The sequence below is a fragment of the Vibrio sp. B1ASS3 genome, assembly GCF_905175355.1.
In the GTDB taxonomy this organism is placed as follows: Bacteria; Pseudomonadota; Gammaproteobacteria; order Enterobacterales; family Vibrionaceae; genus Vibrio; species Vibrio owensii.
Genome location: NZ_HG992742.1, coordinates 2,133,845 through 2,595,217 on the forward strand (window position 1 = coordinate 2,133,845; position 461,373 = coordinate 2,595,217).

The following is a 461,373-nucleotide window of genomic DNA, read 5'->3' on the forward strand; positions in this document are numbered from 1 at the left end:
GAGTGAAGCGGATGTCGGTATGCGTTTAGCGATGTTCGGCCAGTTAAAGCTTTGGGCAGAAAACCATTTCAACATCGATGATTGGTATGCGAATCAAGCAGAGAAGCCGAGCATCTTTGGTGAAGACCAAGGCTGGAACTTCTTCAAACTCGCACACCGTAAAGCACGTGGTGACAGTATTGGCGACCAAGGCATTAACTACTGTTCTGCACAAAGCAGCCAGTTAAGCCAAGGTGATCTCATGATGGCATGTACCTCATACCTGACCGGATACGATCTGACAGATTACTTCCGTATGTGGAACCCATCAGAAACCAAAGCCAACCTGCCAAATGGCACTGTTGATTACTCTGGTGGTTTAACGCCTGCCGGTTTCAACGCGGTTGCGTCGATGGATTTACCGAAACCAGATAAATCACCTTCTGAGTATTTGTCTGTTAAGTAACCCGTAAGACGATAAAGCCGACAGAATTCGATTCTGTTGGCTTTTTTTGTATCACTCTGTTTGCTTTGGCGAAGTGCCGAAGAGGAAAGCTACAAGGCCATCAACTCTCGTTTAGTTTGCTTATCCAGCTTTTCTATCGCATATCGAAACGCCGTCCTCGGCATCTTGCTATGCTGACGTTTCAAGTAGTCCACCACTCGCTCTGGTTCTTTTTGCGCCAACACTTTGAGCATCCAGCCATAGCCTTTTTGCACTAAATAATGATCATCTTCGAGCAACAAATCTGCTATGTGAAAAGGCTCAGTCCCTTTGTATAGACCTTTATTGATCGGATAGATAAGCGTCACAGCGGCTGCTCGCCTCACGGCAAAGTTATCACTCTTAACCCACTCCAATGTGCGAACGAACAGGCTGTTGTCCTGAGCAATAAGCGCACCGAGCGCATGAGTGCAAAAATCATCACAATCATTCCAATCGGTAATGTATTGATAAAGCCAAGTTTCGAATCGGTCGTACGTGGCGGCGTCATAATGCTTTTTCACTCTAAACGCCCAATCAAACGCAATCACGCTTAATGCCCAATCACGCTCTGCCAGCAACGTTTCACACTGCTCAAAAACGAAGTCTGCTTGTTTACTGTCTAAACTTCGAAAACCATCGGCAGAGATCGCTCTCACCAAGCCCGTGCGCACTCGCTTATCTGGGTATCCAATCTCACTTAACTGTTGAGTTAACGTTTCTACAATACTCATTGTTTTTCTTTCTGTTCTTCCATTTCGATACGTTTTGCGTGAATCAACCACCAAGGTCGTCCATCAAATAAACGAGATCCAACTTGTTCAACTTCCAACATCAAACCGTCAACAACTTCTTCAGGTAATACTTTTCTTAATTGAACGTCATGACCCACCCATTCTTGATAGACAGCATGCCAAAATTCGGAAATCCCCTCTCTTTCAGTAGCCTCGATTAATTCAAATCCGTTTTTTTCGAGCGATAAACGCCATGCGCTACCGAGCATTTTAAACTTGGGCGATCCTTCTAATGGTTCTCGTGTCGTGAAGATCAGTTGCCCACCTTTGTTAAGTAAATGATGGATATCCGATAGCACTTGGTCTTCATCTCTTGCAAATGGCAGTGCATCAATGCTGATCACACTGTCAAACTTTGCTGAAAGGCTGGATAAATTCTCAAACTCTAATTTGAAAAACTCGATGTTTGAGCCTTTCAATGTATGTTGTTGAGCATACTCAATCGCAAATTCAGAACGATCGATGCCTAAAACGTGACAGTCTAATGTCTGGTTCAGCCAGCGACTAAAACCACCAGCTCCACAACCTAAGTCCAATACAGTCTCGGGGTTGAGTGCAATGAGTTTACCTTGGAGTTGTTCGAGTAACTGGACAGTGCAACTGCTGCAAGGCTGTAGTTCAGAGGGATACTTCTCGCCTGCCGCTTTGGTCCATAACGAATTAAAGAGAGCGTTGTTTAAACGGTATTGATAGCTATCCATATAATTACTTTGCTTGCTGTCTGCGTAACCACTCTTGAGCGGCCTCACCCATGCTTGTTCCTTCTGCGTCGTTCATCCACTGCATAAAGCTACGGTCAAACTTGAAATCGTCTCCACATTTAAATTTGAAGTAACGACGTACATTTTGAGTGTTCTTATAGGAAGACGTAATTAACGTGTTGTCTTCAATATGATTTTTATGCCAATCCACTTTGCTCACATGTCTCTCCCTTTGTGCTGTTTAGCGACTCCTTGCTCAAAAGAAAGAGTGACATCTTCTATGAGCTACATCCACCTTGAGCCCGCTAATACTTCATTTTTGCCAATTAAGTCATATTTCCGTGGTTTATGTATTGTGCTGACAAGAATCCAAATTGGAACGGGACACGAATATTTACATATCTCGTTGTAATCAGTTTAAGAAAGAGTCGGTCTGCCATTAGAAACCTTCACTACTCAATAAAGGAATGAAAATGAAAGAAACGCTCCAACCAAAGCTTCAACGTCAGTTAGGATTAGGGCTGTTAGCATTGCGCTTAAGTATCGCGTTGGTATTTATCATGTGGGCGCTAGATAAAGTGCTGGTACCAGAACATGCAATGAAAGTGTTCTCTGGCTTCTATGGCTTAGATATTTCGAGTGGATTTTCTGTCGCGTTAGGTATTGCCCAGTTGGCGTTCATCGGGATTTTTGTGGCTGGACTTTGGAAGAATCTGACTTATCTTGCAATTCTGGTATTACACGCAGGTTCGACCTTTTCTTCGTTCGCGAAATACCTAGACCCGTTCAACAACCTATTATTCTTCGCGGCATGGCCGATGCTTGCTGCGTGTTTCACTCTCTACCTATTGCGAGATCATGACATCTATGTGTTGAGAAAACTGCCTCAAGCGGTTACGGCTTAACTCACCACCGGCGACTGAGACACAATAAAAAAGGGAGGCTGAACACCTCCCTTTTGCTAACTGAATATCGGCACTTCTACCATCGAAGTATGATAAAACGCGTAACGCCCTTTACCCAACTGCTTCGCTCGGTACACCGCCATATCGGAACAGTGCAGCAGAATATCAATATCACGCCCCACGCCCTCTGTAAGAACAACCCCAATTGACGCCGTTAAACTGATATCGATGCCTAGACGATCTGCCGTGCTTTGTAATTTAGCGAGGAATTTGTCTAGCTTGAGCTCTAATTCACGCTTAGTTCGAAACTCTTGCGTTAACACCACAAACTCATCACCACCAAATCGACCTATGATGTCGCGCTTGTGGCCAAAACTCTCTCTCAACACCGCTACAAACAGAGCAATAACTTTATCGCCCGCTAAGTGACCGTATGTATCGTTGATGTACTTGAGGTTATCCATATCAAAGAAGATACAGGCTTTGGGTGTATTACTTAGAGATAACGACTTCTCTGCCCCTCGCAAGAAATACTCCCGCGTGAGCAACCCACTGCGTGAACAAAATACGCCATTGCGGCTGGCTTGAAGAACTTGTTCAAAGTGCTCTTTTAGCTCCATCGAGCTGTCGTTGAACACCACCTTGCTCTCTTCTAAGAATCGGTCAAGCGGTTGAGTTAAACCGACCACCTGCTTACCCATCAAGCGCGCGATAACGACGTAAATCGCGATAATCAACATCACGTTTGCACCAAACATCAAAGTTCCATCACCTAGCAAGGTACTGAACTTAGCTTTTGAAAGCAGAATCCAAGGCGTGCCCTCCACCTTAGTAAACTCCACATAAGACAAATCTAACGGATAACTGTAGGTAAAGAAGCCGCCGCTATCGGTGCCCGTCAGTGCTTTTAAATTCCCCTCTCGGTCAAACAGCTTTTCATATCCATAATTGAATAAGTTCACACCGATATAATGCTCGTCTACAGAGTGGCTAATGATGTTAAGGTCTTCATCCAATAGAACACTGTAAATGTCGCTTTCCCCGTCAGTATCGAGAGCCATTTGAATCTCAGAGAAGTGAATAGATGCAGATATTGTTCCTTGTAGATCACCGTTTTCATCAAACATAGGACGGCACAATACATATACGGTCTTCCCGTTGGAGACATCGGTAAGAACATTAGTCATGACCGTTTCTTTGGTGCGGATAACTTGATGAAAGTAATTCCTGTGAGCGATGGAATGCACTTTATTGTTGTGTGTGCTGACCATGTTCCCCACACCGTCGCTGAATCCAATGCCTGCCAGTTCAAAGGCTTGCTTATATGGAACCGCACGTTGCGCACGCTCTTGCAATGTGATGTCCGATTCGACGAAGTGCTCATCTTTACTCATTGCGCGTAACAGATCACGGTAACCATCGACGATAGTACCAAGGTTGAGCTCTGCAGATTTAACATGGTATCGGGCTAGGTTTTTCGCTTCGTCGACCTGCTGGTATGCCCAGTAGGTGAAGTTAGTGAAAAGCGCGATCAAGACAATCGGGACAGTGTAACGCAGAGTGACCGATTGAAGACTTCGAGATACGTTCATGATTTAGTTATTGTTATTTGTTGTCGTATGGAGGTTAACTTTTTATTTAAGCCTTTTTCCCACTAATCTTTGCGTCGTTTGAAGTACAACTCTGGGAAATCACAAGCACATATTTCACAAAGTCTCATTAGCAAGAAAATCCGACGATTATACCCCCCCCTGTATATCGACACAGCCACTTTATGACCTTTTACGACAAAACATTTTACTCACTCGACAAATGATCTTTGTTTATAAATATCATTGCGTTGAATAATTATCACTGAATGAGAAACCCTATTTTTATTGATAGATTAGAAGATTTATCTCTTTCAAACACCGACCTTTTGTAACGAGTATCACAATTTTTATATGGCGAAAGTGTGAATTTTTCTGCTTGATTTCTAACAATTGAGATAGTTAGCCTACACTTTTCATATCAACTTATTGGATATGGACGTGCACAGTGGTCGGATCGTTTTCATGGAATAACCTATCTGTTAAGCACAAGCTGTTTAGCTTAGTTTTTTTACCCATCGTTTTACTCCTCTTTCTTGCGGGGCAACAAGTTCACAGGCTTTCCACTCAGGCTCAAGATCTGGAGAAAGCGCAACTGTTTTCCGACTATATGGATAGCGTCTCTTATCTGTATAACTTGCCGAATAACAGCGAAGTATCAGACAAAGAGTCGGAGATCAAAACCGTCACGCAGTCGCTCAATAATGAAGCCAAGAATATCTTTGCCGACAATGGCGTAGAAATGGCGGACCTGCTCGCGAGTCTGGAAGAAGCCAGTCTTTCTCTCGCAACGACAACGGACATGGATGAGCGCTTAGACGTTGCAGAGTGGCGCGCAGACACCTACAAGCAGATTCTATTGGCGTTAGAAAAAGTCCCTTTTAATGACGCTACATTCGAAATCCAAGCTCACCTATCTGCCCTTATGCAGATTGAGTGGTTGATGTTTTGGTCCAAAGAAGAAAACCGACTTAGCCAATATCTGATTTACTCCGTTGAGCAAAACCAATTTTATGACGCTGACATCAGCAGCGAGATTGAATCTCTCGTCAAAAACCAACAATTGTTCCTTGAACGCTTCGTCACACTTAATGCCAACCAACAACAAGTTGAACTGTTAATTGAAACATTCACCAATGAAGTGTTCGTCCTCAGCCAAGAGTTCAGAAGCTTTCTGCTCAACGAGGAAGCACTCAGCACTCTGCCAGAAGGTGAAGTTGCCGCAGGTTTAACCGCATTAAACGGACGCTTAGCGTTGCTTAAAAACGTCGACAACAAAATGACCGAGCAACTGAAAGCCGACGTGGACCATGCAATTACGACTGCAAACCAACAGCGCTTGATGTTCATCGGTATCATGTCTGTCATTACCATTTTGGTGATTAGCTTGGCGTTACGTCTGGTTCGTAAAGTGACGAGTAATCTTCAGTTGGTTTTGGAATTTCTCCGTCGTGATAGCTACAGTGAGGAATCGCCGCTTGAAGAGCTCGTTAAAGGTAAAGACGAGTTAAGCAAGTTTGCTCAAGAAGTGGAAAGACTGAGTTATGAGCGTGAACAAGCCAACATCAAACTGACACAAGCAAAAGAAGACGCTGAGCGCGCCAAAGACGATGCAATCAAAGCCAGCAAAGCAAAAAGTAGCTTCCTCGCTAACATGTCGCATGAAATACGAACGCCACTTAACGGTGTTATCGGTATATCAGAAGTATTGTCTGATACCTCCCTCACTGCCACGCAACGCGACTATGTGGATACTATCGAGACTTCATCGCAACTACTGTTGAGCTTGATTAACGACATTCTAGACTTCTCAAAAATTGAATCAGGCATGCTACTTATCAGCCCGCATTCAACTTGTGTTCGTGAGTCTATTTACGACATCGCTTCTATCGTTTCGCCTAAGGCCAAAGAGAAAGGCATCGATCTTCAAGTGAGCATCAGTCGTAACACACCTTTCCGTTTGATGATTGATGATCACCGCTTACGCCAAGTGGTGATGAACTTTATGTCTAACGCGGTTAAGTTCACAGAAAAAGGCACGGTGCTTCTTTCTGTTACCACTCATAGTGTTTCTGGCTCTAATGCGGTCATGGAATTCTCTGTTCGAGATTCAGGTATCGGTATCGACGAACAGCAACAGAAGAAAATCTTCGAACCATTTGCACAAGAAGACGACTCTACAACACGCCAGTTTGGTGGTACCGGTCTTGGCTTAGCAATCAGTACTCAGCTCGTTGAGTTAATGGGCGGTAAGATTCAATTGGAATCTGAAAAAGGCCAAGGTAGTCGCTTTTTCTTCCAACTGTCCCCTTCTGTTGTTCAGCTAGACTTTGATGCCAAACATGCCGCGGCCAACAGCCAAATTTGGTTGGTTTGTGAAGATGCCGCAATGGAGAGCACACTACGTGATGAGCTGAACTTCTATCGCATTGCGGTTCATCAATCCGTGACGAGCTTAGACGCCCTCCCAACTTGGATTAATGACAAAGAACACGTCATCGTCATCTACGCCGAAACGCGACCAAATGCAGCGATGGAAAGCGAAGATGCCTTCCACCGATTGGAGACTCAAAATGTACGCGTTTGCCTAATCAAACATCTGCAAAGCGACCAATTTGACTTCGGCGAAAGCGTCAGTGCAATGATCACGCAACCTTTGCTTGGCCAACGTTTGGTGAAAGCGCTTGAAAACTGTGAGGCCAAATTTAGCCAAACCGCTCAACGAGCTGCGGCAAACGCGACAGCCAATACCAAAAACAAAATCTTGGTGGTCGATGACAACACAGTAAACCAAAAAATTGCGGGCTTACATGTGACAAAAGCAGGCTTCACGTTCGACCTCGCCGCCAACGGGCAAGAAGCGGTCGACATGTTCAAGAAGAACCAATACGCCTTGATTCTAATGGACTGCATAATGCCCGTTATGGATGGGTTTGAAGCAACAGAGAAAATCCGCCAAGTCGAAAAAGAAGAGAACCGCAGTTACCGCATTCCAATCATTGCGCTAACCGCCAGTGTGGTCGATGACGACATCCAGAAGTGTTTTGATGTCGGCATGGATGACTATGTACCCAAACCATTCAAAGCTAACATCCTCAAAGAAAAACTGGCAAAAGCCGTTGATTTTCCAGAAGTGGACACATCAACCTCGGTACCAACCCCAATCAGCACCGCAGCAAAAACACGCCCGGCAGACAAGCCTGAAGAGCCTGCAATGAATACCTTACCAAGCCGTTCAGAGCGCATCTTGTTGGTCGAAGACAATACCGTTAACCAAAAGGTTGCGTCATTGCTGCTGAGCAAAGCGGGCTATCAATTTGAGATTGCCGAGAATGGTCAAATTGCCGTGGACATGTTCCAACAAGATAACAGCTTCGACATCATCTTGATGGATTGCATGATGCCAGTGATGGATGGGTTTCAGGCGACAAAAGAAATTCGCGCTTATGAACGAGTTTCTGGTCTGCCTAAAACCCCGATCATTGCACTGACGGCAAGTGTGGTGGACGACGATATTCAGCGCTGTTACGACTCAGGTATGGATGCCTATGTGCCAAAGCCGGTGAGAAAAGAAAAACTTCTTCACCAAATTGAAAGTGTGATTTAACGGATAAGGTAATGGTCATGGATACCCATTTCTTAGTGAACAAAAACAAAGTGTTGAGATCACTCTCTACTGCAATGATCGCCTTTGCCCTGTTAATGTCGTTTGATAGCGAAGCATTGGCGGCAGACCAGTATGCGATTTTCTCTCTCGACTTAGGTTTTGATGAGCTCAGCATCACCAAAGCAAGAAAACTTTATCGTGGTAAGACTAAGCGTTTACAAGGTAAGCGTATCGAGCTGTCTGATTGGCCTGATACTTCCTCAGAACGCTCAGAGTTTTATCGCTATTTACTCAACAAAAACATCGCGCAAATGAACGCGCACTGGGCGAGCTTGTCGTTCTCTGGCAAAGCACGTCCACCAAAAGTTATCGACAATTCCAACATGGATGCCCTATTAGCCTGGATGAAAGAAAAGCCGAATCGCATTGGCTATGCACCGGTGAGTAGCCTCCCTTCTGATGCACAAATCCTCTACGTAGTAAGTTCGGAGAAATAATATGAAGAAAACACTCATCGCATCAATGACAGCAGCAGCGCTTAGCAGTGTGGCCTTTCCGAGCTTGGCGGCAATAGAATTAACGGACAACTTATCATTGAGCGGCTTTGGCTCGACGTCTTGGGCAACCACAGACAATGAAACGCCCGTCCTTGTGAACCGATTTGTTGACGACGAAAATTGTTACGACTGTGATACCACGTTCGGCGTTCAGCTCGACTTCTACTACGATGCCTTTAAAGCTTCCGCACAAGTGGTGAAAAGACCGCAAGATCACTGGAGCGATCCACAACTTGAATGGGCTTATCTCGCTTACACCTACGGTAATGTTGAATTTCGTGGGGGTCGCTTAAGAATGCCAGTGTTCTTGGCCTCCGAGTATTACTATGTGGGACATGCGTTTACGCCAGCGCGCCCACCAAATGAGGTTTACGACAGTATTTTGGGGATTACCGCGTTTAATGGCATTTCATTCTTGTGGAACTACGAGCTCAACGATAGCATGACGTTAACCACAACGCCTTTTATTGGCTTTCATGATGAAAGCACCGTCGACTTTAACGCCAATACTGAGCTAACGTTTAAAACTAATGAAATGTACGGTGTGAACTTTATCTTGAGTGGGGATTACTACCGCTGGAACTTTACGTATTTAGACTCAAATTACGATCAAGAGACTAAGCTACGTAACTTAACCACCAATATTCCTGGTGTGGGCATTGTTCAGATTCCGGATCAAACCATTAAAGCGAATGACCAAAACATTCAACTGTTCTCACTTGGTGCTGAGTACGAGTTTGATGCGCTGACGTTAACCGTGGAAGGACAAACCAACGACATTGCTTCCGCGTGGTATGTGCAAGGTACTTACAACTTAAACAAGTTCACACCTTATGCGACCTATGGCCAGCAGTTTGATGATCATGAACATCGAGTTGGCGATAGCTACCTCTTCGGTGTGAGATACGATCTTCACTACAATGTGTCACTCAATGCAGAGTGGCAACACTTCAAGGCTTATCGTGACGCCTCTGGCGCGTTCGTCTCTAACCCTTCCGATGACGACGCTAATATGTACACCATTATGCTTAACTTTGTGTTCTAACCCTTTGGCAGGTCGACACTCATCGACCTGCCTTTTCCTCTATAAACATTATCCGTCTATAAACATCACAACTTACTTCATCCTTTACCGTAGTACCTATTTATGATTTGAATCGGTTGATCATCACGACCGAGACAATGGTTAGCACCATCCCTAAAGCGTGAAACCAAGTAAATGCTTCGTCCAGTATGAAAATGGCACACAACGCTGTCATTGCTGGGCCTATGTTACTCACTAAACTCAGATGCACAGGGTTCAGTCGCGCCATGGCAGCAGCAATCAAATAAGAAGGAATGACAGTACAAAAGATGCCCAGCAACACACCAATAGTAATGAGTTCATTGTTCATCGAGCTCAACTGTAACGAGCTAAACGATAAATGAATAAGAATAGCGACACCGGCACTGCCCATGCCGATACTGGTAAACATGGTACTCCCTAGCTTCGCGATGCTGGCTTTGCTCAACACCAAATACACGGCAAACACAAATGCAGAAAGAATCGCCAACCCGCCGCCAAGCCAGATCTGCTCACCATAATGAGAAAGGTCATGCGCCACAATCAGCCCCACTCCCAAATACCCGACCAACACGGCTGACAACACCTGACGGTTGGGTGATTGCCCCTCTTTAAACCACATAATTAACACGACAAAAGTCGGAAACAAGAACAGCAATAAACGTTCAAGTTGAGCAGAAATGTAGTTAAGTGCGGTGATATCGAGATAGCTCGCCAAGTAATAACCAAGCACACCAATCGCGGCTGCTTTGATTCCGTGGTGTTTCACTTTCGCTCGGTTCTCTGAGCCACGCAGCATCCAGAAGAGAATACAAAGGTAAAGAGGCAGTGAGCTCATTGCTCGGAGCGTCATGATGCTCACCGCGTCACCGCCATACTGATATGCGAGTTTGACGAACACAGGTTTAATTGAAAATAACAGCGTACCAGCGAGCGCAAACATGACGCCAACAGTCATTGCACTAACAGGCTTCTTTTGGGATTGGTGTTCTGAACTAGGGCTGGAATCGGATGCCGTATTCATTTTCTCTCCTTGATGATTGATAACATACAAACAAGGCTACGAGATAGAATACGATTCTGGCTGCATCTACTCGCAGCCAGGCACAACTCAACCTACCGACTGCTTGGCATTGGAAGGAGGAGCCACCAGAGGTTGGTTGTGCGGATGATCATTTTACTTTCCTATTCGGGTAGAAGGTTCAGACTAACCATTGAACATATTTTGTTCAAGCTTACGGTCTTTAAAATAGTACTCTTTATCGTGTTGTCCGACCTCTCTAAGCACTCGACAAGGGTTACCAACGGCCACCACATTGGCAGGAATATCCTTAGTTACGATACTGCCCGCGCCAATCACCGAGTTTTCTCCGATCGTTACACCCGGTAATACCACCGAGTTTGCACCAATCCATACATTGTCTCCGATTCGAACCGGCATGTTGAACTGTGCTACGTCTCGTCTCAAATCGGGATCGATTGGGTGCCCTGCCGTTGCAATGGTTACATTAGGCCCAATCATCACGCTATTTCCAATGTAGATGTAGGTATCGTCGACCAAAGTCAGATTGAAGTTTGCATAGACATTGTCACCGAGGTAAGTGTGACAACCCCAGTTCGCTCTTAAAGGCGGTTCGATGTAGCAGTTCTCACCAACAGACGCGAGCAGACGACCGAGTATCTCGCCCCGCTTTTCTGATTCCGAAGGACGTGTGTGGTTGTAATCGTATAAGATCTCAAGACATTCGGTTTGCATTGCCGCCAATTCTTCATCATTACAGAAGTACACTTTTTGGCTGTGCAACATGGTTTTCTTATCCATTATTATTCCTGTTGAGGGGATGTTCTTGGTTGGAATTTAGCAGAGTAATCATAAGAAATGCTTGCCAAAAGTCATGAAATTCGCATGCGATCTTAGAAAGAAAGTAAGAATTTATTAGTGGCGGAAAATGGTCGTAACTAAAGACATTAGGGAGAAAACAATGAAACGCGTAAAGAAATCAAAAATGCCGCAAAGTTCGAATCTTGCGGCATCTTTCTAAACTGGCTTGTTTGTTTTTTTGCGACTTTCCAAGCGCGCTTTAAATTTCTTATTTCGGCGCTTTAAGGCTCGGAAGAATTTCGACTCTTCGTGATACCAACCAATAACGCTAATGGGGAACCCCACCAGCATCATGATGAAGACATCGGCAGGAAACTGCTCTGTAATATCCCTTACCGTTTGCAGCTCACCAAAGATAAACAAGCCTATAACCTTGCCAACCAACAACGCACAGCAAATCATCAAGAAAGACTTCATAATGTAGTGCCATTTGCCTTTCTTACGTTCTTCTCGCCAATACACGTATTTGTGCTCGCGGTTGTACATTTCCCCCTCCGTTTAAGTGACATTGTCACCATCAGTCTGCGAAATGGAATGGTGATGCGAGACGGCAAGCTCGCACTACTTTAATCATAGTGCGATTGGAGGGAGTTGCTTGTCAGACCAATAAGAAATGACGGGGATTTTACTGAGCGGTCCACATTTGTTTGTAAGAGCGCGATTCTCGGTTGGACTCATCCAAACCAAACATACCTGCTAGCGCTTGCAGTTTTTGTTTGTAGTGTCCTAGTGCGCTTTCATCGTCAGTCATGATCGCGAATTCTGCGAAATAACCGATGCCTTCGAGATGGTCAAGTGTGATATGGAATTCACCGACAAAGTAGATACTGCGAGTCTTCTTAGTATGAAGGATGACCTCGTAACCCATGTTCTCCAACATGCTTTTTGCCGCGTGAGACTTGGTGATGTCTGTCGCTTCGCAACGATCTTCTTCCGGACCTTTAACAATCCAAAGCTTAATGCCAGAGGGTTCAATTTCACGAATCACCAAGCTTTTGTTTTCGTTGGTTAGTTTGCGATCAGGTGTATCGTAAAACCAATCTGATTCTTGGTTATCTTCGAACATCACCTCGTGTTGTAAGCTGCTTAGCGCGGTTAAAAACGCTCGCTTGTCTTTCACTCGGTATTTCAATTCAACTTCAAACTGACCTTGAAAATGATCTTGTGCACTCACGCGACTACCTCTCTACAACTGTTCGCTTGGACTTTTTATTCTGCTCTTCACAAGGTGAAAGGACTTTTAAAATTGGCGAAAGAGTAGCATGAGTTCCGCGACTGGTCTGAAACACAAGATAACTTTGTGCAAAACGTGGCACAAAACTTAAAACGCGAGAGAAAGCATATACACACAGCTTGCAATGCCAGCGATGACGACCAGAGTCCTACCGATGGCAATATCCGCAATGTACATAACGGGATGTGCCATTCGGGTAAAAGCAAACACAATTGCAGGCATGGAGAGATCAGACCATGGAACACCACTCAAACTCACGGTAAGAATAGTTGCGCTATAAAATGCTAACGCTTCCCAAGCATTCGACTGCGCCGCAATGGTTCTTGCGGCTCGACCACTGAGTTTTCTCTCTTGCAAACGCGGATGATGGTTATCTAAATGACCAAGTTGCTGGACTTTGGCGTAGCCCCCAAGGCCGGCTAACACATAAGGAATAAAACTGACAAAGACTAAGACAAACAGTGCGGTAGGCATAACAGGGATTCGTGATAATGATTCATAAGTTAAGTTTAGCAATTTCTAATTTGCTCGACTGCTTACTTGTCTCATTAATGCTTACGAAACACCCAAATTGGCCCGATTAAAAGGAACTGAACATCTTCAAAAAACGATGGTTTCTTCCCTTCGATTTTGTGCCCGATAAACTGGAAAATCCAAAGCACACCAAAAAGCAGCATAGAAATCTGTAAGACTGGCCAACCGAGTATGTCCATCGACCAGATGAGCCCAATACACGCAACGGTGTAGCCAATCATCATCATGAATACGCTGAGTGACAGACGGAAGTAGAAGATCCAAGCGGGTAAAGCAACAACCCATACCCAGTTGAGATTGAATCCAAACAAAGGAATTTGCGGAATAGACCAAATCAACCCAACCACGGATAAAAAGATACCCGGCACCGCCACTTTATGAATCTTTTGATTGATTGGGTTTTGATGGCTTTCACCGTAGGCTTCTAACCATTCAGAGAGTTCACGCATAACTTCACCTTTAACATCGCTATAACATTTATATAGTCGGTGCGAGTTAAAGGTGCGAGTTTTTGCCCGAAGATATTGATAATAAACAAAGTATCTGTGACTAAGCACAAACTATGTTACTGATATCCCAATGAAATACGCTGCGCTTTCGTTAGTTTTGCAACCACTAGGTCATAAGAGCGTTCGCACAAATCCTGCACGAAGCCATCTTCAACATCGCCATTGAAGTAAACCGTAATCCAATGACGTTTGTTTAGGTGATAACCCGGCGTTATGTCAGTGAACTGGGACGTTAGTACTTCCCCATCTTCAGGTGCTACTTTCAGGCTCACATACTCTCGTCCGTGGCGCTGTGCCAAAACCGCAAACATCTTGCCTTTAATTTTGAAGACTAGCGCTTCAGGGCCAAATGGAAAGCTGCTTTCTGCACACATGAAAGTATCAAGAAATTGCTCTAACTCTTTAATATTCATCCGTAATCCTCTTTCAAACCCTTGACTTGGCTCTACTCATACTGCGGTAATAGAAGCTTTAACGCCTGATTAACCTGCCCTTTTTCTGCACTATTTAAAGAGCCCATCAGCTCATGTTGCGCTTGAAGGTGTTGCTCTATCAGTGAATCAATCAGCTCGAAACCTTTTTCTGTGAGTTCGACAGTGACGCTGCGGCGATCTTCTTTACTGTGCTCACGCGCAATAAGACCTTTCTTCTCTAGCTTATCAAGCCGATTCGTCATGGCACCGGACGTCAGCATCATGGATGAAATCAGCTCCGATGGCGTTAAACGATATGGCTGACCACTGCGTCGCAGCGTTGCTAAGACATCAAACTCACCCATTTTGAGGTCGTAACGTTTGTGCAGCTCGGCAACGTGGTTCTCCATGTGCTTTGCGATTCTCATCAAACGCCCCATGATCGCCATCGGTTCGGTGTCGAGCTCCGGCTTTTCCTTAGCCCACTGGCTTACCACTCTGTCAATTGCGTCCATTACCCTTTCATCTCCAAAGACATTTAGATTTACGAATTTATTTTAACATAAAGATACTTTACAAAAAGCCATCACGAGCGTACCTTTACAATAAATTATCTCAACGTAAAGATATTTAACATGAACATTTTACTCGCGATGATTCCGGCGTTCTTTTGGGGCACCACTTACGCCGTGACACAATTTACTTTGCCAGACTGGCAACCAGTGTTGCTTGGCGCGCTACGAGCTTTGCCAGCCGGCCTTTTGTTGCTTGCTATCAAACCATCCTTACCAAAGAAACAAGATTGGAAGATCTTACTGGTACTCGGCACAATCAATATCGCCCTCTTCTTCGGACTCATCTTTGTTATGGCGTTGACCTTACCTTCTGCAATTTCTGGCGTAGGTATGATTTCTGTCCCTGTGTTCGCAATGCTGTTTGGCTGGGTTGTGTATAAGCGACAACCGAGTTTGATTCAAGGGATAAGCGGCGCAGCGCTGATTGCATTGGCGTGGTTCCTGTTTGATCCTAGCTCGATCACACTTAACCCCATTGGCTTGATCGCTATGCTATCTGCAATCATGTGTATCGTTATCGGCAGTAGCGTCACTAAGTCTCTTGGTGCAAGAATGCACTGGTGGACGGTGCTAACATGGCAGCTCATCCTAGGTGGCATCATTCTTTCTATCGCCGCAGCCATCTTTGCGAGCTTTAATCCAGAGCCGTATGTGAGTGCCTTACAAAACGCATCATTAAGAAACGTCGGTGGTTTATTGTGGGTCATCGTACTTAACACTGCGCTTGGCTACGGCATGTACGTGTGGCTATTGCAACGCATGTCTGTGGTGGACTTTACCTTCGGTGGTATCGCAAACCCAGTCGCTGGCATTGTTTCTGGCTTAGTATTGATGGGCGAAAGTTTCACACCAGTTCAATACAGCTTGATGCTTGGCATGATCCTGATGTCACTCGTTCCGCAACTGGTGATGTCGTTCAAACAAAAACGCAGCATCAATCACGCAAAGCCTTGTGAGTCTTAATGCTCTGAAGCGTGAAAAACAAAAAGCCCGAGTTTATGCTCGGGCTTTTTGGTTAAAACTAACGGTTAAACGCACGTATCACTTTACCTTTGGAACGAATCTTATAACTTTTCGTGTACGCGGGTACGAACGCTGACTCTCCAAGTTGCAAGGTTATAACCTGCCCAGAACTGTCGAATAGCACCGCCTCTCCCTCCAATGCCAAGATGATTTCAGCACTGGAAGCTTTAATCGCGACTTCTTGAGCCTCTTGCTCAATGACTTCCAATGCAAAATCATCAACAGTGACTGGGTAGTATGATCGCCCTTCATGTTTTTCTGGCTCTAACAACAAAGTATCAAACGGTTTTGGTTCAAAGCTCGTGCAGCTTACTAACTCAGTGATGTCGATATGCTTGTTGGTAAGGCCCGCGCGCAGCACATTATCTGAGTTAGCCATGATCTCTACACAAGCGCCCTTTATGTAGGCATGTGGTGTTCTTGCTGTTAAGTACATACTCTGACCGGGCTGCAAGGTAATCACATTTAAAAACAAAGGTGAGAACACACCAACATCTTCAGGGTATTGCTCAATGAGAGAGAGAACCAACTCAAACGTTTCCTCGCCGATAAAGCTTTCTGACTTTTGAGCAAGTTCTCTGATGGCCTGTTGTTTCTGGTCATTTTCCAACTGCAGCAGTGCAACAAAAAAAGCCTCAAGCCCTTGTGCAGTTTGATTTTTTTCAAATGCTAACATCAAGTCGCGTAAGACAGAAACATCGACGCGAGTGAACAACGTCAGAATCTCTTTGTAATGGCGAAAACCGTTCATTGCCTGAAAGTTACCAAGCGCATAAACAAGCTCCGGTTTGTGGTTTGGATCTTTATAGTTTCGATTGAAGTCACTCAGCTTGATACCTGCTTCTTGCTCACGCTGATAACCGATTTGAGCAGAGAGTTTATCTGGGTGAACTTGAATGGATAACGCACGTTCTGCTGTCAGCACTTTTAACAAGTATGGGAGTTCACCAAACTCTAAGGCTGTTTTTTCCGATAGGAACGATGACTTGTCTTTTTCAATTAGGTCAGAAAGTAGCACGTCATAACCATCTATCAGAGCTAATGAGCATCCTCCCGAGTGTGCTCCCATCCAAAGCTCAGCAATAGAGATAGATTGATCATTATTGAAAGAGAACAATTGAGGTAAGAGTGTTGGGCTTCCCCAAACGTAGTTCTGAATCGTATTTTTGAGTTTGAAGAAGCTCGATTTCGTTATTACGGTTTGCGCCATTTCTTGTTCCTGCACAGAGAATCTGACTCGCTAAAACTTCGCTTCTTGCGCCATTAAATAGGTGACGAGCCGAACTCAGGATGCAAAAGTCCCTCACCTTCATTGCTGAAGGCGATAGGTTTTAATCATCAATCCGAACTATTTAACTGAGACTTAGCGAGAAGAAGCCAGCGTGCCAGTGTTGTAAATACGAGCGCCATAACGACAATGGCTACAACGCTCCGTGATTAGTTGACGTTGGTATCTAGGTTGAGTTGCTGAGTAAGCACTTCTAACGTCAGTAATGTGTTGATTCTGGAAAAGGTTGAATTCCCTTCACCGATAATAGGAACCCAATAATCCAGATACGTTTGGCCAAGTGCTTCGGGCACTATCGGAGAGACAGCAATGGTTACGCAATCACTTTGCGATAGACCTTGGAGTACCGATAGCCATTCTGCGCTAGGCGGACAATCGGAGATGAACATAAAGATGTCTTTGTAAGTAACCTCTGGCTGAATTGCTTCACAGTGCGCAGTGCTTGTTAGAGGCACGACGCGTTTGCCGTGATTTAGACAAGCATCGGTAAACAATTGAGTTAACGACGTATTTTCACCAGCCACGAACACGCCTTTGCTACGACGCAAATATGCTCCAAACTCATCAAAGTTAAAGTCACGCAGTAAATCTTTAGTGAGAGAAAACAACTGCTCTGCTTCATCTAACACATCGACTTCTGCCCCACTGTTCACATTAGGAACAAAAGAAATAGAAGAGTGAGCAGCCATCTTAAAGTCACCGTAATTGCGGTAGCCCAGTTCGCGACTTAAACGGCTGACACTAGAAACGCTAACATCTGCAACTTCCGCAAGCTCTGTGACTGTCATTCTTGATACTGATGACAAGTTGTCTTCGATAAACTCCGCAAGTTGAGTCAATGCCGGGCTCAAACCCGGCTTAATTAAACGTAACGTAGCAAGCAGCGGCGTGGATTCATGCATCGCGATTCACCTTTAAATTCAAACCAATTTCAAAGGTACGTTGCCAAGGTGAAAATGCCGTTAGCTCAATGTCTTGTGGTAACGAATTTGCAGTAAGACGTTGGTATTGCGCTTGTAATGCTTGCTGAGCAAATACCATAGCTTGCTCGACCTCTTGATCTGCATAGTTGGTGTGACCAAACGCTGCATCACCGAAGTATTTTTCCAATAGTTGGCTTCGCACAACCGACTGATAGCATGCGTCCTCAAACACGTGATAACAGAGGTTTCTTACCGTGGCGGCATTCAAAACATCGGCAATCATGCCTGCGCCTAATGTCGTTCCGAGCGTATTACAGTTGGTGTTCCAGCCTTTGTAAGAGACAAGTTTATCAAGCACTTGAAGCTTATCGAGAAAACTCACCAGCTCTAGGTCGCCACCGTTAGCAAAGGCGCAGTCAGCCACCATGACCGGCTTTCCAGATTCAATGTACTCACTGATTCGTAGTGCAAAATCAGAAAGGTTTCGTCCAGAGCTGTAAGTGAGATCTTTCTGGGACTGTTTCGCCGCTTCTTGCATGAACTTACCCGGCGAGTTAATCGCAAGCACATAGTCTGCTTCTGCACTGTTGTCGCACCATATGCCACCAGCCGCTCGGATATGAGATTTCACTGACTCGTTCATCGGACGATCTTCATACAAAGGAACGATCTGAGGGCCTAGTGTCGATGCATAGAAAGGATAAATCTTCGGTTTACGCTGTTTGAATTCGTTGTAAGCACGAGACAATAACGTCACGCCAACTTCATCCGCGCCAGGATAAATCGCAATATCGAAGGACAGAGACTCTTGCTCTATAAACGCAATCACTTTCTGTTGGTCAATTGCCGTATAACCAAACGGGCTTGAGTCATCTTGCGGAATCACTAAAAAGTCGAGTACCTTCTCTTTCACTAACTGTGCGACAACCAAGTTCACCTGTGAATTGAATGCTCTACGAGATTCAAAATCAGTCAGGATATCAGCGGGAACGAAGTGCTCCAACGGGGCTAAGTCTGCTTGTTCTTCTTCAGACAACTCTTCACGTTCTTGCTTATCTTGTAGGTACTTGCGACGGAAAATTTCATGACCATATTGATCGTAATACTCCGGCTCTTCATCACTGCTACTGTAACTAGGACATCGCATAATACAGTTATAAGCATAAATCTTTGCTGATGGATTGATGCTTTTTAACTTACGAAGGTTGTCTTCAAAGCGAGCAACATCTTCCATCGCTAGATAATGAAGTCTTGAAGGGATCAGACCGCCATACATCATCATGTCCATCGACAATACGACGTTGTCTGCCCCTTCAATGTTTTCAAACATGAAGCTCCACAAAGCACCTGTGTTCGCCGCTTGTTTTTTGCAGCTCAATTGCGCCATGCTCGGTGTAATCAGTTCAATGTCTGATGTCTCGGCAATGTACTGCGGATAGAGGTAGTTGCACGGACGCTCATCTAAAGGAATAAACAAGGTCTTCATTTAGCACGCTCCCTGTTTTAATAGTGAGCCATCTAAAGCGTTTAACGCCACATTAAGCTCCTTAGCCAATGCGCATGCTCGTCCTGCTGCATCCCCCATATCTCGGCACGTATGCTGAATTCGAACGCTAGATTGCATCTTGAAATCACAGGAGATGATGCGACCAACAAAAATCAAATTGCCTACTTCTGCACAAACCAATGAGCGGTATGGGATTTCGTAGTACTCACCTTTGTCGTATTTCTTTTTGAACGATTCATCTTCGACTTCAAGATCATCGCTATGGATGTCGATGTACCAATCTCCACGCGCAACGCCATCTTCAAACTTACGTCGAGCGGCATAATCGCTACCTGTCATTATGTACTTACCCATCACACGGTTTGATTCGCGGACACCTAACATGTTGGCTTCTTGAGAGATGAAAGCATCCTCGAAACCCGGAATATGTCGATTTAAAAACGCTAACAACTGATGCTGCATGCCACGGCCATAACGGACGTATTCGGAAAACGTTTTAGGATCTTCAATATTGCCAAGGTTTGGCATTTGCGGGTTATTAAATGACAAAGTGTTTGGCTTACCCGGCATTGAGAAACCTTGAATGTATCGAGCGATCTCTGGTGTCATCTCACCCGCTTCAATAGCCGTTTGGAAGACGTCTAATAAAGCCCCACACGCAGCAACACCCGGAACATGGACGAACTCCATAAACGTGGCGTCGCTTGGGTCACAGAAGCTGTAATTGGCCTCTTTCAGATAATGACGTAAACGAGCGAAGTCAATATTCGTGACTTCAAAGCGGAAGGATACCGATTGGCGAGAGCCATCTTTATCGCCCTTCTCTGTCTTCGCACCTGCAAAACGTGAAAGTAGCGCATCACCCGAAGCATCGATAAAGTGTTTCGCTTCAAATGCGTAGAAATCATCAAAAATCAAAGCCGTAACGGATTCGATGTTCCCTAGTTCGGTCTTTGCGCTTACCAACGTCGCGTCGTAAAAGATCTCTACACCAAACTCACGTAGTACTTGGTCATTGAGTAACTTGAAAGACTCTGGCGAGTAAAGCTCCATTTTTCCAGGAAGTGTTAACCTGCCTTTCCCTTCCATCATTTGATGATAGCGTTCTGTCAGTAGATCAGCGGTTTGTGAACCATGGACATGAGAAGGCATAAACGGTGTGACCATCGCGTTGGCTTGCGTGCCAGTAAGTGCGATGCGCTTTTCTAGCAAGGCAACCTTCAAGCCCTGTCTTGCCGCTGACAGCGCCGCTGCAACACCAGATGTGCCACCACCGACCACAACGACATCGTAATCTGAATAAGTTTTAGTTGGAGTCATCACAACCTCCGATAAATAATTCGTCAATCAAAAGCGGGTTAAACTCGCATTCACATACCAACTGAGCAAAGCGATTCGAAGCAATTTCCGACGGCGACTGCAGTCGTCCATAGAAGGTTTTTCCTAAGACTTTGAGTCGCTCAACTTTGAGCGCTAACACTTCATCTTGGATATGCTCATCTATCTCAAGTAAATGAAAGAACTCATGCGCTAAATAGAGTTGTTCAATCTGAGATGTCGATGAGTTGATTCCTTGTTGCCCCAAGTCTGTTAACGCTTGTTCAATGCTGTCTTTATAAATCAGCACACGTTTACCAAGGTTGTCTTCAATGATCTCTGCTCGCATTAGCAAACCTTGACTCAACACTCGCTTGGCATTGTTGGTGTATTCGATACGGTAGCCCGCTTCAATAAAAGCTTGTTTGAGGTCGACAGAGCGATACTCTTTCGCCACGCGTTCACCTAGCTGTAAACCTCGCTCGATAATGTCCGAATGCATGTCCGAAGGAATCTTGCCAAAGTACTTGTCTAGGCTCAGTTGCATCTTTGCGTATTCAATATCGCTCTTCATTGTGACCTCGCTTGGTTATTTTTTTGCTGCAACTAGCAACACTTCTTGCTCAGCATCGAGATGGTCAAGATCCATCGCGATCATTGAGGTCAACTGCTCTGAACTGAACAAACCTGAGTAATCAAACATTCGAGAGCCCGTAAACGCGAACACTTTTGGAATCGACTGACCCGCATCAGAGTACGAAGACAATTCACTCACCAAACTCTTCATCGCTTCACCATAGCCACTACGTGGAACTTTGATGTGCTGTGCGTTTTTGATTTTAAGAGGGATCATTCCGTCTGATTTCACCACAGCGAAGTGGTCTTCTTCTTTCTTCAATAAGTTGAAGAACTTGCGGCTTTCTTTACGTGCTTTAACGATTTGGAATGCACCTACTGCGTCTTTGGCTTCCACCGCCGCTTTTTCAACAGAGAACACATCGCCAACTTTGGTGATGATGTCTTGCTCACTCAACTTATCTTGCGACGAATCGTTGCTAAACTCCGTTGCGCCCGTCGCCGTCGCGATTAAGATGTTGCGTTGCTTATCCACTTCGATGGCAATCTCAACACTTTCTTCCTTTGCACCTTGAGCAACAATTTGGTCCATGATGTCGGAACGAATTTTTTGAATATCAGAAGCGGATGGATCCACGACAGAACGTTCAATTTGCTCACGAACCATCGCCATCGCAACACCAATGGTTGAAATGTATGGCGCATTTTTTGCCGTTTTCGATTTGAATCCGTACTTCTCACCAAGCGCAAAAGTCGTAATCGCCGCACTACCGCCACCGCCAACAAATTCAATGTACTCAGGATTAACTTCGTACTCTTTGATCATTGGTTCGACAATGTTCCAGATTTTTTCACACGCAATGTCCATCACGTCGCGTGCAACCTCTTCAACGGTTTTGCCACAGTATTCAGCCAGTGGCTTCCATGCGACACGAGCCGCCTCAACATTCGCATGTGCGTAGTCGTCTTCTGGCACATAACCTAGGATATTCGCCGCCCCCGCCAGTGTGTACGCATATTCACCTTGGTCGGAAGTAATGATGGCATGATCAGGGCTATCACCTTTCATTGGTGTGATTTGCAGAAGCTTCGCGTTAGTCACTGGCGCGTCCACAAAACACTCATAATGCTTGTCAGCTAAGTGCGCAGAACGTGGGCCAACATCAATGATCTTTCCATCACCGACGCGGATCATCGAGCCACCAGCAATACCCAGCGTACGTACATCAAGCGCCTTCAAGTAAGTCTTGTGCTTACCGACTTGCGCGTTGTTAACGATAACTTTGCCGTCTTTGATTACCGAGATATCAATCGACGTACCACCTACCTCGAAGAACACACCGTCAGAGATTTTTTCGTACATCAATGCGCCCGCAACACCCGCTGCCAAGCCAGACAGCATGGTCAAGATAGGACGTTGGCGTACTTCATTTACCGACATCACACCGCCATCGGCGCGCATGATCATCAGCTCTGATGGGATGCCGACTTTTTTCACGACTTGCTCTGTCATGTTCGCAGTTTCGATCATCTTTGGAATCAATGAGGCGTTAACAACAGCAGTACGGGTTCGCATTCTTAGGCCGTATAACTGGGAGATTTCGTGCCCACTTGTTGCGTACAGACCTTTCTCTTTCGCTAGATCTGTCACCAGTTTTTCTAGATGTGGGTCATCCACGGCGTACGCTTCTGACGCGACGATAACATCACAACCTTTCGCAACCAGTTCATCAATCGCACTGTCTGCCTTTTCTTTGTTGATTTCATCAACGTCAAAGTAGATAAACTCGGTTTGTAGGAACTTACCTGGCGCAAGCTCGATGTCTTTAACATCCAGCTCATTTAACGCAGCTTTACTCTTACCCATGCCGATAATGCCAACTTTCGCTACATCACCCTCTAGCAACGCGTTAGTTGCTTGAGTAGTGCCGTGTGCAATGAACACCACTTGCTCTGGAGAAATACCGTTGTTGTCCAACACTTCGTTAATGATTTCCACGATGCCTTGTGCAACGCCATCTTTGTGATGGTGAGTGGTTGGCTTTTTTGCCTTAGCAATCACTTCACCCGTTGTGTTATCGATAACCACGGCGTCAGTAAACGTACCGCCAACATCAATACCAATTCGTACTTTACGCATAACTTTGTACCTGTTTTTCGCTTGTTTCATTTGGGTGGGTTGCCCCACCCTCCGTGGTTAAATCAATGGGATTTGGTCAACTAAAATGGCGTAGCCAAGTGCGATGAACGTAATGATAAGGCCGACCCAGAATAAGCTCTTCGTGATGTCGTTCGGGTCCACCTGCACAAAGTCGGCAATCCAGATATTTTGAGAGTTTGTTGGGTCACCAAAGCCTTGCATCATACCCGTAGAGCGAAGTACCCAAACTACGGCAATTGGAGAGAAACCTGCGGTTGCAAAGATAGCCGGAAGTGAGCCACCGATACCCCAAGAGTTAAGAGGACCACGGTACAGAACAAGTGGCGTCGCTAGAGTGAAGCCGATTACATAAGTCATTGGGCTTTGCAGCATGGAAACCAGCATTTCAATCGCAGGCGCAATAACCGGCGTTACTGTGTAGAACTGAACACCGCGAATCAGAATACCTAGACCAATAAGCAGCACGATTGCGCCCGCGACTTCTTGTGTACCTTGCACGAACGATTGAGCAATCGCGTTCACTTTATCTTTGATTTTACAAACGTAAACCGTGTAGATGATGCCAGCAATGATAGCTAGTTCCGCCGTGATCACTTGTGGCATCACATAGATAGAACTTAAAACAAGCAGTACCGGGATAATTGGAGCAATTAACGCCCAGTTACTTAGCTCGTAAGCCGATTGTGTTTTTCTTGCGTGCCATGCGCTGCGTTGGTTGTTCTTCACGTTCAGCATGATGTAAACAACTGACACTAAGAACGAGATGATGAATAGTGTGATTGCCATGCGCGCCACAATTTCATACGCCGCCTCATAGCCACCTTCGATAACTGGTTCAAGGATGGTCGCGAAGAAGGCAAAACCAGCTGGGTTCATCACCCCACCCGTTGTCAGACCAAGCAGGATAATCGCGCCAGAAACGACACCAGAAATACCGGCAGTCATCATGATAGGAAGTGCCACTGAACCAATCAGTATTACCGCACCTAAGCCACCAATCGCAGAGAAGATCACCATAGTGGCAACGTAAAAGATAAAGGCAATCACTCGAACACGGTCACCCGCTAGTTCTGCGGCTTTCTTGATAATGGCTTCTGCGATTCCAACGCGTCGCAATAGCACTGCAAACGCACCACCAAAAATGGTTGCCGCGATGGTAGATGCCATCATGCGAGCACCGTCGCCAAGTACGCTGTTCATGATGCCTTGTACTTCTTCACCGTTCGCATTCTCATGGGCAAACAAGCCTAATAAAGGCAGCTCGCCAACACTTGCAATAACAGCGGTTAAAACACCCATAATTGGCAGTGCAATCAGAGTGGAAATACGCTTAGTGATCATGGCGTAAACGAAAAATATCAGTACGCCAGAAATAAGCAGTAAACGAAGAATTTCTATATTCGTCATGGTTATTCTCGATATGTGTAGGGTTATGAGGCCGGAGCACGCTCCGGCGTGTTGTATTGGAGCCTCTACTACGCAGGTAGACGCAAAGTTAAAATCTGATTCGGTTCGATATTCGATTGGTACGCTTGCTCTTCACCAATGAAATTCACCACACGATATTGCTCAGAAATTGCAATCGGTTGTGACTGTGCTGAAGGGTTCCAGACGCGAATCTCTAGCTCACCTTTTATTCGGCGCACACAAGAAACTTGCAGAGACGCATTGTCTAAACGGACCGGCTTACACCACTTGTCGCTGTGACCTTTCACCATAAATGGCGCATATCGAACTTGCTCTGCTCGTTGACACTGTACCTCTGCGGACACTTGACCAAGGTGCAAACGAAGTTGATATTGATGCTCACCTAAGCATTGCGCTTCTGGTGTTGGTAAATCTGGACCTGCGCCATTACCGCGAGTAGAAAAATCACGTCGTGATAACCAACCAACACTGCGCAATAGTGTTAGCGCGATTTCGTCACTACGGCCTTTCACTACTCGATATTCAGGGACACCTGCGTGAGTAATTTGCAAGTCGCTACCAGCAACAAATGATTGGCTTGGGTTAACTGACACTTTCGCTTCTTTGTTCACTAGGACTTGTTGATTGTCTTGGTAAACAACTGGGCGACGGACGACTTCAAACGCACTGTCTGCTTGGGTTTCCGTTAGTTTCATGCCCGTCGGGAAATGGATAGATAGGCGGTGATCTTTCGCTTGGTTGTGCCACTTCAAGCCGATATCGATAAAATCTGAATCTTGGTACAGCTTAATCGTCAACACACCAAAGCTCGTGACATTGTCACCACTTGCGCTTCTTCTGTCGTTCGATAAGGAAGCAGGCTGAACAAGCTCGATGTTTGCGCTCATCTCTGAGTAGTTAGAATGATTGCGCGTTTGAACCTCTCCTACTGTGCGAGCAATGCTAAAGCGATCATTCATCGCCGGAGCAAAGTTGTAGCTATCACCACAGTCTAGAGAAGATTCGATTCTGCCTAGTCCGTCGAATACTTGCTGAGTACGTAAATCGGTAACGATGAAGGTTGCATCCTCATGCCAATCGACACGATAAATATCATTAGCGATAGTGCGAATTGTACTGGTCACCAGAGGCTCTGAAGTCGCTAACTTCTCTATTGTGAACGCTTTAAAAGACAGACCTTCAATTTCCGTCTGGAAAGCAATGTTGTACCAAATGCCTTCAATTCGATCTGGGAAATCATCAATTGGTGACGTAAAGCTAAAACCCGGTTCAGCGTTGGTGATCACCGGTTCGATCTCCTCATCATTTTCCAGAACAAGCTTTAAGCCGAACGCTTCCTCACCTTTCAAGAACACTCGCTCAGTCACCCAACCATTAAAGTCTTTTGGATTAGGGTTGAAGATAGAGAACTGAGTGTGGTCTGCGAACGGATTTACTTCGTTTGATGCGCTCACCTCATCATTTGTGCAGCCTAGCGACAGCAATGCCATGTCCATCATAGCTTGACTACGTTGAGCAAGTTTCTCGTAACGAGTGACCATCTCACGATGCACTTCATCAACAGAACAACCACAGATGGAATCGTGAGCATGCTGAGTAAGCAGTGTTTTCCAACTTTGTTCTAGAAAACGAGTTGGGTAGTGCTCAACTGGCGACATCGCGAGTAACGGCTCGACTTTGCGAGTCAATGTGTCTTCCGCTTCTTGGTTCATCTGCTTTAGGTAGCGACGTGTAGAAAGCACGTCAGGTAAAACAAATGCGCGGTCATTTCCACGAAGCTCGCCTTTCACAACGGGTAAATCGTTTGAAACCTCGCTTTGAAGCGTAGTTAAGTATGTCGCCAAGTCACTCTGTTTAAGCTCAATGTCATTACGAGAGTGGTTAAACTCGGCAATGCGCTCCGCCATGTTGCCGTTTGCTGGGCGCAGATGATCACCACCTTGCGTCAACAATAGGTTGTCCGTTGTTGCACGTTCAGTGATCTTGTTCAGGTACACATCAATGTTGGTAGCGAAGTCATCAGTGTTAAGTGGGTGTTGGTAATACCCCTCAGTCAGGAAGAGAGTGAAAATCTCGCTGCCGTCGGCACCTTTCCAGCGCAGTTCAGATTGGTTCGCATCAATTCCGCGCCACAAAACGATGTTGTTAATATCGAAACCCGACAGCAGTTGAGGCATCTGACCGATATGACCAAACGTATCTGGCAGATACCCCACCTTTTGATAATTACCCAACGAGTTCGCCAATTTACGCCCAATCTCTAGGTTACGGATTAAACTCTCTCCGCTACACAGAAATTCATCAGCCATGACATACCATGGGCCTAGAACTAAACGCCCTTCTTGCATCAAGCGATGGAGTTTTTCTGCCAATTCTGGTTCACAAGCTTCCAATAGATCTTCAGCGGCGACCACTTGGCCATCAAATAAGAAGCTTTCAAGTTCATGCTTTTCTAACGCATCAACAACACGCTCCATTACACGGATAAGTCTTGCTCGGAACGTCTCAAATGGTAGATACCATTCACGATCCCAGTGAGTTTGAAATACAACAGAACAGATTTTTTTCGACATAGTTTCAGACCTTTAAAAGCAGCATTCCGCTTTAGTCACGTTGTTGTTTTAGTTCTTCAAAATGGTTGAACACCATTTTTGCAGCGCCATACATACCAGCGTCATTCCCTAATGTGGCTGGTCGCACCGGGGTCATCACACCCATTTCTTTGAGGTACTGGTTCATCAATTCCCACCAGTATTCACGCGAGTTAATCATTCCGCCGCCAAGCAGAACCAACTGCGGATCCATCGTCCAACGAATGTTGCTGATGGTTCGTGATAGTAAGCGCATAAAATCTTCCACCGTTGCTATCACTTTTGGATCTCTCTCGGAATACGCTTGCATCACACTCAAACCATCTGGGTATCTTTGATGCTCCGCTTCCGGTAATTGGAACAACAGCGTTTCGCGTAACCCCGTTCCTGATAGCAGCGATTCCAACGGCACGTTCATTTGTGGTCGGTAAGGATGAGGAACTTCCATTCGTCCCCAGTGACCCGCTAAGTAACTTGAACCGTGGAGCATTTGTCCATTGGTTAACATTGCTCCGCCCAGACCGGTTCCAAGGGTGAGCATCACAACACTGTTGTAGCTTTCAGCTCCGCCTAACCATTGCTCGCCTAAAAGAGCGCAGTTCACGTCGTTATCCGTACCCACGTAAATGCCGAATTCTTCCTCCAGCAAGTAACCCAGACGCGTACCCTTCCAATTCGGCAAGCTGTCTGTTGCGTCCAGTACCGAGCCAGAGCGAACGTTAATCACACCCGCAGCCGAGACGCCGATGCCAAGTAGTAACTTCTTTTCTCGACGAGCGCGTGTAAGCAAAGGCACAATCGCCGAGATGATGCTATTCATAATTCCTTCTCGACCTTCACGAATGTTGGTCGCTGAGGTGTTTGCTACGATGAGCTTCCCTTCACTATCCACAAGACCTGCGCGGATCTTCGTACCACCTAAATCCAAACCAAGCGCGAGTTCTGTCATCAGGTCAGCTCCTTCTCTGCTTGAATTGCTTGCGCAAATTTTTGTGTGATCAATTGCGGACGCGTTATTGCAGAGCCAACCACGACAGTCCATGCGCCAGCTGCCATCGCTTGGGAAACATGTAATGGTGTCGAAATTCGGCCTTCTGCAATGACCGGGATGGTCAGTGATTGGCTCAAACGACGAATAAGAGGCAAATCCGGCGCTTCACCTTGGTGCGCCGTATCCGGCGTATATCCTGATAAAGTGGTCGACACACAATCAACGCCGAGCTTTTCAGCTTCAATACCCTGTTCGTATGTCGCGATATCCGCCATGATTAAACAAGAAGTGCGGCGAATCTGTTGAATCAGGCTTTCAACAGACTCACCAAATGGGCGAGATCGACCTGTCATATCAAGAGCAATCATCTCCGCACCTGAATCGATGATTGCCTGTACCTCTTTTGCAGTTGGAGTAATAAAGATCTCAGAGTCACTGTAATCTTGCTTGATTAAGCCAATCACAGGGACGGTTGGAAACGCTTCTTTTACCGCTTTGATATCATTAACTGACTGAATACGAAGTGCTTTTGCTCCGCCTTCAAGAACCGCTTTTGCCATCTTAACGATGGTGTCTGAACCAAATAACGGTTCATGCGGTAATGCTTGTACTGAAGCGATAAGTTCGCTTTTAAGTGCCACTAACATATTGACCTCAACGAGCCTTGTTACGTTACCTTACACTCATTAACATATTGAAATTCAATAAGTTAATGATTGCTCGGAATTTTGAAATGTTTAAGTTTTTGCGTTGAGGTCAGATTAATTATTTTTTTCAGGCAAACGTCATTTGGTGACTAATTTTGTCATTGAGGTGATCACGATCTCTTTATTTTGATAGTTTTGTCGTTTATGGACGATCAAGATCACATCGAGTTTTATCGAACATGGAAAATACCTCGTTAACTAATTGATTCGCTCTCAGAATGGATTTTACTAATGACCTCAAACTCTTTATATCTATCTGTATTTTAAGAATTAAATTAGCCACCAAGCCCAAAAATCAACCAAGATCACAAAATATCCAATGTGATGTCATCCACATTTCATCGAATTGAAATGTCGATTTTGAGTGACTTTAATCGCCTTCTCTAAATATTCTCTGTGTGAATCCCTTTTGTGGAGAATTTTTATTCAACAATCCGTGTCGAAATTCATTCACGGACATCAGACAATAATGAGAAATAAAACACTTACCCTACTTACTCTATCGTTATGTTCTGTGGTTTCTACTCAAGCTTTGGCAGACGGAGGCTGGATTCAAAACGAAACCGAATTCAGACACTTCCGGTATGATTACGACAATGCTCCTAATCCTTTCAGTCGTGATGAAGTCGAAGTAAATAAGAAACTCTTACAAGGCATGTTGCAACTCACCGAAGGCAGTGATCTTTGGCTCGATTTACGTCGAATCGATTATTTCACTGACAATGGCGATGGATGGTTTAAAAACGGTTATCACTGGGATCACGAGGCACATTTACGCTTTCATTACGACGGTATCAAGTTCCTCGGCCGTGATTGGAAGTTCCGCCCAGCTTTAGCTTGGGAGGGTGATTGGAACTTCAAAAATACCAGTGGTGACCTCAACTGGAGCTCTAACGACTACTATCTACAGTTCGATCTTCTGACCTCATTCCCAGAGGGTTTAACGCCTTGGGATAATGGTCGACACACACTTAACTTCCGTCCACTTTTAACTGAATACATTGTTCTGGGAGAAACGAGTAAGTTCCACAATGGTGGTCATTATCGCGGACATCGTCAGCAAGTGATGAACTTCTTCCTTGTGTCACAGTGGAATGAGCGATTTTCGTCTATTTTTAGTTTCCGTAACTACCTAGATACGATGGCTAAAGACGGCATCAAATACCATTACGGTTCAGAAAACGAAACGTGGCTCGACTTGTACAAAGAAGGTGGATTCAAAGTCACTTGGCATAACAAGTTAGAGTTTTATCTAGGTATGGACGATTCAAGTGAAGTACTTCGCGATAAGTTCGTCGAGTTCTACACACGTTTAGAGGCAAGCTACAGCAAAACGCTAGAAAACGGCGTCACAATTAAAGGCTTGGTGGGACAAGATCTATGGGATTACCACTACAACGACAGCATGTATGTGGGTGGCGACTATGGTCGTAGCGAGACGATTGCAACCCTTACATTTAATGTCCCATTAGGTAAATAGGAGTCAGTTTATGCAGTACCTAGGCTTAGATATCGGTGGAACCAAAATTGCCGCAGCGTTGTTTAACGAAGCTGGAGAACAGCTTTATTATCAACGCCATAACACCATAAAGAGTGATTACGACGCGTTTTTAACTCACGTTATCACCATCATAGAGCAAGCAGCATCATGTGCAGATGAATCGATTTCTATTGGTATCGGACTTCCCGGTGCAATCTGTCCAGGTACGCAAAAAATCAAGAACTCCAACATTTTGGTATTAAACGGACAGGCTCTAAAAGAAGATTTGGAAGCGCATTTAAAGGCAACGGTACATATTGCCAATGACGCAGATTGTTTTGCATTGAGCGAAGCACTTTTCGGTGCAGCAAAAAATCATGGCTCAGCATTCGGTGTCATTATAGGTACAGGCTGTGGTGGTGGCGTGGTTTACAATAAGCAGTTAGTAAAAGGGCCGAATAATGTCGCTGGCGAATGGGGACATAATCAACTCGCTTTTTACGATGAAGTGAAAGATGGTAAAACCGAAGACTGTTACTGCGGTCGCGATGCGTGCAATGAGCTATTCCTATCAGGGACTGGCTTTGCAAAGCAATACAACGACAAGCACGCGACCAACCTCTCCAGCCAAGAGATTATCGCACTGAAAAGTGACTCCGAATCGTCAAAACGCCACTATGAGCTCTACTTAGATCAACTCGCCCGTGCACTCTCGCAGGTTATCAACTTTTTCGACCCACAAGCCATTGTACTCGGTGGCGGTATGTCGAATGTGCTATCTATTTATGATGATTTGCCGGCTTATCTGCCCCAGTACGTTTTTGGTGGTTATTGCAAAACACCAATTTTAAAAGCGGAACTGGGTGACGACAGCGGAGTGAAAGGCGCAGCGTTTCTTGGCCTGTCCTCATAAGACAAGGATTATTCGATGAAAATTAAATTACTACTATTGGTATCTGGCGCGGCAATGATGGGCTGTGCTTCAGAACCCGTGGATTTAACGACAATTACTAATTGGCAAAAATACGGATTTGAGCAGGCAAACAAAGGTAACGTGATGTTATCTGATTCCGAAATTTCCGCTGATGATTTTGCACTCTACAAGCAAGGCTATGAGGTCGGCAAGAAAGCCTACTGTTCTCAAGATGCATACAATCTAGGCATGCGTGGCAACACCTATCACGGTATTTGTGACGACGTGTCGCAAGACTTTAAAACGCAATATGAGCTAGGAAGATTGGAATACCTCGCTCTGAAAGAGAAGTTCGACTCAGAGTAAACTTCGAAAACCAAACACCATCATTTAGCACCTTAAGTTCCCGCTAGTTGATGGCAGGGCAAGCTTAGTCACCTTGCCCTACTCTCTTTATTCCACCTCTGTTCTTCACTTCACCGTTATCGGCTTATCTTTCACTCCAGCGTAAAACACCAAAATCTCTACCGGCTCATCACCCGTATTTGCGCCAAAATGCCATTGGTCGACAACTTCTGCAATTGCATCCCCGGCTTTCAGTACGATCTTCTCTTCATCCTTTTTCGTGACTGTGATTTCCCCTTTCAGCACAATGCCAGCATTAATGACAGGATGTTGGTGCATGGGAAGCTGCACGCCCTTGGGGACGGTAATTTTCAAAATGGTGACTTCCGGTTGGCCTTTTGGGTATTCAGGCAGCGTAGTGCCATCCCAACTGGTTGTCGTCTTTAGGACTACGTCAGCCTCTACTGAATCTGGCAATTGAGTGTCTGCCCATACAGAGCTAAACACCAATGAAAGTGCAATCACGACGGTTTGAATCGGTCTCAAAATCCTCTCCTTGTTTATTGATAACCTTTGTTTAAACAGTAAGAGAGGATGGAAGATGATGACGAGTGGATGAAAAGAAGTGTGAGCGAAACAGCGAAGCCTATTATCATGATGCAACAGCCGACCCTGTTGTTGAGCCGAGTATCACTCTTCTACTAGGCTGATTTCGATGCGCTCTTTGCCTTTGCCGATGTTCTTTCGTTTCAGTCGAATGCGCCCAACTTCCGATGTGTTCTTTAAATGAGTGCCGCCACAAGGAACTTGCGCGAAGCCATCAACTTTCCAGTAGCGACGCTGTTCGTTGGTATCAGAAAAGTCACTGATGATTTCAGCATGAGAATCGATCACACTTTGAGCTTGTTGTTGCAGCTCTGGCAGCAGTGGTTTGACGCTCTCATGCCACTCAAAATCAATCCGGCTTTTGTCGGCAGAAATGTGCGCACCGACTTTGGTCATCTCAGGAAAACGGTGAGTTACGACTTCAAGAACCACTTCCGCTGCAAAGTGCAGTTTCATCAAAGCATAACGACGCGCCCAATCAATCTGCGTGGTCACGACTGCGCCAGCTTGAAAGTTTGGTTCACGTTCCAGTGTATAAACAATCGATAGACCTTGCTTCTCTGCCTTTATTACTTGGATACCACCAATGGTACCTGTATCGCTTTCCTGACCACCAGACTCGGCGTAAAAGATGGTTTCTTCTAGCTCGATACAAGGGCCGTCTACGCGAGAAACCGTAGATTCCAACTCGACTTGATACGGGTCATCCCAAAATACTTTGTGCGTCACTGCCTTCCCTGCAATTTATCGTGGTGATGCCCTACTTTAGGTGAGTTTTATATCAATGCATAGCGTATCTGTGTGATTCTCTGCCCGATTTCATCTATAAAAAATGCCCACCGAATCGGCAGGCATTCTCTATTTCACAAAGTTTTGGCGCAGAATAGCGTCTTTATTGGGAGATCTTTTTCATTTGTAAGCCCATAAAGATGAAACTGATGCCTTCAATCAGTAGCGAGATGCCCACAAACGTGCCCAATAGCGTGGTTGAGAATGCAGGATCATCAAGCAGCATGAAGAAGTAACCACCGATCAGCACTGAAATTACACCACTTAATACAATAACGTTGCTGCTTGGTAGACTACGGTTGCTCAAACCAAAGAAGATACGAGTCAAACCGTTTAAGATCATCACAATCACCATCAACATAGTAATCGTGACAAGGCCCGCCAGTGGTTTGAACAAGATGAACAGACCACCCACGATATACAGTACCGCACTTAATACATACCAAAGCTTCTCTTTCCAAACATTGATGGAAAATGTGTGGTAAGCCTGAACCAGACCACTGAACAAGAGTACTGCACCCACGATGGTTGAGATCGTCACGCCTGCCAGTACCGGCAAACTCATGGCACCAATGCCCATTAGTGCGATGATAACGCCAACGATAACGAAGTATTTCCAGCCTTTAGATAGGAATGTAGGCTGTTGTGATTGATTAGAATTTTCCATTGAATGCCTCTTGAATTAAACGCGAGCCGCCTTTTCAGTCTAGTCTAATAAAATATAGAGAGTTCACAGACTTAACAGAAATACGTGTCCCGTTTGCATAAATGGATGTTAAACCCGTATCACATCATCGCCTATACGCTATTTTTGAATAATAAGTTTCAAGATTGCTGGAATAAACCAGTGCAAAACAAGGAGATGGAGAGTAGGATTAGCGGCTTTTCTAACGCCAGTTGCCTGACTTTTCTTCAGACGTTCCCACTTCTTTCATTCAGGCTACTTTTTTGAGGATGACATTTTGCTCGATCATCATATTCGCACCTTCATTTCTGAAAAGCTCAGCTCAGTAGGTATCAACAGCGACCCTTATGGTATTGAACTCACCTCTGTCTTTATTTTGGCGAGCCTTACTGCGGCCGCTCTCAGCTATTTGATTGTGCATCACCTGATTGTTAGAACGGCCAACAACGTTCTGATGAAAACCAACAAGCCACTCGCTGAGAGCTTGACCAAGTATGACGTACTAGAGAAGCTGTCGTTGCTCATTCCCATCATGGTGCTCGATGTCTTCATTCCACTTGCTGTCGGTCATTACGATTGGTTGGCGGCGATCTTCGATAGAATTTCAAGCATTTCGATTTTGGTCATCTTTGTGTGGATGATCTTCGCCCTACTCGACGCTATGAATGACATCGCGACGTTTAAAGGCATAACCAAAAGAATGCCGATCAAGAGTTTTGTTCAGTTGATTAAACTGTTCACCTTCTTTGTTGGCGTCGTGGTGTCCATGTCAATTCTCGCCAACGAATCCCCAGTCATTTTCTTGTCTGGCTTAGGTGTCGCAACGGGTTTCGTGATGCTGGTGTTTAAGGACACGATATTAGGCTTTGTTGCTGGCATTCAGCTTTCTGCAAACCGCATGATCAGCTTAAATGATTGGATTCAGATGGACGCCTATGGCGCAAATGGCACGGTAGAAGAAATCTCACTGACGACGGTGAAAGTCAGAAACTTCGATAACACCGTAAGCATGCTACCCGCCTATGCGCTGGTTCAGAACGCGTTTATCAACTGGCAAGGCATGTCTGATTCCGGTGGCCGACGTATTAAGCGTTCCGTTAATGTCGACGTTACATCGATTCGTTTCTTGTCTGATGAAGAAATTGAAAAACTGAAAAGCATTCGAATCTTACGCCAATATATTTATGAAAAGTCGCGTGATATTAACGAATACAATGAAGAGATGAGTGATGAACCCGCGTTTGGCAACCTTCGTCAAATGACAAACTTAGGCATGTTCCGCGCTTATATTAATGCGTACCTAAAAGCGAACAAAGATATTCACCAATATATGCTGATCATGGTTAGGCAACTAGAACCCACACCAGAAGGTATTCCGCTTCAAGTCTATGCCTTTACCAATAATACCGACTGGGCGTATTACGAAGGCGTTCAGGCGGACTTGTTCGATCACATCTACTCTATTATGCCTTTATTTGGCTTGCGTCCTTACCAATTGCTAACCAGTAATGACGCTAGACAAATTGCATTGGAAAATACCACCAGCAAAAACACTCAATAAAATAACAATGAGGGTGAAGCCTATGCTTCACTCTCTAAACTGGGAGTGAGGCCTTTGCGATTGTAGCGATGCTCCGCTAGCACACCATCTTGCACCTTGTAACGCAAACCGTATTTACCAATACAGCCTCGTAACCTTGAGCGCGTCAAATCCGATAAATCAGATGCGGTACTTGCCTTGTCTACAAGCTGCACCCAATACGTTTCCATTTTGTCTTTCACAATGATCCCCCGACCAACATTTATAGATTTACCGAGAATTCTTGCAAATACCGATAGTGGTCTGGATAGCATACGACAGAACTTTTCTGACAGAATGCCTACGAGAATCGCAGATTTCTCGTTCAATGCGGTATTAATACGTTGAAAATAAAGCTTTCCGTCTAATTTTTGGCTTGGTTTGAAATGGAATTAAATTCCATAAAATAGATGAAATTTGTTGGATTTAAGAATTTCAGCTTAATCGTTTTAGCTAAAAACAATATTTATTGAGTGAACCAGAGGTTGTTTCTCCTCTGGTTCACTAAGCACCTCAATCAATTATTGGCATGCTGATCCTTTGCTAGTCCATACAGAAGAAACGTCCGGCTGATCACCACGCGTCCACCACTTCGCCTCATACTTAACGCTGTTGTACGCCACTTGATCACCGCCAGAGTATGCTTTTTGAGTTGACCACGGCAACGCTACATCGCTGATGAGCTCCCAGGCATCGCTGTTATCAGGCTGATTGTTCTGGCTCCAGTACTTTGCCTTCCAAACGAGCTGCTTGTAGCTGACAAGATCACCGCCCGAGTACGATTTGCTTGCTGACCATATAGCGTAGTTCGCCGCATTTGGGTCGCTGATGCTGCAGGCATCGTTGTTGGCTTTGACTTTCACAACCGTACTTGAACTGGCACTTTCCCCTGTCGGATCAGAGACGACTACGCGAACCGTAAATTGGCTATCTACTGTTACTTCTGGAACCGTCAGACGAATCGTGCTTACTGATACAGGCTGATAAACTAAGCCTGATGTATGCCATTGATATGATAGCACGTCACCATCTTGGTCCGATGCCGTTGCGGCAATCTCAATAACTGCACCAGATTTTGCCTCCATGCTTTGCGGGAGAGACACTTGCGGCGCATGATTTTGGTTTGCTTGAGGCTGAGCACTAATAATCACCGTATCTTCAGAGCTTACTTTTCCATCGGAGACAGTGACGGAAAAAACGTACGACTCCGCTTTGTTCGACTCCGGCAAAATCACACTGATGTTAACTTTGTCGATCGACTGAATGGTCGCAGGTAAACCCGAGATCTGCTTCCACACATAAGTTAACTCATCGCCATCGGCATCCGTCGACTGGTTTGCAGATAGCGTAATGGTTGCGCCTGACAGCACAGACTGATCTTCACCAGCATGAGCAACAGGTGCACTATTCTCTGTTGGAGTTGAGTCGGTTAAGGAATCAGACTGAACAATAGAGACTTTGAGGTCTTGCTTTGGTTTCTCAATGTCTAACGAACTCAACACAGTGTTATCGCAGACAACTTCTGCTCTTGTCGGCGCATCCGCTTGCTTTAGGTTGATGTGGAACTTGTTCATCACGTTATCGTCATAACGGAATCCAACCAATTGGTAGTTATCCGTTTGGTAGTTTCTACCGTTATACACTCTGACATAACATCCATTTGTGTTTAGGCTCTCTGCTGGAGTCGGCTGATAAACAAAGCCATACGCACCATGTAATGCTGGGAAAATATAGCTGTTAAGTGCCTGCTGAGGGTCGTAGTAACCGACGAGCGTTGTAACAGCGACACCGCTATCCGTAGGGGCACGTGTTGGGTTGTTTTCCGCTACCTGAGCTTCACTGGTTTCTTGCCATACTTTACCATCGCTGATGTAAAACTTGCTGTCACCACGATTCAAGTTCACCGATTGGCCATTAATATGAACCGTCACGCCATACCCAGAGTAACGTGCAACGTTTACCACTTTACCCGCGGCAACATTTGCTGCACTCGGCAAGTAAATATCACGAATCCAACGACCGTCGCCCGTTTCTACCTTTGTGATGTCAAAGTCATTGATGTAACCCAACAGCACTGAACCTGCCGTGTCGTCTTTGATCGTATTTAGTTGAGATTGCGAAGCGATAGATTTGACCAACAAGAGTGCTGGTTGTTCATACTCTTGCATCGTTTTGGTTTCATCGTTCCACTTACTAAAGCCAGTCGACGACGCCGCATCAAATGTCGCCTTTTTCTCCATAAAGTTCTGAATCTTTTCTAGTACAAACGGAGTGTACAGGGTGTATTTGGAAATCGGTGAAGTTGGCTCACCGCCCCCCATTGCATCTCTGTTGAACTTATAGCCTTCGAAAGCTGGAATTCCTATGCCGTCGGTACAACAAACCTGATCCTGACCATTGCGCTTGTTCCACATGAAGTTAGCAATAAAACGCTGTTGGAATTGATCCCAACCCCATGCAGAGTTTATGTCTGTAGATGGCCGATGCGTTGTGCCATCCGTGCCACCCGGCCAGTGCCCGAGGCCAAAGTTATGCCCGACTTCGTGACTCCATTCATTACCTAATGATGAATCGATAGTCACCATACCGTTGCCACCACTGCCACCGTGAGCAACCACGCCATTTTGATAACGCCCTACTGCGGCAATGGCTGTAATTTGATTCGCCGTGTATGGATGCGCTCTCTCTGAGATCGCCGTTGAAGAGTTGATGCCATAGTTTGCTAGGTTGATACCGTGCGACATCAGAATCTTGGCGGTATACGCACGCATATCCCCTTTGTGCCAAGTGCCCGTGCTCGGATCTAACTCGGTCAACAAACGGTCATCTGGTAGCATCACTTCATTGAGTTTCACTGTTTCGTATGGGTTAACGATCAACTTGCTTACCGGAATTTTTTGGAAGTAGTCTCTATGCCTTTCAGGATTGTCTGCGAAGTAAAAACGCCCCCTTGGATTGGTTAGCATCCCTAAATCCATCGTGTTTATCAGCAATTCGTTCGGCGCACCAATATCCAAACCAGAGACGACGCCCTATGTACTTCCATTCAGGAGCTCTAGAGTAAGGCCGGGCTTTATCCAAGTCGCTGGCAGTGTCGCTGACCACATATCTTGCGCATACGTAATGTCGAGGTTTGGACCATCGTGACTCGGAAGTTGCTCTGGTGGGTTTAGTGACAGCACACCTAATTGCTCATCTTTCGCATCGCGCCCAATCACTCTCACTTGCGTCGAGCCCGGTACGTGGTCAACAGGTTTAACAAGTAGCAAAGTATCACGCAATGCAGTGAGGTGCGGCCTAGGATCGCCTTTATCGTTGTGATGAGGAACCGTGATGTTTTGCGCATAAATGACCATCGCCTCAAAATCACCCTGTAAGTCATTAGTCGGCTGATTATTATTGAATGGAATCACCTGAGCGTGAGTAATGCTCGTGAATAATAATCCGCAAGCGACACTTAACCCTACACTGACCTTATTTATTTTCATACCTTTCCCTTATATTTGTATTTCAACCACTTTGTTTATTACTTTTATTTCCCAGAAATTGTAAAAATCAACTTCATGAAATAAGATTTTTTCTCCCGAGAAAGTTCAGGTTAAAACCTTAAAATATTTCTTATCGAACAAGCACGAACAGAGCTTCCATTTCATGACTTTAGAAATTACTTAATTAGTTTTAGCGAATTTAAAGTTCTAACCTGAGAATTAACACCGCTTTCAAAGCCATCAAGACAACAATGATAGAACCCAAAACTCAGGCAAAAAAGACGCTAAATTTCAATACCTTAAATTAGATAAAATTATTGAAGTCATAAATTAATTAAATATTTATCAGCATGTTTCTGTAAATAAAAGTTAAATGAATAAGTTTTAAACCAACCTCTTGTTGTTGAAAAGATCAGACTTTTACTACAGCACTATGATTTCCATTCGACTAATGAATAAGAAGATTAAAAAATATCGCATAAAGTCTGTTTAATATGGAATCAGAGTCATAAAATTCATTAGCCAATAAATTTTGCTTCATAACTTGCTGAATAGATACCTCACTTTTCAAAACTCTATTTGAAATTCATGATGTTTCGGAAATAAAAAAGCGGAGAAGGAAAACCTTCTCCGCTTTATGCGTTATTTATACGTTCGAGGGAAAACTAAGGTGTCACGTCTGTAAACGTAAAAGTCCCATTATCCAACTCACGTTTCACTTCTTGTTTTTGGTCAAAGTCAATCTTAGTCAGGTCAACTTTCTTGATTCGACTGCCGTGCATCGTGGTGTAGTACAGCGCCTTGTTACCTTGATCGATCACCGAGGTCCATTGCGTCGCACTCGGCAAATCAGGGATATGTTCACGATATTCAGGCCCAAATTCTGTACCAATTGGAATATCGAAGTTGTTCAGAATGTGGAATGCTTGTGATACCGCCTCTTCGCCCGTTTTTGATTCTGGAGCAGTGTTTACGAAAAACGCCGCACGAACAAATCGCGATGGTGGTGTAATGTCCCCTGGCATACCCAAGAAGCCTGAGCCAATACCGAACGACTTCGCCTCAACACCACCAAACTTGGTTGGCGCACTAGTGCCCGGTTGCAAATGAATGTAGTTATTTAAATTGGTCACTTGCCATGGGAACGTTGGTGAGTTCGTTAGTACACCGACTTCGTTGTCGTAGATGTTTACTTGGCCATGATCCATGATTTCAATGACGATGTTGTTGCCCGCTTTATCGGTAACACGCCAATGCCCAGTAGGTGAAGGCTGTCCTTTCTCATCGATATAAACCGGAACAATATCGATCTTTTTCATCGCTGTTTTAACTTCATCGACGGTTTTGAACTGCGACAGCATCCAACGAACAAAGTCCATATCAGCGATGCTGTTTGCACGGTCTTTCGCGTCGTACGCTTTTAGCGAGCCGTAACCTTTGAAGTAAAACAAACCGGCAGTCAGTCCCTCTTCATTGATACCTTCACCAATGAAGCGATCGTCACTAACAGAGATACCAACAAAGCCGTACTTACTCTTCCAACTCAAACCTTGTTTCTGGTCTGGCATAGTTGAGGTAAACGTGTAATCACGGGGAGTAACAATCAACTTGCTGTTGAGATCGTTCTCACCCCACTCAATTGTGCGAGCATGAATGTGGTCATTCGCCACAGTAGAAAGAGAGATGCCAGTACAAGCACTCGCCGGAACGATAATGCTCGCAGAAAGTGCCATAGCAAGGAGGGTTTTCTTTATCATTTTTAGATCCACCAAGGAGGGGTAACATTTCGCGATTGTAGTCCTTTCTAGGCAACTTACAATCGAAAAGATATCAAAATGGTGGAATATAAATTTACTCGTATAGGCGAAAAATAGCGCTCTAGTTATTAGAGCACTACCCCTGGCTTACTATAAAATCCCCAAGTCACCTTCAATAGTTACTGGGTACATAGAAATGCCTTTGCGTGGGTCCTCTTCGATAAGTTTGACCAAGTATTCTTTATCGGACTTTTGATTGAGCTTAAAAACGATGACAATCCGATGGCCCCTGAGAAACTCGTTAATATCAAACGCATCATCAGCGGCGACTTTATCTCGGCGCACCTGAAATAAATACAAAGTGTCAAACAGAGAAGCGTAATATCCCGTATTTACAACATGTGTCTTTGAGAGATAGTTTGCTTCGAGTTTATATCGACCATGAGAGCCGATAAATTTAACACTCCTATCACCAAAATCCCCTTCCATGAGAAAACTGCTGCTGAGTGCATTAACCCATGGAATAGACAATAGAGCGATGAATAAGATTAGGTAGATGATTACTTTTTTCTTCGTAGTCATTATCACCACCCCACCAAGCGCCCATTGAAGGCCACTTCATCAAATAAATGTTCACTCTCTGCTTTTTGCATCTTACCGATCCACTTACCATCCCCACGATCTGCAAGCTTCACATGAGTGAGTCCTCGGAAATAACGAGACAAATCTAAACTGATCACTTTCTCAGCAAACTCGGGATCGAGGCCTTTGATGTAATTCCCATCAAGTGAAAAGAAATACATTGAACTGCCTAAAGACGCATAGATACCAGTGTGAACACGATACACTTGGCCATCAAAAGTGTGGATGGTTTTGTAGAAGCCCGATTTAGCCGTCAATAAGATCTCATGCTCTTCATCTTGAAAGTGGGCGTAACCAGAAAAATAGGTACCAAGAGAAAAGAACCATGGGAGAAAAAACGCAATGCCGATTACAACGAGTAATCTTAAGCTCAGTCTTTTTACGTTAGCCACCGACTCCTCCAAAGCAATCAAAACATTCAAATGCCTCGCGATAAACAAAGTAGAAAGTGACGATACCAACAATTATCCCGAGTGAAACCTCCCAAAAAATCGGCTTTCTGATCAGCTTTTTTATACCAGTATGTTGAATCTCAACATGTCGTGATTCCGAGTGGTTCGGCTCCTCTTTTATGTCGGCTAGATTCTCTACAACAGGTTCCGCTATTACCGTTTCTTCTACTTCAGGATTACTAGCATCTGAAGCGCCATTCTCATGCTCTATTCCGACATTTTTTGCATTGATGAATACATACCCTTCACCAGGAAGGTTATTTATCTCGAACCCCAATTCCAGACTGTCGAGTTTTTTGCGTAACTTCATAATCGCAACCGCAAGCGAATTATCTCCAACAACTCGTCCGGGCCACCCCAATTCAATCAACGCCTGTTTATCGATCACCTCTCCATGAGAATCGCAAAAAGCGAGAAGTAAATTATATTCACTTCGATTCAGTTCAAGTGGTTGATTCTCCTTTCCCGATTCACTATCGACCAAGGTAATCGTTCTTCTAACCGTATCAATAGATAGCCGTTCGTACATCTTTAACCTCGTGCAACCCCATTAGCATTAACTGTTGTATAAAAAAATATAAATTCAAATGTTTCATGCTCTTATAAATAAAATTCAACTGAATTAAATCTCTTTTAATCCTCGATAAAGCACTATTAACAGCCTTTTATTTCCAAATTTTCGCTCAATCGATTCAAATTGCCGTCGACGAAAAACAGCTCGATTTCATATTGGATACGAGCCAACAACTTTTTTAAACATAGGTGAAAAAGATGAAACTTAATACATTTTTCTTGATGGGTGCGACAGCAATTACTTTTGCTTCTGGAGCAGTAAATGCAGCAGATGAAGCAAGTGCCGAAGTTATCTGGAGTGGCCTAATTGGCAGCTCTGTTCCTAGCGCAAACCTAAAGATTACAGGTGAAGGCGGCGGCGAGATTGCACCCGGCACTCTCTTCATTGAGAAAGACGGTAAGTTCACATCTACAGAGGTGGTTCTTGAAGCTCGTGACTATGACTCTGCATTAGAAACCGTTGGTGACCGTCAGCCTCTAGCAACATGGTCATACATCAGCGCTCAAGTAATGATGGATGGTTCAATGTCATACGAAGCTGACGTAGCGGTAACTGATCAACTATCAGGCACGACATTCACTCAGGGTAACTTCAATGAACTTCAAACAGGCGTTGTTGCTCTGACGGTTAAAAATGAACAACCAATCACAGATATTGCTGTACAAGGCGAAGGTCAAGTTAGTGTTCAAATGACCGCTAGCTACGAAGACGGCCTTTAATTGACAAAAGGGGGAAACGTGAAGTTTTCTTTGATTCGTTCGTTATTTTGCATGTTGACTGGAACATTCGTTTTCAGCGTAAAAGCAGAAACACACATTTTCCAACTAGTGAGTGAAATCGACAAAAGTCAGTTTTTCTCTCATCAGATTACTGACATCGCGTTTTCCCCTTCTTCATTAACACTAAAAACGAATACGGAAAAGAACACATTTAATGATGCGTTCACTTTGTTGACGGTCACGACAGACATTCCGAGTTCTGACCAGTCAATGAAGTTTCAACTCTTTATGAAGAGCAACACTTCACAGTGTTACAGAGCTGATGAGACGGCCCTAGTAACACCGTCAGATTTTGCTCAAGTTTACATTGAGGGACAACCATTAACAGAGATTGAACCTTTGTTAATGGAGTTCAATCAAGCTTCGGATGGCGTAAAGGTTGGCGAATACGACGTCAAATTTTCTTTCGGAACCTTGCCTGAGCGCGCGAGCTTATGCCAAGGCGAACTATCTGTGCTAGCGGAGCTTTCATTGTGAATAGAATTTCCACCGTTGCTACCAGTATTTTGGTAACACTTTCGTTTAGTAACGCATCTTTTGCGGCATCGATCCCTCAAGGTTTTCAAGATTTCTATGAGCAACAAGCTCGAGATGTAGAAATCAAAGGGCTGAATGGCTCGTTCATCACGTTGCCGATGTTGGTCACATACAACTCTGTGCAACTTCAAGAACAGAATGACGTTCAAACGTTAATGGAACACTTAGTGCACTCAGGCTTAACCAAAGTGACGGCTACGAAAATTACTAATGATTTAGTGCTTGGCGCAGAAAACAGCGTTGGTTGTGTGGGTGACTTGAACCTGTGTTCTCTTAACCCTGAGTCATACGATGTTTTCTATGATTACCACACAAACAAGCTCTACATTTACGTCAATAAAGCGTTGCTTGCCAATACAAAGCCAAGAGCAATAAAGAAAGACTACGCGTCAACGTACAATGCAAATCCTGGTTTGATCAATCGCGCAAATGTATACACAACGTCAAGTTTTAACGGTAGCCCTAACCTGTCACTCAGTGACCAACTCATTCTGGGTCTACCTTATGGCTCGGTACATCTTGATGCTTATGTTAGCAACCAAGAAGGAACCTCCGAGGTTAACTACGGTTACTACAATATCGAACACAAAAACTTGCGCCTAACCGCCGGCTATCATCAAGACCGCTTGGCATTGAACAGCACATCGTTTTTATTGAATGGCACTCAGTACCACGACGCTAGCGTGAATCTATCTTCAAGTAAAAACCTAAGTCGATCAAATAATAATGATGACCAATTTTTGTTTTTTTATGCCCCTTCTAGTGGCGTTTTAAAGGTTTACAAAGACGAACAGATCATCGTCCAAAAGTCGGTAACAGAAGGCCAAGGTAGCATTCGCTATTCAGAGCTTCCTAGTGGCGTTTATGACGTGACGGTAGAGATCACGGCAGGTTCTCAAGTGGTTTCCACGGAGTCGGTTCGTGTTTATAACGCACAAACCGATACGCTTAACACCGGAGAGTTCGACTATTTTATTTCAGCAGGTCAATTCCAAGGAGCGGATGTAGAGATCATCAATGAAGAAGATGAATTTGAAGCGCAGAAGACAGAGTCTTTCGAGGCCAAGCCTTACCTTCAAGGTATAGTGGCATATAAATGGTCTGATACTCAAACCCTCGCCTTAGGCTCTACGGTGACCGAAGAGCACAACATGGGACAAGTTGGCCTCAAAGGGTATTTACCATTTGAGAGCCGTTATGAGGTGACGGCCTCTTCAATTGATGGCGAAGCCTCTTACTTATCTGGCTACTTAAATGTGGGCCGCATCGGCGTCACCTATGAAAAGCTCGATAACGAAGAGAAGAACCGTTTTGCCCAGTACCTGTATGGCGCCGCGAGTAAGGAGCAACTGAGCCTATCGAGCAGCTTCACATTAGGTAAAAAAATCCGTGGGTATGGGTCGGTAAACTACTTAAATCAGGCAGATATCTACAACAACGAGCGTAAAAACTGGTTCTTATCATCAGGATTAAGTGCACCTTTCGTGCTTGATTCTAATCTTGATGTCAACCTGAGTTACAACAACGAATCGCTAGCTTCTGACTTTGATGAAGGCGAACTGACTCTTGCTATTAATTGGTCTATACCCTTGTCCTTTAAGCTAAGAGGCAAGTCGAGTGTCACCATAGATCAAGATGGCTTTAGCCAATACACCAACAGTCTAGAAACTCGAGATCTGCTCGAGAGTGAAGAGAGGGATCTCCGTCTAACGGCAAGCAACAGCTACTATGCAAACTCGTCGCAATCTTCACTCAACAATGTGACAGCTTATGCGGCAAACCGAAACGAACATTATCAGGCAGATGGTTTTGTGTACCTTGCTGACAACGGTGAAAAATCAGTTAACGCGTCACTAAGCAGTACACAAGTTGTTGGCAAGAATAGCATTCACTTCACTACGAAGCAGAGTGATGCGTACGTCTCTGTTGATACGAAAAACAACATTCGTTTTGACAATGGAGAGGACCAAACAAAAGGTTTGTTGGTGGTAAAAGCTGACGACAAAGTGAAGCATAAAGAATACATCTATGGTGATTCTGGCTTGATTTCACTCGATAAATATCAAACCAGCACTATCGAATTAGATGTGGACAGTGTTGCGCTGCACAATACAGGTCAGCAAAACGCTACGGGTTATACGCACCCAGGAACGGTAATTGAACTCAACTCAAATGTCAGCCGAGTCATCAGCTTTGTCAGTAAATTCAAAGATATTTTCGGTAACGACATTGAGACTATCGAATGTGAAGGCCCTGCGTGTTTGTCTATCTCAAACATTACTTCAGGTATTCACAAAGTTGATGTTCAAGAAGGGCAAACTTTTTCACTCAAGAGCCGTGGCCAGCAATGTTATTTACCATCGGTAGACGATGCAAAACAATTAAACTTTGGCACAAATTACTGCCAGCCAGATCTTGAACCATTGGAGTCAATGGTTCTGGTCAAAAACAATCGAGAAATCAATGTGATGTACATCGGTCAGTTCGATGACCTCACGGAGATCAACCAACAACTTAAGGCAATGACCAACAATGGCACTGAACTGCTGACAACGCGTTTGGGCCGTAAGTCTTTTGTTTACCTGACTGGAGATAAGGATCTTCAACTCAGTCATCAACAACGTCAAAACATTGAAAACGTCGCTCAGTACGCCAACTCGGAAACGCAACAAGAGCGCGACTTTGTACTTAATAGACCAGAAGGTAACTGATGATGAAATCACTTCCAATTTTCGCTGCTGCAGTTATTTCAACGGCAGCTTCAGCAATGAACGTAGATACTATGTTGTTAGTAGGTGATGAATACGGAAACGGCGTTTTCACTATCTCAAACAACAAATCGTCCACTGAGTTCATTCAATCGAATATCACTCAGCTGCAAGTTAAAAATGGCGAACTGACGCGCACACCTTATACAGAGTCAAACTTCTCTGATTGGCGCGTAACGTTAACTCATCCCAAGATGATCCTTGAATCAGGCCGCCAAAAGCAAGTTGGTGTGCGTTCCTTGTGTGGTAACAAATGTGATTTTAGCGAAGACCAATACTACCTAGTTAGCTTTGAACCATCACCTTACGACCCAGAAGGAAAATCACAGTCTGCTGTGACGATCAACTTTGGCTATCGTCCTCTCTTTGTGATTCCTGCGAAAACACAGAAAATCGACTACTCAGTATCACTGTCGAACGGGAAACTGCACATCAACAACACGGGTAACAGCTTCATCCGCGCTTATGTGGACCAATGTACAGATAAGATAACAGAAGACTGCGAATTTACCGCTATGTCCTTGTCAGGCCGTGAGCGCACGTATGAATTGCCTAAAAACATCTCAAAAGATCAAGTAGAAGTGACCGTTATTAACCATGACGAAAGCTACCATAAAAAGATAACGTTAAAGGATGGCAAGTAATGATTCATTCTGCTTCTTGGTTACTGTTGCTTGCAGCCCCGCTGGTTCATAGTGCCACGCTTAATGTTCACATTGAAGGTCAACAATTGCGACTTGAAAACGCCATTGCTCTAGGTGGCAACACATACACCTTGAGCGACTGGACAGTAGCAAGTGGTCTCACTCCCACAGATCGTTTTCTTCCGGGCGCGTATCTAACCAACAAGCCAGATGAAATGACGTTAACTGGACCGACTGGGGCAAGCGTTAATGCCCCTATCGGGCTGAAAGGCGTGCAATACAACGTGTCATCTAACAATTATGTTCGTAATGACACTCAACTTGTAACCCCAAGCTGCGCAACATCGCAGCTATCTGGAAATACTGTCACTCTTGCAGATGACAGCACGCAAAGTTGTAGCGCTAGCTTTTCTCTTGATTACAGCAATGAGGTTACCCCTTTTTATTTTTACAGACCAACATTTGACTTGGATACAACCGCACTCTTGGTCGCTTTGCAGGGACAAGAGAAAGGTGTGTACACGGCAACCATTCCTGCTGACATTCGATACTACTATCAGTCGTCAGGTGGCGCCCTTACCTATCGTGTTTTATCTGACGTTTTCACCATCAATATCGATTATGTTCCTAACAGTTTGGAAAGTATCGATGTTGCTGGTGATGGTGTAATGGACCCTACTTATGACACAACCAACCATACTGTGTCCGCTGAAACCACTTTCAATATTACCGCAACAGGAACCTTTAGCACGGGGTTATCTATGACTTTGCTGACCCATGAATTCACGTTGACGTCCAACACCGGGAAGACAGAAATCCCGTTTAGTATTGAATGTACTTCCACAAACTGTGAGGACCCTATTTGGGTGGAAAAGGGGGTAAACAAACTGACGAATGACGAAACAAGTTATGTACTCGATGCGCCAACCAATGTGATTAATTTTGATCTCATGGTGAGTTACCAAGATATTCCTTCAACCGAAGTTGAATCCGGCACTTACTCTGGAAGTTTCACCGTTATGTTCGAGGAGCTGTATTAATGAATACAACAACGTTCATTATCGGATTCATTGCAGCCATCTCCTCTGTTGCTGTTGCAGAACCTACCAATTGGTACGTGGGAGGCTCTCTCACCCATAATGGCAAAACAGATACCGAGTTCTCTGATTCCTCTTTTGGATGGGGGATAAAGCTTGGCTATCAAATCTCTCCGGCCTGGGCGATAGAGGCATCAACCGGTTCATATGGTCAGCTAGATATGCTCAAAGTCAGTGAATACCGTAACACCACTCAAAATATCTCTCGCTATGGAACCGATCTGTCGTTGCTAGGCACTTTGCCTCTTTCTAAACGCTACAAACTTTACGGTGGGTTGGGTATGATATTGGAAAACGACGAGCTCTCACCTCTCGCACAAATGGGCGTGCGATATGATCTAAACTCGCTCTGGGCATTCAACTTTGGCTACAAGTTCATTTCCAATCAGGATCCAGACTATAAATTGCAATCACTAGGTTTCGGGATTCAATATCGATTCCAAAATACCAACACTCAAGCGCCCTCTCGTGTTTATGATCAGATTCAAGTGGTTTCTGAAACACAAACAGACAAGCAAATGATACCAGTTATGGAATACACAGATCGCGACACAAAGTGTAAGGCCAACGTATATCACGTAAAAGAGGGGGACTGGTTGTACAAAATCGCAAGCCAACATCACATTTCCTTTACCGAGCTGATGTCAGCCAACGATGGCTTTAAAACCTTACATGATATAGACGTTATTCATCCAAAGGACACCGTCATAATCCCAAACTTGCAGTGCCAATAAACCATGTTGCTTTGTATCAATGAGGCTAATCTCGCCATTGATGCCTATGACGACTCAACAAAAAGCTTAGTCATGTCGGTATCCATGAGCGTAAGTAGCTTAAACATCGCGAAAACACTCTTCGACGACACCGACAAAATTTACAGCCGAGATACCCTCATCGCGGCGGGTTGGCCAGATAAGACTATCGGTTCTAACTCCCTGAACGTGAGTATCATGAAACTGCGTAGAAAACTGGCCACCATAAACTCAAACATTGAAATCCGGGCTTATCCAACGCTAGGCTACAAACTGGTTTTGCCTGTTGGTGTAAACCTAATGTCATTGCAATCAAGGGCAACCAACGGTTTTACCTCTCTCTCCGACTCAAAAGAAACGGGAAAAAGAGCAGGACCATTGCAAACGCCGTCTTATTCAACTCAAACTAACCTCCCCCCAATTCGTTGGGGAGATATTTTCCTTAGCGCTCTCATTTTGCTTTACAGCAGCGCGCTTTATTACTCTTTATACTAATCATGAACTTCAAAAGAACGGTTGGCATTGCGGCGCTCATTGTTGCGATGCCTTTTATCAATGCTACTGGTGGCGATTTCACCGTTTACTCGCCCGTAACCTCAACACGACTAGAAACGCATTTACAGTTTTCCCATGGCTTTTATTCATCACTCCAATTCATGCCTCATGACGTCATTCGTCATAGCCAAGGGCTCTATGCGGTGGTAAACAATACGGTATTTATGCTGTCTTTTAACAAGAGTTATGAATTCTTAAATGGCAATCAAAATGCAGCCCAAACAATAACGCTCAACGCTAAAGATTACCTCTCTCAAATTAACGTCGCTCAACTCGATGAAAAAAGTAACACCGTTTATCTCAGCAAGAGGTTTGAATATGAAAGGCTCGATAATGTCGAAATTACTGGTCAAATGGGCTTCTGGTAAGTTCTCATTGTGGAAGGTGTCGATAATTATAGGAGTCTTGGTAATACTAAGCCCTTGGTTAAGCTTGATAGGCTCTAAGTTCTCCATAGAAAGCCAGTTGAGCAACCCCAACCGAAAACTCAGCGTATACGTAAATAACGGTTTGTTTACCTTCATTACCTCATTAGAAGACGGAACAATGAGAAAGAGTTCCGGCATTGTCGGTTACACAAACAACAGCTTTTACTTCTTGACGTTGAACAGCCAGTACTTGTACATCGAAGATCACTCTTCACAAGCGTTTAAAAGGGATCTCATCAACGCAAACAACCGATATTTTGACGCAAGAATTGAACGCCTAAACAAGCAAGAGTTTTTGCTGACCTACGATGAAGAGATTGAATCTGAGGGGACACAGAAGCAACTTGCCAGACTATCCGGCCAGTTGGTGTGGTTAGAATAGATTAACGACTAGACATGAAAAAGCGCGACACTGTGGCTCGCGCTTTTCTTGGACTTACACTTTAATAGTTGGTGAAGTAGGCATCGGTTACATAAGTATCTACCCCAACAGCAACCTCATGTCCCGAATCAATTCTACTACCAATTTGTATCCAATAAGTTTGGGTGGGATCAATACTAGACCAATTCATACTACCCTTATAAACCGGAGATTCGGGTTTATCTGAAGTGGAAGAGTTGTATATTTCTAACATGCCGTTATTAACTTGAATCCACAGATGCCTTTCTGGTGTAGAGAGATTCATACTTGTCTCATCGTATAGTTCCCACCCTGAGATGACTTTTGTATTTTGATGCCAATAGTCATTGATTACTTCAAATGATTTATCTGTCTTAGGTGATGAGGGCCAATTGATACTTCCCCATTCTGTCGATGGTTGAGAAGACTCTTGCTGCACTGCAAATGAAAAGCGTCCACTTTGAGGTGCAAGACCTCGAGCATCTTGCACTTTAAGGTAAGCGACAAAGTTTTGACCAACGTAACCTTCTTGGTAAACATTTATTGTTCGTAAGTTGTCCCCACCATCACGGCCATCTAATATAGGCATGCCGTAAGTAGTCAACGGTTTATGAGACTCAACACTTGGTGAAAGTCGATTCCATTTACCTTCCTCAGTTAGATCCAGCTTTGAAGATGCAGCCTCTGATTTGAATACGATAGAATCGATGTTAGACGCACTTGTGTGACTCGTTAGTACTTCGTCATTAAAAGACGTATCACTGTAGCTATCCACTAGCTCTCCGGATGAACCGGACACTTTACTAATTTCTGATTCATAGTTTGAAAACACTCCTTTTTTACGCTCAGAGATCAGTTTTACCTCTTGAAATGGGGCGAGTTCTCCATCAGGGTCGACGACAACGCCATTCAAATCAAAACGAACACCATTCACAAAGCTGTACTCTAATTGTGTAGAAAAATCCTTTACTGCTTCGCTATCTAACAAGACACAAGTAACGAAGCCAGCACCGTTTTGTTTTAACAACTCAGAACTTCCACCATTAGTCGCATCGAAGCTTTTACCAGAACCTTCGGAAAGCATATCCGCGCTCCAATATTCCGTCCCCGCTGGCCAATTTTTTGTGGTAAACAGATTTCCTTGGCTACTATTGAGTAACTCCCACTCTCGGCTTATCGGCAGCCTTCCATTTCTTGTTGCACAGTAGTTTTGCGCTTGCTCAAGGTTCATGGTGACCACTTCCGCTCCTTTCGGCCCAGTAACCCCATCTTGTGCTTGATAATTCGTATACGCGGTATTGGTATAGTCCGCTAGCACCTTACTTACAGGGGCTGTAAATGTAATATCTGCACCAATTGTTGAGTCGTAAACCGTTACATCATCCCAATCTTGAACAAGGCTAAAATCAGGTTCTACTTCAAGATAAACTTGTCCAACCGCGTATCCACCGCGACCATCATTAATGGTGTAAGCAACTTCATGTGCTCCCGGCTCTGAGGAACGAAAAGTAAAGGTATGCTCAGATGCGGACGTAATTTCCGTCTCCGCGTTGTAAGCTCTAACGGATTCGAGGATCACCGCATCTTCTGCATCAGAGATATAGTCCGTTAAATCGATTGTTACCAACATCTCTTTATCTAGCTTTCCTTCACGGACATAGTTAAGGGCTACTGGCGGCGTATTCTGCGTATCAGAAACAGCAACATCAATCGTTCCTAGCTTGGTGACTGAACCATCAGTCATCGAATAAGTAATTCGAGAAACCCCCACATCAGAAGGAGTAAAAGTGAGCACGTTGTTAGCCACATCGCTATCCACAATACCGGTGCCAAGCACAGATGCATCAGACGATAGATAGAACACTGATGTATCAAGCTCCTCGGCTAATTCCTGAGAGAGGTCAATCACAACAGGCGTATCAATATCCGTCGTTTCTGCAAGGTTGGGTAATGTGTTATCAGCTGCTGTTTCAGATACAGAAACACGAGCAATTGAAGATTCCTCACCAACATAAAGCTCACTATTTTGTGGTGCGACTGTATATTCGTATTGGCACTCGCCTACTTCATCAGAGTTGGTAGTGAACGACATACCTTCAACCGAAGTAACCTGACAAGCAGTACCTGAAGTTGAGCGCACAGAAGTAAGCTTCATCGCAACATTGTCACTGTTTGTGGCCGTTACCTTAACCGTACTTTCGGTTCCAACCATTGCTTTAGCTTGAGATGGAGACGCGACGATACTAACTGCCTCTGAGGATACTGAACTCTCGCCATTGTTAGATGATGAATCGCCGCCAGAACCACCATTACATGCAGAAAGAAAACACATCACCACTGGAGTTAGTATTAAAGACTTATTCATTGTGTTCCCCTAGTAAGCTGCCATGTGCAGTTCTGAAATACGGTAGTTTTTTGATGCCTCTGCGTTCTTTCCGCCGATCGATAACCAATAAGGATTGGTCAGATCAGCTTCCCCTGTAATGCTAAAAGATCCAGAGGGTTGTGCAGGTCTGTCTTCGGTGAGAGAGGTATAGACAAAAACCTCTTCCCCTCTTTTATCAAACCAGTAATAACGGTCAGGGTCACGAAAGCTAATGTTCGTAGAACTAGAAACCTCTCCCCCTTCAAACAGAGAGACTGGTGTGGAACCATAGAGGTTTACGTTCAAACCAAATGCCGTCGGTTCTCCTACAGGGTAAGGTCTCGTGTTTCCTGTTTGTATAACTCCGTCTTGCTCCCAAGTACTCTGATCATTTCCTAGTTGTTGTATCATCACAGCAAACTCACCTCGAGAAGAACTGCTTTCAGCCGTAACTCGAAATCTAATAACAAAGTTCTCACCATTAAACGGCGTTTCATAAATGTGAAAAAGCTTGCTGTAGCCGACATCTGGCATCAACATCAAGCCTTGTTCATTTGGCTCGTATATACCTTGGTTCCAATACTCATCACTACTCCACAGCGTTGAGTCTGTAACATCAATGGCTAGATGATCGTCTTCAGGAACGAACGGAAACAATTCCTCTGCGGAGCTAACTTCAATTGATACAACCTCCTCGGTGAAAGAGATATCGAAATATGAATCGTCAATAACACCTAAATCATTGGTAGTTAGATGGCTAATCGGTTCTCTATTCTCGAAGACTCCACGTTCATTAACTGATTCAAGGTTAACGTCGGCAAAATGCGCAGCATTTCCATCAGGGTCAGAGACTAGGATGTGATAGTCGTAACGATTGGATACGCCCCCCTTGCTCTCAAGTGAAACTGAGAAATCACTCACTGCCTCATTGCTAAGGTCAACACACGTTGTGTACATAGTCACTGTTTTTGACTGGTTACCAATCAGACCATCATTCAAGTTAACCGTCGCTGTATTGGTTTCACTGAGGTTCTCTGCTGTCCAATACTTCTTACTTGTTGGCCAATTGTGGTTGCTGAACGCACTGGTTTCATTTGCAATTAAGGTTTCAAGTTCACGTTGAAGGGGCAAACGCCCGCCACGCACCTTGCAGTATTGGCGTGCTTGGGTGAGTGTTTGCATTACCACCTCTGCATCTTTCAAACCATATTCACCATTTTCTGTATAGGTCGAGGTGTAAGAGGCATTTACGTAGTCTGCATATACTTTTGTCATTGGCGCAAAGAAACGAATCTCTGTATCAATAACTGGGTCGTAAGTGACGATGTCTTCCCAATCTTGAATCAATGAAAAATCAGGCTCTACTTCGATTCGAGCGACCGATGTTGTGTAACCTCCCATGTGGTCACTGACGGTATATGCCACATCGTGAGAACCAGGTGTTGTCGACTCAAACGTAAATTGAGTATTCGTTACGTCCGTTGGCGACAACAATGCGATCGTAGAGTTAAAATCTTCAACACTGATCAACTGAACGTTATCTCCATCCAAATCGGTGACATATGACGCAACATCTATCGTGGTGCTTTCACCTAGTTTGATGAGCTCTTGATGGGCAAATACATTGGCGGTTGGCGGCGTGTTTTCAGTCAACTCCGAGACAGAAACCGAAATCGTACCTTGTTTGATGGCAGAGCTGCTTTCGTAGCTGTAGAAAATCTCACTCTTCCCTTTCCCTGTCGGCGTAAATTGAATGCGTTGTGAGTCGAGATAAGTCGCACTTCCGTTACCAATAACAACCACCTGTTCTTGCAACTCATAGCTACTATCGGGAATCGAAGCACCTAACTCCGTTTCAAGGTCAATGATGACTTCTTGATTCTCGGTGGTTGAAGCTGTGATTCTCGGTAGCGATGTCGATGCATATGTTGAAGCAAAAGCAACACGAACATAAGACTCTGACTGTGCGCTACTGCTCATTGGAGAGACTCGGTATTGATACAGGCAATCTTGCGTTTCATTCGAACTCACATCAAACGACGTTGAACCAGAGCTGACGACCTGACAAGCATCCCCTGATAACGACTCGACAGACGTAATCTCAAACTCGCTATCATCGCTTGTGTTGACATAACCAGTAACGTTAATTGAAGTGCGCTCACCAACAATAGCATTATTACCAATGTTGGCAGAGAATATCGCCGTATTGTCGACAGGTGAAGTAATTACCGGATTATCCGAGCCGCCCTCACTACCACCATTACACGCAGTAAGAAGTGTTGCGAGGGAGACGCTTGCTAGTAAAGATAGAGATGAATTCCTTTTCAACAGATACATGTTGAACAATTTCATTTATGTCACTCGATTGTTGAAGATTCAACCATTTTGGCTGCTACGCTTCAAAGTAACCACTAAATGACTATGATTAGTTATTAACAATTAAGACTATGATATTAAAATGATTAATTTGTGAATTAATTGTTTTTAATTGATAAAATCCAGAGCTTAAGACTGGTTAGAAGCTTTTGACACTTTCTATTGCCTTGAGTAGTTGGCAGAAATCGAAGCAATCTTGAGTGCTGCTAATTTCATAGTTTAGAGAGTTGGCATCTAAATGAACAGTAGCAACAAGTCGCGTTCTTTCGGGTGTCAGCTGAATGGTAATTCGGTTATTAACCAATCCTTGGGGGCTTTGGGCATAACCAACTTCTTTTGAAAACTCAGCTATCGCCGTGCGCCATAGCGTTATGTGAAATAGTGTTCGGGTCATGGTGTGATAATTAATACTGATTGTTCGAGCGGTTATCATCCACACGAGCGAAATCAGTTACCAATAAATGATTGTGAATAATGTCATTAATCGCGTATTGATGAGACATAGCTGTTCACCATTTTTGCCCACGCAACCACAATCTAAAACCCATTCTTCCATAGATTTTCACTATCGGTTTAATACGACGCTATCTCGTTGATTCCAAACAATTACGCCATTCTAAAAACTTCTAAAACACCGAATTAACCCTTATTAATTTCGATTCACGACCATTCATTTAACACAAGCACTGACCTTCACCATACTTGCCGCCCCAAACGAACGACTTAAGGTGTAGGTATGCAAAACGTCAAACTCAATCATGTTTATGCAATGGCATTGAACCACGCACATTCATTTACAGCACTTGAGTTGCTACAAGAAATGGCTGAGCACTCTCCGGAAACCTATACACACACGCTCAATGTATGCTTAATAGCTTATGATTTTGGTGAGTTTCTGAGTTTTACAGATGCGCAGTTAGAGCTGATTTTTGATGCAGCTTTAGTACATGACTTAGGCAAGCTAAAAACACCAACGGCTATCCTCCATAAACATGGCAAGCTTGAACCAATTGAACGTCAAGTGATGAGCGAGCATGTAAAGCACACCTACCAGATTGCAAGAGGCATTAAAGCTCTAGAAACAGCGACAATGGTTGGCGGCCTTCATCATGAACGTTGGGATGGGAATGGTTATCCATTTCGTCTTAAGGGCGACGAGATTCCATTTATCGCGCAAGTGCTCGCGATTGTCGACACCTGGGACGCAATGGTTTCAGACAGAGCTTATAGAAAAGGGATGCCTAACTCGAAAGCAATCAACATCCTTTTAACCGAAAAAGATAAAGGCCAGTTTAATCCGAATCTAGTCGAGCTGTTTGTTACTTACATCGATTCTCACGGTAAAAGCAACCTGTCGTGAAAAACATTTTCCTTCCTATACCTGTTTTGAGTGACTGCCTACATCCAACAGTCACAAACGGAAACGCCCAAAGTTATTGGCTTCGGGCGTTTCTTCTGACAAAACGTTGTTAAGGCGGATGTACGACATATCGAGCGTTACAACGTCATGTGTAAAATTGGAAATGGTTTACCCATATCATCGAGTGGTGAGCGAGATTCGATTTTAAAGCCCATACGCTGGTAAAATCCGACGGCTTGTGGGTTTTGTTCATTGAATCGCAATCGCGGAGGGTTTGTCCTAGCGCAATTAACCACAATATAAACATGGAAATATCACCTTCTTGATACAACACTTAATAAAAAGGAGGTCGATATGAAAAGATTTCAAAACATCTTATTCGTAAGCCAAGGGTTAGAAGGTAAAAGTGATTCACTGGAACAAGCGATGAAACTCGCTAAGTCGCATGATGCAAGATTATCGGGTTTGATTGTTTGCCCTGCGATGCCAACCAACATGAGCGAGTATCAACACACTTACGAAAACTCTCTGATAGAAAGTTTGTTCTCTGATATCAAAGCAGCACAGGACCTTGATCCCTCTTCCGACATAGTAGAGCCGTTCCCTATTAATGTTGAAAGTGGCGATCAGCCTGGCGTCTCCATCATCCAGTCTGTCTCTAAGCAACGCTATGATCTCGTAATTAAAGATGCTGAACCGTTGGATGAAGGCAGCAAAGGGTTCAAAGCACTCGACATGAAGCTTCTAAGAAAATGTCCCTGCCCAGTTTGGCTAAACAGAAAACCCAAACACTCAATGGTGAAAAAACGCGTTGCCGTTGCTATCGATCCGATTATCTCCAGTAAAGAACAAGAAGTCCTGACGGTTGAATTACTGCAACTTGCGCGTGCAATCGCCGACTCTTTCAATCGACAATTACACATCGTGTCGTGCTGGGAATATCAGATGGAAAGCTATTTGAGGCATCACGTGTGGATTCAAATCGAAGACGATGTGCTAGATCAGCAGATCAACGCGCACCGAACTGCACACCGTGAAGCGCTCGATGCCATTATTGCTACCTCTGGTATCGCTGGCGATTCTGTTGTTCATCACCTTCATGGTTCTGCGGATGAGCAAATCCCTCGCTGGGTCACTAAGGAAGGAATCGATGTATTAGTAATGGGGACAATCGCGCGTACCGGAATCCAAGGAGTAATCATTGGCAATACCGCAGAGAATGTCCTGCAATCAATCGACTGCTCGCTGGTTGCTTTAAAACCTGAAGGCTTTATCTCTCCCTTGGCGTAAAAATGAAAAAAGCCCGCCTCTTATATCAAGAAGCGGGCCTGCATACGAAGCATTGATGCACAAATGTACTATCCACGATATAGAATGGTGAAAGTTAAAAGCGACATGCAGCGCTGTTAACGAGTCAGATAATACTGGCTTCGTTTAGTGAAAAAGAGGCAGTCTGAAGATGCGTTTTGAAATGTTTGCCTAGCCTAAATGCAAAAAAAAAAAAGGTTCATCGCGGATAAGCGGGAACTGAAAACAAAAACGGTAGTAAGTGATAGAGTTTTATCGCCAAACAAAACCTACACAAACTACCGTTTTCATGTCGAATCATACTTTCCTATCTTCATTCTGGGAAGGCTTTCATATAGTAAAGTCTCATCAGACGCCATCATTAATAAAGCTCACTCTCAAACCTAACTCTATCGCTAGGTGTCCGTGCGGGCTTAAAGCTCAAGCCATACATGAGTATCAATGGCGTAACGTGAAGGAAGCCACACTGCTAGGAGCTCCCGTTGAACTGTCCGTTCAAACCCGACGCATCAAGTGCAGCCACTGCGGCATTAAAACAGAACAACTATCTTGGTTGGAACCCTATGCTCGTATCACTAACCGCCTACGAAGCTATATAGAACAGTTGTTGCCCCTGCTACCAATCAAACATATAGCCCAAGTGACTGGTGTTCATTGGCACACAATCAAAGAGATAGATAAACGTCGGCTTCAACAGGTAGTACCGCCAGTTAAATGGGGTGAATTAAGGCAACTCGTCATGGACGAGTTCGCCATTTTTAAAGGGCACCGTTACGCGACAGTCATTGCAGATGCGAAAAGTCATCAGGTTATCTGGATAGGGCTAGGTCGTAGCCGCAAGGATATTCGACCGTTCTTTGAACAATTAGGCGAGCACGGAAAAAATATCGAAGCAGTAGCAATGGATATGAATACGGCTTTTGACCTTGAAGTCCAAGAGCATTGCCCAAATGCCCGTGTCGTTTATGACTTGTTCCACGTTGTTGCTAAGTTCGGTCGTGAAGTGATGGATAGAGTCAGAGTCGACCAAGCCAATAAGCTAAAACAGGATAAAAAAGCAAGGCAATGGGTCAAGCGTTCGCGCTGGGTATTATTGAAAAATAAGGATAATTTAAATACACAACAGGAAAGCTACCTCACAGAAATATTGAATATGAATCAGGACTTGATGACAACCTACTTACTGGGTGCGCAATTAAAAGAGCTATGGCGTTGCGGCTCTGAACTTCAGGCTAAAAACCTGTGGCAGGTATGGTTGGGACAAGTGAATGAGAGTGGAATTAAGCCGCTCAAAGAGTTCGCTCGAAAGCTCCGTCCATACCTTCATGGGATCACTGCTTCAGCAAGCTACCCGCTGAATACCTGTACGCTTGAAGGGATAAATAACAAGATAAAGTTAATTAAGCGGATGGGATATGGCTATCGAGATACTGATTACTTCTTCTTAAAGATAAAAGCGGCTTTCCCCGGAAAGCCGCGATGAACCAAAAAAAAGCCCTCACTTCCATGGGGCTTCAAGCACTAATTTCGCATTATTGTCGTTATAAGGTGAGGTCTAACTATAGGAGGTGTTAGTTAACGCTCGAAAAGGATATTAACGCATGAAATGCTTTAATAATAAGCATGTTAGCACACCACTTTTTTCTACTTGCCAATTGTGCAACATCCACTTATCGACGGACCTCAACCTATATTTAGTTAATATGAAAAAGCCACCACTCTATTTAAAAGAGCGATGGCTTTGATGCTTGCCTTAGCCAATTCCTTTTCGCTTTAACGAGTGAGATTAGTTAGCTGGACGCCAAACACCCCACTTGTCTTTTTGGTAAGTCGCTTGTGGATTGTCACCACCTTGAATCCACCACTGAGCTTTCCAGTTTTGGTCAGCGTAAGATACTACTTCACCACCTAGGTAAGTTTTTGCGGCGTCCCATGCATCATCACTTGGATCTGGCGTTGGGTCCGGTGTTGGATCCGGATCTACCGTGCTGTCATCTGCAATAACTTCAAACGTGAATGTCTCTGCACGCTCGCTGTTCACTGCATTCGCAACAAACGACAGTGTTTCATTTTGTGTGATTGCCGTTGTATCAACAACGATAGAAGCCGTGCCATTGTTCTGAATGCTAACTGCTGAACCTTGGGTTTGCGTTAGATTCGCTGCTTCGCTAGTTGCAATAACCACTTTGTCGCCAGCATTTACAACCTTGTCACTCTTAACAAGCTCGTAGATGTCACCAGTCAGTGGCTCCACGCCGCCTTCATCACCATCAATAACTGAAATCATGCCAGATGCACGGCTATCTTTTGAGTTAAAGAAGTTGCGTGATGGATCGTTCTGGAAGTACATGTAGTGTGACATTTCTTCATGCCAATCACCGATGAAGACTGCGCCGTCTTTGAACTCTGCGTGCCAACCGTTGATTTCAGAAGCCAGTAGACGTTCCCAATCATTGATGTTTGATGCATTCACTTCAATATCAAAGCTACGTGCTACTTCACCGTATTTGTTGATGATGTCGTATTTCACCGTATCGCCTAGATCTGGACCGACGAAATCAACTGGAATATAAAGGTCGCCTTTCACAAGGTCTGGCTGTGGCGTTGGCTCTGGTGGAGGTGTCTCGCCGCCCACAATAGTGATGTCTGAACAGTTGTAGAAGCCTTCACCCGCAGCATCATCACGCTGCCAGCGAACAAAAAGAATCGCATCACCAGAACGATCTGAAGGGATTGTCACGTTCATGCGGTACTTACCACCGCTAACTGGCACGTTACCTTCTGTCTGGATAAGATCTAGGTCACCCCACGCAAGTGCCTTGCTCAGATCTGCACCTGGTTTGGTTAGGTAAAATTCCCAAAATGAAGGGTTGTGAGGTGCGGTCGCGTTAAACACAAATTCGAATGTTCCTGTGTTTAGTTCCGTACGTGTCCAACCAGTATGCGGTGCGCCCATGCCCTTTTTCTGAGGGTCATTTGCGTAACACAACGTACCATCTGGAATCGCAGCTTTTACTGCTGCCATATTGTTGAAATCCGTAATGTTCTTAGCGTATTCATTACGCTGAACAAAAGGATAAGAACCAGAGATTTCCTTTGCTTGAGCACAAGCCGCATTTGGTGGGTTACCCGACCAAATTCCGCCTTGTTCATAACATGTATTTTGTCGAGCACTCGGAAACTCTGACCAACCGTGAGCATTTGCTGCTGTTGGTAGGCCAGATAGCATCGCCATACCCACTGCTGCTTTAAGAATGTTTTTATTTGCTTTCACTTTTTTCACTCTCTACCGTTTATAGTACAAATAAGATTCAACGGATGCTTTATAACCGTTGTTACTTATTTCATGTTTATAGTTTTAATCAGTAAACAGTAAAAAATAATATACGTAAGTTCTATCAATGAAAGTTTGACGATTATTGATATGAACAAACATCACAAATTTAAATAAAACGACAATTTCAGAACATACTGACAAAAGCCTAACAAATAGCAATACTTACAACCACTTAAATGATAATAACAAAAGAAATTTAGCATAAAATTAGAGCAAACAGCTTAATAAAAAACACCATTTATAAATATTAAATATAACTGATTATTTTGTGACTCAGTTTCCAACAATCATCGAGTTAATAGTTAAGCTTTTAATAAAAAAAGCAAAGCTAATATATGCATGACAAATAAAACAAACAGTGCCATTCGGTAATAAATATAATATCGCTATGTATTAAATGAAAAGAAAAAGGAGCTGACGCTCCTTTTTTTGCTAGTTGTGGATGTGAACATCTCGTTGAGGGAATGGAATCGTGATGTCTTCTGAATCAAAGGCATCTTTCACTCGTTCATAAAGGCCAAAGTAAGCCGGCCAGTAGTTTTCTGAATCGACCCAAGCCCACACTAGCATACCGATGTGGCTGTCACCGTGTTGGCTCACATGCACAGTAGGCTCGGGCTCGTTGATGATCAGCTCGTAGTTCTCCATCACTTGCATGAGAACACGGCGGGCTTTATGGATATCGTCACCGTAGCTAATACCAAACTCAATATCGATACGGCGCTTCTCCTCACAAAATAGATTCTTCACCGTTCCGTTAGACAATGAGCCGTTGGGGATAATGATTTTTTGGTTATCATAAGTCAGCAGCACGGTCACAAAGATCTGGATATCAACAACCTTCCCCATGTGCCCTTGCGCTTCAATCACATCACCCACTTTAAATGGTTTGAAGAACAGAATTAACACACCACCCGCAAAGTTGGACAAGCTACCTTGAAGCGCCATACCAACGGCAAGGCCCGCAGCACCCAGCATCGCAATAAATGAGGTGGTTTCGACACCAATCATGGAAGCGGCAGAAATGATCAAAAGGATCTTTAAAATGACAGACGCCAAGGAAGAAAGAAAACCGCGTAAGCCGTGCTCTATCTTCATCTTTTCTAACGCGACTTCAATAGCACGACTGACTTTGCCTACAATCCACCAGCCCACGAACAGAACAAGTAAAGCCAAGATAAACTTTGGCCCAAATGTCAACAAAAGTTCCAAGCACTTCTCATACAATGTTTCTAAAGAAATGTTTTCCCACATGCGAGTCCCTCTTTAAATATCAAAAAAGAGGTACTTTGGTTCGACCAATCGGCCACTGCAACTGTCTCAAGGCAAGATTAAAAAAGACAATCACACTTTTCGTTTCCATAGGGCGTGTTTATGCTAGAAATGCCACCAAGCCCAAGTGCGTACTAAGCGTTTGTTGTTTTAACTTGTGATTACCTAAAGACTCGACTTCACAATATCGCCGTCTTTCATAATCAAAGCTAGGCTGCTGTCTGGCTTTGCCATGAGTGTGATGTCTTCCAATGGGTTACCATTAACGAGCAAGATATCGGCATACGCTCCCTCTTCTATTACACCTAACTTTCCATCTTGATATGGGCTTCGTAAGCCACTCATTGCAAGCAGTTGGCCATTGTCATGGGTCACCATTTTCAACACCTCGTAAGGCGTAAACCAATTAGCCATGTCTGCGACAAATTGACTCTGCAAATGTGCAGCTTCTGGCGCAAGTATGACATCTGTACCCCATGTAATTTTTACGCCGTGTTCTTTCGCAGCTTTGATCGCCCTATCCGTTCTTACGGCGAGCATTTTGTACTTCGCGTATGAGAATGACTTTTCTGGGTACGGATTATATTCTGGCAGGAACGGTTGAACATTCAGCCAAACATCGTTTTCCGCCATCATCTTAGCCGTTTCTTCACCGATCATTTGTCCGTGTTCTATCACCTTCACGCCCGCTTTTATTGCTCGTTGAACAGCTTTATCTGTATACGCGTGTGCACTAACATACGTACCGTAGTCCGCAGCCGCGCCTACTGCCGCCTGCATTTCTGGCAAAGTATATTGCGTGACATCGAGCGGATCATAACTTGACGCAACCCCGCCACCTGCGGAGATTTTAATGAACGACGCACCACGCATTAGGTTTTGTCTTACGACAATCAAAACTTCATCGACGCCATCAGCAACCCTTAAGTGACCTACGTCTTGCACATATTGATCTTCAAAGGTGACATTACTGCGCGTATCTGAATGTCCTGATGTTTGAGAGATCATCGCTCCGGATGCAACTATTCTTGGGCCGACATACAGCTTATCGTCAATAGTTTTAGCCAGTGAGAATGGATTACCCGCTAAATCTCGAACAGAGGTAAAGCCACGATTCAGCGTCTCTTCCGCTCGTTTTGCCGCAACCAATGCCGTGTACGCTAAATCCTTGTTCATCAAGTCTGGCATGGTTCCTTGAAACATAGTGTGAGTGTGGGCATCAATCATTCCCGGCATTAACGTTTTCCCTTTGCCGTGGATGACATTGATCCCTTCTTTGCTCTCGATGTTTTGTGCAACACGGACGATTTTATTGCTCTTCACGAGAACGTCATACTCAAGTAGAAGTTCAGGTGAATGTCCGGTAAAAACATTCACACCTTTGAACAACGTTATCTCTTGAGCAAAACTCTGAGCGCTCATTGCGCATGAAAGCAAAACACTTAGATTGACTAGCTTCGACATACGATAACCTTTTGCTAAATTGGTAATGAATTGGAGAAACAAGCCCGAACGGACCTGCTTGAATGATTAAATTATATTCAAGCATATGCCCTTTTTTATATCATTTAGTGCCAACTGCGTTCTGAGGCCTTCTTATTTAATAGCGGTCAGTTAATATGTTCATTGTCGGTTTTGAATTTGTTAAGGGGGAAACCATTGAAAGATCTTGCTATCAATAACAATGCTCACTTTCTCCCTTTTAAACAGTACTTTGAAGCTATTGAACTGGATTGGGAAACGTTGTCCAAAGCGCAAGGGATACACATCATCTCAGGCCGAACAACAATTGGCTGGGTATCCTCGATAGAAGTACTGCGTTTTCTCGAATATTTAGAAATGACGCGCCATTTACAGTGGGCTCATGAGGTAGCAAATCACTTTGATTTTGAAGCGGCATGGTTTGGGATTACTGACCGAGTAAAGTCATGCACAAATATCGTCGAAGTCGTCAGAGTTATTTTACAAGAGCATCCCAAAACGAGTACGCATGGGTACTTGTGGGTAGAGCAACGAGATGGTCGCACTCTCCTTTGTAATGCAAGTTCTACCAAAACCAACCCGATGTTGAATTGCCAGATAGAGCTTTATCGCGTGTTATTAATTCGAAATATATTTCGTCTGTATCTTGGCACGGATTGGCAACCTAACTTTGTATCACTTGCTTGTAAAACATCACCATTTGCTCAAGATGATGATTTATCTGCCGTTACCGAGCTCCACTCAGAAGTCAGTGCGATTGAAATTCCGCACTTTGATCTGCAAGAGTTGCATGAGCCTAGTTCTAACGATAAACAAACACCAATCGACATCGTGGAGAACCTTCTAGCTAGTTTAATTGGGTTTGAACGCTTAAGTATCGATTTAATCGCATCTCAGCTTGGCCTAAGTAGAAGAACGCTTCAACGCATGCTTAAACAGGATGGACGCTCATTCAAAGAACTGCGACGAAAAGCGAGTATTAGAAAAGCGGCCTACTTTCTTTATCACTACCCTGAGATGCCGAATGATGAAATCGTCCATCTCTGTGGCTACTCAGCGTATCCTAATTTTCATCGCGCATTTAAAGCAGAGATGAACATGACGCCTGCACAAGCAAGAACATCCAAAACGCTAATGCCTGATTAGTTTGCTGCGTTCGTAAATCAAGAGAACCCATTTTATGCCATTTTTAAACCAGTCTTTGTTGAAACTCGGTTTTGACAAGGGGCTATTTCGTTACGCCTTACGAACTACCTTTGCCGCAGCGACCGCTTTATTTGCCGCTTGGGTATTGGGGTTAGAACACCCACAGTGGGCCGCAATGAGCGTATGGACTGTTTCTCACCCTGCGCATTCCAAAGGGTCATTAGCTGAAAAGTCGTTTTATCGAATTCTAGGAACGTTTGTTGGTGCCACAATTGGCGTACTTATGGTCCAAATCGCACATGGCAACTCACTGGCTCTCGCTTTAGCGTTAACCCTTTGGCTAACAGTCTGTGCGGGAGGCGCGAACCTACTCAAAGGCTCGGTGTCTTATCTGATTTTGCTGAGCGGTTACACCGCCTCTCTGGTTGTCTTGCTCGACTCCACGCAAACCTCGGGGATCTTACTCCTTGGCGTCGATCGTTTTCTTACTGTATTGGTGGGAGTGTTACTTGCTACGATTATTGGATATTGGGGCAGTAAGACACTCCAAGAAGGCGTACTTTCTGTCAGAGTGAAGCAACTCACCCAGAGCACATTGACTGTGTTGTCATTTAAGCTTGCCGAGCAAGACGTAACTGAACGCGTGAGAGCGTTATTAAGTGAAGCCGCAGACATCGAAAGCACATTTGCAAGTTACGGCGCAGGTGCCATTCGATCAAAGCGTTCGGTACACACGCTCCGTGCCATCTTGTTAGCTAACGTTTCCCTTCTCACACGCTTTTATATTGGGGAATTACGTCTATCCAAAAGCAGTAAAAGTCGAACTTCAATGGCCTTGGAAGGGCTCATCGGTAAGCAACTTTCAATTGGTGATGAGATAGCAGCCATTGGTAGAATCTGTACTGAGCTGGAAGACCCCGAACTGATCGCTTCATTCCAAGCGTTACAACAGGCACTAACGCAACGACAAACCTATTACACCAAAAGCCGTAAGCTTGAATCGAGCTTCCAGTTTAATGTGTTTTTGCATCGAGACTGGACGAGCGCCTATCAAGCGATGTGTCGGACAGGATTTGTTTTGGCCGCAGTCAGTTTAATTTGGAGTCAAACTCAATCAAGTTGGTCAACGTTTTTGTTCCTCGGAACCTCAATCATTGTCACCCTGTTCTCGACGTTTGATGCACCGAGTAAAGTCACAAGAAAGATGCTTCTCTGGCAGGTATTAGGATTTGTGGCAAGCTTGACCACCCTCCAATACTTGACCGCATATTCTAACAGTGCTTTGCAAAATATTATTGTGATTAGCTTGATGATGGCGTGGGTAATAGTGCCACTTTCCTTTGCGCGTTCACATGCTGGTTCTATGGACTACGCCATGATGTTTTTAATGCTAACCAACGTGCACTTTCCGACTCATTTTGAGCTCAGCATTAATTTACCGATTGGCATGGCAGCGATTGGGGGTACGGTTATCGCGACACTCGCGTTTGCGTTGATCTTCCCATTCGATCGAATTAGGCAGTGTTTAAGAATGCGTTACGTATTAAAAAAGGATTTTTTACGCATCACTCACGCCGAGTGCAATACAAGCAAAGCCAAGTTAATCCACACCAAATCCTTATACCGCTTATTAAAGATAGTAAGAAACCGCACACAAATTGGGTCATACGATGCGGTAGAGGAAGCGATTTTGCTGACACGTTCAATACAAGTTGCCTTTGGCGCGCGCTTTATCAATCATCCACAATATAATGAAAAAACAAGCAACCCAGAGAGTTTTATCCTACTCCTGAGTAACACTATTGCTTCCAACCACCCTATCGATTTCAAAATAAGGGAACAGTTAGAACGACGCTAGCCCATCCTCAATGCTGAAGACATATTGTTTCGACTAAATATCGAATAAACTCCCCCCGACCCAAAGTCGTTCAGTAAACCGTATTCAAAACCGAGTGAACAAACGTTACTCGGCTTTTGTTTGGTTATTTCTCTGGCAGGAATTTATCGACTAACCACATCGCGATAAAGATATAAGACATTGAGAACGCTATCTGTAGCATTCGTAGGAGGATTTTTCCTTCAGCATCATTCATTAAAGGTCCGAACGATACGCCACATACAACGGTGAATGCTGTCATCGCGGTGATCACCGTTGCGTTACCCGTCAACATCTGGTTGGTTAAGTATGCATAACTCAACAGCAACCCCATCACCAAAAATGGAAAAAAAGGTGCGATAACAACCAACTCATAAAGCACCACAGCTAAAAGTCCACCCAAGATGTTCCCGATTATTGCTGCACGAATCATTGACGGGCCATTGCTGGAACTTGCCGCAAATTGGGTCACTTGCACTGCGAGGTATGTCAAAGTAAATGCCTCAATGCGATCAGTGATAAAAGCAAACATCACAAATGGCAGAACCACAATCGACAGTCGCAGCCATCGAAGCTTGGGGTCAAAGCTCTCCGCTGGCGATGGTGTGCTTTTATGTTCCTGCTCTGGTGGAATCACCATAAACATCGCCCAGCAGGCTAACAGTGCAATAAACAAGTTGTTTGGCAACCAAATTGGGAGCCCCCAAGCGACATCCGGGTTGACTTTGGCTTGCAAAGGAATAAGCAAAGCCCCCAGCAATGCCATAACGACGACTAGGATGTCTTTCTTCGTCACCAGCACGTAGTAGGAAAGCACAACCGCGATAAGCACAACCAAAAGATACACGGCAGGATAAGGTCTTAGTAACACAGACACAAACCATGCTGTTAACATGTAGACATAAGCCACCAGCACTAACGAAAAACCATAACCTTGAGAGGTCGGCTGCTTAGCTAATATAAACAGACTGGTGAACACCGCGCCGACAAAAGATAACGGCCAGTCGAAAAGTAAGCCAAATACAAAAACTAACCATGGCGTAAGAGTAACTCGCAGCCCATATCGGAATGTTGGGGAAAGCTTTGTCATATCACCTACCTGCTAGTAAATGTAACTCAACATGGCTGCGACTCGAATATACAACCCTCCTAAGAGATTCATGAACCCGTTATTGGATGCATAAATGATGACGTCAGCTTGCCCATTGAGAAACAACTTAATGTCATCATGGATATCGGCAGAGTGATGTTCCGAAAGTAAGATCCGCACAGGAAACCGTTGCGACTCCCTTAGCCATTTGTTTTTATTTTGAGGGTTCGGCAGACCATCTGCACCCAGGCTTTCGTGATAAACAGCAGAGACTACGCTCTCAATATGGCCTTTGAATACCTGTCCGGGATGCGTATCAAGAACGATATCAACCGGATCACCTTTTTGCACATGGCCCAAGTTATTTTCCGTCATATAGGCTTCTACCCAGATGTTGCCACCATCAACAAACGTCATCAGTGTTTTACCCGTTTGCGCCTGTGCGCCAGCGGCAACAGTAAGATTAACTACCCCTCCTCTTGCTGGTGCTCGAAGCTCAGTAAAGCTCAAATCGAGTTCTGCAGAAGCCAAATTAGATAATGCCGCTTTGATTCTTGGGTTTTCCAAACCTTCTCGCCCCAAATGCCGACGAGCGCGTTCCAGCTCTGCCTTCGCGACGTTAACAGCACTTTCTGCATCAGAAAGCGTCGCTCGTGCTTCGTCTGCACGAGCTTTAGGGATCAGCTTTTTACGTTCTAATTCAAACCACCGAGCTGATTGAATGTTGATGTTTTCCAGATCGGCAAGCGCCCTTGCAAGTTGAGCTTGAGCACGAGCGACATCAGCAGAACTGGCACCAGCTTCTTGAGTGGCGGTTTCTAACTCCGCTTGTTTTAATGCCACTGCAATTTCAAATTGGCGGGGATCAATACGAGCCAATAATGCACCAGCTTCTACCGCTTCAGACTCCTTGGCAGGAATCTCAATCACCGTTCCTGAAACCCTCGGAATGATTGGAGTGACGATCGCTTTTACTCTCGCGTTAGAAGTAAAAGGCGTGACCCTATCGGCAGCGACGTACCAAACGAACAGAATTAATGCGATAGCTGTAATTATTTTGATGAATTTATCCATGTAACCATGACCGATGAATGTTGAAGTACCGGCGCTTTCGGTGCGCTTTTCTAAGGTTTTATGGGAATAGAATGGCAAACCAGTGATCGTTGATCTGCCATCCTATAAGAGGAGTTAGCTTGTTGTTTGTGTGACTGAACTTGATTGGTCGGTTAGCACTGGGGTTTCAGGTTCATCTGTCTGAGCTTCGACCCATTTCATAAATACTTGATAGCCCGCAGCTAGGAATGCCGCGCCGATAAACATGCCAAGAATTCCGCCAGACATCATGCCGCCAATTGCACCGATAAGAACAATCGGCATTGGCACTTCTAGACCACGTCCCAAGATAAGCGGTTTCAGGAAGTTATCGACCAAGCTTGCGCCAAGAATCAAAACCGTAAAAATCGTATTATGCAGCGTTGAGTTATCCGTTCCAGACCACAGAAGCGCCACCGCAACAAGCGCGACCAAAGTCACAGGTAGCTGAACGATCGCAAACACCAAAGCAATCAAAGTAAACAGCGCTGCAGCGGGTACACCGGATAGTGCAACAGTGGCACCAAACGTCATTGCCGTCAGAAATGCAATACCGATAATACCGATTGCTACTTGTCTGATCGTTGCGGTTGTTAAAGCATGTAATTCCGGTCCACGCGCTTTACCTGAGAAGCTGATGAAGATCCTTTGAATCGAGTGAGTCGCGGGCTGAGACCAAGCCAACATGATCCCTGCAATAATAATTGCACCAATCAATAAGAAAACGCTTTTTGCTGCACCACTTGCCTTATCGCCAATCCAACTGAACAAAGTCTTAATCTGTGGCTGTCTTTTTTCGACAAAGCTAGGCAGGTTTTCTGATGCTTCGTTCCAAACATCATAAAGTTCTTCGCCAATAACTGGCCAATCTTGTACCGTTTCTGATGGTTTTGATACGACGAGGGTCCCCTCTTGATATGCCTCATAAGCGTCGAAGGTCTTAGTCGCAAAGGAGTTGCCAACCATCGCGGTAGGCCCGCCAAGTAAGAGTACACCGGCTAAAGCGATTAAAGTGGAGGTTCTCGCTGAGGTCCACTTCGTTTTTGCTTGTAGATACTGTTTGATTGGATATAGCGCAATGGCCAGTACTAGCGCCCAAAGTAAGATAGGTAAAAAAGGTAAAAACGCCCAACAACAGACAATAACAATAAATGCGATTACCGAGAATCGTATCAAAGATGCAGTCATCGCTTTTGACAATACATGCTCTAAATTTTCTTTCGGATTACTCAATGGATGTTCCTCGAAGTTAGAAGTTAGTTCTGAGCGCGACAAACCTCGATATAAAGCAGTGATACGTTCTGTTACTTCCCGTAAATCCAAATCATCATTAACCAAAATCATCGGGAAGCTGACGTCTTTCTCAGGACGTTTCTTACGTCATCACTTGTTGTCTTTAAATTTGGCGAATACTTATAACGTGCTAAAATTAAAGACTTATCGAGGTTTGTACTCAATCTCAATGTGTGGAGATTTTAGTCTTCAGAAAGAATGGCATTTACCATTTCACGCCAATTAATCGATAACGTGTCTTGGTATGTTTCTGTTCAAAACTTAAATGGAATGTTTGATCTTGAAGCGCAAAGAAAAAGTCACACCTCTTATTAAATCGGGCTACGCTAGATTACTTCTCGAATTGTTCCGCGAGTACGAGAAAGACCCTTTCTGGTTACTCGAGGAGTCGGGGCTTCCTGCTGATTTGTTCGATCTTGACCAAGAGTTTTTGCCGCATGCACCTTTCAAGAAATTGATCTATTTGGTTGGGAATCAACTAGGTATTACGCAATTTGGAGAACTAATCAGAACCGCAGTTCGACAACGAGCCATTCCTCGGATTATTGGTAAGTTCTCAGAGTGCAAATCGCTTCGTGATGCGTTAGAACATACTGAGCACGTTTATCACTACGAATCCACAACTGTAGATGTCGGGCTAGAAAGTAATCACGGTCGCTCTTGGTATTGGTGCCGTAGAGACTATGAGCAAAGCCAATCTTTTGTGTGGTCAGAAGTATGGAGCGTGATTTACTTCATTGAACTGATTCGAACAATGACCAACACGAATTGGACACCCAAGCAAATCAAAATTCAATCAGACGATCACCATTTGTATAAAGATATAATGGGTACCTCAACACAGTATTTTGTCGGTCATGAGAGAATCGAGCTCCTTATTGACGAAGAGATACTCAATCATCCAATAAAAATTAGCCGAACATCCTCAACGCCTAACCCACCTCTAATCACTTGGCATTCCAGCTTTACAGACAAGGTGTTTACTGCGCTATTGCCATACGCAAAAGAGCAAGATATTACGCTCGAATACGCAGCAGAGTTACTTAAACTTAGCCCACGAACACTTCAGAGGCGTTTGGGTGAAGAGAAAACAAACTTCCGCAAAATAAAGAACAACATTGTGTTTACTGTTGCTGTCGAAATGATGGAAAAAGATCTGCCGCTCACCCATATTGCGAGTCAGCTGGGCTTCGCAAACATCTCCCACTTCTCTCGCTCGTTCAAGCGTATGAGCGGCTTAACGCCTCAGATGTATCAAAAGACAATACTCAACTTCGATAAGTAGTAGTGAGGTGAATTGAGCGTGTACGAAAAGCACGAGAGCAAGGCGTTAGCCGATAGAGTGCAAAAAAGAAGTAACGTTCAGATACAACAAAGCCCGCTAAAAAAGCGCAATGTAGATCAGATAAGGATCGGTTGACCGATCCTTCTGCTGAGAGATAATCGGAAGCCTGTTTCTAGGCTTCCGATTTTTTATGTCTATCCAAAACTGTTTTGCCGATTTCCTCGAAGAAAATCCTGTTGATGTAGCTCAACTCACTACTTTCTCTGAACATATTCCAGATGAATGGATTGTTAAGGCAGCTAGTCTTTCTGATAAGGCGACTATTCGCCGACGTCGGCTACCAAGTGACATGGTCTTGTGGTTAATTGTCGGCATGGCCTTCTTCCGTAATGAACCTATTGCCGAAGTTGCACGAAGAATGAATGTCTGTGCGGATGGCTTAGCTGATGAAGAGTTATTAGCAAAAAGTGCTTTAACTCAGGCAAGACAACGTTTAGGTAGAGCTGCACCAGAGTGGTTGTTTAAACAATGTGGGCGGACGTGGGGTCTTGAACGATACCGTGATGATACGTGGCAAGGATTACAAGTTTTTGCTGTAGACGGTGCTCTTTTTCGAACCGCAGATACCCCCGAACTTAGAGAGCACTTTGGCTCGGGTAATACCTCCAGCAACAGACAGACACCGCATCCAGTGCTAAGAGTTGTGACTATCATGAATGTCCGCTCTCATGTCATCGTTGACGCCGCTATAAGCCCCTATCGGCGTGGTGAAATCCCGCTTGCTATGCCCTTCATCGACTCCTTGCCAGATAACTCTGTGACGTTACTGGATAAAGGGTTTTACGGTGCAGACTTACTTCTCTCTCTTCAAAATAGCGGTATCAATAGGCATTGGTTGATACCAGCAAGGAAGGGGCTGAAATACACACTTCTAGATGAAGAAGAAAGTAATGACATGCTCATAGAAATGAAAGTCTCTCCGCAAGCTCGCAAAAAGAACCCTAGCTTACCTGAGAAATGGCAAGTCAGAGCGGTGACCTACGAAGTACAAGGTAAGCAGAAAACCGTTTTTACCTCCCTTCCTAGAACAAACTACGACGCGAAGGCAGTAGCCAAACTCTACCACGAGCGTTGGGAAATCGAATTGGGTTATCGTGATATCAAAAGCTCAATGCAACACAATACCTTAGTATTACGCAGCAAAACAGTAGACCTTGTTTATCAAGAACTCTGGGGGCTGTTGCTTGGTTATAACTTAGTAAGACGTGAAGCGAGTCAGGCCGCGGTTGAGCATGGAAGAATGCCGAATGAAATTAGCTTTAAATATGCTTGTCAGTTTATAGCGAGCCAACTGAAGGTGATGAGTAAAGCGATATCGCCAGGCAATACACCTAAGCGTTTAAAGAGTCTCAGGGGAGATTTATCCATCCTCTTTATAGACAAACGCCCTAAGCCTAATCGGCCTAGGGCGGTAAAAATGTCAAAGACTCGCTACCCAGTTAATCGCAAAGCAACTCCGCTTAAGTGAACTACATTGCCGAAAACTCGGGGCTTTGCGTTTGTCCACGAGGAACTAAATTTGGTGGGTCCGACCAGATTCGAACTGGTGACCCCTACCATGTCAAGGTAGTACTCTAACTAGACACTGAGGTTATTTATCAAAGACTTAGGTTATCAACTGTATAACTTTAGTGTGAACGTATGCCAACAATTAGAAGACTACCATCAGGAAAATTTCAAGCCCAAGTTAGACTAGCCGGACACAAACCAAAGTCTAAGACCTTTGCTACAGAGGAAGCAGCCCTATCATGGGGAGAGCTTTTAGAGGGACAGCTTAAAACAAACCTATCTAGCCCTGACTCATACACTGTAAAAACACTAGGTGATATGCACCTTGCAACCCTTAAACCTGACACAGCGAAAACTTATGTATCTCGATTAGGTGCATTAGTTAACTTCTTCAAAGAGTTACCAATAGATTGCATTGAACGTTCACATTTATTGCAGTATTCAACCACCAGACAAGAGCTTGTAAAAGCAAGTACATGCAGGGCAGAGTTACAACTATTATCACGTGTAATTAAGTATGCAAGAACACAACACTGCATCCTAAATAAGCACGACCCATTCAAGGACTTTAGATATCCAGATGCAGGAAAGCCAAGAGAGCGCATCCTTACCGAGAACGAATACAACCGCATCTTGATAGACATTAGCCCTATCATGTTTCCTATTGTTGCTCTAGCTTGGGAAACGGGAATGCGCAGAGGTGAGATTCTAAGTATTACTAAGGATATGATAGACCTTGACAATAGAATACTTACTCTGACTCACACAAAGAACGGTCATAGCCGAACAGTACCACTATCGAGAAAAGCAATACAAATTCTCACTACACAGAGCAAGCTATGTGAACATGTACTATTTCAGGTTAAAAGGCATAGCGTGACAAGAGCCTTTAAACGTACTTGTGAAAGGCTAAATATTGAGGGTGTTTGCTTCCATACATTGAGACATTCCGCTATTACTCGCATTGCAAAGAAAGGTGTAAACACTCACCAGTTAAAAGCCTTTTCAGGTCATAAAGATACACGGATGTTAGAGAGGTACACACACATACAAGCTACTGATATCTTACACCTTGTTGATTGAACTGAAACAATAATGTGATGGTGTGGCGCAGATTAGAGAAGTTCAGCTTCTTCTGTATAGACATGTAGAAAACAGTTGATAGAGTCTCCTTATATGCACAGTAGTTAGTATGAGGTATGCTTGTGGCAAAGTTAGGTTATTGCTCTATCAACAATTTAAAACTCTCAAGTCGAAGTAAAGATGCAGTAAAAGAGATTCAGTATGTAGCAGAGCAAAGTAATTATCTTGTTATTGCTCTAGGCTCAGTTCCTATTCTAGATATTTTTCTAGGTAGAAGTCACGCCGCAGATAAATTAATCAACATTGCAGGTTATGACTGGGTAGAGTTTTCAAGGGTTGTTCAGGGAGCAGGAAAGACAACCAAAGAACGTATTAGGAAAATCGCCACAATGGAAGCTTTGTATAGTCATGGTGAAGAGGGAGAGTTTTGGAGGTGTGTTGCTGATGCGTCGTTATAGTATTTTCTTATTGCTTGTATCTTTTGCCTCGCAAAGTGCGACAACTTTTAATCAGGCACTTATCGAAGCAGGTGATGCGATTGAACGTTGTAACAATGAAATGACTGCAAATGTAGAACCGTTTCCTGTAAATGATTGGTTTAAGCGATTGTCTAAACTTGATAAGCGTTTAGTGATTGGTTACATCTCTTTGAGTAACTCGGAACAATGTACATCTCAAGAAATGGAAACACTAAGGGGGTTAAGTAATCAACTTACATCCCAACAGCGTGAGGCACTTGAAAGCTCATCAATATCAGAACCTTTCGAGTTTAGCGGAGATATCTCCCATTTAGATATGAATGAAATTAAAAGTATGCAAAAAGCGTTTCCTAAACCATTCGATACATTTCGTGTATTGGATGAGTTAGGGTTATGGGACTGACTTACTAGAGTTATGAATTTGTTGGCTACTTATTGATCAGGACTTTAAAATTTTATCCAGTATTGTCTCTGGTCTCTCTGCCCTCTGCCTGTCTGCGATTTCCCCCATAGGGTAGCCTAGTGTAACCTCTTGATTTTATGGGTATTCGTAAAATGATGTGTACGCAAGTCGATAACGCTGATACAGTTTAAAGGTGTTTAATTCGTAAAAGAGTGTGTATTGATGGCAAAAGAAATTACCCATAACGACTTATGTAAAAAAGCAGTTGGCTGGCTAAAGCGCTCGCATAGTGCTGGCGGTTGTGGATGCCCTAATGCGTTTTCAGAGGTGCAATCTGGTTCTAATGGTGGTGAAATTGTTGACGCGATCGGATTAAGAACCGCTTATGGAACTGAAACCATAGTCATAGAGGCAAAAGTTAGTCGTAGTGATTTTTTAGCAGATAGAAACAAGCCGTTTAGGGCTAACCCAGAATTAGGTATGGGTAATTTTCGATACTACATCTGCCCAGAGGGGTTAATATCTGAATCAGAACTTCCGAATAAATGGGGTCTTTTATATGTTGGTTTGAGAGGAAAGATAACCGTTGTTCGTGGTCATAGGTTAGGTAAAAGTTCTGATTGGAAGTTTGAATGCAATCGTGATGCAGAGCTTGGGATGGCTTCTCTACTTCTTGCAAAATCGGGGAACTTTGAACAGTTAAACGATGTTTTTCGATATAATCAACGACTTGAAAAGAAAGTAAAGGAGTTAGAGGCGAAGGTTCATGAACTTGAGTTCCCGAATAAAATGGAACAAATGATTAAAGGGCTTGAGGACTTAGCCGTATCTCAAAAACCTATCCCTCGCGTCTCTCGATAACCATGTTAAATCTCGAAAACCTAAAAGTGATTGAGCGTGAAGAATATGACGATCACTGTATATTCCACGCTCAATCTATATCCCCTAACCGCACTTGTTCCGAGTGCGGATCAATCAATACAGTAATCGTCGGCAAGGTAAACCAACCTTACAACGACACTCGTATGTACGGCAAAACCATCAAGATTCAATTCGATAGAAAGCGACTTCGCTGCAAGGATTGTAGCAAGACTCGCTTTGAACAATTGGACTGGCTCTCTAATGATTTTCGTATGACTAAACGAGCAGAAGACTACATCATGCGAATGTGTGGGAAAGTGTCGTTTACACATGTAGCCACTGAAATGGGTATCACCGAAGGCACTATACGTAACGTATTCGCCAACTACGTGGATATTATCGAAGGTAAGCACGATTGGCTTGCTCCTCGCGTTCTTGGTATCGATGAGACTCATTTCAGCAAGAAGATGCACCTTGTCATGACGGATATTGAGCGTAGAACCCTACTCGATATGCGTAAAGATAGATCTCAGGATGCCACTCAGAAAGCCATTATGAGGCTGAATGGATGGAAAGATATTGAGATCGTCTGTATCGATATGTGGCGACCGTATTACCGCGCTGTGAAACAGCTATTGCCTAATTCAGTTGTAGTTATCGACCGCTTTCACGTTGCCAAGATGGCTGGTGAAGCTATGGAGAAAGCACGTAAGGCGATACGAGCCGAACTATCAGACAAGGAGCGTAAGAAGCTCAAGAATGACCGAAAGATACTGCTTAAGCGTAGAGCAAACATCAAGGGCTTAAACGAGCTGGCGTCATTCCATTTCTGGACAGAGGAATACCCAACGTTGATGGAAGTGTATAACGCTAAAGAGGCTTTTCTCGATATGTGGGATATGCCTACCAGAAAAGAAGCTGAGGACTACTGGGAGAACTGGAAAGCAGTATCTACACCACCTGTCAGAAAATACTTCAAAGACGCCATACGAGCCGTTGATAACTGGCATGAGCCTATCTTTAATTGGTGGGACTATCCTTACACCAACGCAGTTACGGAGAGTCTGAACAACACAATCAAGGGTGTGTTTAGGAATGGTCGTGGTTATAGCTTTGAAGTGCTTAGAGCGAAGCTGCTTTACAACAAAGGCGGCTTGGAAGTGTCAATGAAGTCCTTGAACAAACCAACCCATGATCCACTGTTCGAATTGTTGAAGAAAGACGATCCAAAAGTAACAATGCATGGCTTAAGACATAGAGCCTTTAAAGCTCTGTTTAGAGACATGGTTACTTTGCTTGAAAAACAACCAAATACACACGAATAGGGTTTGTGAAGTGTGGGTATCAATTCTGTATGTTTATTAATCGATACTCACACTATTTCGAATACCCGATTTTATTAGGGGTTACTTCTTCTCTCTCTGCAGTGTAAGTCATTGATTTATCTAGTTTTAGGCTACACCTTGCTTGGTGTATGTCTTGTACATAGGGCACAGCGCTAGTCTTGGTTGTGTACCTCTAAGTAGAGTGAAGATGCAGAGGTACAGCTTACACCTATCATGCACAGGCTTACCTACTCACTACCTACTGCATACACTCCATGCATTTGCACTGCCTCTTACGCATCTATCTACTTGTAGTCTACAGCCAGTACAACCAAAGTTTACACCTGCATTTTGTCCGAAACAGTACATGCATTTACGGTCAATGTCCGAAAATAAACATTGACAGTTTCGGTCATTATAATTAGTGTGTGTCCATAACTTAACAGATACGGACACTCAAACATGACTAAGCAACTGCATAACCTAGCACAAGAAGTATCAGATATTGCGAACGCAGGATACACAGCTAAAGATGGTCACAAGGAACTAAGCAAGCTAAAGGAACAACTAATTTCTCTAGGTGATAAGGACGTAGTTAGAGAGTTAGAGGTAACTATGAGCAAACGTAATAGAAGTAACTTTAAAGCTGCTTGTGCATTCCTTAGTACTTGTGTGAACGACGCAGAGAAAGCCCTAGCCAACGCAGAACAAGGAGAGAAACACCTAGACCTAGTTAACCATGAACCACAGGGACAACTAATAGGCTTTGCACGTGTATCGACTAAGGGACAAGACCTAGATGACCAGTTACACAAGCTAGAGCTAGCAGGATGTAGCAAGGTGTTTTCTGGTAAACACTCAGGTAAGGCAGACGTAAATAAGGCAGCTCTTGAGGAACTAGAACAGTATGTCAGAGAGGGTGACACAGTAGCAGTCACTAAGCTTGACCGCCTAGGGCGCAGCACTTCACAAGTTATTACTTTAATTGAACGTCTACAGTCTAAGGGTGTACACGTGAAGACATTAGAGCAAGGCATTGATACCAGTAAGCAAGATGCTATGAGTAAGGCTTTCTATCAAATGATTATGGTATTTGCAGAGATGGAAAGAGCAATGATTGAGTCACGCATGACAGAGGGCAAGCAAGCAGCAGTAAGAAGCGGTAAGCACACAGAGCAGAGCGTTAAAGGTGGTAGACCAAAGAACTACACAGAAGCGCAAGCCAAAGAAGTGTTAGAGCTACTTGATAAGGGACAGTCAATTCTAGGAATCTCTAAGGCAACGGGTATTAGCAGACAGAGCATTTACAGAATCAAAGATGGCAAATAGCAGGTACAGGACAGCGAGGAGATGCAGAGGGTTAACCTATTAATGCTACAAATCAGCTTTGAAATGGATTCTAAAGCCCTTTCCATCAAAACCCGAGCCAATATATTACAGAGTGGAACTTCCCTGTGAGGGATCACACATCCCCAAATTAGGGAAGCAATCTAACACGTTAGACTTGTGATTTAATTATTCACACATTGCATTTCAATCAAAGAGAAATTATGTAATACATTGATTTTAATGACCATTTTAATTACACAACAGTATTGGAGGAATAGAAAGGAAAGAAAAGGAATTAAAGGTATTTATAGGTATTACATGTATTAAAGGCTTTATACTCTTCTTCTTTCTTCTATAAGAGAAGAGAGATATAGAATTAGGTATTACGAGTGAATACCAATCTCAACCAAGTATCTCAATCCTCGTTATTCAGAGTTAAATCGCATCAACTCGCTGACGCATCTCACTAGCTGCCATGCGCCCTCAAATCGCTCACATAGTTTTATCTCAATCAATCCGATAATTGCATGAGCCAATCCTAAAGGCTCTCACGATGCTGCACAGTTCTAGCATAGCTGTACTAGTTGATAAGTACAAGGCTGTGATATCTGTACTTGGTAGTTCTAATCAATACCGAATGAAATCACACAGACTTCCCACCTTTTGACCGGATAACCCACTTAACCTATTTACCCAACAGTATTGGAGAAAGAAATTTTTCTCTTTATCAATCTTTATCACTTGAGTATCCAAATGCTCAATCTTTATCAATCAACAGAAACCCATTAATAAATTCATCCTTGATTTGCCGTAATAGTTTGCCTTGATGGTGGGCTGTTTCTGGGCTGTTTCTGGGCTGTTACGGATTTGGACTTGTTGAGGGTGAATCTATTAGAGGAAACATCATTATGACTCAAACTAACTTACTTAATACTCATAGCCTCTCAATGTCTTCTATTGAGATTTCAGAACTTACAGGCAAAAGACACGACAATGTTACAGCCGATATCCGCAAGCTACTTGATGCGCTCCAACTTCACGCTCCTGACTTTTCAGGAACGCAAGTATATGGCAACAACAACACACGTGAAGTCTTCTTATTAGACAAAGATCTAACTATGACTTTAGTCAGTGGCTACGATGCTAAGTTGCGATTCAACATAGTAAAGCGTTGGCGTGAACTGGAAGAAGCAGCAAACCCAAGCTTTGAACTTCTAACGGCTGAGCAGTTAATACAACGTGCTTATGATTTGAAATCTCAAGAAGCAGATGAGAAGTCAGACGACACATGTACACCTACTCAACTAGCATCTTTAGTGCAGAAGCTTGGCAACTTCAAGAACGTGACAGCAGAAGCAATGAACGTGACTTTGTGCAAGATGGGCTTTCAAGAACGAACAAGAACGGCAACAGGTGTTAGCTACCAACTGACCCAGAAAGGGCGACAGTATGGTGTGATTGCATCGGGTAACGCTCGTAATACTTTCATCCATTGGAGAACTGCCACGGCTAAAGTCATCTATGACTGGCGACAACAGCAAGCCATTCCTATTGGTCAGCAACAAATGCGAACCATTAAATCTACTCGCCCTAACTTCCACATCTAAATCAAATCTAGCAAAGAACAACTTTCAATTACATAGGACATTGACTAATGACCACCGACAAGAACAAGCCACGTACTGGGCAGAGCATCGACTCTAAAGTGAATCGAACTAATAAGCGCAGAGCCAAGCGTCAAGCCTCACCATTTCAGCGCATCAAGTTGGGAGTCTCAGCATCAGCTTATGTACCCAGTGAACACATGCAACAGATGCAGCAATCATCAACCTTAAAGGAGGTCATGAACCATGCACACAGATTTAAAGAGTAACCGACACAAAGCACGAACACTTAGCGGTGAACCTGTTAACACTTGGAACGTAGACGCAACCAACGCAGGGAGCAAGGGACTGCGTAAACATACAGCAGAAGACTACGCCCTAGCCAAGCACGAACTTAGCGAACCACTGGCAGCAGCAGAGCAAGCAATAGCAAAGCGTGATGTAGACGAGCAAGTACGAATCAAGATGGATAAGCGTGTATCAACCTTGAAAGCAGCGGGTTACAGCACTTCAGAAATTAAAGAGATTTTCGCCACTGGCACATGTAAGCGCATTGAATCAGACAAGCAGCGCACAGCAGATGCAGTAACAGAGACACGCACAGGCTTTAGCATTAAGCCATGCTAACCACTTCTAACACCTAACGAATAACTAACCACCATCAAAGGAGGCAACCATTATGTCACTATCATCTTTCCACATGAACGACAAACAAATCGCACTAGCACCAATCGAGGGCTTAACCTCAGCGATGGAAGCAGTAGCCAAGCGATACACTGGCGATAGTAAAGCAACTACTGATTTCTTGATTGAAGCAGTTAACAACATCTCAGATGCAGGAGCAGCACAGACAGGTTCTATGCGTTTTCAATGGCAAGGTAAGCGAGGTGCTGCATTTATTCGCATCGTTGAAGGCATGAGCCAACACAAGCTAGACCTTGAGACATTAGCAACCTGTGAGCACATCAACCGCCTTAATGGTGTACTACGCAGCGTAGGAGCGCACCAAGTTAACGGACGCAAGACCATTGCTAAACATGCACAAATTAATGAGCAATTACTTGCTCGTAATATGGAGGTGTTCGCAATGCTTGCCTACTACACCAAGCTGATGCATGAACACACCACCAAGGAACACAAAGCGCAACACATTGAAGTCACTAGCCTAACTAACCGATTCATTGAGCTTCATGCCCTTGTATCCAGTGGCAAGGCTAAGCCAACCGATGTTAAAGAGTTCATTACTGTGTCACGTAAGATTGATGCTCTTGATTCTGCAAAGTTTGCGGAGGCTTGCTAATGGAAGTTAACCAGAACGTAGACCACAGCAAAGGTGTTACCAAGCTGCAACCATCACAGCTAGCTAACTCTAAGTTGCTTGATACTTCTCGCATCGTTGATATGGACAGAGGTCTAGATATGACGGACAACATCAAGAACGATCTAGCAGGACGCAACGCATACCGAGCCACTAAAGGTGAACAGCCTAGACACTTGAGCCATGCACTGGGCGACCTACTGCAAAGCGGTGTCAACCTAGGTCTAGCAGGTAAGGACTACAAGCCAACAGCAAGCAACGTCATGATGCGAGCACGTGGTTAACACTTAATTATAGACTGGCTCAGATTTGAGCTGATGTGCATACATTGCCCTTGCATCTCTTCGGAGTTGTGAGGGCTTTTTACGTTATAACCAGAGGAAAACACAAGATGGCAACCATTAAAGAAATACGTAGACGTTTTGAACTAGCACCAGAGTTACCTAGTGGATTAAGAAACAGAATCACAATAACTAGCAGAACAAAGGCAGGAATGATGGCAGGTTCACTAGGAGATAGTTATTACCGAGTGCAAGTACAAGGTAAGAGTTACAGCAATACTCATATCATTGCTATGTTAGCGGATCTTCCGAGATGGCAAGAACTGAGAAGAAACTGTAAACGAGGTAAAGATGTAGAATTAGTCGTTGACCATATAGATGGAAATACAATGAACAACGCATCTAGTAACCTACGAATCATTTCTAATCGTGAAAACGTACTAGCAGGATATAACACCAAGAAAGGCACTAGCCGTTATAGGGGAGTCAGTTGGAGTAATAAGGAAAACAGATGGAAAGCATTTATTAGATGCCCAGACACAAAGCGCAATATTTATCTAGGGAGTTTCAACCAAGAACAAGATGCATACAAAGCATACACAATTAAAGCTAAGGCTCTTTACCCTGATGACAGTATGGATTTGAAAATATATAACTAGCGAGATGCTAAGGGGAGATGGTGGGTCTTATCGGATTCGAACCAATGACCTTCTGGATGTCGACCAGACGCTCTAACCAACTGAGCTAAAGACCCACTATAATTGCCGTTCACAGTCTCTGTGCACACTTCTGTGCATTCACACTAGGAAATGTGTTAAACTACTTTCCTATCAACAACCTAGGTTAACCTTAGTTATCATGTCAAGGTAGTACTCTAACCAACTGAGCTACGGACCCAAATTTTATGTTCGGCATACTTTGGTTTTAGTATGGCTTTAAGGAGTGGTGGGTCCGGGCGAACTCGAATCGCCGACCCCTACCATGTCAAGGTAGTACTCTAACCAACTGAGCTACGGACCCATTCCTTAAGAACGAGAAGGATATTAGCCATATCCTATGAGGGGTGCAAGCATAAATTCATTAACTTTGAATCGTTTGGCGAAAATCTAAACTCAACACCCGTTTTCAGACGATTTTATCGTCAAGCCTCAACTTGAGTGAGGTTAAAAGTGTGATCTACTTAACTTTTGTGTTTTGGGTTAATTGTCGTAAGGCACTTCACTGAGCATCCAAATTTGCAAAACTTGCGATACGTTTGGGCAATCGCCAAACAAAATTTGGTATTTAGGCTCGAACGGTTCACCAATAAACGTAGTACGAATCAGTTTGCCCGTTTTAAGATCCACTTGAGTACTGACTCGCCCTTTAAAGTTTTGGAAAATCGCAAACTGCTCACTGTGGTAAACCATCTGCTCACGATAAAACAAGAAATGGTCCTGAGGTGTATCAGTTAATTGGCATTCTAGTGGTTTGAGTGACTGCTGTGCATGACTACTGAACGTGAGTAGCAGCGCTGAAAGAATCCATCCATATCGCATAACGCTTCCCTATTCTTCTTTCTTTACCAAAGTATAGGAGCTACCAGAACGGATGCTGATAAGTGTTGCGAAATGCTATTTTTAATCTTCATCACACATTTAATCTGTATGTATATACATGTCTTTTAATTATTCTATGATTCGTCGATTTTTTCGTTAAGAGTTAAAAAATGATCCAAAATCTTGAGCCTGGCATTCGAGAGTTAGTAGAAGAATTCCAATCCAATGGTAAGCCTTGCCCTTCAAAACAAACTATTGCTGAGCGACGAGCTGGTTATCTCAATAGCACCGTATTAGCGGGTGAAAGCCCTAAACCAGAAAGAGAATTCTTGGATGTAGTGAATGGCATTCAGGTCAAAGTGTATAAGCCAACTAATGAAGATAACTTACCGTTCACGATTTATTTTCATGGTGGTTGCTTCATCAGTGGTGGCTTTGAAACGCATGACGCTCAGTTGAGACAGATTGCCGTTCAATCCAACTCGATCGTCATCTGTATAAAGTATCGACTCGCACCAGAATACACATATCCTGCCGCGCACGATGACGTATACCAAGCTGTACTTGGCATTAAAGAGCAAGGACATAAATATGGCGGGAATCCAGAACGAATGGTATTTGTGGGCGATAGTGCCGGAGGCCAATTAGCTTTAGCGACGACGTTAAGGCTTAAAAAATTGACCACTTGGTTACCAGAACAACAAATCCTGATTTACCCAATGTTGGATCCAAAAGGCAGCTCTCAGAGCTACAAAGAAAACGGCTCTGACTACATCATCACCGCAAACATGCTTCTGTCTGGTTTTGATTTGTATACCAACAACGATCCTGAAGTGCTTTCTGAGCCGGACCTAAACCTCATGAGCGCAGACTATCGAGGATTACCTCCTACGACCATTATCACTGCGGAGTTTGATCCTTTACGTGATGAGGGCGAAACATTACACGAGTTAATGCTTGCTCATGGTGTAGAGGTAAATTGTGAACGCTACTCAGGCGTTATCCATGGATTCTTTCAGCTCTCTGGAGTAAGTGAGTCTGCAAAGCGCTGTATCGCTTCAATTTCAAAACAAATCAAAACTCGCAGAGCTCCAATCGCTTAATTCGGTTTGCTTCGCTTCACTCTTATTAAGTCGTTAAACCGCGCAAAAAAAGGCTTCAACCAATCCAGTTGAAGCCTTTCTCTATTTCAATATCTGGGAGCGAATTGTTTATTCGTCTTCGGTATCAAACACTACATTGTAGTTTTCGGTGTAGGTACAGTTTGGTTGACGGCTACAAGTGAAGAAGCGTCGGCCTTTAAACTCACCTTGGCTTGCGGTTCTGATGATCATCGGACTGCCACACTTTTTACAAAAGCGGACTTCTTTATCCGGTTCAATCAGATCAATGTGTGCCGCCAATAAACGACGTAAACGCCCTACTTGGTAGCTGTGTTTTACCGATGCGCCAATCAAAGGAAGGTTTGCCGATTTACACACGTGCATCAGCAGTTTTTGGCGCTCGACTTTGCCTTTATGCAGCTGCTGACCGTTATCAAGCTCAATAATTACACGTGGTTCAAGCGTTCTAGGATCGCAGATAACGTAGTCGAAGTAGCTGCGTGAAATTCGGTTACTGGCAATGAAGAACTGCTTTTTGTTCTTAATCTCTTTTGGTGCGATCAACGTTGCCATGTTTACTTTGGCAAACACCACAGCATGATCGCCAACCGCCGCTCTTAACGCATTAAAAAACGCCCCTTCTTGCCCTTTTAATAAAGGACCTTTCGAACGGTATGGGGAGTCTCGCGTGTCATCGTTTTTGATCACGTACTTTTGAATGATAAAGAAGAAAACAACAAGTAGAACAACAATGATAAAGATGTTGGTCATAGATAAAGTGCGCCCAAAACAACTAGTTGCTCAAAGCCTAAATGGAAATTTTAACCAGAGCAACAAAACCGATAAATTTTGCGGGGTGATAATAACAGTAGCCAACGTTTTGGACACGATTTTTACGTCAAGTTGAGAGAACAAAAACGGACTCCATTAAGAGCCCGTTTGTTAATCATTAAGATGTAGAGAGAGTGCTAGCTGTTCGCGTCAGGTTGGTTCTCTGGCATGGCATCAATAAACGCAGGTAATTGATTACATGCTTCTACAATCGTGCTAATTACCGGATAAGGAGTCATATCCACTCCAAAACGTAACGCGTTGTACACTTGAGGCACTAAGCAAATATCAACAACAGAGGGAGAGTCAGTCACACTGTAGATACAGTTTCCATGTTGTTGTCGATGCTGGTTTAGCTTCTCTTCTAATGCCATAAAGCCTTGATTTACCCAATGATGAATCCACTCGACTTTCGCCTCTTGATCACACGACAGCTTCTCTTCTAGGTACTGCAATACGCGCAAATTATTGAGTGGATGGACCTCCATCGCGATATCCTGAGCCATAGCCAAAGTTTGGTAACGAAGTGGCGATGGTCCTGGAACCACTGGAACTTGCGGATACTGCTCATCAAGATACTGAATGATGGCAAGAGATTGGTTGAGTTGAATATCACCATCCACCAGCACTGGCACAAGCTCAGAGGCGTTTAACTCATGATATTCCGCGCTGTGCTGCTCGCCGCCATTACGCACCAAATGAACCGATTTGGACTCGTAGTTCAGTTCTTTTAAGTTCAAACAAATGCGCACTCGATAAGCCGCCGAGGAGCGCCAATAACCATAGAGGGTGATGTTATCGCTCATACTTCCCTTGCCCCTCACTCTCAGTGTTTTAGGTATTGGCTGACTTGCTGATCAATCGCGCCAAAGATCGAGTCGCCATCTGCGTCAAACATCTCAAGCTTGATAGAGTCACCAAACGACATAAAGCTCGTCGACGGTTTACCATCACGAATGGTTTCAATCATGCGCACTTCTGCAATACACGAATAACCTACGCCCCCCTCTTCGATAGAGGTACCGTGCTCCGTGCCTTGTTTGTTCGATACTGTACCCGAGCCAATGATTGCACCTGCAGAAAGTGGACGTGTTTTGCTGGCATGGACAATCAAATCAGCGAAATCAAACGTCATGTCTATGCCTGCATTTGGGCAGCCAAATGGCGCGTTGTTATAGGTTGAAACCAAAGGCAAATGAACTTTGTTTTCATACCATGCTTCACCCAGTTCATCTGGCGTTACTGCAACAGGAGAAAACGCCGACGACGGTTTTGATTGGAAGAAACCAAAGCCTTTCGCCAGCTCCGCTGGTATCAAACCACGCAACGACACATCGTTAACGAGCATGATAAGACGAATGGATTCTTGTGCTTCTGCAATGCTTGCTCCCATCGGCACGTCACCGGTGATCACGGCAACTTCACCTTCGAAGTCAATACCCCACTCGTCGCTGGCAAATTCGATGTTGTCGCAAGGACCGATAAATGCGTCAGAACCACCTTGATACATCAAAGGATCGGTCCAGAAGCTTTCTGGCATTTCCGCACCGCGCGCTTTACGCACTAATTCGACGTGATTGACGTAAGCACTGCCATCCGCCCATTGATAGGCTCGAGGCAATGGTGATGCTAGATAGTGGGATTCAAACGCTTCACTTCCTGAAACCGAACCATTGTTTAGCGCGTTATAAAGCTCTTCCAGTTGTGGAGAGACTTTACCCCAGTTATCCAATGCCACTTGCATGGTGGGTGCTAGATGCATCGCGTGGAAAATTTCGGTTGCCGGAACGCATTGTTTCAAGTCTTTGCTCACGACCATCAACAGACCATCGCGAGTACCATTTTTCTTGGTTGCTAATTTCATCCTTGCCCCTTACTTCTCTTGCCAGCTATAGACGTATTCTTTGTTTTCAACCTTATCGAGCTCGTCAGAAAACTCGAGTGCGTGGCGCGTATCAATCATCACTGCCACTTCATCGGTAAACTTCTTCTTATATTCCTGACCTGCTTTGAACGCTTTCGGGTGCGGACCGTGGGTAAAGCCTGCTGGATGGAAAGTCACCATGCCTGCTTCGATGTTGTCACGGCTAAAGAAATCCCCTGCGTGATAGAACAAGACTTCGTCATAATCGTCATTGTTATGATAGAACGGCACCTTTAGTGCGCCAGGGTCGCTTTCGATTGGTCGAGGTACAAACGTACACACCACGAATCCAGCACCAACAAATGTAGTGTGGGCAGAAGGCGGTAAGTGATAACGATGCGACATCAAAGGTCGAATATCACGCCAGTTCACCTTCACCACAGCCAAATCACCGTGCCAACCAATCGCATCAAGCGGGTTGAATGGATAAGTAATCACGCTGACTTTGTCATGGCGCTTCACATGAACTTGAGTTTGATCTTCTGAGTATTGCGCGCGGAATTCGTCATTGATTGACGGTGTTTCCAGTACGGCTGGGTCGAATACAGCGTGATTGCCCACCATGCCTTTTTCTGGCAAAGAATAAGCGGCATCGGTGTTTTCAATCATCAGAACAAACATTGGTTCGCTTGGTTCTAATCTCCAACTGGTCGAGCGTGGGATCATCACGTAATCACCTTCGCTCACTTTGAGATGACCATAATCGCAGTAAAGGTCGGCAGTTCCGTGATGGATGAATAACAGTTCATCGCCATCGGCGTTACGCACCAAGAAGTCCATCTTCTCGTCCATACGCCATACACGGATCTTACAGTTGGCGTTGTGTAGAAGATGCGGCACTGCCCAAGGAGAAATCTGACTCGCCGTTTCGACTAGGTTGAAATCGAACGCGCGCGGACGTAAATCGCCTTCCCACTCAGACCAACCTGTCGGTGCGTGTTGATGATGAAAGTGTGCCGCAGGACCGAAGAATCCACTTCGACCTGCTTCACGTTCGTAAATTGCCTCTTCCGGGAAATCAGCATGTGCTTGCTTGGAGCACACTCCCTCCCGATGAGGGAATGTGATCCATTTATGCATCGCTTAGTACTCCTCGGCGAATTTGGTCTTCTTCAATCGATTCAAACAACGCTTTGAAGTTCCCCTCACCAAAGCCTTCGTTGCCTTTACGTTGAATGATTTCAAAGAACACAGGACCAATTACGGTCTGGGTAAAGATTTGCAGCAAGATGCCGTCTTTGGTCGGCGCGCCATCAATAAGAACTTGTAGATCGCGCAGTTTGCTGACGTCTTCCCCGTGTCCTTTTACGCGCTCGTCGACTTTCTCGTAGTACGTATCTGGTGTCGGCATAAAGTCCATGCCACGATTGCGCAGTGTTTGAACGGTTTGGTAGATATCATCGGTGGTCATCGCGATGTGCTGAATACCTTCTCCGTTGTATTCACGGATAAACTCTTCAATCTGCGACTTATCATCAGAAGACTCATTGATTGGAATGCGGATCTTGCCACAAGGGGCGGTCATTGCGCGGCTAACAAGCCCAGTTAGCTTGCCTTCAATGTCGAAGTAGCGAATCTCGCGGAAGTTACCAATGCGCTCGTAGAATCCTGACCACACGTCCATGTTGCCTTGCTTCACGTTGTGGGTCAGATGGTCGATTTCGTACATACCAACGTCTGCTTTCGCTAAGCGCTCTTCTGCATCATCGTAGAAACGGAAGTCGACATCGTAAATGCTTTGTTTGCCGTAACGATCCACGAAGTACAGAAGGCTTTCACCAATGCCGTAAATTGCGGGGATACTTAGCTCCATCGGACCGATTTCCGTTTTGTACTCTTCACCGCCGTTATCCAGAGCCTGCTTGAGTGCTACGTTCGCGTCTTGCACACGAAAAGCCATGCCACAAACTGAAGGACCATGAACTTTAGCGAAACCTTCTGCCTGACTGTGCGGCTGAGCATTAACGATAAAGCTGATGTCACCTTGTCGGTACAGCCAAGCCTCTTTAGAACGGTGTTTTGCGATCTCTGCAAAACCCAACGAAACAAACAGCGCTTTCAGTTGTTCAATACCTTCGCTATCCGCCGCTGTGTATTCCACAAATTCGAATCCATCCGTGCCTAATGGGTTGTAGGTGTCCACCATGACTTTCTCCTTATGTCATTGTTGTGTTTGAACATACGTTCTCGTTCGATATTTCTAACTTGGCGCAGGAGGAGAAAAATTGGAATACATGAGTGGAAATCTGGCTTTACGCAGTTTTAAACGGCAGTTGTAAAATTTATGTTACACACAACTTTGTAATAGCAAACGTTTACGACAATTATATGGAAAGCGAGCTATATCAATGCATTATCATATCCCGCATCAATTTACACACCACAGCAAGATGTAAACAGATTGTTACCATGGCGAGTATTTTGGGCAGTAACGCGCATTTATCATTCAAACAAGGTCCCGTTAAGGATATTTATATGGAATGCAAGACGATAAGTGTTAGTATCGTTTTTTTAACCACAACATTGGCAAATTAGTTATGGCACGCCGAACTCACGAAGATACCCAAATTACGATCAACACCATTCTCGATGTCGCGACAGAGCAACTGATCACGCTTGGCTACGAGAAAATGTCTTACACAACGTTGAGCGAGCAATCGGGAATATCGAGGACGGGGATAAGCCACCACTTTGCAAAGAAAGCCGATATTCCGCGCGCTCTGCAAGGCAGACTGCTAAAAATGTTGATGGATAAGCTCGAGCTGTCCGGTAGCGAAGAGGCATTTGTCAGTAGTTGGAAGCAACATTTCGAAGATCCTGAATTCATGGCGATCTGGCGCTTGGCATTCTTGATGACCGTTTGCGAGCACCACACTCCTTACCTCAAAGACTTTCAAAACCAGGTAGAGGCAGTGGCTTCTTACAAGTTGCACAAAGATAGCCAGCGTACGGTTGAGTGGTTAATTGGATTAACCCTGCTAAGCATTCATCGATACGAATAAAATCAAATCAATAGTGAAGCCGAGTACCCTACTCGGCTTTTTGCTTTCTTGGGGTTTTGAACACATAAAAACAAAAAGTAAGCAGCATTGAAACTAAAGCGACCGAACCCTTTGCAGAGTTCGGTCTATCCAGAAAGGCAGTGCGAAAGGACATGAATAAACAGAGATTGTATTAATCCACATTCGTGATATCGCTTCAATAAATAGAGGGTAAATTACAATCCGCTCTACACATATACTGCTAACTTTTCATCAATTACAAAAATAGCTCGACTCTGTACATAAATACTGAAGTACTTCAGGTAAATCAGAGACTTTCTCAACTTATATAGATTCGTTAAAAGCTCACACCGTTCTTCTGCGTTCTATTCCCGCTAACACTGATTTGATACGTAGCTCTTACCCTCGTGTTTTCCTATCTCTAATTTACTTTCGTGACCGCCGCATCAGATCCGGTAATTCACAGGTCAGAATAATGTCAGGCAGAGGTGTTTTTTGATTCAAGACAGTTTTCACATGGATTAGCTGTGTAATAAGAGGTGTTCTGTTCCCTTTCGGGCTCGCACTCTATACCGCTGCGGTCTCGACCAAGAAAGAAAGAGACATCCAAATGACACAAATTAATCAAGAACGTCTAGTTGAACATTTCTGCCAACTGGTTCGCATCGACAGCGAATCTATGAATGAAAAACAAATTGCAGAAACTCTGGCTGAGCAACTGGGCGAACTAGGCTTTACGGTTCACAAACTACCAGTACCAGAACACATTTCTAACGGCTTCAACGTGTACGCACGTCTAGAGGGTAAGAAAGAAGGCTCTATCCTAATGAGCTGCCACATGGATACAGTAACGCCTGGTATCGGTATCGAGCCAATCATCGAAGATGGCATCATTCGCTCTAAAGGCAATACGATCCTAGGTGGTGACGACAAATCAGGCATCGCAGCGATCATGGAAGCGGTTCGCTGCATCCAAGCTGAAAACCTAGAGCACAAAACGTTAGAGCTTGCTTTCACTGTGCATGAAGAAGGCGGTCTGTTCGGCTCTGAGTACTTCGACATGACGCACGTAACGTCTAAAGAAGCGATCGTACTGGATACTGGCGGTCCTATCGGCACTATCGTAACAGCAGCACCTGGTCAGCAAAAAATCGTTGCTACAATCAAGGGCCGCCCAGCGCACGCGGGTCTAGCACCTGAAGAAGGCATCAGCGCAATCATGGTAGCGGCAGATGCAATCAACCAGATGAAGCTGCTTCGTATCGACGAAGAAACCACAGCAAACATTGGTATGGTAAACGGCGGTCAAGCGACAAACATCGTGATGCCAGAACTGAAGATCGTTGCTGAAGCACGCTCTCTAAACGGTGAGAAGCTAGAAGCGCAAGTGAACCATATGATCTCTACCTTTAAGTCAGTATGTGAAAAACACGGCGCAGAAGTTGAAATCGAATCAAGCCGCGCATACGACGCATTTGTTATTAAAGAAGACAATGCTCACGTATCAGCAATCAAAGCGGCATTTGCTGACATGGGCATCGATGCATTCACAAAAGGCACTGGTGGCGGTAGCGACGCAAACAACTTCAACAAGAAAGGTCTAACAACAGTAAACCTTTCTACTGGTATGGCGAAAGTGCACACCACTGAAGAATTCATTGCCGTTGACGACATGGTGAAAATCACTGAGTTCGTTAAACACTTCCTAGTGAAATAACCTTGAGAATAAAGCGCAATTTGCGCTGAATTTGAAATGCTAACACTGATCCCCTTCTTGCTTCGTGCATGAAGGGGATTTTTCGTTTCTATCCGCTTTACTCTCTTCATTCTCTCTTTACCCTGCCTTCTTAGCAGAGAATCTGACTATGCCAAGTCGGCATAAATTCACGAATTGAAATTCTACTGGCTCACTTTTTGAGACCAAAAAGCTCAGCTTCTAACACCCTGTTACAGGTATGTTAAAACTCGATTGTGTGAACAATTTATACAATATACATTCAACTCACCTTCAAGGATGAATCGAGTGAGGAAAGGATGAAACTACCTAAGCTACTTTTGTTGGCATCTGTGATGAGCCCAATGTTTGCGGCTTCGACTTATGCCGTGCCGTACCCATCGGGCGTGACACTCGCCGAAGCACAAGAGATCACGCTTAATAACGGTGCAGAAGTGACGTCTATCGATCCGGCAAAACAAGCAGCTGAGCCCGCATTTAACCTTGGTCGAGACTTGTTCGAAGGGTTAACGATTCAAGACAAACAAGGAAAAACCATTCCCGGCGTTGCGAAATCTTGGTCGGTGAACGACAACAATACGGTCTACACCTTTCAGCTTCGTGATGCAAAGTGGTCGAATGGTGACAATGTCACTGCACAAGACTTTGTCTACAGTTGGCAGCGCTTACTCGACCCCAATACCGCTTCCCCATATGCTTGGTTTGCCGCGATTCCAAACATCCAAAACTCGCAAGCGATTATGAAAGGCGAAGCAACACCGCAAACACTTGGCGTAAAAGCGCTAGACGACAAAACCTTCCAAGTGACGCTTGAAAAGCCGATTCCATTTTTTATCAAGCTGCTTAGTCATCCGGTTCTTGCTCCGGTGCATCAAGCCACGGTTGAAAAATACGGCAGCAACTGGACGCAACCAAAACACATTGTTACTAATGGCGCGTTTACCGTTTCTGAGTGGAAGGTAAACGAAAAAATGGTGATGGTGAAAAATCCATATTATTGGGACGCAAGCAACGTCGTGTTGGATAAAATCACGTGGCTGCCGATTGGTGATGCCAATGTTGTGCTTAATCGCTATTTAGCGGGGGAAATAGACCAAGTGATGTCGATTCCTTCTGCGCAAAAGAAAAAGCTGATCACCAAGCTGCCACAAGAAGTCGCAGACACCAGTGCGTCACTTGGCTCGACGTTTTATTACCTCAACACCCAGCAGGGACCAACCAAAGACCTGCGTGTTCGACAAGCCCTATCCTATGCCATTGATCGCAAGATCTTAACCGATGCGATTTTAAGAAACGGTGGTATCCCAATGTTTACCTTGGTGCCGCCACAAACCGATGGCTTTCAATCACACATCCCAGAATACGCGACATGGACAACGAATCAGCGTATCGACAAAGCCAAATGCTTATTGGCACAGGCTGGTTATAACAAAGCGAATCCACTCAAACTCACTTTCACTGTTCCTACCTTCTCTAAAGACGTGAAAATGGCAACAGCAATGGCAGGCATGTGGAAAAGCCGCTTAGGCGCGCAAATCACCATTAAACAACTCGAGCCTAAAGTGTTCTACGCATTAAAAGAACCAACTGAAATCACTCGTGGCGGCTGGACCGCAGACTACAACGAAGCTTCAACATGGCTCGATATCTTCGTCTCCAATGGCGAGTACAACGATTCACGCTATAACAACCCCAAATATGATGAGTTGATGTCGCGTTCTAAAACCATGAATGATCCCTCAAAGCTGTATCTACAAGCAGAAAGCATGCTGATTGAAGATATGGCGATTATCCCGGTTTACCGTCCAGGCAACGATCAATATTTGATCAAGCCTTATGTTGGTGGCTACGAACGTACTAACCCCGAGTCCTCGTACTACCGCAAGAATGTCTATGTGAAAGTCCACTAATGGCATGCTTTCGGCCTGAGTCGGCTCGGTAACACACACTGACATTGCGAGTACATGGCATATCGTGTCGAACTTCTCTTCTCTCGGTGATGAGCTCAGGCCAATTTTTTTCTCTTTCTCGACGTGACGACATGTGACGTCGAATGACCAAAGGATGATGGATCATGATTTGGTACATTCTCAGACGATTAACCATCGCGATTCCGACGTTGTTATTTATCGCTTTGGTCTCTTTTTGGTTGATGCATATCGCACCCGGTGGACCGTTTGACATGGAGCGGCCTATGCCGGAAGTGGTTCGCGCTAACATCGAAGCCAAATTTCACCTCGACGAACCATTTTTGGTTCAGTTCTGGATTTATATTACCAACTTCGCTCAAGGCGATTTAGGACCAAGCTTTGTCTATCAAGACTTTACGGTGACTCAGTTGGTCGCTCAATCTTGGCCGGTCTCTGCCCTGCTCGGCGTTCTGTCTTTTTGTATCTCAGTGCCACTTGGCATGTTGCTCGGCACCATTGCTGCGTTAAAGCGCAATAGCCGCTTAGATTACGGGTTGATGACTCTTTCCATGACGGGTGTTGTTGTGCCAGCTTTCGTCCTCGCGCCAGTATTGGTGACGATATTTGCGATTCATTTAGGTTGGCTACCTGCCGGTGGTTGGGAAGGAGGACAACTCGCTTTTCTCGTTCTACCAGTGCTAAGTCTTGCGATTGGCTCTATCGCCAGTATTGCTCGTGTTATGCGCGGCGCCATGATTGAAACACTGAATCAACCTTATATTCGTACTGCAAAAGCCAAAGGGTTATCGACCGCATACATTTTGTTCCACCATGCACTGCGACCGTCATTAATCCCCGTCGTCGCCATGCTGGGTCCAGCTTTCGTCTCGGTTGTCACAGGTTCGGTCATCATCGATATCTTTTTTGGTACTGGCGGTATGGGGCAACACTTTGTCTCCGGCGCACTGAATCGCGATTACGGCTTAGTCATGGGTATTACTCTCATCGTTGCTTCACTGACGATCTTTTTCAATCTTGTGGTCGACTTGCTCTACACCGTTATCGACCCGCGTATCCGAGTTTAGGAGCCGAGCATGTTATCGATTAAAAAGCTGGATACTCAATCCTTACAAGACCGAGTTGTTGATAATATCGAAGCCATAGAAGGTCGCAGTCTGTGGCAAGACGCGTGGACTCGCTTTCGCAGAAATCGCGCGGCAATGACCTCCGTTTACGTGCTGGCGTTCATCATCTTGTGTATCACCTTTGGTCCTTCACTTGCTGCCTTTGGACATGATGAGATTGATTGGGACATCCTTGCTGACCCGTACGAGTTAGGGAAACCTTCTTTGAGCAGTGGGCACTATTTTGGTACCGACGACCTAGGACAAGACCTGTTTGCCCGCACGATGCAAGGTGGTCGCCTGTCGATTTTGGTGGGCTTTGTTGGTGCCTTGGTTGCCGTTGTGATTGGCACCATTTGGGGCAGTATTTCCGGCTATCTTGGTGGAGTGGTAGACAGCGTAATGATGCGTATCATCGAAGTGCTCGACTCAGTGCCATTTATGTTCATGGTCATCCTGTTCGTGACCTTATTTGGCAACAACATCTATCTGATCTTTATCGTGATTGGCATGGTGTCATGGCTGGGTATTGCCCGAGTGGTACGGGGCGTAACCTTCGGCATCAAAAAGCGCGAATTTATTGAAGCAGCACACTCCATTGGCGTATCTAAATTCACCATTGTGCGCCGTCATGTGTTGCCAAATGTGCTTGGGATCGTGATGGTTTATTCGTCCTTAATGGTGCCCGGCTTCATCATGTTTGAATCCTTCTTGAGCTTCTTAGGCTTAGGTGTTCAACCGCCAGACACCAGTTGGGGAATCTTGATTTCAGAAGGCGCAAAAACCATCGACGTGGCATTGTGGATGCTACTTTTCCCATCGCTGTTTTTGGTCGCTACCCTGTTTTGTTTTAACTTCATCGGCGATGGCTTACGCGACGCCCTTGACCCGAAAGATCGATAAGGACTTCCCATGCTATCAATTGAAAACATGAACGTGCGCTTCGATACGCCAGACGGACAAGTGCAAGCGGTCAGCAACCTCTCCTACGCGATTCAAGCGGGAGAAACGCTAGGCATCGTTGGCGAGTCCGGCTCAGGTAAAAGCCAATCGGTGTTTGCGCTAATGGGGCTAACAGCTGATAACGGTAACGTCTCGGGCGAGGCGCGTTTTCATGGCGAGAACTTACTCGCGATGTCGAAGAAGCAGCTCAACCGCATTCGCGCAGAGAAAATCGGCATGATCTTTCAAGATCCGATGACCTCTCTTAACCCATTTATGAAGATTGGCAAACAGCTCAGTGAAGTGCTGATGGTGCACAAAGGAATGAGCCGAAAACAAGCCATTGCAGAATCCATTCAGATGCTGGATGCGGTGCGGATTCCTTCTCCGGAAACGCGCATGAACCAATATCCACATGAGCTTTCTGGCGGCATGCGCCAACGTGTAATGATTGCTATGGCGTTGCTATGTAAACCTGAGTTACTTATTGCCGATGAGCCCACAACCGCACTCGACGTGACAGTACAAGCGCAAATCCTGACGCTATTGCGTGAGTTACAACAATAGTTCAACACCGCCATCTTGCTCATCACTCACGATATGGGCGTGGTCGCTGAAATGTGTGACCGAGTTTTAGTCATGTACGGCGGACAGAAAATGGAACAAGCCGATACGGACACCTTATTCGCCCAGCCAGCTCACCCGTATACCCAAGGGCTTCTAAAGGCGATCCCATCGATTACCGAAGACATGCTTCGTTTACCAACTATTGCAGGTAACCCTCCAAGCGCTTTGATCAATCACAAGGGCTGCCCGTTTAGAGATCGCTGTGACTATCATGAGCCACGTTGCCAAACACAAACACCTCGGTTCGCTCCCCTTAACGGACGCCAATCCATCGCCTGTCATGTCAAAGCGCAAGGCAGTATTTCTCTTATTCATCAATCGGCTTAAGGAAACGTTATGACCCAGCAAGAAGTGTTATTGTCTGCCCGCGACCTGAAAGTCCACTTTCCAGTATCGCGCCATATCATTCCTAGTCGAAGAAAGATCGTCAAAGCGGTGAATGGCATTGACTTAGATGTGTACCGAGGCGAAACCCTCGGCATTGTAGGCGAATCCGGTTGCGGAAAGTCCACATTGGCGCGAGCCCTACTTCGTTTGGTTGAGCCGACACATGGCACCCTGACGTGGAAAGGTGAAGATATGCGTGGCTTTGGCAAAAACGCACTCGCCCTTCGTCGTCGCGAATTCCAGATGATATTTCAAGACCCGTCAGCCAGTTTAAATCCGCGCTTAACCATTTCAGAATGCATTGCCGAACCACTACTAACGCATGAACCGAGGCTTAAACGCGCCGAAGTTGAAAAGCGAGTCATCGCCATGATGGACAAAGTAGGACTGCTCGCAAGCCAGCGTAACCGCTATCCGCATGAGTTTTCTGGTGGTCAGTGTCAACGTGTCGGCATCGCACGTGCGTTGATTCTTAATCCTGACTTGGTGGTATGTGATGAACCTGTTAGCGCACTTGATGTGTCCATTCAGGCGCAAGTGATCAATCTACTCGATGACCTCAAACAAGAAATGGGACTGACACTGGTAATGATTGCTCACGACCTTAGCGTGGTACGTCATATTAGTGATCGCGTAATGGTGATGTATCTGGGTAAGCCGATGGAAGTCGGACGTTACGACCAAGTATTTGATGATGCTAAGCACCCTTATACTAAAGCGCTGCTTTCTGCTGTGCCAATCGCCAACCCTCAATTAGCACGCAACCGCGAGATCCAATTGCTGCCCGGCGATCTCCCTTCCCCGCTCAGCCCTCCGAGCGGTTGCGTCTTTCGAACCCGATGCCCAGAAGCAACCCAACTCTGCGGGCAACAAAGCCCTGCAAAAATCGGCTCTGAGCAACATCATATCTATTGTTCAAACATGATTTCAGGAAGTCTTTCATGAATACAACAAACTCGGTAAATCAACGCCTTTCATCGCTGCGAGATGCGATGGCAACTTATAACGTTGCAGCCTACATCGTAACAAACAACGATCCTCACAATAGTGAATACTCTGCGGATCATTGGGCAGGTAGAACATGGATTTCTGGTTTTACCGGTTCGGCAGGCAACGTTGTAATTACCACTCAAGGCGGTGGATTATGGACCGATGGTCGCTACTACATTCAAGCTGAAGAACAGCTTCATGGTACTGGACTCAACCTATTTAAAGCGCGTCAACCAGAGACGCCAAGTATTCCCAAATGGTTAGCCAGCACGTTAGAAGCCAACAGTACCATCGCGGTAGATGGGCGCTCTATCAGCTATGTATTTTACCAAGAACTCAAACAGGCGCTTGAGCCCAAAAACATCCAGATTATCCTCGATCTCGACTTACTGACACCAATCTGGAATGACCGCCCTAGTAGACCAACTGAAAAGATCTTTGAGCACCCTGTCGCCTTTGCCGGCATAGAGACCAAGCAAAAGCTGACTGACCTTCGCTCTTGGCTTGGCGACAACCGCGTTGACGGTTTGTTGGTGTCAACGTTAGACGATGTAATGTGGACGCTAAATATTCGCGGCGCAGATACTCCTTACTGCCCAGTATCTGAAGCGTATCTTGTAGTGGAACAAACGCGCGCGACCGCATTTATCGACAAGGCGAAGTTGCCTGTTGAGATAGAAAAGCAACTCAACGAGCAAGGTGTCAGCGTTCGTCATTACGACTACGTGAGCCAATATTTGAATCAGCAATGTGAAGGGCTTTCTCTTGCGTTTAACCCAAGCTACACCGACAGTTTATTGGTCAGTGCAATTGAGCAAAACGTTTCACTAAAGCCAATGGCTTGCCCGGTCACCGACATGAAAGCCAGCAAAAACCCGACCGAGCTAGCCAATCTCGAACAATCATTGAAGGACGATGGTGTGGCAGTTGTCAGGTTCATGAGTTGGTTAGAAGACCAAGTCCCAAGTGGGCTTGTTACTGAATTGTCTGCTGAGGCGCAGTTAAAAAGTTATCGTCGTCAAACTCGCCATTATGTGAGCGACAGTTTTCGCACCATCGCAGGCTTTGCTGCCCATGGGGCCAAAATGCACTACGCCGCCGATGAAGAAAGCAATGCCGTCGTTAACGAGAACAACTTCTTTCTTGTCGACTCTGGCGGTCAGTACCTTGGCGGCACTACAGATATCACCCGTACTTTTCATTTCGGGTCACCGACCATTAAACAGCGCAAAGACTACACCTTAGTGCTCAAAGCGGTCATCCGACTGACTCAGACTCGATTTATGAAAGGCTCTACGGGTGCCAATCTCGACATCATGGCTCGCGGTGTGTTGTGGCAGCATGGCATCGATTATAAATGCGGCACGGGACATGGCGTTGGCATTTGCTTAAATGTTCATGAGGGTCCACAAAACTTTTCGCAAAGCCATCGCGAAGTGGAACTGAAACCAGGCATGGTGATCACCAACGAGCCGGGCGTGTATCGCGAAGGTGAATACGGCGTTCGTATCGAGAACATCATGAAAGTCGTGGAGGTCGAGCAAAACGAATTTGGCACATTTTACGGTTTTGAGACCATTACCCTAGCCCCGATAGCCACCAGCATGCTCGATATCACCTTACTTAGCCAAGACGAGGTGGATTGGTTAAATCACTATCACACGCAGGTTTACAAAGCACTCAGCCCATCATTAGATGCGCATGACAAAACTTGGTTACAAGGTGCAACCCAGATGGTTGAAAAATAGCGCTTTTTTCATCTCTAATTTCATTTTCATTTCAAACTCTTGTTAACTTCAAATAACTTAGTTTGATTGCCAGTCCTCGGGCTGGCTTTTTTCTTCTCGCCGATTCAATCCTCGCTAAAAATCCCTTTTTTCTTAGAACAACATGCCATTCGCATACATAGGAAACGTCATTTTGTATAGATAGATAAATACGAATTTGGACATAAGATACCAATCTAATTTCGCGATCAAATCAGAGCTGGAAGCAAAATCACAAGCGCAATTCATGCTATCTATTTCGCCGTCAATTCCCATCAGATAATCAAATCTGTAAGCCACTCACATTGAGATTGCTTATGTAACCCCCTCCATACTGTGTCGAGCTTCTGGCGACACATAAATGTCTATTCCATTGGCAAAAGTAGAGTCTAATATGAAGAAAAACACGCTCGCTTGGCTGATCTCATCCTTATTAGGAAGTACAGCCGCTTTCGCAAACGCGAACCACGACCTAACCTTGGTCGAAGTCGGTAACCAAACCTTTGAACGCATAGAAATGCTCAAGCAGTTAGCAGACAAAGGTCAAGGCACGTCCCAACGTGATGGCGAAACCTACCTTGATTTTCAAGGCTATGAATACTGGATTAACTTCGATGGCTACCCTAAGTTCCCATTCTTATTCGGCGATCAAGACCAAGCCTACCGCAATGTGGTGGACTTCGTCGGTCCTGAATGGGAATTCATCATGTACAACGGTGGTTTCTACCTGATGCACAAAGAGTTTGGCGTGATGAACCCAGACGACATAGGCTGCTACGTAGAATATATCCCTGCAGCCCGAGGCTCGAAGCGTCCAAATGGCGAATACATTTGGCAGTCGGACATGATTCAAAACATCGAGACTTCTGATTGTGGCGACCTATCTGCGCCAAACATCAATGCATTGAACGTAGCCAGCGTTTCAGATCAAGGTGTTCAACTAGAATGGGCTACGCAAAACGCGAATGACAAGGTGGTTTTGACGTTGACCGAATCAGGTTCTGAGCCTGTTCGTTACGACAACGTTCAATCTGGCTTGTTCATTGGTAACCTGAAGCCAGACACTCGGTACACGGCGGAGCTTTCTTCGTGTAATGCGATTGATTGTATCGAGCCACAAAAGATTGAGTTCACGACAAGTGCAGCACGCCTTGGTTACGCAGACGAATTGCCGCTAGTAAATCACTTGAATGGCGATTTGACTGGTTCTATCCATTTTGCTCAAACCCATACTACCACCGCCCCGAATCAAAACGATGTGAACCTATTCCCTGACTTGGTGATCGACCGTGAAGCTTTGCTTTTATTCACGCCAGAAGACAAAACCGTTCAACAAGTTTGGGTAGAAGTGAGCTTTGAAGGCACAGTAATCACTCGCCTTCCAATGCTGCCACCAAGCGCGCTTGCGGCTTCTGATCAGCCAGATAATGGACGTTCTAAAGTGGTATTCTCCCATCACGCGTGGTCACTGCCGCTGCAATGGGATTGGATGAAGCCAGGCTTGTCGCTGCGCTTAACCGATAACACTGATCGCCAAGGCGACTTAGCAGCTAATGAACTTGTCTTTGGCGGCGCGCCGGAGCTTATCATTCAAAACATCGACATGGGTATGCTCACGGCGCCGCGTGATGGCAACACCATGATCAAAAACATGGCAAAACTCAGCGCCGATTACTTCCAGAAAATCCCAGCATCTAAACTGGTGATGGCGGATTACACTGCCGCTTATTTCCCGAAAGTGACGCTGCCAAACGGTAAGGTTTACACCACAAGCTCCGATGGTGAAGGTGGCTGGCACGGCGGTGACATGCGTGAAGCCATTGGTAAAGCACTGGTATCTACAGGTGTGAACAATGCGAACGTTGGCATTACCGATAGTGCTGGCTATTCGCAAGCTTACAATAAGCGCTTCAATCACATTACCGCGCACACCAACCGCGGCGTGTACACCAACGGCATTATTGATCATGGTGGCAGTGGCGGCGGTGGCATCGTGACGTTAACGGCAACAACAGGTAACGAATGGTCGCACGAACTAGGTCATAACTACGGTCTGGGTCACTACCCTTGGTATGCTTCTACGCACGATTTGGAATCTGGTTGGGGTTGGGATGCCCTGCATCGCCGCTTTATCGGTAACTTACACTGGACAGGTGAAGCCACGACAAACGATGTGGGTGGTGAAGTAGTGCCACCATTTGCGGGTGAATTCCGCTTTATGCGTGACGCACAAGCCGGTGGCGAAGCCGCACTATTGGGCACCATTAGTCATTACACGTTAGAGCACCCTTCTCAGTCTCGCCGTGTACAAACTTGGCTCAACAACGGATTTAACGTCGATTTAAACAGCTCGACTGGCTATGTTCGTTGGAATCAAGAAAGCCAAAGTTACGAAGAAGCACAAACCGACACGCCAGTACCTACTGCAGCAGGCGCGCCTGTTGTCACCATGTTGGGCATTTACGATCCGCGTAACGAACTTGCAAGCCAAGTTTACCCGCTAATTTACTCCAACTACGGCAACGTATTTGAGCTGCCTTCTTCACCAGACGTAACTTATCATCCGGAAGGCTGGCAAGCGGTGTCTTCTTTGTCTGACGAGCAAATTCAACAAGATTTGTGGCAGACGATGAAGGTCAACAATCAGCAAGCTCGTATTTGTCAGTTCACCTACACGGCAAGCAACGGCGAAAGTGCAAACTTCGTCGGTACAGTCAGTACGGATATGGCGCGTTGTGAAAGCAGCGAAGACATGTACTGGAACATCAATGGCCAGCGTGAGCGCATGATATCTCAAGATCATGACTACTCATTGCTGTCAAAATACGGTGAAGGTGCTGTGACTTACACGCCGAACACCGAAATTGGCGAAGTGCCACTTTGCGTGCTTGATAAATCTGGCACGAGCCATGATGGTGCGGGCTACTTTACCTCTTCCCATTGCCAACAGTTTAGCGGCGTGAAACACAACAACGGAGCAGATTGGCGTTACGCGCGACATCAAGGTGGAATGGATCAACCGAGTATGATCTCCCAACGTAGCTGTGCAGTTACGGTGGAGCGCCAGGATGGCTCAGTACAAAACATTGCGGTTGCAAGTAGCCGATTAAACGACTCACAAAGCAATAAGTTCCACTTTAACCTAGAGCAACTGCCACTACCGACTCGTGTCACCTTAAGTTGTACTGACGTGAATGGTAAACAAGTGCTAGATAGCTTGATCCCTGATCAAAACCCAGCGATCGATAAGCTTGTTGGTCCTATCTTTGTTGGTCAAGAGCACGGTTACAAACAATACATTGATGAACAAGTCATGTTTGCCGACAACGCAGCGTTAAACCGCATCGACTTTGGCTTTGTGGCTGACTTCGACAAGTTCGTAGCAGACAACTACGGAGCGGGTGTGCTGAACAACGGAGAGACAAGCGCAGAACGCCGCGCTGGTGCACTTTACGTGTACCCTAACCCAGTCACCGGCACTCGCGATTACTTCCTAATGCGTGACATCTCTGCGGCGGATTTCCCAACCAACCAAGCAGACAATGAAGGCTGGAAGTACCTAGGCTCAGCGGGAAACCATGTCCAGTTTGGTTTTAACCCACTGAAAGTCGATCGTAGTAACATCGACAATGCACAGCGTGTTGCCAGCTACTTCAATCAACCTCAATTGCTAACTTCGGAACAAGCGAGTTCAACGACATGGGGTCAATCTGAGAACGCTATTTTCATTGATACCGATGAAAGCGGTGAGCGCCGTTACTTTATGCAAAAACGTCCGGGAGTGAACAGCGCGTTGCCAGTTCAAAACACCTCTGACGTTGATTGGCACTTTATTGGTAGCGATACGGATATTGAACAGTACATTGCTGAGCTCAACAGTGACCTAGCTAAGTTTGAAGCCGAAATCTTAAACTGGCACAAGCAAGATCGCATGGGAGTTTGGGGCGAGAACAACAACACGGGAACGATAAACGATATTTACGTGTATCACTTCCGTGGTGGTTATCATTACTACCGCCTCATTGACGGCAAGTACTGGTATTTCCCTTGGCCAACGGAGGCAAACCCAAACAACGCTGATTGGCAGTATTTGGGGCACTTCTAAGCCTTAACCGATATTCAATATGAATAAAAAACGCCCAGCACAATGTAAACTCGTGCTGGGCGTTTCATTTTCTGTTGTTACTAGGACCAGTTGATCTTAATTAACAGAAACAATGTTTACTGACGACAACCTGAGGTATCAAAGTCCACTACAATCGCGGCATTTTCAAACTCACCAGAGACTTTAACGTACCCCCAATAATTGCGCTGATTGGACAAGGTAATACACTCAGCATTACCCGCATTGTCTGACCACGCATGGTGATTGGAGCCGTTTGGCCAACCATCATTGCTGTACTCAATTTTTAGGTCGCCTACCCCATTTGCCGTGGTGATTGCCATGCTGGTGTGCTCATTGACCGCTGGGATACTCAACCAGATGGTTTGTTGCGTCGCCAAACACGCCGCTTGTCCCGCAGTTAAGCGTCCACCACTGATTTTACTTTGCACTGCACAATCTTGTGGTAGCGCATCAGAACCACCCTGCGCCGTAATAGTAAGACTGTGTGTCGTACTTGACGTTAGCCCATCATTATCAGTCACGGTTAAGCTGATCGTGTACTGCCCTTCACTGCCATATTGGTGCGACGACTGGGTTTGTGTGCTGGTCGTGCCATCACCGAAATCCCACAAGACGCTGACGATCTTCCCGTTTGCATCCGTGCTGTTTTCACTGCTAAATGTAATGCTTTCACCGACTTTGCCCTCACTGTTTGCGGTTATGACTGCATTAGGAGCATCACCAGAAACAAGAGTTTGTTGCCACTGTTCAAACTCGCTCTGGTATAAGATTGCCCACTGATTGATGGTTGCTTTGTAATTTGCCCAATTACCCTGACGAGTTTCTATCAGCATTTGATTTACGTCGTCTTTATGTCGCTCAAACATGAATCGAACCGCCAAGTAACCCCAGCGATAAATTCTATCGACATCAAAGCCATCATAACTGGTCTCAAAGATCTCACTGAGCGTAAACGTTGACCCATCTTTGATGGTATCTATCGCAGCTTGGTTATCGTTCTCCTTCGACACATATTCGGCAATGCCCTCACTCCACCACACGATTCTTTCAGTTGGATGACCGAAGCCACCATAAAGGTCAAATCGTCCATCAAGGTAATGAACATACTCGTGCTCTAGGTTCCACACAAAGTGATCCGGATTGGCGTAAGGCGCTTCATAAGCAACAAAATTAGGGATGTTCCCCGGCGTTGCTGGATCGCCCTCAAGGTACATCCCACCATTGTTGGTACTGATGCTAAAAATCGGTCCAGCGTATTTGCCGTAATCATCGCTTGAATCAAAGATGTTGACCTGCAACTGCGTGTTGTAGTCATCCGCAACAGGTTGTCTTCCTGTCTCAAGTGAAGTGTGGAAATACCCCTCTTCGTACCCCATCTTCGAACAAGCCGCGACGTGTTGCTCTTGCGTCATGTTCTGCGACAAAATACGAATGGTAGGACTACATGTGTACGATTGAGAAAGCACCGAACCTTTCAACTGGGACTCAAAGTTACAAATTCCATAGTCACTACAATCCGCGTAATAAGAGACCGTATCGGCAGCGCCAAGCCAAATGGCATCGCCTCTACCGTACATCTCGTATTGAGCAAAGATCTCGGTCAGTTTGCTTTTCACTGTACTGGAAGCACTACCGGAATATTTGGTTAATCGTCCTAACTCACGACCAGCATTCGCTGCCATAAACTCATCACTAGCACCGATAGCTGACGAGCGTAGCGCAAAGTCCCCTAGTGCTTTAACAAGCTCAGTCTGATTACCAATGGCTTGCACAAATTGCTCATTCCACTGACCACCAAACAAAATGGTAAATACGCCATTCACTGCATTCCGCATGTACCAGTTCTGAGCGTATTGACTATCCCAGCGAGTGAGCCACTGCGTAACCTGTGGTAGGTAGGCATGCTGGAGCCCTGCACTGTCCATAGTGATAATCACTTCACTGAGCACCTTGCCATGGGGGTCACTGTTCTCATAGAAGTTCGCATTATTAACAAAGGCATCGACGGCTTCTTGTACTGCTGGTGTCACCCAAGAAAGAAACGAGACCTTGCTGTTGTAAAACTCAGCGTAATAACCTGCTCGTAAATACAGGAACAAAGCTTCAAGGTCATCACTGCCGCCTCCAGCGTAGGCTTTCGCTAAATTGGTCGTATGTTTTGCAATGTTGTACATGTGCCCAGATTCGAACGCCGCTTCTTGTATTCGACTCTCAGCTGAGAAAAGCGCATTAACACAACTTGCTCCTTGGGTTTTGATTGCGTTGAGCACATCGTTGCTACTGTTTGAAGTGAAAGCTTCTACATCACACACGTTTGCTGCCTGCTCCGCAGACCGAGTAGAAAGGGTTCGAAGGGTCGGTTTCGGTTGCTGGGGAAGCAACTTAGTTGGTGCATAATCTGGCAACGCTCTATCATTACCGTTTTGATGAGCGTGATGTTGATATATTTCTGTGACTTGCTGCGATGGCTCACTTAAAGCAAGCGCATTCGTACTAGCAAAGAAGGTCGCTATTGCGACGGTGAGATTTTTTAGTTCCATCTTTATTCTTCTATATGATGAGTTCCTTAAATGCCGTTACCACTTAGGCATCACCATTTACTCTTCTCACGACAAAGAGCACTCTCATATAAAGCGCCCTGAGCTTTAAAAGAAACAATTCATTAACAATCAAACGCTTTGGTCTCAGTTTCTAGTACTCAATCTGCCAGAAGACGAACTTTATAAAATCTATTTGCTTGATTGATGTTTGTCGGCTAGCTATTGGTAATGCATGTAAGCGAGCATTGGTGTTCATTTAAAAGCAAGTTACACTACGCCCTCTTTTCCTTTTCTGACGCATTCCCATGACTGACGCTGATATCGAGCTGCAACACCTTTGGTTAGAAGTCCAAGCTGAGCGCTGGCAGAACCTGTCACGCTTTTTGTTTAGCTATTACTGCTACAAACACAACCTCGTGAGTAAAACCAATAAAGTGTGTTGGGAAACTGCCCGTGCTTCACTACCTTGCTCTAAGACGATTACCGAGCGCAAACATGCGGTTATCGAACCATTGATACCGGAAGATACAGTCGTTGGAATATTAAAAACTATCAGTAAAGATGGCGACATGAGCTTTGAAATGATGGCGAGCACACTCGACACGTTTTTGCGCTATGTTGTGATCAGCAAACAAGAAAAAGCCCAGCTTAAACCCAACATGCCAGCAAGTTGGTATCAGCAAGAGAGCAAGCCATTAATGGCACGTTTTGAGCTCGCCGGAATTGTCATTTAAGGTACGTCGATGCAATTACAAACCCTAGGTAAAGGACGCTTTGAGGCGCAATGGAGTGAAGATAAACATCTCATCGAAAAAACGATTCGAGATTGCATCTGTACGCGCCGAATTTTTGATGAAAACGAAAAGCTCCTCACCCAAGGTGAACATGTCGAGAACTTATATCTGGTCGATTCCGGTCGTATCTCCATGGGTGTTACAGCAAGAAACGGCAAAACCTTTCTGCTTGGTACGCTTGAGTGCGAACAACAAGTCTTTGGTGAAATGGAGTTCTTTACTGGCTACCGCTGCCAAATGGACATTGTTCCGGTAGAACCGGTTGAAGTTGCGATTATTGACGCGCAAAAGCTGCAAAAATGCTTGTTAGAACAGCCTCGACTGTCACTTTACTTTGCCAGCGCCATCGCGATTGATTACCAAGATACGGTGGAGATTCTTTCTCGCCGGTTACTCTACCCAATCACCTATAACGTGGCGTATGACATTTATCATCAGTATTTAAATGATCTGCCAGTGGATGGGTTCCAAAAGAACTATTTGGAAGCGGAGCGATTTGCCACCTCAGACCGCGTTTATCGCCGCGCGGTGAAACAGCTTGAAAACAAGGGCTTTATCGCCAAAGAAAAGAAAGGATTACGTATTCTCGACTTGGACGGACTGCGTAATTTTGTCGAAGAATAGTTTAGTTCTTCACTTATAAACGAGAAAAGGTCTGCATGGTGCAGACCTTTTTAATTCGCTCGTTTTCATTAAGCGGTTTGCGTTTGCTCTACTGTCTTAAACTTCATTGAAGCCACCAGCATTGCGACGACTACCGCGTAGATAACTGGGATGGCGTACATCACGGTTTGCAGACCAACCACACTTTCCATTACTGAACTGATCGCTGGGCTGAACATCGCGCCCGCACTGCCGCTGATTAAGATGTAAGACACGTTCTTACTGGTTGCATTGCGCACAAACGATACACCGTAAGCGATGAAAGCATTGTAAAGCGCAGCACAAGCAAAGCCGTAACCGTAAGTCAGGTATGACAACCATTCTAGTTTATCCGTGGTGACGATAACGCTGGTGATCACCATAGCAACAGAGATGATGGTCAGTAGGAATGTCTGAATCTTCATGCGCGAAACAATCACGGTAGAAACCAACGCACCAACCAGAGCCGCAGACCAGTATTGAGTGATAATGTTGCCTGCTTGCTCAAATGGGATATCAAACTTCTCTTTCACGAACATTGGCGCCCAAGTTAAGAATGTGTATAGCGCAAGCATACCTAGGAACAAACCTACGCCACCGCTGATGATGCCGAAGTTCCATTCAGATTTTGCTTCTTGTTCAGAGCCGCTTTCACCACCACATTGGTTAAAGTTGGTCAGCAGAGCAACAAACATGGTTGCCAACGCCACAACGCCCACGCTTAGGTAACTGATGCTCCAGTTCATTGCGTTCGTCAGCGCGTAAGTGGTGATCAATGGGAAGACGACGCCTGCAATGTTAAAGGTCGCGTCTTGAACCACCAGCATGGTGCTTTGAATTTTGTCTTTCCATACCGATACCACGATAGTACCCGCGATACAAAGACCGACACCGCCACAGAAGCCAATCACAGTCATGCCAAGCATCACGATAAACAGAGAAGGCGCAACGTATAGACTCAGTGCTGCCGCGGCAATCGCGCCGTAACACAACACGGTCATTCGTTTAATGCCGACTTTTTCAATCAAAAAGAAAGCCGCAATAGTACCGGCAAGTGCGCCGCCGTTTAATAGCGAGAAAATCGATGCGACTTCGTTAACGTTCGCATCAAAGGTGTTGGCAAGCGGTTCAACCAACATACCAAATTGGGTCGCAAAACCCGCCATGATGAAGTTGGCGAGAAAGCTAATTGCGGTGAGTGTTATTTTATTTTTCATAATTCACTCCAAGGGCTCATAAGATAGATGTTCTTAGTATTAGAGAGAGCCAGCGAGCCAGCTCTCAAAGAAGACTTAATTGTAGGGTTAAGCTTTAATCGCAGTTTCTAGCGCAATTTCAATCATATTGTTGAAAGAAAGCTGACGCTCTTCTGCTGTGGTTTCTTCACCAGTAATGCAGTGATCAGACACGGTCAAAATCGCCAGCGATTCAATGCCGAATTGGTGTGCCAAGCCGTACAAGCCCGCTACTTCCATATCCACACCAAGTACGCCAAAGCGCTCTAGGGCTGGGATCATGTCTTCATCCGGATCGTAGTAAAGATCGCCAGTGAAGATGTTACCCACTTTGACATCAATGCCCTTCTCTTTCGCAGACATGTAAGCGTTGTGCAGCAATTCAAACGTTGCAGACGTTGCCATATGGTAGCCACTGCTGCGCTTAGCATTCGTCGGTGAATCTGTGCCTGCCGCTTGAGCTAGGATAACATCACGCATGTGAACGTCTTTTTGCGTCGCGCCGATGCTGCCGATTCGGATGATGCGTTTCACACCAAAGTCATTAATCAGCTCGTGACCGTAAAGCACCATTGATGGAATGCCCATGCCGTGCCCCATCACTGAAATGCGCTGACCTTTGTAATAACCGGTGTAGCCCAGCATGTTACGAATGTCCGTAACCAGTTTGGCGTCTTCTAGGTAGGTTTCAGCGATGTATTTCGCGCGTAGCGGATCGCCCGGCATGATAACAGTTGAAGCAAAATCTTCTGCAGAACCTGCGATATGAGCAGTCATAGTGTTTTCCTCGTTCGTTCTGTTGGCGCAATCATAATGAGGAAGCAGGACAAAGTTTCAGGACAAAAGTCCGGTTTGAAAGTACGAGCTCTCATAACTGAGAAAAGCGTCAGTATTCAACGAAAAAAGCGCCCACAAGGAGGCGCATTCGGTCAAAAAAGCGAGTAATTCTTTGCAGAGAAAGCTCAGGGTAACCGCAAAATGGCTTGTTGCTTTAACCAGATTTATTCTTGAATGCCACGGATACGCACGTTTCGTCTGCGCAGTATTTCTAGCGTGACAAGCAGACACACCGACATAAAAATCAACAGTGTCGCGACCGCGAGTATGGTCGGACTGATTTGCTCGCGAATGCCAGACCACATTTGCCTTGGTACAGTTTTTTGCTCCGCCCCTGTTAAGAACAGCGCGACCACCACTTCATCAAACGAAGTGCCAAAAGCAAACAAGCCGCCGGAGATCATACCCGGACGAATTAGAGGAAACGTCACATGCCTGAAGGTATACACCGGATTCGCTCCAAGGCTAGCAGCGGCTTTAACTAAGCTGTGGTCAAAACCGCTAAGTGTTGCCGTTACCGTAATCACCACAAACGGTGTACCAAGTGCAGCGTGAGCCAAAATGATGCCGATGTAAGTCTGGGACAGTCCTAAGCGTGTATAGAAGAAATACATAGCTGCCGCCGAGATGATCACCGGAACAATCATTGGCGAGATCAGTAGCGCCATAATAGCATTGCGAAACGGCAAATTACTGCTGGCTAATCCTAGTGCCGCTAATGTGCCAAGCGCTGTAGCAATCAAAGTCGCCATCAAAGCGATGAAGGTACTGTTTTTGAGTGCTAACAACCACTGCTCGTTGGTGAACATCTCTTGATACCAACGCACTGAATACGCCTCGGGGTCAAGATTCAGCATGCCCTCAGTAAAGGTGAAATAAGGTGTGGCATTAAACGATAAAGGAATGATGGTTAAAATCGGTGCAATAAGGAAAAACAGCACCAAGCCGCAAAAAACCAAATACCCAGCGTAGGCAATTCTCTCGCCTTTGGATGCATAATTCGGCAAACCCATGATTACCCTCCTACCTTGATATTGTTAATGCCCACGACGCGGTTAAACACATAAAACAGCGCTAACACCACAAACAACAATAGACCGCCTAAAGCCCCCGCCATACCCCAGTTCAACGAGGTTTGCATGTGATAAGCAATCATGTTGGAAATCATCTGTCCGCTTCGTCCGCCAACCAATGCCGGTGTGATGTAAAAACCGATGGAAAGAATGAAGGTCAGCAACGCGCCAGCACCAATACCGGGTAATGTCAACGGCACATAAACTTTGGTAAACGCCACCAAAGGCGTGGCACCGAGTGAACGAGCAGCGCGGAAGTAAGTCGGACTAATGCCCTTCATCACGCTGTAGAGCGGTAAAATCATAAACGGCAAAAGGATGTGAACCATCGATACCACGGTGCCAAACGTATTGTGGATCATTTGAATCCGTTCCGACGTTAAGCCAGACCAAATCAGTAAGTCGTTAATCACACCTTGGTTTTGCAACAACACAATCCAAGACGTAGTTCGAACAAGTAGCGAAGTCCAAAATGGTAGAAGAACGACGATCAACAATAGGTTTGCGCGCTTGTCTGGTAAGTTTGCTAACAAGTAAGCCACCGGGTATGCCATTACCAAGCAAATGAGCGTGATTAAGACCGACATCCAAAAGGTTTTAAAGAAAAGGTCGACGTAGATCTGGCGTTTTTCTGGTTGCGCTTCAATTTCACCAAACTCATTCACTTGCATGTCTAATGCCGCTAAATAGTGGCTCAATGTTATGGCACCACTGAGGTTCTTAAACGCCGCCCAATACTTGGTTTCTGCCCAGCGTTTATCGAGCTTAGATAACTCTGTCATCGATGCTGGCAATGACTCAAGGCGTGATAACTTTCTCCCGGTTTTCATCATTAAGCTGCGCATTCCGGAAACTTCAATATTCATGCGATTGGCGATTTTTGGCAGCGTTTTGCTTCGATACAAACCCAATAGCTCATGAGAAAACGCTGTGATCACCTCTGGGTGCGGCTGACCTCGATAGTCCCAGCTTTCCAGCGCTTGAATTGTTTCTGGCAATGCTTGAGGTATGGCTCGATTGTCGACACTGCGATACAGCATTTCTAAGATGGGAAAAGCAAAGGTGAGTAAAATGAAACACACCAAGGGCACAGTAAGCATGATCGAACGAATGGTTTTTCTCCGTTCTGCTTTTTGCAGCTGAGCTTTGAGATCGTGTTCTTGTTCATGAACTTGGCGCTCGATTTCCAATACCGAGTCCAACGAGGTTAGCTCTCGACTCATGCTGCCTCCTCATTGCATTCCGTTTGCGCTTGAGATAGAGGCTGTGAGCAATCAAGGGCGTGACAATCTTCACTTTGCCAGCCGATGCGGCATTGTGCGCCGGGAGTAAGTGAGAGATGGGTGCGATTGTCATTGAGCACTTTGACGACGAGTTTACCCACCGTCTCAACGTCAACCACTAAGCGATAATGGTCACCATGGTAAATCAGCTCACGCAAGATACCGGAAACTTGGTTATCACACTGCTCATCATCAGACTGAAGGATGATTTTTTCCGGTCGAATCGAAAGCGTGGTGCGCTGCCCTCGCTCTGTGACTCTTACCGGTTTCGCATTGAATGCCGCTTTCCCGACCTGCACTTGGCAGCGAGCATCATCTAACGTGTTTACAATACCGGTAAGTTGGTTGTTCTCACCGATAAACTGCGCCACAAACGCATTGCTTGGCGATTCGTACAACTCAGTTGCGGCGCTAATTGCTGCACTTCGCCATGGTTAAATACCGCAATGCGATCAGACATCGTCAGCGCTTCATCTTGATCGTGCGTCACGTACAAAATGGTGATGCCGAGCTTTTCGTGAAGATGCTTTATTTCCATCTGCATTTGCTCGCGAAGCTGTTTATCCAACGCACCCAACGGCTCATCCATCAACACAAGTTTTGGCTCGAACACCAAGGCTCTGGCGAGGGCGACGCGCTGTTGCTGACCGCCAGATAACTGCTTGGGATAACGACTGGCAACGTGCCCTAGCTCCACCATGTCTAATGCGCTTTGCACTTTACTCTCAATGGTTTCACTGTCGAGCTTGCGAACCTTCAGCGGGAAGGCAAGGTTTTCAGCAATGGTCATATGGGGAAAGAGCGCATAGTTTTGAAATACCATGCCGATGTCTCGCTTATGCGGAGCAAGGTTGTTCACCGGCACGCCATCAATATAAATTTCGCCGCCAGTGGCAGTTTCAAACCCTGCTAACATCATTAAGCACGTGGTTTTTCCCGAACCGGAAGGTCCAAGCATGGTGACAAACTCACCGGGGGCAATATCTAAGTTAAAATCTTTTACAACCAAGTTGGTACCATCGTAGGTTTTCTTAACGTGTTGAAAGCTGACATAGTCCTTGTTCGCCGAATTCATGGCTTCCCTCCTCTCACTTTTTTGAACATCAAGAATAAGCAGAGCGCCACTTAACGCCCTGCTAAGCAGCTTGGTTATAGATTGTATTTAGTTAGATCTAGACGAGTAGCAAGCGCATGCTCAACCAATTGAATCACCTGTTCACGCTCTGCGCCTTGTAAGATTTGACGAGGGGCACGAACTTGCTCAGAGCCGCGTCCACACACTTGCTCTGCTAGCTTGATGCACTGAACCAAAGTTGGGATGGTGTCTAAACGCAGCAATGGTAGGAACCAGCGGTAAATCTCTAACGCTTCAGCGTAACGACCTTGACTTGCCAACTTATAAATCGCCACCGACTCTTCAGGGAATGCGTTAGTTAAGCCAGAGATCCAGCCTGTTGCACCTAGCATCAGTGATTCAAGCGCAATGTCATCTACGCCGCTGAACACGGTAAAGCGATCGTCAAATTGGTTGTAGAGTTCTGTAATGCGGCGCGTATCCGTGGTCGATTCTTTCACCGCCACAATGTTTTCAAATTCAGCTAACTTCGCCATGATGTCGAGATTAACATCCACCCCGTAAGAAACTGGGTTGTTGTAAATCATGATTGGCATTTCTGGCGTCGCTTGCGCCAAGGTGCGGTAGTAATCAAAGGTCTCGCTTTCTGACGTGCGGTACACCATTGCAGGCATCACCATACAGCCATCAATACCGATTTTTTGTGCGTCTTGCATATAGTCAACCGCCGCAGTGGTGATGGACTCTGCCGTACCTGCAATCAAAGGTACACGACCATTGACCACTTCTTGTGCTGCCTGCAATACCTGACGTTTTTCTTCTGGATACAAGGCGCAGTTTTCTCCTACCGTACCCAAACAGATAATGCCGTTGACGCCATCTTTAATTTGGTTATCGATAACGGTTTGTGTTGCATCTAAGTCAATCGACTGATCGTGACGAAACTGAGTACTGACCGCTGGATAGACACCTTTCCATTCTACTTTCATGAATTTTCTTCCCTATATGTATATTGTATGCAATTTTAAAAGACGAGCGAAAATGCTCAAACTAGGCTGATGCCGCTTTCTTTCAATACCGCTTGTACGGCGGCTAAATCGGCTAAGGCACTGCCCACCGATTTGTATAAGGTGATCGCCTCATCACTCTGACGCCCTCTCACTTCTTCGGCGCAAAGCTGTGGCAACTCTCCTTTAATCTGCTCGGCGTTAAACACGCCCTCTTGGATTGGGATCAATAAATCCCCTGCTTCCGCTAACACATTAATGCGGCTATCGACATACACCTGTGCGCGTTGCACAACTGTCGAGTCACACTCTCGTTTATCCGAATCATGATTGCCCACTAAGTCGATATGCGTGCCGGGTAGAATCTTTGCACCATCAAACAGTGGTGCAGCGGAAGATGTCACACAACTAATGATATCAACGTGTTCAAGAGTCTCATCGACGCTCTCAACCACCGACACCGCAAACTGACGTTCGATTGGCAAGGATTGATACTCTGGCGAAGAGACAATGCGGTCGACGGTCGCCATCGCTTTGTCCAAGCTTCGTCCCCAAACATAAACCTGTTTAAGCGGTCGAACTGCGGCATTCGCCCACGCAAAATATGGTGCCAGATTGCCAGTTCCGCATATCAGCAACCGAGAAGCGTTTTCGCGCGCTAGGTAATCCGCAGCTAATGCAGACGCAGCTGCCGTGCGCCAGAAGGTCAGCACTTTTCCATCGACCAATGCAACGGGTTGACCGTCTTCTCGTTTAAACACCAAGATTTTGGAAGCCAGTGTATCTTTGCCATCTGCTGGGTTTTGCGGAAAATAGGTAAAAGCTTTGACCGCGATTAAGTCTTGGTTCCATGCGGGCAGCAAAGCAAATGCTTCATACTTACCTTCTTCTAAAGGCATCACTCTTCGTTGGGGAATAGCGGCAGGCTGGGCATAAGTTTTTCGCATGGTTTCAATCAATGACTTCATGCTCAAACACTTGGCAACTTGCTGCGCATCGATAACGTTCATGGTTTCTCCAAAGCAAATAAAAGGAAACGTCAGAGGCGGAACTTTTGGTTATCAAGCCCGCCCCTTCAGAGGTAACACTCAACTGAGCTTGCGCTTGGTTAACGCCTAATTAAGCAGCCAAGTATTAAACTCTTCGTTAAGCTCATCGGCATAATCCGACCACCACTCGTCATCAATCAAAAAGGCTGTTTTAAAGTTCTGCGGTGCGGTAGGCAGGTTTGCCAAAATCTCAGGACTGACTTGCGCCGATGACGACTTGCGTGTTGGACCATAGGCAACGTATTTTGCTTGGTCAGCTAAAGGCTTAGTACCCGACGAAAAAGCGATGAAATCGAGCGCTAGCTTGGTGTGCGCACTGCCTTTTGGAATCGCCCAGCCGTTCATGTATCCCATTTGGTGATCCCAAATGATACGAAAGCGCTGACCTTCATCTTGTCTGGCATTATGGATACGACCGTTAAATGCCGAGGCTATTACCACTTCTTTGTCGGCGAGCATTTGTGGTGGCTGAGCACCTGTGGTCCACCACAACACTTGTGATTTGATGGTATCGAGCTTGGCAAATGCTCGCTCACGCCCTTGTTCGGTCTCTAGCAAGGCATAAACCTCTTCAGGCTTCACGCCATCCGCACCCGGCGGCAAAATACTCGGATTAACAGGCTCTAACAGCCCTTCTGCACAGCCGCGTACGATGTCTGGTTTGTCTAGTGAAACCAGATCCCAGCGCACATTATTGGCTTCTACTTGCGCTTTAATTTCGGCTAAACCACCACTGAAGTCTTCTGACACAATCTCAACGCCCGTCTTTTTGATAAAAGGTTTGTGGTACGCCTCAACTTGGCTCTTCGTAAACGCACCGCCCCAAGACACAATCGTTAATTTCTCTTCTGCGTATGCAGAGGTCCCCAACAGCATTCCTGAAATCAACATCGCCAGTGGTGCTTTCGTCATTCGTGACATGTTTTACTCCTTTGGTCGTTTTCTGGAGGCATCCGGATACGGCTGCTGGATACCTTGTTGTTAAATTTTCGTTAACATTAGCATTAAATATATTTTATACAATATTTAATCTTAAATTTTTTAAACGAATCGCTTGAGCGTAAATGGTGAAAGATCAACCGATGGGCTTTTACCTTCAACAAGCTCCAAAATGAGATCGGCGGTGATTGCAGCTTGGGTTAATCCAAGGTGCTGATGCCCAAATGCCAGCAGCACTTTTCCTTCAAAAATCTGGTCAATCACAGGTAACGAATCCACTGTTGAAGGTCGGTTTCCCATCCACTTTTCTTGTTGTTTGAGTGGGTTTAATCCACTTTCGAACATCGCATCGCCTTGCTGATATAGCATCTCGGCACGCTTCATATTCGGAGGAGATTCTACGTGTGCATACTCCACTGTTCCCGCTAAACGCAGCCCACTCGCCATCGGCGTCGTGATGAATTTTCGGTCGGCAGAGCTGATCGGAAACGGCAACGCTTGCCGTTTATCATCCATCATTAAGTGGTACCCTCGCTCGGCTTGAATGGGCACTGCGATACCAGTTAATTGCTTCACTAAAAGCTTGGAATGTACCCCGGCAGCAACGATGATACGGTCGAATGAATATTGACTTGATTCCACCGACACTTGCCCCGATTTACTTAGAGCATCAATCGTTTTATTAACAATGGTTCCACCCAGCTTCTCAAATGCATCATAGAGCTCAACGCTGATTGAATAAGGGTCTAACGTATGTCCCGTCTCAGGGAAAAATACACCATGGCGAATTTGGCGACTGATCTCGGGAAGCTGTTCACGGATGGTTTTCTGCGTCCAAACTTGATACTTCACACCGTGTTTTTTTAGCTCTTCTAGCGTACTTTGATAACGTTCGAACAGCCGCTCGCTTTCAAAGGTCAATAACGAGCCATCCATTTTGATCAGGTCTTTTTTCTCGATGGAATCGAGTAACTGTTGCCAGCTTTTCACTGCTCTTGAATTGAGACTTTTGATGGCGTTGGTCGAAGGCACTGTCGACGATGGTTTGGCTTTTGATAAGAATCGAAGCATCCAACCCATAGTGGAAGGGAGATCTTGCCATCGGATAGAAACCGGACTTTTGGCGTTCAATAGCATCTTAGGTAGCTGAGGAATAAGACCCGGTGTTGCGAGTGGAAAAACTTGCTCAGTGGCAATGTGCCCAGCGTTCCCTTTCGAGCAACCATTTCCCACGCCATTCGGGTCGAATAGCGTCACCTGGTGCCCTTGCTGTTGCAATTTTAAGCCAATTGCCAAGCCGATGATCCCCGCACCTACTATCGCTATATTTTGATTTCCAGTTTCTTCCTTGACCAACATGAATATGCTCCAAGTCACATTTGAAAAAGCAGATTGTATACAATATATTTTACATCACGATAACATTAAGTCCGTTCGATTCAACCCATTTTTTCAGCAAGGAGCGAAAAATGAGACAAGGAACCTTTTTCTGTATCGATGCCCACACCTGTGGCAACCCTGTCCGATTAGTGGCAGGCGGTGTTCCTCCGCTTAAGGGCAATACCATGAGTGAGAAGCGCCAATATTTCTTGGAACACTATGATTGGATTCGTCAGGCATTGATGTTTGAACCTCGTGGTCACTCCATGATGTCAGGTTCCGTTGTTTTACCGCCTTGTAGTGACAATGCTGACGCCTCGATTTTGTTTATCGAAACCAGCGGCTGCTTACCTATGTGTGGGCACGGCACGATAGGCACGGTCACCACGGCAATTGAGAATCGGCTGATCACCCCAAACGAAGAAGGTCGTTTGATCCTAGACGTCCCTGCTGGACAAATCGAAGTGCATTACCAAACAAAAGGTGACAAGGTCACGTCAGTTAAAATCTTTAACGTTCCTGCTTACCTTGCTCATCAAGATGTCACCGTTGAAGTAGAAGGACTCGGAGAAATCACTGTCGATGTTTCTTATGGAGGCAACTACTACGTGATTGTCGACCCACAAACCAACTATGCCGGTCTTGAGCACTACTCGCCTGATGAAATTTTGATGCTCTCCCCCCGAGTTCGTGAAGCCGTTTCAAAAGCGGTGGAATGTGTGCATCCAGACGATCCAACCGTGTGTGGCGTCTCTCACGTGCTTTGGACAGGTAGCCCTACTAATGAAAACGCAACCGCTCGCAACGCCGTGTTCTACGGCGACAAAGCCCTCGACCGCTCCCCTTGCGGCACAGGCACCTGTGCCCGTATGGCGCAGTGGCATGCCAAAGGCAAACTCAAACAAGGTGAGGACTTTGTCCACGAAAGTATTATCGGCAGCCTGTTTAACGGACGTATTGAAGGCGTCACTGAAGTGAACGGGCGAGCAGCCATTCTGCCTAGCATCGAAGGTTGGGCGCAAGTGTATGGACACAACACCATCTGGGTGGATGACGAAGACCCATACGCGTATGGATTTGAAGTGAAATAAGGACAGTAAGGAATCACAATGAACCCGCAAACCGACAACGTTTTTTACGCGACCAACGCCTTTACTGGTGAGGCGCTCCCTTTAGCTTTTCCTGTTCATACGGAAGTTGAGGTCAATCAAGCCGCAACTGCTGCTGCAAAAGTCGCACGCGATTTTCGCCGCTTAAATAACAGTAAGCGCGCTAGTCTGCTTCGCACGATTGCCAGTGAATTAGAGGCAAGAAGTGATGACATTATCGCCCGAGCCCATTTAGAAACGGCGCTTCCCGAAGTACGCCTGACAGGAGAAATCGCTCGTACAGCGAATCAACTTCGCTTATTCGCTGACGTAGTCAATTCTGGCAGTTATCACCAAGCCATTCTTGATACGCCAAACCCAACTCGCGCCCCACTACCTAAGCCAGATATTCGTCGCCAACAAATTGCGCTTGGTCCTGTCGCGGTATTTGGAGCATCCAACTTTCCGTTGGCTTTCTCTGCTGCTGGTGGAGATACTGCTTCTGCCCTCGCAGCGGGTTGCCCGGTGATTGTAAAAGGTCATACTGCGCACCCAGGTACAAGCCAAATCGTTGCGGAGTGTATCGAGCAAGCGCTGAAACAAGAGCAGCTACCACAAGCGATTTTCACCTTGCTGCAAGGAAATCAGCGTGCATTAGGACAAGCTTTGGTCAGCCATCCTGAAATTAAAGCGGTGGGCTTTACTGGTTCGGTTGGTGGTGGGCGCGCCCTGTTCAACCTAGCGCAGCAGCGACCTGAGCCAATCCCGTTCTATGGTGAACTCGGTGCGATTAACCCGACGTTTATTTTCCCTTCTGCAATGAGAGCTAAAGCAGATTTAGCGGATCAATTTGTTGCTTCCATGACCATGGGATGTGGACAATTTTGTACTAAACCTGGCGTAGTGTTCGCGCTGAACACACCGGAAACACAAGCGTTTATTGAAACCGCGCAAGCCCTTATTCGACAACAGTCTCCTTCTACTCTACTTACTCCCGGAATCCGTGATAGTTACCAATCACAGGTCGTCAGCCGAGGCTCTGACGACGGAATTGACGTCACTTTTTCTCAAGCGGAGTCCCCTTGTGTGGCATCGGCTCTCTTTGTTACGAGCAGTGAAAACTGGCGCAAACATCCTGCGTGGGAAGAAGAGATTTTTGGTCCACAATCGTTGATCGTCGTTTGTGAAGATGTGGCTGATATGCTTTCGCTCAGTGAAACGCTGGCAGGATCGCTAACCGCGACAATTCATGCAACGGAAGAAGATTACCCACAAGTATCGCAGCTCATCCCTCGTTTGGAAGAGATTGCCGGACGACTGGTATTTAATGGCTGGCCGACAGGCGTAGAAGTTGGTTATGCCATGGTGCATGGCGGCCCTTATCCCGCATCGACCAATTCAGCGTCGACTTCTGTTGGTGCGGAAGCCATTCACCGTTGGCTACGTCCGGTGGCTTATCAAGCGTTGCCAGAAAGCTTACTGCCCGATTCGTTAAAAGCAGAAAATTCATTGGAGATCCCGCGCGCAGTAGATGGCAAAACAGCTCACAGTTAAGTCATTGGCTCAAAAAGGCACCAGTTGGTGCCTTTTATTTCACGCCACATCTCAAAACCTTCGCTTGCAGTTGGCTTAATCCAGAAAAACAATAAACTAAAGAAATTGGATACAATATTTATTTTTGACGGGAGACTTCAATGTCACAAAAACCTGTTTTTAAGACCCGCACTCAACTGGTTGAGGAAGCGATTCGAACTCAGATCCTAAAGGGCGAGTTAAAAACTGGTCAACCTTTACGTCAGGACGCGTTGGCAAAAGAGTTTAATGTTAGCCGCATTCCCGTTCGTGAAGCGTTAGTGCAATTGGAAGCACAAGGATTAGTGAGCTTTGAGCCTCATAAAGGGGCAACGGTAACTGAGCTCTCTCCAGATAAAATCGACGAGTTGTTCGAACTGCGCGCCGTAGTGGAATGCCACATTTTAGAGCGTGCGATTCAGAACATGACTGACGAAGATCTCGAACGAGCACGTGAAGTCCGTGAACGTTTTGAAGCGGTAGTCAACAGCGGCGATGAAGTCGAAGAGTGGAGCAACTACAACTACGAATTCCATAAAGCTTTGTATGCCCCAGCAAACATGCCAGAAACCATGGATGTGATATACAGCCTCAACACTAAGTGCGACCGCTACATTCGCATGCAACTGCTGTTCACGACGGGCATTCAGAAGGCAGAGCAAGAGCATTTGACCATGTTCGAAATGTGTCAAAACCGCGATGTAGAAGGCGCTAAGTATTTGCTGAAAAAACACATTTTGGAAGCTGGCACCGCCATTCGTAACTTGTTGTTGGAACAACAGAACACATCAAAATAAGCTCAGCAGTTAAGGTGGTGTTAAGAAATGAATGTCGGACCTAAATTTCTATTAGCGGCGCTGCGACAAAAGATCAAAGATGAGGGGCTGTGCTATAGCTCTTTGTCGGAGAAAAGCGGTATTCCGTTGTCGAGCATCAAACGCCACCTGCATAACCCTTCTTTGGGCTTGGATAAAATCCTTGTCTATCTCAACTATTTAAACACCGATCTTATTGAGCTAGCCAACCTCGCCAATCAGCTTCAGCATGAGAACGAACAAATGCTGACTGAAGAACAAAGCGCGTTATTTCTTGAACACCCCTATCTTCTCGACTTTATCTATATGGTGACGTCTCGTAACCTCGACCCGCAAGACATTGCGAAAACCTACCAGTTATCAGAAACCAGTCTGCGTTTTTATCTGCGCATAGCGGAAATGCTAGGTTATGTTGAAGATTTTGGTGATGGGTTGTTCTACCGTTCTGGGCGACGCTTTTTGATGGAAGAAGGCTCTGAACTCGACTCACTATTTCGTGAACGCTTCCAAAAAGAATCCTTATCTCACGAGGTAAATCCGGGGATTTGTGTCGGTCGTATTCGTTTGACCAACGCACAGCGCCAACAATTAGAAGAAGAAGTTTACAACAAGCTAGTTAAGCTCAATGCAATCAATACTTCTAATGATGATGGTGAACTCACCAACGTATTAATGCGTTGCACTCCAGGAACACAGATTTTTTTCTCTGATGGGTTGCCTGACATTGACGGCGACTTATTAAAACAGGTTGCTCAATTCACTAACAAAACGAAGAGTTAGAAAAACAACCTGATTTAAGTTATTACCTTAGCCGCAGTTCAAATTAAATCGTTAATATAGACTCTGCGATTACGGTATTTCTTCCGCTCAATTTGGCTTTATATAAGCATTGGTCGACTTTATCCAAGAAATAGCGAATATCTGAGCATGATTCTGCTCGCTGGCTAAATACGCCAATAGAACTGGTTAATAAATGGGTGTGAGCATTATCTTCGCATAAGATTGAAAGTTTAGAGATGGACTCTCTCAGTAACTCTGCGCGCTCAACACAATGTTCATGCTCTGAGTCGACAAGCACAATCAAAAACTCTTCCCCACCCATTCGAAAAGCGATTTCGTCAACACCATTGAATTGCGAAGATAATAACATCCCAACCTTGGTGATGGCCTCATCGCCCTTTAGGTGACCAAGCTCGTCATTAAGTTGTTTGAAGTAATCTAAATCAATAGAAATAAAGCTGACGGTTTGCTTTCCTGCTTGCGCTTTGGAAAGAATATCTGGCGTCATGATGTTGAAGTATCGACGGTTGTATAAACCCGATAGTTCATCTGTTATCGCAAGTTCTTGCAGCTTTTTGTTGAGGCATCTCAACTCTTTCTCTGCCACAAAGCGACGATGTTTTTCTCTAACAAGCTCAATGGATTGAGTAGATACTTCAAAATACATTTTGAGAACAGCATCTGCGACTAAACATTGATACCCTGCAGTGTATCTACCGCGTTCACTTTTGCCGTCTCTAAAGAATCGGTAGATTCCAACTCTTTCAACGCGACACTCATTTTCTTATCATCGCCGATGATATGGAATACGAGCCAACGAATTAAGAACTGCAGAATATGTTCGATAGATTCTTGCCAGTTGAGGGGTTTAGATTCAGATTGAATCTTGATGACTTCGTTGACAAACGACGCATGACTTTTCTTGTGATCATCATTCCAAACATCATCAAGAAAGTGCTCGTTCCAGATGCTTTCTTCAAAAGAGAAGTGGTATTGAGCGTAGTCTTTTAATTCACTAAACACACCGTCAACTTCTATTTGATCATCATAAATCAACGTATTGGCTAATTTATTTACCAATAAAAAGAGATGGTAATGTTGTTCATCGACCTTTTTAATCCCTGTCTCAAAATTGTGATTCCAAGGAAAAATGATCAGTTCATTATCAGACATAACTATTCATGTATTAACACTATTTCTTGTGGGGAATAGTACCCCATGTTATTTAAAGTTGATAGCCCTAATAATCAAGTCTATTTATCAGAAGAATAGCCAAACTTGTTATAATTATTAAATTAATAAATTTATTGTTAAAAAATAGCACCAACAGAGTGGTGCTATTTTATTGGTTAGAAAAGTATGCTGTGAATAATTACTTTAATTCAATCCACGCTTTACGCTGCGATTTGTCCATGTAGGACCAAGCGATAAAGCGGCTGACTTTTTGTCCTTGGCTCATTTCCACGATTCGGATCGCTTTTACACCCAACTTCTCAAGTTGTTTACGCATCGGACGAACATTGTCTTTCTTTGAGATTAACGTGGTAAACCAAAGCACTTGTGCACTGAATGCTTGGCTTTCGTTCACCATTTTGCGGATGAATGCAGCTTCACCACCTTCACACCATAGCTCAGCATTTTGGCCACCAAAGTTAAGCGCGGGTTTATTGGCTTTTACTTGCGGCGTTTTCGCTTGATTAGCTTGAACCTTCACGCCCTTTTTACGCTGATTCGCTTTTAAATTGTCTAACTTACGCTGACTGCCCATCGCGGCTTCTTCAGCAGAACGGTGGAATGGTGGGTTACAAGTCGTAATATCGTAGCGATCGTTTGGCTGGATAATACCGCGGTAAATATTGGACTCACTGGTTTGTTGTACGAGTTCGATCTTACCGTTTAACGAGGCATTACGCTCTGTGATTGCTCGTGCTGATCCAATCGATTTTGGATCAACATCGCTACCGGTGTAATGCCATCCATACTGAGTCACACCTACAATCGGGTAAATACAGTTTGCTCCAACACCGACATCAAGCGCTCGCACTTTATGGTGGGCGTATTTGCCTTTTACTTCACCATCTAGCAACTCTGCTACACGATGAACGTAATCCGCGCGCCCGGGAATTGGCGGGCACAAGTAAGTATCAGGGATATCCCAATATTCAATATCATAGTGCGCCGCCAGCAATGCTTTATTGAGCATCTTGACGGCCTTTGGATCGGAGAAGTTGATTGAGTCTTCCCCTTTCGGATTCTTTATCACAAATGATTTGAGCTGAGGCACTGCTGTGATTAGCTTTTTGAAATCGTAGCGACCTCGATGTGCATTACGTTCATGCAATCCACTCTTAGCAATTTTGATCACTTCCACATCGCTGCTTTTGTTCGCGGCGTTAGTTTTCAGACCTGTGCTTTTTGTAGCTTTTGCTGTCGGCTTATTTTTCACACGCTTTGGTTTGATCTTGGCGATTTCTTTGCTCGGCTTAGACTTCGCCGATTTTGGCTGAGCTTGTTTCGCGTTGTGATTATTGGTCTTCATTCGAATTCGCTTTTAAATCGAGGTAAATCATAAACAGACGAGCATCAAATTCGAGTTGGTGATACTCAGGTTCCATATAACAGCACAGTTGGTAAAAGGCTTTGTCGTGGTTTTTCTCACGAGTATGTGCCAACTCATGCACCACCAGCATGCGTAATAACGCTTCAGGTGCATCTTTAAACACGTTCGCAATGCGAATCTCATTTTTCGATTTGAGCTTGCCACCATGGTTACGGCTGATCACGCTATGCAAACCAAGTGCATTATTGACGGCGTGAATTTTCTTATCGTAGACCACTTTGCTAATTGGCGCGGCTTTCTTCATGTAGCGGTTTTTGAGCGCTATTGCGTACTCGTAGAGTGCCTTTTCGCTTTTGATTTGGTGTCTATCTGGGTAGCGTTTTTCGAACCAAGGCACCAGTTTACCGCTGTCGATGAGTGAACTGACTTGCTCGACAATGTTCTGCGGATAACCTTGAATGTATCGAAGTGACGGATGCATGCGTATTAAGTCTGCTATGACAAAAGAAAGGCGCTAAATATACCTGAGATAAACAAGAGTTTCATCTTAGGTTTGTTGCTTTCTTCAATAGTTTCCTATTTAAAGTGCCTAGAGCGATGAAGCTTTATCGTAAAGGAACACAAGTGACTAGATAACAACATTATCAATAACTTTATTGTTCTTTTTTGGTTCCAGAAACACTATCGAGGATGTTCATCATACATCTCGACTATGCTATTCGTTTTTTAGTCATCACCTTATCGACAAATATACAAAATTTCTTTTGGTAAACTGTACATCTAACGCCCCAGTATCAGAGCCTCTATACATCAAAACCCACTTAAGTCGGATTAATTCACTTGAATTTTCAGCTAGAATAAAAAAAACCCGCAAAAATTCATTTGCGGGTAAAGGGATAACCAGAATAATATATTGCTTCAGAAATGTAAGCCTTTGTTATGAAGATTTCACCTCACACAACAGTAACCCACGCGATAACTATATTTTAAACATTATCTTGGACATAGAGCATATTAACCCGCCTTTAGAATTAAATGCCAAATCCCCCCCACAACAAAATAGGCAACGCAATCACAGTGAGTCAAACTTGTTCACATCACGTCGAAATTTAATTAATAACGATAAAAATGAATAAGGGAGAGTAATCTCCCCTATTGGTTAATACATATCACCTAAGATCAATGATACTCCACTTTTATTCATCACCTTCATTTGTAACTGTAATGACAAAGTCCCATTCATTATCAAGCAGATTCTTTGCAGCATTAGGATCGAGCAACTCATAGTGTTGCTGTTCAAAATCCCATACAAGCTCGCCTTCTGTACGAGACTCATCTGGCCAATCAAATACCGCCTTATATCTTAATGCTCCGGAAATCGGTGATTCAGAAAACTGGCCGAAAAAGAACGCATGTTCTTCGATAGGCTTACCTTCTTGACCATCAATATAAATGATAGCCATGCCACCTTCATCTAAAAATTCACTACCACTTTGTAGTTTATATCCGCCCATGACACGTCGTGCATAACCGATGTAATGAACCACCTCATCTTGCACGGTATTCGTGTACGTCCCGGTATCGACTTCCACAGATAATGAGTGCAATGGTGTGACTGTCAGTTCAGAATAGTCTCCAAGTGTACCCGCATTCTCAGAGATATAAGTCGCATTGATAAAACTCGTTCCAGCGTCAAGACCAGTTGCTACCCCTTTATCTTGGGCTTCGTTTGAAACAACGGCAATGTAAGGGGCATCACTACTCCATGTTAAGCTATCAGATTTCGTTACATCAATAACCGAGCCATCAGACATGGTCGCTTCAGCAGTAAATTGCTTGCTGTAACCAACTGGAATTTGAGGGGTATCCAAACTATTTTGTGGTTTTGGTAGCACCGTGAGATCCACAACAATGGCTTCAACAACCTCTAGCGACGCTGTCGCTCTATAAGCTTGGCCATTAAACTCAGCAAATGCTGCAATCACAGCTTGACCAACAAGAACACCCGTTGCAGTTCCCTTATCATTAGCGGAGTTAGAGATTGTTGCAATGTCAGAGTTGCCACTGCTCCAGCTTATCGCGGGATCATTGGTTACATCAACAACCTCACCATTGGACAAGTTCGCTTCCGCTTTATATTCCGTGGTGAGACCAATTGGTATTGTTTTAGACTCTGGTACAACAGCTAACGCCGTGATCATCGTGTCGGTTACTTCTAAAGTCGCTACCCCCTGTACAAATTGTCCATTAATGTCACCGGATGCAGAAATTTCTGCGATACCAACACTTATTGCCTTAGCTTCGCCCATCGTACCCTGTTCGTTTGAAACAGAAGCAATGTTCGGAGCACTACTAGACCACGTGATAGCACTGTCATCAGTAACATCAACTTCTTCACCAGTAGATAAAACAAGTACCGCATTAAACGATTTAGTCAAACCGACAGGTGTAGTCAGTAGTTGGGGCGTAATATCCAACGATGTTATCGAAGCATTACTTACTTGCAATTCACCTTCATCACTATGGCCCATTAAAGCTGCTGCTATCATAGAAGAACCGCTTAACTCACCTTTGGCCATGCCTTTAGTTCCTGGAGTGTTTGAAACAGATGCAACGTAAGGGTTGCTACTACTCCATTCAGACTCGGCAAATTCTGTTACATCAAGTGATTGCCCATTAGAAAAACTCGCGTGAGCGTTAAATGTTGTTGTCAATCCACTTAACGTCGTTGCTTTTTTAGGAGTGACAACGAATGAACTCAACGTTGCATCTGTGACCTCGATCGTTACGCTATCTTCAAATATGCCACCATAAAAATTGCCCGATGCAGTAATCGAAACGACACCGACGTTGTTTCCAGTAGAAACTAAGCCAGAAGAGCTAACCGTCGCAATGGATTCGTCAGAGCTCACCCAGTTAAGATTTCCACTTTCCGTCACGTCAATAACGGTCCCTTTCGAATAAAGCGTTTCTGCTTTTAGTTGCAGTTCAAACCCCAGCGGAACACTACTTTGTTTTGGAGTAACAATAAGCTCATTAACTTTATTACACCCACTTAGCCCCACGACTGCCAGCAGACAGATCGCCATCGACCAGATTGAAGTAGTTACTTTCATTAGTTTACTCCCTTATAAAACAAAAGAAGTAAACATTACACATATGAAACACAGCAACTAATAGCACTTATGTATAAATAGTTATAAAAATGCCACATAGATTAGGTATCATGCATCCACTTGACAAATCAAACATTAAGTTGTGACTACCAATGTGGTTGTCATTTTTATTTCGAATAATTCTAAACCCCAAAAAATAATTTTAAATCAATAATAAATTCAAAAGATTAGAAAAATAACGTTCAAAAAAACGCTGAGTATTTTTCGCTCTTTTTAAAACACTCAAACTAATCGCAGCCCTCACGTTAACTGACAAATAGAAATAAAAGGCAGTTTGAAAAACATTATTACCCTGATGCTCAATAATATTTTTTTCAAAAACGTTTCAATGACTTAGGCTTAACCATATAAATCAAATTACATTCAGCAGCTTATGCTTTTCACTAAAAATAAGTGTGATGAATAGCAGTAATTTTTTAACCGCTTAGTTCTCTGTAATAAAAGGACTAAGCATTCAAAATGTAATGGAATTACCTAGGAGTTTTTAGCCTATGTCTAATGTTATCAATACCCGACTAAAAAAGACGGCTTTATGTTTAGCAATGTCGCTTTCAATGAGCGGTTCAATCCTTGCCGATGTATTCGAGCAACCTCATGTTCTTAATGTCAATATTTTTGATACACAAACAAATAGCCCTATCGCTGATGGGTTGCGCAGTGTTGAAGTGAACATCCTTGATAATGAAAACGACGTCATTATTGGAACCGTGCCTTTCACCTGTGCTTTCGTAAATGGCATGTGTACAGTACCTATTGATGATGAATTCCTTGGCGACTTGACTGAACTATCAAGTTTCTCTTTTGAAGTGAAGGTTCCTGGAGTTTTAGACCAACATTTGGTTTCTTATAACGTATCTAATGTCTCAATGTCAGTGGAGTTACCTCATCTAGATGATGAATCATTTGTTTACGACGTCAAACCCGTTTTATATGCACGTATAGCAGATAATGTAACCGGTAATATCACCCCATTGTCTGTCGATACATCAACAGTGAATATTGATGGCAAACAAGTGATTAACGAAAATGGTGAATGGGTAGGAGAAGGCGGTGTTGAAGGCCCTCAAGGCCCACAAGGTGAAACTGGTGCTCAAGGCCCACAAGGCGAAACTGGTGCTCAAGGCCCACAAGGCGAAACTGGTGCTCAAGGCCCGCAAGGCGAAACTGGTGCTCAAGGCCCGCAAGGCGAAACTGGTGCTCAAGGCCCACAAGGTGAAACTGGTGCTCAAGGCCCGCAAGGCGAAACTGGTGCTCAAGGCCCACAAGGTGAAACTGGCGCTCAAGGCCCACAAGGTGAAACTGGCGCTCAAGGCCCACAAGGTGAAACCGGTGCTCAAGGCCCACAAGGTGAAACTGGCGCTCAAGGCCCACAAGGTGAAACTGGCGCTCAAGGCCCACAAGGTGAAACCGGTGCTCAAGGCCCACAAGGTGAAACTGGCGCTCAAGGCCCACAAGGTAAAACCGGTCAGCGAGGCGCTCAAGGCCCACAAGGTAAAACCGGTCAGCGAGGCGCGAAAGGCTCACGAGGAGCGACAGGTCCACAAGGTCCAAAGGGAGCATCTGGTACTGAATACACTGCTTATACCTCAAAATTATTTGGTTATCCGAATAGCGAAAATTACAACTATGTCACAATCCCATTAAATAGTAATACGTTATTCGTTAGGTCCGGAGATTGGATTGACGGCCTTGGCACTAGCGGAAAAGTATATGCAGGTAAAGAAAGAGCGAATAAAAAAGCTATTAACCTCATAGGCCTAAAGCGTATTAACGTATATCGACATAAAAACGGCGTATACCCAGAAACATTGAGAAAACTAGAATTTATTTATAACAATGGAAGAAAAGTATCAGTAGGTAGCAACAGCAACATGATTTACAAAGCGGGCACTTACAGCGTACCAACCGGTAAAACTATATTTAAAATAGACGCTTATTCCTCCATAGACGCACCAATTTTCTCAACAAACAATAGTTTAAGTATTAATTCTGGTCGCATTGGGGGGTTGATATTCTACTCTAAATAGCTGAAATAAATCTAAGTATGCACTTATTTTTAGATGGTGATAATCAACATAACTAGTTCGTTTAAAAGTTATTCTTGATTGTTGTCCTCGAGATAATTCTGTTTAGTTGTCGGGGAATGCTAACGATGTCAGATACTAAGCGTCATATAGATATTCTTAAGACAGAATAATAAGCAACCACATGGATTAAAAAGGTAGGCGTATTCTAAAATAAACATTAAACCTACTAGCATTGCTAGTAGGTTTTCTTTCTATGATGGCTTTGTTGCTTAAATCGATGGAACTAAATCTAGAAGCTACGATCTGATCGGCTACACCCATCAATCGTCGTAGCCTCATGCCTAAACCTCGTTACAAAACAACTAACTGGAAGCAGTACAACAAAGCCTTAATCAACCGTGGTTCTCTGACCTTTTGGATTGATGAGGAAACGATAGCTGAGTGGAAACAAAACAAACAAGGCAAGCGTGGTAGACCTCGCCGGTTCAGCGACTTAGCCATTACTACTGCACTGATGGTGAAACGCATTTTCTCTATGCCATTGAGAGCGCTACAAGGTTTTCTAGACTCTGTATTTAAGCTAGCTAATATCCCGCTAGTTTGTCCACACTACACCTGTATAAGCCGTCGAGCCAAGGAAGTTGAGATTTCATTTAAAACTAAAACCAGAGGTGCGATACAACACCGGCAATTGATGCCACTGGCCTCAAAGTTTATGGCGAAGGTGAATGGAAGGCTAAGAAGCATGGTACTGATGGGAAGCGCAGAGTATGGCGTAAGTTGCATATCGCAGTAGATACGAGCACCCACGAGATAATCGCAGCAGAGCTGAGTTTATCGAACGTAACCGATGCCGAAGTGCTCCCAACTTACTCAAGCAGACACGTCGTAAAATCATCGAGATATCAGGTGATGGTGCTTATGACACAAGGAGTTGTCACGATGCTATACGAATCAAGGGAGCAGTTCCGCTCATTCCGCCACGAGAAGGGGCAGCCTTCTGGGAGCAAGGACACCCTCGAAATTTAGCAGTAGGTTGCCAGAAGCTCTACGGTTCCAACGAGAAGTGGAAAAAGCGGTATGGCTATCATAAGCGCTCACTATCAGAGACAACAATGCATCGGGTGAAACAGTTGTTAGGTGGAAAATTAAGCTTAAGAAACTACAACGCTCAGGTTGGCGAAACTTATGCCATGATCAAAGCGCTGAACAAGCTAACAGGGCTTGGTATGCCTGAAACTCAGTATGTTGTTTAAGAAGCGTTCAACATGGGACTGCCATGTCTTCTCACCGAATTAAGCAACAAAGCCTTCTATGATCGTAAATTATCAGATACAAAGCCGAGTTTTATCACTTTCAAACGTGAATTCAATCCTTTTTTGGCTATACTTTGACAAACATAGAAATCATAAAATGGATTACAGCTTTTGTTTGCACTGTACTTAAAACAACTAAGAACCGAAAAAGGTCTGACTCAAAGAGGTTTGTGTACTGTACTTAATTTAGCAGATAAAGACTTCGCCTCGATAGATTCCGTTACTGTGAGTCGATGGGAACGCGGCTCGACGGAACCCCATATAACAAAAGCAATCAAGGTATTGAGAGTGCTCACTCAAGATCTCCGCCCTTTCCTTTCTATGATTCCCACTAGAGAGCAAGACGATGTGATCAGTAAGTTATCTTATGAGAAATTCGAATCTGCCGTCGCGGGGATTCGCTCAGCATCCTATGTACATACCGAAGCATTCCACAACGATTTAATCGTCGAAAAAACAATCGATTTGCAGCAAGACAAAAATGCACTGCAGAATATAAAGAATTTTATCCAAACCTCAAAATCCGGTTATCCTGGACTCATCAACCTAGACTTTGAAAATCTTTATCGAAACAAAAAGCTCTTGCTCAAGTTGTATATTAACCCTAATCGAAACGAGTTTGTGGGACATAATCTTGCCATGCTGTTTAATGCGCAAGAGCTAGCAATTGAATTAACCACCCCTCATAAAACCTTACCGTTTTACAAAGCCAAAGGTTATTCAAACAAAGACCCACTCGCTATCTGTAGTTTGAGCCGATTTGCAGCCAATCAACAAGCGTTTGACCGTATCCACTCAGACTTCGTTAACTACGTGGCTAGCCACTCAAACATTCATTTTTACTATCACTATTTACATAATGAGATTCTGCTTGATTATATGGTCGAAATTGGTGCAGAGAAAGTTGGCTTCGATACGCCAGATAAACATGGCAAGATAAAAATAGGAAAAGAAACGTTTAGGAATTGCTTACTAAAAATCAATACAGAGAACATATTATCAAGGCCTGAGATCATTCGTTTACTGAAAAAGAAACCTAAAGCAGAACCGTAGTATTGAATGTGCAGTTATCTATAAACGTCTTATACAAAAACCGAGAAGGTCAACACTAAGGCTCTTTTCCATTAGAGCCTTAGACGAATAGATAAACAACGAAGTCGAAAAATCACGCTTCCTTTTCTAAAGCTCTTGGTGAGCGATACTCCCCTAAGCTATTCATTAGTTCGTTCACAGCAAGCGGTCCCGAAAACAGTATCCCTTGCTGCTTACTCAATCCGATAGATTTCAGTGCTTCACTGAGTGCTGTATTCTCAATTCCATCGCATAGCAAAGCTATTCCTGCTAGCGCAGCTGATGCACTCAAACCTATGAATAGATTATCTTTCTTTTCGAAATCGAGTTGTCGTGTTACGTCAGAGATTAACTTTAGCTGTTTGATTTTATTGGATTTCGCTCGTTCTATAATTTCTTCTGTTAGGTCTCGGGCTCCAATAGATAATGCAAAGCCACTATTAAGTAACTGCTTAAGGTGTTCAAGCGCTATGTCACTCATCTTATCTAGCTGCTCAATCTCATTTAAATGCAGGCAAAATTCATGGTTATCGCTAATTTGATTCAGTTCAATCAAGCAACTCATAAGCACACTGTCCGCGAGATGCTCTGCCTCAACATGGAACGTAAAACTCAGTTCACGAGGTAATTTACAAAGATATTCTCGATACTCGTGCAAAAACTTACCAATTACGATCTGATTGTACAGCTTTTTATCTTTCAACCTCGCCACATCAGGAAGAAGATGATTAGACAGTAATGGGGAATTTAAATCATTGAACCAATTGCCACCCACCTCTATTCCGAATATCTCATTAGTCTCAGTGTTCACTTGTGTTTGGTAGTAAACACCAATTGGAAACTGAAATATATTGCTGTTACACGCTAACTCATGTTTACGCTCCTCTCTTGTCTCAAGTACCTCTAACTCTTGGGCGACTAACTCTGTAAGTTGCTTAGAATTAATTGGCTTTTCAAGCGCAGTGACGATATCAACTTCATACAGCTTACCGATTTTCCACATTACGTCGATTACCGCCTTATCCAACGACGAAATCACCACAATTTTGGTAGAAAGCGATAGTTGAGAAATCATATTTAGCAACTCAAAGCCATCGCCATTTGGCATCATGATATCCATAATGACGAGATCAAACTTCTTCGTTCGCATTTTATTGATTGCAGCATAAGCATTTTCAACGGCGACAGTTTTAACCTCGGCATTGGCTCTTAATACGGCATTTTTTAAGATTTCTCTTGACAGTTCGACATCATCAACAATTAAAACAGATTTATGCATCGTGTTTACCTTTGTATTGAGATAACAGGTTCATCCAAACTCTTTGTGACTTTAACGTTTTAATATTGATATTCATCAACTTGAAAACCGTGTCGTGCTTGTTGATACTTCTATACTCAAAGCTCAAAGAAAAAAACAGATTAAAGATGGCTTTGTTGCTTAATTCGGTGAGAAGACATGGCAGTCCCATGTTGAACGCTTCTTAAACAACATACTGAGTTTCAGGCATACCAAGCCCTGTTAGCTTGTTCAGCGCTTTGATCATGGCATAAGTTTCGCCAACCTGAGCGTTGTAGTTTCTTAAGCTTAATTTTCCACCTAACAACTGTTTCACCCGATGCATTGTTGTCTCTGATAGTGAGCGCTTATGATAGCCATACCGCTTTTTCCACTTCTCGTTGGAACCGTAGAGCTTCTGGCAACCTACTGCTAAATTTCGAGGGTGTCCTTGCTCCCAGAAGGCTGCCCCTTCTCGTGGCGGAATGAGCGGAACTGCTCCCTTGATTCGTATAGCATCGTGACAACTCCTTGTGTCATAAGCACCATCACCTGATATCTCGATGATTTTACGACGTGTCTGCTTGAGTAAGTTGGGGAGCACTTCGGCATCGGTTACGTTCGATAAACTCAGCTCTGCTGCGATTATCTCGTGGGTGCTCGTATCTACTGCGATATGCAACTTACGCCATACTCTGCGCTTCCCATCAGTACCATGCTTCTTAGCCTTCCATTCACCTTCGCCATAAACTTTGAGGCCAGTGGCATCAATTGCCAGGTGTTGTATCGCACCTCTGGTTTTAGTTTTAAATGAAATCTCAACTTCCTTGGCTCGACGGCTTATACAGGTGTAGTGTGGACAAACTAGCGGGATATTAGCTAGCTTAAATACAGAGTCTAGAAAACCTTGTAGCGCTCTCAATGGCATAGAGAAAATGCGTTTCACCATCAGTGCAGTAGTAATGGCTAAGTCGCTGAACCGGCGAGGTCTACCACGCTTGCCTTGTTTGTTTTGTTTCCACTCAGCTATCGTTTCCTCATCAATCCAAAAGGTCAGAGAACCACGGTTGATTAAGGCTTTGTTGTACTGCTTCCAGTTAGTTGTTTTGTAACGAGGTTTAGGCATGAGGCTACGACGATTGATGGGTGTAGCCGATCAGATCGTAGCTTCTAGATTTAGTTCCATCGATTTAAGCAACAAAGCCCTTCCTTAACGTAATCATTAAGGACTTCCTTTAATGCCTTGCTGAGCAGATGGATGTATTTTGCAAATCTGGCGCTGTGAAAGATTGAGCATTTTTGATATTTAGCTCAAATATGTGCCTAACCATTAAGTTGATACAATGAATACGATAAATATCTTCCGTATTTTCTTAATGTTATGAACAATGTGATTTACTGGACAAGAAATAATAAACTTTCATTTTGTTATCGGATTTAAGTAAGCTCCCCTCATACGGGGATGAATACCCTCTCCAGCAGTGTGTGCTATATGTACTAACTAATTATTCCGACGTGAGTCCATCGTGCATACCACCTTCTGCATCATTCTTCATTTGCACCAACTTCGTGACTATAACTATTGGAACAACCAACTTCTCTAATCAGATTGGTACACTTTCTCTTTTCTAATCAATACCGACAATCGTACTTTTGTCATTCTATAATGATAATAATCACACTAAACTTGTGCTTTTAGTTGAACTTATCAACATGCAAACCATAATTACAATAAACCATTGAAGAGAGAAATGAATGTCTGAAAAATTCGCTAAATACCTCCAAAAAATGCGTCAAAGCAATGAGTTGACTCAACAGCAGGTTATTGAATATCTTGCTGTTTATGACGTCTGTTTTGAGAAGTTGGACATTACAACATTTAGCCGTTGGGAACGTGGGGCTACCGCACCAAAGTTATCTAAGCAACTATTGCTAGCCAGAGCTTTTGGTGACGATATAACTCTTTTGATTGACTCTTCAACAGATAAAGATGAAGCGAAAGCCATTGTACTTGATGAGCTTGTCGGTCCAGCATTATATCCGTATTGGCAAGGAGAAAAGGAGTCAACAACCTATGAATCACCATTACCAACAGACGATATTTACGCGTTAGCAAAATTACAGGCTTTTCATGAGCGCTACCTAGGAGTAGATATAAGTGAAGAGCTGCTGCAAAATGAAAACCTTATCTTACGGACCACCAAAGACTCCAATGGACACTTACTGGGGCATCGGCTTTACACTTTTGTTCCTTTCAATACACCAGATGAACAACTCTCTCCCAGTAACTTAATACATTGCCCATTCGTCACGCTTGAGAAGAATGACGGCGCTCCGGTGAATATGTACACAATTTCAGGATTCAACCCACTTCCTGAAGTAAGGTTAGCAGGTCTTATTAACTTAATAGATGTACTGAGAGAGAATCCCGAGATTAAGTTCTTCATCACAAACTGCCATAAACAAGCCAACTATGTTTTATACGACACACACACAGACTGTGAAATCATAGGGAAAGGTGAACTGACCAACGAAGGTGGGGTTAAGGTGTTTGGTAGACGGTACAAGTATGTTCGCCTAAAAGTCAAAGTCGAGACGCTCCTCGCAACAAAAACCATAACTAAGCTTTTACCATACACTAATGAGTTGGCTGACGGTTTCAAAAGTAAGTCATGAGAGTGATGGCGCTCTTACCAGACTTGAACATCAGAGCCTTCGAGACAAGGGTTTAGTTTATGAAAATAATGGTTAACGAAAAAAGTCGACGCCTTCATCGACAACTGAAATGTGGAAAAAGTACCCACCATTAGGCAGAAATCAATGGTGGGTAAAAATATAGCTTTTTTGAACTATATGAATGGAGTGTCCGAGTGTTTGCTCCCGGCATATATAATATGACTAAAGCTACAAGAAAATGATTGGGCATAATATTAGAATATTAATTCAACATGCTCATTAAAAAAGCCGCCATAAAAAATGGCGGCAAAGTTTGGTTTCGTCATTAACCAATAGGCTAGGCACCTATTTGTACATATCAAGTTGTACATATCAAGTTGTACATATCAAGGTTGAAAAGCAACCTTATTTAGAAGTCTACTCATTAAGAGGTTATTATCAACACAATTGCACATCGCTTATCGAGATAATTCCAAAAATGATGGTGTTCTTAATTAATTTCAAACCATTTAATAACATAACCATCATCATATCTGTATTGGGACTCACGATTCCAATCCTATGCCAGGTGCCTATTACTCAAATTCGTGTAATTATTGAGCGCATTCGAATCAATCTATAATACTATGCTATTGATTGTTATCATAAATAAGAAATAATGTAGCTTTATACAAAATGAGATTTATTTATGAAGAAAATAATAACTACTGTTTTTTTGTCGATTTTGGTTGGTCCTCTCGGGTGTACTTCAACAACATCACCTTACAAGAGTGTATTTCTATGCGAATCGGGAGAGCAATTTGAAGCAAATTTAGGACACGAAACAGCAGAATTACGCTTTGGTTCACATATATATTCCATTCCTCGTGTCCCTTCCGCATCAGGGATGAAATACATTTCTGATGATAGAAGCTATCGACTTTTCGTAAAGAGAGAAGAAGCTCTGCTTATGGTTCACGATCGCTCATACCGAGCGTGTAAATTGCAGCATTGAATCAAAGGTTAAAAACACAACGTCATCCGCATTAATCCATATACACTGATTATTGTTATTACTAGCATTTTTTCCGAGATATTTTTTAAAATGCTGTTTAGTTTACAGACTGAATGTTAGATAAATATGTTGATGTCGTATCTTTCCCTCGGCATCAGTATATTGCAACTTACATAAGCTATTCCCACCCTTAACCGGGTGGGCTTTTTCTCTTAACATCATACGTACTAATCAGAAAGAGTGGATGAAGTAGCATAATTCAATGAGGCATGAACCCTATTGTAATGCTTAGAAAGGCTATTATGATAAATGCGATAATTACCCAAGATAAATGCGACGCTTGATCAACCCCTAAGTGAATGAGAAAAATACTGATTGTCGACGCAACAAGCATTTCTCCCCCTCCTAACGCAGCCGCAGCAATACCAGCTTGCTTCTTATATGGCCTCATCACCATCGCTTGTATACACGGCTGAGATACACCGTTCCCTAATACCATCAAGAATAAACCAAACATTAAATATAAAGGCTCCACTGGACAATTAAGCAACCAAATAGCAGCCCCCATGTGAAAGGCATAAGCTGCCATCAACGTATTTTTTCGCCCTAGAATGGGTTGCCCCAAACGACTAACATACGCACCAATAAAAAGCCCACTAGCAGGAATAAGCGCCCACATCGCATACTCTTCAGATGTCATTCCGATTTGATTTTGCATAATAAATGACATTACTGAAACCGCGGTTATCAACAAGGTAAAGTTAAGCCAGCCAAGGCTAGCGAAACTGATGAAGTAAAGTGAAGTGAGTAGATGGCGATATTCTCGAAATACTCTCTTAGGGTCTAAAGTTGGCTTTAACCGTGTCATCGTTTCTGGAAATGAAAAAGCAACGATCACACATACCAAACTGACGTAGCTTAACAAAACAATAAATATGACTAACCAGCCAAAATAGTGGTTAATCACCCCACCGATTACTGGTGCGATGATTGGCACAATGGAAACGGTTATGGCTATATACGACAATGCAATGGCTAGCTCATGATTCTTGAAGCTATCTCTTATCGCAGCGTTAGCGACAACTAAGCAGCAACCCATGCCGAGTCCCTGAAAGAAGCGTCCGATTAGAGTCCACTCAAAAGAGCTACTGTGGAATACGATGATCCATAAACCAAACATACCAGTCGTTAAACCCATAAGGACGACTTTCTTACGTCCTATAACATCAGACAGAGGACCATAAATAAACTGAGAAGGTCCAAAACCAAGTAAATAAACACTTACGATCCATTGGGCTTGTTCCAGCGCTATATCAAAGTCTTTAGCAATCCAAGGTAGTGACGGAAACACCAGCCCCATACTAAGTTGGCTGATGCTAAACAACAGACAAGCGAAAACAATGGTCTTATACCGAACGTTGGTGTTTATCATCCGTACTTTAGCCTCCCAGTATTAGTAATGCGAATTACCTACATAAGTTGCCTTACGGTTTTTATCCCATAACGCATAAATCTGGTTTTAAGGATTCGCGTCATTCCGATAAGAGTAGCTCTCAAATTATCTAGAAGAATCGTACAATCCAATATAGCTCACATATTGAACGGATATGTTGCCATTAATTAGTATTTATGAGGCCGAACCGGGAGGGAATGAGGAGCAAGGAGCTCATATAAGCTCTCGTTCTTGCTTAGCTAGAAAATTGATAAAAGGGGGAATTGATTAGATTATGGTGGAATAGAGAGGCGCCTGGCATGCCTAGATTCGATCTCATTGATGTGATGGACAATTCGATTGTGAAGCAGCACGCCAAAGCCCTTTCTAACAAAAGACGCTCAATAAAATGTCTTGATGCTTCTTTGTTCCTCCGCAAACATTGAAATAATCGGTTTCACAGTGTTTTACTTCTTTCGGTTCTTTCTTCACTTTAGGTACCGAAGGCGCTGCTCTTAATTTTCGGCTGCAAAATGGGCATCCTATCGTCTTAGCTGCAGCCAAAAAATTTTTAGGCGAAGTATGAAAAACGCCATGTGTAGAACATATAATTTGAACGTGCGTATTTTGATTTACGTACGTGACTTGGGAGTAGTCATAAAGTGTTCCGTACTTTTCCATCGCTCTTTCGATAAACTGTTGCGCACGAATAACCTGTTCTGCTGGCATAATTTGTTCTCACTCCTATTCACTATCAATTGATAAACTGGAGATAGGTGTAGAGTGATTGCTGAAGCTTACAAACCAGCCTTTCTGCACAGAAGGTTGAGAGTTTTTATCGATATAATAGTTTGCATTTTCTTGATAGTGATTTTTATCCCCTAAACTCAATGCGGTACATGTTGCTTTAACGTTATAAAGGTTTCTATCCTTCACAGTGCCCTCTTCTTAGCTATTGATACACTATCGCGACTATTTCATGTGTCACCATTGCATTTATATAGCTTCTATCGAAGACTTTTTTTGAGTGTGCTAACTAAGGATTTTAAATTAAAAGGAGAGACCAGCCCTCCCCTCTTAAGTATCTGAATAATCTAAGAGTAATTAGTCATCGTTGCTCTCTTTACGATGAACACTGAAGTTAAACTTCGTGAGCTTATTCGGGGTAATTCGCAACACTTTCGGGTTTTCGCTCACCACTTCCATCGAAGTCGGTAGCGAGTCAGTGTCTAACTTCACTAGGAAGTTTTTCCCTTTTTTGTTTTTTATCCATTGATCCGGAATATGGTAGCGTCCGTATTGGTCTGTATGAATGACGATGCCTTCCACCGTCATCAGCTTGACACCAGGTATCCCGTCTTCATAAACCCCTTTGTTCTCAATCACGATTTCCCACAGGTAGGCATCGCCATGTCGATAGAGGTTTCTTGTGATGTTAAGATTCTCTGCACTTAAGCCGTTCTTTTTGTCTGATTCATGAGCAAACTTGATTTGGCCTTGCGCATCAAATTCGATGCGTGAACCACCGTCCGATGTGACGGTAAAATCAAAGCTCTCACGAGTACGTGTTTTGAATTGAATCGCGACAGTTTTAGTTTCAGAGATGGTGCGGTTTATCGAGTGTCCCCAAAGATCACCCAATTCAACACCTTCTTGCACGGCTGAAATCACTTGACCATTGTCTTGCTCATCCTCAACCGACAGCTCTTTCCCATCGCGGACGACGATTGTAGAGCCAGCGATGTAGTCCTGTGTAGACAAGTTGGCAGTCAATTCCACATCAAATGCCGTCGCGTCTGCTTGGAAACCGTCTTTGTTGTGGTCTTCAAACACCTTACCGATAATGGATGAGGTATCGAATACCTTGTCCGGCTCTACGGTCACTTTGGCACTGTCTTCGTTCGATACCGCAAGGCCGTCGACTTTCGATACCGCGGTGTTGATGTAGTCACCAAAGGTCGCGCCAACGGAAACTCGCAGTAGATAACGGATACGCAGTTTCTCACCTGGGTCGAAGTTCAATGATGTAAACAGCAGCTTGCCTGTGTCTGATGGTTCAATCGTCAACACTCGGTCGTCTTCATTACCAAACTCACCATCTGGGCCACTCAACACCACTTCCGATGTATCAAAAATGTACTTGAAGCCGCCTGGGTAACGGTCTTCCACGGTAACGTTTTTGAAGTACGATTCGTTGTTGTTTTCTACAATGACTTCGTATTCCACGGCATCGCCCACTTGCGCGGTGTCTTGCAACGCCGCTTTCGTTAGCAAAAGTTCACCACTGTTATCTGGGATTTTCTTGATGTGCGTGGTCACGCTGTCACTGGTTTGTGTACCGTCTGTTTCTGTCGCGGTAAAGGTGTTGGTGATGTCGTCATCCAAACCTTTACCTAGCGTGCCCACAACTTCAAAGGCAAACGCATTACGTTTTTTCGACTTCAGGTTGACCGTCAAATCCAAATCTTCGCTTGCCGGGAAGGTGTGGCGATCAATCACGCTGCCGCTATCGTCTACTTCAACACCTTCAATCGTCCAGTCGGTGAAGACTTTGTTGCCCGCTTCATTTTGCAGCTCACTGATTTCATCGGTTAGACGAACATTGGCTGCGTTGCCATCACCTTGGTTCGTCACGGCTAGATAGTAAGTCACGGAATCATCATCCGGTGTGTATTCCGGCTTATCAGAACGCTTCTCAACCACAAGCTCAGCAGGAACAGGCGGTAAATCCAACGCTGCAACTTGGTCTGCAGAACCCTGCACTGAGGTTGGCGACGGCATCATGCTTTTTGAGCGCGCCATTGCAGCTGGATTCCACGTCAGATCTAAGTAGTAACCGAGCACATCAATGTTGGTCAGCATGTCTTCATTGACGGTCAACGTGAAGGTGTAATCAATCTTACCGCCCGGCGCGATATCAACGATGGTAAACAGATCTTTATCGTCTTCATAATCGCCCGGCTGAGTTTCAGCACCCTGCCAATCCGCCGTTAGCGTCCAATCATCAAAGGCTTTGTCACGAGAACCATCAATGTAATCACCCATGGATTCACTGAACTGGGTATAGATAGCAACGTTCTTCGCAATACCGCGTCCAATGTTTTCAATCACTAGGTGATATTCCACTTTTTCACCCGGCACGTAATGTGGTGCGTCGGTATAAAGCTCAGCTTGTACAACCGCACTCACGCTCTGAACGGGTGGGCTGATCACATCACCACCATCGACTTGCGCGGTGTTTACAATGGCTCCGGTCGCTGAATCCACAACCGTCCCTTTCGCGCGGAATACCACCTTACCTTTTGGTGCAATATCCACGCTGTATTCTGTTAGGCTGACTGATTCGACATTGCTGCCTATGGTTTGAGATTCAACCTCAAGCGATGTTGAGCCATCTACAAACGCAGGACCTGTCGTACCATCGTAATAACCAACTTGGATAGAAGACATGTCATCCACCACACTCAAATCGGTGATGTAGTTATTCGAGGTATTCTCGATAGTGATCAAGAACTCCAACTCTTCACCGGGTTCGTATTCGGTTTGAACGTTTGTTTTGGTGGCAACAAAATCGGAATCCATCGGCAGCATAATCGCTGTTGAATCTTGAGAAACACCGTTGTAAGTGACGGTGGCAGTGTTGCTGATCTCACCAATCGCTGTGGTACGGATCAGTGCTTTCACACGGAAGGTCACTGTACTCTCAGGCGCAATATCCATGGTTGCATTAATATCGTCGCTGAGCTCGAACGTTTTTGGTGTCACAACAGTGCGTTCATCCGATGCTTCGTACGTCACTTCCCACAACATAAACGCCGACTCTTTATTACCACTGGTGGTGTCAACATCGATGTCGCTAATGATGTCTTTCAGTTCAACACCAGAAGCAAACGCCAATGATGTGTTACTCACGGTAATGTCGTAGTTGATCAGCTTCGTCACTTCATAGGTTGGAGTGTCTACCGATTTGTCGATGGATACCGTCGCGAGGATCGGTGTACTGATTGCGCTTTTTTCTGTTGTATTCCCTTCAAACGTTGTACTCGCGGTATTGGTGATGTCACCCGTCGCATTGGCTACCGTTGTCGCTTGAATGGTATAAACGATCGTATCTTCAGGAGCGATATCCAGCGTCTCTTTCAGATCTTCACCTGTTGTTGGTGCTGGTACTGGCGTTTCACCCGTTGTTGAAACCGCTGAAATCTGAATTGAACTTGGGTCAAACGCTTTTCCTGTGGTGCCGCCAGCGAGCGTTGTTTCAATCGACTTCAATGTATCTTCAATTTCAACGGCTTCTGCCCAACCTAAGCCGTTGTTCTTAACCGTCACGGTATAAGTCAGCGTATCACCCGGTAGGTATTCAAGCTTGTCGACTTCTTTCGCCAACGTGACTTGTGCGTCTTCAGGCAAATACGTCGCTTCCGCTGTGTAATCTGTGCCATCACTGTCCACTTTAACTAAGTTAGTGATGTTGCCTTTGGCCTTGTCGTTAACGGTATTCGTCACAACGAAAGAGTAGCTATCGCCAGGATGGATACTATAAGTCGCGCTATAACCCTGATCGGTATCGATCACGTTTTTACGAGCGTTCAGCAAAGGATCACCACTACCACCGAGTACTTCATCACTGATCACCCATTTACCCGTAAAGGCTTGTTCTTTGTCAGTACTGTTCGCCACATCGGTCATAATGGTATCGATGCGATCCACCAACACTTGGTCGACCAAGTAGCCTTCACCGACGTTAGTTAACGTGATTTTGTAAGAAACAGGCTGACCCGGTTGGTATTTTGCATCCGGTTCTGCAATTGGTGTTGTCTCTTTGGTCAACGCCAATTGGCCCGGTTTTGGTGTAATATAGCCTTGTGTTAGCTTCGCTCGTTTACTGCCCGGACCATATAGAAGGAAAGCAGTATTGGTAAAACGACCTACGGCGTCATCGCGAACTTTACCTTGAATGTGGATACGAATAACGGTGTATTTATCACCGCCACCAGTACCTGCATCATCGCGTCCTGCCATTTTTATTGAGCCCGCAGGAATATTGATCTCCGGGTTAGTGACATCAACGAGTTTATCTAGCTCAGAGAAATCATTTGCTGCCGGATCAGAAGGCGCAGAGTCTAACAGCACCTCATAATCCAGAGTCCATTCTTTTAAAGCAGGCTTCATCGAACCATCAACCGTTTCAACTTCAAAGCTGTTAATGTCATCCAGCAGACCAAAAAAGCCGGTACTTACATCGTCATTGGTAATATCGATGTAGTAGTTAACCGTCCCCCCCGGTACATATTGAGGAGTATCAGTCCATTTATCGATCAAGTACTGAGATCGGCCAGCTTCCAGAACAATATCATTCGTGTTGTCGCCATTGACTTGTGCAGTATTGGTTATTGAACCTGTAGCAGAAGCAGCCACCGTCCCTTTCACATCAAACACAATGTGTTCACCTGGGCGAAGGTCTACCGTGGCATTCAATGGTACGTTACCGTTGTAGTTACCCTGAACGTCATAAGTTCCCGCTGGCTCAACTGCGATCGACGTTGACCATTGCGTAAATGCCGCTGTGCCATCTGAAGTATTAATATTGTTGATAGCATCGATAACATGAACGTCGTTAGCAATACTGTCGCCCGTGTTTTCAAGGGTGACTTGATATTCCACATCACCACGAGGTGCATAAGTACAACCGCTGCCATCAGTAGAAGGAACCGAACAACTCGCTGAATCGCCATCGGTATATTCTAACGTTTTGAAGTAGTTGATTTCTGAAGGCTTAGGTGGAATAGGTTCCGACGAAGCCGACTTACCATCTGCGGTCACTCGGTTCGCTTCAATCTCACCCAGTGCGTCGTCTCTTACTGTACCTGTCAGGTTAAAGGTCAACGCTTCGCCGGCTGCAATATCCACTTCGATATCGAGATTACCCGCTATGCTGTAACCCGGAACATAAGTATCAATGTTCGCGTCGATACCATTACTCACCGTATGACTGATATCACCAGAGGCATATGCCGGTTTGGTTGTACCGCCAATAACTTCAACGCCAATATCGGTCACCGTATCTTGAATACGCACATCATTTGCCCACCCATTTTCTGGGTTAGTAACGACGAACTCGTATTCCACTTCGTCACCAGGGATGTAAGTACCTCCTGAGGTGAAAGGCGTACCATTAATAGACACGACGCGTTTTTCCACATCGATATTATTCGCCAAAGGCAGCAACGTAGCTGTGCGGTTTTTGCCATCGTAGTTCGCGGTGTTTTGAATATCCCCCAATGCATCCTCTCGGATGGTGCCATGGACGGTGAACGTCAATGACTCCTGGGGGGCAATAACAATGTCATTGTCAATGTCGATATTATTGCCATCAACAAAATCTACCGCTTCGGTAATTGAGCCAGTTGCCGCCTCTTTGACTAGGCTTACTTCCCAGCCAGCATTAAAAGGCTTCCCAACTGGATCGCCACCCGCTGTCGAATTATCTTCCGCAATACGGGTTTGAATCGCAGAGATGGTGTCTTTTAGACGAGCGCCATACTCGGTGCCATAGCCGTTGTTTTTCAGCTGAATACGGTAATAAACCTCACTCTCACCCGATGCTTGCGAGTAGGTTGTTTTTGCAGAACTTAAGCTAACATCGGAGTAAGCTATCTTATTAAAACTGACTTCAGGACTTGCCATAAAAGAAATAGGAGAATCAAAATTAAAACGCCCAGCAAGCTCTGCGGTATTTTTAAATGAGCCTACGGCTTTTTGACTGATCTTTGCCATGATGGTGTAGCGGACAAAAGATTCACCGCTCGCAAGACCCTTGGCTGCAATATCAATGTTAGTTTCTATCGGCTCTTGTGAAGGAACTCCGAGAATAAGGCTATCTTGAGTATCTGGGTCTGAAATACTTGAATCATCTGTAAATGCTTCAACAATCCAATAATCAAATGCAGGCCCCTTTGTTCCATCATAATAATCGGTTTGGATTTGATGAAGTTCGTCACTTAACCCAATGTCGTTTATGTGTGCCGACGTATTGTTCCTTACCAAGATCTCGTATTCTACATACCCTCCCGGCATGTAAGATGTTGCCCCAACCATCTTATTGCCTTCAGAGTCGTAATAAGAAAGTATGTTTTTCTCGTAGTCCGCTTGAAGCTCCTTTGCCTTGATACCATGTGAGACTGTGTCACCATCAACCGTTAGTCGGTTGACAATGTCCCCTACTGCCTTTTCATTGAGGATCGCTACTACTTGATACTCTAGCGTTACTCCCATTGGGACGTCTGCCAATACATCAAGGTCGATATTGCTCGATGAATAATTAACTCCTGCGCCAGCGCCCGCATCAGTCAACTCTGCATTTTCGCCCGTAGCTGATGATGTAATCTCCCAGTGAGTAAATGCTGGTCCGGTTTTACCGTCAATAAGCTCTGTAGTTATGTTTGAAATGCTATCAAGGACAGGAATATCATCTGCATTTGCCTTGCCATCATTCTCAATGATCAATCGATAAGTGACAGTTTCACCCGGAGCATAAACTGATTCGTCAGCGATTTTATCGAAATCTAGGTGATAGTCATTTGGAACGACGATGGTGTCGTGATAGTTGATATCGCCAACGGCATCCGGACGAATAATCCCTTTCACGGTATATGTAACGTCTTCCCCTTCATCGATATCGATTGTGGTCACAATGTCATTGTTGTCTGCGACCGTACCGTCTTTTGTACCATCTGTCGTACCCGTATTCGCAGGGTCACTTTTCTCGACACCAACAGTAAATTTGTTCTCACCAACAGAAGGATCATAGAACGGATTACCCATGGTTCCATCTTGTAACTGAACGGAAATACCATTAATCAATTCATTCACACCAACGTTATTGCGGTAGCCTTTGCCATCTTGTGATGTGTACTTAAAGGTGTAGATTAGCTCATCACCTGGTGAATAGCGGTTGATGTTGGTAGTACGGAAAACATCACCATTGTTGTAAACCTGATGGTTTTCAGCAACGGCACGTTTTAGGTATTCACATGAAGTAGTACAACCTGCGTCATCTTTGTGAATCAACAACGCCTCGTTGCGGATCAAATATTGTTCACCCGCTTCTACCCCGTTAGAAACCGCATTATCTTTGACAAGCGCTTTGATCTTAACGGTAATAAAATCGTTCGCAGGAATGTTAAGCGGGATCTCAACATCGTCGGTGTTAGGCGTACTGTAGGCACCGCCATCAACTGAATACGACCAATGTTCAAACGGGTTCTGCTCAAGTAAATCCTCTGATTCACCATCTTTATCATTCGCAAGCGTAGTCGTGATCTCACTCAATCGGTCAATCAAGACTAAGTCATTTTCATCTGTTTCATCATTATTGCGAATGACAATGGTATAAACCAAATCATCGCCAGGTGTGTATCTTACAGCGCCCGTTGTTTTACTAATCGAAACATTGATGTCGTAAGCACTGTTCGAGTTATCGATCTGAGCGGAAGAACTGTGGTCACGGTCCGTTTGCGGATCATAGACGTCTACACGGTTAGAAACCTGATCTTCAACGAAGTCATTTTTCACAATGCCCGATATGGCATAACGAACCCAACCTCCCGGAGTGATATCGACGTCGGTATCGATGTTTTCGTTGTTTGCGACATCGCCGTAATGTGAACCTAACTCATCGTTATTTACCGAGCCCGTTACAGACCAGCTTGAGAAGAAGTTAAGCGCTTCGATGTCATCTTTAACGGTTGCATCGTTGGCATAGCCCGTTCCACGGTTATGAATAAAAATGTCAAATGTTGCTGATTCACCAGCAACAAAGCTTGTTTCTTGTGTAGTCTTGGCCACAACTAGATTCGGCTCATATGGATGCGTCGTCACCGAGTCCAATAAATTGATGTTGTCTTCTACTTCATTCGACTTGACGGTTGCTGTATTAGAGAAAGATCCCCATAGAATCTCTGTATCTACAGTTCGGTCAAGCTGCCCCACGATGGTATATGTGATGGTTACACCCGGTGGGATTTGAGCGATAACATCAAGATCGTTGTTATCAGAAAAGTCTCCGGCATCAGCAGCGACGTTTAACCAAGGCGAATCCGCCTCTATATCTGCTGAAATAGTCCACGAGGTGAAGACTTTCTTCATCGCACCAGCTGGCTCCAGCTGCTCTGCCTCTATGGTGCTGATGTCATCTTTAATTTCGATATTAGAAGCAAAACCATTACCCTCAGGGTTGGTTACGCTGATGGTGTAAGTCACTTCATTGGTCGTGTTGGTGTACCAGTTTTGTTCATCATTACCATCAACGCGCTTATCCAACACGAGGTAGTAATCACGAGGGTAAGAGCCTCGATCCGAATAAAGCTTGCCATCCACTTCAACTTCGTTTCGAATTTCATCATCCGCAATTGGGTTGATCACCGCAGCAATCGAATAAATGATGGTTTCTTTTGGGGCAACCGTCGCACTTACATCCAAGATATTCTTGTTGGTTTGATTGCCATTTATCTCGTCAGTCAACCCTGACTTACTATTTGTGGAAACATTGCCATCCTCGTCATAGGCAGTTGCCGTCACTGTCCAACTTACATAAGCATTGCTAGTTGTCCCGTTTATAGTGGTCGTCATAACGGAAGCAAGGTCATCGTAAACAGGAACATCAATAGCAAAACCGTTACCGTTGTTTTCGACGGAGATGACGTAATTCAAAGTACTACCAGATGAGTAGAAGCGAGAATCCACCTCTTTTTTGACTTTCAAGTTGGAATTTGGCATCTGGATACCAGAGCCACTTTCAGTCAGATTGTCACCAAAACATAACTCCGCATCTGTGCCATCATCAACAATTTGGCCAACGCTGTCGTCCGCCACTCTTGCCGTCAGCTTATAACGAACATAACCTTCAGGAGCCAAATCGACTTTTAGGTCAATGTCGTCACTGGTCCAAGCGCCGTAGTTGAATGAACCATAGTTAGAGCCTTCACCACGGCTATCCGCGACTTCAAGTTTCCATTCAGAAAAAGCAGATCCAGACGAACCATCAACTTGCTCAGTGACGTTACAGGCAAACTTATCCAGCACGATGACATCATTGGCAAAGTATTTCGAGTCCGCATTCGAGATCTCGATGTCGTAAACCACTTCATTCTCACCAGAAACACCAGGCACATACGTCGTGTCAGTGGTCTTCTTAAGTCGCGAAATTTGACCTGAGGAGGAATCCAACACCTCTTCAGTATTCAAAGTATTTGTTAACTGATCGGCAGAATCTGAGGTTCCGCCACCATTTAAAACACGGGCAATAACTTGTGGGATCTGACCAATAGCAACAGGGCTGGCATTGACAACGACGGAGTAAAGAATTTGTTCCCCAGGGTAAATAGAGACTTTATCATTCAGTGACTTATTCGTCTCTTTGCCTGATACATCGAGTTCTGAAGTGCTGTTTGCACCAATACTAATAACTTCGTTCGTCCACAACGAGTAAGGGTTACCAGTTGTATCATCGGCATTTTTATCATTAGTGATCTGATGACCTAATTCGGACTCAACCTCCTCCATCAACTGCTGAACGGTATAGCCATAAGCAATACCAGCACCCGATGCATTTTGGACTGTTATGGTGTAAGAAAAGTCTTCGCCAACTAAGTAATCGTCGCTTTTGTTAAGTGTATGAGTAAGGGTTACATCCGCACTTTTTGGCGGCGTTGTCGTTGTTGTGGCGGCTTTAGAATCGTCACGCGTTTCTGCTTTTGCGCTGTCGTTAATAATATCGCCAACTAATGTCGGGGCAACTTGCCCTCGGATGGTATAAGTCACTGAACCACCAACCGCGATAGATACGTCCGTAGCCTCTAAATTGCCACTTGGTGAAAACGTACCAGCATCACTTCCTGAGCCAGAGACTGAAGCACTGTTTGAAACGGAAGTAAATGCGGAAATAGGCGCACCATTTAGGTCTTCAGTCTCGATATCTGCCACTAAGTCAGTAACGGTCATTCCGTTAATTTTAGAAGAACCCGTATTCGAAACTTTCAACGTGTAAGTCACAGACTGACCGATGCTGTATTTATCCGGTGAAGCTGAAAGCTCAATGCTGTGCTCATACACCACTCGCTCGTGAGTGGTCGAATTTGAATCTTCTCGAGAAAGCGCGCCAGAGCGGACACTAGCGACATTTGTAATATCACCTGCCGCCTGCTCTGAAACGGTTGCTTTGATGGTGTAAGAAACCGTGCCGTTATTACGAATTCGTACATCAGCCGCCGTTAGGTTGCCATTTCTGTCGTAGTCACCAGCAGAAGAGAGAAAAGAAGCGGACGCGGAGATTTCTGCGCTCTCAAACGCATTCACTGAACCACCAGAATCACCGGAAGTCATGATGTTCATGACCTCATCATTGACCTCTAACCCGGAAAGTGTGGAACCAGAGGTGTTGGTTAAGGTCAATGTATATTCAATCTGGTTACCGTTGTCGTATTGACCACTTATCGGTGACAACTGGACATCAAGCCCGGCTATATCCGCTTTCGCAGGTACAGTAACCAATACCATTAGGAACGACAAAAACGCACCGCCGACGGTGCGAATCAAACGACTAAAATCTTTCGACATGCTTACTTTCCGCCCAATAAATAACTGATAACGGCTAAGACCTGTCGCCGATCTAATGAATGTATTGACGCGAGAGTTCTTAGTTTATGAAGTTAGGCGGATTTTCAGTTATTCATGAAAGTAATGCATTCAGCATAGTTCAGGAAAAGTTTTTACAACATGCCCAAGAAAAATGACAAATTCAGATAGATTAGCATTGAAGATCTATCTGTTTTTTTATTTATAAGAACTCTTATTTATAAAAATAATTATGGGTTCCTCTTAACAACCAAGACTTAAGTTCAACTTTGGTTTTTATAATACCTAATGGTAATAAAGCGGAACTTCTTAACAGGTGTATTGTTTCACTGGTATATCACGAACAATCCTCTTCCAACGTTTAGCACTTTATACATAAGCAAAATATAAGTGCTCTATCGGACGTAGGTCATTTTTAATAGCATGATTAGGTATCCTTTTGATATGGGATATCAAGTCTTTAGTCTTGAACTACATATTGTTATCTTGCCCCCTCCAGTTACCAGAGGGGGATTTTTTTGAATACCTCCTCTTCCTTAATCAACTTTCCTTTTCTCTTGAACCTCGCTAAACTTCGCCTCCCGACGATAATGGAGAGAAATTGAATGAAACGTGTCGTTCTTTACGTCAAAGACAAATGCCCGCACTGCAAAGATGCTCAACGTTATCTTGATTCGAAAAATATTAACTACCGTCTGTGCAACGCTAAGATGCAACGCGGTCGCAAAGAGCTCGATGCTCTGGGTGCTCGCTCCGTACCAGTGCTGAAGATTGGCGATCAAGTCATGATTGGCTGGAACCCAAAGAACTTTGAAAAAATGTACAGTAACTAAGAATCTTGAGAGCTTCCAGAAACGGAAGCTCTTTATTTTTCTGCCTTTCCATTTATTTCCTTCCCCTCTTTTTATACGCTTCAACTGTCGCAAATTGGCAATGAATATTTCATCAAATTGGTAATCTCATACCTTCCATATTGTTATTCACTGAAGGATGGGAAATACGCCATGCTCGATTCACTCGCTCAAAAATTCATCCCATCAAAGCCTTACCTTGTGTTGGGCAACCGCATGTTTTTGCTTTCCATCGTGCTGCTTATCATCAGTGCGTATATTTATGATGTCGGAGAAGCTTTTGTTGCGGTGGAAGTGGGAATCATCCACTACCTATACAATCTCAAATTCAGTACGACAAAAGACACCCTACTAGGTAGCCTCCATCCTTTGGTCATGACATTAGTTGCGATACCACTTTCCATGGTGCCTATCACTTATGCTCCTTTTACTAGTGCGCTGTTTGCCTTCTTACTCGTCATAACAGAGCGCGATAAACACCACCAAGGAGTACCAAAGTACATTCTACCGCTGACGTTTATGTTGTTATCGATGATGATGCCAGTAGATATCCCAGCCACAGAACTTATGCTTCAACGTTCAGTATCGGTTGTGCTTGGCATCACTGTGGCGATCATTGCTAGTACGCTGGTTTGGAAAAACGCCAACACCCAGAATGGCTCGATGAGCACCACACATAAAATTAGTCGTGTTGATCTCAAGTACTCCAGTCGCAAAGCGCTAGGGATTGGCTTGGTGCTGTCGTTAGGTATATGAGGTGGCTCAGGAGCCGTTTTAGGTGCTTACCTATTTATGATGATCCACAGCCCGTTCAGCAAAGATTTAGCACCGAAAGCTTGGCAACGTTTAAACGGAACCTTGCTTGGTGCATTAGTCTATTTGCCTGTGGGACTGCTATTGGGCTCGTTCAACTCCGACATCGCAATGACAATAACCATGTGGGTTTTGGTCATCGCTTCACTTTACGGCATCCTTGTGTATCTCGAACACAACTACACCATTGCCACGGCTTGTATCATGCTGCTTATTCTTACTGTATCGGTAGGTCCTTTTAATCCGGAAATGGCAGAATTTATCTTTTCGCAGCGCGTATTGTTCACCGTAATCGGTGGCGCTGCCATGGTGGCTCTAGGGGCTTTGATACCACTTAATGAGAAAGAGATAACTACATAAAAAAGAAAAGCCTCTCAATTAAAGGGAGGCTTTTCATTGAATAGTTTGGTTTTAATAGGTAACTGTCACCGTACCTTTTCCACTCACGTAGTCTACTGAGCCAGCATTACGGTAGGTGAATTGACACGTACCTCCTACCTCAGGATTATTACTGCCCTCGTACGTTGCGACCAACTCTGTATTTAATGATTCATCTTCACTTGCACGAGACCCATCAATAATTGCGTTCCACAACTTCGCACAATCACCCTCATTCAACGCTGTTGGATATTCAGTAATGGTATTGCCACGGAAAAAGCTAATAGATGTGTTGTCATCAAGTACGAGCTCTTTTGGCTCCCCTTCAATGATGTGTTTACCTTTGACGATGCCTAAGGATGCCTCAAGCCCTCCCTTGAAACCATCTAATACAGCAATTTCTGCATCATCTTGTAAGTTCAAAAACTTTGGCGCCGCAGTTACAGCAAGTACCCCAAGCAGAACGATCACAACAACCAGTTCAATCAGACTAAAGCCTTTTTGATTCATACCATTACTCTCCCATTGAATTTACAGAACAATATACCGGAATGATATACCGTATTCAATGGGATAAATAATTTTTATCAAAAAGATTCAATATACGAATCAAACATACCGCTTCACAAAGTCAATAAAAGTACGGTCGGCAATGGATAGATAGCCTTGTTTTCGCCACGCGAGTGCAAGGTCGAGCTTAACGCTCGGTTCAAATGGAATACCCACCACACCCTGTTCATGTTGTGTCACCAGTTCTAGGAGAGCGGTAATAGCAAATTCTTGTTTAACGATACTCAGAATGAGCGGCAACAAGTTGGTTTCAAATGAGGACTTCATTGTAAAGCCATGCTCTTCGCTGACGTGGTCTAAGAATTCTCGGTGGAAGTAGCCATGTTGGAACATCACCAAATCATGCTCGAAAAACTGATCAAATGTGATGGCGTTGCGCTGAGCTAAATCATGTTCCGGAGCCACAACGGCGACCATTTGGCTAGTAAACAAATGGTCAGTTTCTAAGTCCTCTGGTACATCGTCACAGCTGATCACGCCAATATCGAGCTGACCATTAAGTAACATTCGGCGGATAGACTGAGTGCCCGCCTCCACCAGCGTCAGCTTTAAATCTGGATACTGGCTCTTAAACGCCATAACAATTCGAGGGAAAAAATAGCTGCCCATCATTGAAGGCGTACCAAGGCGCACTTCCCCTTTGGCTAAACCTTTGAGTTCATCAATCGCTAGCTGTGCATCGTGTAACTGCTGAATCACTCGCTTAGCGTGAACCAACAAGGTTTCCCCTTCTTTGGTTAAGCTGATTTTCTTCTCTTCTCGGCGAAACAGCGTCACGCCAAGAGACTGCTCGAACTTCTTAACTGAAATACTTAACGCTGGCTGAGCAATGTGCAAAGCCTTAGCTGCATGAGTAATGTTGCCGTGTTCCGCGACCGCCAAAAAGTGTTTGAGTTGTTTCGATTCCATTAGATCAAAAATATATACCAACCATATTTTTAATATATTTTTTCAATCCAAAACTAACTGATAGATTGATCACAGTTTCTTTATATTTGCTCGCTCGCATTAGGCAGGACTCATGGTCAGTTTCGGCACTCCGGAATACAAACGCATTACGCTATCTCTGGCGCTCGGCTCTTTTTTGGTTTTCTCGAACCTTTATCTCCTTCAGCCGATGCTGCCAAGCTTTGCGGCGCACTTTCAGATCTCGGAAACTCAGGTCAACTGGCTATTCGCCGCTACCACACTGGCTCTCTCCTTTAGCTTGGTCCCGATGGCTGTGCTCTCTGAATCGATTGGGCGCAAACCTGTAATGATGTTTGGTCTGTTTTCGATCCCTGCTATCTCCGCATTAATGCTGCTTGGCGATTCGTTTTTGTTCTTAGTGGTTTGTCGCGCTTTGATCGGTGTTGCGCTTGCCGCGTTTGCAGCTGTTGCCGTTGCTTATATGGCGGAAGAGCTAGATAAACACGCATTTTCAATGGCGATCGGTACTTATATCGCAGCCAATTCATTGGGAGGGATCGCAGGGCGTATCAGCGGAGGATTGTTGGCAGACAACTTCAGCATAGATGTAGCCATCGAAGTTATGATGCTATTCACCTTTATCGGCGTGGTCAGCGTGCATTACTTGCTGCCAAAACAGAAAAACTTCACCCCTTCTTCGAGCAGTTTAAGGCACCACAACAAAGCTATTATCGGACACTTCAAAAATCAACGTGTGTGGTTCGCCATGCTGATTGGCGGTTTGAACTTTGCGTTGTTCGTTAATCTTTATTCGGTAATGGGATTCCGCTTGGTCAGTGCGCCGCATAATGTGCCTGTTGGGTTAGCTTCTCTCATCTTTGTTTGCTACCTGGGTGGTACGTTTTCTTCCCGCTGCGCCGGACATTGGAGTAAACGCTTTTCACCGATACTTGGCATGTTTTTAGGCTCTATCGTCAGTATGGCTGGCATGTGGATCGCGGTGATTGAAAGCATACCTGCAATGTTGACAGGTTTGTTATTGATCAGCTTCGGCGCGTTCTTCACTCACACACTTGCTTACGGCTGGGTTGGACAAAACGCGACACAAGCAAAAGCGACGGCGACCGCATTGTATCTCGTGCATTACTACATTGGCGGCAGTTTAGGTGGATTCCTATTGCTCTATTGCTGGCAAAACGACGGTTGGTCGAGCGTACTCATCGGCGGCAGTGCACTGTACATTGCCATGTTCGCTGCTATCGCATTCTTAAAACACATCACAGAGCGAATCGACGCTGGCGATAACGCAGACATAACGGCTTAATGGAGCATTAAACCTTATTGATTTTATGTTGTGGCATTGGTCTGCTATGCTTGCGCCACATTCATAAAAGCAAGAAAGTCGTATGCCAACGCGCTCAACACAAGAATCACCAAACACCGATATCAATGCGATCACAGAGCAAGTCGATCAATGGCTCAATGATGTCGTGATCGGATTAAATCTCTGCCCGTTCGCCGCTAAGCCACAGCGCAATAAACAAATCAAAATCTTCGTGAGTGAAGCCTCGCAAGAAGAAGCACTACTTGAAGACATTTTGCTGCAACTGATCGAACTCAGTAATACCGAGCCAGAAAAACTGGAGACAACCTTGGTTGTGGTTCCAAACATGCTGCAAGATTTCTGGGATTACAACTTCTTCATTGATTGGGTTGAAGGCTTGATCAAACAGCAAGATTGGGAAGGCATTTTCCAAGTTGCCACCTTCCATCCTGATTACTGCTTTGGCGGTGCAGAACCAGAAGATGATGAAAACCTGACGAATCGCTCTCCATATCCAGTGTTTCATTTGATCCGTGAAGAGAGCATGGAAAAGGTACTTAAGCACTACCCTGATCCAGAGTCCATTCCAGATACCAATATCTCACGTGTTTCAGCGCTTTCAGAGGAAGAACGTAAGAAGCTCTTCCCTTACCTATTTCGCTAAGACTCACTCCCCAAGAGACAGAATTCTAACCAGTTAGAATGGGATCGCTTGGGGATTAAAGTTCGGTTTGATATGATTGCGACTTCAATCGATTCAATGGACATTAGAATGCAACTGTCAAAGCTAACCCAAGAGATTTTTGATCACCTATACCGTGACATCACCGAGTTCCGTAGCACTTTCGACCTACCAGTGGCGGATGTTGCAAGCCTAGACGCACAAGCAGATACGCTACACACTTCTCTTGCGATCGAAGAGCTTACTGAACTGGCGGAAGCGGATTGCAAAACCGAGCAAGCAGACGCAATCATTGACAGCGTTTACGTTCTAATGGGTCGTCTAGTACACCTTGGTGACAGCACAGTTGAAGATAACTTAGCGATCAGCTACCTGATCGATCTACTGCTTAACGTAGCGGTGAACCGTGGTATCGACTTTATCCCTTGCTGGGACGAAGTGCACTCAAGCAACATGAGCAAAGTGTGTCGCAACGAACAAGAATACGCAGAAACAGAAGCGTTCTACGCTGAACAAGGCATCAAGCTGATGGCGGTTCAAAAAGGCGAATACATCATTGCGAAATGCGCAGAAGATTTTGTATCTGAAGGCAAAACGGTACGTAAAGGCAAGGTTCTAAAGTCGGTTTACTACCGCCCTGCAGACCTTAAGCCACTTACACAATAAGTCATCGATTAGGCATTACAGATAAAATTCAGCGCCCACAATACCCGATATTGTGGGCAATGTAGTTCACTTAAGCGGAGTTGCTTTGCGATTAACAGGATATCGGGTCTTTGATATTTTTACCGCCCTAGGCCGATTAGGCTTAGGGCGTTTGTCTATAAAGAGGATGGATAGATCTCCCCTGAGACTCTTTAAACGCTTAGGTGTATTGCCTGGCGATATCGCTTTACTCATCACCTTCAGTTGGCTCGCTATAAACTGACAAGCATATTTAAAGCTAATTTCATTCGGCATTCTTCCATGCTCAACCGCGGCCTGACTCGCTTCACGTCTTACTAAGTTATAACCAAGCAACAGCCCCCAGAGTTCTTGATAAACAAGGTCTACTGTTTTGCTGCGTAATACTAAGGTATTGTGTTGCATTGAGCTTTTGATATCACGATAACCCAATTCGATTTCCCAACGCTCGTGGTAGAGTTTGGCTACTGCCTTCGCGTCGTAGTTTGTTCTAGGAAGGGAGGTAAAAACGGTTTTCTGCTTACCTTGTACTTCGTAGGTCACCGCTCTGACTTGCCATTTCTCAGGTAAGCTAGGGTTCTTTTTGCGAGCTTGCGGAGAGACTTTCATTTCTATGAGCATGTCATTACTTTCTTCTTCATCTAGAAGTGTGTATTTCAGCCCCTTCCTTGCTGGTATCAACCAATGCCTATTGATACCGCTATTTTGAAGAGAGAGAAGTAAGTCTGCACCGTAAAACCCTTTATCCAGTAACGTCACAGAGTTATCTGGCAAGGAGTCGATGAAGGGCATAGCAAGCGGGATTTCACCACGCCGATAGGGGCTTATAGCGGCGTCAACGATGACATGAGAGCGGACATTCATGATAGTCACAACTCTTAGCACTGGATGCGGTGTCTGTCTGTTGCTGGAGGTATTACCCGAGCCAAAGTGCTCTCTAAGTTCGGGGGTATCTGCGGTTCGAAAAAGAGCACCGTCTACAGCAAAAACTTGTAATCCTTGCCACGTATCATCACGGTATCGTTCAAGACCCCACGTCCGCCCACATTGTTTAAACAACCACTCTGGTGCAGCTCTACCTAAACGTTGTCTTGCCTGAGTTAAAGCACTTTTTGCTAATAACTCTTCATCGGCTAAGCCATCCGCACAGACATTCATTCTTCGTGCAACTTCGGCAATAGGTTCATTACGGAAGAAGGCCATGCCGACAATTAACCACAAGACCATGTCACTTGGTAGCCGACGTCGGCGAATAGTCGCCTTATCAGAAAGACTAGCTGCCTTAACAACCCATTCATCTGGGATATGTTCAGAGAAAGTGGTGAGTTGAGCTACATCAACAGGATTTTCTTCGAGGAAATCGGCAAAACAGTTTTGGATAGACATAAAAAATCGGAAGCCTAGAAACAGGCTTCCGATTATCTCTCAGCAGAAGGATCGGTCAACCGATCCTTATCTGATCTACATTGCGATATTGTGGGCGCTTTTTTATGTCCGCTCAGAGCCTCATTACTTAAAAGTTAAGCTTCATTGAATCTCTGGTCAATGAAGCTAAATCCATGCTTTTAACGCCACTAAACACCTGTTCAGTATTTATTGATATTTCTGAGGTCTATCTCTCTGATAACTTTATCTCAGTTACCATATCGTGGATTACCTATGATTCATATATCTCAGGTGTTGTCGTTAGTCGAAAAACAGCTCAAAGAATTGCAGCCTAAAGAAGCGGTAGAGTTTAAGACTTACAAAAGAGATCGCGGCTTTCTGATTTACTGTCTAGCAGATAGCGAGTTCCAAGTTGTTGAAACGGGGTATCACAATCAAACAATGATAGGAGATTTGGTCAGTACGCGTAAACACGTTAAGAAAGCCCTACGACGAGAGTTTCCGAGAAGTAATAAAGTTTGGGTGGAGTACTTTCAGGGGGTCGATAACCCATTAGATATCAAGAAGTCCCATTCACATCAGATGCCTCTGTTTTAGTCTCGCAACAAATAAATGCTTGGCATCTGAATGCTCTGTCTTCCTTTAGGATACTAATCAAAAATCAGATACGGCCTTTCTTCTACCAAGACCTTCTTAACTTGAGTTTTGAACACCTCAGCTAATCCTTCTTCTGATAGCACTTCATCGGCGTTACCGGAAGAATGCAATACGCCGTTATTGAGCAGCAGTACCTTATCAGCATGCTTAAGCGTTCGGTTTAGGTCGTGGTTTGCGACCAACACCCCGATGCCTTGCGCAGCGACGGCATTAATGAGCAGGTATAGCAGTCCTTCTTGGGCAATATCCAGCGGCGCTGCGGGTTCATCCAAAATCAATAGCTGAGAGTAAGGGTTAATTGTACGCCACACTTGCAAGCACACCCCGGCTAAACGGACACGTTGCCATTCACCACCGGATAATGTCTGAATGCTTCGATGAAGCTTGTCTTGCAGTTGCACCAGCTCAATAACGACATTAACGGCATCTCGTACTTTCGCATCGCTGATATTGGCACCCGTTGGCAGTGAAAGTGCTAAGTATTGAAAGACATCAACATTGAATGCAGGTCTTGATTGCTGACACAAATACCCACGGATATGGGCTTGTTCTGAAAGTGGCATTGCTAGCAAATCGTTATTGTCGACAAGCACTTCCCCACTCACGCCTTCACGCTGAGTTAAGGTGCCAGATATCGCACCAAGCAATGTACTCTTTCCTGAGCCGTTTGGACCCACGACATGAACAACCTCACCCGGCTTACATTCAAAGGAGAGCGGTAGTAGACGGCTTCCCACTGCGATGTGCTTAACGTGCATCATGACTTTTCACCAGCATCCAAATGAAGATAGGTGCGCCGATAGAAGTGGTCATCACTCCCAGCGGCAGCTCTGCAGAATCGAGCAACAAACGCGCGCCGATATCAGCAAACACCAATAAGGCTGCGCCAGATATTGCCGACAGAGGCAACAGGTAACGGTTTTCTGTACCAAACGCTAATCGAAGCAGATGCGGCACGACTAAGCCCACAAAGCTAATGATCCCACCCAACGCAACGGAACCACCAACAAGTACGGAGATTGCCAAAATGAGTTTCCAGCGCATCTGATGAACATCAATACCTAGTTGAGTGGCATGGATTTCCCCAAGCATCAACTTATCAAGCGGTTTGCCCTTGCAACAGAGCCAAATCAATACAGGTAGCATGACCAAAGTAACGGTGTGCTGATACCAACTTGCCCCACCAATGCTGCCCATTAGCCAATACATTAACTGACGTAGGCTCAAGTCATCGCTAAAGTAGAATGCCCACGTCACAATGGCGCTCGACAAAATACCCAGTGCAACGCCGACGAGCAGCAGCCTTGCAGTAGTGAGATGCATTGCCCTTGCGATACCAACCAATATGACGGTAAACAGCATCGAACCGGCAATGGCAGCCAACATAAAGATCATCGGAGAAGGTAAAACCGGCAAGGCAAACATGACGAGCACCATTGCCAAGCTCGCGCCACCGGAGATCCCGAGAACGCCGGGTTCGGCTAATACGTTGCCAAGCAGAACTTGTAAGGTAGCACCAGAGACCGCCAATGCTGCCCCGATAATGGCGGCAGAAACCAAACGTGGCAGACGTAGATCCAACAAGAGTTTTTGTTCAAATGCAGAGAGAGACTGAAAAGGAGAAAGGAATACCTCTCCGACCATCAAGTGGATAGCAGAGAGCAGCACGAGAATCACTGACATGATCAAAAGATTGCGTTGCCAGCGTCGTTCCTTGTTCAGGATAAGTTGTTGAAAATCCATAGTAGCCGATAAATACAAACGAGGCTTAACCTTACAGTTAAGCCTCGGTAAATTGCAAATGTGTTCTTACGCTTTAGTCACCGAAATGAAAGCGATATGGCATTAATCGTAGACTAACTCGCCATCTTCGTAGCGCGTTTTCACTTCACACACCATTAATGCTGCGCGTTGACCAATCGCGACGTGGCGATTTGGGAAAACAACGGCTTCGTTATCGTTCTTCGCCATCAACGGTTTGTCACCATCGTGACCAAACACTTCGCCGTGAACGAATGAGGTGAAGTTCTCGACGTTGTCATCAAACATGAAATCGAAATCTTCGTGCAAGCGTACAATCGTACGACTCACACGGTACTTGATACATGGCTTAGACAAGTGCTCCGCTTTCGCCTCTGCGATTAGGTTACGCAGTGACAAATCGAACGCAGTCAGTTTGTCTAAGTCGTTTTCACCAATACGAGCCACTCGACCAAGCTCCATCGTCAAAGCTTGAGCGCCATAGTTTTCTGCACTGAACCAGCTGAATGTACTGGTTGGCGAGTTAGAAAGCAGCACCGCTTCAATATGTGCACTATCGAGGAAATCAATCAAAGCTTTGCTACGAACGGGATGACGCGTTTTCGGACTCACCGCAAAGGTGTAGTGCTTTGAATCACGGATCGCACAGTGCAAATCTAAGTGCCAGCGTGTTTCAGCTGCCGTATCTTGATAGAAATCTCTCACCAACAATTTGAGAGTATCAGCAATCGCAAGCTCTTTGGTTGGCTCGTGCTCTTTCTCATCAAACAGTCGGTTAAGGTTTTCTTCTAAAAATCGCGTGTGCGCCAGAGTCGATTCTGGGTGAGCGATAATGAATAAGCATCGAGCCTCGACTTTCTGGAAGCCAGATTCGATGTCTTTGATAATTGAATCCACCAGCTCCATCGGTGCGGTTTCATCCCCGTGGACACCACAAGAGATGATGACGTTCTTGGTTTCCTGAGTGTATTCGTCAGGAATCACTTCTAGCACACCACGCTGATAGAGTTTAAGTTTTACACCATTAGACAGCACCTGCTCCGCTGGCGCGACATCAATATGAACATCTAACGTGTCAGTTAAAAACGATTGGCGAAAGAGAGACTTCGTCATGCGTTACTCCTTAATAGCACGGCGGGTATGTTAATAAATTGTACAAAGGATTTTTGTTGTTGCGATCCCACTTATGAGTAGAAGCCACCAAATTTATTTAAAATCCCATACCTTTTCGCGCCATGCACTCAAATCAAGCATTGAGGCGTTTATTTTTTAAACAATTACAAAGTGTTAGGGCTGTGAACTTTACCACAGCCCTAAAGAAGATCATTATGATTTGATCAACTTTTAGCGTTTATTCACCACGTTGTGCGAGTAAACGTTCAAATTCGTCTACTTTGTCACGAACTAGCTCCACACTCTGCTGCCAAAATTCGGGTTGCGTCAGATCCATTGAAAGATGCTTGTCTACAACTTCTTCAGCCATCATGTTGCCAGTGTCACGTAATAGATCTACGTAATCGTCGTAGAAACGCTCCCCTTTAGCTTCACGTTGAGCGTAGATACCTTTACTGAACAAGAAACCGAACAGATATGGGTAGTTGTAGAAGCTCACCCCAGAAATGGAGAAGTGCAGTTTGCTCGCCCAGAAATAAGGGTCAGCCTCGCTCATCACATCGCCATACCAATCTTTCCACGTTTCTGACATCAGTTCACAGAAATCATCAGCTGTGAGTTCACCCTCTTGGCGACGCTCGTAGAAAGCTTTTTCGAATTCGTAACGAACTGGAATATTGATCATCAGCGCTAACGCCGAAGAGAGCTCTTCCCACAGCATTTCGAGCTTGTCATCCACACTTTCTGCTTTTGAAATCAGATGATCGCGAACGATGTTTTCAGCGAAAATCGAGGCGGTTTCTGCCAACGTCATCGGGTAGTACGTTTGGCAAAGCGGCAAGTCACGAATCACCCAGTTGTGGAACGCGTGACCAAGCTCATGAGCAAGCGTCATCAGGTCTGAGCGGCTGCCACTCCACGTCATAAACACGAGCGGCGTGCGCGTCGCCGGCAGCTTAGTACAGTATGCGCCAAGGCGTTTGTTGGCATTAGGCGCTGCATCAATCCAGCCGTTTTGTACCATCATGCGGACAAACTCAGACATATCTGGATTCACGGTTTCGAACGCTTCACAAATGACGTCGATTGCTTCATCAAATGGATAAACTTTCGCTTCGCCACTCAAAGCAGGCATCGCAGCAAGATGATTCCACGGTTTCATCTCATCCAGACCGTGAACCTTCGCCATCAACAAACCGGCTTTTTGACCAATCTCACGGCTGTCTTTAGCGACTTTCATCATGGCATCCAACGTTTCTGCTTTGATTCGGCTGCCATGTAAGCTTGGATCAAGGAAATGGACATCACGTTTGGTAGAACGCTTTTTATTCTCTGTTAAACGCCAACCTGAAAGCGCGTTAAGGATAGAAGCGAAAGATTCTTGATGTGTTGCCATCGCCTTTTGAACGCCACGCCACGCAGCTTCTTGGCGATCAAATTCAGAACCATAAAGAATGCTTGCTGCTTGCGAGAAGCCAAGCTCTTCACTTTCACCATCAGTGTAGTCAAGCTTCACTTTCAAAGAGCCCGTGAGGTTGTTGTATAACTTACCCCACGCAGATTTTCCATCCACGCTCATTGCCGCTAACAGCTTTTCTTCTTCGGTGCTTAAGCGTGTGTCAGCCAGTTTGCGAGAGTTTAGGATTGAAAACGCCTGACCACTGATGTCTGGATTTTCATGATCCAAAACGCGAGTAATGAACTCTTCATCAGCGTGAGTCAATTTAAGCTCAAACGCACTGTAAGCTTGAGAAAGCTCAGAGAAAATACGCGTCATACGACCCAGCAGTGCTTTCGCTTCTGCATTTGTCGCATCCACTGACGCGTAACAGTTTGCGAAGTTCGCAATAGTGCCAGCCAAACGGCTTGCCGCCTCGCTGGTTAAGATTGCGTTTTGCATCACTTCAACAGAGTTACAATCGGCAGACTGTTTATTGAGTAGGTCAATGCATTGCTCTACAAGGGCAATGTCATCTTGAATTCGTGGGTCAGCGAGATCGTTATAAACGATGGATAAATCCCAGCTAGGAGCGGTCATTTATGGTTCCTTTTGATGTAATCGAGCCAGCTCTTTTCTCTCTTAAACTCGGTAGAGATCCAAGCGTTGGCTACTTCCGTGACTAATTTTCAAATAGTGGTACGCCTATCGAACGAACTGAGGCGTAAATCTGATCATCGATGGTAATTGTTATATGTGTTACTGACGCATTTCCTATCGCTAATGTCGAATACCATCGCGGATTGCGCCAATCTACACCCAATACATGGGCAAGAATCATTCTAATTACGCCACCATGCGTGACAATTAGCAAGTTGTCATTGATATCATTAATGATTTGAGACCAAGCACAAGTTACACGATGAGAGAAATCATCCAAGCTCTCAGCATTCGGTAAGGTGTATTGTGCTGGTGCTTTCCAAAACGCATCGAGCTTATTCCAGTGCTCAGAAAGCATGTCAAATGGGATGCCGTCGAAATCACCAAAATCCAATTCTTGAAGTTGTGGCTCCACACTTAAAGGCAAAAGTTGCTGCTCCGCAAGTATCTCAGCAAGGTCGTGACAACGTGACAAAGGAGAGCTGATGATCCCTTCTACTTCTCGACCCGTTTGTTGCCAGGCTTGAGCAATTTTGCGTTGCTCAGCTTCATCGACTTTTAAATCGGCTTGTCCGTGTAAACCTGGGGCTGCGTTCACTTTCCCGTGTCGCAGTAAATAGATATTCAGCGTTTTCATCTCTTCCCTTCCTGTGGTTTGAGCTCAAGTGGCAAACCCGCAGCGACAAACGTGACTTGTTCACATACGGTCGCCAGTTTTTGATTCATCCGTCCCGCATTATCAACAAAATAACGACTGACGGCGCCGAGCGGCACAATGCCCATACCGACTTCGTTAGAGACAAAAATCAGCGTCGCGTCAGATTGCGCCGCCGCATTCACCAACAACTCAATTTGCTCCTCTAACCGCTCATTACAGCAGTCATCACCGAGTTCAAAGATCCAGTTGTTGAGCCAAAGCGTGAGACAGTCAACTAACACAATATCTTGAGTCGAAAACTCACAAATAAGCTGAGGCAAGTTAAGCGGACATTCATGTTCAATCCACCCGGTCCCTCGCTGCAGTTTATGGTGAGTAATGCGTTGCCTCATTTCATCATCAAAAGGCAATGCCGTCGCCACATAGTGAAGCGTTCCGTTTTTATTTTTTGCCCATTGTTGCGCCCTGATCTCTGCTAAGCTCGACTTTCCTGAGCGAGCACCACCTAGAATAAGTTGCTTCATAATGAATGACTAAATGCGATAAGAGTGAGATAAACAAGCAACTCTGAAAGCTGCTGCGCGGCACCTAGGCAATCGCCAGTAAATCCGCCAATACGTTTGGTCAGCCAGCGTTTAAAGCCCACACGAAACAGTGCCAATACCAATACAATCACAGCAGCCTGAGTCACGCCCAATAACAACGCTAGAACCCCACCAGTTAAGAGCAGTATCGCGACTTCTAAGCTCGATTGCTTATTCGCTAACGGTTTACTTTTCGAGGTATCCGCGTCACTAACGTAAGGCATGTCATATATGAGAGTGGCAGCCAGCGCTCGACTCACGGTGTACGCCACGACGATCATCAGCCAAAACTGAGGCTCATCGGCTAACTCACTCCAAAATACAAACTTCGCTAGCAGCGCCATCACTAGCGTTGCCGCTCCGTACGTCCCGATGCGGCTGTCTTTCATGATGGTTAAACGGCGCTCTAACGTCATACCACCGCCAATGCCATCTGCCATATCCGTTAAACCATCCTCATGAAAAGCGCCGGTAAGGAGCAGGCTAAATGCCATGGTTAACACGATGGAAACTGAGTTTGGGAACAATAAACTTGCCAGTGAAAACACAGCTGCGCACAGTAGCCCTAGCAACACACCGACCAAAGCAAAATATCGGCCCGCTTGGTTCATGCGCGTTTCACTGTAAGGTAAATCAGAAGGCACTGGTATGCGGCTAAAAAAGCTTACTGCGAGCAAGAAAAGCTCACTCTGATAGCGCAAAGAACGAGTCTCTGAAGTGTGAGTATTCTCAGAAGCAGACACTAAACCGTCACTCCCGCACTCTCAAAGCTCGCCATGTTGTTGTAAAACTGAGCCGCCGCTTTTACGAGTGGCAAAGCAAGCGCTGCTCCGGTTCCTTCACCTAAGCGCAGTCCAAGATCTAAGAGAGGCTCCGCTTGTAAGCATTCCAGCACAAACTTGTGCCCATTCTCTTCTGAGTTATGAGCAAACAACATGTAATCTCGCGTCTCTTCATCTAATAGAGTCGCGACATAAGCGGCAACAGAGACGATAAATCCATCGACCAAGACTGGCGTTTTGTGGCGTTTCGCTTCTAAGAATGCGCCGACCATTTGCACGATTTCGAAACCACCGACTTGAGCTAACGCACCTTTGGTGTCAAGGTCACGGCAGCGATTCACGCCTTGTGCGACTAGCTTGATTTTGCGGTTTAGTTGCTCTTGAGTAATGCCCGTGCCATAACCAACGCAATGGTCGACTTCCAATGGACTCAGCGCAGTTAACAATGCCGATGCCGAACTGGTATTGCCAATCCCCATCTCACCAAACATCAACAAGTTCGAGCCACTAAGAATCGCCTGCTGCGCGACCTGGGCTCCATATTCTAAACCTAGCGCGACTTGTTCTAGTGACATCGCCGTTTGTTTAGCAAAGTTTGCCGTGCCATTTCCCAGACGTTTCTCAATCAAGTTGGGATGATTTTTAAAGTCAGGAACTAAGGTATCGATCGGTGACAACATGCCACAATCAATGACCTTAAAGTCAATTTGGTTAAGATCGCAGAAACAATTAATGGCGGCGCCACCTGCAAGAAAATTCGCCACCATTTGTTGAGTCACAGCACTTGGCGCAATGCTCACCCCTTCTTCTGCGATACCATGATCACCAGCGAATACCAACATGGTTGGTTTGCGAATTTCTATTGTTTCAACCGATTGAAGCTTATCTTGGCTTTGAATTAACGCCAGTTCTAGCGCCACTTTTTCGAGCAAACCAAGAGCGCCTAATGGCTTGGTTTTGTTATCAATACGAGCTTGAATTTCTGAGGCAAAAGAGCGATCCATGATGATGATTCCTTAATCTTTATTTTGGACGAGCGACAGAAAAAGTTTTTTCTAACGTGGCGTATTCATTACCGCCTAACCGAGCTAATGGGTCTACAGCTAAGGCATCAACTTTTAAACGGTCACCCTCCATGGATATGACCCGCTCATCGACATAAATGTGTTCAATCTCTGCAAAGATTAAACTTTGCGGTGTCTCCCCCATCTCTATCACTTCATGCAACTTACAACCGAATGCAATTGGCGCGCCCTCTAAGCGTGGTAATTCGAAACCTTGGAAATCAACCGTCTCAAGTTGAGTCGTCTCCAGTTCAGATTCCCCATGTTCTAATGTGGCAGAAGATAAAGTGACTTTATCCGCGAGATCGCTGGGTGCAATATGGATAACCAACTTACCGGTTTCTAATGCATTTCGCGTGGTGTCCTTGATGTCCCCATTGGGCTTTTTTCCCACAGAAATCATCAATAAAGGTGGACGGCTAGAAACCGCAGTAAAGTAGGAAAATGGTGCTAAGTTGAAGTTTTGCTCACCTGAGTCTGTGAGCACCCAAGCGATTGGGCGAGGAATGACAGTTTGAGTCATCAAATGATACACCTGCGTTGGCGCAAGCGTACTGAGATCTATGTTCATACGACGTCCTTGGTCTTAGAAAAGCGCGAGAGAAATGAGACTCCCGACAAATTGAGAGAACAAGTGTACCCCTCTCCCGTGCAATTTCATCTGATTTTCTCTTTTTGACAGCGCTTTTTGTCAATTCGACAGTCATATTGATAAAAATGTTATTTCAACAAGCTTGTTCTACTAAAGAAAGCATTCAACTTAAACCAACTCAGTCTCAGTCATTTATTTTTCAGCGCTCTAATTGATAACGTCTGATGGTCAACATCAGTCTAGCCAAACAACTTAAAACATTGATAAATAAAAACTATCCAATAGCACGTCTAACAAAGATTAGGCGTAAATGAAACGAGAGCTGATTTCCTCATCGTCTGTATTTTGAAAGTTGGCACGCGTGATGCTTTAGAGAAATCGTCCCTAACAAAAAAGCGAGAAATTATGTTTGCCAATCAAAGTCGTCGCCCCGCTAAGAGAGGCAAGCCAAACCCACCACGCCAATCTCGGCGATCCATACCCTTATCATTCTCCTAAGAAAAAAGACCCGTTTGTCCCGCGGGTCTTTTTATTTGCCTCGTTTGAAGAGCGAGCAAACGGGTCGTGCGTCAAACATTGATAGCATGCCTAATGCTTGGCTGAACAATTAAGCTACAATAGCCTAAGCAACTGTTCTCTATGAGGAAGAATACAATGAGTAACGATTCAAATGCATGTGTCATAATCGCTGGCGCAACAGGGCTGGTTGGTAGAGAAGTCTTCCTTCAACTGATCTCACAGCCCAGCATCGAAACTCTGTATTCCCTTTCTCGACGAGCCCTCACTGACATTGCCGACCCTGATAATAAAATCATCCCACTTCTCGATGCTGAGCTCACCATTCATGACTGGGACGAACAACAACCGACCCCTCGTGTTGGTTTTATTTGTCTTGGTACGACATTGAAGCAAGCCGGCAGCAAAGACGGTTTAAGGAAAATCGATGTCGAGTTAGTGTGTAAAGTGGCTCAGCAAATGAAGTTGATTGGCGTAAAACGCCTTGCCGTCGTATCGAGTTTGGGTGCAAAAGCCTCTTCATCATCCCACTATCTTGCTTGCAAAGGCCACATGGAAAAAAATATTGAAAAGATGGGCTTTGAAGAAGTGGTCTTCGCAAGACCGGGACCTCTGGTCGGGCAACGAGAAAATCCTCGTACAGATGAGAAGGTTGTTCAGACTCTTTCTAAAGTAATTCGTCCGCTTATGCTGGGGAAGCTGGCTAATTTTGTGCCTATTCAAGCTCAAGACGTAGCCAAAGCGATGATTTACCAAGTTTTCAGCTATCAACAAGACCCAATCGTCTATTTGCATAGAAGAGAGATGATGGACCTCATCAAGCATTATGACTAAATAAAATCGGATAAATCTTGTGCTAAAACGTTATTGCACGAGATATGCGTCTCACTTTTATATTCATTTTCGATCTATCTAATACCTGTTTTTCATTTTTAAAGTTATATCCCGATCGGTATCTTACGTTACCAGTATATAGCCCCGTATAAAAAACAGTCAGCATTTGGCGCTGATTAATAAGGTCAGATTATGAATTTCGCAGTGGTTGCCTCTCTGGCGGTGTTTATCGCCATATTATTCTTTCTTTTTAACCAACAACAAAAAAAGAACACGTTATCTCGTCTTGTGTTAATTGGTCTTGTGACTGGTTCACTTTTCGGTCTTGCTTTACAACTGGTTCATGGAGAAGGTAGCGATGTGATTGCTCAAACGCTTGAGTGGGTTGGTATCGTTGGTAGTGGTTACGTTGGCCTGTTGAAGATGGTCATTATGCCATTGGTAGTGGTCTCTATGATTTCAGCGGTTGTTAAGCTGGAAAAAGGCGGCTCTCTGGGTAAGATTTCTGGCCTTACGATTTCTGTTCTTCTCGTTACGACCGCTATTGCTGCCATGATTGGTATTCTGGTGACCACAACTTTTGGTCTTTCTGCAGAAGGCCTCACAGAAGGTGCGCGTGAAACAGCTCGCATTGCGGTACTAGAAAGCCGTGTAGGCTCAGTAAGCGACCTAACGATTCCTCAGATGCTAGTTAGCTTTATTCCAACCAACCCATTTGCTGACCTAACAGGTGCTCGCTCTACATCGATCATTGCTGTAGTTATCTTTGGTGTGTTAGTAGGTATCGCTGCGCGTAAAGTAATGGCAGAAAAAGAAGAGCTAGAATCTCCTATTCGCACTTTCGTTGAGGCAGCTCAATCTATCGTGATGCGTTTAGTTAAGATGATCATGGCATTAACGCCTTACGGTATCGCAGCGTTGATGGCAAAAGTCGTTGCAACTTCAAGTGCTGGTGACATCCTTAACCTGTTAGGCTTCATCGTGGCATCGTACGTTGCTATTTTACTTATGTTCCTTGTACACGGACTGCTAGTGTCTTTCGTTGGTGTGAGCCCAGCAGAGTACTTTAAGAAGATCTGGCCCGTACTGACATTTGCGTTTACGTCACGCAGCTCAGCGGCAACGATTCCACTTAACGTTGAAGCACAAATCACCAAGCTAAACGTGCCACCAGCGATTGCGAACTTGTCCGCGTCTTTCGGTGCCACTATCGGTCAGAACGGCTGTGCAGGTATTTACCCAGCAATGCTGGCGGTGATGGTAGCGCCAACAATGGGTATCGATCCTCTAGACATCAACTTCATTTTGTCATTGATTGCCATCATTACAATTAGCTCTTTCGGTATTGCCGGTGTAGGTGGTGGCGCAACTTTTGCAGCATTGATTGTACTTCCTGCAATGGGCTTGCCTGTGACAATTGCTGCGTTGCTTATTTCTATCGAACCATTGATCGATATGGCACGAACTGCACTTAATGTGTCTGGCGCAATGACAGCCGGAACGATTACTAGCCGAGTGCTAAAGTCGACCAATAGTGAAACTGCGTTGGAAGAACAGAAAGCGTAATCGCTACCCAATAAACATTTCTTACACGAGCCGATGGTTTTCCCATCGGCTTTTTTGGTTTTCAGGCTCGCTAAAATAAAGCATGACGAATCTCCCCCCCAACCTCTTTCAAAGACTTACCAGAGTCTAAATAACATTTGCGGCAAATGGGTTTGTTAGCACTAACTGTTATGATATAACATTTCAATAAACTAAAGCGCATACGAATAACATCGGAGGTTATATCATGACTTCAACTTTAACCGAGTCCATTACAACTGAAGCCTTGGGAAACACACACAAAACTGCATGTTTCAGTGCACGAAAAGAACCGACGGTGTTGGCAGACATTTATCAGGAAGACATCAATATCGCGATTTGGCAGCGTCAATTTGATCAACAACTGATTGATGCCAGCAAAGCGTTTGTTACATCAAACCCCAACTTTGGTAAGTCGTTGAGCGTCTCCCCAGAAAATGCTTTAGAAACGTTGCAATTCGCAACTGACGGAAAAGCGCCAGAAGTGCTACTAAGAAATATTGCTGAACTGGTTGATATGTTCTGCTATCTGTTTGAACTAAAAGATGCAGGATTACGCCTCGCAACGCTTAATAGCGCAATGTGCCCCCGCTTTCACGTTGACCAAGTACCTTGCCGATTGGTAACCACATATCATGGTACTGCGACACAGTGGCTAGCCAATGATGCCGTCAATCGCGCCAAACTGGGGCACGGTAGCAATGGACTCCCAGACTCAGAATCAGGTTTGTACATGAAAGAGAATGACATTCAAGATTTGTCTGTGGGTGATGTTGCACTTCTGAAAGGTGAACGTTGGAGCGGCAATGAAAACAGAGGTCTGGTACACCGGTCTCCGAACATTGAATCGAGTGAACCTCGCTTGCTATTAACCTTAGATTTTGGGTGATACAACACCTCAATAGCCTAAGCATTGGTCAATTCCGAAATATTAAGCCGACGGTTCGCCATCGGCTTTTCCATTTTCACAACATCACCTTGCATCTTTCGTTGCGAGTCAAGGCGTTGAATGGTCTAATACCCTCAATCGGTTCCGTAAACGGTAAGCAGAATGCACCAAGATAATCAGCCCACTTTTTTCTTTTTTGATTACGAGACTTGGGGAACAAGTCCAGCCAAAGATCGTCCAAGCCAGTTCGCAGGCGTTCGCACTGATGAAAACTTCAATATCATTGGTGAACCTTTGGTCATGTACTGTCGCCCACCTGCTGATTATCTCCCTTCACCAGAAGCCGCTTTGATCACTGGTATTACGCCACAAAAAGCCATGCAAGAAGGCCTACCTGAGCCAGAGTTTATCGCTAAGATCCACGCCGAGCTTTCTAAACCAAACACAACGAGCCTTGGTTACAACAGCATCCGTTTCGATGATGAAGTCACTCGTTACACTTGTTACCGCAACTTTATCGACCCGTATGCGTGGAGCTGGCAAAACGGTAACTCGCGCTGGGATTTGCTCGATGTGATGCGAGCGTGTCATGCCCTTCGTCCTGAAGGTGTGGAATGGCCGGAGAATGATGAAGGCTTTACGAGTTTCAAGCTTGAGCATTTATCAGTGGCTAACGGTATTGAACACAGCAATGCTCACGATGCGATGGCAGATGTAATTGCTACTATTGAGATGGCGAAGAAAGTCAAAGCCGCGCAACCAAAGCTGTTTGATTACTTTTACTCGATGCGTAACAAGCGCAAGCTGAACGAGTTAGTCGATATTGTAAACATGACGCCATTGATGCACGTGTCAAGCATGTTGGGACGTGAGTGCCAATACACAAGCTGGATTGTTCCAGTGGCTTGGCATCCAACCAACAACAACGCCGTCATCACGATTGATTTAGCCAAAGATCCTCAGCCAATCCTTGAGCTTTCAGCAGAAGAGTTGAAAGAGCGTTTGTACACCAAGCGTGAAGAACTGGGTGACTTACTGCCTGTACCCGTAAAGCTCGTGCATCTGAACAAGTGCCCTATTCTTGCTCCAGCTAAAACGTTAACGGCAGAGAACGCTGAAGTGATTGGAATCGACCGTCAGAAATGTTTGAGTAATCTGGCGTTGCTGCGTCAACACCCAGAGATCCGTGAGAAGCTAATTAGTCTATTCTCTATTGAGCGTGAGTTCGAAAAGAGCGATGATGTGGATACGCAACTGTACGATGGCTTCTTTTCACCAGCAGATCGCGCAGCGATGGACATCATTCGTGAAACAGACCCAAATAACCTTGCTGCGCTGGATATTGAGTTTGATGACAAACGCATCAAGCCGTTGCTGTTTCGTTACCGTGCCCGTCACTACGCTGGCACACTGGATGAGCAAGAACAAAGACGTTGGGCACAACACTGTCGTGAAGTTTTCGAAAGCCAAATTGAAGAGTACATGCTGAATTTAGAAAACTTAGTTCACGAACATGAAAGTGACGAAAAGAAGATAGCGATACTAAAATCCGTCTATCGTTATGTAGAGAGCTTAGCCTCCTAATTTCTTACCTTGTTCAAGCGCACCTTCGGGTGTGCTTGTTGTTTTATATGCTGTCAAAATGATTAAAGATCGATTACTACAGCTGGTCCATTTGCTCATTTCCCTCGCACTCATCATGGGAGCACTTGGCATCGGCAACACTATTCAAAAATTCACTGGCGTTTCTGTTCCTGGAAGTGTCATCGGCATGCTTGTGCTGTTTTTCTCTATGACCCTTGGCTTCGTCAAAGTCGAATGGGTTAAGCCTGGCGCGACGCTTTTCATTCGCTACATGATCTTATTGTTCGTCCCAATCAGTGTTGGTTTGATGCAGCACTTTGATATGTTGCTGGCGAATGCACTGCCAATTATTGCGAGTGCCGTAGGCGGGTCACTGATCGTATTGGTCAGCTTAGCGTGGTTCTTAGATTACTTGCTGAAGGAGAAACACTAATATGTGGTTACTTGTCACTATTGTGGTTTTCCTTGCCGCTCGTCAAATCGCAATTAAGGTTAACAACCCAATCGCAAACCCGCTTTTAATCAGCATCGCAGTATTGATCCCTCTACTCACCTTTTTGAAAGTGCCGTTTGAAACCTACTACGCCGACAACGAGTATATTAGCTTCTTGCTTCAACCCGCTGTTGTTGCGCTAGCGTATCCACTCTATGAGCAACTGCCTCAAATCAAAGCCAACTGGCGCATTATCGCACTGGCTTGCTCTTTGGGCAGCGTGATGTCGATGCTAACAGCGACACTGATCGCCGTTGCGTTCAAAGCAGACATCAGCCTGATTGCAAGCTTAGTGGGCAAATCGGTAACTACCCCTATCGCTATGGAAATCTCTAGCCACTTAGGTGGTGAAGCTGCCGTTGCGGCTATTTTAGTGCTTATTGTGGGGTTATTCGGGGCGATTTTAGCTTACCCAATCTTTAACCTTATCGGCATTAAGCACCCTATCGCTCGTGGCCTTACAATGGGTACTGTCTCTCACGCACTTGGGACAGCAACATGTGCTGAAAAACAGCCTGGTGATGCGGCTTTCTCATCTCTTGCTTTGGTGCTGTGTGGCATCATCACTTCTATTCTTGCGCCAAGCTTCTTTGCTTTGGCTGTTTGGTTATACCAATAAAGACCTCAATGACCTGCTCTACTTTGCTTCCCGATAAGGTGAGCAGGTCATAATCTCATCCAGAAAATTCGCAGTATGAATATACGTTGATATAGTTATTAGTGGGACAGAGATAACGTTAAATCGTCGTGAAATCGAATACATGTGTGAGCCCACTCTAATTATGTAACGTAAATTATCATTACACACATTAACGTGATCTAAAGCACAGAACATTTCCATCTTTCACATAGAATAACTGTCCATGCAATAACAAGGATTCAACATGAAAAGTCGCATTGAACAGGCGCTAGCAAGCGCTCCTGAAGCACTTTCAACACATCTTGCTCCTATCGTTCTCGCTGACGATTTTGATGCCACTATTTCTGAGCAACAGTTTGATGAGCTGCTGAACGCTACCAACCTTTCAGACAAAGAGCTTCGTGTTGCTCTACTTCCTTTTGCCGCAGCGTTTTCTTACGCTCCAATTTCTGAATTCTATGTCGGTGCGATTGTTCGCGGTCTATCTGGTCGCCTTTACTTCGGTGCGAACATGGAGTTTTCCGGCGTTCAACTGGGTCAAACCGTTCATGCTGAGCAGTGTGCGATCAGTCACGCTTGGATGAAAGGCGAACATGGTGTGAAAGACATCACCATCAACTACAGCCCTTGTGGTCACTGTCGTCAGTTCATGAATGAGCTCACTACGGCAAAAGAACTTAAGATCCAATTGCCAGAACGCGAAGAAAAGTCACTACACCACTACCTTCCAGAAGCTTTTGGTCCTGCAGACTTAGGCATCGAATCTGGTCTAATGGCAGATGTAAAACACGAGTTTGTGTGTGATGAAGATGACGAGCTGATCCAAAAAGCGGTGAGCGCAATGAACATCAGCCACGCGCCTTACACTAACAACTTGAGCGGTATTGCTCTTGAGATGAACAGTGGTCGCGTATTCCAAGGCGCTTATGCAGAAAATGCTGCGTTCAACCCTAGCCTTCCACCGCTTCAGGTTGCACTGATTCAAATCCTGATGGCTGGTGAGCAGTTTGAAGACATCAAAGCTGCAGCTCTGGTTGAGAACTCGCAAGGCAAGATCAGCCACCTAGCCGACACTCAATCAACGCTAGAAGCGCTAAACCCTGATATTCCAGTGAGTTTTGTGAACGTTTAATTTATCCAGACGCTAAGCGAGAAGCTCTACCCAGTGTAGGGCTTTTTTATTATCGAAAAACCTTGCGCAAACGTTTGCTTCGCGCGAAAAAATCAGTATGATCCCCTGCAAATTCGGTTTCATCACTTTATTTTGTAAGGGAACACTATGTTCGGTACTGCTACTAGCACTCATGCTACCCGTGTATTACTTTTGGGCTCTGGCGAGCTTGGTAAAGAAGTGGCAATTGAATGCCAACGTCTTGGTTTGGAAGTGATCGCGTGCGACCGTTATGCCGATGCTCCAGCAATGCAAGTGGCGCATCGTAGCTACGTCATCGACATGCTTGATGGACAGGCACTGGAAGAGATCATCAATAAAGAGCAACCTGCTTACGTGGTTCCTGAAATTGAAGCTATCGCGACCGATAAATTGGTCGAGTTAGAAGAGAAAGGCTTGAACGTTGTTCCTACAGCGAAAGCAACTAAGCTGACAATGAACCGTGAAGGCATTCGCCGCCTTGCAGCTGAAGAGTTGGCCCTAAACACTTCCCCTTATCAATTTGCTGACAGCTTTGAGGACTTTAAAGCAGCAGTAGAACACGTTGGTATCCCGTGTGTTGTTAAGCCAGTGATGAGCTCTTCTGGTAAAGGCCAGAGCGTTATCAAATCAGAAGAAGATGTTCAAACGGCTTGGGATTACGCACAAGAAGGTGGTCGTACAGGTGCTGGGCGTGTGATTGTTGAAGGCTTTATTGACTTTGATTACGAAATCACATTGCTAACCGTGCGCGCAGCTGATGGAGTGCACTTCTGTGCTCCGATCGGGCATCGTCAAGAAGATGGTGACTACCGTGAATCATGGCAGCCACAAGCAATGTCAGACAACGCAATCAAAGCGGCTGAATACACGGCAGAGAAAGTCGTTAATGCACTGGGTGGCTACGGTATCTTTGGTGTAGAGCTGTTTGTTAAAGGCGATAAGGTTATTTTTAACGAAGTGTCCCCTCGCCCACACGACACCGGCATGGTAACCATGATTTCTCAAGAAATGTCTGAGTTCGCCCTGCATGTTCGAGCGTTTACTGGCATGCCAATCAACAACATAGTTCAGTATGGACCATCAGCATCAGCGGTTATTTTAGGTCAAGGTACATCAACTGATATCCGCTTTGACAATGTTGCCAAAGCACTAGCTCAGCCACAAACTCAAGTACGTTTGTTTGGCAAACCTGAAATCAACGGTCGTCGTCGCTTAGGCGTTGTTTTAACGCGTCGCAAGACTATTGAAGATTCGATTGAAGATGCAGTGAATAACGCATCTAGAGTGCAGATCGTTTACTGATTTCATTAATCAGCCAAAGATAGACAAAGCGCAGCTCAATTGGCTGCGCTTTTTCTTTCTGTGGGTTCGAAAAGTCCTTTATTCGCTCTCTATTAAGTAGACTTCTTCAGAGAAGCGGCTTAGACCTTTCTTCGCAATTTTGGGATGGTTTTCGTCGGCTTGGTCGACATTCAAACAAGTCACCTTGTAACCCGCAAACAGCTGTTCAATCTCTTCGACTGGCACGCTAAATGGAGGGCCTGACATCTCATCCTGTGGGTAGTTAAGAGTCACAAGTAAAATACGTCCGCCAGGGTTCAACAGCTGCTTAAGACGAGTTACGTACTCTTCTCGCATTTCTTGCGGCAAAGCCACAAGCGCAGCACGGTCGTAAATGATATCGGCTTTAGAAACAGGCGCAGTAAAGAAGTCGCCAGTGTAAATCGACAACTCATCGAACTGATACAACTCATGCATGCCGTTCACTGGTGTGACAGTCGGCGTATAGAAATGTTCAGCAAAAAACGCACGCACGGCGATAAGGCTGAGTTCGACACCCTGCACGTCATCATGCTTCGTCGCTAGCCATACCAAATCTTCTGACTTTCCGCACAGAGGAACTAACACGGTGTCTTCACGTTTAGGATTGGTATGCTGCCAGAATGCAGGTAACAGTGGATTCACGTCATCTAGGTGGAAACCAATTTGGTTACTCGCCCATTTACTGTGCCAAAATTCTTGATCTCTCATTTTACTTCTACTTGTCGGCTGATTGTGGATTCGAGCTTTGCGCTTCGCTTTTGTGGGGTAAGACTAATGATTTTTTCAAATTTGTCTATGCCGTTCATCTTTGGTTAATACTGCAATGGTAGTATGGCTATCGTTCAAGAATGAACCCTTCCTTTATCTGGTTGTCGGAATAAAGGAAAGCAAAATGGTGATCTAGAACACGATTCCACCATAAGGCTAAAAAAACGGCCTTGGAATCTATCGTAGAGCCCCCATTAACTAGGTAGTACCTGATTTGCGAATCTTAGTGACCTTTTCGTTACCCATTTTCTAAGTGCAAGCAAGTTAAGGAGAGTGAATGAGCTTATTTTTACGTACTACTGCATTGATGCTTTTAGTACTAAGCCGTGCGCCGGCGTTCGCCGCACTTCCAAATGTCCCGAGTAACGAGCAACAAAACCGTTCTGCTAGCCAAAACGAAGTTTGCTCAAAATTGTTTAAGCATAGCCTTAGTGGTTTGTATGGCATTCAGTCAATCGACTCCAAACCAACTCAACCTTATTCAGATTTCGACGTACTTTACAGCAAAGCTCACCAAGCACAGTTCGAGTTAGAAACCATCTGTAAAAGTACTGCCCTTCTTACTGACGCCCAACCTTACTTCGCAGGCGTTAAATCTCAACATCGTGCCGAAGAAAAAATTGCTCACGAATTGGATGGTCAAGTAGAGCGAATTACAGACTTAGCACGAGCAACTATCGTCGCGGATGACGTAGCAAGCCTTGTCTCTGTGTACGAAGCGTTAGAGCGTGAAACTACCATCGTTAAAGTGAAAAACCGCTTTAAGAAACCAACGGCCTCTGGCTACCGTGACTTGAACCTGTTGGTTCGCCTCCCTAAAACGAATTTGATTGCTGAAGTTCAACTGCACCTTAAAGCCATTGCTGACGTTAAGAGTGGCCCGGAGCATGATTTGTACGAACAAATTCAGAAGCTGGAGCGCCAAGCTCTTGTAGAAGGCCGAAACTTAAATGATATCGAGACAGCTTCGATTCGCAGCATGCGCACTCAATCGAAAAACTTGTATCAAGAAGCTTGGCATCCGTACCTGACGACACACCTAGAAGCGGCGTAAACAAGCCGTCTTTTAGAAACTGATTTCCTCAATACTGAAAAACCACCGCAATTGCGGTGGTTTTTTATTTGTTCTTTAGTAAGTAACGAAGCGTACAGACAAAAAGACCACGACAAAGCGTGGTCTCATTCCATGTTACATGGCTTACTGGTCTGCCTTTAGGTTCTCTACGCGAGCTTTCAACTTCTGACCCGGGCGGAACGTAACGACACGTCGAGCAGTAATAGGAATATCTTCACCAGTTTTCGGGTTACGACCAGGTCGTTCGTTTTTGTCACGAAGGTCAAAGTTACCAAAACCTGACAGTTTTACCTGTTCGCCACTTTCTAGTGCCTTACGAATTTCTTCAAAGAACACTTCCACCGTTTCCTTGGCGTCCCGTTTACTAAATCCCAATTTATCAAACAGGTTTTCTGCAAGTTCGGCTTTTGTGAGCGCCATAAAACTTTCCTCAAAGCTATGTTAAACAATGCTACCTAGTGTAGCGCCAGAGCAGTTTTACCCTACCAATTCAACAACATATCGGGGTTACATCAGGAAGTGTATGCCAAGCTTATGATTTTCGCCAACTTTTTTCTTTGCTAATATACCGAATGTTTTACCACTGCGGTACTTTACCTACCATCATTTCCAGATTTTACTTTAATTCCCTCTCTATCGAGAAAAATATCCAGTTTAAATTACTAGTTTAAAACCTTAAAACAACATTAATCACTATTTAATAAAAATGTCAGATACTGGCTATTTTACAAACAATTGACACAAAACTTCTCTGTTTTTCAGTAGTTTGAGTCACTTCAAAAATAGATCTGACCAGTCACATTCAGCATACTTTTTTTACCTATTCTGCTAGGTGAATTGAAAAACGAAAGCTTGAACGAAGACAAAATTCTGCGTGTTACTCCATGACGGCAAATGGAAACATTGATACTGTTTTCACATACGCCCTCTTACTCGCGAGCCTACATGTTTCACCAAGTCGTCAGCATTCTCTTCCCTGTATTCGCTTTGGTTTTTGTTGGCTATCTCGTTGGCCGCTACATCAGACCAGATTTTCGCCCCATCAATCGCATTAATATGGATGTGTTCACGCCAGCACTCGTCTTTTCATCGCTGGTAAGCATGCCTCTCGACATGGACCAAGCCCCTCTTTTAGTTGCTGCTGTTATTGCTGTCGTCGTTCCCGGCATTGTGATGCTACCGATTACGAGACTGACCGGTCTTTCATTTAAAGCATGGGCACCACCACACATGTTTCGAAATAGCGGCAACTTAGCGATCCCGCTGTTCACGTATACGTTCGGTGAACTCGCTTTACCCTCGGCAGTGCTGTTGTTCGTTGTCTCAGCCTGTTTACACATCAGTTTGGGTGTAATGCTGCTCAGTAGCGGCAATCCCTTCAAACAGATCATTAAGATGCCGATTTTCTTATCTGCTTCACTCGCTTTGTTCATTAATCTTTCTGGAATCGGTATTTGGAGCCCGTTGTATGAGGCGACCGCATCACTCGGACAAGCGGCGGTACCAGTGATGTTACTTTCATTGGGTGCCCAGATGTTGAACCTGAGATTAGGAGGTTTAAAAGTAGGTCTTATGTGTACAGTGCAATCGCTTGGGACTGGTGCGATCGCATTTGCATTAATCTATTGGTTGATCCCACTGCCGACGATGCAACTGCAAATGATGGTGTTGTTCACTATGCTGCCACCAGCCGTCATGAACTATTTGTTTGCAGAGCGACTGAACATTGAGCCAATGACAGTCGCTTCAATGGTGTTGTTTGGTAATTTCTTCAGCATAATCACGTTGCCGCTACTGCTGTTGTTTACCCTTTCACTCTCTTGAGCAAATCAGCCCTAGCGATAGTGGATCTTCGCAGGAAGCACCACTTGCTGTGGGGTGTGTTTTGGTTCGGTTAGCAGCGCTTTGCCGGCTTCATATAAGCTTTGCGCAATCAAATCACAATCCTGTTCAATCGAATCTATCTTAATTGGTAAGCAATCCAAAATAGCGTAGTTGTCGAACGTCGCTATTTTCATCTCTTCATTTAACAGTTGCTGCTCTGAAAGAAAACGCAAAACCCCTTCAAGGATGGAGTAAGAAGCAACGAACAAGCGTTCTGGAAGGCGACCTAACTCTTGATAGGTTTCCTGCATCATTTGATAGCCTGACTCGGGTTGGTAATCCTTATGTTTGACCAATGCCGCTTCAAATTTCACTCCGGCTTGCTCCAACCCTGCTTGGTAACCGGCAAAACGGTCTTTACTTGGAGACAGCTCTAACTGACCGCCAAAGTAAGCGCATTCTTTTGCTTCCTTACCCAACTTCTCCACCACTTGCTTAGCGGCGTTGTGAGCATCGGTTTTGATTGTCGTCATCTGTTGCTGCTCAATAACACGGTCAAACAAGATCACAGGCGTAGACTGTCTGACTTCTTGATAAAAGCTATCGTCAGACATAGACGTTGCGACCATCAGTAAATCAACTTGCCTTTCTAATAAGCTCTTTACTGCCTCTTGCTCTTGCTCTGGTTCATCCTCAGAAGAGGCGATCAACAACTGATAACCACTGCTTCGAGCGAGCTTCTCGAGTTGCTTAGCGGTTGTGGCAAAACCCATGTTGGCCAAATCAGGAATAACCAAGCCCAAGGTATACGTTTTTTTCGCTTTTAAAGCGCGGGCATAAAGGCTTGGTGCGTAATTGTGTTCCGCGACGACAGCTTGGACACGTTTTACGGTGTCTTCATTGATTCGGTGTTTCTTGGCGTGTCCATTTAAGACAAAGCTGACTGTGGATTTAGACACTCCGGCCAGTTCTGCAATGTCCGCTAGCTTTAGTTTTTTGTTCTTCACCTGGTCATTCCGTGGTTATTTTAAGCTTGGGCTTTTTTATTATCCCGCCAATGATACTCAGGTTAATTATGAAAGCCATCACAATCCCCCACTTTGCGCTTGGGCAAACACTCTAGATCATGGTTAAGATCACAATTAACGTCATTTTGACCTTTTTGGTTCAAATAAACATTGATTAGCTAAAACGATTTAGCAAAAATGTAGTTAGTGATTAGATTCTATTTTAGGTAGTAGTTATGAGTAAGATTTGGGTGACTGGCGATGCCGTTGTTGATTTGATTCCAGATACAGACAGCACGTATTTGAAATGCCCTGGTGGCGCGCCAGCCAACGTTGCAGTCGCAATCTCTCGATTAGGCGGTAACAGTGCTTTCTTTGGCCGTGTTGGTCAAGATCCTTTGGGTCGTTTTATGAAAGCAACACTGGCACAAGAACAAGTCAACACAGATTACATGCTGTTGGATGAAGCACAGCGCACATCAACCGTGATTGTAGATCTAGATGACTCAGGTGAACGCAGTTTTACTTTTATGGTGAAACCAAGTGCGGACCAATTCCTAATCCCTGCTGACATCCCTGCATTTGTTCAAGGCGAATGGCTACATGTGTGTTCAATCGCACTTGCAAACGAACCGAGTCGCAGCAGTACACTGAAAGCGATGCAAGATATTAAAGCAGCCGGTGGCTTCGTCAGCTTTGATCCAAACCTACGTGAAGAAGTTTGGGCTAACCCAGAAGAGTTAAAACCTGTGGTTCGCCAAGCAATTGAGCTGGCTGACGTGATGAAATTCTCTGACGATGAACTGCTGTTCCTGACCGACACGGACTCACTCGAAGCGGGTCTTGAAGCCATCAAAGCATTCGATAATACGCTTGTCCTTATCACTCAAGGTGCAAAAGGCGCGTTGGTTGTATTCGAAGGTGAACAAGAGCTGATTGCAGGCCAAGCAGTCAAACCAATAGATACAACAGGCGCTGGCGACGCCTTTGTGGGTGGTTTGCTGGCTCGTTTAGCTCAACAAAATGAGTGGGCGAACAAAGAAGCGATCCATTCAGCAGTTAACTGGGCAAATGGTTGTGGTGCTCTAGCGACAACGCAAAAAGGCGCGATGACAGCATTGCCAACTCAAGATGCGTTGTTGGCTTACATTTAGAACAAGATCGCTATAGCTTGAAGCTTAGGTAATAAAATAGAAATCCCCGCAATTGCGGGGATTTTTTTAATTTGTCGTTTTTAGAATTAAACGTTTTGGAAAGGCGCTGTTGCCGCTTTCAAATAATGCAGAGTTGCTTCTCGCTCTCCGCCTTGTAAAGACAAACGTGTCGCATCGACATCAGTAAACACACGAGACGTCATCACCGCTTCACCACCGTTAACAAACACTTCAACAGAAGAAGTATCCGCTAAGATACGCAGTTCAATCTTGCCAGACTCTAGCGGTAACTCGCGAACCGTATCTTGTGCTCGATTCAATGTTTTAGAACGATCTAAGATCAATCGACGCTCAACGTCATCGGCTTTTATCGTCAGTTTTTGCGCTGTATTTTCGAAAAGGCATAACTCGTCTCCCCATTCTAACGTGATAGTTAAATCGAAAGACTTGGTTCCGATATCCATACCATCGGAATTCAACACAAATTCGTTTGTTGATTCAATTAGCGATTCAAGCTCATGAATTGGAAATTGATACAGCTTGCCATCACGGAAGCTCATTTCACGCATTGTCGTCAGTTGATGTACCCAGCCATTGTCTGAACTCGGTTGATCGATTTCATCTGGTAATCCCATCCAGCCACACATAACACGGCGGCCACCTGGCGTAAGCATGGTTTGTGGCGCGTAAAAATCAAAACCAAAATCGAGGTGTTGGAACTCGCTCAGGTGAAGGCCATCTTTATCATTCCAATTTGCCTTCACGATGCCATTATGGTGAGGAATTGAGTTGTGTTCAGAAAACGAAGGAATGCCCTGCGGACCAATCACAACAAAACTTTGCTCAGACAAATTGAACATGTCCGGACATTCCCACATATATCCGAAATCACCAAACTCATCGCCATACAAACCGTCAAACGTCCATTGATACAAGTCGTTAGATTTGTAAATCGCTAGGCGCCCTTTTAGCTCTTCCGTCTGCGCACCCAATAACATTAGCCACTGGTTATCGTGACGAATCACCTTAGGGTCGCGGATGTGTGGTGTTACACCAGGAGGTAGTTCACCAATCACCGGACCATGCTTAACGAAGTTCACACCGTCAGTTGAAGTCGCTAAGCACTGGGTTGTATGACGATCTCGTTGCGGCCCAATTCGTGTATTGCCTGTGTAGAACAACATCAACTCGTTTTCTTGGCTAAGTGCATGACCAGAAAATACACCATGACTATCGAACCAATCTGAAGGCGTGAGCGCAACGGGTTGCCATTCCCAGTTGATTAAGTCAGTACTGGTTAAATGTGCCCAATGCTTGTCTTTGTGTTCACACCCATACGGATACCACTGGTAAAACATGTGGTATTGGCCATTGTGGAACACAAAACCATTTGGGTCGTTAAGCAAACCTTGTGGTGGCGTTATATGCCATAAGGGGCGGTGCTCACATTCAACAGGCTCTTGAAGTGATTCAAAACGCTTCGCTTGTTCTTTAGCAATCTCCTCTCCCAGCAGTAGTAATGCTTCCGTACTGACAGAATCTGAGCGCACAAATCTCACTTGCATTTTTCCCTGAACTTCTTGTAGTTGCTCAATCAACTCAGAGTCTTGAATTAGCGTGTGTTCACGCACTTCAAAAATAAGGTCTGAATCAGGAATCAAAACGCGAGAGATGTTTTCAACTCCCCCACAAACGGCAATGTATGGTGCTAACGACATTTACTTTAACCTAAAACTCAAAATGGGAACGTTTGCAACAATAACATATCAAATAACGAATTAATAGATAACAGCGGATAATAGACAGTAAAAACCGTGATCAACCTAACGCTCTAACGCATCTTTTAATTATTGGCCTAGTACTTAAGTTCTCGTTACCTGCTACGCTGAACTTTACATTTGAGAACGTTCCCTAAAAATCCAATTAACCAGAGGAAGATTTAGATCTACCTTTCTTACAAAGCGGTAATAAGCAACGTAGAGGTTTACTATTAAAACCAAGAGGTTAAGTGTTACACTGAAACCATTCAACCAAACGTTACATTGCGAAATTCCATGAAGTCGATTTTCCAGATCAGCGATTGTCACTTAAGCGATCCATCTAGCTTTGAAAACCTGCGTAAAGCGCTATTGTGTGCTCAAAATGATTCATCTTGCGATACTCTTTTTCTCACTGGTGATCTGTGTTGCAACCCTCAACCTGGCGCTTACCTCAGGCTAGTTAACTTCATAGAGCAACACACCCGAAACAAGCGTATCTTCGCCATCGCTGGCAATCATGATGACCATGAACTGATGAAACAAGAATTGCGTGGGAGTTGTATCGCCGTTGTCGATAAAGCCAAGCTCCATGGACGAGAGGTTATATTTTTGAACTCAAGTGCAAAACCATTGGATAAGCGTCATCCTTTAGGTTCTGGCCGAGTTGATAACCTTGGTTTAGCAGTCTTAACTAAACAGCTTCGCCATGTCGCCAACCCGATCGTCGTTGTCCACCATCCCATTATTCCTGTTGGCTCAGACTGGATGAAAGCGATTTGCTTGGAGAACGATGCAAGCTTACTTGCGCTTTTGGCAAAGAATCGAGTTCAGGATGTAATTTGTGGACATGGTCATGATGCACTGACTATATCGCAGCAAGGTGTGACTCAACATATGGCACCCGCCACCGCTTATGGCTTTGACCACAGTATTGACGAATACAACCGAAGAGAAAGGATTGGTGTGAATAAGATTTGCTTTGAAGGTGAGAGGATAAAAGTGGAGACAATTTGGCTCTAACTATTCCCTATTCCCAAAATACAAAAAACCCTGCCGAGCTGGCAGGGTTTTCATTTCTTAAGAAGATGCGTTACGCGAGATTAGTCACGTAGAGACGCACCAAACTTCTCAGAAACGTGAGCAACGATAGCGTCAACCGCACCCGCGATATCTGCATCTTCAAGCGTACGCTCAAGTGACTGTAGAGTCAGAGCGATTGCTAGGCTCTTCTTACCTTCTTCAACGCCTTTACCTACGTAAACGTCGAACAGTTTCGCATCTTTAAGGAACTCGCCACCTTGCTCTAGACAAGCGTTAACGATGTCACCAGATGCAACAGCTTCATCCACTACTACCGCGATATCACGACGGTTTGAAGGGAATTTAGAAAGTGCTACCGCTTCTGGGATCACTTTGCTGTTGATTGCAGACCATTCGATTTCGAATACGATAGTACGACCGTTTAGACCGAACTTACGCTCAAGCTCAGGGTGAACGGTACCGATCACGCCTACTTCTTTGCCGTCTACGATGATTGCCGCAGATTGACCTGGGTGAAGTGCTGGGTTAGCTTTTTTGCTTTCAGGTGACAGTGCAGCGAAAGAGTACGCTTTTTCGTTCGCAGATAGCTCTAGAATTGCTTCTAGGTCGCCCTTAAGGTCGAAGAAATCAACAGTGTTAGTTTCGATATCCCAGTGTTCTTCACCGCGAGTACCAGCAATAACACCTGCAAGCATAGGCTCTTGACGCATGCCGTTTTCTGCAGATTCACATGGGATGAAACGTAGGCCATATTCGAATAGACGAACGCGTGGCTGTTGACGCTTCTGGTTGTGAACAACTGTGTTCAGCAGACCTTGGATAAGACCAAGACGCATTGCTGACATGTCTGCAGAAATTGGGTTTGGAAGCACTAGAGGCTCAACACCAGGTACAACTAGCTTTTGTTGCTCAGGCTCAACGAAGCTGTATGTGATTGCTTCGTGGTAACCGCGGTCAACAAGAAGATCACGAACGCGTTTCAGTGGAAGATCCGCTTCAACGTGGTTGTGCATCTTAAGTGCTGCTGCTGGGTGTTGGTTAGGAATGTTGTCGTAACCGTAGATACGGCCAACTTCTTCAATCAAGTCTTGCTCGATAGCGATATCGAAACGCCATGTTGGTGCTACTGCCATCCAACCTTCTTCTGAAGCTTCAACAGTCAAACCTAGACGCTCTAGGATTTCTACTACGTCAGCATCAGCGATGTGGTGACCTAATAGGTTGTCTAGTTTAGTGCGACGTAGAGCAACTTTGTTTGGCTTAGGTAGGTCTGCTTCAGACTCTACTGCAACAACAGGAGCTACTTCACCGCCACAGATTTCAACAAGAAGCTGAGTTGCACGCTCCATAGCGCTCACTTGTAGTGCGTAATCCACACCACGCTCGAAACGCATTGAAGAATCAGTGTGCAGACCGTAGCTACGAGCGCGACCACGGATGTGGTCAGGTGCAAAGAATGCACACTCTAGTAAAACGTCTTTAGTTTCCGTTGTTACACCAGACTCTTCACCGCCAAAGATACCTGCGATTGCAAGTGCTTTGTTGTGGTCAGCAACTACTAGTGTATCTGCGTTTAGTTCTGCTTCGCTGCCGTCAAGAAGTGTTAGCTTCTCACCTTGCTCAGCCATACGAACGACGATGTCACCTTCGATCTTCGCTAGATCGAATGCGTGCATTGGTTGACCTTGCTCTAGAAGAACGTAGTTAGTGATGTCTACTACAGGGTCGATAGAGCGAATACCACAACGACGCAGTTTCTCTTGCATCCATAGTGGCGTTTCAGCTTGAACGTTTACGTTCTTAACAACGCGACCTAGGTAACGTGGACACGCAGCTGGCGCTTTCACTTCGATAGACACTTTGTCTTCGATTGAAGCCGCTACTGCTTCTACTGATGGCTCAGTCACGTCAGCACGGTTTAGTACGCCAACTTCACGAGCTAGACCACGAATACTGAAACAGTCAGCGCGGTTTGCTGTTAGGTCTACGTCTACTGTTACGTCGTCTAGACCTAGGAATTCACGGAAATCGGTACCGATTACTGCGTCTTCTGCTAGTTCCATGATGCCGTCTGACTCAACGTCGATACCTAGTTCAGTGAATGAACAAAGCATGCCGTGAGATGGCTGGCCACGTAGTTTCGCTTTTTTGATTTTGAAATCGCCTGGAAGAACAGCACCAACTGTTGCTACTGCTACTTTCAGACCTTGGCGACAGTTGTGTGCGCCACAAACGATGTCTAGAAGCTCTTCTTCACCCACGTCAACTTTAGTTACGCGCAGTTTGTCTGCATCTGGGTGTTGACCACATTCAACAACGTGACCAACTTTAACGCCGTTGAACGAACCTGCTACAGGTAGCACGTCATCAACTTCTAGACCCGCCATTGTAATTTGGTGAGTTAGTTCGTCAGTGGTAATCGAAGGACTAACCCACTCACGAAGCCATGATTCGCTGAATTTCATAGTGATTTATCCCCTGGATTACTTGAACTGTTTTAGGAAACGAAGATCGTTCTCGAAGAACGCACGGAGGTCGTTTACGCCGTAACGAAGCATTGTTAGACGCTCAACACCCATACCGAATGCGAAACCAGAGTATTTTTCAGGGTCGATGCCTACGCTACGTAGTACGTTCGGGTGAACCATACCGCAACCTAGTACTTCTAGCCATTTACCGTTTTTGCCTTTCACGTCAACTTCTGCTGAAGGCTCAGTGAATGGGAAGTAAGATGGACGGAAACGTACTTCCACTTCTTCTTCGAAGAAGTTACATAGGAAATCGTGCAGGATGCCTTTCAGCTGTGCGAAGTTCACGTTCTCATCAACCAGCATGCCTTCCACTTGGTGGAACATTGGCGTGTGCGTTTGGTCGTAGTCGTTACGGTATACACGGCCTGGTGCGATGAAACGGAATGGTGGTTTACCATTTTCCATCGTACGGATCTGTACGCCTGACGTGTGAGTACGAAGCATCAAATCTGGGTTGAAGAAGAAAGTATCGTGGTCAGTACGCGCTGGGTGATCAGCTGCGATGTTTAGTGCATCAAAGTTGTGGAATGCATCTTCGATTTCTGGACCAGACTCTGTGTTAAAGCCAAGTTCGCCAAAGAACTTCTCAATACGCTCAACAGTACGAGTAACTGGGTGTAGACCACCGTTCTCGATACGACGACCTGGTAGTGTCACGTCGATCGTTTCTGCTGCTAGCTTCGCTTCTAGCTCTGCACTTTGTAGTGCATCTTTACGAGCTGCGATAGCTTGCTGAACTACGCCTTTCGCTTTGTTGATCTCTTGACCAGCTTCACGGCGCTCTTCTGGTGGTAGTTTACCTAGGCTTTGAAGTTGAGCAGTTAGCTCACCTTTTTTACCTAGATACTGAACACGCACTTCATCAAGTACGACTAGCGATTCTGCAGCTTCAATTGCTGCACTCGCGTTAGCAATGATCTCTTCTAGATGTTGCATCGTTTCCTCATCTACCTATTGGTAGTATCCATAAGGGAGTGATTGGTTTTTTGATAGCTGTACATAGTAGCCAAACGCGCCACCAAAGCCAAATTGAATTATGAAAAGAAGAGGTTATTGAATAAAAAGAACACAAAAACGTAAAAAAAGCAGCGTTGTCTAGGAATAACGCCCATTTTATCGAGGTTGTTTTTGCATAAGAGGCCAAAGAAAGTCACTGGTATTGTTCTTATCAAGCGAGAAAAGAAGCTCGCTTTCTTTGGCGATCTAACATGAGCAGTAATCTAGTTTAAAGGCGTGAGTTTTTGTACGGTTTGAACTCGGTTTTTACCGTTCTGTTTTGCCAAGTAAACGCCCTCATCGGCAACTCGAATTAAATCCGTGTAGGTTTCCATATTGTCTCGACGCTCTGCAACACCAACACTGATGCTCCCTCGCCAAGGTTCGAATGAAGTAGGAACAAGCATATGGGAGACCTGCTTTCTCACCGCCTCTGCCACATGCAAACCACCCTCTAATCCGGTATCTGGGCAAATTACGAAAAACTCATCGCCACCCAAACGACACACAATGTCGTCACTGCGGAAGTAGTGCTTCAACGCTTGCGCGAGCTCGGTTAGAACTAAATCCCCTGCTTCATGGCCGCAGGTATCATTCACTTGTTTGAAGTAATCCGCATCGATCATGATACAAACCAAAGGCAGGTCTTTAGCGTCCTCATCCTTCCACAATTTCTTAAGCGTTTTTATCGCGCTTCTACGATTCGGTAACTGAGTCAATGAGTCGGTTAAGGACAAGGCTTCTAGCTGTTTATTTGCATTCGATAACTGCTTCGTCCTTTCGTCCACCTTTTCCTCTAGAACTAGGTTCAGCTTGAGTAGCTCTCGATTTCGCTCGGAAACTTGCGAAAATAGCGCATTTAGCGCGTCAAGCAGCGGTTCTGTTGAGGCATTGACCTGTTTTTCTTGCTCTTCATACGCTGCTTTTGGAGACATGCCGGATTGAATCGCCGCCACTTGTTTGGACATATTCTGATCGATGCCAAGAATATGGTACGCCAGCCAATGAATAAGGAAATCCAGCAACTGTTCGGCCGCACGCTTGTTTTCTTCATTGATGAAGCTTTGCATGCTGATGATATCGCTCATAAACGCGCGATGGACTTGGATATGTTTCTGTAGATGCTCAGGATAGATCCCCACTTCGCGCATCAAGTTCTCTTCTTCTTTGAAGTGGAACTCTGCGTAACGAGAAAGATCAAACAATGCGACTTGAATATCGGTCAGGGAGATGCTGTTTTGCGCCAAAAGTTCGCCGTACTTATTGATGAAGCCGACTAAATACTGGTGTTGCTCATCAACTTGTTCGATTCCAGTTTCGAAATATGTGTCCCAACGAAATGAATTCAACGCTACTACTCCTGAGTAAAACCAGTGAGTATTGATAGTTGCTTATATACAACTATCAATACCACAACAAACATAAGGAATAGTATCGACAAATCTTCCTTAACGCTTTAGCAGTCAGTCAAAATAATGACGTGGATCTACTTGCCTCCAACTTTTCGATTAGTTTATCTACCAATTTAAAAATAATACTGGATAGAGAGTTCGATAAAGTCGTCGTCCCGTGCGAAATAAAGCAGGTCCGTTGGCGTGTCATTTTTAAACAACCAAGCATCGATTTGCCACTTGAAATGATTTGAAATGCGGCTGGAAGCCTCAAGTTTTGCGTTGTACACATCGGAGTTGTCGAGATCTTGCGTTATACCCGTAAGAATTTCTGTGCCGTCTTCGTCATTGAGTGCTAAACGAATGCCTGCAAAGACATCATTTTGACCGATGTTTTGCGCATTGTTACCACGGCTATCATAGAGATACTCACCAATAATACCTACGTCCCATACCGTATCAAAAGCGCCTACTATCGTGTACTCAAAACCCGTCACGACGCCGACATGATTGTCGAAGCTATCCCGGTAGACACTCTCTAGCTTCCATAACCAATCGCCCACGATGCCTTGAACATCCAGCCCAACATGGCTCATTAAGGCGTAGTAAGGTTTTAGCTCTCCTTGATCAAACCGAAAATACGGGTCACGGTTTGTTCCATAAACATAGCTTAAACCGACATCCCAATCGCCGAACATTTGTGCGTACCGAAAAGCGGCATCCACATGCTTTTCTTCTCGGCTAGATTCATACAGCGCATCACCAGAGACAACAGGATCAATCCTCAAACGTCCATCTTTACCTGCAAATGTTCGCTCACGAAAATAGGGCAATAACATCGCATCCACCGTCCCCCACTCTTTGATAGAAGTAAAATGAACCATAGGTTGGCCGAGCTTATCTTCTCCATCAACCGCTTCTATCGCATCAACTTGGTTTACAACATCAACCAAGTGCGCAGACTCTGTGACGCCCCAAAACACCTTACTGATGCCGACTCGGAGTTCGTAATCATCCCAATAGGTTAAATATAAAGCTTCTCGAATATCACCATGAGTGCGTTCATCATCCATGCTATCCCAGCGAAAAAAAGGCGTCAAAGTGAAACTCGCATCACCGTCTTGCAGATCCCAATAAAGCTCGGGTTGCAATACGAGTGATGTTTGCCCTTTGTTTTGCCCCTGAGCACCGTCAGAGAAAAACTGGCGATGCTCGATATTGACCTGCCCCGCTAGTTCAACGCCAAGTAAAGGCGAAGAACACAGCATTGCCGTAATGCCAGCCAAGGTTCGGCTTGCAACGATTGCCCTAGTCATTCAACCTCCCTACTTAACGCGCTTAAGGACGTTTTTGTTGAAATCGTTGTCTTTCAAACCAGTCTGGAACGTTAACTCGCTGGTCGTCAGTTCCGTGCTCTTGCCCGTTTGGTGGTTCGTCATCGCCATGGTGTGAGCGCGCCAGTATTGATTCAGATATTGTTTGTAGTCGGAGAATAAAAGTGTTTTTAACAACGCACCTTTGCGGTCATAAAACTCTACTTTCAGAGGACGATAGTGCGCCTTGTCCAACCAAACCACCTGCTTGGTGTAACCGGAGTTTTTATCTGTCGGGATTTGCTCTAACACAAACGTTTCTTGGTCATTCACCGTTTCATCTTTTAGGTAATTGAAACTGTATTTTTCGATCTCGAATGAGCTCAGGTCTTCATAAGCAAACTCACTGCCCATAAACGGACCGGATTTATTGCGCGAAGCAATACGTTTTACACGCTTAAGAGCCGGTAGGTAGAGCCACTGGTCATCTGCGCCAACTGTATGAGAATGGTTCAGAAATGCAGTGCCTTTTACATCACGTGGCTCATCAAAAATGGTCAACCCTTTGTCACCATCATCAGCAACCTCAAGTGATTTCAAGCGCATCAAACGCGTACTGCTCTCCCCTTGTGCATTGCGAAGGATCATTTGCATTGTTGCCACCGAATCCCCCCAACCTTCATCACGAGCTTTGCGCTCCTGTGCAATCTCTAATCCTTTTGCCTCATCTGCCCATGTAAAAGGCGAAAGCAAAAGTGAAATCGATAACGCGGCGACTTTGAATGGTGTTTTAACTAGTTTCATTATGTGTTCCTTGTCTTAATTCCTGAAGTTCGTTTCTCGATTACAACGGTGTCGCCGTAACGTTTTTCTCAGATTCTGAAGGTGTTTTTTTCGTCCCTGTGTTTTGTGAGTAAGCGGCCTTATCAAACAGCATCAACAAAGTCGGTAAGAATAAAAAATCCACAACTAAAGCGATAAAGATGACAATGGCGCTGAGCTGGCCCATATCAGCATTCAAACGGAAGCTCGACATGGCCAACACCGAAAAGCCTGCCACCAAGACAACAGTGGTAATCCAGAGCGCGCGCCCAACAGTATGGAAGGCGTAACGCACTGCTTGCTCAGCTGTTTGGCCTTCTTTTCGAGCACGCTGGTATTTAGAAAGGAAGTGAACAGCATCATCGACCACAATCCCGAGCGTCAATGTGACAACAACGGATAGCCCGAGGTTAATTTCACCTGAAATAAGCGCCCAGAGACCAAAACCAATCACGGCCGGTGCGATGCTTGGCACCAAGCTGATCAAACCAAGTTTGAGAGAGCGAAGAGCAAAAATAAGCAATGCGGAAATGAGCACTAATGTAATAGGTAAAGTAGAGAGTATACTCGCCATGTTGGTCTCACCAATGTGGGCGAACATCAAAGAAGGGCTCGAAGCAACTACTTCATATTGAGGGGCATTGTCAGCAAACCACGCATAGATACGATTCTCAAGATCAACCAATTCAACACTGCCCAAGTTATCAACTGTGAGGACCATTTTAATTGACGATTTATCAACATTGATTTGGTTGTTTAGGTCGAGTCCATACGGCAAGGACATCTCATAAAGCAACAGATATTGCGCAGCCAGTTCACGATTTTGTGGCAACGCGTAGTAGCTTTCATCGTCACCATGCATGTTCTTGTTGAGACGTTTATACACATCCGCTAGCGTCGCGACATGGTCAGTTTCTGGTTGAATGCGCAGCCAATCCGTAAACCCACCAATAGCATTGAGAAATACCGGGTCTGCAATCCCTTGTGACTCGTTAGTTTTAATCGCAATACTGATGTTGGTCATGCCACTGATGCGCGCCTCCATAAAGTCGGCAGCTTGGCGAAAATCACTGCGGTTATCGAAGTACTTCACGGATTCATCATTGACGCGATTCAAAGGAATCAAACTCGCGCTGACGGCAATAACCAACACAGAGGCAGGCAGTAACGCTTTGCGATGTGTAACAACAAAGTCGCCCAGTTTGTCCATAAAGTCAGACTTTCCGTTCGAAGGCGTTTGCTTAACATTGATAGGAAGCAACTTCAGCAAGGCAGGAAGAAGCGTGACAGAAAGGAAGCATGCGATCATTACGCCTAACGCTGACAAGTTGCCGAAGTCTCTCAATACCGGAGAATCGGACATGTTCATCATCAAAAAGCCGATTGCTGTGGTCACTGAAGTGATCAGAATTGGCATGAAGTTAAGTGAAATACTTCTCTCGATAGAATGCGCTTTGCTAAAGCCATTTTGCATCGAATGACGCATGGTGGTGATGACATGCACACAGTCAGCAACGGCGAGTGTCATTACCAGCGTAGGCACATTAACGGTCGCCGTGCTCAAGAACATGCCAGCCCAACCAGAAAGTCCCATCGTCGCCATAACTGAGCCGATGATAACGATCAAGGTGGCGACGACACTCAAGAATGAGCGCAACATAATGGTCAAAAACACCAAAATCACTAACAGCATGGTTGGCACCAGTGTCGAGCTGTCCTCCTGCGCTGCCGTCATAAACGCATAGTTCATGGCGATGATGCCTGCTTTATGGAACTCAACATCTGGGTAGTTCTGTTGGTAACGCTCTAGCATTGCGCTGATATGGGACATCACCTCTTGCACTTCGGCCGTCTTGTCTATTTCTGGCAGTTGAACAGTAATATTCACAACTGTTACGTCCCCTTTTTCTGAAATCAAAGCGCTTTTCAATACAGGTTCTGACAACGCGATGCTTTTGACTTTAGCGATACGTTCAGGGGTTAGTTCATAGTCTTCATACAACAAATCCTCGACGAGAAGATCGTCTTCAAACGCTTCGGTATGTTGGTAGTTGGCGATAGAGTCAACACGACTGGAATAAGGCACTTGCCACGAATCGACGGTGAGGCTTTGTATAAGTTGGAGGATTTCCGGAGTGAAGACGTCGTTGCTGGCTGGTGCAACAACAATGGCGAGGTTGTCTGTTTTAGCAAAAGTGGTTTGAATTTCATCGAACGCCAATAACTGCTTATTGGTACCATCAAAGAAGATGTTGTAGTCACCACGGAAGTAAAGGTTCTTTCCTCCTATTGTCGCGATAACAACGAGCAATACCGTGGCCAGTAGTACCCATATACTGTACTTGGTTGGAATCTTCCCCCATTGAGCAGAGGAAGCTTGTTGAGCTTGGTGGTGTTTCATCACACTCTCCCTTTGTGACGTTTCGTCATAAAACGGAGTTAAAAAAGCAGCTTTAGCTGTTCTCTAATTCCAGATACGTTTCTAACGCGATCTCTACACCGATTTAATTAGAGGTATTGGTGTAAAAACCATCGTTATTGACGATCCGTCAAATAGTGTGATTAAAAAGCCAATCCGCTGATTTGATTGGCTTGTTGCTTACTTAACGATTGACTGAGTCAAGATAAGCAAGTTCTTCACTGAATAATTCCTGCTCTACTCGACGCCAGGTTTTGCGGTAATCCCACTCAGTTGAGAGCGGTAACCAATCCAAACCGTCAAGTAACATATTGGCGTTATGAAGCACTGAAAAAGGGTCTTGCAAACGCTGTATGCATCGACTATTCGACGCATTTTGCGCAAGTGCATTAGAACCAAAAGCAATAGACCAGTTTGCGAATACAATGGCATCAGAACCTACTGCGGGTGAGAATTTTAAATCCCCAACTTCTACCGCATGGTTCACTAATGCATCCGCACCGGAAATCACTTCCTCTTCAAGCTTATTCAATTCATTTAGGCGGGCCGGTGAGGCTTTCTCTATCACCCAAGGGGTTTTAGCAACAATTGCGCACGTCGATAAGACAGGCTCCATACGAGCGTAGATACGGTAGCCCACATGCATTGCAATGATCTTCTCACGAGTATTGCCATCAAAGTTGGCCGTGCGTTCAAAAAACACCGCCTCACTTTTTAGAGAATGGATACAAAGCGCGAGAATCACATCTTCTTTGCTGCAGAAATGGTTGTAGATTGTCCCTTTTGAGTAAGGGCTTGCGGCGGTCAACTTATCCATGGTGAGATTCGCAAACCCCTGCTCTTGAACCAATGACTTTGCAAGTTGGATTAACTCCACCTCACGATCGGCGATCGCTTGTTGTTTCTTAGTTAAACCAGAAACCACACGACACCCTTCTTGTTTGTCATTTTTCTTGCAGCCAAAGTTAAACATATTTCCCTGTTCCGTATCCCTGTGTAACCCAAATGAAGTGTAACACGAATATGGTTTGCAGAAACGACATCACATTTCTGACGAATCGTCATAATTGACACTTCGTCATAATAGTTCAACAAATAAACATTTCAAGAATGAATTTATAAATCATTAAAAATAATTAGAGATTATATCGAGAGACTCGGCTTATCCCCTGCGGATGCTATCGCATAACGAATATCATCAATAAAGTTTGTCTCTGTTTGAACGATACCATCTGAAAAAGTAACGGGCTGATGTGGGCCTGCAATCAAAAGGACATTGGTAAAATCGGATACGTTAAAGTTCTCTGCCACTACATTTTTCGAATGAAAATCAAGCACGGTATTCGCGACCTGTTCTTCCAAGATAAGTAGTTGTTCTTCAGTGATTTTCATGCGAGACAAAGCGACTCGAACACACTTCTCGTGCGTGGTCGTTTGATCCTTGATGATCTCTGTGTACTTGTCGTTAAGCTTCGAGTTTTCAGCATAGCTGTAGTAGAGCGGACCATGCAGCGTAATGTTGTTTTCTTCATCAACATAAACCAAATCAAGTAACTCTAGCGCGCCTAGATAGTCCGACATACTTTGTTTCGAGAGGTCATACTTTTTCATTAGGATGGTATAGCCGTCTTTCCCACGAAGCATCCGTAACTCTCGATAAAAATCGTAAAGATGAGGAAATTGGAAAAAGACTTCGTCTTGCGTGTGGCTAAAGTAATCTTGATCCTCAGCTTGAAGTTGATTTGCTAGCTTCTGCAATTCATCGAGGGTGCAGTCAACCGCGCGGCAATACTCAAGCAGCTTATCTAGAGCAAGGTTAGTACTAGTTAAATGACGTTTAAAAGTGGACAATGGCATGCCCATTTTCTCAGATAACTCTCGATATGTTAGCCCTTTAGTTTTTATCGCTTGTCGTAATGCGGCTAACAAGTACTCGGGAGTGAGTTCTCTCATCTACAATTCCTTATGGCAATGTTACAGCTGTATAGTATTTGTAACAATTTAGAATCACTTCGCAAGGCATAAGTTCATATTTTTATAAGAAAACTTTGAATTAATATACTTTCATTCACATTTATGATGTTAATACTGGCACTTAAAATGCATTCAGTTTCATTATAAGTTGTTATCAAAATAGATTATAAACATGTTAATCAACATGCTATTCGTCGCATTAACTGCTAACTGGAGCGTTTTCTCAGAGTATTTCCGACTTAAGACATCACAAAAACTTAGAATATTTACCCTACAAAACATGCAGCCTAAAATGCATATTTATGCAAATTGCATATACTAGATCTTTATCTATTATTTTTTGCGAACGCTACGATCAGGATCAATAAGGTGAGTATGTAGGAACATTAGGTAGGCGTCAGAAATGCAAACGCAGAACATCACTGTCGAGATTCTGCGTTTCACTTGAAATGGATAATCGAGTTGGAACTTACTAACCCATTCTATTGATCATGAGTTAGCAACACATCGCGCTGGCTAGTCGCTCTTAAACAAGCTTTACTGCAGTGCCAAATGCAAGAATCTCTGAAGAACCATCAACGATCGAACTGGTGGTGAAACGAATACCGACAACAGCATCTGCTCCTAGGTTCGCGGCATCCTCTACCATTCGTTGAATAGCAATATTTCGGGCTTCCGTCATCATTTCGGTGTAGCCACGAATCTCACCACCAACAATGCTTTTTAAGCCAGCCATGAAATCACGTCCAATGTGCTTTGACTGAACCACATTTCCCGTCACAACACCTTTTATCTCTGCAATCTCTCGTCCAGGAATCGTCTCGGTTGTTGAATAAATCATGTTATACCTCAGTAAGATAGTTAGATAACTCAATTAAGTTACCATCTGGGTCTCTAATGTAAACCGATAGGATGTTACCAATTGCACCTGTCCGTTGAACTGGGCCATCAATAACCTCGATAGAATGGGAGTCTAAATGGGGGAGCACGTTTGCAATTGGCGTATCACATACAAAACACAAGTCGGCACTCCCAGAGGCCACCTGACTCGCCTTAGGTTCAAATTCATTGCCAAGCTGATGAAGGTTGATTTTCTGTCGCCCATATATCAAAGCCACACGTCCTTCCCCAAAAGTAACACTTTCCATACCGAGAACCTGTGTATAGAAATCCAGTGTGGTTTGAATGTCTTTAACTGTCAGTACAAGGTGATCCAAGCGATTTATTTTCATTAAAGCCTCTCTACAATGCTTCAGATGAGATGACTGCCTCAATCTCAATAGATAAGTCGGGGTGAATCAAACGGCTCACCTCGACTAATGAACAAGCTGGTAAATACCCCTCATAGAAGTCGAATAATACCGACCGGATCTCTGGCAATTGGTTCATGTCGGTTACAAATATCGTCAGCTTGACGAGATCGCGTTTCTCTCTTTGTTCTTCAGTAAGTATCTGCGACAAGTAAGACAGAACCGTTTTCGTTTGCTCGATTAGGCTTTCACTTTGACTTGGTGAACCCATGGCTGTCAGCCCTGACACATACAAGGTTTCGCAATGTCTTGTCGCATGAACATAAGGACCAGAAATTTGCGGCAAAAATTCGTAACTGATTCGTTGAACCATGTTGTCTCCCCTTCCCTAGCGGTTATATTTTCGTTTGTTCAGTATCTCTTTCACTTCGTGCGTTTTTTCCAAATCTATTTCATAAACATTGGCTAATGCACAAACATATTATACCCAAATGTCTTCAATGAGCAGGATTCAGAGCGTTGTCACTGACTCTAGTTCAAAGTCAAACAACTTGAGGAATAGTCTTTCTATTTCCATTTTGTTTGGCAAAGAAATAGTGTTAGTGACACGCTCCCAAAGGGCGAGTTGCCTTGGCTTGTATACTTTGTTGTCGATTTTCGATTTAGAACCACTAGATCTTTAAATCGCCGCCGCGTCTACAAACCAATGCAATCTCGCTGAACCTAGCGCATTGAGGATATTTGGGTATACGCGTACGTCGTAGAGTTCTTCCGCGATTGTTCCTTTAATTGTGTCCTCTGTCGGTTGCCCAGTGGCGTCTTTCCTAATCGATTCAGACAACTCACCCACTTCTTCAATCAGTTTGAGGAAATAATGCTGTTTCTGTTCCGGGTCGTGATCAAACTCTTTTATATGCGCTTGTAGTTGTCGAATGTCCATTTCTAATCCTTTTGTTTGTAATCCTAATAAACCCTACCATAAGTAGATAACAAAATGATTTAACGCGATATTCCTTTACTGAGGACAATGCAATGATACTCGCGCCCTAACTCATGTTCAGCATCATCAAATTGCTCTATGTGATTGAAGCCTTGCTTAAACCAAAAGCGAAAAGCGTCAGTATTCTCAACGTACACGTTTAGCATGGCTTTATTGAAAGACGCATACTCAAGAGCAACGTCCAATACACTATCGACGATTTCCTTTCCTAAACCTCTACATTGATAGTCAGGAATAAGACACAGCATAGGGATCCATAAACACCCTTTGTACGGAAAATTCAGTTCGAGTTGGATATAACCTATCGGCTCCCCCTCCTGTGTCGATATTTTTCTGAGGTAAAAAGCTTCGAGGTCATCGGGATTTTTTGGTAGAGAACTCTTTGAAATCAGCGCTTGATATTCTGCAATTGGCCAACCACGAAAAGTATGGTCATAAACCACTTTTTGATGATTAGAATCGAATAGAGATTTGGCTAGCTCAGCCTGTGTTGTATCAAAAGTAGAAAAGATTAAACGCTTTGATTCCCAATAGCTCGGTAACACAGACGCTCCTTATCCATGATTTGATGAGTAAAGGCAAAATAACAAATCCAGCCACTAGAGCAACTGATTTGGTCAGAGTTGGGATATATGCGGGAAATGGGAAAGTCTATGGCTAGGGAAACAGAAAGCAATAAAAAAGGAGAGCTAATGCTCTCCTTCTCTTAATCCTAAACTGCTAATTAAAGAGCAGCTTTCGCTTTTTCAACTAGAACAGCAAATGCTGCTTTGTCGAATACTGCGATGTCCGCTAGGATCTTACGGTCGATCTCGATAGATGCTTTCTTAAGACCGTTGATGAAACGGCTGTAAGATAGACCATTTTGACGAGATGCTGCGTTGATACGTGCAATCCATAGTTGACGGAATTGACGTTTCTTAGCGCGACGGTCACGGTAAGCGTATTGACCAGCTTTAGTAACTGCTTGGAAAGCTACGCGGTAAACACGTGAACGTGCACCGTAGTAACCTTTAGCTTGTTTTAGAACTTTCTTATGACGTGCACGAGCTTGTACACCACGTTTTACGCGAGGCATTATGCTTCTCCTAAACTAAACGATTGATAACTAAAAAGAATTAAGCGTATGGCAACATACGAACAACTGCAGCAACTTCACAACGTGGAAGAATTGCATTTGGACGTAGCTGACGCTTGTTCTTAGTAGTACGCTTAGTCAGAATGTGACGTTTTGTAGCGTGCTTGTACTTAATACCACCAGCAGTTTTCTTAAAACGCTTAGCAGCACCTTTGTTGGTTTTCATCTTAGGCATGATGAATAACTCCGCATTGAGTAGGTTTAATAAACAACGTAATTAGGGCGAACAAAACCCAGCCGTTTACCTTTAAAAGGGAAACGGCCAGGTCTTAATTACTTGATGAGCCGTTAATTACTTCTTTTTAGGGGCAAGAACCATGATCATCTGACGACCTTCGATCTTACTTGGGAAAGATTCCACTACAGCAAAGTCTACAGTGTCTTCTTTCAAGCGATGAAGAACGTCAACACCGATGTCTTGGTGTGCCATTTCTCGGCCACGGAAGCGAATTGTTACCTTCACTTTGTTGCCTTCTTCAAGGAAACGCGTCAGGTTGCGTAGTTTTACCTGATAGTCTCCAATATCAGTTCCAGGACGGAATTTTACTTCCTTAATCTGAACCTGTTTTTGCTTTTTCTTCTGCTCTTTAGCAGATTTGCTCTTTTCAAAGAGGAATTTGCCGTAGTCCATAACACGACAGACTGGCGGCTCAGCGTTAGGACTGATTTCCACAAGATCCATGCCTGCTTCTTCAGCAGCTGCGATCGCTTCTTGAATCGATACAACACCAACTGATTCACCGTCAGCGCCAGTTAGTCGAACTTCACGAACGCCACGAATTTCACCGTTCATACGGTGTGGGTTTTGTTTTACCGGCTGTTGGCCGCGTCTTCCGCCTTTAATAGCTTATTCCTCCAGATTGAGCTTACGGCTAGAGATCTCGTCTTGGATGTATGCGATAAAATCATCCACTTTAAATTTACCGAGATCTTTACCTTTACGAGTACGTACTGCTATTTCGCCTGCTTCCATCTCTTGGTCACCGACTACAAGCATATACGGTACACGCTTCAAAGTGTGTTCGCGGATTTTAAAGCCAATCTTCTCATTTCTCAAGTCCGCTTTAGCTCTAATTCCACTTTTTTGTAGTTTTTGTACTACTTCTTGAACATATTCTGATTGTTTATCAGTAATGTTCATAAGAATTGCCTGTTCTGGCGCCAACCAAGTTGGGAAGAAACCAGCATATTCTTCGATAAGGATACCAATGAAACGCTCTAGTGAACCTAGAATTGCACGGTGAATCATTACCGGTACAAGACGTTCATTGTTTTCACCTACATAAGTTGCACCTAGGCGACCTGGTAGGTTGAAGTCTAGCTGAACAGTACCACACTGCCACGCACGGTCTAGACAGTCGTATAGTGTGAATTCGATCTTAGGACCGTAGAATGCACCCTCGCCTTCTTGAATTTCGTATGGGATTTCCATCGATTCAAGAGATTGTTTCAATGCTTCTTCAGATTGATCCCAGATTTCGTCTGAACCTACACGTTTTTCTGGACGAGTAGACAGCTTCACTACGATATTGTCGAAGCCAAATGTTTGGTACGTATCGTACACCATCTTGATACAGTTTGTTACTTCTTCTTGAATTTGGCTCTCAGTACAGAAAATGTGAGCGTCATCCTGAGTAAAGCCACGTACACGCATGATACCGTGTAGTGCACCAGATGGTTCGTTACGGTGACATGAGCCAAACTCAGCCATGCGTAACGGTAGGTCGCGGTACGATTTAAGACCTTGGTTAAAGATCTGTACGTGACCTGGACAGTTCATTGGCTTGATTGCGTATTCACGGTTTTCAGAAGAAGTCGTGAACATTGCATCTGCGTATTTGTCCCAGTGACCAGAGCGTTCCCAAAGAACACGGTCCATCATTAGCGGACCTTTTACTTCTTGGTAACCGTACTCATCTAGCTTAGAGCGGATGAATACTTCTAGATCACGGAAAACAGACCAACCATTGTGATGCCAGAACACCATACCAGGTGCTTCTTGCTGCATGTGGAATAGGTCTAGTTGCTTACCGATCTTACGGTGGTCACGCTTCGCCGCTTCTTCTAAGCGAGTTAGGTGCGCTTTCAGTGCTTTCTTATCGTGGAAAGCAGTACCGTAGATACGTTGAAGCATTTTGTTATCGCTGTTACCACGCCAGTAAGCACCCGCAACATTCAATAGAGTGAAATGTTGGCAGAAGCTCATGTTAGGAACGTGAGGACCACGACACATGTCGATGTATTCTTCATGGTGGTAAAGACCTGGACGATCATCACGAGATACGTTTTCGTCTAGGATTTCCACTTTGTATGGTTCGCCACGTGATTCAAACGTATCACGTGCTTCCTGCCAGCTCACTTTTTTCTTAACAACTTCGTACTTGGTTTTCGCTAGCTCTTTCATACGCTTTTCAATCTTTTCAAGATCTTCTTGCGTTAGAGACTCGTCTAAGTCGATGTCGTAGTAGAAGCCATTGTCGATGGTTGGACCAATCGCCATTTTAGCTTGTGGGTAAAGCTGCTTAAGAGCGTGACCAAGAAGGTGAGCACATGAGTGACGAACGATTTCTAGACCGTCGACTTCATCTTTTACTGTGATGATCTCAAGGCTTGCGTCTTCTTCAATTAGATCGCACGCATCAACGCGGTTACCGTTTACACGACCAGCGATAGTTGCTTTTGCAAGACCAGGACCGATCGATTGCGCAACTTCCATAGTAGAAACTGGGTTGTCAAATTGACGCTGACTGCCGTCAGGAAGAGTAATAATAGGCATGCTATGTCCTTTACAGTGGTGTTGCACACCAAGCAACACATGTTATTCAAATTAGAAGATATTTCGAAAGTCGATGACGGTCGCTCGGTAACACGAATACCGGACCTTCATCGGAACAAGGATTGTACATAGCTCACATTTAGAATGCAAAGTGCGATTTCAAAATGTCATTGAAACTTCATCACAGCAAATTCATCGATAAGCACAGAATGAGGAATTAATACAATTGAACGGCATTCAAAACATGATAAGACTATAGTTAATCTATTGAGTAATCTCACTTTAGGCTCTCATCATGATTGATTTAAGATGGCAACCTACGCTCATGAGTTGCACCATTCTCCTATCTGCGCCGGCAATCTGCGCTTCAGATTTGTATGGTCCACTGCGTTCCTATGCTCAATCTCCAGTGCAAGTTGTCAGCCACACGAACATACTTCGCTCCGGATATGCCCTCCCCTCTGGTTCTGTTGAAGCGTATGGTTCGGGCACAATTGCTAGTGTCTGGGCACATACCAGCGACTATTCACTCGACTATTACCACAACCAACTCGAGTTAGGCGGTAAATGGCAAATCGATGAAAAGTGGCAATGGGAACTGAACTATCGTTGGGTCTTTGCTGCGGATAACCATTTAGATGGATTGACCGAAAGCTTTCACGACCTATTTGGTATTGGACAAAATGGACGTGATGAAGTCGACAAGAACCGCTTTTATATGTCGATGCCTGACTACGACATTTTAATAGAGGATTTTGAAGGTGAAACGCTAGCAAACAACCTCTCAACTTATATCCAATACCAAATAATACAAAATGAACATCATGGTTTGTCTGTTGGTGGGAGTCTCTACTATAACGATGTTGCTCATGGCTCTTTCAAAGGCAACAGTTTTGAGCAAGGGGTACAAATCAACTACACCTATCGATTCAATGCAGCCAATGTATTCTATTCGATGGCCGGAATGACCTTTAGAAACAGTGATAAAGCGCTCGCTGATCTCCCCTACAGACATAACACCGCCGCCTTTGCTGGCGGTTATCGCTATGCACTAAAAAACAATCACCACTTCATCCTTGAATATCATTGGTATCAAGGTTCGACAGAAGGGCCGAGTGAGTTTGCCGACGCATCGAATGAGTTAGTGATTGGATATCGCTATTTAATGGAGAACTCTGCCATAGAGGTCATGGCGATTGAGAATGCGAGGAATATGGATAACAGTACCGATATCGCCTTTACATTTGGATATCGGTACTTGTTCGCTCCAGATAATGAGAGCTAGAAATATTACAGATTCAAGGTTGGGGCAACTGCCGCTACAACTTGTGAATCAGAAGCACCGATCGGTAACGAGAACGAACGGTATTGGTCACCCGACATACTAAACGAACGGTCAATCTCTGCTAAACAGTGGATAGTCCCACCATCTAAGATAAAGGAAAGCTCTATCTCTTTCGTAGAAACGAAGCCGTTATTGCGGAATTCTAATTCTTGGTAAATACCCGAACGTGAAGAGAAGGTATTCCCACGCAAGAAGCCTTTTTCAACATCTGCTTTTACCATCGTAAAACCGGCTTGCTCTATCGCTTGAATCACACGAGCAGCAACAGGCAAAGGTTTAACCTCAATGTAATCACGATCGCGAGGGTCTATCGCAAAGCCGATGTCCAGTGTGGTCTCTACCCAAACATGACACTGGTTTTTATGTGCGTTAACGGCTGTGATAGGCGTTTCGTCGTGCAGTTTGAGTTCAAAAGGTACTTGTTTTTCTTCATTCGGTTGAATGACAAACGGCTCAACCGCTTTCAATTGATCAATGGTGAAAGTTTGGTAGCTAACGCTGTCCTCTTCTTCCACTTTCATTTCTGTGTTCAATTTAATGGTAATGGCATCGATTTGTTGCTCAACATCACCGCCTTTAATTTGAACGTGACCACGCAAAGTCGCGCCTTGATACACACTCATCTCATCTAAAATCGTATCTACTTTTGCGGAGCCGATACCGAGTGACGCTTTTAGTTTTTTAAACATGCGATTCCTTTGTGACTGTCTGTTTTCGTTATTCTGATAAGTCTCTGTTTACACAACTGATGAAATTCCTGCAAGCAATAGACGACAAGAATGCGGACTAATTCCTTTTATCACTGCACAAAATACGTATGTCTGTTTGCAATTTGTCTATAGATTACGCACTATTTGTATAGTCAATTAAAAGGAAACCTTTATGTCTGCACCACTCTATATGCAAATCAAACGATTTATCCTCGATAAAATTGATTCGGGTGAGTGGATAGTTGGTCATCGCATCGCAACAGAAATCGAATTGACGGAACAGTTTGGTGTGAGCCGTATGACCGTCAACAAAGCGATCCGAGATTTAGTAAATGAAGGCAAACTTCAACGCCGACCACGCCTCGGTACCTTTGTTTGCGATCCGGCAGAAAAGTCTGAATCTCCACTTTTAGACATTCGCAACATTGCCGATGAAATCAATAATCGCGGACGAGAGCATCACAGTGAAGTACTGCAACAAATCTCCATCAAAGCCGATGACAGTATTGCGACCAAACTTGGCGTCATGCTTGGGACCACGGTGTTTTACAGTGAGATTATCCATTTTGAAGATCACACTCCTATCCAACTAGAACTGCGTTGGGTCAACAGCCAATATGCGCCCAACTACTTGCAACAAGATTTCACTTGTATGACGCCAAACCAGTACTTGTCGGGCAACTGTCCACTCAGTGCCATCGAACATACTGTCGAAGCTATTATCCCCGACGCTCGCGTAAAACAAGACCTAAAAATGCAAGCCAACGAGCCGTGTTTGCTGCTGAATCGTCGTACATGGAGTCAAGATAAACTGGTCAGCACAGCTCTCCTTTATCATCCGGGCAACAAGTACAAATTAAGCTCTAAGATCCTGCTATAAACTAGGCGTTACTTCTTCGTTTTGATCACATTTCAGCAACATTAGCCTTGTCATTGATGCTTTTTTCTCCTATTTATTTGTATATACATTTAAAAATACAAATCAGAAGGAAACATCAGAATGGATTTGCTGATTGAAAATGCACGCCTCGTCACTATGCAAGAAGGAGAACAAGGTTACCTACCCTCTCCCCTTGCTCGCGTCGGCATTCGGTCAGGAAAAATTGTTGCAATCAGTACCGCAACAATAGGCGAAGACAGTGCAGAAACCGAATCCATCCTAAATCCAGACCACTACGAACAGACCATTGATCTTCAAAGCAAGCTTTTGTTGCCAGGTTTGATTGATTGTCACACTCACCTTGTTTACGCCGGAAATCGAGCCAACGAGTTTGAAATGCGCCTCAATGGTGTGCCTTATGAAGAAATCGCCAAGCAAGGCGGCGGTATTCTCTCTACCGTTCATGCCACTCGTGCCGCCACTGAAGAGCAACTTATCGAGCTCGCTCTACCACGTTTAGATGGGTTACTTGCCAGTGGCGTTACCTCTATCGAAGTTAAGTCTGGTTACGGCCTAACGCTAGCTGATGAAATCAAGATGCTGCGAGCAGCCAAAGCTTTAGAGCAAGAGCGCAAAGTAAAAATCACCACAACCCTGCTCGCCGCTCATGCACTTCCACCAGAATTTAAAGACCGAGCTGACGATTACATCCAACACATTTGTGATGACATTATTCCCCTCGTGGCAGAAGAAAAGCTCGCCACCAGCGTCGATGTGTTTTGTGAATCGATAGGTTTTAACTTAGCGCAAACAGAGCGTGTCTTTGAGGTGGCAAAAAAACATGGCTTGCATGTGAAAGGTCATACTGAACAGCTCTCTGATTTAGGTGGTACGGCTCTAACCGCCCAATACAATGGTCTTTCTGCCGATCATATTGAATATCTCGATGAAATTGGCGTACGTGCCCTTGCCAACTCTTCTACCGTGGCAACCTTGCTCCCTGGCGCATTTTACTTCTTACGTGAAACCCAATTACCACCTATCGATTTGCTTAGAACGCACAAGGTGCCAATGGCGATAGCGACGGATATCAACCCTGGCACGTCACCGTTCACAGATTTAACCCTGATGATGAACATGGCTTGCACTCTGTTCCGCCTAACACCTCAAGAAGCACTGCGTGGCGTCACTCAAAACGCAGCAAAAGCACTGGGTTATGGGGAATCTCGTGGCGTGATTGAAGTCGGTTATGACGCTGACTTCTCAATCTGGGATATCGAACACCCAGCAGACCTCAGTTACCAAGTCGGTGCAAAACGTTTGGTAGGTCGTATAGTCAATGGTGAATATGTCTCTCACGGAGGACTGTAACATGGCTCAATCAGATCCAAATACCGCTCCATTTCACTGGCAAGGTCGCCACGATGCAGAAGATGGAGAACTGGGTAAACGCGTTCACCACGTGATTAAAAATATTTCTGTTGAAGAGTTGCCGAACAAAAGCGAAGGCGTCTCAATCCTTGGCTTTGCTACCGATGCGGGTGTTGCAAGAAATAAAGGCCGTATTGGCGCGAAAAAGTCACCGGATTTAATCCGTCGTGCCCTAGCCAATCTCGCTTGGCACCAAGATGCGCCGCTTTATGACCTTGGTACTGTCGTTTGCGAAGACGACTTACTAGAGAGCAGCCAATCGCAATGCGCAGCCACGGTTGCTCAAGCACTACCCCATACGCCGGTCGTCGTCCTAGGTGGCGGGCACGAGATCGCATGGGCGTCATTTTCTGGGTTGGCCGAATACTTCAAAACTCATCACCAAGAAAAGCAGCCGAAGATTGGCATAATCAACTTCGACGCACATTTTGACCTACGCGCTTTTGAAAGTTCGCTGGCAGATGTAAAACCGAGCTCAGGGACACCATTTAATCAAATCCATGACTTCTGCCAACACAATGATTGGAAGTTTCATTACGCTTGCATCGGTGTCAGTCGCAGCAGCAATACTAAAGCACTATTCCAGAAAGCGGACGAACTCAACGTTTGGTATGTGGAAGACAAACAGCTTTGCTACATGAACCACAGTTACCATTTAACGCAGCTACAGCACTTTATCGATGACTGCGATTACCTCTATCTAACGATTGATTTGGACGTATTCCCTGCGGCAACAGCTCCGGGTGTAAGCGCCCCAGCAGCGAGAGGGGTCAGCTACGACATTATTTCGCCGTTTCTCGACCGAATCCTACATTACAGAAACAAGCTCATGCTTGCAGACATTGCCGAGTACAACCCCACTTATGACGTCGATAGCCAAACCGCTCGATTGGCAGCCCGCCTATGTTGGGACATCGCTAATGCTATGGCAGAGAAAGACCATAAACCAAAATAACCGAACCCAATAACAATCAACTCGAACAAGACACAGCTCAAACAGCACTTTACTCGAGTAGAAATAGCCAAGCACAGACTTGGTGTACACGTGAAACTAAAGGAGTCTTAAAATGACACAGCGCCAAGGACAAGATCCACGACTTGATACAAGCAGAACAATTCGTGCTCCACGCGGTACCGACCTGCGCGCCAAATCTTGGCTAACGGAAGCTCCACTTCGTATGCTGATGAACAACCTTGACCCAGACGTAGCCGAGCACCCTCACTCGCTCGTTGTATACGGTGGTATTGGTCGAGCAGCACGAAATTGGGAATGCTTCGATAAGATTGTTGAAGTGTTAGAAAGACTCGACGATGACCAAACTCTTCTCGTTCAATCAGGCAAACCAGTGGGCGTTTTCCCTACTCATAAAAATGCACCACGCGTTCTGATTGCGAACTCAAACCTAGTTCCACATTGGGCCAACTGGGAGCACTTCAATGAGCTCGATAAAGAAGGCCTGATGATGTATGGACAAATGACTGCAGGTAGCTGGATTTACATCGGCTCACAAGGCATTGTTCAAGGCACTTACGAGACCTTTGTCTCGGTAGCTAAAAATCACTTTAACGGCGATCCAAAAGGTCGTTGGATTTTAACTGGCGGTCTTGGTGGTATGGGCGGCGCTCAGCCACTAGCTGGGACAATGGCAGGTTTCTCAATGATTGCCGTTGAGTGTGACGAGTCACGTATCGATTACCGCCTACGCACAGGCTACGTCGACAAGAAAGCCACATCTTTAGATGAAGCGCTGGCGATGGTCAAAGAGTCTGACACGCCTATTTCTGTCGGTCTACTAGGTAACGCTGCAGACATCTTCCCTGAGCTTGTAGAACGTAACATCACGCCAGACGTAGTAACAGACCAAACCTCCGCACACGATCCACTGAACGGCTACTTACCTCAAGGTTGGAGCATGTCTCATGCAGCAGAAATGCGCTTGCAAGACGAAGCCGGCGTAGTGAAAGCGGCGAAACAATCAATGGCTGTACAAGTCCAAGCCATGCTACAGCTGCAAAACCGCGGCGCTGCGACACTGGATTACGGCAACAACATCCGCCAAATGGCGTTAGAAGAAGGCGTCGAAAACGCGTTTGATTTCCCAGGTTTCGTGCCGGCTTACATTCGTCCTTTATTCTGTGAAGGTATTGGGCCATTCCGTTGGGCAGCCTTGTCTGGCGATCCAGAGGACATCTACAAAACCGACCAAAAAGTTAAAGAGCTGATCCCTGATAACCCTCATCTACACAACTGGCTAGACATGGCACGTGAACGCATTCAGTTCCAAGGTCTGCCTGCACGTATCTGTTGGGTGGGTCTGAAAGACCGTGAGCGCCTTGGCCAAGCCTTTAATGAAATGGTGAAAAACGGTGAACTGAAAGCGCCGGTTGTTATTGGCCGTGACCACTTAGACTCTGGCTCGGTAGCCAGCCCGAACCGCGAAACTGAAGGCATGATGGATGGCTCTGATGCCGTATCAGATTGGCCATTACTTAATGCCCTATTGAACACCGCAGGCGGCGCAACTTGGGTATCACTTCACCATGGTGGTGGCGTTGGCATGGGCTTCTCTCAACACTCAGGTATGGTGATTTGTTGTGACGGCAGTGATGACGCATCAGAGCGTATTGCTCGCGTACTTCACAATGACCCAGCGACGGGCGTTATGCGTCATGCCGATGCGGGATATGACATCGCAAAACAATGTGCAGCCGAGCAAAAACTGGATTTGCCAATGCTCAATGAAGAACTGAAAAAGCTGAAGTAAGGATGAAAGACATGCTCAATTTAACGCTAAAGCCGGGCCATATTAGCTTAAACGAACTGCGTCAGGTGAGCCGCTCGCCTGTCAACCTTACTCTCGATCCAGAAGCCATTCCGGCCATTGAGGAAAGTACTCAAGTTGTCGACCGAGTGATTGAAGAAGATCGCACCGTTTACGGCATCAATACGGGTTTCGGTCTACTCGCGAACACACGTATTGCGCCAGAAGATTTAGAAACGCTGCAACGCAGTATTGTACTTTCACACGCCGCTGGTATCGGCAAATTCATGTCAGACGAAACCGTTCGTTTGATGATGGTGCTGAAAATCAATAGCCTTGCGCGTGGATTCTCAGGCTTACGTTTGAAAGTCATCAACATGCTGATTGACCTTGTGAACACACAAGTATATCCATGCGTGCCTCAAAAAGGCTCTGTCGGTGCATCGGGTGACTTAGCGCCGCTTGCTCACATGAGTACGGTTCTTCTTGGCGAAGGCCAAGCACGTCATAATGGCAAAGTCATTTCTGGCTTAGAAGCTCTGCAAATTGCTGGTCTAGAGCCAATCACACTGGCACCTAAAGAAGGCCTTGCACTGCTTAACGGTACTCAAGCTTCAACGGCGTTTGCGTTAGAGGGCTTGTTTATTGCCGAGGACCTGTTCTCATCTGCGACCGTTTGTGGCGCGATGTCGGTAGAAGCAGCACTAGGCAGCCGTCGTCCGTTCGACCCACGTATCCACCGTGTTCGTGGCCATCGTAGCCAAATGGATGCGGCGTTAGCGTATCGACACCTATTAGAAGCGACCAGTGAGATTGGTGAATCCCATTCCAACTGTGAGAAGGTTCAAGACCCTTACTCCCTGCGCTGTCAGCCTCAAGTTATGGGTGCTTGTTTACAGCAAATTCGCAATGCGGCAGACACTCTGCAAGTGGAGGCCAACTCGGTCTCAGATAACCCGCTTGTGTTTGCAGAAGATGACGACATTATCTCTGGCGGTAACTTCCATGCTGAGCCCGTTGCTATGGCGGCGGATAACCTTGCACTTGCGATTGCAGAGATTGGTAGCTTGTCAGAGCGTCGCATGGCACTGCTTATTGATAGTGCTCTGTCTAAGCTTCCTCCATTCTTGGTCGACAATGGCGGCGTAAACTCAGGCTTTATGATCGCTCAGGTTACTTCAGCTGCGCTGGCGAGTGAAAACAAAACACTTGCTCACCCTGCTTCTGTCGATAGCTTGCCAACATCAGCAAACCAAGAAGATCACGTATCAATGGCGACTTTCGCCGCTCGTCGTCTGAAAGAGATGGGAGAAAATACGCGTGGTATTTTGGCGGTTGAATACTTGTCAGCCGCGCAAGGGTTGGATTTCCGTGCGCCAAACAAATCTTCTGAGCGTATCGAAATTGCCAAGCAAATGCTGCGCGAGAAAGTCTCGTTCTACGATAAAGACCGCTACTTCGCGCCAGATATCGAGCAAGCCAATGCCCTACTCAAGCTTGCTTTGCATAACGCATTGATGCCAGAAAGCTTACTACCAAGCGTGCATTAATCTATCGCGCTAATGACCCTAAAGGCTCCTTCTTGGCTGTCTCTTATACACAAATCCCTAAGCTTGTAGCTTAGGGATTTTTTTTTTGAACTCTTTCAAGTGTGTGCGATCTGATCACTTAAGAATCCTTACTGAAACACTAAGATGACACACTCAGACGCTAAACTTTGGGCGCAAGAACAATTTGGACAAGCACAACTTAAAGATCCTCGAAGAACACAACGCCTCATCAGTTTAGCGACTTCCATTGCTAATCAACCAGGAGTCTCCGTGGCTAAACTTCCTTTTTCTCCCGCCGATATGGAAGGCGCATATCGCTTTATCCGTAATGAAAACATCGATGCAAAAGACATCGCTGAAGCTGGCTTTCAATCAACCGTATCCCGAGCTAAAGAGCATGAAGAATTACTTGCGCTTGAAGATACAACAACGCTCAGTTTTCCTCATCGAAGTATAAAAGAAGAGCTCGGGCACACGAATCAAGGCAATAGAACCCGAGCTCTCCATGTACATTCGACGTTACTTTTTGCACCACAAAGTCAGACCATTGTTGGTCTTATAGAGCAACAACGATGGAGCCGAGATATTACTAAGCGTGGGCAAAAGCACCAACACGCGACTCGTCCTTACGAGGAGAAAGAGAGTTACAAATGGGAGCAAGCTTCTCGCCGTGTCGTTGAGCGCCTAGGGGATAAGATGTTAGATGTTATCTCGGTCTGTGACCGAGAAGCAGACCTATTCGAATACTTAACTTATAAACGTCAACATCAGCAGCGCTTTGTCGTTCGCTCAATGCAAAGTCGTTGTCTAGAAGAACACGCTCAAAAGCTTTACGACTATGCGCAAGCGTTACCAAGTGTCGAGACAAAGGAGCTTACCATCCCCCAAAAAGGAGGGAGAAAAGCGAGAGATGTAAAGCTTGACGTTAAATATGGTCAGGTGACATTAAAGGCTCCGGCAAACAAAAAAGAGCACGCAGGCATACCTGTTTATTATGTTGGTTGCCTTGAGCAAGGGGCATCAAAAGACAAGTTAGCATGGCACCTCTTGACGTCGGAGCCAATAAACAACGTTGAAGACGCCATGAGAATTATCGGTTATTACGAGCGTCGATGGCTGATTGAAGACTTCCATAAAGTCTGGAAAAGTGAAGGTACGGATGTGGAGTCACTAAGACTCCAAAGTAAAGGTAACTTAGAGAGGTTAAGTGTCATCTATGCCTTTGTTGCGACTCGTTTATTGGCGTTACGTTTCATTAAAGAAGTTGATGAGCTATCAACAGAAAGTTGTGAAAAGGCCTTGGGCACAAAAGCTTGGAAGCTGCTGTGGTTGAAACTAGAAAGCAAGACATTACCTAAAGAAGTACCCGATATGAGCTGGGCGTACAGAAATCTTGCTAAATTAGGCGGTTGGAAAGATACCAAGAGGACGGGCAGAGCTTCAATAAAGGCACTATGGGAAGGATGGTTTAAACTGCAAACCATCCTTGAAGGCTACGAGCTCGCAATGTCTCTTGATCACTAGACTTGTGATCAAGAGACAGCCTTCTTGGAGCCTTTATTGTATTTATACGCATCAAGTCCCTCAATAATATGGTAAATCGCGGATTTATGGCCATACTGAATAGTGCATAACAAAAGCGCTCTTTTTGGTGCTTTATTCCGCTGCGTTATCGTTTCATTGTTAAGATACAGTGAAGTTTTCACTGGATGGACCATTGCTACGCAGATATTCGCATATAATCCCTGACAGTTTTGGTTACTACGTAAAAATTATGTTTCTAACACCTTATTTTTCAAACACTAATCACCAATTTCAGTTCACTCGTGAGCAAGCAAGTCACTTCGCAAAACGCGTAGCTGGTGATTACAACCCTATTCACGATGAAGACAACAAACGCTTTTGTGTTCCAGGCGATCTGCTTTTTGCAGTCTTGCTGAGCAAAGAAGGCGTGAGCCAAAAGATGCGTTTCGATTTCTCTGGAATGGTGAATGATGGCGTTGCACTTCACATCGAAAATAAGTGTGAAAAAGAAAGCGCCGTGGTCGATGAAGCAGGTAAAGAATACCTACACATGTCTCGCGAAGGCGAAACAAACCAAGATCCGGCATTTATTGAGCACGTGGTGACTAACTACGTTCAATTCTCTGGCATGAACTTCCCTCACATCATGGTTCCTCTAATGGAAGAGAAACAGATGATGATCAACTGCCAACGTCCACTGGTGATTTACGAAAGCATGGAAGTTGAGTTCTGTCGTTTAGACCTGACTCACCCAGAAGTCGATTTCACAGGCGCAACGTTTGATGTGGAAGGCAAACGTGGTGTTGTAACGTTAAACTTTGCATTCAAACAAGACGGTGAAGTCGTTGGTAAAGGCATCAAACGTATGGTGGCAAGTGGCCTTAAACCATACGACCAAGATGCAGTTGACGATTTGGTACAACGCTTTAACGAGCGTAAGGATGCCTTCTTAGCAAAGTTCGCTAAGGCAGCTTAGTCTTCGGAAGCAACGCTCCAGCAGACAAACCCTGCCGCTCTTTCCAAAAAAGAAATTCAATAGAAAGCCCAAGCAAATATGCTGGGCTTTCTTTTTATCTGCGGTTTGTTTATTCATCAAATCCAGCGACGGACCTGGTTCTTATAATCTAGGTAATCCTCACCGAATAGTCTTTCCAAAGCGCGTTCTTCTGGCTTAATTTGGTAGCGATTCATGTACGCGACAAACAATACACCGCACAAGATAACACTGAGATGTTGCCACCATGGACCAATAGCGATAATGACAAGCAAAAGCGCTACATACATTGGATTGCGTGTGTAAGCGAATACGCCAGTATCGACCACCAGCGAGGCGGTTTCTGGCTTCACGGGGTTTACTGTCGTCTTCGCTTTACGAAACTCGTAAACACCAGCAATGCCGACAAAACCTGCTATCAAAACAAGCCCAGCAGTAACAAACTCAACAAACGGTACGGTAATTTTCATTTCCGGCACGACGTCTTTCAGCCAGTACATCAGCAATACCATCAACAAAAATAGAGCGACAGGTGGCACTTTAAGCTCAAGCTTTTTCAATCTTCATATCCTTATGAGAATAAAACGTTGTCATCGTCAGTAACGGTTCTTAAATGATAAAAAGCCCAGTTAGACTGCAATGTAGATCAGATAAGGATCGGTTGACCGATCCTTCTGCTGAGAGATAATCGGAAGCCTGTTTCTAGGCTTCCGATTTTTTATGTCTATCCAAAACTGTTTTGCCGATTTCCTCGAAGAAAATCCTGTTGATGTAGCTCAACTCACCACTTTCTCTGAACATATCCCAGATGAATGGGTTGTTAAGGCAGCTAGTCTTTCTGATAAGGCGACTATTCGCCGACGTCGGCTACCAAGTGACATGGTCTTGTGGTTAATTGTCGGCATGGCCTTCTTCCGTAATGAACCTATTGCCGAAGTTGCACGAAGAATGAATGTCTGTGCGGATGGCTTAGTCGATGAAGAGTTATTAGCAAAAAGTGCTTTAACTCAGGCAAGACAACGTTTAGGTAGAGCTGCACCAGAGTGGTTGTTTAAACAATGTGGGCGGACGTGGGGTCTTGAACGATACCGTGATGATACGTGGCAAGGATTACAAGTTTTTGCTGTAGACGGTGCTCTTTTTCGAACCGCAGATACCCCCGAACTTAGAGAGCACTTTGGCTCGGGTAATACCTCCAGCAACAGACAGACACCGCATCCAGTGCTAAGAGTTGTGACTATCATGAATGTCCGCTCTCATGTCATCGTTGACGCCGCTATAAGCCCCTATCGGCGTGGTGAAATCCCGCTTGCTATGCCCTTCATCGACTCCTTGCCAGATAACTCTGTGACGTTACTGGATAAAGGGTTTTACGGTGCAGACTTACTTCTCTCTCTTCAAAATAGCGGTATCAATAGGCATTGGTTGATACCAGCAAGGAAGGGGCTGAAATACACACTTCTAGATGAAGAAGAAAGTAATGACATGCTCATAGAAATGAAAGTCTCTCCGCAAGCTCGCAAAAAGAACCCTAGCTTACCTGAGAAATGGCAAGTCAGAGCGGTGACCTACGAAGTACAAGGTAAGCAGAAAACCGTTTTTACCTCCCTTCCTAGAACAAACTACGACGCGAAGGCAGTAGCCAAACTCTACCACGAGCGTTGGGAAATCGAATTGGGTTATCGTGATATCAAAAGCTCAATGCAACACAATACCTTAGTATTACGCAGCAAAACAGTAGACCTTGTTTATCAAGAACTCTGGGGGCTGTTGCTTGGTTATAACTTAGTAAGACGTGAAGCGAGTCAGGCCGCGGTTGAGCATGGAAGAATGCCGAATGAAATTAGCTTTAAATATGCTTGTCAGTTTATAGCGAGCCAACTGAAGGTGATGAGTAAAGCGATATCGCCAGGCAATACACCTAAGCGTTTAAAGAGTCTCAGGGGAGATTTATCCATCCTCTTTATAGACAAACGCCCTAAGCCTAATCGGCCTAGGGCGGTAAAAATATCAAAGACCCGATATCCTGTTAATCGCAAAGCAACTCCGCTTAAGTGAACTACATTGCAGTTAGACTGGGCTTTCGTAAAGCATTATATCAAGGTTAGCAAAGCTTGAACTGGGTGCTTAGGTTTTACCCCTTCAAATCGTTTGACTTGGCTTCGGCAGGAGTACCCCGTAATCAAGCAACGCTCGTTATCGAGTTTGTCCAAGTTTGGCTTCCAGCTCAGATCATAAATGTCACGCGACATCGATAGCTTATCGACTTCATGGCCAAAGGTCCCTGCCATACCACAACAGCCTACAGGCACAGTGTTCAACACCGCACCGAAGTGAGCGAAGATAGCCCCCCACTCTTTCTCTGCATTTGGCAATTTGGTTTTCTCAGTACAATGAGCAAACAAGTACCAAGGTGCTTGCTCTTTAGATTCAAGAGCATCGAACTCGCTCAGTCTTGGGTGAAGCCACTCATGGGCAGTAAGTACATCAAACTTACCACGCTTGCTACCCAATACTTCAGCATACTCGTCGCGGTAACACAGTACCAACGCAGGATCGACTCCCACCAATGGGATATCTAAGTCCGCGACCATCTCCAAGAACTTCGCGGTATCTTGCGCGGTGTTCTTAAACTGACGTAAGAAACCTTTGATGTGTTGCGCTTTGCCGTTTGGCTTAAATGGCAGAAGAACGGGATTCATACCCAACTTCCTAACCAGTTTGATGAAGTCTTCCACCACCTCTGCATCGTAGTAGCTAGTGAAAGGGTCTTGAACAATCAGCACATACTTTTGTTTGTCTTCACTTGATAAGCCACTTAGTGCTTGGAGGTCATAAGCCGTGGTTAACGTCTCGACTCGCTCTTTCAAGGTTGGTACAGACAATAACGGAGCATCAACATAACCCACCGTCGAAGCCGTTAGACTTTGTACCCAAGATTGCTTGAGCACACCATTCACGACACTTGGCGCTTTGGCCATTAATGGCAGCATGGATTCAATGTTCGACACCAAGTAATCTTTTGCCGGACGTTGGTAACGAGAGTGATAAATATTGAGGAAGCGAGAGCGGAAACTAGGTACATCCACTTTAATCGGACACTGACTCGCACAAGCTTTACACGCCAAACAACCATTCATCGCTTCATACACTTCGTGGGAGAAGTCATACTCATGACGACGGTTAATCGAATGACGCACACGGTCGATCATGGTTTTAATGGACGTTTTGTTTTCCAGCGTCTGCTTCTCTAAGTCGAGAATATCAATGCCCTGCTCAGTCAATTGGCGCAGCCACTCACGAACTAAACCTGCACGCCCTTTCGGCGAATGACGGCGGTCTGCAGTGACTTTCATTGAAGGACACATAGGTGAGCTGGTGTCGTAGTTAAAACACAGGCCGTTACCGTTACACTCCATCGCTTGCTTGAAGCTATCACGTACCTGTACGTCAATCTGACGATCGAAGTAGCCGCGTTTGGTGTCGGTCACTTTCACAAGCTCTGCATCGCTATTCAGCGGCGTACAGATCTTGCCTGGGTTCATTTTGTTGTGTGGGTCGAAAGCGGCTTTTACTCGGCGCAATTCAGTAAAGAGTTCTTCACCAAAAAACTCAGGGCCGTATTCAGAGCGGAAACCTTTACCGTGTTCACCCCACATTAAGCCGCCGTATTTTGCCACCAATTTAACCACTTCATCCGAGATTTCATGCATCAAGGCTTCTTGATGAGGATCGCACAGATCCAATGCAGGTCGAACGTGGAGAACACCAGCATCTACGTGGCCAAACATACCGTAGTTAAGTGATTTTGCGTCTAGCAACTCACGAAATTCAACGATAAAGTCCGCTAAGTTTTCTGGCGGAACACAAGTGTCCTCGGCAAACGCCACAGGTTTAGCGCGCCCTTTTGCTGCGCCTAATAACCCCACGGCTTTTTTGCGCATGTTGTAGATACGGCCGATACTCGCCACATCACTGCAGACTTGATAGCCAATGATGCCCGCTTCTTCCGTTTCTAGCATCGTATCGAGCTTGGCGGTTAGGAACGCGACTTGAGAAGCCACCTCCTCTTCATCCTGACCAGCGTACTCAACCATATTAATGCCAAGCATATCTTTATCAGGTACGTCGGTAATCAAGTCACTGACGGTGTGCCAAACAATGTCTTGCTTCGCCAAGTTCAGAACTTTTGAATCCACAGTCTCAACGGACAACGCTTTCGCTTCCACCATAAATGGCGCGTTGCGCAGAGCCGAATCAAAACTGTTGTACTTAACGTTAACCAGAGTACGCGCTTTAGGAATGCGGGTTAGGTTGAGCTTCGCTTCGGTGATAAAGGCCAATGAGCCCTCAGCGCCGCACAAAACACGAGTGATATCGAAGCTGTCTGCCTCTTCATCAAATGCGTTTTTAAGGTCATAGCCAGTTAAAAAGCGGTTTAACGGTGGAAACTTATCGTTAATTTGTTGGCGCTTGTCACGGCATACCGATTCCGTCACACGCATTGCCGTATCGGCAAACTCCCCTTCATTTGGCAAGCCATGAGAAAGGTCGGATTCTAAAATCGAACCATCAGCAAAAACCGCCTGAAGAGAAAGAACGTGGTCAGAGGTTTTACCGTACTTGAGCGAGCCTTGGCCGGACGCATCGGTGTTGATCATCCCACCAATCGTTGCTCGATTGCTGGTCGATAAGTCTGGCGAAAAGAAATAACCATACGGACGAACAGCATCATTCAGTTGGTCTTTAACCACACCCGTTTGAACACGAACCCAGCCTTCTTCTTCATTCACTTCTAGAACTTGGTTCATGTGACGAGACAAATCAACCACTATGCCCTTCGTTAAAGATTGACCGTTCGTACCCGTACCGCCACCACGAGGAGAGAAGGTAATACGCTCGTATTTTTCTTTGTTGCTGAGTTTACCGATGAGGGAAACGTCTTGGGTGGTTTTGGGATGAACAACAGCCTGAGGAAGTTGCTGGTAGACACTGTTATCAGTGGCTACTGCGAGACGGCTAGAGTATTGGCTTTCGATATCGCCAGTGAACCCGGAGTGCTCAAGCTCTTTGAGAAAACTAAGAACAAGAGGATCGACATCCGTTTGCGAGTGTAATCTTGGTAACATTTGCTTCCTGCCCCTACTGCGCTGATCCAATCAGCTGCGGGTTATCTAATTTTTAATCATTCTCACCTTCAACGACCAAAACCATTGGCGAGTTAGCGGTATGAATGAGGTTGTTTTCTTTGAATTACGTCACTTTACAACATTTAAAAAGGCGTTCAAATCAGAATCTCAATACAAGAATTAAACTTATGCTTTATTTTATAACGCTTGATGCCTTACATTGAAAAAGAAATAGCCTTTCAATATGAGCTTTCAGGATGAAAAAAAATAAAGTTGTAACCACTGAAGATATCCTTCTAAAACTTTGCCAGTCGGTTTCTGGCGTACTTACTTCAGCAACCTCTTCTCAAGTTAACTACTCTACCATGGTGCAAAAGATCAACAAAACCAGCCTCAAGCCGGATTTTGGTTGTTTTGTATTGTTTGATGGAGGCTTCACTGGCCTTGTTGTGATTAACTTTACAGCAAAAGCGGCCTTAGAGATTTACACCAACTACATGCGTAATATGGGCATGCCAGAGGAAGAGTTAGCGATCTCACACACTTCAGATGAAGTGGGCGATGTGCTTGGTGAGCTGATGAACCAATTGGTCGGCGACTTCACCAATAAGATTCGTAAAGAGCTGCAGACCAATATCACGCAAAACCAACCAAAAATGCTTTCGCTCAACAAACAGGTGATCCTGCAAGTTGATACCAACCTAGACCGTCCTCAAGCGCGCCGAGTCACCTTCTCTACAGAGAACAATAATATCTTCTACCTAGAACTTGCGATGGATAAGACCGAGTTTATCCAACTTGAAGAGTTTGAAGTGGCTGAAGATGAAAGCCCGGACGATATTTTAGAAGCCACTCGCAAAAGTATGGCTGACAAAAAAGCGGCAGAATCAGCAAGCTCAAAAAGTGATGCGGATGATCTGCTAGACCAACTTGGTCTGTAATATTGTCAAACAACGACCTTTCTCAAAGCCTCTTTCCATAAGGGGCTTTCTTTTTGCAGCACAGTTTTCCCTCTCCATCGTTATTCCGTTTTTCCATCAAAAAAGGTAGTATATCCGACTTCCTAAATTTTCAGTTCCCGGTACTGGTCGTCGATGGATAAACAAAAAGCTCTGAAAAAAATCGCCAAGTGTTTAGAACTGGGCAACTCCGCCAACGTAAATGAAGCGGCGAACGCTATCAAGATGGCGCATCGTCTCATGCTGAAATATGGCTTGGATAAGGACGATATTGAGTTTATCAAGATGGGTAAGACTCAGTCTTCACATCTCTTGCCAGCCAGCATTAGCTCGACGATATTGCGCGTGATTCGCGGCATCAACACTAAGTTCGGTGTTGAGGCGGTTCTTCTGAACCATAAAGGGCTTAAACGAGTAGAGTTTATCGGTGAAGCAGACCGCGCGATTTTTGCGGCTTTTGCCTTTGATATTATCTATCGTGAGATGAACGAGAGCACCGGACAGTTCCGCAATAGTTTCGCGGGTTCAGGCACTTCTTCAATGGAAGTAACACGTCGTGTTAACTCGTTTGTTTCTGGTTGGGTAGAGGGCGCGCTCGAAAAGCTACCTGTGATCTCACCAGACGAAGAATCCGCAAACAAAATCAATAACTACATTGATAAAGAATTTAAAAACATCGACCGTGAGACGTTCAAGAAACAACTCAAGGAAGCGATGAAGAACATCACTGCAGATTACGAAGTCGGCTTGAAAAAAGGCCGCAAAGTTTCCGTTAACCGAGGTGTTGGCGGAGAGCAGGCGAGAAAAATGTTGGATAACCCTTCTAAATAACTCTGGAACTGATTACAACATCGCCAACTATAAGAAAAAGCTTACAAAGCTTACAAAGCTTACAAAGCTTCTATCAATCTGACGTTCGCATAACAAATATCAATACCTTCTATTCCATAATTCACATCCCATTATGAGGCGCACTTGCGCCTCGGCTTATACGGAGATTTTCCCTTGAAAAAGATGTCTATTGCACTTGCGCTAGTGCTGGCTCTTACTGGCTGTCAAGCAACACAACGCCAAAACGCAACTACAGGTGAATACGAAACTAACTCAACTACGCAAGGTGCGCTTATCGGTGCGATTGCGGGTGCAGCAATTGGTCTTGCGACTGGTGACGACGCTAAAGAACGTCGTAAACACGCATTGATTGGTGCAGCAGCTGGTGGTGCTACAGGCGCTGGTGTTGGTTACTACTTCGACCAACAAGAAGCGGAACTGCGTCGTGCTCTATTAAACTCTGGCGTACAAGTTGAACGTGTTGGCGAAAACCAACTGCTTCTTCGCATGGAAAACGGCATTGGCTTCTCTTCAAGCTCTTACCAACTAGACGCAAGCATCCACAACACACTTCGTGGTGTGGCTCGTATCCTAGTTGAATACCCAGACACAAGCCTTGTGATCGATGGTTACACAGACAGCACAGGTAGCGATTCTTACAACCAAACGCTATCAGAGCGTCGTGCTGAATCGGTACGTCAGTACCTAGTATCACAAAACGTTGCACCAGGTCGCGCTATCGCACGTGGCTACGGTGAGCGTAACCCAATTTGCTCAAACCAAACTTCTGAAGGTCGTGCTTGCAACCGTCGTGTTGAAATCCAGATCTTGCCACTGAAGTAATTTGGTTGCACCATATCGGTAATAACAATTATTACCGGAGCAGGTCTAGCGTCGTTCGCTAGACCTGACATACCCAATGTCTTTCAGAACCACTGCCCTTACCTTTGCTTTAAGTGTCTGCCTTACGAGCACTGCATTTGCTTCTCAGAACCCGACACAACCTGAAGCTCAATTCGACCTTGCGCAGCAACTGGCGTTGAAACCCAATCCAGAATCACCGACTGACGCACGTTATTGGCTAGAACAAGCGGCACATCAAGGTTACTTACCCGCTCAAAAACAATTAGCAGAAGATTATGCTCGTGGTTTAACTGGCAACACGGATTTTACCCAAGCGATTTATTGGTTCACTTCTGTTGCGCTAAACGATCCAACCGACCGTGGCTTTTTGTTGGCCGATTTTGTCCAACACCATCAAGCGGAAGTATCGAACTCTGATCTTGTCGAAGCTTGGTATCAACTGTCTGCACTTAAAAACCCTCTGGCAGAAGAAGCCTATAACCAGTTTTTGGAAGATCGCTTCAATCAACTCAGGGCCAAACAAGTTTCTGAGATTGTAGAGCTGGATAAGCAAGCCACTGACGAAGAACAAAAAGAGACCATTGAAATTCAACAAGCGAAGAAAGCTGAAAACTCCAGCGTTTGGTATGCCTCTGGCGCTCTAGGCTTTGCTCTACTTCTTGGTGGCGGAGCATTCGGTTACCGCAGGCACACACAAAAGGCCAAAGCCACTGCAGCGAATGAAGTGTCACGCTCTCTGCAATTAGAGACACAAGTGAAAGAACTTCAGTTCGCCAATAAACAACTTAAGCGCCAACTCGAAAAAGTATTTAAAGAGTTTAAGAAGATAAAAGGTCAATCTGAGAACCAAAAACTTCTCGTCGCTTGTGCAATGTTTGGCTATACCCCGCAAACTATTCCAGACAGTAAAGCAGTGAAGTTGCGCTACAGACAATTATCTAAACTCTACCATCCTGATTCTAGGGGAAGTGAAGAAGAAATGAAGCGTTTAAATCAGGCGTTTAAAACCATTTCACAAAATGTTACAAAAGAGTAAAACCCAGCAACACACCTTTATCTTGCGAGCTTTTCATCCTAGAAAATAAAGGCTCGCAATCGATCTCCCTCTCAAACAAATTAACAGACATTTAACTTGACCATCTTTTATATGCCATAATGCTGGGCGAAAAATAACACCTAGCGACTTAAATTTATGTAGGTGGGGAGAAAATCAATGTTCACTGAAGAAGGCACCTGTGACTGGTGTAAAAAACCTAGCTTTGTAACTCGTCATGATTACGTAGATGGTAAATACCATCGTTCATGCAGCTCTTGCTACGACATCGCGAAAATCGATGTCCGCCTATTCAACCAAGGCGAATTGCAAATGCGCGAGCGTTTGGAACAACGAGCAAGCTAAATAGAACAAATCAACGGAACTGATTTTCAAGGGCGCCTTATCACAAGGCGCTTTTTTGATCCTTCATTAGAACGTGAAGCCCTCACAACCAAAACACTCCGCAATCACATTCTCTAGTCCTCTGGTGGTTCTCACACTCTCAAATCGGCTATTAATTGACCTATGAAAAACAGTGTCACTTATTTCATAGTGATGTCGATGGTTTTCCCTGTCAGCGGCTCAAACCCACGATATATCTGGAGTATAGTTTTGTCGCTCAAACAAAAAATAGGTGACCATATGTACACAGATGAAGCGGAAGCAATTATTGCTAGCCAGCCTCCTGAAGCCGTTGCAACTGGCGAGTTGATGGTTTTGAAAAATACAATTAAAAGAAAAGTCTCTGGCCCTAACAAAAGTCGATTATTGCGATTAGCAAACTCCGACCTTGGCAGTTTATGCTCTCGCGCCAATTCAGGTAACATCGAACAAATTCGCGCCATGTTTCAAACTATGGTTCAGCTTGTAAGGGCTGGCAACATCGGCCAATTTGAAACAGAAATCGCACGTGCAAAAACCGAATTCTAACCATTATTAAACATCGATCCTTGTATTTTCAGGCTGCGTATTCGTAGCCTGCTTTTTATCGTTGTCTGTAAAAGCAAAGCGCTTTCTTGAACGTCCCGCCTCTGCCTTCCTTGTTTTCTCTTCCTTTCTTCTCCCTCAAAAGCACTAACACCACTGTGTGCCTTCACGAAAAAGTACTGTATAAACCGGTTAAAACCACTGTATAGCTAAGGCAAAATTACTGTATATACAGTAGTAACCACCTGTATATACAGCTCCGAAATGCAAGTGACCTCACATTTCACCATGTTTATCAAACATATCAAAATCCAAACTTTATATCTTAATTTCAATAACTTAGACAAAAACCAAGTCATAAGTACGGAAAAGTTTTTCAACTCCATTCATAAAAATCGGTTGATCAGGCATCAAAAACAAACTACTGTATACACATACAGCATGTATAAAGGGACAGTAAAATGCAGTTACAAACTCAATCTCATACATACTCTCGCTACAACGTATTGGCACAAGCAACACAACCTATGGATGTGTCTGACCAACTTCTTTCTAAGTTGGCAGTATTGTCTCAACAACAGCAATGGATTCTGTTTACCGCTGAGTGCCCTCGTCCTCATTTTGAGCAACTTGCTGCTTCCAACATTCGCTGTCAAAACATCATTCAGATGAAGCCGTCTCAACAGCTTTCTGAAGTGGAAATCGTGATTAAAGCTATTCAGTCTGGTAACGCTAGCGCTGTCGTCGCATCGAACAAGATTGCCCTAATGAATCAATCAATGCTTCGCGATATTGCTCAACGTTATCAGTGTGAAGTCTTTTTCGTCGAAGGCAGAGTGAACAAGTACCACTAACAAGATCGACGTTATCCATCCTGCATCTCGCCTCCTTTTAAGGCTGTCTCTTATACACAAATCCCTAAGCTTGTAGCTTAGGGATTTCTTTTTTTGAACTCTTTCAAGTGTGTGCGATCTGATCACTTAAGAATCCTTACTGAAACACTAAGATGACACACTCAGACGCTAAACTTTGGGCGCAAGAACAATTTGGACAAGCACAACTTAAAGATCCTCGAAGAACACAACGCCTCATCAGTTTAGCGACTTCCATTGCTAATCAACCAGGAGTCTCCGTGGCTAAACTTCCTTTTTCTCCCGCCGATATGGAAGGCGCATATCGCTTTATCCGTAATGAAAACATCGATGCAAAAGACATCGCTGAAGCTGGCTTTCAATCAACCGTATCCCGAGCTAAAGAGCATGAAGAATTACTTGCGCTTGAAGATACAACAACGCTCAGTTTTCCTCATCGAAGTATAAAAGAAGAGCTCGGGCACACGAATCAAGGCAATAGAACCCGAGCTCTCCATGTACATTCGACGTTACTTTTTGCACCACAAAGTCAGACCATTGTTGGTCTTATAGAGCAACAACGATGGAGCCGAGATATTACTAAGCGTGGGCAAAAGCACCAACACGCGACTCGTCCTTACGAGGAGAAAGAGAGTTACAAATGGGAGCAAGCTTCTCGCCGTGTCGTTGAGCGCCTAGGGGATAAGATGTTAGATGTTATCTCGGTCTGTGACCGAGAAGCAGACCTATTCGAATACTTAACTTATAAACGTCAACATCAGCAGCGCTTTGTCGTTCGCTCAATGCAAAGTCGTTGTCTAGAAGAACACGCTCAAAAGCTTTACGACTATGCGCAAGCGTTACCAAGTGTCGAGACAAAGGAGCTTACCATCCCCCAAAAAGGAGGGAGAAAAGCGAGAGATGTAAAGCTTGACGTTAAATATGGTCAGGTGACATTAAAGGCTCCGGCAAACAAAAAAGAGCACGCAGGCATACCTGTTTATTATGTTGGTTGCCTTGAGCAAGGGGCATCAAAAGACAAGTTAGCATGGCACCTCTTGACGTCGGAGCCAATAAACAACGCTGAAGACGCCATGAGAATTATCGGTTATTACGAGCGTCGATGGCTGATTGAAGACTTCCATAAAGTCTGGAAAAGTGAAGGTACGGATGTGGAGTCACTAAGACTCCAAAGTAAAGGTAACTTAGAGAGGTTAAGTGTCATCTATGCCTTTGTTGCGACTCGTTTATTGGCGTTACGTTTCATTAAAGAAGTTGATGAGCTATCAACAGAAAGTTGTGAAAAGGCCTTGGGCACAAAAGCTTGGAAGCTGCTGTGGTTGAAACTAGAAAGCAAGACATTACCTAAAGAAGTACCCGATATGAGCTGGGCGTACAGAAATCTTGCTAAATTAGGCGGTTGGAAAGATACCAAGAGGACGGGCAGAGCTTCAATAAAGGCACTATGGGAAGGATGGTTTAAACTGCAAACCATCCTTGAAGGCTACGAGCTCGCAATGTCTCTTGATCACTAGACTTGTGATCAAGAGACAGCCTTTTAAGGGGGCTTTTTTTGTGCTTTAACAAATTAAGGCAAACGTTTGCTTTTTCTCTGGCGAGTTAAAATAGTTCTGGTATGATGCCATCATTCGATTTATTCAGCGTGCTCTTTTCGCTGGATATCTTCTCTTTATGACGTTTGATTAAGATGATAGGAATGTCGCAATGAGCCTTGCTAATCAAGTACTTGCCGTCAATGACGACCTGCCAATTCGCACCCACAAGCCTGTTCACAGCGGAAAAGTTCGCTCTGTTTACTGGTTAACTGAAGAAGACAGCGCACGACTGATCAAAGAAAAAGGATACGATGTCGCTCCTGATGCCCCGCTAGCCATCATGGTGATCAGTGACCGTATCTCTGCATTCGATTGTATCTGGCACGGCGAAGGTGGACTCAAAGGCGTTCCGGGTAAAGGCGCTGCACTCAACGCGATCTCTAACCACTGGTTCAAATTGTTCAAAGACAACGGCCTTGCTGATAGTCATATCTTGGACATCCCTCACCCATTTGTTTGGATCGTACAAAAAGCGAAGCCAGTTAAGATTGAAGCAATCTGCCGTAAGTACATCACAGGTTCTATGTGGCGCGCTTACGCAAATGGCGAGCGTGAATTCTGTGGCATTCAGCTTCCAGAAGGTCTTGAGAAAGATAAAGCGCTACCTGAATTACTAATGACACCTTCAACCAAAGGTATCTTGAAAGGCATTCCAGGCGTTCCTGAAGCGGATGACGTGAACATCACTCGCCAAAACATTGTGGATAACTATGAAGCTTTCAACTTCTCTAGTGCAGAAGACATTGCACAGTACGAAAAGCTATTGAAAGAAGGCTTTAACGTGATCAGCGATGCGCTTGAAGCCGTTGACCAAACGTTCGTAGATACTAAGTTTGAATTTGGTTACGTGCACGACGCTGCCGGTAACGAAAAGCTAATTTACATGGACGAAGTCGGTACGCCTGATTCTTCACGTATTTGGGATACGAAAGAATACCAAGCGGGTAACATCGTTGAGAACTCGAAAGAAGGTTTCCGTCAGTTCTTACTAAACCACTTCCCTGATCCTGATATTCTGCTTAACAAAGAACGCATGCCAGAGCGTGAAGCACTTGCTCGTGATAACGACCTACCAGTGGAGTCTTTGATGGATATCTCTCGCACGTATATCGGCATCGCAGAAAAAATTACAGGGCAACCAATCAAGTTGAGCGATAATCCGAAAGCAGAGATCATCGAAATCTTGAGCAAAGAATACGGTCTAATCGACTAAAGCCAGCCTCTGTGTTGAATTACTAGATTAACCAATAAGAAAGTCCGCCAAGTGCGGACTTTCTTATTTCAAGCGCAGTCGTTTAGAACGTATTCGTTAGCAGCCCTACTCGATATCGAGCGTCAGACCATCCGTTGTGGATGCCGACTTGGTTGTCACTTGATAGTTTTTGTCTTTAATGCTGGAAAGCATGTACCACGTTGATTGTGCTTTCTCTGGCGTAAAAGTCACACGCATGAAACCGCGTTGCTTAATGTCTGTCCATTGCAGTTCAGACACCAAGTTCGGTAATGAGTATTCCATCTGAGCAATCGCAACTGGCTCCAACGCTAAATATTCTTCCAAGCCCGGCGAACTGACCGAACTGGTCGCGAACTCAACGCCAATAGGATTGTTCGACACATCCTTCAACTCACTAGTCCATGCATTATGTGTATCACCCGCCAAACATACAAAGTTGCCTGAGCTTGCTTTAGCAATTTCATAAACGCGCTCACGTTCGACATAGTAACCATCCCAAGCATCGAGGTTATACGGCAGCTTAATCGTGTCTGAATTTGGATCGGCAAGATAACCGGCGATTGCATTGTTCACTGCCAATAGCGCGTCCATCTTCTGCTCATCGGTTGCGGTAAAGAGTTGGAACATCGCCAACATAACAGAACTCGGAAGCTCCATACGTGACATCAGCACTTGCTGTCCAAGCACATTCCACTTTGCATTTTGGCTATTAAACGCATTCATCAACCAAGCTAATTGCTCTGTACCAAGCAGTTCTCGTTCGGTACTACGTGACTGAGCAACTAGGTTACCAATTGCTTCCATTGTTGGTGCAGTTAGGGAGAAATAATCCAAAGGTTGGTCGCGACCTACCAATCGAGTGTCGAGCATCATTAGATTGATTAGATCACCAAAAGCAAACTGACGATAAATCAGCATGTTTGAGAAGGTGTTTTCTCGCACAGGGAGCCATTCAGTCCAAGCTGCTGCTGCCGCGGCGCGTCTGTCATTAAAGCTGCCTTCATTGTCTTGATGGTTTTCCGCTCCCTCTTTCCATGCATCATTAGCTAACTCGTGGTCATCCCAAACCGCGATCATTGGTAGCGCCGCATGTAGAGCTTGCAGATCTTCATCTTGGCGATATTGAGCATAGCGCTTTCGATAATCATCTAAACTAATACACTCTGTGCCTTTGCTCGGCTCACGCCCTAGCGCAGCTGCATCTTCGCTCGCATAACCACCAGCGCCGTATTCATAAATGTAATCACCGAGATGCAAAACCACATCGAACGCTTCCTTTTGATGCTGAACAAGAATCTCTTTGTAGACGTTGAAATACCCCGCCGGATAATTTGCGCAAGACACGACTGCCATAGATGCTTTGCTCACGCTGCCTTCCGGTAAGGTCTGTGTCATACCAACGATGCTTGTACTCTCTCCCACCATGAATCGGTAGTAGTACTGGGAACTTGGATTAAGGTTTTGCACATCGACCTTGACCGTAAAATCGCGACTGGTATCCGTGGTAAAAGTGCCACTTTGCTCGATGCTAGAAAAGTCTTCCGTTGCAGACACCTGCCAAGAGACATCGACATAACTCGCCTGCGTAGTCACCCGTGTCCAGATAATCACTTGAGTTTGAGTTGGGTCACCAGTGGCGACGCCATGCTCGAATGAGGCAGCAGTGGCGGTATTGTTATCATCACTCCCACAAGCGGTCAGCGTGGTAGCAACGGCTCCTGAAGAGACGACTTTTATAAAATCTCTGCGAGACAATGACATAGTAACTTCCTTTGTTATTGTGTTTTTATCGATGCGCGTTTCCTGCGCTGAGTAACGAGCCAATTTAGGCATTGGGGTCTTTTGGCTAATTACTCTAAAAAACATTACGTTAGAAGCTAGTTATGACAATTGCATTTCTTAATGTTAATTTTTTGTTACTTTAAGTATAAATACTCTATATTCATCACAGTTCCAACAAATTGAAAACCAATTTATAGAATCAATAAAGCAAACATAAAAAAAGCGACCGTTGCAGGTCGCTTTTGTGTTTGGGGGAAATGTTCCTTGGGTGTTAGAGCTTCAAATTAAGCACATCTTGCTCTGCAGTTTCTACTTTTAGTTTACTTCGAGATTCAATGTACTCTATCTGTTTTGAGTCTAACGAATAAGGCATAACTACACGTAATTCATGGATCCCTTCGTGTTTTGCTAGCTTCACCAACATCACTAGATTGGATTCATCGCTCTGACGAGAAGACATCGATTTTAAGGCAGCATCCCAAAGGCGATCCTCTGGTTGGCTTAACTCCGCGATGTTCTGTTTCCACATCAGGCCAAAAATGGGAGCAATGGTGGCGAATGCCTCCAAGAAGGTCCACTTCTTACTTCCCGTTGCCCCTAGGAAGCTTGTGTAGTCGAATTCAATGCATGTCTTTCCTTGTTGCTCCATCCTATGCCTCGACACTCTGAAATGAGATATACAAAATATCGTTCAATTATTTTGATATAGCAATAGGATATAAAACAATGGTCTTTTATGCCCTAATTTAACCTCAAAAGGAAATATTAAAACCAGCTTTGTAACAAATGATGTACAGCTTCGCCATATATAAGCATCCAATTGATTAATATTTTAAACGCCAAACTAAAACTAAGGGGCAACAAGGGATACAAGCAGATCGGCGTTATAAGTTAACCAACCTGATCCCAAGCCCAACACGCGTTTGTGAATGGTCGTAATCAATCAAGGTTTCACCATAACCATGGTAGCCCTGAACATACAAACCTAAGATGTCATTGAAGTACAAGGTGTACCCCAATTCTACGCCACCTTTATCATCGGCAAAGTTATAGAAGCCTCGGGTATTAAACACACCAGCGCCAGTGTAGACCTTTGCCCACAGTTCATACGGGGCATAATAGTTTTCCATGTCATCATTTTCGGTGGTGACCACCCACCAAGCGTGCGCACCGTATTCAACAGGACCAGAAAAACGCTCTGCTGCGATATAAAGGCGATCCCAACTACGAGAAAGCTTACTTGATTGGCCATTTGACTCATGCTTGTACCCCACCTCTAAATGGTTGAATAGCAGCATGTTTGATTGATGTGCAAGAAACACTTGAGGTTTGTAATTGGTCTCTCTGAACGGAGAAGAAATGTCAGAGTTAGCAAGTTGCCAGAGAGACTTTTGCGTGTAAGACCCCATCAAAGCTGTACCGGAACTGAATCGGTAGAATGGGATAGAAGCCGAGATTTGAAACTTCACTTCAAACTGTTGAAGTGAGTCCATATCTGAACCGAGCTCGTTGTAGGCGTCTTGATTGATGTCTGTGGTGTAGGTACCCAGAACGTAGTTGTCTTCGTATGTTGAGATGTGTGTGATGCTTTTGCCGTACGCTAGTACCGGACACAACAATAGTGGAATCGCTTTATACTTCATCGTTTTCCTTCACGCCGCTCAACCGGAGCGGCAAATTCATTCCTTATCACCTAATAATCAGGTCATAAACTGCAAGGGAAACGGATTAAAGCAATTATCGTTCCGGCTTATAAATCTCCTTATTTTACATCAAGCACACGACTGGCTTTTTTGTACTGCACTTTCCAACCTGCCCAGCGGGGTAGCTCCCAACGTTTAGGGTCGCCTTTTCGGCTGCCTTCGGTGTAAATGACATGAACCAGTTTACGAGACACAAAGTATTCCACATCGAGTTTCAGTTCCGCCAAGATCAACTTTAAAGGGAACTGCTCAGCAAAGTCTTGATATTCCCAGTCTGGAATACCTTCGAATGGGATGTCATCAGCTTCAAACAGCTCAATATCTTCCACACTTTCTACGCCAAGCGTTTCCAGTTGCTCGACCAGCCAAGTAGCGAAAGACAAACCGTCGAGGCCCGTTTTTTCAATAGGCTCAGGATTTAACCCAAGCGCGTTATAGATCTTCCAGTGCTGAATTTGTTGTTTTCTCAATGGAGCAAAACCCGGTAATAGCGTTTCGTCTTCAATCATCTCAACGATAGATTGGACGGCAACTTCACCTTCAAGCGCTTGATATTCAGTACAAATGGTTCGTCCTGCATAGATCAAATGCATGGTCGCGCGTGGGGCTTCTTCCTCATAATTGGTTTCGCCTTGTTGCCACTCACCAAGCTCTAATTCGCGCAGCAGATTGAGGGAAACAGGCAGCATTACGGAGGCAAGATTGAGCGTCTGCTTTACACCTCGTCCGGGTACGCTGTGGCTATCTAGCACCAAAGCTGCTTCACTTTTTCCGGAAAACGGCTATTACGCCCAACCATCATTTCCATCAAACCATTGCCTAGCGCGTCACGACGTCGTTCTCGGCGAACAAATACAAGCTCTGGATGTAACGTGGCAATGGCTTTGGTCAATTCATCGCGTTTGTATCGCGATGCGACTTCAAGATCCGGCAATTCAAACACTTCTCGCATTTGCTTTGCTAAACCTTGCGCTTCTTCAAGCACGCTTGCGTCGAAATTAATGCTAGAAAGTTGCTCCCCTCGCACCAAGCGAATCATCAACGAGGCATCGCAACCAAATGGTTCTTCTTGAGCTAATGCTTCGGCAGACTCACCGCCTTGCAATTGGTACAACTGAGCGGGCACAGAAAGCGCTGCCGCTAAATCGATCATTGCTTCTCTTTCTGATTTGGTTTGGATACGAGTCACTAAGTCTGCAAATAAGGCATCAATTGGTAGAGGGTAAACTTTTTTACCGTGCTCGGTGATGTCACCTTGCTCGTCTATCGCTCCCATCCCCTGCAAGGTTTGGAGTGCTGAGTTAAGTGACTTTTCAGGTACAGAATCGAGGAAGGAAAGTTCGGAAAGTCTGTATCCACAACAAGCCGCAGCGAGCATCGGTTCTACGAGTTCTTCGCGGTGCAATTCAGGCGGCGTCACCAGTTCCAACGGTGCATGCTCACCAAACAAGCGAATACACGCTCCTTCAGCAACACGACCTGCTCGACCCATTCGCTGCGCCGCGCTGGCTTTGGAAATGTTGCTTAACGTCAGAGCTGTTCGTCCATTTCGTTGTACGGTTCTGCGTTCCAAACCACTATCGATGACTACGCGGATGTTTGGAATGGTCAGAGAGGTTTCTGCAACGTTGGTTGCCAACACCACTTTACGTTGCTTTTGTACCGTCAACGCACGATGGCGCTCTTCATCACTCACAGAAGCATGCAGCTTCACGACCATCACATCATCAATACTTTGCAGCATTTGCGCGCATTGAGTGATCTCTTTTCGACCCGGTAAGAAAACGAGAATATCGCCCTCTTCGTCTTCGAGTGCTTCTTTTACCGTGCGCACAACATCATTCTCACAACCTTTCTTGTTCGGCAAGTAACGACTGTCCATTGAACGATGAGTCACGGTGACAGGAAAACAACGACCTTCTGATTGCAGGCGCTTGGCATCCAAATAGTTCGCCAGCTTTTCGCCTTCTAACGTGGCTGATGTGACAATCAAACGGTGCTGTTTTTCTTGCTTTAAAATCGCGGTAAGGAGATCAATGTCCCAGCGGCGTTCATGAAATTCGTCCACCATCACGATATCGAAGCTAGCCAGTTTGTCTTCCGCGAACCAACGCAGCGCAACACCGGGCGTCACGAACACGACTTTAGTCTTTTCATCATAGTGAGCGTGAAGCTTTATCGCGTAACCAATCTGTTTACCTAAAGGTTGACCAGATTGCTCGGCAAGAAATTCAGCTAACGAAGTACAAGCGATTCGGCGTGGCTCAATCACCAATACTCGACCGTGATTGGCTGCCCAAAGTGGCAATCGCGTGGATTTACCTGAGCCGGTTTCGGCCTCAACCACCAAATGATGGTGATTCACGAGTTGGTCAAATTCCGCTTGTAAGCTATCGATAGGTAATTGAGACATAAAAGATAAGAACGTGATAATGGATTGCGAGGCATTATACCTGAGTGAGAAATTCCTGCTTTAGGAATCGTTTCTGGCCATTTAATGACAGTATTATTGTTTCAGTGACGATATTTTCGTCGGGAATTGGATTTTTTTGCGACATTACGTTGATGTGCATCAACGAATGTTTACAACTAAATAGTGAACCCGTTAGAATTTTGCACGCATCCTTCAACCCTACATTTAAGGCACCCAATGAACAACGACAAGCGCCCACTCTATATCCCATATGCGGGTCCGGCTCTTTTAGCGACCCCTCTTTTGAACAAGGGCAGTGCGTTCTCCGGAGAAGAACGTAGTTCATTCAACTTGGAAGGTCTTCTACCAGAGACAACTGAAACCATCCAAGAGCAAGTAGAGCGTGCGTACCAACAGTACAAAAGCTTTGAAAGTGACATGGACAAGCACATTTACCTGCGCAACATCCAAGACACGAACGAAACGCTATTCTACCGCCTAGTTCAAAACCACATTTCTGAGATGATGCCGATCATCTACACACCAACCGTTGGTGCAGCGTGTGAGAACTTCTCAAACATCTACCGTCGTGGCCGTGGTCTGTTCATCTCTTACCCAAACCGTGACCGTATCGATGACCTGCTAAACAACGCAGCAAACCACAACGTTAAAGTTATCGTGGTCACTGATGGCGAACGTATCTTGGGCTTGGGTGACCAAGGTATCGGCGGCATGGGTATTCCAATCGGTAAACTTTCTCTGTACACAGCGTGTGGCGGTATCAGCCCAGCTTACACACTACCAATCGTACTTGATGTGGGTACCAACAACCCGCAACGTCTTGCAGACCCAATGTACATGGGTTGGCGTCACCCTCGTATCACTGGTCCTGATTACGATGCTTTTGTTGAGGAGTTTATCCAAGCAGTACAACGCCGTTGGCCAGATGCCCTGATCCAGTTCGAAGACTTTGCACAGAAAAACGCAATGCCACTTCTAGAGCGCTACAAAGATCGCATCTGTTGTTTCAACGATGACATTCAAGGTACGGCGGCAGTTACAGTAGGTTCTCTACTGGCAGCATGTAAAGCGGCGGGCACTAAACTGTCTGATCAGCGCATTACTTTCTTGGGTGCTGGTTCTGCTGGTTGTGGTATTGCTGAAGCGATCATCGCGCAAATGGTATCGGAAGGAATCTCTGATAAGAAAGCACGTTCGCAAGTTTACATGGTTGACCGTTGGGGTCTGTTGCAAGAAGGCATGCCTAACCTTCTTGATTTCCAACAGCGCTTGGTTCAGAAGTTCGACAATACGAAGAAGTGGGAAAATGAAGGAAATGGCTTCTCACTTCTTGATGTGATGCACAATGCGAAACCAACCGTGCTAATTGGTGTATCTGGTGCCCCTGGTCTCTTCAGTGAAGAAGTGATCAAAGAGATGCACAAGCACTGCGCGCGTCCGATTGTATTCCCGCTTTCGAACCCAACAAGCCGCGTAGAAGCAACACCAAATGACATCATTCGTTGGACAAACGGTGAAGCGTTAGTTGCGACAGGTAGCCCATTTGAGCCAGTGATTCATGAAGGCAACACTTACCCTATCGCGCAATGTAACAACAGCTACATCTTCCCTGGTATTGGTTTGGGTGTACTTGCGGTAAACGCGAAGCGCGTAACGGACGAAATGTTGATGGAATCAAGCCGTGCATTGGCAACATGCTCACCATTAGCGATCAACGGCAACGGTGCTCTGCTTCCACCACTAGAAGAAATTCATTTGGTATCGAAGAAGATTGCATTCGCTGTTGCGAAGAAAGCGATTGAGCAAGGTGTCGCGCTAGAAATCACCGATGAAGCACTAAATGACGCGATCGACCAAGCATTCTGGCAACCGGTTTACCGCCGTTACAAACGCACAGCATTCTAAGCTTTAAGACGTTTTGTATAATTATTAGCCCTCGCACTCCGAGGGCTTTTGTTTTTTATGCTCTTTTTTCTCATCCTAACCATATTTTGGCATAAATGGGCTTCTCTCTTTTCATTTCTATCAGATATGATGAGGGATACACATTGAAATAAGGACATCGAACGTTTTGCTGTTTTCTCGCATAAAGTCAAAGTGGAAGCTCAAGTTCTCATGGAAGCGTCTGGCTTTGGTTTTGTCGATCTCTTTACTCGGTCTTTTCGTCACGATTATTGCCATTGACCGTTGGGTCGTGCTCCAAGCACAAGAAGAAATCTTTACTGACTACGAGCAAGTGCCTAAGCATGAAGTCGCGGTCGTTCTCGGCACCAGTAAATACATTGGGAAGATCCTCAATACTTACTACACCCACAGAATCAACGCCGCTATCGAACTGTACAAACAAGGAAAAGTGAAACAGTTTTTGTTGAGTGGGGATAACGCACATCGTTCTTACAATGAACCATGGACGATGAAACGTGATCTACTCAAAGCGGGCGTGCCAGAAGAAGTGATTCATCTGGACTATGCGGGATTCCGAACTCTGGACTCCATCGTTCGTGCCAAAAAGATATTCGCCTCTGAGCGTTTCTTGATTGTCACTCAACGATTCCATTGTGAACGCGCGCTGTTTATCGCTGACGCTTACAATATTGATGCGCAGTGTTTGGCCGTAGCTGGACCAACGGCGAGTAAGCAGAAGATCAACATGCGAACGCGTGAACTTATGGCACGTGTGAAAGCGTTTTTGGACTTGTACATCATGAATACGCAACCGCGTTTCCTTGGTCCTCAAGAACCAATCGTTGCGGTGGAAGAAAAACAAGAAATCATCGAAAACGAACGTAACATTCCGGTTCATTAAGTCGACCAAAGTGTTGTTGCTTTCAACATTCACGCTCTGCATTACACACCGATAACAATTCATTAAAAGTAAATGGGTAGCTTTCTACCCATTTCCAATTCCCAACCTCACACTTTCTTATTCTGCCGTCGATTCAGGCAAAACACCCTTTCGCATCCGAAGTAACATTTAATCAATAAATAACTACAAGTCAGTTACTTTGCCATAAAAAACCAACACTAAGGCAATACAAAAGGAGCACAACCCATGACCGCACTCGCTGTGACACTGAAGAATTGGTTCTTCACACGCAACAGCATGATATTGACGTCTAATGTCCTGCTGTTCGCTATTTTGTTCAACACCCTACCCTTTGAGCCTCAAGTCGTAACCGGCTTATGTATTTTGATTTTCGTTGCCGTACTTTGGTTAACGGAAGCCATTCACGTAAGCATCACTGCCCTGTTAATCCCTTTACTCGCGGTATTCTTGGGCGTATTCAATACCCAAGCAGCACTAAACAACTTCTCTAACTCGATCATTTTCTTGTTCTTGGGTGGTTTCGCATTGGCTGCCGCGCTGCATAAACAAAAGCTTGACCAAGCGATCGCAGACAAAGTACTGCTCATTGCGCGCGGTAAAATGTCTGTCGCAGTCTTCATGTTGTTTGGTGTGAGCGCAGGTCTATCAATGTGGATCTCAAACACCGCAACGACAGCGATGATGTTGCCATTAGTTCTAGGCGTTATGAGTAAACTAGACGCGAAGAAGAGTCACAGCACATACCTGTTCGTGCTACTTGGTATCGCTTACAGTGCGTCGATTGGCGGTATCGCAACGCTAGTAGGTAGTCCACCGAATGCTATCGCAGCTGCAGAAGTCGGTTTGAACTTTACAGAGTGGATGGAGCTGGGTTTACCAATTTCTTTGATTCTGATGCCTATCGCGATCTTGGTGCTTTACACCATGACAAAGCCAGATCTAAGCCACACGTTCGAACTTGACCACCAGCCTGTTGAGTGGACAAACGGCAAGAAGATCACCTTAGCGATTTTCCTATTAACAGTGACATTCTGGATTTTCAGCAAACCAATCAACGCGATGCTTGGCGGTTTTGCGAAGTTCGATACCCTCGTTGCAATTGGTGCGATTCTATTGCTTGGTGCATCTCGCGCAGTAGAGTGGAAAGACATTGAAAAGACAACTGACTGGGGTGTTTTAATCCTGTTTGGTGGCGGTATCTGTCTAAGCAACGTACTAAAAGCAACAGGCACAAGTGTCTTCTTGGCTAACGGTCTAGCAGGCTTCCTTGAGCAAGCAGGTGTCCTACTTACGATTCTATCTGTGGTTGCGTTTGTTGTTTTCCTAACCGAGTTTGCAAGTAACACCGCAAGTGCGGCGCTATTAGTGCCAGTCTTTGCCACCATTGCAGAAGCGCTTGGTCTATCGCCAGTCATTCTCTCAGCACTGATTGCTGTAGCAGCATCTTGTGCCTTCATGCTGCCAGTAGCAACGCCACCTAACGCGATTGTATTTGCGACGGGTCATATCAAACAGAAAGAGATGATGCGAATCGGTATGGTATTGAACGTTGCATGTATCGGCGCACTGACTCTATTCGCTTGGTTGTTCTGGTAAACATTGCTCAAATAAAAAAGAGCTGCGTCCAAACGCAGCTCTTTTATCAAAACTAGCACTACAACTGCTGTTCTCGGTAATCAAATTGAATACCTAACTACTACCCCCTAGTCATGTTCAGCAGTTTCCCTTTTGGTGGTCGGTCGGCCACCTTTTTTCTTTTCTACGCCAATGGTGAGCGCGGCGACCATCTCAGAGCGCAGCAATTGGGAAGCTTAAGTTAAGAAGCGATATCCGACTTCTTTTGCATGCCGTAATTCACTTCTATTCGGTTTCGACCATTGCGCTTAGCCAAATACAACACTTCATCCGCACGAGCCATCGTCTCAGAGACTCGTTCGTTTTGCATTTGGGCGACACCGATACTGCACGTTAGCGATTCACCATGAACCCAGAGGTGTTTTTCAACGTTCTGGCGCACGACTTCGGCTTTCTTCACTGCTTGCTCAATATCGGTGTTTGGGCAGAACACAACGAACTCTTCTCCACCCCAACGAACCAAACGATCATCTGGCTGGATAGAGCTTGCTATCACCATGACAAACTCACGCAGAATATCGTCCCCCATCTGATGACCATACTTGTCGTTTACACGTTTGAATTTATCCAAGTCCATGTAAAGTATGGAGAAGGAATCGTGCCCCCAACGAACTTGTCGAGCCTGTTGCTCCAACCAGTTCTGTACCGCATGTCGGTTCATTGCTCCAGTTAGTGCATCACGATGTGCCAGTTCTGCAAATTCATAGTTTTGAGCGCGCAGTGTACTGTTCACTTTTTCTAAATGGCGATGACGCTTTCGTGCTTTGTTATACGCGATTTTGTTTTTGCGCATTTCATGCAGTGAGAAAGCCAAGCCAAGTGCCATCCAAGAGAACAACAGCGCGAACAAGAGTGTGGATTGCTGAACATACGCACCTTCAAACTCTATCTTGTCGATAACGATCTTATGTTTACCGAGTGCCGCACCCGCTCCGGTAGCCAAATCAATACGAGTAATATTGGCAAACTCAGGCGCAGAGTGTTCAATTGCAACGTCGTTGTCATTCAACCACCACGTCATTACTTGGAGGTTTTCTATTGGGATCTCGATAACTTCGCTAAAGTCTGAAGGAGAAAACTGCATGCCATTGTATTTGATGGTGTATTCATCATTCGGATCTGAATAGGCCGAATTGAAGTTACGCAGGTACAAGCGCAGGTTTTTGCTTAGGCTTTGCCCCTCTCCCGCCGTTTCATAACGAATTTTAAGACGAACGGTATGGTAACTGGAAAGATCCAAACCTTTAGTCGCTTGCTTCACATCGGTGTAAACGGAGATACCGCAGTAAGGCCACGCGTACTTACTTTCTTTTAGGTCACAGTTAAGAACCAAACTGTGGTTTTGATAAGTAATATCAGATTCACTCAGACCACCAGCAATGGCATCGCTTGTGACATGAATATTAAATTGATCCGGCGTGACTTCTAGCTTACGGGTATCACCAAGCAAACTGTATAACGCCACTAAACTGATGGTGCATATCGATAATGCAAAAATTAATCTGTGTATCCACTTCATCGTGACTAACCTAGTTACTGACTATCGTTCTGTTTATATTAAGTAAATGTACTGAAAGTTATTTCACATTTCAAATAAAGTTATTTATCAAGTTAAAAAGTGATTTTTGACTCACATTCTCACTCTCGATACATATTACTCATTTTAGAAGCGTGATCTTGCTTCAGGTATGTAGGATTTTTCTCACTTGAGCATTTGTGCGAAGCATCTCACGTCAATCAACATCACCTTGATTAAAAAGGGACAAAGAGAACACAAAACCACAGACTTGTTTGCTTACCTCTGCATATCGAGACCGCTTCGGTATATACTGTGCAAAAACACAATAATGAGTAATGTCATGTCAATAATTGCTACAGGCACGCTAAACAAAATGCGTGCTTCTCTGGATGGTGCAGTAAGCTACCGTCTGCCTGTGGGTGACGAAGAAGTGGATTTGAGCCCATTTCTTGGTAAAACCCTCACCCTAACTCACACTGGCAACATCTACTGTTGTTCTTGCGGTAAGAAAACCAAGAAGAGCTACTCTCAAGGCCACTGCTTTGTATGTATGAAGAAGTTGGCGAGTTGTGACATGTGCATCATGAAGCCAGAAACTTGTCACTACGAACAAGGCACCTGTCGCGAGCCGCAATGGGGTGAAGAGAACTGCATGGTGGACCACTTCGTTTACTTATCTAACACGTCAAGTTTGAAAGTGGGCATCACGCGTCATACCCAAATTCCAACGCGTTGGATAGACCAAGGTGCGACACAAGGTCTGCCTATCTTCAAGGTAAAAACTCGTCATATTTCTGGCTTGATTGAAATCGAACTAGCGAAACACATTGCTGATAAGACAAACTGGCGAACGCTGCTGAAAGGCGATGGCGACCCAATTGAACTGCAAGATCGCTTTGCAGAACTACTGCCATTAGTGGAAGACAAAATCGCTGAGATTAAACAGCAATATGGCGATGACGCAATTGAAGTGTTAAGCGAAAACATCACTTCTCTAAGCTACCCAGTTCAGCAGCATCCAACTAAAATCACCTCACACAACTTCGATAAAAACCCAGTTGTAACAGGTACATTGCAAGGTATTAAAGGCCAATACCTGATCTTCGATACTGGCGTGATCAACGTGCGTAAGTTCACCTCTTATGAAGTTGAAGTGAGCGAATAAGTTCTCGGTTAATTGAACAAAAGAAACGAAAAAGCTCGAGCCAAGTGCTCGAGCTTTTAGTTTGTGGTGGTGTCGTCGATTCTTAGGCGTCGAGGATGTTTTCTAACACATCAAACAACATATCGATTTCTGCCGTCGTGTTGTAGTGCATACAACCGATGCGAACCACGCCGCCCGACTCTTCTAGGCCTAACTGACGAACGAGTCCTAGCGCATAGAAGTGTCCATTCCAGACACAGATATTGTGCTCGCCCAACGTCTTCGCGATGAACTCTGGAGCGTATTTATCAAAAGTGAGCGCGAAAGTTGGCGTTCTCAGTTGATTGCTTTCATTGTTAATACCAAACAAGTTCACGCCGTCCAGCGCACCTAAACGCTGCAAGAAATGCTCGCTCAATTGCTGCTCATGTTGGCTGTATAACACATAACTTTGCTCCAAGCGCTGACGTAGTGATGCATCTTCATCGCCAAACTGGGCTAGGTATTCAACCGCAGCAGTGACGCCTGCCAAGCCCTCAAAGCTCTGTGTTCCGGTTTCGAAGCGTCCCGGTCCAATGTTGGTTGCAGGTTCAACTTTGTAGGGCTTAACACTGTGTAACCACTGGTCTGCTACGTACGCGATTCCTATATGTGGCCCAAAAAACTTGTACGCAGAACATGCCAAGAAATCACACCCTAATGCTTGCACATCGACTAGATGGTGCGGCGCGTAATGAACGGCATCCACATAAACTTGAGCGCCGATACTGTGTGCCATTTTGACCACTTGGTGTATATCGACGATCGAACCTGTAGTGTTCGATGCGTAAGTCACCGCAACTATGCGAGTTTTCTCATTCAACAAGCTCTGAAGATGCGCAAGATCCAGCGTGCAATCTTCTTCATTAATTCTGACTTGGTGAACCACCACGCCTTTATCTTCTGCTGCTTGTTGCCAACTCGACACGTTAGAGTAATGGTCTAGGGCTGAAACAATAATCTCATCGCCCTCTTTCCAATCTCGACTAATAGCGCGACTTAGCTGGAATGTCAGCGAGGTCATATTCGCGCCAAACACGATATTGCCAGAGGACGGCGCGTTTAGCAGAGCTTGTGCCGATTCGCGAGCCGATTGCATTACATCAACCGTCGCTTGGCTTGAGAAATAATGCCCGCCGAGGTTCGAATTGAATCGCCCAAGGTAGCTCACCATGCTATCGAGTACCGACTGCGGCACTTGTGAGCCACCTGGTCCATCAAAAAAGGTCACTGGGCGGTCATTGTGGTATTGCGCCAGTGCGGGAAATTGTTCTCGGATCTGATTAAGATTGAAGTTCATTTCGTTTGTCCGTCGCTGTCAGTACAAATACATCCATATGACCTTCTTGGTCATTAATCACTGAGCGAATTGGCACCGCGTTGTGCCACAGTTTGCTGTCTGCCAGCATTGCCACTTCGCCATTTTCCAATACTTTACGGAAAAAAGGCGCTTGATTGTGGCTGCTGTAAAGCATGATGTCGCCACCCATGATGTTGTGACGCCCTACGCCTACTAGCGCGATGTGGTCAAAACCATCTTGGTGTACCCCTTCCGGTGCAACTTGGGTTTCATCGTAAATCGCGGTAATTCGAATTTGATGGATCTCGATTTCCTGACCGTCCGGTAAGTGGTTTGCGTTAACGAACAACTCACACATTTCACGGAAACCTTCACTGGAAAGAATCCCTTTTTCAATCGGCTCAAACTGGCGAATCACATCACCTTGGAAACGGTTGATATGAGAAGATTGTACAAAGCTGTTCTTGTTTAAATCGACCACCTGACCGTTTTCAAACCCAACCACGGAGTAACGACGAAGACGATATTGGCCGTCGGCGTGTTCCGTACGAGGTAGGCCTTCAAAGGAAGGAGAAAGTTGCTCAATCGCTGCCATGCTGAGCTGAGTTAAATGTAGGGTGTTCTCTCGTGAATGTAACATCATTGGCTCCTTTAATGAGGCACATTTAGCTTGTTTGAATTAACATTTAATTTACATCTTAGGATACGCAAATATTCTGCAATTACCAGAATTTGACGTTGATAGCTTCAACAAAAAAGAAAAAACGACACTTAGCACTACAATTAATATCAACAGCAGTTTAAACATTCAGGACGGAGCTTGCGCAGTATTTGAAACTAGAACTCTCTACTATAAACAGAATTTTATTCTAGTCTGGAACGCCTCTCCATAAACATCAGCAAGTTCTAACCTATAACCAATAATTCGATCCGCTCCTTTCGTTTATGCTTTTAAAGCACTAAGAATTTCCATACAATCGGGAGAAATGTTCAGCCCTCTATGGAGCCATAATGAGCGACGTAAAACACTGTAAATTATTAATTCTTGGTTCTGGCCCAGCAGGTTACACCGCAGCAGTATACGCAGCGCGTGCTAACTTAAACCCTGTGCTAGTAACGGGAATGCAGCAAGGTGGTCAGCTAACGACCACAACTGAAGTAGAAAACTGGCCTGGTGATGCAGAAGGTCTTACTGGCCCAGGTTTGATGGAACGCATGAAAGAACACGCAGAACGATTCGAAACAGAAATCGTGTTCGATCACATCAACAAAGTGGATCTGTCTCAACGTCCATTCCGTCTGAAAGGTGACTCTGGTGAGTACACTTGTGATGCGTTGATCATCTCTACTGGTGCATCAGCGAAATACCTAGGTCTTGAATCTGAAGAAGCATTTAAAGGTCGCGGCGTTTCAGCTTGTGCAACTTGTGATGGTTTCTTCTACCGCAATCAGAAAGTGGCGGTTGTGGGCGGCGGTAACACTGCTGTTGAAGAAGCGCTTTACCTATCAAACATTGCATCAGAAGTGCACCTGATCCACCGCCGCGATTCATTCCGCGCTGAGAAGATCCTTGTAAAACGCCTGATGGATAAAGTTGAAAGCGGTAATATCGTTCTTCACACTGACCGTACACTAGATGAAGTGCTAGGCGACGACATGGGTGTAACGGGTGTTCGCATTAAAGACGTGAACAGCGGTGCAACTGAAGATATCGATGTAATGGGTGCATTCATCGCAATCGGTCACCAACCAAACACGCAAATCTTCGAAGGCCAAGTCGATATGAAAGATGGTTACATCCTCGTTCAATCCGGCCTTGAAGGTAACGCAACGCAAACCAGCATCGAAGGTGTGTTTGCAGCAGGCGACGTGATGGATCATAACTACCGTCAAGCAATCACCTCTGCAGGTACTGGCTGTATGGCAGCTTTAGATGCAGAACGCTTCTTAGACGCACTTACTGACAAATAACTTTTCACATTTGTGTCATATCCTTAAAGCCCAGCGGTATTCCCGCTGGGTTTTCTTTTGTATACTACCGCCTCATTAAAACAATTATCATTAAGCCTTCACGATGGATAAGAAAAAGCAAAGCAGCTTGAATAAGTGGCTTAAGCAACAAAGTAAGTTGGCCAAGCGCTGGCTGATGGTTGCGATAGGCCTAGGCGTACTATCAAGCGTGTTTTTATTGGCTCAAGCAGCCCTGCTCGCCTCCATTCTCCACCAACTCATTATTGAACAAGTCGACAAATCCGAACTCGTTTGGTACTTCGTCGGACTTGGTGTCACTGTTATCGGTCGCGCAGCTTGTACTTGGGGACGCGAAATCGCTGGATATCGTTGCGGCGAACAGATCCGCGTTTACATCCGCCAACTGATTCTCGATAAAGTTCACCAACTTGGTCCTGCTTATATCAAAGGCAAGCCAGCAGGTAGCTGGGCAACGTTGATCCTAGAGCAAGTAGAAGACATGCAAGACTTCTTCTCGCGCTACCTTCCACAAATGTCGTTGTCTGTTTTGGTGCCTTTCATCATCCTAGTGGTGGTTTTCCCAATTAACTGGGCAGCCGGTTTAATTTTCCTGATTACTGCACCATTGGTTCCAATGTTTATGGCATTGGTGGGTATGAAAGCCGCTGACGCAAACCGTAAGAACTTCAAAGCGCTGCAACGTTTATCTGGTCACTTCTATGACCGTTTGCAAGCAATGACAACCATCCGTTTGTTCGACCGTACTCAATCAGAAACCGAGACATTAAAAGGTGCATCTGAAGTTTTCCGTACTCGCACAATGGATGTATTGAAGATTGCATTCCTATCTTCAGCGGTTCTTGAGTTCTTCACCTCTATCTCAATTGCGATTACGGCAGTTTACTTTGGCTTTAGCTATATCGGGGAGCTCAACTTCGGTTACTACGGCACAGGTGTAACGCTGTTTGCTGGTCTATTTATTCTGATCCTTGCGCCTGAGTTCTATCAGCCATTGCGTGACCTTGGTACCTTCTACCATGCCAAACAACAAGCAGTTGGCGCAGCAGAAAGCATTGTTGAATTTCTAGAGCTAGATGTAGACCAAGTAAAAGACGGTAATAAGGCTGTAGAACAAAACGCTGCGATTCATATCGAAGCTCAAGACCTTGTTATCTTCAGCCCTGAAGGTAAACAACTTGCTGGTCCCCTATCCTTCTCGCTAGAAGCGAACCAAAGCACCGCACTGGTTGGCCCAAGTGGTGCAGGTAAAACCAGCTTAGTAAATACTATCCTTGGTTTTATGCCATACAAAGGCAGCTTAAAGATTAACGGCTGTGAACTTTCCGAGTTGGATTTGGCGACATGGCGCGAAACCATCAGCTGGATTGGTCAAAACCCAATGCTTTTGCACGGCAGCATTCGTGACAACGTCACCCTAGGTAAGCAGGATATTCAAGACCAGCAAGTCCACTCTGTACTGAGTGACTCCCACGCTGCAGAATTTGTTGAAATGCACGGTCTGGATTACCAAATCTCTGATCGCTCTGGCGGTTTGTCTGTTGGTCAGGCACAACGTCTTGCTCTTGCTCGTGCGATGCTGCAAAACGGCCGTTTTTGGCTACTTGATGAACCAACCGCAAGTTTGGATGCTCGAAGCGAAAAATTAGTTATGGAAGGCATAGGTAAATACACCGAAGCCACCACTAACTTGATGATCACTCACCAATTGGCGCCACTGCAGAATGTCTCCCAAATTCTGGTTATGCAAGAGGGTCAAATCGTTCAACGTGGCGATTACGCAACGTTGGCATCGCAAGATGGTTTATTTAAAGAAATGTTGGCTGCCAACCTAGCTCAACGTGAATCAGACAAGGGGAACTTAGATGCGTGATTTACTCCCTTATCTAAAACTGTATAAAAAGCACTGGTTTGGTTTGTCACTCGGCATGCTTCTGGCGTTTCTAACGCTCGCCGCTTCTATTGGCCTACTCACCTTATCCGGTTGGTTTATCTCTGCGGCGGCGGTAGCGGGTTTGACTATTGCTCGTGAAACCTTCAACTACATGCTTCCGGGCGCTGGCGTTCGTGGCGCTGCCATGGCGCGTACAGCGGGCCGTTGGGGCGAGCGTGTAGTTAGCCACAATGCAACATTCAAACTACTGACGGATCTACGTATCTTCTTCTTCAAGAAGCTTGCACCACTGATCCCTGGTCGCGTTTCGACTCTGCGTGATGCGGATCTGCTAAACCGTCTAGTGGCAGACGTAGACGCGATGGATCACGTGTACTTGCGTCTTGTCAGCCCTGTGATTGTTGGCATCTTCGGCATCTTGTCACTAACCGCAGTACTTGCCTTCTTTGACTGGCACCTTGCGCTACTGCTTGGCGGTATCCTGACGGTAATGCTGTTGGTGTGGCCGGTATTGTTCTACAAACTGGGCAAACATAACGGCGAACACCTGACTCAAAACAAAGCACAACTGCGCGTAGCAACACTGGACTGGCTACAAGGTTACAGCGAACTAAGCCTGTTTGGTGCAGAAGAGCGTTACCGTAACGTGATTCTAGAAAAGCAAAAACAGCTGCTATCCAACCAGTTTGTTAACGCAAACCTCACTGGTATGGCATCTGGCTTGTTGATGCTCGCTAACGGCTTAACCCTTGTTGCAATGCTTTGGTTTGCTGCGGATGGTGTTGGCGGTCGTGCACCAGATCCTTGGATTGCACTGTTCGCGTTTGCAACTATGGCAAGCTTTGAAATTCTGATGCCAATTGCTGGTGCTTTCCAATACCTAGGTCAAACATTGACGTCCGCACGTCGATTGAACGAAATCACCTTAGCGGAGCCAGACGTTGTCTTCCCAGAAACATCGAAGCGTGAAGGTGATAAACCGTTAAATATTGAGTTCGACAAGGTTGATTTCACCTACCCTGACGGTCAACAAAAAGTGCTGAAAGACCTGACACTGTCACTGCCACTGGGCTCAAAAACGGCGATTGTTGGCCAAACCGGTTCAGGTAAATCGACGCTTATTCAATTGCTTTGCCGCTACTGGGATGTAAACCAAGGTCAAGTGAGCATTGGTGGTGCGCCTCTGCAAGATTGGAGCGAATCCGATTTGCGCGCTGCGATCACAGTAGTTAGTCAACGTGTGGATGTGCTTAATGGCACACTGCGTGACAACCTATTGCTTGCGGCTCCAGAAGCAACGGATGAACAGTTGGCTGATATTCTGACTAAAGTGGACTTGGCGAATCTGTTAGACGAACCAGGACTGGATGCTTGGCTAGGTGACGGCGGTCGTCAACTGTCTGGTGGTGAGAAACGTCGTATCGGCATTGCTCGCGCGCTATTGCGTGACGCTCCTATTCTGCTGCTTGATGAACCAACTGAAGGTCTAGACAAGCGTACTGAACAAACAGTGATGGAACTGTTCAAGCAACACTTCACCAATAAAACGGTCGTATTCATTACTCACCGTTTGATTGAGTTGGAAAGCATGGACAACATCTGTTTGATGGAACAAGGCGAAATCATCGAACAAGGTAGCCACCAAGCACTGCTTGCAGAAAAAGGTCGTTACCACCAGCTGTTACAATCTCTGTAATACTGGGATTCAAATAGACAAAGGGCTCATCAATTGATGAGCCCTTTTCTTTTGCTCTCGCTGTTCCCATAACAAGTGCAAAATTCGTTAACGACCTGACTTGGCCAGATAAGCCGACATTTCCTCTTCCGGTACCATGCCGCCACCGGTCGCCCAAATTAAGTGAGTCGCGTTGTTTAATTTCTCTTCAGTAAACTGCATTCGCGCTTGGTAAGCTTTATCGTTAGAAACATGCACCGCACCAATCATGCCCGCTAACGCTGATGGTTCTAAACGAATATCTTCCAGCTCACTTAGCTCACCTAAATGGTGATACATGCGCTCATCCGTCATGGTGTAGTAACCATCAAGCAGTCTTTCCATCGCTCGGCCAACAAAACCAGACGCACGACCTACCGCTAAACCGTCAGCTGCAGTGATGTTATCAATACCAAGATCTTGCACCGCGATGTCATCATGCAAGCCTGTGTGTACACCAAGCAGCATACACGGAGAGTGTGTCGGCTCCGCGAAGATACAATGCACATCGTCACCAAAAGCCATCTTCAAGCCGAACGCCACGCCGCCAGGACCACCGCCCACCCCACAAGGTAGGTAAACAAACAGAGGGTGGTTCGAATCAACGACAATACCCATCTCATCAAACTGTTGCTTTAAGCGTTCACCTGCAACGGAATAACCTAAGAACAAGGTTTGAGAGTTTTCATCATCAATGAAGAAGCAAGTTGGATCTTTTTCCGCTTCTTTGCGTCCCTGCTCTACAGCAACACCGTAATCTTGCTCGTACTCCACCACGTTTACGCCGTGAGAACGCAGTTTGTTTTTCTTCCACTCTCTCGCATCTGCCGACATATGAACCGATACAGAGAAGCCGAGTTTTGCACTCATGATGCCGATAGACATGCCCAGATTTCCGGTTGAACCTACGGCAATGCTGTATTGCTGAAAGAACTGACGAAGCTCTTCACTCGCCAATTTGCTGTAATCATCACTTTCACTCAGAAGCCCAGCTTCAATCGCCAACTTCTCTGCATGTGTCAACACTTCATAAATACCGCCACGCGCCTTGATAGAACCTGAAATAGGCAAATGGCTGTCTTTTTTAAGCATCAAACGCCCAAGAATTTGAGTATCGTATTGCGCTTCCAAACACGACTTCATCTTGTCGATGTCGACCACGCTTGATTCAATGATTCCATTAGAGGCCGCCGTTTCAGGGAAGGCTTTCATTAAGTATGGAGCAAAGCGATCTAGTCGTTCACTGGCGTCTTTGATGTTGGCTGCACCTAAACCAACGAACGGCAGACCTTCTTCAAGTGTGGTGATATTGGGGTTAAACCAAACCACCTCTTCCAAATCAATCAATCGCTTAACCAGAGGAAACTCGGTAGCAAGTGTGTGTGCATTGTAGGTTGTCATTGGTTCCTAGTTGCAAGTTACTGTCTTTAATCGTTATTTAACCAAACTCTAGCCAAAGATGACAAACGATCAAAAATCACTTTCACATGAACCAGATTAAAACAAAAACGTGATTAAGTTGGAATTTTGTGGACAAGAAGTCTTTTTAGCTCAACATACAACACACAAAAGCCCTATTATCCAATCAACAGCAGCAAATCATTCATTAGCCATGTACACCAACGACACCATTTTCGGTAAGCATCAGCGCATCAACAGTTTTCAGCTTTCTAAGTTACACACCTTTGAAGTAGCTGCGAGACACTGCTCTTTTTCCCGTGCTGCAGAAGAGCTTTCCATGACCCCTAGCGCCATCTCACATCGCATCAACAAACTGGAAGAAGAACTTAGCATCAAGCTGTTTGTACGGTCACATCGAAAGATAACCCTGACCGAAGAAGGCGAACGGATATATCTAGCCCTTAACCGAACGTTGAATGAGTTAAACCAAGAAGTAATGGAAGTGAAGTGTGGCGATGTCTCGGGCGAACTGACCATCTACTCCCGCCCTTCCTTTGCACAAAGCTGGTTGGTTCCCCGTATTTACTCGTTTAAACAGCAGTTTCCGTCGATTGAGCTAAACATACTAACGGGTAATGAGAATGTGAATTTCCAAGGCTATGGCATTGATGCCGCCATTTATTTCGATGAGCAGATGCCAGAAAAACTGTGGCACCAAGAGCTGATGGAAGAAAGCATTGTTCCAGTTTGCACCAAAGAGTACGCAGAAAAACTGGGACTCATTGATGCCCCAGGTAAACTTGTGAGCGCTACATTACTGCATGACAAACAAGCATGGGACTACAACTCGCATCATGATGAGTGGGCGCTTTGGGCTGGTGAAAATGGGCTCGACGATATCGAAGGGATCCCAAGCATCTCGTTTGATCGTTCCGATCTTGCGGTTACAGCGGCAATGCATAACGCTGGCGTTGCAATTGGCCGACTTTCTCTTGTCGAAAGCTTGTTGAAATCCGGCGCACTTATTACGCCTTTTTCTGCGAGAGCACTTCGCTGTAAACAGAAATACTATGTGGTCACCGCCAATGAAAAGCACTCGCGCAAGTTGGCCCTTTTCATTGGTTGGTTAAATCAGCAAGCAGGGAACCGTTAAATGTTATGCCCACATCGCCGATGAGCCATGGTTTGAGTTGGGCTTAGAGAGTTTTGGGCATAAATCCGAAACCATACTTGGTCTGTGCAAGTAATAACCTTGCGCATAACTCACATCCAAACTTTGCATGAAGTTCAGTTCATCGGATGTTTCAATCCCTTCGGCAACCAAATCAAATTTGTATTGGTGCTTCCAAGACGCCAAACGTTGCCAGAACTTCTCATATTGAATCCCTTGCCTTCTGAGTAAGCTTCGATCGAGCTTCACCACATCTGGCGATACATACCGAATGATGGATTCATTTTTATGATTGTCTCGACCAAAATCGTCCAGCGCAATTTTCACTCCCAAATTTTGGCATAGTTGTAAGTTGATCTTAAACATCAACTTATCGCACATCTCTGTCGGATACTGCGTCTGCTCGGTCAACTCAAGCCATAACGTGCTTCCCATACGCTTACACGCGTTCAATAAGGGCAACACATCGGCAAAAAAAGACAGACTAGAAAGGTAAGAAGGTGGAATATTTACAGAAATGAAACCAATCGATTCAGGAAGCTCATCCAAACACGTTGAAAGCTTTTTGAATAATCGTTTAGTAAAAAAGTTGGCGTACCCTTCTTCCTCGATACAACGGAAAGATTTTTCGATACATCTTGGCGTATTCCATCGCGTTAGCACTTCAGCACCAATTTTGTGGCCGTGCTGCAATCCATAGATTGGTTGAAAGATGGGATAGAAAGCGCCTTTACGAATATCCGCAAAGACCGTTTTACATTCATCCTCCCTCGTTGAATTTTTCATGGGTCTTACCGTTTACAATAGTTCTCTAATATAGAGATTAAGGGAACGTAATACACAATAGTAGGCATCGAAAAATGGGTTTGCTTGAGCTTTGCTATGCGACTCCTATAATGATAGAGCAATCAATAACCTATTACAGAACAAAATATGCGAGGCAATGGATGTTCGGGGAATACTTAAAACAACTTAGGGAAGAGATTGGACTGACACAAAAAGAACTCGCGACCAAACTGAACCTCGCGAGTACCGATTTCGCCTCGATTGACCCAGTAACGATTAGCCGTTGGGAAAGAGGAACGACGGCTCCAACGACGGTAAAAGCCATCAGGGTCCTGAGAGTACTCACCACCGACTTAATGCCCTTTCTCATCACGCTGCCATCTGAGTCAGGAAAAGGCATTTTCGAAAAGATTGTTGAATATCGATTCAAGTCGCCTTGGGCAACGTTAATGAATAGCTCTTACGATACGCAGCCAAAGAGTAATTCGATTACGGAAAGTCAGCTGTTAGAAAGCGATCAGGATGATTATCTAACTAGTCTAAAACACTTTTTTAATAGTTTGTCGCTCGATAACAAAGCGCTATTCGATATCGATTTGTACCAATATCAGCTCGATAACAAAATGGTCGCTCGCAAATACACGGACGAAGAAAGCAAAGAAATTCTGGGCCATAGTATCTCGTTTTTATTTGATGCTAACGAATTACATCAGTATTTCTCATCGCCATTTTATCCAGTGCCATTGCAGCAAGCTCGCCCTTATTCCACGAGCCGAGCCATGGCGGTTTGTACCATTTCTCGTTATTCATCGATCGAATCTGTATTTTGGCAAAACAGTGCATTTGGTGCGAAATACGTTGCCTCTCATGCCAATATTCATGATATGTACTTTTATGCTGTTGACCAATGGTCAGTCAATTATATGAATAGCTTAGACGCAGAGAAAATCGCTTTTGATACGCCCGATGAAAACGGCATTGTGAAAATTGGCAATCAATCTTTTAAACGCTGTTTATACCGAGTTGATAGCGCTATCTGGTTATCCAGACCAGAGATCATTGAGCTGCTAAAACGCGAATAATTATTAATAAGTGTCACTTCTTTCTTATATAGATGAACAGGATATAACCAAATCCAGACATATTATTGACATGATTGAACGCGACACTGCCTAGCATAAAAATAGTTTCTACAATTAATGTAGGCACGTGTAAGAAACACGATTCAAGTTATTATGAGGGCAATGTATGTTCGGGGATTACCTGAAACAGCTTAGGATCGAAGGAAATCTTACGCAAAAGGAACTTGCGGTAAAACTTAACTTAGCAGACCCAGAGTTCGCCTCTATCGACTCTGTAACGGTCAGTCGTTGGGAACGCAATACTACCGCACCGAATCCGGTTAAAGCGGTTAAAGTACTCAGAACCCTTACCAACGATCTAAGGCCCTACCTTCTCTCCATCGAGATTGATGAGGACAAGACTCAGATTAATCACTATCTGAAAGAGCGTTACCATTCTCCTAAAGATGTCTTGATGAATACTTCGTATCAATCAAACCAAGAGGTTGAAGCATGTAATGTGCTTGAGGCACCACTGTTTGAGTCCAGAGGGGAAAAATACGAAGCGGGTTTAAAGAACTTCTTGAGTGGAATTGGCATTGAGCACGACACCTTGTTTGACGTCGACCTGTACCAATATCAGCAAGATCATAAGATTTACGGCAAGAAGTATCTCGATAAACTATCTGGACGATTGCTGGGACATTCGTTGTCTTTCTTCTTCCATGCCGACGATTTAGAAGACTATTATTGCTCGCCGTTTCTTAAGATCCCGATAAAAAAGACCAAAGCCTATTCAAGCAACAAAAAGATGGCAATCTGTACGTTAACCCATTTTTGCTCTGATGAGCCTACCTTTTGGATTGACCATCAAACCGGTATAGACTACCTTGCGACTCATGCGAACGTTCAAGACCTTTACTACTATGCCATCGATAAACTCACGGCAGACTATATGATTGGGATCGGCGCCGAAAAAGTGGCTTTCGACGCACCGAGCGAACAAGGCATCGTCAAAATCGGTGCAGAAAAGTATATGCGCTGTTTACTTAAACTCGACAGTGCGATTTGGCTGACACGCCCTGAGTTGCTCCTCCTTCTCAAAAGACAATATCCTCAATAATCAACTACCCTAGTGTAAGAAGCCAATTAGTTTTGGCTTCCTTTCCATAATAAAAACAAGGTAAGTGTATGTTTGGAGACTATTTAAAACAGTTGAGAAATCAGCTCAACTTGACGCAAAGGGAACTTGCCACAAAGCTCAACCTCGCAAACCCAGAGTTTGCCTCTATCGACTCTGTAACGATCAGTCGATGGGAAAGAAACACGACATCACCAAACGCGGTTAAAGCGATCCGAGTACTTCGTGAACTCGCATTGGACTTAAAGCCATTTTTGTTGTCCATTCCGTCTCCAGAAAATGGCACCATGCTTGATGACATCTTATACGACCGCTTTCACTCACAACGAGCAATGCTCCTAACATCGGGATACGAAGAACTAAAACCGAGTAAAGAAGTTGAGATCATTGAAGAGACGCTCTTCACTGAGCATGTTGATGCCGATCTGGCTCGCTTAAAAAACTTCTTTCTCAATTCAGACGCGCATTACCCAGGGATGTTCGACCTCGATTATGTGGCGATGCACAATGACGATAAGTTAATCGCCAAAGTCTACAAAGACAGTGAGACGAACAAAGTACGTGGGCACTCTATCTCGTTCCTATTCCGGGTTGAGGATTTACATGCACATTTTCATAATCCAAACCAAACCTTGCCGCTTAGCCAAGCTCGTGCGTACTCAGAAAGCCGAGGCATGGCACTATGTTGCTTGAGCCGATATGCTGCCAACGAGCAAGTCTTTATGATGCTTCATCCGACGTTAGTGGATTACTTAGCAGAACGTTCCAATATCACCGAGTTGTACTATTACGCGTTTGATAATAAGTTTACCGACTATTTAGTCAGCTTAGGGGCTGAAAAAGTCGCTTATGACACGCCAGATAAAGCAGGCTCTGTAACCATAGGCAAAACGTCTTATCGCAAATGCTTACTAAAAGTGGATACTGCCGTACTTCTAGCACAGCCTTCAATGATATATCTACTCCATCAACACCAAGCAAATACTACAAAACGTTAAACGCTAAATAAGGCTTTCCTGAAATATATTAAGCGCCGTAAATTCACTTACGGCGTCTATTAGTGCATTAGCACTAATCGATAAATAATAAATTCAGTTGGGAAAAAGCCTGATAATTATATCTAACATACTCATATGAAATATGTTCTTTCCCGTGAACCTTTCTCATTTTTAAGATAACAGTAAAAAATGATTTACCGAACGTATAATTGCATAAATTTCATCAACCTATGTGACCAAGCATTAAAAAAGACTGTAATTACAAGGCTATTTTCATCTATTTCAGGACAGCATTGGCCATCACTAGGCATCTTCAATCGACTCAATAAGCACAATGCCTTCTCAATTTAATAACAAACACAATATGATTTGCATGATATTTATGATCAAACACAACATAAATATTAATGCATTTTCAACCTCCTATACGCCAAGTCAATTTTAAAGGGTCGTAAGTAAATGGAATAACATTTCCAACGATTGACATATTTGGAAGAGGAATGTCATGCACATAACTTAAACGAAAAATAAGAATTAGCTATGGACATGTTTTAAACCTATGGGGGAAAGTAAAGTGTTCGGGAGTTATCTAAAAGCAATAAGAACCACATTAGGGTTAACTCAGGAGCAAGCATCGATAAGGTTAAATCTCTTAGGTGGCGATTTAGCTAATATAGACTGTGTCACTTTCAGTCGATGGGAACGGGGCATTACTCAACCAAGCTTAAGCCGTCGGGTAAGAGTCCTACGAGCGTTTGAAAACAACTTGCTGCCTTATCTGTGCAGTTTGGGATTAGACTCATCTTTAAAGGATGAAGTTGAGCAATTTGAACTGTCTTTGAAGCAACGCTACCAGGATGCGATGTCGATCATCTCGGGGATTGATTACAATACTCCGTGTCCGGTAGAGCACAATAATATTGATGAGGAAGAGCTCAGCCAAAGTAATGAACAAGAGTTCATTCACAGTTTGAACAACTTCCACAATCAATTGAAGTCGCTCAACATTAAGCACAATCTGGCTACTATCGATTTGGTGGAATACCAAAAGGACGGTCGCGCAATTGCTTACAAGTACCTTTCTCGGGGAGAGTTAGTAGGACATAACATTGGCATGTTTTTCACCGAGCCAACGTTAGAGAATGAAATTGATCGAGTAAAGAAGAACCGCTTACCGATCGATGTCATTGACCTAAGACTCACCAAACCGCTGAAAGATAAAGGGGTATATTCTTACTACGCCATCAGTCAACACTCGAAGAATGAACGTGTTTTCCGAAGGCAGTTACACACTGAATTTACCTTTTTGGCTCAAAATGCGCATATTCATCACTATTACGCGAGTGTCACACTCAAGAGTTCTGTCGATGTTATGCTCAAAATGGGCTTTAGTGTCGCCGCTTACGAAGGTGAAAACCCTGTTGGCGCGATTAAAGTCGGGTCTAAGCGTTACACCAGAGCGATCATGTATATTGAAACCAGTGAACTGTTCACGCAGCCCGAGTTTCTCTACTTGCTCACTTGTTGCGGCGTTTGCACTCACCGCCAGTGTGACACCTGTACGGAGCACCCTGACTGCATTTGTTAATTAGCGACAAAGAACGAAAGTTTCGGCATTCAGCTGCCCCGCTCTGTGCTTGAACGATACTGTTCATCAAAAGGTCAATAACAGCAGACTCTCCCTCCTAACCTGTTGTGATTGGCCTTTTTATTATCCACGTCACCCGCATTTAGTTTTCGACCTTACATCACGCATACGGCCATCAACGAGTTCAACGGTAACGTATCCAGAGCGTATTACTAAGAAACTTGAGCTAGAAACTTGAGTAGAAACTAGAACCAAAAACTGAACGCTCTGACTTATTGGTTTCCATTCTAAATCCTATTTGCTGCATTACGTAGGCAGATAACAGTTTAGCTTTTTATAATATGCTTAGGATTGATTAAGTTAGAGCATTTAATCCGTGCATATCCGCGTTGAGAACTCATTAGGTATCACTTCTTAATCGGCAACGTATCGTACAAAAAACAAACGCAACTCCTTGAATATACCCATACTTAGCAATAGGAGTATGTATCAATTTGTAAATGCTATCTTATCAAGCTTCATAGTCGCTAAGATGAAACGTTAAAGTGCTATACGTTTATTCACAGGTGAAACGCATGAAAAAGATTCGCTACCCATTTGATTTGCACGGAACGCTCTCAATCCGATACAGGGACAAAGTAAATCCAATTTTTCTTGAGACTGACGAGGAAAATCAGTCCATTATCGACATTGATGATTTTGCAGTAAGAGCGTTTAGCTACGACGCAGAAGATCGTCTACTAAAAATATCGTTGCAAAAGGCGGTGAACCTTACCGAGATCTCGGATTGCGGTTCAGTATTTACAGGCGTGGAGCTAGAGCAGAACAACATCAAATTGGATCTTTTATACTGCCTCTACAATGCAGGCATTATTAGCTCTAGCATTTCTTACCCACTTGATGACGCTTCACCGATCGAATCCATTGCAGTCTCAAAGCCATTAACCTTGCATTTAAAGTAGAGTCATTGATGAAGTAAAGAGCTCCCAAAGCAACAGCTAAGGCTCTGAAGCAACAATAACTAATAACTAATAACTGCATCACCATACTCAAATAAAAAGCCCTTGCTGTACGGACAACAAGGGCTTTTTGTATTCAGGCGAGTAACGCTAGATTAATAGGATCTGATATCTATGCCCTACTCTGATAGCGGTTTACTTTTGGTAGAACGCACGTTTTTTCTCGTACATGGCTTCATCTGCAATAGAGAACAGATTTTCCAGCGCCACCGATTCACTCGATGCACCGCCAACAGAGAATTGAACTGGGTGACGGTTTTGCCCTGATAGCTCTATCCATTTGTCTTGCTGAGATGCTTCCAAAGCCGAAATCAGTTCATCTAATGCTGCGGCATTCATATCTTGTGCAATCACCGCAAACTCATCGCCACCAATTCGATACAGGGCGTGCTTACCTTGAAGTACCGTCTTAATCAGTTGGGTGGATTTAGCAATCAACATGTCACCACGATCGTGCCCGTAGGTATCATTCAACGTCTTCAATCCGTTAATATCGATGATAAGAATCGACATCCTATGCCAACGCCCCTGAGCAACAGACTGGCGCGCATACTCATAGTCTTCATCAAACGCTTTTCGGTTAAAGCTTTTGGATAATTTATCTCGACGAGCGAACTCTTCCAATTCAAGCCAAGAGTAGAGCTGCTTCTTGAATAGCTCTAGAAGGATCCCTTCCTCTTCGTTCATCGAATAAGTGCCGTAGTCGAAGTAACCTAGCTCAGAACCCGTTGATGAGCGCATCGTTTTGACGCGTTCACAGTCCGGTTTCTCAAAGCTAAAACGCATGTCTGAATCAGGAAAGAGCTTGATTAAACCTGAATTGATCACTTCCGGAATCGCGTGATACCCCACACCTGCATGGCTGGTAGTGAAATTAATCAAGGTCATCAATTTAGCTTGGTGCGCCTCTTCTCGGGTCAAGTTCGCACGTAACTCTGCCGTTTGTTCATCAACGCGATGCTCTAGCTCTTGGTTAAAGTTCGCTAACTGTGCGTTGGTTTCTTGGACTTGCAGGTTTGCCTTTCGCAGTGCTTGGTTTCTGATCTCCAATTCATCCATGTGATTGGTCAATTGAAGCCACAACGAGTCGAGCAATCTCATCAATTGCCTAAACTCTTTAAACTGGAACTGCTTGGGTTGAAGATCCGGACGCTTGTTGTTTTTAAAGCTACGTACCACCCGCTCCATCTTCCTGATAGGTTGAGTCAACCAACGGCTTGCCACAATCGCAAAGCACAGAGTCACGATGAGCGTCGCGACGATAATATTGAGTAGCTGTTGCTTCGAGCGCATAAGGTCTTGGTTACGCACAGCGTCAGAAACAGTGTGCACCATAGTGACTTCAAGCGGCTCTACAAAGTTACTGTTGTTCACCTCTATCTCACTCACATGGCGAGAGTTATCCGTCTTTAACTTGTTGATGTCACCATAGTGGAAGTTCACGCTCTCTTGCGCATAGAGGAAAGGCTGAGAGATACGAATCAAATCTTGGTACGAAACCAACACCACCAAATAACCTTGCGGCTCGTACTCTGATCCAGGCAACAGCGTGTAAGGCAAAAGCGGACTAACGAAAGCAATACCACTTTGTCCCCCATCCAAAACTAACCCTTCATCAAAGTAGGTGGTGTGGAACATTTTACCCTGCTTATAAACATCGCTAGCGGTGCGTATTTTGTTTAGCAGTTTGCTGGTTTCTAAATGGTAAACGGAGCCATTGCTTTCGTACATTGGCTGCCAGTTTTTGTCGATGATGTAAGTGGTACTGACGTTAACGGCCAGCTCTTCAAACGTTTCGATCATCTGCCAGATGATGCTTGAATACAGCACGTTATCCATCCCTTGAACCAACAAACGGTCTTTGGAGTACCAACGTGTTAAGTTCGCGACGAACGTCAGATCTTCCGTAACTGTTTTCTTGATACCTTGATTGGTATTAACAAGCTTAATCTCTTTCTCTACCAACAGATCTTCTTGGTGTTTTTCGATCATGCTGGTACCGACCCAATAAGCAGGAAGCAAAGAGCCTAGCACCACAATCAACGTCAGGATATTACGCAAACTTATCATGATGCTTTCCTACGTTTGTGAATATGCTGAGAGTGCTTTTGGATGAAGTCCACTACAAACTCGGCAGCAGATTCTGCGGGCATGCCTGCACGGAAGCGTTTGTAGCCACGAATCAACGCTTCCCATGTCACCGCCATCTCTACCGTACTCGGCATGACATAAGCAGGGCTCAACTCGGTATAGAGATCACTGTAATAGGAGCTCTCTTCGTCATACCATTTGCGATTGATTGAGCGGTTGGTCGAAATCAGATTCTGGTTGATGATAACGTCTTCGATGAACTCAGGTTTCTGTACAATCGTTGCTAAGGTTCGCATGGCTTGGCGTTTGTCTGGGTTTGCCATTGCTTCAGCATTAAACGCCAGCACTTTGCCACCACTTAACGAATGCATGTGATGGTTGTTGTAAGTCGGCAAGCCACTGATTTTCAGCTCTTTTGAAAAGTGTTGTTTAAGCTCCCCTAACGCCCAGTCACCATCAATTAAGTACGCCACTTCACCATCGATAAACTGCTGTCGTGCCTGATCTTGGCCGTATTCGCCTTTTAAAACGCCGACGACAGGAAGCTCACCATAGAACTTCAGCGCAGCAGCTAAAGCACCAACGTCAATGTCTGTGACCGGTTTAGAACGATGGTCAGAAAACATTGGAACAAACGACATCAAAAAATACATATTCGGATATTGCATCGCGAGCGTCGTTCTTCCCTGCTCAGCCTCTTCGAGCAGCTCTTCCCACGTCGGTTCAAGATCTTTAGTGAGCTTTGTGTTCACGTACAACACAAGGTGATTACCCAATCCAAGAGGCACGCCATAAATGGCTCCATCAACCGAGACCAGCTCTAGCGCTTTAGGCTCAATACTCTTTTCATCAATCCAGCTCGAAGGGATTTTAGCCAAATCGAAATAATCGTGTAGCCCCAGAAAATCTGAAGGCACCCAAATCACATCAGGTACCGTAATCCCTGTCTGTTTTGCTAATAACAGCTCTGAGCGAATGTTGTTTACGTCAAACTCACGAATCGCTAGCTTGTTGCCCGTCTCTGCCTCAAAACGCTCTTGGATCTCAGCAACGGTTGAGTACTCAATACCGCTCCACACTTGGATCTCTTGTGCATTTGCAAAGGAAGATAAGCAAAGCAGAAATGTCAGACAGAGGTTTCTCACTAGATTTCTCGAAAATTGATGATGTTACAAAGATAGCGAACAGCGGATGGTTGTTCAAAATCGCCATTTGGAAATGTGCGTGTGCTTCCATTAGAAAATAGCGATTCTGCAGAAAGTAAAAAGCGCCGCTAATGCGACGCTTTAAAGGATTGTATCACAGGTCGCGATTAAGCGTATTCTTGCTCGAACTCTCGCATGAAGTCGACAAGGGCTTGTACGCCTTCTAGTGGCATTGCGTTGTAGATGGAAGCACGCATACCGCCAACCGCGCGGTGACCTTTTAGCGCTTTCAGACCTTTCGCGTCTGCTAATTCTAAGAACTTTCCGTCTAGCTCAGGCTTAGCAAGTTGGAATGGTACGTTCATTAGAGAACGGTTCGCAGAATGCACACCATTGCGGTAGAAGTCTGATTGGTCAATGTAATCGTAAAGCAGTGCTGCTTTATCACGGTTTACCTGTTCAATCGCTTTTACGCCGCCTTGCGCTTTCAACCACTTGAATACAAGGCCAGATAGGTACCATGCAAACGTCGGTGGTGTGTTGAACATTGACTCTTTCTCTGCCAACACTTTGTAATCCAAAATGCTTGGGAGTACTTCTTTCGCTAGACCAAGCAGATCATCACGAACGATCGCAATAGCGATACCTGAAGGACCAATATTCTTCTGCGCACCCGCGTAAATCACGCCGTATTTTGAAACGTCGATTTCACGAGAAAGAATGGTTGAAGACATATCAGCAACGATTGGTTTGTCCGTCACTGGCATATCGTTGATTTCAATGCCGTCAATGGTTTCGTTCGGGCAGAAATGCACGTAAGCCGCGTCAGGAGAAATTTTCCATTCTGCCGCTGGTAATACAGCTGCTTTGCCATCGATAACCGTCTTTGCGTTGAAGACGTCTGGTTCACAGTACTTTTTCGCTTCTGCTACTGCGCTTTCTGCCCAGTAACCGCCATCAATATAAGTCGCAGTTTCCGCATTGCCTAAAAGGTTAAGTGGAACAGCGGCAAATTGAGCACGAGCACCACCTTGGCAAAACAGTACTTTGTAGTTGTCTGGGATGTTCAGAAGATCACGAAGGTCTTGCTCTGCTTCTTCTGCAACCTTGATGAACTCTTTGCTTCGGTGACTGATTTCCATCACTGAAGTACCAAGACCTTGCCAGTTGATTAGCTCCTTTTGTGCTTGCTGCATGACTGCTTTTGGCAGACCTGCTGGCCCTGCACTGAAGTTAAATACGTTGTCCGTATTTTGTTCCATGATGCTCATTGCTCCTGCTAAGTAAAGATTACGAAATTAATATCACGTTTTTGCAGGGATAAAAACAACAAAAGAGGTCTTACGACCTCTTTTTAAACTGAAAAAGCTAAAAACTTACTTTGTAAACTTCTCTATTGCATCAAGGCTGGCATAAGCAGTGCGATTAAAGGAAACTCTTGTCCGTTTTCGAACTTCAATTTCCCATCAGAAATTTGCGCTTTTAGTTCATAACCATTGTCTTTTTTCTGGATAAGTTCCATCACCATCAGCTCATCCACACTTTCTTGAATGAATGGGTAAAGATCCACGAGTTCATCCGAGAAGTAAGTGTTTAGAGAACCATTTGTCGCCGTCATCAACTTCATTGGGTCTTGAGTGATGTGGTCAGTACCTTGAGGCACAGACAATTGCCATTCGTTGCGGAACTTGCCTTCACCAAATGCCAAAGACAACTCATTCACAGATAGGCTGAAGCCTTTGCTAAACAAGGTATCAATATGTGGCAATAGTTTTTGAACTTCTTGCTCATCCAGCATTGGCGAGCTTTGGTAAATTGACATGATTTCATCAAAGGATTTGCTGTCTACATCGCCAATAGCAAAATCCAACTTAAAGTTATCAACGTCTGTGCCATCAGTTAAACGCATTTGCTTCGCATCTAACACAAGTTTCGTGCTCAGCTTATCGCCCGCTTCGTTCAGAGAGGTATTGCCGCTGTAGCTTGCGTTCTCAATCAGGAACATAGGAGCAAGTTGCGCATCAACGATATCTAGCTTTTGTAGTGAGAAAGACTGCTCACCTAGCCAGTAACCTTTTGCTTGCTTACCTTTACCTTCACCTTTTAGCTCTGTTAGGTGAATCTCTTCGCCATTTTCGAAATCAATTTGTACCGAAGGAATCGACACTTGGTAGTTCAAATCACCCAGTACCGTTACATTACCTTTCACTTGAGCAGGGCTTGAAGAAAGGTGCATACCTTGAGCATCATTCTGGTAATTCCAGCTAGCAAGATCCAACGTGAAATCGGTGTTGCCATTCAACTGGGTTTTGCTGTGCATCGTCAGTGGTAAGAAGTCCGCATCCACCAATTTAGAGTCAGCACTTAGGCTTGTTAAACCATGAGTCACGTCACTGGTTACATCAAATGCAGTCGGCAGACCATCGCGCTCAAGCTGCGCTTTGATTTCTGGGTCGACAACGGTGTAACGCGTCAGAACAACTGAAGACAGGTAACCGCGGTCATATTCCACGATTTCACCTTTGACCATTTCATCGTTCATGTTGGCGATGCCATCTTCAATGATAGTTTGACCAATCTGACCAACCGCTAGCGGCCAACATAGCGCAAGAGAAATAGCGCCACCAATGGCACCGATTTTTTTTAGATTTTCCATAACGTCACTTATTGAGTATTTGTGCTCAGTCTAACCCAAACCCAAAGCGGATAAAACATTGAGATATATCAGACTATTGATGGTTATTTTAGTTCATTAATCGAGAATAATACCCAGCTCCCACCCATTCTTACATTTAATTGATATGTTGTTAGTGCCAAGTTTTAACCGGAGCTCAAACCGCTGTGAACCGTTACGCTGTATTGTGCCTCGACAACAATCCAATCAGTGCCGAACAGTTTCGATTGGAGTTGTCAGCCTTCTCAAGTAAGTTTGATATTCTCTCTGTGGAATCGATAGAAGAAGCACAGAGCGCTCTCGAATACCTCGAAGAAAGAGAGCAAAAAGTGGCACTCGTTATTGCCAGTCATCACGCACATTTTAACGGCGTTGATTTCCTCATTGGTTTGGATCGCAAGCCTCATACTGAACGAGCTCGCAAAATACTGATCAGCTGCTCTTCGGATATTGAAGCCATTTTAACCGCCGTTAACGAGGGTAGACTCGACCATTGCTTAACTAAGCCACTCCCTGACAAGGTTCTGTTCAATACAGCACAGAAAGAGCTCACCCAATTTATTCTTCGTTACGACAGAGAAGACTTGCTCAGCTATAGTCAAATTCTCGACCAGCACAAGTTGCTCCGTGCACATATCGAAAATCAGATGAGTAACTACCAAGCTGGTTTCCTAAACGATTATCACGCCCTTTCCGACGGAGAACTGGCAGAACAGGTCATCAGTGCTCTGCAACATTTCTTTGAACAAAATGACGATACCAAGGCTTGCCGTACCTACTCACCAGAACACTTGCTCACGGTAGAAGGCGAACCAAACAGTTTCTTGTGGTTTATTACCAGTGGTGAAGTAGCACTCTACAAACGCGATGAGCTTGGTATGCAGCGCGAAGTGGTTCGACATTCGAAAGGTAACATTGTCGGCGGCATGTCGTTTGTTACTGGAGAAAGTTCCTTCTCGACAGCCTTAACACTCACCAAAACTGAAGTGATCAAGCTAGATAGAAAAGTCTTTCGTAAAGTAATGCAGAGCGACTCAAATTTACTGCCTTTGTTTACCAACTTGTTGTTACGCCATTTCAACCGACGTTTGCAGCGCAGCATTAATACCAAGCTACAACTGCAAAAAACCTTAGAGTCATTAGAATCCGCCCACCAGCAATTAATCGAGCGTGAAAAGATGGCAATGCTTGGCCAGCTTGTCGCTGGGGTCGCTCATGAGCTGAACAACCCTATTGCGGCAATTTTGCGGGGTGTAGAAAACCTGACGCTAACGTTAGAGAATCTGCTTAAAGAGCTTCCTAGCCATGACATTCAAGAAAAAGGCGTTGCCTTACTGACCAAAGCCCAACGCGTCAAACCCGCTTCTACTTCTGAGCTACGGGAACGAGTGAAACAACTAAACACCGACCTACCCGACAGAGCGCTCGCTAAGAAAGTCGTTAATCTCGGACTCGAATCTGAACAAACCTTGATAGCGCAGCTCAACCGTCAAAAAACCGAATCACTGCACACCTTGGGAACTCTCGAGCAGTATCACCAAGTTGGTGCCTCTCTGCGTTCGATAAATGTATGCGCCGCTCGGATTGCTGATATGGTGAAAAGCTTGAAGGGCTACGCCCGCTCTGATGATGAGAGTTTGCATTTTGCAGACCTGCATGAAGGCATAGAAGATACGTTGGTGATCTTTGAAAACAAACTCAAAATGCACAAGGTCACGACCGACTATACTGAGCTACCAAATGCCCTTTGCCAGCCGATTGCGCTGCAGCAAGTGTGGACCAATCTTATTTCCAACGCGATTGATGCTTTCCCAGACAAAGGGGAATTGGTAATTCAGTCGAGATTGGTCGAGAAAGACAGTCAAACTTATGCCGTCATCTCATTCAAAGACAACGGATGTGGCATTCCAGAATCACAACAAAAAGCCATTTTTGAACTCAACTTTACAACGAAGAAAGAAGGTAATTTCGGTTTAGGAATCGGACTTTCTATCTGCCAACAAATCATGGCGGGCCATAAAGGCTGGATAGAAGTGGAATCTGAGCTCAACCATTTCACTTGCATGACCGTCTGGTTACCTATCACTCAAGAAGGAGATGAAGCATGACTAAATATCTGATTTTATGTGTGGATGATGAAAGAGAAGTCTTGGATAGTGTCCTTCAGGATTTGATGCCATTTGAAGATAACTTTGTGGTCGAAGGCGCGGAATCTGTTACGGAAGCCAAACAAGTGATTGAAGAAATGGCGGAAGATAGCATTCAGCTCGCCTTGATTCTGTGTGACCACATAATGCCGGAACAAACGGGCATCAGCTTCTTAATCGAGCTCAGTCAAAATGGTGACACTCAATCCGCTCGAAAAGTACTCCTTACCGGACAAGCAGGGCTTGAAGACACTGTAGAAGCAGTTAACCACGCAAGTCTTGATTACTACATTGCTAAACCTTGGAAAGGTGAAGAATTAAGAGAAGCTATCGTCTCGCAACTGACTGCTTTTATGATAGAAAATGATGATAACCTTCTATCCTGGACTTCTATTTTAGACGCAGAAGCAATTCTTAACGCCATGGCAGATAGACGAGCGAGCTTCGGCGAATAGTCCTTTTAATACAAAAACGCGCCATGCGACCTCAACATGGCGCGTTTTTTGCTGTTAACTTGGCACAATTGACTCATTTGACAAAACATCGACACTTTTTTGTTGGTCGTCGCCCTTGGTTTTTATTATGATGTCGAACAAATCAGATTACGGTTCAAGTGGTTACTTGGATCCATGGAACTATAAGACAAGGTTTATCGTTAGTTATGCGTAAAACACTATTAGCCGCTGCCCTTTTGCTGGCATCTAGCCAAGCTCTAGCTGCGAACGACTACAACGCTCCAGCAACAATGAGCAACTTTAGCTACGACTACATGGAAGCTCGCATTGGTGCAAGCCCAGTAACATTCGGTGCTGGTTTCAGCAAATCAATCCACCCAAATGCACACGTAATTGCACGCATCGATTCTGAATTCGATGGCGATTTCGATTCAGCAGCGGGTTTTGGCTTCCACTCTCCACTAAACAACTGGGCTGACCTAACGGGTGCAATGCTAATGCGTGTTGTACAACCATCAAACTCAAGCAGCACAGACGTTGGTATGGAACTGAACCTTGGTGTACGCCAATGGCTTGGTCCACAACTAGAAGTGGGTGGTAAAGCAGGCTACGTATCTATCGACAACGATGACGATTGGATTGGTTCTGTTTACGCTCGCTTCCACTCTACAGAGCTATTCTCTCTAGGTGCAGAAGCACGTATTAACGACTTCTACGGTGACCAAGTGATGTTCACTACTCGCTTCAAGTTCTAATCACCCCCTTGATTGAACAGCCCTAGAAGCACAAATAAAAAAAACCGAGGCATCTGCCTCGGTTTTTCTTTTCTGATAACTAATTTGTAGCAATGACTAACTCGAATGAAGTGGCTAAAAGCATCAACTTCCTTTTGTCGCTTTCAACACTCACCTTTTATGACTCGCTAACTTCATCCTAAACGAGTCAATCATCGTGAAACTAAAGCGCCTTACTCGCACATGGCTAGCAATTGCTTCTTGCGTGGCTCTTGGATTAGTTTCCAGTGGATACCATCGATCGCACCAGCAAATTTCCATAGAAGTTTCACATCAACGTCACTGCCGTAAGCAACTCTGACTTTGTTGAACACTTCTACCGGTCCAAGTTCTAAAAATGTGTCGACATCATCAATGCCGGCTTTCTTTACCATGCGTTCGAGCGTTAACTGCATATTTGGCAGATCACGCAAACGTCTACTGGCAGAAGACTTTTGGTATTTGCGTTCCTTAATAGAACATTCAATTGATTTTTGTAACAGTTCGTCTAACCCATCAAAGCTTGAATCAAACAGGTCTGTTACGTCGTAATAGTTTACGGTTGCCGTCGTTTGTTTTTTGACGTGCTTATACTTTTCGCAGTTTAGTTCAGTAAACTCATCATCCAACCCATTTCCGCCGCGTAAATAACAACAGTCGTTACTTACCAACGCGAACATTGCGTCATTGCTGAATAAACCAATACCACCAAACATTGAACGTTTTTGGTACTCACTAAAATTGCTTACATAGTTAAAAAAAGCTTGGTCTGTCATGTCCATTGACCTCTTTAATTGGAATAAATTACCCCGATTAGCGATGTCACCAGATTGAACAGCAGCTTATAGCGATTAAAAATTGTCGTTATGTTGGCGATATTTTTGTGAATTGCGCTCACCAACTGTCTTAATCATACTTAACGTTGAAAAATAAGTTAGGATCTATGTCACAGATGACAAACTACAAATTCAACATACGTGATTAGTTTCACAGTTACTTATCTTCATCCGATGTTTTTTTGACGCAGTAAGTGCCAAAAAATAAGCATCATGGTGATTAATGCGGCAATTGCGAGAGCGGATTAGGTATTTAATTGATAACTAACATACTGTGAGGGTACACTGTACGAAAGCTCTCAAGCACAGCGTCATAATGGAACATTTATCATTTTTTTGGCTACCTAATAATAAAGATAAGCTCATAAAGGCACTCGAATCTGAGTTCGCTCAGCTGGTAGAACAATCGATTTCTACTGGTAAAATTTCCCTTCCTCCCATCCCAGATGTCGTCCTCAAGATCCAACAACTTTGCACTGAAGAACACACGACCATTGCAGATGTAGCAAATGCCTTACTGGAAGATCCAGGTTTGGCTGCAGTTGTTGTTCGCGTGGCAAACTCTGTCATCTTTAATCGTCGCAACATTACATGCAATGACTTAACGACGGCAGTTTCACGCCTTGGGATTCTGCGAGTGAGGGATATCGTCACCGCACAAGCGATTGAACAGTTGAAGCACTCTGTAAACCTGACCAAAGAGTGTAATAGCATCTTGGTGAAAAGTGCGGCGGTTTCACGTGAGCTTGGCGCAACCATGGTATTAGTGGTTCAAGAGTTTCGTAAGCATGAGCCGGCGACCTATGGGCATCTGGAGCAAGAAAAGGCACTACTGGTTGGCTTGTTAGCCGACATTGGCTTATTCTGCCTAATCAATGAATACCACCTCTATCTCGATCGCGGCAATTACCTTGATGCCGATATCGCGCTACAAATATTCCAAACCCGCTGTTCTGCAACGAGTAAATTAGTGCTAGAAAAATGGGGCTTTGATAATGACTTCCGCGAAGTCTCCTCGAATGAGAAGTTCGAATCTGCTCGCCCTGAAGTAAGTTATTTAGATATTGCTCGTATCGCAAACCATCTATTAATGTTCCGTAACCAAGACGAGCGCATTGAAGATCACGAAGTAGAATTTAATTTAACAGGTGCAGAAGTCTTGTACGATCTCAGTAATATGAGTGATACTGACTTCCAAAGTGAAATTAAAGAAGTACTCAGCGCAAGCGGTCTTTAATCTTACCAGCTTCAAATCAAGCCACGATAAGCGTCAGATAGTATTCTGATACGTTGATTCGTGGCTCTGTTGTTCTTTATCCAGAAAGGAATCATTGGGCTTTATGTTCTCAGGGATGCTATTTATCTTCGCCCCACTCGTGGTGGGTTATTTAATTCCAGTTTCTCGCGCGTCAGTATTGGAGAAGATCAATAAATCGACGTCATACCTTATTTACGTCATTCTTTCCCTGATGGGCTTGAGTTTGGCTGCGCTGGATAATTTAGGTAGCAATCTACAAACCATCCTTCTATACGCGGGCACCTTCTTTGTATGCTTGGGAGCCTGCAACCTGCTCGCTTTGCCTTTGGTCGATAAGCTGCTTCCTTTGCAAACCGATCAGAATCAAAAGAAGCTTCCTCTTTCGTCAATGGCCTTAGAGTCAATAAAACTTGTCGTCGTTGTCGGTGGCGGCCTAGTCGCTGGCTTGATTCTTCCTATTGGTTTGTCTTGGGTAGATACAGCGAGTGAATGGATTTTATTCCTTTTGCTTTTCTTTATCGGCATTCAACTGCGCAATAGTGGTTTGACACTTAGACAAATCCTACTCAACAAGCAAGGCATGGCGATTGCGACAGTGATTATTGCAACGTGTATGCTTGGCGGTGTAATTGCTGCAATGATTTTGGATCTTCCTCTTTATCAAGCTTTGGCAATGTCTTCCGGTTTTGGTTGGTATTCACTGGCTGGCATTTTGATGGGTGACGCCTTTGGCCCGATCTTTGGCGGCGCTTCTTTCTTAATTGAACTGATGCGTGAGTTAGTCGCTTTGATTGCCATTCCACTGCTTATTCGCAGTTATCCATCTACAGCAATTGGCTACGCTGGCGCGACAGCGATGGACTTTACCCTGCCCGTCATTCAAACCACGGGCGGTGTTCGATGTGTGCCTGTTGCCATTGTTAGTGGCTTTATCTTGAGCTTATTAGTGCCAGTTATGATGCTTTTCTTTGTGTCTCTTGCTAGGTAGATCTCAGGAATATTCATTAACATCCATTACAATACGGCAAAAATTCAAATACCCAAGTAACCTCAAAATGCTCAATTCGAAGAGAATTTTCTGGTTCACCGCTTTGTTATCGAGCCCTTTAATTTTTAACTCTTGGATCGGTAATCAGTGACAGGCAAGGCATATGTCTATTGGGGTTACAAAGGGAATACAACCAAAAGGAATAATAATGAAACGCTTTGTCGTTGCGGCGCTCCTCGCTACAAGCTCAACTTTTACTTTTGCTGCTGATCAGCAATGTCTTGCAACTAAATACGATGGCTACATTGATGCTTCCCTACAATGGTATCAAGACCTCGTAGACCTAACGGTGACTCAATACCCTGACTTAAACGAAGTTAGTCAATGGTTCTTAGAAGGCCGTAAACACCACTTCGAACTCAACCGTGAAGCAGTACATTATTTTCTAGAAAACGATCCAAGCCGAGTAGCAACAGAGCAACCGGTTGAGGCATGGTTGAAGCTAGAACAACATGATGTGAAGCAACTGGCGACACGCAGTGATGCCTTAGGGGAAGCGGCGAAGAAAACCTTCAGCGATCGTCAATCTGCAAACCATCCAAAGAACTACGACCTACGCTCTGCATTTGCTGACTTATTGAGCCACCCAAAACAGATCGATTCTGCGCTTAACAAGTATAATCAATCAATTGCTAAGATTGAGAAGCAGAAATGTGAATAAATCCCACCCTTGAATTTCATTTCAGCAATATGGGTTTCAATAATTAAAACGGGACTTTGCGCCCGTTTTGGTTTAGATTGTGCCGCTCGCATTACCAAAATAACTACAAAGATTCTTTGCTATGGTTAAGGAACAAAAAACCGCTGACGTTAGCTTCGAGAGCTTGTTAAAGATCTTCACTATCCCTGAAGGTCCAGATTCAACGTTGACTAAAATTGATGAAAGTCTTTCGCAGAACTTGAATCAATTTCTTCGTGAACACATCGTGGCAGAAGAAAAGCCTTTACGTGAAATTGAGAAAGACTTTTCTTCTGCTCAGATTCCTGAGCAACCTGAGTTCGTGTCAGACCATACCGAGCACCTGCTAGATACCTTGGTATCTCACTCGGTTCACACCTCTGCACCAAGCTTTATTGGTCACATGACTTCTGCCCTGCCGTATTTCTTAATGCCGCTGTCGAAGATCATGATTGCCTTGAACCAAAACTTGGTGAAAATCGAAACATCAAAAGCTTTCACACCGCTTGAGCGTCAAGTTCTTGGTATGTTGCATCGTCTTATCTATGGTCAGGACGATAAGTTCTACCGTAAATGGATGCACAGTGCGAAACACTCTCTTGGTGCATTTTGCTCTGGCGGTACCATCGCTAACATCACTGCACTTTGGGTTGCTCGCAATAAAGCGCTGAAGTCAGATGGCGCATTCAAAGGTGTAGAGAAAGAAGGTCTGTTCAAAGCCATGAAACATTATGGCTACGAAGGCTTAGCGATTTTGGTTTCTGAACGAGGTCACTACTCTCTTAAGAAAGCAGCAGACGTTCTTGGTCTTGGTCAAGAGGGCCTAGTTGCCGTCAAAACAGACGCGAACAACCGCATCATTGTTGACGACCTAAAAGCAAAAATCGCCGAGCTCGAATCACAAAACATCAAGCCTATTGCTGTGGTTGGTGTTGCTGGTACGACAGAGACTGGCAGTGTTGACCCTCTACCTCAAATTGCAGAAGTATGTGCTGAGCACAGCTGCCACTTCCACGTGGATGCAGCTTGGGGCGGCGCGACTCTGATGTCGAACAATCATCGTCACCTACTTGGTGGCGTTGAACTTGCCGACTCTGTAACGATCGATGCTCACAAACAGCTTTACATTCCGATGGGCGCTGGCATGGTTCTGTTTAAAGATCCAGATGCGATGAAGTCTATCGAGCATCATGCACAGTACATCTTGCGTAAAGGTTCTAAAGACTTAGGCAGTCATACGCTTGAGGGTTCTCGATCTGGTATGGCAATGTTGGTTTACGCAGCAATGCACATCATCAGTCGCCCAGGTTACGAGCTTCTGATCGACCAAAGTATTGAGAAAGCACGTTACTTTGCCGATCTGATTAACCAGCAAGAAGATTTCGAATTGGTGTCTGAGCCTGAGCTTTGTTTGTTAACCTACCGCTATCTACCAACCAATATGCGCGCGGCGTTAGATAAAGCACAAGGCGTTCAGAAAGAAAAACTTAATGAGCTAATCAACCAGCTCACTCAGTTTATTCAGAAACGTCAGCGTGAAACTGGCAAGTCGTTTGTCTCTCGTACTCGACTGAATCCAGACCAATGGCAACGCATGAACACCATTGTATTCCGCGTCGTTCTCGCTAACCCATTAACCACCAATGATATCTTGAGCGCGGTTTTGAGTGAGCAAAGAGAAATTGCTCAGCAAGCACCGAGCTTGATGGCTAAGATTGAAGAAACTGTCGACGACATTCTCAATTCTTAGGCGCCAATGTGAGTTACATCAAAGTGAAAATTTCTTTCTTTTTGGTGTAACTCAGACATCATTATTGTGCCACTAGAGCAACAAACCAACGATCCCACCTTCAATTCTGTAGTTTTTACAACATTTTGTTTGAGGCTTGTCAAATTCTCACGAAATAGTAACGGTATTTGTTTTAGCCAGATAAAGGATCGGGTTTATACTGAATTTATGGCGCTGGTGGTTTTCGTTAACGCCCCTCTAGACCGAGAAGCCCCTTGGGTTTCCATACGTTAACAGAGCCAGCGAGTTGTTCTCTATACCCTCGTGAACACTATGAATACATTAGAAAAAATTCAAAAAAACCTGGAGAATTTCAGTAAGTCAGAGCGCAAAGTTGCGGAAGTAATTATGGCGTCTCCACAAACTGCAATTCATTCAAGCATTGCAACGTTAGCTAAAATGGCTGACGTGAGTGAGCCTACTGTTAACCGTTTCTGTCGTCGTCTGGATACTAAAGGTTTCCCAGATTTTAAACTTCACCTTGCGCAAAGCCTTGCCAATGGTACGCCTTACGTAAACCGTAATGTCGAAGAAGACGATGGTCCGGATGCATACACGCACAAGATTTTCGAATCGACAATGGCGTGTTTGGACGTAGCGAAAAACAGTCTTGATTCGATGCAAGTTAACCGCGCGGTTGATCTTCTGACTCAAGCTAAGCGCATCTCATTCTTCGGTCTAGGTGCTTCTTCTGCTGTTGCACGAGACGCTCAAAACAAGTTTATTCGCTTCAATATTCCAATTACTTGTTTCGAAGATATCGTGATGCAACGCATGAGCTGCATCAACTGTAGTGACAATGACGTTATCGTTCTGATTTCTCATACTGGTCGCACTAAGAGCCAAGTTGAGATTGCAAACCTTGCTCGTGAAAACGGCGCGACGGTTATTGCCATCACAGCAAAAGACTCACCGTTAGAGAAAGCAAGTTCACTGGCTATCACGCTGGATGTACCTGAAGACACAGACGTATACATGCCAATGGCAAGTCGTGTTGTTCAAATGACGGTCATCGATGTGCTAGCGACAGGCTTTACGCTACGCCGTGGTACTGGTTTCCGTGAGAACTTGAAGCGAGTAAAAGACGCGCTGAAAGACAGCCGCTACGACAAGCTAAGTCAATACTAACGAATCGACTTAGTCTGGAATAAAAAATAGAAAGGGGAGCTAAATAGCTCCCCTTTTCGTATCTGATTGATCGTATTTCTATTGATTCACATCCGAAAGATCGGAACGTGACTCCAACACCTCTACTGAGCTGACATGTTGACTGCCTTCACTCTCGCCCATGCAGGCATCACTGCAATCACAAACTTGGCGAAGAATGTACACCAAACGATCTTGTGTAAGCGGTAACGGATTACCTTTGATAGCAACTGACTTTAGTGCATCATCGGCGACTTGCTCAAACGACGTCTGACACACGCCGAATTTACCAAGCTGAGGCAACTCAAGCTTATCCAGCACCATTCTCACCCAAAGTACGCCATCATGCTCGTTGGCATTGGTTCTTTCCGTGACGAGTTGGGCCAATCGCTTGTAACGGCTTATCACATCACTGCGCCCTGCTCTTTTTGCGGCATTGATGTTTTCTTGCATAACATGAGGAGCCAAACGCGCAGTAATAACACTGTGTGGGGCATCGAGCTTGCCACCTAGTGCAGAGGCTAATCCGTGCGCCGCACCAAGTTTAGCGTTGGTGATGGCCATCCCGCCTAAAAGTGCCGCAAAAGAAAGGTCTGCTCTGGCCTTATGATTATCCTGTTTGCAGCCCGCAATGACCGAACGACTTAATCGACGTAATCCCTCTTCACACACCATATCGGTGAGAGGGTTTGGATCACCACATACGTATGCTTCCATCAAATGCGTGAAGGCATCCATTGCTCCGCGACCAGAGGTATATTGGTCAGTGCCATAGGTTAACGTTGGATCGACTATCGCTACATCAGCGAGCATTTCCGGACTTCTTAAACTGACCTTCACTTGGTCTTGCCCGGATTTAAGTACGGCGTTTCTGGTTACCTCAGAGCCGGTGCTTGCCGTTGTAGGAATCGCAATAAAATGAATCGGTTTGGTTTTTAAAGGTACGTTTCGTCCAACCACTTCGACGTAATCATAGACATCACCTTGGTTGGGAATGATCGCGGCAAGTGCTTTGCCCATATCAATGACACTGCCTCCGCCAATCGCAATGACCATGTCAGGTTGAAACTTGCGCCCAAGCACTGCAGTTTCTTCCACCATGGTGATATTGGGTTCGCCATTGATGGCGACGTGTTGATAACGCATGTTCTGCGCTTTTAGATAATTAATGATAGGTGTGGCTCGTTGCGTGTCTTTACCAGTGACCAGTAAAACGCTATAGCCAAATTGATTGATTACAGACAGCGAAGATTGGAGCGCTCCCTCGCCGAAGATAATCCGTGTCGCAGTCATAAACTGAAACATACACTTCCTCCCCAAACAACAACTCACACTAGAGTGCTATGCTTTCAGCAAAAAAAAGTTGACCGAGTGCACCTTGCCGCCATTAACCCTTCAAAAAGTGTGTTTTTATGCGTCACTTCACATACTTAACCGCAGCGATTTTGCGGCTAAGAATCATCCCCAAAAGTGACTTTTCTTGGCTTTAAGCTTAGTGCGTGTTTAGTTTTTATACGATAGATTTCACCTATCGAGCCAAGAGGTAAATGCTGCTTTATTTCCGTATCTGGATCGGGCATAGTTATCCCAACAAATGAAAGCATGTACCAACATGACGTCTAGTTGTGCTTTCAACAAGAATAGATTTTAGGAGAAATAAGATTATGTTCGTAGTTATCTTTGGTCGCCCAGCTTGCCCATTCTGTGTTCGCGCAAAAGAGCACGCAGAGACACTTAAAGCAAAACGTGATGACTTCAACTACCGTTACGTAGACATCCACGCTGAAGGTATTTCTAAAGCTGACCTAGAGAAAACAGTTGGTAAGCCAGTAGAAACTGTTCCTCAAATCTTCATCGACCAAACGCACATCGGTGGTTGTGATGACTTTGAAGCTTACGCAAAAGAGCACCTAGGTCTATTCGACGAGTAATTCGAATAACTGATTTTTTAAAAAGCCGCTATTAGCGGCTTTTTTATTATGTATTCAAATTGTTACTCCCCTACGTCAAGTAATAGTAAAACCTAAAAAATTTCACTTATCTTTTTGCTATATTTAGTTACAATTCGAAATTCTTAATTTTTATTTGGCACACACCTTACCGAGCCACGCTGTGAACATAGACGTCGTACACCTTCTTGAACAAAACCCCATTCTTCTAATCTTCGTCGTATTAGCAATTGGTCTTGCCATTGGTAAAATTCGCTTTGGAAAGCTACAGTTAGGTAATTCCATTGGCGTTCTCATTACGTCTCTCGTAATGGGCCATCTTGGCTTTTCTTTTAATGCAGAAGCACTGACCATCGGCTTTATGCTGTTTATCTACTGTGTAGGTATTGAAGCGGGCCCAAACTTCTTCGGCATATTTTTCCGAGACGGTAAGCATTACTTTATTTTAAGTATGACCGTACTCGTTTCTGCGGTAGGTCTTACCTATTTCTGCAGCCATTATATGGGCCTCGATTTTGGTTTGTCTGCCGGTATGATGGCAGGTGCCCTTACCGCGACGCCTGTTCTGGTAGGTGCACAAGATGCGCTGAACTCTGGTCTTGCAACCATTCCACGCAACATGGATTTTTCTTTGGTATTAGAAAATCTATCGGTTGGTTATGCGATGGCTTATCTGGTGGGTTTGATCAGTATGATTATGTTCGCCAAACTGCTACCAAAACTGCAAAAGCAGAACCTATCGGATTCAGCTCAGCAAATTGCGCAAGAACGTGGTCTAGGTAACTCTAGTCAACGTAAGGTTTACTTGCCGATCATCCGTGCATACCGCGTTGGTCCTGAGCTGATTGATTGGACAGATGGTAAGAACCTTCGAGAATTGGGCATTTACCGCCAGACAGGTTGTTACATCGAACGTATTCGTCGTAACGGGATTTTGGCCCATCCAGACGGTGATGCTATCCTGCAAGAAGGTGACGAAATCGCACTAGTAGGCTTCCCAGACAGCCACGCACGTCTTGACCCAAGTTTTCGTAACGGTAAAGAAGTATTCGACCGCAACCTACTTGACCTTCGAATTGTCGAAGAAGAGATCGTGGTTAAAAGTGATGCGATTGCTGGTAAGCGTTTATCTGATTTGAACCTATCTGAATTCGGCTGTTTCTTGAACCGCGTAGTGCGCGCTCAAATTGAAATGCCAATGGATTTAGACATCGTTCTGGCCAAAGGTGACGTGCTCCAAGTAAGTGGTGAGAAAAGCCGCGTTCATGGTCTTGCTGAGAAAATCGGTTTCATCTCGATCCACAGCCAAATGGCAGACTTACTTGCATTCTGTAGCTTCTTTATTCTAGGCATTATGTTTGGTTTGGTGACCATGACGTTCGGTCAGGTGTCATTCAGCCTAGGTAACGCCGTTGGCCTACTGCTTTCAGGCATCACGTTGGGCTTCCTACGAGCGAACCACCCTACTTTCGGTTATGTGCCGCAAGGGGCATTGAACATGGTCAAAGACTTAGGTTTGATGTTCTTTATGGTTGGCATCGGCTTAAGCGCCGGTGGCAAGATGTTCGAACACTTAACTCAAGTGGGCCCGCAGATCATCGGTTTGGCGTTTATCGTCAGCGTTGTGCCTGTCGTTCTTGCATACCTAGTTGGCGCTTACGTGCTTAAGATGAACCGTGCCCTACTCTTTGGTGCCATCATCGGTGCTCGTACATGTGCACCAGCAATGGACGTAGTGAACGAATACGCGAAGTCGACGATTCCAGCACTTGGCTACGCAGGTACGTACGCGATTGCCAATATCTTGATGACCCTAGCTGGTACAATTCTGATTATTCTGAGTTAATCACTTTAAGCGGGCGTTGCAGAACAGCTTATGCAGCGCTCCTTATTCAACACAGAGATTCAAGACACAAAAAAGGCGCTCATTGAGCGCCTTTTTTAATTCCGTTAGAAACGATTAGATTTGAGTAAAATCTGTTTCTACTGCTGGGTTCACGTCTGCTTCGTAATCCACACCGTCAACACCGAAGCCAAATAGCTTCAAGAACTCTTCTTTGTACTCGACGTAGTCAGTCAGTTCTTTTAGGTTTTCAGAGGTGATTTGTGGCCATAGGTCACGGCAGTGTTGTTGGATATCTTCACGTAGTTCCCAGTCATCCAGACGTAGACGGTTCACTTCATCTACTTCTGCTGCGCTGCCGTCTTCTTTGTATAGACGTTGGCTGAACATACGGAAGATCTGCTCCATACAACCTTCGTGTACGCCTTCTTCACGCATTTTCTTGAATACCATAGCGATGTATAGAGGCATTACAGGAATTGCAGAACTTGCTTGAGTCACAACAGACTTAAGTACCGCTACGTTTGCGCTACCGCCAGTTGTAGACAGTTTCTCGTTAAGTGCTGCAGCTGCGCGGTCTAGGTCCATTTTCGCTTTACCTAGCGCACCATCCCAGTAGATCGGCCAAGTTAGTTCAGTACCGATGTAGCTGTATGCCACGGTTTTACAACCGTCTGCTAGAACGCCAGCTTCTGATAGTGCGTTAATCCATAGTTCCCAGTCTTCACCGCCCATTACGGTTACTGTGTCTTGGATTTCTTGCTCAGTAGCAGGCTCTACGCTTGCTTCGATGATTACGTCTTTGTTGGTATCAACAGCCGTCGACGTGTAAGTTTCACCGATAGGCTTAAGTGCTGAACGGATCAGTTCGCCCGTTTCTGGCATTTTACGTACTGGAGAAGCCAGTGAGTAAACCACCATATCTACCTGACCAAGGTCTTCTTTGATCAGATCGATTGTTTTCTGTTTTGCTTCATTTGAGAACGCGTCACCGTTTAGGCTTTTCGCGTATAGACCCTCTTCACGAGCTAGCTTTTCAAATGCAACAGAGTTGTAAAAACCTGCTGTACCTGGCTTCTTCTCTGTGCCTTCTTTTTCAAAGAAAACACCGATAGTTGAAGCGCCGCCACCAAATGCCGCAGCGATACGAGAAGATAGGCCGTAGCCACTTGATGCACCCACAACAAGAACGCGTTTTGGTGCGTTTTTAATTGGGCCTTGTGCTTTAGTGTAAGCAATTTGTTCTTTTACGTTAGCTTCACAACCCACTGGGTGCGTAGTAGTACAGATAAATCCACGAATTCTAGGTTTGATGATCATATTCAACTTCCTTTAAAAAACGTTGCTAGGATAAAAGGTTCAGCCCTACTTCGCACCTAATTTCTGTAAAAATGCTGCGAAAATGCAAGTGGTTGGAGCACTCAGCCGAAAAGTAAAAGCCTTAAACACAAAAAAGCACCTCAATTGAGGTGCTTCTCTCATTTTATACTCAAGCGCTTCATGCTGCTGAGTTCAGATGCGATTTTTTCGTGGTCACATTGGTACGAACTTCTGAGAAATCGTGGCTAAAGTGGTCAACTTGAATCGCTTTGTAGCGCAGCTTATCTGCCGCCATGATTTGGTCGATTTCTTGCTCTGTCAACACCTCTGCTTCAAACGCTTGCTGTAGACGGTCATGCAACAAACCTTTACGAGCTACTTTGCCATCTTTCGCCGCTTTCATCAGTTTACGTTCTAGGGGCTTCACATCGTACATCGCTAAGAACGCACGCTCCATCAGACCAACGCTGTCGTCCTCTGCTTTACCGATGTAACACAAGCTCGTCATGCGGTCACGTTGTGCTCCTGGTGTCATCATTGCTTCTGCTAAGCTCACACACAGCTCGTCACTTGGTGCTTTGAAGTGATTGCCTAATGGGAACAACAAGCCTTTTAGAACGCCCCCCACGTATTTCACAGGGAAGTTTGAATACGCTTCATTTAGCGACTTCGAAGCGTTGTACAAACAATGCTGAACGGCATAGTGTACAAAGTTCAAATCACCTTGTTGGCGTCCTTCATCTTCGTATTTCTTAAGCGCCGCTGACGCCATGTATAGATAGCTCAAACCATCACCAAGACGTGCAGAGATCATCTCTTTACGTTTCAGGTCACCGCCCAACGTTAGCATTGCAAAGTCTGCACTCACTGCCAGTGCACGACTTAGGCGAGTGATGTCTTTGTAGTATTGCTGTGTAGGGCCACTCATGTGCGCTTTCACGAAGCGAGAACCGGTCAATGCCGCACCCAACGCACCAAAGGTGTTACCCATTGCGTGTTTGATGTGTTTGAACAGCAGATCATCAAACTCTTTTGCGCCTTCTTTCGAATCTGGGTTCGCAGCAGCTTCCATCTCTTTCAACACGTACGGATGACAACGTGTCGCACCTTGACCGAAGATCATTAGGTTACGAGTTAGGATGTTTGCCCCTTCAACCGTAATCGCGACTGGAATACCTAGATAGTGTTTCGCTAGGTAGTTCATAGGGCCATCTTGAATCGCTCGACCCGCGTGAATATCGAAAGAATCGTTCAGGATAGTACGAGCCATTTCTGTCATGTGGTATTTGGCAATTGCGGTCACGATGCCCGGTTTCTCTTTCATATCCAGAGAAGTCGTCGTCAGCGTACGAGTCGCCTCAAGCAGGTAAGTCAAACCGCCAATACGGCCCATTGCTTCTGCCACACCTTCAAACTTACCAATCGACATACCAAACTGCTTACGAACGTATGCATAAGCGCCAGTAGTGCGCGTAGTAAGGTGACCAATCGCGGTACCTAATGCAGGAAGGGAAATACCGCGACCGGCCGATAGACACTCAACCAGCATGCGCCAGCCTTTACCTGCGTATTCTGAACCACCAATCAACCATTCCATAGGAATGAACACGTCGTTACCACGAGTAGGACCGTTCATAAACGCAGAGCCTAGCGGGTCGTGACGCTCACCAATTTCCACACCTTCATGGTCGGCAGGAACCAATGCACAGGTGATACCCACGTCTTTCTTGTCGCCAAGCAGACCGTCAGGATCTTGAAGCTTGAACGCCAAACCAAGTACGGTTGCTACAGGTGCTAGAGTGATGTAACGCTTGTTCCAACTAACACGGATACCAAGGACTTCTTCACCCTCGTGCATGCCGTAACACACAACGCCTTGGTCAGGAATGCCGCCTGCATCTGAGCCAGCTTCAGGGCCAGTCAATGCGAAACAAGGGATATCAGTACCGTCCGCTAGACGTGGTAGCCAGTAATCTTTCTGTTCTTGAGTACCGTAGTGAGAAAGCAGCTCACCCGGGCCAAGAGAGTTTGGTACCATCACAGACACTGCCGCACTGATGCTTCGTGTTGCAATACGAGATACGATGGTTGAGTTAGCCAGAGCAGAGAACTCACGGCCACCATACTCTTTTGAAATGATCAGTGAAAAGAAACGCTCTTTGCGTAAGAAATCCCAAACCTCTGGCGGAAGATCTCGATCATCTTTCACAATTTGTTGATCATTAAGCATTTCAAGCAGTGTTTCGAGTTCATTATCCATGAAAGCTTGCTCTTCAGAAGACAATGCAGGCTTCGGATAATGATGTAACGTTGTAAAGTTAGGCTTGCCAGAGAACAACTCTGCATCCCACCAAACGCTACCCGCTTCCATTGCTTCTTTTTCAGTGCTCGACAATGGAGGCAATACTTTCTTAAACATTTTGAATGCTGGGTCACTAATCCATTTTCTTCGTAGAGAGCTCATAGTTCAGATCCTTTTGTTCACGTCACCGCTCGCGGCTTTCACTTATCTTTTTTATTGATTTAATGTTTTTACTTAGCGGACATACCGGCCGACAAGTAAGGAATCAGTAGGTCAACGACAGACTTCACGTCCACCTCTTTTTCAAATTTGCTTTCTGCAATCTCGGTTAACGCTTGGCTCGATGCCATAGTGAAAACACAAGTGCCAAGTGTGAAATGCAATCTCCAGAAAAGTTGTTCTTCGCTCATTTCAGGGTTTGCCTTCATGATGGAGAACATAAACAGGTTCAACACTTCTTCATATCTTGTACTGATAAACCAGCGTAAATGGCCTTGTACATCGGTGTATCCTCGACCAATCAGCAACATAAACAATGCTGTGCCGTTCGGTCTCACGTCATTCAGTGCACGCAGAGGTAAACGTAGCGATTCAAACACTTCATCCATGTTGTAATCGTCGCGTGTGTTTAACTCGATCAAAGACGTTTTGATGCTCGGCATTAGCGCCTCTAGGTATCGGTCTAGTACTGCCCTTACAAGCGTTTTCTTGTCGCCAAAGTGGTAGTTGACCGAAGCTAGGTTCACGTTCGCCTTGCCAGTAATGGTTCTCAGTGATGTGTCATTGAAGCCGTATTCTGCAAATAGTCCTTCTGCTACATCGAGTATTTTTTCTTTTGTTGTACTTCTCGGGGCCATTTCAATCACTCGTATTAAACAACTGTTTGAAAATATACTCCCGAAACTTTAGATTAACAAATGATTAACATCACATTTTCACTCATTGGTCTGACCAGACAAAGAAAGTGTGCAGTTAACGAGATGAATTTAAAGCGGTTCTTGTTTTGTGAAAAAAACTTCTAAAAAAAATGGAACTGTTTGGAATTGTTCCGGTCTGAATTACTGTAACAACTAGGGCATTTAAAGTTTTACTGGCCGTCAAACTTGTTTCTATCTAGTTGCTACATTGCTGCTTTTTCTTATTAACTCCTATGTTTGTATCCGCCCAGACACTTTTTCGTCTGGGCTTTTTTTCGTCTGTCGTTTGAGGCTTTGTCAAATGACTTTCTTCTGGATACAAAAAAGCCTCCCGATTTGGCTGTCTCTTGATCACAAGTCTAGTGATCAAGAGACATTGCGAGCTCGTAGCCTTCAAGGATGGTTTGCAGTTTAAACCATCCTTCCCATAGTGCCTTTATTGAAGCTCTGCCCGTCCTCTTGGTATCTTTCCAACCGCCTAATTTAGCAAGATTTCTGTACGCCCAGCTCATATCGGGTACTTCTTTAGGTAATGTCTTGCTTTCTAGTTTCAACCACAGCAGCTTCCAAGCTTTTGTGCCCAAGGCCTTTTCACAACTTTCTGTTGATAGCTCATCAACTTCTTTAATGAAACGTAACGCCAATAAACGAGTCGCAACAAAGGCATAGATGACACTTAACCTCTCTAAGTTACCTTTACTTTGGAGTCTTAGTGACTCCACATCCGTACCTTCACTTTTCCAGACTTTATGGAAGTCTTCAATCAGCCATCGACGCTCGTAATAACCGATAATTCTCATGGCGTCTTCAGCGTTGTTTATTGGCTCCGACGTCAAGAGGTGCCATGCTAACTTGTCTTTTGATGCCCCTTGCTCAAGGCAACCAACATAATAAACAGGTATGCCTGCGTGCTCTTTTTTGTTTGCCGGAGCCTTTAATGTCACCTGACCATATTTAACGTCAAGCTTTACATCTCTCGCTTTTCTCCCTCCTTTTTGGGGGATGGTAAGCTCCTTTGTCTCGACACTTGGTAACGCTTGCGCATAGTCGTAAAGCTTTTGAGCGTGTTCTTCTAGACAACGACTTTGCATTGAGCGAACGACAAAGCGCTGCTGATGTTGACGTTTATAAGTTAAGTATTCGAATAGGTCTGCTTCTCGGTCACAGACCGAGATAACATCTAACATCTTATCCCCTAGGCGCTCAACGACACGGCGAGAAGCTTGCTCCCATTTGTAACTCTCTTTCTCCTCGTAAGGACGAGTCGCGTGTTGGTGCTTTTGCCCACGCTTAGTAATATCTCGGCTCCATCGTTGTTGCTCTATAAGACCAACAATGGTCTGACTTTGTGGTGCAAAAAGTAACGTCGAATGTACATGGAGAGCTCGGGTTCTATTGCCTTGATTCGTGTGCCCGAGCTCTTCTTTTATACTTCGATGAGGAAAACTGAGCGTTGTTGTATCTTCAAGCGCAAGTAATTCTTCATGCTCTTTAGCTCGGGATACGGTTGATTGAAAGCCAGCTTCAGCGATGTCTTTTGCATCGATGTTTTCATTACGGATAAAGCGATATGCGCCTTCCATATCGGCGGGAGAAAAAGGAAGTTTAGCCACGGAGACTCCTGGTTGATTAGCAATGGAAGTCGCTAAACTGATGAGGCGTTGTGTTCTTCGAGGATCTTTAAGTTGTGCTTGTCCAAATTGTTCTTGCGCCCAAAGTTTAGCGTCTGAGTGTGTCATCTTAGTGTTTCAGTAAGGATTCTTAAGTGATCAGATCGCACACACTTGAAAGAGTTCAAAAAAAAAATCCCTAAGCTACAAGCTTAGGGATTTGTGTATAAGAGACAGCCCGATTTGGGAGGCTTTTAAAGTGTAATCGTCTTTTCTTACGCTTTTTCTACCGCTACTTCTTCTGCCGCTTTCTTAGGTAGAGAGAAGTGCAATAGCGCATAACCTAGCACTGCTGCCGTTGTTGAGCCCATCAAGATACCTAGTCGAGCATAAGTATCGAATTCAGGACTTACGTTACCGAATGCCAGTGATGAGATGAAGATCGACATCGTAAAGCCGATACCACACAGCACCGATACAGCAAAGATGTGCATAAAGTTCACGCCCTCTGGCAACTTAGCAATACCCATTTTCACAGCAGCCCAGCTGAATGTGAAGATACCAAGTGGCTTACCAACCAACAGACCCAGTGCAATACCTAGAGGTAGCATAGAAGTCAGACCGGACATCGATACGCCTTCTAGTGAGATACCAGCGTTTGCAAAGGCAAACAGAGGCAAGATACCGAATGCTACGTATGGGTGCAGTGCATGCTCCATGTGTTTCAGTGGAGAGTGCTCGCCCTTCTTACCTTTAAGTGGGATAGCAAAACCGATTACTACACCTGCTAGTGTTGCGTGTACACCAGATTTCAGTACGGCAAACCAAAGGATCGCACCAACTATCATATACGGCGTTAACTTGGTGACGTTTTTCGCGTTCAGCATAAAGAGCACGCCCGTCATGATAAAGCCAACCACCAATGCCATTGTCGATAGATCGCCTGTGTAGAAAAGCGCGATGATGACAACAACACCAAGGTCATCGATAATAGCCAATGCCAGTAGGAAAACCTTCAGGCTAATTGGCACACGCTTACCAAGAAGCGCCATGATACCTAGAGCGAAAGCAATATCTGTTGCAGCAGGGATTGCCCAACCAGAAATCGCCTCAGGGTCACCGGCGTTAAATGCAACATAAACAAGTGCCGGAGCCAACATACCGCCTACCGCTGCAATAGCAGGGAAGATTGCGGTTTCTTTCGATTTTAGTGCGCCTTCAAGTAGCTCGCGCTTTACTTCAAGACCGATAAGTAGGAAGAACACAGCCATCAGGCCATCGTTGATCCAGTGAGAAACTGACATACCAAATACATAAGTATGCAGCATAGCTTGATAAGTTTCGCCAAGTGGGGTGTTAGCAATGGTCATCGCAATTGCAGCAGCAATTACTAGAAGAATACCACCAGCGGATTCCATTTTGAAAAAGTCACGAATGACATCGTTCATGATTTCGCCCTTATATTTATTATCTTAATAAACGATTAACAAAGAATGATGAGAGTGTATAGCTGCTGAAAATTTTAGAATAATCGCTTGTTTAGAGTTTAAACTTCGATTTTTCCGATGTTTCATTTACGAAACATCGTATTTTCAACAAGAACATAATTATTTACAAGACCTGCCTATCTCCTTATAAGCTCAATCTATTAACATAGACTACTATTAAGTTAGTATAATATCTGATGAATTTTCGTGATTAACGTGCGGTTTTGCGTCGAAAACTGCGTGTTTCATTAACAAAAAAGCCACCCTTCTGGATGGCTTTTTTCGTATCCTAGTAACCGGTGAGTTGCATAAATCCCCAGGCTTCATTGGACCCCGATGCGAGTATCGGGCCTTCCCAATATGGAATCACAAAGGGCAGCCACATGTCCGATTTTATGATCCTCGTCGTCAAATTAATCTTCTGCTCGGGGACATTAATGATCCACTGCAGCGGTAAACGTCGTCCATTAGACAAGTTGGTCACCTGTAGTGGCGTCATGGTTAAATCTTTTTCGGTAAGGTTAATCACCTTGCCAGAACGCGTAGATAATGTGCCGAATAGGTGAGGCACCTGGCCATTGTGTCGATAGCGGCTTACTGTCAATGCGCGGCCATCATCAAGATTAAATACAAACCAATCCCAACCTTGCTGCCCTTCGCCAATCAGACCGCTTCCCCACTCTTTCTGCGTCCATCCAGAGCCAGAGACAGGAATTTCACGACCATTTAAGGTCAGTGTACCTTTTACATTAAGGAACGGTGCACTGAAGCTGAAAGAAGCAATAGATTGAAGTGCGTGTTTAACTTGGAAGCCCTGATCACCATTTACGACAAATGGACCATTGGTTGTGGTGTTCAAATCAAGCGCAAACGTGTCGGTCGCTACGTCTAAATTACCCGGGAACGGAGTAGAGCCTAGTGCTCGCCAGTTCCAGTTATCAATCCACAAGCGGAACGGGCGATTCGTCATTCCAGCCTGTCCAATGCCGCCTCGTGCAACTCTCTGCTCTTTCCACACATGAGAACCAGAGCTCACAACGATATGGGAGATAAACAATTGTGGGTTCTGCCAACCGCGAGTATCGCGTTCGTCCGTAGCAACTCGGAAGTAGCTCCATTGAACGTTATACACTTTGCCGTTCTTGTCTTGAACTTTGGCAAAGTAGTTCCACCATTCATGTTGATAGTCAGGGTGGAAACGAAAATCCTGCGGTAACGAAACATGTTGATCTGGTAGCACCGGCTCAAAGATGGTTTTGCTCTCGCGTTTTAGAACATCGCTGATCTCACTTTGTTCTGTTGCCGTCGCTTCTGCCCAATGTGTAACGTACAAAATCACACCCGCTAATGCGATAAACACAACAAACACCAGAGCAGAAATAGAAAACGTCTTTTTTGGGGTCATCTTCTTCATTACAACGCATCCCTTAACGATTTCATCGGCGTACTCTTGATCATTCTTATCACAGGCAATGCTCCTGCGATCATGATGGCTAACATCGCCCAAGCAATCGTCTGAACGTATTCCCAAGGAATGGTTTGAAGCTCTAACGACCAACCGAAGGACTGCTTAATGATGATATCGACAATCAAGTGCGCCAACGCTAAGCCCAGTGGAACCGCGATAATCGCAGAAATCATACCGAAGGCGAACAACTGTAAACCACCTAATAAGACGAGTTCTTTACCTGAAACGCCCATACACCGCAACAAAGAGAAATGTCGTTGACGAGAAAGCTCACCCGCGAGCGTTGCAAAGAACAAACCAAACACAGCGATAATCAACGTAATGTTGCCCAGCGTACCCGCGATTGCAAAGGTATGGTCAAACACACGCATGGCTTGGTTATAGATATTGTTATTGTCAAACACTCGGTCTTGCGACAGACGGAATACGTTCTCTAGACGACGCTTTAAGCCTTCGCCATTCACGTTGTCTTCGAGCAAGACGCCAAGTCCAACGTTGCCAGAGCCTGCGAACGCATACAGCCAATTTCGATGCGACATCATGACTTGATTGTATGGGTTACCATAGTCGTAGTAGACACCAACGACTTGCCACCCTCCCCCTAATGGAGGTTGCAGGTCTATGTAATCACCAGGGCGAATATCGAGCTTTAAGGCCATGGATTCGCTCACCATCAAACTCTTAGAGTGATGTAAATGGTACCAATAGTTAGGTACTCCAAGCTTCACTGTTAGAGAGTCCAACTCGCCCTCGGAAGAGCCTGTACTCACAACCTGCAAGGCACCACGTTCCGTCGGTACGTCTTTTTCCCAACGCCACCAAACCGAATCAACCTCTGGCTGTTCTTTTAACCAAAAACTCATACGTGCTGCAGAGTTGTTGGTTGGATAAATATAGAGATCGGCCGCTAAGCGTTGGCTCAACCATTTATCCGTCGTATCGCGGAAGCTACCCACCATGGTTTCAACACCAATGTTTGCGGCAAGCGCAAGCATAAAGGCCATAGTCGCTACGCCTCGGTAACTCATACTTGCCGCCGCGTCAGCAAAGAACCAACGCACACGAACCCATCGTAATGAATAAGAGAAGCTTTGGAACATGTGCCACATCAGGAACGGCATAAACAACGCCACGCTGATCAGCATTAGTGCGATAATCGCAAAACCCGACTCTTGCGTTTTTGGTGCCTGATAAACCGCAACAGCAGCCACACAGAAGCCACAAGCCGCAAAAGCTTGCCAAGAGAACTCACGCCCAGCAAAACGCATTAGGGATAAGCGAGAAGATAAACGAATAGGTTGCGACTTTAATAAGCGGATTAGTGGCCACAGGCAGGAAATTAGGGCACCCAATGCCGACATAGCCAAACTGTATAGGCTTGATTCCCAAGACCAACCAATAGTCAGTCCTACGTTAGCATCGTATAAATCGCTCAAGCTTGATGAAACGGCAGGAATAAGCTCGTTAGCTAGAATCAAACCGAAGAAGTTACCACATGCCCAAGCGACAAGAACAAGTATGGTCAGCTCCAGCATCAAAGCTTGTGCCAACTGCATACCATTCACGCCAGTTTGACGAAGAATCCCCACCAAACGTTGACGTTGAATGAAAGACAAAGACATCGCTTGGTAGAAGATGAACAAGCCAACTAGGAACGATAGCATGCCCATTGCTGTCAGGTTCATGTGGAATGCTTTCGTCAAAGATTCCAATTCTGAGCGGCTATTACGTACCAGCGTCATGCCATTTGGCAGCATATTTTTCAGCGCCAACACCTTCTCTTCAGGCATTTCGCCACAAGCAATCGCGGACAAGCCAGAGCTGCGCTTTAACATTCGAAGAAGCGAAATGTCCGTCACTAGGCGCGTGCCTGAAAGTAAGTTGTCGCTGTCGACTTTCAACGGCCCTAATCTGCTGCCATCGTTGAGGGTAATAAAGTCACCATCATTCCATGACATGTGAGACGCTAAGTCTTGGCTCACTAAAATTGGGTAAGGTGGCGTCATCAAAGTCAGCATAGGAAGGTCTTTTAGCGACTTTCCTTGCTGCAAAGGCAGTAACGCAACAGGATCTACCCCAACCAACATAAGGCTTAAGTCGGCTTTGGTATCGAGATGAAGAACATCGAATGGCGCGCACTGATTAAAACCAGCACGTCGAAGTTGAATGTAAAAACCCTGAGGGATTTTATTAGCTGAATGCTTGGTACGAATACGGTAAGGTAAAGGGTTTGAAAAGAGTTTCTCACCGGTTTCGTAGCTCTGTTTTGCGTGTTGGTTAATAGATGTCACACCAACAAGAAGTGATACACCTAAGGTTAAACCAAGCCAAACAAGAATAATTTGAAGTGGATAGCGACGGTAATGACCGAGTAGTGCCTTAACTACGGGCCATAACATGCAGCTGTCCTCCTTGAAGACGAATTCTACCTTCCATGTGCTCTGCAACTTTCTCACTGTGCGTAACCAACAGCAGCGTACACTCTAATTGACGTGCTAGGCTGGTTAGTAGACGCATTACCGCTTCAGCATTACGCTCATCCAAGCTACCTGTCGGTTCATCGGCTAGCAGGATTTTCGGCTCCATATACAAAGCACGGGCAATCGCAGCACGTTGTTGCTGACCACCAGACACTTCTTCAGGGTAACGACCTAAAAGCGGCATAAGATCGAGAGCAGAAAGAATTTGACGCCACAAGCCTTTGTCTTCTGGTAAGCCTTTCAATTGGCGGCAGAAGCGGATGTTATCAGCGATATTCAAGGTAGGAAGCAGGTTGAACTGCTGGAAGATATTACCAATGTTGTTGCGGCGGTAGAGTGTTCTAAGATGTTCAGGTGCGCTATGCATTGCAAAGCTTGGGTATTGGATCTCGCCCGAATCGGCAGTATCAAGACCTGCGATAAGGTTAAGGAGCGTACTTTTCCCCGATCCACTTTCACCCATCAATGCAACTTGTTCACCTTGTTGTAATGTTAATTCTGCCCCTTGTAGTACAGGATGAAACTCTCCCCCGTCTACATAGCCTTTACATAGGTCTGACAGTTTTAACATTGATTTTGCCGCTCAAATGGTGTTTAAAAATTGGAATCAGAATCTACACTAAAATCCTGTTGGTAGGAAGTATTTTGAATAGTTGATCACACTATCAGAGTACAAATGCAACTTGTCTCGCGACCCTTCCTAAGCATCGATCAAATTTTTCATCCATTTCTTGCTCACCATGCGGTGTAGGCATGTCCCCCACTTCACCACTTCTTCGGTCAAAAACAGTAAATAAACCCATTGCGGCTCAAAGCCTAAATAGATAGCACCAAAGGCAGCTAATGGAATACTTATTACCCATTGCGCGATCAGATCTTGGTACAAACAGAACTTCACATCCCCACCCGCGCGAAGCACACCGACAATAGCCATCATAGGAACAGAACGAAGTACCACCCCGACAGCAAGGATCACCATAAACTGTTCAGCTAGGTGGCGCGTTTCTGGCGTCAGAGCACTAAAGGCATTGAGAATAAGTTGGTTTGAGAGCAGAAGTAAAATCGCGACAACGACGGCAATCAACACATTGAGAGTCACGGTTGACCACGCTTGATAGTAAACCGGACCAAAGTTCTTTGCGCCTAATTGATTGCCCACCAATACCGCTGCAGCATTAGATGAACCGATCATCATAGCAAGAGCAATCGACTCTACCGGCGTCATTACTGACAATGCCGCTAAGCCTTGCACGCCTGCTTGCCCCATAATCGCGTGATAAGCAAACAAGCCGCCCGCCCATGCTAGGAAGTTAAATGTTGTCGGAAGGGAAAGTTTTAAGAAACGAGTGATTTTATCCAACACTAAGCTGGCACGAATGTCGTCCAAACCAAAAGCAATGATGTGTTTTTTAAACCACAGGTAACTGAATAAACAAGTTACTTCAATAGCACCACTGATGACGGTTGCAATGGCAGCCCCTTTAATGCCCATCGCAGGAAAGCCAAATTGCCCAAAAATAAGCACCCAGTTAAGGAAGATATTAGACAGAATGCCGATGCCGCTAAAAAACGTACTTAGACCCGGTTGATGCATAGCACGGAGACCAACCGCCATACTTGCGACACAGGCAACAGCAAACATGCTAACCGATGAAATAACGAGATAATCAGCACCAAGCCGAATCACCTCTTCCGAATCTGTCGTCAAGCGCATGATGGGTTCTGGGAACAGAACGAATAACACCACCGTAAGGGCTGCGAATACCATGGAAATCATCCACGTCAACGACGTACTTTGCCTTACACCAACTTTGTTTCCCGCACCCCAGTACTGCGCTGTTAACAACGCACCACCGGTTGTTACGCCAAGGAGCATGATGGTCGTAACGAATGTCGCTCTTGCTGCAACGCCGACCGCAGCAATTTCCGCCTCGCCCAATTGACCAAGCATCAGTACGTCCACGAGGCTTCGGCTAGAGAACATCATGCTCTGTAACGTTATGGGTAATGCAATGGCAAATAGTCGACGTAAAAACGACTTATCGGCATGAGTAACCAATTGTGAGAAAAAAGTCATGCACGCTCCGACGACAACTCATTGATAGAACGAGAAAAGTGTCTCATGATTATACCCAGTGGTGACTAATCCACCAGCAATAAAAAGGACTCAGAATGAAAAAGGTGTTGGTACTTGGGGCTTCCGGATACATTGGCTCACAGCTTCTTCCACAGCTGCTTGATAAAGGTTACATTGTCACGGCAGCCGCGCGTCATATTGACTATTTAGAATCTCGAACTCAACCACACCCTAATCTCACTCTCACTTATTTAGACCTCGCAGATGCAGAAGCGACGCTCGAAGTCGTGAATGATTTTGATTTGGTGTTCTTCCTTGTGCACGGTATGGCGCAAGGTCACGACTTTGTAGAGTACGAATTAAACCTCGCAGAGAACTTCAAAAATGCCCTTGAGAAAAGTCGCGTAGAACACGTGATTTACTTGAGTGCGATTCAGCCCCAAACCGGCAACTCTCAACACTTAGCAGCACGCAAAGCGACGGGGAAGATCATTCGTCAAGCCGGCGTGCCTGTCACCGAACTTCGCGCAGGCGTGATTATTGGCCCTGGGTCTGCGGCATTCGAGATCATGCGTGACTTCGTCTATAACTTGCCTATTCTGATTGCGCCTAAGTGGGTCGACTCCAAAGCTAACCCAATTGCCCTACCCAACCTCAATCACTACTTGCTTAAACTGGCAGAAACTAAACCAACAGAAAGTGAAATCTATGAAGTTGGTGGGCCGGACACATTAAGTTATCGCGAGCAATTTGAAGTCATTTGTAAAATCACGAAAAAACCTTACCGACTTTGGTCAACCCCACTGCTGACACCTAAAATGGCATCGTATTGGTTAGCCATTGTGACATCAGTTCCTGCAAGTATTGGTAAAGCGTTGCTAGCTGGTTTGGAGCACGATTACATTGCCGATACCAAAGCCATTCATGAACGATTTCCACAAGAGCTAATCAGCTATGAGCAGTCCGTAGCGGACACCATCGCGACGGAAGGAACTTTTGTGCGCAGTAACGTATGGGGTTTTGAACCAGCAGCACTCAAACGTTGGCAACCAGGCTACGGGTATTACCCAAAACAGGCAGGAGCAAGCATTAAGACAAAAGCTTCTGCAGAATCACTTTGGAAAGTCGCACAAAAGATCGGGAGCCCCGAAAAAGGCTATTACTTTGCCAACATCCTTTGGCGCACCCGAGAGTGGCTCGATATCTTCTTTGGTGGAGGGAAACCCATTCGAGTTTCACCACCGGGGCCAGAGCTCAAAGTGGGTGATTTCATTGATTCATGGAAGGTTATTCGCTGCGAAGAGAACCAGTTCCTTTCACTGTTTTTCGGTATGAAAGGCCCGGGACTTGGCCGTTTAGAAATTACGATCAAAGACGATGGCGAAGAGCGTGAGTTCGACATTACCGCATGGTGGCATCCGCAAGGCTTCCCCGGTTTGCTTTATTGGTTTGCGATGATGCCAGCACACCTATTCATCTTCAAAGGTATGGTAAAAGCGATCGCCAAAGAAGCAGAGCATCTAGAGCAGGAATAACGCCCCATTGCACTTGGCCGCTCATAGCACTTTCAAATAATGTAAATAAAGATGGTTTGAGAGTGCTATTGAAAAGGTTCTATATTGATTAACACCCTGTAAATTTAATTGAATTTATTTCAGTGCAATCCCCATATTATTCTTAGCTCATACCTTATTTAGATCGGCTTTGTTCTGAACTTAGTGACTATAACGTTAAGCAGATTTTGGAATCACAATGGGCAATCGATACATCATTAGCAGTAAACACCACGATAACTTTATGCTTCGTCAGCAACACGTCGATAAGATCGCGCTAGTGACAGAGGGAGGCGGTCAGCGAGGCATTTTTACTGCAGGCGTGTTAGATGCCTTCCTGCATGCTGATTTCAATCCTTTTGACTTGCTGATTGGTACTTCTGCTGGCTCTCTCAACCTAGCCTCGTACATCTGTGGGCATCAAGGGCATGCCTACAAAATCATCACAGAAACAACACGACGCCCTGAGTTCTTTAAACTCACGAAATACTTGCTCAATGGGGAAGGATTTGACTTAGATTTTTTAGTAGACAATGCCGAGACAAGCATCCCGTTAAACTGGAAAAAAGGTTCTGATTTACTCAAAACAAAGCAAGTCGTCGCCGTCGCAACACACGCACGAAACCTAACGACAGAGTGTTTTGATGTCACCGTTGATAATTGGAAGGATGTACTTAGAGCATCTTGTGCGATTCCCGCTCTGCACAAAAAACCCGTTGTATTTAATGGCGCGCGTTGGTTAGACGGCGGTGTATCTGCACCAATCCCAGTAGAAGAAGCTTATCGTCGAGGTTACAAACACATCGTGGTAATCCGAACAATGCCCATCGACTTTGACGAGCACCATCCTTTAATAGAAGCCGTGCTAAAGCGCGCGCCATCCAAAACAATGAGTGAGCTGTCGGCTATTTTGCTCAAACACGAAGAAACTTATCGACAGACTCGACGCTTTCTCGTCTCTCCCCCTGATGATGTAAACATTTACGAAATTTCTCCAGCGCGGAACTTACAATCTTCGGTTGTTGAGAGTACGAAAAAACAACTCGATGCGGATTATTTGCACGGTGCTCAACTAGGCCGCTTGTTTGTGACCAGCATAGGAAGAAAACTCAATATTCCTCACAAGCCCTATAAACGCTATCACCCTATTACCTCGGAATTGAGTCATCATAACCATGACTATCACCAACAAATAGATGATGTATGGCAAAGCAGAAAGAGCGGTTATTTTAAAGGCGCGATGAATAATGATATCGCTTGGATTAACGTGAACCCTCAAAACCATACAAGAACGTTAGTCATTGTTCAGGGGCGAAATGAATCGTTTTGGAAATACAAAGAAGTCATTTACGAACTCAGCCAATACTTCAATATCTATTCCTTTGATCATCGAGGTCAGGGAGAGTCGCAACGCTTGGCAGAACACAGCGAACTTGGACACGTGGACCAATTTGAGCATTATGTTGAAGACTTAGCTCAGTTTCTTGAAGAGGTTGTAGAGAGCCAACATAAAGACGAAGTTATGATGCTCGCTCACTCTATGGGAGGTGCTGTCGCAACTCAATACCTCGCAAGTTATGATCACAACGTTAAAGCGTGCGCCCTGACAAGCCCAATGTTTGGTATCAAATTACCCAAAGTGGTGGGCGGCATTCAAACGGCCACCATTAAACTCATCAGTCAACTTCAGAAAACACCGAATTTCGCCCCTACCCAGACGGCATTTGTGACCAAAACCTTTGAAGGCAATGATCATACAAGTAGCCCTAATCGCTTTAAAGCCTACAGTGATTTGTTGAGCAACCACCCCAACCTGAGACTCGGTGGTGTTAGCCCTAAGTGGATCAGCGAAGCCGTTGCTGCGGGTAAAAATTGTTTAGCTCAAGCCAAAGACATTAAAACGCCGATTTTAATCGTGCAACCAGAGGGTGATAACGTTGTGTCCTTGCCTGCCCAAGACTTATTCAATGAGCATTGTGCCAGTTCAAGGCTTTTAAGCATTCCTCATGCAAGGCATGACATTTTAATTGAATCCGACCGATATCGAGATTGGGCCCTGAAGCGAATCATGAACTTTTACGATCACAGCCATAAGTTTGTTTAGTCGCTTGATAGAAGTGAATGTCATACCCTCAAAAACAAAAAAGCGTACACACCACAGTATGTACGCCTTAAAGAGCCGTAATCTCCGATAAATAACATTCTTAACTCACCTGAAGGTGAAGCTCGGTTACTTATTGAGATGCTAAATACGGTCTAGTCTGCTTTGAATGACAGAGGGATCTCTGCCAGCTGATTGCCTTCGTTTGCAGGGAAGATCAGGTATTCACCGTGGTATTTCACCATCGATTTGTAATCCGTCACTTTATGAACCATATAACCCGCTTGTGATGCTTTTTCGACAAACTCAGCGTGGTTGCCACGAACAAACCAACTCATTGGTTTAACGAGTAGCTCACCATCGAAACAGCTTTCGCACTGGTCAGCACATAAGGCTAGTGAGTTTTGACCTTCAGTGAAGATTTGCACTTTGCCACAGCCAACCAGTTGCTCAGACGTAGACACTTCCCAACCCGCTTGTTCCATTGCATCAAGGAACGCTTCAACGTCAGAATCTTTGATCACTTTAGGCTCTTCACCTTCTGGGAAAAACTGCGCGTAAAAGCCAGAGATGCGTTTGAAGATGAATAGCAAACCCGCATCATTACCTTTTGAGCGACCTGCTTTTTGCCAACGCGTTAAGTCATCACCCACAGTGCGACCAAAACGTTGTGATTTCAGCGCCTTGGTTACCCAACGAACTAAGTAATGGTTGTTCGCTACTGGCGCATTCGCCAATTTACCTGAGCGATGCTCCTGGTCTAAATCCGCCAGAGCAGCGTTAACTAAGTTTTGAATTTCTTTGGTGTAATTAGACATTACGCCTTTCTTCCTAAAGTCCAATAAAACAGTGCAGACAGCACTGAACAAGCAAACATAACGATGATCATCGGCCACGACACACCACCCGGCATTGCTGCAACGAGTGCACCAATCAATGAACCCGTACCAAAGCGCAGTGTACCCGCAAGCGAAGATGCCGTACCTGCCATTGTTGGGTAACCGCTAAGTAGCAACGCCATCGAGTTACTACCAATCGTAGACAAAGTACCGATAAACAGCACAACGAATGGCACAATTCCCCATAAACCGAGATCAAGCATCCAGCCAACAAACAGACCAATACCCGCAATCAACTGAATCGTTAAACCAAAGCGAAGCATGGCGTGTGAACCAACTTTCTTGACCAAGCGGCCGTTCAGGCTGGTCATGATGATCATCGCGATGATGTTCAATCCAAATAGGTAACCGAATTGGTCCGGTCGAACACCATATAAATCAATATAAACAAACGAACCCGCAGTCAGGAATGCAAACATACCCGAGAACGAAAATGCACCTGAAAGCATTAAACCTAATGCCTCAGGGTTAGAACACAGACGCGCATAGTTGCGAATCGTAGTTCTAAATCTTAGTGGCTGACGGTTTTCTGGTTTCAGCGTTTCTGGGATCATCCATAGAACCAGCAAAATCACCACAACGGCAAAAATAGCTAGAACCCAGAAGATCGAGCGCCAACCGAACCAGATAGCAAGGTGACCACCAATCATCGGCGCTACCAGAGGCGCAATCGTGATCACCAAGGTCACGAATGACATAGCACGCGCGAAGTCTTCACGGTCAAACATATCACGCACGACCGCTTGAATGATCACAGCCGCCGCAGCGCCAGCAAAACCTTGTGCAGTACGCACATAAGTTAGCGCATCGATACCGTTAGTGGTCGCGCTGACTACCGCTGCCAAACCAAAAAAGAGCACACCTAAAATGAGTACTGGTCGGCGACCGTAGCTGTCTGCTAAAGGACCGTGAATTAACTGACCTATTGCAAAACCTGCAGTGTAAGCCGTTAACGTAATTTGTACCGCGCCTGGAGTTACTCCAAGATCTTTTGCGATGGTTGGCATCGCCGGCAGATACATATCGATAGCAAGTGGTGTTAATGCACCAATAGCACCGAGTACAAGGAACAATAAAAAACTGATTTGTGACTGGGGAGCACTTTGGGCTTTTTCTGTCATTGCTTTACCTCTTGTTGTGTCCTCCCATCAACATTCCACATTGATTGAGATAGATGATTGACGCTTCTCCTACCCTGAATTCGTAATAGTTACGGAGACAGAGCATAGTTTCCTTACCAATGAGAAGATCATAAAAGACGAAAGTATACCAAGACGGTCTTGACTAACTCGACGCTATAACCTGCATGATCAGTATGCAGAACGACAAAATAACCGAGCTAAAACGAAGAGGCGGTGACGTTAACACCGTCTGTACTTATCGTCAGTAAGGACCAACAAGAGAAAAGACTTTTCTCAGATTAAATACAGTTTTGCCTGCGTTTACGAGCGGCGAATGTGCGTCTTGTTCAGACACTAAGACATATTTGGTAGGAACCCTCATTTTGAGCGATTTCCTACCAAAACACTAGTTCCTATCGGGAATTAAACAATTTCCCAGAACAGCAATTATTTCCGAATAGAATGGATTACTTCCAAACTGATTCGACTTCTTCTTCGGTTAAGAATCGGTAATCACCCGGCTCCAATGCTTCATCAAGCACGATAGAACCAATACGCTCACGATGTAAGTGCTCTACTTTATTGCCGAGTGCAGCAAACATACGTTTCACTTGGTGGTATTTACCTTCCACAATCGTTAGAAGTACTTCGTTTTCTGCTTCGTTGACGATTTCTAGGTGTGCTGGCAGTGTCGCTTCACGCTCGTTACGTAGCTCAATACCTTCAGCAAACTTCTCAACATAATCAGGTTGAATCGCATCCACTAGCCATACACGGTACGTCTTTTCACATTTGTGTTTTGGTGACGTAATACGGTGCGACCACTGACCGTCGTCTGTGATCAACACAAGACCGGTTGTGTCCACATCCAGACGACCAGCAAAGTGAAGGTTCTCTACCTTTGGCTCATCAAGTAACACGAATGCAGTTGGGTTGTGCCCATCTTCATGTGAACACACAAAGTCCGCAGGTTTGTACAGCATGATGTAACGAGGACCAGGAGCACCAACTTCGCGCCCTTCCCACTCAACCACACCACCTTCTGGCACTTTGAAAGCGCCACTCTTTTGTACTTCACCATCAACCGTTACTTCACCACTTTTGATGATCTTCGTTGCCTGCTTGCGAGTCGCGCCCAGTGCATCACACAAATATTTATCTAAACGCATGAATACCTCTAATGTTTAAGGTCGGGTATTATAGCGATCCTAATTCGAATAGTTGAGCAATTTCACAGATTTTCATGTACACCCTTCGACCATACCAAGCCGACTCTGTAAAAGCGGTGATTCACTATTTTCGTAAACACTCCACACCAGCGGTCATTGTGCTACCTACAGGTGCGGGGAAAAGCTTGGTCATTGCTGAGTTAGCAAGGCTTGCCAAAGGTCGAGTACTGGTACTTGCTCACGTAAAAGAATTGGTGGAACAGAATCACGCCAAGTACGAAGGCTATGGACTGAAAGGCTCAATATTTTCAGCGGGGCTTGGGCGAAAAGAAACCGATCAACAAGTGGTGTTTGCGTCGGTGCAATCTGTGGTGCGTAATCTGGATTCCTTCAAGAACCAGTTTTCTTTGCTCGTCATTGATGAATGCCACCGTGTACCCGATGAAAAAACCAGCAGCTATCAAAAAGTAATCACACACCTAAGAGAGCTTAACCCGGGCATTAAAGTTTTGGGCTTAACCGCAACACCATATCGCTTAGGTATGGGTTGGATTTACCAGTATCACACCCGTGGGCAGGTTCGCACGGAAGAGCCCCGCTTTTTCCGTGACTGTATCTTCGAGCTTCCTATCCGTTACTTGCTGGATGAAAACTTCTTGACACCTGCACGCATGATGGATGCACCCGTCTTGTCTTATGACTTCTCTCAGCTAAAACCGGCTAACACAGGTCGATACAAAGAAGCGGAAATGGACATGGTGATCGACAAAGCCAAACGTGCGACGCCACAAATCGTTGAGCAAATCATTCAATACGCCAAAGAACGTAAAGGTGTGATGGTGTTCGCTGCCACGGTTCGCCATGCTCAAGAAATCCATGGATTACTACCTGAAGGTGAAACCGCAATAGTGATTGGTGACACGCCAACACCTGAGCGTGATGCCATCATTCAGTCGTTCAAAAACCGTGAAATTAAGTACTTGGTTAACGTGTCCGTTTTGACCACAGGCTTCGACGCGCCACATGTGGATTTAATCGCGATTCTGCGTCCGACTGAATCCATTAGCTTGTATCAACAAATTGTTGGTCGTGGTTTACGCCTCTCGGAAGGCAAATCTGAATGTTTAGTTCTGGATTATGCCGGCAACAGCTATGACTTATATCAACCTGAAGTGGGTGATCCTAAACCAGATTCCACCAGCGAAATTATCACCATTCCTTGCCCTGCTTGCGGCTTTAATAACAACTTCTGGGGCAAGTTAGACAGCAACGGCTTTTTGCTTGAGCACTTTGGTCGTCGCTGCCAAGGATATTTTGAAGATGATGAAACCGGAGAGCGTGAACACTGTGGTTATCGCTTTAGAGCGAAATACTGCGGGGAATGTGGCGCTGATAACGATATTGCAGCGCGTATTTGTCATGAATGCGACGCCACCCTTGTCGATCCAGACAAAAAACTCAAAGAAGCATTAAACCTGAAAGATGCCCTGATCTTCGAATGTACAGAAATGGATTTGTCGGTATTTAAGTCCAGTGACGGTAAGTCACAACTAAAAGTGACGTACTCTGGTGAAACCTATCAAGGTGAAGGGAGCGCATTGGTGCACGAGTTTTGGTCATTGAATACCAAAAAACAGAAGCAAACATTTAAAGACCAGTTTGTGCGACCTCACCTTGCCGACAAACATCGTCCATTTGAAGAAGCATCACCAACGAAAGTGGTGGCAAACCAACATCGTTTCCGTTTGCCTCAATTTGTGATTGCTCGTAAATCAGGTCGTTTCTGGAAGCTACGTGATAAGATCTTCGAAGACGAACTCAAGCAGTAAAGATTCAAGCATAATCCAGCCATAAAACGACAAACAGCGCCCACTTCGGCGCTGTTTCACTTTAAGACCTAGATTCAAATGTCCTTGTACTGATACATATCTTGGTCAGCCAGTTCAATCACATCAAGCAAAGACTCGTCACTCGTTCCTTTCGCCACCCCTGTCGTCACACCAACCTCTATGCCATAACGCACTAAGGGTCGTGCAGCGATGCTATCTCGCAAATTGGCAGCAAGCTCCTCTGCAGACTCCAGTGGGCAATGTGGCATAACAACCACAAACTCATCACCACCAAGGCGAATCAACCAATCACTCTGCCTAAAGGTCGACTTCATCATTCTTGCGATATGAATAAGCGCTAGGTCACCCGCTTTATGTCCATAGGTATCATTGATTTGCTTAAACTTTTTGCCATCGATAAGAATCACCGAATAGTGCCCATCTTTAAGTGCATCTTCAAAGTCTTGATCTTCAAATACCTTGCGATTGTACAACTCGGTCAGTTCATCCCGACTGGCACTTTTAATCGCATGCGCCAAATGATCTCTGTGCTTGATATTGGAAGAGTAAAGGCGGTGATAAGTTCGAACCAAAACCCAAGTCACTAGCAACACCCAAAGGTTATCGATGATCACCTTCACGACAGGCAATTGATAGATCACCACGCTGACGTTATCAAGCGGCAATATTAGCCCTCCAGCGAGATCATAAAACGGGTAATTTGCATGCCCGATAGTGACGTAATAGTGCCCGTTTACTTTCTCCGTCGATAAGCTCTGCCCTTCCAAAAACTCATAGTTAACATGAACTTCAACGACCACATCACCAACGATGCTCCCGTCACTATAAACAGGGCTTGAGATGCTAAATGTCGTTTCTCCTGTCTCGGTATTATCAAAGTTTTCAGAAAAGACAACTCTGTCGGCTAAATCCGAGTCGTGCATATTCAAGGTGCAATCGCGAGTTTGACTGCATAAAGCGGGATCGAACATTGAGGGCTCAATAGCAAGGTTGTCCCCTGCTTTCGAGAAGATAAGCTTTTGCCCCGTGTAAGACCGATAGTAAATGTGAACGTTGGGTCTCTCCGCAAGCTCGCGGTTGTACTGATAAAGGTCTTCTAATACGGTGAACGCAATCCTTTCGCTGTGATTGAGCTCGTCATCGTTTAGCGATTTAACTCGTTGCGATTGGTTTATATGATCTGATGTAAGGGAAACTGGAGAATCGTGTTTTAGGTCAGATTGAATTCTCAATCCAGTTAGGACCGCAGTGCTTTTGTAGAGCTCCAGATAATTGGCGATAGAAGCAAACTCTTTTTCACTGCGATTGATCGCCCAAAAGCTCATCGAAGAAACGACAGCAACATAGACCAGTAACGAAATGACCAGAGGATTTTTCGACAGTTTAAACAGAAGCATTCTCTACCCTAAGAACTCCATGCATACACTAGGAACTGCACCGAGCCATCCAATTAAAATGCCCTATCATTTGTCCAGACCAATTATATGTAATATTTATATCAGCAGCGTATAGCGCGAAAAATATACATTTGTTAGGTTTTTGTTTATAGGCATATTGCGAAATGCAAATCCGACCAGTGCCTAATTACTGTTAAATCTCTCTATAAGCCATTTAAATTACAGAAATTATTTTTTTATCGTAACGAAGGTAGAAAAATTTGAACTCGATTTCGTATTCACTTTCCATTCATGTACGAGCCGATATAATTTTGCTAACTCTCCGAAAAAGGCTTTGCTATGTCTACATCCTTCACACCACGCAAGCTGCCTGTGCTGCTAGGTTTAGTACCGCTTTTATTGTCTGCACCAAGCTTTGCGTCTCACCATGATCATCATGATGACAAAGACGGTCATGCCATTGTTCGTGACGTTGAAAAACCAGGAACACGAATTGAGTTCGATGAAGATCAGGATGAAGTCTACCGCGCCGTTCAGAAAGGCTATATTCGCCCTTTCTCTGATATGTATGAAGCAGTGGAGAATGATCTGTATGGGCGTATTATTAAAGTAGAACTTGAAGAAGACGATGATGAGTGGGTATACGAGCTGAAAATCCTGTTCAATGACAGCGTAATCAAAGTGGAATACGACGCAGCAACACTGGAAATGCTCGAAATCAAAGGTCGTAACTTTAATAAAGCACTCAAGCCACAGTAATCAATCACAAGCACTGGTTACTAACAACCTGATCACTCATAACCTGATCATTCATAAATAGTCACTAAGCATAATAAGAAGAAAGAATATGAAAATACTTGTTGTCGAAGATGAACCTCGCTTAGGCGAACAGATTTTAGAAACGTTGGAAAACAATGGCTGGGTGCCAGAGCTTTCTCAAGATGGCATCGATGCTTTATATCGCGCCACCTCTGAAGAATGGGATGCGATCGTACTCGACCTTGGTTTACCAAAACTCGATGGTTTGACGGTTCTAAAAGGCATTCGAGACGAAAACATTAATACACCTGTGGTGATTTTGAGTGCTCGTGACACTCTATCTCAACGTGTTGAAGGTTTGAATGCAGGTGCCGACGATTATCTGACTAAGCCATTTGAAATGGTGGAACTTACTGCACGTCTCCGCGCTCAACTGCGTCGTGCTTCAGGTAACGCATCACCCGTCATGCAGATTGGTGATTTAAGCTTAGATACGCGCTCATCAAAAGTTCTATGGCAAGGCCAAGCTGTCAGCTTAACCGCGCTAGAGTACAAAGTGGTGGCGTACTTCATGCACAACCCTGAAAAAGTCATTTCCCGTACCGAGTTGGTCGAGCACATTTATAAGCAAGATTTCGACCGCGACTCAAACACCATTGAAGTGTTCATTGGTCGTATTCGTAAGAAAATCGCACCGAAAATCATCAAGACCGTTCGTGGCTTGGGGTATCAACTGAATGCCGAATAAAGCAAGGCCTTCTATACACGTACTTAAGCGGCTCAGTATTAAGAGTCGCTTAGTTTTAGCTGCGGTCGTTTGGCTGACCGCAATGATCCTTGCTGCTGGCGTAACAATCCCGACTCAAGTTTATAGCTACATGGTAGACGACACTCGTTCGCAATTGAATGTTTACATGGACGAAATCGCCGCCCAACTTGAAGTCGACAGCAAAGGCAAACTCACCCTCCCTACCCAACTTTCCGACCCAAGATTTAGCCGCCCTTATAGTGGCTTATACTGGAGCGCTTCTACCGAGACGAGCTTAGAACGCTCTCGCTCTCTGTGGGACAAAAAAATCGAATACAAAGGCTTGGATAAAGATGCTTTTGGCGCGCGCGATGAAAAGCTCATCACGTTGAAAAAGACCCTTTACCTGCCTGATTATGACGGCCCTATTGATGTCATCATCGGTATCGACGAGGACCCAATTGAAGGCACGATTCAATCTTTAACTGGGCAACTTTGGATTATCTTGGGATTGCTGTTTGCTGGCGTACTCGCCGTTATCTTGCTGCAAATCGCGTGGTCATTAAGCCCGTTGACCAAGTTACAAAGAGAATTGGCCGAACTGAAATCCGGCAATAAAAAAGGGCTAGAAGAAGAGTACCCGAAAGAAATTTCGCCGTTAATCTCAGACCTCAACGCCCTGCTCTTCCATTATCAAGAACTGCTTGAGCGTGCTCGTAACCATGCCGGGAACTTGTCTCATGCGCTTAAAACGCCGCTTTCGGTTTTGAAAAACGAAGTGCAAACCTTAAAGCCCGAAGAGCAAGATCGCTTGAACGCGCCAATCACGCAGATTCAGCAGCACATCGACTATCACTTAGGTCGTGCTCGTATGGCAGGCTCAATGAACATCCTTTCGGTGAAATCGAACCCTTCGGAGCGAGTTGATGCCATTTCAATGGCGTTTGATAAAGTCTATGCGCACCGTGATGTCACATTGATTAACGAGCTCGATTCTGAACTGAATGTGGCAGTAGAGAAGACTGACCTTGATGAGATGGTGGGTAACTTGCTAGAAAACGGCTACAAATGGGCAAACAGCATCATTCGTGTTCATTCAACCTTGGACAAAGACAACATTCACATCGTTATTGAAGACGATGGTCCGGGGATTCCTGCAGAGCAACTATGCCAAGTAATTAAGCGCGGTTACCGACTGGATGAAACCACTCCGGGTTCTGGATTGGGTTTGAATATAGTGAATGAAATGGCACACAGTTACCGAGGCCAACTTGAACTCTCAGAAAGTAAAATGGGCGGTTTAAAAGCCACCCTTATTTTGCAAAAGAGTCGAGCTTAAATCACATCCGGTGATAACTCTGAAATGGCACTTATCGATACTTCATCGTTAGGTGCCATTTTTGTATCTGAGCTCTGATTAAGCACATTGAAAGCAAGTGAAGGCTCGCTAATCAACAATACATTCCCATCTGAGTAATAGTCATGTTTATTGTCCATTGCGACAGGTTGCGCCAACGAATGTAATTCCCCTACTAAGGCTAGATGACTCATTTCAATTTGATTCGCCAGACGGTCTCTTTCATTGTCTACGTTTGGATCAATCCGATGCAACACGGTAACAATACCGGAGTAATGCGCTAATTTGAGTCCATCATCATAGCTTATCGCCCCAACCCAAACCGACTGATTTGAGCTTGCCTCGTGCCCTGCTTGCCACCAGCGTACATGAGAGCGCTTAAGTAAGCTTCCGGGTTCTTGAAATGCCATCGCTTGTGGTTTGCCATTCCAAAACAAATCCGACACAGGAGGCAGCTTTTGCTTCAACAAACTCACATAATCAGACAACTCAATGTCGTTTCTTGAGAATGTTTGATTTTCCAGCCAACCGAGTTCTTGCATTAAGGTTCTCGGTGATTCACCGACGTAGACCAAATTTACGGCCTGAGCGTCAAATACATTTGAACGTCCTGGATACACTTTAAAACCAAGATCGTTAAACGCGATTGGTTGAATCTCAGTGGACTCGACTTGCTGAACATTATCGTCAGCAAGATAGAAAAAATGACCATAGTTTGCAGCAACCAAACACAGCACTAATGCCGTCAGTGATTTGGTCCACTTGCGTGACCAATTCTTTTTCCACGCAACAACGGTAAATGTCACAGCCACCAATACCGAAGCGATAAGAAGTTTATGTTCGATTAAGATTAACTTTAGGGAATCCAGTGGCAACCAAGTTTGTAAACCTGCAGCAAGCAAGTATCCAGCAATAACAAATTGCCCAACACCGAGTATCAAACCTATTGATGAACAGACAGTAAAGCGCTTCCAACTCACGTTCACCGAACCGGCCATAAATGGCACGACCCAAGCGACGGGGCCTAGTAGGCGTGCAAAGATCAAAATGGCGTTACCACGCTTTTTCATCAGCAAGCGACAACGGGCAATTGGGCGCTTCGTCTTAACTTGCCAACGAATCAGCTTTCTCTGAGCTTCAGAACCCGAACGTTTACCAATAAAGTAACTGAGTTGATCACCAAGCCAACCACCAATGAGGACGGCGATTACGCCCCAGATGATGCCTTGGTGTAATTGATAGCCCGCAGCGAGCAGAAACGGCTCGCCCGGGACAAAGAGATTAGGTCCAATCGTCGCATCCAGAAATGCCCCGAAGAACAGACTGATCGCTTCCAGCATGCAGCCTCCGACGATTATGAGTGTTGATCTTTATAGTGGCCGAATTTGTACTCCATCTCGTTGTTGCGCATTTCCCCAAAAAAGAATCGACGCACATTGGCTTTGAAATAGGTCATGCCCATTTTAAAGAAACCATCTTGCTCCAAACGACGCGGATCGAATTCGAACGTCATTGGTAAAAAGCGGAATCGCCATGTTTTTGAAGCGCGTTTCACGTAATCACAATCTTCGCAAAGCGTAATAGACTCATCAAAGCCGTTTATCTCTTTGTGCGCACGCTTGGTAGAGAAAATGCAAGCACCTACCGCAGTTGGGAATGTGTACTGAGTAATAAACAAACCCGCGTTAAACATGCCATAGCCTAGCTTGTGCGCCATTGGTAAGTCTTTGGCGCCCATATAGACACCTGCAACTTCTAACTTCGCATCTTCTAACTTGCTCATTGCACGACTTAGAAAATCGCTTGGCAAACGTACGTCTGCATCCAAGAAAAGAATACGTTCGTATTTCGCCAACTCTGCCCCCGTGTTACGTCCTAAGCTGACACCACGAGTCTCCATTTGATGAACGGTAAGTTCTGGTAATGAGCTTTCGTAAGCTTGTGCAACTTCACGTGTCGAATCTTCGCTGTTCGAGTCCACCACGATCACTTCAAAGTTCTGGTGAGTTTGTTTGGTTAAGTCTTCAAGTAGTCGACCAATACGTTTTTCTTCATTGAGGGTAATAATCACGATACTGATAGGATTCATAATGTGCTCCATTGAGGTTGTCCGTTTATTTACGATGGAGAATAGAACCGACTGACTTAACGGTTACTGAGGTCAACATTCATTTTGCGTTCATTTTGTGAATAACAGATGTCGTTAATGAATGAATTAACTTGGGAAGAGGATTGAGTCCTAGGCAAATAAAAACGTGCTGACAAAGAGCCAAATAGGTTAAAATCAGCGCAATGCGAACAAAGTTTTGCCGACACCACAAAACAGACACTCTTCTTGACGAAGAATTACTGGCTTTTTGGTGATTTAGGTACAATTTTGGTTGCTGAATGTAGAGCAGGATGATAGTATCCGCGCTCGCTTGAACAGTTCCTGTTTCAAGCTTTACTACGAACACAAGGTCGCATTGTGTTTGTAAAGTTTTATTTTTTACTAATTTGAGAGTAAATACTATGAAATTCGAAGCAGTAGTACGTACTGAACTAGGTAAAGGTGCGAGCCGCCGCCTACGTCACGCTGGCAAATTCCCTGCAGTTGTATACGGCGGTGAAGCAGCAGCAGTTGCTATCGTTCTTAACCACGACGACATCGTTAACCAAATGGACAAGCCTGAGTTCTACGAAGGTATCGTTCTAGTGATCGACGGCGCTGAAGTTAAAGTTAAGCCACAAGACGTTCAACGTCACGCTTACAAGCCAAAAGTTGAGCACATGGACTTCATCCGTATCTAATTCCCCACCAAGGAATTAACGGATAAAATCCAAACCTTTTGCATAAAGATTATCGGACTTACCAACCGAGATATCTAAAAAATTTCAAAACCCCGGAGACTTACCACCTCCGGGGTTTTACTATTTAGGGTAAACGTAAATCTCCCCTACACTTAGAGTCTGATAAACGACTCTCTATTCAACCAAGCTTTACATTGGGCATTTCAGTTCAGACAAATATGAGCTTAAGCACTAGGTTCGCGCTATATACTTCACCAATGTGACGTCATTTAGCGTCATATCATCAATAACCTCGGCCTCTTCCTCTCCAGAGCGTACAAAACCGCACTTCTTATAGAAATTCAGCCCCTGTTTATTGGTATCTAACGCCTTAAGGCTAATCTGCATCACAGGCGTTGAGAGCAATCTTGTTTCTAACTCATCAATCAATGCACTGCCAGCACCCTGCCCGTAATATAAAGGGGATACATAGCAACAGGTTACAATCGCCGTCTTATCTTCACTTGAATGATTAGGTAGTTCATAACTCAGAAAACCGACAATCTCTTTTTGTTTTTCGACAACGATGAGGTTTGCCAGTTGTTCCGTCATCACTCGCGTCCACATACGTTCTCGACGCTCTCGGGTGAACTGGTCAATGTAGCTTTGCGGCATCAACCCTCTGTAAGCAACTTGCCAGGAATCAACGTGTATCTTGGCGATATAACTCGCTTCGTCTCTCACTGCATTTCTAACTGTATATCCCATTGCTTGCCTTTCTCGTTATTCCTGAGTAAACACCCTCTGACGGCTGTACGCTTCAAAACCTAATGACTGGCACAGCTTTATTGAGATCGTATTTTCAATATTTACTCGATACCTAATTGTGCGCTGCCTAGTCTTCACTTCATTAATTAAGTGGCCAAGCAGCCGTTTCCCATAACCTTTCCCTCTCGAATTTGGGGAAACTAATATGGACAAAGACTCGAATGGTTCCTTTCCTTGATAACAGTATGAAGCAAGCACAGCGACCAGTTCTTTGTTATCGAAGATGCCATAGAAAAAATGGCTATCGAGGTCAAAATCCGCCTTTAAAATATCTTCTTCACTTTCACGACTTAAAAAGGATTCGAGCAACTCACGATCCGACTCAATAGAAAGAGAAATCACTTCGTCGTCTTTGTTGACGTTATCGTCATTAAATAAATAGTAGTCGACATCGTCGTATTCACAGAACAATTGCTTGTTATTTAATTTTCTCTCCAGCTCATTGGTCTGAAAATGTTTAATTCTTTCCCATAAACTTGGAGGACAGGATATATACGTACAGGCGTCAGATTGGTATAAAAATACAGCACAAAGATCGGAGAACTTTTGCCAATAATGTGGGTCATAAGAATAGCCGTTGTACAAATTACCGTTCACGTTGAACAGTTTCTGCCATGAGCAATCGATTTCTGCGGCAAGCGCGGTTGTTTTTTTGAGCATCCCTTCCTCTCAACACAGCGTACAGAAAAGTATAACTATTTGTTTCTTTGGCATTAAGAAGACATGAATTTGGCAAAATAATCACCAAAGTTTGCTTTATATCTCACCAAAACGCGTATTGATTCACATAAACAAAATGCATTCAATTAAACCGCTCACACTTTTAATTCAATAATGGATCAAACCTTTACTAAATACGATTTCTGTTTATTTATCGACATGCTTTGCAGTGCCGTAATTTCCCTTATTCAACAAAACTATAAATAAGAAGTAGATCACTAAAGTTTCACACTATTTCCGTATATTGCACGCCGTAACAATAACAAAATCACAAAGAAAGGATCCCTTATGAAGTTTTCCAAATCCCTTTTGGTACTTTCGGTCGGCGCTGCGCTAGCAGGATGTGGCTCAGACAGCGACAACTCTCCAGTGACCTGTGACACAGCAGACTCATGTACTAAGTTCACGGTTCTACACACTAACGATAACCACGGTCGTTTCTGGCACAACAGTGATGGCGAGTACGGCATGGCTGCTCGTAAAACGCTTATCGAGTCTATTCGTGCAGAAGTTGCTGCAAACGGCGGTGAGAGTATTCTTCTATCTGGTGGTGACATCAACACAGGTGTACCAGAGTCAGATATGCAAGATGCAGTACCAGACTTCGTAGGTATGAACCTGATTGGTTACGATGCAATGGCAGTGGGTAACCACGAATTCGATAACTCTCTAGATGTTCTAGACATGCAAGCTGAGCTAGCAGACTTCCCTATGCTAGCAGCGAACATCTACAAGAAAGATGCAGACGGTAAAGTAACTGATGAGCGTTACTTCGCCCCTTACAAAGTATTCACGATTAACGGCCTTAAAGTAGCGGTAATCGGTCTTACAACAAAAGACACAGCGAAACTGGTAAACCCAGACAACGTTGCTGATATCTACTTCGAAGATCCACAAGTTGAAATCCAAAAAGTACTTGCAGAAATCGAAGCAAACGAAAAAGTTGACCTAGTATTCGCTACAACTCACATGGGCCACTACCAAGATGGTCAACACGGCAGCGAAGCACCTGGTGATGTTCTACTTGCACGTTCTCTTGAAGAAGGTGAGCTAGACGCGATCATCGGTGGCCACTCTCAAAACCCTGTATGTATGGAGCCAGGTACCAATAACTACGCTGACTTCAAACCAGGTGATGACTGTACGCCAGATCAACAAAACGGTACTTACATCATGCAAGCGCATGAGTGGGGTAAATACGTAGGTCGTGCAGACTTCGAATACTACGATGGCAAACTTCACCTAGCGAACTACGCTCTGATCCCTGTGAACCTTCTTGATGATAACGATGAAGTTATCGGTGAATACATCAAGCACGATGCGACAGTGAAATCGATCCTTCTACCTTACCAACAACAAGGTCAAGACCTGCTAGATGAAGTGATCTCAGCAACTGACGGTAAACTTGAAGGTGACCGTAGTGTTGTTCGTTCTGAGCAAACTAACCTTGGTCACCTACTGGGTGAAGCGTACCGTACTTATGAGCTAGTTAACGCTGACTTCGGTGTAATGAACTCAGGTGGTGTGCGTGATTCAATCCAAACTGGCGACATCACTTACCGCGACGTACTAACGGTACAACCTTTTGGTAACTTCGTAACTAAAGCGACCATGACGGGTGCAGAAGTGAAAGAGTACCTAGACGTAGTTGCAACTAAGTCAGCGGGTTCTGGTGCTTACGCTCAACTGGATAACATCAAACTATCTGTTAACTGTGACGAAAGTGACGTAACGATTACTGAAATCAACAATAAAGCTTTCGATCCAGCAGCGACGTACACCTTCTCTGTAATCAGCTTCAGCGCAGCGGGCGGCGATGACTACCCGATCATTGATGTTGAATCTACTCAGCTAACAGATGCTTATGTGCTACGTGAGTTCTTTGCTAAGAACCCTCAGATTTCAGCAGATGATTTCAAGAAAAACCTAGGCAACATCCAGTACTTCAGCAACGGTCAGCCAGTGAAAGGTTGTCCTGCTTCTGGTAGCTAATCTATCTAGACATTGTCTACACTTAGACGTTGACAGCCATTCGGTTGCATAACAATCGAAACAAAGGCGTGTCAGACTGACTCTAAGACCAATCGGAGCCCAAGTGGCTCCGGTTTTTTTATTGGCGCTAAATCTCTGATAAAACGCCACCTTCACAAATCGTTCAAAAAATGTTCACTTGTGTTATTGACGCCCCTGTGTGCGGCTTCTATGTTTGATAAGGTCTTTCAAATATGCAGATTCATTAACTGAGTTTTTGGAGTCATTTTTGATTCATGCAGCCAATGATTCTGAGAAAGACGTGAATGGCGTTACAAACACTGCTCTCAAACAATTTGTCTCTCAGACTTCAAACGAAGGCGATGGGCTTCTACGCTCACGCCAATGAGCAGCGATATGAACGCCAATGTGTTCAAACTGCTGCCATCGAGTTCTGGAGGTCAAAAATGAAACGAGCCAGCAACAGCTATAGACTGCAATTAATTAAAGAAGTGGTTACTCGTAGAGAGCGCGAATCGTGTACTGATCCAATGGCAAACTATATCCACCGACTGATGGATGAAATGCCAGCGAGTAAACTAGAGGTTGAACAAAACCACCGCTTTGCCGGGAGTCACTTCGACGAACAAGCAGGAGGCTGGGTAAGCGACCAATGGTCTTTAAAATAACGCCAAACGCTCACTCTTTTGGGCGAGAAAATGGATAGGAACTTCCCGGCTCTTATGGATGAGCCTCTCAGACTGGGCCGGGAATAGTTGTTGAACTGGACAATCAATAGGTAAATAAGTCGATAAATTGGTTAGCTAAGCCGATAGAATAGGTGCTCAGCCGACGAATAGATATGACAGTTTAGATAGCGAAAACCAAAGCCAACCATCAGAACAAATCTTGTTGCGGTGACAAATCATCTTTAGGCAGCTCTGCCTTCCCCTTTCCTGCCAGTACTTTTCTTCTATACCGCTGACGGCATAACTTAATCACGTGCAACTGCTGCGCTGGGGTAAAGCTCAGCCAATTAAACCGCTCTTCTCTTTTACGCATACATCCTTTGCAATAGCCCTTTTCGTCTGAGGTACATACTCCGACACAAGGACTCGGGACGGTAAAAAACTCCAGTTGCTCCATGCTCAACCCGTTCTTTAGTTATCTCATCGAGACCCGATTCACTTATAGTCGAATAACTGTAAGAAATTTCGAAGTTTTCTGTGAATTTCAATACCGGGAATGGGATCTCTGTTATAAAATACGCTGTGTTTAAAAACATACGAAACCATAACCGTATGCTGACAAAAACAGTGTTTTATTACCTATACTTACCACGTTTTCTAAAAACGGAGTCAATAAAATGAAGCTTAGCCTAAAAACGTTAGTAGCAGCAATCTCTCTTCCAGTTCTAATGACTGCATGCGCTAGCAACGGTGATAATGTGAAAGAAATTACGGCTCAGGATCTACAGCACCACAACTGGGAGCTGGTTCAAATCGATGGCAAAAACATCGCATTGGAAGAACAACAAAAAGCCCCTCGTCTAGAAATCGGTGAAAACCTAACGGCGAACGGCAACGCAGGTTGTAACAACTTCTTCGGTCAAGCTGAACTGAAAGACAACCAACTACGCATTGAAAAAATGGGCATGACCATGATGATGTGTGTAGGCGATCAAATGAAGATTGAAAAAGTAATGTCTGAAACGCTTTCTGATTGGAGCGACGTTACTCTGACTGACCAAGGTCTAGTACTTAAAAACGCAGATCACGAACTAACGTTCACACTGCGTGAGTGGGTGAACTAATCATAACTTGAGTTTTAGAGCGGTTTTAAAACCTTAGTGTGTAAACCAATCGCCTCTGAATACATAAGTTCCTAAAAAAGCAGCCTTTTGGCTGCTTTTTTTGTTTCTAGTGTCCCATACCTTGTTTAGCAAGCTTTTCCGGATCATCATAAATCGCATGGCGATCAATCATATCCAGCGTTGCTTCATTCATTCCTCTCACAGCGACAATAGAGCCACCTTTTCGGAACTTGATGATCGCTTTATCTAATGCAGATATTGCCGTGATATCCCAAAAATGCGCATCGGATAAATCTATCGTGATGTACTTAGTCGCATTCTCGAAATCAAACATATCGGTAAAGCTGTAAGCAGAAACGAAAAAGATCTGGCCGTGTACTTTGTGAATCGTATGGTCATTATCAATGATGACCTCATCCGATACCTTCATTAAGGTGCGACTTTGATTCACGTAAAACACACACGCAAGCAAAACGCCGACTAAGACGCCAATCGCGAGGTTATGAGTCGCAACAACAGCAATGACGGTGGATACCATGATCACGTTAGTTGGTAAACTGTGCTTACGCATCTCTGCAAGAGAGCGCCAAGAAAACGTGCTGATAGAGACCATGATCATCACAGCAACCAAAGCAGCCATCGGTATTTGCTTAAGGTAATCTCCTAAGAACACCACCATAATCAGCAAAAACACACCCGCACAGAGCGTAGACAAGCGTGTTCTGCCACCAGATTGAATGTTGATCATCGATTGACCAATCATCGCGCATCCGGCCATGCCACCAAACAGTGACGCCACCATATTCGCAATGCCCTGCCCTTTACACTCATCATTCTTTTCGCTTTCCGTATCAGTAAGCTCATCAACGATCGACGCCGTCATAAGAGACTCCAACACACCAACAATGGCGAGTGCTAACGAATACGGGAAAATTATTTGGAGCGTTTCAAGGTTGAAGGGAATATCGGGAATCATGAACACAGGGAGCGAATCGGGCAAATCCCCCATATCTCCAACCGTTCGGATATCGATATCAAACATCAACGCAATCACCGTCACCGAGATAATGCACACCAATGGAGAAGGCAGCATTTTTCCGATTTTTGGTAAGTATGGAAACAGATATATAATGGCTAATCCTAACGCAGTCAGCGCATAAACTGGCCAAGAAACGTTCGTCAGTTCAGGCAGTTGAGCCATAAAGATCAAGATAGCCAAAGCGTTAACGAACCCCGTCATGATCGACTTGGATACAAAACGCATTAGGTCCCCTAGTCTCAAATACCCAATCAATAATTGAAGTACGCCAGCGAAAAAAGAAGCCGCTAACAGATACTGCAAACCATGATCTTTGACTAAGGTGGTCATTAATAGCGCCATCGCTCCTGTCGCCGCGGAAATCATTCCGGACCTTGAGCCTGTGAACGCAATAACGACACATATTGAAAACGAGGCGTATAGACCAACTTTAGGGTCAAGTCCCGCGATAATAGAGAATGCGATAGCTTCTGGTATAAGTGCCAGCGCTACAACAACTCCTGATAAACAATCTCCTTTAATGTTGTTGAACCAAGTATCTTTTGTAAATTTAAACATAAATCTCTCATAAACGTATTGCCTTAGTTGGTGCATTGCGCACGGTGAAGGGAGTGATGCAAACGCATCTGAGAGATCGTTCTAAGGCGGACTAATGAGCAAAAAGCACCTTCCTTTTCCTGTTGATGAGCCGAAAAATGAGGACAAACAGCGAGTGCTCCCCTCAAAAGAAGTGTGCTTTATATCACTATAAAAATGTAAATTGTAATCAATTCTTACAAAACGAAGTCAATAATCCCACAGAAAGCCACAAAAAAACGCCTCACAAAGGAAGCGTTCTTATCATCTCTATGCCTTACAGGATAAGGGATTATCGCGAAAACCCGTTTTTAGAATGACTGCTGAGAGTAACCCTCTCCATCAAAGCCACTTAATTGCTCATAAGCTTTGGAAAGAATGGCAATACCAACAATCGTGACAAAGAAGCTTAAAAGACTCATCAGGAAAGGAAGCTGTAAAAACGCAAGTGGAGACATAGCCAAACCAAACAGAAGCGGCACAATAACCACAACGCTCATCATGTACCAGGTATGGCCTTTAGTAAGATTCCACGCGTAAGGAAAAGAAACACCTTTACCAATCGCGATGGCAGGAAAAACCAAGACTAATCGACAACACACAACGCTTAACGCTAATAGCGCGATAGCTGCTAGGACAAGATTAATCATCGCGAAAATCGCAGCCACTGCGACCACCGCTACCGTCATGGCTGAGTAGTGGCCGATAAACCACATTTCGATTTTTCCAAACGTGAAACGTCCCCACTGCGGCACAGACTGAGGACCTTTCAAAATGATGCTGTGAACGTTGATTGCAACGATTGCAGATAAAAGAGCCATCAAGATCTGAACAAGAATAGAAGCGACATCCCCTTGCGCTGAGTTCAGTACAAGATCCAGCATCAGAGAAAGGAGAATGGGTAACGCCGTTGCTTTCGCAATAGCCTGTTTATTTTCACTCAATGAAGAGAAAGCGCTTTTAACGGTATCGACAAACATAGTTGGATTCTAATTAAGAGTAAGGTTTATTCTGGTTACTGATGTTATCTTCCAGATAGTAAATGAGCAAACCTTTCCCTAATTATCATTGAGTTACCGTATTTACTTCGACCTGGATAGGTTCAATTAGCCACAATTATGCGCTTTGTTCACCAAATACGGCTTTGTTAGATTAAATGTCCAACTTTACGAATCAGTACAGCAAGGCTTTCCGCTTCGAGTTTCTTCATCACGTTGGAACGGTGTACTTCAATCGTTCGCAGAGAGACACACAACAAATCCGCCATCTCTTGGTTTTTCATCCCTTTCACCACTAAGCCAAGCACTTCTCTTTCACGCTTAGTCAGATTCTGTAGAACTTGTTTTGCTCCGAGCTTTTCACAGTTTTTGATCGACTGTGCCATCGCATCGTCTACGGCGACCACCAGAGCGTTGCCATCAACCGGCTTTTGGAAGAAATCTAACGCACCATCTTTGAGTGCATCCACCGCCATCGGGATGTCGCCGTGCCCTGTCAGGTAAATCACACTGATTGGACTGAACTTCTCGTTCATGAAGTGGTGAACGTCTTGGCCTCGCATCTCTGGCATGCGGCTATCAAGCAAAACGCAACCGGGTGATGATAAATCGGCATTATCGAGAAACGCTATCCCGCTAGAGAAAGTCTCAACCTCATAACCATAGCTTTCCAACATAAATGCCATGGATTCCAATACTGGCTCTTCATCATCAACGATATAGAGCGGACAAAGGTTACGACTCATGACAAGCCTCCTGATACGGTAATACAATGGTCACCTGACACCCCGTTGGCTCAATTGACCTAAATTGAATGCTGCCTTGGTGGGCATCAAGCACATCACGACAAATCGCCAAACCTAACCCCAGCCCATTCTCTTTGGTGGTGTAGAAGGCTTGATCAAGTGGCGTGCTCTCTTCTTCAATACCAATTCCGTTATCGGTCACATCAATGATGACCATCTCATCACAAAAACTGACGTGCAGATCCACGTACAAATCTTTTCGTTTCGGTGAATGGCTCAAACAGGCGTCTTTGGCATTGTTCAGAACATTAAGAATGACTTGCTGCAAACCAGTCACGTCGGCAAACACTTTTTGCGGTTCGCCGGAGTACAGCACGCCAAGTTGGATACGATGGCGCTGAAATTCGTAATCCACCAGCTTCATCGCTTCTTCGATCAAGAAAGGTAAATCTACCCAGCTCTTTTCAATCGGCGTTTTGTTTATCAAGCTACGAAGGCGCTGAATAATGTCGCTCGCGGACGTAACTTGTTGTTGAATCTTATCTAGGATTGGCGACATTTCTTCAGCTGTCGCGCCCCGCTCCATTCGCACTTTCGCGCCCTGACTGTAATTCTTGATTGCGGCAAGTGGTTGATTGATTTCATGCGCAAGGCTACTCCCTAGCTCACCAACAATGGTAATTCGCTGAGCATGCTCAAGCATCGAGCTCTTGCGACGCAAATCGTTCATCGTTGCTTGTAGCTCTTCTCGGCTGCGTTTGAATTTCCACTCCAACCAAAAGTGATAGCCCGTTAAGAGCAACAGAGTCAGCAAAGAGGCCATCGCAATCGCTTGGTTCTTATGCAGCCATTCTTGCGCTTTTTGCCCCCAAGATTTTTGTAATGGGTGCATGTCTAAGTGCTTGTAGACTTTATCTACATTGATGCTCGGCGCTGGCAACATCCATCCCACGTTATTCGCAGCAATCGCTGCTGGGTGCTCTTCGGGCATTGCGAACAAGGTTTGCGCCACCATTTGCCCCACATCCGCAGGCGCTCGCTCTGTCATTGCCATCGTCCAGTTTGGGTACAAAGGTGTACTTACCGCACAAACAGAATCGGCAGGACGCTTTTCATTTAGAACGCGCAGGTTATGCAGTTGAATACGCCCCTCTTTCGCCATGTTCTCCAGAGTACAAGCTGGCACGATCGCGACATCAAGATCATTCTTGATCACGTCCAAAATCAGTTGATCAGTCGGCGGGCCAGTAAAATGGATCTTTTCGAAAAAAGAAGAGTTGAAGTAACCCAATTTGTCGAGCTCGTAACGCAGGGCTAAGAATCCACCAAACGCTTTTTCTGATACTGCCGCAACGTTCGCTTTATTGATGTCACGCAGCGTTTTGTATGGTGAAGCTTCACGCACTACAACGACAGATGCGATCGATTTATTTGGCAAATTACTATAGGCAGTTTTCTGCGTTGCCAACCAGTTGATTGGGTATTCACGAGCAAGCTTGGTCGCCTGCCCCGGACTGGTCAGGATGAAATCGAGCCAACCGTGCAAAAACGCGTCTTCGAGTTGGTCAAAGTCGTAAGTATGTAAGTTGAATTTATAACCGGGATTTTGAGCCTCTAACCAATCCAAAGTCGGTTGCCATGCTTCTCGCGCATGTGCGTGCCCACGCAGTGCTAATACACCGACGTCATAAATCATTCTTTGTGTTTTTTGCTCGTCCGAAAAACTAAAAGAAGAGAAGAAGAGGGAAACAAGGAGTATCAACCGGACGAATTTATGAGAATGGTTATTAATCACTTAATAAATAATATGAAAATTTGTTTGTAGCACATTTTACCATCACATCCCCCTATCAGTTTGTTGCTTTAGATCAATTCGGATTCATTATTGTGGGAAACCACAATACCCCCTAAGTATCGATTTCCTCAAAATGCCTACCAACAAAGGGCTAGATGCGAATGCACTCTTTAAGAGTGTTAATACACCATGAACACTTATGAAAAATTACAAAGTTCATGCGTCTTCTTCCTAGCTGCAAAAAATTCTAACTGCCGAGCGAAATGACTCGTCAGGAAAACTTTAAATTAAAATATGGAAGCAACTCATGAAAAAATCGACGATTGCGTTGGGTGTGTTGGCGGCTGTCGCAGCTGTTGGCTACTCAGCTTACAATACGATGTTCTCAGCTGAAGCAGTGACAGTGGATGCCGCAGCACAAGAGCAAAAGTTCACTGAATACGCTCACCCAGAGCACTTCATCTCTGCACAACAACTGAAATCACTGATGGACAGTGATAAAGACGTGGTTGTAATCGGCGCGCTAAACCCTATCAAGCCAGACAGCCCTATCTCTGGTTCTTACACTATGTGGCGTAACGATTACTCTGCGGCAGAAGGCGTTTACGATTTCGGCGGTATGAGCAACAGCACAGAAGAGATGGAAACCATCTTAGGTAGCTTCGGTGCAACCACTGACAGCACAATCGTCGTTTACGCAGCAGGCTCTCACCACGATGCTGCACGTCTTTACTGGCAAATCCATAACCTTGGTCACCAAGACGTTCGTTACCTAGACGGTGGCTTAAACGCTTGGATGGGCGCAGGTTTCCCAACTGGCTCTGCAAACCAAAGCGTTGCAGCGGTTGAATACAAAGCTCCGAACACGAAACAAGACAACAACACACTAGCAACGCTAGACATGGTTATCGCAGCACAAAACAACCCTGATTGGGTGATCCTAGATACGCGCGGCAACGACGAATTTAGCGGTGAAGTAGCGGTGTCTGGCGCATATGGTCCGGGCACTATCCCAAGCAGTGTTCACATTAACTGGACCAAAGCGTTGAACGAAGACACAACGCTGAAATCAGCAGAAGAACTGCAAGCCCTTTACGGCGACATCATCAAAGGCAAGAAAGTTATCGCTTACTGCCAGTCTGGTGTTCGCTCTGCCCACACCACCATGATTCTTACTGAAGTATTAGGTGCAGAAGGCGTCTACAACTACGACGGCTCATGGATCGAGTACAGCCATGCTCACTACGAGCAGAAGAATCCTGAAGTGAACGTTATCAACGGCAAGAGCTAATCAACACGGAAACCGCAGTTAATGAACAATGTAATTTTTAGCCAAAAGCTATTCGACACCGCGCAAATGATTGTCGATGGCTGTATGGGTGATGCCGATCCGGCATGCCAAACCGCATGTCCAATGCACACAGACGTAAAACAATACGTTCGCATGGCAGGCGAAGGTAATTTCCAAGGCGCCTTGGATCTGATCCGCAGCAAACTATTCCTACCTCAAACGCTTGGCCGCATCTGTGCACACCCTTGTGAAGCTTCTTGTCGTCGCAACACTGAATTCGGTCAGCCAATCAGCGTTGCAGGCATCAAACGCTTCGTTGCAGAAAAACTGGATAACCAAGATCACTGGGATCTTAACATCGCGCCGCTAACCAACAAGCACATCGCGATCGTGGGTGCTGGCCCTGCTGGTGCGCAAGCAGCTATTGAGCTTCGTCGTCAAGGCCACGAAGTAACGATTTACGAAAAGCTAGATGTATACGGCGGCATGATGCGTGTGGGTATCCCTGAATACCGTCTACCACGCGACGTTATCGACTTCGAATACAGCTACTTAGCAATGCTAGGTGTGACGACTCGTTTCGGTGTTGAAATCGGCAAAGACATCAGCTTCGACACTCTACGTAGCGAACACGATGCTGTGATTCTGGCTCACGGTGCACACGTAGGCTCTATCATTCCGCTACCAGGTCACGACAACGATGGTGTGTTCTCTGCGGTTGAATACTTGAAAGAGATTTCTGAAACTCGCCAATTCCCACGAGCAGGTAAACGCGTGATGGTTATCGGCGGTGGTGACGTGGCAATGGACTGTGCGCGTTCTTCATGGCGTATCGGTGCAAGCGACGTTTACCAATGTTCGCTTGAGAGCCTAGAGAACCTACCTGCAAGCCAAATTGAAATCGACGAATCGCTAGAAGAAGGTGTCGAGTTCAATGCAGGTTGGGGCCCAGTTGCTATCGAACACGATAACGGCAAAGTAACCGGCATCACTATCAAGAAAGTAGTGTCTATCTTTGACGAGCAAGGCAACTTTGCGCCTAAGTACAGCGAAGAAAGCAAAACTATCTCTGTGGATACGGTTGTTTTCGCTACGGGTCAAGTTGTGGCTGACATCACTGGCGGCGCACTAGAACAAACTCGCGGCGGCCGTTACGTTGTCGATAAACAAACGCTAGCTTCTAGCCTAGAAGACGTCTTCGTAGCCGGTGACGCGTGTGGCGGTAACATCGTGATTGAAGCGATGGCATTAGGTCGCAAAGCCGCAATAAGTGTTGAGCGTTTCCTAACGACTCGCCCACTGACTGAAGGTCGCGACTTCGAGCAAGAATACAGCTACTCATCTCGTCTAGACGTGCCACTACCAAAAGGTACGGTAGATACCCCTCGCCTACACGGTGAATTGCGTAACGCTGAAGAGCGTAAGCAAGATTTTGCACAAGTGGATTTAGGCTTTACTGAAGAACAAATCAAACAAGAAGCATCTCGCTGTCTGCAATGTAGCTGCAAGCTATGTATGACCGAGTGCATCATGATGAATGACTTCAGTGACTGTCCAAAGACCATCTTCTCTGACTTTGTGAACAACAAGTCAATGGACCCACTGATGGCTTACTCATGTAACGCCTGTGACCAGTGCACCATCGTATGTCCGAAAGACTTCCCTATGAAGGAAATGTTCCTAGGCGCACGTGCTGACTTTGTTAAGGCAAACAATGGTGAATCACCAATGCCGGGTCACAAAGCAATCAATATGCACCAGAAGCTGGGCTTCTCAAAAATCTTCACTATGGCAAAACGAGCGGTATCGACAAAATGAGTAATAAAGTATTTATGCCAGGATGCAGCTTGCCATCCTACTCACCAGAAGGCGTAGCAGCAATTGCGAGCTACTTAAAAGAAGTGTACCCAGACATGGGCGCAGTGCAGAAGTGTTGTGGTAAACCAACCGCTGCTATTGGCCAAACTGAGAAGTTCAAAGAGCGTTACGGCCAGCTTCAAGCGGACTTCGATAAGCTAGACGCACAAGAAGTCATTGTGGCGTGTCAAAGCTGCTACGGCATGATCAAGAAATCTGGTGGCACACAAAAACCGGTTTCATTGTGGAAACTGCTTCCAGAAATCGGTCTGCCAGAAGCGCTACGCGGTAAAGCGAAAAACAGTGACGTGGTATTTACCATTCACGACTCTTGCTCTACTCGCTACGAAAAAGAGCTGCAAGACGGTATCCGCTGGATCTTGAACGAGCTTGGCTACAAAACCTCAGAACCAGAACACACACGTGAAAACACACGCTGTTGTGGTTTCGGCGGCATGGTAGTGCCAGCAAACCCAGACGTCGCAACACGCGTAATCAAACGCCGCGTGGAAGAGTTTGAGACAGACTACGTTGTGGTTTACTGCTCGGCTTGTCGCGCATCCATGATGGGTGTAGGTACGAAATCTTGGCACATTCTGGATCTGATGTTCGGCCCTGTGATCATGCAAGGTGATGAGCCGCCAGTAAACGTGCTCGCTAGCCCTGTAAAAGCTTGGTTCAACCGCTACAAATCTAAAGCGGGCCTAATCAAGTGTATGTCTGTGTAGCTGTGTCTCTGTAGCTACGTTTTTGTAGCTACATCTTTTTAGTTATTAGGTTTAAGTGAAGTTGAACTTATGAAATTCGTAAAAATCGCTCTTATTGTTGCTGTTATTGCTCTCGCTTTATTTGCAGCAAAACAAACTGGCATCCTTGAAATCATCACAGACATCAAGAGCCTACAAGATTGGATCGCAAGCTTTGGCGTTTGGGGTTACGCAGTATTCGTAGCTGCATTCGTGTTTGCGTGTGTTTTCCTACTACCAGGCAGTGCGTTCACTATCGTAGCGGGTATCGTATTTGGCCCAATCAAAGGCGGTATCTTAGCGCTGTTCTCTGCAACGCTTGGCGCGGTGGCGGCATTCATCGTGGCGCGCTTCCTGCTTCGTAACACCATCATGAAGAAGTTTGGCGATAACCCAATCTTCAAGAAAATCGACGATGGCGTAGCAGCAAACGGTACAAGCTTCTTGATCCTAACGCGTCTAGTACCTGTATTCCCATTCAGCCTACAGAACTACGCTTACGGTCTAACCAGCCTAAACCTTGGCACTTACGCTCTGGTTTCTCTACTAACAATGGCTCCAGGTGCATTCATCTTCGCTTACATGGCGGGTGATATTGCGACAAACGGCGTGTCTGCGATGCTACTAGTGAAGTTTGCGGTTGCGGGTCTTATCCTGTTTGGCATGTCTCTGATTCCAAAATACATCGCGAAGAAAAAAGGCATCAACATGGAAGAATTAGCGAAGTAATCCGGTCTATCCATTATTGACGCCAAAAGAGTGCGACTTATCGGGAGTTGCACTCTTTTCATTCTTACTAATTTGCTCACAGTTTGTGCCTCTTTTGGCGACTTTTAAAACCAAAAACTGACGCGAATTGGTATGACCTCACAAGGCGAATAATTCTATGAAACTATTATCAAATTCGCGTTGATAATAAAGCGAGATAGATTACTATCCATGTAGAGGGAACAGAGCGTTCAGCCTGTTTATACCCCTATGTTGAGTATCGAAAATAGACGTTTTTCATCACATAGGCGAACAAAGCTCCAAAATGAAAACAAAGATAAAGAAACACGGATTACGTATGAAAAAGCTACTTAGCACCATTGGCATTTTAGCCACCACTTTTGCCACCTCCTCTTATGCCACTTCTCACTCCGAAGAATGGCAAAAAATCGAACAACAAGCCGACGGTCAGACTGTTTATTTCCATGCTTGGGGTGGTAGCCAAGAGATCAACCGCTATATCCAATGGACAGGCAAAGAGATTAAATCTCGCTACAACGTGACGCTTAACCACGTAAAAGTCACCGACATTTCTGAAACCACCACTCGTCTTATCGCAGAAAAAGCCGCAGGGAAGAACAGCGGTGGCAGCGTAGATATGGTTTGGATTAATGGTGAAAACTTTAAATCAATGAAAGACAACCAACTGCTGTTTGGTCCTTTTGTTGACGGTCTACCAAGTTGGCAATATGTCGATAAAACACTACCGGTAGATGTCGATTTTTCAGAACCGACTGATGGCCTAGAAGCGCCATGGGGTGTGGGCCAACTTGTTTTTATCTACGATGAAGAGACGCTCAACAACCCGCCAAGTTCTTACGCGGAAATGCTAAGTTACGCAAAAGCGTTTCCTAACCGCCTTACTTACCCTCGCCCACCAGAGTTCCATGGCACTAGCTTCATTAAATCTCTGCTCATTGAGTTAAGTAACAACGATCCTGCACTGCAAAAACCAGTGACCGACGAAGCATTCAAAACCGTTACGCAGCCTCTATGGGCTTACTTAGATGAATTCCACACTGTTGCATGGCGTGGCGGTAAACAGTTCCCAGGCGGAACAGCAGAAACCGTACAACTGCTAGATGATGGTCAGATTGACCTAGCTGTCACGTTCAACCCGAACGCGGTTTTCTCAGCACAATCAAGCGGTAACCTAGCAGAAAGTACCAAAGCATACGCAATGGACGCTGGCGCATTGTCGAACATCCACTTCTTAGCGATTCCTTGGAACGCAAATGCCAGTGCAGGCGCGCAAGTTGCTATAAACTTTTTATTGAGCCCTGAAGCACAATCTCGCAAAGGTGATATCAACATCTGGGGTGATCCTTCAGTGCTAAGCAGCCAGTACCTAACCGGCACGGCTAAGAATACTCAACAGTTCAAATCTATCGCGGAGCCACATCCAAGCTGGCAAGCAGCGTTAGAAAAAGAATGGCTGAAACGCTACGGAAATTAATACACACCCATGTTAAGAGCGCTGTATCTAGCTATTATCGCAGTTTGTATATTACCGACCATCCCGGGGCTACTCGGGGTGGTGGTGTCTGCGCTCGGCTATGTACCCCCTATTGGTTTGCACCACTTTTCACTGGATGGCTTTCATGCTGTGTTTGACTGGGAAGGTGTGTGGACATCGATTGGACTGACTTTCTATTCCGCCATTTTCAGCAGCTACCTTGCTTGTTTGATCACTTTCGCGATTCTTCAAGCTTCATGGGGCAGCAAGTTCTGGCGCAAGATTGAAATGAGTCTTTCCCCTCTTCTTGCTATGCCGCATGTCGCGTTTGCTATCGGCTTCGCTTTTCTATTCGCACCAACAGGTATGGGCGTTCGTGTGCTCAATCAAATGTTTGGTTACGATCCAAATGCGCAAACGGTGAATGATCTGGCGTTGTTGATCAAAGACCCACACGCACTGGGTTTGATCGTCATGCTTGCCATTAAAGAAGTGCCGTTTTTATTGTTGATGAGCATTCCTATTCTTCAGCAGCTAAAAGTTGAGAAGATTGAAAAAGTCAGTCATTCGATGGGTTACAGTTCCGCGCAAGCGTGGTGGAAATGTGTTTTCCCACAATGGTTAGCGAAACTACGTTTCCCAATGTTGGCTGTTCTGGCTTACAGCTTATCCGTTGTGGATGTGGCGCTAATTATCGGTCCAACCAACCCTCCTACGTTTGCAGTGTTGGTATGGCAGTGGTTTAACGATCCTGATTTATCGCTCCTACCAAGAGCAGCGGCGGGAGCGGTGGTGCTGTTTGCCATTGCGAGCCTCTTGATTGGTTTTGCACGACTCGTCGAATGGAGCGTTACCAAAGGCTTCAAACGCTGGCAATACTCCGGCCGTAGCGGCTTCCGCTTACCGGGTAAAACCTTGTTCTCTATGATTGCCCTACTCGCACTGCTAATGGTGCCTTTGATGGTGGTATGGAGCTTTGCTCAGCGTTGGCGTTTCCCTGACTTATTACCCAGCCGCTATAGCTTACGTTTTTGGGAATACGAGTGGCAAAGCATTCTTGGCACGCTAGAGCAAAGCATGTTGATCGCAGTTATCAGTGCATCTATTGCACTTGTATTGGCGCTGATTGCTCATGAGTACCGCCTACGCTACCGCTGGCAGGTGCCGGGGTACATCATCGCTGTACCTATGTTGATCCCACAGCTTTCTGTGTTGTTTGGTATGCAGGTCGCTACTCTGTATCTCGACAGCAATGCGTATTTCTTCTGGGTGTGCTGGGCACATGTCTTCTTCGCTTTCCCATTCGTTTATCTGTCATTGGATGGGCCTTGGCGCAGCTTCGACAACGGTTTGACTCGTGTCGCTCTAAGCCTTGGTAAATCACCAATGCAAGCTTGGTTGAAAGTGAAATTGCCGATTCTTCTGCCTGCCATTGCCTTTGCTTGGGCAGTGGGAATTAGTGTGAGCTTGGCTCAATACCTACCAACACTAGTGCTGGGTGCGGGTCGCATCAGCACAATAACAACAGAAGCGGTAGCCCTCTCAAGTGGCTTCGACCGTCGTGTCACCGCGATTTATGCAATTTGGCAAGCGCTCTTGCCGTTAATGTTCTTCTCTTTTGCGATTCTACTTAGTCGTTTACACGTTAAGTATCGCCGGTTGTCTATTAAAGGTTTACTACCGAATGAGTCTTTGTCTCGAAAACCTCGCCATCCGTAAAACCAATGGCGACACACTTTTCTCTGCGTTCAACATGACCGTGAAGAAAGGTGAAATTGTTACCCTGATGGGCCCAAGCGGCTGCGGAAAATCCACCTTGTTGGATGCGATTGCTGGTCACCTGTCTTCCGAGTTCGACTATTCAGGCTCAATCACGCTCGATAACGAAAAGCTGGATGCTTTACCTGCACACAAACGTCAGGTGGGTATTCTGTTCCAAGATGACTTGCTCTTCCCGCACCTCACCGTGTGGGAGAACCTGGCCTTCGCGCTACCCGATTCAATCAAAGGTGCAGAGCGCAAAGAGCGTGCAATGCAGGCTTTGAAGCACATCTCGCTAACTAAACTTGCAGAGTCTTTCCCTGATCAAATCTCTGGCGGCCAGCGCGCACGTATTGCTCTCACCCGCATGTTATTGGCAAAACCGAAAGTTGCCCTACTCGATGAGCCATACAGCAAGCTAGATAAAGATCTGCGCGTACAGTTTCGCAATTGGGTTGTGGAGCAGCTTCAACAAGCTAACATTCCTGCTTTAATGGTGACGCACGATGAAGACGATATACCTGAGGGCAGTCGCTGCCTGAACTGGCCTTGGGAGACAAGCCATGCTTGATAGCCTGAGTATCAAAATCATTAAGTGGCCATTGGCACAGAGCGCAAAACTCATTGATAAATGTGGTGTAACGGCTAACCAAACCACCTTGTTTGGCTTCGCCCTTGGCTGTTTTGCCTTACCTGCATTGATGGCAGAGCAATACACGCTTGCATTAGCATTTATCCTATTGAATCGAATCTGTGATGGATTGGATGGTGCTTTAGCGAGGATTCAAGGCATCACCGATGCGGGCGGCTTCCTTGATATAAGCTTAGACTTCTTGTTCTATTCTCTGATTCCATTTGGCTTTGTACTGGCAAACCCAGAACAAAACGCTGTCGCGGGCGCGTTCTTGATCTTCTCGTTTATTGGTACAGGAAGCAGCTTCTTAGCATTTGCGATCATGGCGGGTAAACGTGGTATCGATAACCCTGTCTACAAGCACAAATCTCTGTACTACATGAGCGGTCTGACAGAAGGCACAGAGACCATCGGTTGCTTCGTGCTGTTCTGTTTGTTCCCGCAACATTTTGCCGTGATTGCGTACATCTTTGGTGCAGCATGTTGGTTTACTACGTTTACGCGTATTTACTCCGGGTTTCATACGCTGAAACCATAAACAAAACTTCAAGAGAGATTCCTGATTGCAACGAAGGAATGCAGTCGGGAATCTCTATTCCATCATCCCTTAATAAAGCATCCCACTCACCACCAGCGTCACCACAATTCCAGAGACAAAACTCGGAAAATGCCACGTCCGCTGCTTAGCGCGGTAATACTCTTTTTGTAGGTCCTCTTGGTAGCTCTTTACGGCTAACTCTTTAATGTAGTTATTATGCATAACCTGTCCTCCTGACGTGTATTACAGGTGGAGGATAAAAGCTCAAGTTAACTTAAGGTCAACGGAAAAATTCAATTTCGGAGAATATTATTTGCGAAGGCTGAATCCCTCATTCCTAGCTCTTAAGCGCAATCAGTTGCACTTGTTTGTATCACAGTTCTGTTATGTCACTTGATCGTCGTCAATGGAACATCAATCTCTCACACCTTTCGATGTTCAAATGACATCAAGTTGCTAGCATGAGTCCATTCAAGATAACTCTGGGCTTGTTATGACTCCTACTGTCGACCACGTACTTCTCAATATCGCACTCAATCTGAGCTCAAATCGCTCTCATGAGCAGCAATACCAAAACCTGATAGACGGGGTGGCGCAAGTCTTCCCTTGCGATGCGAGCTGTCTGTTTATCTTTGATGAAGATGGCTTCCTAACGCCAGTCGCAGTAAAAGGTTTGTCGAGCTCAGTACTCGGTCGCCGTTACTTTCCTAAAGCTCACCCGCGTTTGGATGCCATCATTCGTAGTCGCGAGCCTGTTCGCTTCGACGCAGATTGTGCCCTGCCCGATCCATTTGATGGAACACTGTTAACCGAAGATCAATGCATTGACGTCCATGACTGCATGGGCTTTAGCTTGTACGTTGAGGGGCAGCTTGTCGGCGCATTAACCATGGATGCACTAGCGGTTGGCGCGTTTGACCATATCGACCCAGTCGCAATCGAGACGTTCGCAGCACTAACGGCGGCGACACTGCGCAACATTGCACAATTAAAAGCCCTTAAAGCGCAGAACCAGAAGCAAAAGAGCGTCACGCAAACCCTGATCCAACAGGCACGCTCACAACACGGTGACATGGTTGGCTTAAGCCCACAAATCAATCAATTACGAAACAACATTGCGACCGTTGCTCAATCGGATTACGCAGTATTGGTAACAGGAGAAACGGGAACGGGTAAAGAGCTTGTTGCTCACTCCGTCCATGCTCAATCTCATCGCAATGATAAACCGATGATCTACGTAAACTGTGCCGCTCTACCCGAGGGTCTGGCGGAGAGCGAACTGTTTGGCCACGTGAAGGGCGCTTTTACCGGAGCCAATAGTCATCGTGCAGGTAAGTTCGAATTGGCTGATGGCGGTACAATCTTCTTAGATGAAGTAGGTGAATTGCCATTGATTTTACAGGCAAAACTGCTGCGAGTTATCCAACAAGGTGAGTTGCAACGTGTAGGTAGCGATCAGCATTTGATGGTTAACGTGCGCATCATCGCAGCCACCAACCGACAGTTAGAAAAAGAAGTGGAAGATGGCACATTCCGTGCGGATTTGTTCCATCGCTTAAATGTATTCCCAATCAAAGTGCCACCACTGCGTGCACGTGATGGCGACATTCCAGTTCTTGCGGGATATTTGTTAGAAAAAGTACGCCAGCAATTTAACGCACCAAACCTTCACGTTCACCCTAAGGTACTAACTCAACTAGAATCTCTGCCTTGGTATGGTAACGTTCGAGAACTTGAACACACCTTAACGCGAGCTGCGTTACATGCCATTCAACAAGGCGCGAGCACCATCATGCTCAATCACTTTGATACTTCATTGGCATTGGATGATGTAAAAAACACATCGCATTACTTGCCGAAAGAGAGTCAGCCAATGCGCGAGTTAGTAGAGAGTTATCAACGAGACTTGATTGAACACGCTTTGAGCCAAACTGGCGGTGTTTGGGCAAAAGCAGCGGAGTTTTTACAAATGGATCGAGGCAACTTGTATCGCATGGGTAAAAAGCTCGGCATTAGCAAATAACACTCCGATTTACTTCCCTCACCAACTCACTCTACTCAACCATTCCGGGTGGTTTGCTCAGACTCATCCGGATCACCTATTTCCTTATTTTCTTCAATAACACCAAGGAATTCCGAAATTCTGTAAAGAAACGCGATTGGGAATCTTTTGTCTTTAAAAAACCACACTAACTTTTCTCCTGCTTAACAAGTACTTCCACTTTCGATTGTTAAAGCGTTTCTCGCGCGTTGCTTTTCTCATCACATCTGTATTTTCGTTGTCATTTGCACATCATTCGCGTTGTCACAATCACATCAGCCACGCACTTCAAATACAACAAAACCATTTAAAATCAATAAGATAATAATTGGCACGTATTCTGCTCTATAAGGAAAAACAAAACGACTATTACTACAATCACTGGAGAACCCAATATGTTCTGTATTCAATGTGAACAGACAATCCAAACCCCTGCTGTAAAAGGCTGTTCTTTCGCACAAGGTATGTGTGGCAAAACTTCAGAGGTATCCGATCTACAAGACGTGTTGGTTTACACTCTGCAAGGGGTTTCTTTTTGGGCAGCACGCGCGCTTGAATTCAACATCATCAATGATGAAATCAACCAATGGGCTCCAAGAGCATTCTTCTCTACGTTGACTAACGTAAACTTCGATCCTGAGCGTATCCTTGAGCTAACTTCTCAAGCAGCAACATACAAAGCACTGCTAAAAGACCAAGTAATGTCTGCCGCAACTCTTGCTGACGAAGTCGTATTGAACGTACCTAACGTTGCGAACTTCGAGCTGCCAAACAGTGCAGAAGAAATCCTAGCATTTGCTCCTCAAGTAGCGGTAAACCGTGGTAAAGACCAAGTACACGAAGACGTTATCGGCCTGCGCCTACTTTGCCTGTACGGCTTAAAAGGTGCTGCTGCGTACATGGAGCACGCACGTGTACTTGAGCAAACCAACAATGATATCTTCGCCGAATACCACGAAATCATGGCTTGGTTAGGTACTGACCCAGAAGATCTAGGCGAGCTATTAGACTGCTCAATGCGCATCGGTCTTATGAACTACAAAGTGATGGAAATGCTGGATCATGGTGAAACAGCAACGTTCGGTCACCCAGAGCCAACCACTGTTAACGTTAAGCCAGTGAAAGGCAAATGTATTCTTGTTTCTGGTCATGACCTTCACGACCTAGAGAAAATCCTGCAACAGACTGAAGGCAAAGGCATTAACGTTTACACCAACGGTGAAATGCTGCCTGCACACGGTTACCCAGAGCTGAAGAAATACCCTCACCTAGTGGGTAACTACGGTAGCGCGTGGCAGAACCAACAAAAAGAGTTCGCTAACTTCCCTGGCGCGATTGTGATGACCTCAAACTGCCTATTGAACCCGAACGTTGGCCAATACGCAGACCGCCTATTCACTCGTAGCATTGTTGGTTGGCCGGGTGTCGCTCACCTAGAAGGTGATGATTTTAGCCAAGTCGTTGAATGTGCATTAGCGCAAGAAGGCTTCCAGCATGACGAAATAGAACACAACATCACGGTTGGCTTCGGTCGTGACGCACTAATGAACGCAGCACCTGCCGTTATCGATCAAGTGAAGCAAGGCAACATCAAACACTTCTTCCTCGTAGGTGGTTGTGATGGCGATAAAGCAGAGCGTAGCTACTACACCGACTTCACTGCAGAAGCACCAGAAGATACGCTAATCCTAACGCTGGCTTGTGGTAAATACCGCTTCAACAAAAACACATTTGGCGACATCAACGGCATCCCTCGCCTATTGGATGTGGGCCAATGTAACGATGCGTACTCAGCAATCCAGCTTGCACTGGCACTTGCGAAAGAATTCGATTGCGATATCAACGAGCTACCTCTAACGCTTGTTCTGTCTTGGTTCGAGCAAAAAGCGATTGTGATCCTACTTACGCTATTCGCTCTTGGTGTGAAAGGCATTTACACGGGTCCAACAGCGCCTGCATTCCTGACGCCAAACTTGATTGCGATTATCCAAGAGAAATTCGATATGCGTAGCATTGGTAATGTTCAGGATGATCTTAAAACCATCCTAGCAGCGTAATCACCTTGCTTAACACGCGCCTCCTTAATTGGGGGCGCTTTTATCTATTGAGTACTCGACAACCAAAGAGATTGTTATGTTTTTTGAATGGCAAGGCAGTCAACCTGTCACGTTACGCTGTGTAGACAAATACCATGAAACTGCTGATGCAGTGAGCCTCAAGTTGGCAGACCTGTCAGAATCGCTCTTGTTTGAGTTTAAAGCGGGTCAGTTCATCAACCTTGGTGTTGAAATCGATGGCAAGATGGAGTTTCGTGCTTACTCACTCAGCTCTCTTTCCGGTGACGACTGCTTGCAACTGACGATCAAGCGTGTCGAAGGCGGTAAGGTCTCCAACTACATCATCGATAAGCTTCTCATTGGCGATACGGTTCAAGCTCTTCCCCCTACGGGTGATTTCAACTGCATCGATCATCCACCAATGGCGGTTAATGGCAGAAAGAAAGCCCTGCTCATTAGTGCGGGTTGCGGCATTACACCTGTATTCGCGATGGCAAAAGAATGGCTAGATAGCGACGCTGGAGTTGATATTGAGTTCCTGCACATTGCTCGCAGTCAGCCTGAAACCATCTACTTTGATTTATTAGAGACCTACCATTCAGTTTATTCAGATTTCAAACTGAAATTGCTACTGAAAAACCGCGGTGAAACGCTTTACCCAGAAGGTCGTTTGAATGCCCAGTGGTTAAAAGAACTGGTGCCAGACTTTAAACAGCGCACGGTTTATCTATGCGGTCCAAATCAGTTTATGCTTGATGTCCAAAGCTACCTAAGTGGACTTGGTTTTGATATGGCAAACTTCTTTCAAGAAAGCTTTACACCAGCAGCCAGTGAAGAAGCTGAAGTGTCGGAAGAAACGGCCAGTGTGTCAGTGCCAGACTTTGCTCAAACGATCGATGCGCAAAAAGGCCAAGTCCTTGCTGATGTGTTGGAAGGTGCTGCATTACCACTAATCGTGGCTTGCCGGAGCGGCATTTGTGGTTCTTGTAAGTGTAAGGTCCGCAAAGGCAGCGTATCTTCAACCAGCCTTGAAACACTGACACCGGAAGAAATTGAGCAAGGCTATGTACTTGCCTGCTCTTCGACGATTGAATCCGATCTTGAAATTCAGATTGGTTAAAGCGGTTGATACAAACATTAAAAAAGCGCCGTGCTCGGCGCTTTTTGTTTATCGCAGACTGTAATTCTACCAAGACGCGAAGCATTTGATAGAGATTCTCTATAAGGAAAAACGACTGAGCTGGGAACCTCGCTTTAAACTCAGCTAAACAGCAGAACCTTGAGTGCAGCTTCGCTATCTACATCCATAAACTCTGGTGGGTTATCCAAACGCTCACGGAATGTTAGCTGTGGCGCTTCTTCCTTCATGCTTTCAATCAAGAAATCGCTGGTCACCGATGGAGAGTTAACACACGCTAACACCTGACCACCTTCTGCCAACAAATCTGGCAAACGGCGTAGAATCTTTTTGTAGTCTTTGGTTAACGCGAAACTGCCTTTCTGGAATGACGGCGGATCAATGATGATCACATCGTACTGACCCGCTTTCTTAATCTTGCCCCACGATTTAAAAATATCGTGCCCCATAAAGCTCACTTGATTGATGTTATGACCATTCAGCTTATGGTTCTCACGACCCTTAGACAGCGAGGCTTTAGCCATATCCACGTTAACCACTTTATCTGCGCCACCAGCAATAGCCGCCACAGAGAAGCCACAAGTGTAAGCAAACAAGTTAAGTACGTTTTTGTGCTTCGCGTTTTCACGAACCCAATCACGACCGTAGCGCATATCAAGGAACAAACCAAAGTTCTGGTTACGACCGATGTCTAGCTGGTACTTCAAGCCACTTTCTTCAACCACAGGTCGAGCATCTAGCTCACCCAATAGGATTTCAGAAGGCGCACCGTCAGCGTAACGGTGCTGAATCACGATAGTGCGACCTTGTTTCTCTGCCCACAGAGCAGAATCAGAAAGCGTGTTTAATCCTGCTTTTAATCCGCTCAGAAACGACTCATCCACTTCTTTAAATAGATTGATGATCAACTGACCTTGTAACCAATCACACGTAATTTGCTCTAAACCTTCGAAGCGGCGGCCACGACCGTGAAACAGTCGGCGGATTTCATTGGGAGCTTGTGTTAGCTCGGCTTCTAGATGCTGAAAAAACAGCGGAAGTTGTGATGCTTGCATCGAATTCTCTTATTCGTTTTCTTTGTGATGGTTATTTAATCGTAGGCCAGTTTAGTTCCCACGGAGAGAGCCAAGTGTCGATACCTTGGGATACCGTTTCATTGTGCCATTTACTGCCAAGTGCTTTGTGTTCACGTGGATCGCAAACAAAGCAATGTGTTTCATCTTGATACGGGAAACACAACGAAAATGCATGCAAGTAGCCACGGTCAGCTTCATTGCCTGCGTTATAAATAGGATCGCCAACAATACCCGAGCCGACTGATTTCAATGCCACGCGAATTTGGTGCGTTTTGCCAGTGTGCGGCTTACATAAAAACAGGCGCTCTCCCGGCTCTGCAGCGAGGGAGAAGAATTGGGTAATCGCTGGATTCGTTTTGCTGTTGACCAGTTTCCATGAAGAACGACGAGAGCGTTCCATGTCACCCACTACCAACCCTTGCTTCTTCTTAGGCTTTTTCGAACCAATCGCAAGATAGAACTTCTCGACTTCACGATCTGCAAATGCTTGCGACAACGCACTTGCTGCTTTTGCGTTGCGACCCAAAAGCAAAATTCCAGACGTCATTTTGTCGAGGCGGTGGATAAGATACAACTGCTCATCACCACTTTGTTTTGCTACTTCTTGCAGCAACATGGTATCTCCATCGTCCTTGTGTACTGAGACGTTGGGATGTTTATTGATGATCAGAAAATCTGGATGGGTGTGTAGAATGTCGAACATAAAAAACTGGCTCCACGTTTGGAGCCAGAAGTATACCGATTCTAAGCAATTAGGCGAGCTTAAACTTGCCCACCAGCGCTTCCAGTTCTTGAACTTTACGATTCAGACCTTCTACGCTTTGCGAGCTATCATTGGCCAATTGTAATGAACGGTTTGAGATATCGCTGATCGAGGTAATATCCGCAGCAATTTCTTTCGTCACTGCGGTTTGCTCTTCCGCCGCCGTCGCGATTGAATTGACCATGCTTTGGACATGCGCCGCACCCGAAACGATTTCTTCCAGTGAGTTCACTGCCCCCGAGCTTTGACTCACACCAATTTCAACCAAACGACAGCCATCTTCGGTGTAAGTTACTGCCTCTTGAGTACCGACTTGAATCGCTTGGATGATCTCACCAACTTCTTGTGTTGCCTTTGTTGTGCGTTCAGCCAGAGCGCGCACTTCATCTGCAACCACAGCAAAGCCACGACCAAACTCACCTGCACGTGCCGCTTCGATTGCCGCGTTCAATGCCAGCAGGTTCGTCTGCTCTGCGATATCTTCAATCACTTTGATAACCGCGCCGATCTTCTCACCATGAGAGCCTAGACTGTTCATCTGCACCGACATATCCGACATCTGCTGAGATACCTGTTGAATGCTTTCCACCATCTCTACAATCACGGTGCGACCTTGTTCAGCGGTTGATTCCGACTTGCGTGCTTCTTCAAACGTCGCAGCACCTTGCTCGGCAACTTGGGAAATGGTCAAGCTCAGCTCTTCTGCGGCTGTCGCAATCAAGTTTGCTTTATCAGATTGGCTGCTAGCACCAGACACAATATCTTGGCTCACAACGGAAAGCTCACCGGTAACAGATTTCACTTCTTCTGACACGAGAGAAATCGAACCAATAAGGCTGGTCAAAGACGCCTGCATCTTATTTAGTGACGTCGCTAGGTTAGCCAGCTCATCACCCGATTTATCCTTAATCGGATCGACGGTTAAATCACCTTCTGCAACGCGCTGTGCTAATCCATCTAACTTACTCAAACGGTTGGTGATTGAGTTCGACAACAAGTACGCAATCACACCTGTTGCAATCAAAGCAATCGAACCCAACACAGAAATCGTCAGCTCAATACTGTTAAACGAATCAGAAAGATCGAGTAATGCCTCACTGGTGCTTTGGCGACCATCGAGTGATGCGGCATCCAGAATGGATTCAAGTGGTGCTAGATTCGCATCATAAAGTGAGCGAAGACGAGCAACGTTCTCCTCAACATTTTCCAAACCAAGGTTGGTCAGAACTTGTGATTCAAAGTCACGGGTAAAGTTACTCATGTAACGCTCGGCTTTTTCAACGTTACGGTAATCTTCACCACCCACCGTTTCTAAGCGTTTAACTTCGGCAATAGCGGCAGAAAACTCCTTTTTATTAACTTGATACTCAGCTTGGGCCCCTGCAACACCAACGATACTGCCTAACGCATCGCGATAAACATCGCCAGCTTCATCGATCAAAATAAGATACTGCACTGTTTCAGGAACGTCGTCCGTTCTCACCTCGTCAGCCACTTCGTGCGAGTTTAATACCTCTAGCATGATAATCCCGATCATCACTAGCATGATTGCCAAAATGGCACCAAAACTCGCGTACAGTTTTTTACGAACAGACATTGTCACTAATAACCTTCCTTACTCTGATTTCTTATTTCTAACTTAGTTAATCCACATATTTACACATGCTTTGTAAGGGTTATCGGAACGAACTTATGCAACTTGAGTACAAACTTTTGTGATCCACCTCACCCTGCGAGCTATCTCACAATTAATACGCATTATTGATATTAATTCCATCAATCCTATAAATAATGAATATAAAAAAGCGGGAGTCTATGAAGACTCCCGCTTATTAATTTTCGAATTTAGCTGATTGCTGTTCGCTTATAGCTTCTTAGAGAAGATACCCGCTAGAGCAATGATGCCGATACCTAGTAGCATGATTTCGCCCTTACCGCTGTCGAAACCAGACTTGATACCCATGAAGGCTACGATAGCGATAGCAACTGGGATTACGTATTTCACTAGGTTGTACCAAAGACCAAATAGTGGGAAAGATACTTTACCGTCGTTAGTAATCTCTTTCTCAAGGTCAGCACGGTTTAGACGCCAGCCTGCGAAGATACATACCAACATACCGCCAACCGCTAGGAAGATCTTATCTGTTAGTAGGTCGAAGATGTCGAATGCACCTGTACCGAATAGTGTTGGACCAACACCGCCAAGCGATAGTGATGCAAACACACATAGTGATGCCATTACGACACTTGCAGAAAGTACTGCTGTTGAACGCTTCAGGCCTTTCTCATCGATTAGGTAAGAAACCACAACTTCCAATAGAGATACTGAAGACGTCAGTGCCGCTACTGTTAGACCGATGAAGAACATCAGAGCAAATAGAAGACCAATTACGCCACCCATTTCAGCAAACAGCTGAGGTACAACAACGAATACTAGACCTGGACCTGCTGCTGGTTCCATACCGAATGCGAACATTGCCGGGAACATTGCAACACCTGCAAGGATAGCAACACCGGTATCCATCGCAGTAACCATACCTGTAGTCTGAACTAGGTTCTCTTTCTTCTTAAGGTAAGAACCGTACGTCATCATACAACCCATACCAAGAGATAGTGAGAAGAATGCTTGGCCTAGCGCAGCTAGAACAACATTGCTGTCTACTTTCGAGAAGTCTGGCATGAATAGGAACTCAAGACCTGCCATCGCACCCGGTAGCATCAGACCTTTCACCGATACAACGATCAGGATAAGGAATAGAAGAGGCATCAGGATTTTACCCGCTTTCTCGATACCGCCGGAAATACCCTTCATTACGATAACGATGTTAAGGAATAGGTAAACACCCATCCACAGTAGCGGTTGAACTGGATCAGAAATGAAGCCGCCGAAGCTGTCACCAATCGCTTCAGGAGTACTTAGTAGACCACCACCTACTTTAAAGATGTACGCTAGCGCCCAGCCACCTACTACAGGGTAGAAACCCATGATAAGTAGACCACTCAGTACGCCGATAACACCAGTAAATGTCCAACGACGATCAGTCGATTTGAAAGCACCTACTGCTGAAAGACCTGTCTTACGACCAATAGCGAATTCAGTAAGCATTACGCTAAAGCCGATAAAAATAACAAACAAAAGGTAGATTGCAACGAACGCACCGCCCTGATGAATCCCCTAATGATTTTTATCAAAATCATTAAGTTAAGGTAGATACACATCTTGTCATATGATCAAATGGTTTCGCCAAAAATCAATAATCAGACAACAAAATGTGCGAACTCGATATTTTACACGACTCTCTTTACCAATTCTGCCCCGAATTACACTTAAAACGACTCAACAGCTTAACGTTGGCTTGCCACGCCTTACTTGACTGTAAAACTCTCACTCTTACCGAACTTGGCCGTAACCTGCCAACCAAAGCGAGAACAAAACATAACATCAAACGAATCGACCGATTGTTAGGTAATCGTCACCTCCACAAAGAGCGACTCGCTGTATACCGTTGGCATGCTAGCTTTATCTGTTCGGGCAATACGATGCCCATTGTACTTGTTGACTGGTCTGATATCCGTGAGCAAAAACGGCTTATGGTATTGCGAGCTTCAGTCGCACTACACGGTCGTTCTGTTACTCTTTATGAGAAAGCGTTCCCGCTTTCAGAGCAATGTTCAAAGAAAGCTCATGACCAATTTCTAGCCGACCTTGCGAGCATTCTACCGAGTAACACCACACCGCTCATTGTCAGTGATGCTGGCTTTAAAGTGCCATGGTATAAATCCGTTGAGAAGCTGGGTTGGTACTGGTTAAGTCGAGTAAGAGGAAAAGTACAATATGCAGACCTAGGAGCGGAAAACTGGAAACCTATCAGCAACTTACATGATATGTCATCTAGTCACTCAAAGACTTTAGGCTATAAGAGGCTGACTAAAAGCAATCCAATCTCATGCCAAATTCTATTGTATAAATCTCGCTCTAAAGGCCGAAAAAATCAGCGCTCGACACGGACTCATTGTCACCACCCGTCACCTAAAATCTACTCAGCGTCGGCAAAGGAGCCATGGATTCTAGCAACTAACTTACCTGTTGAAATTCGAACACCCAAACAACTTGTTAATATCTATTCGAAGCGAATGCAGATTGAAGAAACCTTCCGAGACTTGAAAAGTCCTGCCTACGGACTAGGCCTACGCCATAGCCGAACGAGCAGCTCAGAGCGTTTTGATATCATGCTGCTAATCGCCCTGATGCTTCAACTAACATGTTGGCTTGCGGGCGTTCATGCTCAGAAACAAGGTTGGGACAAGCACTTCCAGGCTAACACAGTCAGAAATCGAAACGTACTCTCAACAGTTCGCTTAGGCATGGAAGTTTTGCGGCATTCTGGCTACACAATAACAAGGGAAGACTCACTCGTGGCTGCAACCCTGCTTACTCAAAATCTATTCACACATGGTTACGTTTTGGGGAAATTATGAGGGGATCTCTCAGCGCACCGCCGCCGCTCTCACCCGCTGTGTAAGGGAATTTCCATATATTGCCTAAACCGACAGCGGAACCCGCTGCTGCCATTACGAAGCCTAGTTTAGACCCCCACGTATCACGTGGTGCTGCTGTATTTGTAGCCACGCTTTTTCTCCAAAGTATTTTGTTGTGTTTGCATAGAGATAGGCGTCTAGAATATGTTCGTGTAAATATTAATGTACACTTTATAAGATGTTTGTGTGACGCTCTATGTATGGTCAGTAAAGCAGTTTCAATTTAAAATTGGAACCCCGATCAGCACATTTATCGCACAAATGTATTATTGTTCACGCTAAATGCTGCTTTTTTGTGCAAAAGTTAATGTTTCGTCCAACTTTTCACACATCAGTAACACAAACCCCCGTTATAAAATTCATTTCACATTACAAAGTCGTTCTGCCCTAGGATTATGAAAATAGTTTCCCGTTCCGGCATTTGCGCTTAATATCCATATTGGGCTTATTACTTTTGGCGTATATGGACAAGTTCTATCACTTTATCACCCTCGCTGGCATCGGGCTTTACTGGTTTCTCGTTGCTGGTGTTACTATTCGCGTCGTTTTAAAGCGTCGTGCTGTTAGCGTCTCCCTCGCATGGCTGATGATCATCTACATCCTGCCAGTGCTAGGTGTTGCCTGTTATTTCTTATTTGGTGAGCTTAACCTTGGCCGAAAACGTGCAGAACGGGCCAAAGTGATGTTCACACCGTTCCAACAATGGTTCACTCAGTTAAATGATTGTAACGCACATGTTCCAGAAGCAATGGGGCGTCATATCTACCGCATTGATGAATTGTGTAACAACCGTTTGGGCCTTCCAGCTCTGAGTGGCAACACGCTTTCGCTTCAACAGTCACCGGATGAAATCCTTCACTCCATTATTAAAGACATCGAAAATGCACAACACAGCATCCGCATGGTGTTCTACATTTGGCATCCGGGCGGCTTAGCCGACTCTGTTGCTTCTGCATTGATTCAAGCGGCGAAGCGTGGCGTGGATGTTAAGCTGCTGCTCGACTCAGCCGGTAGCCCGCGCTTCTTCCGCAGTCCTTGGTACAAGATGATGAAGGATGCGGGCATCGATGTGGTGCAAGCATTAGAAGTAAAAATGTGGCGTATCTTTCTACGCCGTCTTGATTTGCGTCAGCACCGCAAGATCATCGTGATTGATGATGAGATCGCCTACACAGGTTCAATGAACTTGGTCGATCCTGCTTTCTTTAAACAAAGCAGCGGCGTCGGTCAGTGGATTGATATCATGGTGCGCATTACTGGCCCGACAGTGAACGTATTGAGTGCTATCCACTGTTGGGATTGGGAAGTAGAAACTGGCGAGCGTCAGCTACCGACTCACCCTGAATGCCGAGTCGATAATGATGAATTTCAACACCCGATTCAAGTCGTGCCGTCAGGTCCGGGTATGCCGGAGTACTTGATTTACCAAGTGTTAACCTTGGCAATCAATCAAGCGAATCGATCTGTGAGGATCACAACACCTTACTTTGTTCCAAGCTCTGACCTACTTGAAACATTGAAGATGACCGCACAACGAGGCATTGATGTAGAGCTTATCATCCCTCATAAAAACGACTCCATGATGGTGCAATGGGCATCACGAGCCTTCTACAGTGAGCTGATGGCAGCGGGTGTGAAAATCTATGAGTTCTATGGTGGCTTGCTGCACACTAAGTCCGTCGTTATTGATGAGCAATTTTGTTTGGTTGGCACGGTAAACATGGATATGCGCAGTTTATGGCTGAACTTTGAAGTGACGCTTGCGGTAGATGATGAAGAGTTCACCAAACAAATGTCATCACTACAAGATGCTTACGTCCAACAGTCACATACGGTCGACAAAGATGAATGGGCAAAGCGCAGTATCTTTTCTCGCTTTTTAGAGCGCGTTTTCTATCTATTTAACCCATTACTGTAATAAATAAGATAAAGCCGCTAAATCTCAATAAAACCGACAGATTCATGCTGTCGGTTTTATTTTTTACGCCCCATACCACTGTTTTTCGAGTGATGCTCGGACAAGTCGTTTCATTTCTATTTTTCCCTTGCAAACCACCCTTGCTCCATGTTTTAAATATTGAAAATCGTAATTTAGACAGGGAATTTTTATGTCAGAAGGCAAAAAAACCAAACTCGTCACCGCTGGTCGTGACAAGAAGTGGACTAACGGTGTGGTTAACCCACCAGTTCAGCGAGCTTCCACCATCGTGTTTGATACCGTTGCAGAAAAAAACCAAGCGATGATCAATCGCACTAACAAAACTCTGTTCTACGGGCGTCGCGGCACAAACACGCACTTTGCCTTTCAAGATGCCATGGTTGAAGTCGAAGGCGGTGCGGGCTGCGCACTTTACCCGTGTGGCACAGCTGCGATTTCTAATGCGATCCTGTCTTTTGTTGAGACGGGCGATCACATCCTAATGGTCGATACCTGTTACGAACCGACCCGCGATTTCTGCGACACCATCATGAAGAAGATGGGCGTCGAAACGACTTACTTTGATCCTATGATTGGTGAGGGTATTCGTGATCTTATTCAACCGAATACCAAAATCCTTTTCTTAGAGTCTCCTGGTTCAATCACAATGGAAGTGATGGACGTACCGACGATGGCAAGCATCGCCCATGAGCGTGAAATCATCGTTATGCTTGATAATACTTGGGGCGCAGGTGTGAACTTCTCCCCATTTGACCACGGCGTCGATATCTCTATTCAAGCAGCAACCAAGTACATTGTTGGTCACTCTGATGTGATGTTGGGAACAGCGGTTGCTTCTGAGAAATACTGGGACCAATTACGTGAGCAAAGCTACCTGATGGGTCAATGTGTTTCTCCTGACGATGCATACCTTGGCCTGCGCGGTATTCGTACTCTTGATGTGCGTCTACGTCAGCATGCAGAAAACAGCCTAAAAGTAGCGCAATGGCTGGAAAATCGTCCCGAGGTCGATCACGTTCGCCACCCAGCTTTAGAGAGCTGCCCTGGCCATGAATTCTTTAAACGTGACTTCACCGGTGGTAACGGCCTGTTCTCGTTCGTCTTGAAAAACTCGTACCCGAAAGCAACTACAGCATTGTTGGATGGCATGAAACACTTCAGCATGGGTTATTCATGGGGTGGCTATGAGAGTTTGATTTTAGCTAACGAGCCAAAGAGCTTTAATAGCTTGCGCACAGTAGCGAATCCAAATTTCGAGGGCACACTGGTACGTCTTCACATCGGACTCGAGGATGTCGAAGACTTAATTGCTGACCTAGAAGCCGGCTTCGCACGATACAACGCACTCGTACTCGAAAAAGAAGCCTCTTTGTAAGCATTCAGAATATCTATCAAATAGCCTCGCACTTCGAGGCTATTTTTCTTCCCTCTGCCATCATTCAACTAAGTCATTGTCTCAATTAGAATTAACTAACATTCTATTATTCACCAGTTTAATGTTCATTGAATCTGTTGATTTTCTTTTGAGTAATCACAGAACAAGAAAATGTGCTACAAATGAACTTCTCATCCTCAAAACTTATCTTCTAATTTATAAAATTGACAAGAGGTCATACCACAAGGAGATAGTTTTGAAACTCAAATTCATAACAACAATGCTTTTCGTTTTAAGCACCTTACCCTTTGCATCTGCCAACGCCAGTGGTTACACAGAAACCAAATACCCCATTGTCCTCGTTCATGGACTGTTTGGCTTCGATACTCTCGCCGGAGTGGATTACTTTTATGGCATCCCACACTCTCTGACCAAAGATGGTGCAACGGTTTATGTCGCGCAAGTATCTGCGACCAACAGCAGCGAGGCACGTGGAGAGCAGCTTCTTGCTCAAGTTGAAACACTACTTGCCGCAACAGGTGCGGAAAAAGTGAACTTGATTGGGCATAGCCATGGCGGCCCGACAACACGCTACGTTGCTTCAATACGTCCCGATTTAGTGGCATCCGTTACTAGCATTGGTGGTGTAAACAAAGGCTCAAAAGTGGCGGACATCGTAAGAAACACCGTTCCAGAAGGCTCCATCAGTGAAGGCGTAGCAGTAAAGTTGGCTGAAGGGCTCGTAACCTTGATAAACCTACTGTCTGGTGGTTCCGATCTTGACCAAGATCCGCTTGCTTCTTTAGCCGCACTCACCACTGAGGGCTCACTTGAGTTCAACCAATATTATCCTGAAGGTATTCCAACCAGTGCATGTGGAGACGGCGACTTATTGGCATCGAATGGCGTGTATTACTATTCATGGACAGGCTCTTCGAACTTTACCAACCTATTTGACCCAACTGACGGTGCAATGGTGGTTTTAGGCTTGGCATTTGATGGGCCCAACGACGGTCTTGTCGATGCATGTAGCACTCACCTCGGCAAAGTTATTCGTGATGATTACAAGATGAATCATCTGGATGAAATCAACGGACTGCTTGGTATCCACCACCTCTTCGAGACTGACCCTGTGACGTTATATCGCCAGCATGCTAATCGCCTGAAACTACAGGGTTTATAATAAGGAAGCCATCATGAAAAAAGTCGCTCTTATCACATTGTCCGTTGTATCACTGGTTAGTGTAGGAGCGGCTTACCTGTACCAACCTCAATCATCGCACCTAATAAAGGCGAAATCACAACAAGACACCACTGTTGACCTATCCTCTCAGAAAGACTTCTTCGAGTACTCTTTAAGCAGTTTGGGAGAGCAAGACCTTGAAGTGATAAAAGCGACTGTGAATGCTGGTGAGTTGCAGAAAAACGCCCTCGGCATCAGTTCTGAGTTGTTCGACACTTATCTCGCTTACAAAGAAGCGCTCTCTAAGCTGGAACCTTTCGAAGGGGGGTCATTATCATTACAAGAATTAAAGCGGCTCGATGATGCGATCCTAGCGATGCAAAGAACGTTTTTTACTGACGAGCAAATTGCCCAACTGTTCGATGAAGAAAACAGGCTACGCCAACTAGCAATTGATAAGCTTGCTATTCAAGCAGCCAAGTTAGATGCGAATACTCATCAACAAATGCTAGAAGAAACCCTCGCTGCACAACCTGAGTACATTCAACAAAGTGAGCGCAATAACGCACTGGTCTTGCAGCTTAATCAAGCCTCAGGGATGGACGCACAAGAGAAGTATTTGACTCGTGTTGATTTAGTCGGTGAAGAAGGTGCTCAGCGCCTCCAAGCGCTGGATGACAAACGAGCGGCTTTCAATACCTCGCTCGATGACTATTTAAAGAAGCGAGCGGAAATCTTGAACAACGATTTTCTCGGCGAGGAAGAAAAGAAATTAGAAATTGCCGGACTAAGAGAACAGAGTTTTGAAGAAAAACAGTGGCGTCGCATCGAAGCATTAGAAAGAATTCATGATAGCGAACAAAGATAAAACAAGGAGTCAGGTGCAATTTATTAGTGAGAGTCACTCGCTCTACTCCCTTCGCATACAGACAATTTGAGTGCTCCATCCTATAAAACCGGAACAGACTAAAAATCTGTTCCGGTTTTATTTTTATCTCGTCACTTAGCCTGTTTGTTCCCAAAGCAAAGAGGTACTAAACAATGAGCGCATTCCGTTATATCGTAAACTTTATTCAAACCAGCCATAATTACGAGATGAAGCGTGGGCTCTTGGCTAAGATGTTCTATTTAACGCCTGCCGAGAGAATCCAACGTTTAGACGAGGTCTTTGATACAACCCAATTTAGCGAAGAAGCCCTCTCCCTCGTATCAGACAATGGCAGTGCGCATCCGGAAGATCAAAAAGAACAACGATAAAAACAATGAATAAACGTAAGCTGGAATTGTATGAGGATCTATTCAAGAAAGTAGGTCCGGGAAAAACCCATATTCACATTGGCGAGATTGCGGATGCTTTCCATTGCAGTGATCGTCACGCTCGCACGCTATTGAAACAAATGGGCGAGTATAAATGGCTGACATGGACTCCTATGAAAGGACGCGGTCAGAAAGGTGAATTAGTTTGCTTACAAGAACCAGTCACCGCTTGCTATCAGGCCGTTGACCACGCAATTGGCCAAGAGCGATATGATCTCGCCCACCAGCTTGTTGGTTTCCATGACCGAAGTGTCGCCTCCAACTTAAAACGATACTTGGCTCATACCGCCCACAACAGCGAAAACACCATATATGCACCCTTTCATCGTAAACTGAATTGGCTTCATCCCCACTTTGCGATGGGACGTACTGAACGCCACTTAATCCACGAAGTATTTCAGACCTTAGTAAGCCACGATGGAAGCGCCATTCACCCCAATCTCGCACACTATTGGTCTAGTTCGTACTCCCACACTTGCTGGCGCTTTCATTTAAGCAGCAGTGCGATGTTTCATGACAAGACGAATGTGACCGCTGAAGACGTGGTAACTAGCTTAAATGCACTAGTGAACTCCCATTATTGGCGTGGTTTGTATGACCACATTGATGCCATCTCTGCGGTGACACCTTATTGCATTGAAATCAACCTTAGTGAACCCGATCCATTACTTCCGTCATTATTGAGTCGAGCCGAAACTTCTATCCTTCCTAGTCGTTTTGTTCACAGTGAAAAGTTGGCGTTCCAACCCATTGGTTCTGGCCCATTTTCTGTCGATATCAATTCAGATAAGGTTTTGAGACTCAACCGAAATGAACACTACTGTGGACAAACTGCATTAACAAAACACATTGAAATTTGGATCCATGAAGAGTGGAAGCAGGATAAGAAATGCGCAGAAAACTTCTTTTTTCTTGAATCAGGAGAGGAGAATTACCAAGTCAGCACACAAAACATCGGCCACTTCTATGTGCTTATTAATCATAAAGAGCTGCAAACTGACTCAATCAAACAAGGCTTTTCTACCCTAATGAGTCGTGATAACAAATGCAGTTTAGCTTTGCCATTCCCGATCAGTTTTAGTTACGAAGACAATAATGAAAGCCGACAGTTTTCTGCGAAGCTTCAAGCAGCGTTACCTTCATCTTCTGGCCAAAATAAGTCACATCAAGTTGAATATGGGCGCGCTATCTCGAATCAAGATATCACCCTAGGTGGGATTCGATTGGAGGGGGATCAAAGCACCAGCTTGTTCGCTTTTTTCAAACTCTACCCTTATTGGCAACAATGTATGACTTGGCGCCAACAAAGCCGTTTAGAAGAAGTACTCAACCTAGCTCGATACGCTTCTTGTTCTGAGGAAAGAGAAGCCTTGCTCAATACTTTGCTTCATGAACTAGCAGAGCAAAACATTTTATCGATTTTAGCGACGGAAGATTTAACCTTAACGATTCCTTCCAGAGTGGCAGGAGTTGAAATCAATACGATTGGTTGGTGTAACTTTTCCAAGCTTTGGATACAGCCCCATTAATGTTTAAAAGGTAACTGGCTTTACTTGGTGCTAAGTCTCTCTAGACAATACACTTTCGCCAATGCCAGTCTCCTTCAACATTCGCTATTCAATAAGCAAGACCGATCAGTTGGTTTTTTTCGGGCAACCAACAATGTGGTCATCGACCATGCCTACTGCTTGCATGAAAGCATAGCAAATCGTCTCGCCCACGAACTTAAATCCTTTCTTTTTAAGGAATTTGCTCATCGCTTTGGACTGCTCCGTAGAGACTGGCACTTGGCTCATGTCTGTCCAATGATTCACTATAGGTTTGCCATCAACAAACTGCCATAGAGCATTAGATAGGCTGCCGTATTCTTCGATTAGTTGCTTTGCCGCTTTAGCGTTGCTAAATACCGAGTTAATTTTGCCACGGTGCTTAACCACGTCGAAATTTTCAACGATAAACTCAGTACGTACTTCATCACGTTGAATGAGCTTATCTAAGTCATAGTTTTCGAATGCTTGGCGATAGCCTTCTCGCTTTTTCAAAATCGTAATCCAACTTAAACCGGCTTGCGCGCCTTCTAACGTGATGAACTCAAACAACACGTTATCGTCATAAACGGGTACGCCCCACTCTGCATCATGATATTCACGCTCAAGTGGATGGTTCATCGCCCATGCACACGTATTTTGTTCCATATTCAATCCTTATAAAAACGCCCCTGACGTTAGCCAGAGGCGCTTTAGAATGTTACTTAAACTCAGTCGTTATTTTGGTACTGCTACCCTGTGGAATAGACGATACAACACTGGAACGACAATTAGTGTCAGTACGGTCGCAAAACCCAAACCAAACATGATGGTTACGGCCATCGGTTTAAAGAAGATATCCGGTAGTAGTGGAATCATACCTAGAATCGTCGTGATTGCTGCCATACATACAGGGCGAACACGACTGACCGCGGCATCCACAACTGCGTCGTACGCTTCTTTACCCGACTTCATTTCAATCTCAATCTGATCAAGCAGTACGATACCATTTTTCAGCACCATACCTGATAAGCTCAAGAAACCTAGCAATGCCATAAAGCCAAACGGTGTATTCAAGGCGAGTAGACCGGTTGTTACACCGATCAATGCCAGAGGCACCGTTAGCCAAACAATCAGTGGCTCTTTGATTGAGTTAAACAAGAAGATAGTAATCAAGAACATGAACAGGTAGCCCATCGGCATCGTCGTAAACAATGACGCCTTGGCATCGCCTGATGATTCATATTCTCCACCCCACTCTAGCGAGTAACCCGGTGGCATTTCGATGGCTTCAATCGCTGGCTGCAGACGTTTTTGCAGTGTTGCTGCCGTCTCTTCACCTAAGATATCCGGATCTGCCATCACCGTTAGCATGCGCTTACGGTTCTTACGAACGATAATTGGGTCTTCCCAGCGCATGTCATAACCCATAGTTACTTGCTGTAGCGGGATAAACTCGCTCTGCGCAGGGCTCCAAATCTTCATGCCTTCGATGTTACGAATGTCGATACGCTCATCTTCAGGTAGTCGCGCAACGATTGGCATTAGTGTAGTGCCATCGCGGTACAGACCGATCGTCATGCCCGAGAACGACATAGATAGGAAATCATCAACGTCAGACTTGGTGATGCCGTAACGACGAGCTTGGCTCTCGTTAAATTGAGGCTCTAGCACTTGTGTACGTTCACGCCAGTCATGACGGATGTTAGTCGCACCAGGATCAGCGTACATTACGTCCATCACTTGCGCTGCGATAGTACGAAGCACAGTAGGATCAGAACCAATGATACGCGCTTCGATCTTCGCACCGCCACCAGGACCCAATTCAATTTGCTTTAGCTTGTAGTTAATTTCTGGGTAGTTGGTTTTGATGTGCTCTCTAAAGCGATCCATTAATGGCGCTAAGGCTTCATAGTTCTCAACACGCGTGGTGATCTCACCGTAAGCTGCGTAGCTTTTCTCTGGCGCATAAGTCAGCATGAAACGCTGCAAGCCTTTACCAGCCGTTGTGGTAATGTGATCAACGTGATCTTGCTCAGCGAGCCAACCTTCCAGCTCTTTCAGCGTGTCATTCGTCGCTCGAATATCTGTCCCTTCAGGCAGCCACACATCCAATTGGAAAATAGGCGTGGTTGAAGATGGGAAGAAGGCTTGTTTAACGTAGGTAAACCCGTAGACACTTGCCGCCAGTCCCGCAACCAACACAACAACAGTGAACCATGCGCGGCGCATACAGAAGCTCAAGAACTTCTTGTACATGACAAACACAATGCCATTGTATGGGTCATTGTCTTCGCCTTCACCACTCTTAATTTTCTGGCCTTTGAAGAAGATGTCCGCAAAGAATGGCGTTAGCGAGATTGCAGTGAACCAACTCAGCATTAGCGAGATAAGCAGTACCGTAAACAAGGTACCACAGTACTCACCCGTCGAGTCTTCAGACAAACCGATCGGTGCAAATGCAGTTACCGCGATAACCGTCGCACCCAATAGTGGCCACTTGGTTTGCGTGACAATGTCTGTTGCAGCTTGCAGTCTCGTTCGCCCTTTTTGGGTACCTATCAATATCCCTTCCACGACCACGATGGCGTTATCCACCAGCATACCTAGAGCAATAACCAAGGCACCAAGTGAAATACGCTGCAAGTCGATGGCTAAGTACTTCATGAAAATGAAGGTACCTAATACAGTCAACAACAAGATCAAACCAATCAGCAAACCAGAGCGCAAACCCATAAAGAAGAGTAGAACAACGATTACGATACCAACCGCTTGTGCCAAGCTGATAACGAAACCACTAACCGACTTGTCCACTTCTTTCGGTTGGTTGTAGATCTCTGAAATCTGAACGCCAACGGGTTGCTGGTACTTCAGCTCTGCAACACGACGGTCAAATGCTTTGCCCACTTCAACAACGTTCACACCCTGAGCAAAGGAAACACCCAAGTTCAGCGCCAATTGGCCGTTATAGTTGATGATGTTGGTTGGGACATCGACGTAGCCACGTTTAATTTCGGCAACGTCTTTCAAGAAGATAAGCCCTTGTGCACCCGACTCGGTCAACAATAGATCGCCAAGCTCATCAACACTTTGGAACTCACCAGTTGGTTGAATGCGGATGTACTCGTCACCAATTCTTATCGCACCGGCGTCAGAAACGACGTTTTGGGTCGACAGTAAGTTAAAGACGGTATTTGGAGAAAGACCAAGACTGCTTAGCTTCTTCATCGAGATTTCAATGAAGACTTGTTCTTGTTGTTGGCCTGAAACCGAAACCTTGCTCACCCCATCAACCAGTTCAAGCTCACGCCTCAAATAGTCAACATAGTCGAGCAGTTCTTTATAGCTGTAGCCATCACCAGTGACCGCAAGCAAGATCCCATATACATCACCAAAGTCATCAATGACCGACGGTTCGTTCACACCCGGCGGTAATGAGCCTTTTAGATCGTTGACCTTACGGCGTAACTCATCCCATATTTGCGGCAAGTCATCTGGACCATAGTTGTTTTTCATGGTCACGGTGATTTGTGATAAACCACGGCTAGAAATCGAGTTAACTTCATCCACATAAGTGAGCTGCTGGATGGCTTTTTCCAGTGGATAAGTCACCTCTTCCTCAACCTGTTGTGGGGTTGCTCCAGGGTAAGAAGTCACTACCATTGCATCTTTGATCGTAAAGGCCGGATCTTCTAGGCGACCTAAACCAAAGAACGCGGAGACACCACCAATCAAGAAGATCAGCGATACCATCCAACTGATTACACGGTTACGAATGAAGTACGCCGCGATACCCGTTACGTTTTCATCATCATCTTTTTGAGGCGCAACTTTGTTTTGTTCACTCATTGAGTTGCCTCCTGCTTAACCACTTCCACTTTCATGCCATCTCTTAATCGGGAAACACCAGCGACAACCACTTTGTCGTCAAGCTCTAAGCCATCGAGAATCTGTACCGAGGTCTGCGACGCTTTGCCAGCGCGGACTTGCTTACGAGTCACCGTATTGTCGTCATTCAAGACCCAAACAAACTTGTTCTCGCGACTCAGATCATCACCATCAGCATTGAAGATCGCCTCAATTGGCACGTTGATGCCGATATTGAGATCGAGACCTGTTTTCTCATCTTTTGATGTTACATCCACCGCCATACCGTCAAGGATGTATTCATCTTCAGGCATTGGCAGCGACAGCGTCACAGTAAAGGTGCCAGTGTCTGGATCAGGCTGTGTTGTAAACTCTTTGATGTGCGCTTTATATTCGTTACCACTCGGTACACGAACCACAGCATTGATACCCGATAAAAGCTCCTCTGTCGGAGGCTGGTTCACATACAAACGGTCTGGGAGCTGAATCAGAACCTCAACGCGGTCCACACTGTGAATGTTCACAATGTATTGACCAACTTGAATGTTCTCAAACTGGTCGACGTTTACGCGAGAGATGATGCCGTCAACTGGCGCTTTCAGCTCCGTAAATGACAAGCGTAGTTTTGCAAGCTCCAGCTCTGCTAGTGCAATTTGGCGTTGTGCTGCAATTTCATCAAATTGAGATTTTGCCAGTAAGCCTTTTTTCACTAGAGGCGCAGAACGGCGATATTGACTGTCTACAACAGAAAAACGCGCCGATGCGTTATCGACATCCAGTTGGTAATCGGTTGGATCTAGCGTGGCAATCACGTCACCTTTAATAACCTTATCGCCTTCTTTGACTAATACGCGACTTACCTCTCCCGCTACACGGAAACTCAGATGTGAACGATCAGCAGCGTTCGCTACAGCGGGGAAATACAAGTTGTCATCAACCTTTTTTCCTTCCAAGGAAGCAACGCGAACACGAGGGGTTTCTAATTCTCTTTCCGGCCCTTTATCACCACAGCCAGCAAGTAACATCGCCGAACATAGAGTGGTTAAAGCTAAGACTCCTTTCATATTACAATCCTCGCTCCTTCACCCACTCACGAACCTTAATACCCGGCTCAATGACATTCACGCCAGATACGATGATTTGGTCACCATCATCCAAGCCCGCCTCAATTTGTTGTTTCTCATTTAGAGTGACAGACGCTTTTTCGACAATGCCTTGGTCAGTGACTCTCCAAACGCACGTCTTACCATCTTCAGTGAAGATCGCTGAACTCGGGATTCTTGTTGCGCCCGCATTTTCAGACACTAAATGTACGTTCCCAGACATACCAGGCAAGATACCTACCCCCTCAGGGCGTGCCATTACCATGGTGACTTTATAACTGCCGGTTTTTGGGTCCGCTTCAGTATCAATTTCTTGGAAAGTCAGATCAAACGACTGCTCAGGAAACGCATCAAACGTCATCGTCGCGTGCGCATTGGCTCCTTGAGTAAATTTACTCAGCAAGTGGTCTGGTAGCTGGAACAGCACTTTCATCACTTGATTGGTTTGAATGTTCATGACGCCTTCTTTGGCCGCCACGTATTCATGATTTTCAGCAGGAAGATAAGAAATTGTGCCGTCATAAGGGGCAACAAGTTTAGTGTATCTCAGGTTCGCTTTAGCCTGATTCCACTGTGCTTTTGCCGAGTTGTGATTGGCTTTTGCTGCGTCGAAATCTTGCTCGGACACCACTTGCTCTTTACGAAGCTTTTTAGAACGTTCGTATTGAACATCGGCTAAGGTGTAATTCGCGCGAGCTTGTTTTTCTAGGAGTGAGTACTCGTCAGGGTTGAGTACGGCAAGTACATCGCCTTTGTTAACCATTTGTCCAGCATTCACTTCTATTGATTGAAGTAAACCTGGCACTCGGAATGCGAGTACTGCTCGGTCGCCGGCTTCTGTGGTGGCAGGAAAATGTCTTTCAAACTGAGCATTGCCTACAGAGACCGTGAAGAGTTTGGCGGGCCGAGATTCGGGTTCAGGGACTGGTGGTAGCTCTTTTCCACATCCTGAGAGAACCGTCATGACAGCGATTGGAATGAGCGCTTTTCTCATGTTAATTCATCCATTTAAGATCCATTCCTTTTAAAGTAGATGAATTTGGGGCGTTCTTCTAGAGCATCAGAGCAAAAAAATTCTTTAAAAATAGCAATTTGAGACAAAAATAAAGCAGGCCGTAGCCTGCTTTATCAATAATTCAGTAACTAATCACTAGAGATTATTAAACTCTCTGTTTACGCGATAAGTATCAGAAGTGACATACGCTTCCATATTACGGATTTTGCCATCAAGACGATTAAAGTCGCTCTCTAATACACTTAACAGCTGATCTGGGCTTTGTCCTTTCTGCCAAGGCTTACTTTTCAGCGTGTGCTCTTGACGAGATTTAATGTTTTCAGTGTAAGTCACCGGTTGCTTTTCTAGCATGAAGGTCATCGCAATATAGGCCAACAAGACTAGGAAAGTACCGCCCAACAAAGCAGCGGAAATCACAACGATACGAATCAACCAAACTTCCGCGCCAAAGTAGTTTGCGACTCCGGCACACACACCGGAGATCTTGCCATTTACTGGGTCACGATACAGTTCTCGTTTAATCATACTTTCGTCTCCACGTTGGGGATTCTGAGTCTAGGATACGCTCCAATGTTTCAACTCGAGACTGCATCGCTTCCGCTTTTTCAGACAGTACCTGAAGGCGCTCAAGATCTTGGCTCGACAGTGCACTATCTGCTTTGCGTTTGCTGCGATAGTGTAAAAAGAGCCATAGTGGAGCGACAAAGATTAAAAAGACAATCAATGGTCCAGTAATAAAAAATGTCGACATAAATGGCTCCTTTCTTATTTATCGTTCGATGACATCTGTTCTTTCAGTTTTGCCAACTCTTTTTCAATTTCGTCTTGTGCTTGTAGTTCTGCAAACTCTTGGTCTAGTGACTTTGCATTGCCTGTTTTCGCGTATAGGTCTGCTTCTGCTTCCATCTCGTCAATCTTACGAGAGTATTGCTCAAACTTTGCCATCGCTTCATTTGTGCGACCTGCATGTAGCTGCTTTTGTACATCACGACGGTTAGATGCCGTTTGGTTACGAATTGCTAGCGCTTGTTGCTTCGCACGAGTTTCCGTGATTTTTGCTTCTAACTTACCGATTTCGCCTGTTAGCTTCTCGATCGTTTCTTCTACAAGTGTTTGTTCAGTGTGAAGACCTTTAATCACTTGCTCTAGCTTTTGCTTTTCAATCAGAGCAGCACGCGCCAAATCTTCACGCTCTTTCACGAGTGCTAGGCTTGCTTTTTGGCCCCACTCAGTGATTTGCTCTTCTAGTGCTTCGACTTTGCGAGCCAACTCTTTTTTGTCTGCAATCGCTTTCGCCGAGTTAGTACGCACTTCTACAAGTGTGTCTTCCATTTCTTGGATGATAAGGCGGATCATTTTTTCAGGATCTTCCGCCTTGTCTAGCAATGCACTGATGTTTGAGTTAACGATATCTGCAAAACGAGAAAAAATACCCATAACGGAACTCCTCTTTTTTCCTATTAAAACTCGACAAGGTGGTGATTCACCTTGTGTCTCCCTTTACATATAACAAGTAGCGTGCCAACTTTTATTGTCTATATTAAACAACAGCTTACGCATTTTGTTGTTGTTGCATACCGTTATGCTATGATGGTTTTTACCAACTGTTGGTAAATTTCACCAACTTCAATACTGTAAATCTTGGCCAGACAGAAAATAAGAAGGATTTTATGAAGCAGAACCTCATTGGTGAATCGCCCGCCTTTCTCGCCGTATTAGATAAAGTATCACAACTTGCGCCGATTGAGCGGCCCGTTCTTATTATTGGGGAACGAGGCACAGGTAAAGAGCTCATCGCGCAACGTTTACACTATTTATCAAAGCGTTGGGATAAGCCACTGCTTTCTCTAAACTGTGCGACATTAAGCGAGGGTTTGATTGACTCAGAGCTGTTTGGTCACGAATCGGGTTCATTTACAGGGTCGAAAGGTAAGCATAAAGGCCGCTTTGAGCGCGCCGAAGGTGGCACCTTGTTCCTTGATGAATTGGCGACCGCGCCACTCCTCGTTCAAGAAAAACTCCTACGTGTGATTGAATATGGCGAATACGAGCGCGTTGGTGGACACACTGCATTAACTGCAGACGTTCGCTTGGTTTGTGCAACCAATGCTGATTTACCAAAACTGGCAGAACAAGGGGATTTCCGTGCGGATTTGCTCGACCGTTTGGCCTTTGACGTCATTATGCTTCCGCCACTGAGGGAGCGAAAAGAAGACATCCTTTCCCTTGCCGAGCATTACGCGATCAAGATGTGTCGTGAATTGCAGTTAGAATACTTTGTTGGCTTTACGGAAGAAGCACAACAATCACTGCTCGATTACGAATGGCCGGGCAACGTTCGTGAATTAAAGAATGTGATTGAACGAGCAATCTATCGTCACGGCCTCAATTCAGATCCTATCGAACACCTTATCTTCAACCCATTTCAAACGGGTTGGGATAACTCGCTCGGCCACACTGCCGCTCATGAAGAAACCGAGACAACAGAGGCCACTCCGCACTCCGCAATCCACTTCCCTCTGGATTACAAGCAGTGGCAAGAAGATCAAGATATTGAATTGCTCAACCGAGCACTAGAAGAAGCGAAGTTTAACCAACGCCAAGCCGCAGAATTATTGGGGTTAAGCTACCACCAGCTTAGAGGTATGGTCAGAAAATATGGCTTAGTCGGTCAAGGATAATTGCCACATGCCCTCTCACTCGAGTAATGGCTCACTATACTGAAGGAAAACAAGCGGTTTTAGTAAACGCGAGTGTTTTACACAAATTAGTGAGCAATTTGAGAGGCAAATAAGGTCAACAACCAGACAATGATACGGTAATTTGATCTAACACCCCGCGACTCAACGATTTTATGTTTGGAGCGAGTTGGCAAAGGTGATAAATTAGCGAGATCATTTTCGCTTGTCATCCTTGAAGCAAAAAGCTGAGGGAGCAAGCAAAGTCCAATGACCATTTCATATTATGAAAGCTTTTATAAGACTATCGCTGAGCCTGATTGGTATTAGCTTACTCACCGCATGTGGTGATGAAATCGATCACAATGATATTCGAGAGAATGGCTTTGTGTTTTGTGGGCAAGGTAAGCCAACCACGTTTAACCCTCAGCTCATTGACAGCGGCATCACTGCCGAAGCACTTAGCCCTCAGCTATACGATACGCTGCTCACACTTGATCCCAAAACCCATCAACCCGTTGCAAATCTTGCAGAAAATTGGTCCGTTAATGAAGAAGGCACCGAATACACGTTTAGTCTTAAACAGGGTGTCCAGTTTCAAAAGACAGCATGGTTTACACCTACCCGGCCTTTTAATGCACAAGATGTGGTATTCAGCTTCAAGCGAATCATTGATGTAGACCATCCGTTTCACGACGTCGGTGGTGGTTTTTATCCATGGTTTGCAGGTTTGGATTTCCAAAACTTGGTGAAAGATGTTGTCGCTGTGGATAACGACACCGTGAAGTTTGTGCTCTCTCAACCTAATTTTGCCTTTTTAGCCAATATTGCGACCAGTCATGCCGTGCTACTTTCTGCCGAATATGGCCAGCAACTCGCAGCAAAAGATGAGAAAGAACAGATCGATATGTTACCTATCGGTACTGGTCCTTACCAACTTAAAGAGTACCAAGTGAACGACTTGATTCGTCTTGAGCGCCATCCTAAATATTGGAAGTCGCCAGCCAAGATGGAACAGGTGGTGTTCGACATTTCTCACCGCGGTACTGGCACACTCGCTAAGCTGCTCAGAAACGAGTGTGATGTGCTTGCATCACCAATTTCGAGTCAGATTCCAATCATTCAAGAAACGGAAGAGCTAGAGTTAACCGCAACGCCTGCTAATAACGTCTCATTTATCGCGATTAACACTGAACACCCAGCTCTGCGCGATGCTCGTGTTCGCCAAGCATTGAACCTAGCGATCAACCGCCAGAACATTCTTGATTCAGTGTATTACGGCACTGGCACTCAAGCTTATACCCTGCTTCCACCTAACTCTTGGGCTTACCAAAAAGACAGCGTGAAAATACGTTATGACCGTAATTATGCTTTAGCCCTTCTTCGAGAGGCGGGCTACGAGAAAGGTCTGCAATTGACTATGTGGGTGCCATTGGAACCACGCGCCTTTAACCCAAGCCCGCGTAAAACCGCAGAGCTGATTCAAGCAAACTTCGCAGACATTGGCGTCGAGTTACGACTGCTGACCGATGACCGCTTTGAACGTACACAACTGGAAAACATCAATGATGTAGACTTGCTGCTCACTGGTTGGATTGGGGATACGGGTGATCCGGATAACTTCTTCCGCCCTCTGCTGTCTTGTGAATCAGAACGCGTTGGTTTGAACGTTTCGATGTGGTGTAACGATGATTTCGACTTCTTGTTGGATCTTGCACTAGAAACTCAACAGCAACGTTACCGCTTGAACCTATATCGCCAAGCGCAGAATATTCTCAATGAAGAATTCCCAGTTATTCCATTGGCTCACGGCGTTCAATTCCGTGTCCACGACAAATCGCTGAAAGGTTTTAAATCGAGCCCTTTCAATGCACAACCTTTTGATAGAGTTGAGAGAATCCATTAATGTTTTGGTACGCCGTAAGACGTCTTAATCTATTTGTCATCACTTTGATGATTCTCACGTTAGTGGGCTTTTCGCTATTGCGTTTGGATCCGAGTTCTCATTGGGCAAACGTTGAATTTTGGGCAGGTTGGCAAAGCTACCTTGTTGAGCTATCACAGCTCAATTTTGGTATCAGCAAAAACGGAAATCCAATTTACGATGAGTTAGCCATTGTCTTCCCTGCAACACTCGAGTTATGTTTCTTTGCCTTTGTCGTTTCATTGCTTATCGGTATTCCTCTGGGCACGATTGCAGGCATGAAACAGGGTAAATGGTTAGATACCAGCATCTCATTTATCTCTATGTCTGGTTACTCGGCGCCTATCTTCTGGGTTGCGCTGATGTTGATCATGATGTTCTCGTTGCAGTATCACGTGTTCCCCGTTGCTGGCCGCTATGACTTACTGTACGAGATCGACCACGTAACGGGTTTCGCCATCATTGATGCATTCATGGCAAAAGGTGAATACAGAGCACACGCGCTGCAAAGCGTTATCGAACACATGATCTTGCCATGTTTGGTATTAGCGCTTGCTCCTACTACCCAAGTTATCGGCTTAATGCGCGCATCAGTGGCAGAAGTGATGAGCCAAAACTACATCCGTGCTGCACGAATCAAAGGTTTATCCAACCGCGAGATCGTGACACAACACGTGCTACGTAACGCCATTCCGCCTATTGTGCCAAAAGTTGGTGTTCAGCTTTCTAGCATGATCACGCTAGCGATCATTACTGAATCTATCTTCAACTGGCCGGGTATTGGTCGTTGGTTGTTGGATGCACTTTCAAATCAAGATTACGCTTCCATTCAGGCAGGCGTAATGGTGCTAGCAACCCTTGTTTTAACTGCCAACATCCTTTCGGATTTGATTGGTGCCATGATTAACCCTCTGGTGAGAAAGGAATGGTATGCTAACAAATAACGTTTATCAGGAAGAACGCATTCCAACTCAGTTCGAACGATTCTGGCGTAGCTACCGTGCCAACAGCTTGGCAATGTTTGGCTTGTGGTGTCTGATTTTCATCATCCTGATCACCATCTTTGCGCCATTACTTGCGCCTTATGATCCACAAGCTCAATCGGGCGAACTACTTGTGCCTCCATCATGGGCACCAGCAGGCGCCGTGGACTACTTTCTTGGCACAGACGACTTGGGTCGTGACATCCTTTCGCGTCTGATTATGGGTTCTCAGCTGACATTCGGTGCAGCCGTCGCCATAACGGTCATTGCTGGTTTGATTGGCTGTTTTATCGGTGTTTTGGCAGGTATGACTAAAGGTCTGTTATCGAGTACTTTGAACCACTTACTCGATACCGTAATGTCGATCCCATCTCTACTACTGGCGATCATCTTCGTGGCTTTCCTTGGCTTTGGTGAGTTCAACATCCTTCTGGCTATCTGCTTGGCCTTGATTCCGCGCTTTATTCGCTCGGTGTACATCGCGGTCCATACGGAAGTAGAAAAAGACTACATCATGGCCGCTCGCTTAGATGGTGCCAATGACTTCTACTTACTGTGGAACTCTATTCTGCCAAACGTTCTAACGGTGATTGCTGCAGAAATCACACTGGCACTGTCTGTAGCAATTTTAGATATCACCGCACTAGGCTTCCTTGGTTTGGGTGCTCAAGCACCAAGTACTGAATGGGGCGCAATCCTTGGGGACTCCGTTGAGCTGATTTACATCGCACCATGGACTGTGACGCTTCCGGGTCTCACCATTATGTTTACCGTGGTTGTTCTAAACTTAGTGGGTGAAGGTGTACGCCAAGCGCTCAATGCGGGGATCGAATAATGCCGTTACTAGATATTCGACATTTAACCATTGAAATTGAAACGCCATCAGGTTTGGTGAAAGCCGTCGACCGCATGAGTATTACCCTAAATGAAGGGGAAATCCGTGGCCTAGTGGGCGAATCAGGTTCAGGTAAGAGTCTGGTTGCCAAAGCAATTGTTGGCGTTTGTAAGGACAACTGGAAAGTCACCGCGGACCGAATGCGCCTTGGTAACATTGACTTGCTTCAATTGACACCGAAAGAACGCCGACGAGTCATTGCGCGCGATATCGCGATGATCTTCCAAGAGCCTTCGACCTGTTTAGATCCTTCTGAAGAAGTAGGACGTCAATTGATCGAATCGATCCCTTCTCGCTCTTTCGAAGGAAAATGGTGGGAACGATTCAAATGGCGTAAAAAACAGGCGATTGCCCTACTTCACAAAGTGGGCATCAAAGATCACAAACGCTTGATGGGCAGCTACCCTTACGAGCTAACCGACGGTGAATGTCAGAAAGTCATGATCGCGATGGCCATTGCAACCAAGCCAAAAATCTTGATTGCCGACGAGCCAACCAACGACCTTGACCCAATCACGCAGTCACAAATCCTGCGTTTGTTGAGCCGAATGAATCAGCTCAACAACACCACGATTGTGTTGATTGGCCATGACTTGACCACCATTACTCAATGGGCGAATCGTATTACGGTAATGTATTGCGGCCAATCAGTTGAATCCGCTGACACCGAGAAGTTGGTTGAGGCTCCGAAGCATCCATATACTGCGGCACTGCTCAAAGCAATGCCCGACTTTAATGATTGGATTCCTCATAAGCAGAAACTGCAATCACTACCGGGGTCAATCCCCCCTTTGCAGCACTTGCCAATCGGCTGTCGCTTAGGGCCTCGTTGCCCTTATGCACAAAGACAATGTGTCGAGATACCCCATACGAGACGTATCAAGACTCATAAATTTAGCTGTCACTTCCCATTGAACACGGAGAAACATTCATGAGTGCGTTGCTTGAAGTCGATAACCTATCGAAACAGTTTGTCACGCGCTCAGGTCTGTTTAAACGCACAGTCAAAGAAGCGGTTAAACCGGTTAGTTTTACCCTAGAGCCGGGTCAAACCATTGGCTTTATTGGCCAAAACGGCTCAGGTAAATCAACCCTAGCACGAATGTTAGCGGGTGTGGTTGAGCCAAGTTCCGGTGAGATTCGTGTAAACGGTGAGCGCCTTGAACACGAGGATTACTCGACGCGTTGTAAGCTAATTCGCATGATCTTCCAAGATCCAAACACCTCTTTGAATCCTCGCATTCAGATTGGCCGCATTTTGGAAGGTCCGTTAAAACGAAACACCAACATGCCGCCGGATGCACGTATGAAGCGTGTTAAAGATACTCTGTTACGCGTAGGCTTACTTCCAGAGCATGCTTATTTCTACCCGCAAATGCTTGCAGCAGGCCAGAAGCAGCGTGTTTGTCTTGCTCGTGCTCTTATCCTGCAGCCTTCCATCATCGTTGCCGATGAAGCCCTAAACGGTCTCGACATGGCAATGCGCTCTCAGATCATCAACTTATTCTTAGAGTTACAAGAAGAGATGGGCTTGTCGTTTGTTTACGTTTCTCAGCATATTGGCATCGTGAAGCACATTACCGATAAGGTGATGGTGATGCATGAAGGCGAAGTGGTCGAATTTGGTGAGACAAACCAAGTGCTGACCAACCCAGAGCATGCGATTACTCAGCGACTGGTAGAGAGTCACTTCTACAAAGCGCCAAACCACTAAAAATTGAGCGAGTGGTAAGTCTCTAGTATTCGCTTTCTCAAAAGACCTTCTTCTAAAAACAACAAAGCCTGCATCAACGCCTGTCTCTTGATCACAAGTCTAGTGATCAAGAGACATTGCGAGCTCGTAGCCTTCAAGGATGGTTTGCAGTTTAAACCATCCTTCCCATAGTGCCTTTATTGAAGCTCTGCCCGTCCTCTTGGTATCTTTCCAACCGCCTAATTTAGCAAGATTTCTGTACGCCCAGCTCATATCGGGTACTTCTTTAGGTAATGTCTTGCTTTCTAGTTTCAACCACAGCAGCTTCCAAGCTTTTGTGCCCAAGGCCTTTTCACAACTTTCTGTTGATAGCTCATCAACTTCTTTAATGAAACGTAACGCCAATAAACGAGTCGCAACAAAGGCATAGATGACACTTAACCTCTCTAAGTTACCTTTACTTTGGAGTCTTAGTGACTCCACATCCGTACCTTCACTTTTCCAGACTTTATGGAAGTCTTCAATCAGCCATCGACGCTCGTAATAACCGATAATTCTCATGGCGTCTTCAACGTTGTTTATTGGCTCCGACGTCAAGAGGTGCCATGCTAACTTGTCTTTTGATGCCCCTTGCTCAAGGCAACCAACATAATAAACAGGTATGCCTGCGTGCTCTTTTTTGTTTGCCGGAGCCTTTAATGTCACCTGACCATATTTAACGTCAAGCTTTACATCTCTCGCTTTTCTCCCTCCTTTTTGGGGGATGGTAAGCTCCTTTGTCTCGACACTTGGTAACGCTTGCGCATAGTCGTAAAGCTTTTGAGCGTGTTCTTCTAGACAACGACTTTGCATTGAGCGAACGACAAAGCGCTGCTGATGTTGACGTTTATAAGTTAAGTATTCGAATAGGTCTGCTTCTCGGTCACAGACCGAGATAACATCTAACATCTTATCCCCTAGGCGCTCAACGACACGGCGAGAAGCTTGCTCCCATTTGTAACTCTCTTTCTCCTCGTAAGGACGAGTCGCGTGTTGGTGCTTTTGCCCACGCTTAGTAATATCTCGGCTCCATCGTTGTTGCTCTATAAGACCAACAATGGTCTGACTTTGTGGTGCAAAAAGTAACGTCGAATGTACATGGAGAGCTCGAATTCTGTCGCCTTGATTCGTGTGCCCGAGTTCATCTTTTATACTTCGATGAGGAAAACAGAGCGTTGTTGTATCTTCAAGCGCGAGTAATTCCTCATGCTCGTTAGCTCGAGATACCGTTGATTGAAAACCTGCTTCAGCGATGTCTTTTGCATCGATGTTTTCATTGCGGATAAAGCGATATGCCCCTTCCATATCGGCGGGAGAAAAAGGAAGTTTAGCCACGGAGACTCCTGGTTGATTAGCAATGGAAGTCGCTAAACTGATGAGGCGTTGTGTTCTTCGAGGATCTTTAAGTTGTGCTTGTCCAAATTGTTCTTGCGCCCAAAGTTTAGCGTCTGAGTGTGTCATCTTAGTGTTTCAGTAAGGATTCTTAAGTGATCAGATCGCACACACTTGAAAGAGTTCAAAAAAAAATCCCTAAGCTACAAGCTTAGGGATTTGTGTATAAGAGACAGGCATCAACGCAGGCTTTTTTATTCTCTGAATTTGAGAGCACGCTTTGTAGCGACTAGCGACGGCTCTCTTGTTTACGAAGCTCGAAATCAAACTCGTCAGGGAATAGAACTACGCCTTCTTCGTTCTGGTTTGGGAAAACCACAACAGACAACTCATCGTCCTCTAGGCCTGATGTCCAACGGCTGTGCCATTTGTTCAAAGAGATAGCTTCTGGTTCACACTCTTCCCAGTCACCTGTCGCCCACTGCTGCGCGAACTCTTCGTTTGGCCACACAGGCACACAATCGTCATCTTCTGTATTTAGCATTACGCAGCCGTGTTCATCTTTCAGAATCCACACTTTGCGGTTTGCTACGATTTCCTTCACACAGTATTTCAAACGCTGCTCTTCGTTGTAGCGATTGATGGTGTCCATTTGCTCTTGGGTTAATGCTTCAGACATGTTTGTCTCCTATTCCCATAGAAAAATGCCCACCTATTGGCGGGCATTTAAAGTATACGTTGGTAATAATGAAATTACACAAGCTCAGTTTGAAGCCAAGGCCAGCCTTGCTTCTTACGGCTTAGAGTGTTTTCCATCATTAGCATGCCGTCTTTCTCGTGCTTAACAAGCTTCTCAGCCCACTCACCTTTGTAAAGAAGACGAGTTTGAGCAGTAGTGATGTCTGTTAGCATAACAGCAGCAAATGCTAGGTTGTCGTTCGCACAACGAGCTTCTAGATCCGCTTCTAGTGCTTCGATCATGCCGTCAACTTGCTCTAGAGTCGCAAGTTCAACCTGACCTACTACTACGTCACGACCGTTGAATGGGTAACCTTTAAGGTCTTTTTCAACAAGTTCAGCCGCAGATAGACCTTCGATGTTTGTCTTAGCGATTAGAAGATCTTTAGTGAATGCGTCAACATCTTGTACGTCTGCGATAGCCGCTAGCTCAGCTACAGCATCTTTGTCTTTTTGAGTACAAGTTGGAGAAGCAAAACCTACTGTGTCAGAAAGAATCGCTGACATCATTAGCTTAGCGATTTGAGGTGTGATCTCGTGACCTTCAATCTTGAACATGTTGAACAGTACTGTGTTAGTACAACCAACAGGCCAGATCCATGCTTCCATTGGGTTTACTGTCATCACGTCACCTAGACGGTGGTGGTCAACAATACCTGCAACTTCTGCTTCAGCAATATCGTCTGGTGCTTGCGCTAGATCTGAGTAGTCTACTAGCCAAACAGTTTCACCCGCTACTGATGTGCGAAGTTCAGGAACTTCTGCACCAGCTACTTCAAGGATGTGCTGAGTTTCACGGTTAATTTCGCCTTGGCGGATTGGCATTGCTTCAACGCCACGCGCCTTTAGAAGTTCAGTTGCAACTAGTGCACTACAGATGCTGTCACTGTCTGGGTTCTTATGACCTACAACTAGAATCATGTTTCTTCCTATTCAAGTCAGTTTGATGCGCTTCCTAAAAGGGTGAATTGCATAACGAATTACACCTTGGAAGCGGGTTTGCTCACAAAGGCCGATACTTTACCTGATTTGAGGGAAATTGACACGAAGAAAAGTTGTTACCGCCTATTGCGAATAATTCTCACTTCCATATAGTGAGAATCATTCCTATTTGCATTTGAGCTTACTATGAACGCAACAAAAATTTTCCACTCGGCGCATCAGCTGCTGCAGCCAACTCAATTTCGTCTGGCCTATAAAAGGCTATTGCTGCCTATCGCATTGCTCGCACTGTTAGCGAGTGAAACCACAAGAGAAGTCACCGTTGCTACCCTATCCGATTCTTTCTGGGCGGTTTCTTGTTACGTTGCAGCTACCTTAGCCATCTACCATTATCTTTCGAACTTCATGTCGAAGACAAATCGACTCACTGCGCTTTACCATAGCTCTCGTAGCCATCAAGTTTTCTTTGCTGCACTCCTTGGAGCTTTGCCTGGTTGTGGTGGTGCTATCGTTGTCACCACTCAGTTCATCAGTGGCCGAGTTGGCTTTGGTGCTATCGTTGCAGTATTAACCTCGACCATGGGTGATGCCGCCTTCTTATTACTTGCAGCAGAACCTGCAACAGGGTTTGGTGTCATTGCTTTAGGTATTGTCGTAGGTGCAATATCTGGGTGGGTAGTGAATGCATTCCACGCTGATGACTTTTTGCGCCCAAAGCAAAAAGAGGATGTTCCACAAGCTCAATGCTGTAATAGCCATAGTGATACGCACACGCCAGTTGAGCAACGTGCTATCAATCTTCAAGGAGCATTCTGGAAATGGCTGCTGATACCTGCAAGTATCATTGCCGTTCTGGGCTCATTCCAAGTGGATACAAACCAATTACTTGGCCTCAAAGAAAACAGTATGGAATGGTTAGGTGCGACATTTGCAGTTGTCAGTATGTTTTTGTGGGCGATGACCAAAGAGCTAGGTGATTACAAATCAACGGTATCTGAAGATGACAAAATCATCGATTCACACCCAATTCAAAAAGCGGCGCAAGACACAAACTTTGTTAGCGCATGGGTTATTTTGGCTTTCTTAGCCTTTGAACTTACAACCTATTTCTCGGGTTTAGACTTGGGAGCGACGTGCTCAAACTGGGGGATCTGGATGCCTCTCGTTGGTTTGGCTATTGGTATATTGCCAGGCTGTGGCCCACAAATTCTAGTCACGAGTCTTTATATATCCGGCGCAGCGCCATTATCGGCACAGCTTTCTAATGCCATTTCCAATGATGGTGATGCCTTGTTCCCTGCGATTGCAATGGCTCCTAAAGCTGCGCTTGTCGCCACTATCTACTCTGCAATACCAGCCTTGATTGTCGGATACGGTTACTTTTTCCTATTCGAATACTAGCTTTCAAATCAGATGCAATGGATACAAAAAGAGCCTCAATCGAGGCTCTTTTGTTTTTTGGAAGCGCAAAGTTAAGCTGTCACGATCGCTTTAGCATTGAGGCCTTTGTCTAAACTGACCAACAATAGCTGGCATGGCTCTTGGTTGAGCTTCTCCCCTGTCCAGTAGTCGTACCAATCTGTTGGCTGGTCTGCGGTGAGCGTAAACTCTGTCGCTTCATCATTGGTGTAATTAAACAAGCAATGCAGATCGTTTTTAGATGTTAGCGGCAGGAAAGCATGGTTTAAACCTAGCGCGGTAAACTTGGCCGACTCCTGATTACGACGCTGACGCAACATCAATTTCGCTAGCGTCTTACTCGCAAATGGGGTGATTTCTGGTAGAGGGTCACCAGAAAGCAGTAGACCGCCACACGCTAGCAACACGTTACGATGGAATTGGTAATCTTCACGCGAGGCTGCTTGGTTAGGTAATGAAGTAAACGTCGCGCAATCAGGATCAATTTGCCATAACTTACGATGCTGCCAACTACGGAAGAAGGTTTCTTTCGCAATTTGTTCAAAGCGATGACTCTGGCGCTCTACGTCGTCAGAGACACGCATTGCATCAACTAAGCCCAAAGAAGGCCACATTGGCGCGTTACAGCCTAACAGCCATGCATCCCCTGCCCCTTTAGCGAGCGCTTCCATACCCATGCGGTAGGCTTCTACACCGGTGACACCCGATTGGCTTCGCTTACCTTTTAAAGTACCCCAGTAGTTTGCGTCTAATTTGAATAGCTCAACGCCCCACTCTTGACGCATGACAGACACCACATGAGTCAGGTGATCTTGCACTTCAGGATTTGAGGTATCGAGAATGTACCATGGTGTACAGCGCCAACCGCCGTAGGTGACATCTTCTGCTTTCAATAGGCTGCCATCTTGGTGACGCACAAACCAATCAGGATGCTTTTGGAAGATCTCCGATTCTGGTTGAGCAATGAATGGTGCCATCCAAATCGCTGGTTTTTTGCCTTTAGCGCGAATGTTGTGAATCAGCTCTTTCACACCGCCAGAAAACTTATCTGAAGGCGTGAGCCAATCCCCCATAAATGCTTGGTAACCGTCATCGAGCAGTACCCATTCAAGCTCGGCTAGGCTTTCTTGCATGCATTCGACGTTTTCCAACACGTTATTTTCTGTCACATCCGCATAGTATGCGTACCAAGAACACCAGCCAATTGGCGCATCTTGCGTGACACCGTTACGGATTGGGTGATGTTCGGCAAGCATCTCACTGTACTGTTTGTACAACTCAGAGAGAGAATTGCCACGTAATACTGCAACAGATTCCAGCTTGTTGTGCTCCCAATCAGCCACTTGGGTCTGCTCTCCGTCGATAGAAGCAGAAAGTACCCAATGCTCACCATGCTGCTGCACTTCAAAATAGCCGGCAAAGCGATGACAAGAGATAAAACCGAACAAGGTATAACCTGCGGCGTCTTCAACAACTAGATAGTTGTAGTAACGCTTAGGGGAATTCTCAGGGTAAATGCGGTAAGAGTTGTTGTTATCCGGGCAACGACCAACGTCGACAGGTTGAGAAATGGTGCCGCTGGTCTGCGCCAACATTTGGAAACCGTCGCCTAACACAGTTGCGCCTTGTTCGTAGAGGAAAGGCATTTCAAACAGGACTTCACGATCGGTGAAGGTTTTGTTGTGGATCCCTGCAAACGAAAAATGAATTTGGTTGCCCATCACTTCAAACAGAAGATCGTTATCATGCACCGTTAGTTCGGTGTGATTGGCCAATTGAATGGTTTGAGCCATAGAAAATCTACTCACTTGATTATTATTGTTTAGTTTGGCTCATTATCCTCCGCTTCTCCTACCCAATTCGTTATCAGCATCACGAATCTAGCGGTCGTGCAGATACTTAGATTTGGTATTGAGAGAGTGCTCACTGAAATTTTGGTTAAAAAAATACCAGCCCGAAGGCTGGTATTTCTTTTAAAGCTTAGTGCTGTTATTAAGCAACTTCGATTGGACCACCGAATGAAGTCACTGGTGGAACTTTACCAGTGAATTTCTCGAAGTCTACGATACATGTGTTCGCAGAAGTCGCCTGTGCTAGCTCAGAAGAACCGATATCTTGAGTTAGTGTGTTAGGGTCACCGTAAGTACAGATTGCACCTACTTTCTCGTTTAGAGGACCGTACCACGCACCTTCTTCGATACGCACAACACCACGTGGGTAGCTGTCTGTTAGAACCGCACCAGCAAGAAGTTGACCACGGTCGTTAAATACGCGTACCAAGTCACCGTCTTTAATGCCTTTTGCTTTCGCATCAGCTGGGTTGATGTATACAGGCTCGCGACCTTGAACAGCGTAAGTAGCACGGAAATCTTCAGATTCACACATCTGAGAGTGCAGACGCTTGTCCGGGTGGCAAGATTGTAGCCAGTACGGGTGTTTGTCAGAGCCAGGACCACCGTGTGAACGTTCTGATTTCTCGAACCACATTGGGTGTTCTTGACAGTGTTCGTAACCGTAACGACCGATCTTGCGAGAAGTGATCTCGATGAAGCCAGAAGGCGTACCCAGTGGGTTGATTTCTGGATCTTTACGGAAGTCAGCGTGACGAACCCAAGGCTTACCTTCACCGAAGTCTAGTACGCTTTGTTCCCAGAATTCATCAAATTCTGGCATTTCAAACTTACCGTCGTTTGCTTTCTTACAATCGTTGTAAAGACTGCGGATCCACTCCATCTCGCTCATGCCACGAGTGTACTCGTCGCGACGACCAAAGCGTTGAGTCAGTTCACTCATGATTTGGAAGTCTGGCTTAGATTGGAACAATGGGTCAACTAGGCGATGCATCGCGATAAGACCTTTGTTCGAGTATGAACCGTACACGTCAATGTCGTTACGTTCCCACTGCGTACATGCAGGTAGAACGATGTCTGAGAAACGACAAGTCGCCGTCCAAGCAAATTCAATAGTCACAACCGTTTGAAGCTTCTGGAATGCTTGCTTCATGCGGTTACGATCTTGGTGGTGGTGCCATGGGTTGTTACCCGAGATCACCATCATCTTGAAGTCTGGAAGCTTAACTTTACCACCGTTGTAGTTGATCTCTTTACCTGGCTCTAGAAGACAGTCGATCCAACGTGCAACTGGGATAGTACGGCTGTAACCGTTAAAGTCGTTGTTGTCCCACTTCGGTTTCATACCTGTATCTAGGTTACGAGGGAAACCACCAGGGCCTGCGAAACCAGTTGAAGGTACACCGATACTTGAGTAGTGGTGACCGTAAGAGATACCACCGCCAGGTAGACCGATTTGACCAACCATCGCTGCAACTACTGCTGCTGCCCAGTATGGCTGCTCACCGTGCTCTTGACGCTGGATACACCAACCCATAAGGATCTGTGTACGGCCGTTCACTAGCATGCGTGCGAATTCACGAATCTTGTCCGCTTTCACACCACAGATAGGTGCAGCCCACTCTGGAGTCTTAACAACTTTGTCTTTCGTTTCACCTTGAACGTACTTGATGAAGTCTTCGAAACCTAGACAGTAAGTCTCAATGAACTTCTTGTCGTATAGATCTTCGTTGTACAGTACGTGCGCTACAGCAAGCATGAATGCTACGTCTGTTAGCGGGTTAATGTATAGGTGATCGTTCTCTAGGTAACGTTGAGTCTTGTTCTTAACTGGGTCTACAGATAGAACGTTGATCTCGCCTTTCGCTACTTTTTCTTTCAGTTGCGCTAGGTATTTGAATGACTCGTGCGTTTCACAGTTCCAACCTACTTGTAGGTTTTTCACTGGGTCGTTTGCCCAAAGAACGATGTTGTCTGAGTTCTCTAGGATTTCAGACCAAGACGTACCTTGTGCGTAAACTTCTGTTGAACCTAGTACGTAAGGCATGATGGTTTGGCCTGCACCAGTCGAGTAGTCACCTACTTTAGTGATGAAGTTACCGTGCATACCTACAGCACGTTGCATGTGCGCTGTACAGTTGTTGAACGCACCAGTTTGGTTCCAACCAGTTTGACCTGCGTGTAGAGCCCATGGACCGTATTCTTTCTGAACACGCTCTAGCTCACGGTAGAACAAGTCTAGTGCTTCATCCCAAGTAACTCGGATGAAACGGTTGTTACCACGCGTTTCCGCGCTGTATTTGTGCTTCTTCAGCCAATCTAGACGAACCATTGGGTAACGAACACGTGAAGGGCTGTAGATGATGCCCTTGATGCCGTTCAACATCTCTGTTGGGTTCTTGTCTAGTTCTAGCGGTTTGATCTCTTGAACTTTACCCGCGTAGATGTGGGCGCGGAACGCGCCCCAGTGTGAACCTGTTACTTTCCAAGTACCTGTAGTCTCAGCTGCGTTCGCAGATGCTGAAGCCAATAAGCTTGGACCGATAACTGACGCTGCACTTGTGGTTGCTACACCTTTAAGAAAACTTCTTCGTGTAATAGCCATTTATATTTACTCCAATCCGACGCTTATTAGTGGTGACCTTCAGCATAATCTGAAGAGTGCTTCTGTAGGTACTTCAAGATCAGTGCTTCACTGTCTGTATCTAGGTTAACGAACGCTAGCATACCGTCGAACATACCTGGCCATGTGTTCGCATCGAAGTGCGCTTCAGCTGGTTGTGTGTGACATACAGAACAGTTAGTTTTGTAAGCTTCTGCAGATTTTTCCCATACAGGGTTGATGTCGTTCAGCATAGATTCTTTCTTGATCCATACTTTCGCAGCTACTTTCTCCCAAGGAAGACCAGTTAGCTCATCAACTTTCTTCTCACCAGCAGTAACTACTTTAGCGTCTGTTGCTGCTTCTTTTAGTAGCGATGCTACTGCAATGTTCTTACCGAAGTCTTCTTGGATTACACGACCAAAGCCTTTCGCTTTACGCCAGCCATCGATTTCGATTTCAACGTAGTCGCCTTTGTCTTCAAGAACTTTAACTGTTGACGCAGGGTTTAGAAGACCTGCTTCTTCAGTACCTTTATCGTCGAAGTAGATTGGTAGGTGACGAACACTTACTAGTTGCTGACCAACACCGTAATCTGTGTTTGAAGTCATACCTTCTAGGTCACCAACGATACCACCGATGCTGTCCATGCCAGCTGGTAGTTTGTGTGCGATACCTTTGTGACAGTCAACACAGCTTTGATCTTTCTCAGCTGCTTGCTTCATTTGGATACGAGCTGTTGGAGACATTTGCTCGAAGTCCATTGAATCGTAGTTGTGACAGTTTTTACACTCTAGGGATTTGTTTGCAGAGAAACGATCCCATTCGTGTTTAGCAAGTTCGATACGACGCTCTTCGAAAACACCCGGTTCGTCGTAGTTGCCAAATACTTGTGCAAATACTTCTTTAGACGCTTGCATTTTACGAGCGATCTTATCTGTCCAGTTATGTGGAACGTGACAGTCAGGACAAGTAGCACGAACACCAGAGTGGTTTTTCCAGTGAACAGTGTCTTGTAGTTCAACGTATACGTTGTCACGCATTGTGTGACAGCTAATACAGAATTCTTCTGTGTTGGTCGCTTCTAGGGCTGTGTTAAAGCCACCCCAGAAAATAACACCAGCGATGAAACCGCCCATAGTCAGCACGCCAAGGCTGATATGAACTGCCGGGCGCGTCATCGTACGCCACAGTTTAATGATTAATGATTTCATTATTTGCTCTCTTAAAATCTTTTCTAAAGTGTGGTTGTGAGCTCACTGGCTTACATGCCGTGTGCACCTGGAGGACCAAAGAAGAACACTTGTAGTGCCCAAACGATAAATCCGTAGCCACCTACGAAAGCCACACTCAGAATTGGGAAGAGAACAACTGCAATGAAGAGGAAAGACTTCCACTCCAGTGAGCGTTTTTCACCACTCTCAATTTTGTTAACATCACTCATACATTTGCCTATTTTGTATCTAGTGTTATTGAAAAGCTCGCGTTACCAAGCTTAAGTTTTTTACAATCTCTATTGGAAAATGTTAGACCATACTAACAGTAAGGTTCAATCAAATCTGACGCTCCAGCCCTTGTTATCCAACACTTTTTTGAGCTCATCCAGAGATGTGTTTGATTGATATTCTTTGTGAAGAAATATTAATGGATGTGAAGAAATAAGTCTTTTGCATACATGTTAAGAATACAACATAAGATTAACTTTGTTTACAATTTTATGGATTTTTTCGTGCTACTAAATCGCTATTTTTTCGACTAAAGACAAGAAGTTGTGATCCAAATGTTAATAACACCTCACCAAATGTCTGCTTTTTTCTGGACATAAGATTGCAAAAAAACAGAGTTCTGCAATTCATAAACCAAATGAGGTCCGTTAAAATCAGACGGTTAATTTTGGGAGAAGATTTATGAATCAGGTTGTCGATATAAATTGGTTTGAACTCGCACTTTTTAGTTTGATTCTTGTCGTTCCCCTTACCATTAATGCTCGATACAAATTAGGCATAGCCAAAGACACTGCCATCAGTGTTGCCCGTATGACCGTGCAATTAATTTTGGTTGGTGTGTACCTTGAGTATCTATTTGAACTAAATAGCCTGATCGTGAACTTAGCGTGGTTAGCGATTATGGTAGTGGTTGGCGCGAGCTCAATTGTGGGTAAAGCAAACCTCCCTAAAAAACCTCTAATGATGCCCCTCATCACCGGATTGTCATGCAGTTTACTTCCACTTCTTGCAGCCATCGCATTGGGCCTTGTAAAGCCTGAGCCTTTCTATAACGCACAATACATGATCCCTCTAGCGGGAATGCTACTTGGCAACAGCTTGAGTAGTAACATCGTCGCGCTACAGAACTTGTTCACCGCTTTCGAACAGCGAAAATCTGAATATGAAGCCGCCATTTCTCTTGGGGCTGCACCTAAGTACGCTTCCTTCCCCTTCCTTCAAGAAGCGCTTCGTAAATCTCTTGCTCCAATCCTAGCTTCGATGGCGACTACAGGGTTAGTGACCCTCCCTGGGATGATGACAGGTCAAATTCTGGGAGGAGCGAGCCCTATGGTGGCAATCAAGTATCAACTGGTCATCATGTTGGCGATTTTTGTCATGCTAAGTGTGTCGGTAGCAATTACCTTAGAGATGACGCTTACCTGTGTACAAACTAAAGAAGGACGCATTAAAGTGAAGTTTATCAACAAAGAGAAAGCCTAACGTGCTCACTAAATAGTCATATAAGCATCTCATTTTATGAATTTTTCTGGATCACAATAGATACTCACGATCTTTGCGACAGGTTATCCACAGAAAATGTGGATAAACCCCTAAAACCCATAAGCAACCAGAAACATAAGTGTCATTTCGGACACCCCTCTTCTGAGAAATTTAATGGTCATTGATTGGTCATTGAACCGTCACTTTACTCCTCTAAAGTGAGGTTAACCGACAACGGGAGAGCTCACATGGATATGTTAATCACGCGAGAAAAGGTCGAAGACTTATTATTAGACACGCCAGTGGATTGGCTAGTGCAAGAACCCTCAGAGATGACGTCTCACTGGACGCCAAACGAATATGGCGTCAATGAAGAGTTGGTTTAAACACTAAGGTTGAAAAGATCAAAAAAAGGCAAGCCACTGGGCTTGCCTTTCTTAAAAATTACTTAAGATGCTTGTCTTCATCACGTAGGTAAATCATCCAGTACCACATGCCAACGAAGACACCACCACCGATGATATTACCAATCGTTACAGGGATAAGATTGTTCACCAAAAAGCCCATCATGTTCAGATCCGCATAGTCTGCGATGTTTGCACCTGTCATTTGCCAGAACGATTCTGGAGCAAAGTACTTAATACCGATCGCCATTGGTACTTGGAACATGTTCGCAATACAGTGCTCAAAGCCAGCAGAAACGAACATAGCAACAGGCAAGATCATTACTGCGATTTTATCCGTTAGTGTGCGCCCACTGAACGTCATCCAAACTGCAATACAGACCAAAACGTTACACATGATGCCCAGCGCGACAGCTTGGAAGAAACCGTGATGCAGTTTGTGTTGCGAAATTGCCATCGCGTTCAAACCGACTTGACCACCGTCGAACATGTATTGCTTAGTGATCAGCATACACACAACCAGTAAAACTGCGCCGACCATGTTACCGAAGTACACGACCACCCAGTTTTTCATCAAGGCTTTCCATGAAATCTTGCCGCTTGCACGAGCCACCAGCGTAAGAACCGAGCTAGTAAATAGCTCACCGCCGGTTACCACCACCAAGATCAAGCCAAGGCTGAATGCCAAACCACCAATAAGGCGAGTAATGCCCCAAGGGAGATCACCGGCACCTGTGGTTACGGTTGTATAAAAAATAAAAGCGATACCAATGTGAAGACCTGCAGAAATAGCCAGCAGGAAAGATTTCATCGGAGCTTTAGTTGCTTTGCCAACACCTACTTCGGCGGCACGTTCAGCAGCCTGAGGTGGTAATAGTGAGTCAAACTGATTGAAGTTCATGGAAGTGTAACATTTAGAAACAATTAACGAGGCGCGGATAATCGCTCCATTTCCAGACTTTTTCAAGGGCTATTTTTCATGTTTACTAAATTTGTTGTTGCTGAGAGAGTAATCGATAAAATTCAACTATGAGTTCTTGTCTTAACCATTATTAATATTTGGGTCAAATGTTTACCTTAGAATAAAAAACCCGCGTTATATCAGGCCTATAGCGCGGCACTTAACATTTCTAAGTGTTTTCTATTGCTCAACCTTAGTTTTCAGACTAGCTTGGATAAAAAAGTACGAAGGAAATATCTATGAAATATTCAGCTGACCACATTGCCGAACTGAACCTACTTCTTCAATTCGATTTAAGCAGCGCAGCAACGGGCATCAAAGTCCACAAAGAAGCTTCAGAAGAAATGCAGGCAGCGGTTGCTCGTCTGTATGAGAAACAACTTTGCACACAGCCGGACGGCGGTTACCTAACTGATGAAGGCATTGAAGTTGCAGAACACGCCGATAAAATTCTTCGCGTACTAACTGCAGAATAAGCTCATATAAATAAGCAAGTTCTAAAATTAAAAGCCACCATACTTGGTGGCTTTTTTGATAATTATATTTATCTAGACTCACTATATTAAGCGATTAATTTTCTCATTTTTCCAAAAGGCTGAATTTTATCGTAAGCCCAGTTAAAGCCCGTTGCATAAAATAAGAAGAAAATTAGAAAACCAGCTTCCAATGCAAGCGCTTGTAATAAAGTTATTTGCAAGAACCACGCAATGACCGGAATCGATAGGAAAATCAATCCGCCCTCAAAGCCAAGTGTGTGACCAATTCGCATTGCTAAACTGCGGTCCTCTCGGTTCGAGCCAAACCATTTATCAAAGTACAGGTTATAAATGTAGTTCCAAACTACGGTGTAAAGACTCAAGCCAATACCAACCACTGCCAAGTCACTCGATCCCTTCCCTGTTATCAAAGAAGCCGCAGGAATGATGATCGCCAATGCAATCATTTCAAATAGTACAGCGTGAAAGATACGTTCGTTACGAGTCATGATGTTTTACCTAAATAGTTCTACTCAATGACTGGCATTTTATCTATCATTTAGATAAGTAAAAGTTAGATACCATCGGTAAAAGCGATATGTTTACTATTGAACAACTTCAAGCGTTCGTCACCACTTCAGAGGCCGGATCTTTCTCGGCAGCAGCACGTAAGCTTGGGCGAGCTCAATCGGTGATCAGCCAACACATCATGAATATGGAGCTCGATTGTGGCGTTGACTTATTTGACCGCACAGGTCGCTATCCTAAACTGACTGAGAAAGGACATCAGTTGATGCCCTATGCCCTCGCCACCTTAAGCCAACTAGATCGACTGAATAACAAAGCATCTCAACTCTTTTCTGCACCAGCGAGTAAACTCGTTCTTGCAGTTGATGAGGGGATTCCACTAACCCGTCTCCCCATTGCTTTAAAACATTTGGAACAAAAGTTTCCTAACCTTCAAGTGGAATGTCTCACGGCTTCAAGTCCAGATATCATCGAGTTGGTGAAATCAGAGCGTGCTACCACAGGCATTATATTAAGTGACTTACAGATGCCTAAAAACGTCGACCTGTCTAACCTAGGTCATATCGGCTTTGATGTATTTGTCTCTTCAGAACATCCACTCGCACAACAAAAGATCCGCAACATTGATGAACTCAAGCAACATCGTCAACTCGTTATCCGCTCAAAGAGTGAAGATGTAAGCGGTCTTAATCAGGCGTTTAGCCCGGATATCTGGTACGCTGATGATTACTACATATTATTAGAACTGGCGAACAAGGGATTTGGTTGGTGCTTTCTTCCTGAGCATTTGGTGTCTTACGCACCGAATACGCTGATCAAAATTGGCGAAGAATTCACAAAGCTGGCTTGGCAGGTCAACATTGACTTGATACAACATCAGAAATGGCATTCCGATCCCCTACACCAACAAGCCAGATTAGAATTACAAACCCTGTTTGAGTGATCTCAGGGCTAACAGTAGGAACACACAGATGGCAAATACATTGATCGTAGGTGCAGGCTGGTTAGGCACCCCACTTGCACAAACTTTGATTGACCAAGGACATCAAGTTACGGTGACACGTCGAAGCCAAACTAGGCTAGATGAGTTCCCGCTCACTTCCGTTCAACCTGCTCTGCTCGATCTTAACGAACCACACTCACAGCAACAGCTTATTGAGCTTATCGAACAACACCAAATTGAACGCATTGTTGGCGCTTTCCCACCAGGATTTCGTAAAGGCAATGGGCAAGAGTACGCACAGCAGTGGCAACGCTTAGTTTCAGCAGCCAAACAAAGCAGTGTAAACAAACTGCTCATGGTGAGCTCCACCACGGTATATCCAAACCTTGCTGTCGATATGAAAGAAGAAGACGCCACACTCGCCTTGGCACAAACGAGCGAACACTTCTCAGACAACGCCCGCATCATGCTACAAGCTGAACAATATGTGATTGATTCTGGAATCGACTATGCCATCGTTCGTTGTAGTGGTTTGATTGGCTCTGACCGCCACCCTTCTCGCTTTGCAATGCGATTAAAACAAGTGAGCCGTAAGGCCCCTGCAAACATGGTGCATCAAAACGATGCGGTAGCCGCGACAGCTTTCGCGCTTAATCAAATTGATAACGAAGTGGTAAACGCTACAACGCCAAATACCGTCAGCAAAGCAGAGTTTTACCAAGCGGCGATTACCCAAAGCGATTTAGATATAGCACTTCCGCCAGTCACAGAAACCGCCGATAAACGAATCCTAGCAGACAAACTTGTCGCACTTGGCTATCAGTTCCAATTCAATTCAACGCTGGACGCACTATGAAGCTTTATCAACACATTGAAACCCTGTGGGATTACATGCAACTCAAGCAAGAGCTAAAACCTGCCAGCTGCTTATTTGTTATGTGCAGCAATGACTTACGTGTTGCCGAATACGCGGCCAAACTCTACCAACAAAAACTTGCGCCACTCATTGTGTTTTCTGGTGGCGAAGGGCGTTTTACAGATGGCTTGTTTGACAAAAGCGAAGCAGAAACATTCGCAGAAATCGCAAAACTAGCGGGCGTGCCAAGTGAAGCAATATTAGTTGAGACAAAATCCAGCAACAGCGGCGAGAACGTTCGCTTCACCGAACAGTTGTTGAAAGAAAAAGGGATTAGCTGTGATTCTCTCATCTTGGTTCAAAAGCCATTTATGGAACGACGCGCCATTGCAACCTTTGAAAAACAGTGGCAATCGCCTTATTCGCATCTCCAAGTGACTTCTACTGCGCATCCTTTCTTTGAATACATCAACGAAGAAATGCCCCTGATGATGGTACTGGAAGCATTGATGGAAGATTTTTCTCGTGTGAAGACTTACCCAGAGAAAGGCTTTCAAACAGAACAAGAAATCCCTGCTCACGTTGAATCTTCTTACCAAGCACTGAGAGAAAAGTTCGAGTTTGGTCTCGCGTAATCCTTCGTTCAGCGACCAACAATCAGACAATAAAAAAGCCACCGAATTCGGTGGCTTTCTCTTATCTAGATTGGCTTACTTACCAAGTGCTTCTTTGTAGTGCTGACGACAAACCGATACGTAACGGTCGTTACCGCCAATCGCGACTTGATCACCTTCTTTGATTGCAACGCCGTGCTCATCAGTACGGATAACCATGTTTGCCTTGCGACCACAATGACAAATCGTTTTTAGTTCAACCAATTTGTCTGCCCATGATAATAGGTACTTGCTGCCTTCAAAAAGTTCGCCTAGAAAATCGGTACGAAGACCATAGCAAAGTACAGGAATATGCAGTTTATCAACCACTTCTGTTAGTTGGTAAACCTGTTCTTTCGACAAGAACTGACACTCATCAATTAGGATACAGTGACGTTTTTCAACTTCATGCAGTGCTGCAATCTCTTGGTAAAGGTTGGTATCTGGACGGAACAAATGCGCGTCTGATTGCAAACCAATACGAGAGCTCACTTTACCTACGCCGTAGCGATCATCTAACGCTGCAGTGAAAATCACAGGCGTCATGCCACGTTCTTGGTAGTTAAATGAAGATTGAAGAAGAGTTGTCGATTTACCCGCGTTCATTGCCGAGTAATAGAAATACATCTGAGCCACAGAGCACTACCTTCGTTAAAGTTTAGAATTTATAAAAGCTTGTAAAGAAAAGGGCTGAATCATCAGCCCTTTTAAAAGATTCGATTACTTACGACGCCACGTTGTGCCTTCTGGACCATCTTCCAGAACAATGCCCATTTCCGTCAGCTTGTCACGAGCCATATCTGCGTTAGCCCAGTCTTTTGCTGCACGAGAATCGTTACGTAGCTTAATTAGCGCTTCGATTTCAGCCACTTCATCGTCGTTGCCTGCATCACCTTTTAGGAATGCTTCTGGATCTTGGTGAAGGATACCGATCACGTCAGCTAGTTCACGCATTAGCGCACCTAGCTCACTCGCTTTCTCTAGGTTTTCTGTCTTAAGGCGGTTTACTTCACGCGCCATGTCAAACAGTACTGAGTAAGCTTCTGGTGTGTTGAAGTCATCGTTCATCGCTGCTGTATAGCGAGTCACGTATTCTTCACCACCTGCTGGCGCAGCATTTAGATCCAAACCACGTAGAGATGTGTATAGACGCTCAAGAGACGCGCGTGCTTGGTTTAGGTTATCTTCGCTGTAGTTTAGCTGGCTACGGTAGTGACCAGACATTAGGAAGTAACGAACTGTCTCAGCATCGTAGTGACCGAGAACGTCACGGATAGTGAAGAAGTTACCTAGAGACTTTGACATCTTCTCACGGTCTACCATTACCATGCCGCTGTGCATCCATGTGTTCACGTATTGAGTGTCGTGTGCACAGCATGATTGCGCGATTTCGTTCTCGTGGTGTGGGAACTGAAGATCAGAACCGCCGCCGTGAATGTCGAAGTGATTGCCTAGGATTGACGAGTTCATTGCAGAACATTCGATGTGCCAACCTGGACGGCCTGGACCCCATGGTGATTCCCATGTTGGTTCACCCGGTTTAGACATCTTCCAAAGTACGAAGTCTAGCGGGCTGCGTTTTGCCGTTTCGATATCAACACGCGCACCAGCTTGAAGCTGATCAAGGTCTTGCTTAGACAGCTTGCCGTATTCGTTGAACTTACCTACTTCAAACATTACGTCGCCATTGTCTGCAACGTAAGCGAAACCACGCTCGATTAGCTTTTCAACCAATTCGATGATTTCAGCAATGAACTGTGTCGCACGAGGCTCAACGTCAGGACGTTTCATGTTCAGAGCATCGAAGTCAGCGTGCATTTCGCCGATAAGACGTTCAGTCAGTGAATCACAAGACTCACCATTTTCTGCAGCACGCTTGATGATTTTGTCATCGATGTCAGTGATGTTACGTACAAATGTTAGGTCATAGCCAAGGTAACGAAGGTAGCGAGACACTACATCGAAAGAAACAAATGTACGACCGTGACCGATGTGACAGAGATCGTAGATGGTAACTCCACAGACATACATGCCAACTTTGCCGGCTGTAATTGGTTTGAATTCCTCTTTCTGTCTTGTGAGTGTGTTATATATCTTTAACATGATCTCTATCTATGCTTGTGAATGAATTACGAGAAGAAGGAGTATAACAACTCCGACCTTATTAGGTAATAGCAATTAACGGATAAAACGATAATCGGCTAAACTTCAAGCACAAAGCGTATATTTTCATTGTCCTGAGTTTTCCATGCGTATTAACTTAGGCTAGAATCCCTCTTTGAATACAACACAGTAAAGGAAAATAGCATGATCACCCTTCACACTAATTTTGGTGACATCAAGATTCAACTAAACGAAGAGAAAGCGCCAGAAACTAGCGCAAACTTCCTTCAATACTGCCGCGACGGTTTCTACGACAACACGCTTTTCCACCGTGTTATTGACGGCTTCATGATCCAAGGTGGTGGTATGGAGTCTGGTCTACGTGAAAAAGCTACACGTGCACCTATCAAGAACGAAGCAAACAACGGCCTTAGCAACAAAGTGGGTACACTTGCTATGGCACGTACTATGGAGCCGCATTCAGCAAGCTCTCAGTTCTTCATCAACGTAAACAACAACACGTTCCTAGATTTCCGTAGCGAAAGCCTAGATGGTTGGGGTTACTGTGTATTCGGTGAAGTAATCGAAGGCATGGACATCGTGAACAAGATCAAAGGTGTTAGCACTGGTTCTTACGGCATGCACCAAGACGTACCTCTAGAAGACGTAATGATCACTGGTACTACAATCGAAGAGTAATTCTATAGAATTGCTATTAAGAGATAAGTTTGTGGGGAGGCTTAGCCTCCCCTTATTTCTATGACGACATTATTTATATCTGATCTCCACCTGACCCCTTCTCGTCCAGACATTACGGAATGTTTCGTGACGTTCATGCGTAATGAAGCGATCCACGCCGACGCACTGTACGTGCTTGGTGATTTGTTCGAGTTCTGGATTGGTGACGATGACAACACCCCTTTTGCAGACCAAATCCGTGCAGAATTTAAAACACTGACGGATGCGGGTGTGCCAACTTTTTTCATCCAAGGCAATCGAGACTTTTTACTCGGGAAACGCTTTTGCAAAGAAACCGGTATGACATTACTTGATGATGTCTGCACGATTGATCTTTATGGTCAAAAAGCCGTAATCCTACATGGCGATACGCTTTGCATTGACGATGTGAAATACCAAGAGTTTAGAAAAACCGTTCACAAGCCATGGCTACAATGGTTGTTCAATCGCATTCCATGGTTCGTTAAGAAAAGAATTGTCGCTAAAGTTCAATCTGACATTCGAGACGACAAAAAAAACAAGTCTCTCGACATCATGGACGTCAACCAAAGCGAAGTTGAGCGAGTATTGTCTCAAAATTGCGTCAACTTGATGATTCATGGTCACACGCATCGACCAAATACACATATTTTTGAGCTAAATGGTGCTAAAAACACTCGTATTGTTTTAGGCGATTGGTATACCCAAGGCTCAGTTTTAAAAGTAAATTCTGACCATTTTGACTTGCAAACACGACCGTTTGACACAGAATTGAAGTAAAGCATGTCGAGCGTGTTGAAGATTGACGCGCAAAGCATAGAAATTTTGAAAAAAATCGCTATTATCGTATTACTCAGTTAAACAGAACAAAGTACCGCATTGAAGTATTCATACGTAGCTCGCCAGCCGATATTGGACAGAGAAAAGCGTACCATAGGGTATGAGCTTCTCTTCCGTGACGGTCCGAAAAATACCTTCCCAGAAGTAGAACCCGAGCTGGCTACTAGTCGACTTCTATCTGATCATTTTCTTACCACACACTACAGCACTCTGGGTGACAAGCTCGGCTTTGTTAATTTTCCTTACCAAAGCTTGGTTAACCTCGTTCCTACCCTGTTTCCTAACGAATCATTAGTTGTTGAGGTATTAGAAGATTGTGAGCCGACTGATGAACTGCTTCATGCGATAAAACAACTGCATGCATCTGGGTATCGCGTTGCGTTAGATGACTTTGTTCCAACTAAAGCTTGGAAGCGGTTTTTACCTTACGTCGCGATAATCAAATTCGACATTCGCTTAATACCGATCGAAAAAGCGGCCATTTACATTCAGTCGTTAGGGCATTTTGGCATTGATTTCTTAGCCGAAAAGGTCGAAACCTATGAAGAGTTTGAACAAGCGATGGACGCAGGTTTTGACTTCTTCCAAGGATACTTTTTCAGTAAGCCTGAAATGATTCAGAAGAAGCGCCTCAATCCCGCGTTTCTAACAGTAATTCAGCTATGTAAAGAGATCGCAGATAAACCTATCGACTTTAATGAGGTCGAGCGTTTGTTCTCTATTGATGTCACTCTGTCATACAAGCTACTGACTTATGTAAACTCGGGTTACACGCTCACAACGAAGATCAAATCGTTCCGACAAGCATTAGTGTACCTTGGTGAAGACCGTTTAAGACGTTTCATTTCACTTGTCGCGATTGCTTCGGTGCATGAAGACAAGCCTGATTCTCTCTATTCATTAGCAATTCAACGTGCACGGATGTGTGAGATTCTGTTGAGTCAGATGCACACCAAGTATGACCCTGGTCAGGCGTTTCTTACTGGAATGTTTTCACTGTTGGGTTCTCTCCTCGATCAACCTCTTGAAGATGTGATCAGTGATATTCCAGTCGATGAAGACATCAAATATGCCTTAACCGGACACAAAGGCGTTTTGGGTTACCTTCTATCAATGATCATCGCGTACGAGAAAGCAGATTGGGAAATGACAGAGAAATACTGTACCGCCCTAAAACTCACTGAGCCACAATTAGCTAAAGCGTTTAGCCAATCCACGGCTTGGGCTCAAGAACTGCTGTCTCAAACGCCCTAAATCGCTATAATGCCCCAAAGAATACCTGCGACCTCACTTATGTGAGGTTGTTTGTTTTTACCGCTCAATTAATCGAGATTTCATTTTATGGCTTCTTCTTGTCCTTGCGGCTCTAACCGCACCTACCAACAGTGTTGTGAAATTGCCCACAATAACCATGCTGACGTCACCACACCGGAGCAACTAATGCGCTCTCGTTACAGTGCGCATGTATTAGGTCTAGTGGATTATGTGGTGAACACGTACCACCCAAGCTGTAATGCAGAAGAGCAACGTGAAGGCATTGCCCAATCCATCGACAGCGATTGGTGCAAGCTTGAGGTAGTAAAAGCCGAAGCGAGCAGCAACGAGAATGAAGGTTTTGTTGAATTCAACGCTTACTTTGATGAAGACGGCAAACGCTACTGCATGACCGAGCGTTCTCGTTTCGTGAAAGAAGATGGGCTTTGGTACTACATTGACGGCACATTTCCAGAAGAAGAGCCAGAAGAAGAACCAAAACAAGATCCTCGCCTAAACCAGCCAGTAAGTAGCTTAAAAGTAGGTCGCAACGACCCGTGTATCTGCGGAAGCGGTAAGAAATTTAAGAAGTGTTGTGGGTAAGATCATCCACGCTTAGCTTATTGAGCTCGCTTTAATTAGATTCCTGATCTCGCCTAGGTTCGTTGGTATGACGTGAATATATGTACCTGTTTGAAGTAAATAAATCTACTGCAAGCACCATTAGAAAATATACCGTCATTCTGAACAGCGAGGAACGAGTGTGATCCAGAGTCTAATCGCTACTAGCACTGTTGCCGGGTTTTCCCCCGAATCAAGAACACTAAAGTAAAAATGTATGGTCCGCCCCGTTATTGCAACTACAATTTAGTAATAACGGAGTTGGTTTGCGCTAATGTATTCGGAGTCCACGTTGGGAACATTAACTTCCCGCTCCACGATGATATCCGCGCCAGATTATCCTTAAAAGCCCCAAAGCAACTAGGTGCTATTTTTTGTATCAGGTTACTAATCTGGCCGATCGACCGTTTTTGTCATCACGTTCATTGGCGTTGCAAACTTGGTTATGGCTATACAGCCTTAAAAGCTTGGCGGTGGTACAACACCGCCCAAGCTATTCTTGCTAGCTTATTGGCAAGTGCGACTACCACTACATTAAACGGCTTTGTTGCTCGTAAATTGACTAACCAATCTCCAAACACTTTTCCTGTTGTTTCTATCCTAGATAGCACGGACCTCGCTCCATGTATAAATAGAGCGCGAAGGTGTTTGTTCCCTCGTTTACTCATGCCTAATAGCTTTGATTTGCCACCCGTTGAATACTGCCTTGGAACGAGTCCTAGCCATGCAGCCATCTCGCGACCTCCACCAAAGTTTGAAGGAGAACTGATATTAGCCACACACAGCGTTGCTGTTAAATCACCAATACCAGGAATACTCTTCAAAAGCTCGGCATTTTCATTATTTTCAGTAATTGCTTTCAGTTTTCTATCTTGAGTAGATACTTGCTCATTTAGGTATTTATAGTGCTCATGAATCGAGAGCAACTCAGCGACCAGACTCGGTGGTAGTTTTATATCTTGCTCGGCCAACCACTGAAATAGCGCTTTCATCTTGGCATGGCCTTTAGGAAAACTCAGCCCAAACTCAAGTAGTATTGCTCCAATTCGGCTCATACAAGCCGTTCGTTCTTTTATATAACCATCCCTCACTCGATGGATAGCTGCGATTACCTGAGCTTCCTCTGACTTGGCAGAGACAAATCTCATGCTTGGTCGACTCGCTGCTTCTGCTATCGCAGCTGCATCAATAAAGTCGTTCTTGTTACCTTTGACGTAAGGTTTTACATATTGAGGCGGGATAAGTCGAACTCGATGCCCATAGGCTTCACACTTTCTCGCAAGCCAGTGAGCACCACCACAGGCTTCAAAAGCGATGATGGTAGGTTCAAGTACAGATAAGAAACGGAGTAGTTGGCTTCGACTAAACTTACGGCGAATAACGTCTTTGCCAGTGTGATTGTTACCAACCGCATGAAAGCAGTGCTTGCCTAAATCGATACCTAAGATGTGAATGGTAGACATATGGTTCACCTCGTTCTGAGAGCCTACTCTAAGCGTAGGGCTTGAGAGTGAGGCGGACCATATAATTAGCCCCTAGGCTCGAGAGCATAGGGGCTTTCATTTATCTATAGCAGGTTTATTTATGACGCTCTTTCAGTTTGTTCACTACGTCATTCATCGATAAGCCTTGGTCTTGAAGCAATACCAGCAAGTGGTAAATCAAGTCTGCTGATTCACACACTAGCTCCGCCTTATCGCCCGACGTCGCCGCAAGCGCGACTTCAACGCCTTCTTCGCCCACTTTTTGCGAAATACGCTTGGTGCCACGGGCATAAAGACTGGCAGTATAAGAGGAATCTGGGTCGGCACTCTTGCGGGCAGCCAATAGCTGCTCAAGTTGATGAAGCCACACCATTTGTGACTCCTCTTGAGGGTCCACATCCCAGCAAGTTGTGTTACCCAAGTGACACGTAGGACCAATGGGATTCACTTTCACCAGTAGCGTGTCGTTGTCGCAATCGAGCTGCATGTTCACCAATTGCAATACGTTGCCAGAGGTCTCACCTTTCGTCCAAAGACGTTGCTTGGTACGAGAGAAAAACGTCACTTGACCTGTTTCGCCCGTTTTTGCCAACGCATCTTGGTTCATGTAACCCATCATCAGCACTTGGCTTGATTGAAAATCTTGTACGATGGCAGGTACCAGACCATCCACCTTTTCCCAGTTGATTCGCTCAGCTAGCGAACTTACTTCGGCGGCTTTCACACTCATAGTCGTACCTCAATGCCTTGTTGTTTCAAATACTGCTTTAGTTCACCAATATTGATGACTTGCTTGTGGAATACCGATGCGGCAAGCGCGCCATCCACATTTGCTTTTTGGTAGGCTTCTGCGAAGTGCTCCATGGCACCTGCACCACCCGATGCAATCAATGGCACTTTACACACTTCACGCACCATATTAAGTTGTTCAATATCGTAGCCATTACGCACGCCATCTTGGTTCATCATGTTCAGTACGATTTCACCAGCGCCGCGTTTTTGTACTTCTTGCACCCAATCACGCGTTTCCCATTGAGTTGCTTTGGTGCGTTCTTCATCGCCAGTAAACTGGTAAACCTGATACTTGCCGGTCTCTTTGTCGTAGTATGAATCGATACCAACGACGATACATTGCACACCAAACTTATCAGCAAGGTCAGTAATCAATTGCGGGTTCGCCAATGCAGGTGAGTTGATAGACACTTTGTCTGCACCAAACTCAAGAATGCGCGCTGCGTCTTCCGCTGATTTAATACCACCAGCCACACAGAAAGGAATATCAATCACTTCAGCAACGCGAGCGACCCAACTTTTATCGACGACACGACCATCACTTGAAGCAGTAATATCGTAGAACACAAGCTCGTCTGCGCCCTCTTCCGCATAACGCTGCGCCAGAGGAACGATATCGCCAATGATTTCATGGTTACGGAACTGAACGCCCTTTACCACTTGTCCATCACGAACATCAAGACATGGAATTATTCGCTTTGCCAACATGCAAACGCCTCCTCTGCTGTGAACTTACCATCTAACAGTGCACGACCAACAATCACACCAGCCACACCGCTGCCTTTTAGCGCTTCGATATCTGCTAATGAGCCAATGCCACCTGAAGATTGAAACTGCACTTGTGGGTACTGTTTGCATAGGTCAACGTAAAGCTCTACGTTTGAGCCTTCTAGCGTACCGTCACGAGAAATGTCCGTACAAAGCACGTGCTGCAAACCTACCGTTAGGTAATCGTTGATCAGAGCTTCGATAGTCACGCCTGAGTCTTCTTGCCAACCAGAGATCGCCACTTTACGCGTGCCGTCTTGATCGATGTTGATGTCTAGCGCGAGAACGATTTTCTCTTCGCCGTATTTTTCCATCCAACCTTTCACAAGCTCTGGCTGTTTTACTGCTGTAGAACCAACAACAACACGCTGAGCACCAGCTTCTAGCAGGTCAATCACGTCTTGCTCTGTACGTACGCCGCCACCGATTTGGATGTTCGCTGGCGTGCTTGCTAGTAGCTTTGCAATCAAATCAAGCTGGCGTGCTGTCGTGTCTTTCGCGCCAGTTAAATCCACCAAGTGCAGCCAGTTAGCACCCGCTTGGTGGTACAAGTTGAACTGCTCTGCTGGGTCGACTTTGTACTCGGTTACTTGGCCGTAATCACCTTGATAAAGGCGAACCACCTGTCCTTCAATTAAATCAAGAGCTGGAATAATCACACTAAATCCCTTTTATAATTCTAAGAAGTTTTGAATAAGCTTCGCGCCCGCTTTTGAAGAACGCTCAGGGTGGAATTGCACGCCGTAGTAGTTACCGCTTTGTACTGCTGCTGTGAACGGGTTGCCGTACTCGCATTCCGCAATCGTGTAATCCCCAACAGGCATTGCAAAGCTGTGCACGAAGTAGAAGTACTCACCTTCTTCAATACCTTTGAAAAGTGGATTACCTGCTTTTGCAGACACTGTATTCCAACCCATGTGCGGCAACGGCAAATCGCCAGTTTGTAGTAGCTTCACTTCGCCATCACAAAGCCCAAGACACTCAACCAACTCGTCGGCTTTCTGCCCTTTCTCTTGAGACACTTTGCTCAACAGTTGCATACCTAAACAGATACCTAACAACGGCTTTTCTACCTGTTTTACCAAGCTGATAAGATCGCGTTCTTCTAGGTTCTTCATCGCTTCGCTGGCAGTTCCCACGCCCGGTAGGAATAGCTTGTCTGCCGACAATACAACTTGCGGATCTTTTGAAATTGTTACGTCATAGCCTAGGCGTTCAATAGCAAACTTCACTGAAGAGACGTTGGCACAGCCAGTATCGATAATGACAACTTTCTGTTCTGTCACTGTTTTTCTCCTTGCTAAGGTTAGCCTTAAAGTACGCCTTTACTACTTGGTAGCTCAGTGCCTTCTACTTTGATTGCTTGGCGCAAAGTACGACCAAACGCTTTAAATAGACTTTCAATAATGTGGTGATCATTGTTGCCCGCTGAAGACAGGTGCAGCGTACACGCTAATGTGTCAGTCAGAGAACGGAAGAAGTGAACTACCATCTCTGTTGAAAGATCACCCACTTGCTCACGACTGAATTGCGCGTCGAACTTAAGGTAAGGACGACCAGATAGGTCTAGTGCACATTGTGCCAAACACTCATCCATTGGAAGGCTAAAGCCAAAGCGACCAATACCACGCTTGTCACCCAGTGCTTCTTTTAACGCTTGACCCAATGCTAGAGCGGTATCTTCCACTGTGTGGTGATCATCAATGTGCAGGTCACCTTCCACTTTGCACACCATTTGGAATCCACCGTGCGTCGCGATTTGATCCAGCATGTGGTCAAAAAAGCCAAGACCTGTAGAAATATCGTTACCGCCTTGCTCGTCAAGATTAACGAATACTTTAATGTCTGTTTCTTTTGTGGTGCGAACGACTTCAGCAACACGCGCCTTCACCGTCAGATCTTTGAGGATCTGTTTCCAGCCCATGGTTTCTGGGTTGTATTGAATGCCACGAATTGCCATGTTTTCTGCAAGTTGAAGATCGGTTTGACGATCGCCAATCACAACAGAGTTTTGGAAATCCACTTTGCCACCTTGAAGGTACTCTTTTACCAAACCCAATTTAGGCTTACGGCAAGAGCAGTTATCTTCATCGAAGTGAGGACAAATCAGCACGTCATCAAACTTCACACCTTGAGATTCAAAGATCTCCATCATCATGTTGTGTGGTGCATCAAAATCAGCTTGTGGGTAGCTGTCAGTACCCAAACCATCTTGGTTCGTAACCATCACTAAACGGTATCCTGCATCCTGCAACGACAACAGGCTTGGAATAACAAATGGCTCTAGTTTTAGTTTGTCTAAACGGTCTACTTGAAAATCAATCGGCGGCTCAACAATTAAGGTGCCATCACGATCAATAAAAAGGATTTTTTGTTGTTTGCTCACTCGGGTACTTCCTTATTGCTATTCTTTTGGCGCTCCCGCTATTGAGCGAGAGCGATTAATTTTGTCTCTACTTATGCGTAGTAGTTTCTAATAAATCCAAGCGTTTTTTCACACTCGTCACGGTTACCAACACTGATACGTACGCAGTTCTCAATTGGCGAGTTACGCAAAATAATGCCCGTATCCCAAGCCGCTTTGAAAAGATCATCGCCATTCGGGAATTTCACCAATAGGTAGTTCCCCCACCCTTCAAACACTTCCAAACCCGGAATCATTGAAAGGCCAACTTGCAAGTAAGCACGGTTTGCATTCAGATCAAGAACTTGGAACTTCGCTCGCGCTAAACCAGCTTCCGAAAGCGCCTGAGTCGCAATTTCTGCCACTGGAACCGGGACTGGGTAAGGTGCGATAACTTTAAGAAGTACATTAATCAGCTCTTCGTTCGCAAGCGTAAATCCACAACGCAGACCAGCAAGCGCGAAAGCTTTCGACAGAGTACGCAAAATCGCAAGATTCGGGTATTGCGCCAGTAGGTCTACCGTTGACGCTTCTGGACAAAAATCGATGTACGCTTCATCCATCACCACGATTGCACGGTCTTTTGTCATCTCAAGCAGAGACACAATGTCCTCACGCTTAACCAAGTTACCTGTTGGGTTGTTTGGCGAACATACAAAAACCAGTTTCACGTTATCCAGATTAGCTTCGATACCTGCAAGGTCCAGTTGCCAATCTGACGTTAGCGGCACGGTTTTACGCTCTATACCTATAGTTTCTGCACTGATGGCGTACATACCGTAAGTCGGTGGACAATAAAGAATCGCATCTTCACCCGGCTCACAAAAAGCACGAATCAGTAGTTCAATGCCTTCATCTGCTCCGCGAGATGTTAGTGTTTGCTCTGGTTTCACACCCGCATAGGCTGCGTAAGCAGAAATTAGTTCTTTCGGCTGACATTCGCTGTAACGATTGAGACGAGCAAAGTCTGTTTTGTATTCATTGTTGAATGGCGATTCGTTAGCATTTAGCCATACGTCACCGGTACCACCAATTCGGCGAGCCGATAAATAAGGGGTAAGTTGTTGGACTTGTTTACGCGCTAGCTTTTCCATCTCATTGTCCTCTTACTTAGCTGCTAGTTTTTCTACACGGATCGTCACTGCACGTTTGTGTGCATCCAAGCCTTCCGCTTCAGCCATAGTGACCACTGTAGGGGCAAGGTTCTTTAGACCATCAGCAGATAACTCTTGAATCGTCATACGCTTAGAGAAGTCCGCCAAACCTAAGCTTGAATACGTGCGTGTGTAACCGTAAGTAGGAAGAACGTGGTTAGTACCCGATGCGTAGTCACCTGCTGATTCAGGCGACCAATCACCAAGGAAAATAGAACCTGCGTTGTCTAATAGAGGCAGAAGCTCGCGTGGGTTCTTAGTCTGAACAATTAAGTGCTCAGGACCGTAGTAATTCGAAATGGAAACCGATTGAGTCAGAGACTCGGCAATGATGATCAAGCTTGAAGCCAATGCTTGCTCGGCGATGTCCGCACGAGATAGCTCCTTAAGCTGACGTTGAACCGCATCCGTCACTTGATCCGCAATCACAGGAGAAGGGGTCACAAGTACCACTTGAGAATCAGGACCGTGCTCTGCTTGGCTCAACAAATCCGCAGCGATAAAATCTGCATCTGCAGTTTCATCGGCAATTACAAGCACTTCAGACGGGCCTGCAGGCATATCAATCGCAGCACCGCGGAAATCATTGCTAACCTGACGTTTTGCTTCTGTCACATAAGCGTTACCTGGACCAAAGATCTTATCAACTTTAGATACAGTCTCTGTGCCGTAAGCCATTGCAGCGACCGCTTGACCACCACCGACGTTGTACACTTCATCAATGCCGCATAGTTTTGCTACGTACAGAATCTCGTCAGCGATTGGCGGTGGAGAACAAAGCACCACTTTACGACAACCTGCAATTTTTGCAGGAACGCCGAGCATTAGAACAGTCGAAGGCAATGGCGCACTACCGCCAGGAATGTACAAACCCACTTTTTGAATTGGACGCGTTACCTGCTCACAAAGGACACCCGGCTGAGTTTCTACTTTAATTGGTTGTGGCTTTTGTGCTTTATGAAACTTCGAGATGTTTGCATAAGCTTGCTCAAGCGCACCTTTCATCTTTTCAGAAAGGCGAGCAGACGCCTCATCGATTTCTTGCGCTGATACACGAATGGATTCCGGCTTCACACGGTCAAACTTCTCAGTCAGCTCCAATAATGCAGCATCACCTTCTTTGCGAACTTTTGCGATTACTTCAGAAACCGCAGCAGTGATGTTTGCGCCTTCTGCTATTGCCGGACGTTCTAGAATCGAGTCTTGTTGAGTTTCACTCAGCGATTGCCATACAACTGTTCTCATTGCGATTACTCCATCATTTTTTCAATTGGTAGTACCAGAATTGAGCTCGCACCCAGTTCCTTTAGCTGTTCCATGGTTTCCCAGAACAGGTTTTCAGTACTTACCAAATGAACCGCAACTTTTTGCTTGTCAGCAGACAGAGGTAATACCGTTGGGTCTTCTGCGCCAGGAAGTAGAGCTTTGATTTGGTCTAGCTTCTCAGCTGGTGCGTGTAGCATGATGTACTTAGACTCTTTTGCTTGTTGTACGCCTTGCATACGAGTCAGAAGTTTTTCGATGAGCGCTACTTTATCTGCATCAAATTCGCCGGTGCGTTGAATCAGTGTCGCTTTTGATTTGAAGATGATTTCTGCTTCTTTAAGGCCGTTCGCTTCCAACGTCGCACCAGTAGAGACTAAGTCAGCGATCGCATCAGCAAGACCAGCGCGAGGTGCCACTTCTACAGAGCCTGTCAGCATACATGTTGAGAAAGGAACGCCCGCTTCATCCATGTAAGCTTTTAGCAGTTGCGGGTATGTGGTTGCGATACGTTTGCCCGCTAGATCTTGAGGACCGTTGTACTCCTCGTCTTTATTGATTGCGATAGACAAACGGCAGCCACCGAAATCAAGACGACGAAGTTGAACAAATTCACATGGCTCGCCGAGCGCTTTACGATCTAGACGAACTTCTTCCAGTTCATTTTCACCGATAAAGCCAAGGTCAACTACGCCATCCATAATCAGACCAGGGATGTCGTCGTCACGAACCAAAAGCAAATCAATTGGCATGTTCTCAGAGTGAACCACTAGACGCTCACCCATTACGTTGAATTTCACACCACACTTTTTCAGTAGAGCTTGGCTCTCTTTACTTAGGCGGCCTTTTTTCTGAATTGCGATTCTTAAGCGTTGTGCCTGCATTACTTTATCCCTGTGCAAATTCGATAATTTGAATATTTTATAAACCAGTAAAACTAAAAAACCCTCGAGAGATGTTGGTCTCCCGAGGGTTTGAAATCTGTTTTCACTTTGATTTTCACCTCCGGGAGTTTCCTATCTCCCGGGTATGCGTACATCTCCCGAAAGACTAGGCTGGGTGATGATGGTGATGAATGTTCATTACAAAATTACGCATACTTATTTAAGGCTCGATTGTGTTGCTTCGTTAAAGACCACACTAACCAAGGATTAATTTTTTTTCAACAACGAATTTGCACTTTTCCTAATATTTTTATTATCCAATTGATTTTGTTCACTTTAATTTTCATTTCAATCATCAAAAATGCATCAAGCAAACTCATTTATGCCATCAATTTGTTATAAAAAAATGGCGTAGTACTAAATCTTCCAAAAACAACCGTTTAAAATCCTTCAAATAGCACTATTGAGACCTTTCTCAATAGTGCTACACATTGCTCAATTTTGAGACTGTGTTCGTTACTAAACTTTGTGTGGGGCATAAAAGTGAAGAACAATGAAAGAGCAAAAATGCGAAGCTACGTTACATAGACCTTCTTTGGATGCAGATCCGTTACTTCCTCTTATCGGTAATAGCACTTGCATCAGTGAACTACGTAACAAACTCAAAAAATACGCGCAATGTGATGCGGAAGTACTCATCCAAGGTGAAACTGGAGTGGGCAAAGGTATGTGCGCTCGAATCATTCACGAGCTTTCCTGCCGACATACAGCCCCATTTGTTGAAGTTAACTGCGGAGCAATCCCTAGTGGACTCATCGCATCAGAACTCTTCGGGCATGAGAAAGGAGCGTTTACGGGTGCAATTTCAGATCGAATTGGCTTCATTCAAAAAGCGAACAAAGGGACTCTGTTTCTCGACGAAATCGGCGACATGCCACCAGATTTACAAATACATTTACTTCATTTTTTAGAGAGTAAACAAATTCACAAAGTAGGCGCAGATAGAATCATTGATGTTGATTGCCGAGTTATTGCAGCCAGTCATGTGGATTTAAAAAGTGAGGTAATACAAGGAGAGTTCCGAGAGGATCTATTTTACCGACTAAACATACTACCGCTTACTATTCCCCCACTTCGAAAACGCGGGCAAGACACACTCATGCTTTCAGAGCACTTTTTAGAAATGCTATCCAATGGCAAAGTTCAAAGTATGTCATCAGGAGTGCAAAAAAAATTACTGAAACATAAATGGCCAGGCAATGTAAGAGAGCTTCGCAACGTCATTCAAAGAGCCATTGTAATGTGTGAAGACAACACACTTCATATCGCCGATCTCGGCTTAGATAATAGCGAACGACAACTCCTTCCTTCTGTCGAACAAATTGACTTAGATTACTTACTAAAAGCAATCGAGGACAACAAGCACAACATGAGTGCCGCGGCGAGACATTTAGGTATTTCTCGAACCACACTCTACCGTCTAATCAAGAAATATAACCTGCCCATCTAACAAGCCTACATGGTGTTAAATTTCGCTAGAACTGTAACGTAACAGTGTGTAACAGGTGAATTGTTAATTATCATAGAGTTAGCTCATCGCGTTAAAACCTCAAATTAAAGTTCCTTATAATTCATGAAGTTAAAATAGGCACACCCTTTGCTTATATTCCTTTGCTTACATTGATGTGGACTTAATAGGTTATCCCCAAAACGCGATTTGCCCCCCTCACCATAAATCGCGTATAAAAAAAGCTCCGCTAGCAATAGCGGAGCTTCCTCTTTTATACGCTTAATAAAGCTAACTACGCGTTCTGGCAGGATGCCATTTTAGACTTCGATAGCCACGACAGAATCGCACAAACGATAACGAAAGTGATCGATGCTGCGATGAAAGAGAACGCGATCGATGCAGTCATACCCAGCGTGATAAAGCCAATACATGACACAAACGCCACTGATAATGCATAAGGTAGCTGCGTCGATACGTGATCGATGTGGTTACAACGTGCACCAGTCGATGACAAAATCGTCGTATCTGAAATTGGTGAACAGTGGTCACCGAATACCGCACCAGCAAGAACCGCACTTAGCATCGGTAGCATTAGCGCTACGTCTGTTGCGCCAGCCATGTCACCCGCGATTGGTAGCATGATACCGAACGTACCCCATGAAGTACCTGTTGAGAACGCCATTAGGCCAGACAACAAGAATAGGATAACTGGTAGCCAGTGCGGGTTAATGTTGCCTTGTGCCATTGTAGATAGGTAAGAACCTGTCTTCATGTCACCGATAACAGAACCGATAGTCCAAGCAAACACTAGGATTAGGATTGCACCAAACATTGATTTAGCACCAATCCAAAGCGTACGTGCAATCTCTACCATTGGTATGCCTTGCTTAATTACAGTGAACAATGCCACTGCAAGACCAAGCAAACTACCGTAAATAAGAGAAGTACCAACATCCGTGTTCTCAAACGCACCTAGAAGCGCAAATTCTTTACCATCTGCTGCTAGTGCTTGACCACCGGTGTAAAGCATCGAAGCGATTGTAGCAATGATAAGCGTAACAATTGGAAGTACTAAGTCAGAAACCTTGCCCTTCTCGCTTTCGCGAATATCTAGCTCTTCGTTCAGTTCATGCGCTTCTTGAGTATCGTTTTCTTTATCTTTGTCAAAACCGCGACCTTGAGAAGCTGCGATTTCGTGCTCACGCATCTTACCAATGTCTAGACCAAACCACGCCACTGCAAATACCATTAGTAGAGCAAATACCGCGTAGAAGTTCATAGGAATAAGACGAACGTAAGCACCAAGAGCAGAATACTCAGTGATACCGTGTGACACCAAGATGCCGCCGATAATAGTAATGATGTAAGCACCCCAGCTAGAAGCAGGCATGATCACACACATTGGTGCCGCGGTTGAGTCAAGGATGTACGCAAGTTTAGCGCGAGACACATAGAAACGGTCTGTCACTGGGCGAGAGATCGAACCAACAGCAAGACTGTTAAAGTAATCGTCGACAAAAATGAACACGCCAAGGAAGGCTGCAAGAAGTTTAGAGCCGCGTTTACTTTTCACTCGTGTTTGCGCCCACTCAGCGAAAGCTCGAGTACCACCAGAAAGTGTTAACAGCGCAGTGGTCATTCCCAATAGGATAAGGAAGCCAACAATACTCATGTTCCAAGTGTTGATACCACCGTCTTCAATAAAGACAGAAGAAACTTGAGAACTTACATAACCTATCGTGTTACCGATAGACCAATCGTTAAGTAGAACCGCACCAAGTACGATACCTACACCAAGAGAAACTAAAACACGTCGAGTTAGAATCGCCAGCGTCAGCGCGACAATAGGCGGTAATAACGAAACAGGAGAATGTGCAAAATCTATTAAATTCATGATCTTCAAAAACCAAAGTTTGGCTAGAGATCTACTGCAGACAAGTCACGTAGCATACGATACGTGCTCATGTTGAACTTAGCGACAGGGAAGCGAACACTTCACCCAACCCTACAGTAGCGCTCCATAGTTTAATGTAAATATACTATGGCAGTGTTGTTCCTTTCAGAGACAACCCCAGCAAGTGGTTTCGATAGGCCACTTACTTCGGCAATCTTCGCCTTCCACTATTATTCATTGGCATCACCCCAATAATAGCTACTCTTCGAGACTGCACCTCTACGGCAACAACAAACTTTTAACTGCTAATTGTACAAATTAGCAACAAATTATCTGCAATATTGCATCAGGTGACAGTCATTGTACCTATGAAGCCTCCCAATGCAACACATCAAACTAAATTAAATGAATAAATAATCGAGCTTTTGATTTATAAATGAAATGTGATCCAATCATACATTGTGCAACTGCAATCGCTTCAACCTTGATGTTTATGAAACTTTATTACTACTATTAAATTCGCCATAGTTTTACGTGCAACAATAAATGAAAGAAATATGACGATACGAACATTCGATAGCTCGTCCTTTTCTGTCAGAAAAATGGAAATTTAATTCAAGCTATAAATAAACATGATGGTGATCGAGAAAAAGACAGTATCTATAAAGTAAAAAGTGTTAGAAATGGCTAATTAGATTTCAATTTGATTAATTAATATTGTTGATTAGCGAAAAAACTAAAGAAATTTAATCTAAATCATGAATTAGCATTTGCACATATGAGAAAGATAAAGTTAAATATAAGGACTCTATGTTTTAATTCTAGTTTCGCATTTAATTTATCGTCTCGATAAGCAATGTCGAACCTTTTAACCTATTAATAGGAATCGTTATGTCAGAGCTGACTAAAACACTTCTAAATATCCGTAGCCTTCGTGCATTTTCTCGTGAGCTGACTCTAGAACAGTTAGAAGAAGCTCTAGATAAACTAACTATCGTTGTTGAAGAGCGTAAAGAATCAGAAGAAGCAGACCGCGCAGCACAAGCTGAGCAAGAAGCAAAACTAGCTGCTATCGCTGAGCAAATCGCTCAAGACGGTATCGACGTTGAAGCACTAATTAGCGCACTTGCTGGTGAAACAAAAACTAAAGCAAAATCTAAACGCGCTCCTCGCCCTGCTAAATACAAATACACTGACGTTAGCGGCGAAGAAAAAACTTGGACAGGTCAAGGTCGTACACCTTCTGCAATCCAAGAGCAACTTGATGCAGGTAAATCTCTAGACGATTTCCTAATCTAATAAAAGATTTATGAATTTTAAAAAGGTTCCCAATGGGAACCTTTTTTATTTATCTATAAATAGATACAAAAATGGCGCATTCGAAATGCGCCATTTTTTCACTTATGTGCAAAGTTGGGTAATTCAACAGAATGAATTAACGTTCCCAGTATGCCTCTTCCAAGCTATCTTCACGCTCAGGAAGACCACGTGAAAGACGTGGAGAATGCTGCACTAACACTTCGTAACTTGCTCGGTTCGCGTATTTACAAACTTGAGAGAACGAAGAATAAGTTAAATACTCATTGCTGTGCTTACTTGAGTTAGGCACATTTTCTTTGTGGTATTTATTTGCTGCCATATCGTGAAGAACCGCAGACAATGCTGCATCACCTGCGCCATTGGTGTTCTTAATTTTTTCAGGACCACCCATGTATGGAGAGATATGTGAATATACTTTAATTGCATTTTCACATGAGTCTTTCTTAGCAGGGCGGCTAAATTCAAAACGGTTAAATTCAGCAATAGAACCAGGAAGCAGTGGCAATGAAGTTTCACGCTTAGCGCTGATGAATCCCCTAATGATTTTTATCAAAATCATTAAGTTAAGGTAGATACACATCTTGTCATATGATCAAATGGTTTCGCCAAAAATCAATAATCAGACAACAAAATGTGCGAACTCGATATTTTACACGACTCTCTTTACCAATTCTGCCCCGAATTACACTTAAAACGACTCAACAGCTTAACGTTGGCTTGCCACGCCTTACTTGACTGTAAAACTCTCACTCTTACCGAACTTGGCCGTAACCTGCCAACCAAAGCGAGAACAAAACATAACATCAAACGAATCGACCGATTGTTAGGTAATCGTCACCTCCACAAAGAGCGACTCGCTGTATACCGTTGGCATGCTAGCTTTATCTGTTCGGGCAATACGATGCCCATTGTACTTGTTGACTGGTCTGATATCCGTGAGCAAAAACGGCTTATGGTATTGCGAGCTTCAGTCGCACTACACGGTCGTTCTGTTACTCTTTATGAGAAAGCGTTCCCGCTTTCAGAGCAATGTTCAAAGAAAGCTCATGACCAATTTCTAGCCGACCTTGCGAGCATTCTACCGAGTAACACCACACCGCTCATTGTCAGTGATGCTGGCTTTAAAGTGCCATGGTATAAATCCGTTGAGAAGCTGGGTTGGTACTGGTTAAGTCGAGTAAGAGGAAAAGTACAATATGCAGACCTAGGAGCGGAAAACTGGAAACCTATCAGCAACTTACATGATATGTCATCTAGTCACTCAAAGACTTTAGGCTATAAGAGGCTGACTAAAAGCAATCCAATCTCATGCCAAATTCTATTGTATAAATCTCGCTCTAAAGGCCGAAAAAATCAGCGCTCGACACGGACTCATTGTCACCACCCGTCACCTAAAATCTACTCAGCGTCGGCAAAGGAGCCATGGATTCTAGCAACTAACTTACCTGTTGAAATTCGAACACCCAAACAACTTGTTAATATCTATTCGAAGCGAATGCAGATTGAAGAAACCTTCCGAGACTTGAAAAGTCCTGCCTACGGACTAGGCCTACGCCATAGCCGAACGAGCAGCTCAGAGCGTTTTGATATCATGCTGCTAATCGCCCTGATGCTTCAACTAACATGTTGGCTTGCGGGCGTTCATGCTCAGAAACAAGGTTGGGACAAGCACTTCCAGGCTAACACAGTCAGAAATCGAAACGTACTCTCAACAGTTCGCTTAGGCATGGAAGTTTTGCGGCATTCTGGCTACACAATAACAAGGGAAGACTCACTCGTGGCTGCAACCCTGCTTACTCAAAATCTATTCACACATGGTTACGTTTTGGGGAAATTATGAGGGGATCTCTCAGCGCTTAGCGCTTTCTTCAGTGTAACCCGCCATAAACAGGCCTACAGGACCAGCAGTACAAAGAACCAGATCAGCCCACTCAAGCGTCTTATCTGAAGCAGCTAGAGGATCAGACTCACCCGTTAATGCTTCTGCTTCGTCTTCGTTCATTGCAACAACAGAAACATTGTCACGAATGAATTCTTGCCAGAATGTTGGATCATCTTGAATAACGAATTTAGTACCTAGCGTTAATACCACTGGTACATCATGTTTCTTCGCGTATTCAATAGCACGCATCGTTGCTTCCGGCATTGGGTCGCCTTCTTTACAACGAACAAGGTATGCAGTAAGAACTAGAGCAGATGCGCTCTTGAAGATCTTCTCAGGGATATTGTCTGGGTGAAGTTGGTTCATTTGACCTTCGCTGATTGCGAAAGTACGTTCACCATCTTCGGTAATCAGAGCAAAACAACGACCGATTGCACCATCAACGCCTTGTAGGTAGTTCAGGTCCATACGGCTAGATGTGTTACATAGGTAGCGGTAACCGTAGCTGCCGATTTTGATATCTTGGCTCATTACGCCCAGAAGTGTTGAGCGGTCATCGGCCAACACTGAGTAGTTGTGCAGCGTATTACCGATCGTACCGCCTGCATACTCATTGGTAATAAGGCATTCTGCTTTTAGCTGCTGGTACAAAGCTTCTGCTGTTGCGTCATCAATAACCAACGAGTGTCCTTTACTCAAACCGTACTTTTCAATCACATCCGTTGTCACTTTCGCTTCAATATCAACCAGCGTTTGATCAATGCCGATGATGTGAGTGCGCGTCATCTTTTTGCTTTCTTGTGCTTGGCTCACCAATGGGTCACGAGCATGAACAGGAAAATAGTGCTTGGATTTGCGTTGTCCAGGAAATTTCATATTGTTAGTCTGAGTAAGGGATGAAAAGGAGAACGGATTCTATACCGCCGTTATTAAAGCAGCAATAAAGGCAATTATAGCAAACGTTTGCAGTCTGCTTTTTTCTTTCAATCGGCCTATTCGCCTTCCATGAAACCCAAATCTGGTAATTGATCAAGGTGCTCACTGTAGCGTTTAAGGTTGAATTCACCTTCGTTTTTCATCACGTCGAAAATCTCAATCGACATTGCACATGCCATCATCGCAACCGCATCTTCACGCGGTGTACCTGTCATCATTAAACGCATCAGGGTTTCTTTTACTTTGAGCGGATTGCCATCTTCTAGCTGATTTTCAACAATTTCAATCAACTCACTTTCTTGCATAAATTGGTTTTCTTCAGTCATTTGCTTTTTCCTCTTGGATTTTTGCCAACTATGCCATATATAACCCTTCTATACTTATCGAATTTAACCCTCACCTTCGCATTTGGATAAATTTAAGCCAAAATCGAAGTGTGATTTCGATCTCGGATCTGTCACCGGTCAGTGGATTCTGGTAGAATCTGCGTCCCGTTAATTTTAGTGGTGTTTAGTAATGTCTGATAACAGCCAAAAGAAAGTCATCGTCGGTATGTCCGGCGGCGTTGATTCATCTGTTTCTGCGTATCTTCTAAAGCAACAAGGCTATCAAGTAGAAGGCCTGTTCATGAAGAACTGGGAAGAAGATGACAACGAGGAGTATTGTACAGCAGCAGAAGATCTTGCTGATGCTCAGGCAGTATGTGACAAGCTAGGCATTCACCTACACACCATCAACTTTGCTGCTGAATACTGGGATAACGTATTTGAGTACTTCCTTGCAGAATACAAAGCAGGTCGTACACCAAACCCAGACATTCTTTGTAACAAAGAAATCAAGTTCAAAGCATTCCTAGAGTTCGCTGATGAAGTGCTTGATGCGGATTACATTGCAATGGGTCACTACGTGCGTCGCTCTTTCCCTGAGAACGGTGAAAAACCACAGATGCTACGTGGTCTCGATAGCAACAAAGATCAAAGCTACTTCCTGTACACATTAAGCAACGAGCAAATTGCACGTAGCCTATTCCCTGTTGGTGATCTAGAGAAGCCAGAAGTACGCCGTATCGCAGAAGAGCAAGACCTGATCACAGCGAAGAAAAAAGACTCTACGGGTATTTGTTTCATCGGTGAACGCAAGTTTACAGAATTCCTAGGTCGCTACCTTCCAGCTCAACCAGGTAACATCGAAACACCGGAGGGCGAAGTGATTGGTCAACATCAAGGTCTGATGTACCACACACTTGGTCAGCGTAAAGGTCTACATATCGGTGGCCGCAAAGGCGGCGGTGGTAACGAAGACCCATGGTTCGTTGGTGAGAAAGACCTGAAACGTAACGTTTTGATTGCCGTTCAAGGTAAAGACCATCCAATGTTGAAATCAGAAGGTCTACTTGCATCACAACTTCACTGGGTAGATCGTGAGCCAATTCGCGATGTTATGAAGTGCACAGTGAAAACTCGTTACCGTCAGGAAGATATTCCTTGTACAATCATCCCTATCGATGATGAAAACATTAAAGTGATCTTTGACGAGCCACAAATTGCTGTAACTCCAGGTCAATCAGCAGTGTTCTACAAAGATGACGTGTGCCTAGGTGGCGGCATCATCGAGCAACCCATTAAATATTCTCAAGCTTAGGAGTCGTTACGTGGCGAATACACTTTATGACCGTACTATCGCTTTTGCAGGTATCTGCCAAGCTGTTGCCTTAGTTCAACAGGTAGCGAGAAACGGACATTGTGATCAAGATGCCTTTGAAACGTCAATTAACGCCATTTTGAATACTAACCCAGCGAACACCATTGGTGTTTTCGGCCGTGAGGCCGACCTTAAGCTGGGTCTTGAATGCTTGGTGAAAGGGATTGATAGCACCCCATCGGGAAGTGAAGTCACTCGCTACATCATCAGCCTAATGGCATTAGAGCGCAAGCTATCGGGTCGTAACGATGCAATGTCACAACTTGGTGACCGCATTCAAATGGCTCAGCGTCAAACGGAACATTTTGAATTGCTAGATGATCAAATGATCAGCAACCTAGCAAGCATTTACTTGGATGTAGTCAGCCCTATTGGTCCTCGTATTCAAGTAACTGGTACTCCATCGGTACTGCAACAAACCTCTAACCAGCACAAAGTTCGTGCGCTGTTGTTATCGGGTATTCGTAGCGCAGTACTCTGGCGTCAAGTTGGCGGTAAACGTCGCCACCTGATCTTCGGACGCAAGAAGATGGTAGAGCAAGCACAAATCCTTCTTGCTCGAATGTAATAAGGTATCAAGTAAGCAGCTCGCGTTTATCGCGAGCTCATTTTTTTCGACCAAAACAATTCTCGCGCAAACGTTTGCGCAATATTCGTGACAATTGCCACAGTTATTGGTATAAAGCTCACGAAATTTAGAAACCCAATTCAGGAGAACATCATGGAACTGTCAGCATTGACTGCTGTTTCACCAGTAGACGGCCGTTACGGAAGCAAGACAATTGCGTTACGCGAAATTTTCAGTGAATACGGTCTACTAAAATACCGTACTATCGTTGAAATCCGCTGGCTACAAAAGCTTGCTGCTACTGCTGAAATTGCAGAAGTGCCAGCGTTTAGCGCTGAAGCAAACCAATTCCTAGACGACCTTGCTGCAAACTTCTCTGAAGAAGATGCACGCCGTATCAAAGAGATCGAGCGTACAACTAACCACGACGTAAAAGCGGTTGAGTACTTCCTAAAAGAGAAAGTAGCAGACGTTCCTGAACTGCACGCAGTAAACGAGTTCTTCCACTTCGCATGTACTTCTGAAGACATCAACAACACATCACACGCTCTAATGCTTAAAGAAGCGCGTGAGAACGTGATTCTTCCAGAAATCCGTAACCTAATCGACGCTATCAAAGCGCTAGCAGTGGAATACCGTGACATTCCTCTTCTATCTCGTACACACGGGCAGCCAGCTTCTCCATCTACTATGGGTAAAGAAATGGCAAACGTGGCGTACCGTATGGAGCGTCAATTCAAGCAAATCGAAAACGTTGAGATCCTAGCGAAAATCAACGGTGCAGTAGGTAACTACAACGCACACCTTTCTGCTTACCCAGAGCTAGATTGGCACAAGTTCTCTGAAGAGTTCATCACTGAGTCTCTAGGCGTAACTTGGAACCCTTACACAACTCAAATCGAACCACACGATTACATCGCTGAGCTGTTCGACGCTATCGCTCGTTTCAACACTATCCTGATTGACTTCGACCGTGACGTTTGGGGTTACATTGCACTAGGCCACTTCAAGCAAAAAACTATTGCTGGTGAGATCGGTTCTTCAACAATGCCTCACAAAGTTAACCCAATCGACTTTGAAAACTCAGAAGGTAACCTAGGTCTTGCGAACGCTGTATTCGGCCACCTAGCACAGAAACTGCCTATCTCTCGTTGGCAGCGTGACCTAACTGACTCAACAGTTCTACGTAACCTTGGTGTTGGTGTTGGCTACGCAATCATCGCTTACACTTCTACGCTTAAAGGCATCAGCAAGCTAGAAGTAAACCGTGAAGCGCTTCTTGCTGAACTAGACAAAAACTGGGAAGTACTAGCGGAGCCAGTACAAACAGTAATGCGTCGTTACGGCATCGAGAAGCCATACGAGAAGCTAAAAGAGCTAACTCGTGGTAAGCGTGTAGACGGCGAAGCAATGCGTAACTTCATCGACGGCCTTGAGCTTCCTGAGCACGAGAAAGCACGTCTGAAAGAGATGACGCCAGCGAACTACATCGGTCAAGCAATCGAGCTGACAGATAAGCTGTAAGAGAATCGAGAATCGAGAATCGAGAATCGAGAATCGAGAATCGAGAATCGAGAATCGAGAATCGGATAATTTTGAGGGTTGACGTGAAAGCGTCAACCCTTTCTTTTTATGGGAACGGGCTTTGCCCTATGGAACACTAAGGTTCGGGATAAAAGATAAGGTGGTGATTGCTATCTACACTTTCTAAACTCAAATTCCGTTCGTTAAACTTTCAACGCCCCACTCACGATTCCTAAGGCGAAGCGCTCCCAAATCTCGATTCTTTATTTCTATTGCCTTTGGAAGAAAAGGGTAATCGTCCCTACTTCAACGCCAAACTTCTTAATCTTGGTGAGGTTAAACACGTGCATGTCATCTTGGCGGTAAAGCCAGTCATCGAACGATACAGTAATGGTTGAGTCGTCCATCATTAACTCAAAGTCGTATTGCCATTGCAGTGCATTACCCATCTCTTTGCCCATGGCGACTCCAATAATGTCGTCCGCTTTACCTTGATAAGTACCGTCTTCGAGTCTGGTAATGACCCATATACGCTGGTCTAGCTCACCATCATCAAATACAAAGTCTTCCACCAGCGTTAGTTCATTGCCTTCAACCGTGCCGACGATATCGACTTCAAATCGACGAGTTTGTTTCTCGGTGTAGTCCTGCACCATTCCCCATGCCTTGACGTCACCTTCGAAATAGCCAAACAGATCAAAGGCTGGCGATGACGCTTGGTAATTATCAATGTCAGCAGAGCAAGCGCTGAGCAGGGTTACCGTCGCAATCAAGGGAGCTTTGAACATTCGTTTTAGTAATTTCACTACCTTACCTGCCCTATCAGTTGTTTACGAAGTTGGGGAAATTCTGTTTGTGGCGACAGCCAAATAGAAAGGAATGCATCATTTAGGCGCTCATCCTTAACGTAGCCAACGGTTTGGTAAGGCTTGCTGCCTGCTTGGCGGTAAATAAGCTGACCGTTTTTACCATCGGTGAGGTAAGTAAGCTCGTCGCCTTTCTTGATGTCTGGGAACATCGTGTTCAATTCGGAAATCCACTGCTGACGATAGGCCTGAGTAAATCCCAGTTTCTGCCATTGTTCATCAGTAACATCCAAGAGCTGTTCCTTGCTTATATCGCGCTGGTAGTTAATCTCCAACGCAAAAGGATGTGGTGACACGTCACCAGACACTTGATATTGCCCGTCGGGCGTTTTTAAACGAGACTTGTAAATGTCAAAAATAAACCACGTAAGCTGAGCTTCACCCACCGTCTGCCATTGTTGCCAACTGCTCGTGTCTGTTGTGATACTAGAACCCGCGACATTCTGAGCTTGCAAAGGCACCGCACAGAACAAGGAGGCGACCATTACACTGCTAGTCAGCTTCCGTTTCCAATTTCTCTTCAAGCTTTTCATTTCCGTACACCTTGAGTATCAAGAGCATCATTGCGCACCATTCGACAAATAAGATCATGAGAGTGGTGCCAACGCTAAATCCAAATTCAACGGCTTGAAGCTTATAGCCAGCAAAGTAGCTCGCTGTTCCTCCGAGTCCGCCTACTATTGATACGTATTTTTTTGGGAAACGGTACAAAATTGACTTAAGTTGATAGGCATACCAAGAAAACAAAACCCACAAGCATATTAACCAGACAGGCAGCCACGGGGTTGGAAAGACAAAGACAGAGAGTTGTTGATTGAGCGTATCAAGCACGAGCCCGACCGTGACGATCACACCAATACTTTTGAGCGAAGATGCGTCGGTTTTTAGACAATATAGTAGGGTTGCCAAAGTAAGGAATAACGTCACCCATTGCCATTGATAGGTTCCAAGCACTGCAGCAAACCAGCAGAGTTGGAACCATGTCGAAGCAAGAAATACCTTCATAACGAACTACGGGCGTTGAAACGTCATGTGAACGGCACTGATCGTGCGAGCCAAAAAGCCACCTTCACAGTAGCTCAAATAGTAGCGCCACATACGCACAAAGCGGTCATCGTAGCCAAATGAGCGCACTTCACTCTCTGCTCGATTAAAACGAAGGTGCCATTCGTTCAGCGTCTTGGCGTAGTCCAAACCAATATCGAACAAATCTCGCGTCACTAAGTCACTGTACTTTGTTGTTGCTTGAGTGAGTGAGGTTACAGAAGGTAAAAAGCCACCAGGAAAAATGTACTTCTGGATGAAGTCGACATTGTTGCTGTAGTAATCATAACGCTGGTCGGCAATCGTAATCGCTTGAATCGCCATCAAGCCACCAGACTTCAACAAAGACTCACAAACCTTAATGTACGAAGGTAGGAATTGTTTGCCCACGGCTTCAATCATTTCAATAGAAACAAGCTTGTCATACGTACCAGTTAGGTTGCGGTAATCTTCTTTGAGTAGTGTGATTCTGTTCTCTAGGCCACGCTCTTTGATCTTCTGCTCCGCGTACGCGTGCTGCTCTTCAGATATCGTTGTTGTGGTGACCTGACAACCGTATTGTTCGGCCATGTAAATCGCCATAGCGCCCCACCCAGTGCCAATTTCAACAACATGATCAGTAGGCTTTAGCTCAAGTTGCTGACATAGACGATCCATTTTGTTGATTTGAGCCTGCTCTAGAGAGTCATCCGCATGATTGTAAAGCGCCGATGAGTACAACATATTGGTATCAAGGAACGCTTCATAAAGGTTGTTACCCAAATCGTAATGGGCATGGATGTTTTTACGCGAGTTCTCTTCAGAGTTTCTGTTTGACCAATGACTGAGCTTGTACAGCAGCTTAGTAAGCCAACTGCCCTGCTCTTCCAGCTTGTCGAGCGCACGTAAGTTAAGCGCCATCAGCTTCATTAGAGCTGTCAAATCTGGACTGTCCCACCAGCCGTCCATGTAAGCTTCGCCAGCGGCAATACTGCCACCTTGCAATAAACGCGAGTAAAACCCAGGATGCTTCACTTCAATGGTCGCCACCACAGGTTCGCCATTGTAGTCTCCGTTTGGAGTTGAAAAGCGCTCACTGCGCTCCGTCGTCTCGGTCTTGAAGCTTTCAATCACCGTCAGACATCCAATTTCCATTTTTTGCAGACACTGGAAAAGAACTCCACGAGCCGCTTTTTGAGTCGTCGTTAATTCACGCGGCATTGCCATAGAAGTCGTATTTAACATGCAGAGTTCTCCTTGTGCTTATTATTCTTTTCTTCTTTACTCACTTGCTCAGGCTCTGTCGTTTCAGGTTGAGCATATTTAGGATGTGAATAAAACGGCGCGCCTTTAAGCCATAGTTTGAGAGCGTGCCAATAGATACCAACCATTACTTTTACCGTTTGGATTGGCGTAACGATCAAGCATTTCAATAAGGTTTTGCTTGAAAGCGGTTTGGCTTTCATTGCCATCGTGGCATCGAAGTGTTTTTCCCCTTTGTGACATTCAAGATGAATATTCAACTTGTCTGTCAGAGGTTTAACTTTCCAACGATAGAGTTGGTCAACCGGATTAAATGGTGAAACGTGGAACGCTTTATCTTGCTCCCAACCAAATTCCTTGTCTTCTTTGTCTGCCGATACGGCGTAATAATGTCGTTCATTCCAAGGGGTATTACTCACCTCTGCTAGGAGGTATTTCCATTCACCTTCCTCGTTATAAACGTAGTAGAAATTAACTGGACTGAAATACAGCCCTAAATACCTCAAGTGACAAACTGCGACGACTCTGCCAGTACAGCGAACACCGGTCAGTTCTTCCACTTTGTTTTGCACTGCCGACTTAACGCTACCTTCACCAATGTAATCACTGCGCTTGAAACGTGCCCAATGCCACCAACGCGAACCAAAGCCCCATACTTTTTTCTCTAAAGCATCAAGCTCATCAACATCGATGGCAGGCATAAACAATGAGTAGTTCAACTCATGATTCACAGGCGTGAATCGACGGTGGCGAACATTTCCTATAAACAGTCGGCTGTTCATATGGCTATCCATATCACGCCGCGCCTTTTTCAAAAGGAACCACATTTTGTTCGCGATACTTTTCTTCTAATCCCTTAACTACGTCAATCGCGCTGCGCACACCATCTTCATGGAAACCGTTATACCAATAAGCGCCGCAGAACCATGTGCTCTGTTTACCTTGAACTTCGTCTTTGCGCTGCTGCGCTGCTATCGACTCCGTTGTAAATACAGGATGATGATAAGTGAACGAGCGCAAAATTTTATTTGGGTTGATTTGATTGGTGCTGTTCAACGTTACGCAAAATGTATGTTCTGATTGAACGTGCTGAAGGATGTTCATATTGTAAGTAAGCGAAGGAAGACGTTGCTGCTCATCCTCACTGCCTTCCAATAGGTAGTTCCAAGATGCCCACGCCGCCTTGCGTTTCGGCAACAGACCGGTATCGGTATGAAGAACAACTTCATTAGCTTGATACGTCATGTCCCCCAATATTTCCTGCTCGATTGGGCTGATATCCTCTAGCATTCGTAGTGCTTGATCGCTGTGACAAGCGAAGATCACGTCATCAAACCAATGTGTTTCTCCGAGAACTTGAACGCCAACACCCTTTTCGTTGCGAATTACTTTTTCGACAGGGCTGTTTAGACGAATATTCTCGGCAAAACCTTTGGTCAATGGTGGAATGTAAGAACGTGAACCACCTTTAATCACATACCATTGTGGTCGGTTAGTCACATCCAACAGACCGTGGTTGAGGAAGAAGCGCAAGAAGAACATGAGCGGGAACGCGCGCATATCCGCTAAAGTCGATGACCAAATCGCAGCGCCCATTGGCAGAATATAATTGTCAGAAAAGAATGCACTGAATTTGTGCTCATCAAGAAAAGCGCCAAGCGTCTGAGATTGCGTTGATGGCTCGTTAGCAAAGCGCTTTGCAAGTTTATTAAAACGCAAGATCTCGAAGATAAAGCGATAGAACTTAGGGTTTGCCCAGTTACATTTTTGAGCAAACAATGTCGACACGGTATGGCCGTTGTATTCTAGCCCGTTCCCATCGTTTCTGACACTGAAGCTCATTTGAGTCGGCAGACCTTCAACGCCAATCTCGTTCATCATTTTGATAAAGTTTGGGTACGTACGATCGTTATATACGATAAACCCAGTATCGATTGCATACTCTTTGCCATCAAGGCTGACATCGACAGTTGCAGTGTGGCCGCCAATGTAATCATTCGCTTCAAACAGCGTTACTTCATGTTCTTTATGCAAGTAATAGCCACAAGTAAGGCCAGAGATACCCGTTCCAACGATGGCGATTTTCTTTCTTCCTGCCGTGTTCATGCTTCTTCCTTCTTATGATACGAGTTTTGCGGTTAGCCGAGCTTGCCAGCTGTATGGAAGCAACGAGATAAAACGTAAAATTCCGGTAAATCTCGCTGGGAAATAAATGTGGCTTTTGTTGGCATCCAATTGTTTTCGGATGGCAGCCGAGGCCTGATTGGCCGTAACAATCATCGGCATATCAAAGGTGTTCTTATCTGTGAGTGGCGTTTCAACAAAGCCAGGAAACACCGTCACGACTTTGATGCCTTTCTTTTTCAGGTCTACGGCTAGTGTGCGGGCAAAATAGCTGACTGCCGCTTTGGACGCGCCATAGGCTTCTGCACGAGGCAATGCCACCTCTGATGCGATAGAACCAACAATAACGACGCGATGCCCACGTTCAAACTGCCCCTGACACGCTTCAACACAATTCGCCACACCTACAACGTTAACGTTCATGACACGCGCCATGAGTTTCGCATCCACTATGCCGTCGTCCATATATTCACAGTCGCCAGCGTTAAAGATCCAAGTTTCAGGAGTGAACGGAAGTTGTGAAAGCGCGTGAATCGTTTCATCGTACTGAGTCACATCGAAGCGTAATGTCGAGATGTTGGTCGACGCAGCTTCTAACTCAGCCAACACCGCTTCGTTGCGGCCGCACGCAATCACTTTCCAACCTTCACCGGCGTAATCCAAAGCAAGCTGCTTACCAATGCCAGACGTCGCGCCAGTGATAAGAACTGAACCGCTCATTGTCCTAGCCTCTGCTTAATGGTTCTAACGACAGAGCCAAGTAGAGGAAGGTTTTCGTACAGCATCTCTCCCAAATCGAAATAGTCTCGATGGTAGATAACCTGCCCCTCACTGAACTTGAGATGAGAAACACCATTGACTGAAATCGGCGCGCCTTTCTGTAGTTTTGGGTGCTGTAAATCCATGGTCCAAGTAAGAAACCCTGTCTCGCCCACTTGTTGATGATCGTGAATGATAAAATCACAACGGATAACGTTGGTGTAGAGCGATTGAAAATAATCGGAAAGCGCAGGCCAGCCCTCTAGACGATGAGCAGCATCTTCAAAAACCACATCCTGGTGGTATACCCCTTCAAGCAAGTGCAAATTCGCTTTGCTCAGCTTTTGATATATGTTGCCAACTGAATGAATGTCCATTTCTATGCTCCTATACTACTTCAACAGTTGTACAAAATTATTATATGTACAAGATAGACCAATCATGAAAAGTTGTACAAAAATATTTTTGTATAACTTTGTTTCTGTAGAGTGATACGTGATGGAGTGCGGTAGCGATCAATAGATACAAAAAAAGGCTTGGTCAAAAAACCAAGCCTTTTCAGGAGATTAACTATTTATTTGCTGAATGATTAGTACTGTTGGCTACGTAGTGCCGCAATACGCTTATCTAGCGGTGGGTGGCTCATTAGAAGCTCAGTCATCGAACGCTTACCGTTGATACCAAACGCCATCATAGTGCCATCCAGTTGAGATTCGTGGCTCATCTTCAAACGCTCAAGCGCAGCAATCATCTTCTCTTTACCCACTAGATGCGCTGCACCCGCGTCAGCGTGGAATTCGCGATGACGGCTGTACCACATAGTCAGGAAGCTAGCTAGGAAACCAAATACCAGTTCAAGCACCATAGACACACCGAAGTAAACCATCATGTTTGTACCTTGGCCTTCCTCATCATCATTCGAAGCAACAATGTTAGCAATGAAACGAGATAGGAAAATAACGAAGGTATTCACGACACCTTGCATTAGCGTCATGGTCACCATATCACCGTTAGCGATGTGGCTAACCTCATGCGCAAGTACCGCTTCCGCTTCATCACGAGTCATGTTGTGCAAAAGACCGGTAGATACTGCAACTAGCGAATCATCACGCTTAGCACCGGTTGCAAATGCGTTGATGTCTGCCGCATCATAAATAGCGACGGTTGGCATACCGATGCCCGCTTGTTGAGCTTGGCGACCAACTGTTTCTAGAAGCCAATGTTCAGTTTCGTTACGTGGGCTCTCAATCACCATGCCGCCTACCGAGCGTAGTGCCATGCTCTTAGACATCATTAGCGAGATGAATGCGCCACCAAAACCAAACACTGCTGCCATCAGTAGTAGACCAGACAGGCTGCCTGGCTGCATTCCAGTTACAGCGTAAACAATATTCAGAACAACACTAAGCACTAGCACGACTGCTAGGTTAGTTGCTAGGAATAACATAATTCGCTTCATTACTTTTCTCCGAGGAAGCTTATCGTTTTTATAAAAACGGTTGTTATATGAAACAGAACTCTACGAGGCGATTTCGCTAGATTCAAGCTCTGTTGCGTTATAGATATAGTCTATCCGCGTTAAAAACAAGGTTAAGCAATAAATTGCAACATTTGTTTTCGAGACTGAAATAATACACACCTTTTTACACTCTTAAATCAGCACTTTAGACCGAGTATAGACTTTGGTCTTATTGTGCGACTATCTGTACGTGCTAGATTCGGGTTAGATGAACGAAACGGGGTTAGCTTTTAGGACAATTAAGCAGCTCCAAACTTCCATGTCTTGAGGGAAAAATCATGGTAGAAACTAACGACTATCAAATGGCTATCGATTTACTTTGTTGTCACCTAGGTATCTCAGAGGATGAGGCAAAACAACAGCTAGGTATTTCAACTGATGCTCAAATGTCAAAGCGCGTTGCAGAAACACAACAAGCGTTGATGGGGCTTAGCCAAGAAAAATAAACTAAGCGTCGAATCTTACGATTAGGCACAAAGGTTTACATGAGAAAAGGGCTGCATGATGCAGCCCTTTTTGTATTTTTGTTTGTGAATCAGTTATACGTTTAGCAACGGTTCGACGTTGATGTATTTACCCAACTCTTTGCGCTTCGCACTTGGAATGTATGGGATCTCACCGAGTTTCGGCGCGTCTAGACGCTCTTCCAACATATCGATGATTTCTGCATAGTGCTCCGTGCCTGGGTTAACGCGGTTTGCCACCCAACCTACGAGATTCAGACCATCCGCTTTGATGATCTCAGCAGTGAGCAATGCATGGCTCAAACAGCCCAGTTTAATACCGACAACCAGTACAACTGGCAACTGTTCTTGTTGCACCCAAGTCGACAAGCTGTCTGTGTCAGACACAGGCACACGCCAACCACCAGCACCTTCCACTAGAACAATGTCTGATTGCTCTTTGTGTTGAGCTAATTTTTCACTCAATACTTCGTATTTAATTTCTACATGTTCATGCTTTGCGGCGATGTGAGGAGAAGCAGGCAATTCCAAAGCGTATGGGTTTACATCGTCGTACGCGATATCCAGTGTTGCCGCTTTTTGCAGATGCAATGCATCCGAGTTGCGCCAACCTTCTGCCGTCTTATCGCTTCCTGCTGCCACTGGTTTGTAACCAATGGTGTTAAGCCCTTTCGCACCGAGTGCTTGCAAAATAGCTTTAGACGCTACCGTTTTTCCTACATCAGTATCCGTACCAGCAATAAAAAATGCATCAATCATTTAACTATGACTCCAAAACAAACCTGATAACTTGCAGGTAGAAGACCTTGATCGTTTCTAAATGCTTGGTACGCGCGCTCAACTTGCAATAAAGTGCGACGGCTCGTCAGGCCATGTGAGCGCCCGCTTACGTGATTTGCACCAATGCCTTTGAGATCACGCATGACAGAAAACGCTGAATCGTACCAAACTGTGATGGGGCTCAAGTCTAGATGATGGTTGTGGCACCAAGATTGCGCTAACGCAATTTTTACCTGATTGTAGGTAATAAAGTTATTCACGTGTTGATATGTATCAATTTTTGACCAAGCCTCACGTAACTCATAAAGCGAACCATCAACCAGCGTAGAGAAACACGCCTTTCCACCGGTTTTTAGTACACGCCGCGCTTCTCTCAATGGGTAGCTTAAATCTGTACACCATTGCAGCGCTAAGCTTGAAAACACGTAATCGAAGCTCTCATCGTCAAATGGTAAGTTTTCAGCATCAGCAATCTGGTAATGCATTCCTACTGCACCACAACGCTGCTCAGCTTTATCTAACATAGCCTGAGAGATATCACCGCAGACGACTTCCGCGCCACGTTGTTGAAGCTGTTGGGAGAAGTAGCCAGTGCCACACCCTAAATCCAATACACGTTTTCCCGTCAAATTTTCAGGAAGTTTATCAAGCAAGCGATGCCCAACATCACGCTGAAAAGCCGCGTGTTTGTCGTACGTTTCTGCTGCTTTACCAAACGAAGAGGCAATCGCCTCTTTATCTTGGTAAAAGCTCTCCAATGTCATATTTTCTGCATTATCCATTACAGCGCTCCTAACGCTTGCTTCAATGCCATTGAAAGCGTTTTAACTTGTTCGTTGGTGTGATTGGCAGTGAGTGTGATTCGAAGGCGAGACGTCCCTTTAGGCACCGTCGGAGGTCGAATAGCAGTAACCCAAATGCCGTTTTGGCGACAAGCGCCCGCAACCTGTAAAACCAGTTCAGATTCACCAATCACAAACGGCTTAATCGAAGTCTGAGTCTCAACAAAGCCCTCAAGATCGCTGAGGCAACCTCGATACATTTCACTAACCTCTAAAAGCTTTTCACGTCGCCAAGACTGCTCTTGAACCATAGAAACCGCATGCGTGAGCGCGTAGGCTTGTGCCGGAGGCATCGCTGTGGAATACACATGGTGACGAGCAAACTGAGTCAAAAAGTCTCCCGTAGCGTGGTCACATAAAATAGCCGCGCCAGACATACCAAACGCTTTGCCGAAAGTAACGATCAGTATCTCGGGTTTAACCGTTGCCAACTCGCAAGAACCACCACCGGATTGACCAAGAACGCCAATACCATGAGCATCATCGACAGCAAACCAAGCATCATGACTGCGAGTGACTTCAGCTATATCGCTAAGCGGCGCACAATCACCGTCCATGCTGAATACCCCTTCAGTCACAACTAGATGGCTATATTCGCTATTAATCAGCGACTTTAGGTGCTCGATGTCATTGTGCTTGAAGCGCTTCATCTTAGCTGGTGATAACGCCCCCGCTTCCATCAATGAAGCATGATTCAAACGGTCTTGGATCAATACGTCTGATTTTTCTAACAAGGTGAACAACAAGGCTTGATTAGCACTGAATCCAGAACCAAACAGAATTGCTCTGTCGTAGCCCAACCATTCGGTGAGCGCGGCTTCTAAATTGCTGTGTGCTGCACTAAAGCCAGTGACCATTGGTGATGCTCCACTGCCACTGCCGTATACGCTTAAACCTTGCTGCCAAGCCCGAACAAGCGCTTGGTCATTCGCCAATCCCAGATAATCATTACTTGAGAAATTAATGTAGCGTCTGCCTTCGTGTTCCAAAACGGACTGGTTACCAGCAAACACCACATTCATAGAACGATTCAACCCTTGCGTTTTACGCTCAGCAAGGGCGGACTCGATACGAGATTTAAACGCTGGCATCGTAGAAAAGGTCGTCTTTTGTCGGACGGGCAGCAACGCGCTCTACGACGCGATCGAGTAACTCGTTTTCTTCGATTTCATCAGGTTTTTGAGACACCTCTTGGCTGTTAATGCCGAGCTTGTTGAACAGCATCATGTCTTTGTCTTCTGAAGGGTTTGGCGTGGTCAGCAGTTTGCAGCCATAGAAGACGGAGTTTGCACCCGCCATAAAACACAGCGCTTGCATTTGTTCGTTCATGTTTTCACGGCCAGCGGATAAACGAACGGCTGATTGAGGCATAATGATTCGTGCAATCGCAATCAGGCGAATGAAATCGAATGGCTCAACATCATCGACTTCTTCCAGTGGTGTGCCCTTCACCTTCACGAGCATGTTGATTGGAACGCTTTCAGGGTGTACCGGTAAGTTAGCCAATTCAACCAACAAACCAGCTCGGTCGTTAGCACTTTCACCCATGCCGATGATGCCACCGGAACAAATCTTCATGCCAGCATCACGAACGTGAGACAAAGTATCTAAACGGTCTTGGTAAGTACGTGTGGTAATGATGTTGCCGTAAAATTCAGGTGAGGTATCTAGGTTGTGGTTGTAGTAATCCAGACCTGCGGTTGCCAATTGCTTTGCTTGATCTGGCGTCAACATGCCTAATGTCATACACGTTTCTAAACCCATGCCCTTCACGCCTTTGATCATGTCGGTCAAATGCGGCATGTCACGCTCTTTCGGGTTTTTCCATGCTGCGCCCATACAGAATCGAGTAGAACCAGCATTTTTGGCTTTTTGCGCAGCATCGAGTACGCGTTCTACTTCCATCAAACGCTCTTTCTCGATGTCTGTGGTGTAACGAGCACTCTGAGGACAGTACTTACAATCTTCTGGACAAGCACCTGTCTTAATCGACAGAAGCGTGCTTACTTGAACATGGTTGGTTTGTTGATATTGACGATGTACAAGCTGCGCTTCGAATAGGAGATCCATGAATGGTTTTTCCATGAGATCGCGCACTTCAGCATGCGTCCAGTTATGACGAACTTCCACGTGTATTCCTTTAGTCACTTTTGTTGTTGTGTTGACAGTCTACTGAGTCTCGATAAACTGTCAACACAACACAAAAGAACAAAGTTTACATCTGTTTATTTTTTAATCTCAATTATTATTGGAATCGCACATGGATCTCGCCTTCGACCGCCAGCATATCTGGCATCCTTATACTTCGACATTGACACCTCTGACCTGCTACCCAGTGGCATCGGCAAATGGTGTTCACATTAAATTGGAAGACGGTACTGAGCTTGTCGATGGCATGTCTTCTTGGTGGTCGACGATCCACGGCTATAACCATCCGCACTTAAATCAAGCCGCTCACCAGCAAATCGATCAAGTCTCTCACGTGATGTTTGGCGGAATTACCCACCAGCCAGCAATCAGTTTGTGTAAGAAGTTGCTATCCCTAGCACCAAGTAATCTTGAGCATGTATTCCTTGCCGATTCAGGCTCCGTTGCCGTAGAAGTCAGCTTAAAAATGGCACTGCAATATTGGCATGCAAAAGGCGAACGCCGACCGAAGTTTCTTACTTTGCGACACGGTTATCACGGCGATACGTTTGCGGCGATGTCGGTTACCGATCCTGACAACTCTATGCACTCTCTCTACAAAGGCTTTTTGCCTGAGCATATCTTTGCGGAGTCACCAACTTGTGGTTATTGGGATGATTGGAAGCCAGAAGACCTTACCGACTTCGAGCACAAGATTGAGACGCACCATAAAGAACTTGCTGCTGTGATCCTTGAGCCTATCGTTCAAGGCGCAGGTGGCATGCGTATCTACCATCCAGAATTTCTGAAAGGCGTGCGTAAACTTTGTGACAAATACGGTTTGTTATTGATTGCAGATGAGATCGCAACCGGTTTTGGACGCACAGGCAAGTTGTTTGCCTGCGAACATGCAGACATTCAGCCAGATATTTTGTGTGTTGGGAAAGCACTCACTGGAGGCTACATGACCCTCTCTGCGACCCTCGCGAGCAAACATGTTGCGGATACTGTTTGTGGTGGTGATGCTGGTTGTTTTATGCACGGTCCAACCTTTATGGGTAACCCACTTGCCTGCGCTGTTGCCACTGCAAGTTTGGAATTGATCGAGCAAGGTGATTGGAAGCAACAAACCCAACAAATTGAAACGCTGTTTTCTGAGTTACTACCAAAACTTGAAGAATACGACTTGGTGAAAAACACCCGTTGGTTGGGTGCTATTGGCGTAGTGGAGACGCATCGCCCTGTGAATATGGAAGCCATCCAAGCCTTGTTTGTTGAACACGGAGTTTGGATTCGTCCATTTGGTAAACTGATTTATATGATGCCGCCGTTCATCAGCAAGCCAGAAGATATTGAAAAGTTAGTGAATGCGATTGATGCTGCGTTACAACGTAAAGACTGCTTCGCTTCATAGTTCAATTCAACATGAAAACGGTTTGAGTATGAGACTCAAACCGTCTCGTTATTTATTAGAGCAGTAAAGCTATCGAAGTTGACTATCTTTACTCGCTCGTCGATTGAACAATGCTTGGCGTTGAGACACCAATTCGATTGTTGACTGACATTCGATACACAAACGAACGCCTTTCATTGCAAGACGACGCGCTTCCGGAATCTCATCACCACACTCATCGCAGTAATGGGCGCTCTCACCCTTTGTGATACTGCCACGAACACGGGAAATCTCGTCGTCTATTGTGTTTTGAATTTGTTGGCTGACGCTATCGTCGTTTGCCCACCCTACGGCCATAAGCCCTCCTCGTTGCTTGAATGAGAAAATCTACTTACCGTGGTAAGGTGGATGATTATATCGATTACAAATAACAAGATAATTAGGTTAAATTCAAAAACACTATTACGTTTTGGTAAAAATAGATAACCTAAAACCAATTACCATTCTTTAATTAGTTGGTATGACTCATTCTCCTGAAGCCTTGAAAGAACATACCCGTGAGTAGAACCATAGCTTCCGCTTAACACACTGTTTTCCTTTAACAGTATTACATCTTCCAAACCATCATCATTGTAGTCTCCGGTCGCAAGAAGAGTAACTTTTTGGTAACCATCGGAGTTATCGTAAAATACAGCCTGGAAGTCATTCAATCGCTCAAAACTAGTGATTTTATCCATATCAGCCCATCGATGTGCTTCTTTTGATTTTCTCAATTGTTCATCAGAGATGATAAAACTCAACTCTGATGGAGATATATCCGGAAGACTCTCACTAATGATGCTTTCTGATATGTAAGAAGTATTAGATGGTTTAAGAGATCCCATCACTTTCCAAGATTCACATAAGACTTTTGTTGCCATTAACGCAGAATGCTCTGAGTCTATTTTAGCGCTAAAGTTTTTTTGGCTTTTCAGCTCGAGTTCTGCACAACTTTTAGCTACTGAGACTTCTCCAGAAGCGGACTTAAGTGGGAACTCAAAATACCACTCCGCTCCATAAACTGCTCTGACATTATCCTGAGTTAAGAAGGTCACTTTTTCGACAAAAAAACGATCAGAGTTATTGTAAGGACTATAGAAGGGCTCTATCGAAATTGGGTTTGCGAATAAGCTAGAAGAAGATAAACCTAGTAAAAGGAAGAGTGATTTCATTAATGAGACCTTAATAAGTTTGCTACATAAGCATTTCTTTCTGCTTGTACACCATTTCTTTTCGACTCGAGGGCCGCTTGCTGATAATTTCCGTTTCGAATATGCCCATTAAACTTGGGATAAGTATCTTTAAGTTTTGGCATACCTAAATTAAATATCATGTCAAAAAGCGCTAGCTTTACGTTGTCCGGATAAGATGTAAACGCTTCATCTCCATAGATAACCTTAAGCTCTTTTTCGAAAGACTGTATGTGATGTGCTACTTGCTCGTTCATCACGCTTTCAGTTAATTTGAGGGCTGTAAAAGGCTTAAACCTTGAAGCTGGCTCTGACTCTCCAAAAGGCCGGGCCTTAACACGCAAAAACTCTTCTTTGATTTGCTCGTAAGTAGCCGGTTCATTTGTAGAATTGTGAACAAATGGGAGCTTTGTTGCTGCGGTAACGTCGCTTAACATACTACCTACCCCAACAGTGATATAGCCTCTGGTATCCAAATACATATGCTCGACTCTTCCCTCATATTGCTCTAATTTAGCCTTGAGCTTCATTTTGAGGGAGGTTGAGACAGGCAAAGCCTTCTTCGCACTCAAAACCGTGATACCTTGCATCAACTTACGATGGCTTCTTCCATTCACATCTATCCTTCCATCTGGACGAGCCATCCCAACAAGGTTTTTCTGAAAAGCTTTAATTGCGGCGACAGTCTTGGAGTTTTCCGGTCTAGAGCCTAGTTTCCCATCCACTTTAAGCTCCTTTACTCCCTTTAAAGAACCAAGCAATTGGTTAATAGACCTTTGTACCGTACGAATATCAGCATCCACATTTTTACCACCCAAGCCAACAGAGCCGCTTATTCTTATTGAAGCCATGAAAGTACCTCCTCTTTATCTTTTGGAGGAGCTTGTCACGCTCAATGAAGCTTAGAAAAATATCATTAGGGGCTGGTTTTAATAATTTAGGCTAACTATGCAATACCTCATCCTACATTTACATAACAACGTATTTTCACTCGACGCAGATAACAAAAAACCCAGCACTAAGGCTGGGTTTTGGTGTTCTAGTGGTTAACGAATTAACCGATGTGCGTTGCGCCTGCCATGTACTTCTGAAGTACTGTAGGGATTGCAATGCGGCCGTCTGCTTCTTGGTTGTTTTCTAGGATAGCAACCATTGTACGACCTACAGCAAGACCAGAACCGTTTAGCGTGTGTACAAGCTCAGGTTTCTTCTCGCCTTTACGACGGAAACGCGCTTGCATACGACGAGCTTGGAAGTCCCACATGTTAGAACATGAAGAGATTTCACGGTAAGTTTCTTGAGCAGGAACCCAAACTTCTAGGTCGTAAGTCTTACGAGCGCCGAAGCCCATGTCACCTGTACATAGAACCACTTTACGGTAAGGAAGCTCTAGAAGTTGTAGAACTTTCTCAGCGTGACCTGTTAGCTCTTCTAGTGCGTTCATTGAATCTTCTGGCTTAGTGATTTGTACTAGCTCAACTTTGTCGAACTGGTGCATACGAATCAGACCACGAGTATCACGGCCGTAAGAACCTGCTTCTGAACGGAAACATGGCGTGTGAGCTGTCATCTTAATTGGTAGATCCGCTTCGTCAGAAATCGTGTCACGAACTAGGTTCGTTACAGGCACTTCTGCAGTAGGGATTAGAGACAGTTTACGTGGCTCTTCGTCGTTTACTTTTTCTACTAGCGGCTCAGTGTGGAAAAGGTCTTTACCGAACTTAGGAAGCTGACCAGTTCCGAATAGGCTGTCAGAGTTTACTAGGTAAGGTACGTACATTTCTGTGTAGCCGTGCTCTTCAGTGTGAAGATCCAGCATGAACTGAGCGATTGCACGGTGTAGGCGAGCGAATTGGCCTTTCATCACGATGAAACGTGCGCCAGTGATCTTAACAGCACTTGCGAAGTCTAGACCGTCACCCATTTCGCCTAGGTCAACGTGATCTTTCAGTTCGAAGTCGTAAGACTTTGGCTCACCCCAACGAGAGATTTCAACGTTGTCGTTTTCATCTTTGCCATCTGGCACTTCATCTGCTGGGATGTTTGGTACAGAAAGCGTGAATTCGTCTAGTTGAGCCATTACTTGCTCAAGTTCAACTTTCTTCGCATCAAGATCGCTACCTAGAGTACCGATTTGTTTCTTGATCTCTTCTGCGCCTTCTTTGTCGCCAGCCGCCATTTTTTGGCCGATTTGCTTGGAGATGGAGTTACGCGTGGATTGTAAATTTTCTACTTCTACTTGAATGGACTTACGTTGTTCTTCAAGTTTACGAATAGTATCTACGTCTAGCTTAAAGCCACGACGCGCCAGTTTAGCAGCTGTTTCATCCAGCTCTGTACGAAGTAATTTAGAATCCAGCATTGTTAATCCTATGCTTTTTGTTGTGAAATCACGCGCACTTTCCAAGCGTACGCGTTAAAAAAAATTTACTGAACAAATGTATCCAAAAACGCCTACTTTTCATAGCGCTTTTGTGGGCTATTTGCGTCTAAAGTAGCCAAGTAATCTAACTTTTCGCCGATTTTGGTCTCTAGACCACGATTTGTCGGCTGATAGTACCTACGATCGCCCATTTCAGGTGGCAAATATTGCTCACCCGCAGCGTAAGCGCCAGGCTCATCGTGAGCATAACGATACTCTGCCCCATAACCCATGTCTTTCATCAAACTGGTTGGTGCATTTCTAAGGTGATGCGGCACTTCATATTCAGGTAAGTTATGAGCGTCTGTGAGGGCTTGCTTCCACGCCACGTAAACAGCATTACTTTTTGGCGCACATGCTAAGTACACAATCGCCTGTGCAATCGCACGTTCACCTTCTGCTGGACCAACGCGGGTAAAGCAATCCCAAGCAGACAGTGCCACTTGCATTGCGCGTGGGTCAGCATTACCTACATCTTCAGAAGCGATCGCCAATAAGCGTCGAGCAATATACAAAGGGTCACAACCAGCAGCAATCATACGCGCAGACCAATACAGCGCTGCATCTGGGTTAGAGCCACGAATCGATTTGTGGACTGCAGAGATTAAGTCGTACCAGATATCGCCTTTGTTATCGAAGCGAGAGACCTTCTCCCCTGCTACTTCCGCAAGCAACTTAAGCGTGATCTCTTTTTCACCTTGCGCATTGTCTTCTGCCATGTCGTAAAGCAGCTCAAGGTAATTGAGAGACATGCGAGCATCACCATTTACCAGTTCTGCTAAGCGGTCTAATACGTTATCAGCGAAGTGTGCAGGTGTATTACCCAGCCCACGTTCTTTATCGCTAATGGCTTGGTTCAACGCCAACGAGATTTCATCTTTGTCGAGAGACGTTAGCTTGTATACACGTGCACGTGACAGCAATGCGTTGTTTAGCTCAAACGATGGGTTTTCTGTCGTAGCTCCAATAAAGGTAACCGTGCCATCTTCAATATGCGGCAAAAACGCGTCTTGTTGAGATTTGTTAAAGCGATGCACCTCATCCACAAATAAGATCGTGCGGCGACCCGCCATTTTATTCTCACGTGCTTTCTCGATTGCTGCACGGATTTCTTTCACACCAGACGTCACGGCAGACACGCGCTCAACTTCAGCATTGGCATAGTTTGCAGCCACTTCTGCTAATGTCGTTTTGCCTGTGCCTGGTGGTCCCCAAAGGATCATCGAGTGAATGTGACCCACCTCTAGCGCACGGCGCAGTGGCTTACCGGGACCTAAAATGTGTTGCTGTCCAATGTATTGTTCGATCGTTTCCGGCCTCATACGAGCAGCAAGGGGACGAAAATCTTCGTCCCCCGAGAAATCTAATGTGTAATTGCTCACTACCAATTAATTCCTTTGGTCATCCACTTCCACACCTTTTGGAATTGTGAATGTGAATCTGTCTGCTTTTGGTTTACCCAGCTTCACGTTATTAAAGGTGAACAAACCTTTCTGACCGTCTTGTTCAACCACATTGAAGCCTTTCACCACACCTTTAGCATCAATATTAATCTGGAATTGACCTTGTGTGGAGTCTACTGCAGTAGGAATGAGGATGAACTCATCACCTTTTTGAGAAATCTTGTAGTTATCCCAATCACTTGCGCGATTACGCGTTAGCAAAACAAATGGCGTTTGCTCTGTTGCTTGCTCTTGCCAATAGATACTTACTTGCTCGATGAATGGGCTGTAGTACCACAATGTCTTACCGTCAGAAACCAGTAGGTTTTCATCTGGGAATGTTGTGCTCCAACGGAACAGGCTTGGACGAGCGATTTCAACCGTGCCTTCTCCTTCCATCACCGTTTCGCCTTCAGGGCTGATAACTTGCTGAGAGAAATCCGCACTGAAGCCATCATTCATAGAAAGGCGTTTGTTTAGTTCATCTTTGGGAGACGCGGCGTGTGCAGTAGAGAAGAGAGAAAAGCTTAAAACAAGCGCAGAGAAAAGTTTCGCTGAAAATAGTTTTTTCATTCAGATACCTATTGTTAGAACCACTCACCTCAGTTGGACTGAGGTGAGTAACACAAGTTCATTAATCTTTTGGTGGCGCAGGAGCCAGTACTTCACGGTTACCATTATGGCCCGGAGCACTTACGATGCCTTGCGCTTCAAGCTGCTCTACAATACGAGCCGCTCGGTTATAGCCAATCTTGAATCGACGCTGTACACCAGAAACCGAACCACGACGCGATTGCACTACGTGCTCTACGACTTGATCGAACAGTGGATCCACTTCTTCATCCGATTCCATCTGTTCACCCGGAAGCAGACTTTCTGGACCTTGATCACCGCTGATGATCTCATCGATGTAGTTTGGCTTACCACGTGCTTTCCAGTTGTTCACAACCGCGTGAACATCATCATCCGATGCAAACGCACCGTGAACACGGGTCGTATGGCTTGAGCCTGGTGGTAAGTAAAGCATATCACCCATACCCAATAGCGATTCTGCACCGCCTTGGTCAAGGATAGTACGTGAGTCGGTCTTCGTTGATACGGTGAACGCCACACGTGTTGGGATGTTCGCTTTAATTAGACCGGTAATAACGTCAACCGATGGACGCTGTGTCGCAAGGATCAAGTGAATACCTGCCGCACGCGCTTTTTGCGCCAAGCGAGCAATCAGTTCTTCAACTTTCTTACCTACCACCATCATTAGGTCGGCAAATTCATCGACAACCACAACAATGTAAGGCAGTTTCTCTAGCAACGGCGGTTCAGTGTCCATGCTGTCGCCTTCTTGCCAGAATGGGTCGTGAATTGGGTGACCAGCATCTGCTGCCATCTTCAACTTCTCGTTAAAGCCTTTCACGTTACGTACGCCCAATGCAGACATCAGTTTGTAACGACGTTCCATCTCGCCCACACACCAACGCAGTGCATTAGACGCGTCTTTCATGTCTGTTACTACTTCAGAAAGTAGATGAGGAATGCCTTCATAGATTGAAAGCTCCAACATTTTCGGGTCGATCATGATGAAACGCAGATCTTCTGGCGATGCTTTGTAAAGCATACTCAAGATCATCACGTTCACACCTACTGACTTACCAGAACCGGTTGTACCTGCTACCAGCACGTGAGGCATTTTCGCGATATCTGCAATCACCGCTTCACCCGCGATATCTTGACCAAGAACAACGGTCGTTGGTGACGTTGCTTGTTCAAACTGAGGGCTACTGATTACATCAGATAAGAATACCGTCTGGCGGCTCATGTTGGGCAACTCTAGACCCACATAAGGTTTGCCCGGAATCACTTCTACAACACGTACCGCCATTGCAGACAACGCACGTGCCAAGTCCATAGACAAGCCAGAAATGCGGCTTACTTTCACGCCCGGCGCCAAATCAAGCTCAAATCGAGTGATAACAGGGCCTGGGTAAATACCAACTACGTCTGCTTTGATCTTGTAATCCGCAAGTTTGGTTTCAACTAAACGAGCCACCTCTTCCAGAGCATCACGGTCGATAAAGTTATCGCGCTTCTCTGGGTGGTAAAGCAATTCTAGTGTTGGCAATGGCTCTTCTGGTACTGGCAAGTTTTGCTCTTGCTGTACTAAGAATGGGTTCTGCTGTGCAGCCACTTTCGCTTGAGCATTCGATACCAAGTTTTGGAATGCTGCCACATCTTGATCGCCATCTTGAACCTCTTCTACCTCGGCTTCTTGAGGTGCAGATTCAAAGGTAGGAGAAGGTGCAGGCGTTACCGGTTGAGGTTGAACTGCAACAGGCTGATGAACAGGTTGCTCTTGAACAGGCGATTGCTGAACTGGTTCTTGTGGCTGAATAGCTTGTTGCTGCGGCTCAGCATAAGCCGGTTGAGCTTGTTGAACTGGCTGCTGCGCCGGGTAATCATCTTCGTCATCCAATACATCGAAGTTCGAAATTGTCGGTTCGATGTGTTGGCTTGGCTCTGTTTCTTCAGCAATGTTATCCAATGCAGAAGAACTAATCACAGGTTCTTCGTGTGAAGGTTGCTCTGTGGTTGGCTGTTCGATTGGCGCGTGAACAGGCGCTGGTTCTTGTGCAACTTGGGCTTGTTGAGCCTGCTCTGCTTCAAACTGAGCATACTCATCGTAGCTTGGTGCGTTATCGAACGGTTCAGAGACGGTTGGTTCAGGTGTCACAAACGGCTCTTGTGGCGCTTGTTGATGCTCGGCTTGCTGTGGAGCAAATTCCTGAGAAACAGACTGTGGAACTTCAGGCTGAGTTTGAACAGGAGCAACTTGCGCTTCTTGAACCTGTGGCTCTTCATCTGCCCAATCGTCAGCTTGTTGTGCCGCCGCTTCTAGCTCTTCAATCGTTACGTTCAGTTGTTTAGTGCGTTCAACGAATGGGTCCACATTATCTGTGCTTACCGCACGCACTGGCTCAACAGTTTGAGTTTGCTCTTGAACCTGAGACTGCATTTGAGGCTGCACAGGCGCGGCATTTACAACCGCAGGTTGCGGCGCAGGCTGAAGGTTAGCTTGCGCTACTTGCTGCTGTCTCGGTTTATCTACAGTCGATTGTTCTACCGCCGATTGTGGCATGTAGATTGGGTATTCGTGTGTTGGTGTTTCTTGTTTCGGCTCTTCGACATCATAAGCAGTAAGATGAGGCATAGGCTCGTCTTCCATGTCATCTGAACCACGTTTGCTCATTACACGATCTTCAGCAAACTCGTCTAATTGTGGCTCTAGAGTTTCATGCTCGGTACCACGTGCTTTATTTGTTAACGCTGCGACAACGCCAAGTGCACGATCACCCAACCACTCAACAATGTTAAGCCAAGAAATACCAGTAAATAGTGTGAAGCCTGCACCCCATAGGAAAAGAAGTACAAGCGTTGTGCCCAGCACATTTAATGTAGGCAGAGACAAGCTCGTCAGTACGTCACCAACAACGCCACCAGACGAGAAATACCAAATGTCGTCAAAGTTGATATCAGCAAGACCACAACTGGTAAGAATAAGGATAACTAAACCAAGTAGACGAGTGCCCCACAACATAAGGTCGATAGGGTCGTCTTCAGAACGCTTGCGACAAATCACCCATGCACCTGCAGTTAACAGGAAGGGTAATGGATACGCGAGGGAACCAAAGGTAAAGAATAGTGTGTCGGCTAACCAAGCGCCGAACAGGCCACCAGCGTTATCGATCTCACCGCCCCAAGCAGTTTGGGACCAAGACGGATCGGCTGGGCTAAAGGTAAATAATGCAACGGCTAGCAATATCGAGCTAAGAACGCCAACGATAAAGCAGCACTCTTTTAAGCGTTGGAAGCCATTTAATCGTGAAGACTGAGGCTCTTCACTGGTTTTGATGATGGTTTCGACTTTCTTTGCGTTCTCTTTGAACATAAATCAACTTGAATATGGAAATGAATTAGGAATAAGCAAAACATTCCGAGCGGCACAAAGCCGCTCGGTAAATTGATTTAACCATATCAAAGAGAAAAACCCAATTACTCTATCGAGAAAGCGGAAGCATTTACCGCTTTCTTTGCAAGAATTTAACGAGTTTTAATCACAAGCTGGTTAGTTTGCTTCACTTCTTCCATAACTACGTAGGTACGAGTGTCGTTCACGCCTGGAAGACGCAGTAACGTATCGCCTAGTAGTCGACGGTAAGCACCCATGTCTGATACACGAGTCTTTAGAAGATAGTCGAAATCACCTGATACTAGATGACACTCTTGGATATCGTCTAGTTTTTGAACAGCCGCGTTGAACTGTTCGAATACATCAGGCGCACCACGGTTAAGGGTAATTTCTACGAATACCAACAGTGATGCATCTAGGAACTGCGGGTTTAATAACGCAGTGTACCCAGTGATATAACCTTGACGCTCTAAGCGACGCACACGCTCCAAACACGGCGTTGGAGAAAGTCCTACACGTTTTGAAAGTTCAACGTTCGAAATACGACCGTCTTTCTGCAGTTCATTAAGAATGTTGCGGTCGATACGGTCTAGTTCCTTGGACGGCTTCTTATAGTTGTCTGCCATTTTTTATTCCACCTTATTACTTCCTTGCAAAAAAATATACTACAACTTTTTAATATTTGGTGCCAAATATTACAAATCAACATCTATACTAGATATTAATTCGACAATAACACCCTACAAACAGTTAATACAACCATTTTAGAAAGAGGACACAGGATGATCATTGGCGTACCTAAGGAAATCAAAAACCACGAATACCGTGTGGGTATGATCCCAGCTAGCGTGAGAGAACTTATCTCACATGGTCACCAAGTTTTGGTTGAGACCAATGCAGGTGCCGGCATTGGTTTTTCAGACGATGATTACATCGCTGTAGGCGCATCCATTCTTCCTACTGCTACAGACGTTTTTGCGAAAGCAGATATGATTGTAAAAGTAAAAGAACCCCAAGCTGTCGAGAGAGCAATGCTCCGCGAAGGGCAGATTTTATTTACTTATTTACACCTAGCACCAGATTTTCCACAAACTGAAGAGCTAATCAAGAGCAAAGCTGTCTGTATAGCGTATGAGACTGTAACAGATAATATGGGTCGTTTGCCACTGTTAGCACCAATGTCAGAAGTGGCAGGTCGGATGTCTATTCAAGCAGGTGCGCAAACGTTGGAAAAATCACACGGCGGTCGTGGTCTACTACTAGGTGGCGTACCTGGTGTTGAGCCAGCGAAAGTTGTTGTAGTCGGCGGTGGTGTCGTTGGTGCGAACGCAGCTCGTATGGCTGTAGGTCTTCGTGCAGACGTAACAATCCTTGACCGTAACGTAGATACACTGCGCAAACTAGACGAAGAATTCCAAGGTCGCGCTAAAGTGGTTTATTCTACTGAAGACGCTATCGAGAAGCATGTTCTAGAAGCAGACCTAGTGATCGGTGCGGTTCTTATCCCTGGTGCTGCAGCACCTAAATTGGTAACTAAAGAGCACATCGCTAAGATGAAGCCAGGCGCGGCGGTGGTTGACGTAGCTATCGACCAAGGTGGTTGTTTCGAAACTTCTCACGCGACAACGCACGCAGAGCCAACATACATCGTTGACGAAGTGGTTCACTACTGTGTTGCAAACATGCCTGGCGCTGTTGCTCGTACTTCAACATTTGCACTGAACAACGCAACGCTTCCATACATCGTGAAGCTTGCAAACAAAGGCTACCGTGAAGCACTTCTAGAAGACAATGGCTTCCTTGAAGGTCTAAACGTTATCCACGGCAAAGTGACTTGCAAAGAAGTTGCTGAGAGCTTTGACCTAGAATACGTTGAACCAGCGCAAGCAATCGCAATGTTCAACTAATGACAAAATAACGCATAAATTGTCACGTTTTGTTTACAAAAGCCCACTCTAAAGTGGGCTTTTTTGCATAGAGCATTTAATTATAAAACAGATCTAAATCTTATAAGCGCAAATTAAAATGTTTCGAGGTGTGACTGATTTAGCGCAAAACTCTGCCAATCTAACACGATAACCACGTTCTTCAAGATAAAGTGCTTTGTCTAAAGCAAGCCAAATTTCCAACGGTCGTTGAAATACTAATTGAACCAGACTCAAACGCTCCATTTGCCAAAAGCGTTGTTCGCTTAACTTTTCAAAATGGTCGAAGTCGATTTCTTGTGGAAGATCGATGCCCTTCTGTTCCGCTGCCCAGCGACATAACGATTCAAAACCATCACTTAATTGCGACTTACGGATACTCGGCACAGGTACATACTCGACCATCCCCAAAACTTGTCGCGTGATCAAATCAAAACCAAGACGGAATACCATTTCCTGCTGACGGTGGCGTCGAACACGTTCACCACCAGTAACGGTTTGCTGCAGCGGAATACGCAGTTCTTGCTTAGACAATGAGAGAGAAGAAGCCCTGCCCTGCACCGACATCGGCTGATATTGCTCAGACTGAATCAAGTGGTAACAACAAGGCGAGATTGTCATCGCAGCAATACCGTTTTCACTGCCGTACTGCATCAAGCGAACATGAAGGTCACCACAGGCATGAAGTGCAACTGCGTGTTGAGATGGCTTAAACACGGCTTTCGCCTTGCTATCAAACGCATCGCCTTGAATAAACGTCATCTTCCAATGATGTTCATTGGCTGCTTGTTGCCCCGAATCGCACAGTGCTTGTTGGTATTCAAAACTGGTGACAGGCTGCTCTGTCTGTGTGGTCAGAATTCGTCCCAAATAACCTTTGCCTGAGCACCACTCTAACCATTCGTCACCATGATGAAGCTGAATCGCCGCTTCACCCATCGAGCTAATTTGCTCTAACTTACGACCGGGAATGCCGTTATCTAAACCACGAGCGAGCTCCAAGCCGTTTAACGCTAAAAGCTCTAAATGAGTCAGATCTGCGAGTTGTTCAAGTTCAGGCAAAAACGGACTAAGTGCTTTTAAGGCAAGTTCCGGTTCCGCTTTGTATTCTTCAATTTGAGAGGGAGAAAGAGACGCTAACCACTGGCACAACTGAGGATGTTGCTCTTGCCAAGGTAATGATGCGTGAATGCTGCTTTTAAAAGGCTCGAATCGCCACAAAGATTGGTTTTCGATTAAGCAGTCATTAATAAATTGAAATTGCGTTTTCATAGCTCCCCCTACAACGAGCGCATTGTAGAGGGAATCGAAACATCAATGAAGTGTTATCTGACCGGAAGCTCGATGTCTTTAAACATCTCTTCAATTTCGGTGTTTGATTTAAGCGAGATCGCTTGCTCTACAACCGGACGAGTTAAATGCGGTGCAAAACGCTCCATAAAGTCGAACATGTAAGAGCGAAGGAAGGTACCACGACGGAAGCCAATGCTCGTTGTGCTCGCGCCAAACAAGTGGCTTGCATCAATCGCGACTAAATCGCTGTCTTGGTCTTCATCAACTGCCATGCTCGCAATCACACCAACACCAATGCCCATACGAACGTAAGTTTTAATCACGTCGGCATCCGTTGCAGTAAACACAACGCGCGGTGTTAAGCCTTCACGGTTAAATGCGGTATCCAACTCAGAACGGCCTGTAAAGCCGAATACATAAGTCACTAGCGGGTAAGCCGCCAAATCGTGGATAGTTACGCGGTCTTTCTTCGCTAATGGGTGGTCTTTTGGTACCACGATAGAACGATTCCAGTGGTAACAAGGCAGCATGATGGCATCTTGATATAAATGAAGTGCTTCGGTCGCAATCGCGAAGTTTGCCGTACCTTTGGCAATCGCTTCAGACATCTGCGAAGGCGTACCTTGGTGCATGTGTAGCGATACTTTCGGGTAACGAGCCGTAAAGCCTTTGATCACGTCAGGAAGTGCGTAACGTGCTTGGGTATGAGTGGTAGAAATGTTCAGTGTGCCCATTTCAGGGTGAGTATGCTCCCCTGCTACGGCTTTGATGCTTTCAACACGCGCTAGAATCTCTTGAGAAATTCGCACGATCTCTTCACCGGCGGGTGTCACCTGCGTTAAGTGTTTACCACTTCGTTCGAAGATCTGAATACCCAACTCATCTTCCAATAGACGGACTTGTTTACTGATGCCCGGCTGAGAAGTGTATAGGCTTTCTGCTGTCGCAGACACATTCAGATTATGGTTCACAACCTCAACAATATACTTCAGTTGTTGCAGCTTCATCGTAATCCCTTACTCATTGATTGAGATAATAACGTCATACTTATCTAGTCTACTCGCCCGAGTAGATATAATGATTAGTTATAACGTGTTAGCAACTAAATGAACAGTAATTTCTAACTTATAGCTCAAGCTCATAGCGAATTACTCAACTTCTCTAAATATGCATGGAGCTGAACCTTCAAAATTCGCTTTTTTAAACGGCTCACCGCATTCTGTGCTTAAATCCACAGGAAAACGTGTTTGGAGCAAAATAATCAAATAAATAGGGTGCCGAGAAAGATAAGATTCATGTATTCTTGAACGCTGGATACAGAAAAGTAACAAGTAGTAGAAGCAAAGATATGAATACTGGTTTAATAATCGCTTTGGTAGTCATCCTACTGGTACTGATCCTTGGCTATAACATCATGTTGCAGTACAAGGTCAAAGTAGAGACAGCGAAAAGGCAAGAGTCTGCTCGCTACGTGGCACTGATTGACGGTACAGAAGAGCTGATTGGACACGCTCATCATATTCCTTTCAGCAAGGACTTACTGCTGTGTCTTAATAATCGTATTCTTGATGCACTTGAAAGCATGCGCGACCTTGATCCAAAGAACAAGCAGCTCGTGCAGCGCATCGAAAACATGAAGCAGCAAATTGCTCAATTGAATGAGAGCAGCGCAAACGGTGAAAGCACCACATTCAAAATGCCAAGCAGCGATAAACAAGCCATCGTAATGTTAAAGCTCGTGAAACGTCTTCGTGATGCGGTTCGTAACGAGCACAACAAAGGCCGTTTAGATACGCAAACTTACGTAACTGAAAACGCGCGTCTTGAAACGATGCAAATTCGCATCAACATCGAGAACGTGATTAAGCGTGCGAATGACTCTATTGCTCGCGGTCAACCGGGAACCGCTCTGCAACTGCTTCGTAAAGGCATTGATGCGTTAAGCACCAAAAACGACGCTTACTCTATTCAAGCAAAACAAAAGCTCGAAGAAATGCTTGGTGACTTGGATAAGAAACGCCAAGACAAGAATGAAGCAGAAATGCAGCAAATTGCCGACAAAGAACGCGACAGTGACATGGATGCGCTCTTCGGCGAGAAGAAAAAGTGGTAAACTCCGCTTAAGCTTTCCGCCCTATCCGATTAAAGGCTGCGTTTGCAGCCTTTTTTGTGTCTTCTTGATTGAATAGACATTGGCCGGATAAACCAAAATTGAATGTAAAGTACTAAAAATTAAAATGATTAATCTCGACGCCTATCAGGACCTTCTTGCTCCAATTAACCAATTCTTGCAATGCAGCACCCCAGATGAATGGGTTGAGGAAGCAAAGAAGCCTGAAAACCTTCCAACCATTTTATTAGACCACCTACTGTGCGAACTCAAAGCGGGTCAGTCGGCAATGTTCCTGATCCGTAAATACGCAGTAGACCAAGCAAGCTCACATGCCCTACTCGATTGGTTCAAACCATACGAGGACTTTGCCTATCGTAAGACAGGCTCACTAGAGACGCTTAAAGGCAAAAGCAACATTTCAAAAGCCATCATTGCTAAATCAGATTCGCCGTACAGCCAAGATCTGATCGACAAGATGGTTCTGCTGATCAAAGAAGAGTTACACCACTTCTACCAAGTGCTAGAAATCATGGAAAGCCGTGGCGTGGAATACAAAAACATTCCTGCAAGCCGCTATGCAAAAACGCTGATTTCAAACATGAAAACACATGAGCCAGAAACCTTGATTGATAAGCTCATCATCGGTGCCTACATCGAAGCTCGCTCATGTGAACGTTTTGCGAAACTGGCTCCGCACATGGACGAAGACATCGCGAAATTCTATGTTTCTCTACTTCGCTCAGAGGCTCGTCATTACCAAGACTACCTTGTCCTTGCAGAACAAATCGCAGGTAAAGACATTAGCGAGCGCGTTGCAGAGTTTGGACGCATCGAAGCTGAACTGATTTCAACGCCAGACGAAGACTTCAAATTCCACAGTGGTATTCCTGCTTAAATCGAATTGCCTCAAGCAAGAAGCAAGACAATCTAATCACTCGGTTTCTTTTGATTCTTAAAGTCGAAAATAAAAAAATCCCACAGTAGCGATACTGTGGGATTTTTCATAGAGAGTCATTAATTGTGGTTAGCTTTTCGCGTTAGCTAACTTTGGGCTTTTAGGCCCTCGTGCTGCGTTCACCAATAGAACACCCACCGAGAGAACAATCGCACCACACAAGATAAACAGTAGTCGACCTGATGGTTCGTTTGGAATCAGAGCCATCGCTAGGATACCGAAGCCCGCAACACTGATAAGCTTACCAAGCATGCCGCGCTGTTTTGTATCTAGGTTCTGCTGCTCTTCGCTGTCAGCCACAAGTGGCGTGTTCCAGTTCTCGAACAATTGGTCCACTTCTTTCTCACGCTCAGGCGATAGGCCTTTGTAGAAGCGCGTTGTCAGTAGGAAGAAGCCACCAGTGAAGACAACGTGTGCCGCTAGGCTCAAGCCAACTTTCAGGTCTGCCCACTCACGTCCTGTAAACGCTTGCTCTAGACCGAATAGGCGCTCTACGTCTTCTGCTTGTAGTGAGATACCGAAGATGTAAGAAACAAAGCCACCTACAACCAGTGTTGCCCAACCAGCCCAGTCCGGCGTCTTACGAATCCACATACCAAGTAGTACAGGAATCAGCATTGGGAAGCCAATCAATGCGCCCACGTTCAGTACGATATCGAACAGGCTCAAGTGACGTAGTGAGTTAATGAATAGACCGATACCAATGATGATGAAACCCATCACGATAGTCGTTGCTTTACTCACGATAACCAGCTCTTTTTGCGACGCTTGTGGACGTACAATCGGGCTATAGAAGTTCATCACGAAGATACCCGCGTTACGGTTAAGACCAGAGTCCATTGAAGACATGGTCGCCGCAAACATTGCTGACATCAGAAGACCTACCATACCTGCTGGCATTACGTTTTGTACGAATGCTAGGTAAGCTGCATCACCACCTACTGAGCCGTATTGCTCTGCGAAATCAGGCATAAATGCCGCAACGTACCAAGGTGGTAGGAACCAAATGATAGGACCAACAATCATCAGCACACATGCAAGGCCTGCTGCTTTACGTGCGTTTTCACTGTCTTTTGCACATAGGTAGCGGTAAGCGTTGATGCTGTTGTTCATAACACCGAACTGTTTAACAAAGATGAACACTACCCAAAGGATAAAGATACTGACGTAGTTCAGGTTGTTACCCAGCATGAAGTCGCCGTGGAAGTTAGACACTATGTTGCCAATACCGCCACCGTGGAAGTATGCCGCCACCGCACAAGTGATCGTCACCGCCATGATAACCAACATCTGCATAAAGTCAGATGCAACAACCGCCCAAGAGCCGCCCGTTACCGCCATTAGCATTAGCACTAAACCCGTAACGATGATGGTCGCTTCCATAGGAATGTTGAAGACCGCTGCCACGAAAATCGCAAGACCATTCAACCAAATACCGGCTGAGATCAAGCTGTCTGGCATACCAGCCCAAGTGAAGAACTGCTCTGAAGTCTTACCAAAACGTTGACGAATTGCTTCAATCGCCGTCACTACACGTAGCTGACGGAACTTTGGAGCAAAGTAGAGATAGTTCATGAAGTAGCCAAATGCGTTGGCTAAGAATAGGATTACAACAACGAAACCGTCGTTGAACGCGCGTCCTGCGGCACCTGTAAACGTCCATGCTGAAAATTGCGTCATGAAGGCGGTAGCACCTACCATCCACCATAACATCTTACCGCCCCCTCGGAAGTAGTCACTGGTTGAGGTAGTGAACTTACGGAACATCCAACCAATTGCAACTAAGAAGAAGAAGTAGGCAAGAACAACAAGAGTATCAATAGTCATTTTTTCAGCCTTTCAAGTTTGATCATTTTCTAACGCCTAGACTACTCTGTTCATTATTTTATTTGTACTACAATAAGCTTTAATTGTGATCTGGAACATAAGTTATTTCATTGAAAAATTGGCGAGAAATCCTTTGTTTTATTGGGCTATTGGCATTCTAAGTCAGAATCTCTGCCACTCAACAAACAATTATATTGTAATACAAATAATCTATTGCAAATTCATTAAAGTATGGAATATTTTTCTTCTTCACGCTTTGTCGGAAGATCAAAAATGCGCGGTATTTCTTTGAGGGAAACGTAATGAGATGTTTCAAAAGGATTGAGCTATCAAGTGGGGAGTAGATGAATGAAAAGCGAGATCCCCGACTCGCTCCTTCGTCGCTCTCGTGGATGACGCGAGAAAAATTCAACGCTTTCCATTTCTACTTTTCAAATCTCGCTTCTCGATTCTAATCTCTCGTTTGTTTTTCTCGCATCTCGATTCTCCAATCTCGCCTCTTTCAAACACAAAAAAGCGAACCCTGAGGCTCGCTTTATATTCTATTCGCTAGTTTTATCGGGGTGTTACGACACTTATGCTACGTGAGCTACTGCGTCGCGAACCAGTGTACCTAGTTCATCCCACTTACCTTCATCGATAAGTTTTGTTGGAACCATCCAAGTACCGCCACATGCCAGTACTGAAGGGATAGACAAGTACTCGTCTACGTTACCTAGGCTCACGCCACCTGTTGGCATGAATTTCACTGGGTAAACCGCCGTTAGTGCTTTAAGCATACCAACACCGCCAGATGGCTCAGCAGGGAAGAATTTAAGTGTGCGCAGACCCATTTCCATCGCTTGCTCAACAAGGCTTGGGTTGTTTACGCCAGGTACGATAGCCACACCTTTGTCTAGGCAGTATTGAACCGTGCGAGGATTAAAACCAGGGCTTACGATAAAGTCCACACCAGCTTCGATCGCTTGGTCAACTTGTTCGTTAGTTAGGATCGTACCTGCACCGATCAGCATTTCTGGGAACTCAGCGCGCATAGCACGAATCGCTTCTGCAGCACACTCTGTGCGGAACGTGATTTCTGCGCAAGGCATACCGTTTTCAACCAAAGTGCGGCCTAGTGGAATCGCATCTTCTGCTTTGTTGATGGCAATAACAGGAATTACTTTTAGGTTTGCTAGTTGTTCGTTTAATGTCGTCATAAGAGTGTACTCGTCGTCGTTAACTTGAGTTCAATAAATCACTGCGGAGCGCAGATTACTCAACGCTCCGCAAAAGAATTACAAAGGAAGATCTGGCATCACTTCACGTGGAATGATGGCACCTTTATGTTGAATTACCGCGCCAGCCATACAGTGACCAGAGTAAGCCGATTCCGCAGCATTGCCGCCAGTCAAACGCTTCGCCAAGAAGCCTGCACTGAAAGAATCACCAGCCGCTGTTGTATCAATCACGTTGTCGACTTTGTTTGGCGCCACGTATTGCGCTTCGCCATTCGCCACAACCAAACAATCTTTGCTACCACGTTTGATGATGATTTCATCCACGCCCAGTGCAGAAGTTCTCTCGATGCACTGTTCTAGATGCTCGTCACCGTAAAGCATTTGCTCATCTTCAAATGTGAGCAGTGCGATATCTGTGTGCTTAAGGATCTTCAGGTACCAAGACATGGCATTCTCGCGGCTTTCCCACAATTTAGGACGGTAGTTGTTATCGAAAATAACCTTACCACCTTGTGCCTTGAAGTGCTCAAGGAAGCCAAACAGTTGCGTCTTACCTTCTTCAGTAAGGATCGCTAATGTAATACCGCTCAAGTAAACCGCATCGTACGAGTAAAGTTTGTCGACTAATAGCGGAGACTCGTTTTGTTCGAATAGGAATTTAGCGGCCGCCTCGTTACGCCAGTAGTGGAAGTAACGCTCGCCAGTTTCATCGGTTTCGATGTAGTAGATACCTGGTTGCTTTTCTTTAACGGAAAGAACCAGACTAGTATCGATGCCCTCTTCTTGCCATGCTGATAGCATTTCTTGGCTAAAAGGATCGTTACCCAGAGCCGTTACATAGCTGGTTTTAATATCGTGAGCTTTGGTCAAACGAGATAAATACAGTGCGGTATTCAACGTATCACCACCGAATGACTGCTTTAGCTGACCTTCCTTTTTCTGTAGCTCAACCATACATTCGCCAATGACCGCGATGTTTAATGATTTCATGTTGTCACCTTAGCAACTGAGGTTGCGCTATAGATTATTTTAAGAAGTCTTCACGAGCTGGATTGAAGATGTCTAGAAGAATGCTGTCTTGCTCTAGTGCAACCGCACCGTGCATCATGTGCTTACGAGCAAAGTATGCGTCACCTTCTTTCAGTACTTTCTTCTCGCCTTCGATTTCTGCTTCAAAGCTGCCACGTACTACGTAACCGATTTGATCATGGATTTCGTGAGTATGCGGAGCGCCAATCGCGCCTTTATCAAAACATAGGTGAACCGCCATTAGGTCATCTGTGTAAGCAACAATTTTACGCTTGATACCGCCGCCTAGCTCTTCCCACGGGTTCTCATCTAATACAAAGAAAGAATTCATCGTCATACTCCTAAAAAGTCTCTATTAAAGCGAACCCTACGGCACTTCATTCTTAACCATGCTTTTATTAAAAGGTTCTCTTAAAAAAGCGTCGTATTGATAAAAGTGAAACGCGCAGCGAAAGGGTCTACTGTCGAATTGGTAACGAGCATATCCGATCTATTTTAATTGTCATACAATATATCTAAAAATATGTGATGTTCATCAAACGGTGCTCGTTAAAGCATTCCACTTAACGATTGATAACGCCGAAACATCAGCCACAACAAGGATTGCCACAACAATATAAATCAATAAGTTAGCTAAATTCGCGTGATTTCACTCTCCCTTTTTGCCACAAAAACTACACCCAAACTTAATATTGTATTACTTTATAGAAAGTTTAAGAAAACAACACACTTCATCTGAGGGTGGTAAAGAAATGACTACACAACCGATTTTGTTGACTGAAGCAGAAGTCGAACTACTAAGAAAGGAAGTCGGAAAGCCGAGCTTAATGGGCAAATCCATTGAAGCGAATCGCAAGGAACTTGAAGCCTTTATGCGTCTGCCTCTAGACGTACCAGGTCACGGCGAAGCGGGTGGCTACGAGCACAACCGCCACAAACAAAACTATACCTACATGAACTTAGCGGGTCGTTTGTTCTTGATCACTCAAGAAGAAAAGTACGCGCAATTCGTTAAAGATCTTCTCGCTATCTATGCAGAGAAGTACCTAACTTTTGATTTCCACGTACAGAAAAACACTAACCCAACAGGTCGTCTTTTCCACCAGATCCTTAATGAACACTGTTGGTTAATGTTTACTAGCCTTGCTTACTCTTGCGTGGCATCAGTGATGACAGAAGAAGAGCGCACAGCCGTTGTTGAGCGCATTTTCGAACCAATGCTAGACATGTTCACCGTGAAATACGCGCACGATTTCGACCGTATTCACAACCACGGTATCTGGGCAGTTGCGGCTGTTGGTATTTGTGGTCTAGCTATTGGTAAACCTGAATATCTAGAGATGTCGGTGTACGGTCAAGACCGAGATGATACCGGTGGCTTCCTAGCGCAAATCTCGCAACTGTTCGCCCCTTCTGGTTACTACATGGAAGGTCCGTACTACCATCGTTATGCGATTAGTCCAACTTGTGTATTTGCAGAAGTAGTACACCGTCACATGCCTGAAGTAGACATCTACAACTACAAAGACAAAGTGATTGGCAACACAGTACAAGCGATGCTGGCAACGGCTTACCCGAATGGTGAGTTCCCTGCCCTAAACGATGCATCTCGTACCATGAGCATTACCGACATGGGCGTTCAAGTTGCAGTGAGCGTTTACAGCAAACACTACGGTATGGATGACAACATCCTAGGCATGGCGAAGATTCAAAACGCCGTTTGGATGCACCCATGTGGTCTTGAGCTTTCTCAAGCTTACGATAAAGCCATCGCAGACCGTGAAATCGGCATGCCTTTCTGGCCAAGTGTGGAGCTCAACGAAGGTCCAACTGGTAACAACGGAGCACAAGGCTTTATCCGTATGCAGGATAAAACCGGTGATGTGTCACAGCTTGTGATGAACTACGGTCAACACGGTATGGGACATGGTAACTTCGATACGCTTGGCATTACCTTCTTCAACCGTGGTCAAGAAGTACTGCGTGAATACGGCTTCTGTCGCTGGGTAAACGTAGAGCCTAAATTCGGCGGTCGTTACCTAGACGAAAACAAATCGTACGCACGTCAAACTATCGCGCACAACGCGGTAACGATTGATGAGCAATGTCAGAATGGTTTCGATGTAGACCGCGCTGATTCGGTGCATGGTTTGCCTCATTTCTTCAAAGTAGAAGGCACTGAGATCAACGGTATGAGTGCGTTTGCGAACGACCATTACCCGAATACAGACATGCAACGCAGTGTGTTCATGCTTAACCTAGATGAGCTTGAAGCACCGCTATTGTTAGACCTTTACCGCATCGAAGGTGAAGGCGAGCATCAGTACGACTACTCTCATCAATACGATGGTCAAATCGTACGCACTAACTTTGATTACCAAAGCTTTGGTGAACTGAACACGCTTGGCGATGACTTCGGTTACCAACACCTTTGGAAAGTAGCAAGCGGCACAGTGCAAGATACGGCGCTGGTTAGCTGGCTGCAAAACAACACCTACTACACTTGGTTAGGCACCAGCAGCAGCGCGAAACAGAACGGCGATAATGAAGTGATCTTCACTCGCACTGGCGCCAATGACCCAAGCTTTAACCTACGTAGCGAACCGGCATTCATTCTACGCAGCAAGGGCGAATCGACACTATTTGCTTCTGTGCTAGAAACACACGGCTACTTCAACGAAGAGTTTGAGCAATCGGTGAATGCACGTGGTCAGGTGAAAGATATCCGCGTCGTGGGTTACAACGCCGTTGGCAGCATCGTAGAAATCACGACTGAAAAATCACTGGTTACTGTGATGATCAGCAATGTGCTAGGCGCTGACGACCAAACCCCACACCAAGTAGAATTGAACGGTAAAACCTACAGCTGGAATGGCTTCTACTCTCTAGAAGTGAACGCATTCGGGCAGGAGAAATAATAATGAGCTACCAAACCCAGTCTTACCAACCGCTATTAATGAACTTTGAAGAAGCGGCAGAACTAAGCAAAGCACTTGGCACGGATAGCCTATTAGGAAATGCACTAGCACGTGACATCAAACAAACTGACGCTTACATGGCAGAGGTAGGTATTGAAGTTCCAGGTCACGGCGAAGGCGGCGGTTACGAGCATAACCGTCACAAGCAAAACTACATCCACATTGATCTAGCGGGTCGCCTATTCCTTATCACTGGTGAGCAGAAGTACCGCGATTACATCGTTGATATGCTAACGGCTTATGCGAAGGTTTACCCGACGCTAGAGAGCAACACCAGCCGTGACTCTAACCCTCCGGGTAAGATCTTCCACCAAACTCTGAACGAGAACATGTGGATGCTATACGCGTCTTGTGCGTACAGCTGCATTTACCACACGTTGGAAGAAGAGCAAAAAACACTGATTGAAAACGACCTGTTCAAACAAATGATTGAGCTGTTCGTAGTCACTTACGGTCACGACTTCGACATCGTACACAACCACGGTCTGTGGGCGGTAGCAGCAGTAGGTATCTGTGGTTACGCAATCAACGATCAAGATGCAGTAGACAAAGCGCTTTACGGCTTGAAACTGGACAAAGTGAGCGGCGGCTTCCTAGCTCAGTTGGACCAACTGTTCTCGCCAGACGGCTACTACATGGAAGGTCCTTACTACCACCGTTTCTCGCTGCGTCCAATCTACCTATTTGCAGAAGCGATTGAACGTCGTCAGCCTGAGCTTGGTATTTACGAGTTCAACGACTCGGTAATCAAGACCACGTCTTACGCAGTATTTAAGACGGCATTCCCAGATGGTACTTTGCCAGCATTGAACGATTCATCGAAGACGATTTCGATTAACGATGAAGGCGTAATCATGGCAACGTCAGTATGTTTCCACCGTTATGAGCAGTCTGAAACGCTACTTGGCATGGCAGACCACCAGCAAGATGTTTGGGTTCATATCTCAGGGAAAACATTGTCTGACGCGGTTGCAGCAACAGACAACATCAAACCATTCAACTGGGGTAGCCTATTCGTTACTGACGGCCCTGAAGGCGAAAAAGGCGGCGTAAGCATTCTTCGTCACCGTGACGAACAAGATGACGACACAATGGCGCTTATCTGGTTTGGTCAACACGGCAGCGATCACCAGTACCACTCAGCGCTAGACCACGGTCACTACGATGGTCTGCACCTGAGCGTGTTTAACCGCGGTCATGAAGTGCTGCACGATTACGGCTTTGGTCGCTGGGTAAACGTTGAGCCTAAATTTGGCGGTCGTTACATCCCAGAGAACAAGTCTTACTGTAAGCAGACGGTCGCGCACAACACAGTAACGGTTGACCAAAAGACACAAAACAACTTCGACACAGCGCTAGCAGAAACCAAGTTCGGTTCTAAGCACTTCTTCAAAGCTGATGACGAAAAACTGCAAGGCATGAGCGGTCGTATTTCTGGTTACTACAACGGCGTAGACATGCAGCGCAGCATCATTCTTGCTGAATTGCCAGAATTCGAAAAACCACTTGTGATTGATGCTTACCGCATCGAAGCAGATCAAGAGCACCAATACGACCTGCCAGTGCACTACTCTGGTCAAATCATCCGTACGGACTTTGAATACGATGTAGAAAGTACGCTGCGTCCAATGGGCGAAGACAACGGTTACCAACACCTATGGAATGTGGGTTCAGGCCAAGTTCAAGGCAGCTCGCTTGTAAGCTGGTTGCACGACAACAGCTACTACTCGCTAATCACAAGCGCAACAAACGGCGGCAAAGTGTTCTTCACTCGCACTGGCGCAAATGATCCAGACTTCAACTTGAAGAGCGAACCAGCACTGATCCTACGTCAATCTGGTCAGAACCACGTGTTTGCTTCTGTATTAGAGACACACGGTTACTTCAACGAGTCTATCGAAGCATCGGTTGGCGCTCGTGGTCTAGTAGAGTCAGTAACCGTCGTTGGCAACAACGAAGTGGGTACCGTGATTCGTCTGCAAACTACCACAGGCAACGCTTACCACTTCGCTATCTGCAATCTAGATGAAGACAAGCAGAACGCCGCACATCGCGTTGAGTTCGACGGTGTGACTTACACTTGGGAAGGCGCATTCGCACAAATTTAATCTTTAGCTAGTCACTAAAAATTAATGTAAAAATCGGGAACTAATTCAAAGCCGGACGTCATGTTCGGCTTTTTTTCGTCTTCATAAAACCGATCTTCGCTCACAATTATTCATATTGTATAGCTTGTAACCCTCTATTCTTGAAAGACTTTTCTAAGCTTTGACACCTACAAAGTGCCATCACGCTTCCAAACTAAAGCAGCATGCTAAAGAATTACATTGCAAATAGTTGCGTAAGATCGCTAGTTAGCCGCAACCAAAATACAGAAGTTCGCTTTTCATCTTCATCTTTGTTCTTCAGAGAAAGGATTAATCCTTATTTGTGTTATTAAAATACATGAAGCACAACTTACTTCTACAGGATTAGAAGATAAGCCATCGTTGAAAACCGTGGAGAACAACATGAAAAGCAAGTTAGTCAATATTGTCGGCAGCGCCGTTTTACTGAGCTCCTTTGCCGCACATAGTGCCGAAGTCAATCTCGTTAACCCAAGTTTTGAACAAGATTTTTCTGGATGGACAGAGATAGATCCAACCGCTGTCTCCGGTGTTGCCTATGACGGTGCAAAGTCAGCAAAATTCTCTGGCAGTGGCGCACGTCTAGAGCAGTCAGTTCCGGTCACAAGCAATACCGAATACACGCTGAGCGCGTACGTGCTGGCAGATGCGAACATCGGTGTGAATGTTGGCAGCGACACTTTTAGCAAAACCGCTTCAAACTCAGATTGGGCGCAAACCACCATTACGTTCAACTCAGGAGATGCAACGGAAATCACTGTCTTTGGTGAATACGGTGGCGCTGAAGGCCGTGTCGATCTCTTCAAACTCACATCTTCTGAAATCATTGACCCGCCGACCACTTCATTACCTGTCTTCGATCTTGACCCTGCCCTGCCACCATCAGGCAACTTCGACTTATTAGATTGGAAACTCGACCTGCCAGTTGATGATAACGGTAACGCGTCTGGCGATGCTCAAGAAGTGAAAGAAGGCGAACTCTCTAGCGGCTTTGAGAACAGCGAGTTCTTCTACACTGGTGATAACGGCGGTTTGGTGTTCATCTCTCCCGTCGAAGGCGCAACCACATCTGCAAATACCAAATACACACGTTCAGAAATGCGTGAAATGCTCCGTCGTGGCGACACCAGCATCTCAACCACAGGCATCACCAAAAACAACTGGGTATTTGCGAGCGCACCAAGCGATGATCAAAACAATTCTGGCGGTGTGGATGGCGTTCTAGAAGCAACATTGGCCGTCAACGCGGTAACGACAACGGGTGATTCCAGCCAAGTGGGCCGCGTAATCGTCGGCCAGATCCACGCAAATAACGATGAACCAATCCGCCTCTACTATCGTTTGTTACCGGACCACACCAAAGGTTCGCTTTACTTTGCGCATGAACCTAACGAAGACGCGTCATCAGATCCAGAGCAGTTCATTAATCTTATTGGTAGCTCAGCATCCAACGCTTCAGAACCTGAAGATGGCATCGCACTGAACGAGTTATTCTTCTACCGCATCGAAGTGCAAGGCAACCAACTTATCGTCACTATTAAACGTGATGACCACGAAGACGTCACTGAAGCGGTCGATATGACCACCAGCGGCTACGATGTTGGCGGCCAATACATGTACTTTAAAGCGGGCGTGTATAACCAAAACAACTCAGGTGACCCAACTGACTATGTTCAAGCGACGTTCTACTACCTAACCAACTCGCACGACGGGTATGAATTCCCGTAGTGAGTTCGACCAATAGTTGATTAAAGCAAATACGAAAAAGCCGGACATCACGTCCGGCTTTCTTTATTCAGTTTGGTGCCAGTATTCATTTTGATAAAGAGGTTTCCGACAACACGCTCTCGTCTCATCATCTTCAAGAGCGAGTTGGGCATCGCTATACACCTAAACTAGGAACGCGCGCTTAACTCCACACGTTCCAAATTCGCATCAATACTCTGGTCGCCTTTCAGCCTTTCCCAAAGTTGGCCTAACAAATCCAAGCTACGCTCACTTGGGTAGCGTTGTGTTGATTCCAACAACTGCCAATCGCCATCTTTGCCCTTCTCCGCAAAGATAAATTCAAAGGAAAGGTTGTTCGACATTCCCAAACGCAAGTCAGACACAATCAGTGCATCATCTTCCACTCGATAGTTCAGATAGTCATGTGAGAAAGCCTTGAGCCCTTTCAAAGTCTCCGGCTTATCTGCCAAAGGCCAACTGCCTAGTGGGTGTGAGACAAAATCAATACGCTCATCGCTATCGAGTACCGATGCCAAGCCTTCGTAATATTGACCATCATCCATCACCACCACTCGCCACAGGAAGGTATTAAACGGTGTTGGCGTGATCAGCACTTGTTTATTCGGTAAGTTCTGCGCCGCTAAGTTATGCTCCACGCGAGATGCGATCATTTGCTGCGATGCGTAACCCCAACCGAGATAAAGCGTAGAGATGAGCACCACACTCTGACACCAACGTCCGCCACGGGTTTTCGAAAACAGAGCAACACCAATCGCAAGCAACAAAGGCAGAGTGTAAAGCGGATCGATAATAAACACGTTCCGCAACTCAAAATAGCCCTCAAATGGCCAAATCAGCTGCGTGCCATACGTTGTCATTGCATCCAGCAAAGTGTGGGTAACGAACACACTCACAGTTAAAAAGAACACACGAGAAAGCGTCCAAAACGTATCTGGTCGCCAACGGCAATAAAGCCAAGAAATCAGCAAAGCAAAAGGAGGTAACACCAAGAGAGAATGCGTAAAGCCGCGATGCTTGATTGTGTTTTGTACTGCGTCACCATAATCCAGAATCACATCCAGATCTGGCAAAGTGCCAAGCGCAGCACCCATCAGTAGTACCTTCGCATTACAGCGCTTTCCGGCAATCGCACCGGCAACTGTCGCGCCTAATGCAGCTTGTGTGATTGAATCCATATCCTGCTATCTATACCCATTCATGACAAAGATTGATTGAATCGAAAACTAAAACGCATTTCCATAAGTGTCAAACCACTCACTAGCTTTGACTCTCTTATTTACTTACTTTTACACATTGAGTGTCGATCAAATGTCTTGGATAGTTTGAGGACAAGCTACTTAAAAACAGCAGTCTCTGGGCGGGATATTTTCTTGATCAATGCTTCACGTCTAAGCTCTAAAATCTCATCAATCAATTTCTCTTTTGCATTGATGCCAAAGTGTTGATCGTAGTTTTTCACTTTTTCGATTTCGTGTGGGTGTAAACGGTACACTTCTTCTTTCAAGCGGGCTTCAGCTTCGCTTTTAATAAAGCCTTGGTTTTGGAGCAACTTAATGATCACTTCATCGGCTGCGTTTACTACTCTTGCCATGATTCTCCAATCTACTGGTTACGTTGTTCGCCACATGGTTTACTCGCATCATCTGGCTTGGGCTTCTCATCTGGCATAGCCATTTAAGTCGCACAACTTATAACCCAAACATGACAGCTTTATTGCAGCCCAAGGTCATTTATTAGCAAAACATGAAATGCACCACATCGGTTCAACTGCCTGTTTTTCCTCACCATCATGGTTAGCGAACACCTACTTATTGTCTCGTGAGTTCGCCTTCAAGCCTTGTACTGCCTACCATTAACCGCTTTGTCGTTGATTGGCATACATCTCGCAATAGTCACTTCGCTTTTAATGGTTTTCGGTTGTTACACTCTATTGACAAGGGCTTGCTCGAATAAGTCAAAAACCATGGATTTTCAAACGATTCAATGGAGTGACTTATGAACAAAAACGCGATCCTTCTATCTTTACTCGGTACGGCTTTCTTCTCTTCTCATGCGGCGGCGGACGTCACCGCCATCCGCTCTAGCCTATTACATTTCATCAATGATCCTGCCAAGGTTGAACACCTGCCTGATGCCTACCAGTACTTCGAAGACGGTTTGTTAGTGATTGAAGATGGACACATCAAAGCCATCAAAGCGTTCAATGAAAACGATGCGACACAATACCAAGAGATTGTCGATCACAGGGGAAAACTCATCGTGCCGGGCTTTATCGACACACACATCCACTACCCACAAACACAAATGATCGCCGCCTATGGTGAACAACTGTTGGAGTGGCTAGAAACCTATACCTTTCCCACAGAAAAGCAGTTTGAAGACAAAGCTCATGCTAAAGCCATCTCCCAGTTTTTTATCAACGAACTGTTGAAGAACGGCACCACCAGCGCCTTAGTGTTTGGCACGGTGCACCCTCAATCTGTAGAAGCGTTGTTTGAGGAAGCGCTAGACAAGAACATGCGCATCATCGCGGGGAAAGTCATGATGGATCGCAACGCACCAGACTACCTACTTGACACGCCTGAGACGGGTTATCAAGAAAGCAAAAACCTGATCAACAAATGGCACAACCAAGGGCGATTGCAATACGCCATTACGCCTCGCTTTGCGCCGACCTCAACGCCAGAACAGTTAGCGGCTGCCGGAAAGCTCAAAGCCGAGTATCCCGATGTGTATGTGCATACGCACTTGTCAGAAAACAAAAACGAAATCGAATGGGTGAAGTCACTCTTCCCGGATCGTGAGGGCTACTTCGATGTTTACGAGCACTACGGATTGGCCGGCAAACGTTCCATCTTCGCCCACGCGGTTCACCTTACTGATAAAGAGTGGAGTGCATTTCAGCGTACCGACTCCGTGATTTCTTTTTGTCCAACGTCCAACCTATTCCTCGGTAGCGGTCTGTTTGATTTAGAAAAAGCAGAGCAAAAAGAGGTACGCGTCGGTTTGGGGACGGATGTTGGCGCCGGCACCAGTTTCTCTCAGTTAGAATCTTTAAATGAGGCTTATAAAATCATGCAGTTACAAGGAAAGAAACTCTCTGCGTTTAAAGGCTTGTACTTAGCGACCTTGGGCGGCGCGAAATCGCTGAGTCTCGATGACAAGATAGGAAATTTTGAAGCAGGTAAAGAGGCCGATTTTGTTGTCCTTAATTGGGCAGCAACGGATTTGCAGAAGCTGCGTTACCAGCATTCCAAGAGCTTAGAAGACAAATTGTTTGCCTTGATGATGTTGGGTGACGAGCGAAACGTCGAAGCCACTTACATTGCAGGTGAGCTTGCGTATTCTACCGAAGGCAAAGTCGCAACAAAGAGCAAAGTGAACGAACCAATCTAAGCAGATTAAGCCCTGCGCAAAAATGGCAAAAAGCCGGACTCTGATGTCCGGCTTTATCGAATTTGTCTTGGCGAAACGTTCTTTATTCGCCCTCAAATCCATCTAATTTATCTCTCCATAGGGCCATTTATTGTCTTAGTTATAAAACTTGATTCAGCCCTCACTTTTATAACCCATATCCTTATTAAAGTTAGATCCCTCGCACTATTCTCTTGATTCACAAGTGATCTGACCATCATTTAATCGTTTCGTACGTTTCGTACTCACTTGTCATACAATATCATTTCTTTTGTAAGTTCAGGTAAGAACATCAAAAGGAATCAATGATGAAAAGTCATGTTGAAATTGCCATGGATGCTGTCGAGTTAGTCAAGCCATCCATAGAACGATTATTCGAACGAACCAATCGAAAAGAACTTCATATCGTGGTGATGGATCCTAGAGTCAAACCGTGGGAAGCGTCTTTTGCTGATGCCGTTCTCTATGAAACATCTCTGGGAAAACCACAAGAATGGACCATTCCATTTGATGAGTTCGCGAGAAACAAAGCGCAACAAGCGTGGCGTAACGGACGCCCTAATATTCATAACCAAACCACCCAAACCTCTTCTCTACAAGAAAACGATTTGCTGTTCTTCGGCTCATTTGTACATGGCGACATCGTCGTTGCGTGCAGTGGTGTCGAGCAATGGTATGACATGCTCATAAGCGGCTGGATCGCTGTCGCATTTGAGCAGCTCTGCATGAGCGAATATCAAAACAATAAAACAAACCACCCTACACAAGCATACAAAAACTAACGGAAACAAAAGGTCGATTATTATGAACAAGCTTCTTAAATCTCTACTTGTCGCCGCTGGCATCATGGTCTCTGCAACGGTTATTGCCGCGGATTATCCAACGAAAAACATCCGTCTTATTGTTCCGTTTGGTGCAGGCGGTGGTACAGACGCCGTCGGTCGAACTCTGGCTAACTCCGCAAAAGATGTACTAGGACAAAACATCGCAGTGATGAACCGCACAGGAGGCGCTGGCGCGGTGGGCATGAGCTTTGGTGCGCAGCAGCGTCCAGATGGGTACACACTTACGGTTGTCACTCGTGAAATCGCTTCTCTCCCTCAAATGGGTTTAATGCGACATGACGCGAGCGACTTTAAACTGATTCGAATGGTTAACCTCGATCCTGCCGTAGTTTTGGTTCATAAAGACAGCCCTTTCAACACCATCAATGACCTGATCGCCGAAGCGAAAAAAGGCGAAGGTAAAGTGAAGTTTGCCTCGACTGCGGCGCCAAACTTCTACCTGATGGCATTAGAGCAGAACCAAGGAATCAAACTTAACGCCATTCCATACAACGGTGCATCGGAAGCGATTCCCGCGGTACTTGGTAAACACACAGACGTCACCATGGTAACGCCAGGAGAAGCCATTGCTCAGTTGCGTTCAGGTCAATTAAAAGCATTGGGCGTCATGTCAGACGAACGCATTGAATACATCGCCGATGTTCCGACATTGAAAGAGCAAGGTGTTGATGTTGTTACTGGTACATGGCGCGGTATCGGCGCACCTAAGAACACGCCAGATGAAGTTATTGAAACGCTGGGTAAAGCCTTTGATGAAGCAATGGCATCGGCAGAGTTCAAAGAGTTTATGGAAAAAGGCGCAATGACGATCCACAACATGGATGCAGAAGCGTTTACCAAGTTTGTTGATGAAGACAGCAAAGCGCTCGCAAAACTAATTCAGTAAGTGATGTTCTAAGCGAAGAGCATCACCACGATGCTCTTCGTGTTGAGGAGAATCAGCATGAGTCAAAACAGCCTACAACAAAGCGGCTCACAGCCCACAGAACCCATTCAAAACCAACCCTCATCAAAACTGGGTAGAGAGATCTTTTTCCCGCTTTTGATGATCGTCATTAGCAGCATCGTACTTGTGCTCATCAGCCAATTCGATGAACCACACTACCAAGACGCCAGCGTTAACGCCCAATTCTTTCCTAGCGCTATCGCAATTGCACAAATCATCATTTGCACCGCTCTTATCGTCCAACGAAAGCTAAAAGCAGCCGTTCAACAGCCAGCCGTTCCCGTGTTTTCAAAAATGGCGATATTTGGCATCGGCTTTCTCGTGGCTTATGCGCTGCTGATTCATATCGTCGGTTATTTGATCGCAAGCTTAATCGCATTCACCGCTTATTTGGTCTTTTTCAAAGTCAAAAAGCCGCTGTATTACCTTATCGCTTGGTGTTTTGTATTTGGGGTGTATTACCTATTTGGAGAGGTGTTTTACATCGCTCTACCTCAAGGCTTGTACTATTAAGGAGAGGCTATGTTTGAACACTTACTCAATGGCCTACTAACCGCATTTAGCCCAGAAGTATTGCCCATCTTAATTTTCGGCGTTGTCGGTGGGATCATCTTGGGAGCACTACCCGGACTGACGGCTACAATGGGCGTGGCGATTCTATTGCCTTTTACCTTTGGTATGGATTCGACACCAGCACTGGTGATGCTTATTGGCGTCTATATCGGTGGTATTTACGGAGGCTCAATTGCCGCCATTCTATTAAAGACACCGGGTACTCCGGCTTCGGCCGCGACGGTACTTGATGGACACACCTTAGCAGCAAAAGGACAAGCCGCTCGCGCGCTCAGTATTTCTGCGGTTGCCTCGTTTGTCGGCGGACTACTGAGTACGATCGTCTTGATTGCCATCTCCCCGCTTTTGGCAAACTTTGCACTACGCTTTAACGCGCCCGAGTACTTTGCGCTCGCTCTGTTTGGCCTAACCATTATTGTTAGCGTTTCTTCTCAAAACATTTTGAAAGGCTTGTTGGCTGGTAGCATTGGTTTATTGGTGTCTACGGTTGGTCTTGACCCTATCAGTAGCGTTCCGCGCTTCACATTTGGAGTGATGGATCTTTATAGCGGCATCAATGTTATTCCGGTGCTTATTGGCTTGTTTGCCTTGTCAGAAGCCATTAATCAGATCGAGAAGATCATCAATGAAAAGCATGCAGAAGTACCAACGTTTGATCGTAAAATTCTAAGCAAAAAAGATCTTAAGACAATCCTACCTACAGCCACTAAAAGCGGCCTGATTGGTACTGCGATTGGTTCTGTACCCGGCGCTGGTGCAGATGTCTCAGCTTTTGTTTGCTACAACGAAGCCAAACGTTCAGCGAAAAAACCGGAGGAGTTTGGTAAGGGGTCACTTCATGGATTGGCCGCAGCTGAATCCGGTAACAACGGCGTAACCGGTGGCTCATTAGTACCTTTGCTCACACTGGGTGTTCCGGGTGATGCCGTTGCAGCAGTCTTGTTGGGCGCACTTATTGTGCAGGGTTTAACGCCTGGGCCTCTGTTGTTTAGCCAAAGTCCTGAGGTGGTTTATGGCGTCTTTAGTTCGATGTTGGTCGCTAATATCGTCATGCTGTTGGTTGGCTTACTTGGTATTCGTTTCTTCTGTCGCATCATCGAAGTTCCGAAAATACTGATGATTCCAATCATCATCTTCCTGTCAGTGGTTGGTGCTTATGCGATTAACAACTCTATGTTTGATGTCGGCATCGCTATCGCGTTTGGTTTACTGGGCTTCGCCCTCGGCAAGATGGACATTCCATCCTCACCAATATTGTTGGCCATCATTCTAGGGCCAATGGCAGAAACCAACTTACGCAAAGCCTTACTCATGTACGACAACTCGTGGTCATTCTTGTATGAGCGACCAATCGCACTTGCCTTCGTGTTGCTAGCGATCTTCTCGGTGTACTCAACACTAAAAATGAAGAAGAAAGCCAAACCCCAAGCAGCAACCTAGGAAAGTTTTCGTAGCGAATAACACACAACAAAAAGCCGGACTCTGATGTCCGGCTTTGGTTTTATGAGGGTTTGATTTCGGTACCGCGAGTTAGTAGAAGTAAACCAACATCTCGACCTCATCCCCTTGCTGCTCTGCATTCAATGAGAAATGGACATAGCCTTCTTCTGTCACTGGGATTAGCAGGTATTCATTACTGCCCCAGTAGTTTGATGCGTATTCGTGCTGCCCTGCTGTTGGCCAATAAGCTTTGCTCGCATACAGATCAACGTTGCCATTGTCTGCATTACCGTTTTTGTCGGTTAGCCACACTCGCACCTCTTGCACGCCTTGTGGAACATAAACCGCTGCGTAACGCTGTTGGTGCACCGTTAAGGTCTGCGCTTGGCCAGATTCCAATACCACTGGAGTTAAGTCATCTTGCTCTTGTGCTGGCGGTGTTGGGGTTTCTGTCACTAATGACGCCTGTAACGTCACGTCATTAAAGTCAGAACGGCCCGCAATGCTGATGTAGTAACGACCCGGCTTAATGTAACCTGATTGCTCCGGCTCAAACGTCACTAACTCATTGCTGCCATCGCCATATTGGCTGAACTCAAAATCGTAGTAGTGGGCTTCTTTCTCAAAGCTCATGTACAAATCGGCATCGCCTTGGTTATTGCCATGAATCGCCACGTCAAAGTGAGTTGTGTTCTCTGGCACATCCACATAGAACAGTTGTTCGCTGTATGCTGCGCCACTGAGCACCACACTTTGGTTTGCTACAAGCTGCGTTACTTGATCAGAAGGTTCTGTCGGCTCACCCGGATTTGGATCTGGGTTCGGATCAGGCTGCTGAGGGTCACTTGAGACTGAATCTAACCAACGGTCAAACTCGCCATTGTATTGCTCACCCAATAATTGAACCTGCTTTGCCCACTCAGCAAACTGACCAGAACGAGAAAGTACCAGTAAGCTATCTACCTCTTGCGGGTGCTCTTCCAACATAAAGCGAACCGCTAAGTAGCCCCAACGATAAACTCGATTGGTATCGTGAGAGTAAGTGGTCGCCAACACGTCCGATAGGCTCATCTTACCGTCAGCAATCAACCCAATCGCCGCGTCGTAGCCTTGCTTGTAATGCATGTACTCAGCAAAGCCCTCTAGCCACCAAACAATGTAACCATGTGCCAAGTTATCGCTGAATGAGCCATATTGGTTGAATCGCGCATCTAGGTAATGGGTGTATTCATGCTCTAGGTTGAGAATAGAAAGCGCCTCGCCATTGTCATAGCGGTAAGCGACAAAGCGCGCCACGTTGCCTGCTTGTGCCGGATTACCCTCAAGGTACTGACCGCCGTTATCCGTTGTATTACCAAACAAGAAAGACGAGTAATCCACATAGCTGCCGTTGTTCGCAAACACGGCGACTTCCACTCGCTCGTTGTTGTCGTCCGCAACAGGTTGATGCCCTGTGTTTGCCACTTGGTGGAAGTCGGCCTCTTTTGCGGCTAAAACCTCACAAGCTTCAATAGATTGGGCTTGGGTTAAATCTTGAGAACGGATGATGGCCGGACCATCACATTCATGACGATTCGGTAGCACGCGAGCCGCCAAATCACGCTTCGCTTGGTCTAAATCCAAACCATTCAGACCCTCTGGCGCGAAGTAGCTCATCATCTCGACTGCAGCCAGCCAAAGCTTATCGTGTTCACTACCAAGCGGGTTTTGCTCCATCACTTGTTGCATCACACGCAGCGCTTTCTCTTTGGTTGCTTGGTTTGGGCTGGCTAGTAAACGTCCGGTTTCGCGAACGGCGTTGTAAACCAAGAAGCTCGCATCCGTATCCAATGCCCAAGCATTATCACGAGCAAACGCCGCTAACGTATCAATGTGTTGTGTATGGCTTGCCATGTATTGGTAAAAATCATCTCGCGAAGCATGGCCAGCCATCGCACGGAAAAGGTTATTTAACCCATCGACCCACTGTGTGTCTTGCACCGTTTCGCGATTGAAGTGACGCAATGCCGCAAGTTGTGCTTCCATCGTTAGAGGAAGTTGCTTCACATTGTCGACCATCAACGTCAGGCTTTTCATCGCCCCTACTTGCTCGCGTCCTTGGTCTAGCGCGTGTGGATTCGCTAAGAACGCGTTAATCGACTGAGCAAAACGTTGCCCTAGTGCCTGAGAAAAGTCCGGCTGTTGCGCGTTATAACGAACGTAATAAGCCGCTCGGACAAACTCACCAAGGTTTTCGAGCTTGCGCGCTTGTTCTGCCTCACCACGGTAACTTGCAATGGCTTGGTTTAACGCAATTTGAATACGGCTTAAACTCGCTTCACTGTAGATATCGTTCAGCGAATCAGCAGGTGCAGAGAACCAAGCACCATAACAATGATGAGTCGCTTCAGAAACGGCTAAAGCAAGATCAGGCGCCTGTTGAAGATCAGGAATATCGCACTGTTCTTGAGCGAATGAGAAACTGGAAACACTGGCAAGCATGCAAGCTAGCGCCAAGCGATGACGTGGGAATAGACGGGTATGAGACATAACAACACTCATTAATTAGTTATATGTTTAAGGGCGCTGTTATATTCCTTACAACAAACAAGGTGAATTGAGTTGCATAGGATTTATGAAGTTAGTTCAGAAATTAGATATTTAACTCTAATTTATAAGGTCACGATCTAAAGCCCTACCGTTTTTGTACAAAAACCGTGCGGTCTGAACAAAAACGAATAAAACTAACTATGTACGTTTTATTCATAATGGTACCCTGACTCTTGGCACTTTCTCATGATTACTACTGAAATAGATCTTCTTCGCATATGACTAATTCATACTATGTTTATGTCTTGAAAGACCCTCGACAAGCCCCAGCTCTGACTTTCTATGTAGGAAAGGGAACAGGTAGTCGTGCTACAGAACATTTGAAAAAAGTCGATACCACTCGCAAAGGAAAGTATATCCAAGAAGTACTTGATTCCGGCCAATCCCCACTAGTAGAAAAAGTGGTAGACAAGCTTACTGAAGCGCAAGCCCTCAGAATAGAAATGGCATTAATTTCTTGCTTTGGCACAATAGATACGGGTGGAACTTTGTATAACACGGTAATCCCGAGTTCAATAAAGCGAAGATTAGACAATAAGTTAGTCGTACCAAAAGGGGCGATAGAAAAAGCTCAAATGGGCTTAAGATTGCTAAAAGACTCAATTATGAATTTCGCTATTGAAAACCCGCAAGGTATCACTAATTCTGATTGCGCCCATTACCTAGGCTTACAATCAAATAACAACGGTAACCAACAAGATTACTTAACTTACAGCGTTTTGGGCCTCCTAGTAAATGAAGGTGAACTACAAACCAAGAAGCTTGGAAGCCGAAGAAAATACTTAACACATCAATCGAAATTATAGATAAATCATTAATTTTAAAGTTTATTTTGGAGCAAATTTTAAATGGAAGAACAGAAACCTATAGTGGAACCATTTAGGGCAAATGCTCACCTCCTCAAGCTTCTTGGCGATGAACTGATAGGTGATGACAGGTTAGCTGTCTTTGAATTGGTTAAAAATGCGTATGATGCAAACGCTTTAAGTGTGGACGTCTCACTAAACCTCAAAGGTGACAAATCTAACATTATTATTTGGGATCATCATGGATTTGGAATGACAAAAAACGACATCCTAAACAAGTGGATGGAGATTGGCACTAGTAGTAAAAGAAACAAGAATAAGATAAGGACTCCACGGCTAAATCGGTTACCATTGGGAGAGAAAGGTGTTGGACGTCTAGCTGTACACAAACTGGGTAACCAACTTACTATTAACACTAGAGCTGAAGGCTCTCCCGAATACAAAATTGCAATTGACTGGCCTAGTCTAATTGACGAAGCAGAGTATATTGAAGACACCCGGGTAGTTATTACTCCTTTAGAAAGTCCAGAGTATTTCGCCAAAGAGACTGGTACTCGAATAGAAATAGGCGCACTGAACAATACTCACTGGACTAGAGGTGATCTACGCCGACTCAAAAGGCTTTTGACAAGCTTAATATCCCCTTTTAAAACAGTCTCAGACTTCGACGTAATACTCTCAGTTCCAGGACGCGAAAAAGAAATTGAAGACCTATTGGATGCAAAAGATATCCTAGAAAAGGCTCTCTGGACATATGACTTCATAATCGATGAAAATGGGCGGTTTTCCTCGACATATACTTTCAACCCTCCTCAAACTTTCAGAGAATTAGCTGATTCAAAACTTGAGCAAGAAGATTCCCGCCTAGAACTACTAGAGCCAACAAAAGAAGAAGAATTAGCCAGAGAAGAAGCAGTTAGAGAAACTCTACTTCTAAACCCGGAAGATCTTGAAGGAATAGGCCCGATCTCAGGCACGTTCTATATATTTATGAAAACAGGGGCAGTCCTAAGTGCGGTAGGTTCACCACAATTAATTAAAGAGTACTTAAAAGAGCAATCAGGCGTGCGTGTCTATCGAGACGGAATTAGAGTTTTCAACTACGGGGAAGGAAAAGATGATTGGCTTGGATTAAATGCAGGTCGAATAAACATGCCAGGCCAAAAAATAGACACAGGCATGGTTATAGGTGGTGTCGATCTCAACTTAGAAGTGAGTGAGGGATTGAAAGAGAAAACTAATAGGGAAGGTTTTGACGAAAATGACACATACAAACGCTTCAGGTGGATAATAGCCAGCGTTATAGAAGATTTTCACTTAAAGCATAGACAAGATCGTGAACGACTTGATGCTTATGTAAAAGGTGACATCAAAGACCTTTCTCCAGCCACTACACGCTTTGAAGAAAGCATCAAAGATATAAAACAAAGCATCAAAAAACACGGCCTTGAAGAAGAAATGGCTAATAAAGTGACGCAGATTGAAACCGACTATCACCAAATGCGAGAAGTTACATTAAGCTCAGGTATCGCGGGTATCAACCTTGCTGTAATCTTTCATGAAGTTGAGCGAGGTGTAGAAGACTTAAACGCTTCAATTCGCCAATCTGATGATTATTCAACGTTACTTAAGCGTGCTGAGCATCTTAGTGAACTACTTGAGGGATTTGCTCCTTTACTTCGTAGAAATGAGCAAAAGACCTTCAATATCAAAGCACTAACTCAAAAAGTTACCAAATTAAACCAACACAGATTTAAGCACCATAATGTAACTATATCATGCCCTATAAATACAGATGAATCTGAAGCATTTGAAGTAACAGCTCCTTTTGGCCTACTACAAGCAACATTAACTAACCTGATAGACAACTCTATACATTGGACTAGCTTGAAAGCTGAAAAAGAAGGAGACGAGTATACTGCTGCTATTCGCATAGATAGCTTGCCAAATTGGTTTAAAGAAGGTCCTGCATTAGTTGTTATGGATAACGGTCCTGGCTTTAGCTTAACTCCGGAAGAAGCTATTCAACCATTTAAGACAACTAGGCCTGGGGGGATGGGCGTAGGCCTCTATTACTCAGATAAAGTAATGGAAACTATAGGTGGTCGATTACAAATTTGTTTACCGGATGATTTAGATCTCCCTGAGGCGTATCAAGGAGCAGTTGTTGTTATGATTTTTGGGCAGGAAAAATAAAAATGATAAGTTTGCCAGGTATCGTATTAGTTGACGATAAAAAAGAAGATTTAGATGCACTTCAAGAGAGTTTCACTCTTTCTGGATATCCTTGTATCCCAATTCAATACAAGAGTGATCCAGAAAACATTACTGGTATAGATCATGTTAACCTAAATAATGTTCACCCCAGAATAATAATTACGGATTTAAACCTTCAAGAGTTGCAGATCGAAGCAACGCAGCTTATTGGCCCTATAGCTGAAGTACTGGAGAACCTCGTTGTCGATGGTTTATATATACTCTATTTTTGGTCTAAAAACGTAAGTACCGTATCAAAAGTCATGGAGTTAATCGAGCAGCGTTATAGTGACCGAATTCCGTTTCCACTACACTGGGGGATTCTGGATAAAACACAATTTAAAACTCGCCCAGAAGAACTTAATAATAAGGTGAGGTCGTTAATTGAGGATAATCCTATTTTTAACGCTTTATTTGGTTGGGAGAACCAAGTATCAAAGGCAGCTAGGCAAACAACTGATGCTATTTTTAACTTGGCTAAGCCGAACCAAGAAGGGCTTTCACTATCAGATTTTAAAGAGCAAACTACAAAAAGCATAAACACTATGCTTGCCAAAATCGGTAATGAGGCTATCGGCCAAGCAAATGCTAAAGAGGAACCAGAAATAGCCATAGAGTTAGGGCTAGAGCCAGTTTTATACAATCGTATAACGTCGACATATAAACCAGTTCATAGATCCATTTGGAGAGATGCTATCCCAGATATAGGTAAACGAATCGTTATAGATAGTTCAACAAAAGCTCAATTAAACACCTTTTATCATATAAATGAGCTAAAAGCTGATGCTCCCATTAATAAACGGGGAACGTGGGTAGAGCTTAATAATGATTACTTCGAGTTACCTGAAAATAAAGAAAAAATAAAATCGAACTTTGGCAAAGATTTCAAGACCATTTTGCATGATGAATTTTTAGATAGTGACAAAGGCACTAGAGACCAAAGAGCTTTAGCAAGAAGTTCAACAAAACTTGGGTTTATTGAATTGTCAGCCGAATGCGACCAAGCACAGAGAAAAACAAAACTCCATCGATACTTCCTCTCTGCTTTAATTCCTGTAGATTTTAGTGATTTCACGTACTTTAAAGACAAAACTAAAGATACAAAACATGCTGGAATATATCGTTTACCAAACATTATGATCGCAGGTCAAGAGTACATAGTTAAAATTAGCTATATGTATACGATCGGAACTATACCTAATGCAAGCAAGTGGTTAGCTAAACCATTATTCCAGCTCAAAGACCAGATTTTGACTGATATTTCTTTCAAAGCATCTCAACATTCATCAAGACCGGGAATCATTCGTTTTGATTAAGTAAATGTAGGACAACACTACCAATTTGCTGTGCCAAAAAAGGAGGCACAGCATTCCCTACTTGTACATACTGCTGAGTTCTATTCCCTTCAAACAGATAGTTATCAGGAAAAGTCTGTAATCTAGCAGCTTCACGAACGGTCAAACTTCGGCATTGCTTAGGATCATAGTGGATAAAGTAGTGACCGTCTTTTGATATATGGCTAGTCACCGTTGTTGCACACTTAGTTGCCGCTTGTGTTCTAAAGCGGTCTGCATGTGAACCTGAATCCCAATTCTCATGTGCAGGAGCGAGTTCTGAGGGATAGTCTCTAGATTTTGGTGATATACCATCATTGAGCATTGTAAACGCTGCACTGTAAGCATAACGAAGAAGATCTGAAGTCATGTGGCCTCTAGTCGCATGATTCAACACAACTCCAGGATTATCATTTAAGAACCAATCTGCAATATGACTCGGAATAAGGTGTTCGCCACTCTTTGAAACTTTACATTCGCGTTCAAGCCCACTGAGTGGCATCAAATCTAACTGTTCGACTTGCTCTTTCGAGAATGTCTTCACTAAGATTCGCTTCAATTTTTTAGCGTTTACAGACACTTCTTTCTGCCAATCTTTCTGTACATCTTTTTGCTTAGAAAAACCACTTCGTAAGGGAGGAAGATCCGAAAGAGCTTGCTCTACTGTCATGCTGTCTTCCATCTCCTCTAATACCTGAGGTACACCTTTAATATCCTCTCTTACACCGAGTAGGATTACACGATGACGAGCTTGAGGTATTCCGTGTTCTTCTGCACGAATAAGGAAGTCACGAGAATTTTTATACTGAGGGTTATTCGGTTGCTCAGCTTCTTGAACTAACGAGAAAATTTTGTAGTTAGGTACTCCTCGAATTTTTGCAACCTTACCGGGTTTTCTCAGGTCTTTTAGGATCTGAGGAAACATTTTTTTTCCATTAATCTTTGCCGATAAAATCCCACGTACGTTTTCCATCACAAATACATCAGGTTGCGCAATCGAGAGAACTTTTAAGTACTCTTTGTATAGGAAATTACGATGATCTTTTTCTGCCTTATAATCTTTGATACCCGCATTACGAGAGCGCCCGGCTAAAGAATACGCTTGACATGGAGGACCACCAATAACAACTTTAGGTCCTTTATGAGATTTGATCAGATCACGAATTCGCTCGTGTATTAACTCGTTATCCATCCCTAGCGCGCGAGGCACCTCTAACGTTTCAATAAGAGCTTGCTTCGCTTGTTGAGGGAAAAGCTTAAATAGTTCTTCCCTTTTCATCTCTCCGCGAACGTACTGGTTATAGCTATCTAAGCCACCCTCAAGTTCTCTAATTTTTCGGAAAAAAGCTCTGGTCGTTAGCGTCTTGTGTGCGGAAGGCTCTTTTTCAACAGAAACTCCAATCTGAAATGGTTTGTTTCCTTTGCAATCTACTACTGACGATATCCCTTCACCCAGCCCACCAGGACCCGCAAACAGGTCAATTACTAAAACGTTGTCTTTTTCCATTATTACTTTGTTGTTATTGGTTAAAACGCCAGGCAATCATACCAGGCATTCAGGGTGAAGCAATTGGTTTTTTAGCTTCAAATTAAGTATTAACCGATAGCTAAAACTCTTGCTTGATATCCGAACAAAGATCACAACTCGCTAACTATTTCTGCTGAGTGCCTTTCTGTCATCCATATTTAACGTGCTAGTCATATTTATAAATAAGAATTATTGCTCTAACACAACTTATGGATAAACAAGATGAAATTTTCGCAGTGGAGTCTTTTGCTAAGCGGTTTAGTGGCATTACCAAGCTTGGCAGATACTGACGTATACCTCACCAATAACTCAGACCAACCGTTAACCATTCAGGTGAAACACGAAGGCAGTGATTTACTGAAATACGGAGAAGAATGGCAGCAGCATGTACAAGTGCTTGGCCCTTGGGAAACCAAATCCGTACTGAGCTTTAATCGCTGGGAAGGCGTGAAATCTGGTCAGAACTATCGTTTTAAAACCGTAGTGTCTAACCCGCAAGGTGAGAGCATCACGCTTAACCAAGTGATGGAAGGCCATTGGTATAACTCTACGATTGAATATGGCTTGTCTGCGGCGGATGTGGGCTTAGCACTCAAAGACGATCGCAATATTCACCGCGCTAGTACCGATGCATTTGGCGACCGCACGTCAGAACTGGCGTTCAAATCTGCCAGCACGGCTCGATATGATGATTTGTATTACACCATCACGCCAAACAAGGTGGATGAAGTCGTCGATACCGATGAGCAAAACCTGAAGCTGATGACTTATAACATCTGGGCACTGCCTGCGATTGCTTCTCACATTGGCGATCGTTACGAGCTGATTCCTGATTACGTCAAAGGTTACGATGTGCTGGCACTGCAAGAGGTGTTTGCCAGCGGCCGTGATGCTTTCTTGCGTGAGCTTGCAAAGGAATACCCTTACCAGACTAAGATGCTGGATAAAGATGGCTTCAATATTTACGACGGCGGCGTGATCATTGTGAGCCGCTACCCTATTGTCAATCAGGCTCAATACGTCTTTCCAGATTGCTCGGGTACGGATTGTTTTGCCGATAAGGGCGTGAATTATGCGGAGATCATCAAAGGCGGTCAGGCCTACCATGTGTTCGCGACTCATACTGCGTCTTTTGATACGGATACGGCGCGTGAGTATCGTCAGCGCCAGTTCAAGCAGATGCGCACAATGGCCCAATCTCTAAATATCCCTACCAACGAGACTGTGGTTTACAGCGGCGACTTTAACGTGAACAAGTTGAAGTTCCCTGGTGACTACCAGCAGATGATTGCGAACTTAAGTGCGATAGAACCTCAGTACTCAGGTTATACCGCCTCGACTTTCGACCCTCGCATCAATAACTTTGCCGGAGAAGCTTTATCTGGTGGCGAGAATGTGGAGTACCTCGACTACGTGATGGTGAGTAATGAATATGGCGTGAAGTCGTTTAACGATAACCGTGTCGACGTTCCGCGCTCTACCGCAGGGAGTTTGTGGAAGCATTACAATCTGTCGGATCACTTCCCTGTTAGCGCTGTGATCAAACCATGAGGCGTATTTCGTTAGTTATTGTGTCCGCCGTCGTGGCGGGCATGATTTGGTTCTCAATGGCGGGTGATAAGGGTGAAAGCTTGTTGCCGTTTTCTTCTGTGATTGAAGGGCGTGCTGAACAAAGTACTAGTGGTCATTCTTCAGCAGACAATCACACTGCCAGTAAAAAAGTCATACCGAAAGCCAAAGATACCCCTTCTCCGATTAAAGCAATTGCTGGACGTTTGAATGACGCCAAAGGTCGTGCATTAAAAGCCGAAATAGAGACCTTCTGGCACACGTGTATGTCTGATCATAACTGCGAATCTAAGCTGGCCGAACTGGAAAGCTATATGTCGGGTGAGCGGTTTGCTTTACTGGCGAACTACCATCAGCTCAATAGTTTGTGGCAACAAAGTGTGGGTGGTTTGTTGTTTGATGAACAGCAACCGCTCGCCTCTCGTGTTGCCCTGCTCAAAGCGGAAGCGAGAAAGATATGGGGTGAGCTGGCCGAAGTCATTTTTGCTGATGAATTTGCCCTTTACGATTTTAGTTTGCAGGCAGAACAGTTGAATTCGACTCCCGCTCAAGACTACGTGCAAGCCTTTGAGGATTTAGTTAAAGAGTGGCAAGGCAATGAAGAAACGTTGGGATTAGCCAGCGAGCAAGCAAAGTATGAGCGTGCGGTGGCGTTAATTCCGGATAACGTGAGCCAAACAGAGCGTGAGGCTTTGATTGAAGAGCTTCAACAAACTTACCTTTCTGAACAAGAGAGTGAAGAGATACACGCTCGCGAACAACAAGTCGCCGAGCAAAAGCAGCAAGTGCGCGATTATCAGAGTGAGTTGCAACAGCTTGAGTCCAAACTGGCAATGCAAAGAACGACTAGCCACGCAAGTTTATCGGACTCGGAATGGCAGCGTTATTACCAACAAAAGGTGGCGGATTTTCGTCGTGAGTTCTTTGCGGGTTAACGGTTTGTTTGTCTGAGCAATTGGAAGTGAGAGATTCCCTACTCGCTCATTCTTCGCTCTAGGGAATGACGATGTTTGGGGTCGTGAACATAGGCAACAAATACGGCTTCCACTAACTCAAAGCTTAAACTGGGTCATTCCAGCAAGCCTAGGCGCGACTTGGAATCTGGTTTCAAGGAGCTGTGAATTTGAGATAACACCAAGATTCAACAGCACTTGGTAAGTAGATTCTGAATTACACTCGTCCCTCGTTTTTCAGAATGACGGTATTTAGAACATGTGTATGAGATGAGCTTCCCTACTCATTCATCTTCGCTCTAGGGAATGACGCTGTTTGGGGTCGTGATCGTAGGCAACAAATACGGCTTCCACTAACTCAAAGCTTAAGCGGGGTCATTCCAGCAAGCCTAGGCACGACTAGGAATCTGGTTCCCGCGAATGCTTGATACAAGAAGGTCGCTTACTTGAAAGCGAGCGACCTTTTGTTATTCATTCTTTGGTGCAACTCAAGGGTTACAACACGCGTAAGCACTCTTCCGGAGGCAAGCTCAAGAGCGTATTAGCGAAATTGATCTTCTCATCGCGCCATTTCAATGCCGCTTCTCGGCTGTCTTGCGAATGTCGGTCGGCTTCAAAGTAGCTTTTTCTTGGTAGTCCGTTTGCTGGTGTCATCACCATAGATTGTTCATTCAAACGAATCGTAAATAGGAACTGACCACGTTGCCCAGTTTGCGCTGCTGGGTGGTGCAATGTGGTATCGCAGCAATAGCGTTTATCACGTAGTGCGCGGCATGTGTATTCAAAGGCATCTTGAGCACCACGACCCGGGAACGCGGTATAAATACTGATGCCATCTCGTTGCAAAGACTGATCACCCGCCGCCAGTTGCACCGCGTATTGGATCATCCTAAAGCCCAGAACCACGCCACCAATGCTGTTCAATCCACTGTATTGAATTGCGCCTTCTAAGCTCAGACGAAGTTTGTCTTCCCCTTCATAAAGAAAAAGATCAGGCGATGCCCAATCACTCTTTGGAATAAGCAGTTGAGTAATATCCGAGTGTTCCATGTTGGTCTCCGCAACAATGAGTGTATTTGAGACCACAAACATAACGTAATGAGAATTATTATCAATAAATTTAAATCAGAAACGTTACTGTCAGAAAGATTTAAGGTTCAGCTTGAAAGGACTTAAAGCAGCAGACGCCCGTTTGGTCTTGGGTCACTTTGCATTCGCTCACCAAAATGCTTTTGAGCTCTATTCGGGCTCGACGTAAACGCGCCTTCACAGCGGGCAGGCTGAGTCGGTGTTTCTCTGCGTAGTCTTTTTGTGCCATGCCGTTGAGGTCACATTGCTCTATCACATCACGCTCTTGCTCGGTAAGTTTTACCAATACTTTTGGAAGACAACGTTGAAGTTGAACCATCGCGGGAGAAATTTCTGTTGGCGTGACAAACTCTTCGATTTCTACCGATTGGATTTTCCGTCTTAGTTGGTCGACGAAGTGGTTTCTGGTCATCTTAAACAGCCATGATTTACCGTCCTGCAATGTACAGAAACGCTCGCTGTTCTCCATGGCTTTCAGAAACACTTCTTGCATAATGTCTTCCGCTTCATGTGGATTTTGGGTTTGTTTTAGTAACCAACCATAAAGGCTCGGCTCTGCATGATTCCACGCATTCATCAAACATTTCATTCTTAAATCTCAATAGTCGTCGCGCGTGCCCATTCAAACAATCCGCACGCGCGACGCGCTTTCCTTGCCTTTACGCTACAACATCTTCTTTGAGCAAATCGCGAACCAGATCAACAGATGGCACTGAACCTGTGTGTTTCAACTCGCCATTAATCGCGACACCCGGTGTGCTCATAATGCCCGCTTTCATGATGGCTTCTAAACTGGTGACTTTTTCAATGCTGACTTGCTGCCCTAGCTCTTGTGCAACCTCGGCAATACGTTCTGCGGTGACGATGCAGTTCTTACAACCTGAACCATAAACTTGAATGCTTTTCATATCAGACTCCTGTGAGCATTTGCTCTGCTGTGATTAATAGAAGAAGTTAAACAACCAACCCGTGATAGAAATTGCCACCAGCAAGTAACCCGCGATGGCGCCAAGTAATCGGTATTGCATGACTTGTTTGAGCATCATGAACTCTGGCAAGCTCACGGCGACCGCTCCCATGCAAAACGCAAGCGTGGTTCCCAGTGGCATACCTTTGTCGATCAACGACGCCATGATTGGCACGATGCCCGTAGCGTTGGTGTAAATCGGAATAGCGCTGAGCGTGGCGAGTGGTACGGTCCACCATTGTCCATGTGCGAGGTTTTGCTCGAACCAATCAGCCGGAACAAAACCATGAATAAACGCACCGATACCCACCCCAACAAATACCCAAATCCAAATGCGCTTGAAGATGGTACTGGTTTCGTTCACGGCAAATTCGTGGCGTTGTTTCAACGTCATTGCCGGAGACTCAATCGCCGTTTGAGGCAGCGCATCTAGCTCATTGGCTTTTTGATACGCCTCGGCGAGGAATGGTTGTAACCAACGGTGAGCTTTAAAAGCATCTAGAACAAAGCCTGCAAAAATGCCCAGCAACATACCAATGACGACGTACATGATGGTGAATTTCAGACCAAGGACACTGCCAAGCATGATGACCACCACCTCGTTGATCAGAGGCGAGGTAATAAGAAATGCGATGGTCACACCAATAGGAATGCGCGCGGAGACAAAACCCATAAACAGAGGAATAGAACTGCACGAGCAAAACGGGGTAATCGCACCAAACAGAGAACCAAGAAAGTACCCCACACCACGGTGCTTGCCTTGCAGATATTGGCGAACTTTGTCCACACTCAAGCTGGCTCTCAGTGCGGAGATAACGTAAATCAACACAACCAGTAAGACTAGGATCTTACTTGTGTCTTCAATAAAGAAATGAACACCTTTTGCCATTGAAGTGCTGGCTTCCAGGTTGAAAATGGAATACGTCAGCCAGTCGGCAAAATGGGTAAAAACGTCCAACATAGTGGCACCCTCTAAACGATTTACCTCTAACACGTTTGAGGTCGCAAAAGGATGCACACTTTTTTGAATTATTTTTTGGTCGTGATTTGCAGACCCGATTTCAGAACAGATTCAGACCAAACACACCTTTCACATCAAATAGCACTTGCTCAGTTTTCTCACGTGAACGTTGGCTGCCTTGTTTAAGGATTTCGATCAATTGTGCTTTGTCATCTAAAAACATGGCGCGTTTTTCTCGGATTGGACGAAGCATCTCTTGCAGGCACTCTTCCAGCACTTTCTTGGTTGTTCCGTCACCCAGCCCACCACGGCGATAATGCGCTTTTAACTCTTCCACATAAGCTTTATCAGTATGGAAGGCATCAAGG

391 protein-coding genes, 2 tRNA genes, 9 pseudogenes, 1 riboswitch and 1 other annotated feature (2 of these 404 only partly in view) are annotated in these 461,373 nt (G+C 45.0%); of the genes and pseudogenes, 187 read left to right on the forward strand and 215 right to left on the reverse strand.

The features are described from left to right. On the forward strand, positions 1-445 hold the final stretch of the coding sequence (locus tag KJB05_RS09865; RefSeq protein ID WP_208444100.1) for an SslE/AcfD family lipoprotein zinc metalloprotease. The gene continues 3,956 nt to the left of window position 1, outside the view; 445 of the gene's 4,401 nt are visible here — the last part of the coding sequence; its start codon lies beyond the left edge, outside the window; its stop codon occupies positions 443-445. 89 nt (positions 446-534) lie between these two features. Here KJB05_RS09865 and KJB05_RS09870 read toward each other — a convergent pair whose 3' ends face one another. The 3 genes from KJB05_RS09870 to KJB05_RS09880 are packed head-to-tail and all read right to left on the reverse strand — an operon-like array spanning position 535 to position 2,178. Then, positions 535-1,197 carry a DNA alkylation repair protein gene (locus tag KJB05_RS09870; protein ID WP_208444101.1) on the reverse strand — a complete coding sequence of 221 codons (663 nt, stop codon included), beginning with the start codon at positions 1,195-1,197 and terminating at the stop codon, positions 535-537. After that, positions 1,194-1,958, reverse strand: a complete 765-nt coding sequence (locus tag KJB05_RS09875; RefSeq protein ID WP_208444102.1) for a class I SAM-dependent methyltransferase — start codon at positions 1,956-1,958, stop codon at positions 1,194-1,196. Before KJB05_RS09875 ends, KJB05_RS09870 begins: the two co-directional genes overlap by 4 nt. 4 nt (positions 1,959-1,962) lie before the next feature. Further along, on the reverse strand, positions 1,963-2,178 hold the full coding sequence (locus tag KJB05_RS09880) for a DUF6434 domain-containing protein (protein ID WP_208444103.1): 216 nt from the start codon (positions 2,176-2,178) through the stop codon (positions 1,963-1,965). Positions 2,179-2,431: 253 nt separating this feature from the next. Between KJB05_RS09880 and KJB05_RS09885 the strand changes: the two genes are divergently transcribed. After that, positions 2,432-2,863 carry a hypothetical protein gene (locus KJB05_RS09885; protein ID WP_208444104.1) on the forward strand — a complete coding sequence of 144 codons (432 nt, stop codon included), beginning with the start codon at positions 2,432-2,434 and terminating at the stop codon, positions 2,861-2,863. 56 nt (positions 2,864-2,919) lie between these two features. Here the strand turns inward: KJB05_RS09885 and KJB05_RS09890 are convergent, their stop codons facing one another. Beyond that, positions 2,920-4,455 carry a diguanylate cyclase gene (locus tag KJB05_RS09890; RefSeq protein WP_208444105.1) on the reverse strand — a complete coding sequence of 512 codons (1,536 nt, stop codon included), beginning with the start codon at positions 4,453-4,455 and terminating at the stop codon, positions 2,920-2,922. A 445-nt stretch (positions 4,456-4,900) separates the two neighbouring features. Here KJB05_RS09890 and KJB05_RS09895 point away from each other — a divergent pair, with 445 nt between their 5' ends. Genes KJB05_RS09895 through KJB05_RS09905 form a run of 3 tightly spaced genes read left to right on the forward strand, consistent with a single transcriptional unit; the run spans position 4,901 to position 9,661 of the window. Continuing rightward, positions 4,901-8,059, forward strand: coding sequence for a response regulator (locus tag KJB05_RS09895; RefSeq protein ID WP_208444106.1), 3,159 nt, complete (start codon positions 4,901-4,903; stop codon positions 8,057-8,059). A 17-nt stretch (positions 8,060-8,076) separates the two neighbouring features. Next, complete coding sequence (locus tag KJB05_RS09900) at positions 8,077-8,556, forward strand: hypothetical protein (RefSeq protein WP_208444107.1); 480 nt, start codon at positions 8,077-8,079, stop codon at positions 8,554-8,556. 1 nt (position 8,557) lies between these two features. Then, positions 8,558-9,661: a porin gene (locus KJB05_RS09905; RefSeq protein WP_208444108.1), complete on the forward strand. Its 1,104-nt coding sequence runs from the start codon at positions 8,558-8,560 to the stop codon at positions 9,659-9,661. A 100-nt stretch (positions 9,662-9,761) separates the two neighbouring features. On the opposite strand, the gene KJB05_RS09910 is transcribed toward KJB05_RS09905, so the two are convergent. The 8 genes from KJB05_RS09910 to KJB05_RS09945 form a co-directional block, all read right to left on the reverse strand. Next, positions 9,762-10,703, reverse strand: coding sequence for a DMT family transporter (locus tag KJB05_RS09910; RefSeq protein ID WP_208444109.1), 942 nt, complete (start codon positions 10,701-10,703; stop codon positions 9,762-9,764). Between the two features lie 183 nt (positions 10,704-10,886). Next, the gene (locus KJB05_RS09915; protein WP_020197365.1) at positions 10,887-11,501 is read right to left on the reverse strand and encodes a sugar O-acetyltransferase; all 615 of its coding nucleotides are present in this window, start codon (positions 11,499-11,501) and stop codon (positions 10,887-10,889) included. A gap of 216 nt (positions 11,502-11,717) precedes the next feature. Continuing rightward, on the reverse strand, positions 11,718-12,047 hold the full coding sequence (locus tag KJB05_RS09920; RefSeq protein ID WP_005442975.1) for a hypothetical protein: 330 nt from the start codon (positions 12,045-12,047) through the stop codon (positions 11,718-11,720). Between the two features lie 139 nt (positions 12,048-12,186). After that, on the reverse strand, positions 12,187-12,735 hold the full coding sequence (cyaB, locus tag KJB05_RS09925) for a class IV adenylate cyclase (RefSeq protein WP_208444110.1): 549 nt from the start codon (positions 12,733-12,735) through the stop codon (positions 12,187-12,189). 147 nt (positions 12,736-12,882) lie between these two features. After that, the gene (locus KJB05_RS09930; protein WP_038896884.1) at positions 12,883-13,269 is read right to left on the reverse strand and encodes an MAPEG family protein; all 387 of its coding nucleotides are present in this window, start codon (positions 13,267-13,269) and stop codon (positions 12,883-12,885) included. A gap of 74 nt (positions 13,270-13,343) precedes the next feature. After that, the gene (locus KJB05_RS09935; protein WP_009706035.1) at positions 13,344-13,778 is read right to left on the reverse strand and encodes an Mpo1-like protein; all 435 of its coding nucleotides are present in this window, start codon (positions 13,776-13,778) and stop codon (positions 13,344-13,346) included. Positions 13,779-13,894: 116 nt separating this feature from the next. Further along, positions 13,895-14,251 carry an MmcQ/YjbR family DNA-binding protein gene (locus tag KJB05_RS09940; protein WP_005442967.1) on the reverse strand — a complete coding sequence of 119 codons (357 nt, stop codon included), beginning with the start codon at positions 14,249-14,251 and terminating at the stop codon, positions 13,895-13,897. A 32-nt stretch (positions 14,252-14,283) separates the two neighbouring features. Continuing rightward, on the reverse strand, positions 14,284-14,766 hold the full coding sequence (locus KJB05_RS09945; RefSeq protein ID WP_020197361.1) for a MarR family transcriptional regulator: 483 nt from the start codon (positions 14,764-14,766) through the stop codon (positions 14,284-14,286). 120 nt (positions 14,767-14,886) lie between these two features. On the opposite strand from KJB05_RS09945, the gene KJB05_RS09950 reads away from it, so the two are divergent. Continuing rightward, positions 14,887-15,789 carry a DMT family transporter gene (locus tag KJB05_RS09950; protein ID WP_208444111.1) on the forward strand — a complete coding sequence of 301 codons (903 nt, stop codon included), beginning with the start codon at positions 14,887-14,889 and terminating at the stop codon, positions 15,787-15,789. Between the two features lie 58 nt (positions 15,790-15,847). Here KJB05_RS09950 and manA read toward each other — a convergent pair whose 3' ends face one another. The 10 genes from manA to KJB05_RS10000 all read right to left on the reverse strand — a co-directional run bounded on the left by manA (position 15,848) and on the right by KJB05_RS10000 (position 29,278). Then, positions 15,848-17,059, reverse strand: a complete 1,212-nt coding sequence (manA, locus tag KJB05_RS09955) for a mannose-6-phosphate isomerase, class I (RefSeq protein ID WP_208444112.1) — start codon at positions 17,057-17,059, stop codon at positions 15,848-15,850. 227 nt (positions 17,060-17,286) lie between these two features. Continuing rightward, a complete protein-coding gene (locus KJB05_RS09960) occupies positions 17,287-18,039 on the reverse strand; it encodes a MurR/RpiR family transcriptional regulator (RefSeq protein WP_180825333.1) in 753 nt (250 codons plus the stop codon). Beyond that, positions 18,032-19,546, reverse strand: coding sequence for a DUF4127 family protein (locus tag KJB05_RS09965; RefSeq protein WP_208444113.1), 1,515 nt, complete (start codon positions 19,544-19,546; stop codon positions 18,032-18,034). Before KJB05_RS09965 ends, KJB05_RS09960 begins: the two co-directional genes overlap by 8 nt. Beyond that, positions 19,547-20,887 (reverse strand): FAD-dependent oxidoreductase, encoded by a 1,341-nt coding sequence (locus KJB05_RS09970; protein WP_208444114.1) that lies wholly within the window; start codon positions 20,885-20,887, stop codon positions 19,547-19,549. Further along, positions 20,874-21,458: a hypothetical protein gene (locus tag KJB05_RS09975; RefSeq protein WP_199454210.1), complete on the reverse strand. Its 585-nt coding sequence runs from the start codon at positions 21,456-21,458 to the stop codon at positions 20,874-20,876. Before KJB05_RS09975 ends, KJB05_RS09970 begins: the two co-directional genes overlap by 14 nt. A 15-nt stretch (positions 21,459-21,473) precedes the next feature. Continuing rightward, complete coding sequence (locus KJB05_RS09980) at positions 21,474-23,600, reverse strand: hydantoinase/oxoprolinase family protein (RefSeq protein ID WP_244142877.1); 2,127 nt, start codon at positions 23,598-23,600, stop codon at positions 21,474-21,476. Between the two features lie 57 nt (positions 23,601-23,657). Continuing rightward, a complete protein-coding gene (locus KJB05_RS09985; RefSeq protein ID WP_005442946.1) occupies positions 23,658-25,028 on the reverse strand; it encodes a transporter in 1,371 nt (456 codons plus the stop codon). A gap of 68 nt (positions 25,029-25,096) precedes the next feature. Continuing rightward, positions 25,097-27,622 carry a glycoside hydrolase family 38 C-terminal domain-containing protein gene (locus KJB05_RS09990; RefSeq protein WP_208444116.1) on the reverse strand — a complete coding sequence of 842 codons (2,526 nt, stop codon included), beginning with the start codon at positions 27,620-27,622 and terminating at the stop codon, positions 25,097-25,099. A gap of 31 nt (positions 27,623-27,653) precedes the next feature. Then, a complete protein-coding gene (locus KJB05_RS09995) occupies positions 27,654-28,589 on the reverse strand; it encodes an ROK family protein (RefSeq protein WP_038889799.1) in 936 nt (311 codons plus the stop codon). Beyond that, entirely contained in the window at positions 28,589-29,278 is a 690-nt protein-coding gene (locus KJB05_RS10000; RefSeq protein WP_039986679.1) for an N-acetylmannosamine-6-phosphate 2-epimerase, read from the reverse strand. Before KJB05_RS10000 ends, KJB05_RS09995 begins: the two co-directional genes overlap by 1 nt. Positions 29,279-29,807: 529 nt before the next feature. Here KJB05_RS10000 and KJB05_RS10005 point away from each other — a divergent pair. From KJB05_RS10005 to KJB05_RS10015, 3 genes are read left to right on the forward strand one after another with little or no spacing between them, the layout of a single operon-like run. Beyond that, a complete protein-coding gene (locus KJB05_RS10005) occupies positions 29,808-30,818 on the forward strand; it encodes a hypothetical protein (protein ID WP_206770098.1) in 1,011 nt (336 codons plus the stop codon). A 10-nt stretch (positions 30,819-30,828) separates the two neighbouring features. Beyond that, complete coding sequence (locus KJB05_RS10010; RefSeq protein WP_208444117.1) at positions 30,829-31,731, forward strand: ROK family protein; 903 nt, start codon at positions 30,829-30,831, stop codon at positions 31,729-31,731. Positions 31,732-31,746: 15 nt separating this feature from the next. Next, on the forward strand, positions 31,747-32,097 hold the full coding sequence (locus KJB05_RS10015) for a DUF2799 domain-containing protein (RefSeq protein ID WP_005442928.1): 351 nt from the start codon (positions 31,747-31,749) through the stop codon (positions 32,095-32,097). A 105-nt stretch (positions 32,098-32,202) separates the two neighbouring features. Here KJB05_RS10015 and KJB05_RS10020 read toward each other — a convergent pair whose 3' ends face one another. The 3 genes from KJB05_RS10020 to KJB05_RS10030 form a co-directional block, all read right to left on the reverse strand. Next, positions 32,203-32,622, reverse strand: coding sequence for a cupin domain-containing protein (locus tag KJB05_RS10020; RefSeq protein WP_208444118.1), 420 nt, complete (start codon positions 32,620-32,622; stop codon positions 32,203-32,205). A gap of 144 nt (positions 32,623-32,766) precedes the next feature. After that, positions 32,767-33,411, reverse strand: coding sequence for an alanyl-tRNA editing protein (locus tag KJB05_RS10025; RefSeq protein WP_208444119.1), 645 nt, complete (start codon positions 33,409-33,411; stop codon positions 32,767-32,769). Positions 33,412-33,574: 163 nt separating this feature from the next. After that, positions 33,575-34,138 carry a DUF308 domain-containing protein gene (locus KJB05_RS10030; RefSeq protein ID WP_208444120.1) on the reverse strand — a complete coding sequence of 188 codons (564 nt, stop codon included), beginning with the start codon at positions 34,136-34,138 and terminating at the stop codon, positions 33,575-33,577. A 295-nt stretch (positions 34,139-34,433) separates the two neighbouring features. On the opposite strand from KJB05_RS10030, the gene KJB05_RS10035 reads away from it, so the two are divergent. Continuing rightward, a complete protein-coding gene (locus KJB05_RS10035) occupies positions 34,434-35,717 on the forward strand; it encodes a mechanosensitive ion channel family protein (protein WP_208444121.1) in 1,284 nt (427 codons plus the stop codon). Positions 35,718-35,737: 20 nt separating this feature from the next. On the opposite strand, the gene KJB05_RS10040 is transcribed toward KJB05_RS10035, so the two are convergent. The 7 genes from KJB05_RS10040 to KJB05_RS10065 all read right to left on the reverse strand — a co-directional run bounded on the left by KJB05_RS10040 (position 35,738) and on the right by KJB05_RS10065 (position 42,603). After that, entirely contained in the window at positions 35,738-35,938 is a 201-nt protein-coding gene (locus tag KJB05_RS10040) for a hypothetical protein (protein ID WP_009706027.1), read from the reverse strand. A gap of 318 nt (positions 35,939-36,256) precedes the next feature. Beyond that, positions 36,257-38,752, reverse strand: a complete 2,496-nt coding sequence (locus KJB05_RS10045; RefSeq protein ID WP_279612101.1) for a M66 family metalloprotease — start codon at positions 38,750-38,752, stop codon at positions 36,257-36,259. A 15-nt stretch (positions 38,753-38,767) separates the two neighbouring features. Then, positions 38,768-39,223 carry a hypothetical protein gene (locus KJB05_RS28640; protein ID WP_244142879.1) on the reverse strand — a complete coding sequence of 152 codons (456 nt, stop codon included), beginning with the start codon at positions 39,221-39,223 and terminating at the stop codon, positions 38,768-38,770. Between the two features lie 665 nt (positions 39,224-39,888). After that, complete coding sequence (locus KJB05_RS10050) at positions 39,889-40,980, reverse strand: choloylglycine hydrolase family protein (RefSeq protein WP_208444122.1); 1,092 nt, start codon at positions 40,978-40,980, stop codon at positions 39,889-39,891. A gap of 150 nt (positions 40,981-41,130) precedes the next feature. Next, complete coding sequence (locus tag KJB05_RS10055; protein WP_208444123.1) at positions 41,131-41,562, reverse strand: hypothetical protein; 432 nt, start codon at positions 41,560-41,562, stop codon at positions 41,131-41,133. A 2-nt stretch (positions 41,563-41,564) separates the two neighbouring features. Continuing rightward, a complete protein-coding gene (locus KJB05_RS10060; protein ID WP_244142880.1) occupies positions 41,565-42,014 on the reverse strand; it encodes a hypothetical protein in 450 nt (149 codons plus the stop codon). Further along, positions 42,007-42,603, reverse strand: coding sequence for a winged helix-turn-helix domain-containing protein (locus tag KJB05_RS10065; RefSeq protein WP_208444125.1), 597 nt, complete (start codon positions 42,601-42,603; stop codon positions 42,007-42,009). Before KJB05_RS10065 ends, KJB05_RS10060 begins: the two co-directional genes overlap by 8 nt. Positions 42,604-42,845: 242 nt before the next feature. Between KJB05_RS10065 and KJB05_RS10070 the strand changes: the two genes are divergently transcribed. From KJB05_RS10070 to KJB05_RS10110, 9 genes are all read left to right on the forward strand, one after another. Then, complete coding sequence (locus KJB05_RS10070) at positions 42,846-43,367, forward strand: hypothetical protein (protein ID WP_208444126.1); 522 nt, start codon at positions 42,846-42,848, stop codon at positions 43,365-43,367. A 51-nt stretch (positions 43,368-43,418) separates the two neighbouring features. Next, positions 43,419-43,904: a hypothetical protein gene (locus KJB05_RS10075; RefSeq protein ID WP_244868304.1), complete on the forward strand. Its 486-nt coding sequence runs from the start codon at positions 43,419-43,421 to the stop codon at positions 43,902-43,904. Then, the gene (locus KJB05_RS10080; protein ID WP_208444128.1) at positions 43,901-46,675 is read left to right on the forward strand and encodes a TcfC E-set like domain-containing protein; all 2,775 of its coding nucleotides are present in this window, start codon (positions 43,901-43,903) and stop codon (positions 46,673-46,675) included. The genes KJB05_RS10075 and KJB05_RS10080 overlap by 4 nt, the downstream gene beginning before the upstream one ends. Continuing rightward, positions 46,675-47,376 carry a hypothetical protein gene (locus KJB05_RS10085; RefSeq protein ID WP_307797858.1) on the forward strand — a complete coding sequence of 234 codons (702 nt, stop codon included), beginning with the start codon at positions 46,675-46,677 and terminating at the stop codon, positions 47,374-47,376. The genes KJB05_RS10080 and KJB05_RS10085 overlap by 1 nt, the downstream gene beginning before the upstream one ends. Then, complete coding sequence (locus KJB05_RS10090) at positions 47,376-48,416, forward strand: hypothetical protein (RefSeq protein WP_208444129.1); 1,041 nt, start codon at positions 47,376-47,378, stop codon at positions 48,414-48,416. The genes KJB05_RS10085 and KJB05_RS10090 overlap by 1 nt, the downstream gene beginning before the upstream one ends. Continuing rightward, on the forward strand, positions 48,416-49,207 hold the full coding sequence (locus tag KJB05_RS10095; protein ID WP_208444130.1) for an outer membrane beta-barrel protein: 792 nt from the start codon (positions 48,416-48,418) through the stop codon (positions 49,205-49,207). The genes KJB05_RS10090 and KJB05_RS10095 overlap by 1 nt, the downstream gene beginning before the upstream one ends. 3 nt (positions 49,208-49,210) lie before the next feature. After that, entirely contained in the window at positions 49,211-49,720 is a 510-nt protein-coding gene (locus KJB05_RS10100; RefSeq protein ID WP_213053069.1) for a helix-turn-helix domain-containing protein, read from the forward strand. 2 nt (positions 49,721-49,722) lie between these two features. Continuing rightward, the gene (locus KJB05_RS10105; RefSeq protein WP_208444132.1) at positions 49,723-50,148 is read left to right on the forward strand and encodes a hypothetical protein; all 426 of its coding nucleotides are present in this window, start codon (positions 49,723-49,725) and stop codon (positions 50,146-50,148) included. Positions 50,149-50,326: 178 nt separating this feature from the next. Further along, positions 50,327-50,590, forward strand: a complete 264-nt coding sequence (locus KJB05_RS10110; RefSeq protein WP_244142881.1) for a hypothetical protein — start codon at positions 50,327-50,329, stop codon at positions 50,588-50,590. Positions 50,591-50,651: 61 nt separating this feature from the next. Here KJB05_RS10110 and KJB05_RS10115 read toward each other — a convergent pair whose 3' ends face one another. Next, the gene (locus tag KJB05_RS10115; protein WP_208444133.1) at positions 50,652-52,973 is read right to left on the reverse strand and encodes a hypothetical protein; all 2,322 of its coding nucleotides are present in this window, start codon (positions 52,971-52,973) and stop codon (positions 50,652-50,654) included. Between the two features lie 9 nt (positions 52,974-52,982). Next, on the reverse strand, positions 52,983-55,325 hold the full coding sequence (locus tag KJB05_RS10120; RefSeq protein WP_208444134.1) for a hypothetical protein: 2,343 nt from the start codon (positions 55,323-55,325) through the stop codon (positions 52,983-52,985). Between the two features lie 760 nt (positions 55,326-56,085). Here KJB05_RS10120 and KJB05_RS10125 point away from each other — a divergent pair. Beyond that, complete coding sequence (locus KJB05_RS10125) at positions 56,086-56,709, forward strand: HD domain-containing phosphohydrolase (protein WP_054822612.1); 624 nt, start codon at positions 56,086-56,088, stop codon at positions 56,707-56,709. Between the two features lie 137 nt (positions 56,710-56,846). Here KJB05_RS10125 and KJB05_RS10130 read toward each other — a convergent pair. Next, a pseudogene (locus tag KJB05_RS10130) lies at positions 56,847-56,975 on the reverse strand (GNAT family N-acetyltransferase); the annotation flags it as partial. A gap of 88 nt (positions 56,976-57,063) precedes the next feature. Here KJB05_RS10130 and KJB05_RS10135 point away from each other — a divergent pair. Continuing rightward, on the forward strand, positions 57,064-57,999 hold the full coding sequence (locus KJB05_RS10135) for a universal stress protein (RefSeq protein ID WP_208444135.1): 936 nt from the start codon (positions 57,064-57,066) through the stop codon (positions 57,997-57,999). A gap of 307 nt (positions 58,000-58,306) precedes the next feature. Next, positions 58,307-59,500 (forward strand): ISL3 family transposase, encoded by a 1,194-nt coding sequence (locus KJB05_RS10140; protein ID WP_213053070.1) that lies wholly within the window; start codon positions 58,307-58,309, stop codon positions 59,498-59,500. A gap of 303 nt (positions 59,501-59,803) precedes the next feature. Here KJB05_RS10140 and KJB05_RS10145 read toward each other — a convergent pair whose 3' ends face one another. The 3 genes from KJB05_RS10145 to KJB05_RS10155 form a co-directional block, all read right to left on the reverse strand. Beyond that, on the reverse strand, positions 59,804-61,252 hold the full coding sequence (locus KJB05_RS10145; protein WP_244142983.1) for a lytic polysaccharide monooxygenase: 1,449 nt from the start codon (positions 61,250-61,252) through the stop codon (positions 59,804-59,806). A gap of 534 nt (positions 61,253-61,786) precedes the next feature. Further along, positions 61,787-62,554, reverse strand: coding sequence for a mechanosensitive ion channel family protein (locus KJB05_RS10150; RefSeq protein WP_244142982.1), 768 nt, complete (start codon positions 62,552-62,554; stop codon positions 61,787-61,789). A gap of 237 nt (positions 62,555-62,791) precedes the next feature. Continuing rightward, positions 62,792-64,090, reverse strand: a complete 1,299-nt coding sequence (locus tag KJB05_RS10155) for an amidohydrolase family protein (RefSeq protein ID WP_208446355.1) — start codon at positions 64,088-64,090, stop codon at positions 62,792-62,794. Positions 64,091-64,285: 195 nt separating this feature from the next. Between KJB05_RS10155 and KJB05_RS10160 the strand changes: the two genes are divergently transcribed. Together KJB05_RS10160 and KJB05_RS10165 are read left to right on the forward strand one after the other, a co-directional pair. Further along, complete coding sequence (locus tag KJB05_RS10160; RefSeq protein ID WP_208446354.1) at positions 64,286-65,254, forward strand: helix-turn-helix domain-containing protein; 969 nt, start codon at positions 64,286-64,288, stop codon at positions 65,252-65,254. Positions 65,255-65,288: 34 nt separating this feature from the next. Further along, positions 65,289-67,112 carry an FUSC family protein gene (locus KJB05_RS10165; RefSeq protein WP_208446353.1) on the forward strand — a complete coding sequence of 608 codons (1,824 nt, stop codon included), beginning with the start codon at positions 65,289-65,291 and terminating at the stop codon, positions 67,110-67,112. Positions 67,113-67,236: 124 nt separating this feature from the next. Here KJB05_RS10165 and KJB05_RS10170 read toward each other — a convergent pair whose 3' ends face one another. Genes KJB05_RS10170 through KJB05_RS10180 form a run of 3 tightly spaced genes read right to left on the reverse strand, consistent with a single transcriptional unit; the run spans position 67,237 to position 70,545 of the window. After that, a complete protein-coding gene (locus KJB05_RS10170; RefSeq protein ID WP_208446352.1) occupies positions 67,237-68,220 on the reverse strand; it encodes a DUF2955 domain-containing protein in 984 nt (327 codons plus the stop codon). A gap of 12 nt (positions 68,221-68,232) precedes the next feature. Further along, a complete protein-coding gene (locus KJB05_RS10175) occupies positions 68,233-69,372 on the reverse strand; it encodes an HlyD family secretion protein (protein ID WP_208446351.1) in 1,140 nt (379 codons plus the stop codon). 36 nt (positions 69,373-69,408) lie between these two features. Next, positions 69,409-70,545: an AI-2E family transporter gene (locus tag KJB05_RS10180; RefSeq protein WP_208446350.1), complete on the reverse strand. Its 1,137-nt coding sequence runs from the start codon at positions 70,543-70,545 to the stop codon at positions 69,409-69,411. Positions 70,546-70,885: 340 nt separating this feature from the next. Between KJB05_RS10180 and KJB05_RS10185 the strand changes: the two genes are divergently transcribed. The 14 genes from KJB05_RS10185 to KJB05_RS10250 all read left to right on the forward strand — a co-directional run bounded on the left by KJB05_RS10185 (position 70,886) and on the right by KJB05_RS10250 (position 82,801). Further along, positions 70,886-71,890: a helix-turn-helix domain-containing protein gene (locus KJB05_RS10185; protein ID WP_244142981.1), complete on the forward strand. Its 1,005-nt coding sequence runs from the start codon at positions 70,886-70,888 to the stop codon at positions 71,888-71,890. A 190-nt stretch (positions 71,891-72,080) separates the two neighbouring features. Continuing rightward, positions 72,081-73,418 carry an IS4 family transposase gene (locus tag KJB05_RS10190; RefSeq protein WP_213053071.1) on the forward strand — a complete coding sequence of 446 codons (1,338 nt, stop codon included), beginning with the start codon at positions 72,081-72,083 and terminating at the stop codon, positions 73,416-73,418. 173 nt (positions 73,419-73,591) lie between these two features. Next, on the forward strand, positions 73,592-74,542 hold the full coding sequence (locus KJB05_RS10195; protein ID WP_065764179.1) for a site-specific integrase: 951 nt from the start codon (positions 73,592-73,594) through the stop codon (positions 74,540-74,542). A gap of 122 nt (positions 74,543-74,664) precedes the next feature. Next, positions 74,665-75,000 (forward strand): hypothetical protein, encoded by a 336-nt coding sequence (locus KJB05_RS10200; RefSeq protein ID WP_226982083.1) that lies wholly within the window; start codon positions 74,665-74,667, stop codon positions 74,998-75,000. Continuing rightward, entirely contained in the window at positions 74,987-75,424 is a 438-nt protein-coding gene (locus tag KJB05_RS10205) for a hypothetical protein (RefSeq protein WP_208446515.1), read from the forward strand. Before KJB05_RS10200 ends, KJB05_RS10205 begins: the two co-directional genes overlap by 14 nt. 222 nt (positions 75,425-75,646) lie before the next feature. After that, positions 75,647-76,285: an adenylosuccinate synthase gene (locus tag KJB05_RS10210; protein ID WP_208446517.1), complete on the forward strand. Its 639-nt coding sequence runs from the start codon at positions 75,647-75,649 to the stop codon at positions 76,283-76,285. A 2-nt stretch (positions 76,286-76,287) separates the two neighbouring features. Then, positions 76,288-77,610, forward strand: a complete 1,323-nt coding sequence (locus tag KJB05_RS10215; protein ID WP_208446516.1) for an ISL3 family transposase — start codon at positions 76,288-76,290, stop codon at positions 77,608-77,610. 462 nt (positions 77,611-78,072) lie between these two features. Next, positions 78,073-78,939 carry a recombinase family protein gene (locus KJB05_RS10220; RefSeq protein ID WP_226982082.1) on the forward strand — a complete coding sequence of 289 codons (867 nt, stop codon included), beginning with the start codon at positions 78,073-78,075 and terminating at the stop codon, positions 78,937-78,939. Between the two features lie 908 nt (positions 78,940-79,847). Then, positions 79,848-80,546: a Rha family transcriptional regulator gene (locus KJB05_RS10225; RefSeq protein ID WP_208445538.1), complete on the forward strand. Its 699-nt coding sequence runs from the start codon at positions 79,848-79,850 to the stop codon at positions 80,544-80,546. 47 nt (positions 80,547-80,593) lie between these two features. Further along, positions 80,594-80,812 (forward strand): hypothetical protein, encoded by a 219-nt coding sequence (locus tag KJB05_RS10230; RefSeq protein WP_065764181.1) that lies wholly within the window; start codon positions 80,594-80,596, stop codon positions 80,810-80,812. Next, positions 80,790-81,170 carry a hypothetical protein gene (locus KJB05_RS10235; RefSeq protein WP_208445537.1) on the forward strand — a complete coding sequence of 127 codons (381 nt, stop codon included), beginning with the start codon at positions 80,790-80,792 and terminating at the stop codon, positions 81,168-81,170. Before KJB05_RS10230 ends, KJB05_RS10235 begins: the two co-directional genes overlap by 23 nt. A gap of 52 nt (positions 81,171-81,222) precedes the next feature. Next, entirely contained in the window at positions 81,223-81,843 is a 621-nt protein-coding gene (locus KJB05_RS10240) for a hypothetical protein (protein ID WP_208445536.1), read from the forward strand. Then, entirely contained in the window at positions 81,843-82,145 is a 303-nt protein-coding gene (locus KJB05_RS10245) for a hypothetical protein (RefSeq protein ID WP_114092123.1), read from the forward strand. The genes KJB05_RS10240 and KJB05_RS10245 overlap by 1 nt, the downstream gene beginning before the upstream one ends. 107 nt (positions 82,146-82,252) lie before the next feature. Further along, entirely contained in the window at positions 82,253-82,801 is a 549-nt protein-coding gene (locus tag KJB05_RS10250) for an HNH endonuclease (RefSeq protein ID WP_208445535.1), read from the forward strand. Between the two features lie 18 nt (positions 82,802-82,819). Here the strand turns inward: KJB05_RS10250 and KJB05_RS10255 are convergent. From KJB05_RS10255 to KJB05_RS10265, 3 genes are all read right to left on the reverse strand, one after another. Beyond that, positions 82,820-82,896, reverse strand: a tRNA-Val gene (locus KJB05_RS10255). 189 nt (positions 82,897-83,085) lie between these two features. After that, positions 83,086-83,162: transfer RNA gene (locus KJB05_RS10260), tRNA-Val, on the reverse strand. 179 nt (positions 83,163-83,341) lie between these two features. Then, the gene (locus KJB05_RS10265; RefSeq protein ID WP_009697431.1) at positions 83,342-83,680 is read right to left on the reverse strand and encodes a hypothetical protein; all 339 of its coding nucleotides are present in this window, start codon (positions 83,678-83,680) and stop codon (positions 83,342-83,344) included. A 170-nt stretch (positions 83,681-83,850) separates the two neighbouring features. Here KJB05_RS10265 and KJB05_RS10270 point away from each other — a divergent pair, with 170 nt between their 5' ends. Beyond that, complete coding sequence (locus KJB05_RS10270) at positions 83,851-84,783, forward strand: alpha/beta hydrolase (protein WP_208445534.1); 933 nt, start codon at positions 83,851-83,853, stop codon at positions 84,781-84,783. 108 nt (positions 84,784-84,891) lie between these two features. Here the strand turns inward: KJB05_RS10270 and KJB05_RS10275 are convergent, their stop codons facing one another. The 5 genes from KJB05_RS10275 to hppD all read right to left on the reverse strand — a co-directional run bounded on the left by KJB05_RS10275 (position 84,892) and on the right by hppD (position 89,684). Further along, positions 84,892-85,554 carry a DUF2726 domain-containing protein gene (locus tag KJB05_RS10275; protein ID WP_208445533.1) on the reverse strand — a complete coding sequence of 221 codons (663 nt, stop codon included), beginning with the start codon at positions 85,552-85,554 and terminating at the stop codon, positions 84,892-84,894. 197 nt (positions 85,555-85,751) lie between these two features. Further along, positions 85,752-86,420, reverse strand: coding sequence for a maleylacetoacetate isomerase (gene maiA, locus KJB05_RS10280; RefSeq protein WP_208445532.1), 669 nt, complete (start codon positions 86,418-86,420; stop codon positions 85,752-85,754). A 20-nt stretch (positions 86,421-86,440) separates the two neighbouring features. Further along, positions 86,441-87,478, reverse strand: a complete 1,038-nt coding sequence (locus tag KJB05_RS10285; RefSeq protein WP_208445531.1) for a fumarylacetoacetate hydrolase family protein — start codon at positions 87,476-87,478, stop codon at positions 86,441-86,443. 9 nt (positions 87,479-87,487) lie between these two features. Continuing rightward, positions 87,488-88,618 carry a homogentisate 1,2-dioxygenase gene (locus tag KJB05_RS10290; protein ID WP_005427917.1) on the reverse strand — a complete coding sequence of 377 codons (1,131 nt, stop codon included), beginning with the start codon at positions 88,616-88,618 and terminating at the stop codon, positions 87,488-87,490. Continuing rightward, the gene (gene hppD, locus KJB05_RS10295) at positions 88,611-89,684 is read right to left on the reverse strand and encodes a 4-hydroxyphenylpyruvate dioxygenase (RefSeq protein WP_208445530.1); all 1,074 of its coding nucleotides are present in this window, start codon (positions 89,682-89,684) and stop codon (positions 88,611-88,613) included. The genes KJB05_RS10290 and hppD overlap by 8 nt, the downstream gene beginning before the upstream one ends. 391 nt (positions 89,685-90,075) lie before the next feature. Between hppD and KJB05_RS10300 the strand changes: the two genes are divergently transcribed. The 9 genes and pseudogenes from KJB05_RS10300 (at position 90,076) to KJB05_RS10340 (ending at position 104,126) form a co-directional block, all read left to right on the forward strand. Then, the gene (locus tag KJB05_RS10300; protein WP_208445529.1) at positions 90,076-90,540 is read left to right on the forward strand and encodes a TetR family transcriptional regulator; all 465 of its coding nucleotides are present in this window, start codon (positions 90,076-90,078) and stop codon (positions 90,538-90,540) included. Between the two features lie 610 nt (positions 90,541-91,150). Continuing rightward, on the forward strand, positions 91,151-92,257 hold the full coding sequence (locus KJB05_RS10305; RefSeq protein WP_208445528.1) for a M20/M25/M40 family metallo-hydrolase: 1,107 nt from the start codon (positions 91,151-91,153) through the stop codon (positions 92,255-92,257). A gap of 317 nt (positions 92,258-92,574) precedes the next feature. Beyond that, positions 92,575-94,185 carry a peptide ABC transporter substrate-binding protein gene (locus KJB05_RS10310; RefSeq protein ID WP_208445527.1) on the forward strand — a complete coding sequence of 537 codons (1,611 nt, stop codon included), beginning with the start codon at positions 92,575-92,577 and terminating at the stop codon, positions 94,183-94,185. 164 nt (positions 94,186-94,349) lie between these two features. Then, on the forward strand, positions 94,350-95,270 hold the full coding sequence (gene oppB, locus KJB05_RS10315; RefSeq protein WP_208445526.1) for an oligopeptide ABC transporter permease OppB: 921 nt from the start codon (positions 94,350-94,352) through the stop codon (positions 95,268-95,270). 9 nt (positions 95,271-95,279) lie between these two features. Next, positions 95,280-96,212: an ABC transporter permease subunit gene (locus KJB05_RS10320; protein ID WP_208445525.1), complete on the forward strand. Its 933-nt coding sequence runs from the start codon at positions 95,280-95,282 to the stop codon at positions 96,210-96,212. A 9-nt stretch (positions 96,213-96,221) separates the two neighbouring features. Continuing rightward, positions 96,222-97,205, forward strand: a pseudogene (locus KJB05_RS10325) (oligopeptide/dipeptide ABC transporter ATP-binding protein). Between the two features lie 9 nt (positions 97,206-97,214). Continuing rightward, positions 97,215-98,210 carry an oligopeptide/dipeptide ABC transporter ATP-binding protein gene (locus KJB05_RS10330; protein WP_009697421.1) on the forward strand — a complete coding sequence of 332 codons (996 nt, stop codon included), beginning with the start codon at positions 97,215-97,217 and terminating at the stop codon, positions 98,208-98,210. Further along, positions 98,207-100,003 (forward strand): aminopeptidase P family protein, encoded by a 1,797-nt coding sequence (locus tag KJB05_RS10335; protein ID WP_208445524.1) that lies wholly within the window; start codon positions 98,207-98,209, stop codon positions 100,001-100,003. Before KJB05_RS10330 ends, KJB05_RS10335 begins: the two co-directional genes overlap by 4 nt. 412 nt (positions 100,004-100,415) lie before the next feature. Continuing rightward, positions 100,416-104,126 (forward strand): M66 family metalloprotease, encoded by a 3,711-nt coding sequence (locus KJB05_RS10340; protein ID WP_208445540.1) that lies wholly within the window; start codon positions 100,416-100,418, stop codon positions 104,124-104,126. Between the two features lie 116 nt (positions 104,127-104,242). On the opposite strand, the gene KJB05_RS10345 is transcribed toward KJB05_RS10340, so the two are convergent. Next, positions 104,243-106,687, reverse strand: coding sequence for a collagenase (locus tag KJB05_RS10345; protein WP_208445523.1), 2,445 nt, complete (start codon positions 106,685-106,687; stop codon positions 104,243-104,245). A 305-nt stretch (positions 106,688-106,992) separates the two neighbouring features. Here KJB05_RS10345 and KJB05_RS10350 point away from each other — a divergent pair, with 305 nt between their 5' ends. After that, positions 106,993-107,421 carry a hypothetical protein gene (locus tag KJB05_RS10350; protein WP_208445522.1) on the forward strand — a complete coding sequence of 143 codons (429 nt, stop codon included), beginning with the start codon at positions 106,993-106,995 and terminating at the stop codon, positions 107,419-107,421. Positions 107,422-107,430: 9 nt separating this feature from the next. Further along, positions 107,431-108,105: a Crp/Fnr family transcriptional regulator gene (locus KJB05_RS10355; protein WP_208445521.1), complete on the forward strand. Its 675-nt coding sequence runs from the start codon at positions 107,431-107,433 to the stop codon at positions 108,103-108,105. 68 nt (positions 108,106-108,173) lie between these two features. On the opposite strand, the gene tsgA is transcribed toward KJB05_RS10355, so the two are convergent. From tsgA to KJB05_RS10400, 9 genes and pseudogenes are all read right to left on the reverse strand, one after another. Then, positions 108,174-109,340 (reverse strand): MFS transporter TsgA, encoded by a 1,167-nt coding sequence (tsgA, locus tag KJB05_RS10360; RefSeq protein WP_208445520.1) that lies wholly within the window; start codon positions 109,338-109,340, stop codon positions 108,174-108,176. A gap of 87 nt (positions 109,341-109,427) precedes the next feature. Beyond that, positions 109,428-110,135, reverse strand: a complete 708-nt coding sequence (gene deoD, locus KJB05_RS10365) for a purine-nucleoside phosphorylase (protein ID WP_045401494.1) — start codon at positions 110,133-110,135, stop codon at positions 109,428-109,430. 224 nt (positions 110,136-110,359) lie between these two features. Beyond that, positions 110,360-111,208: an ABC transporter permease gene (locus KJB05_RS10370; protein WP_045483064.1), complete on the reverse strand. Its 849-nt coding sequence runs from the start codon at positions 111,206-111,208 to the stop codon at positions 110,360-110,362. Between the two features lie 2 nt (positions 111,209-111,210). Next, a complete protein-coding gene (locus KJB05_RS10375; RefSeq protein WP_208445519.1) occupies positions 111,211-112,491 on the reverse strand; it encodes an ABC transporter permease in 1,281 nt (426 codons plus the stop codon). Next, positions 112,488-113,626, reverse strand: a pseudogene (locus KJB05_RS10380) (ABC transporter ATP-binding protein). Before KJB05_RS10380 ends, KJB05_RS10375 begins: the two are co-directional and overlap by 4 nt. 74 nt (positions 113,627-113,700) lie before the next feature. Then, positions 113,701-114,615 (reverse strand): dihydrodipicolinate synthase family protein, encoded by a 915-nt coding sequence (locus KJB05_RS10385; RefSeq protein WP_208445518.1) that lies wholly within the window; start codon positions 114,613-114,615, stop codon positions 113,701-113,703. A gap of 56 nt (positions 114,616-114,671) precedes the next feature. After that, complete coding sequence (locus tag KJB05_RS10390; RefSeq protein ID WP_208445517.1) at positions 114,672-115,643, reverse strand: ornithine cyclodeaminase family protein; 972 nt, start codon at positions 115,641-115,643, stop codon at positions 114,672-114,674. Positions 115,644-115,748: 105 nt separating this feature from the next. Then, positions 115,749-116,603 (reverse strand): extracellular solute-binding protein, encoded by an 855-nt coding sequence (locus KJB05_RS10395; RefSeq protein ID WP_208445516.1) that lies wholly within the window; start codon positions 116,601-116,603, stop codon positions 115,749-115,751. A 120-nt stretch (positions 116,604-116,723) separates the two neighbouring features. Continuing rightward, on the reverse strand, positions 116,724-117,980 hold the full coding sequence (locus KJB05_RS10400) for an FAD-dependent oxidoreductase (protein WP_208445515.1): 1,257 nt from the start codon (positions 117,978-117,980) through the stop codon (positions 116,724-116,726). Positions 117,981-118,090: 110 nt separating this feature from the next. Here KJB05_RS10400 and KJB05_RS10405 point away from each other — a divergent pair, with 110 nt between their 5' ends. The 4 genes from KJB05_RS10405 (at position 118,091) to KJB05_RS10420 (ending at position 122,256) form a co-directional block, all read left to right on the forward strand. Beyond that, positions 118,091-119,092 carry a 4-hydroxyproline epimerase gene (locus tag KJB05_RS10405; RefSeq protein WP_208445514.1) on the forward strand — a complete coding sequence of 334 codons (1,002 nt, stop codon included), beginning with the start codon at positions 118,091-118,093 and terminating at the stop codon, positions 119,090-119,092. Between the two features lie 18 nt (positions 119,093-119,110). Continuing rightward, complete coding sequence (locus KJB05_RS10410; protein ID WP_208445513.1) at positions 119,111-120,643, forward strand: aldehyde dehydrogenase (NADP(+)); 1,533 nt, start codon at positions 119,111-119,113, stop codon at positions 120,641-120,643. A 140-nt stretch (positions 120,644-120,783) separates the two neighbouring features. Next, positions 120,784-121,458 (forward strand): GntR family transcriptional regulator, encoded by a 675-nt coding sequence (locus KJB05_RS10415; RefSeq protein WP_208445512.1) that lies wholly within the window; start codon positions 120,784-120,786, stop codon positions 121,456-121,458. 27 nt (positions 121,459-121,485) lie between these two features. Continuing rightward, entirely contained in the window at positions 121,486-122,256 is a 771-nt protein-coding gene (locus KJB05_RS10420; RefSeq protein ID WP_208445511.1) for a transcriptional regulator, read from the forward strand. Positions 122,257-122,299: 43 nt separating this feature from the next. Here the strand turns inward: KJB05_RS10420 and KJB05_RS28645 are convergent, their stop codons facing one another. The 5 genes from KJB05_RS28645 to KJB05_RS10440 form a co-directional block, all read right to left on the reverse strand. Further along, positions 122,300-122,923: a GGDEF domain-containing protein gene (locus KJB05_RS28645; protein ID WP_244142934.1), complete on the reverse strand. Its 624-nt coding sequence runs from the start codon at positions 122,921-122,923 to the stop codon at positions 122,300-122,302. A 20-nt stretch (positions 122,924-122,943) separates the two neighbouring features. Continuing rightward, the gene (locus tag KJB05_RS28650) at positions 122,944-123,429 is read right to left on the reverse strand and encodes a bacteriohemerythrin (protein ID WP_244142933.1); all 486 of its coding nucleotides are present in this window, start codon (positions 123,427-123,429) and stop codon (positions 122,944-122,946) included. Positions 123,430-123,628: 199 nt separating this feature from the next. Beyond that, entirely contained in the window at positions 123,629-124,795 is a 1,167-nt protein-coding gene (gene rlmF / locus KJB05_RS10430) for a 23S rRNA (adenine(1618)-N(6))-methyltransferase RlmF (protein ID WP_208445510.1), read from the reverse strand. Beyond that, on the reverse strand, positions 124,782-125,297 hold the full coding sequence (locus KJB05_RS10435; protein ID WP_208445509.1) for a M48 family metallopeptidase: 516 nt from the start codon (positions 125,295-125,297) through the stop codon (positions 124,782-124,784). Before KJB05_RS10435 ends, rlmF begins: the two co-directional genes overlap by 14 nt. A 715-nt stretch (positions 125,298-126,012) precedes the next feature. Then, positions 126,013-127,932 carry an Ig-like domain-containing protein gene (locus tag KJB05_RS10440; RefSeq protein WP_208445508.1) on the reverse strand — a complete coding sequence of 640 codons (1,920 nt, stop codon included), beginning with the start codon at positions 127,930-127,932 and terminating at the stop codon, positions 126,013-126,015. 551 nt (positions 127,933-128,483) lie between these two features. On the opposite strand from KJB05_RS10440, the gene KJB05_RS28865 reads away from it, so the two are divergent. The 4 genes and pseudogenes from KJB05_RS28865 to KJB05_RS10455 all read left to right on the forward strand — a co-directional run bounded on the left by KJB05_RS28865 (position 128,484) and on the right by KJB05_RS10455 (position 132,388). After that, entirely contained in the window at positions 128,484-130,019 is a 1,536-nt protein-coding gene (locus tag KJB05_RS28865; protein WP_213053072.1) for a beta-prism lectin domain-containing protein, read from the forward strand. Between the two features lie 337 nt (positions 130,020-130,356). Then, positions 130,357-130,815, forward strand: coding sequence for a transposase (locus KJB05_RS28665; protein ID WP_244868305.1), 459 nt, complete (start codon positions 130,357-130,359; stop codon positions 130,813-130,815). After that, positions 130,710-131,275: pseudogene (locus tag KJB05_RS28670) on the forward strand (IS5 family transposase). Before KJB05_RS28665 ends, KJB05_RS28670 begins: the two are co-directional and overlap by 106 nt. A gap of 171 nt (positions 131,276-131,446) precedes the next feature. Further along, positions 131,447-132,388, forward strand: coding sequence for a helix-turn-helix transcriptional regulator (locus KJB05_RS10455; RefSeq protein ID WP_208446510.1), 942 nt, complete (start codon positions 131,447-131,449; stop codon positions 132,386-132,388). Between the two features lie 112 nt (positions 132,389-132,500). Here the strand turns inward: KJB05_RS10455 and KJB05_RS10460 are convergent, their stop codons facing one another. After that, positions 132,501-133,685, reverse strand: a complete 1,185-nt coding sequence (locus KJB05_RS10460) for a response regulator (RefSeq protein ID WP_208446509.1) — start codon at positions 133,683-133,685, stop codon at positions 132,501-132,503. A 202-nt stretch (positions 133,686-133,887) separates the two neighbouring features. Further along, positions 133,888-134,808 carry an IS5 family transposase gene (locus tag KJB05_RS10465; RefSeq protein ID WP_213053073.1) on the reverse strand — a complete coding sequence of 307 codons (921 nt, stop codon included), beginning with the start codon at positions 134,806-134,808 and terminating at the stop codon, positions 133,888-133,890. 629 nt (positions 134,809-135,437) lie between these two features. Between KJB05_RS10465 and KJB05_RS10470 the strand changes: the two genes are divergently transcribed. Next, positions 135,438-136,358 carry a helix-turn-helix transcriptional regulator gene (locus KJB05_RS10470; protein ID WP_208446182.1) on the forward strand — a complete coding sequence of 307 codons (921 nt, stop codon included), beginning with the start codon at positions 135,438-135,440 and terminating at the stop codon, positions 136,356-136,358. A gap of 1,253 nt (positions 136,359-137,611) precedes the next feature. Here the strand turns inward: KJB05_RS10470 and KJB05_RS10480 are convergent. The 3 genes from KJB05_RS10480 to KJB05_RS10490 all read right to left on the reverse strand — a co-directional run bounded on the left by KJB05_RS10480 (position 137,612) and on the right by KJB05_RS10490 (position 150,400). Next, positions 137,612-138,784 (reverse strand): MFS transporter, encoded by a 1,173-nt coding sequence (locus KJB05_RS10480; RefSeq protein ID WP_208446180.1) that lies wholly within the window; start codon positions 138,782-138,784, stop codon positions 137,612-137,614. A 387-nt stretch (positions 138,785-139,171) separates the two neighbouring features. Next, the gene (locus KJB05_RS10485; protein ID WP_039986991.1) at positions 139,172-139,513 is read right to left on the reverse strand and encodes a hypothetical protein; all 342 of its coding nucleotides are present in this window, start codon (positions 139,511-139,513) and stop codon (positions 139,172-139,174) included. A 375-nt stretch (positions 139,514-139,888) separates the two neighbouring features. Beyond that, on the reverse strand, positions 139,889-150,400 hold the full coding sequence (locus KJB05_RS10490; protein ID WP_208446179.1) for a DUF11 domain-containing protein: 10,512 nt from the start codon (positions 150,398-150,400) through the stop codon (positions 139,889-139,891). A gap of 623 nt (positions 150,401-151,023) precedes the next feature. On the opposite strand from KJB05_RS10490, the gene KJB05_RS10495 reads away from it, so the two are divergent. Next, on the forward strand, positions 151,024-151,251 hold the full coding sequence (locus KJB05_RS10495; RefSeq protein ID WP_038874778.1) for a glutaredoxin family protein: 228 nt from the start codon (positions 151,024-151,026) through the stop codon (positions 151,249-151,251). A gap of 171 nt (positions 151,252-151,422) precedes the next feature. After that, positions 151,423-152,442 (forward strand): annotated as a pseudogene (locus KJB05_RS28950) (FUSC family protein). Positions 152,443-152,493: 51 nt separating this feature from the next. On the opposite strand, the gene KJB05_RS28870 reads toward KJB05_RS28950, so the two are convergent. Both KJB05_RS28870 and KJB05_RS10510 read right to left on the reverse strand, forming a co-directional pair. Further along, positions 152,494-152,970 (reverse strand): prepilin-type N-terminal cleavage/methylation domain-containing protein, encoded by a 477-nt coding sequence (locus KJB05_RS28870; RefSeq protein WP_208446178.1) that lies wholly within the window; start codon positions 152,968-152,970, stop codon positions 152,494-152,496. A 99-nt stretch (positions 152,971-153,069) separates the two neighbouring features. Continuing rightward, a complete protein-coding gene (locus KJB05_RS10510) occupies positions 153,070-153,939 on the reverse strand; it encodes a LysR family transcriptional regulator (RefSeq protein WP_208446177.1) in 870 nt (289 codons plus the stop codon). Positions 153,940-154,051: 112 nt separating this feature from the next. Here KJB05_RS10510 and KJB05_RS10515 point away from each other — a divergent pair, with 112 nt between their 5' ends. The 3 genes from KJB05_RS10515 to KJB05_RS10525 all read left to right on the forward strand — a co-directional run bounded on the left by KJB05_RS10515 (position 154,052) and on the right by KJB05_RS10525 (position 156,611). Next, positions 154,052-155,263: an MFS transporter gene (locus KJB05_RS10515; protein WP_208446176.1), complete on the forward strand. Its 1,212-nt coding sequence runs from the start codon at positions 154,052-154,054 to the stop codon at positions 155,261-155,263. Between the two features lie 82 nt (positions 155,264-155,345). Next, positions 155,346-155,927 carry a DUF1415 domain-containing protein gene (locus KJB05_RS10520; RefSeq protein WP_208446175.1) on the forward strand — a complete coding sequence of 194 codons (582 nt, stop codon included), beginning with the start codon at positions 155,346-155,348 and terminating at the stop codon, positions 155,925-155,927. Between the two features lie 108 nt (positions 155,928-156,035). Then, the gene (locus KJB05_RS10525; RefSeq protein WP_045424202.1) at positions 156,036-156,611 is read left to right on the forward strand and encodes a nucleoside triphosphate pyrophosphohydrolase family protein; all 576 of its coding nucleotides are present in this window, start codon (positions 156,036-156,038) and stop codon (positions 156,609-156,611) included. A 66-nt stretch (positions 156,612-156,677) separates the two neighbouring features. Here KJB05_RS10525 and KJB05_RS10530 read toward each other — a convergent pair whose 3' ends face one another. Continuing rightward, positions 156,678-158,015 carry an IS4 family transposase gene (locus tag KJB05_RS10530; RefSeq protein ID WP_213053074.1) on the reverse strand — a complete coding sequence of 446 codons (1,338 nt, stop codon included), beginning with the start codon at positions 158,013-158,015 and terminating at the stop codon, positions 156,678-156,680. Between the two features lie 273 nt (positions 158,016-158,288). Here KJB05_RS10530 and KJB05_RS10535 point away from each other — a divergent pair, with 273 nt between their 5' ends. Next, positions 158,289-158,612 carry a hypothetical protein gene (locus KJB05_RS10535; protein ID WP_208445432.1) on the forward strand — a complete coding sequence of 108 codons (324 nt, stop codon included), beginning with the start codon at positions 158,289-158,291 and terminating at the stop codon, positions 158,610-158,612. 53 nt (positions 158,613-158,665) lie between these two features. Here KJB05_RS10535 and btuD read toward each other — a convergent pair whose 3' ends face one another. The 9 genes from btuD to KJB05_RS10580 form a co-directional block, all read right to left on the reverse strand. Then, positions 158,666-159,433: a vitamin B12 ABC transporter ATP-binding protein BtuD gene (gene btuD / locus KJB05_RS10540; protein WP_208445433.1), complete on the reverse strand. Its 768-nt coding sequence runs from the start codon at positions 159,431-159,433 to the stop codon at positions 158,666-158,668. After that, positions 159,420-160,415 carry a vitamin B12 ABC transporter permease BtuC gene (gene btuC, locus KJB05_RS10545; protein ID WP_020197786.1) on the reverse strand — a complete coding sequence of 332 codons (996 nt, stop codon included), beginning with the start codon at positions 160,413-160,415 and terminating at the stop codon, positions 159,420-159,422. Before btuC ends, btuD begins: the two co-directional genes overlap by 14 nt. Positions 160,416-160,517: 102 nt before the next feature. Then, on the reverse strand, positions 160,518-161,546 hold the full coding sequence (locus KJB05_RS10550) for a succinylglutamate desuccinylase (protein WP_005439838.1): 1,029 nt from the start codon (positions 161,544-161,546) through the stop codon (positions 160,518-160,520). Between the two features lie 238 nt (positions 161,547-161,784). Then, complete coding sequence (locus KJB05_RS10555; protein WP_208445434.1) at positions 161,785-163,584, reverse strand: M3 family oligoendopeptidase; 1,800 nt, start codon at positions 163,582-163,584, stop codon at positions 161,785-161,787. Positions 163,585-163,666: 82 nt separating this feature from the next. Beyond that, positions 163,667-164,281, reverse strand: coding sequence for an alpha-ribazole phosphatase (gene cobC, locus KJB05_RS10560; RefSeq protein ID WP_005439833.1), 615 nt, complete (start codon positions 164,279-164,281; stop codon positions 163,667-163,669). Beyond that, entirely contained in the window at positions 164,278-164,826 is a 549-nt protein-coding gene (gene cobU / locus KJB05_RS10565) for a bifunctional adenosylcobinamide kinase/adenosylcobinamide-phosphate guanylyltransferase (RefSeq protein ID WP_208445435.1), read from the reverse strand. The genes cobC and cobU overlap by 4 nt, the downstream gene beginning before the upstream one ends. Continuing rightward, entirely contained in the window at positions 164,823-165,629 is an 807-nt protein-coding gene (locus KJB05_RS10570; protein ID WP_208445436.1) for an adenosylcobinamide-GDP ribazoletransferase, read from the reverse strand. The genes cobU and KJB05_RS10570 overlap by 4 nt, the downstream gene beginning before the upstream one ends. Further along, on the reverse strand, positions 165,629-166,672 hold the full coding sequence (gene cobT / locus KJB05_RS10575) for a nicotinate-nucleotide--dimethylbenzimidazole phosphoribosyltransferase (protein WP_208445437.1): 1,044 nt from the start codon (positions 166,670-166,672) through the stop codon (positions 165,629-165,631). The genes KJB05_RS10570 and cobT overlap by 1 nt, the downstream gene beginning before the upstream one ends. Before the next feature lie 19 nt (positions 166,673-166,691). Beyond that, complete coding sequence (locus tag KJB05_RS10580) at positions 166,692-167,303, reverse strand: flavin reductase family protein (protein WP_017190319.1); 612 nt, start codon at positions 167,301-167,303, stop codon at positions 166,692-166,694. A gap of 675 nt (positions 167,304-167,978) precedes the next feature. Between KJB05_RS10580 and KJB05_RS10585 the strand changes: the two genes are divergently transcribed. The 8 genes from KJB05_RS10585 (at position 167,979) to purT (ending at position 176,319) form a co-directional block, all read left to right on the forward strand. Beyond that, complete coding sequence (locus tag KJB05_RS10585) at positions 167,979-168,674, forward strand: NAD(P)H-binding protein (RefSeq protein ID WP_208445438.1); 696 nt, start codon at positions 167,979-167,981, stop codon at positions 168,672-168,674. 192 nt (positions 168,675-168,866) lie between these two features. Continuing rightward, entirely contained in the window at positions 168,867-170,240 is a 1,374-nt protein-coding gene (locus KJB05_RS10590) for an L-cystine transporter (protein ID WP_208445439.1), read from the forward strand. Positions 170,241-170,466: 226 nt separating this feature from the next. Then, entirely contained in the window at positions 170,467-171,147 is a 681-nt protein-coding gene (locus KJB05_RS10595; RefSeq protein WP_208445440.1) for a DUF1826 domain-containing protein, read from the forward strand. A 162-nt stretch (positions 171,148-171,309) separates the two neighbouring features. Next, the gene (gene sbcB, locus KJB05_RS10600; protein ID WP_208445441.1) at positions 171,310-172,731 is read left to right on the forward strand and encodes an exodeoxyribonuclease I; all 1,422 of its coding nucleotides are present in this window, start codon (positions 171,310-171,312) and stop codon (positions 172,729-172,731) included. Between the two features lie 58 nt (positions 172,732-172,789). After that, positions 172,790-173,164, forward strand: a complete 375-nt coding sequence (locus KJB05_RS10605; protein ID WP_005439820.1) for a CidA/LrgA family protein — start codon at positions 172,790-172,792, stop codon at positions 173,162-173,164. Between the two features lies 1 nt (position 173,165). Next, complete coding sequence (locus KJB05_RS10610; RefSeq protein WP_009705896.1) at positions 173,166-173,843, forward strand: LrgB family protein; 678 nt, start codon at positions 173,166-173,168, stop codon at positions 173,841-173,843. Positions 173,844-174,108: 265 nt separating this feature from the next. After that, on the forward strand, positions 174,109-174,996 hold the full coding sequence (cdd, locus tag KJB05_RS10615; protein ID WP_208445442.1) for a cytidine deaminase: 888 nt from the start codon (positions 174,109-174,111) through the stop codon (positions 174,994-174,996). A 147-nt stretch (positions 174,997-175,143) separates the two neighbouring features. Beyond that, positions 175,144-176,319, forward strand: a complete 1,176-nt coding sequence (purT, locus tag KJB05_RS10620; RefSeq protein ID WP_208445443.1) for a formate-dependent phosphoribosylglycinamide formyltransferase — start codon at positions 175,144-175,146, stop codon at positions 176,317-176,319. A gap of 78 nt (positions 176,320-176,397) precedes the next feature. On the opposite strand, the gene KJB05_RS10625 is transcribed toward purT, so the two are convergent. Beyond that, positions 176,398-177,048 carry a thiopurine S-methyltransferase gene (locus KJB05_RS10625; RefSeq protein WP_208445444.1) on the reverse strand — a complete coding sequence of 217 codons (651 nt, stop codon included), beginning with the start codon at positions 177,046-177,048 and terminating at the stop codon, positions 176,398-176,400. A 337-nt stretch (positions 177,049-177,385) separates the two neighbouring features. Between KJB05_RS10625 and KJB05_RS10630 the strand changes: the two genes are divergently transcribed. Continuing rightward, positions 177,386-178,162 (forward strand): RelA/SpoT domain-containing protein, encoded by a 777-nt coding sequence (locus KJB05_RS10630; RefSeq protein WP_208445445.1) that lies wholly within the window; start codon positions 177,386-177,388, stop codon positions 178,160-178,162. A 144-nt stretch (positions 178,163-178,306) separates the two neighbouring features. Here KJB05_RS10630 and ihfA read toward each other — a convergent pair whose 3' ends face one another. After that, a complete protein-coding gene (ihfA, locus tag KJB05_RS10635) occupies positions 178,307-178,603 on the reverse strand; it encodes an integration host factor subunit alpha (protein ID WP_005427969.1) in 297 nt (98 codons plus the stop codon). A 525-nt stretch (positions 178,604-179,128) separates the two neighbouring features. On the opposite strand from ihfA, the gene KJB05_RS10640 reads away from it, so the two are divergent. Continuing rightward, positions 179,129-180,007 (forward strand): AEC family transporter, encoded by an 879-nt coding sequence (locus KJB05_RS10640; protein WP_208445465.1) that lies wholly within the window; start codon positions 179,129-179,131, stop codon positions 180,005-180,007. 11 nt (positions 180,008-180,018) lie between these two features. Here the strand turns inward: KJB05_RS10640 and KJB05_RS10645 are convergent, their stop codons facing one another. Next, positions 180,019-181,014 carry a LacI family DNA-binding transcriptional regulator gene (locus KJB05_RS10645; RefSeq protein ID WP_199461449.1) on the reverse strand — a complete coding sequence of 332 codons (996 nt, stop codon included), beginning with the start codon at positions 181,012-181,014 and terminating at the stop codon, positions 180,019-180,021. Positions 181,015-181,250: 236 nt separating this feature from the next. Between KJB05_RS10645 and KJB05_RS10650 the strand changes: the two genes are divergently transcribed. After that, complete coding sequence (locus KJB05_RS10650) at positions 181,251-182,168, forward strand: aminoimidazole riboside kinase (RefSeq protein WP_208445446.1); 918 nt, start codon at positions 181,251-181,253, stop codon at positions 182,166-182,168. Between the two features lie 86 nt (positions 182,169-182,254). Here KJB05_RS10650 and KJB05_RS10655 read toward each other — a convergent pair whose 3' ends face one another. After that, the gene (locus tag KJB05_RS10655; RefSeq protein ID WP_208445447.1) at positions 182,255-183,886 is read right to left on the reverse strand and encodes a glycoside hydrolase family 32 protein; all 1,632 of its coding nucleotides are present in this window, start codon (positions 183,884-183,886) and stop codon (positions 182,255-182,257) included. A 336-nt stretch (positions 183,887-184,222) separates the two neighbouring features. Between KJB05_RS10655 and KJB05_RS10660 the strand changes: the two genes are divergently transcribed. Next, the gene (locus KJB05_RS10660; protein WP_208445448.1) at positions 184,223-184,948 is read left to right on the forward strand and encodes a metallophosphoesterase; all 726 of its coding nucleotides are present in this window, start codon (positions 184,223-184,225) and stop codon (positions 184,946-184,948) included. A gap of 80 nt (positions 184,949-185,028) precedes the next feature. Here KJB05_RS10660 and pheT read toward each other — a convergent pair whose 3' ends face one another. From pheT to thrS, 17 genes are all read right to left on the reverse strand, one after another. Then, positions 185,029-187,434, reverse strand: a complete 2,406-nt coding sequence (gene pheT / locus KJB05_RS10665; RefSeq protein WP_208445449.1) for a phenylalanine--tRNA ligase subunit beta — start codon at positions 187,432-187,434, stop codon at positions 185,029-185,031. 18 nt (positions 187,435-187,452) lie between these two features. Next, the gene (gene pheS, locus KJB05_RS10670; protein WP_208445450.1) at positions 187,453-188,436 is read right to left on the reverse strand and encodes a phenylalanine--tRNA ligase subunit alpha; all 984 of its coding nucleotides are present in this window, start codon (positions 188,434-188,436) and stop codon (positions 187,453-187,455) included. A gap of 284 nt (positions 188,437-188,720) precedes the next feature. After that, on the reverse strand, positions 188,721-189,845 hold the full coding sequence (locus KJB05_RS10675) for a GGDEF domain-containing protein (protein ID WP_208445451.1): 1,125 nt from the start codon (positions 189,843-189,845) through the stop codon (positions 188,721-188,723). Positions 189,846-190,021: 176 nt separating this feature from the next. Then, entirely contained in the window at positions 190,022-191,203 is a 1,182-nt protein-coding gene (locus KJB05_RS10680) for a hypothetical protein (RefSeq protein WP_208445452.1), read from the reverse strand. A gap of 9 nt (positions 191,204-191,212) precedes the next feature. Beyond that, positions 191,213-192,004 carry an outer membrane lipoprotein-sorting protein gene (locus tag KJB05_RS10685; protein ID WP_208445453.1) on the reverse strand — a complete coding sequence of 264 codons (792 nt, stop codon included), beginning with the start codon at positions 192,002-192,004 and terminating at the stop codon, positions 191,213-191,215. A 40-nt stretch (positions 192,005-192,044) separates the two neighbouring features. Beyond that, entirely contained in the window at positions 192,045-194,423 is a 2,379-nt protein-coding gene (locus tag KJB05_RS10690) for an MMPL family transporter (RefSeq protein ID WP_208445454.1), read from the reverse strand. 202 nt (positions 194,424-194,625) lie between these two features. After that, positions 194,626-195,414 (reverse strand): TetR/AcrR family transcriptional regulator, encoded by a 789-nt coding sequence (locus KJB05_RS10695; protein ID WP_208445455.1) that lies wholly within the window; start codon positions 195,412-195,414, stop codon positions 194,626-194,628. A gap of 170 nt (positions 195,415-195,584) precedes the next feature. Next, entirely contained in the window at positions 195,585-196,394 is an 810-nt protein-coding gene (locus KJB05_RS10700) for a helix-turn-helix transcriptional regulator (RefSeq protein WP_009705881.1), read from the reverse strand. 547 nt (positions 196,395-196,941) lie between these two features. Then, positions 196,942-197,256, reverse strand: a complete 315-nt coding sequence (locus tag KJB05_RS10705; RefSeq protein ID WP_005443150.1) for a heavy metal-binding domain-containing protein — start codon at positions 197,254-197,256, stop codon at positions 196,942-196,944. A 1-nt stretch (position 197,257) separates the two neighbouring features. After that, positions 197,258-197,647 carry a VOC family protein gene (locus tag KJB05_RS10710; protein WP_208445456.1) on the reverse strand — a complete coding sequence of 130 codons (390 nt, stop codon included), beginning with the start codon at positions 197,645-197,647 and terminating at the stop codon, positions 197,258-197,260. A gap of 10 nt (positions 197,648-197,657) precedes the next feature. Continuing rightward, positions 197,658-198,038, reverse strand: a complete 381-nt coding sequence (locus KJB05_RS10715; protein ID WP_045412372.1) for a RidA family protein — start codon at positions 198,036-198,038, stop codon at positions 197,658-197,660. A gap of 306 nt (positions 198,039-198,344) precedes the next feature. Continuing rightward, the gene (locus KJB05_RS10720; RefSeq protein WP_227741108.1) at positions 198,345-198,605 is read right to left on the reverse strand and encodes a hypothetical protein; all 261 of its coding nucleotides are present in this window, start codon (positions 198,603-198,605) and stop codon (positions 198,345-198,347) included. A gap of 59 nt (positions 198,606-198,664) precedes the next feature. After that, the gene (locus tag KJB05_RS10725) at positions 198,665-199,210 is read right to left on the reverse strand and encodes a GNAT family N-acetyltransferase (protein ID WP_208445457.1); all 546 of its coding nucleotides are present in this window, start codon (positions 199,208-199,210) and stop codon (positions 198,665-198,667) included. 179 nt (positions 199,211-199,389) lie between these two features. Beyond that, complete coding sequence (rplT, locus tag KJB05_RS10730) at positions 199,390-199,743, reverse strand: 50S ribosomal protein L20 (RefSeq protein ID WP_004727974.1); 354 nt, start codon at positions 199,741-199,743, stop codon at positions 199,390-199,392. 40 nt (positions 199,744-199,783) lie between these two features. Then, entirely contained in the window at positions 199,784-199,978 is a 195-nt protein-coding gene (gene rpmI / locus KJB05_RS10735) for a 50S ribosomal protein L35 (RefSeq protein WP_009705876.1), read from the reverse strand. A gap of 117 nt (positions 199,979-200,095) precedes the next feature. Continuing rightward, entirely contained in the window at positions 200,096-200,647 is a 552-nt protein-coding gene (gene infC, locus KJB05_RS10740; protein ID WP_074050532.1) for a translation initiation factor IF-3, read from the reverse strand. 3 nt (positions 200,648-200,650) lie between these two features. Next, positions 200,651-202,579, reverse strand: a complete 1,929-nt coding sequence (thrS, locus tag KJB05_RS10745; protein WP_009705874.1) for a threonine--tRNA ligase — start codon at positions 202,577-202,579, stop codon at positions 200,651-200,653. Between the two features lie 295 nt (positions 202,580-202,874). Between thrS and KJB05_RS10750 the strand changes: the two genes are divergently transcribed. After that, on the forward strand, positions 202,875-203,864 hold the full coding sequence (locus KJB05_RS10750; RefSeq protein ID WP_208445458.1) for a DUF3187 family protein: 990 nt from the start codon (positions 202,875-202,877) through the stop codon (positions 203,862-203,864). Between the two features lie 5 nt (positions 203,865-203,869). Here KJB05_RS10750 and KJB05_RS10755 read toward each other — a convergent pair whose 3' ends face one another. Next, on the reverse strand, positions 203,870-204,613 hold the full coding sequence (locus KJB05_RS10755; protein ID WP_208445459.1) for a sporulation protein: 744 nt from the start codon (positions 204,611-204,613) through the stop codon (positions 203,870-203,872). Between the two features lie 193 nt (positions 204,614-204,806). Between KJB05_RS10755 and hutC the strand changes: the two genes are divergently transcribed. From hutC to KJB05_RS10790, 7 genes are all read left to right on the forward strand, one after another. Beyond that, positions 204,807-205,514: a histidine utilization repressor gene (gene hutC / locus KJB05_RS10760; protein ID WP_208445460.1), complete on the forward strand. Its 708-nt coding sequence runs from the start codon at positions 204,807-204,809 to the stop codon at positions 205,512-205,514. A gap of 120 nt (positions 205,515-205,634) precedes the next feature. Further along, positions 205,635-206,885, forward strand: a complete 1,251-nt coding sequence (gene hutI, locus KJB05_RS10765) for an imidazolonepropionase (RefSeq protein ID WP_208445461.1) — start codon at positions 205,635-205,637, stop codon at positions 206,883-206,885. 1 nt (position 206,886) lies between these two features. After that, positions 206,887-207,900, forward strand: a complete 1,014-nt coding sequence (gene hutG / locus KJB05_RS10770) for a formimidoylglutamase (protein WP_208445462.1) — start codon at positions 206,887-206,889, stop codon at positions 207,898-207,900. 112 nt (positions 207,901-208,012) lie between these two features. Next, complete coding sequence (gene hutU / locus KJB05_RS10775; RefSeq protein WP_208445463.1) at positions 208,013-209,710, forward strand: urocanate hydratase; 1,698 nt, start codon at positions 208,013-208,015, stop codon at positions 209,708-209,710. A gap of 11 nt (positions 209,711-209,721) precedes the next feature. Next, a complete protein-coding gene (gene hutH, locus KJB05_RS10780) occupies positions 209,722-211,257 on the forward strand; it encodes a histidine ammonia-lyase (protein ID WP_208445464.1) in 1,536 nt (511 codons plus the stop codon). 144 nt (positions 211,258-211,401) lie between these two features. Next, complete coding sequence (locus KJB05_RS10785) at positions 211,402-212,781, forward strand: IS4 family transposase (RefSeq protein WP_213053075.1); 1,380 nt, start codon at positions 211,402-211,404, stop codon at positions 212,779-212,781. Between the two features lie 250 nt (positions 212,782-213,031). Next, positions 213,032-213,757, forward strand: coding sequence for a DUF3581 domain-containing protein (locus KJB05_RS10790; RefSeq protein ID WP_009705868.1), 726 nt, complete (start codon positions 213,032-213,034; stop codon positions 213,755-213,757). 116 nt (positions 213,758-213,873) lie between these two features. On the opposite strand, the gene KJB05_RS10795 is transcribed toward KJB05_RS10790, so the two are convergent. After that, positions 213,874-214,335, reverse strand: a complete 462-nt coding sequence (locus KJB05_RS10795) for an isoprenylcysteine carboxylmethyltransferase family protein (protein WP_208446521.1) — start codon at positions 214,333-214,335, stop codon at positions 213,874-213,876. Between the two features lie 160 nt (positions 214,336-214,495). Between KJB05_RS10795 and KJB05_RS10800 the strand changes: the two genes are divergently transcribed. After that, positions 214,496-215,833, forward strand: coding sequence for an IS4 family transposase (locus KJB05_RS10800; RefSeq protein WP_213053076.1), 1,338 nt, complete (start codon positions 214,496-214,498; stop codon positions 215,831-215,833). A 35-nt stretch (positions 215,834-215,868) separates the two neighbouring features. On the opposite strand, the gene KJB05_RS10805 is transcribed toward KJB05_RS10800, so the two are convergent. Beyond that, positions 215,869-218,904: an FAD-binding and (Fe-S)-binding domain-containing protein gene (locus KJB05_RS10805; RefSeq protein ID WP_208446399.1), complete on the reverse strand. Its 3,036-nt coding sequence runs from the start codon at positions 218,902-218,904 to the stop codon at positions 215,869-215,871. A gap of 257 nt (positions 218,905-219,161) precedes the next feature. On the opposite strand from KJB05_RS10805, the gene KJB05_RS10810 reads away from it, so the two are divergent. The 9 genes from KJB05_RS10810 to KJB05_RS10850 all read left to right on the forward strand — a co-directional run bounded on the left by KJB05_RS10810 (position 219,162) and on the right by KJB05_RS10850 (position 227,201). Beyond that, a complete protein-coding gene (locus KJB05_RS10810; RefSeq protein WP_208446398.1) occupies positions 219,162-219,845 on the forward strand; it encodes a DUF3334 family protein in 684 nt (227 codons plus the stop codon). Between the two features lie 153 nt (positions 219,846-219,998). Further along, positions 219,999-220,694 (forward strand): DUF2786 domain-containing protein, encoded by a 696-nt coding sequence (locus KJB05_RS10815; protein ID WP_005443269.1) that lies wholly within the window; start codon positions 219,999-220,001, stop codon positions 220,692-220,694. Between the two features lie 174 nt (positions 220,695-220,868). Beyond that, positions 220,869-221,537 (forward strand): OmpA family protein, encoded by a 669-nt coding sequence (locus KJB05_RS10820; protein WP_009705864.1) that lies wholly within the window; start codon positions 220,869-220,871, stop codon positions 221,535-221,537. 76 nt (positions 221,538-221,613) lie between these two features. Continuing rightward, positions 221,614-222,594, forward strand: coding sequence for a J domain-containing protein (locus tag KJB05_RS10825; protein WP_208446397.1), 981 nt, complete (start codon positions 221,614-221,616; stop codon positions 222,592-222,594). A gap of 177 nt (positions 222,595-222,771) precedes the next feature. After that, entirely contained in the window at positions 222,772-222,957 is a 186-nt protein-coding gene (locus KJB05_RS10830) for a hypothetical protein (protein WP_009705862.1), read from the forward strand. Between the two features lie 279 nt (positions 222,958-223,236). Further along, positions 223,237-223,524: a hypothetical protein gene (locus KJB05_RS10835; protein WP_005443275.1), complete on the forward strand. Its 288-nt coding sequence runs from the start codon at positions 223,237-223,239 to the stop codon at positions 223,522-223,524. Between the two features lie 458 nt (positions 223,525-223,982). Beyond that, a complete protein-coding gene (locus tag KJB05_RS10840; RefSeq protein ID WP_208446396.1) occupies positions 223,983-224,375 on the forward strand; it encodes a SulA-like leucine-rich domain-containing protein in 393 nt (130 codons plus the stop codon). A gap of 152 nt (positions 224,376-224,527) precedes the next feature. After that, positions 224,528-225,907, forward strand: coding sequence for an IS4 family transposase (locus KJB05_RS10845; RefSeq protein ID WP_213053077.1), 1,380 nt, complete (start codon positions 224,528-224,530; stop codon positions 225,905-225,907). Positions 225,908-226,097: 190 nt separating this feature from the next. Further along, positions 226,098-227,201 carry a phosphoribosylaminoimidazolesuccinocarboxamide synthase gene (locus KJB05_RS10850; protein ID WP_039841097.1) on the forward strand — a complete coding sequence of 368 codons (1,104 nt, stop codon included), beginning with the start codon at positions 226,098-226,100 and terminating at the stop codon, positions 227,199-227,201. Positions 227,202-227,306: 105 nt separating this feature from the next. Here the strand turns inward: KJB05_RS10850 and KJB05_RS10855 are convergent, their stop codons facing one another. The 4 genes and pseudogenes from KJB05_RS10855 to KJB05_RS10870 form a co-directional block, all read right to left on the reverse strand. Beyond that, on the reverse strand, positions 227,307-228,983 hold the full coding sequence (locus KJB05_RS10855) for an alkaline phosphatase D family protein (RefSeq protein WP_208445392.1): 1,677 nt from the start codon (positions 228,981-228,983) through the stop codon (positions 227,307-227,309). A gap of 292 nt (positions 228,984-229,275) precedes the next feature. After that, positions 229,276-229,653, reverse strand: a complete 378-nt coding sequence (locus KJB05_RS10860; protein ID WP_005443279.1) for a hypothetical protein — start codon at positions 229,651-229,653, stop codon at positions 229,276-229,278. 235 nt (positions 229,654-229,888) lie between these two features. Then, positions 229,889-230,647: a phospholipase A gene (locus tag KJB05_RS10865; protein WP_005443280.1), complete on the reverse strand. Its 759-nt coding sequence runs from the start codon at positions 230,645-230,647 to the stop codon at positions 229,889-229,891. 119 nt (positions 230,648-230,766) lie between these two features. Then, positions 230,767-233,120, reverse strand: a pseudogene (locus KJB05_RS10870) (helicase-related protein). Between the two features lie 237 nt (positions 233,121-233,357). Between KJB05_RS10870 and KJB05_RS10875 the strand changes: the two are divergent. From KJB05_RS10875 to KJB05_RS10885, 3 genes are all read left to right on the forward strand, one after another. Further along, on the forward strand, positions 233,358-235,046 hold the full coding sequence (locus KJB05_RS10875; protein WP_208445393.1) for an NAD-dependent malic enzyme: 1,689 nt from the start codon (positions 233,358-233,360) through the stop codon (positions 235,044-235,046). Between the two features lie 166 nt (positions 235,047-235,212). After that, complete coding sequence (locus tag KJB05_RS10880) at positions 235,213-235,947, forward strand: ElyC/SanA/YdcF family protein (protein ID WP_208445394.1); 735 nt, start codon at positions 235,213-235,215, stop codon at positions 235,945-235,947. A gap of 246 nt (positions 235,948-236,193) precedes the next feature. Continuing rightward, positions 236,194-237,564, forward strand: a complete 1,371-nt coding sequence (locus KJB05_RS10885) for a DASS family sodium-coupled anion symporter (protein ID WP_005443284.1) — start codon at positions 236,194-236,196, stop codon at positions 237,562-237,564. 220 nt (positions 237,565-237,784) lie between these two features. On the opposite strand, the gene KJB05_RS10890 is transcribed toward KJB05_RS10885, so the two are convergent. After that, positions 237,785-239,122: a GGDEF domain-containing protein gene (locus KJB05_RS10890; protein WP_208445395.1), complete on the reverse strand. Its 1,338-nt coding sequence runs from the start codon at positions 239,120-239,122 to the stop codon at positions 237,785-237,787. 340 nt (positions 239,123-239,462) lie between these two features. On the opposite strand from KJB05_RS10890, the gene KJB05_RS10895 reads away from it, so the two are divergent. Beyond that, complete coding sequence (locus tag KJB05_RS10895) at positions 239,463-240,287, forward strand: DUF2797 domain-containing protein (protein WP_009705854.1); 825 nt, start codon at positions 239,463-239,465, stop codon at positions 240,285-240,287. Positions 240,288-240,369: 82 nt separating this feature from the next. Here the strand turns inward: KJB05_RS10895 and KJB05_RS10900 are convergent, their stop codons facing one another. Both KJB05_RS10900 and KJB05_RS10905 read right to left on the reverse strand, forming a co-directional pair. Continuing rightward, positions 240,370-241,605: a cysteine desulfurase-like protein gene (locus KJB05_RS10900; protein ID WP_208445396.1), complete on the reverse strand. Its 1,236-nt coding sequence runs from the start codon at positions 241,603-241,605 to the stop codon at positions 240,370-240,372. Continuing rightward, the gene (locus KJB05_RS10905) at positions 241,589-242,245 is read right to left on the reverse strand and encodes a 2OG-Fe dioxygenase family protein (protein ID WP_208445397.1); all 657 of its coding nucleotides are present in this window, start codon (positions 242,243-242,245) and stop codon (positions 241,589-241,591) included. The genes KJB05_RS10900 and KJB05_RS10905 overlap by 17 nt, the downstream gene beginning before the upstream one ends. 371 nt (positions 242,246-242,616) lie before the next feature. On the opposite strand from KJB05_RS10905, the gene trxB reads away from it, so the two are divergent. From trxB to cydC, 3 genes are all read left to right on the forward strand, one after another. Further along, complete coding sequence (trxB, locus tag KJB05_RS10910) at positions 242,617-243,576, forward strand: thioredoxin-disulfide reductase (protein WP_208445398.1); 960 nt, start codon at positions 242,617-242,619, stop codon at positions 243,574-243,576. Positions 243,577-243,679: 103 nt separating this feature from the next. After that, entirely contained in the window at positions 243,680-245,467 is a 1,788-nt protein-coding gene (gene cydD / locus KJB05_RS10915; RefSeq protein ID WP_208445399.1) for a cysteine/glutathione ABC transporter permease/ATP-binding protein CydD, read from the forward strand. Next, complete coding sequence (gene cydC / locus KJB05_RS10920; protein WP_038895754.1) at positions 245,460-247,184, forward strand: cysteine/glutathione ABC transporter ATP-binding protein/permease CydC; 1,725 nt, start codon at positions 245,460-245,462, stop codon at positions 247,182-247,184. Before cydD ends, cydC begins: the two co-directional genes overlap by 8 nt. Before the next feature lie 87 nt (positions 247,185-247,271). Here the strand turns inward: cydC and KJB05_RS10925 are convergent, their stop codons facing one another. Then, entirely contained in the window at positions 247,272-248,603 is a 1,332-nt protein-coding gene (locus KJB05_RS10925; RefSeq protein ID WP_208445400.1) for a D-serine ammonia-lyase, read from the reverse strand. A 211-nt stretch (positions 248,604-248,814) separates the two neighbouring features. On the opposite strand from KJB05_RS10925, the gene dsdC reads away from it, so the two are divergent. Then, positions 248,815-249,756, forward strand: coding sequence for a DNA-binding transcriptional regulator DsdC (gene dsdC, locus KJB05_RS10930; RefSeq protein ID WP_208445415.1), 942 nt, complete (start codon positions 248,815-248,817; stop codon positions 249,754-249,756). Positions 249,757-249,759: 3 nt separating this feature from the next. On the opposite strand, the gene KJB05_RS10935 is transcribed toward dsdC, so the two are convergent. Next, complete coding sequence (locus KJB05_RS10935) at positions 249,760-250,560, reverse strand: EAL domain-containing protein (RefSeq protein WP_208445401.1); 801 nt, start codon at positions 250,558-250,560, stop codon at positions 249,760-249,762. Positions 250,561-250,721: 161 nt separating this feature from the next. Here KJB05_RS10935 and KJB05_RS10940 point away from each other — a divergent pair, with 161 nt between their 5' ends. From KJB05_RS10940 to KJB05_RS10960, 5 genes are all read left to right on the forward strand, one after another. Continuing rightward, positions 250,722-251,642: a helix-turn-helix transcriptional regulator gene (locus tag KJB05_RS10940; RefSeq protein ID WP_208445402.1), complete on the forward strand. Its 921-nt coding sequence runs from the start codon at positions 250,722-250,724 to the stop codon at positions 251,640-251,642. 166 nt (positions 251,643-251,808) lie between these two features. Continuing rightward, complete coding sequence (locus tag KJB05_RS10945; protein WP_208445403.1) at positions 251,809-252,744, forward strand: helix-turn-helix transcriptional regulator; 936 nt, start codon at positions 251,809-251,811, stop codon at positions 252,742-252,744. A gap of 68 nt (positions 252,745-252,812) precedes the next feature. Continuing rightward, positions 252,813-253,760, forward strand: coding sequence for a helix-turn-helix transcriptional regulator (locus tag KJB05_RS10950; protein ID WP_039985124.1), 948 nt, complete (start codon positions 252,813-252,815; stop codon positions 253,758-253,760). Between the two features lie 574 nt (positions 253,761-254,334). Next, positions 254,335-255,348, forward strand: a complete 1,014-nt coding sequence (locus tag KJB05_RS10955) for a DNA-binding protein (protein ID WP_033006958.1) — start codon at positions 254,335-254,337, stop codon at positions 255,346-255,348. 575 nt (positions 255,349-255,923) lie between these two features. Continuing rightward, entirely contained in the window at positions 255,924-256,310 is a 387-nt protein-coding gene (locus tag KJB05_RS10960) for a hypothetical protein (protein ID WP_208445404.1), read from the forward strand. 192 nt (positions 256,311-256,502) lie between these two features. Here the strand turns inward: KJB05_RS10960 and KJB05_RS10965 are convergent, their stop codons facing one another. The 4 genes from KJB05_RS10965 to KJB05_RS10980 all read right to left on the reverse strand — a co-directional run bounded on the left by KJB05_RS10965 (position 256,503) and on the right by KJB05_RS10980 (position 262,259). Continuing rightward, entirely contained in the window at positions 256,503-258,437 is a 1,935-nt protein-coding gene (locus KJB05_RS10965; protein WP_208445405.1) for a GGDEF domain-containing protein, read from the reverse strand. Continuing rightward, positions 258,434-259,537: an extracellular solute-binding protein gene (locus KJB05_RS10970; RefSeq protein WP_208445406.1), complete on the reverse strand. Its 1,104-nt coding sequence runs from the start codon at positions 259,535-259,537 to the stop codon at positions 258,434-258,436. Before KJB05_RS10970 ends, KJB05_RS10965 begins: the two co-directional genes overlap by 4 nt. 233 nt (positions 259,538-259,770) lie before the next feature. Beyond that, positions 259,771-260,865 carry a 3-phosphoserine/phosphohydroxythreonine transaminase gene (gene serC, locus KJB05_RS10975; protein ID WP_208445407.1) on the reverse strand — a complete coding sequence of 365 codons (1,095 nt, stop codon included), beginning with the start codon at positions 260,863-260,865 and terminating at the stop codon, positions 259,771-259,773. A gap of 131 nt (positions 260,866-260,996) precedes the next feature. Continuing rightward, the gene (locus KJB05_RS10980; RefSeq protein ID WP_208445408.1) at positions 260,997-262,259 is read right to left on the reverse strand and encodes a DUF945 family protein; all 1,263 of its coding nucleotides are present in this window, start codon (positions 262,257-262,259) and stop codon (positions 260,997-260,999) included. A 185-nt stretch (positions 262,260-262,444) separates the two neighbouring features. Between KJB05_RS10980 and KJB05_RS10985 the strand changes: the two genes are divergently transcribed. From KJB05_RS10985 to KJB05_RS10995, 3 genes are all read left to right on the forward strand, one after another. Then, entirely contained in the window at positions 262,445-264,385 is a 1,941-nt protein-coding gene (locus tag KJB05_RS10985) for an ATP-binding protein (RefSeq protein WP_208445409.1), read from the forward strand. Then, a complete protein-coding gene (locus KJB05_RS10990) occupies positions 264,382-264,879 on the forward strand; it encodes a response regulator (protein WP_208445410.1) in 498 nt (165 codons plus the stop codon). Before KJB05_RS10985 ends, KJB05_RS10990 begins: the two co-directional genes overlap by 4 nt. Positions 264,880-265,085: 206 nt before the next feature. After that, complete coding sequence (locus tag KJB05_RS10995) at positions 265,086-265,634, forward strand: hypothetical protein (protein WP_005442235.1); 549 nt, start codon at positions 265,086-265,088, stop codon at positions 265,632-265,634. A gap of 212 nt (positions 265,635-265,846) precedes the next feature. Here KJB05_RS10995 and KJB05_RS11000 read toward each other — a convergent pair whose 3' ends face one another. Then, positions 265,847-266,434, reverse strand: a complete 588-nt coding sequence (locus KJB05_RS11000) for a TfoX/Sxy family DNA transformation protein (RefSeq protein WP_208445411.1) — start codon at positions 266,432-266,434, stop codon at positions 265,847-265,849. Between the two features lie 370 nt (positions 266,435-266,804). On the opposite strand from KJB05_RS11000, the gene KJB05_RS11005 reads away from it, so the two are divergent. From KJB05_RS11005 to KJB05_RS11025, 5 genes are all read left to right on the forward strand, one after another. Beyond that, positions 266,805-267,725 carry an HDOD domain-containing protein gene (locus KJB05_RS11005; protein WP_009705833.1) on the forward strand — a complete coding sequence of 307 codons (921 nt, stop codon included), beginning with the start codon at positions 266,805-266,807 and terminating at the stop codon, positions 267,723-267,725. Between the two features lie 103 nt (positions 267,726-267,828). Further along, positions 267,829-268,734 carry a lysine exporter LysO family protein gene (locus tag KJB05_RS11010; RefSeq protein WP_208445412.1) on the forward strand — a complete coding sequence of 302 codons (906 nt, stop codon included), beginning with the start codon at positions 267,829-267,831 and terminating at the stop codon, positions 268,732-268,734. A gap of 208 nt (positions 268,735-268,942) precedes the next feature. Next, the gene (locus KJB05_RS11015) at positions 268,943-269,455 is read left to right on the forward strand and encodes a hypothetical protein (protein ID WP_005442243.1); all 513 of its coding nucleotides are present in this window, start codon (positions 268,943-268,945) and stop codon (positions 269,453-269,455) included. 121 nt (positions 269,456-269,576) lie between these two features. Next, positions 269,577-271,223, forward strand: a complete 1,647-nt coding sequence (panP, locus tag KJB05_RS11020) for a pyridoxal-dependent aspartate 1-decarboxylase PanP (RefSeq protein WP_208445413.1) — start codon at positions 269,577-269,579, stop codon at positions 271,221-271,223. A 312-nt stretch (positions 271,224-271,535) separates the two neighbouring features. Continuing rightward, a complete protein-coding gene (locus tag KJB05_RS11025) occupies positions 271,536-272,390 on the forward strand; it encodes a MurR/RpiR family transcriptional regulator (protein WP_005442248.1) in 855 nt (284 codons plus the stop codon). A 78-nt stretch (positions 272,391-272,468) separates the two neighbouring features. On the opposite strand, the gene KJB05_RS11030 is transcribed toward KJB05_RS11025, so the two are convergent. After that, positions 272,469-273,713 (reverse strand): iron-containing alcohol dehydrogenase, encoded by a 1,245-nt coding sequence (locus KJB05_RS11030; RefSeq protein ID WP_005442249.1) that lies wholly within the window; start codon positions 273,711-273,713, stop codon positions 272,469-272,471. Positions 273,714-274,072: 359 nt separating this feature from the next. Here KJB05_RS11030 and KJB05_RS11035 point away from each other — a divergent pair, with 359 nt between their 5' ends. Then, entirely contained in the window at positions 274,073-274,339 is a 267-nt protein-coding gene (locus KJB05_RS11035) for a GrxA family glutaredoxin (RefSeq protein ID WP_005428550.1), read from the forward strand. A gap of 181 nt (positions 274,340-274,520) precedes the next feature. Then, the gene (locus KJB05_RS11040) at positions 274,521-276,203 is read left to right on the forward strand and encodes an aspartate:alanine antiporter (RefSeq protein ID WP_005442250.1); all 1,683 of its coding nucleotides are present in this window, start codon (positions 274,521-274,523) and stop codon (positions 276,201-276,203) included. 114 nt (positions 276,204-276,317) lie between these two features. Here KJB05_RS11040 and fabV read toward each other — a convergent pair whose 3' ends face one another. From fabV to KJB05_RS11085, 9 genes are all read right to left on the reverse strand, one after another. Then, the gene (gene fabV, locus KJB05_RS11045; protein WP_009705827.1) at positions 276,318-277,520 is read right to left on the reverse strand and encodes an enoyl-ACP reductase FabV; all 1,203 of its coding nucleotides are present in this window, start codon (positions 277,518-277,520) and stop codon (positions 276,318-276,320) included. A 178-nt stretch (positions 277,521-277,698) separates the two neighbouring features. Beyond that, positions 277,699-279,984: an acyl-CoA dehydrogenase gene (locus tag KJB05_RS11050; RefSeq protein ID WP_208445414.1), complete on the reverse strand. Its 2,286-nt coding sequence runs from the start codon at positions 279,982-279,984 to the stop codon at positions 277,699-277,701. Positions 279,985-280,052: 68 nt separating this feature from the next. Beyond that, entirely contained in the window at positions 280,053-280,679 is a 627-nt protein-coding gene (locus KJB05_RS11055) for a TetR/AcrR family transcriptional regulator (RefSeq protein WP_009705826.1), read from the reverse strand. A gap of 419 nt (positions 280,680-281,098) precedes the next feature. Continuing rightward, the gene (locus KJB05_RS11060) at positions 281,099-282,478 is read right to left on the reverse strand and encodes an IS4 family transposase (protein WP_213053077.1); all 1,380 of its coding nucleotides are present in this window, start codon (positions 282,476-282,478) and stop codon (positions 281,099-281,101) included. 146 nt (positions 282,479-282,624) lie between these two features. After that, positions 282,625-283,797: a Na+/H+ antiporter NhaA gene (gene nhaA, locus KJB05_RS11065; RefSeq protein WP_009705825.1), complete on the reverse strand. Its 1,173-nt coding sequence runs from the start codon at positions 283,795-283,797 to the stop codon at positions 282,625-282,627. 328 nt (positions 283,798-284,125) lie between these two features. Beyond that, positions 284,126-285,250 carry a lipocalin-like domain-containing protein gene (locus KJB05_RS11070; RefSeq protein ID WP_208445483.1) on the reverse strand — a complete coding sequence of 375 codons (1,125 nt, stop codon included), beginning with the start codon at positions 285,248-285,250 and terminating at the stop codon, positions 284,126-284,128. Beyond that, a complete protein-coding gene (locus KJB05_RS11075; protein WP_208445482.1) occupies positions 285,250-287,703 on the reverse strand; it encodes an ABC transporter permease in 2,454 nt (817 codons plus the stop codon). The genes KJB05_RS11070 and KJB05_RS11075 overlap by 1 nt, the downstream gene beginning before the upstream one ends. Continuing rightward, positions 287,684-288,355 (reverse strand): ABC transporter ATP-binding protein, encoded by a 672-nt coding sequence (locus KJB05_RS11080; RefSeq protein ID WP_005428554.1) that lies wholly within the window; start codon positions 288,353-288,355, stop codon positions 287,684-287,686. The genes KJB05_RS11075 and KJB05_RS11080 overlap by 20 nt, the downstream gene beginning before the upstream one ends. 129 nt (positions 288,356-288,484) lie before the next feature. Further along, a complete protein-coding gene (locus KJB05_RS11085) occupies positions 288,485-289,861 on the reverse strand; it encodes an MATE family efflux transporter (protein ID WP_208445481.1) in 1,377 nt (458 codons plus the stop codon). 95 nt (positions 289,862-289,956) lie between these two features. Here KJB05_RS11085 and KJB05_RS11090 point away from each other — a divergent pair, with 95 nt between their 5' ends. Then, positions 289,957-291,396: a DUF2867 domain-containing protein gene (locus tag KJB05_RS11090; protein WP_045413671.1), complete on the forward strand. Its 1,440-nt coding sequence runs from the start codon at positions 289,957-289,959 to the stop codon at positions 291,394-291,396. Positions 291,397-291,613: 217 nt separating this feature from the next. Continuing rightward, positions 291,614-293,518: an alpha/beta fold hydrolase gene (locus tag KJB05_RS11095; protein WP_208445480.1), complete on the forward strand. Its 1,905-nt coding sequence runs from the start codon at positions 291,614-291,616 to the stop codon at positions 293,516-293,518. A 152-nt stretch (positions 293,519-293,670) separates the two neighbouring features. Here the strand turns inward: KJB05_RS11095 and KJB05_RS11100 are convergent, their stop codons facing one another. From KJB05_RS11100 to rsuA, 3 genes are all read right to left on the reverse strand, one after another. Continuing rightward, positions 293,671-294,333 (reverse strand): DUF2913 family protein, encoded by a 663-nt coding sequence (locus KJB05_RS11100; protein ID WP_180825476.1) that lies wholly within the window; start codon positions 294,331-294,333, stop codon positions 293,671-293,673. Further along, positions 294,333-295,535 carry a Bcr/CflA family multidrug efflux MFS transporter gene (locus KJB05_RS11105; RefSeq protein WP_005442264.1) on the reverse strand — a complete coding sequence of 401 codons (1,203 nt, stop codon included), beginning with the start codon at positions 295,533-295,535 and terminating at the stop codon, positions 294,333-294,335. The genes KJB05_RS11100 and KJB05_RS11105 overlap by 1 nt, the downstream gene beginning before the upstream one ends. A 467-nt stretch (positions 295,536-296,002) precedes the next feature. Next, positions 296,003-296,704 (reverse strand): 16S rRNA pseudouridine(516) synthase RsuA, encoded by a 702-nt coding sequence (gene rsuA, locus KJB05_RS11110; RefSeq protein ID WP_009705818.1) that lies wholly within the window; start codon positions 296,702-296,704, stop codon positions 296,003-296,005. 74 nt (positions 296,705-296,778) lie between these two features. Between rsuA and KJB05_RS11115 the strand changes: the two genes are divergently transcribed. After that, positions 296,779-298,533, forward strand: a complete 1,755-nt coding sequence (locus KJB05_RS11115; protein ID WP_208445479.1) for a DEAD/DEAH box helicase — start codon at positions 296,779-296,781, stop codon at positions 298,531-298,533. 74 nt (positions 298,534-298,607) lie between these two features. Here KJB05_RS11115 and KJB05_RS11120 read toward each other — a convergent pair whose 3' ends face one another. Next, positions 298,608-299,951, reverse strand: a complete 1,344-nt coding sequence (locus tag KJB05_RS11120) for a GGDEF domain-containing protein (RefSeq protein ID WP_208445478.1) — start codon at positions 299,949-299,951, stop codon at positions 298,608-298,610. A gap of 339 nt (positions 299,952-300,290) precedes the next feature. On the opposite strand from KJB05_RS11120, the gene KJB05_RS11125 reads away from it, so the two are divergent. The 3 genes from KJB05_RS11125 (at position 300,291) to KJB05_RS11135 (ending at position 302,797) form a co-directional block, all read left to right on the forward strand. After that, entirely contained in the window at positions 300,291-300,710 is a 420-nt protein-coding gene (locus tag KJB05_RS11125; RefSeq protein ID WP_005442271.1) for a membrane protein, read from the forward strand. An 88-nt stretch (positions 300,711-300,798) separates the two neighbouring features. Continuing rightward, complete coding sequence (locus tag KJB05_RS11130; protein WP_005442273.1) at positions 300,799-301,458, forward strand: response regulator transcription factor; 660 nt, start codon at positions 300,799-300,801, stop codon at positions 301,456-301,458. Continuing rightward, the gene (locus tag KJB05_RS11135; RefSeq protein WP_005442275.1) at positions 301,448-302,797 is read left to right on the forward strand and encodes an ATP-binding protein; all 1,350 of its coding nucleotides are present in this window, start codon (positions 301,448-301,450) and stop codon (positions 302,795-302,797) included. The genes KJB05_RS11130 and KJB05_RS11135 overlap by 11 nt, the downstream gene beginning before the upstream one ends. On the opposite strand, the gene KJB05_RS11140 is transcribed toward KJB05_RS11135, so the two are convergent. After that, entirely contained in the window at positions 302,794-304,155 is a 1,362-nt protein-coding gene (locus tag KJB05_RS11140; protein ID WP_208445477.1) for an LssY C-terminal domain-containing protein, read from the reverse strand. The genes KJB05_RS11135 and KJB05_RS11140 overlap by 4 nt on opposite strands. A gap of 14 nt (positions 304,156-304,169) precedes the next feature. Then, the gene (locus KJB05_RS11145; protein ID WP_020194908.1) at positions 304,170-304,904 is read right to left on the reverse strand and encodes a glycosyltransferase; all 735 of its coding nucleotides are present in this window, start codon (positions 304,902-304,904) and stop codon (positions 304,170-304,172) included. Between the two features lie 422 nt (positions 304,905-305,326). Here KJB05_RS11145 and rplY point away from each other — a divergent pair, with 422 nt between their 5' ends. Continuing rightward, positions 305,327-305,605, forward strand: a complete 279-nt coding sequence (gene rplY, locus KJB05_RS11150; RefSeq protein WP_005442281.1) for a 50S ribosomal protein L25 — start codon at positions 305,327-305,329, stop codon at positions 305,603-305,605. A gap of 231 nt (positions 305,606-305,836) precedes the next feature. Here rplY and KJB05_RS11155 read toward each other — a convergent pair whose 3' ends face one another. Continuing rightward, a complete protein-coding gene (locus KJB05_RS11155) occupies positions 305,837-306,352 on the reverse strand; it encodes a GNAT family N-acetyltransferase (RefSeq protein ID WP_032802687.1) in 516 nt (171 codons plus the stop codon). Between the two features lie 15 nt (positions 306,353-306,367). Further along, a complete protein-coding gene (locus KJB05_RS11160) occupies positions 306,368-307,072 on the reverse strand; it encodes a GNAT family N-acetyltransferase (RefSeq protein WP_009705811.1) in 705 nt (234 codons plus the stop codon). A 348-nt stretch (positions 307,073-307,420) separates the two neighbouring features. On the opposite strand from KJB05_RS11160, the gene ushA reads away from it, so the two are divergent. Continuing rightward, positions 307,421-309,124 (forward strand): bifunctional UDP-sugar hydrolase/5'-nucleotidase UshA, encoded by a 1,704-nt coding sequence (gene ushA / locus KJB05_RS11165; protein ID WP_054822706.1) that lies wholly within the window; start codon positions 307,421-307,423, stop codon positions 309,122-309,124. 446 nt (positions 309,125-309,570) lie between these two features. Continuing rightward, positions 309,571-309,792 (forward strand): hypothetical protein, encoded by a 222-nt coding sequence (locus KJB05_RS11170; RefSeq protein ID WP_009705808.1) that lies wholly within the window; start codon positions 309,571-309,573, stop codon positions 309,790-309,792. 208 nt (positions 309,793-310,000) lie between these two features. Here the strand turns inward: KJB05_RS11170 and KJB05_RS11175 are convergent, their stop codons facing one another. Then, on the reverse strand, positions 310,001-310,249 hold the full coding sequence (locus KJB05_RS11175; RefSeq protein WP_020194912.1) for a DUF1289 domain-containing protein: 249 nt from the start codon (positions 310,247-310,249) through the stop codon (positions 310,001-310,003). 220 nt (positions 310,250-310,469) lie between these two features. On the opposite strand from KJB05_RS11175, the gene KJB05_RS11180 reads away from it, so the two are divergent. Then, a complete protein-coding gene (locus KJB05_RS11180) occupies positions 310,470-310,916 on the forward strand; it encodes an META domain-containing protein (RefSeq protein WP_020194913.1) in 447 nt (148 codons plus the stop codon). A gap of 106 nt (positions 310,917-311,022) precedes the next feature. On the opposite strand, the gene KJB05_RS11185 is transcribed toward KJB05_RS11180, so the two are convergent. From KJB05_RS11185 to KJB05_RS11200, 4 genes are all read right to left on the reverse strand, one after another. Continuing rightward, on the reverse strand, positions 311,023-312,513 hold the full coding sequence (locus tag KJB05_RS11185) for a SulP family inorganic anion transporter (protein WP_208445476.1): 1,491 nt from the start codon (positions 312,511-312,513) through the stop codon (positions 311,023-311,025). A 329-nt stretch (positions 312,514-312,842) separates the two neighbouring features. Then, a complete protein-coding gene (locus tag KJB05_RS11190) occupies positions 312,843-313,511 on the reverse strand; it encodes a hypothetical protein (RefSeq protein WP_208445475.1) in 669 nt (222 codons plus the stop codon). 167 nt (positions 313,512-313,678) lie between these two features. Continuing rightward, a complete protein-coding gene (locus tag KJB05_RS11195; protein WP_208445474.1) occupies positions 313,679-314,275 on the reverse strand; it encodes a response regulator in 597 nt (198 codons plus the stop codon). Continuing rightward, a complete protein-coding gene (locus tag KJB05_RS11200) occupies positions 314,265-316,070 on the reverse strand; it encodes a sensor histidine kinase (protein WP_032802684.1) in 1,806 nt (601 codons plus the stop codon). Before KJB05_RS11200 ends, KJB05_RS11195 begins: the two co-directional genes overlap by 11 nt. Positions 316,071-316,377: 307 nt before the next feature. Here KJB05_RS11200 and KJB05_RS11205 point away from each other — a divergent pair, with 307 nt between their 5' ends. The 8 genes from KJB05_RS11205 (at position 316,378) to KJB05_RS11240 (ending at position 325,121) form a co-directional block, all read left to right on the forward strand. Then, entirely contained in the window at positions 316,378-317,361 is a 984-nt protein-coding gene (locus KJB05_RS11205; RefSeq protein ID WP_009705802.1) for a rhodanese-like domain-containing protein, read from the forward strand. Between the two features lie 21 nt (positions 317,362-317,382). Next, positions 317,383-319,179 carry an FAD-dependent oxidoreductase gene (locus KJB05_RS11210; protein ID WP_208445473.1) on the forward strand — a complete coding sequence of 599 codons (1,797 nt, stop codon included), beginning with the start codon at positions 317,383-317,385 and terminating at the stop codon, positions 319,177-319,179. Beyond that, complete coding sequence (locus tag KJB05_RS11215) at positions 319,176-319,946, forward strand: (Fe-S)-binding protein (RefSeq protein WP_005442306.1); 771 nt, start codon at positions 319,176-319,178, stop codon at positions 319,944-319,946. Before KJB05_RS11210 ends, KJB05_RS11215 begins: the two co-directional genes overlap by 4 nt. A gap of 69 nt (positions 319,947-320,015) precedes the next feature. Next, positions 320,016-320,693: a TVP38/TMEM64 family protein gene (locus KJB05_RS11220; RefSeq protein ID WP_005442307.1), complete on the forward strand. Its 678-nt coding sequence runs from the start codon at positions 320,016-320,018 to the stop codon at positions 320,691-320,693. A 337-nt stretch (positions 320,694-321,030) separates the two neighbouring features. Then, on the forward strand, positions 321,031-322,188 hold the full coding sequence (locus KJB05_RS11225; protein ID WP_208445472.1) for an ABC transporter substrate-binding protein: 1,158 nt from the start codon (positions 321,031-321,033) through the stop codon (positions 322,186-322,188). A 9-nt stretch (positions 322,189-322,197) separates the two neighbouring features. Continuing rightward, complete coding sequence (locus KJB05_RS11230; RefSeq protein ID WP_208445471.1) at positions 322,198-323,907, forward strand: thiamine ABC transporter permease; 1,710 nt, start codon at positions 322,198-322,200, stop codon at positions 323,905-323,907. Continuing rightward, positions 323,873-324,520 carry an ATP-binding cassette domain-containing protein gene (locus KJB05_RS11235; protein WP_009705796.1) on the forward strand — a complete coding sequence of 216 codons (648 nt, stop codon included), beginning with the start codon at positions 323,873-323,875 and terminating at the stop codon, positions 324,518-324,520. Before KJB05_RS11230 ends, KJB05_RS11235 begins: the two co-directional genes overlap by 35 nt. Further along, entirely contained in the window at positions 324,513-325,121 is a 609-nt protein-coding gene (locus tag KJB05_RS11240) for a CDP-alcohol phosphatidyltransferase family protein (RefSeq protein WP_005450653.1), read from the forward strand. Before KJB05_RS11235 ends, KJB05_RS11240 begins: the two co-directional genes overlap by 8 nt. Positions 325,122-325,190: 69 nt before the next feature. Here the strand turns inward: KJB05_RS11240 and KJB05_RS11245 are convergent, their stop codons facing one another. Then, positions 325,191-325,343, reverse strand: coding sequence for a hypothetical protein (locus KJB05_RS11245; protein WP_170001019.1), 153 nt, complete (start codon positions 325,341-325,343; stop codon positions 325,191-325,193). A 271-nt stretch (positions 325,344-325,614) separates the two neighbouring features. Here KJB05_RS11245 and norR point away from each other — a divergent pair, with 271 nt between their 5' ends. The 3 genes from norR (at position 325,615) to KJB05_RS11260 (ending at position 330,339) form a co-directional block, all read left to right on the forward strand. Then, positions 325,615-327,144 carry a nitric oxide reductase transcriptional regulator NorR gene (gene norR, locus KJB05_RS11250; protein WP_208445470.1) on the forward strand — a complete coding sequence of 510 codons (1,530 nt, stop codon included), beginning with the start codon at positions 325,615-325,617 and terminating at the stop codon, positions 327,142-327,144. A gap of 413 nt (positions 327,145-327,557) precedes the next feature. After that, positions 327,558-329,219, forward strand: a complete 1,662-nt coding sequence (gene hcp / locus KJB05_RS11255) for a hydroxylamine reductase (RefSeq protein ID WP_208445469.1) — start codon at positions 327,558-327,560, stop codon at positions 329,217-329,219. Between the two features lie 76 nt (positions 329,220-329,295). Continuing rightward, positions 329,296-330,339: a hybrid-cluster NAD(P)-dependent oxidoreductase gene (locus tag KJB05_RS11260; RefSeq protein WP_208445468.1), complete on the forward strand. Its 1,044-nt coding sequence runs from the start codon at positions 329,296-329,298 to the stop codon at positions 330,337-330,339. A gap of 140 nt (positions 330,340-330,479) precedes the next feature. Here KJB05_RS11260 and KJB05_RS11265 read toward each other — a convergent pair whose 3' ends face one another. The 4 genes and pseudogenes from KJB05_RS11265 to KJB05_RS11280 form a co-directional block, all read right to left on the reverse strand. Continuing rightward, the gene (locus KJB05_RS11265) at positions 330,480-331,412 is read right to left on the reverse strand and encodes a class I SAM-dependent methyltransferase (RefSeq protein WP_208445467.1); all 933 of its coding nucleotides are present in this window, start codon (positions 331,410-331,412) and stop codon (positions 330,480-330,482) included. 31 nt (positions 331,413-331,443) lie between these two features. After that, positions 331,444-332,136, reverse strand: coding sequence for a TIGR01621 family pseudouridine synthase (locus tag KJB05_RS11270; RefSeq protein ID WP_032802679.1), 693 nt, complete (start codon positions 332,134-332,136; stop codon positions 331,444-331,446). Positions 332,137-332,185: 49 nt separating this feature from the next. Next, positions 332,186-333,799, reverse strand: coding sequence for a methyl-accepting chemotaxis protein (locus KJB05_RS11275; protein WP_208445466.1), 1,614 nt, complete (start codon positions 333,797-333,799; stop codon positions 332,186-332,188). A gap of 261 nt (positions 333,800-334,060) precedes the next feature. Next, positions 334,061-335,359, reverse strand: a pseudogene (locus tag KJB05_RS11280) (sodium-dependent transporter); the annotation flags it as partial. A 107-nt stretch (positions 335,360-335,466) separates the two neighbouring features. Between KJB05_RS11280 and KJB05_RS11285 the strand changes: the two are divergent. After that, the gene (locus KJB05_RS11285; RefSeq protein ID WP_001352368.1) at positions 335,467-336,675 is read left to right on the forward strand and encodes an IS4-like element ISVsa5 family transposase; all 1,209 of its coding nucleotides are present in this window, start codon (positions 335,467-335,469) and stop codon (positions 336,673-336,675) included. Here the strand turns inward: KJB05_RS11285 and KJB05_RS11290 are convergent. Further along, on the reverse strand, positions 336,644-336,826 hold the full coding sequence (locus KJB05_RS11290; protein ID WP_244868306.1) for a hypothetical protein: 183 nt from the start codon (positions 336,824-336,826) through the stop codon (positions 336,644-336,646). The genes KJB05_RS11285 and KJB05_RS11290 overlap by 32 nt on opposite strands. A 372-nt stretch (positions 336,827-337,198) precedes the next feature. Between KJB05_RS11290 and cls the strand changes: the two genes are divergently transcribed. From cls to KJB05_RS11320, 6 genes are all read left to right on the forward strand, one after another. Further along, the gene (cls, locus tag KJB05_RS11295) at positions 337,199-338,653 is read left to right on the forward strand and encodes a cardiolipin synthase (RefSeq protein ID WP_038889485.1); all 1,455 of its coding nucleotides are present in this window, start codon (positions 337,199-337,201) and stop codon (positions 338,651-338,653) included. Between the two features lie 190 nt (positions 338,654-338,843). Then, positions 338,844-340,049, forward strand: a complete 1,206-nt coding sequence (locus KJB05_RS11300; protein WP_208446183.1) for a cystathionine beta-lyase — start codon at positions 338,844-338,846, stop codon at positions 340,047-340,049. A gap of 280 nt (positions 340,050-340,329) precedes the next feature. Further along, the gene (locus tag KJB05_RS11305) at positions 340,330-341,232 is read left to right on the forward strand and encodes a triacylglycerol lipase (protein WP_038889487.1); all 903 of its coding nucleotides are present in this window, start codon (positions 340,330-340,332) and stop codon (positions 341,230-341,232) included. Positions 341,233-341,245: 13 nt separating this feature from the next. After that, on the forward strand, positions 341,246-342,100 hold the full coding sequence (locus KJB05_RS11310; protein ID WP_208446184.1) for a lipase secretion chaperone: 855 nt from the start codon (positions 341,246-341,248) through the stop codon (positions 342,098-342,100). Between the two features lie 173 nt (positions 342,101-342,273). Next, a complete protein-coding gene (locus tag KJB05_RS11315) occupies positions 342,274-342,489 on the forward strand; it encodes a hypothetical protein (protein WP_208446185.1) in 216 nt (71 codons plus the stop codon). 5 nt (positions 342,490-342,494) lie between these two features. Further along, a complete protein-coding gene (locus tag KJB05_RS11320; RefSeq protein ID WP_208446186.1) occupies positions 342,495-344,078 on the forward strand; it encodes an SgrR family transcriptional regulator in 1,584 nt (527 codons plus the stop codon). A 105-nt stretch (positions 344,079-344,183) separates the two neighbouring features. On the opposite strand, the gene KJB05_RS11325 is transcribed toward KJB05_RS11320, so the two are convergent. From KJB05_RS11325 to pspA, 7 genes are all read right to left on the reverse strand, one after another. After that, positions 344,184-344,744, reverse strand: coding sequence for a DNA-3-methyladenine glycosylase I (locus KJB05_RS11325; RefSeq protein ID WP_208446187.1), 561 nt, complete (start codon positions 344,742-344,744; stop codon positions 344,184-344,186). A gap of 69 nt (positions 344,745-344,813) precedes the next feature. Continuing rightward, a complete protein-coding gene (gene vmeI / locus KJB05_RS11330) occupies positions 344,814-347,924 on the reverse strand; it encodes an efflux RND transporter permease subunit (RefSeq protein WP_208446188.1) in 3,111 nt (1,036 codons plus the stop codon). Then, positions 347,921-349,006, reverse strand: coding sequence for an efflux RND transporter periplasmic adaptor subunit (locus tag KJB05_RS11335; RefSeq protein WP_208446189.1), 1,086 nt, complete (start codon positions 349,004-349,006; stop codon positions 347,921-347,923). Before KJB05_RS11335 ends, vmeI begins: the two co-directional genes overlap by 4 nt. Position 349,007: 1 nt before the next feature. Next, on the reverse strand, positions 349,008-350,039 hold the full coding sequence (locus KJB05_RS11340; RefSeq protein ID WP_045368575.1) for an efflux RND transporter periplasmic adaptor subunit: 1,032 nt from the start codon (positions 350,037-350,039) through the stop codon (positions 349,008-349,010). A 156-nt stretch (positions 350,040-350,195) separates the two neighbouring features. Further along, a complete protein-coding gene (gene pspC / locus KJB05_RS11345) occupies positions 350,196-350,585 on the reverse strand; it encodes an envelope stress response membrane protein PspC (protein ID WP_005425740.1) in 390 nt (129 codons plus the stop codon). Continuing rightward, complete coding sequence (pspB, locus tag KJB05_RS11350) at positions 350,578-350,811, reverse strand: envelope stress response membrane protein PspB (RefSeq protein ID WP_005425720.1); 234 nt, start codon at positions 350,809-350,811, stop codon at positions 350,578-350,580. Before pspB ends, pspC begins: the two co-directional genes overlap by 8 nt. A gap of 14 nt (positions 350,812-350,825) precedes the next feature. Next, positions 350,826-351,497: a phage shock protein PspA gene (gene pspA / locus KJB05_RS11355; protein WP_005425704.1), complete on the reverse strand. Its 672-nt coding sequence runs from the start codon at positions 351,495-351,497 to the stop codon at positions 350,826-350,828. A gap of 233 nt (positions 351,498-351,730) precedes the next feature. Here pspA and pspF point away from each other — a divergent pair, with 233 nt between their 5' ends. The 6 genes from pspF (at position 351,731) to KJB05_RS11385 (ending at position 358,254) form a co-directional block, all read left to right on the forward strand. Next, positions 351,731-352,741: a phage shock protein operon transcriptional activator gene (gene pspF / locus KJB05_RS11360; RefSeq protein ID WP_208446190.1), complete on the forward strand. Its 1,011-nt coding sequence runs from the start codon at positions 351,731-351,733 to the stop codon at positions 352,739-352,741. 283 nt (positions 352,742-353,024) lie between these two features. After that, positions 353,025-354,644: an ABC transporter substrate-binding protein SapA gene (gene sapA, locus KJB05_RS11365; RefSeq protein ID WP_045378239.1), complete on the forward strand. Its 1,620-nt coding sequence runs from the start codon at positions 353,025-353,027 to the stop codon at positions 354,642-354,644. After that, positions 354,644-355,606, forward strand: coding sequence for an ABC transporter permease subunit (locus tag KJB05_RS11370; RefSeq protein ID WP_038889495.1), 963 nt, complete (start codon positions 354,644-354,646; stop codon positions 355,604-355,606). The genes sapA and KJB05_RS11370 overlap by 1 nt, the downstream gene beginning before the upstream one ends. Next, positions 355,593-356,480: an ABC transporter permease subunit gene (locus KJB05_RS11375; RefSeq protein WP_005529315.1), complete on the forward strand. Its 888-nt coding sequence runs from the start codon at positions 355,593-355,595 to the stop codon at positions 356,478-356,480. Before KJB05_RS11370 ends, KJB05_RS11375 begins: the two co-directional genes overlap by 14 nt. After that, positions 356,480-357,475 (forward strand): oligopeptide/dipeptide ABC transporter ATP-binding protein, encoded by a 996-nt coding sequence (locus tag KJB05_RS11380; RefSeq protein WP_005425745.1) that lies wholly within the window; start codon positions 356,480-356,482, stop codon positions 357,473-357,475. Before KJB05_RS11375 ends, KJB05_RS11380 begins: the two co-directional genes overlap by 1 nt. Next, complete coding sequence (locus KJB05_RS11385) at positions 357,472-358,254, forward strand: ABC transporter ATP-binding protein (protein ID WP_005425767.1); 783 nt, start codon at positions 357,472-357,474, stop codon at positions 358,252-358,254. Before KJB05_RS11380 ends, KJB05_RS11385 begins: the two co-directional genes overlap by 4 nt. Before the next feature lie 99 nt (positions 358,255-358,353). Here the strand turns inward: KJB05_RS11385 and KJB05_RS11390 are convergent, their stop codons facing one another. From KJB05_RS11390 to KJB05_RS11400, 3 genes are all read right to left on the reverse strand, one after another. Next, on the reverse strand, positions 358,354-359,733 hold the full coding sequence (locus KJB05_RS11390) for an IS4 family transposase (protein ID WP_213053078.1): 1,380 nt from the start codon (positions 359,731-359,733) through the stop codon (positions 358,354-358,356). Between the two features lie 160 nt (positions 359,734-359,893). Beyond that, positions 359,894-360,283: a DUF2750 domain-containing protein gene (locus tag KJB05_RS11395; protein ID WP_005437260.1), complete on the reverse strand. Its 390-nt coding sequence runs from the start codon at positions 360,281-360,283 to the stop codon at positions 359,894-359,896. A gap of 74 nt (positions 360,284-360,357) precedes the next feature. Next, positions 360,358-361,263, reverse strand: coding sequence for a manganese-dependent inorganic pyrophosphatase (locus KJB05_RS11400; RefSeq protein WP_208446191.1), 906 nt, complete (start codon positions 361,261-361,263; stop codon positions 360,358-360,360). Between the two features lie 207 nt (positions 361,264-361,470). On the opposite strand from KJB05_RS11400, the gene KJB05_RS11405 reads away from it, so the two are divergent. After that, positions 361,471-362,685, forward strand: coding sequence for a putative manganese transporter (locus KJB05_RS11405; RefSeq protein WP_208446192.1), 1,215 nt, complete (start codon positions 361,471-361,473; stop codon positions 362,683-362,685). Between the two features lie 71 nt (positions 362,686-362,756). On the opposite strand, the gene KJB05_RS11410 is transcribed toward KJB05_RS11405, so the two are convergent. From KJB05_RS11410 to torE, 4 genes are all read right to left on the reverse strand, one after another. After that, a complete protein-coding gene (locus KJB05_RS11410; RefSeq protein WP_208446193.1) occupies positions 362,757-364,496 on the reverse strand; it encodes an alpha-galactosidase in 1,740 nt (579 codons plus the stop codon). 199 nt (positions 364,497-364,695) lie between these two features. Further along, entirely contained in the window at positions 364,696-367,158 is a 2,463-nt protein-coding gene (gene torA / locus KJB05_RS11415) for a trimethylamine-N-oxide reductase TorA (RefSeq protein ID WP_005437255.1), read from the reverse strand. A 26-nt stretch (positions 367,159-367,184) separates the two neighbouring features. Then, positions 367,185-368,369, reverse strand: coding sequence for a pentaheme c-type cytochrome TorC (gene torC, locus KJB05_RS11420; RefSeq protein WP_038894748.1), 1,185 nt, complete (start codon positions 368,367-368,369; stop codon positions 367,185-367,187). 50 nt (positions 368,370-368,419) lie between these two features. Continuing rightward, positions 368,420-368,599, reverse strand: a complete 180-nt coding sequence (gene torE / locus KJB05_RS11425; RefSeq protein WP_005450728.1) for a trimethylamine N-oxide reductase system protein TorE — start codon at positions 368,597-368,599, stop codon at positions 368,420-368,422. 463 nt (positions 368,600-369,062) lie between these two features. Between torE and KJB05_RS11430 the strand changes: the two genes are divergently transcribed. Then, positions 369,063-369,863: an ABC transporter permease gene (locus KJB05_RS11430; RefSeq protein ID WP_045413745.1), complete on the forward strand. Its 801-nt coding sequence runs from the start codon at positions 369,063-369,065 to the stop codon at positions 369,861-369,863. 248 nt (positions 369,864-370,111) lie between these two features. After that, entirely contained in the window at positions 370,112-370,249 is a 138-nt protein-coding gene (locus tag KJB05_RS11435; protein ID WP_086027709.1) for a hypothetical protein, read from the forward strand. A 58-nt stretch (positions 370,250-370,307) separates the two neighbouring features. Here KJB05_RS11435 and focA read toward each other — a convergent pair whose 3' ends face one another. Then, the gene (focA, locus tag KJB05_RS11440) at positions 370,308-371,168 is read right to left on the reverse strand and encodes a formate transporter FocA (protein ID WP_005437252.1); all 861 of its coding nucleotides are present in this window, start codon (positions 371,166-371,168) and stop codon (positions 370,308-370,310) included. Between the two features lie 299 nt (positions 371,169-371,467). Here focA and KJB05_RS11445 point away from each other — a divergent pair, with 299 nt between their 5' ends. After that, positions 371,468-371,704: a TIGR02647 family protein gene (locus KJB05_RS11445; RefSeq protein WP_005437251.1), complete on the forward strand. Its 237-nt coding sequence runs from the start codon at positions 371,468-371,470 to the stop codon at positions 371,702-371,704. Positions 371,705-371,790: 86 nt separating this feature from the next. Here KJB05_RS11445 and KJB05_RS11450 read toward each other — a convergent pair whose 3' ends face one another. Further along, positions 371,791-372,213, reverse strand: a complete 423-nt coding sequence (locus tag KJB05_RS11450; protein WP_009705768.1) for a PACE efflux transporter — start codon at positions 372,211-372,213, stop codon at positions 371,791-371,793. Between the two features lie 89 nt (positions 372,214-372,302). Here KJB05_RS11450 and KJB05_RS11455 point away from each other — a divergent pair, with 89 nt between their 5' ends. Genes KJB05_RS11455 through KJB05_RS11465 form a run of 3 tightly spaced genes read left to right on the forward strand, consistent with a single transcriptional unit; the run spans position 372,303 to position 374,666 of the window. Next, positions 372,303-373,175, forward strand: coding sequence for a LysR family transcriptional regulator (locus tag KJB05_RS11455; protein WP_005437248.1), 873 nt, complete (start codon positions 372,303-372,305; stop codon positions 373,173-373,175). A gap of 28 nt (positions 373,176-373,203) precedes the next feature. Further along, complete coding sequence (locus KJB05_RS11460) at positions 373,204-374,031, forward strand: NAD(P)H-binding protein (protein ID WP_009705766.1); 828 nt, start codon at positions 373,204-373,206, stop codon at positions 374,029-374,031. After that, positions 374,028-374,666, forward strand: a complete 639-nt coding sequence (locus KJB05_RS11465; RefSeq protein ID WP_005437242.1) for a YdcF family protein — start codon at positions 374,028-374,030, stop codon at positions 374,664-374,666. The genes KJB05_RS11460 and KJB05_RS11465 overlap by 4 nt, the downstream gene beginning before the upstream one ends. Positions 374,667-374,741: 75 nt before the next feature. On the opposite strand, the gene KJB05_RS11470 is transcribed toward KJB05_RS11465, so the two are convergent. Then, positions 374,742-375,320: a thymidine kinase gene (locus KJB05_RS11470; RefSeq protein ID WP_005450744.1), complete on the reverse strand. Its 579-nt coding sequence runs from the start codon at positions 375,318-375,320 to the stop codon at positions 374,742-374,744. Positions 375,321-375,404: 84 nt separating this feature from the next. Further along, positions 375,405-376,787 carry a cysteine--tRNA ligase gene (gene cysS, locus KJB05_RS11475; protein WP_208446194.1) on the reverse strand — a complete coding sequence of 461 codons (1,383 nt, stop codon included), beginning with the start codon at positions 376,785-376,787 and terminating at the stop codon, positions 375,405-375,407. A gap of 204 nt (positions 376,788-376,991) precedes the next feature. Between cysS and KJB05_RS11480 the strand changes: the two genes are divergently transcribed. The 4 genes from KJB05_RS11480 (at position 376,992) to KJB05_RS11495 (ending at position 380,201) form a co-directional block, all read left to right on the forward strand. Next, on the forward strand, positions 376,992-377,486 hold the full coding sequence (locus KJB05_RS11480) for a peptidylprolyl isomerase (RefSeq protein WP_005437228.1): 495 nt from the start codon (positions 376,992-376,994) through the stop codon (positions 377,484-377,486). A gap of 60 nt (positions 377,487-377,546) precedes the next feature. Further along, the gene (gene lpxH / locus KJB05_RS11485; RefSeq protein ID WP_208446195.1) at positions 377,547-378,284 is read left to right on the forward strand and encodes a UDP-2,3-diacylglucosamine diphosphatase; all 738 of its coding nucleotides are present in this window, start codon (positions 377,547-377,549) and stop codon (positions 378,282-378,284) included. Positions 378,285-378,383: 99 nt separating this feature from the next. Then, complete coding sequence (locus KJB05_RS11490; protein WP_027726595.1) at positions 378,384-379,598, forward strand: EAL domain-containing protein; 1,215 nt, start codon at positions 378,384-378,386, stop codon at positions 379,596-379,598. A gap of 87 nt (positions 379,599-379,685) precedes the next feature. Then, complete coding sequence (locus KJB05_RS11495) at positions 379,686-380,201, forward strand: YchJ family protein (protein ID WP_208446196.1); 516 nt, start codon at positions 379,686-379,688, stop codon at positions 380,199-380,201. 467 nt (positions 380,202-380,668) lie between these two features. Here KJB05_RS11495 and KJB05_RS11500 read toward each other — a convergent pair whose 3' ends face one another. The 9 genes from KJB05_RS11500 to hisG all read right to left on the reverse strand — a co-directional run bounded on the left by KJB05_RS11500 (position 380,669) and on the right by hisG (position 388,968). Further along, complete coding sequence (locus KJB05_RS11500; RefSeq protein ID WP_102778931.1) at positions 380,669-381,682, reverse strand: IS110 family transposase; 1,014 nt, start codon at positions 381,680-381,682, stop codon at positions 380,669-380,671. A gap of 115 nt (positions 381,683-381,797) precedes the next feature. Next, on the reverse strand, positions 381,798-382,433 hold the full coding sequence (hisIE, locus tag KJB05_RS11505; RefSeq protein WP_005389826.1) for a bifunctional phosphoribosyl-AMP cyclohydrolase/phosphoribosyl-ATP diphosphatase HisIE: 636 nt from the start codon (positions 382,431-382,433) through the stop codon (positions 381,798-381,800). Continuing rightward, positions 382,430-383,203, reverse strand: coding sequence for an imidazole glycerol phosphate synthase subunit HisF (hisF, locus tag KJB05_RS11510; protein WP_208446365.1), 774 nt, complete (start codon positions 383,201-383,203; stop codon positions 382,430-382,432). Before hisF ends, hisIE begins: the two co-directional genes overlap by 4 nt. Then, positions 383,185-383,922, reverse strand: coding sequence for a 1-(5-phosphoribosyl)-5-[(5-phosphoribosylamino)methylideneamino]imidazole-4-carboxamide isomerase (gene hisA, locus KJB05_RS11515; protein ID WP_208446364.1), 738 nt, complete (start codon positions 383,920-383,922; stop codon positions 383,185-383,187). The genes hisF and hisA overlap by 19 nt, the downstream gene beginning before the upstream one ends. Before the next feature lie 12 nt (positions 383,923-383,934). Beyond that, positions 383,935-384,549 (reverse strand): imidazole glycerol phosphate synthase subunit HisH, encoded by a 615-nt coding sequence (hisH, locus tag KJB05_RS11520; protein ID WP_208446363.1) that lies wholly within the window; start codon positions 384,547-384,549, stop codon positions 383,935-383,937. 26 nt (positions 384,550-384,575) lie between these two features. Then, complete coding sequence (hisB, locus tag KJB05_RS11525; RefSeq protein WP_005389832.1) at positions 384,576-385,649, reverse strand: bifunctional histidinol-phosphatase/imidazoleglycerol-phosphate dehydratase HisB; 1,074 nt, start codon at positions 385,647-385,649, stop codon at positions 384,576-384,578. A 71-nt stretch (positions 385,650-385,720) separates the two neighbouring features. Continuing rightward, entirely contained in the window at positions 385,721-386,761 is a 1,041-nt protein-coding gene (gene hisC, locus KJB05_RS11530; RefSeq protein WP_208446362.1) for a histidinol-phosphate transaminase, read from the reverse strand. Positions 386,762-386,773: 12 nt separating this feature from the next. After that, positions 386,774-388,066 carry a histidinol dehydrogenase gene (gene hisD, locus KJB05_RS11535; protein ID WP_208446361.1) on the reverse strand — a complete coding sequence of 431 codons (1,293 nt, stop codon included), beginning with the start codon at positions 388,064-388,066 and terminating at the stop codon, positions 386,774-386,776. A 5-nt stretch (positions 388,067-388,071) separates the two neighbouring features. Beyond that, positions 388,072-388,968 (reverse strand): ATP phosphoribosyltransferase, encoded by an 897-nt coding sequence (gene hisG, locus KJB05_RS11540; protein WP_208446360.1) that lies wholly within the window; start codon positions 388,966-388,968, stop codon positions 388,072-388,074. Between the two features lie 52 nt (positions 388,969-389,020). Beyond that, positions 389,021-389,159: a sequence feature (His leader region), on the reverse strand. Between the two features lie 362 nt (positions 389,160-389,521). On the opposite strand from hisG, the gene txr reads away from it, so the two are divergent. Further along, positions 389,522-390,478: a sigma-54 dependent transcriptional regulator gene (gene txr, locus KJB05_RS11545; protein ID WP_208446359.1), complete on the forward strand. Its 957-nt coding sequence runs from the start codon at positions 389,522-389,524 to the stop codon at positions 390,476-390,478. A 292-nt stretch (positions 390,479-390,770) separates the two neighbouring features. Here txr and tet(35) read toward each other — a convergent pair whose 3' ends face one another. Continuing rightward, the gene (gene tet(35) / locus KJB05_RS11550) at positions 390,771-392,372 is read right to left on the reverse strand and encodes a tetracycline efflux Na+/H+ antiporter family transporter Tet(35) (protein WP_208446358.1); all 1,602 of its coding nucleotides are present in this window, start codon (positions 392,370-392,372) and stop codon (positions 390,771-390,773) included. A 109-nt stretch (positions 392,373-392,481) separates the two neighbouring features. After that, positions 392,482-392,662: riboswitch (Lysine riboswitch) on the reverse strand. 601 nt (positions 392,663-393,263) lie between these two features. Between tet(35) and KJB05_RS11555 the strand changes: the two genes are divergently transcribed. Further along, positions 393,264-393,671, forward strand: coding sequence for an H-NS family nucleoid-associated regulatory protein (locus tag KJB05_RS11555; protein ID WP_208446357.1), 408 nt, complete (start codon positions 393,264-393,266; stop codon positions 393,669-393,671). A gap of 136 nt (positions 393,672-393,807) precedes the next feature. On the opposite strand, the pseudogene KJB05_RS11560 reads toward KJB05_RS11555, so the two are convergent. Continuing rightward, positions 393,808-394,218, reverse strand: a pseudogene (locus tag KJB05_RS11560) (inosine/guanosine kinase); the annotation flags it as partial. Positions 394,219-394,323: 105 nt separating this feature from the next. Here KJB05_RS11560 and KJB05_RS11565 point away from each other — a divergent pair. Beyond that, on the forward strand, positions 394,324-395,532 hold the full coding sequence (locus KJB05_RS11565; RefSeq protein WP_001352368.1) for an IS4-like element ISVsa5 family transposase: 1,209 nt from the start codon (positions 394,324-394,326) through the stop codon (positions 395,530-395,532). 12 nt (positions 395,533-395,544) lie between these two features. Here KJB05_RS11565 and KJB05_RS11570 read toward each other — a convergent pair. Both KJB05_RS11570 and KJB05_RS11575 read right to left on the reverse strand, forming a co-directional pair. Continuing rightward, positions 395,545-396,450, reverse strand: a pseudogene (locus KJB05_RS11570) (inosine/guanosine kinase); the annotation flags it as partial. Positions 396,451-396,566: 116 nt separating this feature from the next. After that, positions 396,567-396,836 (reverse strand): hypothetical protein, encoded by a 270-nt coding sequence (locus KJB05_RS11575; protein WP_005437209.1) that lies wholly within the window; start codon positions 396,834-396,836, stop codon positions 396,567-396,569. A 190-nt stretch (positions 396,837-397,026) separates the two neighbouring features. Here KJB05_RS11575 and mnmA point away from each other — a divergent pair, with 190 nt between their 5' ends. From mnmA to purB, 3 genes are all read left to right on the forward strand, one after another. Further along, positions 397,027-398,151 carry a tRNA 2-thiouridine(34) synthase MnmA gene (gene mnmA, locus KJB05_RS11580; protein WP_208444138.1) on the forward strand — a complete coding sequence of 375 codons (1,125 nt, stop codon included), beginning with the start codon at positions 397,027-397,029 and terminating at the stop codon, positions 398,149-398,151. Positions 398,152-398,161: 10 nt separating this feature from the next. Next, entirely contained in the window at positions 398,162-398,779 is a 618-nt protein-coding gene (gene hflD / locus KJB05_RS11585; protein WP_208444139.1) for a high frequency lysogenization protein HflD, read from the forward strand. A gap of 153 nt (positions 398,780-398,932) precedes the next feature. Next, positions 398,933-400,303 (forward strand): adenylosuccinate lyase, encoded by a 1,371-nt coding sequence (purB, locus tag KJB05_RS11590; RefSeq protein ID WP_005378198.1) that lies wholly within the window; start codon positions 398,933-398,935, stop codon positions 400,301-400,303. Positions 400,304-400,572: 269 nt separating this feature from the next. Here purB and KJB05_RS11595 read toward each other — a convergent pair whose 3' ends face one another. The 9 genes from KJB05_RS11595 to htpX all read right to left on the reverse strand — a co-directional run bounded on the left by KJB05_RS11595 (position 400,573) and on the right by htpX (position 407,797). Continuing rightward, complete coding sequence (locus KJB05_RS11595; protein ID WP_208444201.1) at positions 400,573-401,091, reverse strand: DUF3833 domain-containing protein; 519 nt, start codon at positions 401,089-401,091, stop codon at positions 400,573-400,575. Positions 401,092-401,108: 17 nt separating this feature from the next. Beyond that, on the reverse strand, positions 401,109-401,702 hold the full coding sequence (locus KJB05_RS11600; RefSeq protein WP_208444140.1) for a chalcone isomerase family protein: 594 nt from the start codon (positions 401,700-401,702) through the stop codon (positions 401,109-401,111). Next, positions 401,662-402,174, reverse strand: a complete 513-nt coding sequence (locus tag KJB05_RS11605; protein WP_208444141.1) for a DUF2878 domain-containing protein — start codon at positions 402,172-402,174, stop codon at positions 401,662-401,664. Before KJB05_RS11605 ends, KJB05_RS11600 begins: the two co-directional genes overlap by 41 nt. A gap of 6 nt (positions 402,175-402,180) precedes the next feature. Continuing rightward, positions 402,181-403,437, reverse strand: a complete 1,257-nt coding sequence (locus tag KJB05_RS11610) for a cyclopropane-fatty-acyl-phospholipid synthase family protein (protein WP_208444142.1) — start codon at positions 403,435-403,437, stop codon at positions 402,181-402,183. Next, a complete protein-coding gene (locus KJB05_RS11615) occupies positions 403,431-404,249 on the reverse strand; it encodes a DUF1365 family protein (RefSeq protein ID WP_208444143.1) in 819 nt (272 codons plus the stop codon). The genes KJB05_RS11610 and KJB05_RS11615 overlap by 7 nt, the downstream gene beginning before the upstream one ends. Before the next feature lies 1 nt (position 404,250). Beyond that, a complete protein-coding gene (locus KJB05_RS11620; RefSeq protein ID WP_208444144.1) occupies positions 404,251-405,561 on the reverse strand; it encodes an NAD(P)/FAD-dependent oxidoreductase in 1,311 nt (436 codons plus the stop codon). A gap of 12 nt (positions 405,562-405,573) precedes the next feature. Further along, positions 405,574-406,299, reverse strand: a complete 726-nt coding sequence (locus tag KJB05_RS11625) for an SDR family oxidoreductase (RefSeq protein WP_208444145.1) — start codon at positions 406,297-406,299, stop codon at positions 405,574-405,576. After that, on the reverse strand, positions 406,296-406,715 hold the full coding sequence (locus KJB05_RS11630) for a nuclear transport factor 2 family protein (protein WP_005437198.1): 420 nt from the start codon (positions 406,713-406,715) through the stop codon (positions 406,296-406,298). The genes KJB05_RS11625 and KJB05_RS11630 overlap by 4 nt, the downstream gene beginning before the upstream one ends. A 212-nt stretch (positions 406,716-406,927) precedes the next feature. Next, on the reverse strand, positions 406,928-407,797 hold the full coding sequence (gene htpX / locus KJB05_RS11635; protein WP_009705745.1) for a protease HtpX: 870 nt from the start codon (positions 407,795-407,797) through the stop codon (positions 406,928-406,930). Between the two features lie 338 nt (positions 407,798-408,135). Between htpX and KJB05_RS11640 the strand changes: the two genes are divergently transcribed. Then, positions 408,136-408,303, forward strand: a complete 168-nt coding sequence (locus tag KJB05_RS11640) for a hypothetical protein (RefSeq protein ID WP_005450789.1) — start codon at positions 408,136-408,138, stop codon at positions 408,301-408,303. Between the two features lie 93 nt (positions 408,304-408,396). Here KJB05_RS11640 and bioD read toward each other — a convergent pair whose 3' ends face one another. From bioD to bioB, 4 genes are read right to left on the reverse strand one after another with little or no spacing between them, the layout of a single operon-like run. After that, positions 408,397-409,080: a dethiobiotin synthase gene (bioD, locus tag KJB05_RS11645; RefSeq protein WP_009698190.1), complete on the reverse strand. Its 684-nt coding sequence runs from the start codon at positions 409,078-409,080 to the stop codon at positions 408,397-408,399. After that, positions 409,077-409,883 carry a malonyl-ACP O-methyltransferase BioC gene (gene bioC / locus KJB05_RS11650; protein ID WP_208444146.1) on the reverse strand — a complete coding sequence of 269 codons (807 nt, stop codon included), beginning with the start codon at positions 409,881-409,883 and terminating at the stop codon, positions 409,077-409,079. The genes bioD and bioC overlap by 4 nt, the downstream gene beginning before the upstream one ends. After that, positions 409,883-411,034, reverse strand: a complete 1,152-nt coding sequence (gene bioF, locus KJB05_RS11655; RefSeq protein ID WP_208444147.1) for an 8-amino-7-oxononanoate synthase — start codon at positions 411,032-411,034, stop codon at positions 409,883-409,885. Before bioF ends, bioC begins: the two co-directional genes overlap by 1 nt. Beyond that, complete coding sequence (bioB, locus tag KJB05_RS11660; protein WP_208444148.1) at positions 411,021-412,073, reverse strand: biotin synthase BioB; 1,053 nt, start codon at positions 412,071-412,073, stop codon at positions 411,021-411,023. The genes bioF and bioB overlap by 14 nt, the downstream gene beginning before the upstream one ends. A 130-nt stretch (positions 412,074-412,203) precedes the next feature. On the opposite strand from bioB, the gene bioA reads away from it, so the two are divergent. Beyond that, a complete protein-coding gene (gene bioA / locus KJB05_RS11665) occupies positions 412,204-413,484 on the forward strand; it encodes an adenosylmethionine--8-amino-7-oxononanoate transaminase (protein ID WP_208444149.1) in 1,281 nt (426 codons plus the stop codon). Between the two features lie 69 nt (positions 413,485-413,553). On the opposite strand, the gene KJB05_RS11670 is transcribed toward bioA, so the two are convergent. The 8 genes from KJB05_RS11670 to lrp all read right to left on the reverse strand — a co-directional run bounded on the left by KJB05_RS11670 (position 413,554) and on the right by lrp (position 423,146). Beyond that, positions 413,554-413,820, reverse strand: coding sequence for a DksA/TraR family C4-type zinc finger protein (locus KJB05_RS11670; RefSeq protein WP_005437185.1), 267 nt, complete (start codon positions 413,818-413,820; stop codon positions 413,554-413,556). A 140-nt stretch (positions 413,821-413,960) separates the two neighbouring features. Further along, positions 413,961-414,674 (reverse strand): hypothetical protein, encoded by a 714-nt coding sequence (locus KJB05_RS11675; protein WP_047100794.1) that lies wholly within the window; start codon positions 414,672-414,674, stop codon positions 413,961-413,963. Beyond that, positions 414,674-415,543, reverse strand: coding sequence for a hypothetical protein (locus tag KJB05_RS11680; RefSeq protein WP_244142882.1), 870 nt, complete (start codon positions 415,541-415,543; stop codon positions 414,674-414,676). Before KJB05_RS11680 ends, KJB05_RS11675 begins: the two co-directional genes overlap by 1 nt. A gap of 203 nt (positions 415,544-415,746) precedes the next feature. Next, the gene (gene serS / locus KJB05_RS11685; RefSeq protein ID WP_005437179.1) at positions 415,747-417,054 is read right to left on the reverse strand and encodes a serine--tRNA ligase; all 1,308 of its coding nucleotides are present in this window, start codon (positions 417,052-417,054) and stop codon (positions 415,747-415,749) included. 92 nt (positions 417,055-417,146) lie between these two features. Further along, a complete protein-coding gene (locus KJB05_RS11690) occupies positions 417,147-418,502 on the reverse strand; it encodes a replication-associated recombination protein A (protein ID WP_279612103.1) in 1,356 nt (451 codons plus the stop codon). Beyond that, entirely contained in the window at positions 418,503-419,129 is a 627-nt protein-coding gene (gene lolA, locus KJB05_RS11695) for an outer membrane lipoprotein chaperone LolA (RefSeq protein ID WP_009705737.1), read from the reverse strand. A gap of 61 nt (positions 419,130-419,190) precedes the next feature. After that, positions 419,191-422,499 carry a DNA translocase FtsK 4TM domain-containing protein gene (locus KJB05_RS11700; protein ID WP_208444151.1) on the reverse strand — a complete coding sequence of 1,103 codons (3,309 nt, stop codon included), beginning with the start codon at positions 422,497-422,499 and terminating at the stop codon, positions 419,191-419,193. Between the two features lie 152 nt (positions 422,500-422,651). Beyond that, positions 422,652-423,146, reverse strand: a complete 495-nt coding sequence (lrp, locus tag KJB05_RS11705) for a leucine-responsive transcriptional regulator Lrp (RefSeq protein WP_005437169.1) — start codon at positions 423,144-423,146, stop codon at positions 422,652-422,654. Between the two features lie 156 nt (positions 423,147-423,302). On the opposite strand from lrp, the gene ald reads away from it, so the two are divergent. Beyond that, entirely contained in the window at positions 423,303-424,427 is a 1,125-nt protein-coding gene (gene ald / locus KJB05_RS11710) for an alanine dehydrogenase (protein ID WP_005437167.1), read from the forward strand. Positions 424,428-424,520: 93 nt separating this feature from the next. Here ald and KJB05_RS11715 read toward each other — a convergent pair whose 3' ends face one another. Then, on the reverse strand, positions 424,521-425,717 hold the full coding sequence (locus KJB05_RS11715; protein ID WP_208444152.1) for a methyltransferase: 1,197 nt from the start codon (positions 425,715-425,717) through the stop codon (positions 424,521-424,523). A gap of 53 nt (positions 425,718-425,770) precedes the next feature. Continuing rightward, positions 425,771-426,745, reverse strand: coding sequence for an HTH-type transcriptional regulator CysB (cysB, locus tag KJB05_RS11720; protein ID WP_005437164.1), 975 nt, complete (start codon positions 426,743-426,745; stop codon positions 425,771-425,773). A 341-nt stretch (positions 426,746-427,086) separates the two neighbouring features. Here cysB and KJB05_RS11725 point away from each other — a divergent pair, with 341 nt between their 5' ends. Together KJB05_RS11725 and KJB05_RS11730 are read left to right on the forward strand one after the other, a co-directional pair. Further along, positions 427,087-427,851: a hypothetical protein gene (locus KJB05_RS11725; RefSeq protein WP_005437162.1), complete on the forward strand. Its 765-nt coding sequence runs from the start codon at positions 427,087-427,089 to the stop codon at positions 427,849-427,851. 124 nt (positions 427,852-427,975) lie between these two features. Continuing rightward, the gene (locus KJB05_RS11730; RefSeq protein ID WP_005437159.1) at positions 427,976-428,746 is read left to right on the forward strand and encodes a tRNA isopentenyl-2-thiomethyl-A-37 hydroxylase MiaE; all 771 of its coding nucleotides are present in this window, start codon (positions 427,976-427,978) and stop codon (positions 428,744-428,746) included. Positions 428,747-428,875: 129 nt separating this feature from the next. Here the strand turns inward: KJB05_RS11730 and KJB05_RS11735 are convergent, their stop codons facing one another. The 4 genes from KJB05_RS11735 to KJB05_RS11750 all read right to left on the reverse strand — a co-directional run bounded on the left by KJB05_RS11735 (position 428,876) and on the right by KJB05_RS11750 (position 433,213). Continuing rightward, a complete protein-coding gene (locus tag KJB05_RS11735; protein WP_061008060.1) occupies positions 428,876-430,633 on the reverse strand; it encodes a sodium:solute symporter family protein in 1,758 nt (585 codons plus the stop codon). Between the two features lie 575 nt (positions 430,634-431,208). Then, entirely contained in the window at positions 431,209-431,832 is a 624-nt protein-coding gene (locus KJB05_RS11740; RefSeq protein ID WP_005388506.1) for a bifunctional 4-hydroxy-2-oxoglutarate aldolase/2-dehydro-3-deoxy-phosphogluconate aldolase, read from the reverse strand. A 78-nt stretch (positions 431,833-431,910) separates the two neighbouring features. Beyond that, positions 431,911-432,843, reverse strand: a complete 933-nt coding sequence (locus KJB05_RS11745) for a sugar kinase (RefSeq protein ID WP_208444153.1) — start codon at positions 432,841-432,843, stop codon at positions 431,911-431,913. 34 nt (positions 432,844-432,877) lie between these two features. Next, a complete protein-coding gene (locus KJB05_RS11750; protein ID WP_005450851.1) occupies positions 432,878-433,213 on the reverse strand; it encodes a cupin domain-containing protein in 336 nt (111 codons plus the stop codon). A 421-nt stretch (positions 433,214-433,634) separates the two neighbouring features. Here KJB05_RS11750 and KJB05_RS11755 point away from each other — a divergent pair, with 421 nt between their 5' ends. From KJB05_RS11755 to KJB05_RS11765, 3 genes are all read left to right on the forward strand, one after another. Then, on the forward strand, positions 433,635-435,800 hold the full coding sequence (locus tag KJB05_RS11755; RefSeq protein WP_208444154.1) for a heparinase II/III family protein: 2,166 nt from the start codon (positions 433,635-433,637) through the stop codon (positions 435,798-435,800). 2 nt (positions 435,801-435,802) lie between these two features. Further along, entirely contained in the window at positions 435,803-437,968 is a 2,166-nt protein-coding gene (locus KJB05_RS11760) for a heparinase II/III family protein (RefSeq protein ID WP_208444155.1), read from the forward strand. Between the two features lie 402 nt (positions 437,969-438,370). Continuing rightward, on the forward strand, positions 438,371-439,714 hold the full coding sequence (locus tag KJB05_RS11765; protein WP_208444156.1) for a polysaccharide lyase family 7 protein: 1,344 nt from the start codon (positions 438,371-438,373) through the stop codon (positions 439,712-439,714). 167 nt (positions 439,715-439,881) lie between these two features. Here KJB05_RS11765 and KJB05_RS11770 read toward each other — a convergent pair whose 3' ends face one another. Both KJB05_RS11770 and KJB05_RS11775 read right to left on the reverse strand, forming a co-directional pair. Then, entirely contained in the window at positions 439,882-440,910 is a 1,029-nt protein-coding gene (locus KJB05_RS11770) for a metal-dependent hydrolase (protein ID WP_208444157.1), read from the reverse strand. A 158-nt stretch (positions 440,911-441,068) separates the two neighbouring features. Next, the gene (locus KJB05_RS11775) at positions 441,069-441,326 is read right to left on the reverse strand and encodes a hypothetical protein (protein WP_005437145.1); all 258 of its coding nucleotides are present in this window, start codon (positions 441,324-441,326) and stop codon (positions 441,069-441,071) included. Positions 441,327-441,730: 404 nt separating this feature from the next. On the opposite strand from KJB05_RS11775, the gene guaD reads away from it, so the two are divergent. From guaD to KJB05_RS11800, 5 genes are all read left to right on the forward strand, one after another. Then, the gene (guaD, locus tag KJB05_RS11780; protein WP_244142883.1) at positions 441,731-443,131 is read left to right on the forward strand and encodes a guanine deaminase; all 1,401 of its coding nucleotides are present in this window, start codon (positions 441,731-441,733) and stop codon (positions 443,129-443,131) included. Positions 443,132-443,457: 326 nt separating this feature from the next. Further along, a complete protein-coding gene (locus tag KJB05_RS11785) occupies positions 443,458-443,931 on the forward strand; it encodes a hypothetical protein (protein WP_208444158.1) in 474 nt (157 codons plus the stop codon). A gap of 22 nt (positions 443,932-443,953) precedes the next feature. Beyond that, positions 443,954-444,880 (forward strand): tripartite tricarboxylate transporter substrate binding protein, encoded by a 927-nt coding sequence (locus KJB05_RS11790; RefSeq protein ID WP_208444159.1) that lies wholly within the window; start codon positions 443,954-443,956, stop codon positions 444,878-444,880. Positions 444,881-445,039: 159 nt separating this feature from the next. Beyond that, positions 445,040-445,453, forward strand: coding sequence for a tripartite tricarboxylate transporter TctB family protein (locus tag KJB05_RS11795; RefSeq protein ID WP_208444203.1), 414 nt, complete (start codon positions 445,040-445,042; stop codon positions 445,451-445,453). Positions 445,454-445,462: 9 nt separating this feature from the next. Next, on the forward strand, positions 445,463-446,953 hold the full coding sequence (locus KJB05_RS11800) for a tripartite tricarboxylate transporter permease (RefSeq protein ID WP_208444160.1): 1,491 nt from the start codon (positions 445,463-445,465) through the stop codon (positions 446,951-446,953). A gap of 90 nt (positions 446,954-447,043) precedes the next feature. Here the strand turns inward: KJB05_RS11800 and KJB05_RS11805 are convergent, their stop codons facing one another. Continuing rightward, positions 447,044-449,482 carry a M9 family metallopeptidase gene (locus KJB05_RS11805; protein WP_208444161.1) on the reverse strand — a complete coding sequence of 813 codons (2,439 nt, stop codon included), beginning with the start codon at positions 449,480-449,482 and terminating at the stop codon, positions 447,044-447,046. A 278-nt stretch (positions 449,483-449,760) separates the two neighbouring features. On the opposite strand from KJB05_RS11805, the gene KJB05_RS11810 reads away from it, so the two are divergent. Genes KJB05_RS11810 through KJB05_RS11820 form a run of 3 tightly spaced genes read left to right on the forward strand, consistent with a single transcriptional unit; the run spans position 449,761 to position 453,920 of the window. After that, on the forward strand, positions 449,761-450,348 hold the full coding sequence (locus KJB05_RS11810; RefSeq protein ID WP_208444162.1) for a GIY-YIG nuclease family protein: 588 nt from the start codon (positions 449,761-449,763) through the stop codon (positions 450,346-450,348). Positions 450,349-450,390: 42 nt separating this feature from the next. Then, positions 450,391-452,544 (forward strand): ATP-binding protein, encoded by a 2,154-nt coding sequence (locus KJB05_RS11815; protein WP_208444163.1) that lies wholly within the window; start codon positions 450,391-450,393, stop codon positions 452,542-452,544. A 2-nt stretch (positions 452,545-452,546) separates the two neighbouring features. Continuing rightward, a complete protein-coding gene (locus KJB05_RS11820; RefSeq protein ID WP_208444164.1) occupies positions 452,547-453,920 on the forward strand; it encodes a hypothetical protein in 1,374 nt (457 codons plus the stop codon). Here KJB05_RS11820 and dcm read toward each other — a convergent pair. Continuing rightward, positions 453,904-455,445: a DNA (cytosine-5-)-methyltransferase gene (dcm, locus tag KJB05_RS11825; protein WP_208444165.1), complete on the reverse strand. Its 1,542-nt coding sequence runs from the start codon at positions 455,443-455,445 to the stop codon at positions 453,904-453,906. The two genes, KJB05_RS11820 and dcm, sit on opposite strands and share 17 nt — an antisense overlap. 243 nt (positions 455,446-455,688) lie before the next feature. Between dcm and KJB05_RS11830 the strand changes: the two genes are divergently transcribed. Further along, the gene (locus tag KJB05_RS11830; protein WP_208444166.1) at positions 455,689-457,017 is read left to right on the forward strand and encodes a sphingomyelin phosphodiesterase; all 1,329 of its coding nucleotides are present in this window, start codon (positions 455,689-455,691) and stop codon (positions 457,015-457,017) included. Continuing rightward, positions 457,014-457,970: a chromosome partitioning protein ParA gene (locus tag KJB05_RS11835; RefSeq protein WP_208444167.1), complete on the forward strand. Its 957-nt coding sequence runs from the start codon at positions 457,014-457,016 to the stop codon at positions 457,968-457,970. Before KJB05_RS11830 ends, KJB05_RS11835 begins: the two co-directional genes overlap by 4 nt. 513 nt (positions 457,971-458,483) lie before the next feature. On the opposite strand, the gene KJB05_RS11840 is transcribed toward KJB05_RS11835, so the two are convergent. The 5 genes from KJB05_RS11840 to trpS form a co-directional block, all read right to left on the reverse strand. After that, positions 458,484-459,038, reverse strand: coding sequence for a hypothetical protein (locus KJB05_RS11840; protein ID WP_009705715.1), 555 nt, complete (start codon positions 459,036-459,038; stop codon positions 458,484-458,486). A 100-nt stretch (positions 459,039-459,138) separates the two neighbouring features. Next, on the reverse strand, positions 459,139-459,654 hold the full coding sequence (locus KJB05_RS11845) for a sigma-70 family RNA polymerase sigma factor (protein ID WP_208444168.1): 516 nt from the start codon (positions 459,652-459,654) through the stop codon (positions 459,139-459,141). An 82-nt stretch (positions 459,655-459,736) separates the two neighbouring features. After that, positions 459,737-459,985 carry a thioredoxin family protein gene (locus tag KJB05_RS11850; RefSeq protein ID WP_005437129.1) on the reverse strand — a complete coding sequence of 83 codons (249 nt, stop codon included), beginning with the start codon at positions 459,983-459,985 and terminating at the stop codon, positions 459,737-459,739. A 33-nt stretch (positions 459,986-460,018) separates the two neighbouring features. Next, the gene (locus KJB05_RS11855) at positions 460,019-461,005 is read right to left on the reverse strand and encodes a permease (RefSeq protein WP_208444169.1); all 987 of its coding nucleotides are present in this window, start codon (positions 461,003-461,005) and stop codon (positions 460,019-460,021) included. A gap of 100 nt (positions 461,006-461,105) precedes the next feature. Further along, on the reverse strand, positions 461,106-461,373 hold the 3' end of the coding sequence (trpS, locus tag KJB05_RS11860; protein ID WP_208444170.1) for a tryptophan--tRNA ligase. The gene runs 755 nt beyond the window's last position; 268 of the gene's 1,023 nt are visible here — the last part of the coding sequence; its start codon lies off the right edge, out of view; its stop codon occupies positions 461,106-461,108.

Bases quoted from the DNA above. Each gene is read 5' to 3' on its own strand.
- KJB05_RS11190 (WP_208445475.1), bottom strand. From the start codon at position 313,511: ATGTTTGTCGATACCGTTAAAAGCGCTTTCTCTTCATTGAGTGAAAAT.
- KJB05_RS11800 (WP_208444160.1), top strand. From the start codon at position 445,463: ATGTTTGAACACTTACTCAATGGCCTACTAACCGCATTTAGCCCAGAA.
- KJB05_RS11805 (WP_208444161.1), bottom strand. From the start codon at position 449,482: ATGTCTCATACCCGTCTATTCCCACGTCATCGCTTGGCGCTAGCTTGC.
- lolA (WP_009705737.1), bottom strand. From the start codon at position 419,129: ATGAAAAAACTATTTTCAGCGAAACTTTTCTCTGCGCTTGTTTTAAGC.
- KJB05_RS11730 (WP_005437159.1), top strand. From the start codon at position 427,976: ATGATTAATCTCGACGCCTATCAGGACCTTCTTGCTCCAATTAACCAA.
- KJB05_RS11620 (WP_208444144.1), bottom strand. From the start codon at position 405,561: ATGAACACGGCAGGAAGAAAGAAAATCGCCATCGTTGGAACGGGTATC.
- KJB05_RS10845 (WP_213053077.1), top strand. From the start codon at position 224,528: ATGACACACTCAGACGCTAAACTTTGGGCGCAAGAACAATTTGGACAA.
- hisC (WP_208446362.1), bottom strand. From the start codon at position 386,761: ATGGAAAAGCTAGCGCGTAAACAAGTCCAACAACTTACCCCTTATTTA.
- KJB05_RS09960 (WP_180825333.1), bottom strand. From the start codon at position 18,039: ATGCATGAATCCACGCCGCTGCTTGCTACGTTACGTTTAATTAAGCCG.
- KJB05_RS11640 (WP_005450789.1), top strand. From the start codon at position 408,136: ATGGTAGAAACTAACGACTATCAAATGGCTATCGATTTACTTTGTTGT.
- KJB05_RS10125 (WP_054822612.1), top strand. From the start codon at position 56,086: ATGCAAAACGTCAAACTCAATCATGTTTATGCAATGGCATTGAACCAC.
- KJB05_RS09935 (WP_009706035.1), bottom strand. From the start codon at position 13,778: ATGCGTGAACTCTCTGAATGGTTAGAAGCCTACGGTGAAAGCCATCAA.
- KJB05_RS10190 (WP_213053071.1), top strand. From the start codon at position 72,081: ATGTCTATCCAAAACTGTTTTGCCGATTTCCTCGAAGAAAATCCTGTT.
- KJB05_RS10550 (WP_005439838.1), bottom strand. From the start codon at position 161,546: ATGACGAAGTCTCTCTTTCGCCAATCGTTTTTAACTGACACGTTAGAT.
- KJB05_RS10840 (WP_208446396.1), top strand. From the start codon at position 223,983: ATGCAGTTACAAACTCAATCTCATACATACTCTCGCTACAACGTATTG.
- KJB05_RS10240 (WP_208445536.1), top strand. From the start codon at position 81,223: ATGTCACTATCATCTTTCCACATGAACGACAAACAAATCGCACTAGCA.
- KJB05_RS11785 (WP_208444158.1), top strand. From the start codon at position 443,458: ATGAAAAGTCATGTTGAAATTGCCATGGATGCTGTCGAGTTAGTCAAG.
- KJB05_RS10815 (WP_005443269.1), top strand. From the start codon at position 219,999: ATGGATAAACAAAAAGCTCTGAAAAAAATCGCCAAGTGTTTAGAACTG.
- KJB05_RS11715 (WP_208444152.1), bottom strand. From the start codon at position 425,717: ATGAAAACGCAATTTCAATTTATTAATGACTGCTTAATCGAAAACCAA.
- KJB05_RS10275 (WP_208445533.1), bottom strand. From the start codon at position 85,554: ATGACCAACATCTTTATCATTGTTGTTCTACTTGTTGTTTTCTTCTTT.
- KJB05_RS10515 (WP_208446176.1), top strand. From the start codon at position 154,052: ATGGTCAGTTTCGGCACTCCGGAATACAAACGCATTACGCTATCTCTG.
- KJB05_RS11220 (WP_005442307.1), top strand. From the start codon at position 320,016: ATGAAATTCGTAAAAATCGCTCTTATTGTTGCTGTTATTGCTCTCGCT.
- KJB05_RS10155 (WP_208446355.1), bottom strand. From the start codon at position 64,090: ATGTCGAAGCTAGTCAATCTAAGTGTTTTGCTTTCATGCGCAATGAGC.
- KJB05_RS10435 (WP_208445509.1), bottom strand. From the start codon at position 125,297: ATGCATCCGTCACTTCGATACATTCAAGGTTATCCGCAGAACATTGTC.
- rplT (WP_004727974.1), bottom strand. From the start codon at position 199,743: ATGCCTCGCGTAAAACGTGGTGTACAAGCTCGTGCACGTCATAAGAAA.
- KJB05_RS10135 (WP_208444135.1), top strand. From the start codon at position 57,064: ATGAAAAGATTTCAAAACATCTTATTCGTAAGCCAAGGGTTAGAAGGT.
- KJB05_RS10990 (WP_208445410.1), top strand. From the start codon at position 264,382: ATGACTAAATATCTGATTTTATGTGTGGATGATGAAAGAGAAGTCTTG.
- KJB05_RS10220 (WP_226982082.1), top strand. From the start codon at position 78,073: ATGACTAAGCAACTGCATAACCTAGCACAAGAAGTATCAGATATTGCG.
- KJB05_RS10495 (WP_038874778.1), top strand. From the start codon at position 151,024: ATGAAACGTGTCGTTCTTTACGTCAAAGACAAATGCCCGCACTGCAAA.
- KJB05_RS11265 (WP_208445467.1), bottom strand. From the start codon at position 331,412: ATGCAAGCATCACAACTTCCGCTGTTTTTTCAGCATCTAGAAGCCGAG.
- KJB05_RS11755 (WP_208444154.1), top strand. From the start codon at position 433,635: ATGACTACACAACCGATTTTGTTGACTGAAGCAGAAGTCGAACTACTA.
- KJB05_RS10585 (WP_208445438.1), top strand. From the start codon at position 167,979: ATGAGTAACGATTCAAATGCATGTGTCATAATCGCTGGCGCAACAGGG.
- KJB05_RS11070 (WP_208445483.1), bottom strand. From the start codon at position 285,250: ATGAAGAAGATGACCCCAAAAAAGACGTTTTCTATTTCTGCTCTGGTG.
- KJB05_RS11315 (WP_208446185.1), top strand. From the start codon at position 342,274: ATGAGCGCATTCCGTTATATCGTAAACTTTATTCAAACCAGCCATAAT.
- KJB05_RS10480 (WP_208446180.1), bottom strand. From the start codon at position 138,784: ATGATAAACACCAACGTTCGGTATAAGACCATTGTTTTCGCTTGTCTG.
- cysS (WP_208446194.1), bottom strand. From the start codon at position 376,787: ATGTTAAAGATATATAACACACTCACAAGACAGAAAGAGGAATTCAAA.
- KJB05_RS10610 (WP_009705896.1), top strand. From the start codon at position 173,166: ATGTGGTTACTTGTCACTATTGTGGTTTTCCTTGCCGCTCGTCAAATC.
- KJB05_RS10030 (WP_208444120.1), bottom strand. From the start codon at position 34,138: ATGGAAAATTCTAATCAATCACAACAGCCTACATTCCTATCTAAAGGC.
- hutI (WP_208445461.1), top strand. From the start codon at position 205,635: ATGGATTTGCTGATTGAAAATGCACGCCTCGTCACTATGCAAGAAGGA.
- KJB05_RS28645 (WP_244142934.1), bottom strand. From the start codon at position 122,923: ATGTATTTTGAAGTATCTACTCAATCCATTGAGCTTGTTAGAGAAAAA.
- KJB05_RS10000 (WP_039986679.1), bottom strand. From the start codon at position 29,278: ATGTTAGTGGCACTTAAAAGCGAACTTATCGCTTCAGTACAAGCATTA.
- KJB05_RS11680 (WP_244142882.1), bottom strand. From the start codon at position 415,543: ATGGCTTCAATAAGAATAAGCGGCTCTGTTGGCTTGGGTGGTAAAAAT.
- KJB05_RS10510 (WP_208446177.1), bottom strand. From the start codon at position 153,939: ATGGAATCGAAACAACTCAAACACTTTTTGGCGGTCGCGGAACACGGC.
- KJB05_RS10405 (WP_208445514.1), top strand. From the start codon at position 118,091: ATGAGACAAGGAACCTTTTTCTGTATCGATGCCCACACCTGTGGCAAC.
- KJB05_RS10690 (WP_208445454.1), bottom strand. From the start codon at position 194,423: ATGAAACACCACCAAGCTCAACAAGCTTCCTCTGCTCAATGGGGGAAG.
- KJB05_RS11230 (WP_208445471.1), top strand. From the start codon at position 322,198: ATGTTAAGAGCGCTGTATCTAGCTATTATCGCAGTTTGTATATTACCG.
- KJB05_RS10810 (WP_208446398.1), top strand. From the start codon at position 219,162: ATGAAAAAAAATAAAGTTGTAACCACTGAAGATATCCTTCTAAAACTT.
- thrS (WP_009705874.1), bottom strand. From the start codon at position 202,579: ATGCCTATTATTACTCTTCCTGACGGCAGTCAGCGTCAATTTGACAAC.
- dsdC (WP_208445415.1), top strand. From the start codon at position 248,815: ATGTACACCAACGACACCATTTTCGGTAAGCATCAGCGCATCAACAGT.
- KJB05_RS10115 (WP_208444133.1), bottom strand. From the start codon at position 52,973: ATGAATAAGTCTTTAATACTAACTCCAGTGGTGATGTGTTTTCTTTCT.
- KJB05_RS09990 (WP_208444116.1), bottom strand. From the start codon at position 27,622: ATGTCGAAAAAAATCTGTTCTGTTGTATTTCAAACTCACTGGGATCGT.
- KJB05_RS10170 (WP_208446352.1), bottom strand. From the start codon at position 68,220: ATGACAAAGCTTTCCCCAACATTCCGATATGGGCTGCGAGTTACTCTT.
- KJB05_RS11105 (WP_005442264.1), bottom strand. From the start codon at position 295,535: ATGACAGAAAAAGCCCAAAGTGCTCCCCAGTCACAAATCAGTTTTTTA.
- KJB05_RS11285 (WP_001352368.1), top strand. From the start codon at position 335,467: ATGTGCGAACTCGATATTTTACACGACTCTCTTTACCAATTCTGCCCC.
- norR (WP_208445470.1), top strand. From the start codon at position 325,615: ATGACTCCTACTGTCGACCACGTACTTCTCAATATCGCACTCAATCTG.
- KJB05_RS10245 (WP_114092123.1), top strand. From the start codon at position 81,843: ATGGAAGTTAACCAGAACGTAGACCACAGCAAAGGTGTTACCAAGCTG.
- KJB05_RS10205 (WP_208446515.1), top strand. From the start codon at position 74,987: ATGCGTCGTTATAGTATTTTCTTATTGCTTGTATCTTTTGCCTCGCAA.
- KJB05_RS10905 (WP_208445397.1), bottom strand. From the start codon at position 242,245: ATGTTACATTCACGAGAGAACACCCTACATTTAACTCAGCTCAGCATG.
- KJB05_RS11465 (WP_005437242.1), top strand. From the start codon at position 374,028: ATGAAGCTTTATCAACACATTGAAACCCTGTGGGATTACATGCAACTC.
- KJB05_RS11130 (WP_005442273.1), top strand. From the start codon at position 300,799: ATGAAAATACTTGTTGTCGAAGATGAACCTCGCTTAGGCGAACAGATT.
- KJB05_RS10095 (WP_208444130.1), top strand. From the start codon at position 48,416: ATGAATACAACAACGTTCATTATCGGATTCATTGCAGCCATCTCCTCT.
- KJB05_RS09900 (WP_208444107.1), top strand. From the start codon at position 8,077: ATGGATACCCATTTCTTAGTGAACAAAAACAAAGTGTTGAGATCACTC.
- KJB05_RS28870 (WP_208446178.1), bottom strand. From the start codon at position 152,970: ATGAATCAAAAAGGCTTTAGTCTGATTGAACTGGTTGTTGTGATCGTT.
- KJB05_RS10400 (WP_208445515.1), bottom strand. From the start codon at position 117,980: ATGTTGGTCAAGGAAGAAACTGGAAATCAAAATATAGCGATAGTAGGT.
- KJB05_RS10415 (WP_208445512.1), top strand. From the start codon at position 120,784: ATGTCACAAAAACCTGTTTTTAAGACCCGCACTCAACTGGTTGAGGAA.
- bioC (WP_208444146.1), bottom strand. From the start codon at position 409,883: ATGGATAATGCAGAAAATATGACATTGGAGAGCTTTTACCAAGATAAA.
- KJB05_RS10950 (WP_039985124.1), top strand. From the start codon at position 252,813: ATGTTTGGAGACTATTTAAAACAGTTGAGAAATCAGCTCAACTTGACG.
- KJB05_RS10395 (WP_208445516.1), bottom strand. From the start codon at position 116,603: ATGTCACGAATGACGAAAGCACCACTGGCGATGTTGATTTCAGGAATG.
- serS (WP_005437179.1), bottom strand. From the start codon at position 417,054: ATGCTGGATTCTAAATTACTTCGTACAGAGCTGGATGAAACAGCTGCT.
- KJB05_RS11410 (WP_208446193.1), bottom strand. From the start codon at position 364,496: ATGGCTCAAACCATTCAATTGGCCAATCACACCGAACTAACGGTGCAT.
- KJB05_RS10700 (WP_009705881.1), bottom strand. From the start codon at position 196,394: ATGAGAGAACTCACTCCCGAGTACTTGTTAGCCGCATTACGACAAGCG.
- KJB05_RS11380 (WP_005425745.1), top strand. From the start codon at position 356,480: ATGCCGTTACTAGATATTCGACATTTAACCATTGAAATTGAAACGCCA.
- KJB05_RS11035 (WP_005428550.1), top strand. From the start codon at position 274,073: ATGTTCGTAGTTATCTTTGGTCGCCCAGCTTGCCCATTCTGTGTTCGC.
- KJB05_RS11595 (WP_208444201.1), bottom strand. From the start codon at position 401,091: ATGTTCAAAGCTCCCTTGATTGCGACGGTAACCCTGCTCAGCGCTTGC.
- KJB05_RS10980 (WP_208445408.1), bottom strand. From the start codon at position 262,259: ATGGAAAATCTAAAAAAAATCGGTGCCATTGGTGGCGCTATTTCTCTT.
- KJB05_RS10850 (WP_039841097.1), top strand. From the start codon at position 226,098: ATGAGCCTTGCTAATCAAGTACTTGCCGTCAATGACGACCTGCCAATT.
- KJB05_RS11675 (WP_047100794.1), bottom strand. From the start codon at position 414,674: ATGAAATCACTCTTCCTTTTACTAGGTTTATCTTCTTCTAGCTTATTC.
- KJB05_RS11495 (WP_208446196.1), top strand. From the start codon at position 379,686: ATGGCTTCTTCTTGTCCTTGCGGCTCTAACCGCACCTACCAACAGTGT.
- KJB05_RS11855 (WP_208444169.1), bottom strand. From the start codon at position 461,005: ATGTTGGACGTTTTTACCCATTTTGCCGACTGGCTGACGTATTCCATT.
- panP (WP_208445413.1), top strand. From the start codon at position 269,577: ATGGTTAAGGAACAAAAAACCGCTGACGTTAGCTTCGAGAGCTTGTTA.
- KJB05_RS11100 (WP_180825476.1), bottom strand. From the start codon at position 294,333: ATGTCTAATTACACCAAAGAAATTCAAAACTTAGTTAACGCTGCTCTG.
- KJB05_RS11245 (WP_170001019.1), bottom strand. From the start codon at position 325,343: ATGCATAATAACTACATTAAAGAGTTAGCCGTAAAGAGCTACCAAGAG.
- KJB05_RS10265 (WP_009697431.1), bottom strand. From the start codon at position 83,680: ATGCGATATGGATGGATTCTTTCAGCGCTGCTACTCACGTTCAGTAGT.
- KJB05_RS10755 (WP_208445459.1), bottom strand. From the start codon at position 204,613: ATGTTTAAAAAACTAAAAGCGTCACTCGGTATCGGCTCCGCAAAAGTA.
- KJB05_RS10995 (WP_005442235.1), top strand. From the start codon at position 265,086: ATGCGTAAAACACTATTAGCCGCTGCCCTTTTGCTGGCATCTAGCCAA.
- KJB05_RS10015 (WP_005442928.1), top strand. From the start codon at position 31,747: ATGAAAATTAAATTACTACTATTGGTATCTGGCGCGGCAATGATGGGC.
- KJB05_RS11850 (WP_005437129.1), bottom strand. From the start codon at position 459,985: ATGAAAAGCATTCAAGTTTATGGTTCAGGTTGTAAGAACTGCATCGTC.
- KJB05_RS11450 (WP_009705768.1), bottom strand. From the start codon at position 372,213: ATGACTCGTAACGAACGTATCTTTCACGCTGTACTATTTGAAATGATT.
- pspA (WP_005425704.1), bottom strand. From the start codon at position 351,497: ATGGGTATTTTTTCTCGTTTTGCAGATATCGTTAACTCAAACATCAGT.
- KJB05_RS10625 (WP_208445444.1), bottom strand. From the start codon at position 177,048: ATGAGAGATCAAGAATTTTGGCACAGTAAATGGGCGAGTAACCAAATT.
- KJB05_RS09975 (WP_199454210.1), bottom strand. From the start codon at position 21,458: ATGAAGAGCGATATTGAATACGCAAAGATGCAACTGAGCCTAGACAAG.
- dcm (WP_208444165.1), bottom strand. From the start codon at position 455,445: ATGGAAAAAGACAACGTTTTAGTAATTGACCTGTTTGCGGGTCCTGGT.
- KJB05_RS10235 (WP_208445537.1), top strand. From the start codon at position 80,790: ATGCACACAGATTTAAAGAGTAACCGACACAAAGCACGAACACTTAGC.
- KJB05_RS11340 (WP_045368575.1), bottom strand. From the start codon at position 350,039: ATGAGAAAAGCGCTCATTCCAATCGCTGTCATGACGGTTCTCTCAGGA.
- pheS (WP_208445450.1), bottom strand. From the start codon at position 188,436: ATGCAACATCTAGAAGAGATCATTGCTAACGCGAGTGCAGCAATTGAA.
- vmeI (WP_208446188.1), bottom strand. From the start codon at position 347,924: ATGAGTGAACAAAACAAAGTTGCGCCTCAAAAAGATGATGATGAAAAC.
- nhaA (WP_009705825.1), bottom strand. From the start codon at position 283,797: ATGAACGATGTCATTCGTGACTTTTTCAAAATGGAATCCGCTGGTGGT.
- KJB05_RS11305 (WP_038889487.1), top strand. From the start codon at position 340,330: ATGCTTTTCGTTTTAAGCACCTTACCCTTTGCATCTGCCAACGCCAGT.
- KJB05_RS11430 (WP_045413745.1), top strand. From the start codon at position 369,063: ATGAATCAGGTTGTCGATATAAATTGGTTTGAACTCGCACTTTTTAGT.
- KJB05_RS11735 (WP_061008060.1), bottom strand. From the start codon at position 430,633: ATGACTATTGATACTCTTGTTGTTCTTGCCTACTTCTTCTTCTTAGTT.
- sbcB (WP_208445441.1), top strand. From the start codon at position 171,310: ATGCACCAAGATAATCAGCCCACTTTTTTCTTTTTTGATTACGAGACT.
- KJB05_RS11025 (WP_005442248.1), top strand. From the start codon at position 271,536: ATGAATACATTAGAAAAAATTCAAAAAAACCTGGAGAATTTCAGTAAG.
- KJB05_RS09945 (WP_020197361.1), bottom strand. From the start codon at position 14,766: ATGGACGCAATTGACAGAGTGGTAAGCCAGTGGGCTAAGGAAAAGCCG.
- KJB05_RS10595 (WP_208445440.1), top strand. From the start codon at position 170,467: ATGACTTCAACTTTAACCGAGTCCATTACAACTGAAGCCTTGGGAAAC.
- KJB05_RS11605 (WP_208444141.1), bottom strand. From the start codon at position 402,174: ATGAAGGTATTTCTTGCTTCGACATGGTTCCAACTCTGCTGGTTTGCT.
- guaD (WP_244142883.1), top strand. From the start codon at position 441,731: ATGAACAAAAACGCGATCCTTCTATCTTTACTCGGTACGGCTTTCTTC.
- KJB05_RS11235 (WP_009705796.1), top strand. From the start codon at position 323,873: ATGAGTCTTTGTCTCGAAAACCTCGCCATCCGTAAAACCAATGGCGAC.
- KJB05_RS10470 (WP_208446182.1), top strand. From the start codon at position 135,438: ATGTCTGAAAAATTCGCTAAATACCTCCAAAAAATGCGTCAAAGCAAT.
- KJB05_RS10140 (WP_213053070.1), top strand. From the start codon at position 58,307: ATGTCGAATCATACTTTCCTATCTTCATTCTGGGAAGGCTTTCATATA.
- KJB05_RS11135 (WP_005442275.1), top strand. From the start codon at position 301,448: ATGCCGAATAAAGCAAGGCCTTCTATACACGTACTTAAGCGGCTCAGT.
- KJB05_RS11700 (WP_208444151.1), bottom strand. From the start codon at position 422,499: ATGTTCAAAGAGAACGCAAAGAAAGTCGAAACCATCATCAAAACCAGT.
- KJB05_RS10865 (WP_005443280.1), bottom strand. From the start codon at position 230,647: ATGAAGTATAAAGCGATTCCACTATTGTTGTGTCCGGTACTAGCGTAC.
- htpX (WP_009705745.1), bottom strand. From the start codon at position 407,797: ATGAAGCGAATTATGTTATTCCTAGCAACTAACCTAGCAGTCGTGCTA.
- KJB05_RS10285 (WP_208445531.1), bottom strand. From the start codon at position 87,478: ATGAAATTAGCAACCAAGAAAAATGGTACTCGCGATGGTCTGTTGATG.
- cdd (WP_208445442.1), top strand. From the start codon at position 174,109: ATGAAAAGTCGCATTGAACAGGCGCTAGCAAGCGCTCCTGAAGCACTT.
- KJB05_RS10335 (WP_208445524.1), top strand. From the start codon at position 98,207: ATGAATACAACAAACTCGGTAAATCAACGCCTTTCATCGCTGCGAGAT.
- mnmA (WP_208444138.1), top strand. From the start codon at position 397,027: ATGTCTGATAACAGCCAAAAGAAAGTCATCGTCGGTATGTCCGGCGGC.
- btuD (WP_208445433.1), bottom strand. From the start codon at position 159,433: ATGATGCACGTTAAGCACATCGCAGTGGGAAGCCGTCTACTACCGCTC.
- KJB05_RS09965 (WP_208444113.1), bottom strand. From the start codon at position 19,546: ATGAAGACCTTGTTTATTCCTTTAGATGAGCGTCCGTGCAACTACCTC.
- KJB05_RS10520 (WP_208446175.1), top strand. From the start codon at position 155,346: ATGCCAACGCGCTCAACACAAGAATCACCAAACACCGATATCAATGCG.
- KJB05_RS11055 (WP_009705826.1), bottom strand. From the start codon at position 280,679: ATGGCCCCGAGAAGTACAACAAAAGAAAAAATACTCGATGTAGCAGAA.
- KJB05_RS11670 (WP_005437185.1), bottom strand. From the start codon at position 413,820: ATGGCCGTAGGGTGGGCAAACGACGATAGCGTCAGCCAACAAATTCAA.
- KJB05_RS11180 (WP_020194913.1), top strand. From the start codon at position 310,470: ATGAAGCTTAGCCTAAAAACGTTAGTAGCAGCAATCTCTCTTCCAGTT.
- txr (WP_208446359.1), top strand. From the start codon at position 389,522: ATGAAAGAGCAAAAATGCGAAGCTACGTTACATAGACCTTCTTTGGAT.
- KJB05_RS10390 (WP_208445517.1), bottom strand. From the start codon at position 115,643: ATGAACGTTATCGATGCGCAGCAAGTTGCCAAGTGTTTGAGCATGAAG.
- KJB05_RS09985 (WP_005442946.1), bottom strand. From the start codon at position 25,028: ATGACGAATATAGAAATTCTTCGTTTACTGCTTATTTCTGGCGTACTG.
- KJB05_RS11160 (WP_009705811.1), bottom strand. From the start codon at position 307,072: ATGCTCAAAAAAACAACCGCGCTTGCCGCAGAAATCGATTGCTCATGG.
- KJB05_RS10580 (WP_017190319.1), bottom strand. From the start codon at position 167,303: ATGAACATAGATCTCAGTACGCTTGCGCCAACGCAGGTGTATCATTTG.
- KJB05_RS11565 (WP_001352368.1), top strand. From the start codon at position 394,324: ATGTGCGAACTCGATATTTTACACGACTCTCTTTACCAATTCTGCCCC.
- hisG (WP_208446360.1), bottom strand. From the start codon at position 388,968: ATGCAGGCACAACGCTTAAGAATCGCAATTCAGAAAAAAGGCCGCCTA.
- KJB05_RS10005 (WP_206770098.1), top strand. From the start codon at position 29,808: ATGAGAAATAAAACACTTACCCTACTTACTCTATCGTTATGTTCTGTG.
- KJB05_RS11010 (WP_208445412.1), top strand. From the start codon at position 267,829: ATGTTCTCAGGGATGCTATTTATCTTCGCCCCACTCGTGGTGGGTTAT.
- KJB05_RS11840 (WP_009705715.1), bottom strand. From the start codon at position 459,038: ATGGAACACTCGGATATTACTCAACTGCTTATTCCAAAGAGTGATTGG.
- KJB05_RS11750 (WP_005450851.1), bottom strand. From the start codon at position 433,213: ATGAATTCTTTCTTTGTATTAGATGAGAACCCGTGGGAAGAGCTAGGC.
- cysB (WP_005437164.1), bottom strand. From the start codon at position 426,745: ATGAAGCTGCAACAACTGAAGTATATTGTTGAGGTTGTGAACCATAAT.
- KJB05_RS10345 (WP_208445523.1), bottom strand. From the start codon at position 106,687: ATGGAACTAAAAAATCTCACCGTCGCAATAGCGACCTTCTTTGCTAGT.
- KJB05_RS10900 (WP_208445396.1), bottom strand. From the start codon at position 241,605: ATGAACTTCAATCTTAATCAGATCCGAGAACAATTTCCCGCACTGGCG.
- pheT (WP_208445449.1), bottom strand. From the start codon at position 187,434: ATGAAATTCAGCGAATCATGGCTTCGTGAGTGGGTTAGTCCTTCGATT.
- KJB05_RS10960 (WP_208445404.1), top strand. From the start codon at position 255,924: ATGAAAAAGATTCGCTACCCATTTGATTTGCACGGAACGCTCTCAATC.
- KJB05_RS11835 (WP_208444167.1), top strand. From the start codon at position 457,014: ATGAGGCGTATTTCGTTAGTTATTGTGTCCGCCGTCGTGGCGGGCATG.
- KJB05_RS11455 (WP_005437248.1), top strand. From the start codon at position 372,303: ATGTTTACTATTGAACAACTTCAAGCGTTCGTCACCACTTCAGAGGCC.
- pspF (WP_208446190.1), top strand. From the start codon at position 351,731: ATGAAGCAGAACCTCATTGGTGAATCGCCCGCCTTTCTCGCCGTATTA.
- KJB05_RS10215 (WP_208446516.1), top strand. From the start codon at position 76,288: ATGTTAAATCTCGAAAACCTAAAAGTGATTGAGCGTGAAGAATATGAC.
- KJB05_RS10225 (WP_208445538.1), top strand. From the start codon at position 79,848: ATGACTCAAACTAACTTACTTAATACTCATAGCCTCTCAATGTCTTCT.
- ushA (WP_054822706.1), top strand. From the start codon at position 307,421: ATGAAGTTTTCCAAATCCCTTTTGGTACTTTCGGTCGGCGCTGCGCTA.
- KJB05_RS11445 (WP_005437251.1), top strand. From the start codon at position 371,468: ATGAAATATTCAGCTGACCACATTGCCGAACTGAACCTACTTCTTCAA.
- KJB05_RS11225 (WP_208445472.1), top strand. From the start codon at position 321,031: ATGAAAAAGCTACTTAGCACCATTGGCATTTTAGCCACCACTTTTGCC.
- KJB05_RS10875 (WP_208445393.1), top strand. From the start codon at position 233,358: ATGAACAACGACAAGCGCCCACTCTATATCCCATATGCGGGTCCGGCT.
- KJB05_RS09920 (WP_005442975.1), bottom strand. From the start codon at position 12,047: ATGTACAACCGCGAGCACAAATACGTGTATTGGCGAGAAGAACGTAAG.
- KJB05_RS11060 (WP_213053077.1), bottom strand. From the start codon at position 282,478: ATGACACACTCAGACGCTAAACTTTGGGCGCAAGAACAATTTGGACAA.
- hcp (WP_208445469.1), top strand. From the start codon at position 327,558: ATGTTCTGTATTCAATGTGAACAGACAATCCAAACCCCTGCTGTAAAA.
- KJB05_RS09970 (WP_208444114.1), bottom strand. From the start codon at position 20,887: ATGACTCCAACTAAAACTTATTCAGATTACGATGTCGTTGTGGTCGGT.
- KJB05_RS10420 (WP_208445511.1), top strand. From the start codon at position 121,486: ATGAATGTCGGACCTAAATTTCTATTAGCGGCGCTGCGACAAAAGATC.
- hppD (WP_208445530.1), bottom strand. From the start codon at position 89,684: ATGGTGGACACCTACAACCCATTAGGCACGGATGGATTCGAATTTGTG.
- lrp (WP_005437169.1), bottom strand. From the start codon at position 423,146: ATGGCAGACAACTATAAGAAGCCGTCCAAGGAACTAGACCGTATCGAC.
- KJB05_RS10860 (WP_005443279.1), bottom strand. From the start codon at position 229,653: ATGGAGCAACAAGGAAAGACATGCATTGAATTCGACTACACAAGCTTC.
- KJB05_RS10085 (WP_307797858.1), top strand. From the start codon at position 46,675: ATGATGAAATCACTTCCAATTTTCGCTGCTGCAGTTATTTCAACGGCA.
- KJB05_RS09875 (WP_208444102.1), bottom strand. From the start codon at position 1,958: ATGGATAGCTATCAATACCGTTTAAACAACGCTCTCTTTAATTCGTTA.
- KJB05_RS11810 (WP_208444162.1), top strand. From the start codon at position 449,761: ATGACTAATTCATACTATGTTTATGTCTTGAAAGACCCTCGACAAGCC.
- KJB05_RS11830 (WP_208444166.1), top strand. From the start codon at position 455,689: ATGAAATTTTCGCAGTGGAGTCTTTTGCTAAGCGGTTTAGTGGCATTA.
- cydC (WP_038895754.1), top strand. From the start codon at position 245,460: ATGCGTGATTTACTCCCTTATCTAAAACTGTATAAAAAGCACTGGTTT.
- KJB05_RS11300 (WP_208446183.1), top strand. From the start codon at position 338,844: ATGTCAGAAGGCAAAAAAACCAAACTCGTCACCGCTGGTCGTGACAAG.
- KJB05_RS11790 (WP_208444159.1), top strand. From the start codon at position 443,954: ATGAACAAGCTTCTTAAATCTCTACTTGTCGCCGCTGGCATCATGGTC.
- cobT (WP_208445437.1), bottom strand. From the start codon at position 166,672: ATGGATCGCTCTTTTGCCTCAGAAATTCAAGCTCGTATTGATAACAAA.
- KJB05_RS09930 (WP_038896884.1), bottom strand. From the start codon at position 13,269: ATGCCTACCGCACTGTTTGTCTTAGTCTTTGTCAGTTTTATTCCTTAT.
- KJB05_RS11120 (WP_208445478.1), bottom strand. From the start codon at position 299,951: ATGCTTCTGTTTAAACTGTCGAAAAATCCTCTGGTCATTTCGTTACTG.
- KJB05_RS10855 (WP_208445392.1), bottom strand. From the start codon at position 228,983: ATGTCATTGTCTCGCAGAGATTTTATAAAAGTCGTCTCTTCAGGAGCC.
- KJB05_RS10720 (WP_227741108.1), bottom strand. From the start codon at position 198,605: ATGGACATTCGACAACTACAAGCGCATATAAAAGAGTTTGATCACGAC.
- KJB05_RS09980 (WP_244142877.1), bottom strand. From the start codon at position 23,600: ATGCGTAAAGTACGAATTGGTATTGATGTTGGCGGTACGTTTACTGAC.
- cobU (WP_208445435.1), bottom strand. From the start codon at position 164,826: ATGAAGCAACTTATTCTAGGTGGTGCTCGCTCAGGAAAGTCGAGCTTA.
- KJB05_RS10465 (WP_213053073.1), bottom strand. From the start codon at position 134,808: ATGCCTAAACCTCGTTACAAAACAACTAACTGGAAGCAGTACAACAAA.
- KJB05_RS11630 (WP_005437198.1), bottom strand. From the start codon at position 406,715: ATGGACATTCATTCAGTTGGCAACATATATCAAAAGCTGAGCAAAGCG.
- KJB05_RS10640 (WP_208445465.1), top strand. From the start codon at position 179,129: ATGTTTCACCAAGTCGTCAGCATTCTCTTCCCTGTATTCGCTTTGGTT.
- KJB05_RS11090 (WP_045413671.1), top strand. From the start codon at position 289,957: ATGAAAAAGGTGTTGGTACTTGGGGCTTCCGGATACATTGGCTCACAG.
- KJB05_RS28665 (WP_244868305.1), top strand. From the start codon at position 130,357: ATGCCTAAACCTCGTTACAAAACAACTAACTGGAAGCAGTACAACAAA.
- KJB05_RS10685 (WP_208445453.1), bottom strand. From the start codon at position 192,004: ATGAAACTAGTTAAAACACCATTCAAAGTCGCCGCGTTATCGATTTCA.
- KJB05_RS11795 (WP_208444203.1), top strand. From the start codon at position 445,040: ATGATCGTCATTAGCAGCATCGTACTTGTGCTCATCAGCCAATTCGAT.
- KJB05_RS11480 (WP_005437228.1), top strand. From the start codon at position 376,992: ATGATCACCCTTCACACTAATTTTGGTGACATCAAGATTCAACTAAAC.
- KJB05_RS09910 (WP_208444109.1), bottom strand. From the start codon at position 10,703: ATGAATACGGCATCCGATTCCAGCCCTAGTTCAGAACACCAATCCCAA.
- KJB05_RS11820 (WP_208444164.1), top strand. From the start codon at position 452,547: ATGATAAGTTTGCCAGGTATCGTATTAGTTGACGATAAAAAAGAAGAT.
- hutC (WP_208445460.1), top strand. From the start codon at position 204,807: ATGTCTGCACCACTCTATATGCAAATCAAACGATTTATCCTCGATAAA.
- KJB05_RS28640 (WP_244142879.1), bottom strand. From the start codon at position 39,223: ATGAAAATAAATAAGGTCAGTGTAGGGTTAAGTGTCGCTTGCGGATTA.
- KJB05_RS28865 (WP_213053072.1), top strand. From the start codon at position 128,484: ATGTCTAATGTTATCAATACCCGACTAAAAAAGACGGCTTTATGTTTA.
- oppB (WP_208445526.1), top strand. From the start codon at position 94,350: ATGATTTGGTACATTCTCAGACGATTAACCATCGCGATTCCGACGTTG.
- KJB05_RS10965 (WP_208445405.1), bottom strand. From the start codon at position 258,437: ATGATAAGTTTGCGTAATATCCTGACGTTGATTGTGGTGCTAGGCTCT.
- KJB05_RS11155 (WP_032802687.1), bottom strand. From the start codon at position 306,352: ATGGGATATACAGTTAGAAATGCAGTGAGAGACGAAGCGAGTTATATC.
- KJB05_RS11400 (WP_208446191.1), bottom strand. From the start codon at position 361,263: ATGATTCTAGTTGTAGGTCATAAGAACCCAGACAGTGACAGCATCTGT.
- KJB05_RS11395 (WP_005437260.1), bottom strand. From the start codon at position 360,283: ATGTCTGAAGCATTAACCCAAGAGCAAATGGACACCATCAATCGCTAC.
- KJB05_RS10385 (WP_208445518.1), bottom strand. From the start codon at position 114,615: ATGAAAGTAGAATGGAAAGGTGTCTATCCAGCGGTCAGTACTCAGTTT.
- KJB05_RS10885 (WP_005443284.1), top strand. From the start codon at position 236,194: ATGACCGCACTCGCTGTGACACTGAAGAATTGGTTCTTCACACGCAAC.
- sapA (WP_045378239.1), top strand. From the start codon at position 353,025: ATGAAAGCTTTTATAAGACTATCGCTGAGCCTGATTGGTATTAGCTTA.
- KJB05_RS10120 (WP_208444134.1), bottom strand. From the start codon at position 55,325: ATGAAATTGTTCAACATGTATCTGTTGAAAAGGAATTCATCTCTATCT.
- KJB05_RS10250 (WP_208445535.1), top strand. From the start codon at position 82,253: ATGGCAACCATTAAAGAAATACGTAGACGTTTTGAACTAGCACCAGAG.
- KJB05_RS10535 (WP_208445432.1), top strand. From the start codon at position 158,289: ATGATTCATATATCTCAGGTGTTGTCGTTAGTCGAAAAACAGCTCAAA.
- KJB05_RS10110 (WP_244142881.1), top strand. From the start codon at position 50,327: ATGAGAAAGAGTTCCGGCATTGTCGGTTACACAAACAACAGCTTTTAC.
- KJB05_RS11845 (WP_208444168.1), bottom strand. From the start codon at position 459,654: ATGAATGCGTGGAATCATGCAGAGCCGAGCCTTTATGGTTGGTTACTA.
- cydD (WP_208445399.1), top strand. From the start codon at position 243,680: ATGGATAAGAAAAAGCAAAGCAGCTTGAATAAGTGGCTTAAGCAACAA.
- KJB05_RS11075 (WP_208445482.1), bottom strand. From the start codon at position 287,703: ATGTTATGGCCCGTAGTTAAGGCACTACTCGGTCATTACCGTCGCTAT.
- KJB05_RS10050 (WP_208444122.1), bottom strand. From the start codon at position 40,980: ATGATAAAGAAAACCCTCCTTGCTATGGCACTTTCTGCGAGCATTATC.
- KJB05_RS11325 (WP_208446187.1), bottom strand. From the start codon at position 344,744: ATGGAACAAAATACGTGTGCATGGGCGATGAACCATCCACTTGAGCGT.
- KJB05_RS10145 (WP_244142983.1), bottom strand. From the start codon at position 61,252: ATGGCGATGCTATCTGGCCTACCAACAGCAGCAAATGCTCACGGTTGG.
- bioA (WP_208444149.1), top strand. From the start codon at position 412,204: ATGGATCTCGCCTTCGACCGCCAGCATATCTGGCATCCTTATACTTCG.
- trxB (WP_208445398.1), top strand. From the start codon at position 242,617: ATGAGCGACGTAAAACACTGTAAATTATTAATTCTTGGTTCTGGCCCA.
- KJB05_RS11215 (WP_005442306.1), top strand. From the start codon at position 319,176: ATGAGTAATAAAGTATTTATGCCAGGATGCAGCTTGCCATCCTACTCA.
- KJB05_RS11260 (WP_208445468.1), top strand. From the start codon at position 329,296: ATGTTTTTTGAATGGCAAGGCAGTCAACCTGTCACGTTACGCTGTGTA.
- KJB05_RS10010 (WP_208444117.1), top strand. From the start codon at position 30,829: ATGCAGTACCTAGGCTTAGATATCGGTGGAACCAAAATTGCCGCAGCG.
- hutU (WP_208445463.1), top strand. From the start codon at position 208,013: ATGACACAGCGCCAAGGACAAGATCCACGACTTGATACAAGCAGAACA.
- KJB05_RS10650 (WP_208445446.1), top strand. From the start codon at position 181,251: ATGAGTAAGATTTGGGTGACTGGCGATGCCGTTGTTGATTTGATTCCA.
- ald (WP_005437167.1), top strand. From the start codon at position 423,303: ATGATCATTGGCGTACCTAAGGAAATCAAAAACCACGAATACCGTGTG.
- KJB05_RS10590 (WP_208445439.1), top strand. From the start codon at position 168,867: ATGAATTTCGCAGTGGTTGCCTCTCTGGCGGTGTTTATCGCCATATTA.
- KJB05_RS11765 (WP_208444156.1), top strand. From the start codon at position 438,371: ATGAAAAGCAAGTTAGTCAATATTGTCGGCAGCGCCGTTTTACTGAGC.
- KJB05_RS10370 (WP_045483064.1), bottom strand. From the start codon at position 111,208: ATGGGTTTGCCGAATTATGCATCCAAAGGCGAGAGAATTGCCTACGCT.
- KJB05_RS11500 (WP_102778931.1), bottom strand. From the start codon at position 381,682: ATGTCTACCATTCACATCTTAGGTATCGATTTAGGCAAGCACTGCTTT.
- KJB05_RS11145 (WP_020194908.1), bottom strand. From the start codon at position 304,904: ATGAATCCTATCAGTATCGTGATTATTACCCTCAATGAAGAAAAACGT.
- KJB05_RS09870 (WP_208444101.1), bottom strand. From the start codon at position 1,197: ATGAGTATTGTAGAAACGTTAACTCAACAGTTAAGTGAGATTGGATAC.
- KJB05_RS11435 (WP_086027709.1), top strand. From the start codon at position 370,112: ATGGATATGTTAATCACGCGAGAAAAGGTCGAAGACTTATTATTAGAC.
- KJB05_RS10100 (WP_213053069.1), top strand. From the start codon at position 49,211: ATGTTGCTTTGTATCAATGAGGCTAATCTCGCCATTGATGCCTATGAC.
- KJB05_RS10055 (WP_208444123.1), bottom strand. From the start codon at position 41,562: ATGACTACGAAGAAAAAAGTAATCATCTACCTAATCTTATTCATCGCT.
- KJB05_RS09915 (WP_020197365.1), bottom strand. From the start codon at position 11,501: ATGGATAAGAAAACCATGTTGCACAGCCAAAAAGTGTACTTCTGTAAT.
- KJB05_RS10090 (WP_208444129.1), top strand. From the start codon at position 47,376: ATGATTCATTCTGCTTCTTGGTTACTGTTGCTTGCAGCCCCGCTGGTT.
- KJB05_RS11760 (WP_208444155.1), top strand. From the start codon at position 435,803: ATGAGCTACCAAACCCAGTCTTACCAACCGCTATTAATGAACTTTGAA.
- KJB05_RS11385 (WP_005425767.1), top strand. From the start codon at position 357,472: ATGAGTGCGTTGCTTGAAGTCGATAACCTATCGAAACAGTTTGTCACG.
- KJB05_RS11175 (WP_020194912.1), bottom strand. From the start codon at position 310,249: ATGGAGCAACTGGAGTTTTTTACCGTCCCGAGTCCTTGTGTCGGAGTA.
- cobC (WP_005439833.1), bottom strand. From the start codon at position 164,281: ATGAAAACGCTGAATATCTATTTACTGCGACACGGGAAAGTGAACGCA.
- KJB05_RS10695 (WP_208445455.1), bottom strand. From the start codon at position 195,414: ATGTTTAACTTTGGCTGCAAGAAAAATGACAAACAAGAAGGGTGTCGT.
- KJB05_RS11005 (WP_009705833.1), top strand. From the start codon at position 266,805: ATGGAACATTTATCATTTTTTTGGCTACCTAATAATAAAGATAAGCTC.
- KJB05_RS11125 (WP_005442271.1), top strand. From the start codon at position 300,291: ATGTCTACATCCTTCACACCACGCAAGCTGCCTGTGCTGCTAGGTTTA.
- rpmI (WP_009705876.1), bottom strand. From the start codon at position 199,978: ATGCCTAAGATGAAAACCAACAAAGGTGCTGCTAAGCGTTTTAAGAAA.
- KJB05_RS09995 (WP_038889799.1), bottom strand. From the start codon at position 28,589: ATGACAGAACTCGCGCTTGGTTTGGATTTAGGTGGTACGAAGATCCGC.
- KJB05_RS10525 (WP_045424202.1), top strand. From the start codon at position 156,036: ATGCAACTGTCAAAGCTAACCCAAGAGATTTTTGATCACCTATACCGT.
- KJB05_RS10785 (WP_213053075.1), top strand. From the start codon at position 211,402: ATGACACACTCAGACGCTAAACTTTGGGCGCAAGAACAATTTGGACAA.
- KJB05_RS11240 (WP_005450653.1), top strand. From the start codon at position 324,513: ATGCTTGATAGCCTGAGTATCAAAATCATTAAGTGGCCATTGGCACAG.
- KJB05_RS10340 (WP_208445540.1), top strand. From the start codon at position 100,416: ATGAAGAAAAACACGCTCGCTTGGCTGATCTCATCCTTATTAGGAAGT.
- KJB05_RS10715 (WP_045412372.1), bottom strand. From the start codon at position 198,038: ATGGTTCAACGAATCAGTTACGAATTTTTGCCGCAAATTTCTGGTCCT.
- KJB05_RS10705 (WP_005443150.1), bottom strand. From the start codon at position 197,256: ATGATTTATTCAACAACCGAGACGATTCCTGGACGAGAGATTGCAGAG.
- KJB05_RS10830 (WP_009705862.1), top strand. From the start codon at position 222,772: ATGTTCACTGAAGAAGGCACCTGTGACTGGTGTAAAAAACCTAGCTTT.
- KJB05_RS09890 (WP_208444105.1), bottom strand. From the start codon at position 4,455: ATGAACGTATCTCGAAGTCTTCAATCGGTCACTCTGCGTTACACTGTC.
- hutG (WP_208445462.1), top strand. From the start codon at position 206,887: ATGGCTCAATCAGATCCAAATACCGCTCCATTTCACTGGCAAGGTCGC.
- manA (WP_208444112.1), bottom strand. From the start codon at position 17,059: ATGGCGCAAACCGTAATAACGAAATCGAGCTTCTTCAAACTCAAAAAT.
- KJB05_RS10440 (WP_208445508.1), bottom strand. From the start codon at position 127,932: ATGAAAGTAACTACTTCAATCTGGTCGATGGCGATCTGTCTGCTGGCA.
- KJB05_RS10890 (WP_208445395.1), bottom strand. From the start codon at position 239,122: ATGAAGTGGATACACAGATTAATTTTTGCATTATCGATATGCACCATC.
- btuC (WP_020197786.1), bottom strand. From the start codon at position 160,415: ATGGATTTTCAACAACTTATCCTGAACAAGGAACGACGCTGGCAACGC.
- KJB05_RS11770 (WP_208444157.1), bottom strand. From the start codon at position 440,910: ATGGATTCAATCACACAAGCTGCATTAGGCGCGACAGTTGCCGGTGCG.
- KJB05_RS11390 (WP_213053078.1), bottom strand. From the start codon at position 359,733: ATGACACACTCAGACGCTAAACTTTGGGCGCAAGAACAATTTGGACAA.
- KJB05_RS10825 (WP_208446397.1), top strand. From the start codon at position 221,614: ATGTCTTTCAGAACCACTGCCCTTACCTTTGCTTTAAGTGTCTGCCTT.
- KJB05_RS10355 (WP_208445521.1), top strand. From the start codon at position 107,431: ATGCAATTACAAACCCTAGGTAAAGGACGCTTTGAGGCGCAATGGAGT.
- KJB05_RS10165 (WP_208446353.1), top strand. From the start codon at position 65,289: ATGCCATTTTTAAACCAGTCTTTGTTGAAACTCGGTTTTGACAAGGGG.
- KJB05_RS11575 (WP_005437209.1), bottom strand. From the start codon at position 396,836: ATGACTGAAGAAAACCAATTTATGCAAGAAAGTGAGTTGATTGAAATT.
- KJB05_RS10270 (WP_208445534.1), top strand. From the start codon at position 83,851: ATGATCCAAAATCTTGAGCCTGGCATTCGAGAGTTAGTAGAAGAATTC.
- KJB05_RS11320 (WP_208446186.1), top strand. From the start codon at position 342,495: ATGAATAAACGTAAGCTGGAATTGTATGAGGATCTATTCAAGAAAGTA.
- KJB05_RS11115 (WP_208445479.1), top strand. From the start codon at position 296,779: ATGTACACCCTTCGACCATACCAAGCCGACTCTGTAAAAGCGGTGATT.
- KJB05_RS11335 (WP_208446189.1), bottom strand. From the start codon at position 349,006: ATGAAAGGAGTCTTAGCTTTAACCACTCTATGTTCGGCGATGTTACTT.
- bioF (WP_208444147.1), bottom strand. From the start codon at position 411,034: ATGCCAGCGTTTAAATCTCGTATCGAGTCCGCCCTTGCTGAGCGTAAA.
- KJB05_RS11050 (WP_208445414.1), bottom strand. From the start codon at position 279,984: ATGAGCTCTCTACGAAGAAAATGGATTAGTGACCCAGCATTCAAAATG.
- KJB05_RS10805 (WP_208446399.1), bottom strand. From the start codon at position 218,904: ATGTTACCAAGATTACACTCGCAAACGGATGTCGATCCTCTTGTTCTT.
- KJB05_RS10750 (WP_208445458.1), top strand. From the start codon at position 202,875: ATGATTGATTTAAGATGGCAACCTACGCTCATGAGTTGCACCATTCTC.
- KJB05_RS11775 (WP_005437145.1), bottom strand. From the start codon at position 441,326: ATGGCAAGAGTAGTAAACGCAGCCGATGAAGTGATCATTAAGTTGCTC.
- torE (WP_005450728.1), bottom strand. From the start codon at position 368,599: ATGAGTGATGTTAACAAAATTGAGAGTGGTGAAAAACGCTCACTGGAG.
- hisIE (WP_005389826.1), bottom strand. From the start codon at position 382,433: ATGAGTGTGAAAGCCGCCGAAGTAAGTTCGCTAGCTGAGCGAATCAAC.
- KJB05_RS11370 (WP_038889495.1), top strand. From the start codon at position 354,644: ATGTTTTGGTACGCCGTAAGACGTCTTAATCTATTTGTCATCACTTTG.
- KJB05_RS10195 (WP_065764179.1), top strand. From the start codon at position 73,592: ATGCCAACAATTAGAAGACTACCATCAGGAAAATTTCAAGCCCAAGTT.
- bioD (WP_009698190.1), bottom strand. From the start codon at position 409,080: ATGATTGATGCATTTTTTATTGCTGGTACGGATACTGATGTAGGAAAA.
- hisD (WP_208446361.1), bottom strand. From the start codon at position 388,066: ATGAGAACAGTTGTATGGCAATCGCTGAGTGAAACTCAACAAGACTCG.
- KJB05_RS10460 (WP_208446509.1), bottom strand. From the start codon at position 133,685: ATGCATAAATCTGTTTTAATTGTTGATGATGTCGAACTGTCAAGAGAA.
- KJB05_RS11210 (WP_208445473.1), top strand. From the start codon at position 317,383: ATGAACAATGTAATTTTTAGCCAAAAGCTATTCGACACCGCGCAAATG.
- torA (WP_005437255.1), bottom strand. From the start codon at position 367,158: ATGGCTATTACACGAAGAAGTTTTCTTAAAGGTGTAGCAACCACAAGT.
- KJB05_RS10940 (WP_208445402.1), top strand. From the start codon at position 250,722: ATGTTCGGGGAATACTTAAAACAACTTAGGGAAGAGATTGGACTGACA.
- KJB05_RS10655 (WP_208445447.1), bottom strand. From the start codon at position 183,886: ATGTCGTTAGCACCATACATTGCCGTTTGTGGGGGAGTTGAAAACATC.
- KJB05_RS11270 (WP_032802679.1), bottom strand. From the start codon at position 332,136: ATGTTCGACATTCTACACACCCATCCAGATTTTCTGATCATCAATAAA.
- KJB05_RS11815 (WP_208444163.1), top strand. From the start codon at position 450,391: ATGGAAGAACAGAAACCTATAGTGGAACCATTTAGGGCAAATGCTCAC.
- KJB05_RS28650 (WP_244142933.1), bottom strand. From the start codon at position 123,429: ATGTCTGATAATGAACTGATCATTTTTCCTTGGAATCACAATTTTGAG.
- KJB05_RS11615 (WP_208444143.1), bottom strand. From the start codon at position 404,249: ATGGATAGCCATATGAACAGCCGACTGTTTATAGGAAATGTTCGCCAC.
- KJB05_RS10375 (WP_208445519.1), bottom strand. From the start codon at position 112,491: ATGAGTCGAGAGCTAACCTCGTTGGACTCGGTATTGGAAATCGAGCGC.
- KJB05_RS10605 (WP_005439820.1), top strand. From the start codon at position 172,790: ATGATTAAAGATCGATTACTACAGCTGGTCCATTTGCTCATTTCCCTC.
- KJB05_RS10300 (WP_208445529.1), top strand. From the start codon at position 90,076: ATGGCACGCCGAACTCACGAAGATACCCAAATTACGATCAACACCATT.
- fabV (WP_009705827.1), bottom strand. From the start codon at position 277,520: ATGATCATCAAACCTAGAATTCGTGGATTTATCTGTACTACTACGCAC.
- KJB05_RS10490 (WP_208446179.1), bottom strand. From the start codon at position 150,400: ATGTCGAAAGATTTTAGTCGTTTGATTCGCACCGTCGGCGGTGCGTTT.
- rlmF (WP_208445510.1), bottom strand. From the start codon at position 124,795: ATGAAGACCAATAATCACAACGCGAAACAAGCTCAGCCAAAATCGGCG.
- KJB05_RS10070 (WP_208444126.1), top strand. From the start codon at position 42,846: ATGAAACTTAATACATTTTTCTTGATGGGTGCGACAGCAATTACTTTT.
- KJB05_RS11310 (WP_208446184.1), top strand. From the start codon at position 341,246: ATGAAAAAAGTCGCTCTTATCACATTGTCCGTTGTATCACTGGTTAGT.
- KJB05_RS11095 (WP_208445480.1), top strand. From the start codon at position 291,614: ATGGGCAATCGATACATCATTAGCAGTAAACACCACGATAACTTTATG.
- purB (WP_005378198.1), top strand. From the start codon at position 398,933: ATGGAACTGTCAGCATTGACTGCTGTTTCACCAGTAGACGGCCGTTAC.
- KJB05_RS10320 (WP_208445525.1), top strand. From the start codon at position 95,280: ATGTTATCGATTAAAAAGCTGGATACTCAATCCTTACAAGACCGAGTT.
- deoD (WP_045401494.1), bottom strand. From the start codon at position 110,135: ATGACTGCTCATATCGCAGGTTCTGCAGAAGATTTTGCTTCAACTGTT.
- KJB05_RS09905 (WP_208444108.1), top strand. From the start codon at position 8,558: ATGAAGAAAACACTCATCGCATCAATGACAGCAGCAGCGCTTAGCAGT.
- KJB05_RS10305 (WP_208445528.1), top strand. From the start codon at position 91,151: ATGACACAAATTAATCAAGAACGTCTAGTTGAACATTTCTGCCAACTG.
- KJB05_RS09940 (WP_005442967.1), bottom strand. From the start codon at position 14,251: ATGAATATTAAAGAGTTAGAGCAATTTCTTGATACTTTCATGTGTGCA.
- KJB05_RS11725 (WP_005437162.1), top strand. From the start codon at position 427,087: ATGAATACTGGTTTAATAATCGCTTTGGTAGTCATCCTACTGGTACTG.
- KJB05_RS10925 (WP_208445400.1), bottom strand. From the start codon at position 248,603: ATGACAACCTACAATGCACACACACTTGCTACCGAGTTTCCTCTGGTT.
- KJB05_RS11405 (WP_208446192.1), top strand. From the start codon at position 361,471: ATGAACGCAACAAAAATTTTCCACTCGGCGCATCAGCTGCTGCAGCCA.
- KJB05_RS11745 (WP_208444153.1), bottom strand. From the start codon at position 432,843: ATGAAATCATTAAACATCGCGGTCATTGGCGAATGTATGGTTGAGCTA.
- KJB05_RS10800 (WP_213053076.1), top strand. From the start codon at position 214,496: ATGTCTATCCAAAACTGTTTTGCCGATTTCCTCGAAGAAAATCCTGTT.
- KJB05_RS10935 (WP_208445401.1), bottom strand. From the start codon at position 250,560: ATGAAAAATTCAACGAGGGAGGATGAATGTAAAACGGTCTTTGCGGAT.
- lpxH (WP_208446195.1), top strand. From the start codon at position 377,547: ATGACGACATTATTTATATCTGATCTCCACCTGACCCCTTCTCGTCCA.
- KJB05_RS10230 (WP_065764181.1), top strand. From the start codon at position 80,594: ATGACCACCGACAAGAACAAGCCACGTACTGGGCAGAGCATCGACTCT.
- KJB05_RS10330 (WP_009697421.1), top strand. From the start codon at position 97,215: ATGACCCAGCAAGAAGTGTTATTGTCTGCCCGCGACCTGAAAGTCCAC.
- KJB05_RS11205 (WP_009705802.1), top strand. From the start codon at position 316,378: ATGAAAAAATCGACGATTGCGTTGGGTGTGTTGGCGGCTGTCGCAGCT.
- KJB05_RS11375 (WP_005529315.1), top strand. From the start codon at position 355,593: ATGCTAACAAATAACGTTTATCAGGAAGAACGCATTCCAACTCAGTTC.
- maiA (WP_208445532.1), bottom strand. From the start codon at position 86,420: ATGAGCGATAACATCACCCTCTATGGTTATTGGCGCTCCTCGGCGGCT.
- pspB (WP_005425720.1), bottom strand. From the start codon at position 350,811: ATGTCGACATTTTTTATTACTGGACCATTGATTGTCTTTTTAATCTTT.
- KJB05_RS10310 (WP_208445527.1), top strand. From the start codon at position 92,575: ATGAAACTACCTAAGCTACTTTTGTTGGCATCTGTGATGAGCCCAATG.
- KJB05_RS10065 (WP_208444125.1), bottom strand. From the start codon at position 42,603: ATGTACGAACGGCTATCTATTGATACGGTTAGAAGAACGATTACCTTG.
- KJB05_RS10790 (WP_009705868.1), top strand. From the start codon at position 213,032: ATGTTTCTAACACCTTATTTTTCAAACACTAATCACCAATTTCAGTTC.
- KJB05_RS10410 (WP_208445513.1), top strand. From the start codon at position 119,111: ATGAACCCGCAAACCGACAACGTTTTTTACGCGACCAACGCCTTTACT.
- KJB05_RS10290 (WP_005427917.1), bottom strand. From the start codon at position 88,618: ATGCATAAATGGATCACATTCCCTCATCGGGAGGGAGTGTGCTCCAAG.
- hutH (WP_208445464.1), top strand. From the start codon at position 209,722: ATGCTCAATTTAACGCTAAAGCCGGGCCATATTAGCTTAAACGAACTG.
- KJB05_RS11085 (WP_208445481.1), bottom strand. From the start codon at position 289,861: ATGACTTTTTTCTCACAATTGGTTACTCATGCCGATAAGTCGTTTTTA.
- KJB05_RS10530 (WP_213053074.1), bottom strand. From the start codon at position 158,015: ATGTCTATCCAAAACTGTTTTGCCGATTTCCTCGAAGAAAATCCTGTT.
- KJB05_RS11140 (WP_208445477.1), bottom strand. From the start codon at position 304,155: ATGCTGGAAGCGATCAGTCTGTTCTTCGGGGCATTTCTGGATGCGACG.
- KJB05_RS11080 (WP_005428554.1), bottom strand. From the start codon at position 288,355: ATGTTAAAACTGTCAGACCTATGTAAAGGCTATGTAGACGGGGGAGAG.
- cls (WP_038889485.1), top strand. From the start codon at position 337,199: ATGGACAAGTTCTATCACTTTATCACCCTCGCTGGCATCGGGCTTTAC.
- tsgA (WP_208445520.1), bottom strand. From the start codon at position 109,340: ATGAAAAATAAAATAACACTCACCGCAATTAGCTTTCTCGCCAACTTC.
- KJB05_RS11610 (WP_208444142.1), bottom strand. From the start codon at position 403,437: ATGTTAAATACGACTTCTATGGCAATGCCGCGTGAATTAACGACGACT.
- ihfA (WP_005427969.1), bottom strand. From the start codon at position 178,603: ATGGCGCTCACAAAAGCCGAACTTGCAGAAAACCTGTTTGATAAATTG.
- KJB05_RS09885 (WP_208444104.1), top strand. From the start codon at position 2,432: ATGAAAGAAACGCTCCAACCAAAGCTTCAACGTCAGTTAGGATTAGGG.
- KJB05_RS10710 (WP_208445456.1), bottom strand. From the start codon at position 197,647: ATGAAAATAAATCGCTTGGATCACCTTGTACTGACAGTTAAAGACATT.
- pspC (WP_005425740.1), bottom strand. From the start codon at position 350,585: ATGATTAAACGAGAACTGTATCGTGACCCAGTAAATGGCAAGATCTCC.
- KJB05_RS11740 (WP_005388506.1), bottom strand. From the start codon at position 431,832: ATGACGACATTAAACGAACAACTAGCAAACCTAAAAGTAATTCCTGTT.
- KJB05_RS11460 (WP_009705766.1), top strand. From the start codon at position 373,204: ATGGCAAATACATTGATCGTAGGTGCAGGCTGGTTAGGCACCCCACTT.
- serC (WP_208445407.1), bottom strand. From the start codon at position 260,865: ATGGAACAAAATACGGACAACGTATTTAACTTCAGTGCAGGGCCAGCA.
- KJB05_RS11625 (WP_208444145.1), bottom strand. From the start codon at position 406,299: ATGAGCGGTTCAGTTCTTATCACTGGCGCGACGTCTGGCATTGGTAAG.
- KJB05_RS10210 (WP_208446517.1), top strand. From the start codon at position 75,647: ATGGCAAAAGAAATTACCCATAACGACTTATGTAAAAAAGCAGTTGGC.
- rsuA (WP_009705818.1), bottom strand. From the start codon at position 296,704: ATGCGTTTAGATAAATATTTGTGTGATGCACTGGGCGCGACTCGCAAG.
- KJB05_RS11600 (WP_208444140.1), bottom strand. From the start codon at position 401,702: ATGAAAAGCTTGAAGAGAAATTGGAAACGGAAGCTGACTAGCAGTGTA.
- KJB05_RS10350 (WP_208445522.1), top strand. From the start codon at position 106,993: ATGACTGACGCTGATATCGAGCTGCAACACCTTTGGTTAGAAGTCCAA.
- KJB05_RS10555 (WP_208445434.1), bottom strand. From the start codon at position 163,584: ATGACCGCTCCTAGCTGGGATTTATCCATCGTTTATAACGATCTCGCT.
- rplY (WP_005442281.1), top strand. From the start codon at position 305,327: ATGAAATTCGAAGCAGTAGTACGTACTGAACTAGGTAAAGGTGCGAGC.
- KJB05_RS10660 (WP_208445448.1), top strand. From the start codon at position 184,223: ATGAAGTCGATTTTCCAGATCAGCGATTGTCACTTAAGCGATCCATCT.
- KJB05_RS10075 (WP_244868304.1), top strand. From the start codon at position 43,419: ATGTTGACTGGAACATTCGTTTTCAGCGTAAAAGCAGAAACACACATT.
- KJB05_RS11555 (WP_208446357.1), top strand. From the start codon at position 393,264: ATGTCAGAGCTGACTAAAACACTTCTAAATATCCGTAGCCTTCGTGCA.
- KJB05_RS10105 (WP_208444132.1), top strand. From the start codon at position 49,723: ATGAACTTCAAAAGAACGGTTGGCATTGCGGCGCTCATTGTTGCGATG.
- KJB05_RS10945 (WP_208445403.1), top strand. From the start codon at position 251,809: ATGTTCGGGGATTACCTGAAACAGCTTAGGATCGAAGGAAATCTTACG.
- KJB05_RS10680 (WP_208445452.1), bottom strand. From the start codon at position 191,203: ATGACTAGGGCAATCGTTGCAAGCCGAACCTTGGCTGGCATTACGGCA.
- KJB05_RS11170 (WP_009705808.1), top strand. From the start codon at position 309,571: ATGAAACGAGCCAGCAACAGCTATAGACTGCAATTAATTAAAGAAGTG.
- torC (WP_038894748.1), bottom strand. From the start codon at position 368,369: ATGAAATCATTAATCATTAAACTGTGGCGTACGATGACGCGCCCGGCA.
- focA (WP_005437252.1), bottom strand. From the start codon at position 371,168: ATGAACTTCAATCAGTTTGACTCACTATTACCACCTCAGGCTGCTGAA.
- KJB05_RS10835 (WP_005443275.1), top strand. From the start codon at position 223,237: ATGTACACAGATGAAGCGGAAGCAATTATTGCTAGCCAGCCTCCTGAA.
- KJB05_RS11000 (WP_208445411.1), bottom strand. From the start codon at position 266,434: ATGGACATGACAGACCAAGCTTTTTTTAACTATGTAAGCAATTTTAGT.
- KJB05_RS10630 (WP_208445445.1), top strand. From the start codon at position 177,386: ATGAGCTTATTTTTACGTACTACTGCATTGATGCTTTTAGTACTAAGC.
- hisF (WP_208446365.1), bottom strand. From the start codon at position 383,203: ATGTTGGCAAAGCGAATAATTCCATGTCTTGATGTTCGTGATGGACAA.
- KJB05_RS11015 (WP_005442243.1), top strand. From the start codon at position 268,943: ATGAAACGCTTTGTCGTTGCGGCGCTCCTCGCTACAAGCTCAACTTTT.
- KJB05_RS10485 (WP_039986991.1), bottom strand. From the start codon at position 139,513: ATGCCAGCAGAACAGGTTATTCGTGCGCAACAGTTTATCGAAAGAGCG.
- KJB05_RS10895 (WP_009705854.1), top strand. From the start codon at position 239,463: ATGTCAATAATTGCTACAGGCACGCTAAACAAAATGCGTGCTTCTCTG.
- KJB05_RS09950 (WP_208444111.1), top strand. From the start codon at position 14,887: ATGAACATTTTACTCGCGATGATTCCGGCGTTCTTTTGGGGCACCACT.
- KJB05_RS11195 (WP_208445474.1), bottom strand. From the start codon at position 314,275: ATGAGTCGTAACCTTTGTCCGCTCTATATCGTTGATGATGAAGAGCCA.
- KJB05_RS11030 (WP_005442249.1), bottom strand. From the start codon at position 273,713: ATGTTTCAGTTTATGACTGCGACACGGATTATCTTCGGCGAGGGAGCG.
- KJB05_RS11185 (WP_208445476.1), bottom strand. From the start codon at position 312,513: ATGTTTAAATTTACAAAAGATACTTGGTTCAACAACATTAAAGGAGAT.
- purT (WP_208445443.1), top strand. From the start codon at position 175,144: ATGTTCGGTACTGCTACTAGCACTCATGCTACCCGTGTATTACTTTTG.